Annotated in this window: 391 protein-coding genes, 3 tRNA genes and 1 pseudogene (1 of these 395 cut by a window edge); 182 read left to right on the plus strand and 213 right to left on the minus strand. The window is 69.6% G+C overall.

The features are described from left to right. From AC3RXZ_RS09675 to nhaA, 5 genes are all read left to right on the plus strand, one after another. A protein-coding gene (locus tag AC3RXZ_RS09675) for a metalloregulator ArsR/SmtB family transcription factor (RefSeq protein WP_491493875.1) crosses the window boundary here: on the plus strand, positions 1-578 show its 3' portion. The gene continues 409 nt to the left of window position 1, outside the view; the window shows 578 of its 987 coding nt (coding positions 410-987); the start codon falls outside the window, past its left edge; the stop codon is at positions 576-578. A gap of 24 nt (positions 579-602) precedes the next feature. Further along, the gene (locus AC3RXZ_RS09680; protein WP_491493876.1) at positions 603-1010 is read left to right on the plus strand and encodes an arsenate reductase ArsC; all 408 of its coding nucleotides are present in this window, start codon (positions 603-605) and stop codon (positions 1008-1010) included. A gap of 117 nt (positions 1011-1127) precedes the next feature. Then, on the plus strand, positions 1128-2492 hold the full coding sequence (locus AC3RXZ_RS09685; RefSeq protein ID WP_491493877.1) for a TrkH family potassium uptake protein: 1365 nt from the start codon (positions 1128-1130) through the stop codon (positions 2490-2492). Positions 2493-2513: 21 nt separating this feature from the next. Further along, positions 2514-3212, plus strand: a complete 699-nt coding sequence (locus AC3RXZ_RS09690; protein ID WP_491493878.1) for a potassium channel family protein — start codon at positions 2514-2516, stop codon at positions 3210-3212. 81 nt (positions 3213-3293) lie between these two features. Beyond that, positions 3294-4580, plus strand: coding sequence for a Na+/H+ antiporter NhaA (gene nhaA / locus AC3RXZ_RS09695; protein WP_491493879.1), 1287 nt, complete (start codon positions 3294-3296; stop codon positions 4578-4580). Between the two features lie 16 nt (positions 4581-4596). Here nhaA and AC3RXZ_RS09700 read toward each other — a convergent pair whose 3' ends face one another. Continuing rightward, positions 4597-6129, minus strand: a complete 1533-nt coding sequence (locus tag AC3RXZ_RS09700) for a multicopper oxidase family protein (protein ID WP_491493880.1) — start codon at positions 6127-6129, stop codon at positions 4597-4599. Continuing rightward, positions 6126-6509 carry a hypothetical protein gene (locus AC3RXZ_RS09705; RefSeq protein WP_243228997.1) on the minus strand — a complete coding sequence of 128 codons (384 nt, stop codon included), beginning with the start codon at positions 6507-6509 and terminating at the stop codon, positions 6126-6128. The genes AC3RXZ_RS09700 and AC3RXZ_RS09705 overlap by 4 nt, the downstream gene beginning before the upstream one ends. 161 nt (positions 6510-6670) lie before the next feature. Here AC3RXZ_RS09705 and AC3RXZ_RS09710 point away from each other — a divergent pair, with 161 nt between their 5' ends. Both AC3RXZ_RS09710 and AC3RXZ_RS09715 read left to right on the plus strand, forming a co-directional pair. After that, positions 6671-7807, plus strand: a complete 1137-nt coding sequence (locus tag AC3RXZ_RS09710) for a sensor histidine kinase (protein WP_491493881.1) — start codon at positions 6671-6673, stop codon at positions 7805-7807. Then, a complete protein-coding gene (locus AC3RXZ_RS09715; protein WP_491493882.1) occupies positions 7804-8466 on the plus strand; it encodes a response regulator in 663 nt (220 codons plus the stop codon). The genes AC3RXZ_RS09710 and AC3RXZ_RS09715 overlap by 4 nt, the downstream gene beginning before the upstream one ends. Positions 8467-8585: 119 nt before the next feature. On the opposite strand, the gene AC3RXZ_RS09720 is transcribed toward AC3RXZ_RS09715, so the two are convergent. Genes AC3RXZ_RS09720 through fdxA form a run of 4 tightly spaced genes read right to left on the minus strand, consistent with a single transcriptional unit; the run spans position 8586 to position 11462 of the window. Further along, positions 8586-9212, minus strand: a complete 627-nt coding sequence (locus AC3RXZ_RS09720; RefSeq protein WP_491493883.1) for a superoxide dismutase — start codon at positions 9210-9212, stop codon at positions 8586-8588. Positions 9213-9241: 29 nt separating this feature from the next. Next, positions 9242-9760: a flavin reductase family protein gene (locus tag AC3RXZ_RS09725; RefSeq protein WP_243228990.1), complete on the minus strand. Its 519-nt coding sequence runs from the start codon at positions 9758-9760 to the stop codon at positions 9242-9244. Then, the gene (locus tag AC3RXZ_RS09730; protein ID WP_491493884.1) at positions 9757-11139 is read right to left on the minus strand and encodes an FAD-dependent oxidoreductase; all 1383 of its coding nucleotides are present in this window, start codon (positions 11137-11139) and stop codon (positions 9757-9759) included. Before AC3RXZ_RS09730 ends, AC3RXZ_RS09725 begins: the two co-directional genes overlap by 4 nt. After that, on the minus strand, positions 11136-11462 hold the full coding sequence (fdxA, locus tag AC3RXZ_RS09735) for a ferredoxin (RefSeq protein ID WP_243228986.1): 327 nt from the start codon (positions 11460-11462) through the stop codon (positions 11136-11138). Before fdxA ends, AC3RXZ_RS09730 begins: the two co-directional genes overlap by 4 nt. 69 nt (positions 11463-11531) lie before the next feature. Here fdxA and soxR point away from each other — a divergent pair, with 69 nt between their 5' ends. Next, positions 11532-11999 (plus strand): redox-sensitive transcriptional activator SoxR, encoded by a 468-nt coding sequence (gene soxR / locus AC3RXZ_RS09740; RefSeq protein WP_308220921.1) that lies wholly within the window; start codon positions 11532-11534, stop codon positions 11997-11999. A 271-nt stretch (positions 12000-12270) separates the two neighbouring features. On the opposite strand, the gene AC3RXZ_RS09745 is transcribed toward soxR, so the two are convergent. Continuing rightward, the gene (locus tag AC3RXZ_RS09745; RefSeq protein WP_491493885.1) at positions 12271-13776 is read right to left on the minus strand and encodes a SulP family inorganic anion transporter; all 1506 of its coding nucleotides are present in this window, start codon (positions 13774-13776) and stop codon (positions 12271-12273) included. Positions 13777-13868: 92 nt separating this feature from the next. Between AC3RXZ_RS09745 and AC3RXZ_RS09750 the strand changes: the two genes are divergently transcribed. Continuing rightward, on the plus strand, positions 13869-14228 hold the full coding sequence (locus tag AC3RXZ_RS09750; RefSeq protein ID WP_243228983.1) for a MerR family transcriptional regulator: 360 nt from the start codon (positions 13869-13871) through the stop codon (positions 14226-14228). Between the two features lie 39 nt (positions 14229-14267). Here AC3RXZ_RS09750 and AC3RXZ_RS09755 read toward each other — a convergent pair whose 3' ends face one another. The 6 genes from AC3RXZ_RS09755 to AC3RXZ_RS09780 all read right to left on the minus strand — a co-directional run bounded on the left by AC3RXZ_RS09755 (position 14268) and on the right by AC3RXZ_RS09780 (position 22032). Further along, a complete protein-coding gene (locus tag AC3RXZ_RS09755) occupies positions 14268-16502 on the minus strand; it encodes an exo-beta-d-1,3/1,6-glucosidase (protein WP_491493886.1) in 2235 nt (744 codons plus the stop codon). Then, positions 16499-17587 carry an ABC transporter permease gene (locus tag AC3RXZ_RS09760; protein ID WP_374208973.1) on the minus strand — a complete coding sequence of 363 codons (1089 nt, stop codon included), beginning with the start codon at positions 17585-17587 and terminating at the stop codon, positions 16499-16501. The genes AC3RXZ_RS09755 and AC3RXZ_RS09760 overlap by 4 nt, the downstream gene beginning before the upstream one ends. Positions 17588-17589: 2 nt before the next feature. Further along, positions 17590-18669: an ABC transporter permease gene (locus AC3RXZ_RS09765; protein WP_243228979.1), complete on the minus strand. Its 1080-nt coding sequence runs from the start codon at positions 18667-18669 to the stop codon at positions 17590-17592. After that, positions 18666-19475, minus strand: a complete 810-nt coding sequence (locus AC3RXZ_RS09770) for an ABC transporter ATP-binding protein (RefSeq protein ID WP_243228977.1) — start codon at positions 19473-19475, stop codon at positions 18666-18668. Before AC3RXZ_RS09770 ends, AC3RXZ_RS09765 begins: the two co-directional genes overlap by 4 nt. Continuing rightward, positions 19472-20296 (minus strand): ABC transporter ATP-binding protein, encoded by an 825-nt coding sequence (locus AC3RXZ_RS09775; RefSeq protein WP_243228975.1) that lies wholly within the window; start codon positions 20294-20296, stop codon positions 19472-19474. Before AC3RXZ_RS09775 ends, AC3RXZ_RS09770 begins: the two co-directional genes overlap by 4 nt. 68 nt (positions 20297-20364) lie before the next feature. Beyond that, a complete protein-coding gene (locus AC3RXZ_RS09780) occupies positions 20365-22032 on the minus strand; it encodes an ABC transporter substrate-binding protein (protein WP_491493887.1) in 1668 nt (555 codons plus the stop codon). Between the two features lie 152 nt (positions 22033-22184). Between AC3RXZ_RS09780 and AC3RXZ_RS09785 the strand changes: the two genes are divergently transcribed. Both AC3RXZ_RS09785 and AC3RXZ_RS09790 read left to right on the plus strand, forming a co-directional pair. Continuing rightward, entirely contained in the window at positions 22185-22832 is a 648-nt protein-coding gene (locus tag AC3RXZ_RS09785; RefSeq protein WP_491493888.1) for a TetR/AcrR family transcriptional regulator, read from the plus strand. Positions 22833-22858: 26 nt separating this feature from the next. Then, positions 22859-24073 (plus strand): amidohydrolase, encoded by a 1215-nt coding sequence (locus AC3RXZ_RS09790; protein ID WP_243228969.1) that lies wholly within the window; start codon positions 22859-22861, stop codon positions 24071-24073. A 19-nt stretch (positions 24074-24092) separates the two neighbouring features. On the opposite strand, the gene AC3RXZ_RS09795 is transcribed toward AC3RXZ_RS09790, so the two are convergent. From AC3RXZ_RS09795 to AC3RXZ_RS09805, 3 genes are all read right to left on the minus strand, one after another. Beyond that, on the minus strand, positions 24093-24791 hold the full coding sequence (locus AC3RXZ_RS09795; RefSeq protein ID WP_243228967.1) for a GTP pyrophosphokinase: 699 nt from the start codon (positions 24789-24791) through the stop codon (positions 24093-24095). Between the two features lie 124 nt (positions 24792-24915). Further along, positions 24916-27852 carry a CLIPPER-2 domain-containing protein gene (locus AC3RXZ_RS09800; RefSeq protein WP_491493889.1) on the minus strand — a complete coding sequence of 979 codons (2937 nt, stop codon included), beginning with the start codon at positions 27850-27852 and terminating at the stop codon, positions 24916-24918. A 338-nt stretch (positions 27853-28190) separates the two neighbouring features. Further along, positions 28191-29297, minus strand: coding sequence for a VanZ family protein (locus tag AC3RXZ_RS09805; protein ID WP_491493890.1), 1107 nt, complete (start codon positions 29295-29297; stop codon positions 28191-28193). Positions 29298-29379: 82 nt separating this feature from the next. Here AC3RXZ_RS09805 and AC3RXZ_RS09810 point away from each other — a divergent pair, with 82 nt between their 5' ends. The 7 genes from AC3RXZ_RS09810 to AC3RXZ_RS09840 are packed head-to-tail and all read left to right on the plus strand — an operon-like array spanning position 29380 to position 37256. Continuing rightward, complete coding sequence (locus AC3RXZ_RS09810; RefSeq protein WP_283818189.1) at positions 29380-29508, plus strand: hypothetical protein; 129 nt, start codon at positions 29380-29382, stop codon at positions 29506-29508. Next, positions 29505-29594, plus strand: a complete 90-nt coding sequence (locus tag AC3RXZ_RS09815; protein ID WP_243228961.1) for a potassium-transporting ATPase subunit F — start codon at positions 29505-29507, stop codon at positions 29592-29594. The genes AC3RXZ_RS09810 and AC3RXZ_RS09815 overlap by 4 nt, the downstream gene beginning before the upstream one ends. Then, positions 29594-31273, plus strand: coding sequence for a potassium-transporting ATPase subunit KdpA (kdpA, locus tag AC3RXZ_RS09820; protein ID WP_491493891.1), 1680 nt, complete (start codon positions 29594-29596; stop codon positions 31271-31273). The genes AC3RXZ_RS09815 and kdpA overlap by 1 nt, the downstream gene beginning before the upstream one ends. A gap of 1 nt (position 31274) precedes the next feature. Next, the gene (gene kdpB, locus AC3RXZ_RS09825) at positions 31275-33416 is read left to right on the plus strand and encodes a potassium-transporting ATPase subunit KdpB (RefSeq protein ID WP_491493892.1); all 2142 of its coding nucleotides are present in this window, start codon (positions 31275-31277) and stop codon (positions 33414-33416) included. Between the two features lie 20 nt (positions 33417-33436). Beyond that, a complete protein-coding gene (gene kdpC, locus AC3RXZ_RS09830; protein ID WP_243228955.1) occupies positions 33437-34048 on the plus strand; it encodes a potassium-transporting ATPase subunit KdpC in 612 nt (203 codons plus the stop codon). A gap of 17 nt (positions 34049-34065) precedes the next feature. Continuing rightward, positions 34066-36588 (plus strand): ATP-binding protein, encoded by a 2523-nt coding sequence (locus AC3RXZ_RS09835; RefSeq protein ID WP_491494116.1) that lies wholly within the window; start codon positions 34066-34068, stop codon positions 36586-36588. Then, entirely contained in the window at positions 36585-37256 is a 672-nt protein-coding gene (locus AC3RXZ_RS09840; RefSeq protein ID WP_243228953.1) for a response regulator, read from the plus strand. Before AC3RXZ_RS09835 ends, AC3RXZ_RS09840 begins: the two co-directional genes overlap by 4 nt. A gap of 241 nt (positions 37257-37497) precedes the next feature. Here the strand turns inward: AC3RXZ_RS09840 and AC3RXZ_RS09845 are convergent, their stop codons facing one another. The 5 genes from AC3RXZ_RS09845 to AC3RXZ_RS09865 all read right to left on the minus strand — a co-directional run bounded on the left by AC3RXZ_RS09845 (position 37498) and on the right by AC3RXZ_RS09865 (position 44826). Continuing rightward, positions 37498-39519 carry an iron ABC transporter permease gene (locus tag AC3RXZ_RS09845; RefSeq protein ID WP_491494117.1) on the minus strand — a complete coding sequence of 674 codons (2022 nt, stop codon included), beginning with the start codon at positions 39517-39519 and terminating at the stop codon, positions 37498-37500. Positions 39520-39545: 26 nt separating this feature from the next. Then, positions 39546-40580 (minus strand): iron-siderophore ABC transporter substrate-binding protein, encoded by a 1035-nt coding sequence (locus AC3RXZ_RS09850; protein WP_243228951.1) that lies wholly within the window; start codon positions 40578-40580, stop codon positions 39546-39548. An 8-nt stretch (positions 40581-40588) separates the two neighbouring features. Next, positions 40589-41449 (minus strand): ABC transporter ATP-binding protein, encoded by an 861-nt coding sequence (locus AC3RXZ_RS09855; protein WP_491493893.1) that lies wholly within the window; start codon positions 41447-41449, stop codon positions 40589-40591. Positions 41450-41545: 96 nt separating this feature from the next. Continuing rightward, positions 41546-44374: a helix-turn-helix transcriptional regulator gene (locus AC3RXZ_RS09860; RefSeq protein WP_491493894.1), complete on the minus strand. Its 2829-nt coding sequence runs from the start codon at positions 44372-44374 to the stop codon at positions 41546-41548. 62 nt (positions 44375-44436) lie between these two features. Continuing rightward, entirely contained in the window at positions 44437-44826 is a 390-nt protein-coding gene (locus tag AC3RXZ_RS09865; protein WP_491493895.1) for a hypothetical protein, read from the minus strand. Positions 44827-44969: 143 nt separating this feature from the next. Here AC3RXZ_RS09865 and AC3RXZ_RS09870 point away from each other — a divergent pair, with 143 nt between their 5' ends. After that, positions 44970-45644, plus strand: coding sequence for a rhamnogalacturonan acetylesterase (locus AC3RXZ_RS09870; RefSeq protein ID WP_491493896.1), 675 nt, complete (start codon positions 44970-44972; stop codon positions 45642-45644). Positions 45645-45654: 10 nt separating this feature from the next. Here the strand turns inward: AC3RXZ_RS09870 and putP are convergent, their stop codons facing one another. From putP to AC3RXZ_RS09900, 6 genes are all read right to left on the minus strand, one after another. Further along, complete coding sequence (gene putP / locus AC3RXZ_RS09875) at positions 45655-47190, minus strand: sodium/proline symporter PutP (protein ID WP_491493897.1); 1536 nt, start codon at positions 47188-47190, stop codon at positions 45655-45657. A 198-nt stretch (positions 47191-47388) separates the two neighbouring features. Next, positions 47389-50139 carry a glycosyl hydrolase 53 family protein gene (locus AC3RXZ_RS09880; protein WP_491493898.1) on the minus strand — a complete coding sequence of 917 codons (2751 nt, stop codon included), beginning with the start codon at positions 50137-50139 and terminating at the stop codon, positions 47389-47391. A gap of 30 nt (positions 50140-50169) precedes the next feature. After that, positions 50170-51078 (minus strand): sugar ABC transporter permease, encoded by a 909-nt coding sequence (locus AC3RXZ_RS09885; protein ID WP_243229209.1) that lies wholly within the window; start codon positions 51076-51078, stop codon positions 50170-50172. Positions 51079-51083: 5 nt separating this feature from the next. Then, on the minus strand, positions 51084-52700 hold the full coding sequence (locus tag AC3RXZ_RS09890; RefSeq protein WP_491493899.1) for an ABC transporter permease subunit: 1617 nt from the start codon (positions 52698-52700) through the stop codon (positions 51084-51086). A gap of 60 nt (positions 52701-52760) precedes the next feature. Continuing rightward, complete coding sequence (locus AC3RXZ_RS09895; protein ID WP_243228940.1) at positions 52761-53981, minus strand: sugar ABC transporter substrate-binding protein; 1221 nt, start codon at positions 53979-53981, stop codon at positions 52761-52763. Between the two features lie 105 nt (positions 53982-54086). Then, positions 54087-56099: a beta-galactosidase gene (locus AC3RXZ_RS09900; protein WP_243228939.1), complete on the minus strand. Its 2013-nt coding sequence runs from the start codon at positions 56097-56099 to the stop codon at positions 54087-54089. A 162-nt stretch (positions 56100-56261) separates the two neighbouring features. Between AC3RXZ_RS09900 and AC3RXZ_RS09905 the strand changes: the two genes are divergently transcribed. After that, entirely contained in the window at positions 56262-57311 is a 1050-nt protein-coding gene (locus AC3RXZ_RS09905; protein ID WP_243228938.1) for a LacI family DNA-binding transcriptional regulator, read from the plus strand. Between the two features lie 158 nt (positions 57312-57469). Here the strand turns inward: AC3RXZ_RS09905 and AC3RXZ_RS09910 are convergent, their stop codons facing one another. The 6 genes from AC3RXZ_RS09910 to AC3RXZ_RS09935 form a co-directional block, all read right to left on the minus strand. Further along, positions 57470-58522 carry a DUF998 domain-containing protein gene (locus AC3RXZ_RS09910; RefSeq protein ID WP_243228937.1) on the minus strand — a complete coding sequence of 351 codons (1053 nt, stop codon included), beginning with the start codon at positions 58520-58522 and terminating at the stop codon, positions 57470-57472. Positions 58523-59038: 516 nt separating this feature from the next. Beyond that, complete coding sequence (locus tag AC3RXZ_RS09915) at positions 59039-59986, minus strand: siderophore-interacting protein (protein ID WP_243228935.1); 948 nt, start codon at positions 59984-59986, stop codon at positions 59039-59041. Further along, positions 59976-60776, minus strand: coding sequence for an ABC transporter ATP-binding protein (locus AC3RXZ_RS09920; RefSeq protein ID WP_243228933.1), 801 nt, complete (start codon positions 60774-60776; stop codon positions 59976-59978). The genes AC3RXZ_RS09915 and AC3RXZ_RS09920 overlap by 11 nt, the downstream gene beginning before the upstream one ends. Continuing rightward, positions 60773-61846, minus strand: a complete 1074-nt coding sequence (locus AC3RXZ_RS09925; RefSeq protein ID WP_491493900.1) for a FecCD family ABC transporter permease — start codon at positions 61844-61846, stop codon at positions 60773-60775. Before AC3RXZ_RS09925 ends, AC3RXZ_RS09920 begins: the two co-directional genes overlap by 4 nt. A gap of 5 nt (positions 61847-61851) precedes the next feature. Then, positions 61852-62898 (minus strand): FecCD family ABC transporter permease, encoded by a 1047-nt coding sequence (locus tag AC3RXZ_RS09930; RefSeq protein ID WP_491493901.1) that lies wholly within the window; start codon positions 62896-62898, stop codon positions 61852-61854. Next, positions 62895-63923 carry an iron-siderophore ABC transporter substrate-binding protein gene (locus AC3RXZ_RS09935; RefSeq protein WP_491493902.1) on the minus strand — a complete coding sequence of 343 codons (1029 nt, stop codon included), beginning with the start codon at positions 63921-63923 and terminating at the stop codon, positions 62895-62897. Before AC3RXZ_RS09935 ends, AC3RXZ_RS09930 begins: the two co-directional genes overlap by 4 nt. Positions 63924-64060: 137 nt before the next feature. Here AC3RXZ_RS09935 and AC3RXZ_RS09940 point away from each other — a divergent pair, with 137 nt between their 5' ends. Then, positions 64061-65110 carry an FUSC family protein gene (locus AC3RXZ_RS09940; RefSeq protein ID WP_491493903.1) on the plus strand — a complete coding sequence of 350 codons (1050 nt, stop codon included), beginning with the start codon at positions 64061-64063 and terminating at the stop codon, positions 65108-65110. On the opposite strand, the gene AC3RXZ_RS09945 is transcribed toward AC3RXZ_RS09940, so the two are convergent. From AC3RXZ_RS09945 to AC3RXZ_RS09960, 4 genes are read right to left on the minus strand one after another with little or no spacing between them, the layout of a single operon-like run. Further along, entirely contained in the window at positions 65095-66330 is a 1236-nt protein-coding gene (locus AC3RXZ_RS09945) for an MFS transporter (RefSeq protein WP_491493904.1), read from the minus strand. The two genes, AC3RXZ_RS09940 and AC3RXZ_RS09945, sit on opposite strands and share 16 nt — an antisense overlap. Before the next feature lie 56 nt (positions 66331-66386). Then, positions 66387-67397: an ABC transporter substrate-binding protein gene (locus AC3RXZ_RS09950; RefSeq protein WP_491493905.1), complete on the minus strand. Its 1011-nt coding sequence runs from the start codon at positions 67395-67397 to the stop codon at positions 66387-66389. Continuing rightward, the gene (locus tag AC3RXZ_RS09955) at positions 67394-68215 is read right to left on the minus strand and encodes an ABC transporter ATP-binding protein (protein ID WP_243228919.1); all 822 of its coding nucleotides are present in this window, start codon (positions 68213-68215) and stop codon (positions 67394-67396) included. Before AC3RXZ_RS09955 ends, AC3RXZ_RS09950 begins: the two co-directional genes overlap by 4 nt. Further along, on the minus strand, positions 68215-69321 hold the full coding sequence (locus tag AC3RXZ_RS09960; protein WP_243228917.1) for a FecCD family ABC transporter permease: 1107 nt from the start codon (positions 69319-69321) through the stop codon (positions 68215-68217). Before AC3RXZ_RS09960 ends, AC3RXZ_RS09955 begins: the two co-directional genes overlap by 1 nt. Positions 69322-69543: 222 nt before the next feature. On the opposite strand from AC3RXZ_RS09960, the gene AC3RXZ_RS09965 reads away from it, so the two are divergent. Further along, complete coding sequence (locus AC3RXZ_RS09965) at positions 69544-70206, plus strand: DNA alkylation repair protein (RefSeq protein WP_491493906.1); 663 nt, start codon at positions 69544-69546, stop codon at positions 70204-70206. Between the two features lie 6 nt (positions 70207-70212). Here the strand turns inward: AC3RXZ_RS09965 and AC3RXZ_RS09970 are convergent, their stop codons facing one another. From AC3RXZ_RS09970 to AC3RXZ_RS10015, 10 genes are all read right to left on the minus strand, one after another. Next, positions 70213-70395 (minus strand): hypothetical protein, encoded by a 183-nt coding sequence (locus AC3RXZ_RS09970; protein WP_491493907.1) that lies wholly within the window; start codon positions 70393-70395, stop codon positions 70213-70215. An 89-nt stretch (positions 70396-70484) separates the two neighbouring features. Continuing rightward, positions 70485-70892, minus strand: a complete 408-nt coding sequence (locus tag AC3RXZ_RS09975) for a RidA family protein (RefSeq protein WP_491493908.1) — start codon at positions 70890-70892, stop codon at positions 70485-70487. Further along, positions 70889-71731, minus strand: a complete 843-nt coding sequence (locus AC3RXZ_RS09980; protein ID WP_491493909.1) for a fumarylacetoacetate hydrolase family protein — start codon at positions 71729-71731, stop codon at positions 70889-70891. The genes AC3RXZ_RS09975 and AC3RXZ_RS09980 overlap by 4 nt, the downstream gene beginning before the upstream one ends. Continuing rightward, on the minus strand, positions 71728-72165 hold the full coding sequence (locus AC3RXZ_RS09985; protein WP_491493910.1) for a YybH family protein: 438 nt from the start codon (positions 72163-72165) through the stop codon (positions 71728-71730). Before AC3RXZ_RS09985 ends, AC3RXZ_RS09980 begins: the two co-directional genes overlap by 4 nt. Beyond that, positions 72162-73442, minus strand: coding sequence for an FAD-dependent monooxygenase (locus tag AC3RXZ_RS09990; protein WP_491493911.1), 1281 nt, complete (start codon positions 73440-73442; stop codon positions 72162-72164). The genes AC3RXZ_RS09985 and AC3RXZ_RS09990 overlap by 4 nt, the downstream gene beginning before the upstream one ends. Positions 73443-73573: 131 nt before the next feature. Next, positions 73574-74473 carry a LysR family transcriptional regulator gene (locus AC3RXZ_RS09995; RefSeq protein WP_491493912.1) on the minus strand — a complete coding sequence of 300 codons (900 nt, stop codon included), beginning with the start codon at positions 74471-74473 and terminating at the stop codon, positions 73574-73576. A 69-nt stretch (positions 74474-74542) separates the two neighbouring features. Then, entirely contained in the window at positions 74543-75397 is an 855-nt protein-coding gene (locus AC3RXZ_RS10000) for an ATP-binding cassette domain-containing protein (protein ID WP_491493913.1), read from the minus strand. Then, the gene (locus AC3RXZ_RS10005; RefSeq protein ID WP_491493914.1) at positions 75394-77334 is read right to left on the minus strand and encodes a dipeptide/oligopeptide/nickel ABC transporter permease/ATP-binding protein; all 1941 of its coding nucleotides are present in this window, start codon (positions 77332-77334) and stop codon (positions 75394-75396) included. The genes AC3RXZ_RS10000 and AC3RXZ_RS10005 overlap by 4 nt, the downstream gene beginning before the upstream one ends. Next, a complete protein-coding gene (locus tag AC3RXZ_RS10010) occupies positions 77331-78275 on the minus strand; it encodes an ABC transporter permease (protein WP_491493915.1) in 945 nt (314 codons plus the stop codon). The genes AC3RXZ_RS10005 and AC3RXZ_RS10010 overlap by 4 nt, the downstream gene beginning before the upstream one ends. Next, positions 78275-79801, minus strand: a complete 1527-nt coding sequence (locus AC3RXZ_RS10015; RefSeq protein WP_491493916.1) for an ABC transporter substrate-binding protein — start codon at positions 79799-79801, stop codon at positions 78275-78277. The genes AC3RXZ_RS10010 and AC3RXZ_RS10015 overlap by 1 nt, the downstream gene beginning before the upstream one ends. 187 nt (positions 79802-79988) lie before the next feature. On the opposite strand from AC3RXZ_RS10015, the gene AC3RXZ_RS10020 reads away from it, so the two are divergent. From AC3RXZ_RS10020 to AC3RXZ_RS10035, 4 genes are read left to right on the plus strand one after another with little or no spacing between them, the layout of a single operon-like run. Then, positions 79989-81038: an amidohydrolase family protein gene (locus AC3RXZ_RS10020; protein WP_491493917.1), complete on the plus strand. Its 1050-nt coding sequence runs from the start codon at positions 79989-79991 to the stop codon at positions 81036-81038. 1 nt (position 81039) lies between these two features. Beyond that, positions 81040-82326 carry a DUF3500 domain-containing protein gene (locus AC3RXZ_RS10025; RefSeq protein WP_491493918.1) on the plus strand — a complete coding sequence of 429 codons (1287 nt, stop codon included), beginning with the start codon at positions 81040-81042 and terminating at the stop codon, positions 82324-82326. Between the two features lie 9 nt (positions 82327-82335). Beyond that, on the plus strand, positions 82336-83331 hold the full coding sequence (gene hpaD, locus AC3RXZ_RS10030) for a 3,4-dihydroxyphenylacetate 2,3-dioxygenase (RefSeq protein WP_491493919.1): 996 nt from the start codon (positions 82336-82338) through the stop codon (positions 83329-83331). A gap of 54 nt (positions 83332-83385) precedes the next feature. Further along, positions 83386-85890 carry a DEAD/DEAH box helicase gene (locus AC3RXZ_RS10035; protein WP_491493920.1) on the plus strand — a complete coding sequence of 835 codons (2505 nt, stop codon included), beginning with the start codon at positions 83386-83388 and terminating at the stop codon, positions 85888-85890. Between the two features lie 29 nt (positions 85891-85919). Here AC3RXZ_RS10035 and AC3RXZ_RS10040 read toward each other — a convergent pair whose 3' ends face one another. The 3 genes from AC3RXZ_RS10040 to AC3RXZ_RS10050 form a co-directional block, all read right to left on the minus strand. After that, on the minus strand, positions 85920-86909 hold the full coding sequence (locus AC3RXZ_RS10040) for a D-alanine--D-alanine ligase family protein (RefSeq protein WP_491493921.1): 990 nt from the start codon (positions 86907-86909) through the stop codon (positions 85920-85922). Beyond that, complete coding sequence (gene alr / locus AC3RXZ_RS10045; RefSeq protein WP_491493922.1) at positions 86906-87991, minus strand: alanine racemase; 1086 nt, start codon at positions 87989-87991, stop codon at positions 86906-86908. Before alr ends, AC3RXZ_RS10040 begins: the two co-directional genes overlap by 4 nt. Positions 87992-88146: 155 nt before the next feature. Then, complete coding sequence (locus tag AC3RXZ_RS10050) at positions 88147-88797, minus strand: M15 family metallopeptidase (RefSeq protein ID WP_243228891.1); 651 nt, start codon at positions 88795-88797, stop codon at positions 88147-88149. An 88-nt stretch (positions 88798-88885) separates the two neighbouring features. On the opposite strand from AC3RXZ_RS10050, the gene AC3RXZ_RS10055 reads away from it, so the two are divergent. Then, on the plus strand, positions 88886-89557 hold the full coding sequence (locus AC3RXZ_RS10055; protein ID WP_491493923.1) for a response regulator transcription factor: 672 nt from the start codon (positions 88886-88888) through the stop codon (positions 89555-89557). A 10-nt stretch (positions 89558-89567) separates the two neighbouring features. After that, positions 89568-90629, plus strand: coding sequence for a sensor histidine kinase (locus AC3RXZ_RS10060; protein ID WP_491493924.1), 1062 nt, complete (start codon positions 89568-89570; stop codon positions 90627-90629). A gap of 119 nt (positions 90630-90748) precedes the next feature. Here the strand turns inward: AC3RXZ_RS10060 and AC3RXZ_RS10065 are convergent, their stop codons facing one another. Beyond that, complete coding sequence (locus AC3RXZ_RS10065; RefSeq protein WP_491493925.1) at positions 90749-91402, minus strand: FMN-dependent NADH-azoreductase; 654 nt, start codon at positions 91400-91402, stop codon at positions 90749-90751. 76 nt (positions 91403-91478) lie between these two features. On the opposite strand from AC3RXZ_RS10065, the gene AC3RXZ_RS10070 reads away from it, so the two are divergent. Beyond that, entirely contained in the window at positions 91479-91817 is a 339-nt protein-coding gene (locus tag AC3RXZ_RS10070) for a winged helix-turn-helix transcriptional regulator (protein ID WP_243228884.1), read from the plus strand. Positions 91818-91968: 151 nt separating this feature from the next. Here the strand turns inward: AC3RXZ_RS10070 and AC3RXZ_RS10075 are convergent, their stop codons facing one another. Beyond that, positions 91969-93477 carry an SDR family NAD(P)-dependent oxidoreductase gene (locus AC3RXZ_RS10075; RefSeq protein ID WP_243228882.1) on the minus strand — a complete coding sequence of 503 codons (1509 nt, stop codon included), beginning with the start codon at positions 93475-93477 and terminating at the stop codon, positions 91969-91971. Between the two features lie 150 nt (positions 93478-93627). On the opposite strand from AC3RXZ_RS10075, the gene AC3RXZ_RS10080 reads away from it, so the two are divergent. From AC3RXZ_RS10080 to AC3RXZ_RS10100, 5 genes are all read left to right on the plus strand, one after another. Beyond that, positions 93628-94692, plus strand: a complete 1065-nt coding sequence (locus AC3RXZ_RS10080) for a M4 family metallopeptidase (RefSeq protein ID WP_491493926.1) — start codon at positions 93628-93630, stop codon at positions 94690-94692. Next, positions 94670-95119 (plus strand): hypothetical protein, encoded by a 450-nt coding sequence (locus tag AC3RXZ_RS10085; RefSeq protein ID WP_491493927.1) that lies wholly within the window; start codon positions 94670-94672, stop codon positions 95117-95119. The genes AC3RXZ_RS10080 and AC3RXZ_RS10085 overlap by 23 nt, the downstream gene beginning before the upstream one ends. A gap of 96 nt (positions 95120-95215) precedes the next feature. After that, positions 95216-96118: a VOC family protein gene (locus AC3RXZ_RS10090; protein WP_491493928.1), complete on the plus strand. Its 903-nt coding sequence runs from the start codon at positions 95216-95218 to the stop codon at positions 96116-96118. An 11-nt stretch (positions 96119-96129) separates the two neighbouring features. Further along, on the plus strand, positions 96130-96345 hold the full coding sequence (locus AC3RXZ_RS10095; RefSeq protein ID WP_491493929.1) for a hypothetical protein: 216 nt from the start codon (positions 96130-96132) through the stop codon (positions 96343-96345). A gap of 26 nt (positions 96346-96371) precedes the next feature. After that, positions 96372-96914 carry a TetR/AcrR family transcriptional regulator gene (locus AC3RXZ_RS10100; RefSeq protein WP_243228874.1) on the plus strand — a complete coding sequence of 181 codons (543 nt, stop codon included), beginning with the start codon at positions 96372-96374 and terminating at the stop codon, positions 96912-96914. A 23-nt stretch (positions 96915-96937) separates the two neighbouring features. On the opposite strand, the gene AC3RXZ_RS10105 is transcribed toward AC3RXZ_RS10100, so the two are convergent. Then, positions 96938-98122, minus strand: a complete 1185-nt coding sequence (locus AC3RXZ_RS10105; protein ID WP_491493930.1) for an FAD-dependent oxidoreductase — start codon at positions 98120-98122, stop codon at positions 96938-96940. A 38-nt stretch (positions 98123-98160) separates the two neighbouring features. Between AC3RXZ_RS10105 and AC3RXZ_RS10110 the strand changes: the two genes are divergently transcribed. The 3 genes from AC3RXZ_RS10110 to AC3RXZ_RS10120 all read left to right on the plus strand — a co-directional run bounded on the left by AC3RXZ_RS10110 (position 98161) and on the right by AC3RXZ_RS10120 (position 99879). Next, positions 98161-98652, plus strand: coding sequence for a hypothetical protein (locus AC3RXZ_RS10110; RefSeq protein WP_491493931.1), 492 nt, complete (start codon positions 98161-98163; stop codon positions 98650-98652). Between the two features lie 36 nt (positions 98653-98688). Further along, complete coding sequence (locus AC3RXZ_RS10115; RefSeq protein ID WP_491493932.1) at positions 98689-99015, plus strand: hypothetical protein; 327 nt, start codon at positions 98689-98691, stop codon at positions 99013-99015. Positions 99016-99090: 75 nt separating this feature from the next. After that, on the plus strand, positions 99091-99879 hold the full coding sequence (locus AC3RXZ_RS10120; protein ID WP_491493933.1) for a ribonuclease H family protein: 789 nt from the start codon (positions 99091-99093) through the stop codon (positions 99877-99879). 5 nt (positions 99880-99884) lie between these two features. Here AC3RXZ_RS10120 and AC3RXZ_RS10125 read toward each other — a convergent pair whose 3' ends face one another. Beyond that, on the minus strand, positions 99885-100934 hold the full coding sequence (locus AC3RXZ_RS10125) for a mechanosensitive ion channel family protein (RefSeq protein WP_243228865.1): 1050 nt from the start codon (positions 100932-100934) through the stop codon (positions 99885-99887). Positions 100935-101005: 71 nt separating this feature from the next. On the opposite strand from AC3RXZ_RS10125, the gene AC3RXZ_RS10130 reads away from it, so the two are divergent. Both AC3RXZ_RS10130 and AC3RXZ_RS10135 read left to right on the plus strand, forming a co-directional pair. After that, positions 101006-101392, plus strand: a complete 387-nt coding sequence (locus AC3RXZ_RS10130; RefSeq protein ID WP_491493934.1) for a DoxX family protein — start codon at positions 101006-101008, stop codon at positions 101390-101392. An 83-nt stretch (positions 101393-101475) separates the two neighbouring features. Next, entirely contained in the window at positions 101476-102192 is a 717-nt protein-coding gene (locus AC3RXZ_RS10135; protein ID WP_491493935.1) for a hypothetical protein, read from the plus strand. On the opposite strand, the gene AC3RXZ_RS10140 is transcribed toward AC3RXZ_RS10135, so the two are convergent. From AC3RXZ_RS10140 to AC3RXZ_RS10150, 3 genes are read right to left on the minus strand one after another with little or no spacing between them, the layout of a single operon-like run. Then, positions 102187-103173, minus strand: coding sequence for an SRPBCC family protein (locus AC3RXZ_RS10140; protein ID WP_491493936.1), 987 nt, complete (start codon positions 103171-103173; stop codon positions 102187-102189). The genes AC3RXZ_RS10135 and AC3RXZ_RS10140 overlap by 6 nt on opposite strands. 1 nt (position 103174) lies before the next feature. Next, positions 103175-103531, minus strand: coding sequence for an ArsR/SmtB family transcription factor (locus AC3RXZ_RS10145; RefSeq protein WP_491493937.1), 357 nt, complete (start codon positions 103529-103531; stop codon positions 103175-103177). 52 nt (positions 103532-103583) lie between these two features. Continuing rightward, complete coding sequence (locus AC3RXZ_RS10150; protein ID WP_491493938.1) at positions 103584-104057, minus strand: MarR family winged helix-turn-helix transcriptional regulator; 474 nt, start codon at positions 104055-104057, stop codon at positions 103584-103586. Positions 104058-104135: 78 nt separating this feature from the next. On the opposite strand from AC3RXZ_RS10150, the gene AC3RXZ_RS10155 reads away from it, so the two are divergent. Next, entirely contained in the window at positions 104136-104804 is a 669-nt protein-coding gene (locus tag AC3RXZ_RS10155; RefSeq protein ID WP_491493939.1) for a DUF998 domain-containing protein, read from the plus strand. A gap of 37 nt (positions 104805-104841) precedes the next feature. Beyond that, a complete protein-coding gene (locus AC3RXZ_RS10160; protein WP_491493940.1) occupies positions 104842-105504 on the plus strand; it encodes a hypothetical protein in 663 nt (220 codons plus the stop codon). A 22-nt stretch (positions 105505-105526) separates the two neighbouring features. Here the strand turns inward: AC3RXZ_RS10160 and AC3RXZ_RS10165 are convergent, their stop codons facing one another. After that, positions 105527-106735, minus strand: coding sequence for an MFS transporter (locus tag AC3RXZ_RS10165; RefSeq protein ID WP_491493941.1), 1209 nt, complete (start codon positions 106733-106735; stop codon positions 105527-105529). 169 nt (positions 106736-106904) lie between these two features. On the opposite strand from AC3RXZ_RS10165, the gene AC3RXZ_RS10170 reads away from it, so the two are divergent. Then, positions 106905-112382, plus strand: coding sequence for a GH92 family glycosyl hydrolase (locus AC3RXZ_RS10170; RefSeq protein ID WP_491493942.1), 5478 nt, complete (start codon positions 106905-106907; stop codon positions 112380-112382). A 121-nt stretch (positions 112383-112503) separates the two neighbouring features. After that, complete coding sequence (locus tag AC3RXZ_RS10175; RefSeq protein WP_491493943.1) at positions 112504-114087, plus strand: SDR family oxidoreductase; 1584 nt, start codon at positions 112504-112506, stop codon at positions 114085-114087. Here the strand turns inward: AC3RXZ_RS10175 and AC3RXZ_RS10180 are convergent. Both AC3RXZ_RS10180 and AC3RXZ_RS10185 read right to left on the minus strand, forming a co-directional pair. Further along, positions 114084-115721 carry an ABC1 kinase family protein gene (locus AC3RXZ_RS10180; RefSeq protein WP_491493944.1) on the minus strand — a complete coding sequence of 546 codons (1638 nt, stop codon included), beginning with the start codon at positions 115719-115721 and terminating at the stop codon, positions 114084-114086. The two genes, AC3RXZ_RS10175 and AC3RXZ_RS10180, sit on opposite strands and share 4 nt — an antisense overlap. Before the next feature lie 299 nt (positions 115722-116020). After that, the gene (locus AC3RXZ_RS10185; RefSeq protein ID WP_491493945.1) at positions 116021-116587 is read right to left on the minus strand and encodes a PadR family transcriptional regulator; all 567 of its coding nucleotides are present in this window, start codon (positions 116585-116587) and stop codon (positions 116021-116023) included. A gap of 136 nt (positions 116588-116723) precedes the next feature. Here AC3RXZ_RS10185 and AC3RXZ_RS10190 point away from each other — a divergent pair, with 136 nt between their 5' ends. Beyond that, positions 116724-117209 (plus strand): DUF2975 domain-containing protein, encoded by a 486-nt coding sequence (locus AC3RXZ_RS10190; protein ID WP_491493946.1) that lies wholly within the window; start codon positions 116724-116726, stop codon positions 117207-117209. Then, entirely contained in the window at positions 117209-117427 is a 219-nt protein-coding gene (locus AC3RXZ_RS10195) for a helix-turn-helix domain-containing protein (RefSeq protein ID WP_491493947.1), read from the plus strand. The genes AC3RXZ_RS10190 and AC3RXZ_RS10195 overlap by 1 nt, the downstream gene beginning before the upstream one ends. Positions 117428-117598: 171 nt before the next feature. On the opposite strand, the gene AC3RXZ_RS10200 is transcribed toward AC3RXZ_RS10195, so the two are convergent. Both AC3RXZ_RS10200 and AC3RXZ_RS10205 read right to left on the minus strand, forming a co-directional pair. Continuing rightward, positions 117599-117964 carry a cupin domain-containing protein gene (locus tag AC3RXZ_RS10200; protein ID WP_243228812.1) on the minus strand — a complete coding sequence of 122 codons (366 nt, stop codon included), beginning with the start codon at positions 117962-117964 and terminating at the stop codon, positions 117599-117601. Between the two features lie 46 nt (positions 117965-118010). Continuing rightward, a complete protein-coding gene (locus AC3RXZ_RS10205; RefSeq protein ID WP_491493948.1) occupies positions 118011-119018 on the minus strand; it encodes a LacI family DNA-binding transcriptional regulator in 1008 nt (335 codons plus the stop codon). 114 nt (positions 119019-119132) lie between these two features. Here AC3RXZ_RS10205 and AC3RXZ_RS10210 point away from each other — a divergent pair, with 114 nt between their 5' ends. Genes AC3RXZ_RS10210 through AC3RXZ_RS10225 form a run of 4 tightly spaced genes read left to right on the plus strand, consistent with a single transcriptional unit; the run spans position 119133 to position 124461 of the window. Then, positions 119133-120500: an ABC transporter substrate-binding protein gene (locus AC3RXZ_RS10210; RefSeq protein ID WP_491493949.1), complete on the plus strand. Its 1368-nt coding sequence runs from the start codon at positions 119133-119135 to the stop codon at positions 120498-120500. Between the two features lie 13 nt (positions 120501-120513). After that, positions 120514-121434: a carbohydrate ABC transporter permease gene (locus tag AC3RXZ_RS10215; protein ID WP_491493950.1), complete on the plus strand. Its 921-nt coding sequence runs from the start codon at positions 120514-120516 to the stop codon at positions 121432-121434. 1 nt (position 121435) lies between these two features. Beyond that, entirely contained in the window at positions 121436-122347 is a 912-nt protein-coding gene (locus tag AC3RXZ_RS10220) for a carbohydrate ABC transporter permease (RefSeq protein WP_243228805.1), read from the plus strand. A gap of 2 nt (positions 122348-122349) precedes the next feature. Then, on the plus strand, positions 122350-124461 hold the full coding sequence (locus tag AC3RXZ_RS10225; RefSeq protein ID WP_491493951.1) for a glycoside hydrolase family 2 protein: 2112 nt from the start codon (positions 122350-122352) through the stop codon (positions 124459-124461). Positions 124462-124607: 146 nt separating this feature from the next. On the opposite strand, the gene AC3RXZ_RS10230 is transcribed toward AC3RXZ_RS10225, so the two are convergent. The 3 genes from AC3RXZ_RS10230 to AC3RXZ_RS10240 form a co-directional block, all read right to left on the minus strand. Beyond that, positions 124608-127385, minus strand: coding sequence for a laminin G domain-containing metallophosphoesterase family protein (locus tag AC3RXZ_RS10230; RefSeq protein ID WP_491493952.1), 2778 nt, complete (start codon positions 127383-127385; stop codon positions 124608-124610). 36 nt (positions 127386-127421) lie between these two features. After that, a complete protein-coding gene (locus AC3RXZ_RS10235; RefSeq protein WP_491493953.1) occupies positions 127422-128963 on the minus strand; it encodes an Ig-like domain-containing protein in 1542 nt (513 codons plus the stop codon). A 139-nt stretch (positions 128964-129102) separates the two neighbouring features. After that, positions 129103-129675: a TetR/AcrR family transcriptional regulator gene (locus AC3RXZ_RS10240; protein WP_491493954.1), complete on the minus strand. Its 573-nt coding sequence runs from the start codon at positions 129673-129675 to the stop codon at positions 129103-129105. A 66-nt stretch (positions 129676-129741) separates the two neighbouring features. On the opposite strand from AC3RXZ_RS10240, the gene AC3RXZ_RS10245 reads away from it, so the two are divergent. After that, the gene (locus AC3RXZ_RS10245; RefSeq protein WP_243228788.1) at positions 129742-130737 is read left to right on the plus strand and encodes an SDR family NAD(P)-dependent oxidoreductase; all 996 of its coding nucleotides are present in this window, start codon (positions 129742-129744) and stop codon (positions 130735-130737) included. Between the two features lie 59 nt (positions 130738-130796). Here AC3RXZ_RS10245 and AC3RXZ_RS10250 read toward each other — a convergent pair whose 3' ends face one another. Further along, complete coding sequence (locus AC3RXZ_RS10250) at positions 130797-131030, minus strand: hypothetical protein (protein ID WP_243228787.1); 234 nt, start codon at positions 131028-131030, stop codon at positions 130797-130799. A 172-nt stretch (positions 131031-131202) separates the two neighbouring features. Here AC3RXZ_RS10250 and AC3RXZ_RS10255 point away from each other — a divergent pair, with 172 nt between their 5' ends. The 3 genes from AC3RXZ_RS10255 (at position 131203) to AC3RXZ_RS10265 (ending at position 135948) form a co-directional block, all read left to right on the plus strand. Next, positions 131203-132882 (plus strand): hypothetical protein, encoded by a 1680-nt coding sequence (locus tag AC3RXZ_RS10255; RefSeq protein WP_491493955.1) that lies wholly within the window; start codon positions 131203-131205, stop codon positions 132880-132882. A 63-nt stretch (positions 132883-132945) separates the two neighbouring features. Continuing rightward, positions 132946-134469, plus strand: a complete 1524-nt coding sequence (locus AC3RXZ_RS10260; protein WP_491493956.1) for an ATP-dependent DNA ligase — start codon at positions 132946-132948, stop codon at positions 134467-134469. 150 nt (positions 134470-134619) lie between these two features. Beyond that, positions 134620-135948 (plus strand): serine/threonine-protein kinase, encoded by a 1329-nt coding sequence (locus AC3RXZ_RS10265; RefSeq protein ID WP_491493957.1) that lies wholly within the window; start codon positions 134620-134622, stop codon positions 135946-135948. Between the two features lie 6 nt (positions 135949-135954). On the opposite strand, the gene AC3RXZ_RS10270 is transcribed toward AC3RXZ_RS10265, so the two are convergent. After that, positions 135955-136410 (minus strand): VOC family protein, encoded by a 456-nt coding sequence (locus AC3RXZ_RS10270; RefSeq protein WP_491493958.1) that lies wholly within the window; start codon positions 136408-136410, stop codon positions 135955-135957. 105 nt (positions 136411-136515) lie between these two features. On the opposite strand from AC3RXZ_RS10270, the gene AC3RXZ_RS10275 reads away from it, so the two are divergent. After that, on the plus strand, positions 136516-137472 hold the full coding sequence (locus tag AC3RXZ_RS10275) for a helix-turn-helix transcriptional regulator (RefSeq protein ID WP_491493959.1): 957 nt from the start codon (positions 136516-136518) through the stop codon (positions 137470-137472). A gap of 59 nt (positions 137473-137531) precedes the next feature. Here the strand turns inward: AC3RXZ_RS10275 and AC3RXZ_RS10280 are convergent, their stop codons facing one another. Beyond that, complete coding sequence (locus AC3RXZ_RS10280; protein WP_243228775.1) at positions 137532-138224, minus strand: TetR/AcrR family transcriptional regulator; 693 nt, start codon at positions 138222-138224, stop codon at positions 137532-137534. Between the two features lie 86 nt (positions 138225-138310). Between AC3RXZ_RS10280 and AC3RXZ_RS10285 the strand changes: the two genes are divergently transcribed. From AC3RXZ_RS10285 to AC3RXZ_RS10320, 8 genes are all read left to right on the plus strand, one after another. Further along, a complete protein-coding gene (locus tag AC3RXZ_RS10285) occupies positions 138311-139288 on the plus strand; it encodes an ABC transporter ATP-binding protein (RefSeq protein ID WP_243228773.1) in 978 nt (325 codons plus the stop codon). Continuing rightward, entirely contained in the window at positions 139281-140072 is a 792-nt protein-coding gene (locus AC3RXZ_RS10290) for an ABC transporter permease (RefSeq protein ID WP_243228770.1), read from the plus strand. The genes AC3RXZ_RS10285 and AC3RXZ_RS10290 overlap by 8 nt, the downstream gene beginning before the upstream one ends. 77 nt (positions 140073-140149) lie before the next feature. Then, positions 140150-142483 (plus strand): phosphoribosylformylglycinamidine synthase subunit PurL, encoded by a 2334-nt coding sequence (gene purL, locus AC3RXZ_RS10295; RefSeq protein ID WP_491493960.1) that lies wholly within the window; start codon positions 140150-140152, stop codon positions 142481-142483. 25 nt (positions 142484-142508) lie between these two features. Continuing rightward, on the plus strand, positions 142509-142655 hold the full coding sequence (locus tag AC3RXZ_RS10300; protein WP_243229225.1) for a hypothetical protein: 147 nt from the start codon (positions 142509-142511) through the stop codon (positions 142653-142655). A 38-nt stretch (positions 142656-142693) separates the two neighbouring features. After that, on the plus strand, positions 142694-143017 hold the full coding sequence (locus AC3RXZ_RS10305) for a cupin domain-containing protein (protein ID WP_243228766.1): 324 nt from the start codon (positions 142694-142696) through the stop codon (positions 143015-143017). Positions 143018-143030: 13 nt separating this feature from the next. Next, positions 143031-143384 carry a TraR/DksA family transcriptional regulator gene (locus tag AC3RXZ_RS10310; protein WP_491493961.1) on the plus strand — a complete coding sequence of 118 codons (354 nt, stop codon included), beginning with the start codon at positions 143031-143033 and terminating at the stop codon, positions 143382-143384. Positions 143385-143417: 33 nt separating this feature from the next. Beyond that, positions 143418-144257: a hypothetical protein gene (locus tag AC3RXZ_RS10315; RefSeq protein ID WP_491493962.1), complete on the plus strand. Its 840-nt coding sequence runs from the start codon at positions 143418-143420 to the stop codon at positions 144255-144257. Next, on the plus strand, positions 144254-145099 hold the full coding sequence (locus AC3RXZ_RS10320; RefSeq protein ID WP_491493963.1) for an SMP-30/gluconolactonase/LRE family protein: 846 nt from the start codon (positions 144254-144256) through the stop codon (positions 145097-145099). The genes AC3RXZ_RS10315 and AC3RXZ_RS10320 overlap by 4 nt, the downstream gene beginning before the upstream one ends. 7 nt (positions 145100-145106) lie before the next feature. Here the strand turns inward: AC3RXZ_RS10320 and AC3RXZ_RS10325 are convergent, their stop codons facing one another. Together AC3RXZ_RS10325 and AC3RXZ_RS10330 are read right to left on the minus strand one after the other, a co-directional pair. After that, entirely contained in the window at positions 145107-145961 is an 855-nt protein-coding gene (locus AC3RXZ_RS10325) for a fumarylacetoacetate hydrolase family protein (protein ID WP_491493964.1), read from the minus strand. A gap of 17 nt (positions 145962-145978) precedes the next feature. Then, entirely contained in the window at positions 145979-146950 is a 972-nt protein-coding gene (locus AC3RXZ_RS10330; protein ID WP_491493965.1) for a C-terminal binding protein, read from the minus strand. Positions 146951-147027: 77 nt separating this feature from the next. Here AC3RXZ_RS10330 and AC3RXZ_RS10335 point away from each other — a divergent pair, with 77 nt between their 5' ends. After that, on the plus strand, positions 147028-147777 hold the full coding sequence (locus AC3RXZ_RS10335) for an SDR family NAD(P)-dependent oxidoreductase (protein ID WP_243228756.1): 750 nt from the start codon (positions 147028-147030) through the stop codon (positions 147775-147777). Beyond that, a complete protein-coding gene (locus AC3RXZ_RS10340; protein WP_243228754.1) occupies positions 147770-148108 on the plus strand; it encodes a nuclear transport factor 2 family protein in 339 nt (112 codons plus the stop codon). The genes AC3RXZ_RS10335 and AC3RXZ_RS10340 overlap by 8 nt, the downstream gene beginning before the upstream one ends. Before the next feature lie 37 nt (positions 148109-148145). On the opposite strand, the gene AC3RXZ_RS10345 is transcribed toward AC3RXZ_RS10340, so the two are convergent. From AC3RXZ_RS10345 to AC3RXZ_RS10365, 5 genes are read right to left on the minus strand one after another with little or no spacing between them, the layout of a single operon-like run. Next, a complete protein-coding gene (locus tag AC3RXZ_RS10345; protein ID WP_243228752.1) occupies positions 148146-148925 on the minus strand; it encodes an SDR family NAD(P)-dependent oxidoreductase in 780 nt (259 codons plus the stop codon). Beyond that, on the minus strand, positions 148922-150004 hold the full coding sequence (locus AC3RXZ_RS10350) for a mandelate racemase/muconate lactonizing enzyme family protein (RefSeq protein ID WP_491493966.1): 1083 nt from the start codon (positions 150002-150004) through the stop codon (positions 148922-148924). Before AC3RXZ_RS10350 ends, AC3RXZ_RS10345 begins: the two co-directional genes overlap by 4 nt. Next, complete coding sequence (locus AC3RXZ_RS10355; protein WP_491493967.1) at positions 150001-150762, minus strand: SDR family NAD(P)-dependent oxidoreductase; 762 nt, start codon at positions 150760-150762, stop codon at positions 150001-150003. The genes AC3RXZ_RS10350 and AC3RXZ_RS10355 overlap by 4 nt, the downstream gene beginning before the upstream one ends. A gap of 40 nt (positions 150763-150802) precedes the next feature. Further along, a complete protein-coding gene (locus tag AC3RXZ_RS10360; protein ID WP_491493968.1) occupies positions 150803-152215 on the minus strand; it encodes a hypothetical protein in 1413 nt (470 codons plus the stop codon). Continuing rightward, positions 152212-153567 (minus strand): MFS transporter, encoded by a 1356-nt coding sequence (locus tag AC3RXZ_RS10365; protein ID WP_491493969.1) that lies wholly within the window; start codon positions 153565-153567, stop codon positions 152212-152214. The genes AC3RXZ_RS10360 and AC3RXZ_RS10365 overlap by 4 nt, the downstream gene beginning before the upstream one ends. A 96-nt stretch (positions 153568-153663) precedes the next feature. On the opposite strand from AC3RXZ_RS10365, the gene AC3RXZ_RS10370 reads away from it, so the two are divergent. Continuing rightward, the gene (locus AC3RXZ_RS10370) at positions 153664-154329 is read left to right on the plus strand and encodes a GntR family transcriptional regulator (protein WP_491493970.1); all 666 of its coding nucleotides are present in this window, start codon (positions 153664-153666) and stop codon (positions 154327-154329) included. 61 nt (positions 154330-154390) lie between these two features. Here the strand turns inward: AC3RXZ_RS10370 and AC3RXZ_RS10375 are convergent, their stop codons facing one another. From AC3RXZ_RS10375 to AC3RXZ_RS10410, 8 genes are all read right to left on the minus strand, one after another. Then, positions 154391-156526, minus strand: a complete 2136-nt coding sequence (locus AC3RXZ_RS10375) for a putative phage tail protein (protein WP_491493971.1) — start codon at positions 156524-156526, stop codon at positions 154391-154393. Continuing rightward, on the minus strand, positions 156523-157488 hold the full coding sequence (locus AC3RXZ_RS10380; RefSeq protein WP_491493972.1) for a hypothetical protein: 966 nt from the start codon (positions 157486-157488) through the stop codon (positions 156523-156525). The genes AC3RXZ_RS10375 and AC3RXZ_RS10380 overlap by 4 nt, the downstream gene beginning before the upstream one ends. A gap of 2 nt (positions 157489-157490) precedes the next feature. Further along, positions 157491-158489, minus strand: a complete 999-nt coding sequence (locus tag AC3RXZ_RS10385) for a hydroxyacid dehydrogenase (RefSeq protein WP_491493973.1) — start codon at positions 158487-158489, stop codon at positions 157491-157493. After that, positions 158486-159547: a dihydrodipicolinate synthase family protein gene (locus AC3RXZ_RS10390; protein ID WP_491493974.1), complete on the minus strand. Its 1062-nt coding sequence runs from the start codon at positions 159545-159547 to the stop codon at positions 158486-158488. Before AC3RXZ_RS10390 ends, AC3RXZ_RS10385 begins: the two co-directional genes overlap by 4 nt. Next, positions 159547-160581, minus strand: coding sequence for an NAD-dependent epimerase/dehydratase family protein (locus AC3RXZ_RS10395; RefSeq protein WP_491493975.1), 1035 nt, complete (start codon positions 160579-160581; stop codon positions 159547-159549). The genes AC3RXZ_RS10390 and AC3RXZ_RS10395 overlap by 1 nt, the downstream gene beginning before the upstream one ends. 17 nt (positions 160582-160598) lie before the next feature. Continuing rightward, complete coding sequence (locus tag AC3RXZ_RS10400; protein ID WP_243228732.1) at positions 160599-161477, minus strand: carbohydrate ABC transporter permease; 879 nt, start codon at positions 161475-161477, stop codon at positions 160599-160601. Continuing rightward, complete coding sequence (locus AC3RXZ_RS10405; RefSeq protein ID WP_243228730.1) at positions 161474-162379, minus strand: carbohydrate ABC transporter permease; 906 nt, start codon at positions 162377-162379, stop codon at positions 161474-161476. The genes AC3RXZ_RS10400 and AC3RXZ_RS10405 overlap by 4 nt, the downstream gene beginning before the upstream one ends. A gap of 67 nt (positions 162380-162446) precedes the next feature. Beyond that, on the minus strand, positions 162447-163682 hold the full coding sequence (locus AC3RXZ_RS10410; RefSeq protein WP_243228728.1) for an ABC transporter substrate-binding protein: 1236 nt from the start codon (positions 163680-163682) through the stop codon (positions 162447-162449). Positions 163683-163883: 201 nt separating this feature from the next. Here AC3RXZ_RS10410 and AC3RXZ_RS10415 point away from each other — a divergent pair, with 201 nt between their 5' ends. The 6 genes from AC3RXZ_RS10415 to AC3RXZ_RS10440 are packed head-to-tail and all read left to right on the plus strand — an operon-like array spanning position 163884 to position 169840. Beyond that, positions 163884-165038, plus strand: coding sequence for an ROK family protein (locus AC3RXZ_RS10415; RefSeq protein ID WP_491493976.1), 1155 nt, complete (start codon positions 163884-163886; stop codon positions 165036-165038). Between the two features lie 17 nt (positions 165039-165055). Next, positions 165056-166042 (plus strand): Gfo/Idh/MocA family protein, encoded by a 987-nt coding sequence (locus AC3RXZ_RS10420; RefSeq protein ID WP_243228724.1) that lies wholly within the window; start codon positions 165056-165058, stop codon positions 166040-166042. Beyond that, positions 166039-167052: a Gfo/Idh/MocA family protein gene (locus AC3RXZ_RS10425; RefSeq protein WP_491493977.1), complete on the plus strand. Its 1014-nt coding sequence runs from the start codon at positions 166039-166041 to the stop codon at positions 167050-167052. The genes AC3RXZ_RS10420 and AC3RXZ_RS10425 overlap by 4 nt, the downstream gene beginning before the upstream one ends. A 24-nt stretch (positions 167053-167076) precedes the next feature. Beyond that, entirely contained in the window at positions 167077-168294 is a 1218-nt protein-coding gene (locus tag AC3RXZ_RS10430; RefSeq protein ID WP_491493978.1) for an aspartate aminotransferase family protein, read from the plus strand. Then, positions 168291-169040 (plus strand): amidohydrolase family protein, encoded by a 750-nt coding sequence (locus AC3RXZ_RS10435; protein ID WP_491493979.1) that lies wholly within the window; start codon positions 168291-168293, stop codon positions 169038-169040. Before AC3RXZ_RS10430 ends, AC3RXZ_RS10435 begins: the two co-directional genes overlap by 4 nt. Beyond that, positions 169016-169840, plus strand: a complete 825-nt coding sequence (locus tag AC3RXZ_RS10440; protein ID WP_498265587.1) for an amidohydrolase family protein — start codon at positions 169016-169018, stop codon at positions 169838-169840. Before AC3RXZ_RS10435 ends, AC3RXZ_RS10440 begins: the two co-directional genes overlap by 25 nt. Positions 169841-169849: 9 nt before the next feature. Here AC3RXZ_RS10440 and AC3RXZ_RS10445 read toward each other — a convergent pair whose 3' ends face one another. Next, a complete protein-coding gene (locus tag AC3RXZ_RS10445; protein WP_243228719.1) occupies positions 169850-170860 on the minus strand; it encodes an NAD(P)-dependent alcohol dehydrogenase in 1011 nt (336 codons plus the stop codon). Between the two features lie 74 nt (positions 170861-170934). On the opposite strand from AC3RXZ_RS10445, the gene AC3RXZ_RS10450 reads away from it, so the two are divergent. Together AC3RXZ_RS10450 and AC3RXZ_RS10455 are read left to right on the plus strand one after the other, a co-directional pair. After that, the gene (locus tag AC3RXZ_RS10450) at positions 170935-171729 is read left to right on the plus strand and encodes an SDR family NAD(P)-dependent oxidoreductase (RefSeq protein WP_243228718.1); all 795 of its coding nucleotides are present in this window, start codon (positions 170935-170937) and stop codon (positions 171727-171729) included. An 81-nt stretch (positions 171730-171810) separates the two neighbouring features. Then, complete coding sequence (locus AC3RXZ_RS10455; RefSeq protein WP_243228717.1) at positions 171811-172536, plus strand: alpha/beta fold hydrolase; 726 nt, start codon at positions 171811-171813, stop codon at positions 172534-172536. Between the two features lie 3 nt (positions 172537-172539). Here the strand turns inward: AC3RXZ_RS10455 and AC3RXZ_RS10460 are convergent, their stop codons facing one another. After that, positions 172540-173985 (minus strand): lipase maturation factor family protein, encoded by a 1446-nt coding sequence (locus tag AC3RXZ_RS10460; protein WP_491493981.1) that lies wholly within the window; start codon positions 173983-173985, stop codon positions 172540-172542. 99 nt (positions 173986-174084) lie between these two features. Between AC3RXZ_RS10460 and AC3RXZ_RS10465 the strand changes: the two genes are divergently transcribed. After that, on the plus strand, positions 174085-174687 hold the full coding sequence (locus AC3RXZ_RS10465; RefSeq protein WP_243228715.1) for a bifunctional 4-hydroxy-2-oxoglutarate aldolase/2-dehydro-3-deoxy-phosphogluconate aldolase: 603 nt from the start codon (positions 174085-174087) through the stop codon (positions 174685-174687). Between the two features lie 52 nt (positions 174688-174739). On the opposite strand, the gene AC3RXZ_RS10470 is transcribed toward AC3RXZ_RS10465, so the two are convergent. The 7 genes from AC3RXZ_RS10470 to AC3RXZ_RS10500 all read right to left on the minus strand — a co-directional run bounded on the left by AC3RXZ_RS10470 (position 174740) and on the right by AC3RXZ_RS10500 (position 181703). Further along, complete coding sequence (locus tag AC3RXZ_RS10470; protein WP_243228714.1) at positions 174740-175651, minus strand: glycine betaine ABC transporter substrate-binding protein; 912 nt, start codon at positions 175649-175651, stop codon at positions 174740-174742. 41 nt (positions 175652-175692) lie between these two features. Further along, a complete protein-coding gene (locus AC3RXZ_RS10475) occupies positions 175693-176601 on the minus strand; it encodes a glycine betaine ABC transporter substrate-binding protein (RefSeq protein WP_491493982.1) in 909 nt (302 codons plus the stop codon). Positions 176602-176702: 101 nt separating this feature from the next. After that, complete coding sequence (locus AC3RXZ_RS10480) at positions 176703-177617, minus strand: glycine betaine ABC transporter substrate-binding protein (RefSeq protein ID WP_243228712.1); 915 nt, start codon at positions 177615-177617, stop codon at positions 176703-176705. 56 nt (positions 177618-177673) lie between these two features. Continuing rightward, positions 177674-178588: an ABC transporter permease gene (locus AC3RXZ_RS10485; protein WP_491494118.1), complete on the minus strand. Its 915-nt coding sequence runs from the start codon at positions 178586-178588 to the stop codon at positions 177674-177676. Then, a complete protein-coding gene (locus tag AC3RXZ_RS10490) occupies positions 178588-179898 on the minus strand; it encodes a quaternary amine ABC transporter ATP-binding protein (RefSeq protein ID WP_243228708.1) in 1311 nt (436 codons plus the stop codon). Before AC3RXZ_RS10490 ends, AC3RXZ_RS10485 begins: the two co-directional genes overlap by 1 nt. Before the next feature lie 329 nt (positions 179899-180227). Further along, positions 180228-181373, minus strand: a complete 1146-nt coding sequence (locus AC3RXZ_RS10495; protein WP_491493983.1) for a class I SAM-dependent methyltransferase — start codon at positions 181371-181373, stop codon at positions 180228-180230. A gap of 9 nt (positions 181374-181382) precedes the next feature. Continuing rightward, positions 181383-181703, minus strand: coding sequence for an ArsR/SmtB family transcription factor (locus AC3RXZ_RS10500; protein ID WP_491493984.1), 321 nt, complete (start codon positions 181701-181703; stop codon positions 181383-181385). A 16-nt stretch (positions 181704-181719) separates the two neighbouring features. On the opposite strand from AC3RXZ_RS10500, the gene AC3RXZ_RS10505 reads away from it, so the two are divergent. From AC3RXZ_RS10505 to AC3RXZ_RS10535, 7 genes are all read left to right on the plus strand, one after another. Next, positions 181720-182196, plus strand: coding sequence for an SRPBCC domain-containing protein (locus tag AC3RXZ_RS10505; RefSeq protein ID WP_491493985.1), 477 nt, complete (start codon positions 181720-181722; stop codon positions 182194-182196). Positions 182197-182235: 39 nt separating this feature from the next. Next, entirely contained in the window at positions 182236-182907 is a 672-nt protein-coding gene (locus AC3RXZ_RS10510) for a TetR/AcrR family transcriptional regulator (protein ID WP_491493986.1), read from the plus strand. Beyond that, positions 182904-183932, plus strand: coding sequence for an ABC transporter ATP-binding protein (locus AC3RXZ_RS10515; RefSeq protein WP_243228698.1), 1029 nt, complete (start codon positions 182904-182906; stop codon positions 183930-183932). The genes AC3RXZ_RS10510 and AC3RXZ_RS10515 overlap by 4 nt, the downstream gene beginning before the upstream one ends. Continuing rightward, on the plus strand, positions 183925-184728 hold the full coding sequence (locus AC3RXZ_RS10520) for an ABC transporter permease subunit (RefSeq protein WP_243228696.1): 804 nt from the start codon (positions 183925-183927) through the stop codon (positions 184726-184728). The genes AC3RXZ_RS10515 and AC3RXZ_RS10520 overlap by 8 nt, the downstream gene beginning before the upstream one ends. A gap of 123 nt (positions 184729-184851) precedes the next feature. Next, positions 184852-185241, plus strand: a complete 390-nt coding sequence (locus tag AC3RXZ_RS10525) for a GntR family transcriptional regulator (protein WP_243228694.1) — start codon at positions 184852-184854, stop codon at positions 185239-185241. Beyond that, on the plus strand, positions 185238-186128 hold the full coding sequence (locus AC3RXZ_RS10530) for an ABC transporter ATP-binding protein (RefSeq protein ID WP_243228692.1): 891 nt from the start codon (positions 185238-185240) through the stop codon (positions 186126-186128). Before AC3RXZ_RS10525 ends, AC3RXZ_RS10530 begins: the two co-directional genes overlap by 4 nt. Continuing rightward, on the plus strand, positions 186128-186814 hold the full coding sequence (locus AC3RXZ_RS10535) for a hypothetical protein (protein WP_243228690.1): 687 nt from the start codon (positions 186128-186130) through the stop codon (positions 186812-186814). The genes AC3RXZ_RS10530 and AC3RXZ_RS10535 overlap by 1 nt, the downstream gene beginning before the upstream one ends. Before the next feature lie 141 nt (positions 186815-186955). Here AC3RXZ_RS10535 and AC3RXZ_RS10540 read toward each other — a convergent pair whose 3' ends face one another. Beyond that, positions 186956-187543, minus strand: coding sequence for an ArsR/SmtB family transcription factor (locus AC3RXZ_RS10540; RefSeq protein ID WP_491493987.1), 588 nt, complete (start codon positions 187541-187543; stop codon positions 186956-186958). Positions 187544-187617: 74 nt separating this feature from the next. Between AC3RXZ_RS10540 and AC3RXZ_RS10545 the strand changes: the two genes are divergently transcribed. Beyond that, positions 187618-189099: an MFS transporter gene (locus tag AC3RXZ_RS10545; RefSeq protein WP_243228687.1), complete on the plus strand. Its 1482-nt coding sequence runs from the start codon at positions 187618-187620 to the stop codon at positions 189097-189099. Between the two features lie 28 nt (positions 189100-189127). Here AC3RXZ_RS10545 and AC3RXZ_RS10550 read toward each other — a convergent pair whose 3' ends face one another. Then, entirely contained in the window at positions 189128-190645 is a 1518-nt protein-coding gene (locus AC3RXZ_RS10550) for an MFS transporter (protein WP_491493988.1), read from the minus strand. Positions 190646-190718: 73 nt separating this feature from the next. Here AC3RXZ_RS10550 and AC3RXZ_RS10555 point away from each other — a divergent pair, with 73 nt between their 5' ends. Further along, positions 190719-191405, plus strand: coding sequence for a TetR/AcrR family transcriptional regulator (locus AC3RXZ_RS10555; RefSeq protein ID WP_243228683.1), 687 nt, complete (start codon positions 190719-190721; stop codon positions 191403-191405). Positions 191406-191563: 158 nt separating this feature from the next. Here the strand turns inward: AC3RXZ_RS10555 and AC3RXZ_RS10560 are convergent, their stop codons facing one another. Further along, positions 191564-191782 carry an SCO4848 family membrane protein gene (locus tag AC3RXZ_RS10560; protein ID WP_243228682.1) on the minus strand — a complete coding sequence of 73 codons (219 nt, stop codon included), beginning with the start codon at positions 191780-191782 and terminating at the stop codon, positions 191564-191566. A 102-nt stretch (positions 191783-191884) separates the two neighbouring features. On the opposite strand from AC3RXZ_RS10560, the gene AC3RXZ_RS10565 reads away from it, so the two are divergent. From AC3RXZ_RS10565 to AC3RXZ_RS10575, 3 genes are read left to right on the plus strand one after another with little or no spacing between them, the layout of a single operon-like run. Next, positions 191885-192484: an RNA polymerase sigma factor gene (locus tag AC3RXZ_RS10565; RefSeq protein WP_491493989.1), complete on the plus strand. Its 600-nt coding sequence runs from the start codon at positions 191885-191887 to the stop codon at positions 192482-192484. Next, entirely contained in the window at positions 192481-192921 is a 441-nt protein-coding gene (locus tag AC3RXZ_RS10570; protein ID WP_243228678.1) for a hypothetical protein, read from the plus strand. Before AC3RXZ_RS10565 ends, AC3RXZ_RS10570 begins: the two co-directional genes overlap by 4 nt. A 50-nt stretch (positions 192922-192971) precedes the next feature. Next, positions 192972-194555 (plus strand): S8 family peptidase, encoded by a 1584-nt coding sequence (locus tag AC3RXZ_RS10575; RefSeq protein WP_243228677.1) that lies wholly within the window; start codon positions 192972-192974, stop codon positions 194553-194555. 5 nt (positions 194556-194560) lie between these two features. On the opposite strand, the gene AC3RXZ_RS10580 is transcribed toward AC3RXZ_RS10575, so the two are convergent. The 5 genes from AC3RXZ_RS10580 to phnD are packed head-to-tail and all read right to left on the minus strand — an operon-like array spanning position 194561 to position 198533. Continuing rightward, positions 194561-195199 (minus strand): TetR/AcrR family transcriptional regulator, encoded by a 639-nt coding sequence (locus tag AC3RXZ_RS10580; RefSeq protein WP_243228675.1) that lies wholly within the window; start codon positions 195197-195199, stop codon positions 194561-194563. After that, a complete protein-coding gene (locus AC3RXZ_RS10585) occupies positions 195196-195954 on the minus strand; it encodes a tyrosine-protein phosphatase (RefSeq protein WP_491493990.1) in 759 nt (252 codons plus the stop codon). The genes AC3RXZ_RS10580 and AC3RXZ_RS10585 overlap by 4 nt, the downstream gene beginning before the upstream one ends. Next, the gene (phnE, locus tag AC3RXZ_RS10590) at positions 195951-196793 is read right to left on the minus strand and encodes a phosphonate ABC transporter, permease protein PhnE (protein WP_491493991.1); all 843 of its coding nucleotides are present in this window, start codon (positions 196791-196793) and stop codon (positions 195951-195953) included. Before phnE ends, AC3RXZ_RS10585 begins: the two co-directional genes overlap by 4 nt. After that, positions 196774-197634 (minus strand): phosphonate ABC transporter ATP-binding protein, encoded by an 861-nt coding sequence (locus AC3RXZ_RS10595; RefSeq protein ID WP_491493992.1) that lies wholly within the window; start codon positions 197632-197634, stop codon positions 196774-196776. Before AC3RXZ_RS10595 ends, phnE begins: the two co-directional genes overlap by 20 nt. Beyond that, positions 197631-198533: a phosphate/phosphite/phosphonate ABC transporter substrate-binding protein gene (gene phnD / locus AC3RXZ_RS10600; protein WP_491493993.1), complete on the minus strand. Its 903-nt coding sequence runs from the start codon at positions 198531-198533 to the stop codon at positions 197631-197633. The genes AC3RXZ_RS10595 and phnD overlap by 4 nt, the downstream gene beginning before the upstream one ends. Positions 198534-198714: 181 nt before the next feature. On the opposite strand from phnD, the gene AC3RXZ_RS10605 reads away from it, so the two are divergent. Next, entirely contained in the window at positions 198715-201144 is a 2430-nt protein-coding gene (locus tag AC3RXZ_RS10605) for a CHAT domain-containing protein (protein WP_491493994.1), read from the plus strand. Between the two features lie 224 nt (positions 201145-201368). Here the strand turns inward: AC3RXZ_RS10605 and AC3RXZ_RS10610 are convergent, their stop codons facing one another. The 11 genes from AC3RXZ_RS10610 to AC3RXZ_RS10660 form a co-directional block, all read right to left on the minus strand. Next, entirely contained in the window at positions 201369-202583 is a 1215-nt protein-coding gene (locus AC3RXZ_RS10610) for an MFS transporter (RefSeq protein ID WP_491493995.1), read from the minus strand. Positions 202584-202587: 4 nt separating this feature from the next. Beyond that, entirely contained in the window at positions 202588-204288 is a 1701-nt protein-coding gene (locus AC3RXZ_RS10615) for a DUF4091 domain-containing protein (protein ID WP_491493996.1), read from the minus strand. Positions 204289-204325: 37 nt separating this feature from the next. Beyond that, a complete protein-coding gene (locus AC3RXZ_RS10620; protein ID WP_491493997.1) occupies positions 204326-205210 on the minus strand; it encodes a carbohydrate ABC transporter permease in 885 nt (294 codons plus the stop codon). Then, positions 205200-206093, minus strand: a complete 894-nt coding sequence (locus AC3RXZ_RS10625) for a carbohydrate ABC transporter permease (RefSeq protein WP_243228658.1) — start codon at positions 206091-206093, stop codon at positions 205200-205202. The genes AC3RXZ_RS10620 and AC3RXZ_RS10625 overlap by 11 nt, the downstream gene beginning before the upstream one ends. A gap of 58 nt (positions 206094-206151) precedes the next feature. After that, positions 206152-207411, minus strand: coding sequence for an ABC transporter substrate-binding protein (locus AC3RXZ_RS10630; RefSeq protein WP_491493998.1), 1260 nt, complete (start codon positions 207409-207411; stop codon positions 206152-206154). A 160-nt stretch (positions 207412-207571) separates the two neighbouring features. Beyond that, positions 207572-208348 carry a DeoR/GlpR family DNA-binding transcription regulator gene (locus AC3RXZ_RS10635; RefSeq protein ID WP_243228654.1) on the minus strand — a complete coding sequence of 259 codons (777 nt, stop codon included), beginning with the start codon at positions 208346-208348 and terminating at the stop codon, positions 207572-207574. Next, positions 208345-209190 (minus strand): class II fructose-bisphosphate aldolase, encoded by an 846-nt coding sequence (locus tag AC3RXZ_RS10640; RefSeq protein WP_491493999.1) that lies wholly within the window; start codon positions 209188-209190, stop codon positions 208345-208347. The genes AC3RXZ_RS10635 and AC3RXZ_RS10640 overlap by 4 nt, the downstream gene beginning before the upstream one ends. Before the next feature lie 72 nt (positions 209191-209262). Then, entirely contained in the window at positions 209263-210180 is a 918-nt protein-coding gene (locus AC3RXZ_RS10645; RefSeq protein ID WP_491494000.1) for a 1-phosphofructokinase family hexose kinase, read from the minus strand. Further along, positions 210177-211127 (minus strand): ROK family protein, encoded by a 951-nt coding sequence (locus tag AC3RXZ_RS10650; protein ID WP_491494001.1) that lies wholly within the window; start codon positions 211125-211127, stop codon positions 210177-210179. The genes AC3RXZ_RS10645 and AC3RXZ_RS10650 overlap by 4 nt, the downstream gene beginning before the upstream one ends. Next, positions 211124-212020, minus strand: a complete 897-nt coding sequence (locus AC3RXZ_RS10655) for an SIS domain-containing protein (RefSeq protein WP_243228647.1) — start codon at positions 212018-212020, stop codon at positions 211124-211126. The genes AC3RXZ_RS10650 and AC3RXZ_RS10655 overlap by 4 nt, the downstream gene beginning before the upstream one ends. A gap of 74 nt (positions 212021-212094) precedes the next feature. Then, complete coding sequence (locus AC3RXZ_RS10660) at positions 212095-213099, minus strand: N-acetylglucosamine kinase (protein WP_491494002.1); 1005 nt, start codon at positions 213097-213099, stop codon at positions 212095-212097. A 101-nt stretch (positions 213100-213200) separates the two neighbouring features. On the opposite strand from AC3RXZ_RS10660, the gene AC3RXZ_RS10665 reads away from it, so the two are divergent. The 5 genes from AC3RXZ_RS10665 to AC3RXZ_RS10685 are packed head-to-tail and all read left to right on the plus strand — an operon-like array spanning position 213201 to position 218260. Continuing rightward, a complete protein-coding gene (locus AC3RXZ_RS10665; protein WP_243228644.1) occupies positions 213201-214130 on the plus strand; it encodes a MurR/RpiR family transcriptional regulator in 930 nt (309 codons plus the stop codon). Beyond that, a complete protein-coding gene (locus tag AC3RXZ_RS10670) occupies positions 214127-214879 on the plus strand; it encodes a sugar isomerase domain-containing protein (RefSeq protein WP_491494003.1) in 753 nt (250 codons plus the stop codon). Before AC3RXZ_RS10665 ends, AC3RXZ_RS10670 begins: the two co-directional genes overlap by 4 nt. Before the next feature lie 41 nt (positions 214880-214920). After that, the gene (gene ngcE / locus AC3RXZ_RS10675) at positions 214921-216339 is read left to right on the plus strand and encodes an N-acetylglucosamine/diacetylchitobiose ABC transporter substrate-binding protein (protein WP_491494004.1); all 1419 of its coding nucleotides are present in this window, start codon (positions 214921-214923) and stop codon (positions 216337-216339) included. After that, positions 216336-217361: a carbohydrate ABC transporter permease gene (locus tag AC3RXZ_RS10680; protein WP_491494005.1), complete on the plus strand. Its 1026-nt coding sequence runs from the start codon at positions 216336-216338 to the stop codon at positions 217359-217361. The genes ngcE and AC3RXZ_RS10680 overlap by 4 nt, the downstream gene beginning before the upstream one ends. Then, on the plus strand, positions 217358-218260 hold the full coding sequence (locus tag AC3RXZ_RS10685) for a carbohydrate ABC transporter permease (protein ID WP_243228638.1): 903 nt from the start codon (positions 217358-217360) through the stop codon (positions 218258-218260). The genes AC3RXZ_RS10680 and AC3RXZ_RS10685 overlap by 4 nt, the downstream gene beginning before the upstream one ends. 46 nt (positions 218261-218306) lie before the next feature. Here the strand turns inward: AC3RXZ_RS10685 and AC3RXZ_RS10690 are convergent. Further along, positions 218307-218546: pseudogene (locus AC3RXZ_RS10690) on the minus strand (dihydrofolate reductase family protein); the annotation flags it as partial. 66 nt (positions 218547-218612) lie between these two features. Further along, entirely contained in the window at positions 218613-218909 is a 297-nt protein-coding gene (locus AC3RXZ_RS10695; RefSeq protein ID WP_243228634.1) for a chorismate mutase, read from the minus strand. A gap of 58 nt (positions 218910-218967) precedes the next feature. Here AC3RXZ_RS10695 and AC3RXZ_RS10700 point away from each other — a divergent pair, with 58 nt between their 5' ends. Then, positions 218968-220191, plus strand: a complete 1224-nt coding sequence (locus AC3RXZ_RS10700; protein ID WP_491494006.1) for an AI-2E family transporter — start codon at positions 218968-218970, stop codon at positions 220189-220191. 70 nt (positions 220192-220261) lie between these two features. Here AC3RXZ_RS10700 and AC3RXZ_RS10705 read toward each other — a convergent pair whose 3' ends face one another. The 11 genes from AC3RXZ_RS10705 to AC3RXZ_RS10755 all read right to left on the minus strand — a co-directional run bounded on the left by AC3RXZ_RS10705 (position 220262) and on the right by AC3RXZ_RS10755 (position 233577). Then, complete coding sequence (locus AC3RXZ_RS10705; RefSeq protein WP_491494007.1) at positions 220262-221179, minus strand: ABC transporter substrate-binding protein; 918 nt, start codon at positions 221177-221179, stop codon at positions 220262-220264. Positions 221180-221204: 25 nt separating this feature from the next. Then, entirely contained in the window at positions 221205-221927 is a 723-nt protein-coding gene (locus AC3RXZ_RS10710; protein WP_243229204.1) for an ABC transporter permease, read from the minus strand. Beyond that, positions 221924-222601 carry an ABC transporter permease gene (locus AC3RXZ_RS10715; RefSeq protein ID WP_243228628.1) on the minus strand — a complete coding sequence of 226 codons (678 nt, stop codon included), beginning with the start codon at positions 222599-222601 and terminating at the stop codon, positions 221924-221926. Before AC3RXZ_RS10715 ends, AC3RXZ_RS10710 begins: the two co-directional genes overlap by 4 nt. Beyond that, positions 222598-223419: an ABC transporter ATP-binding protein gene (locus AC3RXZ_RS10720; protein ID WP_243228627.1), complete on the minus strand. Its 822-nt coding sequence runs from the start codon at positions 223417-223419 to the stop codon at positions 222598-222600. The genes AC3RXZ_RS10715 and AC3RXZ_RS10720 overlap by 4 nt, the downstream gene beginning before the upstream one ends. Before the next feature lie 172 nt (positions 223420-223591). Further along, positions 223592-225013 carry a dihydrolipoyl dehydrogenase family protein gene (locus AC3RXZ_RS10725; protein WP_491494008.1) on the minus strand — a complete coding sequence of 474 codons (1422 nt, stop codon included), beginning with the start codon at positions 225011-225013 and terminating at the stop codon, positions 223592-223594. A gap of 141 nt (positions 225014-225154) precedes the next feature. Then, the gene (locus AC3RXZ_RS10730) at positions 225155-226558 is read right to left on the minus strand and encodes an MFS transporter (RefSeq protein WP_491494009.1); all 1404 of its coding nucleotides are present in this window, start codon (positions 226556-226558) and stop codon (positions 225155-225157) included. Positions 226559-226706: 148 nt separating this feature from the next. Then, a complete protein-coding gene (locus AC3RXZ_RS10735) occupies positions 226707-227828 on the minus strand; it encodes a lactonase family protein (RefSeq protein ID WP_491494010.1) in 1122 nt (373 codons plus the stop codon). Beyond that, positions 227828-229114: an adenylosuccinate synthase gene (locus tag AC3RXZ_RS10740; protein ID WP_491494011.1), complete on the minus strand. Its 1287-nt coding sequence runs from the start codon at positions 229112-229114 to the stop codon at positions 227828-227830. The genes AC3RXZ_RS10735 and AC3RXZ_RS10740 overlap by 1 nt, the downstream gene beginning before the upstream one ends. A 103-nt stretch (positions 229115-229217) precedes the next feature. Beyond that, positions 229218-230642: a mechanosensitive ion channel domain-containing protein gene (locus AC3RXZ_RS10745; RefSeq protein ID WP_491494012.1), complete on the minus strand. Its 1425-nt coding sequence runs from the start codon at positions 230640-230642 to the stop codon at positions 229218-229220. 1 nt (position 230643) lies between these two features. Continuing rightward, a complete protein-coding gene (locus AC3RXZ_RS10750; protein ID WP_491494013.1) occupies positions 230644-232800 on the minus strand; it encodes an adenylate/guanylate cyclase domain-containing protein in 2157 nt (718 codons plus the stop codon). An 84-nt stretch (positions 232801-232884) separates the two neighbouring features. Beyond that, positions 232885-233577, minus strand: a complete 693-nt coding sequence (locus AC3RXZ_RS10755; RefSeq protein ID WP_491494014.1) for a GntR family transcriptional regulator — start codon at positions 233575-233577, stop codon at positions 232885-232887. Positions 233578-233660: 83 nt separating this feature from the next. On the opposite strand from AC3RXZ_RS10755, the gene AC3RXZ_RS10760 reads away from it, so the two are divergent. Beyond that, a complete protein-coding gene (locus tag AC3RXZ_RS10760) occupies positions 233661-234395 on the plus strand; it encodes a Pr6Pr family membrane protein (protein WP_243228614.1) in 735 nt (244 codons plus the stop codon). Here the strand turns inward: AC3RXZ_RS10760 and AC3RXZ_RS10765 are convergent. Both AC3RXZ_RS10765 and AC3RXZ_RS10770 read right to left on the minus strand, forming a co-directional pair. After that, complete coding sequence (locus AC3RXZ_RS10765) at positions 234380-235036, minus strand: response regulator transcription factor (protein WP_243228612.1); 657 nt, start codon at positions 235034-235036, stop codon at positions 234380-234382. The genes AC3RXZ_RS10760 and AC3RXZ_RS10765 overlap by 16 nt on opposite strands. Position 235037: 1 nt before the next feature. After that, positions 235038-236528 carry a sensor histidine kinase gene (locus AC3RXZ_RS10770; RefSeq protein ID WP_491494015.1) on the minus strand — a complete coding sequence of 497 codons (1491 nt, stop codon included), beginning with the start codon at positions 236526-236528 and terminating at the stop codon, positions 235038-235040. 142 nt (positions 236529-236670) lie between these two features. Between AC3RXZ_RS10770 and AC3RXZ_RS10775 the strand changes: the two genes are divergently transcribed. Together AC3RXZ_RS10775 and AC3RXZ_RS10780 are read left to right on the plus strand one after the other, a co-directional pair. Beyond that, entirely contained in the window at positions 236671-237207 is a 537-nt protein-coding gene (locus AC3RXZ_RS10775) for a hypothetical protein (RefSeq protein ID WP_491494016.1), read from the plus strand. A 118-nt stretch (positions 237208-237325) separates the two neighbouring features. Further along, entirely contained in the window at positions 237326-237622 is a 297-nt protein-coding gene (locus AC3RXZ_RS10780; protein WP_243228607.1) for a DUF503 domain-containing protein, read from the plus strand. 13 nt (positions 237623-237635) lie between these two features. On the opposite strand, the gene AC3RXZ_RS10785 is transcribed toward AC3RXZ_RS10780, so the two are convergent. Beyond that, positions 237636-237827 carry a hypothetical protein gene (locus AC3RXZ_RS10785; RefSeq protein WP_243228605.1) on the minus strand — a complete coding sequence of 64 codons (192 nt, stop codon included), beginning with the start codon at positions 237825-237827 and terminating at the stop codon, positions 237636-237638. 214 nt (positions 237828-238041) lie between these two features. Here AC3RXZ_RS10785 and AC3RXZ_RS10790 point away from each other — a divergent pair, with 214 nt between their 5' ends. From AC3RXZ_RS10790 to AC3RXZ_RS10835, 10 genes are all read left to right on the plus strand, one after another. Then, a complete protein-coding gene (locus AC3RXZ_RS10790) occupies positions 238042-238713 on the plus strand; it encodes a WXG100-like domain-containing protein (RefSeq protein ID WP_491494119.1) in 672 nt (223 codons plus the stop codon). Next, positions 238713-239360 carry a polymorphic toxin type 15 domain-containing protein gene (locus tag AC3RXZ_RS10795; protein WP_243228601.1) on the plus strand — a complete coding sequence of 216 codons (648 nt, stop codon included), beginning with the start codon at positions 238713-238715 and terminating at the stop codon, positions 239358-239360. The genes AC3RXZ_RS10790 and AC3RXZ_RS10795 overlap by 1 nt, the downstream gene beginning before the upstream one ends. A 9-nt stretch (positions 239361-239369) precedes the next feature. Further along, a complete protein-coding gene (locus AC3RXZ_RS10800) occupies positions 239370-239930 on the plus strand; it encodes a GAD-like domain-containing protein (protein ID WP_243228599.1) in 561 nt (186 codons plus the stop codon). Positions 239931-239999: 69 nt separating this feature from the next. Beyond that, positions 240000-241154 carry an AAA family ATPase gene (locus tag AC3RXZ_RS10805; protein ID WP_491494017.1) on the plus strand — a complete coding sequence of 385 codons (1155 nt, stop codon included), beginning with the start codon at positions 240000-240002 and terminating at the stop codon, positions 241152-241154. 3 nt (positions 241155-241157) lie between these two features. After that, positions 241158-242045: a DUF58 domain-containing protein gene (locus tag AC3RXZ_RS10810; protein WP_491494018.1), complete on the plus strand. Its 888-nt coding sequence runs from the start codon at positions 241158-241160 to the stop codon at positions 242043-242045. Further along, positions 242032-242523 carry a hypothetical protein gene (locus tag AC3RXZ_RS10815; protein ID WP_491494019.1) on the plus strand — a complete coding sequence of 164 codons (492 nt, stop codon included), beginning with the start codon at positions 242032-242034 and terminating at the stop codon, positions 242521-242523. The genes AC3RXZ_RS10810 and AC3RXZ_RS10815 overlap by 14 nt, the downstream gene beginning before the upstream one ends. After that, complete coding sequence (locus tag AC3RXZ_RS10820) at positions 242514-243500, plus strand: VWA domain-containing protein (RefSeq protein ID WP_491494020.1); 987 nt, start codon at positions 242514-242516, stop codon at positions 243498-243500. Before AC3RXZ_RS10815 ends, AC3RXZ_RS10820 begins: the two co-directional genes overlap by 10 nt. Then, a complete protein-coding gene (locus AC3RXZ_RS10825; protein WP_491494021.1) occupies positions 243497-244507 on the plus strand; it encodes a vWA domain-containing protein in 1011 nt (336 codons plus the stop codon). Before AC3RXZ_RS10820 ends, AC3RXZ_RS10825 begins: the two co-directional genes overlap by 4 nt. Beyond that, positions 244504-245265, plus strand: coding sequence for a hypothetical protein (locus tag AC3RXZ_RS10830; protein WP_491494022.1), 762 nt, complete (start codon positions 244504-244506; stop codon positions 245263-245265). The genes AC3RXZ_RS10825 and AC3RXZ_RS10830 overlap by 4 nt, the downstream gene beginning before the upstream one ends. Beyond that, complete coding sequence (locus tag AC3RXZ_RS10835; protein WP_491494023.1) at positions 245259-246353, plus strand: hypothetical protein; 1095 nt, start codon at positions 245259-245261, stop codon at positions 246351-246353. Before AC3RXZ_RS10830 ends, AC3RXZ_RS10835 begins: the two co-directional genes overlap by 7 nt. A gap of 48 nt (positions 246354-246401) precedes the next feature. Here AC3RXZ_RS10835 and AC3RXZ_RS10840 read toward each other — a convergent pair whose 3' ends face one another. Then, the gene (locus AC3RXZ_RS10840) at positions 246402-247103 is read right to left on the minus strand and encodes a ZIP family metal transporter (protein WP_243228584.1); all 702 of its coding nucleotides are present in this window, start codon (positions 247101-247103) and stop codon (positions 246402-246404) included. Positions 247104-247152: 49 nt separating this feature from the next. Beyond that, positions 247153-247689, minus strand: coding sequence for a hypothetical protein (locus tag AC3RXZ_RS10845; protein ID WP_491494024.1), 537 nt, complete (start codon positions 247687-247689; stop codon positions 247153-247155). A gap of 115 nt (positions 247690-247804) precedes the next feature. Here AC3RXZ_RS10845 and argG point away from each other — a divergent pair, with 115 nt between their 5' ends. Continuing rightward, a complete protein-coding gene (argG, locus tag AC3RXZ_RS10850; RefSeq protein WP_491494025.1) occupies positions 247805-249253 on the plus strand; it encodes an argininosuccinate synthase in 1449 nt (482 codons plus the stop codon). Positions 249254-249378: 125 nt separating this feature from the next. Here argG and AC3RXZ_RS10855 read toward each other — a convergent pair whose 3' ends face one another. Together AC3RXZ_RS10855 and AC3RXZ_RS10860 are read right to left on the minus strand one after the other, a co-directional pair. After that, the gene (locus tag AC3RXZ_RS10855; protein WP_243228579.1) at positions 249379-249984 is read right to left on the minus strand and encodes a type 1 periplasmic-binding domain-containing protein; all 606 of its coding nucleotides are present in this window, start codon (positions 249982-249984) and stop codon (positions 249379-249381) included. 58 nt (positions 249985-250042) lie between these two features. Further along, on the minus strand, positions 250043-252628 hold the full coding sequence (locus tag AC3RXZ_RS10860) for an immunoglobulin-like domain-containing protein (protein ID WP_491494026.1): 2586 nt from the start codon (positions 252626-252628) through the stop codon (positions 250043-250045). Between the two features lie 159 nt (positions 252629-252787). On the opposite strand from AC3RXZ_RS10860, the gene AC3RXZ_RS10865 reads away from it, so the two are divergent. The 4 genes from AC3RXZ_RS10865 to AC3RXZ_RS10880 all read left to right on the plus strand — a co-directional run bounded on the left by AC3RXZ_RS10865 (position 252788) and on the right by AC3RXZ_RS10880 (position 258891). After that, the gene (locus AC3RXZ_RS10865; RefSeq protein WP_491494027.1) at positions 252788-253411 is read left to right on the plus strand and encodes a TetR/AcrR family transcriptional regulator; all 624 of its coding nucleotides are present in this window, start codon (positions 252788-252790) and stop codon (positions 253409-253411) included. Further along, entirely contained in the window at positions 253408-254277 is an 870-nt protein-coding gene (locus AC3RXZ_RS10870; protein WP_491494028.1) for a hypothetical protein, read from the plus strand. Before AC3RXZ_RS10865 ends, AC3RXZ_RS10870 begins: the two co-directional genes overlap by 4 nt. Beyond that, entirely contained in the window at positions 254274-256115 is a 1842-nt protein-coding gene (locus AC3RXZ_RS10875) for a YhgE/Pip family protein (RefSeq protein ID WP_491494029.1), read from the plus strand. Before AC3RXZ_RS10870 ends, AC3RXZ_RS10875 begins: the two co-directional genes overlap by 4 nt. A gap of 118 nt (positions 256116-256233) precedes the next feature. Further along, entirely contained in the window at positions 256234-258891 is a 2658-nt protein-coding gene (locus AC3RXZ_RS10880; protein ID WP_491494030.1) for a penicillin acylase family protein, read from the plus strand. Between the two features lie 240 nt (positions 258892-259131). On the opposite strand, the gene AC3RXZ_RS10885 is transcribed toward AC3RXZ_RS10880, so the two are convergent. Together AC3RXZ_RS10885 and AC3RXZ_RS10890 are read right to left on the minus strand one after the other, a co-directional pair. Beyond that, complete coding sequence (locus AC3RXZ_RS10885; RefSeq protein WP_491494031.1) at positions 259132-260886, minus strand: heparinase II/III domain-containing protein; 1755 nt, start codon at positions 260884-260886, stop codon at positions 259132-259134. An 89-nt stretch (positions 260887-260975) separates the two neighbouring features. Then, positions 260976-262301 (minus strand): MFS transporter, encoded by a 1326-nt coding sequence (locus tag AC3RXZ_RS10890; RefSeq protein WP_491494032.1) that lies wholly within the window; start codon positions 262299-262301, stop codon positions 260976-260978. Between the two features lie 60 nt (positions 262302-262361). On the opposite strand from AC3RXZ_RS10890, the gene AC3RXZ_RS10895 reads away from it, so the two are divergent. Then, positions 262362-263120 (plus strand): alpha/beta fold hydrolase, encoded by a 759-nt coding sequence (locus tag AC3RXZ_RS10895; protein WP_491494033.1) that lies wholly within the window; start codon positions 262362-262364, stop codon positions 263118-263120. A 129-nt stretch (positions 263121-263249) separates the two neighbouring features. On the opposite strand, the gene mnhG is transcribed toward AC3RXZ_RS10895, so the two are convergent. The 6 genes from mnhG to AC3RXZ_RS10925 are packed head-to-tail and all read right to left on the minus strand — an operon-like array spanning position 263250 to position 269586. Beyond that, positions 263250-263639, minus strand: coding sequence for a monovalent cation/H(+) antiporter subunit G (gene mnhG / locus AC3RXZ_RS10900; RefSeq protein ID WP_243228560.1), 390 nt, complete (start codon positions 263637-263639; stop codon positions 263250-263252). Then, positions 263636-263905 (minus strand): MrpF/PhaF family protein, encoded by a 270-nt coding sequence (locus tag AC3RXZ_RS10905; protein WP_243228558.1) that lies wholly within the window; start codon positions 263903-263905, stop codon positions 263636-263638. Before AC3RXZ_RS10905 ends, mnhG begins: the two co-directional genes overlap by 4 nt. Continuing rightward, complete coding sequence (locus tag AC3RXZ_RS10910) at positions 263902-264474, minus strand: Na+/H+ antiporter subunit E (protein ID WP_491494034.1); 573 nt, start codon at positions 264472-264474, stop codon at positions 263902-263904. The genes AC3RXZ_RS10905 and AC3RXZ_RS10910 overlap by 4 nt, the downstream gene beginning before the upstream one ends. Further along, positions 264471-266024 (minus strand): Na+/H+ antiporter subunit D, encoded by a 1554-nt coding sequence (locus AC3RXZ_RS10915; RefSeq protein WP_491494035.1) that lies wholly within the window; start codon positions 266022-266024, stop codon positions 264471-264473. Before AC3RXZ_RS10915 ends, AC3RXZ_RS10910 begins: the two co-directional genes overlap by 4 nt. Further along, positions 266021-266656, minus strand: a complete 636-nt coding sequence (locus AC3RXZ_RS10920) for an NADH-quinone oxidoreductase subunit K (protein WP_491494036.1) — start codon at positions 266654-266656, stop codon at positions 266021-266023. The genes AC3RXZ_RS10915 and AC3RXZ_RS10920 overlap by 4 nt, the downstream gene beginning before the upstream one ends. Next, a complete protein-coding gene (locus AC3RXZ_RS10925) occupies positions 266656-269586 on the minus strand; it encodes a Na+/H+ antiporter subunit A (protein WP_491494037.1) in 2931 nt (976 codons plus the stop codon). The genes AC3RXZ_RS10920 and AC3RXZ_RS10925 overlap by 1 nt, the downstream gene beginning before the upstream one ends. Before the next feature lie 113 nt (positions 269587-269699). Between AC3RXZ_RS10925 and AC3RXZ_RS10930 the strand changes: the two genes are divergently transcribed. Continuing rightward, positions 269700-270101 (plus strand): phage holin family protein, encoded by a 402-nt coding sequence (locus tag AC3RXZ_RS10930; protein WP_243228549.1) that lies wholly within the window; start codon positions 269700-269702, stop codon positions 270099-270101. A gap of 4 nt (positions 270102-270105) precedes the next feature. Here the strand turns inward: AC3RXZ_RS10930 and AC3RXZ_RS10935 are convergent, their stop codons facing one another. Continuing rightward, positions 270106-271422, minus strand: coding sequence for a hypothetical protein (locus AC3RXZ_RS10935; protein WP_491494038.1), 1317 nt, complete (start codon positions 271420-271422; stop codon positions 270106-270108). Beyond that, the gene (locus AC3RXZ_RS10940; RefSeq protein WP_243228546.1) at positions 271419-271676 is read right to left on the minus strand and encodes a hypothetical protein; all 258 of its coding nucleotides are present in this window, start codon (positions 271674-271676) and stop codon (positions 271419-271421) included. The genes AC3RXZ_RS10935 and AC3RXZ_RS10940 overlap by 4 nt, the downstream gene beginning before the upstream one ends. 127 nt (positions 271677-271803) lie before the next feature. On the opposite strand from AC3RXZ_RS10940, the gene AC3RXZ_RS10945 reads away from it, so the two are divergent. Both AC3RXZ_RS10945 and purB read left to right on the plus strand, forming a co-directional pair. Then, complete coding sequence (locus tag AC3RXZ_RS10945; protein WP_243228544.1) at positions 271804-272328, plus strand: low molecular weight protein-tyrosine-phosphatase; 525 nt, start codon at positions 271804-271806, stop codon at positions 272326-272328. Positions 272329-272342: 14 nt separating this feature from the next. Then, positions 272343-273725 carry an adenylosuccinate lyase gene (purB, locus tag AC3RXZ_RS10950; protein WP_491494120.1) on the plus strand — a complete coding sequence of 461 codons (1383 nt, stop codon included), beginning with the start codon at positions 272343-272345 and terminating at the stop codon, positions 273723-273725. A 119-nt stretch (positions 273726-273844) separates the two neighbouring features. Here the strand turns inward: purB and AC3RXZ_RS10955 are convergent, their stop codons facing one another. The 3 genes from AC3RXZ_RS10955 to AC3RXZ_RS10965 are packed head-to-tail and all read right to left on the minus strand — an operon-like array spanning position 273845 to position 276360. After that, a complete protein-coding gene (locus AC3RXZ_RS10955) occupies positions 273845-275278 on the minus strand; it encodes an MFS transporter (protein ID WP_491494121.1) in 1434 nt (477 codons plus the stop codon). A gap of 39 nt (positions 275279-275317) precedes the next feature. Further along, entirely contained in the window at positions 275318-275731 is a 414-nt protein-coding gene (locus tag AC3RXZ_RS10960) for a hypothetical protein (protein ID WP_491494039.1), read from the minus strand. Continuing rightward, positions 275728-276360, minus strand: coding sequence for an acyl-CoA synthetase (locus AC3RXZ_RS10965; protein ID WP_491494040.1), 633 nt, complete (start codon positions 276358-276360; stop codon positions 275728-275730). The genes AC3RXZ_RS10960 and AC3RXZ_RS10965 overlap by 4 nt, the downstream gene beginning before the upstream one ends. A 303-nt stretch (positions 276361-276663) precedes the next feature. Here AC3RXZ_RS10965 and AC3RXZ_RS10970 point away from each other — a divergent pair, with 303 nt between their 5' ends. Then, entirely contained in the window at positions 276664-277563 is a 900-nt protein-coding gene (locus AC3RXZ_RS10970; RefSeq protein WP_491494041.1) for a hypothetical protein, read from the plus strand. A gap of 163 nt (positions 277564-277726) precedes the next feature. Here AC3RXZ_RS10970 and AC3RXZ_RS10975 read toward each other — a convergent pair whose 3' ends face one another. Together AC3RXZ_RS10975 and AC3RXZ_RS10980 are read right to left on the minus strand one after the other, a co-directional pair. Further along, positions 277727-278563, minus strand: coding sequence for a sulfurtransferase (locus AC3RXZ_RS10975; RefSeq protein WP_491494042.1), 837 nt, complete (start codon positions 278561-278563; stop codon positions 277727-277729). Positions 278564-278893: 330 nt separating this feature from the next. Continuing rightward, a complete protein-coding gene (locus tag AC3RXZ_RS10980; protein ID WP_491494043.1) occupies positions 278894-280204 on the minus strand; it encodes a DivIVA domain-containing protein in 1311 nt (436 codons plus the stop codon). Positions 280205-280458: 254 nt separating this feature from the next. Between AC3RXZ_RS10980 and AC3RXZ_RS10985 the strand changes: the two genes are divergently transcribed. Both AC3RXZ_RS10985 and AC3RXZ_RS10990 read left to right on the plus strand, forming a co-directional pair. Continuing rightward, positions 280459-281301: a PhzF family phenazine biosynthesis protein gene (locus tag AC3RXZ_RS10985; protein WP_491494044.1), complete on the plus strand. Its 843-nt coding sequence runs from the start codon at positions 280459-280461 to the stop codon at positions 281299-281301. 90 nt (positions 281302-281391) lie between these two features. Beyond that, positions 281392-281715 (plus strand): helix-turn-helix domain-containing protein, encoded by a 324-nt coding sequence (locus AC3RXZ_RS10990; protein WP_243228528.1) that lies wholly within the window; start codon positions 281392-281394, stop codon positions 281713-281715. A 221-nt stretch (positions 281716-281936) separates the two neighbouring features. On the opposite strand, the gene AC3RXZ_RS10995 is transcribed toward AC3RXZ_RS10990, so the two are convergent. Together AC3RXZ_RS10995 and AC3RXZ_RS11000 are read right to left on the minus strand one after the other, a co-directional pair. Next, positions 281937-282527 carry a ClpP family protease gene (locus AC3RXZ_RS10995; RefSeq protein ID WP_243228526.1) on the minus strand — a complete coding sequence of 197 codons (591 nt, stop codon included), beginning with the start codon at positions 282525-282527 and terminating at the stop codon, positions 281937-281939. Beyond that, positions 282524-283138 carry a ClpP family protease gene (locus AC3RXZ_RS11000; protein WP_491494045.1) on the minus strand — a complete coding sequence of 205 codons (615 nt, stop codon included), beginning with the start codon at positions 283136-283138 and terminating at the stop codon, positions 282524-282526. The genes AC3RXZ_RS10995 and AC3RXZ_RS11000 overlap by 4 nt, the downstream gene beginning before the upstream one ends. A 142-nt stretch (positions 283139-283280) precedes the next feature. Between AC3RXZ_RS11000 and AC3RXZ_RS11005 the strand changes: the two genes are divergently transcribed. From AC3RXZ_RS11005 to AC3RXZ_RS11020, 4 genes are read left to right on the plus strand one after another with little or no spacing between them, the layout of a single operon-like run. Next, the gene (locus AC3RXZ_RS11005) at positions 283281-284195 is read left to right on the plus strand and encodes a metal ABC transporter substrate-binding protein (RefSeq protein ID WP_374208971.1); all 915 of its coding nucleotides are present in this window, start codon (positions 283281-283283) and stop codon (positions 284193-284195) included. Next, a complete protein-coding gene (locus AC3RXZ_RS11010; RefSeq protein ID WP_491494046.1) occupies positions 284192-284923 on the plus strand; it encodes a metal ABC transporter ATP-binding protein in 732 nt (243 codons plus the stop codon). Before AC3RXZ_RS11005 ends, AC3RXZ_RS11010 begins: the two co-directional genes overlap by 4 nt. Further along, the gene (locus AC3RXZ_RS11015) at positions 284920-285783 is read left to right on the plus strand and encodes a metal ABC transporter permease (protein ID WP_491494047.1); all 864 of its coding nucleotides are present in this window, start codon (positions 284920-284922) and stop codon (positions 285781-285783) included. Before AC3RXZ_RS11010 ends, AC3RXZ_RS11015 begins: the two co-directional genes overlap by 4 nt. Before the next feature lie 25 nt (positions 285784-285808). Further along, positions 285809-287719 (plus strand): M3 family metallopeptidase, encoded by a 1911-nt coding sequence (locus AC3RXZ_RS11020; protein ID WP_491494048.1) that lies wholly within the window; start codon positions 285809-285811, stop codon positions 287717-287719. Here AC3RXZ_RS11020 and AC3RXZ_RS11025 read toward each other — a convergent pair. After that, positions 287695-288921 carry a trans-sulfuration enzyme family protein gene (locus AC3RXZ_RS11025; protein ID WP_491494049.1) on the minus strand — a complete coding sequence of 409 codons (1227 nt, stop codon included), beginning with the start codon at positions 288919-288921 and terminating at the stop codon, positions 287695-287697. The two genes, AC3RXZ_RS11020 and AC3RXZ_RS11025, sit on opposite strands and share 25 nt — an antisense overlap. Positions 288922-289035: 114 nt before the next feature. On the opposite strand from AC3RXZ_RS11025, the gene AC3RXZ_RS11030 reads away from it, so the two are divergent. Together AC3RXZ_RS11030 and AC3RXZ_RS11035 are read left to right on the plus strand one after the other, a co-directional pair. Further along, on the plus strand, positions 289036-289515 hold the full coding sequence (locus AC3RXZ_RS11030; protein WP_243228504.1) for an Lrp/AsnC family transcriptional regulator: 480 nt from the start codon (positions 289036-289038) through the stop codon (positions 289513-289515). A 27-nt stretch (positions 289516-289542) separates the two neighbouring features. Further along, a complete protein-coding gene (locus AC3RXZ_RS11035; RefSeq protein ID WP_491494050.1) occupies positions 289543-291240 on the plus strand; it encodes an AMP-binding protein in 1698 nt (565 codons plus the stop codon). On the opposite strand, the gene AC3RXZ_RS11040 is transcribed toward AC3RXZ_RS11035, so the two are convergent. After that, positions 291208-291621 (minus strand): hypothetical protein, encoded by a 414-nt coding sequence (locus AC3RXZ_RS11040; RefSeq protein WP_491494051.1) that lies wholly within the window; start codon positions 291619-291621, stop codon positions 291208-291210. The genes AC3RXZ_RS11035 and AC3RXZ_RS11040 overlap by 33 nt on opposite strands. A gap of 199 nt (positions 291622-291820) precedes the next feature. Here AC3RXZ_RS11040 and AC3RXZ_RS11045 point away from each other — a divergent pair, with 199 nt between their 5' ends. Beyond that, positions 291821-292591 (plus strand): alpha/beta fold hydrolase, encoded by a 771-nt coding sequence (locus tag AC3RXZ_RS11045; RefSeq protein WP_491494122.1) that lies wholly within the window; start codon positions 291821-291823, stop codon positions 292589-292591. Here the strand turns inward: AC3RXZ_RS11045 and AC3RXZ_RS11050 are convergent. Beyond that, a complete protein-coding gene (locus AC3RXZ_RS11050) occupies positions 292530-294035 on the minus strand; it encodes an MATE family efflux transporter (protein WP_243228501.1) in 1506 nt (501 codons plus the stop codon). The genes AC3RXZ_RS11045 and AC3RXZ_RS11050 overlap by 62 nt on opposite strands. 246 nt (positions 294036-294281) lie before the next feature. Here AC3RXZ_RS11050 and AC3RXZ_RS11055 point away from each other — a divergent pair, with 246 nt between their 5' ends. Then, positions 294282-295331, plus strand: a complete 1050-nt coding sequence (locus AC3RXZ_RS11055; protein ID WP_491494052.1) for an NAD(P)-dependent alcohol dehydrogenase — start codon at positions 294282-294284, stop codon at positions 295329-295331. Positions 295332-295349: 18 nt separating this feature from the next. Here the strand turns inward: AC3RXZ_RS11055 and AC3RXZ_RS11060 are convergent, their stop codons facing one another. The 3 genes from AC3RXZ_RS11060 to AC3RXZ_RS11070 are packed head-to-tail and all read right to left on the minus strand — an operon-like array spanning position 295350 to position 298689. Beyond that, entirely contained in the window at positions 295350-296699 is a 1350-nt protein-coding gene (locus tag AC3RXZ_RS11060) for a hypothetical protein (RefSeq protein WP_491494053.1), read from the minus strand. 8 nt (positions 296700-296707) lie between these two features. Continuing rightward, positions 296708-297784 (minus strand): NAD-dependent epimerase/dehydratase family protein, encoded by a 1077-nt coding sequence (locus AC3RXZ_RS11065; RefSeq protein ID WP_491494054.1) that lies wholly within the window; start codon positions 297782-297784, stop codon positions 296708-296710. Beyond that, positions 297781-298689, minus strand: coding sequence for an MTAP family purine nucleoside phosphorylase (locus AC3RXZ_RS11070; RefSeq protein ID WP_491494055.1), 909 nt, complete (start codon positions 298687-298689; stop codon positions 297781-297783). The genes AC3RXZ_RS11065 and AC3RXZ_RS11070 overlap by 4 nt, the downstream gene beginning before the upstream one ends. Positions 298690-298842: 153 nt before the next feature. On the opposite strand from AC3RXZ_RS11070, the gene AC3RXZ_RS11075 reads away from it, so the two are divergent. Genes AC3RXZ_RS11075 through AC3RXZ_RS11085 form a run of 3 tightly spaced genes read left to right on the plus strand, consistent with a single transcriptional unit; the run spans position 298843 to position 300258 of the window. Continuing rightward, entirely contained in the window at positions 298843-299445 is a 603-nt protein-coding gene (locus AC3RXZ_RS11075) for a hypothetical protein (protein ID WP_491494056.1), read from the plus strand. Beyond that, positions 299438-300046, plus strand: coding sequence for a molybdopterin-dependent oxidoreductase (locus AC3RXZ_RS11080; RefSeq protein ID WP_491494057.1), 609 nt, complete (start codon positions 299438-299440; stop codon positions 300044-300046). The genes AC3RXZ_RS11075 and AC3RXZ_RS11080 overlap by 8 nt, the downstream gene beginning before the upstream one ends. Next, entirely contained in the window at positions 300046-300258 is a 213-nt protein-coding gene (locus AC3RXZ_RS11085) for a hypothetical protein (RefSeq protein WP_243228494.1), read from the plus strand. Before AC3RXZ_RS11080 ends, AC3RXZ_RS11085 begins: the two co-directional genes overlap by 1 nt. Positions 300259-300301: 43 nt before the next feature. Here AC3RXZ_RS11085 and AC3RXZ_RS11090 read toward each other — a convergent pair whose 3' ends face one another. The 3 genes from AC3RXZ_RS11090 to AC3RXZ_RS11100 are packed head-to-tail and all read right to left on the minus strand — an operon-like array spanning position 300302 to position 302339. Beyond that, positions 300302-300985, minus strand: a complete 684-nt coding sequence (locus AC3RXZ_RS11090) for a class I SAM-dependent methyltransferase (protein WP_243228493.1) — start codon at positions 300983-300985, stop codon at positions 300302-300304. Then, positions 300982-301680 carry a TIGR04282 family arsenosugar biosynthesis glycosyltransferase gene (locus AC3RXZ_RS11095; RefSeq protein WP_491494058.1) on the minus strand — a complete coding sequence of 233 codons (699 nt, stop codon included), beginning with the start codon at positions 301678-301680 and terminating at the stop codon, positions 300982-300984. Before AC3RXZ_RS11095 ends, AC3RXZ_RS11090 begins: the two co-directional genes overlap by 4 nt. After that, positions 301677-302339 (minus strand): glycosyltransferase family 2 protein, encoded by a 663-nt coding sequence (locus AC3RXZ_RS11100; protein WP_243228491.1) that lies wholly within the window; start codon positions 302337-302339, stop codon positions 301677-301679. The genes AC3RXZ_RS11095 and AC3RXZ_RS11100 overlap by 4 nt, the downstream gene beginning before the upstream one ends. A gap of 122 nt (positions 302340-302461) precedes the next feature. Here AC3RXZ_RS11100 and AC3RXZ_RS11105 point away from each other — a divergent pair, with 122 nt between their 5' ends. From AC3RXZ_RS11105 to AC3RXZ_RS11115, 3 genes are read left to right on the plus strand one after another with little or no spacing between them, the layout of a single operon-like run. Continuing rightward, entirely contained in the window at positions 302462-303184 is a 723-nt protein-coding gene (locus AC3RXZ_RS11105) for a response regulator transcription factor (protein WP_491494059.1), read from the plus strand. A 1-nt stretch (position 303185) separates the two neighbouring features. Next, complete coding sequence (locus AC3RXZ_RS11110) at positions 303186-304328, plus strand: sensor histidine kinase (protein WP_491494060.1); 1143 nt, start codon at positions 303186-303188, stop codon at positions 304326-304328. A 53-nt stretch (positions 304329-304381) separates the two neighbouring features. Continuing rightward, positions 304382-305299 (plus strand): DUF808 domain-containing protein, encoded by a 918-nt coding sequence (locus AC3RXZ_RS11115; RefSeq protein WP_243228488.1) that lies wholly within the window; start codon positions 304382-304384, stop codon positions 305297-305299. Between the two features lie 115 nt (positions 305300-305414). Here AC3RXZ_RS11115 and msrA read toward each other — a convergent pair whose 3' ends face one another. Continuing rightward, complete coding sequence (gene msrA, locus AC3RXZ_RS11120; protein WP_491494061.1) at positions 305415-305942, minus strand: peptide-methionine (S)-S-oxide reductase MsrA; 528 nt, start codon at positions 305940-305942, stop codon at positions 305415-305417. A 171-nt stretch (positions 305943-306113) separates the two neighbouring features. Between msrA and AC3RXZ_RS11125 the strand changes: the two genes are divergently transcribed. The 4 genes from AC3RXZ_RS11125 (at position 306114) to AC3RXZ_RS11140 (ending at position 310011) form a co-directional block, all read left to right on the plus strand. Then, positions 306114-306626, plus strand: a complete 513-nt coding sequence (locus tag AC3RXZ_RS11125) for a GNAT family N-acetyltransferase (protein ID WP_491494062.1) — start codon at positions 306114-306116, stop codon at positions 306624-306626. Between the two features lie 60 nt (positions 306627-306686). Continuing rightward, positions 306687-307589 carry a DnaJ domain-containing protein gene (locus AC3RXZ_RS11130; protein ID WP_491494063.1) on the plus strand — a complete coding sequence of 301 codons (903 nt, stop codon included), beginning with the start codon at positions 306687-306689 and terminating at the stop codon, positions 307587-307589. 92 nt (positions 307590-307681) lie between these two features. Then, on the plus strand, positions 307682-309343 hold the full coding sequence (locus AC3RXZ_RS11135; RefSeq protein WP_491494064.1) for a SulP family inorganic anion transporter: 1662 nt from the start codon (positions 307682-307684) through the stop codon (positions 309341-309343). Continuing rightward, the gene (locus AC3RXZ_RS11140; RefSeq protein ID WP_491494065.1) at positions 309340-310011 is read left to right on the plus strand and encodes a GAP family protein; all 672 of its coding nucleotides are present in this window, start codon (positions 309340-309342) and stop codon (positions 310009-310011) included. Before AC3RXZ_RS11135 ends, AC3RXZ_RS11140 begins: the two co-directional genes overlap by 4 nt. Positions 310012-310070: 59 nt before the next feature. Here the strand turns inward: AC3RXZ_RS11140 and AC3RXZ_RS11145 are convergent, their stop codons facing one another. Next, complete coding sequence (locus AC3RXZ_RS11145) at positions 310071-310457, minus strand: SHOCT domain-containing protein (protein ID WP_243229194.1); 387 nt, start codon at positions 310455-310457, stop codon at positions 310071-310073. A 38-nt stretch (positions 310458-310495) separates the two neighbouring features. Here AC3RXZ_RS11145 and AC3RXZ_RS11150 point away from each other — a divergent pair, with 38 nt between their 5' ends. Further along, a complete protein-coding gene (locus tag AC3RXZ_RS11150) occupies positions 310496-311539 on the plus strand; it encodes an FUSC family protein (protein WP_498265588.1) in 1044 nt (347 codons plus the stop codon). Here AC3RXZ_RS11150 and AC3RXZ_RS11155 read toward each other — a convergent pair whose 3' ends face one another. The 5 genes from AC3RXZ_RS11155 to AC3RXZ_RS11175 are packed head-to-tail and all read right to left on the minus strand — an operon-like array spanning position 311540 to position 317397. Continuing rightward, positions 311540-311719 carry a hypothetical protein gene (locus AC3RXZ_RS11155; RefSeq protein ID WP_243228481.1) on the minus strand — a complete coding sequence of 60 codons (180 nt, stop codon included), beginning with the start codon at positions 311717-311719 and terminating at the stop codon, positions 311540-311542. Between the two features lie 27 nt (positions 311720-311746). Next, positions 311747-314164: a glycoside hydrolase family 31 protein gene (locus tag AC3RXZ_RS11160; RefSeq protein WP_491494067.1), complete on the minus strand. Its 2418-nt coding sequence runs from the start codon at positions 314162-314164 to the stop codon at positions 311747-311749. A gap of 2 nt (positions 314165-314166) precedes the next feature. Beyond that, a complete protein-coding gene (locus tag AC3RXZ_RS11165) occupies positions 314167-314982 on the minus strand; it encodes a carbohydrate ABC transporter permease (protein ID WP_243228479.1) in 816 nt (271 codons plus the stop codon). Next, positions 314979-315959, minus strand: coding sequence for a carbohydrate ABC transporter permease (locus tag AC3RXZ_RS11170; protein WP_491494068.1), 981 nt, complete (start codon positions 315957-315959; stop codon positions 314979-314981). Before AC3RXZ_RS11170 ends, AC3RXZ_RS11165 begins: the two co-directional genes overlap by 4 nt. A 58-nt stretch (positions 315960-316017) precedes the next feature. Beyond that, positions 316018-317397 carry an extracellular solute-binding protein gene (locus AC3RXZ_RS11175; RefSeq protein ID WP_491494069.1) on the minus strand — a complete coding sequence of 460 codons (1380 nt, stop codon included), beginning with the start codon at positions 317395-317397 and terminating at the stop codon, positions 316018-316020. Positions 317398-317509: 112 nt separating this feature from the next. Between AC3RXZ_RS11175 and AC3RXZ_RS11180 the strand changes: the two genes are divergently transcribed. The 3 genes from AC3RXZ_RS11180 (at position 317510) to AC3RXZ_RS11190 (ending at position 319618) form a co-directional block, all read left to right on the plus strand. Continuing rightward, a complete protein-coding gene (locus tag AC3RXZ_RS11180; protein WP_491494070.1) occupies positions 317510-318541 on the plus strand; it encodes a LacI family DNA-binding transcriptional regulator in 1032 nt (343 codons plus the stop codon). Positions 318542-318636: 95 nt separating this feature from the next. Further along, entirely contained in the window at positions 318637-319365 is a 729-nt protein-coding gene (locus AC3RXZ_RS11185) for a hypothetical protein (protein WP_491494071.1), read from the plus strand. A 25-nt stretch (positions 319366-319390) separates the two neighbouring features. Continuing rightward, positions 319391-319618 carry an RNA-binding S4 domain-containing protein gene (locus AC3RXZ_RS11190; protein WP_491494072.1) on the plus strand — a complete coding sequence of 76 codons (228 nt, stop codon included), beginning with the start codon at positions 319391-319393 and terminating at the stop codon, positions 319616-319618. 6 nt (positions 319619-319624) lie between these two features. Here AC3RXZ_RS11190 and AC3RXZ_RS11195 read toward each other — a convergent pair whose 3' ends face one another. After that, on the minus strand, positions 319625-320191 hold the full coding sequence (locus tag AC3RXZ_RS11195; protein ID WP_491494073.1) for a dihydrofolate reductase family protein: 567 nt from the start codon (positions 320189-320191) through the stop codon (positions 319625-319627). 311 nt (positions 320192-320502) lie between these two features. Between AC3RXZ_RS11195 and AC3RXZ_RS11200 the strand changes: the two genes are divergently transcribed. Both AC3RXZ_RS11200 and AC3RXZ_RS11205 read left to right on the plus strand, forming a co-directional pair. Next, the gene (locus tag AC3RXZ_RS11200; protein ID WP_491494074.1) at positions 320503-320949 is read left to right on the plus strand and encodes a hypothetical protein; all 447 of its coding nucleotides are present in this window, start codon (positions 320503-320505) and stop codon (positions 320947-320949) included. Positions 320950-321151: 202 nt separating this feature from the next. Then, a complete protein-coding gene (locus AC3RXZ_RS11205; RefSeq protein WP_491494075.1) occupies positions 321152-321616 on the plus strand; it encodes a hypothetical protein in 465 nt (154 codons plus the stop codon). Positions 321617-321640: 24 nt separating this feature from the next. Here AC3RXZ_RS11205 and dnaB read toward each other — a convergent pair whose 3' ends face one another. Next, positions 321641-323032: a replicative DNA helicase gene (gene dnaB / locus AC3RXZ_RS11210; protein ID WP_491494076.1), complete on the minus strand. Its 1392-nt coding sequence runs from the start codon at positions 323030-323032 to the stop codon at positions 321641-321643. Between the two features lie 503 nt (positions 323033-323535). Here dnaB and AC3RXZ_RS11215 point away from each other — a divergent pair. From AC3RXZ_RS11215 to AC3RXZ_RS11225, 3 genes are all read left to right on the plus strand, one after another. Further along, positions 323536-324633: a hypothetical protein gene (locus AC3RXZ_RS11215; protein WP_491494077.1), complete on the plus strand. Its 1098-nt coding sequence runs from the start codon at positions 323536-323538 to the stop codon at positions 324631-324633. Between the two features lie 98 nt (positions 324634-324731). Next, complete coding sequence (locus tag AC3RXZ_RS11220; protein ID WP_491494078.1) at positions 324732-326249, plus strand: hypothetical protein; 1518 nt, start codon at positions 324732-324734, stop codon at positions 326247-326249. Positions 326250-326486: 237 nt separating this feature from the next. After that, positions 326487-327443 carry a DNA topoisomerase IB gene (locus tag AC3RXZ_RS11225; protein WP_243228469.1) on the plus strand — a complete coding sequence of 319 codons (957 nt, stop codon included), beginning with the start codon at positions 326487-326489 and terminating at the stop codon, positions 327441-327443. A 138-nt stretch (positions 327444-327581) separates the two neighbouring features. On the opposite strand, the gene rplI is transcribed toward AC3RXZ_RS11225, so the two are convergent. From rplI to AC3RXZ_RS11270, 9 genes are all read right to left on the minus strand, one after another. Further along, a complete protein-coding gene (gene rplI, locus AC3RXZ_RS11230) occupies positions 327582-328034 on the minus strand; it encodes a 50S ribosomal protein L9 (protein ID WP_243228468.1) in 453 nt (150 codons plus the stop codon). Between the two features lie 11 nt (positions 328035-328045). Further along, entirely contained in the window at positions 328046-328300 is a 255-nt protein-coding gene (gene rpsR, locus AC3RXZ_RS11235) for a 30S ribosomal protein S18 (protein ID WP_040168021.1), read from the minus strand. A gap of 144 nt (positions 328301-328444) precedes the next feature. After that, complete coding sequence (locus AC3RXZ_RS11240) at positions 328445-328939, minus strand: single-stranded DNA-binding protein (RefSeq protein ID WP_243228467.1); 495 nt, start codon at positions 328937-328939, stop codon at positions 328445-328447. Positions 328940-328944: 5 nt separating this feature from the next. Further along, the gene (gene rpsF, locus AC3RXZ_RS11245) at positions 328945-329310 is read right to left on the minus strand and encodes a 30S ribosomal protein S6 (protein WP_120227097.1); all 366 of its coding nucleotides are present in this window, start codon (positions 329308-329310) and stop codon (positions 328945-328947) included. Positions 329311-329483: 173 nt separating this feature from the next. Next, positions 329484-331076 carry a DUF6716 putative glycosyltransferase gene (locus AC3RXZ_RS11250; protein ID WP_491494079.1) on the minus strand — a complete coding sequence of 531 codons (1593 nt, stop codon included), beginning with the start codon at positions 331074-331076 and terminating at the stop codon, positions 329484-329486. Continuing rightward, a complete protein-coding gene (locus AC3RXZ_RS11255) occupies positions 331073-331945 on the minus strand; it encodes an N-acetylneuraminate synthase family protein (protein ID WP_243228465.1) in 873 nt (290 codons plus the stop codon). The genes AC3RXZ_RS11250 and AC3RXZ_RS11255 overlap by 4 nt, the downstream gene beginning before the upstream one ends. Before the next feature lie 334 nt (positions 331946-332279). After that, positions 332280-333476, minus strand: a complete 1197-nt coding sequence (locus tag AC3RXZ_RS11260; protein ID WP_243228464.1) for an acylneuraminate cytidylyltransferase — start codon at positions 333474-333476, stop codon at positions 332280-332282. Then, positions 333473-334822, minus strand: a complete 1350-nt coding sequence (locus tag AC3RXZ_RS11265) for a polysialyltransferase family glycosyltransferase (protein ID WP_243228463.1) — start codon at positions 334820-334822, stop codon at positions 333473-333475. The genes AC3RXZ_RS11260 and AC3RXZ_RS11265 overlap by 4 nt, the downstream gene beginning before the upstream one ends. Beyond that, complete coding sequence (locus tag AC3RXZ_RS11270) at positions 334819-335799, minus strand: glycosyltransferase family 2 protein (protein ID WP_491494080.1); 981 nt, start codon at positions 335797-335799, stop codon at positions 334819-334821. The genes AC3RXZ_RS11265 and AC3RXZ_RS11270 overlap by 4 nt, the downstream gene beginning before the upstream one ends. A gap of 127 nt (positions 335800-335926) precedes the next feature. Between AC3RXZ_RS11270 and AC3RXZ_RS11275 the strand changes: the two genes are divergently transcribed. Together AC3RXZ_RS11275 and AC3RXZ_RS11280 are read left to right on the plus strand one after the other, a co-directional pair. Next, a complete protein-coding gene (locus AC3RXZ_RS11275; RefSeq protein WP_243228461.1) occupies positions 335927-336886 on the plus strand; it encodes a hypothetical protein in 960 nt (319 codons plus the stop codon). Continuing rightward, a complete protein-coding gene (locus tag AC3RXZ_RS11280; protein ID WP_243228460.1) occupies positions 336883-338037 on the plus strand; it encodes a DUF3137 domain-containing protein in 1155 nt (384 codons plus the stop codon). Before AC3RXZ_RS11275 ends, AC3RXZ_RS11280 begins: the two co-directional genes overlap by 4 nt. Before the next feature lie 213 nt (positions 338038-338250). On the opposite strand, the gene AC3RXZ_RS11285 is transcribed toward AC3RXZ_RS11280, so the two are convergent. Then, positions 338251-339567 carry a GAF domain-containing protein gene (locus AC3RXZ_RS11285; protein ID WP_243228459.1) on the minus strand — a complete coding sequence of 439 codons (1317 nt, stop codon included), beginning with the start codon at positions 339565-339567 and terminating at the stop codon, positions 338251-338253. A gap of 154 nt (positions 339568-339721) precedes the next feature. On the opposite strand from AC3RXZ_RS11285, the gene AC3RXZ_RS11290 reads away from it, so the two are divergent. From AC3RXZ_RS11290 to AC3RXZ_RS11300, 3 genes are read left to right on the plus strand one after another with little or no spacing between them, the layout of a single operon-like run. Continuing rightward, positions 339722-340069, plus strand: a complete 348-nt coding sequence (locus tag AC3RXZ_RS11290) for a PadR family transcriptional regulator (protein ID WP_243228458.1) — start codon at positions 339722-339724, stop codon at positions 340067-340069. Beyond that, positions 340069-341076, plus strand: coding sequence for a hypothetical protein (locus tag AC3RXZ_RS11295; RefSeq protein WP_243228457.1), 1008 nt, complete (start codon positions 340069-340071; stop codon positions 341074-341076). The genes AC3RXZ_RS11290 and AC3RXZ_RS11295 overlap by 1 nt, the downstream gene beginning before the upstream one ends. A 14-nt stretch (positions 341077-341090) precedes the next feature. Beyond that, positions 341091-341252, plus strand: a complete 162-nt coding sequence (locus tag AC3RXZ_RS11300) for a hypothetical protein (protein WP_243228456.1) — start codon at positions 341091-341093, stop codon at positions 341250-341252. Here the strand turns inward: AC3RXZ_RS11300 and AC3RXZ_RS11305 are convergent. Genes AC3RXZ_RS11305 through AC3RXZ_RS11315 form a run of 3 tightly spaced genes read right to left on the minus strand, consistent with a single transcriptional unit; the run spans position 341198 to position 344428 of the window. Continuing rightward, a complete protein-coding gene (locus AC3RXZ_RS11305) occupies positions 341198-342541 on the minus strand; it encodes an ABC transporter substrate-binding protein (protein WP_243228455.1) in 1344 nt (447 codons plus the stop codon). The genes AC3RXZ_RS11300 and AC3RXZ_RS11305 overlap by 55 nt on opposite strands. Before the next feature lie 17 nt (positions 342542-342558). Continuing rightward, a complete protein-coding gene (locus tag AC3RXZ_RS11310) occupies positions 342559-343476 on the minus strand; it encodes a carbohydrate ABC transporter permease (RefSeq protein WP_243228454.1) in 918 nt (305 codons plus the stop codon). Between the two features lie 10 nt (positions 343477-343486). Beyond that, complete coding sequence (locus AC3RXZ_RS11315) at positions 343487-344428, minus strand: carbohydrate ABC transporter permease (RefSeq protein WP_243228453.1); 942 nt, start codon at positions 344426-344428, stop codon at positions 343487-343489. 145 nt (positions 344429-344573) lie between these two features. Here AC3RXZ_RS11315 and AC3RXZ_RS11320 point away from each other — a divergent pair, with 145 nt between their 5' ends. Together AC3RXZ_RS11320 and AC3RXZ_RS11325 are read left to right on the plus strand one after the other, a co-directional pair. Beyond that, complete coding sequence (locus tag AC3RXZ_RS11320; RefSeq protein ID WP_243228452.1) at positions 344574-345833, plus strand: Gfo/Idh/MocA family protein; 1260 nt, start codon at positions 344574-344576, stop codon at positions 345831-345833. A 9-nt stretch (positions 345834-345842) separates the two neighbouring features. Further along, the gene (locus AC3RXZ_RS11325; protein WP_243228451.1) at positions 345843-346847 is read left to right on the plus strand and encodes a LacI family DNA-binding transcriptional regulator; all 1005 of its coding nucleotides are present in this window, start codon (positions 345843-345845) and stop codon (positions 346845-346847) included. A gap of 9 nt (positions 346848-346856) precedes the next feature. On the opposite strand, the gene AC3RXZ_RS11330 is transcribed toward AC3RXZ_RS11325, so the two are convergent. After that, positions 346857-348284: a CCA tRNA nucleotidyltransferase gene (locus AC3RXZ_RS11330; protein ID WP_491494081.1), complete on the minus strand. Its 1428-nt coding sequence runs from the start codon at positions 348282-348284 to the stop codon at positions 346857-346859. A gap of 23 nt (positions 348285-348307) precedes the next feature. After that, positions 348308-349027 (minus strand): TetR/AcrR family transcriptional regulator, encoded by a 720-nt coding sequence (locus AC3RXZ_RS11335; RefSeq protein ID WP_243228449.1) that lies wholly within the window; start codon positions 349025-349027, stop codon positions 348308-348310. 76 nt (positions 349028-349103) lie between these two features. Between AC3RXZ_RS11335 and AC3RXZ_RS11340 the strand changes: the two genes are divergently transcribed. Continuing rightward, complete coding sequence (locus AC3RXZ_RS11340; RefSeq protein WP_491494082.1) at positions 349104-350342, plus strand: FAD-dependent oxidoreductase; 1239 nt, start codon at positions 349104-349106, stop codon at positions 350340-350342. 3 nt (positions 350343-350345) lie between these two features. On the opposite strand, the gene AC3RXZ_RS11345 is transcribed toward AC3RXZ_RS11340, so the two are convergent. The 3 genes from AC3RXZ_RS11345 to AC3RXZ_RS11355 are packed head-to-tail and all read right to left on the minus strand — an operon-like array spanning position 350346 to position 353300. After that, positions 350346-350660, minus strand: a complete 315-nt coding sequence (locus tag AC3RXZ_RS11345) for a hypothetical protein (RefSeq protein ID WP_243228447.1) — start codon at positions 350658-350660, stop codon at positions 350346-350348. 25 nt (positions 350661-350685) lie between these two features. Then, positions 350686-351741 (minus strand): LLM class flavin-dependent oxidoreductase, encoded by a 1056-nt coding sequence (locus AC3RXZ_RS11350; protein ID WP_491494083.1) that lies wholly within the window; start codon positions 351739-351741, stop codon positions 350686-350688. A 29-nt stretch (positions 351742-351770) separates the two neighbouring features. Further along, entirely contained in the window at positions 351771-353300 is a 1530-nt protein-coding gene (locus AC3RXZ_RS11355) for a DUF7059 domain-containing protein (RefSeq protein WP_243228445.1), read from the minus strand. Between the two features lie 96 nt (positions 353301-353396). On the opposite strand from AC3RXZ_RS11355, the gene AC3RXZ_RS11360 reads away from it, so the two are divergent. The 4 genes from AC3RXZ_RS11360 to trxA all read left to right on the plus strand — a co-directional run bounded on the left by AC3RXZ_RS11360 (position 353397) and on the right by trxA (position 358576). After that, positions 353397-355529 (plus strand): DUF6049 family protein, encoded by a 2133-nt coding sequence (locus AC3RXZ_RS11360; protein WP_491494084.1) that lies wholly within the window; start codon positions 353397-353399, stop codon positions 355527-355529. Next, entirely contained in the window at positions 355526-357142 is a 1617-nt protein-coding gene (murJ, locus tag AC3RXZ_RS11365) for a murein biosynthesis integral membrane protein MurJ (RefSeq protein WP_243228443.1), read from the plus strand. Before AC3RXZ_RS11360 ends, murJ begins: the two co-directional genes overlap by 4 nt. Positions 357143-357212: 70 nt before the next feature. Beyond that, a complete protein-coding gene (gene trxB / locus AC3RXZ_RS11370) occupies positions 357213-358187 on the plus strand; it encodes a thioredoxin-disulfide reductase (protein WP_491494085.1) in 975 nt (324 codons plus the stop codon). A gap of 65 nt (positions 358188-358252) precedes the next feature. Further along, entirely contained in the window at positions 358253-358576 is a 324-nt protein-coding gene (gene trxA / locus AC3RXZ_RS11375) for a thioredoxin (RefSeq protein ID WP_243228441.1), read from the plus strand. A 387-nt stretch (positions 358577-358963) separates the two neighbouring features. Here trxA and AC3RXZ_RS11380 read toward each other — a convergent pair whose 3' ends face one another. The 10 genes from AC3RXZ_RS11380 to rpmH all read right to left on the minus strand — a co-directional run bounded on the left by AC3RXZ_RS11380 (position 358964) and on the right by rpmH (position 367547). Further along, positions 358964-359299, minus strand: coding sequence for a tryptophan synthase subunit alpha (locus tag AC3RXZ_RS11380; protein WP_243228440.1), 336 nt, complete (start codon positions 359297-359299; stop codon positions 358964-358966). 9 nt (positions 359300-359308) lie between these two features. Continuing rightward, entirely contained in the window at positions 359309-360748 is a 1440-nt protein-coding gene (locus AC3RXZ_RS11385) for a sugar porter family MFS transporter (protein ID WP_491494086.1), read from the minus strand. A 68-nt stretch (positions 360749-360816) separates the two neighbouring features. Continuing rightward, positions 360817-361776, minus strand: coding sequence for a ParB/RepB/Spo0J family partition protein (locus AC3RXZ_RS11390; protein WP_243228438.1), 960 nt, complete (start codon positions 361774-361776; stop codon positions 360817-360819). Further along, positions 361776-362669, minus strand: a complete 894-nt coding sequence (locus AC3RXZ_RS11395; protein WP_491494087.1) for a ParA family protein — start codon at positions 362667-362669, stop codon at positions 361776-361778. Before AC3RXZ_RS11395 ends, AC3RXZ_RS11390 begins: the two co-directional genes overlap by 1 nt. A gap of 1814 nt (positions 362670-364483) precedes the next feature. Then, on the minus strand, positions 364484-365110 hold the full coding sequence (rsmG, locus tag AC3RXZ_RS11400; RefSeq protein WP_491494088.1) for a 16S rRNA (guanine(527)-N(7))-methyltransferase RsmG: 627 nt from the start codon (positions 365108-365110) through the stop codon (positions 364484-364486). A gap of 30 nt (positions 365111-365140) precedes the next feature. Next, positions 365141-365635 carry a Jag family protein gene (locus AC3RXZ_RS11405; RefSeq protein WP_243228435.1) on the minus strand — a complete coding sequence of 165 codons (495 nt, stop codon included), beginning with the start codon at positions 365633-365635 and terminating at the stop codon, positions 365141-365143. Beyond that, positions 365635-366702, minus strand: coding sequence for a membrane protein insertase YidC (gene yidC / locus AC3RXZ_RS11410; RefSeq protein WP_243228434.1), 1068 nt, complete (start codon positions 366700-366702; stop codon positions 365635-365637). The genes AC3RXZ_RS11405 and yidC overlap by 1 nt, the downstream gene beginning before the upstream one ends. Positions 366703-366705: 3 nt before the next feature. Further along, positions 366706-367056 (minus strand): membrane protein insertion efficiency factor YidD, encoded by a 351-nt coding sequence (yidD, locus tag AC3RXZ_RS11415; RefSeq protein WP_243228433.1) that lies wholly within the window; start codon positions 367054-367056, stop codon positions 366706-366708. Next, positions 367053-367358, minus strand: coding sequence for a ribonuclease P protein component (rnpA, locus tag AC3RXZ_RS11420; protein ID WP_249223810.1), 306 nt, complete (start codon positions 367356-367358; stop codon positions 367053-367055). The genes yidD and rnpA overlap by 4 nt, the downstream gene beginning before the upstream one ends. Before the next feature lie 51 nt (positions 367359-367409). Further along, entirely contained in the window at positions 367410-367547 is a 138-nt protein-coding gene (gene rpmH, locus AC3RXZ_RS11425; RefSeq protein ID WP_005054680.1) for a 50S ribosomal protein L34, read from the minus strand. A 318-nt stretch (positions 367548-367865) separates the two neighbouring features. Between rpmH and dnaA the strand changes: the two genes are divergently transcribed. The 16 genes from dnaA (at position 367866) to AC3RXZ_RS11505 (ending at position 385118) form a co-directional block, all read left to right on the plus strand. Further along, positions 367866-369257 carry a chromosomal replication initiator protein DnaA gene (dnaA, locus tag AC3RXZ_RS11430; RefSeq protein WP_243228431.1) on the plus strand — a complete coding sequence of 464 codons (1392 nt, stop codon included), beginning with the start codon at positions 367866-367868 and terminating at the stop codon, positions 369255-369257. Between the two features lie 767 nt (positions 369258-370024). Continuing rightward, the gene (dnaN, locus tag AC3RXZ_RS11435) at positions 370025-371167 is read left to right on the plus strand and encodes a DNA polymerase III subunit beta (protein ID WP_243228430.1); all 1143 of its coding nucleotides are present in this window, start codon (positions 370025-370027) and stop codon (positions 371165-371167) included. Further along, complete coding sequence (locus AC3RXZ_RS11440) at positions 371168-371632, plus strand: GNAT family N-acetyltransferase (protein WP_491494089.1); 465 nt, start codon at positions 371168-371170, stop codon at positions 371630-371632. It abuts the gene before it with no gap. Between the two features lie 413 nt (positions 371633-372045). Next, positions 372046-373227 (plus strand): DNA replication/repair protein RecF, encoded by a 1182-nt coding sequence (gene recF / locus AC3RXZ_RS11445; RefSeq protein ID WP_491494090.1) that lies wholly within the window; start codon positions 372046-372048, stop codon positions 373225-373227. Next, entirely contained in the window at positions 373224-373727 is a 504-nt protein-coding gene (locus tag AC3RXZ_RS11450) for a DciA family protein (protein WP_243228427.1), read from the plus strand. The genes recF and AC3RXZ_RS11450 overlap by 4 nt, the downstream gene beginning before the upstream one ends. A gap of 118 nt (positions 373728-373845) precedes the next feature. Next, positions 373846-375909, plus strand: a complete 2064-nt coding sequence (gyrB, locus tag AC3RXZ_RS11455; protein WP_243228426.1) for a DNA topoisomerase (ATP-hydrolyzing) subunit B — start codon at positions 373846-373848, stop codon at positions 375907-375909. A 79-nt stretch (positions 375910-375988) separates the two neighbouring features. Then, positions 375989-378538: a DNA gyrase subunit A gene (gene gyrA, locus AC3RXZ_RS11460; protein ID WP_491494091.1), complete on the plus strand. Its 2550-nt coding sequence runs from the start codon at positions 375989-375991 to the stop codon at positions 378536-378538. 5 nt (positions 378539-378543) lie between these two features. Beyond that, positions 378544-378948: a DUF3566 domain-containing protein gene (locus AC3RXZ_RS11465; protein WP_243228424.1), complete on the plus strand. Its 405-nt coding sequence runs from the start codon at positions 378544-378546 to the stop codon at positions 378946-378948. Between the two features lie 145 nt (positions 378949-379093). Next, the gene (locus AC3RXZ_RS11470; RefSeq protein ID WP_243228423.1) at positions 379094-380359 is read left to right on the plus strand and encodes a sensor histidine kinase; all 1266 of its coding nucleotides are present in this window, start codon (positions 379094-379096) and stop codon (positions 380357-380359) included. Further along, positions 380347-381030 carry a LuxR C-terminal-related transcriptional regulator gene (locus tag AC3RXZ_RS11475; protein WP_491494092.1) on the plus strand — a complete coding sequence of 228 codons (684 nt, stop codon included), beginning with the start codon at positions 380347-380349 and terminating at the stop codon, positions 381028-381030. The genes AC3RXZ_RS11470 and AC3RXZ_RS11475 overlap by 13 nt, the downstream gene beginning before the upstream one ends. Then, positions 381027-381995 carry a DUF4097 family beta strand repeat-containing protein gene (locus tag AC3RXZ_RS11480; protein ID WP_491494093.1) on the plus strand — a complete coding sequence of 323 codons (969 nt, stop codon included), beginning with the start codon at positions 381027-381029 and terminating at the stop codon, positions 381993-381995. The genes AC3RXZ_RS11475 and AC3RXZ_RS11480 overlap by 4 nt, the downstream gene beginning before the upstream one ends. A gap of 52 nt (positions 381996-382047) precedes the next feature. Continuing rightward, positions 382048-382121 (plus strand) — tRNA-Ile (locus AC3RXZ_RS11485). 29 nt (positions 382122-382150) lie between these two features. Continuing rightward, positions 382151-382223 (plus strand) — tRNA-Ala (locus AC3RXZ_RS11490). A gap of 280 nt (positions 382224-382503) precedes the next feature. Then, the gene (locus AC3RXZ_RS11495) at positions 382504-383430 is read left to right on the plus strand and encodes a hypothetical protein (RefSeq protein ID WP_491494094.1); all 927 of its coding nucleotides are present in this window, start codon (positions 382504-382506) and stop codon (positions 383428-383430) included. Between the two features lie 541 nt (positions 383431-383971). Continuing rightward, positions 383972-384811, plus strand: a complete 840-nt coding sequence (locus tag AC3RXZ_RS11500; protein WP_491494095.1) for a leucine-rich repeat domain-containing protein — start codon at positions 383972-383974, stop codon at positions 384809-384811. A 106-nt stretch (positions 384812-384917) separates the two neighbouring features. After that, a complete protein-coding gene (locus AC3RXZ_RS11505; RefSeq protein WP_491494096.1) occupies positions 384918-385118 on the plus strand; it encodes a helix-hairpin-helix domain-containing protein in 201 nt (66 codons plus the stop codon). 141 nt (positions 385119-385259) lie between these two features. On the opposite strand, the gene AC3RXZ_RS11510 is transcribed toward AC3RXZ_RS11505, so the two are convergent. Next, positions 385260-386153, minus strand: coding sequence for an oxidoreductase (locus AC3RXZ_RS11510; RefSeq protein WP_491494097.1), 894 nt, complete (start codon positions 386151-386153; stop codon positions 385260-385262). Between the two features lie 64 nt (positions 386154-386217). On the opposite strand from AC3RXZ_RS11510, the gene AC3RXZ_RS11515 reads away from it, so the two are divergent. Next, positions 386218-386808 (plus strand): TetR/AcrR family transcriptional regulator, encoded by a 591-nt coding sequence (locus AC3RXZ_RS11515; RefSeq protein ID WP_491494098.1) that lies wholly within the window; start codon positions 386218-386220, stop codon positions 386806-386808. Between the two features lie 4 nt (positions 386809-386812). On the opposite strand, the gene AC3RXZ_RS11520 is transcribed toward AC3RXZ_RS11515, so the two are convergent. Both AC3RXZ_RS11520 and AC3RXZ_RS11525 read right to left on the minus strand, forming a co-directional pair. After that, positions 386813-387310, minus strand: coding sequence for a GNAT family N-acetyltransferase (locus AC3RXZ_RS11520; RefSeq protein WP_491494099.1), 498 nt, complete (start codon positions 387308-387310; stop codon positions 386813-386815). A 5-nt stretch (positions 387311-387315) separates the two neighbouring features. Continuing rightward, positions 387316-387927: a M23 family metallopeptidase gene (locus AC3RXZ_RS11525; protein ID WP_243228414.1), complete on the minus strand. Its 612-nt coding sequence runs from the start codon at positions 387925-387927 to the stop codon at positions 387316-387318. 88 nt (positions 387928-388015) lie between these two features. Between AC3RXZ_RS11525 and AC3RXZ_RS11530 the strand changes: the two genes are divergently transcribed. Further along, complete coding sequence (locus AC3RXZ_RS11530) at positions 388016-388276, plus strand: hypothetical protein (RefSeq protein WP_243229192.1); 261 nt, start codon at positions 388016-388018, stop codon at positions 388274-388276. Positions 388277-388407: 131 nt separating this feature from the next. Here the strand turns inward: AC3RXZ_RS11530 and AC3RXZ_RS11535 are convergent, their stop codons facing one another. The 5 genes from AC3RXZ_RS11535 to AC3RXZ_RS11555 all read right to left on the minus strand — a co-directional run bounded on the left by AC3RXZ_RS11535 (position 388408) and on the right by AC3RXZ_RS11555 (position 392437). Next, on the minus strand, positions 388408-389478 hold the full coding sequence (locus tag AC3RXZ_RS11535; protein WP_491494100.1) for a 3-deoxy-7-phosphoheptulonate synthase: 1071 nt from the start codon (positions 389476-389478) through the stop codon (positions 388408-388410). Between the two features lie 203 nt (positions 389479-389681). After that, entirely contained in the window at positions 389682-390125 is a 444-nt protein-coding gene (locus AC3RXZ_RS11540; protein ID WP_243228412.1) for an iron chaperone, read from the minus strand. Positions 390126-390187: 62 nt separating this feature from the next. Beyond that, a complete protein-coding gene (locus tag AC3RXZ_RS11545) occupies positions 390188-391147 on the minus strand; it encodes an acetylxylan esterase (RefSeq protein WP_243228411.1) in 960 nt (319 codons plus the stop codon). 11 nt (positions 391148-391158) lie between these two features. Beyond that, complete coding sequence (locus AC3RXZ_RS11550) at positions 391159-392163, minus strand: acetylxylan esterase (protein WP_491494101.1); 1005 nt, start codon at positions 392161-392163, stop codon at positions 391159-391161. A gap of 43 nt (positions 392164-392206) precedes the next feature. Further along, entirely contained in the window at positions 392207-392437 is a 231-nt protein-coding gene (locus AC3RXZ_RS11555; protein ID WP_243228409.1) for a tautomerase family protein, read from the minus strand. Between the two features lie 57 nt (positions 392438-392494). Between AC3RXZ_RS11555 and AC3RXZ_RS11560 the strand changes: the two genes are divergently transcribed. Beyond that, entirely contained in the window at positions 392495-392917 is a 423-nt protein-coding gene (locus AC3RXZ_RS11560) for an NUDIX hydrolase (protein ID WP_243228408.1), read from the plus strand. 191 nt (positions 392918-393108) lie between these two features. On the opposite strand, the gene AC3RXZ_RS11565 is transcribed toward AC3RXZ_RS11560, so the two are convergent. Beyond that, a complete protein-coding gene (locus AC3RXZ_RS11565; protein WP_491494102.1) occupies positions 393109-393597 on the minus strand; it encodes an aminoacyl-tRNA deacylase in 489 nt (162 codons plus the stop codon). Then, entirely contained in the window at positions 393594-394079 is a 486-nt protein-coding gene (locus AC3RXZ_RS11570) for a DNA helicase (RefSeq protein WP_491494103.1), read from the minus strand. The genes AC3RXZ_RS11565 and AC3RXZ_RS11570 overlap by 4 nt, the downstream gene beginning before the upstream one ends. A 160-nt stretch (positions 394080-394239) precedes the next feature. On the opposite strand from AC3RXZ_RS11570, the gene AC3RXZ_RS11575 reads away from it, so the two are divergent. Together AC3RXZ_RS11575 and AC3RXZ_RS11580 are read left to right on the plus strand one after the other, a co-directional pair. Next, positions 394240-394797, plus strand: a complete 558-nt coding sequence (locus tag AC3RXZ_RS11575; protein WP_243228405.1) for a peptidylprolyl isomerase — start codon at positions 394240-394242, stop codon at positions 394795-394797. Positions 394798-394813: 16 nt separating this feature from the next. Continuing rightward, the gene (locus tag AC3RXZ_RS11580; protein ID WP_491494104.1) at positions 394814-395701 is read left to right on the plus strand and encodes a rhomboid family intramembrane serine protease; all 888 of its coding nucleotides are present in this window, start codon (positions 394814-394816) and stop codon (positions 395699-395701) included. A 138-nt stretch (positions 395702-395839) separates the two neighbouring features. Here the strand turns inward: AC3RXZ_RS11580 and AC3RXZ_RS11585 are convergent, their stop codons facing one another. After that, positions 395840-396079 carry a cell division protein CrgA gene (locus AC3RXZ_RS11585; RefSeq protein WP_243228403.1) on the minus strand — a complete coding sequence of 80 codons (240 nt, stop codon included), beginning with the start codon at positions 396077-396079 and terminating at the stop codon, positions 395840-395842. Between the two features lie 80 nt (positions 396080-396159). On the opposite strand from AC3RXZ_RS11585, the gene AC3RXZ_RS11590 reads away from it, so the two are divergent. From AC3RXZ_RS11590 to AC3RXZ_RS11600, 3 genes are read left to right on the plus strand one after another with little or no spacing between them, the layout of a single operon-like run. Continuing rightward, positions 396160-396936 (plus strand): class E sortase, encoded by a 777-nt coding sequence (locus AC3RXZ_RS11590; protein ID WP_243228402.1) that lies wholly within the window; start codon positions 396160-396162, stop codon positions 396934-396936. Between the two features lie 11 nt (positions 396937-396947). Further along, complete coding sequence (locus AC3RXZ_RS11595; protein ID WP_243228401.1) at positions 396948-397103, plus strand: hypothetical protein; 156 nt, start codon at positions 396948-396950, stop codon at positions 397101-397103. Further along, the gene (locus tag AC3RXZ_RS11600) at positions 397100-397756 is read left to right on the plus strand and encodes an anthranilate synthase component II (RefSeq protein WP_243228400.1); all 657 of its coding nucleotides are present in this window, start codon (positions 397100-397102) and stop codon (positions 397754-397756) included. Before AC3RXZ_RS11595 ends, AC3RXZ_RS11600 begins: the two co-directional genes overlap by 4 nt. Here AC3RXZ_RS11600 and pknB read toward each other — a convergent pair. The 7 genes from pknB to AC3RXZ_RS11635 form a co-directional block, all read right to left on the minus strand. Then, complete coding sequence (pknB, locus tag AC3RXZ_RS11605) at positions 397738-399423, minus strand: Stk1 family PASTA domain-containing Ser/Thr kinase (protein ID WP_491494105.1); 1686 nt, start codon at positions 399421-399423, stop codon at positions 397738-397740. The genes AC3RXZ_RS11600 and pknB overlap by 19 nt on opposite strands. Before the next feature lie 43 nt (positions 399424-399466). Next, positions 399467-401215: a serine/threonine-protein kinase gene (locus tag AC3RXZ_RS11610; RefSeq protein ID WP_491494106.1), complete on the minus strand. Its 1749-nt coding sequence runs from the start codon at positions 401213-401215 to the stop codon at positions 399467-399469. Next, positions 401212-402669 (minus strand): peptidoglycan D,D-transpeptidase FtsI family protein, encoded by a 1458-nt coding sequence (locus AC3RXZ_RS11615; RefSeq protein ID WP_491494107.1) that lies wholly within the window; start codon positions 402667-402669, stop codon positions 401212-401214. The genes AC3RXZ_RS11610 and AC3RXZ_RS11615 overlap by 4 nt, the downstream gene beginning before the upstream one ends. 69 nt (positions 402670-402738) lie before the next feature. Continuing rightward, complete coding sequence (locus AC3RXZ_RS11620) at positions 402739-404124, minus strand: FtsW/RodA/SpoVE family cell cycle protein (protein WP_491494108.1); 1386 nt, start codon at positions 404122-404124, stop codon at positions 402739-402741. Continuing rightward, a complete protein-coding gene (locus AC3RXZ_RS11625; RefSeq protein ID WP_491494109.1) occupies positions 404121-405419 on the minus strand; it encodes a PP2C family protein-serine/threonine phosphatase in 1299 nt (432 codons plus the stop codon). Before AC3RXZ_RS11625 ends, AC3RXZ_RS11620 begins: the two co-directional genes overlap by 4 nt. A 7-nt stretch (positions 405420-405426) precedes the next feature. After that, positions 405427-405960 carry an FHA domain-containing protein FhaB/FipA gene (locus AC3RXZ_RS11630; RefSeq protein WP_491494110.1) on the minus strand — a complete coding sequence of 178 codons (534 nt, stop codon included), beginning with the start codon at positions 405958-405960 and terminating at the stop codon, positions 405427-405429. Next, on the minus strand, positions 405957-406673 hold the full coding sequence (locus AC3RXZ_RS11635) for an FHA domain-containing protein (protein ID WP_491494111.1): 717 nt from the start codon (positions 406671-406673) through the stop codon (positions 405957-405959). The genes AC3RXZ_RS11630 and AC3RXZ_RS11635 overlap by 4 nt, the downstream gene beginning before the upstream one ends. Before the next feature lie 248 nt (positions 406674-406921). On the opposite strand from AC3RXZ_RS11635, the gene AC3RXZ_RS11640 reads away from it, so the two are divergent. After that, positions 406922-407005: transfer RNA gene (locus AC3RXZ_RS11640), tRNA-Leu, on the plus strand. Positions 407006-407059: 54 nt separating this feature from the next. On the opposite strand, the gene AC3RXZ_RS11645 is transcribed toward AC3RXZ_RS11640, so the two are convergent. Further along, positions 407060-407883: integrase core domain-containing protein (locus AC3RXZ_RS11645; RefSeq protein WP_491494112.1), on the minus strand; the 824-nt coding region annotated here is incomplete at its 5' end.

A 407883-nucleotide genomic window follows, 5' to 3' on the forward strand; every position in this document is an offset into this window, starting at 1 on the left:
ATCTTGCGGATGAGCTCTCCTCCGAGGTCCCCGGCCTGGACCCGGACGTCGTCCTCACCATCGTGCGCGAGTCGTACACGTCGCTCGCCCGCACCGCCCGAGTGCACTCCGCGCTCGTGCCGCTGACCGAGCGCTTCGCTCGTCAGCGTCTGGCGGATCTCACCCGCGACCGCGAAGCGTCGGTGCCGCAGGTGCTGTTCGTCTGCGTCGCCAATGCCGGACGTTCGCAGCTCGCCGCAGCACTGGTGAACCAGATGGCGGGCGGAAGAGTGGTCGCGCGTTCCGCAGGGTCCAACCCCGCGGAGGTCATCCACCCCCACGTGCGCTCGATCCTCGAGGAGATCGAGGGCGATCGCTCCGCGGAGCGCTTCCCCAAGCCGCTCACCGACGATGCCGTCCGCGCCGCGGATGTCGTCATCACGATGGGATGCGGCGACGTCTGCCCGATCATCCCCGGCGTCCGCTACGACGACTGGGCCGTCGGGGACCCCGCGCTCGCCTCCGCCGACGGCGTCGCCGCCATCCGCGATGACATCGCGAACCGGGTGCGCGCACTCGTCGACGACCTCACCCACTGACCATCCCCTCGATCAGGAGAAACGATGACCGAAGCGACCACCAAGCCGTCCGTCCTCTTCGTCTGCGTGCACAACGCCGGACGCTCCCAGATGGCCGCAGGATTCCTGCGCGACTTCGCGGGCGATCGCGTCGAGGTGCGCTCGGCCGGGTCCATCCCGGCCGAGCAGATCAACCCGGTCGCGATCGAGGCGATGGCGGAGCTCGGCATCGACATCACGGCCGAATCCCCCAAGATCCTCACGACCGAGGCCGTGCGGGACTCGGACGTCGTGATCACGATGGGATGCGGCGACGCGTGCCCGATCTTCCCCGGCAAGCGCTATGAGGACTGGGAGCTCGACGACCCGGCCGGTCAGGGCATCGAGGCCGTGCGCCCGATCAGGGACGAGATCCGCGCGCGCATCCGGGCGCTGGCGGCCGAGCTCGTGTGAGCCTCTGACGGCCGCGGGCGCGCGTATCGATGCCGTGGGGATTCCGTCAGGACCGTCCCGCATGGATTCCGTTAGGAACGCGATCTCCGCCTTCCCGCTCGCGTAGTGTGCCCTGTTGTGGCTCACACGGTCCCCCTTCCGCACACGCGTCGGACGAAGCGCCACCTGGCTCCGGCACAGGCGATCGCGACGGGTTTCGGCACGGTCATCGCGCTCGGCACCCTGCTGCTGACGCTGCCGATCTCCTCGGCGAAGGACACCTGGACCGGCATCGTCGACGCGCTGTTCACCTCGACGTCCGCCGTGTGCGTGACCGGGCTCATCGTCGTGGACACGGCCGTGCACTGGAGCGGTTTCGGCAAGGTCGTGATCCTGCTGCTCATCCAGCTCGGCGGACTCGGCATCATGCTGTTCGCTGCACTGATCGGCCTGGCGCTGGCGCGCAAGCTGTCGGTGCGCTCACGCGTCATCACGGGCACCGAGACCAAGACGAGCAGCAGCGGAGACGTGAAACGCGTCGCCACCGGCATCCTGCTCACCACGCTGACGATCGAGGCCGTCGTCGCCGTCCTGCTCTTCGTCCGATTCCTCACCGCCTATGGCTACGATCCCGGGAAGGCGGCGTGGCATGCCGTCTTCCATTCGGTGTCCTCGTTCAACAACGCCGGCTTCGCGCTGTACACCGACAGCCTGATGGGGTTCGTCTCCGACCCGTGGATCTGTCTGCCGATCTGCGCGGCGATCATCCTCGGGGGTCTCGGATTCCCGGTGCTCCGGCAGCTGCGCAAGGAGTTCCGACGCCCGCTGCACTGGACCATGAACACGCGCATCGTCCTGTCGGCGACGGCCGCGCTGCTCGTCCTCGGCACGGCATACGTCGTCGTCATCGAATGGGACAACCCCGGCACTCTCGGCGCGCTCGACCCCGCGTCCCGCATCCTGGCCGGCTTCTTCCACGCCGTGCAGGCGCGCACGGCCGGCTTCAACTCCGTCGACATCGCGCAGATGCACGACGAGACCTGGCTCGGCACCGACGTGCTCATGTTCATCGGCGGCGGCCCCGCCGGCACCGCAGGCGGGATCAAGGTCACCACGTTCGCCGTGCTGTTCTTCATCATGCTCACGGAACTGCGCGGCGGAACGGCGGTGAACGTGTTCGGCAAACGGCTCTCGCGCGCCGTCCACCGCGAGGCGATCACCGTGGTCCTCGTCGCCCTCGGTGCGGTGATGGCCGGTGTCATCGCGATCCTGGCGATGACCGACCTCGACCTGGACCGTGTGCTGTTCGAGGCCGTCTCCGCCTTCGGCACGGTCGGGATGTCAACCGGGATCACGGCCGACCTGCCCGTGGCCGCGCAGCTGATCCTCGTCGCACTGATGTTCCTCGGCCGCCTGGGCCCACTGACGCTGGGATCCGCGCTGGCCCTGCGCGAGCGGACGACCGCGTACGAACTCCCCAAGGAACGTCCCGCGATCGGCTGAGCGCGGGCTCGAAAGGAAACCATGAGCAGATTTCTCTCCTTCGGACAGCAGGATGCCCGCAGGATCGCCGAGGCCGATTCGGTCGCCGTGATCGGGCTCGGCCGGTTCGGCACGTCGCTCGCGCTCGAACTGATGGAGTCCGGCACCGACGTGCTGGGAATCGACGAGGACGAGGCGGTCGTGCAATCGCTCAACGGCGCACTCACCCAGGTCGTCCGCGCAGACGCCACGCGACTGGAGGTGCTCGAGCAGCTCGCGATCGGAGAGTTCGACCGCGTGGTGGTCTCGATCGGCAATGACATCACCGCCTCGATCCTCACGGCCTCCCTCCTGCTGCAGCTGGACGTGCCGGTGATCTGGGCCAAGGCGGTCGACGAGCGGCACGGTGCCGTTCTCGAGCAGCTCGGCGTGCACAAGGTCGTCTACCCGGAGAAGGACATGGGGCGTCGCGTCGCGCACCTCGTCCGCGGAGCCGCCGCGGACTACCTCGAGATCGACAGGGGGTACGCCGTGGTCAAGACCGTCGCACCGCACATCCTGCACGGGATCACCCTCACCGAGGGGGCCGTGCGCCACACGCACGGCGTGACGATCGCCGCGTATCGAAGCGCGGGCGGCGAATGGCGCAACGCCCAGGCCGACACCGTCCTCGGTGACGGCGACGTCGTCCTGGTCGTCGGCCCGACCCGGGAGGTCGAGCGCTTCGCGCAGCTTCGGTGAACGCGACGGGCTCCGCTAGAATGGGAAGCGGAGAGTCGGGAAGCCTGGTCGACGGCCACGTCCTCGACCCGAAAGGCGCTCATGTCGCGCACTCCCGCTCGCATCCGCACCATCTTCCCCTTCGCCTCTCGAGCGGAATCGCGCCGCATCGGCGAGATCCTGCGCACCGAGACGGTCGGTGGTCTTCTGCTGGTGGCGTTCGCCGCCGCAGCGCTCATCTGGGCGAACTCTCCGTGGGCGGAGACCTATTTCGCGATCCGCGACGTCGAGATCGGCTACGAGCCGTGGCATCTGAAGCTCTCGCTGGGCGCGTGGGCGGCCGACGGGCTGCTCGCGATCTTCTTCTTCCTCGTCGGCCTCGAGCTCAAGCGCGAGTTCGTCGCGGGCGACCTGCGTTCGCCCAGCACCGCGATCGTGCCGGTCGTGGCCGCCATCGGCGGGGTCGCGGTTCCCGCGCTGCTGTACGTGACGATCGTGGGCGCGACCTCCAGCGAGGCGCGGGGCTGGGCGATCCCCACGGCGACGGACATCGCCTTCGCCGTGGCGGTCCTCGCCCTGATCGGCTCGCATCTGCCGAGCGCGCTGCGGATCTTCCTGCTGACCCTCGCGGTGGTGGACGATCTCATCGCCATCGGGATCATCGCCCTGTTCTACACCGAGTCCATCGACCTCGTCCCGCTGCTGCTGTCGCTTCTCACGATCGCCGCGTACGGAACCGTCGCACAGCTGTCGCGCCGCATGTTCCATGCCAAGCCCGCAGCGGCCTGGCTGATCCTGCTCCCGATCGGGTTCGTCGCCTGGGCTCTCATGCACGCGTCCGGGATCCACGCGACGATCGCCGGCGTCCTGCTCGGGTTCACGATCCCCGTCCTGCACAAGAAGGCGGACCGGACGGACGATGCCGGTCCCGGTCTCGCCGAGATCTTCGAGCACCGCTTCCGCCCGCTGTCCGCCGGTTTCGCCGTGCCGGTGTTCGCGTTCTTCTCGGCCGGAGTCGCGATCGGCGGAGCGGACGGCTTCGCATCGGCGTTCACGGACCCGGTGCTGATCGCCGTCGTCGTCGGTCTCGTGGTGGGCAAGCCGCTCGGCATCACCGCAGCGACCTGGCTGATCACGCGGATCCGCCGCATCAACCTCGACCCGTCGCTGCGATGGATCGACATCGCCGGGGTCGGTGTGCTCGCCGGCATCGGATTCACGGTCTCGCTGCTCGTCGTGGAGCTCAGCTTCGGTGCGGGAAGCCCGCACTACGACCACGGCAAGGTCGCGGTGCTGACGGCGTCCGTCGTGGCCGCGCTCCTCGCCGCGGTCGTGCTCGGCCTGCGCAATCGTCGGTACCGGGCGGCCCAGGCTGCGGCCGAGGACTGAGCACCCGGCCGCCGCGTCAGTGAGCGTGCTCGCCGGGTGAGCCGGAGCCGCCCTGCGGGCCGTGCTCGTCGTGATCCCGTGCGCGCACCTGCTCCTCCTGACCGCGCTCGATCACGACGAACTGCCCCATCATGCCCTCGTCCTCGTGCAGCAGCATGTGGCAGTGGTACATGTACGGCATCTCGGGATCGGCGTAGTCGTCGAACCGCAGCAGCAGACGGTACACCGTGTTCGGCTGCAGGTAGATCGTGTCCTTGCGTCCGGCGAGCTCGTCGGGGGGTTCGCGCCCGTCGACGGACAGCACCCGGAACTGCACATCGTGGACGTGGAAGCTGTGCGGGATCGCCTGCGTGCTGCGGACCTCCCAGATCTCGGTGTCGCCCACGTAGGCCACCTCGTCGATGCGGGACATGTCCATCTCCTCGCCGTTGATGGATCGCGTGTTCAGCGTGAAGGAGCGGGTGACGGATGCCGCGGACTCGTGCAGCTCGTCCGACGCGGCGTCTCTCGCCGCCGGCCAGGACGGCTCCTCCGAGGGAGTGAGCTCATCGGCGGCACGGAACTCGAGGACGTCGAACTCGTCGTTGCCGCCCGAGGTCGCCGGCACCAGAACGCCGCCCAGATCGGTCACGACCGACCGCAGGCGCACGGTCTCTCCCGGCTCGAAGGAGACGACGACCTCGGCCCGTTCCCCGGGTGCGAGCCGCAGGGCGTCCCGCTCGATCGGGGCGTCGAGCAGCCCGCCGTCGCTCGCCACCATCGTCAGGGGCCGATCGTCGAAGGCGAACGTGTACGTGCGCGCGGTCGACCCGTTCAGCAGCCGCAGTCGGACCCGCTCGGTGGTGACATCGTGAAAGGCGCCGATCGTGCCGTTGACCATCACGGTGTCCCCGAGCATCCCGGGTTCCGCGCCGTCCTGCCGCAGCACCAGCTGACCGCGGTCGTCGAACTCCTTGTCCTGCACGATGAGCGGCAGGTCGTCGACGCCGTACTCCCGGGGCAGATCGGCGGCGAGGCTCGCGTCGTCGTCGAGGAGGAACATGCCCGCGAGGCCGAGGTAGACATGCTTCTCGGTCTCCCCATGGGGATGCGGGTGGTACCAGAGCGTCGCCGCCGGCTGATCGATCGTCCAGGTCGGGCGCCAGGCCTCGCCCTGCTCGATCATCTGGTGCGGTCCGCCGTCCATGGCGGCCGGAAGATGCATGCCGTGCCAGTGCACGCTGGTCCGCTCCGGGAGGCGATTGTCGACCTCCACGGCGACGCGCTCGCCGCGTTGCGCCCGCAGCGTCGGCCCGAGGAACGACCCGTCGAAGCCCCACGTCGTGGTCGGCTCGTCGACGCCGGCGAAGGATGTGGACGCCTCCTGCGCGGTGAGGTGGAAGGTCCGCACGCCGTCCTCGACGCTCGACGGCGCCAGCGGCGGGATCGCCAGCTCGGTCACGAACTCCTGGTCTGCGACGGTGGTCGTCGAGAACCCCGCACACCCGGCGAGCGCCGCGAGGGACGCGGCGGCCACCGCCAGCCCGGCCGTCGCACGGCGGATCCTCATGCCGCCGCCTTGCGGATCTGCTGGATTCCGAGGGCGACGAGCCCGGCGACGGTGCCCCAGAACATGTCGATGGCGAGCCCGGCGAACAGCGTCCAGATCGGACGGTCGAACCCGCCGAGGAGGACGGCGGCACCGAGGGCGATGACGCCGTGAATCAGGCCGGTGAGCGCGAGCACGAGCACGGGGCGAGGCACGCGTCCGAAGCCGACCACGCCGATCCAGGTCGCGGCGATCACCGCGATGATCGTGAGAGCGCGCGGCGCCCCCTGAGGGATGCCGACCAACTCGGCCAGCGGCCACAGCAGCGAGAGCGACGCGAGCCCGATGATGAGCAGCCAGGGCAGGCCCGGGCGGGAGGTGTCTGATGTGTTCTCTGTCATGCCTCCAGCCTCGGCGGGGACCGGGCTGGGCACATCGGCCCCGGATCGTCACCGTGCACCGCCCCGACGCGATCTCTCCGACGACCGGAGTCGCCCCGAGGCGACTCCGGCATCGCCCACAGCGGATCGCGGGATGGCGAGCGTGCTCCTACGCTGGGGTCATGCGCACGGACGTCGACCCCCGGCTGACCGACGCCGCACTCGCGCTCGCTGTCGCCCTCGTCCTCGCAGTCGTCATCGCGGCGGATCCGGCGGGCCGCGCCTCGGCCCCCGCCTACGGCTTCGCGGTGTTCTTCGGCGCTCTGCTGCTGGTGCGCCGGCGTGCGCCCCGCCTGGTGCTGGTGCTGACCCTCATCGCGGTGTTCGGCTACTACATCCTCGATCTGCCTCCGGTGGGGATGGTGCTGCCGGCGACCGGCGCTCTGTTCTCCGCCGCTGAGCAGCGCCGCACGCCCTGGGCCGTCGGCGCGGCGGCCGTGCTGCTGGCGGTCGCGACCTTCTTCCGCCTGATCGACGACGCGCCGGAGGCCGGGCTGAACGGCTACACGTTCGTCACGGAGGTCGCACTCGCGGCCGCGGCGATCGCGCTGGGCGCGGCCGTGCGGCTGACCCGCGAGGCGCGGGAGCGCACGGCGCGCATCGCGGAGCTCACGGCGGCCGAGCAGCAGCGCGCCGCCGACGCCCGGCTTCAGGAGGAGCGCCTGCGCATGGCGCGGGACCTGCACGACACGATCGGCCACACGCTGTCGGTGGCCGCGTTGCACGCCGGCGTGGCGACGGAGGCCGAGGACGCGGCGGCATCGCGTCGGGCCCTCGGGCGTGTCCGTCAGGCGACGTCGGATGCCCTGCGCGAACTGCGGCGCACCGTGAAGATCCTGCGTTCGGATCGGGTCCCGGACCCGGCCCCGGTGCTGGGCCTCGCCGCGGTGGATCCGCTCCTGACCGTGGCACGGGATTCCGGACTGCGCGTCGTCACCGAGATGGCGGTCCCCTCCGACGCGCTCGCCCCATCCGTGGATGCCGCGGCCTACCGCATCGTCCAGGAGTCCGTGACGAACATCCTCCGCCACGCCGACGCCCGCACGCTGCGGTTGCGCGCCCGGGTGGTCGGCGGCATCCTGAGCCTCGAGATCAGCGACGACGGCCCCGTCGGGCGCGAGCCGGTCGGGGAGGGATCGGGGATCCGCGGGATGCGCGAGCGCGCGGAACTGCTGGGTGGTCGTCTGACCGCACGCCCGGCGCCCGGCGGGTTCCTGGTCTCCGCACGGATCCCGGCGGACGGAGAGGAACAGCGATGACAGCGATCCGCGTGGTGATCGTCGACGACCAGGAGCTCGTGCGTGCCGGGCTCCGCCCGCTCGCGGAGCGCGACGGCGACATCCGGGTCGTGGACGAGGCCCCCGACGGCCGGTCGGGGCTCTCCCGCGTGCGCGAGCACCGCCCGGACGTGGTGCTGATGGACATCAGGATGCCGATGATGGACGGGCTCGAGGCCACCAGGGCGATCGTGTCCGATCCGGCGCTCGACGGCGTGCGCGTGCTGATCCTCACCACCTTCGACGAGGACGAGCACGTGCACGAGGCCGTTCGCGCGGGGGCCGCTGGTTACCTGCTCAAGGACGTCTCCCCCGAGGATCTCCGCTCGGCGATCCGGACGGTCGCCGCCGGAGACGCCCTGCTCTCCCCCGCGGTGACCGCGACGGTCATGCGCGCGGCGGCCGGCGCGGCCAGGACGCCGGATCGCTCGCGGCTGGACGGTCTCACCGAGCGGGAGATCGACGTCCTGACCCTCGTCGGCCGGGGACGCACCAACGACGAGATCGCGGCCGACCTGTTCCTGAGCCCCGCGACGACGCGCACGTACGTCAGCCGGCTCCTCGGCCGGCTGCACGCCCGCGACCGAGCGGCGCTGGTGATCCTGGCCTATGAGACGGGCCTGGTGCGCCCCGCCGGCTGACGTCGCGGCTGACGCCGCGCCGGCCTCGCAGATCGACGCGGATCTCGCAGGCTTCCCGTGGATTCCTGCGAGATCCGCGCGTTTCTGCGAGACGCGCGCGTGCCGGCATCCGTCCCGGTTCAGGCCGGCGTGATGAGTCCTGGCGTCGCGCTGCGGGCCTTCTCGAAGCGCTGCTGCACGTCGGCCCAGTTCACGATCTCCCAGAACGCCTTCACGTAATCGGCGCGCACGTTGCGGTAGTCGAGGTAGTACGCGTGCTCCCAGACGTCCAGCTGCAGCAGCGGGGTCACGCCGAGAGGCGCGTTGCCCTGCTGGTCGAAGAGCTGGAAGATCACGGACCGCTGTCCGACGCCGTCCCACGCGAGCACCGACCAACCCGATCCCTGCACGCCCAGCGCGGTGGCGGTGAAGTGCGCACGGAACGCGTCGATCGACCCGAATCCGTCCTCGAGCGCGGCGGCCAGCTCACCCTCCGGGGCGCCGCCGCCGTCCGGGGACATGTTCTGCCAGAACACGGAGTGGTTGATGTGGCCGCCGAGGTTGAACGCGAGGTCCTTCTCGAGCTTGTTGATGCCGGCGAGGTCACCGGACTCGCGCGCGGCGGCGAGCTGCTCGAGCGCCGTGTTCGCGCCGGTCACGTACGCCTGATGGTGCTTGGAGTGGTGCAGCTCCATGATCTTGGCGGAGATGTGCGGCTCGAGTGCCGCGTAGTCGTAGGGCAGCTCGGGGAGGGTGTAGACGGACATCTTTCTTCCTTTCGACGTTTCGGACGGGTTCAGGCGGCGGGGACGGGGTGGAAGCGGCGATCGAAGTACACGACGGGTCGTCCGAGAGGACCGGTGATGACGTCGAGCACCTCGGCGATGACGACCGTCGACGATCCCACCGGCACGGTGTGCAGAGCACGGCTGCGCAGAGCGGCGCGGGCGGTCGGCAGGTGGGGCTCGCCGGTGGCGAGAGCGCCCCAGCCCTGCTCCGGGGTGAACCGTTCGGCGCCGCTGGTCGCGAAGCTCTGCGCCAGGTCGGCGTGCTCGTCGTCGATGAGATGGACGACGAAGGTGTCCGCGGCGAGCAGGGCGCCGGCGGTTCCGGTCGCCCGCGTCACCGAGAACATGATGGCTGCGGGGTCCACGGCGACCGAGGCGACGCTCGATGCCGTGAGGCCCACCGGCCCGGTGTCGGTCATCGCGGTGATGATCGCGACGCCGGCAGGATGGGTGCGGAAAGCCGCCTTCAGTCCCTCTCCGACGGGCGTCGGGACGGGAGCGGTCGCGGGGTGCTGCAGGGTGGTCATCGGGCGTTCTCCGTGCTGTTCTCGTGCGGACCGGCGGGTGCGATGTCGCGGCCTCGGGCGTGGGCGATCATGTCGTCGCGGTCCACGAGCTTGGTGCGTTCGCGGCCGCGGGCGGCGCCCGCACGGCGCTCCGCCTCGTCGATGCGCAACCATCCCCCCCAGTCCACGATTCCCTCGAGGGGCGCGAGCGGGTCGGATGCCGCCACGGCCGGCTCCGCGGAGGCGAGGTCGTCGACGAGGTGCTGCACCGTCTGCGCGGCGTCCGATTTCGTCGAGCCGATCAGTCCGACCGGGCCGCGCTTGATCCAGCCGGTGGCGTACAGGCGCGGGATCGCGGCGCCGTCGGGGCCGACGACCCGGCCCTCCCTGTTCGGGATGATGCCGCGGTCGACGTCGAACGGCGCTCCGGGAACCGGCGACGAGCGGTAGCCGATCGCCCGGTACACCGCGCCCACCTCGTGCCGGACGAGCTCGCCGGTCGCCTGCATGCGTCCGAGCGGGTCGGACACGGTGCGCTCCATCTCGAGGCCGGTCACGTCCTGCTCTCCGAGGATGCGGACCGGCCTCTGCCGGAAGTGCAGGTGGATGCGGCGGGAGGCCCTCAGCTCAGCACGGGGCCGCTCGGCCCATTCGCGCAGGGTCCGCAGGATGATGCGGCGCTGCGAGAACTGCTCCAGCATCAGCTCGGCGTGCTCGTCGAGCTCGAGCTCGGCCGGATCGACGAGGACGTCGACGTCGCGCTGCTCACCGAGCTCGCGCAGCTCCAGGGCCGAGAAACGGACGTCGGCCGGGCCGCGGCGGGCGAACAGGTGGATGTCGCGCACCGGATTGCTCGCCAGCGCGTCGAGCACGTGATCCGGCGTGTCCGTGCGGTGGAGGTCCGCCGCGTGCTTGGCGAGGATGCGCGTGACGTCCAGGGCCACGTTGCCGGCGCCGAGCACGGCAATCGATTCGGCCGCCAGCGGCCAGGTCCGCGGGACGTCGGGATGAGCGTCGTACCAGGCGACGAGATCGGCGGCGCCGAAGGAACCGGGCAGGTCCGCCCCGGGGATGTCGAGCGACACGTCGAGGTCGGCGCCGGTGGCGAGGATCACCCCGTCGTAGGCGGCGCGCAGCTCCTCCACCGTGACGTCGGCGCCCACGTCGATGCCGCCGAGCAGCCGGATCGACGGATGCTCCAGCACCTCGTGCAGGGCGTCCGTGATCTTGCGGATGCGCGGGTGATCGGGGGCCACGCCGTAGCGCACGAGCCCGTAGGGAGCGGGGAGCTTCTCGATCAGATCGACGCGGGCGTCGGGCACGCGGCCGAGCAGGATGTCCGCGGCGTAGATCCCCGCAGGGCCGGCTCCGACGATCGCGATCCGGGGAGACGGAGTCATTCGAGTCCCTCCTGCGGCGGGAGGGCGGCGATGAGCGGGTGGTCGAAGTCATAGGCGCCCGCCTTGGCGGCGCCGCCGGGGGAGCCGATCTCGTCGAAGAACTCCACGTTGGCCTTGTAGTAGTCCGCCCATTCCTCGGGCAGGTCGTCCTCGTAGTAGATCGCCTCCACCGGGCACACCGGCTCGCAGGCCCCGCAGTCCACGCACTCGTCCGGGTGGATGTACAGGGACCGCTCGCCCTCGTAGATGCAGTCCACCGGACACTCGTCGATGCACGCCCGATCCTTCACATCCACGCACGGCAACGCGATCACATACGTCATCCGGTCCTCCCTCGATCCCTCTCACCGTAAAACCTCAAGTATGCTTGAGGTCAAATCGAGGAGGTCGCGGTGGTCGAGAAGAGCGCGGGTCACGCCCCGGACGAGCTGCTGACGGTCGGCGAGATGAGCCGACGCACAGGGGTCGCTGTGTCGGCTCTGCACTTCTACGAACAGCTCGGGCTGATCGCCTCCACCCGCACCCCGGGCAACCAGCGGCGGTACGCACGGCACATGCTACGGCGAGTCTCGCTCATCACCGTCGCCAAGCGCCTCGGCATCCCGCTGTCGGATGTCCAGGAGGCGTTCGCGGACGTGCCGATGACCGTGACGCCGAGCCATGCGGACTGGCAGCGTGCGTCGCGGCGCTGGAAGCGGGACCTCGAGCGGCGCAGGGAGGGCATCGAGCGGCTGGAGCGCGAGTTGACCGGATGCATCGGATGCGGCTGCCTGTCGATGAAGGCCTGCGGGCTGCTGAACCCCGACGACGCGCTCGGCGCCTCCGGCGCCGGTCCCCGCCGCCTCGATGACGAGGACTGACCGACCGCACCCCGTCTCCACCAGGCCCGCTCCCCCGCCCTCCCGCCCTTCCCGTCCTTCCCCCGTCCTTCCCCCGCCCCGGCCCCTCCCCGCGCTCCCCGGTACCCGCGGTGAGACCTCTCGTTAGTAACGAGACCTCTCGTCATTCACGTGAACGACGAGAGGTCTCGACAACAAGGAGAGGTCAGTGGTGGACAGGGAGAGGTCTCGCTCCAGCGGGGAACACGATCACGCGGACGAGATACACGGCCACGTCCGCGGGGAAGCCCGGTCAGGCGGGCGGGAAGCCGCCGGTCAGGCGGCCGTGGAAACGGCCGGTGGCCTCGTTCATGCCCTCGAACTCCACCGACTTGCCGTGCTGAGCGTACTTCGTCTCGATGGTGTCGAGCGCGGCGACGGTCGAGGCGTCCCACACGTGCGAGCGCGACAGATCGATCACGACCCGATCAGGGTCCTCGGCGTACTCGAACTGCGTGGTGAGGTCGTTGCTGGAGGCGAAGAACAGCTCCCCGTCCACGACGTAGTGCGCGGCATCCGGTCCCGCGGTGCGCGTGACCGTGACGACGTGCGCCACCCGACGCACGAACAGGACGGAGGCGACGAACACGCCCACGACGACGCCGATCGCCAGGTTGTGCGTGAGGACGACCACGACGACCGTGGCGAGCATGACGAACGTCTCGCTCTTCGGCATCCGCCGGAGGGTCGACGGGCGGATGCTGTGCCAGTCGAACGTGCCGACCGAGACCATCACCATGACGGCGACGAGCGCGGCCATCGGGATGATCGCCACGAAGTCGCCGAGCGCCACGACGAGGATCAGCAGGAACACCCCGGCGAGGAACGTCGAGATGCGGGTGCGCGCTCCGGACGCCTTGACGTTGATCATCGTCTGGCCGATCATGGCGCAGCCGCCCATGCCGCCGAACAGACCGGACAGGACGTTGGCGACACCCTGCCCCCACGCCTCGCGGGTCTTGCGGGAATGCGTGTCCGTGATCTCGTCGACGAGCTTCGCCGTCATGAGCGATTCCATGAGTCCGACCAGGGCCATGGCGAGCGCGAACGGCGCGATGATCGTGAACGTCTCCCAGGTCAGCGGCACGTTCGGGATGAACAGCTCGGGAAGGCTCCGAGGCAGTTCGCCCTCGTCTCCTACCGTCGGCACGTTCAGCGCGAAGACCACGACCACCGCCGTGACGAGGATGATCGAGACCAGCGGAGCCGGGACGACCTTCGTCAGGCGGGGCATGAAGACCATGATGAGGATGCCGGCGGCGACGAGCGGATACACGAGCCACGGCACGTCGACGAGGTGCGGCAGCTGAGCGCTGAAGATGAGGATGGCGAGGGCGTTGACGAATCCGACCATGACGCTGCGCGGAATGAAGCGCATCAGCTTCGCGACGCCGAGGACGGCGAGGAGGATCTGGAACACGCCCGCCAGCATGACCGTCGCGATGAAGTAGTCCATGCCGTACTCGCGGGCGACCGGGGCGATGACTAGCGCGACGGCCCCGGTGGCGGCGCTGATCATGGCGGGGCGCCCGCCGACGAAGGCGATCGTGACGGCCATGATGAACGAGGAGAACAGGCCGACCTTCGGGTCGACGCCGGCGATGATCGAGAAGGAGATCGCCTCGGGGATGAGCGCGAGCCCGACCACGAGGCCCGCCAGCGCCTCGCGAGTGAGCAGGCGCGGGCTCTTCAGCACCGACAGGACCGAGGGGTTGTCGCGATAGCGGGCGCGGTCGTCGGGCACGACGGTCGTGGACATGGGACTCCCCGGGACGGTGTGAAAGCATGGGTCCGCCGCGAACACGCGCGGCACGGCAACCCTAACGTAACGTGAGGGTTGGGAGGAAACGGATGCCGGAGACGATGCACATCGGCGAACTCGCCGAACGCACCGGAATGTCGTTGCGCACGCTCCGCCACTACGACGAGATCGGGCTGCTCACGCCGTCCGGACGCTCGGACGGCGGGTTCCGGCTCTACACGGACGACGACCTGCGACGCCTGCTCGTCATCCGGCGCATGAAGCCGCTCGGGTACTCGCTCGAGCAGATGGGCGATCTGCTCCGGGTCATCGATGCCGCCGACGGCGATGACACCGAAGCGCGCACCGTGCTGCAGGACTTCCGCGTCGACGCCGTCGAGCGCCGCGACCGGCTGGCGCGCCAGCTGGAGATGGCCGACGAGTTCCTCGCCCAGCTCGACGCGATCTGACCCGCGGGGCGCGGACCGCGCCCGCCCCGCAGCCCGCCCTCAGCCGAGTGTGAAGGGGGCTTCGAGCAGCGTCTCCTCGCGCGAGGAGGGACCGACCAGCAGGCGGAACTCTCCGGGTTCCACGATGCGGTCGCCGGCGGCGTCCACGATCGTGCACGCGGCGATGGGCACTTCCAGACGCACCCGAGCGGACTCCCCCGGCGCGAGGTCGATCTGACGGTAGGCCTTCAGCTCGCGATCCGCCCAGCTGACGCTCGTGACCTCGTCTCTCACATACGCCTGCACGGTCTCGCGCGTCGGGCGCCGGCCGGTGTTGGCGACCGTCACCTCCGCGACGACCGTGTCGCCCACCACGGACGCGGACAGATCCGCGTACGCCACCGTCGTGTAGGACAGCCCTTCGCCGAACGCCCACGCCGGCGCCTGCGTCAGGTCCGCGTAGCGGTCGCCGTGCTGTCCGCGGATCTGGTTGTAGTACGTCGGCTGCTGCCCGACATGCCGCGCGAACGAGATCGGCAGACGCCCGGAGGGCTCGATGGCCCCGGTGATCAGCTCGGCAAGCGCCCGCCCGCCCTGCATCCCCGGGTTGGCGGCCCAGATGACGGCCGCCGCGCGCGCCGCGCTCGGCGGCAGCACCAGCGGCTTCGAGGCCAGCAGCACGACGACCACGGGCTTCCCCGTCGCGATGAGCGCATCGAGCAGGGCGATCTGCCCGCCGATCAGCTCCAGCGTCGCCGTCGAGCGCGCCTCGCCGTACAGCCCACGGCAGTCGCCCACGACGGCGACGGTGAGGTCGGAGTCGGATGCCGCGGCCACAGCCTCGGCGATCATGGCGTCGTCGGCCGCGGCGGGATGCACGATCGGCGGCCGGGGCTGTCCGTCCGGGAACGTCGCTCCGCGGGAGTCCGGGCCGAGCGTCCCGATGTCCGCACCGCGGGCGAAGGTCACGGTCCAGGGCGCGATCTCGCGCATCCCGTCGAGCACGGTCGTGATCATCTCGCGCGGCTGTCCGTCCAGCCACCCGGCCTGCCCGGAGCCGCCCGCCCAGTCGCCGAGCTGCTCCTGGGCCTCGTCCGCGAGCGGACCCACGACCGCGACGCGCGTCATCCTGCTCGGCGCCACGGGCAGCGTGCCGTCGTTCTCGAGCAGCACGAGCGAGCGTCGCGCGACCTCGAGGTTCAGCTCGGCATGCGCGGTGCCGCCCACCACCGCCTCGAGCCCCTCTCGCGGCATCCGAGCGTCCTCGAAGAGCCCGAGCTCGAACTTCAGGGTCAGGATGCGGGCGACGGCGGTGTCGAAGTCGCCGGGATCCAGGAGCCCGCGGTCCACGGCATCCAGCGCGCCCTCGAAGAAGCCGGGCGTCGTCATGATCATGTCGTTGCCCGCCTTCACCGCGGCGGCCGCCGCGTGGGTGTGGTCGGGCTGGATCCGCTGCTCCCAGATCATGCGGCCGACGTTGTCCCAGTCGGTGATGAGGGTTCCGGTGTACCCCCACTCCCCCCTCAGCACGTCGCTGAGCAGCCAGTCGTTCACGGTGATCGGCACGCCGTCCGTGGTCTGGTACCCCAGCATGAAGGTGCGGCAGCCCTCCTTGGCGACCCGCTCGAACGGCGGCAGGAACCAGCTGCGCAGCTTCCGGCGGGAGATGTCGGCCTCGGACGCGTCCCGTCCGCCCTGGGTCTCGGAATAGCCGGCGAAGTGCTTGGCCGTCGCGAGGATGGCCGTCGGATCGGCCAGGCCCTCGCCCTGGTAGCCGCGCACCATGGCGCTGGCGAGTTCGCCGATGAGGAACGGGTCCTCGCCGAAGGTCTCGTTCACCCGTCCCCAGCGCAGGTCCCTGGCGATGCAGAGCACCGGCGAGAAGGTCCAGTGGACACCGGTGGCCGCGACCTCGACGGCCGTGGCCCTGGCCACCCGCTCCACGAGCTCCGCGTCCCAGGACGCCGCCATGCCGAGCTGCGTCGGATAGATCGTGGCACCGGGCCAGAACGAGTGCCCGTGGATGCAGTCCTCGCCGACGAGCAGCGGGATGCCCAGCCGGGTCTGCAGCGTCAGCTCGCGCGCGCGGAGGATGCGCTCCGGGGAGGTGTGCAGGATCGAGCCGACGTGGCGCCGCAGGATGTGGTCGTCCAGGTCGTCGCGGGCGTCGAGCTGCAGCATCTGGCCGACCTTCTCCTCCAACGTCATCCGGCCGAGGAGGTCGGCGACGCGCTCGGGGACCGACAGCGACGGGTTCTGGTAAGGCAGGGAATCGATGAGCGTCTGCGATGTCATTTCTCGGTGTTCTTCGGTCTCTTCGTGGTCGTGGTGCTGCTCGTGTCCGCCGCGGCGGGAGCGCTGGGGCGGACGGCCGTGACGGCGTCGTTGACGTTCAGCCCCTTCTTCTTCATCGCGCGGGCGCGTTCGCCGGCGGAGCGCAGCCGCGGGTTGACGTACTCGTCGATCCCGAAGTTGATCAGGGCCAGGGCTACGCCGATCAGCGCGATGCACAGGCCCGGGGGCAGATACCACCACCACTGGTTCTGCCGGAACGCGCCCTGCGCCGACGCCCAGTTCAGGATCGTGCCCCAGTTGTAGGTGGTGACCGGGATGACGCCGATGTACGACAGCGTCGTGAGCGCGAGGATGGCGGCGGTGACGGTGCCGACGAAGCTCGCGGCGATCAGCGCCATGAGGTTCGGCAGCATCTCGATCGTGATGATGCGGCGCAGCGGCTCCCCGTTGGCCCTGGCGGCCTGGATGAAGTCGCGGTTGCGCAGCGACATCGTCTGCGCGCGCAGCACGCGCGCTCCCCACGCCCATCCGGTGAGACCGAGCACGGCGGCGATCACCCACAGCGGGGGCTCCTCGAACATGGACGCCACGATGATGATGAGCGGGAGCCCGGGGATGACGAGGAACACGTTGGTCAGCGCTGACAGCGACTCGCTCTTCCATCCGCGGATGTAGCCTGCGATCACGCCGACCGTGATCGCGATGACGGTCGCGATCGCCGCGGCGAGGAAGCCGACGACGATCACGCCGCGCGTGCCGTGGATGACCTGGCTCAGGACGTCCTCGCCGATGTGGGTCGTGCCGAGCCAGTGATCCGCGGAGGGCGGCTCGAACCGGCGGGTGTTGTCGACCTGCGTGGGCGAATAGGGCGCCAGCACGTCGGCGAAGACCGCGATCAGGACGAAGAACGCGATGATCGCGAGTCCCGTGAGCGACTTGCCGTTGCGGAACATCGCGAAGGCGTCGCCGAGCTTCGCCCAGAACGACTCGGGTCGATCCTGCGCGGGCGCGGCCGTGCGCAGCGCCAGCGTGTCCGGCGCCGCCGGAGCGGACTGGGGGTCTGTGGTGCGAGCGGGAGCGTTCATTCTCAGGCCTCCGTCTGGCGCGTGCGCGGGTCGAGGAATGCGTAGGCGACGTCGGCGAGGATGTTCGCCACGAGGACCGACAGCGTGATCACGAGGAAGACGCCCTGCATGAGCGCGTAGTCCTTGGCGTTGGTGGCGTCCAGCAGGAGCTTGCCGACGCCGGGGTAGCTGAACACCATCTCCATCACGATCGTGCCGCCGACGATGAAGCCGATCGACAGCGCGAAGCTCTGGATCTGCGGGAGCACGGCGTTGCGGGCCGCATAGCTCCAGAGCACGCGCTGGTTCGTCATGCCCTTGGCCTGCGCGACGGTGATGTAGTCCTCGTCGAGCACGGTGAGCATCATGTTGCGCATCCCGAGCATCCAGCCGCCGAGCGAGGCGATGATGATCGTCACCGCCGGCAGGGTCCCGTGGTGGATCACCTCCCCGATGAACTCGAACGACCACTCCGGCGTCGTTCCCACCCCGTACGCCTTGCCGATCGGGAACCACTCCAGGTTCACCGAGAACACGGCGATCGCGAGCAGGCCGAGCCAGAAGTACGGGATCGTCCCGAGGAACGTGGTGATCGGGATGAGCACGTCCGCGCGGCTGCCGCGTCGCCACCCGACGACGGCACCGCCGATCGTGCCGATGGCGAACGAGATGATGGTCGCGAAGCCGACCAGGCCGATCGTCCAGGGCAGCGCCTGGGAGATCACCTCCGTCACGGGACGCAGGCCGTGCAGCAGCGAGACGCCGAGATCGCCGCGCAGCAGCAGACCCCAGTAGTCCAGGTACTGCTGGAACAGCGTCTTGTCGGTGTCCAGACCGAGCAGGGAGCGCAGCGCGTCCGCGGCCTCCGGGGACACGTTGCGGTTGCGCGCGAGGTACTGGTCGACCGCGTCGCCCTTCATCATGCGCGGCAGGAAGAAGTTGATCGTGAGCGCCGCCCACAGCGTGAACAGATAGAACGCGGCACGGCTGCCGATGAAACGCCAGGGGACGCGGGCGTATCCCGAGACGACCCGGGTGGCGGTGGTGCCGGTGGCGACGGCATCCGTCTCCGGCTGGTCCAGACGGGGTGCGGTGACGGTCACGGGGTGCCTCCCAGGATGCCGGATGCCGAGGCGAAGTGCTTCTCGGGGTCGGGTGAGGCCGCGCGCAGCTCCTGCGTGTAGGGATCCTGCGGGCGGAGAATGACGTCGTCGGCGGGGCCGTGCTCGACGACCCGCCCCTGATTGAGGACGATGATCTCGTCGCTGAAGTGCCGCGCGGTCGCGAGGTCGTGCGTGATGTAGAGCACCCCGAGCCCCTCCTCGCGCTGCAGGTCGGCGAGCAGGTTCAGGACGCCGAGGCGGATCGACACGTCCAGCATCGACACCGGCTCGTCCGCGACGAGCAGCGACGGCCGGGAGGCGAGGGCCCGCGCGATCGCCACGCGCTGACGCTGCCCGCCGGACAGCTCGTGCGGGCGCCGGTCGATGACGGCATCCGGGATCAGGCGCACGCGTTCGAGCAGCCGGCGCACCTCGGCATCCTGCTGCGCCTTCGGGACCACGCCGTCCAGGCGCAGCGGACGCTCGATGTGGTAGCCGATCGAGTGGTACGGGTTCAGCGAGGCGAACGGGTCCTGGAAGACCATGCGCAGCCGCTGGCGGTACGCGCGCAGCCCCTTGCCGCGGCGCGGGATGGGCGCCCCGTCGAGCAGGACCTCCCCGTGCGTCGGGGTCTCGAGCTGGGTGAGGATCTTCGCGATCGTGGACTTGCCGCTGCCGGACTGGCCCACGAGGCCGATCGTCTGCCCGGAGCGGAGGGTGAAGCTGACGTCGTCGAGGGCCTTGATCTGCCCGGCGCCGCGGACGTTGTAGATCTTCGTGACGTGCGAGAAGTCGAGCACAGTCATCGCGCCACCATCCCCTTCTCTCCGGTGAGCCGAGGGAAGGACGCCAGCAGCGTCCGCGTGTAGTCGTCCTGCGGGTCGGTCCAGATCCGCTCGGCCGTGCCGAGCTCGACGATCTCGCCGTCGCGCATGATCGCGATGCGATCGCTGATCTCCAGCAGCAGGGGCAGGTCGTGGGTGATGAAGATCACCGAGAAGCCGAACTCGTGCCGCAGCTGCGAGATCTGCCGCAGGATCTCCCGCTGCACCAGCACGTCCAGCGCGGTGGTCGGCTCGTCCATGACCATGAGCTGCGGACGCAGGGCGAGCGCCATCGCGATCATCACGCGCTGACGCATCCCGCCGGACAGCTCGTGCGGGAACGACCGGCTGCGCTGTGCGCCGACCTTGACGATCTCGAGCAGCTCGGCCGCGGCGGCCCGGCGCTGACGGGCGCCGAGGTCGGGGCGATGGATCTCGAAGACGTCCTCGAGCTGCGAGCCGATCGTCGCGACGGGGTTCAGCGCGTTCATCGCGCCCTGGAACACCATCGACACCTTGTCCCAGCGGAAGCGGCGCATCTGCTCGGCGTCCAGGGCGTTGATGTCGATGTCGCCCTCGGCGGCGTCGTGGAAGACCACGGAGCCGCCGGTGATCACGGCGGGGGCGCGCAGCAGCCGCTGCACGCCGTAGGCGAGCGTCGTCTTGCCGCATCCGGATTCCCCGGCGAGACCGAGGATCTCGCCGCGCTGCAGCTCCAGGGTCACGTTCTTGACCGCGGCGACGGGGGGTTCGACGTCGTACACGACGGAGAAGTCGCGCACGGTGAGGAGGGGGTCTGGCATGGTTTCCTTTCCGCCGTCGGCCCGTCGAGCGAGGGCGCGGGCGCCGCTCGCTCGACGGGCCGGAGGGGTCACTTGGCGGTGAGGTTGGTCAGCACCTGGACGATGCCCGGCTGCGTGGGGTCAGCCGACGCGTACTGGTCCTCCTCGGTCGGGAAGCCCTCGTAGTTGCGGGTGTTGTACTGACCCAGCAGCGGGTGCGCACCGAGCGGGATGGCGGGGACGTTCTCGACGAACGCCTTCTGCAGCACCGCGCTCGCGGCGTCGCGCTCCTCCTGCGTGGCGGCGTTGGCGTAGGTGTTCAGCGCTTCGGTGACGGCGGGGTCCTCGAAGCGGCCGAAGTTGAACTGCGCCTTGCCGTCGACGATCCACTTCGGGTCCATCGTGGAGGTGTACAGGCCGTACGCGTTGCCGGTGTCCTCGAGCCAGTGGATGATCGCCTGGAACGTGCCCTCCTGACGCGCGGCGTCCCAGCCGCCCCAGTCGGGCTGATCGACCTTGACCTCGATGCCCAGGCCGGCGTCGAGCTCCTCGGCGATCAGCGCCTGCTCGGTGTTCCAGTCGCTCCAGCCCGCCGGGACCGAGATCGAGAAGGTGACGGGTGCGCCGTCGGGGTCGACGAGCTTCTCGTCCTCCCAGGTGTAGCCGGCGTCGGTGAGGATCTGGCGCGCCTTGTCGATGTCGACGGAGTACTCGACGTCCTGGTACTCGTCGATGATCTCGTCGGAGAGCAGCTCGCCGAGGCCCGTGACGTTCCAGACCGCCTCACTGGCGCCCTCGCGAGAGACGTCGACGTACGCCTGACGGTCGATCGTCCACGCCAGCGCCTGGCGCAGCGCCGGGTCGTCGAACGGCTCGGTCTGCAGGTTGAGGAACACGGTGGCCGCGCCGGCGGTCGGAGACACCAGGAAGTGGTTCTCCTCGTCCGCCGCGAGATAGCTGTCCTCGATCTGCGGGATGAACGCCTGCGCCCAGTCGGCCTCGCCGGACACGAGCGCCGTCGTCAGCGCGGCGTTGTCGCCGTACGAGACGTAGTGCAGTTCGGGGACGGCGAGCTCGCCGCCCCAGTAGTCCTCGTTCGCGGTCAGGGTGACGGACTCGGTGGTCCAGCTGTCGAGCACGTAGGGTCCCGTGCCGACCGCGAGCCCCTCGCCGGTGAGCGGGTCGGTGTTCGGGTCCTCGATGTTCTCCCAGATGTGCTTCGGCACGATCGGCGTGTGCAGCACCCGGGCCTGGGAGGTGTACTTGGAGTTGCCGAAGGTCAGCGTGATCGTGTCGCCGTCGACCGTGGCGCCCTGGTAGTTCAGTCCCGAGGAGTCGGTGAGCTTGCCGTTGAGGAACTGATCGAACGTGAACACGATGTCCTCACCCGTGAACGGCTCGCCGTCGCTCCACGTCACGTCCGCACGCGGGACGACGGTGAGCTCGGTGTAGTCCTCGTTCCACTCGACGGACTCCGCGAGCCACGGGGTGGTCCCCAGGTCGCCGGTCGGGTTGACGAGGGCGAGCGGCTCGAAGATGACCTTGGCGTAGCCGTACTTCGAGGCCGAGGAGTCTCCGAGGTAGGGATTGTGCGACTCCGTCGTGATCGCCCCGTCGGGCTTGGCGATCGTGAGGGCGACGCTGCCGGCGCCGGCGTCACCGCCGTCGTCGCCACCGCCCGACGAGCATCCGGCGAGCACCGTGGTGCCGAGGGCGGCGACCGCGGCGGCCGCGATCAGGGACTTTCTGAGCTTCATTGCTTCTCCTAGGGCACGGTCTTTGTGCGGAACCACCGGTCGTCTGCACGCGGTGGCGGGGGTACCGAAACTTACTGGCGAGAAAGTAAGTTGATGCGAGGTTACTCATCAGTAAGTAACATGGCAAGTCACAGAACAGCAACGGAGGCACCGTGGCCAGCAGCAGTGAGGATGCCGTGCGCACCCGCCCCGCCACGCGCGCGAAGCGCGAGCAGATCCTCAAGGCGGCCGTCGAGATCTTCGGCAACAAGGGATCGACCAACGGCACGCTCGCCGACGTCGCCGAGCAGGTGGGCATCACGCACGCCGGCGTCCTGCATCACTTCGGCTCCAAGCAGAAGCTGCTGCTCGAAGTGCTCGCCTACCGCGATCAGGCGGACGTCGAGGACCTCGAGGAGAAGCACATCCCCGGAGGCCCCGAGCTGTTCCTGCACCTCGTGCGCACGGCGTTCGCGAACGAGAAGCGACCGGGCATCGTCCAGGCGTACACCGTGCTCTCCTCCGAGAGCGTGACCGACGAGCATCCCGGCCGGGAGTACTTCGAGGAGCGGTATACGACGCTGCGGCGCGAGATCTCCGAGGCGTTCGCCGAGCTGTGCGCGCAGCAGGGGGTCAGGGAGCCCGAGACCGTGGCCGCGGCGTCCGCGGCGATCCTGGCGGTCATGGACGGTCTGCAGCTGCAGTGGCTGCTGCACCCCGACGTGGTCGAGCTGGGCGGCGCGAGCGAGTTCGCGATCCGCTCGATCGTGAACGCCGTGCTCGAACCAGGACCGGAGCTGGCCTCCTACCGGCAGGCGTGAGCGACAGGCCCGGCTAGGGTGAGGGCATGACGATCGACCTCGAGGCCCTCTACACGGACCTGCACCGGCACCCCGAGCTGTCCTTCCAGGAGACCCGCACCGCCGGCATCGCGGCCCAGCACCTCCGCGACCTCGGACTCGAGGTCGAGGAGAACCTAGGCGTGACCGGCGTCGTCGGTCTGCTGTCGAACGGAGAGGGACCCACCGTCTGGTTGCGCGCCGACATGGACGCGCTGCCCGTCGAGGAGCAGACCGGCCTCGCCTACGCCAGCACCGCGACCGGCGTGGACCCCGAGGGCGCGACCGTGCCCGTCATGCACGCCTGCGGGCACGACATGCACGTCACCGCGATGATCGGCGCCGTCGAGCAGCTCGTCGCGAGCCGTGCGGACTGGTCGGGCACGGTCGTCGTGCTGATCCAGCCCGCCGAGGAGTACGGCGCGGGTGCCAGGGCGATGCTCGACGCCGGCGTCCTCGACCGCTATCCCCGGCCGGACGTCGTGCTGGGACAGCACGTCACGCCGCTCCCGGCCGGCGTCGTCGGCGTGCGCAGCGGCACCCAGATGGCGGCGTCCGACGGGCTGAGCGTGACGCTGCACGGCCGCGGCGGTCACGGCTCGCGCCCGCACGCCACGATCGACCCCGTGGTGATGGCGGCGGCGACCGTCATGCGTCTGCAGACCATCGCCTCGCGCGAGATCGACCCGCAGGGGGTCGGCGTCGTCACCGTCGGCGCGATCCACGCGGGCCTGAAGAACAACATCATCCCGGCGGAGGCGAAGCTCGAGCTCAGCCTCCGCTACCCCGACGACGCGTCGCGCGAGAAGGTGCTCGCCAGCGTCGAACGCATCGTGCGGGCCGAGTCGCTGGCGTCGGGCGCCGAACGCGAGCCGGACATCCGCACCCTGCACACGCTGCCGGCCACGATCAACGACGCCGAGGCCACGGAGCGCGTGACGAACGCGTTGCGCCGGGTGCTCGGCGAGGCGAGCGTGATCGACCCCGGCATGTTCACCGGAAGCGAGGACGTCTCGTGGTTCGCGCGCGACGCCGGAGCACCGCTGGTGTTCTGGTTCTGGGGCGGAGCCGACCCTGCAGCGTTCGCCGAGGCCGCGGCTGCGGGACGCCTGGCCGAGGACATCCCCACCAACCACTCCCCGTTCTACGCCCCGGAGATCCACCCCACGCTCGAGGTCGGCGTGACGGCGATGACGACGGCCGCACGCGAGTTCCTGGACTGAGCAGGGACTGCCGCGCCCCTCAGACCTCGACGACGCGCGGCGGGGGCGGCGGGGCGAGCTGACGGCTGGTCGATCCGTGCGCCTCGCGGTGCAGCCGCTCCATGCGAAGATCCAGTTCGGCGGCGGCCTCGGCCGCGTCGGTCAGGCTGTCGACGAGGTGCGAGGGAACCTGGCTGGAGAACTTGTAATAGATCTTGTGCTCCAGGCTCGCCCAGAAGTCCATGGCGATGGTGCGGAACTGCACCTCGACGGGGACCGACAGTGCGCCGGTGGACAGGAACACCGGCACCTCGAGGATGACGTGCAGGCTCTTGTAGCCGTTCGGCTTCGGGTTGGCGATGTAGTCCTTCACGACGCGCACGGTGATGTCGTCCTGAGCGGTCAGCAGGTCGAACAGCCGGTAGACGTCCGCGACGAAGCTGCAGGTGACGCGGACGCCGGCGATGTCGGTGATCTCCTGACGGATCCTCGCGAAGTCGGGTTCGTCGATGCCCTTGCGGGCGATCTTCTCGACGATGCTGTCGGGTGACTTCAGTCGGCTCGTGACGTGCTCGATCGGGTTGTACGAGTGATCGTGAGTGAACTCGTCCCGCAGGATCGAGATCTTGGTCTCGACCTCGCGCATCCCGAACTCGTACTCCCGGAGGAACCGCTGGAACTCATCGCGGAGCTCCTTGGTCTGGCGGATGGTGTCCTCGGTGACGTCAACGGTCGTCATGCCCTCGACGTTACAAGTCCGTGATCGGAAAGGGCTGTGCGTTCGCGATGAGCCGACGACGGGAGCGCCCCCGCGCTGCGACGATGTCGCAGCGCGGGGGCGCCTCATCTCAGGTCAGCGCCGTTCAGTCGCTGAACATCGCGCGGCGTCGCCGCACGACCAGGAGCGCGCCGCCGCCGACGAGCAGCAGCATGCCGGTCGCCGCGATGCCCCACGCGAGGTCACCACCGGTGGTCGCCAGCGGAGTCCCCGGCGTGTCCACCGTGACCGTCGACGGGTCCGACGCGAACGGCTCGCCGCCGGGAGTCAGGCCACCCGCCGTCGCCGTGTTACTGATCGATCCCGCGTCCAGATCGGCCTGAGTCACGGTGTAGGTGGCCGTGCAGGTCACCTGTGCACCGGGCGCGAGCGATTCCGCTCCTGCCGGGCACGCGATCGCGGACAGTGCACCCGTTCCCGTGAACTCCCCCTCGTCGACAGTGATGTCGCTGAGGGTGAGGTTGCCTGTGTTCGTCACGAGGAACGAGTACGTGATCGACTGCCCGACGGTGTTCGCGCGCTCGACGCTCGCCGTCTTCACGACGTCCAGGCCGGGGGCGGGAACGCTCGGAACCGTGACCTCGGACTCCGGCGAGACCGGCGCTTCGCCGGTCGGCGGAGTTCCGGTCGCGGTGGCCGTGTTCGTCACCGTCCCGGCGTCGACGTCAGCCTGGACGACGGTGTACGTGGCCGTGCAGGTGATCTGGCCTGCGGGAGCGAGGCGCGACGCGTCGTCCGGGCAGACGATCTCGGACAGGTCGCCGGCGCCGGAGAACTCGCCCTCCGTCACCACGACATCCGCCAGGGTCACGTTGCCGGTGTTCGTGACCAGGAAGGAGTACGTGATCTCCTGCCCGACCGCGATGTCCGCGTGCGCGGCCTCGTCGGCCGACTTGACGACCGTGATCGCCGGGTTCGCCGGAATGTCCACGGTCACGTCGTCCGACGGGGAGACCGGAGGCGGCGTCACCGGGTTCGGCGGGGTGCCCGTCGCGGTCGCCGCGTTCGTGATCGAACCGGCATCCACATCCTCCTGCGTCACGTCATACGTCGCCGTGCACGTCACCGACGCACCCGGAGCCAGAGAAGACGCACCCGCCGGACACACGACATCCGACAGCTCGCCCGTACCGGAGAACTCACCCTCCGACACCACGACATCCGTCAGCGTCACGTTCCCCGTGTTCGTCACCAGGAACGAATACTCGATCGTCTCGCCCGCAGCCGTGATCGTCTCGACATCCGCTTCCTTGTCGATCGTCAGCGCCGGCGCAGCCGGGACATCCACGGTGACCTCGTCCGACGGGGAGACCGGAGGCGGCGTCAGCGGGTTCGGCGGGGTGCCCGTCGCGGTCGCCGCGTTCGTGATCGAACCGGCATCCACATCCTCCTGCGTCACGTCATACGTCGCCGTGCACGTCACCGACGCACCCGGAGCCAGAGAAGACGCACCCGCCGGACACACGACATCCGACAGCTCGCCCGTACCGGAGAACTCACCCTCCGACACCACGACATCCGTCAGCGTCACGTTCCCCGTGTTCGTCACCAGGAACGAATACTCGATCGTCTCGCCCGCAGCCGTGATCGTCTCGACATCCGCTTCCTTGTCGATCGTCAGCGCCGGAGCGGGCTCCTCGGAGGGAATCGTCACTTCGGACTCGGGAGAGACCGGTGGTTCGCCGTTCGGCGGCGTGCCCGTGGCGGTCGCCGCGTTCGTGATCGACCCCGCGTCGACATCCTCCTGCGTCACCTCATACGTCGCCGTGCACGTAACCGACGCACCCGGAGCCAGGGAAGACGCACCCACCGGACACACGACATCCGACAGTTCGCCCGTACCGGAGAACTCACCCTCCGACACCACGACATCCGTCAGCGTCACATTTCCCGTGTTCGTCACGACGAACGAATATGTGACGTTCTGCCCGAGGACGAACTCCTCCTCGGACGTCGGCGTCGCCGACTTGACGACGCGGATCGCCGGCTCCTGCTCGACGAACTCGACGGTGGTGTCCGCCGGGTCGTTCAGGCCCGTGCTCGTGATGTTGTCCGGGCCGTTCGTGAACGTGCCGGCGACGGGCGACGTGACGTTCACGGTGACGGTGCAGGATTCCATGCCTGCCGTCAGGTCGCCGGAGGCCGTGATCGTCGTGCCGCCGACAGGGGCATCCACGACGCCGGCAGGGCACGTGGTGGCGGCTGAGCCGTCAGCGATGGTCAGGCCGGTCGGGAGCTCATCCACGAAGGACCACCCGTTCTTCGCGGCCAGATCATCGGTGTTCGTGACGGTCAGGGTGAGAGTGGAGACCTCCTCCGCGACGAGGGAGGCCGGGCTGAAGGACTTGTCCAGTTGCGGCGTGACGTCGAGGATGCGGATGTTGTCGAAGGCCGCGTCGTTACCGGTGCCCGAGCCGTTCGCGTTCGTCATGCGGATTCCGAGGCTGGAGCCGTCGAACAGCACCGAACCGTTCGACGTATAGGTCCCGACGCTCACAGCACGCGTCGGGAGCGCCCCGACCGCCGGCGCGGTGACGGTGGTGCCCGACGAGCAGGCGTTCAGCACGCCTCCCACGTTCGTCGCCGCCCCCTCGTCGTCCAGGAAGGAGAACTGGTACTGCGGCGCGGACACCTGGCAGTTCACCGCAGCGGTGTCGACGCTGAAGGTCAGGAACCGGCCGGAGGCCGACGCGAGCGCGATGTTGTCGACCGTCTGGAACTCGATCGCGCCGGCGCCGGGGTTGCCTTCGGTGTACGCCGCGACGACGTCGTTGGTGTTGGGATCGCCGGCGCCGCCGTGCACGCCCAGGGCGTAGGCCAGCTGCCGCAGGTTCGAGGAGTTACCTGCAGAAGCGCAGTTCCCCAGGTCGGTGAAGGGGATGGCGAAGTTGACGATGGTGCCGTTGCAGGCTGTCAGCCACACCGCATCAGCGGTGTAGGTCTGCCCGTTCGCCCCGGTGTAGGCGCTCAGAAGCTGCGGGGTCGTGCCGGGGCCGTTCTCGAAGTCCTCCTCGAAGACCACAGTGTTCGCCTGAGGAACCCCCGGAGTCCCCGGTTCTGCCCGGGCGGCGGTCGTAACGCTCAACAGCGAAGCGCCTGCCAGGGCGGCGACGCCGAGAGCGGCGATGATGGAGCGGCCTGGCGATCGTCGCCGGGACCACGAGCGCAGGCGCGCTCGACGATTACTGGACATGGTTCCCCCTCCGGAACACGTGACAGTGGAATGATGCGCGTCCAGGGTTCGCATGGGGCACACCCGAGGCAACGCTCAGCCAGTTAACAGGAAAACCGACATATTGGCGACACCCACATGCGCACTCTTCCGACGGATCGTGGATATAACCTCGCCCCGCCAGCGGGTCACGATCGTGGGACGGATGCCCCGGCATCCGCCCTCGCATCGGTGAGCTCCTGAGCCGACACCAGCCCGGGCAGGCCGCGCCCGGACCGGGTGATGAGGACCATGAACACGCTGACGAACGCGAGGATCGGGGTGAGCAGACCCCAGACCAGTCCCAGCACGGCGATCCCCGCGATGCCGGCCAGCCAGCGCAGCAGCCGCGCCAACGGATGCGGAACGGGCCCGCCTCGGTACTGCAGCTGCACGGCCGAGTCGCCCGGTGAGCGCCCCGTGGCGAGGATCACGACGAGCCAGATCGCCGCGGCGACGAGCGTGCCCGCCCCCGAGGCCCCGGCGCCCTCGACGACGGGGACCGCGACCCGGCGCATCGCCGACAGCTCCCATCCGCCGGCGAGGATCACGCGCGCCGCCGTCACCATGACGTCCACGCTCGCCGAGACCAGGAGAAACGCGATGCCGTCGCACGCCATCGCCAGCAGCCGGCGCGCCCGGGTGACGGGGCGGGGCCGTCCGGCATCCGGAGCGACCGCGAGGCCGCGCAGGCGGCGCGGGACCATGAGCGCCAGGACCGACCCGATCGCAGCGCCGGCGGTGTTCGTCATCAGGTCCCCGACGTCGAACACCCGGTACGCGCACGAGTAGATGCCCCACACGCCGGTGAGCTGGGTGGTCTCGATCACGAGCGAGACGCCGAAGCCGGCCAGCAGCGCCACGACGATCCCGCGGCCGCCGAGCACGCGGAGGAAGAAGCCGAGCGGGATGAACAGGACGACGTTGAGCGCGATCTGCAGGAAGGTCGGGTCGGCGAGCAGGGCCGTGCCCTGACCGAGCAGCGGCCGGAGGTCGCGGACCTCGCGCAGAAGCGCGAGCGGGTCCAGCTCGCGCCCCGCGCACACCTCGATCCGGCGCCCGGAGGGCAGCGGCAGGAGCGTGTACGTCCAGATCGCCCAGAAGTACACCAGCGCGGAGGCCCACACGAGCAGTCGCCCGGGGCTGAGATGACCCCGACGGCGGTAACTGAGGGAGACGAACGGCACGAACAGCACGAAGCCGACGACGACGCCGAGGAGGATCGCGACGATCGCGGAGGCGGTGGTCCCTGGCACCTCGCGATCCTATCCAGACGCCTCGGACGCGCGCTGACCGTCAGCATCGCGCATGGGTCCGGCGCCCCGGCGTAGGGAAAGCGTGAGGATCGACGTGCGGCGCAGTGGGAGCGGGTTGCATCGAGACGTGCTCGACATCATCCACATCGCGCTGACTCTCGCGCTCTTCGCCCTCGTCGCCCTCATCGCGAAGGGGGTGGAGCGCGCATGATCGTCTTCGAGATCGCCGCTCTCGCCCTCGCGGTCGCGGCCGTCGTCTACCTGGTCGTCGCCCTCGTCGCACCGGAGCGGTTCTGATGACCGCGACGATCTGGTTCGGCGTGCTCCAGGCCGCCACGCTCATCGCGGTCCTCGTGCTGCTGTACCGCCCGCTCGGCGACTACATCGCGCGGGTGTACTCGTCGCCGCGGGACCTGCGCGTCGAACGCGGGGCGTATCGGCTCATCGGCGTCGACCCCGGGTCGGAGCAGACCTCGCGCGCCTACGGCCGCAGCGTGCTGATCTTCTCGGCCGCGGGCCTGCTCCTCGTCTACGCCCTGCAGCGGTTCCAGGCCCTCCTCCCGCAGTCGCTCGGTCTCCCGGCCGTCCCGGAGGGGCTGGCGTTCAACACCGCGGCGTCGTTCGTCGCCAACACCAACTGGCAGTCGTACTCCCCGGAGCAGACCATGGGCTACACGGTGCAGCTCGCCGGCCTCACCGTGCAGAACTTCGTTTCCGCGGCCGTCGGGCTCGCCGTCGCGGTCGCGCTGATCCGCGGTTTCGCCCGCCGAGGCTCGGCCACGATCGGCAACTTCTGGGTCGACCTGATCCGCGGGCTCGGACGCATCCTGCTGCCGATGGCCGCGCTCAGCGCGCTCGCCCTCATCGCCGGCGGCGTCGTGCAGAACTTCGCCGGCCTCACCGAGATCACGACGGTCACCGGCTCCGGGCAGGTCCTCCCGGGCGGTCCGGTGGCCTCGCAGGAGGCGATCAAGCTCCTCGGCACCAACGGCGGCGGCTTCTTCAACGCCAATTCCGCGCATCCCTTCGAGAATCCCGCAGGCTGGACGAACCTCCTCGAGATCGTCCTCATCCTGTGCATCCCGTTCTCCCTGCCACGGGCGTTCGGGCGCATGGTGGGCGATCACCGGCAGGGCTACGCGATCGCCGCCGTCATGGGCGCCATCTTCCTCGTGTCGACGTTCACGCTCTCCGCCCTCGAACTCGCCGGACGGGGCAGCGCTCCCGAGCTCGCCGGAGCCGCCATGGAGGGCAAGGAGCAGCGTTTCGGAATCCTCGGCTCGACGCTGTTCGGCAGCGCCTCGACGCTGACCTCCACGGGCGCCGTGAACTCGATGCACGACTCCTACACGGCGCTGGGCGGCATGATGCCGATGCTGAACATGATGCTCGGCGAGGTCGCCCCCGGCGGCGTCGGGTCGGGGCTCTACGGGATGCTCGTGCTCGCGATCATCGCCGTCTTCATCGGTGGCCTGCTCGTGGGACGCACGCCCGAGTACCTCGGCAAGCGCATCGGCCCGCGCGAGATCACGCTCGCCAGCCTGTACATCCTCGTCACCCCCGCCCTCGTGCTGCTCGGCACCGCGGCGAGCTTCGCCATCCCCGGCATCCGCGACGACGTCACCGGCACCAGCATCCTGAATCCCGGCGTGCACGGCATGAGCGAGGTGCTCTACGCCTTCACCTCGGCGGCGAACAACAACGGATCGGCGTTCGCCGGGCTGACGGCGAACACCCCGTGGTTCAACACGGCGCTCGGCATCGCGATGCTGCTCGGGCGCTTCATCCCGATCGTCCTGGTGCTGGCGCTGGCGGGATCCCTCGCCGCCCAGGAGCGCGTCCCGGCGACCACGGGGACGCTGCCCACGCATCGCCCGCAGTTCGTCGGCCTCCTGTCGATCGTCGCCGTCGTCATCACCGCACTGACCTATTTCCCGGTCCTCACCCTGGGACCCCTCGCCGAAGGACTCGTCTGACATGGCACTCATGACCGAAGAACCCGAGATGCAGGATGCCGCGGCATCCGTCCCCTCCTCCCCTCGTCGCTCGTTCGGCTGGGGCCCGCTCGTCCACGCCCTCCCCGGTGCGCTGCGCAGGCTCAACCCGGCCGCGCTGGTCCGCAACCCCGTCATGCTGCTCGTGTGGGTCGGGGCCGCGTTCACGACGGTGCTCGCGATCGCCGAGCCGTTCCTCGGCGGACCGGGCGAGTCCGGAGGCACGCCGGTACCCGCCGGCTTCACGTGGGGCATCGCCGCATGGCTGTGGCTGACGGTGGTGTTCGCGAACCTGGCCGAGTCGGTCGCCGAGGGGCGGGGCAAGGCCCAGGCGGCCACCCTGCGCCGGACCCGCACGTCGACGCTCGCCCGGCGCGTCACCGCGTACGATCCGCAGACGGATGCCGCGGCGGAACGCGTCACGACCGTCGAGGTCTCCTCCGCCGACCTGCTCCGCGACGACGTCGTCATCGTCGAGGCCGGGGAGCTGATCCCCGGGGACGGCGACATCCTGGCAGGGATCGCGACGGTCGACGAGTCGGCGATCACGGGCGAGAGCGCTCCGGTGATCCGCGAGTCCGGCGGCGACCGCAGCGCGGTCACCGGCGGCACGCGCGTGCTGTCCGACCGGATCGTCGTGCGCATCACCTCGAAGCCGGGCGAGACGTTCGTCGATCGGATGATCGCGCTCGTCGAGGGCGCGAACCGTCAGCGCACCCCCAACGAGATCGCCCTGAACATCCTGCTCGCGAGCCTGTCGATCGTGTTCGTGCTCGTGGTGATGACGCTGAATCCGATCGCGTCCTACGCGGCCTCGCCCGTCAGCATCCCGGTGCTCATCGCGCTGCTCGTCTGCCTCATCCCCACCACGATCGGCGCCCTGCTCTCCGCCATCGGGATCGCGGGAATGGACCGGCTGGTGCAGCGCAACGTGCTCGCCATGTCCGGTCGCGCGGTCGAGGCGGCCGGCGACGTCACGACCCTGCTGCTCGACAAGACCGGGACCATCACCTACGGCAACCGTCGTGCCGACGACGTCCTGCCCATCGCCGGAGTCGAGCCGGAAGAACTGCTGCGCACGGCCGCACTGTCCTCGCTCGCCGACCCGACCCCGGAGGGAGCGTCGATCGTCGAGCTGGCCGGCGCGCGCGGCATCCGTGTCGCCACCCCAGACGGAGCCGTCGTCGTCCCGTTCACGGCGCAGACCAGGATGAGCGGGCTGGATCTCGCCGACGGCACCGAGATCCGCAAGGGCGCCGGCTCCGCCGTGACGGCGTGGCTGGGACGCGAAGCGCCGGATGCCGAGCTCACGGGCCTCGTCGACGGCGTCGCGCAGAGCGGCGGAACCCCGCTGGTGGTCGCCGTCCGCACCGCCACGGGGGACGGACGGATCCTGGGCGTCGTGCACCTGAAGGACATCGTCAAGGACGGTCTGCGCGAACGCTTCGACGAGCTGCGCTCGATGGGCATCCGCACGGTGATGATCACGGGGGACAACCCGCTGACCGCCGCCGCGATCGCGAAGGAGGCCGGCGTCGACGACTATCTCGCCGAGGCGACCCCGGAGGACAAGCTCGCACTCATCCGCAAGGAGCAGTCGGGCGGCCGTCTCGTCGCCATGACCGGCGACGGCACGAACGACGCTCCCGCGCTCGCTCAGGCCGACGTCGGCGTCGCGATGAACACCGGGACCTCGGCCGCCAAGGAGGCCGGCAACATGGTCGACCTCGACTCGGACCCGACCAAGCTCATCGACATCGTCCGCATCGGCAAGCAGCTGCTGATCACGCGCGGGGCCCTGACGACCTTCTCGCTCGCGAACGACATCGCGAAGTACTTCGCGATCATCCCTGCGATGTTCATGGGCGTGTTCCCTGGGCTCGCGGCGCTGAACATCATGCAGCTGCACTCCCCGGCGTCCGCCGTCACCAGCGCCATCGTGTTCAACGCGGTCGTGATCGTCTTCCTCATCCCGCTCGCCCTGCGCGGTGTGCGGTACCGGCCGGCGAGCGCGGCGCGGATCCTGCAGCGCAACCTGCTCGTCTACGGCGTCGGCGGAGCGATCGCCCCGTTCCTCGGCATCAAGCTCATCGACCTCGTCGTCAGCCTCATCCCCGGCTTCTGAACCTCCCCGAAAGGCATCCCATGTCGCAGTTCCGCACCACCGCCCGCACGGCCGGCGTCGCCGTCCGCGCGATGCTCGTGCTCACCCTCGTGCTCGGCGTCGGCTACACGCTCGTCATCACCGGCCTCGGGCAGGTGCTGATGCCGTGGCAGGCGAACGGGTCTCCCGTCGCGGACGATCAGGGCACCGTCGTCGGCAGCGCCCTGATCGGCCAGGCGTACACGGACGCGGACGGCGAGGCGCTGCCGGAGTACTTCCAGCCCCGCCCCTCCGCCGCCGGCGACGGGTACGACGCCCGCGCGTCGAGCGGCAGCAACCTGGGACCCGAGAACCCGGACCTCGTCGCCGCGATCGACGAGCGCCGCAACGAGATCGCGGCGCGCGAGGGCGTGGATCCGGATGCCGTGCCCGCCGACGCCGTCACGGCCTCGGGGTCCGGTCTCGACCCGCACATCAGCGTCGCGTACGCGCTGCTGCAGGTGCCGCGGATCGCCGAGGAGCGCGATGCGTCCGAGGAGGAGATCCGCGCCCTCGTGGAGTCTAGGATTCAAGGGCGGGACCTGGGGTTCCTCGGCGAGGAGCGCATCAACGTCGTGGAACTGAATCTCGCACTCGACCAGCGGGAGGGCTGATGACGCCAGAGCGCGCGGTGCGTCGCGGCCGCCTCAGAGTCCTGCTCGGGGCAGCCCCCGGCGTCGGCAAGACGTACGAGATGCTCGCCGAGGGGAATCGTCTGCACCAGGACGGCGCGGACGTGGTCGTCGCCGTCGTCAAGACGCACGGGCGCGCTGCCACCGAGGCGCAGGTCGCGGATCTCGAGTGCGTGCCGCGCCGCGTCGAGCGGCACCGCGGCGTCGAGCTCGCCGAGATGGACGTCGACGCCGTACTCGCCCGCGCGCCCGAGCTCGCCCTCGTCGACGAGCTCGCCCACACCAACGCGCCGGGTTCGCGCAACGCCAAGCGCTGGCAGGACGTCCACGAGCTGCTGGATGCCGGGATCGATGTCATCACGACCGTGAACGTCCAGCACATCGAGTCGCTGAACGCCGTCGTCGAGAAGATCACCGGCATCGCCCAGCAGGAGACGATCCCGGATGCCGTGGTGCGCGGCGCCGACGAGATCGAGGTGGTGGACCTCGCCCCGCAGACGCTGCGCGATCGCCTGTCGGCCGGACTCGTCTACCCCGCCGAGCGCATCGACGCGGCGCTGTCCAACTACTTCCAGCTCGGCAACCTGACGGCGCTGCGCGAGCTCGCCCTGCTGTGGCTGGCGGACGAGGTCGACAGCGCTCTGCGCAGCTACCGCGCCGAGAAGGGCATCCAGGGCAGCTGGCAGGCGCGCGAGCGCGTGGTCGTCGCCCTCACCGGCGGGCCGGAGGGCGAGACGCTGCTGCGCCGCGGAGCGCGGATCGCGGCACGATCGGCCGGCGGCGAGCTGCTCGCGGCGCACGTCTCGGCGCAGGACGGACTGCGCCGAGAGGCGCCGGGAGCTCTGGCGACGCAGCGGTCGCTCGTGGAGTCGCTCGGCGGCAGTTACCACCAGATCGTGTCCGACGACATCCCCGAAGCCCTCGTCGACTTCGCGCACAGCGTCGACGCCACCCAGCTCGTCATCGGCGTGAGCCGGCGCGGACGCCTGCTCACCGCCCTGACCGGCCCCGGCGTAGGCACCGAGGTGATCCGCCGCTCCGGCGACATCGACGTGCACATCGTCACGCACGCGGCCGCAGGAAGGCGTCCTGCGCTCCCGCGCATCACCGGCGGAGCGCTGGGGTGGCGGCGCCAGGTGCTGGGATTCGCGGTCGCGCTCATCGCGGGGCCGCTGCTGTCGTGGCTGCTGTTCTCGCTGCGCAGTCCCGAGTCGATCACGTCCGAGGTGCTGTCGTACCAATTGCTGGTCGTCGTGGTCGCCCTGATCGGCGGACTGCGCCCCGCCGTCTTCTCGGCGGTGCTGTCCGGCGTCACGCTGGACTTCCTCTTCGTCGCCCCGTTGTACACCGTGACCGTGGCGCACCCACTGCACGCGATCGCCCTGGGACTGTACGTGATCATCGCGGTGCTCGTGAGCCTCATCGTCGACCGGGCGGCCCGCGAGGCGCGCACCGCGCGTCGCGCGACCGCCGAGGCCGAACTGCTGGCCACGGTGGCCGGCAACGTGCTGCGCGGCGACAGCGCGGCCCTCGCCCTGGTCAGCCGTGCGCGCGAGGCGTTCGGCCTCAGCGGAGTGCGCCTGCTCGCCCCGGACGGAACCGTCATCGCGCGGGACGGCGAGCCACTGCGCGACGGCCGCTCCACGACGATCCCGGTGGGATCCGCGGCGGACGGCGGCCCGCGCGCCGTCCTGGAGCTGCACGGGGACCCGCTCGACGGCGCCGCGCGCCGGCTGCTCGACGTCATCGTCGCGCAGCTGTCGGCCGCGATCGAGCACACCGACCTCAGCGCGACAGCGCGCGAGGCCGAGGCGCTGGCCGAGACCGATCAGGTGCGCAGCGCCCTGCTCTCGGCGCTCAGTCACGATCTGAGGCGCCCTCTCGCGGCCGCCGTCGCCGCGGTCGGAGGGTTGCGTGCCGCCGGATCCCTGTCGGCGGACGATCGGGCCGAGCTCCTCGCGACGGCCGATGAGAGCCTGACCACGCTGTCGACGCTGGTCACGGATCTGCTCGACGTCACCCGCGTCCAGGCCGGGGTGCTGGCCGTCTCCGCGACGCAGGTGGATGCGGCCGGCGGCGTCCTGGCCGCGCTCGACGAGCTCTCCCTCGGTCCCGAGGACGTCGAGCTCGCCCTGGACGCGGAGCTGCCGCCGTTGCGGGCCGATCCGGTGCTGCTGCAGCGCGTGCTCGTGAACCTGCTGGCCAACGCGCTGCGTCACTCTCCGCCGGGCTCCCGGGTCCTCGTCTCGACGAGCAGGCTCGGCGATCGCGCGGAGATCCGGATCGTCGACCGCGGCCCTGGAGTGCCCGCCGACCGTCAGGACGGCATGTTCCAGCCGTTCCAGCGCCTCGGCGACGTCGACAACACCACCGGACTCGGGCTCGGACTCGCCCTGTCGCGCGGCTTCACCGAGGGGATGGCGGGTACGCTCACGCCGGAGGACACCCCCGGCGGCGGCCTGACGATGGTTGTGTCCCTGCCCCTGGCCGTCCCGGCCGACGCGGAGGAGGACGCGGAGTGAAGCTGCTCATCGCCGACGACGATCCGCAGCTCGTGCGCGCGCTGCGGATCACCCTGGCCGCGCACGGGTACGACGTCGTCGCCGCTCCCGACGGTGCGGCCGCGATCACCGCCGCGGCGCAGACGCATCCGGACATCATCCTGCTGGACCTCGGGATGCCACGGCTGGACGGCATCGAGGTGATCCACGCGCTGCGCGGTTGGACGAACGCGCCGATCATCGTGGTGTCCGGGCGGACCGGATCGGCGGACAAGGTCGAGGCGCTGGATGCCGGGGCCGACGACTACGTCACCAAGCCGTTCCAGATCGATGAGCTGCTCGCGCGGCTGCGCGCGCTGTCGCGTCGATCGGTCCCGACGGGCGGAGAGGCCACGGTCTCGTTCGGCGACGTCGTGGTGGACCTTTCGGCCAAGGCGGTGACCCGCGACGGCGAGCGCGTGCACCTCACCCCGACCGAGTGGCGGATGCTGGAGCATCTGTCCCGGCATCCGGGAGTGCTCGTGACCCGGCAGGAGCTGCTCAAGGAGATCTGGGGCAGCGAGCAGGTCTCGGACTCGGGATACCTGCGGCTGTACATGTCGCAGCTGCGCCGGAAGCTCGAGCGGGAGCCCGGTTCCCCCGCGCACCTGCTCACCGAGTCCGGCATGGGCTATCGCCTCGTGCTGTAACCCCGCCCGCCCGCCGAGCGAGCCCCTCCCTCCCTCGTTGAGCGAGCCCCACCCTCGCTCGTTGGGCCCCCGCCCTCGTTCGTTGAGCGCACCCCTCCCCCGCTCGTTGAGCGAGCGAAGCGAGTCGAAACGCGGTCCCACCGAAGAACCTCAGCCCCTCACCCGTTTCGACTCGGGCGGCTCCGCCGTCCTCGCTCAACGAACGAAAGGGGTCGTCCCGCCCGTCGTCGAGCAACCAGCGTCAGGCGTCGCGCGAGCGCCAGAGCAGCCAGACGAAGTAGGGCGCCCCCAGCAGCGCGACCACGAGACCCGCCGGCAGCTGCTCCGGGGCGATAACCGTGCGACCGATCGTGTCCGCCGCCCCCACGAGCAGCGCGCCCAGCAGCACGGAGACCGGGATGATCCGCGCGTGCCTAGCGCCCACCAGGGCTCGAGCGGCGTGCGGAGCGACGAGACCGACGAACCCGATCACGCCGACCGCCGTCACGCTGAGCGCGGCGAGCACCGCGGCCGTCACGAGAAGCACGAGCCGCGTGCGCTCGAGTCCGATCCCGACCAGTCGCGGCGTGTCCTCGTCGAGGGCCAGAACGTCCTCCTCCCGCCGCAGCGCGAACGCCAGCGGGATCGCGATCAGCAGGACGACGGCGATCGGGATGATCTGCTCCCAGACGCGTCCGTACGTCGTGCCCGACAGCCACGTGTAGATCTTCGGCGTGTCCCACGGGTTGGCGCGCAGCAGCACGAACGTCGTGAGCGCGACCGTTCCGTACGAGACGCCGATGCCGATGAGAATGAAGCGGTCGGCGTTGAGCCCGCGACGCCACGCGAGCAGGTACACGAGAGCGAACGCCAGCAGCGCCCCCACGACCGCGGCGACGATCATCCCGGCCGTCGACGCGACAGCGCTGGTCACGACGATCACGGCTCCGAGGCCAGCGCCTCCCGTGACGCCGAGGATGCCGGGGTCGGCGAGCAGGTTCCGGCTGACGGCCTGGATGAGCGCGCCCGACAGCGCCAGCGCCGCCCCCGCGCACACCGCCGCCGCGATGCGCGGAGCACGCTCGGACAGCGCGAACGCGATCTGCGGCGGGGCCTCGCCCTGCAGCCAGAGCGCGACGTCCCCCGTCCGCAGCAGGCTGGTGCCGAGCAGGAGCCCGGCGACGACGGTCCCCGCCACCCCCACGGACGACAGCACGAGGACGATCCAGTAGCGCCTGCTGCTGCGCACCCCGAAGCGCACCTTCGGGGGCTCCCGGGTGGGACCGGCATCCCGCAGTCGGCGAGCCATGAGGACGAGGATGACCGCCCCGAGAAGCGTCGTCGCGACGCCGGTCGGGATGCTGATCGCCGCTTCCGCACCGAGGATCGCGCGCAGGACGGCATCCGCGAGGATCACGACCAGCGCGCCGATCAGCCCGGAGGCGGGGAGGAGGAAGACGTGGCGGGTGAGCCCCGGGATCACGCGCGTGAGCAGGCGCGCGAGCACCGGCGCGCACAATCCGACGAATCCGAGGGGCCCGGCAAGGGTCACCGAGACCGCGGTGAGCGCCACCGCGAAGAGGATGCCGACCGCGCGGGTCGACCGGATCGGCACGCCCAGCGACGAGGCGGTGTCATCGCCCAGGGCGAGCACGTCGAACCGCCGCCCCATGAGGATGGCGATCGCCAGCACGAGCGCCACGACCGGTGCCGCCTGCAGGAAGGCATCCAGGTTGAGCTGTGTGAGCGATCCGCTCCCCCAGGCCAGCAGGCCGTCGGTCTCCTCGGAGAACAGGATGAGAAGCGTCGAGGTCCCCGCCTGGAAGGCCATCGCGAGGGCCGAGCCGGCGAGGACGAGCCGGGTGGTCGAGGATGCCGCACCGCCGGCGAGTCCGAGGACGATCACGGCGCCGACGAGCCCGCCGGCGAACGCCACAGTCCCGGACGCCCACGTCGGCACCGCGATGCCGAACGCCGCGACGACGGTCACGGCGAGGTAGGAGCCGGCCGTGACGCCGAGCGTATCCGGCGAGGCGAGCGAGTTGCGCGAGAGGGACTGCAGCAGGGTCCCGGCGACGCCGAGCGCGATGCCCACGGTGACGCCCGCCGCGAGCCGCGGGATGCGCGAGCCCCACAGGACGGTCTCATCGGCGAAGACAGTGCCGCTGGTCCCCTGGGTCAGGTGCCACAGCGACACGAGGACGAGCAGGACGGCGAGCGCGATCAGCGCCGCGACGGGCCCGAGACGCGCGGCGCGCCGACCAGGGGCGGCGACCGCCTCCATCGGGGTGCCGCGCGTCTCGGCGAGGGTCACTGGCTCAGAGCCGCGACGTACGCGTCGATGATCTGCTGGGCCGAGCGCGGGCCGCCGAAGGTCCAGATGCCGGTCGGGAAGCTGTAGACGCGGTCCTCGGCGACGGCCGGGATCGACTCCCAGACGGGGTTGCTCTCCAGCGCGGCCATGAAGCCGTCTTCGGCCTCCTCCTCCGTGCCGGTGTGCAGGAGGTTCGCCTCTCCGACCGCGAGCATGCCCTCGATGTCGGTCTGGCCGAGGCCGTAGGCCGCGTCGACCTCGCCGGTCCACGCATTGGTGAGGCCCAGCTCCTCGCCGAGCTCGCCGATGAGCGAGCCCTGGCCGAACGGACGGATGGCCACGTTGCCGCCGTCGACCCATCCGTCGAAGAACACGAAGTCGGTCGTCGGGAGGTCGGCGTCGGCCAGCGCGCCCTTGGCGTCGGCGAGGTAGGCGTCGAATTCGTCCTTGACGACCTCCGCGCGCTCCTCGCGCCCGGTGGCCTGGGCGATGAGGTCGAACGTGGCGAGCATCTTCGCGATCGGGTCGGCGGCGTCGGCGCCGATGGTCGCGAGCACGGGAACGCCGTACGCCTCGAGCTGGCCGATGACCTCGTCATCAGCGCTGGACGCCTCGACGATCACCAAGTCGGGGTCGGTGGCGAACAGCGCCTCGAGGTTCGGCTCCTGGCGCGTGCCCACGTCGACGACGCCCTCGGGAAGCACCTCGGCGGTGTCCCACGTCGAGTAGCCCTCGGCGTCCGCGACGGCGACGGGGGTGACGCAGAGCGTGAGGGTGTCCTCGATCTGCTGCCATTCGAGCACGGCGACGCGCTCGGCCGGCTTGTCGAGCTCGACGGTGCGGCCGTAGTCGTCGGTCAGGGTGACCGGGTCGGTCGAGGTCGTCGTCTCGTCGGTCGAGCAGTCGGCGCTGGCGACGGTCTCGGGAGCCGCGGAGTCCTGGGGTGCGACCTCTGTGGTGCCGCAGCCGGACAGCGCGATCGCGAGGACGCCGAGCGCCGCGAGGGACGCGAGGGGAGCCTTCTTCATCATTCCTCTGTTCACATCGTCGGGGCGGCGACGACGACGGCATCGGATGCCCGGCGACGCCGCTCTTGGTGACGCCCGCGCGGGTACACGCGGACGTGGCCTGTCTCGGCGTCGACGACGGTGTCGATGCGCAGTCCGTAGACCTCGGAGAGGTTCTCGGAGGTGAGCACGTCTTCCGGGGAACCCGCGGCGCGCACGCGGCCGCGGTGGATGAGCACGACCTCGTCGGCCACGGCGGCGGCGTGGTCGAGGTCGTGCAGCACGACACCGAGCGCAGTGCCGCGATCGGCGAGGTCGCGCACGAGCTCGAGCGTCTCGATCTGGTAGCGCAGATCCAGGTGGTTGGTCGGCTCGTCGAGGAGCAGGATGCCGGTGTCCTGAGCGAGGCAAGTCGCCAGCCAGACGCGCTGCAGTTCGCCGCCCGACAGCTCGTCGACCGCGCGATGCGCCATGTCGGACAGTCCGGTCAGTGCCAGAGCGGCGTCGATGGCGGCGCGATCCGCATCGGACACCCCGGAGAAGCGGCCGCGGTGCGGGTGGCGTCCGAACGCGACGACATCGCGGATCTCGAGACCGGACGGGTGCGGCCGGGACTGCGACAGCATGGCGACCGTGCGGGCGAACTCGCGGGCGTGGAGAGTGCGCGACTCGGCGTCGCCGACGTGGACGGTGCCGGCATCGACCGGGTGGAGCCGGGCGAGCGAGCGGAGCACCGTGGACTTGCCGCTGCCGTTGGGACCGATGAGCGCCGTGACCGCACCGGGTCGCAGCTGCAGGGAAACGTCGTGGACGACGCGGTCCTTGCGATACCCGAGGGCCAGGTTCTCGCCGCGCAGTGCGGTGGCGGGGCTGCGGGTTTCGGGTGACGTCACGTTAGGAGAGCCTAACCTATTGACGCTGGGCACGCCAAGCCCGCTGTCCGCGCTCACTCAGCGCGAGAGCGCGGAACGTCGGGGCAGGACGACGCGTCAGCGGCGCGCGAGGACCAGGGCGGCTTCGGTGCGGGTGGCGACGCCGAGTTTGCGCAGAATCGCCGAGACGTGCACGCTCGCGGTCTTCGTGCTGATGAACAGCCGCTCGCCGATCTGCCGATTGCTCATCCCTTCCGCGACGAGCTCCAGCACCTGGCGCTCGCGCGCGGTCAGCTCGGAGTCCTCCCCCGCGGCGCCGTGAGCACTCACGCGACCGGCGAGCTCGGTCGCGGAGCGCTGGAGCCGGTCGTGTCCGATCTCGGCCGCGATGGCCTCAGCATCCGACAGCCGACGGGAGGCCGTGGCGCGGTCGCCTTGCGCCAGCAGCGCCCTCGCGGACTCCAGGAGGACCGCGACGCGCAGGATCGCGGGCATGTCGGCGGCGTCCGTGGCGATCCGCGCCTGTTCCAGGGCGTCCGCCCGACCGTCGAGGAGCGCGCCGATCACGACCGTCCAGTCGGGATCGCGCAGCGCGTCCGGCTGCGCATCCCACGCGCGGCGGATGGCGGCGGCTGCGGCGTCCGCCGGCGCACCCGCGGCCCGCGCCTCGGCGACCGCCCACGCCCCCTCGAGCAGAAGCCGACGTCCGTTCGCCAGGGCGACGCCGTCATCGTCGACCATCGCGCGGATGACCTCGGCCGCTCCTGTCCAGTCGCCCGTGGCGACGGCGAGAGCGAAGTCGGCCTCGACGGCGTAGTACCAGACCTGTCGCTCGAGCGGCGCGGCCCGCAGGAGCGCCGGCATCCACTCGGCACGGATCAGCTCGGCCTCCTCGACGCGCCCCCGCCACGCCAGGGCACGGATGCGGGAGGTCGACAGGTACAGCCCGGAACGTTGCACGATGTGCCGGTCGGGGACGGTCGCGAGCATGCGCTCTGCCCGGCCGATGTCGCCGAGCGCGAGCAGCGGCTCGACCATGTTCTGCGTGAGCACGCCGCCCGAGCTGCGCAGCACCCCCAGTTCTCTCACGCGCTGCAGGCCGTCCTCAGCGACGCGCAGCGCCTCGGTGTAGTGACCGCGCAGCGTCAGCGAGTCCGAGTAGTTCACTCGGAACTGCACTCCGGCACGTCCGTCGCGACCGAGGCCCTGGGCGGCGTCGAACGCCTGCTGCCCGAAACCCACCTCGCCCAGCAGCATGAGCGAGCAGGCCCGGAGATTCAGCGCGATCGAACGCTCGCTCTCATCGCCTGCGGACGCCGCAGCCCGTTCGGCCGCCGTGGCCGCGATGACCGACGCGGTCGAGCGGCCCGCCAGCATGTGACGGCTCGCGATGCCGTTGAGGACCGTCGCCCGCAGGTGGCCGTCCTCGATGCCGTGCGCGTCGAGCAGGGCGAGCGCGCGTTCGTAGTCCTCGAGCGGCCCCGGGCGGCCGAGGTTCGCGAGGAACTGCGCATGGTCGCGCACCAGCCGGACGTGCTGCACGGGGTCGACGGTCGACTCGTCGAGCTCGTCGAGCCCGAGCCGCGCGACCGCCAGCGCGCGTTCGTCGTCGCCCGCGTTGCGCAGGATCGATCCCAGCATCACGAGCAGCGGGACCCGGCCGATGCCTGCGGCCTCCGCGGCGTCGGGCACCTGCTCCCACAACTCGAGCACCAGTTCACCGAACCGGGCGGCGCTCGCGAACGCGTAGCCCGCCTTGGCCTGCCGCATGGCGGCGACGGCGGCGGCCAGGGCGCGCCGCGGATCCTGAGCCAGACGCCAGTGATAGGCGAGAGCGGCGTGGTTGCGGCTGCCGTGCTCTTCGAGCGCCTCAGCGAACGAGCGGTGCAGCCGGGCCCGTTCACCGGGCAGCAGGTCATCGTGCACGGCCTCGCGCAGCAGCGCGTGACGGAAGCGATAGTGTTCATCGTCCACGACGAGGATGCCGCCCACCGTCGCCTCGCGGATGGCGGCGTCGAGACGGACGTCGTCGAGACCGCTCAGTCGCGCGAGCAGCGGGTGGGACAGCGCGCGCTCGGCTCCGGAGGCGAGCCTCACGACCGCGCGGGCGTCATCGCCGAGTCGGTCGAAGCGGGTGAGCAGCAGGCCGGTCAGCCCCTCGGGCAGCGGCGCCTCCGAGCAGCAGGCCAGCTCCTCGATGAAGAACGGCACGCCCTCGGCGCGCTCGTGCATGCGCTCGAGCGCGGCGTCGCTCAGCGGGCGGCCGGACAGCTGCTCGGCGAGAAGTCGTGAGGTCTCGGCATCCAGCCGCCGCAGCGGCAGGCGCTCGACCAGCCGCGCGCGCGTGACCTCGGCGATGAACCGGCTCGTCGCGTCGCCGCGGCGGACGTCCTCGCTGCGACACGTGAGCACGAAGAGGATGCGCCCGTGATCGATCATGCGCAGCAGGAAGTTCAGCAGCGCGAGCGTCGAGTCGTCGGCCCAGTGCAGATCCTCGACCACGATGATCTGCGGCCGGCGCACCGCCGCGGCCTCGATGAGTGTCGCGATCGCGTCGCGCAGCGCCTCGGGGCTCGTCCGCTCGCGGCGGATCTCCTCGGTGGCGAGTTCGGGCAGGAGCATCCGCAGCGCTTCGCGTCCTGCGCCGACCGCCGCGAGTGCCTCATCAGGTCCCAGCACCGAGACGAGCGAGCGCAGGATGCCGATCAGCGGCCCGAACGGCGTGCGCACGGATCCGAGGTCGAGGAACCACCCGACATGCACGTCGGCCCGCGATCCGGCCGACGCCTCGAACTCCCGCAGCAGCCGCGACTTGCCGATGCCGGCTTCGCCCTCGACGAGCACCGCCGCCGGTTCGCCGCCGACGGCGCGATCGAACGCGCGCGCCAGGTCGGCGAGATCCGCGTCGCGGCCGACCATCGCCGATGCGGGCGTGGCGAGTGGCATGTCCTCATCGTGCCACTCGCCACGGACATCGGGGGCCCGATCCCTCAGACCGGCCTCCGGCGTCACCGGACGGGCGCCGCGAGCAGGCCGGCGTCGACGGGGCTGTCGCCTGCGGCGGTGGCCGGCGCGACCGGCATCGGTGCCGCGGAGACGTGACCGCTGACCCGCTCCGGCTCCGACGTGCTCCGGTCGGGACCGTGGACTCCGGGCGAGGCCGGCGCGACCGCGGCGCCGTCCGCCGTGCGGGCGCGTGGTGCGGATGCGGGGTCGCCACCCGCGGCCGCGACGCCTGCGGGCACCGAGCGCGTCCTCCGCAGACGGGCGAACCAGCCGCGACGCGGCGCCGACTGCGCGTCCAGGCGCTCGAGGACGGCCCGGCGGCGCTCGATCTCGCGGTCGAGGCGGGCGCGGTCGTCGACCAGAGTGGTGATCATGAGGAAGGGCTCGTACATGGTGACTCCTCGGTTGGGATGTCTCCACACTCCGCTCTAAGGCCCCCGCCCGGCATCAGGCGAATGCCCTATTTCCGGCGTCCGTTCCGGCGAGGACCTCAGCTCCCCTAGCGGGAAAGCGTTGTCCATGCCAGACTCTCCCCGTGACCTACCACCTCGCCGGCGACTCGACCGTCGCGCCCATGAAGCCGCACGAGACCCCGCTCACCGGCTGGGGCGAGTTCCTCGAAGAGCTCTCGGGCCGCCCCACCCGCAACCACGCCTTCGGGGGCGCGACGACCGAGTCGTTCATCGCCACGGGCTCGTGGGATCGCCTCCTCGCCGACGTGCGTCCCAGCGACACGGTCGTCATCCAGTTCGGGCACAACGACCAGAAGCACCCCGACCTGCTCGCCTCCCGCGGCGGCTACCAGGAGCGGCTGCGCCGCTTCGTGTCCGACGTCCGCGAGCGGGGCGCCTCGGCCGTGCTCTGCACCTCCTGCGCGCGGCGGTGGTTCGACGACGGTCGGGTCGTGCCCACCCACGGCGACTACCCGAACGCGGTGCGCGACCTCGCCCACGAGCTCGACGTCCCGCTGATCGACCTGAGCGTCTTCACCACTTGGCTCTACGAGGACCTCGGTGAGGAGGGATCCACGCGTCTGCTGTCGCACTACGCCCCCGGCGAGACGACGGCTTGGCCGGACGGACTCGTCGACGACACCCATTTCCGCGTCGAGGGAGCGCGGAAGATCGCGGCGTTCGTCGCGGCATCCCTGCGCGCGATCGAGCGCCTCGACGGCGACCTGCCCGCCCGCGGCGGCGCTCTCGTGCACTGAACCGGCGCGGTCAGGGAGTCTGCCGGTCGCCCCTCGCCCCGCGGCCGATCCCGTTCACGATCAGCAGGGCGCCGGTGTCGCTGAACTCCTGAAGGATCTCCTGTTGGCGCTCCGAATCGGCGCGATGCGTGAACAGGCTCACCACCACGGCCGCGACGGTCGCGCACACGAAGGCCGGAAGTAGCTCGTACATCTCCGGCCAGACCGCGTCCCACACGAACACCCCGGCGGCACCGACGAACATGCCCGCCAGCGCGCCCCAGTTCGTCAGGCGCCGCCAGAACAGGCTCAGCAGGATCAGCGGCCCGAAGGCCGCGCCGAATCCCGCCCATGCGAACGAGACGAGCCCGAGGATCGTGTCATCCGGGATGATCGCCAGGATCGCTGCCACGATCGCCACGACGAGGACGGCCGCGCGGCCCAGCAGCACCATGCGCTTGCCGTCCGGCGGCGTCCTGCGCATGACCTTGTAGAGGTCCTCGACGAGCGCCGAGGAGCACACGATCAGCTGGCTCGAGATCGTCGACATGATCGCGGCGAGCACGGCCGCGAGCACCAGTCCGGCGACGAACGGATGCAGCAGCGTCTGCGACATCACGAGCACGACCGTCTCGGGGTTGGCCAGGTCGATGCCCTGGTGCGCCATGTACGCGATGCCGACGAAACCGGAGAACACGGCGCCGACGAGCGAGACGATCATCCACGACATCCCGATCCGGCGGGCGCTCTTCGCCTCGCGCGGGCTGCGCAGCGCCATGAACCGGACGATGATGTGCGGCTGACCGAAGTAGCCCAGTCCCCAGGCGAGCGACGAGATGATCGCGAGGACGGTGCCTCCGGTCAGGGCCGTGCCGCCGATGAGGGACACGTGGTCGGGGGCGAGCTCCTCCACGTAGGCACCCACCTCGCCGAAGCCGCCGACGGCGATCACCGCGGCGATCGGCACGACGATGAGGGCGACGACCATCATGAGTCCCTGCACGACGTCCGTGAAGGAGGCGCCCAGGAACCCGCCGAACAGCGTGTACAGCAGCGTGACCCCGGCGACGAGCGCCATGCCGAGCAGATAGTCGGAGTTGAACGAGCTCTCGAAGAACACTCCCCCGGCGACCATGCCCGAGGAGATGTAGAGGGTGAAGAACACCAGGATGACGAGGCCCGCGAGGATGCGCAGCAGGCGCGAGCCGTCACGGAGCCGGTTCTCGAAGAAACTCGGCACGGTGATCGAGTTGCGCGAGACCTGGGTGTAGGCGCGCAGCCGCGGCGCGACGAGCAGCCAGTTCAGGTACGCCCCGATGGTCAGGCCGATCGCGATCCACGCCTCGATGAGCCCGGACAGGTAGATCGCGCCCGGTAGACCCATGACCAGCCAGCCCGACATGTCGGACGCTCCCGCGCTCAGGGCCGCCACCCACGGCGGCAGATTGCGGCCGCCGAGCATGTAGTCCTCGTGGTCGGCGGTGCGCCGGAAGGCCACCCACCCGATGAGCAGCATCGCTGCGAAGTACAGGCCCAATGCGATGAAGATGAACACCTGGTCGGACATCGTCGTCCCTTCCGTCGTGCGGTTGGTCCGATCCTGTCATCCGCGGATGCCGAGGACCACCCCCTCGCCGGCGGATCGCGCTCCGCGTCTCCGCCGAGATCCGGAGAATCGCGCGAGATCCGGACGTTTTACCGCCGGATGTCCGGATCTCGCGGGATCCTCCGGATCCAGCCGTGCGGATGCCGCAGCGCCCGCCGCTCAGCCCCGGACGCGCACCGTGAGCGGCTTGCCCTCCGTGACCCCGGCCGCGTTCACGAACTCGACCGTGTAGGTGTGCGTCCCGACGGCGCGACCGATGAGCGGCACCGATACGCGCTGCGCCGCCGGCGTGTCCGCCACCAGCTCCCCCGCCGTCAGCAGCTCGCCGTCCTCGTACAGGCGGTATGCGGTCGCATTCGTCCCCCACCACAGGTTCGCGGTGACCGTGTAGTCGCCGTCGCCGTCGCCGTTGTCCGCGGAGAGCACCGGCGCTCCCGGCGCGGCATCCGTCACCTCGACCCTCACCGGCCTCACCGCCGTGGCGCCCCGGGAGTTGACGAGCTCCCCGGTGTACTCGTAGACGCCGTTCGACCTGCCGCGCACGTCGATGCGCGCCGTCTGCGCCGCCCGCCCGTCGTACGTCAGAGGCACGGTGGCGATCAGGGCGCCGTTCTCGAACAGTCGCAGTTTCGTGGCGTTCTCGCCCCACCACAGGTTCATCGTGACGGTGTAGTCGCCGTCGCGCAGACCGGTGTCGTGGCCGTTGTCGTGCGAGAGGACCGCGCTCGCCGGCGCTGCGGTCGCGTCGTCGCGCAGCACCAGTTCGTCGAGCGCGCGGTTGAGCGCCTCGAGAGCACCGGCGACCGCGTCCGCGCTCGGCGATGAGGCGCTCAGCACGATGTCCGCGCGCGCGATCGATGCGGCGAGACCCGCCGTGGACGACTCGACGTAGTCATCCGGATCGACGGATGCCGCGGCATCCCGCTGCGTCTTCAGCTGCGTGGTGTCGGCACCGGGCTCCGGCATCCGCACCAGTTCGACGTCGTCCAGGGTGCCCCAGGCGCCGGCCGGAAGGTCCGCCGCGATCCGCACGGTCGCCGTGCCGTCCTCGCCCACCTGCACCGCCGGGGTGGTCGGCGTGGACCACACCCTCCAGCCGTCGAGGCCGAACGCGACGGGCTCGGCGGCCAGCTCGGACGTCGACAGCGCGAGCGTCACGCGCCCGTCCTCGCCTTCGCCGTCGCCCTGCAGCGCGGCCCTGGCGACGTAGGCTCCCTCCGCGAGTCCCGTCACGGTCTGGGTCAGCTCGAACGAGTAGGCGGCATCCGCGAAGAAGTGGGCCGAGCGGGTTCCGGAGTGCGGGTCGTCCCCCGAATGCAGCGTCAGTCCGGTGCCCGAGGTCGACCACGCGGTCGCGTCGGCGTCTTCGAAGCCGGGATCGGCCAGGAGGTTCCGCGCGACGATCGTGACGGTCGCGGAGGCGTCGAGACCGCCGCTCGTCGTCCCCGCGATCGCGTACTCTCCGACGCCCTCGATGTACTGCACCGCGTCGGACCACGTCACCGTCTGCCACTCCGAGGTGCCGTCGGTGTAGCGGACCTCGACCTCCTCGGGCAGCACGACGTCCGCTCCCTCGGTGAGCCGCAGGGCGACCGGAGCCACGGACTCGACCTCGCGCGGCGAGACGGCTCCGGTGCGGACGTACGTGAAGATGTTCAGCGCATCCGATGCCGTGCCGTCGAACGCGAACAGCGCCTGGTTGTCCCACGCCGAGCCGCCGAACCACTGTCCGGCATCGTGCGGATCGTATTCGCCGGCGTGGCTCGACGCCCAGCCGGAGCCGTCGCGCTCCCACAGCACGCGGTTCGCCTCCAGCTCGGACGGCGGGCCGACGGGGAGCCAGGCCGGTTCCCAGTAGAAGACGCCGAGCGCGGCGTCTCCGACGTCCGCGACCGCCTGCACGACATCGCGCATCGCGGTGGCCTGGCCCTGGACGCTGAGTGCGTACTGCGTCGCCTCCGCGGGAAGATCGATCACGTTGCCGTGTCCGTCGCCGTCCTCGAGCGTGTAGGCCCACGACGTCTCGGCCACCATGACCTGCTTGCCGTAGGTGTCGGCGACGTGCGCGAGCACGGCCGTGAGGTTCTCGGGCGTACCGTGCCAGAACGGGTAGTAGGACGAGGCGAAGACGTCGTAGTCCACGTCCCGACTGTCCAGCTGCGCCGCCACGTTCGCATAGAAGCCGGCCCGCTCGGGGTTCGTGAAGTGCAGCGCGACCAGAGCATCCGGAGCCTCCGCCCGGACGGCGGCCGATCCGGCGGCGAAGACCGCCGCCATGTCGTCCCATCCGGTCACGCCCGCCACGCCGTTGTTCGTCTCGTTGCCGATCTGCACCATCCGCAGGTCGACGCCCGCCTCGATCATGCGCTTCACTGCGTCGCGCGTGAACGCTCCGACCTCGACGGCGGTCGCCTCGGCATCCAGCCCGGCCCAGGCCTTCGGGGCCTGCTGCTTGGCGGGGTCGGCCCAGAAGTCCGAGTAGTGGAAGTCGACGAGCACGCCGAGCCCGGCATCCGTCGCCCTCGTCGCGATCTCGACGGCACGGTCCACGTCCACGTTCCCGCCGCCGTAGCCGTTGCCCGCGGCGTCGAACGGGTCGTTCCACACCCGCACGCGCACATCGGTGACACCGGCGTCCGCGAGGATGCCGAACAGGTCACCGGCCGTACCCTGGGCGTCGCGAAAGACCACGCCGGACTCCTCGAGAGAGAGCACGGAGGAGACGTCGACGCCGCCGATGAACTCCGCGGGGAGGTTCTCGACGCGCGGCACGGTGATCGAGGCCGCGACCGGTCCGCTGGCGGCCGCTGACGAAGCAGCGGAGGCCGCTGACGGGGCGAGGCCGATCAGGCCGAGAGCGGTGGCGACGACGAGCGACGCCGAGAGCAGGGAACGTGTGCGACGGTGCATGACGGCCTTTCGACGGGAGAGGAAACGGGATCAGCCCTTGACGGACCCCTGGGTGAGTCCGCCGACGATGTACTTCTGCAGGGAGAAGAACAGGGCGAGCACGGGGAGCGCGGCGACCACAACGCCGGCCGCGAACAGACCCCAGCGGGAGGTCAGCTGGTTGGACACCCACTGGTACATGCCGACCGCCAGGGTCCAGTTGTCCTCGCTGGTGAGGATGATCTTCGACAGGATGAAGTCGCCGAACGCCGCGAGGAACGCGAGCAGCGCCACCACGGCGAGGATCGGCACGACCAGCGGCATGATGAGCTTCCAGAAGATCTGCGCGTGCGTGGCGCCGTCGATCTTCGCGGACTCGTCGATCTCCACCGGGATCGTATTGAAGAACCCGTACATGAGGAACGTGTTCGCCCCGAGCGCGCCGCCCAGGTACACGCAGATCAGGGCGATCTTCGAGTTGATGCCGAGTGCGGGGACGACCTCGCCGATCGTCAGCAGCATGAGGAAGATCGCGATGAAGGCGAGCGCCTGCGGGAACATCTGCAGCACGAGCAGCGTCGTGAGGCTCGCGCGCCGGCCGGAGAAGCGGAATCGCGAGAACGCGTAGGCCGCGGCCGCACCCATCAGCACCGATCCGATCGCCGTCACACCGCCGATGAGCAGCGTGTTGCCGAACCACATCCAGTACTGCGACTGGCCCAGGGCGATGTAGTTGGCGGGGTCCACCGCCGAGAACAGCGCGCTCGACGCCGCGAGGCTGCCGTTCGGGTTCAGCGAGGAGGACAGCACGTACACGAGCGGGAACGCCGCGAAGAAGAGCACGACGACGGCGAGGAGGTACTTCCAGCCGACCTCGCCCCACCACCGGCGCCGTCGGGCGCCTGCCCGGGATGCCGCCGCGTCCCCACGTGAACCCGTCACGACTGCTCTGGTCTGCATGGACATCACTGGTACTCCTCGAGCTTGCGGGTCTGGCGGAAACTCAGCGCCGAGATCACACCGACCACGATGAAGGCGATGATGGAGAGCGCGCTGGCGAGGCCGTAGTCGCTGGCGCCGCCCGAGACGCCGGACACGTCGTAGATGGCGGAGACCAGGATGTCGGTGGACCCGAGCGCGTAGGGGGCGCCCGCGATCGCCGGGCCGCCGTTGTTGAACGTGTAGATGACCGTGAAGTTGTTGAACGCGACCGCGAACGAGGCGATCAGCAGCGGCGCGGTCGACACCAGCAGCAGCGGCAGGACGATCGCGCGGAAGCGCTGCCACTTGCTCGCGCCGTCGATCTCGGCGGCCTCGAGCGTGTCCGACGGCAGCGACTGCAGCGCGCCGGTGCACACCAGGAACCAGTAGGGATAGCTCAGCCACACGTTGACGAAGATCACGGCGGCCCGCGTGAGCCACGGGTCGCCCAGCCAGTTGATCTGCTGGCCGAAGAAGAACAGGTCGTTGATGACGCCGAACTCGGCGTTGAACATGCCGCGGAACAGCAGCGCGGCCATGAACGCGGGGAACGCGTAGGGCAGGATGAACAACGCCCGCAGCACCCGACGGCCCTTCACCCGCGGGTCGTTGTAGACGATCGCGAGGCCCAGGCCCACCGCGAAGCTCAGCACGACGGACAGGATCGCGAACGCGAACGTCCACACCGTCACGCTGCCGAGCGTGGAGGCCAGGGCCGGGTCGGTGAACAGGCGGAGGAAGTTCTCGAAACCGACGTTCACGTACCAGCCCGCGGGGAGTGCTGTGCCGTCCTCGGCGACGAAGCTGCCGCGGTCGGTCGCGGTGTACACCGTGCCGGTCGTCGTGTCGGTGATCGTCTGCGCCTCGGCATCCCACACCAGGGTGGACTCGTAGACCGCGCCGGACGAGCCGTCGCGGGTGCGCACCGAGCCGTCGTTGGGGTCGTCCGAGACGAGCACGCGCAGCTCGGCGATCTCGGCCTGCAGGGCCGTGTCGCTGAGCACCGTGGCACGGGGGACGACGGTCCAGCCCGGCACCTCCTCGGGGGCACCGCCGCTTCCGAGCGACGCTCCGGATGCCTCCGACAGCGGCTCGAGGGCGGAGCCGACCTGCACGTCGCCGTCCTCGTCGACGATCGCGAAGCCGAGCTCGCCGCCCCGCTCGACGACGGACAGCGGGTAGGTGGGCGAGCCCTCGACGCGGCGCTCCCCCTGGATGAGGGCGGCCTCGACGGCCTGCTCCTGCGTGCCGATGTGTCCGGTGCCGTAGTTCGTGAAGGCGATGTAGGCGGTGTACCCGAAGATGAACACCTGGAAGACGAGGAGGAACACGAGCCCCGGGAGCAGATACTTCAGCGGCAGAGCCTTCTTGGTGAAGTACACCCAGTCCGCGATGACCACGAGCACGACGATCGCGCCCAGCACGATCCAGGACTCCACGCGCCACGCGGCGATGGCCGTCATGATGCCGAACGCGTTGATCAGCGCCATCAGGAGGAGCTTCACGAGGAAGCCCCATCCGAGTCCGCGGAAGCTGCGGGCGTGGGATTCGCGCGGGGACGGCGCAGGCTTCTCCTGCACGGGCGCTGCCGGTGTCGACATCAGTTCTCCTGTCTGCGGTTCCGGGCCGGGAGGCGGGACGCGCCTCCCGGCCCGGAGGGATCAACCCGCGATCGCGGCCTCGACGTCGGCGACCATGGTGTTCCAGGTGGACACCGGGTCGGCGCCGTTGATGATCTGCACCTGAGCGGCGTTCCAGAGGTCCCAGACCGAGCCCATCTCGGGGATCGACGGCATCGGCACGCCGTTCTGCGACGAGGCGACGAAGCCCGCGATGATCGGATCGGACGAGACCTCCTCGGCGAGAGCCGTCCACGCCGGGATGCGCGGATCGGCGTCGTACAGGGCGCGCTGCGCGTCCTCCGTGCCGAGGTAGTTCACCAGGAACTCCTGCGCGAGCAGGGCGTTCTCGCTCTGGCTGGACAGGTAGAAGCCCTGAACGCCGACGAACGGGGCCGCGGTCTCGCCGCCGGCCGACGGGATCGGGTTGACGACGACGTTCACGTCCGGGTAGGTGCTGATCGCCCACGGACCCTGGATCGTGTACGCGGCCTTGCCCGAGTTGAACAGCTCGTTGTTGATGTCGTAGTCGACCGTGGTGGAGATGTAGCCGGTGCCGTTCGCGCCGTTCGCCCCCAGCCACGTCGCGAAGGCCTCGCCGTTCGCTCCGCCCATGCCGACCTCGCTGGTGTACGAGCCTGACTCGTCCTGCACGAAGACGGGAGCGCCGAAGGAGGTCTGGAACGGGTACATCGTGTAGCCGTCGCCGGTCTCGCCCTCGGTGTTGATGACGAACGGGCGCTCCGCGCCGGAGTCGATGCCCTTCTGGATCATCTCGTCCCAGGTGGCCGGTGCCTCTTCGCCCACGAGATCGGCGTTCTGCACGAGCGCGATCGATTCCAGCGAGTACGGCAGCGCGTAGAGCTGGCCCTCGTAGGTCATGGCCTCGACGGCCACCGGCTCGAAGCTCTCGACCTTGTCGCCGAGGTCGATCGTGTCCACGACGCCGGCGGCGACGAGCGCACCCAGCCAGTCGTGCGCTCCGACGGTGATGTCGGGCCCCTCGCCGGTGGGGACCTGGGCGATGAAGTCGTCGCGCAGGTCCTCGAAGTTCTTCTGCACGAGCTTGACGGTCGCTCCGGTCTCCTCCTCGAACGCCTCGGCGGCGGCGCTGATCGCCTCCTCGCGTTCGGCGTCGGTCCAGATGACCAGTTCGGCGCCCTCGCCGGACGGCTCTTCGGCCTCGGGAGTGCTCGAGCTGCATCCGGCCAGGATGACGGCGGCGGTCAGCGCGAATGCGCCGACTGCGATGTGCTTGCGCATGCGGTGTTCCTCTCTGTTGTGGCCGCCGACGCGCTTCGCTGAGCGAGCCGCCTCGTCACGACCGGTTGTGGACGACGGGCCACGGGACCCGTCGGTGTGGAGTTGTCAGGATGCTGCGGTGGTGCGGACCACGGCGACGCCGCCGGCGGGCACCGTGAGCGTGCCGTCGACGTCGGTCGCGGTGATGAGCTCGACGCCGGTGGCGGCGAGCTCGACGTCGTCGTCGCGATGGTTCACGGCGATGACGTAGTCGGTACCGCCCCGGCGGCGCGTGACGACTTCGAGTCCCTCGGGGCGGGATGCCGGGACCACCCCGGCGTCCGCGTACACGGCGCCCATCAGCACGCCCATGCCCACGGCGTCCAGCCGCGTGCTGACGTACCAGCCGGCGCCCGCGCCGTGCGCGTTGCGGGTGATCGCCGGCCCGTTCTCGCCCGGCCCCCCGGTGAAGCGCGCGATGACCTCGGCACCGTCGAGGGCGATGTCCTCCTGCCACACGTCGGCGCGGAACGCACCGCGTCCGGGCCATTCGACGTCGTGGCTGGCGCTCTCGCGCAGCGGCAGGAACTCCTCGACCGTGAGCCCGAGCGCGTCACGCAGCGGTGCGCCGAACCCGCCGATATGGACGGCGTCGTTCTCGTCCACGATGCCCGAGAAGAACGACACCAGCAGCGTGCCGCCGGATTCGACGTAGCGCGTGAGGTTCTCGGCATCCGCGGTGCTCAGCAGGTACTGGGCGGGGACGACGACGAGCCTGTAGCCCGAGAGGTCGTGCCCGGGGAGCGCGAAGTCGACCGTGATGCCGTCCCGCCAGAGCTGCTCGTAGAAGTGGCGCACCTGGGCGGCGTGGGCGACGTCCTCCGAGGGGCGCCATTCCAGGTCCTGCGCCCAGAAGGATTCGAAGTCCCAGAGCACGGCGACCTCGGCCTGGACCATCGAGCCCTGCACCTCGCCGAGCCGGTCGAGGGTCGCGCCGAGATCCACGACCTCGCGGAACACGCGCGACGCCGTGCCTGCATGCGGGAGCATCGCGGAGTGGAACTTCTCGGCTCCCGATCGCCCGGCGCGCCACTGGAAGAACAGGATGCCGTCGGCGCCGCGGCCGAGATGCGTGAGCGAGTTGCGCTTCATCTCGCCCGGACGCTTCGCGATGTTGCGGGGCTGCCAGTTCACGGCCGAGGTGGAGTGCTCCATGAGGATCCAGGGCTTGCCGCCTCCGACCGAGCGGGTGAGATCCGCGGCGATGGCGAGCCCGATGTGGGCGTCCTCGTCGGCGGCCCACAGGTAGTGGTCGTCCGAGACGATGTCGACCTCGCGACCCCAGGCCCACAGGTCCGTGGTCCAGCTCTGGTTCGCCATGAAGTTCGTGGTGATGGGCTGGTCGGCGTGCGCGCGGATGGCGTCGCGCTCGAGGATGAAGCAGGCCCGCAGCTGGTGGTCGGTGAAGCGCGCGAAGTCCAGGCGCTGGGCCGGGTTCACGACGCTCGGCGCGATGGCCGGGGCATCGATATGCTCCCAGGCGGCGTAGTGCTGGCTCCAGAAGGCGGTGCCCCACGCCGCGTTGAGGGCGTCCAGGGTCCCGTACTTCTCCTGGAGCCAGATCCGGAACGCGGCGACGGATGCCGGGGAGTAGTCCTCTCCGACCGGGACGCCGTACTCGTTGTGGACGTGCCAGAGCACGACGGCCGGATGCTTCGCATAGCGCGCCGCGATGGTGTCGGCGTACCGGACGATGGCCTCGCGGTAGGCCGGCGAGGAGTGCGAGGCCATGCCCCGCGAGCCGAAGCCCATCACCCGGCCCTCGCGGTCGATGACGCGCGCCTCGGGGTGGTTCGCGAAGAACCAGGCGGGCGGGGAGGCCGTCGGGGTGCCGAGGTCGACCGCGATGCCGTTCTCGTGGAGCAGGTCGAGCAGCTCGTCGAGCCATTCGAAGTCGAAGACGCCCTCGGCGACCTCGATGAGCGCCCACGAGAAGATCCCGACGCTGACGAGATTCACCCCGGCCTCCCGCATGAGCGCGACATCCTCGCGCCAGGTCTCGCGGGACCACTGCTCGGGGTTGTAGTCGCCTCCGTAGGCGATTCCCCGGAGCTCGGGCCAGGCGTGAGGGGAGGTCATCGGCACTCCATCGGGTCGGTGCAGGTGGTGCAGGTGAAACTGGGACCGGTCTCAGTCGGCGATCGGATGCCGCGGCTGGGACCGGTCTCAGTTCTACCTCATCGACGATGCCGGTGTCCGCCCTGATGCTCGAAGCGTTACCGAACTGAGACCGGTCCCAGCATGGGCTTCGCGGTTGCGCCGGAAGTGAGTAGAGTCACTCCGGTGAGCGATCTGACGGCGAAGCGGAAGCCGACGATCCGCGACGTGGCGGTGCAGGCCGGGGTTTCCCGCAGCACGGTCTCGCGCGTGATCAACGGCGGGCACTGGGTGTCCCCGGACGCGCGAGTCGCCGTCGAGGAGGCGATCATCGCCACCGGATACACGGCCAACCACCATGCGCGCAGCCTCGCCACCGGCCGGGCGGGATCCATGGCGTTCCTGCTGACCGAGCCGCAGCAGCTGCTGTTCGATGACCCCACGTTCGCGCTGCTGCTGCGCGGAGCCGCCGAGGCGCTGGCCCAGCGCTCGATGACGCTCGTGCTGCTCGTCGCCGGGACCGCGGCGGAGCGAGAGAGCGTGGCGCACTTCATCAGCGCGGGCCACGTCGACGGGGTCATGCTCATCTCCTCGCACGAGTCCGAGCCTCTGCTGGAGGAGCTCATCGACACCGGCATCCCGACCGTGTGCTGCGGCATCCCGCTCGGGCACGAGGGCGAGCTGTCGACCGTCTCGGTCGACGAGGTCGCGTCGGCGCGGGCGATGGCGGCGCACCTGCGGACGCAGGGCCACCAGCGGATCGGCATGATCACCGGTCCCGACGACACCCCGGGCGGGCGGTACCGTCTCGTCGGGTTCCGCGAGGAGCTCGGCGAGGCGTTCGACGAGTCGCTCGTGGAGGTCGGCGACTACTCGTTCGAGTCGGGGCAGGCCGCCATGGCCCGACTCATGGAGCGCGGCGTGGACGCCGTGTTCGCGGCGAGCGACCGGATGGCGGCCGGAGCCGTCGCGGCGGCACGCAAGGCCGGGCTGCGCGTGCCGGACGATGTCGCGGTCGCCGGTTTCGACGACTCGGGGCTGGCCGCGACGCACCAGCCTCCGCTGACCACGATGCGCCAGCCGTGGGACCAGATCAGCGCGCAGATGGTGACTGTGCTGCTGGACGTGATCGCGGGAGCCGAGCCCCGATCGGTCATCCTCGACACCGAGCTCGTGGTGCGCGCGAGCGCCTGAGGCGCGGGGCCGGATCAGCACGCGAGATCCGGAGAGTAGCGCGAGATCCGGATGATCCCGGCAGATCCGTCCGGATCTCGGTCTCGTCTCCGGATCTCGGCGCGCGGCGGATGCGACGAGCGGCACGGTGCCGGATGCCAGTGGCCGACGCGGGATGCTCAGCGGCGCAGCGTCGCGCGCGTCGACGGGCGCGACTGCTCGGGCGTGAGCACCGCGAGCACTCGCACCAGCGTCGTCATCCAGAGCAGGCCGAGGCCGACGACGATGGCCTCGAGCACCGTGACCGAGTAAAGCCCGAACGGTTCGGCGAGGATCACCGCGACGGCGATCAGTACGCCCACGACGGCCGTCGTCAGCAGCAGGGGTGCCGGGCGGCCGGGAACGACGATCGTCGTCACGGCCGCGGCGGCGACGAAGAGCACGAGGGTCGCGAGGGCCGCGATGTTGTGCGCCACCAGGATGCGGTGGATCGGGAACAGTCCGACGCAGGCGAGGGCGATCCCGGTGGCGGCCCACAGTGCGACCACCCAGCCGACCCGGCCCAGCGCCTCGTCCCCGAGGATGCGGTGCAGGTCCCGACCGATGTACGACCCGACCGTGGCGACCAGGAGTCCCGCGACGACGAGCGTGCCATTGAACGCCCAGGAGCCGGCGCCGATGCCCAACTGGGAGAAGTTCAGCTCCCACCACCGCGGATCGGCGGCCGTGAGCATCGCGAAGAGCGTGCCGATCACGAGGTAGCTGAACAGCAGGCCGGCGAGGTCGCCGGTGTCGAGGCCGATGCCGGCGGTGAAGGTGAGGCGCCCGGCGACGGCCGCCGCCACGCCCGTGACGATCCCGCCGCCGATCGCGGGCAGCTCGAGCCCCTGCAGGCCGACGCCGAGGATCTCTCCGGCGAGCAGCACGCCCATCGCGGTGACGCAGGCGAAGGCGATGGTCAGGGCGATGGCGGACAGGTCCGAGACGGCCGCCTGCCAGCGGGGCATGGGCTTGGTCTCGCCGCGCCGGTGCAGGAAGGTGCTGACCACGAAGGATGCCGCGGCGATGGCCCCCGCGATCAGAGCGGCCGGGATGCCGACGGACCCGTCCCCCGCGATCGGCCGGGGGTTCCCCCACAGCGCGACGGTGCCGATGACCGCTCCGGCCAGGAAGCAGATCGCCGTGGCCCAGATCGCGCGGGTCTCGGCCAGCATCCGCTTCCCCTCATCCATGCCTCCATCGAACCATGCCCCGCCGACGCGCTTTGCCCCGTTCGGACTGACGCCCCCGGCTCGTCGGGCCCCTCCGTTCGTTGAGCGAGGACGGCGCAGCCGACCGAGTCGAACGCGTTCGCGACGGAAACCCCGTTTCGACTCGCTCCGCTCGCTCAACGACCGAGAGGGGTCGCGGGCGAGCGAAGCGATGCCCGCCCCGGCGCAGTCGTCGGCGCAGCCGACGCTGCCACTCCCCTCCCCTCACAAGAAGGGGTGGTGCGTCGCTCCGCAGCGAAGGGCGGAGGGGTGCTGACTTCGCGAGCATCGGGAGGGCCCCGGCGCAGCCGGGAGGGACCCTCCGCGAGCGAAGGCAGCACCCCGCAGCCCGGAGCGGTCGCCCCGGACCGATGTGCGGCGCTGGACACCGCGTTTCGACTCGCTCCGCTCGCTCAACGAACGAAGGGAATGCTCCCCGCCGGAAACCCCGTTTCGACTCGCTTCGCTCGCTCAACGAACGGAAGTCACGAAGCGCGATCAGCCGCGCATCGCGACGCCCCGGCGCCAGTAGCCCATGAACGCCACCCGTCCCCGGTCCACCCCGAGGTCCTTCACGAGGTGCCGCCGCAGCGTCGTCACGACACCGCTCTCCCCGGCGATCCAGAAGTAGCGTTCGGTGGAGACGCCGGTGTCCTCGAGCTCCTCCCCGAGCCCGGAGTACACCGGCGTCTCCCACACCAGGTCCTCGCCGTCGATGTCGGTGACGGTGATCTCCGTGGTGTCGTCATCCCCCAGATAGTCGAGCACGGTCGGGATGAGGCGCAGCCCGTGGGCGGCCGTCCCCCGCGGCAGCCAGTGCACCTCGACCCCTTCCGGCGCGTCGATCGGGAGGATGTCTTCGGCGACCGGCACCTCGATGAAGGCGTGGCCGCGGAGGTCGCGCGGGGCGTCCTCGAGGATGCGGGCGATCGCGGGTGCCGCGGTCTCGTCGCCCGCGAGCAGCACGCTCGACGCGTTTCCGGGCGCGTACTCGATGCCACCGCGTTCCTCGCGGCCGCGCCGCGGACCGATGAGGAAGAGCTCCTTGCCGACCGAGGCGGAGCTCGCCCACAGCGAGGCAGGACCCGTGAGGCCCGGCGCCAGGTGCAGCACGAAGTCGATCACGACCTCAGTGCCGGCATCCGAGACCCGCAGTTCCCGGATCGAGTAGGTGCGCATCGCGCCGCGCTCCTCTTCGGGCACGGCCAGGAACGATCCCCACCAGTCGTCGCTGTCGCGGTCGAGCGGGGGCAGGATGCCGGACGCCGGCGGGAAGATGAGCTTGATGCGGGCGTCGAAGACATCACCAGGGGTGCCGAACTCGGCGATCTCGTCTCCGCCGAACGTGATGCGCACGAAGTTCGGCGAGACCCGTTCGACAGCGCGCACCTCGGCGCGCCCGAGCACGTACGACGACTTCTGCTTGGTGGTGGTCTCAGCGGACATGATGCCTCCCGATTGGTGTGACCATCGGCTTGCCGGAAACCGGGTCTGTGGTGATCTGATTGGCCATGCCGAACACGGCCTCGACGAGGTCGCTGGTGACGACCGCGTCGGGGGTGCCGGTGGCGTGCACGCGCCCGCTCTTCATCGCGACGAGCTCGTCGGAGTAGCGGGCGGCGAGGTTGAGGTCGTGCAGCACCATGACGATGGTGGTGCCGCGCGAGACGCTCAGGTCGGTGAGCAGGTCGAGCACCTCGACCTGGTGCGCGACGTCGAGGAAGGTCGTCGGCTCGTCCAGCAGCAGGATGTCGGTCTCCTGCGCGAGCGCCATGGCGATCCACACCCGCTGCCGCTGGCCGCCGGAGAGCTCGTCGACACTGCGATCCGCGAGGTCGGCCGTCCCGGTCGCGGCGAGCGCGTCGGCGACGGCCTCGTAGTCGTGGGCGCTCCAGCGCGAGAGCACCTTCTGGTGGGGATGCCGCCCGCGACCGACGAGGTCGGCGACCGCGATCCCCTCGGGAGCGACCGGCGACTGCGGCAGCAGTCCGAGGATGCGGGCGACCTCCTTGGTGGGGCGCGAGTGCACGGACTTGCCGTCGAGCACGATCTGTCCGGCGCTCGGCGACAGCAGGCGCGCCAGCGAGCGCAGCAGCGTGGACTTCCCGCAGCCGTTCGCTCCGACGATCGTGGTGATCTTGCCCGGGGCGAGGGTGAGGTCGAGCTCGTCGATGATCGTCCGGTCGCCGTAGGCGAGACGGACGCCCTCGGCGCTCAACTGGTGGGACGCGGTCACAGCGATGCCCCCTGTCTGTTGGTGCGGATGAGCAGGTAGATGAGGTACGGCGCCCCGAGGATGCCGGTGATCACGCCGACCGGAAGTCGGCCGGGGAGCGCGAACTGTCCGATGAGGTCTCCGCCGAGCACGAGCAGCGCCCCGATCATCGCCGAGGGGAGCAGGAGGTTCGCTCCGGGACCCGTGATGCGGGCGGCGATGGGGCCGGCCATGAACGCGACGAACGCGATCGGGCCGGTGGCGGCCGTGGCGAAAGCGAGCAGCGCGACGGCGCCGAGGATGAACAGCAGTCGCGTGCTGTTCACGCGCACGCCGAGACCGGCGGCCGAGTCGTCGCCCAGTCTCAGCATCCCGAGCGACCTCGACTGCGAGAACAGGAGCGGCAGGATCACGAGGGAGGCCAGCGCGAGCGGCGCGACCCGCTCCCAGGACGCGTTGTTGAGGCTGCCGGTGAGCCACTGCATGGCAGTCTGGATGTCCCATTGCGCGGCACGGGACAGCAGATACGAGATCACGCTCTGCAGCATCGCCGCGATGCCGATGCCGATCAGGATCAGTCGTGTGCCGGCGAAGCCGCCCTTGTTCGACAGCAGATAGATCGCGATCGCCGTGATCAGGGCGCCGCCGAGGGCGAGCGCGGAGACGACCGGCCCGTCCAGGGAGAGCACGATGATGCCGATCACGGCGGCGACGCTCGCCCCCTCGGTGATCCCGATGATGTCCGGCGAGGCGAGCGGGTTGCGCAGCAGCGTCTGGAACGAGACGCCGGCGATGCCGAACGCGATGCCGGCAAGGATCGCCACCGCCGTGCGGGGCAGCCGCAGTTCGCCGACGGTGAAGGAGGCTCCCGGGACTGTCTCGCCGAGCATGACGCGAATGACCTCACCCGGCGTGTAGAAGGTGTCGCCGACCATGAGGGCGGTGGCGGCGAGGGCGACGAGCAGAATCGCGAGCACGATCGTAGCGGTCGCGTGGCGGCGGTGGCGGGCGCGGCGACCGGCGATGATCGCCCGGACGTCCGGTCGCACCCCGGCCGAATCGGGGGCGGGGCGCAGGGGGGCGGTCTTCATGACGGTCACAGTTCGCGCACCTTCTGGCGGCGGACGATCCAGATGAAGAACGGGGCGCCGACGAGGGCGGTGATGATGCCCACCTGGATCTCCTCGGAGGAGGGCGCGATGACGCGCCCGATGATGTCGCTGCCGAGCAGCAGCACGGATCCCGCCAGGGCCGAGAACGGCAGCAGCCAGCGGTGATCCGTGCCGATGAGCATCCGGCACATGTGCGGGACGACGAGTCCGACGAAGCCGATGGGGCCGGCGATGGCGGTCGCGGCTCCGGCGAGGATGACGGCGCCGATCGCCGAGACGAGACGCGTGCGGAACACGTGCTCGCCGAGGCCGGCGGCCATGTCGTCGCCGAGCGCGAGCGAGTTCATGCCACGTGCGCAGGCGAAGCAGATCAGGGCGCCGACGGCGAGGACGGGCGCGGTCATCGCGATGCGCGGCCATTCGGCTCCGCCGACGCCGCCCACCTGCCAGGACTGGAACGACTGCAGGAGGTCCACACGCGGCAGCATGATCGCGCTGATGAGCGAGGCGAAGGCGGCGGAAGTCGCCGCCCCTGCCAGGGCGAGCTTGAGCGGCGTCGCCCCTCCGCGTCCGAGCGAGCCGACCGTGTAGACGAAGGCGGCGGCGAGCGCGGCGCCGACGATCGCGACCAACAGATAGCCGTTCGCGTCGGAGAGTCCGAGGAACGCGATTCCGATGACGACCGCGAGAGAGGCGCCGGTGGTGACGCCGAGGATGCCGGGGTCGGCGATCGGGTTGCGCGTGACAGCCTGCATGGTGGCGCCGGACAGCGCCAGGCCCGCTCCGATGAGGATCGCCAGGACGGTGCGCGGGATCCGTTTGATGATCGCGGCCTGGGCGATCGTGTCGTCGTGTCCGGCCAGCGCGCCGACGACGTCGTCGACGGTCACGGCGCGCACGCCGAAGGACAGGGACAGGATGCTGAGCACGACGACGACGCCGAGCCCGGCCAGCAGCCAGAGCACGCGCACCAGCACCGGGCGCCGAAGGTCGACGGTGCCCGGTGCTGCGGTGACGGATGCTGAGGTCACTCGGAGACGAGCGGGGCCTCGAGCAGGGCGAAGTACTCCTCGATGCCCCACGGGATCGACAGCGGCGAGGGGTTCGCGGACGCCGCGAGGGGCGTCGCGTCGCCCAGGATGGCGATGCGCCCCTCGGCGATAGCGGGAATCTTCGACAGCAGCGGGTCCGCCTGAAGCACCGGGATGATCGACTCGTCGCCGTAGGTGACGAACAGGTCGACGTCAACGAACGCGTCCGCCTCCTCGGAGCTGGTGGTCAGGTAGAACTCGGTGCTGTCGGCGTTCTCCTCCACGATGGCCGGCATCGGGACGCCGATCGAGTGCAGGAACCCTGGACGCGTGTCGGCGGCCGTGTAATAGCCGATCTGGCTGAGGTCGTTGGGGTCGATGTAGCTGAAGAGGACGCTCGCGTCCTTCAGCGCGGGGTGCGCTTCGAGAGCGGCATCCGTCTGCGCGTGCAGGTCCTCGATGAGCGCGTCGCCCTCGTCGGCGAGCCCGAGCGCCTCGGAGTTCATGGTGATCATGTCCTCGACCGACGTCCCCCACGCGACGCCGGGGTACGCGACGACTGGTGCGATCTTGGAGAGCGTGTCGTACTCCTCCTGCGTGAGACCGGAGTAGGAGGCCAGGATGACGTCAGGCTTCGTGTCCGCGACGGCCTCGTAGTCGATGCCGTCGGTCTCGTCGAAGAGCACCGGCGCCTCGGCATCCAGTTCCTCGAGTGCATCCTCGACCCAGGGCAGGATGCCGTCGCCGTCGTCGTCTCCCCAGGTGGCCTTGCTCATGCCGACGGGCACGATGCCGAGCGCCAGCGGCACCTCGTGGTTGGCCCAGGCCACCGTGGCGACGCGCTCGGGCTTGGCCTCGATGGTGGTCTCGCCGTAGACGTGCTCGATCGTCACGGGGAACGCGCCGTCGGATGCGGGGTTGCCGCCCGCGACGTCGGTGCTGGTAGGTGCGGAGGACGCGCAGGCGGAAAGGCCGGCGGCCAGCACGACGGCGGCGGCGAGGCCGAGGAGACGAGAGGTGCGCACGGGCATCCCTTTCGGAATCGGGGTCTGGGTGCGGCGCGAAGCGCCTGAAGCTTTGGTAAGCCTGCCCTAATCTAACAGAAGGTTAGGGTCGCCTCAGTTCCCGATGCCCGATTGTGACACGGGGCTAACGTGGACGCATGCGGATGACGGCGGCGGTGCGCAGTGCGAGACGGGCTCCTCTGCTGCAGGTGGTCAAGTCCGCGGTCGCCACGATCGCGGCCTGGCTCATCGCGGGCTGGCTCGTGCCGGGGCCACTGCCCGTCTTCGCAGCCATCGCGGCCCTCCTCGTCGTGCAGCCCAGCGTGAACCAGTCACTGACCAAGGCGCTCGAGCGCAGCGTCGGAGTGATCGCCGGCGTGCTGATCGCGGTCGGCCTGAGCCTGTTGCTGGGACCGCAGAGCTGGGTGGTGCTGCTCGCCATCGTCGTGGCGATGCTCGTGGCCTGGGCGCTGCGCGCGACTCCAGGTACCGGGAACCAGGTCGCGATCTCGGCGATGCTCGTGCTCGCGCTGGGGTCGTCGAGTCCGCAGTACGCCGTCGACCGCATCGTCGAGACGCTCATCGGGGTCGTGATCGGCATCATCGTGAACGCCCTGATCGTGCCGCCCGTGCTGGTCGCGCCCGCCCGGCGCGACCTCGGACTGCTCGGCGCCGAACTGGCCGCGAGCCTCGACCGCCTGGCGGAAGCCCTCCCCTCGGTACGAACTCCCGCGCAGCTGCAGGAGCTGATGCTGCAGGCGCGGCTGCTGAGGCCGATGCAGGCGGCGGCCGAGGCGTCCATCGCCGCGGGCGAGGAGTCGCTCACGCTCAACCCGCGACGCTCGTCGCACCGCGACGACCTGCGGGAGATGCGCGCGCTGCTGACCACGCTGTCGCCGATCGTCACCCAGGTGATCGGCATGACGCGAGCGTACTTCGACCACTACGACGATGCGCTCGGGGACGAGCCCACCGTGCACGCCATCGCGGAGCAGCTGCGCCGCGCGGGTCACGACGTGCGCCTGAAGGTGCAGATCGCGGACGTCGCCCCCGAACCCGAGACTCTGACCTCGGCCGTCCCGGCTCTGACAGCGCCGCTGCAGGTGAAGCCACCCGCCTCCGCGCACTGGATCCTGATCGGCTCACTGCTGGAGGACCTGCGCCGCATCCGCGGCGAGCTCGTCGGGGATGATCAGGACGCCTCCTGACGCGACCGAGATCCGGAGCCGATTGCTGAACGCGATCCCAGCGCGGCAGGTATCAGCGCGAGGGCGACAACAGCAGGAACCAGCAGTGCGATCGCGAGGCCGAGCCCAGCACCCAGCGCCAGCCCCGCGCCGGCGAGGACGGCGCCGACGAAGACCCCGAGACTCATTCCTGCACCGTTGATGCTGTAGGCGGCGGTCGTGACTTCTCCTCCGCGTTCTGCGATCAGAGTGGTGATGAGGGCGGCGACGATCGCATGACTGAAGCCCATGAGAGCGGTGGCGGCGAGTGCGACAGGCAGCGCATCGGCGGTGAAGACGACCACGAGCGCGACGGCTCCGCCGCCGAGGCCCCCATAGAGGAGGTGCCGCCGTGTGCCGGCTCTTCTCGCCCAGCGACCGGCGAGGTAGTTGCCCGTGAAGAACGACGCTCCGCTGAGCGTCCACACCAGAGTGAACGCGACCGGGTCGAGCTCGAATCGGTCGTGGTAGTGCTGGGCGAGGAACGCCAGGTACCCCATGAACGCGGTGGTACGCAGGAACGCGATGCCGATGAGCGCCAGAAGATCGCCGCGGCGGCGAAGCAGCCCGAACGCATCCTTGTACCCCAGGCGTGCCGTGTCCCGCACCTCCTCGTTCCGGTCCGCACGGAGGAAGAGCGTCGCCGTGACCCCCGCCAGGCCTGCAGTGACCCACAGCGTACCGCGCCATCCGCCACAGGAACCGATCGCACCGATGACGGGGGCTGCGAGAACTGCGGCGAGGGACTGCGTCGCGGTCACCATCGTCGCCGCCCGTCCGGAGTCGCCGCGACGCGAGAACATCGTGGTCGCCATCGTGAGCAGGGTGGGCGTGAGGATCGCGGTCGCGGCACCGATCCCGATGCAGAAGATCACGAAGGCGGGGAGCGATCCGAGCGTGGCTACCAGGCTGGTGATCGCCAGGAACGCCAGACTCGTCGCCGCGGCGTACGGGGCGGACCAGCGTGCGATGAGCGGAGCGAGAGCGACGCCGACGACGAGTGCGGCGACCCCGCCGAGTCCGCGCAGCATTCCGACGATCGAAGCATCCTGGTCGGCGCTCCCAGCGATCGGGACGAGGAATGTGGAGTAGACGGTGAAGGGGAACAGACCGATGACGGCGGCGAGGAGCACCGGCCACAGGGCTCGGATGATCCGCGCGTCCGCAACGGGCGAATCGTGCTGAGCGTCAGGGAAGGACATGGTGGTTCGCCGGGCCGGCGACGGCGGCAGTGCGCCGGCCGCCGGCCCGGCTTCGTTCAGCGTGCCTCGGCATACTCACGGAGATATTCGGCGAACCCTTCGAGCCCGTCGATGTTGCGGGGACTGGAGATGGCCTCGTTGTAGTCGAGGATGTAGAACTCGTCGTTCACCACCGCGGGGAGCGAGGCCGTCGTGGGATTGGACTTCAGGAAGTCGATCTTCTCCTGGGCGGGCTGGTCCTTGTATTCGAGGATGATGATGACCTCTGGCTCGGCCTCGACCACGGCCTCCCAGGTGGCCTCTGTCCAGCGCGCTTCGACATCGCCGAAGATGTTCTCTCCGCCGGCATAGCGGATGATGTCGTTCGGCGGCACCTGGCTCGCAGCGGTGAACGGCTTGTCGGTGCCGAAATCGTAGAGGAAGACTTTGATCGGGTCGCCGTCCGGCGCCTGCTCCTGGACCGCGGCGACCCGCTCCTTGTACTCGGAGATGATCTGCTCCGCGCGCTCTTCGACGCCGAAGATCTCGCCGAGCCGCTCCAGGTCCGTGTAGAGCCCTTCGAACGGCGTGTGCTGCTCGGGGAATCCCGGGTAGTTGAAGCACGTCTCCGAGTGCATGAAGCTCTGGATGCCCAGGGTGTCGAGGATCTCGGGGGTGATGCCGCGCGAGTCGGAGAAGCCCGAGTTCCAGCCGGCGACGACGAAGTCGGCGTCCGCATCGACCACGAGTTCACGATTGAGCAAGTCATCGGAGAGGAACTCGACCTTCTCGTACTCCTCCGCCCAGGGCGACTCGCTCACCGGCGGATTGGCCGGAGGCATGACGTACCCGAGGACGTGATCCGTCAGACCGAGCGCGAACATCTTGTCGGCGCTTCCTCCCTCGTAGACGACGGCTCGCTGCGGGGTCGTGTATTCGACGGGCTCGCCGCAACGGTTCACCGTCGCCGACGCCTCCACGCCGGGTGCATCCTCGATCTGGGCGCCGCACGCAGTGGTGATCAGCGCGATCGCCGTCGCGGGGATGAGCGCGGCGACGCGCCGGCGGGATCGAATGCGGTCAGTCATAGGGAGAGGCCTTTCGTGTTGTGCGCAGCATGCACGCCGGATGAGAATGCGCCCTGATCGAGCGCGAAGAGGATCTGAGGGTCACCCGTGAGCGGGTGCGCGATCACGGTCGCCGCCACGCCGAACACCTCGGCGAGCAGCGACGGCGTGAGCACATCATGCGGTGTCCCCACGGCGGCCAGCCGGCCTTCGGCGATGACCGCGATCCGATCGCAGGCGGCTGCCGCGAGGTTCAGATCGTGCAGCACGACCACGGTGGTGAGCGAGTCCGCGCGAATGCGGCCGAGCAGGTCGACCTGATGGCGGATGTCGAGGTGATTCGTGGGTTCGTCGAGCACGAGTACCCGCGGCTGCTGCACGAGAGCACGAGCGATGAGCACCCGCTGCCGCTCTCCACCGGAGAGACCGAGGACGCCGCGCGCCGCCAGGTGCCCGACATCCATCCGCTGCATGGCCGCGCGCACGAGGTCGCGTTCCTCAGCGGTGAGCGGTTCGTTGCCGCGCTTGTGCGGAGTGCGGCCGAGCGCAACGGTCTCCTCGACGGTGAAGTCGAAGTCCGATCCGCCCTCCTGCGTCAGTGCGGCCACGCGTCGGGCGTTCTCGCGCAGGGACAGCTCGCGGACGTCGTCGCCACCGATGCGGACGACCCCGCCGGCGGGCACGAGAGCGCGGTACACCGCACGCAGCGCCGTGGACTTCCCGGAACCGTTCGGACCGACCAGGCCGACGACCTCGCCCTCCGCGACGCGGAGGTCGAGGTCGTGCACGAGCGCACGACCTGCGATCTCGATGTCCAGATTCTCGATGCGCAGGTCCATCAACGTCCCCCGAAGGCGTAGCTGCGGCGGCGCATGAGCACGATGAAGATGGGCACACCTATCAGCGCCGTCAGCACACCGAGCGGCAGCTCGCGGGGAGCGACCAGAGTGCGCGCGAGCAGGTCCACCCAGACCATGAGGATCGCACCGACGAAGGGCGCGACCAGCAGCAGGCGGGCGTGCGTGGCGCCCACGATCATGCGGGTGATGTGAGGGATCACCAGACCCACGAAGCCGATCGTGCCGCTGACCGCAACCATCGCGCCGGTCATGACAGCCGTCACCGCGAAAAGGAGCTTTCGCGACCGCGACGCGTCCACGCCCAGGCTCGCGGCCGCTTCGTCACCCAGCGACATCACGTCGAGTGCACGGCTTCCGCGGTGCAGCACGATGATGCCCGCGACGACCATGACAGCCACCACCGGCAACGACCCCCACTGCGCGGCGCCGAACGAGCCCATCGTCCAGAACAGCACTGTCGAGGTCGCCTCACTGGTGGGGGCGAAGTAGATCATGACGCTCATCACCGCCTGGAATCCGAAGGACAGCGCGACTCCCGTCAGCACGAGCCGCAGGGGCGTCAAGCCGAGGCGGCCGGAAGCGATCGTGTAGACGAGCACGGTCGCGAGCAGCGCTCCGATGAACGCCCCGACGGAGACCGCGTAGATGCCGAGTCCTGCCAGGGCCCCGAGCAGCGACACGGTGACCGCTCCTACTGCCGCGCCCGAGGAGACACCGAGGATGTAGGGGTCGGCGAGCGAGTTTCGCACGAGCGCCTGTATCGCGACACCAACCGCGCTCAACCCGGCGCCGACGACGGCAGCCAGAAGGACGCGCGGAGCGCGGATCTGCCAGATGATCTGGTAGCGCGTCGCCTCGTCCGCGGGGATCGCACCGCCGGTGACCGAGGCCCACAGGTAGCGCGCCGTGTCCTCCGGGGGGATGACAGCCGAGCCGAGTCCGATCGCCACGAACATCGACACGACGAGGACGACAGCGAGACCGATCAGCACGAGGGCCGCGCCGGTCGAGGATCTTCCGGCGTATTCACCGCGCCATGGAACGCGGCTGGCCGTCTCGGCGGTGCGGCTGGTGAAAGAGGTCATCGGGCTCGTGGATCCGTTCGCCGGGCATGGTGCCGACATTGTCGGGATGGCGGGACTCCGGCAGAACGCGATCAGCGCGTGACGCGAGGACCGCGCGATCGATCAGCCGGAATGATAATCATTCTCATCTACGCGTCGAGCCCTCGTCAACTCGGACGGGCAGGGCTCGACCGGCGGGCGCGACCGGCCATGTCCGTTCGGCCCGCGACGTACGCTGGGAAGATGACCGGACTGGACCAGGCGCTGGCGGACCTCGCCGCCCTCGAGGACCCGAAGATGCGCGCCGCCAACGAGAAGCGCGGCGACGACCACGGCATCAACCTGTCGCGACTGCGCGCCCTCGCGAAGACGATCAAGACCGACCACCCGCTCGCGGTCCAGCTGTGGGCGACGGGCGAGACCGCTCCCCGGCTGCTGTCGATGCTCATCTGCCGCGTGAAGGACTTCAGCGCGGACGAACTCGATGCGATGGTGCGCGAGACCGAGGTGCCGAAGGTCAACGACTGGTTCGTGAACTACCTCGCCAAGAAGTCGCCCCACGCCGAGGAGCTGCGGCTGCGCTGGTTCGAGGATGGCGATCCCACCGTCGCCGCCGCGGCGTGGTCGCTCACGAGCGTGCGCGTCGCGAAGGATGCCGACGGCCTCGACCTGGAGTACCTGCTCGACATCATCGAGCGCGACATGAGGGACGCACCCGCCCGCCTGCAGTGGGCGATGAACGAGACGCTGGCCCAGATCGGGATCTTCCACCCCGCACTGCGCGAGCGCGCGCTGGCGATCGGCGAGAAGCTTCAGGTTCTCGCCGACTATCCGACCGCGCCGGGGTGCACGTCGCCGTTCGCGCCGATCTGGATCAGCGAGATCGTCCGCCGTCGCGAGGGCTGAACCCGCTCAGACGGGAGTTCCGCCGGTGCCGTCCGGCGCGACGGTCGTCTGTCCCCCGTCCCATCCGAGCCCCTGAGTGCCCTGCTGGGCGATGAGCTCTCGCAGGTCGGCATGGATGGCGTCCAGGCGATCGCAGATCGCCTGTCCGTCGGTCGTCGTGGGCGGAGTGAAGGTGTCGTTGATGCTCATGCCTCGACTCTCGACCGCTGCGCCACCGCGTGCACAGACCGTTGAAACGCGGGCGGCGCCGTGGTACCGGGCGTGGATCGGCCCGCCGCTCAGGCGGATGGACGCTCGGTCCCCGGGACGGACAGCACAGCCAGGAGATCGACATGGATGAGAGCCCCGCCGTCGAGCTCGCTTCTGAGCACCTGCCGAGCCGGACGCGACGCGGCGTCGGGGAACATCGCCAGCCATTCGCGGTTCAGCGCCGTGCGCTCCCGGTAGTCGACGAGGTGCACCGTGAGCTTGAGGATGTCGTCCGTCGAACCGCCCGCGGCATTCATCAGCGCGTCGACGTATCTGAAGACGTTCCGGCACTGCTCGTCCAGGGATACAGGCATTCGCCGCGTCTCGGCATCCCGTCCGGTCAGTGCGCCGGAGGCCAAGAACGGACCGATCCGGCTCGCGACCGGGATCGGGTTCTCGTGCCCGAACGCGGCGATCTCGATGGAGTGGCGGCTCATGCCACCACGGTGTTCTCGATCGCACCCAACCCCTCGATCTCGGCACGCACGACGTCGCCGGGCCTGAGCCAGTTCCGCGTCGGTGCACCGATGCCCGAGGGCGTGCCGGTCGCGAGGACGTCTCCCGGCATCAGGGTCATGACCTGGCTGAGATAGGCGATCTGCTCGTAGATGTCGTAGATCATGTCACCGGTGTCGGAGTCCTGTCGGACCTCGCCATTGACGCTGAGCGTCATCCGCAGTGCCAGCGGGTCGTCGATCTCGTCATCGGTCGTCAGCCAGGGGCCGATCGGTCCGTGCGTGTCGAACGACTTGCCGAGCGTGAACGTCGGTGACAGCTTCTGCAACCAGTCCCGCACCGAGACATCGTTGGCGACGACATATCCCGCGATCACCGAGCGCGCTTCCGCGGCGCTCACGTTCTTGCAGCGGACGCCGATCACGACACCCAACTCGATCTCGTAGTCGAGTTCGTCCGAAACGGCGGGCTTGACGATGACGCCGAACGGGTCGTTCAGGCACGAGACCTGCTTGTTGAACCACAGCTGGCTCGTCGGGATCGGGATGCCGGCCGCCCGCGCCTCCTCGGCATGCGCGGCATAGTTCATCCCGATGCCCAGATACTTCTGCGGGTCGTCGATCGGCGCGAGCAGGGTGACCTCCGACAGCGGATGACGGGGGCCGTGCACCGCCCTGATCTCGTCTCCGCGTTCTGAGAGCGACGGCAGCAACGCGCGCAGGGAGCCACCGAACTGCTCGGTCAGGTCGATGATGCCATCGCCGTCGACCCGGCCGAGACGGACCTCGCCATCGGCGATGCGGAAGCGGGCGAGCTTCATTCCGCCCCCTCCTCACTGGGCAGCGCTCCCCAGACCTGTTCGCCCATCGGCGTCATCTGGAAGCTCACGAAGCGCCACGCCCCGTCGGCTCCGCGCTTGAGCACCTGGGTCGCCACGCCGCTCAGGGTCCGCTCGGAACCGTCGGGGTTGCGCAGTCGATTGGTGATGGGACCCGTCATGATGGCGACGTCTCCGACCAGGCGGATCGACAGCTCGCCGCGGGTCATGTCCAGGTAGGCCCGGCGGGTGCCGACGTGCTCGAGCAGCTGAGCCTTGGTGTGCGTGAGTCCGGGAGCGTGGATATGCACGAGCTCCTCGTCGAACAGGGCGTCCAGCGTCTCGAGATCCCCGTCGATGAGCGCCTGTTGCCTCCGGCGCTCGACCTCCAGGATCTCCAGGCGGATCGCGAGCTCGATGTCCTCCGTCGTGGTCATGGCGCGACCTCCTGGGCATCGAGCCAGGTGCGGAATCCGGTCGCCTCGCCGGCTTCGTGCCCCGGCCGCGGTGAACCCACGAGCGCGTGGTAGCGGCTGAAGATCGCGTCCGCCTCGGCCAGGGGCAGGACCTCTTCGATGTCGTCGAACGGCTTGCCGTCGGTGCGCTCGGCGACCATGCGCCGAATGACCTCGTACCCCTCTCCGCGCATGTTGTCGGCGATGCGGTTGGCGACCTCGCGCCGCTCGGCGTCGTAAGCCGAGAACGCGGTCGCGGGATCGCCGGACGCGACGAGCTTCTCGGTGAGCACCCGGGCATCGAGCATCGCCTGGGTGATGCCGTTCCCGCCGCGCGGGTACATCGCGTGGGCCGCATCGCCCAACAGGACGACGCGGCCGTCGACCCAGGTGTCCAGCGGGAAGTGCCGGATCAGCGGGAACAGGTAGACCTCGCGGGCGTCGCGGATGAGCTGCTGGACGTCCAGGAACGGCAGCTTCAGCGTGTCGAAGGCGCCGATGATCTGCTCCGGGTCGGCCACCTGGTTCCAGTCCTCGATCGTCTCCTCGCCGTTGGTCTCGACGACCCAGTTGATCAGGTCGAGCCCGGAGCCCTCGAAATCCTCGGCGATCGGGTAGACGACCATGGTGGAGATCCGAGGGTCGCCGAGGTGCAGGATCGTGTGACCGTTGCGGAACGGCTCTCGCAGCGTCGTGCCACGCCACATCGTGATCCCGGAGAACTCCGGCTCGGCGAGTTCCGGGTGCATCTGCCGTCGCACAGCCGACTTGATGCCGTCGGCTGCGATGACCGCGTCGTGTCGCACCTGCTCGCGGCGGTCGTCACGGTGCTCGAGGTCGAGAGTCACCGCCTCGGCGTCCTGCCCGTAGCGCACCGCCCGGGCGCCGAGGACGACGGCGTCCTCGCCGAGCCGTTCGAGCACGGTCCGGTAGAGCAACATCTGCAGGATTCCCCGATGCACGAACCTCTGTTCGTGCAGGTAACCCATGTGGACACCGCACTTCTCGGCATAGATCTCCTGGCCGAAGTGGTTGTAGAAGATCGAGTCCTTCGCGTCGACCGAGATGGCGCGGAACTCATCGAGAAGCCCCAGCTCGTCGAGCTCCTTGGTCCCGACAGTCTTGATGTCGACGCCCACGCCGAGCGGCTTGAGCTCGGGAACCGTCTCGTAGATGGTGGGACGGATGCCGTGCTGGTGCAGCCGCAGCGCCGTCACGAGCCCTCCGGGCCCGGCGCCGATGATCGCGATGTCCTGCATGTTCCTCTTCTATCTCTCGGATTCTCCCTCGCCGAACTCATCGGCGAGGGAGCACGGGGTCGCCGCATAGGCGCGCGCAGGGCAGCGCACGCCGTGAACGCACGACGGTCGATTCGGTGTTTCGGCCGAGCTCAGTCCACGCGGGTGCTGCGGAACCAGTCGCTCATGAAGTCCAGGAAGACCTTGACGCGCTCGGGAGTCTGCCCGCCGGGGCCGTGCACGGCGTAGAGCGACCGCGACTGCACCGGGAACTCCGGCAGCACTTCGACGACGGTTCCGGATTCCAGCGCGCGCCGTGCCGATCGCCGAGGAATGATGCCGATTCCGCGACCGGACTCGATGAGCTGCTCGAGCGTGAGATACGCGTTCGTCGTGACGATCGGATCCGTGACCTTGAAGTGCACGAGGTCCGGACCCTCGCCGAGCCGCCAGGCCTGATCGCTCGTGTGGCTGAGCAGGTCGTGGTCGTTCAGCTCTGAAATCGTCCTTGGGGTGCCGCGGCGCTGGAGATAGTCCGCCGAGGCCGCGAGGACGAAGGGCAGTTCCGAGATCCTCCGTACGCGCACCCGCGAGTCCCGCGGATCCCGCGCGTGGAATGCCACGTCGAACCCGCGGTCCAGGAAGTCGTACAGCCGGTCCGAGATGCCGCCCAGTTCCAGCCGCACCCGCATGGCCGGATGCGCCTCGACGAACGCCCCCACGGCGGTGCCGAGGTCCATCAGCCCGATCCACTTCGGACTGATCACCGACAGATGACCCTCGGCCGAACCCTGCGTGTTCGACATCTGTGCGTCGGTCTCGTCGATCTCCTGCAGGATCCGCTCGCAGAACTCCGCATACGTCACGCCGGCTGCGGTCAGCGAGACCGAGCGCGGGGTACGGTTCACCAGACGCACGCCGACCTGCTCCTCGAGGTCGGCGACGTGCCGGGAGACCATCGACGGCGAGATGCCCAGATCCGCTGCGGCACCGCTGAACGTGGCGGCGCGCGCGACAGCCGCGAACGTCCTCATCACGACCAGTCGGTCCACGTCGGTCCTCTCGCGCCGCGGTGGCCGGCGCGGGCGTCGCCGACGATGACACGAGTGTATCGAGCGCGCTCACGATCGCGCTCCCACGGTCAGGGCACGTTCGGCCGCTCGCTGCGCCCGGCGTTCCTCGCGGCCGGCCGGGTGGGAGGAGGGCGTGGCGTCCAGCAGGCGTCGGCTGTACGGGTCCTGCGGCGCCTCGAACAACCGCTTCGTGTCGGCGAGCTCGACGAGCCGACCGCGTTCCATCACGCCCACCCGGTGTGCGATGTGGCGGACGAGCGCGAGGTCGTGCGCGATGAAGAGATAGCTCACTCCGGTCTGCGCCTGCAGGTCGGCCAGCAGATTGATGATCTGCCCCTGGGTGGAGAGGTCGAGAGCGCTCACCGCCTCGTCGCACACCACGAGTCGTGGTTCGAGCACGAGGGCCCTGGCGATCGCCGCCCGCTGCTGCTGCCCACCCGAGAGCTCGCTGGGGAAGCGTTCGAGGTGCGCAGGCGTGAGGCCGACCATGTCGATCGCCTCGGTCATCCGCCGACGGCGCTCGCGCCGATCACCCAGGCCGTGGCGGGCGAGCGCGATGTCGAGGGCGTGCGACACGAGCTGGCGCGGGTTGAGCGAGGCACTCGGGTCCTGGAAGACCGCCTGGACCTGTCGTCGGTAGGACAGCGGCGTGCGCTCGCCCCAGTCAGCCAGGTCCTGTCCGTCGAAGCGGATGCTCCCGGCCATTGTCGGGACCAGACGCAGGATCGCACGTCCGGTCGTGCTCTTTCCCGACCCTGACTCGCCCACGAAGGCGAGCGTCTCCCCCGGCCGGATGCCGAAGCTCACGCCTTCGATCGCGGGGACGACCCGCGGACGCCGGAGAATCCCGGCACGGGTCTCGTATCCGACAGAGAGATCCTCGACCTCCAGCAGCGCGGTCATCGCGCACCTCCCGGCGCAGCGGTGTCGAGCCGGTCCAGGGCGTCGATGTCGGCGTCGATCTCGGCGCGCAACGCCCCATCGATCACGTTCAGCCGCTCCTGTGTGGCCTTCATCGGGTTCGCGTCCAGCAGCGCTCGGGTGTACCGATGCGACGGCGCATCGAACAACTGCGCGACAGGAGCGTCCTCGACGACGCGACCGCGGTACATCACCGCGGCGCGGTCGCAGGTCTCAGCCACGACGCCGAGGCTGTGGGTGATCATGAGCACGCCCATTCCGTATTCCGCCCGCAGATCGAGGATCAGGTCGAGCACCTGACTCTGCGTCGTCACGTCCAACGCGCTGGTCGCCTCGTCCGCGATGAGCAGTTGCGGATCCGCGGCGAGCGCTATGGCGATCGACACCCGCTGGGCCATACCGCCGGAGAACTGGTGGGGGTAGTCGTCGAGGCGCTTCTCAGCACTCCTCACCCCGACGCGCTCGAGCAGGTCGATCGCTCGAGCTCTGGCCTGCGCCTTCGTCATGCCCTTGTGGATCCGCAGGGGCTCGATCAGCTGAGTGCCGACGGTGTGCACGGAAGAGAGAGCGGCCGCGGGGTCCTGGAAGACGGAGCCGACCACCGAACCGCGGATCCCGCGCAGTTCGCGCTCCGATCGACCGGCGGTCTCGGCGCCCGCGATGCGGATCGACCCGGTGGACAGCCAGGTTCCTGCGGGCAGCATGCCGAGCACGGCACGCGCGAAGGTCGACTTCCCGGATCCGGATTCGCCGAGCAGGCCCACGATCTCGCCCCTGGCGACGTCCAGCGACACGCTCTTGACGATGTCGACCTGCTCCCCGTCGGGACGGGCGAGAGCGACGGTGACGTCTCGAGCGGAAAGGATCGCCCCGTTCAGCGAGGGCTCCCCCGGCCCACGGCTGGGGTGCGCGTCCGGACTCGCGGGAGACGTGGCGCTCCCGGGCTCCCTCTTCGCGGGGATGGCGGGAACCGCGGCATCCGTCATCGCGACCGCCTGGCGCCGCGAGTGCAGACCGAGTCTCGGTATGCGGCGGCGTTCGCCGACGAGGGCATCGTTCAGTCCGTCACCGAACACGCTGAAGGCGAGCACCGTGAGCACGATCGCAATTCCGGGGGGCCACGTGAGGTAGGGGGCGACGTTCTGCTTCTCGACAGCGAGGCTCAGCATCGACCCCCAGGTCGGCGTGTCTCGGTCCAGGCCGACGCCGAGGAAGCTCATCGCGGATTCGATCATGATCGCCGACCCGAGAAAGACGGCCGCCTGAGTGATGATGCCGCCCGTGAGGTTCGGCAGGACTTGGCCGAAGATGATCTGGCTGCGACGCAGCCCGACGACCTCGGCCGCCTCCACGTACGCCTTCTTGCGCTCGGCGAGCACCATCGCGCGGGTCATCCGGGCGAACGCCATCGAGAAGATCAACCCGATCGCGAGCATCAGGACGAACATGTTCCGGCCCAAGATCGTGATCACCGTGATCCCGATGAGCATGCCGGGCAACGACTGCGCCATATCGACGAAGCGCATGCCGATGCGATCCCACCACCCGCCGTTGAAGCCGAAGACCAGGCCCAGCGGCACACCGACGGCGATCGCGACGAGCACGGCCCCGAGCGCCACGAGCAGCACGATGCGCGCACCGTAGATGAGGCGACTGAGCTGGTCCTGGCCGAGGTCATCGGTGCCGAGCAGGAATTGCGCGTCCGGTGCCTGGAGCACGTGGTCGAAATGCGCCTCATTGGGGTCGTACGGCGCGATCCATGCAGCGGTGAGCGCGACCACGATCAGCAGCGTGATGAACGCCGCGGCGACGAGCGTGCCGGGCTGTCGCCGCAGGCGCGAGATGATGCGCCCCAGGTTCGTGGCGTGTCTGCGCGGCCGTGCGGCCGCTTGGACGGTGGAGGTGTATGTGTCACTCATTGCGGTCGCGATTTCGGATCGATCAGGCCGTAGCTGATGTCGAGGATGAGGTTGACGAGGATGATCATCGTCGCCACGATGAGCACGCCTCCTTGGATGACGGCGAAGTCCTTGGCCGTCACACTGCGGATGATGAGCGAGCCGATGCCGGGGAACGCGAAGACCTTCTCGATGGCGAAACTCGCTCCGAGCATGATGCTCACGGTGATGCCGGTCGACGCGAGGATCGGCACCAGCGCGTTCTTGAAGCCGTAATGGAAGACCAGCCGTGGTCGCGAGACGCCGGCAGCCGTCAGGGTGTTGACGTAACGCGCTGAGAGCGTCTCGGCCATGGCTGTCCGGGTCTGGCGCGCGATGAGCGCTGCTCCCGCGATCCCCAGGGCGATCGACGGAAGGATGAGGCCGCGAGCCCACGCGAGCGGGTCGGCTCCGAACGGGACGTAGGCGATCACCGGGACCAGTCCGAGGTTCATCGCGAACACCAGCAGCAGCACGATGCCGATCCAGAACTCCGGGATGGACATGGTCAGCGACGTCACCGCGGTGGCGACGCGATCGCGGATCGAACCCGGCTTGGTGCCCCCGATGAATCCGAGTGCGAGCCCGAGCAGGACCGCGACGATCAGACCGCCGAACATGAGCGACATCGTCGCCGGCATTCTCTCGGCAAACAGTTCCGTGACCGGACGGCCCGAACTGAACGACGAACCGAAGTCCCCGTGCAGGATGCCCGCGTAGTACTCTCCGAGCCGCTCGAAGAAGGGTCGGTCCAGCCCCAGCTGCTGCTCGAGTTGGGCGATGCTCTCCGGCGTCGCCGACGGTCCGAGGATCGCGGCGGCCGGGCTCCCGGGGACCAGGTAGGTCAACAGGAACACGAACAGGGAGAGCAGCAGCAGCTGGGGCACCGCCAGAGCGAGGCGGGAGAGGACGAGCTTGAGCATCAGGATGCGGGGGTCAGATCCCGGTAGTTGACGGACTTCGGCTCCCACTTCTCTGTCGGCGCATCGACGCCGGCGACGGTGGCGCTGTTCCACGCGAGGGTCTCGACACCACGGGCATGGGCGCAGGTGAGCGCCTCGTCCGCGATGATCTTGGTGACCTCCGCCCACAGGTCGGCGGCTTCCTCGCTGTCGCCCGCGGCGATCGCGGCGTCGGCGGCCGATTTGAGCTGATCGCTCTCCAGCCCGGACGGATTGCCGGGAGCGTCGGCTGCGAACCACGCGCTGTACCACTCGAACGGGGTCAACTCGTCATTGCTGGACAGCCCGAGCGGGTACTTGCCGCTGTTCCATTCACCGTTGTACTGCGGCGGGGGCAGCGTCGTGACCGTGACGTGGAAATCGCCGATCTCGGCTGCCTGCTTCATGAAGATCTCGATCTGGGTGGCGTTGTACGGTGCCGCGACCATTTCGACGTCCACCGCAGGGCTTCCGGCCTCGGCATACAACTCCTGCGCGGTGTCGAGATCAGTCGGATACCCGGCGATGTCCGGGTTGTATCCGATCTCACCCTCGGCGAAATGCTGCGTGGCGGCTTCACCCTCACCCTCGACGTCGACCATCTGCTGAACGTCGATCGCGTAGCAGACGGCCTGCCGCAGGGCGACGTCCTCGAAGACGCCGCCGGCACCGCGATCGAAGAAGAACAGGTTGTTGCGGATCGCCGGGTACTGCAGCGAGTCGATGTCCGTCCCCTCGAAGGTCGGCAGTGATGCGATCTCCGTGTCGGTGATGTCCAGATCACCGGCGACGAGCGCGGCCGCAGACGATTCGGGCTCCTCGATCGCGTAAAGCTCGACGTTCGCGAACCCGGGCGCATCGCCCCAGTAGTCTTCGAACGCCAGGAACGACATCTTCGTGCCGACGATGGACGAGGACTCGTCGTACGCCCAGGGCGAGGTGCCGACGGGTGCGGTCGTGATCGATCCGTCCGCGATGGCTGCAGGACTAGCGATCGGCAGCGCTCGCGTGGTGAGGGTGGTCGGCAGCGACGGGTTGGGGCTGGACAGGTTCAGTCGCACCGTGCGCTCATCGACCACATCGACCGAGCTGACCGTCTGGAACGACCCGGCGTACGCGGTCGCACCCGCCTTGACGTACTCGACGTTCGCCTTGACCGCCGCGGCGTCGAGGGGTGTCCCGTCATGGAACGTCACGCCCTCGCGCAGCGTGAGAGTCAAGGCGTCCTCGGTCAGCTCGTACTCGGTGGCCAAGTATGGAGCAGGCTGCCCGTCCTCTCCCGGTGTGAGCAGCGTCTCATACGGGATGCGCAGAACGCCGCCTTCGAGCTCCTGACCGGGCGCCCAGTTCTCGGGGAACTGCCCCCAGTTCACACGGAGCGTGGCGTCCGTCGCCGGGGCGGCCGAGCTGTCGCTGTCGTGGGGATTCTCGGCCGAGCATCCGGACAGCAGCAGACCTGCGACCGCGAGCGCCGCGGCCGACTTCAGTACTGCGCGCTTGTGTGGCACCTTTGCCTCCTTGGATGATTGCGGGCCGGCCGATCGGGCGTCGGCGGGCCGGAACTCGTTCACCATAACCACGGGAGCATTCATCGGCATATGCCAGCACGTGCAACATAACTGTGCACGATCGGAGGGATCGGATGCCGTGGACGACGACCTAGGGTGAGGGGAGCATCAGAGAGCAGGAGCGACAATGACCGTCGTCGACATCAACATCCACCATCTCCCCGAGGATCTCTTCACGAACGAGAAGATCCTGAACGGATTCCTCGACTCCGCGCCGCGCGGATTCGGTGAGATCGCCCGGGTGATCGAGATGGACAGCGGACGGAAGCAGCTGATCCTCGAGAAGCCGGCCGGCTATCAGAACCTCAACTACGTCGAGGGCGACTACTCCGCGGAGGCGAAGCTCGCCGCGATGGACGAGGCCGGCGTCGACTACGGGATCATGCGCGTGCCGGTCTGGCAGGAATGGCTCGGGCTGGAGACCTGTAAGGCTGTCAACGACAACGCCGCCGACATCGTCTCGCGCTCGGGAGGGCGACTGTTCGCCACGGCATGCGTCCCGCCCTGGGGCGGCAAGGAGAACATCTACGAACTCGAACGCAGCGTCAAGGAACTCGGGGCCGTGGGCGTGCAGCTCGCGTGTCACTACGGTCAGCTCTATCTGGACGACGAGGTGTTCGAACCCTATCTGCGGGTCATCGAGAAGCTCGACATCCCCGTCATCGTGCACCACACGCCACTGCCGGTCGAGTACCGCTCGGTGATCGACTACACGAATCTGCGACGCGAGTACGGCCGCATCATCGATCAGGGCGTCGCCGTGGGCCGCGAACTGTTCAGCGGGATGTTCGACCGGATGCCGGGGCTGCGCTTCATCCACACGATGTTCGGCGGGAACTGGTTCGCGAACACCGCGTTGCTGACTCCGCACGCATCGAACAAGCCGGAAGCGATGCAGCGGCTCGACCCGACCGGAGGCGAGAAGATCAAGCAGTACCTCGACGAGAACATCTTCTTCGACATGACCCACCCGCATTCCTGGGGCAAGGATCAGGTCGAGGCGGCACTGAAGATCAACGGAGCCGATCACTACCTGTTCGGTTCGTCTTTCCCGGTGTTCTACAGCTGGATGGGCCAGGGAGTCGAGTTCGTGAAGAACGAGCTGGAGATCAGCGATCAGGACCGTGAGCTCGTGCTCTCTGGCAACGCGAAGCGTCTGTTCAACCTGCCGATCTGACATGTCCGCACCTTCGGGCGCACAGCGCAACGACATCGACGGGTTCTTCTCGAGCGACCGGGTCGCGGGGCGCGACGAGGCCGTCACCATCAGTGCGTCGTCCTTTCAGGAGTACCTGATCCCTCTGGATGACCCGATGCTCGCCGACGTGCGCGGGATGGACTATGAGGCCTTCACCGCCGATCGCCACAAGGCTCCGTTCCTGCGCGACCTGCTCGCGTTCTGGAAGGGTCTGTACGACGAGCCGTTCACCGGTGTGACCTCGGACGGCACGGTCCAGCACGTCTGGTCGGCCGATGCCGGAGCGCCTGCCGGCACGGCCGCGGCGAGCGCGGCGTCCGCCCTTCTCGATGAGCTGTCCCCCGCGCAACGCGCCGCCGTGTCGTATCCGATCGACGCGCCCGAATGGCGCAGTTGGAGCAATCCGGAGTTCGTCTTCTTCCGCACCGGGTTGCGCCTGGAGGATCAGACGGATGCCGAGGTGCGCGCCGTGCTCCGGGTGATCGAGGCCTCGCTGAGCCCGTCGGGTTATCAGCGAGTCCGTGAGGCGATGGGGTTGAACGCGTACCTCGGGGAGCTCGTCGACCTGCCGCTGATCATGAACGAACGCAGTTACTGGTTCGCTCTCTACGGCTCGCCGGCATCGGGACCCTGGGGGTGGCAGTTGTTCGGTCATCACGTCGCCGTGCACTCCGTCTTCGCCGGATCCCGCCAGGTGATCGCCCCGGTGTTCCTGGGCGCGGAACCGGCACTCAGCGATGATCGTCCGCCGCTGTTCGCCGCACGCGAGGCACTCGCGTTGCAGCTGGCGTCGTCGCTGGATCCGATGCAGCGCGGTTCGGCAGTCGTGTACTCCTCCGTTCTCGACCCAGCGATGCCGGACGGTCGGCTGCATCCAGCCGATGAGCGCCACGTCGCGGGTGCGTTCCAGGACAACCGCGTCGTCCCCTACGAAGGGCTCGCCGCTTCCTCGCTCACGGATGAACAGTGGGCGATACTGCGCTCGATCATCGCCGACTTCCACGCGCTTCTGCCGGCGGATCAGCTATCCGCCACAATGGCCGGCGTCGACGCGCATCGCTCCGAGACCTGGTTCAGCTGGTACGGCGCGACCGACGGCACGCAGCCGTTCTACTTCCGTGTCCAGAGCCCGGTGATCCTGGCCGAGCTCGACCACCACGCCGGGGTCTGGCTGAACAACCGTCTGCCGGCGCGGTTCCATGTCCACACGACCCTGCGCCTGCCCAACGGCAACGACTACGGCAAGGCCTTGATCGCGGAGCTCTAGGAGGACTTCATGCTCCCCACAACGAATGACACGCCACCGTTCATCCTGACCCGCGCCAGCCATGTTCGGCTCGGCGTCACCGATCTCGCTCGCAGCCGCGACTTCTATCGCGATGTGATCGGCCTCGTCGTGACCGAGGAGACCGACGACGCCGTCTCGCTTCGAGGGCTGGAGGAGGCGGCTCATCACAGTCTCGTACTCGAGCGGTCAGATACGGTCCGAGCGCTTCAGGTCGGTCTTCGCGTCCGTTCGGACCACGACGTTCTCGCCGCCGAGCGTCACTTCGCTGCGAACGGAGTCGAACACGAGCGCGTCGAGGTTCCGCACCAGGGCCCGACCCTCCGCTTCCGCGACGCGGTCGGCACGCACATCGAGCTGACGAGTTCCATGGATGTCGTCGAGCGGAAGATGCAGCGTTTCGACGAATTCCGCGCCGGCGCCCCCCAGCGCCTGGATCATTTCCAGGTGGTCACTTACGACGTCCAGACCGCCACCGATTTCTGGGCCGGACTGGGCATGCGCATGGCGGAGTACACCGCCGCGGACGGCACCGACGAACTGTGGGGCACCTGGCTCGAGGTGAAGGGGAACACCCACGATCTCGTGTTCACGAACGGCCGCGGGCCGCGACTGCACCACTTCGCGTACACCGTTCCCGACGCGACCGCGCTCCTCCATGCCGCCGATGTGTGCGGCGCAACCGGGTTCGGCCGGGAGATCGACCGGGGTCCTGGACGGCACGGCTTGAGCAACGCTCTCTTCCTGTATGTGCGCGACCCCGATCAGCACCGCATCGAGCTGTTCACGACGCACTACCAGTACATCGATCTGGAGACTCCGCCGATCCGCTGGGACGTGAGCGATCCGCAACGCGCGCAACTGTGGGGCATGCCCGCGTCAAGGCGCTGGTTCTTCGAAGCGAGCGAGTTCCCCGGTGAGAGTGTCCGCGAACCGCTGCTCCAGGCCAATCCCGAGACACTCGAGGAGTACCTCGCCCTGCACTGACATCGTCCACCGCAGGGCGATCCGTCGGAGCCCTCGGGATGAAAGGATCGAGGGATGAGCGCCCTCGATCCCGCCACCGTCACCGGCGTCGACCCGGACGCCGTCTACGCGGCGTTCGTCGAATGGGCGGAGTCCACCGGCATCCGCCTGTACCCGACCCAGGACGAGGCCCTCATCGAGATCGTGTCGGGGAACAACCTGATCCTGTCGACGCCGACGGGAACCGGGAAGTCGCTCGTCGCGATCGGCGCGCATTTCGCGGCTCTCGTCGCCGGCCGCCGCTCGTACTACACGGCCCCGATCAAGGCGCTCGTCAGCGAGAAGTTCTTCTCACTCGTCGACGTCTTCGGGCCCGACAACGTCGGCATGGTGACGGGAGACTCGGCCGTCAACTCCGACGCCCCGATCATCTGCTGCACGGCCGAGATCCTCGCGAACCTCGCACTCCGGCAGGGCCCGGATGCCGAGGTCGGCCAGGTCGTCATGGACGAGTTCCACTTCTACGGCGATCCGGACCGCGGCTGGGCATGGCAGGTGCCGCTTCTCGAACTGCCGCAGGCGCAGTTCGTCCTGATGTCGGCGACGCTCGGCGACGTGACCGAGCTCGCCCAGGATCTCACCCGCCGCACATCCCGCGAGACGGCGACGGTCACGGGCGTCGAGCGCCCCGTGCCGCTGCACCACTACTACGAGACGACGCCGATCCACGAGACGATCGAGGAGCTGCTGTCCACCGGCCAGGCGCCGATCTACATCGTGCACTTCTCCCAGGCCGCCGCCATGGAGCGGGCGCAGGCGTTGTCGAGCACCAGGATCGCCACCCGTGAGCAGCGCGACGAGATCGCCGAGCTGATCAAGGACTTCCGCTTCACCACCTCGTTCGGCAAGACGCTCTCGCGATTCCTGCGGGCGGGCATCGGCGTGCACCACGCCGGCATGCTGCCGAAGTACCGACGCCTGGTCGAGCAGCTCGCGCAGCGCGGGCTGCTGCGGGTCATCTGCGGCACCGACACGCTCGGCGTCGGAATCAACGTCCCGATCCGCACCGTGCTGCTCACGGCGCTGACGAAGTTCGACGGCACCCGGATGCGGCAGTTGAACGCCCGCGAGTTCCACCAGATCGCCGGTCGCGCGGGCCGCGCCGGGTTCGACACCGCCGGAACGGTCGTCGCGCAGGCGCCGGATCACGAGTCCGAGAACCTCGCCGCCATCCGCAAGGCGGGCGACGACCCGAAGAAGAAGCGCAAGATCATCCGCAAGAAGGCGCCGGACGGCTTCGTGTCCTGGGGCGAGCCGTCGTTCCAGAAGCTGGTGGCCGCCGAGCCCGAGACGCTCACCTCGCACATGCAGATCACGAGCGCCATGATGCTCAACGTGATCGGCCGCGGCGGCGACGTGTTCGCGAACATCCGCTCGCTGATCTTCGACAACCACGAGCCGCGCACCCGGCAACGGGTGCTGGCCGTCCGCGCACTCGGGATCTACCGCACCCTGCGCGAGTCCGGCGTCGTCGAGGACGGACCCGACGGCATCCGTCTCACGGTCGACCTGCAGCCGAACTTCGCGCTCAACCAGCCTCTCTCCCCGTTCGCCCTCGCCGCATTCGAACTGCTGGATCCCGATTCCGCGACCTTCGCGCTCGACATGATCTCGATCGTCGAGGCGACGCTGGACGACCCTCGTGCGATCCTCGGCCAGCAGGAGTTCCTGGCCCGCGGTGAGGCCGTCGCCGCCATGAAGGCCGAGGGGATCGATTACGACGAGCGCATGGAGCTGCTCGAGCAGATCACCTACCCGAAGCCTCTCGAGGAGCTTCTGGATGCCGCGTTCGAGACGTTCAGCGCGGCGCAGCCCTGGATCCGCGACTTCGAGCTGCGGCCGAAATCGGTCGTCCGCGACATGTACGAACGCGCCATGTCGTTCGGGGAATATGTCGCGCAGTACAAGATCGCCCGCTCCGAGGGCGTCGTGCTGCGCTATCTCTCGGATGCGTATCGCGCCGCCTCCCAGACGATCCCCGAGGAACTGAAGAACGAGGACCTGCGTGATCTCATCGAATGGCTCGGCGAGCTCGTGCGCCAGGTCGACTCCAGCCTGCTGGACGAATGGGAGGAGCTGCGCGCCGGCACCGACAACGGCATCGTCGACCCCCATCGCCCGGATGAGGAGCCGATCGTGCCGCCGGCGCCCAAGCGGCTCACGTCGAACGTGCGCGCGTTCCGCATCCTCGTGCGCAACGAGCTGTTCCGCCGCGTGCAGCTCGCCGCCCGCGAGGACGTCGACGCGCTGGCGGAGCTCGATCCCGACTTCGGGGCGGATGCCTGGGATGCCGCCCTGGACGGCTACTTCGCCGACCACGACGAGATCCTCACCGGCGCGGACGCCCGCAGCTCAAAACTGCTGCTCATCACGGAGGGCCGGGATGCCTGGACCGTCCGTCAGATCCTCGACGACCCGGCCGGCGATCACGACTGGGGCATCTCGGCGACCATCGACCTCGCGGCGTCGGACGAGGCCGGCGAGGCCGTGGTCCGGGTGACGGCCGTCGATCGGCTGTAGGGCGGGCGTTCCGCCGCCGGGTGCACCCGTCAGCCCGCGACGCCCGCCGAACTCCGCGGACTCGCAACCGGAACCCGTGCGCCCGCCACCAACCGAGCAACCAGCTCCTCGTAGTCGACCCCGGCCGCGGCGAACATCCGCGGCACCTGCGAGGCGGCCGTCATCCCCGGCATCGTGTTCACCTCGTTCAGCACCGGGCCCTCAGGTGTGAGGAAGAAGTCGATCCGCGCGACCCCCGAGCACCCCAGCGCGTCGAACATCGTCAGTGCCGCCCGTCTCAGAGCGGCATGCTCCGCGGCATCCAGAACCGCCGGGACCGTGAACCGCGCGGACCCGTCGTACTTGGTCTCGGTGTCGAACAGCCCGTCGGTGCTGATCTCCAGCGGCGGAGCCGCCCACCTCGTGCCGTCGGCCTCGCGCAGCACGGCCACGTCGATCTCGCGCCCCCGCACGACCTCCTCGACGAGGATGCGCCCGTCGTGCTGCGCCGCGGCGTCCAGCGCTCGGCGCAGCTGCCCGGCCTCTTCCACGAGCGAGACCCCGAAGCTCGACCCCGCCGTTACCGGCTTCACGACGACCGGCTCCTCGAACTCGACGTCGCCGATGTCGGATGCCGCGACCAGCCGCCCCCGCGCGGTGCGGATCCCCACCGCCTCGGCGACGAGCTTGGTCGCCCACTTGTCCATGCCGATCGCCCCGGCCCCCAGCCCGGATCCGGCCACGCGCGCCCCCGCCAGCGCGCAGAGCGCGGCGAGCGCCCCGTCCTCGCCCAGGACGCCGTGCACGACGGGGAGAACCACGTCCGCCCGGCCGAGCAGGACGACGGCTGCGGCCAGCGAGTCCGCCAGCCCGAGCCCCAGCGGACCCGACTCCGAGGACCACACTCCGTCCCGGCCGATCGTGAGCGCGTCCACGAGGGCCCCCCGGCCCCGCAGCGCGTTCACGACCGCGGCGGCCGACGCGAGGGACACGTCGTGCTCCGCGTTCTGTCCTCCGCCGATGACGACGACGTGGTTCATTCGATGCTCCTTCCGATACGCGCCCCGATGCCGGTGACGATGGTGTGCGGAATGGTCGCGGCCCAGCGCGCCCAGTCCTGGATGGTCGGCGCCGCTCCGCCGGCGGGTGCGAAGACGGTCGCGATCGCTCCACGTTCGACGAGGACGTCGCCGGTGTCGACGACGATCTGATCCATGGACACCCGCCCGACGATGGGATGCCGCGCACCCGCGATCTCGACGCCGCCGCCGACCTGCTCGCGCGGTATGCCGTCGGCGTAGCCGACCCCCACGACGCACAGGTGGGTGTCGGATGCCGTGACATGATCGGCGCCGTACCCGACGGCGGTACCCGCCGCCACGCGCGCGGCGTGCACGACCGGGGCCGTGAGCCGCCCCGCGCCGACGAGAGGCACCGTGTCCGAGGGATCGATGCCGACCAGTCCCGCCCCGACGCGCACGAGGTCGAAGTGCGTCGCGGGGTCGGTCAGGGCGCCGGCGGTCGCCGCGAGGTGCACGCGGACGGGACCGAGCCCGGCGCGCAGGACCGCGTCCCGAGCCTGGCGCATCCGCAGCACCGCCGGAGTGTTGGCAGCCGGATCCGCACGGTCGGCCAGAGGCAGGTGCCCCATCACGCCGACGACGTCTATGAGGCCGCGGTCGCGTCCGTCGCGGGCGACGCGCAGCAGCTCGTGCCACTCGCCGATCGGCGTGCCACCGCGGGCCATCCCGGTGTCGAACTGCAGGTGGACGCGCAGCGGGGCCACGGCATCATCGAGCAGATCGCGCAGCTCGTCGACCGAGCCCACCGCGACGTCCACGCTGCGCGCGGCGACCAGCGCGGCATCCACGCCTGCGGGGTTCAGCCAGGACAGGATCGGCTGCTCGAGGCCCGCCTCCCGCAGCGCGACCGCCTCTGTGACGTCGGTGACTCCGAGCCACGTGGCCCCCGCCGCGACGGCGGCCCGCGCGACCGTGACGGCGCCGTGCCCGTATCCGTCCGCCTTGACGACCGCCATGATCTCGCTCGACGTCGCGGCGCGCACACGCGCGACGTTCGCCGCGATCGCCGACCGGTCGGTGCGCAGCGTCGGTCGGGGCATCCGGCCGAGGCCCGAACCTGCCGGCGCTGGCGGCTCGGCGGAGTTCGCGTGCGCCGGAGCATCTGCATGGCTCGGGGACGGATGCATGATCGCATCCCGTCGTCCCGTCGTGCATCCGTCCCCTGACCGTTCATCTGTCCCGGGCGCGATGAGGCTCACGACTGCATCCGCGGGTCGTCGGTGGGGTCCGCGTACATCTGCGGACAGCCGTGGGCTTCGGCATCCGGCCGCAGTTCGTAGTGCCAGCGCTCGTTGGCGTAGATCTGACACAGGCCGTAGTCGTCACCGTGCTGGACGAGCCAGTCCAGGGCGTCGTCCCCGCCGAGGTCGACGGCGTCTCCCGTGACGTGAGCGGAGGTCTGCGGCGTCGCCACCCAGCGGGCCGCCTCCTCGGACGAGCCGTACTCGGCGACCGCGTTGTCGAGGAGCCACTGCTGGTATTCCGGAGTCCGCCAGCCGCTGTTTACCCGCAGCTCGATGCCCTCGTCCGCAGCATCCGACGCCGCCGACCGCAGCGCCTCGAGGAGCGCGGGATCGAGGTTCGCAACGGCCGGGCTCTCGTCGTCGAAAACGCTGGGATGCGCGTCGCCCAGACGGCCGTCCGCGGCCGTCGGCTCACCGGTCGAACCGGGCTGCGACGCGGTGTCCGTCTCGGCCCCGGCGAGAGGCGGAAGGGTCGTGGTTCCGTTCGCGGCCGACAGCGCCTGGAAGACGAACACGAGGGCCGCCGCGGCGATCACCACCGTGAGGGCGAGCAGTGCACGACCGCGCCGGGCGGCGCGTGAAAGGGCAGGACGAGCATTCATGGGAACCAGTCCACGCGGTGCCCTGTTGCGAGAGCGTATGCGATTTCTCATATGCTCCCGATATGCGCGCCTGCGTAGGATGCCTGACATGCGCGTGCTGATCGTCGAGGACGAGCCCTATCTCGCGGAGGCTGTCCGTGACGGCCTCCGGCTCGAGGCGATCGCCGCCGACATCGCGGGCGACGGCGACACCGCCCTCGAGCTCCTCACGGTGAACTCCTACGACATCGCGGTGCTCGACCGGGACATCCCCGGGCCCTCCGGAGACGACATCGCCCGTTGGATCGTCGCCTCCGGCAGCGGCATCCCGATCCTCATGCTCACCGCGGCCGACCGACTCGACGACAAGGAGACCGGGTTCGAGCTCGGCGCCGACGACTACCTGACGAAGCCGTTCGAGCTGCGCGAACTGATCCTGCGCCTGCGCGCGCTCGACCGGCGCCGCGCACATGTCCGCCCTCCCGTGCTCGAGATCGCGGGACTGCGGCTGGACCCGTTCCGCCGCGAGGTGTTCCGAGACGGACGCTATGTGTCCCTGACCCGCAAGCAGTTCGCCGTGCTGGAGGTGCTCGTCGGTGCCGCGGGCGGCGTCGTCAGCGCCGAAGAGCTGCTCGAGCGCGCGTGGGACGAGAACGCCGATCCCTTCACGAACGCGGTGCGCATCACGGTCTCCTCGTTGCGCAAGCGCCTCGGCGAGCCGCAGCTGATCCTCACGGTTCCGGGGGTCGGCTACCGGGTCGGAACGGATGCCGATGCCTAGGCGCCGCGGCATGAGCGCGCGCCTCAAGCTCACCCTGAGCTATGCCGCGCTCGTGGTGGCATCCGGGGTCCTCCTGCTCGCGGCGGTCGCTGTATTCCTTCTGCGGTATGTTCCCGACGGCGGGATCATCGCGGACCGCTTCGTGCCGAACCAGAGCGACCTGATCCGTGCCTTCGTCCCGGCTGCGGTGCTCGTCATGATCGTGCTGCTGGCCATCGGGATCGGCGGCGGATGGTGGCTCGCCGGGCGCATGCTCGCCCCGCTCGACCGCATCGGACGCGTCGCGCAGGATGTCGCGCACGGTTCGCTGTCCCAGCGCGTCGCGATGGAGGGTCGAGGGGACGAATTCCGCGACCTCGCCGACGTGTTCGACTCCATGCTCGACCGTCTCGAAGCGCATGTGGCCGAACAGCAGCGCTTCGCCGCCAACGCGTCGCACGAGCTGCGCACGCCGCTGGCGATCTCGCGCACGATGCTCGAGGTGGCGCGCACGGATCCCGATCGGGACGTTGATGCGCTGATCGACCGGCTGCAGGACGTCAACACGCGCGCGATCGAACTCACCGAGGCTCTGCTGCTGCTCAGCAGAGCGGAGCGGCGCGCCTTCACGCGCGAGCGGGTGGACATGTCACTGCTCGCCGAGGAGGCCGTCGAGACCCTCGCCCCGCTGGCGGATCGGCGAAGCATCGCGGTCGACGTCGGCGGGGATGCCGGGATCGTGTCCGGATCGGGGCCGCTGCTGCAGCAGCTCGTGACGAACCTCGTGCACAACGCGATTGTGCACAATCTCCAGGCGGGGCTCGTGTTCGTGCGGACCCACGTGTACCCGGGCTCGGTGGCACTGGTGGTCGAGAACAGCGGGCCGGAGCTGCCCGAGCCGCTGATCGCGACGCTCGCCGAGCCGTTCCAGCGGGGTGCGGAGCGCACGCGCAGTGAGGATCACGTCGGCGTCGGACTCGGTCTCGCCATCGCCCGGCGGATCGTCGAGGCGCATGACGGCTCGCTCGTCCTGTCGCCGCGCCACGGCGGAGGGCTCGTCGTCACGGTGTGGATGCCGCGCATCGCAGGCTGACGTCGCCACGAGCATCCGCCGAGGGTGGTGCGGATGTCGGGAGATCCCCCGGACGTCGGGCGACGCGCGGGCGAGTCACCGGGCACCCGGGAAACCTCCCGACATCCGCACCCGGCGGATCAGGCCGCGGTGCCGCGCTTCGCCGCGATCTCCCGGCCGTAGGTGCGAGCGGTCTGCTCCGCAGCATCCTTCAGCTCCTGAGCCGCATCCGCGAACGCGTCCATGGCGGGGTTCACGCCGACGAGGGTGAACGGCCGCTGCACGACGCGCAGGTCCAGGCCCCAGACGTCCTCGAGCACGCGGCGCAACCAGCCGGTGGAGTGGTCCCAGCCCTCCTTGGGCGTGCCGGGGCCGTAGTTCCCGCCGAGCACCGTGACGAGCGTCGCGGGCTTGCCGTTCAGAGCCGTGCCCGTCGGGTCGATGCGCGGGTCGGTGTAGGCGAGGTCGAACCAAGTCTTGAAGTGCTGCGAGACGCCGTAGTTGTAGAGCGGAACGGCGAACAGGAGCGCGTCCGCTCCGATGAGCTCGTCGGCGAAGGTCGTCGCCAGCTCCCGGGCCGCGGTCTGGGCCGAAGTGCGCTGCGCCTCGTCGACGAAACCACCGGTCACGGCGTCGGCCCAGGCGGTCGCCGGCACCGGGTCGAGGGCGAGGTCACGGCGCGTGACCGTCGAATCCGGATGCGCGGACGTCCACTCCGCCTCGACGAGGTCGGCGAGCGAGCGGCTGGCGGAGGTCGCGGGCAGGATGCTGGCGTCCAGGCGGAACAGGGACATGAATGACCTTTCTCTTTTCGTAGTCGCTCTGTTTTTCTTAGCGACTCCGGTCAGCGTAGCACGCTAGACTGAGGGCATGGCCGAGACCGACGAGGGCGTTCAGATCTGCGACGCCGCGGTGACACTGGCCTTCAGCGTGCTCGGGAAGCGCTGGAACGGCATGATCGTCGCGACCCTGGGCACCGAGGCCGCCTCGTTCGCGGCGCTGCGGCGTTCGGTGTCCGGCATCAGCGACACGGTCCTGTCGGACCGTCTGACCGAGCTCGCCCAGGCCGGGCTCGTGGCGCGCACCGTCGAGACGGGTCCTCCGGTGTCGGTCTCCTACGAGCTCACCGAGAGCGGACGCGGGCTGCTTCCCATCCTCGACCAGCTCGGCCGGTGGGCATCCGCGAACCTCGGCGCCGCCGCGCACTGACGACGATCCGGCCGTCTGGCGCCGCTCGACGACTCCGCATCGGGGGCCGGCACGCCACCCGTCGGACCGTTCGTGCGAAAGCGTCCGACGTCTGGCGTGTCGGCCCCCGGAGTGATCCGCTCCGCCTCTGACACGAACGCTCGCCGCGCACTCACCAGGGGTTGGGCTTGTAGTCCTTGAGGAACACGCCGTACAGGTCGGTACCGGCCTCACCCTGCACGATGGGGTCGTACACGCGCGCGGCTCCGTCGACGAGGTCGAGCGGCGCGTGGAATCCCTCCTCGGCGAGCCGGACCTTCGTGTAGTGCGGCCGCTCGTCCGTGATCCAGCCGGTGTCGACGGCGGTCATCAGGATGCGGTCGGTCTCGAACATCTCCCCCGCGCTCGTGCGCGTGAGCATGTTCAGCGCCGCCTTCGCCATGTTCGTGTGAGGATGCCCCGGCCCCTTGTACCGGCGGGAGAACTGACCCTCCATGGCCGACACGTTCACGACGTACTTCCTGTCGAAGGAGGATGCCGCCATCGAGGCGCGCAGCCGCGAGATGAGCAGGAACGGAGCCGTCGTGTTGGCGAGTTGCACCTCGAGCATCTCGAGCGGATCCACCTGCTCGACCGACTGCACCCAGCTGTTGACACGATTGACATCGGGGACGAGCCCGCCGGCGTCGATCGCCGTGCCGTCCGCGTGCTTCTCGAGCGACGACGAACCCGGCGCCATCGCGAGCTTCGCGAGCTCCTCGGCGGTCAGCGCCTGGCCACCCTGCTCGGCGACCGTGCCGGCAAGCGCCGCCACCGACAGCAGCGGGTGCGAGTCCACCGAGGCCTGCAGCGCCTGCGGGTGCGGATCGGCCGTGTGCCCGAAGGTCTCCATCTCGGGCAGAGGTCCGTCCGGCAGCGGCTGCAGCTCGGCATCCGCCAGCAGGGAGTACGCGCCGGGAGAGCGCCGCACCGTCTGCGCGGCGTTGTTGATGAGGATGTCGAGCGGACCCTGAGCCGCGACCGAGTCGGCGAGGCCGATCACCTGGGCCGGGTCCCGCAGATCGATCCCGACGATGCGGAGGCGGTGCAGCCAGTCCGCGGAATCGGGGAGCGACGTGAACCGGCGCACCGCGTCGCGCGGGAAGCGCGTCGTGATCGTCAGGTGCGCTCCGTCGCGCAGCAGGCGCAGTGCGATGTACATGCCGATCTTGGCGCGTCCGCCGGTGAGCAGCGCCCGACGGCCGGTGAGGTCTGTCCGCGCGTCCCGCTTGGCGTGGCTGAAGCGCGCGCACTCGGGGCACAGCTGGTGGTAGAAGGCGTCGACGACGGTGTACGGCTGCTTGCAGATGTAGCAGTTGCGGGGCTTGAGCAGCGTCCCGGCCGACGGAGCGTCGGTCGATGCCGCGAGGGGAATGCCTCGCGTCTCGTCGTCGATGCGGTCGGGCGCTCCGGTCGCGGTGTTCGCGACGACGGCCTTGTCCGCCTCGGCGATCGCGTCGCGGATCTCCTTGCGGCGCACGCGCTTGGCGGCCTTGAACATGGCTGCCGTGGCCCGCCGCACGGCGATGAAGTCGGGATGATCCTGATCGATCTCGTGCAGCGTGGCCAGCACGCGCAGCGTCGTCTCCAGATCCGCGGGGTCGATGCCGGAGTCCAGCAGGGGATCGGGAGCATCGGTCATTGCGCCGATTCTACGCGAGCGACCTGTGCATCCCAGCCGTGCCGGCCCCGGGCGCCCCGCCTCCGCGCCCTCCCGATCGGGAACCGGGAACCCCGGGGAGAGCGGCACGGACACGAGCGGATGTCCCCGGTGCGGCGTACCGTCGTGCTCATGAGCACCGGATCGCACGGCATCGTCCCCGCCTACCTGCTGGCCCGCCTCGCCGAGTCCGGCCGGTTCCCCCGCGCCGCCGACGCCGCGCGCCAGACCCTGCTCGCCGGGCGGCCGCCGTTCCGCGGCCGCATCACGCTGTCGATAGACGCCGACGGCTCCCTGGTGGCCGAGCTCACGGATGCTCCGAACCGCACGATCAGTGACGCCCAGAACACCGAGACCCTCCCCGGCGTCGTCGTCCGCGCCGAGGACGACGGCCCGGTCGACGATGCCGCGGTCAACGAGGCCTTCGACGGGCTCGGCGCCACTTTCGAGCTCCTGCTGGCGGCGTTCGCCCGCAACTCCCTGGACGACGCGGGCGCTCCGCTCGACGCCACCGTGCACTACGGCGTCGACTACGACAACGCCTTCTGGGACGGAGAGCGCATGGTGTTCGGCGACGGCGACGGCGAGGTGTTCCGGGGGTTCACCGGCGCGCTCTCCGTGATCGGCCACGAGCTCGCGCACGGCGTGATCCAGCACACCGCGGGGCTCGTCTACCAGGGGCAGTCCGGCGCCCTGAACGAATCGATCGCGGACGTCTTCGGCGCCCTGACCGAACAGCACGCCGCCGGGCAGACCGCGGAGGCCGCCAGCTGGTTGATCGGCGAGGGCATCTTCACCGATGAGGTGCAGGGCAGGGCGCTGAGGTCGATGATCGAGCCCGGAACCGCCTATGACGACGATGAACTCGGCAAGGACCCGCAGCCCGCGCACATGCGCGACTTCGTCACCACGACCGAGGACAACGGCGGGGTCCACGTCAACTCCGGCATCCCGAACCGCGCATTCGCCCTCGCCGCGCAGAGACTGGGCGGCCACGCATGGGAGCGGGCGGGGCAGGTCTGGTACCGCGCGCTGACCGGCGACCTGTCCTCGACGGCGGACTTCCGCATGTTCGCAGATGCCACTGCGGATGCCGCAGCCCACCTGTACGGTGAGGAATCGGAGGTGGCCTCGGCCGTCCGCACCGCGTGGACGACCGTCGGCGTCTATGCAGATGAGCGATCCGCACCCCGATGAGGTCGTGACGATCGTCGTCGTGCGCACCGGCGGTCTCGCAGGGCTGCGGCGACGATGGCATGTCGAGGCCGGCGCGGACGACGCCGACCGCTGGATCCTGCTCGTCCGGCAGTGCCCGTGGGATGCTCCGGAGCAGCTCGACCCCGGTCCCGAGCGGCCCGGCGACGGCGCTCCGCCCGAGGCGGATCCGCACCGCACGCCGGACGAGGAGGATGCCGATCGCTCCCGCCCGGCATCCGAGAGGGCGGCCGGCACGCGAGCGGCGGTTCCCGCAGATGGTGAGTCCGCGACCGCCGGCGCCGCGGATCGGTTCGTCTGGAGCATCCGCGCCCGCACGCCCGAGTTGCGCGTCGAGCAGGAGGTGCCGGAGCAGGCGCTGGTCGGTCCATGGCGAGAGCTCGTGGAAGCCGTCCGCTCCGCCGCCTGACGGCCCGCCGCGTCGGACCCCGAACCCCCCCTTGCGACGGATGCGCCGTCGGCGCAGGGTGGAACCAGAGTCCGACGAGGGAGTGGGAGCACCGACATGCCGCAGAAGATCGTCCCCAACATCTGGTTCGACCGCAACGCCGATGAGGCCGGCGGCTTCTACAGCGAGGTCTTCCGAAACGCCAGCGCGTCGGTGGGCGCGCGCTATCCCGACGACGTCCCGGACTGGCAGTCGTCCTTCGCGGGTCAGACGCTGACCGTCGACCTGCACATCGACGGCTACCGGCTGGTCCTGATCAACGCGGGCGACGAGTTCCGACCGAACCCCTCGATCTCGTTCATGCTGAACTTCGATCCGCTCGCCTTCGGCGGAGACGCTGAAGCCGCGCGACAGGCGCTCGATGAGACCTGGGCGGGCCTGTCCAGCGGCGGTCGCGTCCTGATGGAGCTGGGCGAGTATCCGTTCAGCCGCCGCTATGGCTGGGTCGAGGATCGCTTCGGCGTCAGCTGGCAACTGCTGCTCACCGATCCGGAAGGGGACCCGCGCCCCTTCATCATCCCGCAGCTGATGTTCTCCGGCCCGGTCCAGGGCAAAGCGCAGGAGGCGGCGGAGTTCTACACGTCGCTGCTCGAGGACTCCCGCGTCGGGTTCATCGCCGAATATCCCGAGCAGACTGGTCCGGCCGCGGCCGGAGACGTCATGTTCGGCGAGTTCCGCCTGGCCGGACAGTGGTTCTCGATGATGGATTCCGCCGTCGAGCAGGACTTCACCTTCACATGCGGCGTGTCCCTCGAGGTGCGCTGCCGCGATCAGGAGGAGATCGATCGGCTATGGGAGCGGCTCAGCGCCGTCCCGGAGGCCGAGCAGTGCGGCTGGCTCGCCGACCGGTACGGCGTGAGCTGGCAGATCGTCCCCGAGAAGATGGGCGAGCTCATGTCGCGCCCCGGAGCGTACGAGACGATGATGGGACAGAAGAAGATCGTCATCGCCGACTACTGAACGGACGACGGATGGGAATGTTCACGCAGCGCCCCGAGGAGAAGAGCGCCTGGGCGGCGCTGCCCGGGGAACCGCTTGAGACGGATGCCGCGGACTCGCTGCCCGCACCCGTCGTCGACCCCTCGACCCTCGGACTCGGCGGGACCGTCGAGTCGATCGTGTTCCCCGTTCCGCCACCCGCGCCCACGGCGGCCGAGCACGGCGACGCCGCTCCGCCGGAACCGTGAGCATCCGCATGTGTACAATCGTACGCATGCCCACGAACCCGCGCTACGACCCCGAGCGCCGCGACCGCATCATCGACGCCTGCCTCGACGTGATCGCCGAACGCGGCGTCGCCGGGACGACGCACCGGCGCGTCGCCGAGGCCGCGGGCGTCCCTCTGGGGTCGATGACCTACCACTTCGCCGGGATGGATGAGCTGCTGCGCGAGGCGTTCACGCGCTTCTCGCACTCCATCGCCGACGGCTTCGAGGCCCGGCTCGGGCACGAGATGACGCGGGAGCAGGCCGAGGACGCCGTGGTCGATCTCATTCAGCAGGACGTCTTCGCCGGACACCGCGAACTCGTCCTCTCCCACGAGCTGTACACCCTGGCCGCACGGGATGAGCGTTATCGCGAGCTCACCAGCGCGTGGATGGCGCGCAGCCGCGTCGCATTGGAACGCCATTTCGATCCGGTCACCGCGCAGCTGCTCGACGCGATGATCGAAGGGGTCAGCATCCACAGCGCGCTGGATGTGACGCCGACGGACCGCGCCCTCATCCGCGAGGCCGTCCGGCGTATTGCGCGCTGAGCGCCGCGCGCAGCGGGCTGTGGTCAGGCGAGGTGCTCCGGCCGCGCCCCGAGTCCGATGAACCGGCCCGTGATCCGGGTGAGCCTCGGGTGATCGCGCACCACTCGCAGCGGAAGCGGCAGTCCGGTGGCGGCATCCGTCGTGGCCAGCAGAGGACGCTGCAGTGCGCGCTGCACGGCCTGCGTCACCCGCATCGGCCATTCCCTGCGGCGCTGCACGCGGCGCAGGTCGCGGGTCGTCGGCATCCGGTCGCGGAGGATCGGCCCCAGGATGCGGGCGGTGGCCACGGCATCCTGGATCGCGAGGTTGATGCCCACTCCCCCGGCCGGCGACATGGCGTGCGCCGCGTCCCCGATGCAGAGCATGCCGTCGACGTGCCACCGGCGCAGGCGCTCGAGCCGCACGCGGAGCAGGTGCACCGCGTCCGGGCCGACGTCCGCGACCGGTCCGGCCATGCGCGGCGAGATCGCGGCGACGCGCCGCCTCATCCGCGCCACGTCGTCTTCGGAGCCGGTCCAGGATCCCGCAGGGATGACATGCGCGATCTGGAAGAAGTCGCCGCGATCGATCGTGATGATCATGCCCGCGCCGGCCTGGATGAACGGATACGACTCTCCGGGAGCCTTGGACAGCCGGAACCAGAGGACGTCCATCGCCGCGGCGACGCCGACCGGCGTCAGCCCGGCGGCCGCTCTGAGCTCCGAGTCGCGACCGGAGGCGTCCACGACCAGACGCGTCCGGATCTCGACATCGCCTTCGGGGCCCGTGGCACGGACTCCGACGATCCGTCCGCCGTCACGGATGAGGGTGTCGGCGCGCGTCGACCGGAGCAGACGGAACGAAGGGAGCGCGGACGCCGCGTCGGCCAGCAGATCCAGGAAGTCCCACTGCGGCATGAACGACATCACCCTGCGACGCGTGGGTAGATGCGTGAAATCGGCGAGCGTCAGCTCGGTCCCGTGCCAGCTGATTCCGATCCGCGGCATGTCGGCGTGCGGTCGAGCGAGGAAGGCGTCGAGCAGCCCGAGCTCACCGAGCAGCTCCTGCGTGGACGGATGGATCGTGTCACCGCGGAAGTCCCTCAGGAAGTCGGCGTGCTTCTCGAGCACGGTCACGTTCACCCCCGCACGCGCGAGCAGCAGTCCGAGCATGAGGCCGGCCGGCCCGCCGCCGGCGATCACGCAGTCCGTGTCGAAACGGGCATCCATGCGTACAGCATGGCGTGCGCCGGAGTCAGAATGGAAGCATGATCGACGCCGATCCCGACGCGCACCTCCTCGGCCCCGGCCTGCTGCCGACACCGTTCACAGCCGATGAGATACGCGAGGCGGCAGGCTCCGGCAAGACCATCCGGATCCTCGTCGAGCACCCCGACGGCACGCGCACGCTGCGCGTCAACCGGTTCCGCGACACCGATGCGGACGGGGCGACGCTCGAGCGCTGGACGTCGGGTGAGACGGGAATCGTCGAGGGCGCGATCTCGAGCGGTCGGGTCACCTGGAGCGAGCTCCAGGGTCACGCGGCCTTCCCCTCGGATCGCACGACGCTCTCGACCGAGACGCTCGGTCTGCCGATCGGACGCGTGGACTGCCTGCGCTATGAGGTGCGCGAGAACCCGGACGCCGCGCCGGACACGTTCTGGTTCTCCGTCGCGCATCCGGGCATGCCGGTGCGGTTCGAGACCACCGTGGACGGCGGCGTCCAGCGCACGACCGTCGTCGCGATCGAGCGGAGCTGAGCCGGATACGCTGGTGCCGACACCGAGGGGGATCCCATGCCGACAGCCGACATCGCCGCCCGCCACCTGCAGCACGCGCGGGATGCGCTCGCCCGCGGAGACGTGCTCCTGCACCTGCAACTGGACGTGAGCCTGCTGACGGGAGAATCCTCGTCGTGGGGCTCGGCCGGGAACGTGATGTCGACGGATGAGACGGTCGGATACTTCCTCGGCGAGGTCGAGCGGATCGGATGGCGCCTCGAGCACACCGGGTACACGTTCGTGGAGAGCGGTGCGACGACCTCGCAGCGCATCTTCGGCACCGGGGAGGGCGTCGTGAACCACGGTGCCGTCGCCGGTTACTTCACCTTCCGCCGCGCCTGAGCACCCTGCCGCACTGACCGCCCCTCAAGGCGGGACGCGCCCGGGACGCGAGCATGGCGCGGCTACGCTCGAAGGATGACGATCACCGCCGCCGCAGACGGCTCCGCCCTCGGGAACCCCGGCCCGAACGGCTGGGCCTGGTACATCGACGACGCGAACTGGGCCGCCGGCGGGTCGCCGCACGGCACGAACAACCAGGGCGAGCTGCAGGCGGTGCTGGAACTGCTCCGCGCGACCGCCGGCACCGACGAGAAGCTGCTCATCGAGTGCGACAGCAAGTACGTCATCGACTCCATCACCAAGTGGATGCCGGGGTGGAAGCGCCGGGGGTGGCGGAAGTCCGACGGCGGCCCGGTGCTCAATCGCGACCTCATGGAGGCGCTCGACGAGGCGATGCGCGGTCGCGACGTGTCCTTCTCCTGGGTGAAGGGCCACGCCGGGCACCCGCTGAACGAGGCGGCGGACGAGCGCGCGAACGCGGCCGCGAAGGCGTACCAGCAGAAGCAGGAGCCGCGCCGGGGCCCCGGCTTCACCCGGGCGTCGGATGCCGGAGCCGCGGTCGCCGGAGCGGCGGCCGTCGCCGCAGCTGCCGGCAGCACCCCGCCGGCGCGCGAATCCGCACGCCCCCCGGCATCCGACACCGCGGCCGTCGCCGCGGCATCCGCGCCGTCGCCAGCGGCAGCGGCATCTCTCGCCGCACCGCTGTGGGCTGAGACGTCCGACCTGCTGGCAGGACTGGACTCCCCCGCCGTCGACGCGATCGACCTCCGCGTCTCGCTGACGCCGGACGAGCACGCGCGGCTGCGCGACCGGGCGGACGCCCAGGGCGTGTCGCTCGAAGAGGCTTTGCGCCGGCTGATCTGACGGCTTCAGTCGGCTCGCGCGGCCCCCTCGTCGACGAGCACCCGGGTCCGCGGGAGCGCCTCCGGGTGCTCCTGCTGCAACCAGGTCATGAGCTTCTCGCGCACCTCGCAGCGCAGATCCCACTGATCGGCGGAGTCCTTGGACGACATCACGAAGCGCACCGTCACGTGGCCGCCGACGGAATCGGTCACCACGGCCCCGGCCGAACGCCGGTCCCAAGCGGGCGATGCCTCGACGATCTCGAGGAACTTCTCGCGGACGGCATCCATCGGCACCCGCCAGTCCAGGTCCATGTAGACGGTCCCGAGGATCTTGTCGGAGTGGCGCGTCCAGGTCTCGATCGGCGTGGTCGTGAAGTAGCTGCACGGTACGACGAGGCGGCGTTCGTCCCAGATGTACACGACGACGTAGGAGAGGTTGATCTCGCCGATCCTCCCCCACTCCCCTTCCACGACCACCACGTCGCCGACGCGGATCGCGTCCGTGAAGGCGATCTGGATGCCGGCGATGAGGTTGCCGAAGATGGACTGCGCCGCGAGCCCGGCGATGATGCTGACGATGCCCGCGGAGGCGAGCAGGCTCGTGCCGACGACGCGCAGCTCGGGGAAGGTGAACAGCGCTGTGCCGACGGCCGCCACGCCGATGAGCACGAGGACGAGCCGGTGGATCACGATGATCTGGGTCCGCCGGCGGCGCATGTCCGCGCCGGCGAGAGTGACGTCGTTGCGCAGCAGGAGCCGTTCGAAGCCGAAGGACACCAGGGCCGCGATGAGCCAGGCTCCGAACAGGATCGTGAGGATGAGGAACAGCCGCGCGGTGGCCGGCCACCACTGCTGGTCCGCCGGCTCCGTGATCGCGCACGCGATCCACAGCCCCACGACGAGGCACACCGACACCCATGCGCGACGCACCCGACGCTCCAGGTCCTTGACCCAGGGCACCTTCCGGCTCACGATCGCCGAGATCAGCCTCATCAGGACGGCGGCGGCGAACGCTGCCACCAGGGCGATGACGATCGCGACGGCGGTTCCGGGCCAGGATGTCCAATCCATCATCACCCCACCGTACGTCGGGGCCGCGCCTGCCTGCGAGCCCGGACGGCGCCGTCCGGGCGTACACTCGCACCATGTCGACGCCCGCGCGGAGAATCGGCCGCATCCTTCTGGGATCCGGACTGGTGTTCGCCGGCGCCGCCCACCTGACCCTCGCCCGCCGCGAGTTCCGTGCGCAGGTGCCCGAGTCGCTGCCACTCGATCCGGACACCACGGTCGTCGCGTCGGGAGTCGTCGAGATCGGGCTGGGCACCGCGCTGCTCGCCGCCCGGAGACGCCGCGGCCTCGTCGGCGTGATCGCCGCGCTGTTCTTCGTCGCCGTCTTCCCCGGGAACGTCTCCCAGTGGATGCACCACCGCGACGGCTTCGGGCTCGACACGGACATGAAGCGGTTCGTGCGACTCTTCTTCCAACCGGTGCTCGTCGCGCTGGCACTCTGGTCGACGCGCTCACCGCGCTGATCTCACAGCCGCCGGTCGCTGTCAACCGGCATCGCACCCGTGCGCGAGAAGCCTACGGTGGGTCACCACCGGAGGAGATGATCGTGGACAGCATCCTGTACCTGTGCTTCGCCGGCGCCTACGCGGCGCTGCTCGCGTGGTGCCTGATCCTGCTCGCCCGTCGCGGACGTCCGAGTGCGTCGGACTTCGTCCTGCTCGTCGTCCTGGGACTCGTCTACGACAACGCGATCCTCGGCTTCGGGGCGATGATCGGCGAAGGCCCGGCCCTCGAGGCGGCCAACGCTGCGCGCTTCTGGCTCCACGCTCTCCTGACGCCGCTGCTGGTCGTCGTGGCCTGGAGCATCCTCGCGCGTTCCGGCATCCGATGGGCGATGCGGCCGGCCGCGGTCGTCGTCGCGGTGCTGGTGACGCTCGCGCTCATGGCGTACGAGATCGTCGTCGGCGCGGCGGGGCTCGTCCTGGAGCCGGTGCGCGAGTACGGGTCGCTGAGCTACGACGATGCGAGCGCGGCATCCGGTCCGCCGCTCATGGTCCTCGCCGTCGCCGCGGCACTGCTGGTGGCGGGAATCGGCGTGTGGGTGCGGCGGCGCTGGCCCTGGCTCACGATCGTGACGGTGATCATGGTGGCGGGCAGCGCCGTGCCGATCCCGGTCGACAGCGGCGCCGCCACGAACGCATTCGAACTCATCCTACTGATCGGCATCGTCGCGACGATCGCCTTCCAGGACTCGGCGGAACGCCGAGACCGGCCGACCCGCGTGGGGTCGGCCGGTCTCGGGGCGGATTCGGTTCGGCTATGAGCGCGTGCCGGCGAGCACCGTCTCCTCGAGTCGCGCGTAGGAGGACTCCATGCCGTCCGCCATCCCGGTGGCGAGGATCATGTCGCGGGTGTCCTTGTCGGGATACTCGATGAGCAGCGTGATCAGCGTCGCGCCGTCCTCCTCATAGAGGTTGAGATCGTTGAGCGTCTCGGTGGGCATGCCCTGCATGCGCTCGGTGGTGACCGCGCGGCGCGGCGGGTCGAACTGCAGCACTTCGCCCTCGAAGCCGAACGGCTCGCCCTCGGTGTCGCCGACCGGAGCCCACGAGGTCCGGTGCGATGCGCCGACCTCGGTACCCGGAACGCATTCGGTCATCTCCCAGCCGTCCGGTCCCAGCATCCACTTCGCGAGCAGCTCCGGGTCGTGGTGGGCTCGCCACACGAGATCGCGCGGCCCGTTCACGAGTCGGGTGATGCGCACGTGCGTGTCGTCCAGGAGCTCGACCTGGACGCCTTTGCCTTCCGCGTAGTCGCGCAGATCCTGCAGGACCGCGTCGATCTGCGCCATCGCCATCCGGGTGCCCTCCACGGCGCCCATCTCGACGACCTGCTCCAGCGCCTCGGCGGACTCGAAGTAGCTCGTGTTCATCATGCGGCTTCCGCCCTCGGTCTCCGAGAACGTGAACACCATGCGCATGGCGGGGAAGTCCTTCAGCGGCTCGCCGTTCTCGTCGGCGAAGGTGTCGATCACCTCGAAGCCCGAAGGCCCGTCGATCGACAGGAACTCCCACGACCCGGTCGAGCTCTCCCCGCGGGGGCCGCGCATCGTGTAGATCGCGCGTCCACCGACCGTGTGGTCCCACGCGGTGAAGGTGGCCGGCCACCCGGGAGGGCCCCAGAAGCGCTCGAGCTGACGCGGATCGCTGTAGGCGGCCCAGAGGCGTTCGACCGGCGCCGCGAAGTCCGCGATCACGGTCATGGTGAGGTTCTCGGCGTCGGTGATGACATCGGTGACAGGCATTTCATTCTCCTTCGGTTTCGGACGCCGGCTGGGCCAGCAGGTCGTCGAGGCGGGCGATGCGCGCCCGCCAGAGGTCTTCGTATCGGGCGAGGAGCGCCCTGGCGCGGGCGATCATCTCGGGATTCGCGCGGACGAGCCGCTCGCGTCCTTCGGCGCGCTTGACGATGAGGTGGGCGGCCTCGAGCACGGCGACGTGCTTCTGGACGGCCGCGAAGGACATGTCATAGTCGGCGGCGAGCTCCGAGACGGACTGCTCCTGCTCGATCGTCCTGCGCAGGATGTCACGCCGCGTCGACGTCGCCAGTGCGTGGAACACACGGTCGATCTCCGCTTCGCTCAGTTCTGTTTGTGCAACCATTTGGTTGTACGTTAGGGCAGCTCGGATGACGTGTCAAGAGGTTTTTCGGCGCTCAGTCCGTTCGCGCGTTCGCGCGACGGGTGGCCTCGGCCGCATGATCGAGGAAGTCGGCGATGACGCGGAGCGCATCGTCATCGAGTCCAGTGAATGCGGCGCTCAGATCCTCTCCAAGCGGAGCAAGCAGGCCGAACAGCTCGGGAAGGCGGTCGGGAAGGGCGCGCACATGCACGGTGCGGCGATCGGTCTCCGAACGATCGCGCGCCGCCCAGCGCTGCTCCGCGAGGCGATCGACGATGCCGGTCGTGGTCGCGGCCGGGAGAGCGAGCATCCGCGCCAGATCGCCGATCGTCACCGGACCGTGACGGTGCACCAGGTTGAAACACTGCAGATCGACCGGTCGCAGTCCGACGCGTGCACTGAGGTGATGCCCGAGGATCGCCAGTTGCAGTTCCAGCTCACGGTAACGATCGAGCACACGCCAGGCCTCGGAATCACCGCTGTTGATGTCGGGAACGGAATCGGGCACGGTCTCATCTTCCCAGGCGTCGCTTGGAGATCACCCGAAGATCTTTCGGATTTCGGATTATTCGGTTATCGTTCCATCATGACGGATGGATTCGATTCACGCGCGGCGGTCACCCGCTCGATGCTCGGCTGGGGAGTCGTGGCCGGGCCGTTCTACCTCGCGTTCGCCCTGATCCTCGCCTTCACCCGCGAAGGCTTCGACCTCTCCCGGCACGCGCTGAGCCTGCTCACGCTCGGCGACGCCGGCTGGCTGCAGACACTGAACTTCGCCCTCACCGGCATCATGGTGATCGTCGCCGGATGGGGACTACTGCGCACCGTCGAGGGTCGCGGGCGCGGTGCGGGCATCGCGGTGATCGTCGCCGGTGCTGCGATCGCCCTGGCGGGAGTCTTCCGCCCCGACCCCGCCCTCGGCTTCCCGGTCGGCGCAGAGGCGAGCATGAGCGTCAGCGGCATGCTGCATCTCGCCCTCGGCGCCGTCGAGTTCGTCGCGTTCGCCGTGGCGGCCCTGCTCCTCGCCCGCTTCTTCAGCGCCCGCGGGGAGAAGAGCCGAGCACTGCTCTCCCGCGTGGCCGGCGTCGTCATCGTCGTGGCGTTCGCGGCCGGAGCGGCCCTCGCGTCGGGGCCTGCGGGCGTCGCGCTCCTGTGGCTCGCGGTTCTGGCCGGCTTCGCCTGGCTGCTGCTCGCCTCGATCGGTGTCTACCGGATCGTGCCGCATCCGGATGCCGACAAGCGGACGCCGGCGTAGAGCCGCATCCGGCCCGGAACGCGGGCAGACTGGGGTGGTGAACCCACCGATTCCCGACTTCGCCACCGACGCCGATCACCGCGACGTCGAACGCGCCTTCACGGCCGTCGGATGGTCGCGGATCGGCGCCGGCGATTGGGCGATCGCGCTCGTGTCGCCGGACGGCGCGACGGTCGCCCGCATCAGCCCGTTCGACCCGACCGGGCCGTACACCGCGGAGCTGTACCGCCGCGCCGAGCACACCCTTCTCGTGCCGCGCCTGTTCGCGCACCGGCGCCTCGTGGGCGGAGGTGACGTCCTGATCATGGAGCGCCTGCACCCGGTCGACCCGGCGGATGCCGCCGGGCTACACCGCCTCATCGCGGACGAGGACGACAGCGTCGCGGAGCTGACCGGCATTCTGCGCGACCTCCACGAGCGCGCCCTGACCGAGCTGCCCTGGTGCGGACCGATCGACGAGAATCCGTCGAACGTCATGCGCGGATCCGACGGACGCCTCGTCCTGACGGATCCCTTCTACGCCGACGGCCCGGCGCTGTACGCCACGGCCGGATCGGATCCGGATGCCGTGGTCGCCCGCATCCCCGAGGAGCAGCGCCGCTTCATGACCGAGATCCCGCTGGCCGCCTCCGGACCATGGTCCGACGAAGACCGGGAAGCGATGCGCGCCGGGCTCGCCGCGGCGGACGCGCGGCGCTGATCCTCTGGTTCCGCGCCCGGTCTCAGCCGCGCGCCGGCTTCTTCTCCAGCACTCCGGCGAGCGCGAAGGCGACGAGCCCGGCGACGGGCGCCACGAGCAGTCCCGCCTGGAGGCTCACCGTGTCGGCGATGAAGCCGACGAACGGCGGCGACAGCAGGAAGCCGAGCCGCAGCAGCCAGGACACCACCGTGAGACCGGCCCCGTGGCGGAGCCCCGGCAGTTCGTCGGCGGCGTGCATCGCCGCGGGGATGAGGGTGGCGATGCCGAATCCGACCGCAGCGAAACCGGCGATCGTCCCCGGAACGCTCGGGAACGCGAGAGCGAGCCCCATGCCGATCGCGGCGATCAGCCCGCCGGCCCGGGCGACAGCGCGCTGACCGAAGCGGTCGGTCATGCCGTCGCCCAGCATCCGGCCGACGAACTGGGCGCCGACGAGCGCGATGAATCCGAGGGACGCGATGGCGGCTGGCGCTCCGAGCGACTCCGACAGGTAGAGGGTCGCCCAGGTGTTCCCGGCGTCCTCGGCGACGGCACCGGCCATCGCGATGAGGGTGAGCGCGACCAGCGCCCACACGATGCGTGGACTGAGACCGCGGCGCACCGCACCCTGGATCTCGGGCATGTCTGCCACGGCATCCTCGTCCGTCTGCTCGTCTCGACCCGGCAGGCAGAACCTCAGCGCCACGAGTGCCACGACGGCGAACACCGCCGTCGAGACCGACAGATGGACGCCGACTGGAATCTGCAGGGCGATCGCGGCGGCCGCCATGCCGCCTCCGAGCACGGCGCCGATCGACCAGATCGCATGGAACGAGTTGATGATCGAGCGACCGTACTGCTTCTGCACGCGCAGACCGTGGGCGTTCTGCGCGACATCGGTGATGGCATCCGATGCTCCCCCGACGAACAGAGCCAGGGCGAACAGCAGCGCTGACGGCGAGAGCGCGGCGGCGAGCAGTCCGAGGCCGGTGAGCACGGTGCCGACGGCAGCGACGCGCGCCGACCCGAGGCTGCGGATGAGCACGGCCGCGGCGAGGCCCGCGACGATCGCTCCGGCGGGGAACGCCGCGACCGAGACCCCATAGGCGACGTTATCGAGTCCGAGCGCGCTCTTGATCTCGGGGTAGCGCGGCAGGATGTTCGCGAACAGCGCGCCGTTGGTCAGGAACAGGGCCGACACGGCGACGCGAGCACGGCGCACGGCGTCGTCCGGACGGGGAGGGGAAGTCACGCGTACAAGTGTACATCTGGCGTCGGGCGCCTGGATCGCAGGAGACCCGCCGTTCGCCACCGGATGTTCATCTGCCGTTGACGCCGCGGACGGCTGGCATCCCTAGCGTCCCGTGAGGCGGCACCCGACGCCACTCCCCCTCGCCCTCACACCCGTACGGAGGTAGCGCATGTCCTCCCATGCGTCCGATCACCCCACTCCACCGCGGCGCCGACACCGCGCCGTCGTCGCGGCCGGCGTCGTCACGGTCCTCGCGGCCTCGGCCGCGCTCACGGCCCCGGCCGCGCAGGCGGCCGAGGAGTCCGCGCTGTCCGCGTTCGACGCCGTGGACCCGCTCATCGGCACCGAGATGAACGACGCCAACAACGGTCGCGGCAACGACCACTACGGCAACACCTTCCCGGGCGCGACCGTGCCGTTCGGGATGGTGCAGTCGAGTCCGACGACCTACCAGACGTCCACCGGAGAGCAGTACGGCGGCTACGAGTACCAGTCCGACCAGCTCCGCGGCTTTGGGATGACCCGCCTGTCGGGCACCGGATGCCGCTCGAACTACGGCGGCTTCGACTTCCCCGTGCTCCCGTTCGCGGGCGAGCTGACCGACGGCGCACTGCCGTCGAATCCGGCATCCGCCATCGGCGACTACTTCCTGGACTACTCGCACGACGGCGAAGTCGCCGATCCCGGGTACTACTCGGTCGACCTGGCGGGAGTCCAGGCCGAGCTGACGAGCACCACTCGCACGGCGGTGAGCCGGTACTCGTTCGACGACAACGCCACGCTCCTGTTCGAGGCGGGCGGATCGAACAACCAGGTGCACGCATCGGACATCGCCTTCGACCCGGCCACCGGTGAGCTCAGCGGCTCCGTAACCGCCAACATCGTCTGCAACGGCGGAGGCCAGTACACCGCGCACTTCTCTGCGACCTTCGATCAGCCCGTGGAGTCGTACGGCGTGTGGACCCCCGACGGCGTGCAGGCGCAGGGCACGCAGGCGCAGGCCGCCGCGAAGCACGGCGCCGGCGCCTGGCTGACCTTCGCCGACGGAGCCGACGTCACCGCGAAGATCGGCCTGAGCTACGTGTCGGTCGACGGGGCGCGCGCGAACGCGACGGCCGAGGCCGCGGACCTCGACTTCGACACGGCTCGCGCCCAGGCGCGCGCGGTCTGGGAGCAGGCGCTCGGCACGATCGACGCCACCGGGGGCAGCGACCGCGACCGGATCACCTTCTACACCTCGCTCTATCACGCGCTGCTGCATCCGAACACGTTCCAGGACGTCGACGGCACCTACATCGGCTACGACGGCGAGGCGCACACCGTCGAGGACGGCCGCGACTTCTACGTGAACTTCTCCGGGTGGGACACCTACCGGGGTCAGTCCCAGCTGGTCGCCCTGCTGTACCCGGAGCGCGCCAGCGACATCAACCAGTCCATCGTCGACATGGTGACCCAGTCCGGAAAGTGGACGAGCTGGCCGTCGTACAACCGGATCCAGACCAAGATGAGCGGCGACTCGCTGCAGAACATCGTCGCCGCGACAGACGACTTCGGGTCGACCGACTACGACCGCGCGACAGCGCTGGCGACGATGATCGCGACCCAGACGCTGCCGATGACCGACACCGGACGATCGGATGCCGTGCAGTACGGCAGTCTCGGCTGGATCGACGGCGACAAGCAGGGTGCCGCCACCTCGCGCACGCTCGAGTACGCCACGAACGACTTCGCCATCGCGCAGCTCGCGCAGCGCCTGGGCGATCAGGACGCGTATGAGCTCTTCTCCACGCGCTCGCAGAACTGGAAGAACGTCTTCAACTACGCCCGCGAACACGTCGACGCCCGCAACCGCAACGGGTTCATGAACACGTCGCTCACCACGCAGGGCGCGCAGTTCGAACAGTCCACCGGCCTGCAGTACGGCTTCAACGTCTCGCACAACATGGCGGACCTCATCGAGGCCCGAGGCGGCATCGATCAGGCCACGACCGACCTCGACAGCGTCCTGCGCGACCTCGACGGCGGCGCCTTCAGCGACACCGCGTACATCGCCAACCAGCCCAGCTTCGGGCTGCCGTGGGTCTACAACTGGCTGCAGGCTCCGCACAAGACGACCGAGACGCTCTACCGCGCCGCGGACGAGCTGTTCACGACCGCCCCGGACGGCCTGGCCGGCAACGACGATCTCGGCTCGTTCAGCGCCTGGTACGTCTGGGCGAACCTCGGTCTCATGCCCGCGATCTGGGGCACCGCGGATCTGCTCGTCTCGGCTCCGATGTTCGAGCACATCGAGATCACCTCGATCGGATCGGACCGCGTCATCACGATCGATGCGCCGGGCGCCGGCGACGACCGCCGCTACACGACCGGCCTCGCCGTCGACGGGACGGCCCAGACCGCGTCCTGGCTGCCGGCCGACTTCGCGCGCGAGGGCGGAACGCTCGCATTCACCATGGCGGAGAGCCCGGGCAGCTGGGGCACCGGCGCGGACGATGTGCCTCCGTCGTACGACGCAGGCGTGAACGCCCGGGGCGCGGTCGGCATCACGGACGACGGCGCAGTCAACATGGGCGGGCTGGATGCCGGAGGCGTCACGCTCTCCCGTCAGGATCTGGAGAAGGCCGGCATCACCGGCGGATCGCAGGTCCCGCTGGGCGAGACCGGCGTGGTCTTCACCTGGCCCGACACGCAGGCCGGAGAGGCCGACCACTGGATCCCGAGCGGGCAGGTGCTGGAGTTCGGCGATGTCGCGGCATCCGGAATCTCGTTCCTGGGCACCGCGACCAACGGGCCTTCTCGCGGCACCGCCGTCGTCACCTATTCGGACGGCACCACGCAGGACGTGGACGTGCGGCTCAGCGACTGGGTGCCGGGCAGCGTGGAGCCGGGCAACGTCCGCGTGATCGAGCTCACCAAGCGGAACACGCTGAACGGCGGATCCGACTCGGCGCGACCCGTCGTGTTCGGCACCTCCGTCGTGCCTCTCGACCCGGAGAAGTCCGTGCGCAGCGTCACCCTGCCGACCGCGGTGAGCAAGGGCATCATGCACATCTTCGACGTCGCCCTGCGGCCCGTGGAGGCGGTCGATCCGGGGGAGCCGGAGCTTCCGACGCGCCCCGAGCCGCAGCAGCCGACGGAGCCGACGACCCCGGAACCGACCGAGCTCGACGGCACTGCGGTCGTGGACGCCGGCACCGAGTGGCGCTTCCACGACACGGAGGACGATCCGGCGGACGGCCTCGACGCGAAGACGGGCTGGACGGCGGCGGACTACGACGACAGCTCCTGGAAGACGGGCGTCGCGAGCTTCGGGGCGAAGAACGGCGCGATCGCCGATCTCGGCGGTGGCTTCACACCGACGACGCTGGTGGCGCAGCACAAGTCGAGCGGCGAGAACATCGAGGCGTTCTTCTTCCGCACTTCGTTCGATCTGACCGCGGACGAGCTCGCGCAGATCACCCAGTTGAACGGTGAGCTCGCCTACGACGACGCCGCGCGCGTGTACGTCAACGGCGAGCTGGTCGGAGGCTTCGCCGACGCCCGCATCGACGAAGACGCCACGAGCAACATGGTGTACGCCGGCGGCAACGGGACGGCGCCGCTGACCGGGTCCTTCACGGTTCCGGCATCCGTCCTGCAGGAGGGCGAGAACACGATCGCGATCCAGGTGCACAACACCAATGCCACGAGCTCGGACGTGTTCCTGCAGCTTCGGTCGCTGACCATCGCCGCGAAGGATGCTCCGGCCGCGATCTCCGATGTGCTGCTGCACGTCGGATCCGATGAGACCCGGCGCAACCTGACCTTCTACACCGACCGCGAGATCGCGGCGCAGGTGCAGATCGCCCCGGCATCCGCGCGGGACGGTGCCGGCTTCCCTGTCGCGGATGCGCGCGTGATCGACGCCGCGACCGCCCAGGCCCGGGACGGCCGGTTCTCGAACCAGGTCGTGATCGACGACCTGGCCGAGGAGACGGCGTACCTGTATCGGGTCGGCAACGACGAGACGGGCTGGTCGCGGTCGTACGAGCTGTGGACCGGCACGTTCGACGAGACGTACAGCTTCGTCTACCTCACCGACGCCCAGATCGGCGCCTCCGGCAGCTGGCAGAACGACCGCGACCGCTGGGCTGCGGCGGTCGACCAGATCGACCAGTTCGAGAAGGACGCGTCGATGATCGTCAGCGGTGGAGACCAGGTCGAGACGCACCGCTCGGAGGACGAGTACGCATCGCTCATCGCCCCGGAACTGCTCAAGCAGCTGCCGTTCCAGGCGACGATCGGCAACCACGACAATCAGTCCGACCAGTTCAACTCGCACTTCTTCACCCCGAACCGTTCGGAGACCCACGGGTACGAGAGCACGGAGGGACGAGCCGGAGGCGACTACTGGTACACCTACAACGACGTGCTCTATCTGAACATCAACACCAACGCACGCAGCACGGACGAGGAGGACCACGCGGCCTTCCTGCGTGAGGTGGTCGAGGAGCACGGCGCCGACGCGAACTGGATCGTCGCGGTCATGCACCACTCGCTGTACTCGGCGGCGTTCCACTCGGTGGAGCAGGACGTGATCGAGCGCCGCGCGGCGCTGGCACCCGTGTTCAGCGAGCTGGGCGTCGATCTGGTGCTCGCCGGGCACGATCACATCTACACCCGCAGTTACCTCATGGACGGCACGACCGCGGTCGGCGATCTGGATGCCCAGGAGCAGTCCGGCGTCACGCTCGCCGCCGAGGAGGGACAGGTGCTGTACGTGACCGGCAACTCGGCCAGCGGCAGCAAGTTCTACGGTCTGGACGCCTCCTCTCCGGAGGCCGCGATCAAGGACCAGTCGAACCAGCCGCAGTACACGGATGTGGACGTGTCGCCTTCTGCGATCACCCTCACCACCTACCAGACGATGGACCGCACGGTGATCGATCAGGTGACGCTGACCCGCACCGTGGACGACGCGAAGGGCCCGGAGTTCTCCGGGCTGGATGCAGAGGCCGAGGTCGCACAGGGCCAGCCGTTCGATCCGCTCGCCGGCGTCACGGCGGTCGACGAGATCGACAGCGACGTGTCCGCGGCGATCCAGGTCGAGGGCACGGTCGACGTCCGGACTCCCGGTTCTTATCCGCTGGTCTACCGGGTGGCGGACAAGGCGGGCAACGAGACGGTGTTCGAGCGCGTCGTGACCGTGACAGCGGTGGAGCCGACGTTCGGAGGCGTGCCGCCGACCCGCGAGGTCGTCGCCGGCACGGAGTTCGATGAGCTCGAGGGCGTCACGGCGGTGGACGCGAACGGCGTGGACATCACCGACCGCATTCAGGTCGAGCGCATCACGCCCGACGTGTTCGCGCGCATGTTCGTTCCGGAGGACTCCGAGGGCTTCACACTGCGCTACACCGTGACCGATGACTACGGCACGACTGCGACGGCCGAGACCGTCGTCACCGTGGTGCCGACCGCCGAGCCGACGGATCCCGGGCAGGGCGGCGGTTCCGGCGGCGTCGGCGGTCCTGGGTCCGGCGGTGAAGCGGGAGACGGCACGCTGCCGGCGACCGGCGGCCAGGTGCCCGCGTTCCTGTGGGCACTGGGCGTGCTGGCGCTGTTCGCCGGCGCCGCACTGGTGGCGCGACGCCGCATGACGCGGGTCTGATCCGGCGGCGACTCCCGGGGGCCCGCAGGTTCGCCTGCGGGCCCCCGTTCTTCGCGTCTACGTCAGCACCTCTCGTCGCGACCTGGTCGCGGATCACATCTCTCGCCTCTACGCTCGGGGCATGACGGAGCTGACCCAGCCCACCGGCCGCGAGCACTCGGTGCAGGCCGTGGCGCGCCCGGACGGGAGCGCGCCGCGGGCGCTCGTGCTCGGTGCGACCGGCTACATCGGCGGGCGGCTCACGCCTCGATTGCTGAACGCCGGATACCGCGTGCGCGTGCTCGCACGGGACGCGGCACGCGCAGCATCCTTCCCGTGGGGTTCCGACTGCGACGTGGTCGAGGGATCGGCGGACGACGCGGATGCCGTGCGAACCGCAGTGGCGGGCGTCGACATCATCTACTACCTGATCCATTCCATGACGGCCGGCAAGGGTTTCGAAGACGCCGATCAGCGCGCAGCCGCAACGGTCGCGCAGGCGGCGAGAGCGGCCGGCGTCCGGCGCATCGTCTACCTCGGCGGGCTGCATCCGGAGCACGCGCGACTGTCCGCGCATCTGCGATCGCGTGTCGAGGTCGGGGAGATCCTGCTCGCCTCCGGAGTCCCGACGCTCGTCCTGCAGGCGGGGGTCGTGATCGGTTCGGGCTCGGCATCGTTCGAGATGATCCGGCACCTCACCGAAGTGCTGCCGTACATGCCGGCGCCGAAGTGGGTGCGCAACAGGATCCAGCCCATCGCGATCCGCGACGTGCTGCACTACCTGCTGGGAGCCGCGCGCGTCGGGCCGGACGTGAACCGCGCCGTCGACATCGGCGGACCGGACGTGCTGCGGTACGGGCAGATGATGAACGGCTACGCCGTCGAGGCCGGGCTCCCGCAGCGCGCGATCGCCGCACTGCCGGTGCTGACTCCGGAACTCGCCTCGCACTGGGTGAACCTCGTCACCCCCGTGCCGCGCGCGATCGCCCGACCGCTGGTGGCCTCCCTGCAGAACGAGTGCGTCGTCAAAGACGACGTCGACGCGCTCATCCCGCCACCGGAGGGAGGGCTGACCCCGTACCGCACGGCGGTGCGCCTCGCGCTCGGACGCGTCGACGCCGACAGCGTCGAGACGAGCTGGCAGGATGCGGAGGTCTCCGGCGCCCCCAGCGATCCGCTGCCCAGCGACCCTGAGTGGGCGGGGCGCACGGTGTTCACGGATGTCCGGAGCGTGCACACGATCGCGTCGGCCGAAGAGCTCTGGCGCGTCATTCTGGGCATCGGTGGGGAGAACGGGTGGTACTCGTCACCGTTCCTGTGGGCCGTGCGCGGATGGATGGACCGCCTCCTCGGCGGGGTCGGGCTGCGCCGTGGCCGCCGCAGCCGATCGCGAGTGCGGGTGGGCGACGCCGTCGACTTCTGGCGGGTCGAAGAGGTCGCCGAACCGGACGAATCCCGTACAGGGCTGCTGCGTCTCCGAGCCGAGATGAAGGTTCCGGGTTCCGCCTGGCTGGAGCTGCGCGCTGTTCCCGACGGCGGAGAGGCTCTTTACGAGCAGCGGGCGATCTTCTTCCCCCGGGGGCTGACCGGCCGGTTGTACTGGTTCGCCGTTCTGCCGTTCCACGGATCGATCTTCGCCGGCATGGCAGCCCGGATCACGGGAGCGGCCGAGGGCGCGAAGGCGGCGCCCACGGTCGATCCGGACCCGGAGGCCGACTCTCCCTAGGTGCGTCGCCGCCCGCCGAACAGGGCGTGCAGCAGCGGGAGCACCGACACCCCGATCAGGATCCAGCCGAGCACCGGTGCCGCCGCGAGCAGCAGGGCACCGCCGATCACGAGTGCCATGAACAGCACCGCGGAGACGACGCGCCGGCCGATGCCGACGAGGATGTCGAGGCGCCGCTCGAGGCGCGACGTGTCGAACGACAGCGTGCCGTTGTCGGCACGGGAGATGACGTCGTCGACGCGTTTCGGCAGGCTCCACAGGATGCCGGCGTTGGTGGCCGCCTGCTTGCCGAAGTCCTGGATGAGGTTGCCGCTCTCATCCCTGAGCAGGCGGGCCGCGTACGGCTCCACCGGGTCCCAGATGTTGAAGGCGGGATCCAGCGCGCTGCACAGGCCGGATGTGAGCGACACCGCCCGGATCAGCAGCAGCAGGTTCTCGGGCAGCTGCACCGGCAGCTCTCGCACCGTGTCGGTGAATTCGGTGGCGAAGCCGGTGAACTCGCGGGGATCGACCTCGCGCAGTTCGGCGAAACCCATGCCTCCGAAACGCGCGAACAGCGTCGTCAGGGCGCGTTCCAGCTCGCGGGTGTCGGCGGACGGCAGGAGGACGCCGATCTGCTGCGCGGCGCTCACCAGGCCCTTGCTGTCGCGCCCGGCGACCGCGATGACGAACGTGCGCAATCCCGCACGGAGCGAATCCGGGACCTCGGTCATCATGCCGAAGTCCACGAAGGTCAGATGCCAGGACGGCCCTTCCGCGTGCGGGGCGCGCGGCGTCACGAAGATGTTCCCGGGATGCGGGTCGGCGTGCACGAAACCGTGCGTGAAGACCTGGTCGAGCATGACGTCGGCGAAGACGTTCGCCACCTCGGTCGGGTCGATGCCCGCGGCGCGCAGAGCGACGGTGTCGTTGATCTTGATCGCGGTGACGTCCTCGAGGGTGAGCACGCGCCGCGTGGTGCGCTCCCACACGACGGCCGGAGCGGACACGCGCGGATCGTCGAGGAAGTCCGCCGCGAACCGCTCGGCTCCGGCCGCCTCGTGGAGGTAGTCGATCTCCTCACGACACGTGCCGGCGAACTCCTCGACGAGCGCGGGTGCGTCGACGCGGTCGCGCACGATCCGCACTCGGCTCGCCCATCGGGCCACACGGCGGAGGGCGGCGAGGTCGGTCGCGACGATCTCGTCGATTCCGGGGCGTTGCACCTTGACGACGACCTCGCGCAGGCCGGTCTCCTCGGCATCCTGAGCCGACAGGCGGGCGCGATGCGCCTGGCCGAGGGATGCCGCAGCCAGCGGAGTCTCATCGAACCAGGCGTAGGCGCGGGCCAGCGGAACGCCGAGCTCGGCCTCGGCGAGCGCACGGATGTCGGGGAACGGGACCGCCGGGACGTCGTCCTGCAGCCCTTCGAGCTCGGAGGTGATCTCGGGCGGGAGGACGTCCAGGCGCGAGGACATGAACTGCCCGACCTTGATCATGAGTCCACCGAGCCCCACGGCGAGGTCGTGGAACCGCCGGGCGAAACGCTGCATCCGGGCGGCGCGCGTGCGGTCGGCGAGCGCCGTCATGCCGAATCGAGGCAGGACGAGCTCGTACCACCAGATCTTCAAGAACTCACGGGCCGCGAACGACACGATGCGCCGATAGCGTGCCCGGTGCCGTGCGGCCGGTGGCGCAGGCTCCGCCGCGCCCGGGACCCCGCCCTCACCCGCTCGTTGAGCGCGCTCTTCCCCGTCCGCCCGGTCAGCGGATGCGTCGCCACCCGTCGGGTCAGCGAATCCATCGCCGCCCGGTCGCTGAGGGCGCTCCTCCCCACCCGCTCGCTGAGGGCGCTCCTCCCCACCCGCTCGTTGAGCGAGCGAAGCGAGTCGAAACGCGTCCGTTCCCGGGCCCCGCTCTCCCTCGGCATCCGCCGTGTCCATGCGCGCTCCGATCAGTCGCCGGCGAGGATCGCGTACAGCTTACGTCGCGCCTCGTCCAGGACGTCGACGGCCTTCTGGACCTGCTCGGGCGTGCCGGTGCGGGCGACCTGGGCGGCGACGCCGGCGAGCTCCATGCCCGCTTTCGGCAGCGCGGTGAGGTTCGCGGCGGAGCGCCCGCCGAAGGCCTCCCACGGTGCCGGCTTGTCCGCGGCGGCCTCCGCCTCGGCGACGCCGCTCTCGGTGAGCGAGTAGGTCTTGCGTCCGTTCTGCTCCTCGGCGGTGATGAGTCCCTCGTCGGCGAGCAGCTGCAGCGTCGGATACACCGACCCGGCGCTCGGCTTCCAAGCCCCGTGGGACCGATCCGAGATCTCGCTGATGATCTGGTAGCCGTGCATGGGCTGTTCCGCGAGCAGGGCGATGACGGCCGCGCGGACGTCGCCGCGCGCCATGCGGGACGGCCCGCCGGTGCGCTGCTCGAAGTTCTGCCGGAACTGCTCGAACGCGTCGAAGATCGATGCGCCGGGGCCGTTCGGCCCGAAGCCGGAGCCGAATCCGGGAGTGGGGAATGGACCGTTCATGATGACCTCCTCGAAGTGAGCGATAGTCAACGATATATCGTTAAGATGCGAAGCGGAAGGCCTCGGTGGGCACGCGGGCTTCCCAGATCGAACGATTAACGATAGATTCCTACTGTTCTTCGATGAGAGGCTGGACATGGGAAACGTGACGATCGTGGTGCTCAAGGTCGTGATCGCCGTGGCACTGCTGGGGTCGCTGGCGGTGCAGGCGCTGATCGTCCCGGCGCTGTGGCTGGATCTCGCCGGCGAAGAGCTCTGGGGGCGCATCGCGTTCGTGGGCATCGCCGTGCTCGGCATCGTGTCGATGCAGGTGTTCGCGGTGTGCGTGTGGATGCTCCTGACGAAGGTCCGGCGCGGGTCCATCTTCTCGGCATCCTCGTTCGGCTGGGTGAATGCGATCGTCGGATGCTTCGCGGCTGCCGCCGTGCTCGCCCTCGTACTCGCGGTCCTGCTGGCGCCGGGGTCCGTTGCGCCGGGCCTGGTCGGACTGATCTGCGGGGCATCACTCGTGCTGGGAGGGATCGCGCTGCTCGTCGTGGTGATGAAGGCACTGCTGCGCCAGGCGATCGCCCGCGAGGACGAGGCGCAAGCGTTGCGCAACGAACTGGGCGAGGTGATCTGATGCCCGTGATCGTCGACATCGACGTCATGCTCGCGCGCCGCAAGATGGCCGTCGGCGAACTTGCCGAGCGCATCGGCATCACGCCCACGAACCTCGCGGTGCTGAAGAACGGCCGCGCGAAGGCCGTGCGCTTCACCACGCTGGATGCTCTGTGCGAGGTGCTCGACTGCCAGCCCGGCGATCTGCTGCGATGGGTACCCGAGGGCGGCGCCGGCTGACGCCTGCGGGCTTCCGAGATCCGGAGAATGCCGCGAGATCCGGATCGTTGCGGCGCTTTCGTCCGGATCTCGCGCGAGCATCCGGATCTCGCGCCGCGGGCGGCGGACGTTCGTCCGGATCTCGAGCAAGCATCCGGATCTCGCGCAGCCGGCCGCCGGCCTCGCCGAGGGTCAGTCGAGTTCGCGCAGCTCCGACGTCCGCTCGCCGCCGGCATCCCCGGTGTTGACCGTGCCCTGCGGCTCGAACAGGAGCGCCTGCACCTCGCCCTCCGCCTTCGGGCAATGCTCGACGCCCTTCGGCACCACGAACACGTCGTTCGGGCCGAGGACGACGTCGCGATCGCGGAGCTGGATGGTCAGCTCGCCGCTGATCACCAGGAACAGCTCGTCCGTGTCGGGATGCGTGTGCCAGACGAACTCGCCCTGCAACTTGACGACCTTGACGTCGTAGTCGTTGACGCTCGTCAGACGGTGAGGCTGCCAGTGCTCGGCGATCGAGGCGAGGGCGGTGTCGATGTTGCGGACGTCGGTGGTCATGAGATGAGCGTACGGCGCGCCCGTCCGCAGGCGGCGCGGAACCGTGTCAGGCCGTGCTCTCCCGGACGACCAGCGTGTGAGGCGCGACGATCTCCCGCGCGGGCAGCTCCGGATCCTCGATGCGCTCGATGATGCGGCGCACCGATTCCCTGGCGATGAAAGGCGTGTCCAACGAGATCGTGCTGAGAGATGGACGCGCGAATCGCCCCTCCTCCACGTCGTCGATGCCGATCACCGCGACATCCTCGGGCACACGCAGGCCAGAGTCGAAGACGGCGCGCATGGCTCCGATCGCGAGGAGATCCGAGAAACAGAAGATCGCATCCGGCGGGTCCTCGAGTGCGAGAAGCGCCTGCGCCGCACGGTAGCCGTCGATGCGGCTGTAGTGCTCGGCGGCGACGACGTAGTCCGCGCGCCCCTCCAGCCCGGCATCCGCCAGTGCCGCCTCGTAGCCCGCCGAGCGCTGCAGCGGCGTCGCGTACTCCTCCAGCGGCTGCGACCCGATCGCGGCGATCCGCGTGCGGCCGGTCTCGATCAGATGGCTGACGGCATCCCTCGCCGCTGCCACGTTGTCGATGGCGACGTGGTCGTAGCGGCCGTCGAAATCGTGCTCGCCGAGGAGGATCAACGGCATCCGCGTGGTGCTGGACATGTCCAGCAGCTCGGACTTCGTGACCAGCGGGCTGAAGAGCAGCCCGTCGAACAACATGGTGCGGTCCTCGCCGGTGAGCAGCTGACGCTCGCGCTCGTGGTCATGCCCGGTCTGATCGATCATGACGCGGTAGCCGACCTCGGCGGCCGCCTCGATCACGTCGCGGGCGAGTTCGCTGAAGTAGGGCACGTCGATCTCGGGCACCACGAGCGCCAGCATGCCGGTGCGTCCGGTGCGCAGCGTTCGCGCCACCGGGTTCGGCCGGTAGTCGAGCTCCTCGATGGCGGCGAGCACCTTCGCGCGCATCTTCTCGCTGACATGCGTGTACCCGCTCACCACGTTGGAGACGGTGCGCATCGACACCTGTGCGCGTTCTGCGACATCGCGGAGTGTGGCCGGCATCCCGCCATCCTATCGTTTGCAACGTGTGCAAATCTCCGGTACTGTTTGCATACGTTGGCAAACGCGTCGACGGCACCACACACCGCACCGTCCTCATCCACACAAGGGAGTGTCATGAACCGCAATCCGAACCGGCCGGCTTCGCGCCTCGCCGCGATCGGCGGAGTCGCCATCGCTGCGCTGGCACTGACGGCGTGCGGACCCGACATCACATCGGGCTCCGACGACACTGCAGCATCCGATCGTCTGCAGGCACCGACCGCCGAACAGCCCGAGGGTGAGATCACCATCTGGGACCGTTCCGGCGACCTGTACGAGGTCTTCGACGCCGTCATCGACGAGTTCAACGAGAAGTATCCCGGCATCACCGTGCACCACGAAGCCGTCGACATCAACGCGAAGCTGCAGAACACGTTGATCACGGGGACCGACGTCCCCGACGGCGTCTTCCTCGATGACGCGCTCGTCAGCAGTTATGCCGATCATCTGTGGGACGTCAGCGACGTGCTCGCACCCTATGTCGACGACATCGCGCCGCAGAAGATCGACGCGACGACGGTCGATGGGGGTATCTACGGCATTCCCTACGATCTGAATCCCGGTCTGCTGTACTACAACGCGGCGGCGCTCGAGGCCGCGGGCATCGATGCGACGACGATCGAGACCTACGACGACCTGCTCGACGCGGCTCGTGCGTATCAGGATGCCAAGCCGGGCTCGAAGCCGATCCATCTGGAGCAGAGCGCATTCCTCGGACAGCTCCAGCTGGAGATGTACGCGAGTCAGCTGGGCACGTCGATCGCAGATGCCGACGGCGAGCTCCGGCTGGACAGCCCGGAGTACGAGCAGATCCTGACGTTCCTGGACACGGTGCAGACCGAGGGCCTGGGCACGCGGGCCGAGTACCTGAGCCCGACCGACATCGCCGAGCTCGAGAACGGTAACCAGGTCTTCTACCCATGGGCCATCTGGTTCGACTTCGCGCCGCAGCAGCTGCTGCCGGAGACGAGCGGCGACTGGCGGGCGATGGAGCTGCCCGCATGGGAGGACGGCGGCGCGCGCAGCGGCGCGATGGGCGGATCCTCGTTCGTGCTCCCGAAGGACGGCGAGAACGCGGACCTGGCGTGGCTCTTCTACGAGTTCCTCATGTACGACGAGGCCGGGTACAGCGCGGTCTGGGGAGTCAACGACATCTATCCGACCGGGCTCAACACGTCGATCCCCGCGTACCTCCCGGCCGCGGATCCGACCGAGCCGCTCTTCCAACCGCTCGAAGCGCTGGGCGGTCAGGATCTCTGGGAGGTCGCGACCACCGCCGGGGCGCAGATCCCGAGCGGAACTGCCATCCCGTCCTGGTGGAACGGCGCCGTGGACTACCTCGGCAACGACATCCAGAAGATGCTGGACGGCGACCTCACGCCCGCCGAGGTCATCAGCAGTTCGACCGAGGGCATCCAGTCCAACCTCATCGACAGGCAGTGACGGACCGATCCGGATGACGACCTCCACCCTCCCCTCCGCGGTGCCGCAGCGCACCCGCCGCCGCCCGAGCGGAGCGACGCTGAAACGGCGCTCCGCGCCCTACCTCTTCGTCCTCCCCTTCGTCGTGATCTTCCTCGCGTTCAGCGTGTACCCGCTGATCTTCACCGCGCGGCTCAGCTTCACGAACTGGCGCGGCTCCGGCGCCGCGGAGTGGGTGGGCTGGGGCAACTACGCCTACCTGCTCACGAGCGAGGCGTTCTGGAGCTCGCTCGGCAATTCGGCCGTGCTCTGGCTGCTGATCGTCCCGGTCCAGATGGTGCTCTCGGTGATCGTGGCCGTCCTGCTGAACTCGGCGAAACTCCGGATGCGCGGCCTCTACCGGGTGGCGTTCATCGTTCCGTTCGTCACTCCTCTCGTCGCCGTTGCGCAGATCTGGGTGGTGCTCTTCGACCAGCAGTACGGAGCGATCAACGCTTTCCTCAGCCTGTTCGGCCTCCCCGATATCGGCTGGCTCACGACGAGCGCCTGGGCGAAGCCGACGCTGGCTCTGCTGTTCCTGTGGAAGACGACGGGCTTCATCGTCATCATCCTGCTCTCGGGGCTGCAGTCCATCGATCAGTCGATGTACGAGGCCGCCGAGCTGGACGGAGCATCCAAGCTCCGTCAGCTGTGGAGCATCACGGTGCCTCTGCTGCGCCGCACGATCATGTTCGCGGTCGTCCTGCAGACGCTCGCCGTCTTCCAGATGTTCGCGGAGCCGTTCGTCGTGACGCAGGGCGGGCCCTACAACTCCACGACCACGGCCGGCTATTACCTCTACAACCACATCACGCGGGGCGACCTGGGCACGGGAGCAGCGAACTCGTTCCTGCTCGTCCTTCTCGTGATGGTGCTCTCGCTGTTCTTCGTCCGGATGCTGCGAGCGAAGGATTGACATGACCGATACGCTGACCCGTCCCGCCACGGATGCTGCAGCATCCGTCTCCCGGCAGCGAGCCGTGCGCCGCCCGCGTCCCCGCATCGGTTCGCACGCGTTCCTCCTGCTGCTGATGATCGGCTTCCTGGCGCCGGTCGCCTGGGCGATCGTCTCGTCGTTCAAGCAGCCGAATGACATCATCCGCGATCCGCTCGGATTCGATCCCTCGACGTTCACGCTCGACAACTTCACCGCGATGTTCCAGGACGTGCCGATCGCGCACGGCTTCCTCAACACGGGGATCGTGCTGGTCGTGAAGGGCGGCATCACGCTGTTCTTCGCGCCCCTGGCGGCGTACGCTTTCGCGAAGTACGACTTCGCCGGGAAGAACCTCATCTTCGGCGCGGTGCTCATCACCCTGATGCTGCCGACGATCGTGCTCATCATCCCGTTGCTGCTGGAGATGAAGGCGCTCGGATGGGTCAACACCTACCAGGCGCTCATCCTGCCCGGGGCGATCGACGCCTTCGCGATCTTCTGGATGCGACAGGTGATCAGCGCCGTGCCCGACGAGCTGCTGGACGCGGCGCGGGTGGACGGCTGCAGCGAGTTCGGCATCTTCTGGCGCGTGATCGTGCCCGTCATCCGCCCCGGCCTCGCCGGACTCGCCGTGCTCACGATCATGAACATCTACAACGACTTCGTGTGGCCCGTGATCGTCGCCAGCTCCGAGCAGATGGCGACCCTGCAGGTCGTCCTGTCGACGCTCGCGCAGAACATCACGGGCAATCGGATCGGCGCCGACTACGCGACAGTCACCGGCGAGCTCCTCGCGGCGAGCTCGATCGCCCTCATCCCCCTGCTGGTGCTCTTCATCGTGCTCCAGCGTCACTTCATCAACGGCATCCTCGCCGGCAGCGTGAAAGGCTGAACGTGTCCCTCTCCACTACCGACTCCTCCCCTGTCACCATCGCCGATGCGGCGGTGCCACGCCCCGAGTATCCGCGTCCGGATCGCGACCGGTCGGAGCGATGGCTGACGCTCAACGGGCAGTGGGGGTTCGAGGCCGACGGCGTCTGTGCCGACATCACGGTCCCCTTCGCCTGGGAGAGCGCTGCCTCCGGCATCCGGCAGACCTGGCTGGAGCGGGGAATCTACCGTCGGGAGGTGACCGTGCCCGCCGAATGGTCGGGGCGGCGAGTCGTCCTGAGCTTCGGCGCGGTGCATCATCGTGCGATCGTCCGAATCGACGGCGCGCTCGTCGGCGAGCATGTCGGCGGATACGAGTCGTTCGAGTTCGATGCGACCGCGTTCCTCGTGCCGGGGGTGGCGTCAGAACTGACCGTGGAGGTCGACGCACCGGCCGACAAGCGTGAGATCGCGCACGGCAAGCAGCGCTCCATTCCGCGCGACGACTACGACGGGGTCTCGTTCACGCCGACGTCCGGCATCTGGCAATCGGTCTGGCTGGAGGCGCGAGGGCGCACGTACGCCCGCTCGATCGCGCTGCGTGGCGACAGCCTGACCGGCATCGACGTCACGGTCGGGTTGTCCGGCGATGCCGTGGTCGGCTCGATCGTCCGGGTTCGGACGGCGGATGCCGAGGTGGAGCTGGTCTCGGATGCCGCGGGTCTGGCCGCCGGGCGTCTCGAGCTGTCCGAGCCGCGGCTGTGGCAGCCGGAGGACCCGCATCTGTACCGAGTCGAGGTCATCGTCGGGGAAGGCGAGGCGGCGGATCGCGTCGTCGCAACGACGGGGCTGCGCCGGATCGAGACCCGCGGCGAAGAACTCGTGCTGAACGGATCACGGCTGTACGTGCGCGGCGTCCTCGACCAGGGGTACTGGCCGGACTCGGGCCTCACGGCGCCGGACGCCGAAGCGCTGCGGAAGGACATCGCGCTCGCCCGCGAGCTCGGCTACAACCTCGTGCGCAAGCACCTGAAGTTCGAGGACCCGATCTGGCTGCACGAGGCCGACCTCACCGGGATGCTCGTGTGGGCGGAGCCGGCGTGCCCGAGTCGGTTCTCGGCGGCGGCGGCCGAGGCGTTCGAGGCGCAGTTGCCCGCGATGGTCGAGCGTGACGGAAACCATCCGAGCATCGTCATCTGGGGGTTGTACAACGAGGAGTGGGGCCTGGACTGGGACATCCCGGGCAGCGCCGCGCGGGCTGAGGCGGCCGTGCGCGCCTACGACCTGCTGCGCGCGCTCGACGACACGCGCCCGATCGTGGAGAACTCCGGCTGGGCGCACGTGAAGAGCGATCTGGTCGACTGGCACTACTACGAACCCGAGATCGCGACGTGGGCACGGGCCGTGGCGGATCTGGCATCCGGCGAGCGCGAGGCGTTCCCGGTCCGGCTCGGGCCGGACTTCATCGTGGACAAGTCGTTCTACGGGTCGCCGGCCTTCCCGCGCCACGGCGTACCGATCCTCAACAGCGAGTACGGCGAAGGCTTCACGAGTCTCGAGCGAGCATGGCACCTGCGGTGGGAGACGCAGGAACTGCGCCGGCACGACCGCTACTCCGGCTACGTCTACACGGAGTTCTCGGATGTCGAGCACGAGTGCGCCGGGCTGCTCACCGAGGACCGTCGCACGAAGGATTGGGGCGGACTCGTTCCGGCCGATGTGAACGCCGAGACGGTGCTCGTGCTGGACCTCGTGCCCGCTCGTGCTGGGGCTGACCTCGCGACGCCCGTGAAGGCGTTCGAATTGGATGTGCATGTGTCGCACCACGGCCGCTCTGCGCTGGGCGTGCAGGTGCACGGCGCGTGGGTCCGGGCAGGAGCGTCGATGGATGCTCTGCCCGGGGACGACATCGTGACGACTCAGCCCTTCGTCGTCGAGCCCTTCGTACTCTCGGATGCCGTGACGCTGGCCGTGCACGCTCGCGACACGGCAGGGCGCTTCCTGATCTGGGCGACGGATGCCGCGGGCGCCGTCGTGGCACGAGCGTTCCTTGATGCGGCCGAGGTCGAAGCCCCGAACCGGCGCGGGGCGCGCGACGGCGAGTTCGTCGGAGTGGAGGTTCCGGGGGAGGCGTGAGAGCACGGTCTGCCGACCAGGGGATTCACGGCGCATCTGTGTGCGTGCCGTGAATCCCCCAGCTACGCGAGCGGCTGAGACCGCTCCTGACCTGACCGCTGAATGGCATCTCTCCGGGCCCACCGGGCCCGGAGAGACAGCCCCGCCTACTCCGCCGCGCGCCGTTTCCGCTGCAGCACCGCACCGCCGGCGACCGCTGCACCGGCCAGAACGAGCCACAGCAGCACCCAGCCCACGGTACCCCCGGTGATCGCCAGACCGCCTTCGTCGGCGGAGCTGTCCGATCCGCTCTCACCCGGCACGATCGTCGGGTCGATGACCTCGACGACATCCCAGCCGATGAGCGTCCCGTCCGAGGTGTACAGCGCCATCCGGTGTTCACCGAACGCCAGGCTCGTCGGCGTCGTGATCGTGGTGGTCCTGCCCGTGACCGTCGCAGCACCCAGTGCGGTCGGCTCGGAGAACAGGAAGCCGTAGACGGTGCTGCCGTCATGTCCCTCGGGCAGTGCCACGGTGAGCGTCGCTCCCGGGGCGAAACGGTCCGGATTCACGGAGATCTCACCCGCGAGCGCTTCGGTCAGGTCTCCCTCGCCCGGCACCCATTGCTCGGGTGCGTCGCCGATGACGAGCGAGGCCTCGAACGGGGCTCCGTCACGAGTCCCGATCGACTGGATGAAGGACAGATCGTACGATCCGGTTCCGGCGATCGCCTCGGTGAGCGCGATCGTCCACGTTCCGTCGGTCGCCACCACGGCCGAGCCGATGGCGACATCATCGAGTTCCACGCGCACTCGGGCCCCCGGGTGGCCCGTGCCGGAGAACGAGCCGACGACCGCGTCATGCGCGTGCACCGTCGTCAGGTCGGTCGCGACGGCGAACGACGATCCGGTCCCGTCGATGTCGATCCGCTCGTACAAGAACTCCGACGGCGACAGCGCGTGGTCCACGACGCGCGTCTCGCCGACGCACCCGTGCCACCCGTGATCCGGCTCGGTGTTCCAGGTCGACGCACCGATGATCCACGGCATGAAGTCGGCGGCCATCATCCCCCCTACGCTCGCCGCGTTGCGCAGCACCGGCACGCCGTCGACGTACATGATCGCGGTGTCGGCCACCGGGTCGTTCACGACCGCGACATGATGCCAAGCACCCTGCATGATCTCGCCCGACCACAGCGTGTACGAGTTGCCCGTGTCACTGTCGCCCGCCGTGAACTGATACTCGCGCAGGCTCGAGATGCCGAGCCACGAGGCGCCCGCTCCGGCATCCGCGGAGTCGTTGATGCCGATCCATTCCCGAGTGCCTCCCCGAGTGATCGCCGCGCCCCATCGGTTGGCGGTCTCGGTCCACCCCTCGTCCAGCTGCAGGAACGTCTCCAGCGTGTACCCGGTCGAGCTGTTCAGATCCGCGAACGTGGCCGGGGCGCCGTACTCGGTCGAGATGTACGACAGATTGTCGAGACCGGAGTCGTTGCGGTGCACGTCTGCGAAGCAGATCGCTCCCGCATCCGCCGAGTAGAACGGCATGTTCGTGTGCGAGACCTGCACGTCCTCGAGCTTCTCCGGAGCATCCGTGTTCTCGATCGCGCTCCGATACATGGGACTCCGACCGGCGACGTCAGGGATCACCGAGTTCTCGTCCACGACGCCTTCTTCCACGGAGCCGAAGCGCCAGTGCGCCACCGTGCCGTCGACGGCGATGTAGTCGTCCGCGTTGCCGGCCGGGACCATCTGGCCGGCGCCGGCTTCGCCGTCCCACCCTTCGGACACGATCGCCTTGGCGCGCTCCGAGAGGTCGCCGCGTGTTTCTCGCTCCGGGTCGGCGGCGTAGCCGAATCGTTCCTCGAAGTCGAGATCGAGACGGAACGACTGCCACGGTCCGCTCAGGAATGGAGTGTCGTTGGCGGTCAGAGACGCTTCGTCCTTCACCGTCACCCACGGAGAAACGGATTCCACGTCGATCGCGTCGTTCGACAGATCGAACTCGAAGAGCGTCAGGTACCCGTTGCCGCCGTCGGCCGCCATCTGATAATCGGTCAGCACCTGATACACCGGGTTGCCGAAGTCGTTCGTGCGCTCCCGCATGGTCGTGCCGTGGAAGTGCCCGTTTACCGTGAGGACGATCTCGTCGTTCGAGCGGATCAGGCTGTTCCACAGCTCTTCGCCCCATGCCCAGTCCGCCGGCGAGGTCTGGTCCTCGGCGATGTTGATGATCGCGTGCGACGACAGGATGACCGGGATTCCCGGGTGAGCGTCCAGCACGCTCTGCGCCCATCCGAACGTGTCCGCCGAAGCGTTCCAGGCCAGGGCGAGTGACATCCACTCGTGACCCTCCGCTTCGAAGATGTACGCGGTGGACAGCCCGTTCTGGAAGCTGTCGACGAACGCCGGTCCTCCCTGCGCAGCCATCCGGCCCGCGTCGAAGCGCTGCAGATACTGCCAGGAGTTCGCCTCCGACGAGCGCGCCCCCATGTTCTCCACGTCGTGGTTGCCGGGCACGACGGAATACGGGAGCCCGCCGTCGGTGAGGATCTGCATGGCCTTCGCCGCGGCATCCCACTCGCCGGTCACCCACTGCTGGTCGACGACGTCGCCGACGTGCGCGACGAACGGGATGTTCAGCTCGTCCTGATGCTCGACCAGCCAGTCGGTCTGCACCTCGAAGGGGTTCGTGTCGTACTTCGGGTAGAACTGCGAGGCGCTGTAGCGCGAGTAGAACTGCGTGTCAGGCAGCACGGGGAGCACGAAGCTGGAGCGGTTCTCGCTTGCGGCGCCCGCAGCCACGGCCCCGGATGCCGCGGGTGCTACGGCGGTCTCCGGCGATGGACTGGCGACCGCCGAGCTCGCGGTGGCAGCCACCATTCCGCTGGCAAGCGCCACGGCCGTGAGAACTCGCCACGAACGGCGACGGATAAGGGTGTTCATCGATCTTCCTCGGATCTCGGGTGCGGAAGCGGGCGGTCAGCGAGCGAGCTCGGGCCCGAAGGCCTCGATCTCGGACAGACTCATCCAGGTCTCGCTGGTCTTGTTCGTGATCACGACGCGAATGCCGGTGGCCAACGTCGGGTCGCTGTCCACGACGAGCTCCAGATCCGGAGTCGGGTTGAGATAGGGCCAAGCCTCGTCCGCGGAAGGCAAGTCGATCCAACCGCCGATGAGGTCGCGGTACTGCACGGTCACACCGCCGATGTTCTGCGTGCCGGCGACGTCGTAGACGGCCGCACCGGTGATCTGACGCGGTTGATCGAAATAGAACGACACCGTGTTCGGGTTCACACGATTCGCCGCGCCCCCGCTGCGCCAGTCGTCGAAGCCGGCGGTGCCGCGGTCCCCGTCGGTCAGGCGGAAGGTCCCCCCGTTCATGTGCGTGTAGGCGTAGTTCACACCCGTACCGCGCAGGATGTTCACCTGCTCCGCGGGGACGATCGTGATCAGCAGTCGGGCGTCGAAGCCGGTGGACGCGGTCGCGGGCACCTCGATCACACCTTCGGATGCCGTGGCATCCGCACCCAGAACGGACCAGTCCCACGTGACCGGCGATGTCACGGTCGCCTCGGAGCCTGAGATCGCGCGCTCGACCGTCGTGGGCGCCAGCATCCGCAGCTGTGCAACGGGCATTCCGACGTAGCCGGTCATCTCGACGTCGGCCGCGCCCCCGAGAGAGCCGACCAGGTATTCGGCCATGACCGGAACCGTCTCGCCGAACACGCCCGTCGCCGTGCCCTCGACCGTCACCGTGCCCTCGACCTCCCACGCCGAGGGGTCGGGAGCTTCCCACGTCGTCGCGAGGGACGCCGTGAGGCCCCAGCTGTAACGACCGGCCAGCGAGCCGGGAAGCTCCGGAGCCGTGCCCGTGTCGACACGACCCTCGACCGGGTCGACGTCAGCGATGAGTCGGTGAGTACGCCATTTCTGGACGGCGGCGGTGCCGGCGTCGTACGTCTGCACCTCCGATCCGGCATCCGTCTTCCAGTTGTACATGTCGAGTCCGGCGCTCGTCCCGTTCGCATAAGGCTCGACACCGCGAAGGTACGTCGTACCGTCGCCGGCATCGGTCATCGTCCATTGCGCGAACGGGTCCACCGCCGCCTCGTCCAGGCTCATGCCCGGGATCTCGAGGTACCGGTAGTGCTCGTCGTCATTGGCGCGGCGCGCAAGCACCCCGCCCTCCGTGTTGGCGAGCACGAACGCACCATCGACTCCGATCACCGGATAGGCCAGCACGGTCTGTGCCGTGAGTCCTTCCGGCGTCTTCGCGAAGGGGAAGACCGCGGCCGCCGCGGGCGAATCTCCGGGAACAGTGCTCTGCGCGTTCTGGTTGCCGATCTCGAGTACCTTGCCGGCGGCGTGCGCACTCTCGATCAGGTAAGGAACGGGCGCGCCCACGAGCTCCGGTTCTGAGGATGCGGTCGCGATCGAGGGAACGAGCGTCGCGGTCACGAGCGCGGCGCCGCCGAGCACGGCGAGGGCATGCCGGCGCGCACGACGAGAGAGGGTTCTCATGCGTGGGGGTCCTTTCGAGGCGCCCACGACCGGGTCATCGAGGCGCCGATGACGACGGTATTGAGGGCAGGTGCCGCCAAGCGGACAGTCGCTGAATGGAACGTGAACACCGGAGATCATTCACGTGAATCAGTCGGCGTCAGTCTGCCCCGATCCCCCGCATCAGCACCCCCACCACGGCATCCACCTGCTCCGCCCCCAGCACCTTCCCCTGCAACGCGGCATAGCTCGCCAACGCGACGAACTGATCCGCGATCACCGCGGCGTCCGCGTCCGGCCGCACGTCCCCGGCCTCCGCGGCCCGCTCGAGACGCGACGAGACCCACGCGCGAATCGGCGCCGCAAGCCTCTCGTTCAGCGCGGCTCCCAGCTCGGCATCCGTCGCAGTCACCGCGATCAGCGCCCTCGCAAGCGCGACCCCCTCGACGTCCCCGAGAGAGGCGGACATCGCGGAGAACCAGGCCCGGAGGTCGCTCTCAAGATCCGACGTCATCGGCAGGGCGACATCCGCTCCCGGAACCTCCCCTTCCAGCAGCGCCTCACCGAGGATCGCGGCCTTCGACGGCCACCAGCGGTAGATCGTCTGCTTCGACACCCCCGCCGTCGCAGCCAGGCCCTCGATCGACACGGACGAATAGCCCTCGTCGACGAGGGCGGCGCGCATCGCCGCCAGGACCGACTGGCGGGCCTTCTCACTACGGGGACGAGCCACCCCACGAGCGTACCGAAGGCGTACAATAAATGGACGCACCGTTGCGAAATAGAGAAGGAGCACGACATGGCCCTGACCGCACACTCCACCATCGGCGAATGGCTGAACGACGAGGTCGGCGGACCTCTGGTCCGCGGACTGTTCGAGAAGACCGGCGCCGATCCCGAACTCCTCACCCCGGTGCTCGGCCTGCCGCTGCAGCAGCTCGTCGCGATGAGCCAGGGCGCCCTGCCCCAGTCCGTCGTGGATGACCTGGTGCGCGCCGCCAACGGCGGCGAGATCCCCGCCGACGACGAGAACGCCAGCTGGACCGAGCAGCCCACCGCCGGACGCTTCTCCGGCAAGACGGTGATCGTCACGGGAGCGGCGTCCGGGATCGGCCGGGCCACGGCATCCCGCATCGCCCGCGAGGGCGGCCGCGTCATCGCCGCCGACATCTCCGCCGAGAAGCTCGACGCCCTCAAGGCCGAACTCCCCGACGTCGTCACCGTCGCGGGCGATCTCACGCAGCAGGACGCCATCGACGCCGTCATCGCCGCTGCGGGCGAGCGCATCGACGGCCTCGCCAACATCGCCGGCATCAACGACGACTTCTCCCCCGCCGGCGAGACCACGGATGCCGTGTGGGACCGCGTGATCGCCATCAACCTCACCGCACCGTTCAAGCTCATGCGCGCGGTGCTTCCGATCATGGAGAAGAGCGGGCGCGGCGCGATCCTCAACGTGTCGAGCGAGGCCGGCCTGCGCGGCAACGCCTCGGGCAACGCCTACACGGCCAGCAAGCACGGCATCATCGGCGTCACGAAGTCCGCGGCCTTCATGTACGGGCCCAAGGGCATCCGCGTGAACTCGGTCGCTCCCGGGGGCGTCGCCACCGGCATCCCGATGCCGCCGAACATGTCGGAGTACGGCTCCGGACGCCTCGCCCCGTTCCAGCAGGCGATCCCGACCGTCGCGACGGCCGAGCACCTCGCCGCGTCGATCACGTTCCTCCTGTCGGACGACGCCGTCAACATCAACGGCGCCGTCCTGGCCTCCGACGGCGGCTGGTCGGTCCAGTAGCCCTCCTGACGGATGCCGGCCCGGATGACTCGGAGCCGGCATCCGTCATCGAGCGCCCGTCACAGCGCGGTCATCGTCTCCCGCGGGTGCTGCCCGAACAGCTCCTTGTCGTCGCTCGGTCCGGCGTCCTCCTTGACGGCATGTCCGACCTGCCGAGCCGCGGCGGCGCTGCGCCCCACCCGCACGGCGTCCTCGCGGTTCTCGAATCCGGTTCCGAGTGTGCGCGACTCTCCTTCGATCCGGTTGAACCAGATCCCGCTCTGCTGGAACGTCTCGATATCGCCTGAAGCCACGACAGCCCTCCTGTCTTTCGGTTCTCCCTTCCTAGAACGTCCCCGCCACGCGCACGAGCCCCTTGCCTTCGGGCTCGTGCCCCGTTAACGCGCACGCGCGGCATCGTCGGGAGCCCGCCGAATCGCGGCGCACCTCCACCGCACGCCAGAGCCGGCGCCTACACTCGCACCCATGGATTCCGCCGACGTCACCACCCCGTCCCAGGCGGAAGAACTCGCGTCCCGCATCCTCGGCCGCCGAGACCGTCCCCTCGTGCTCGTCTCCGCCGATGCCGACGGGCTGTTCTCCTTCGACGTCGCACGTCTGCGCACCGAGCTGGACGGTCTCGCCGACGTCGTCACCATCGCGACGGGCGCCGTGACCCGCCATCTCGAGCAGCTCCTGCCTCCGAAGACGCACGCGTTCGGAGGGGCGGCGCGGTCCTACCCGATCGGCTTCGGCACCGACCCGGCCTGGACGCGCTCGCACCTGCGCTTCCCCGGCCACGCCACCACCGAGGACCTCATCGACGACGCCCTGCATCAGACCGTGCAGCGCACCGTGGAATCGACGCCGACCCCGAGCATCCGTCGCGCCTCCGGCATCGTGCAGGGCTTCGTGGCGGGCGGCGACCGCGCCATCGTGCGCCTGGACGACGGATCCACCGTCACCGCGACGGCGGCCCTGCTCCCACCCGACATCCCGCTTCTCGCCGCGCTCATCGAGAACGAGCCTGTCGCCGGCATCCTCGAAGGAACGGAACTGCACCCCGAGCCGCTCGCACCGGACCTCGATGCCTTCCCCGACGGCTCGCACACGCTGGCGCTCGTCGTGAAGGTGACCGATCTGCGGGCGACCGTCCAGCTGCATCCGCAGATCTCCGTGGTGCTGCGCCGTCGCGACGTCGACACCGGCGACGGTCCGGTCGGCGACGTGCTCACGGTCGGGGACGTCGTCCGCGTGCGAGTCCATCGGATGCCGGGAAAGCCACCCGCCCTCAGCCGCGCCGAAGCCGACCCGGACGCTCCCCTGCTCCCGTCCCTGCCTCTGGTCATCGGCGGCGCGCCCTGGCTCGGCGAAGGCCGCCCCTCGCGACGGCAACCGGATGCCGCGGCTCCCGCATCGTCCGAGAGCGCGGTGCCCGCGGCATCCGGAATGATCCCGACCACCGCGTCCGTCGACTACGCGACCCGCGGCGACATCGCGGCGCTGTCCCATGAGCTCACGCAGCTGCACGCGGACATGCTCGCGCTGACCAACCTCGTCGCCCGGTCGAGCGGAGGGAGCGGCACGGACGACCATGAGCTCACCCGGCTGCGGCGCGAGAACGAGCAGCTGCGCGCGAAGCTCGCCGACGAACGCGCCGAACGCGCGAGCACAGAGGCGAAGCTCACCGCAGCCGAACAGGACCGTCGCGAGACCGGCCGCGCCCTGCGCGATGCTCGCCGCGCCGCGGAACGCTCGCACGTGGACGCCACCGCCGACGGCATCCGCTTCGAGATCGAGCGCACCTGGGGAAACCGCACCTCACCCGGCGAGCGCGAACGTTGGCCGCTGCGCGAATACACGCTCGGCTCCGACTTCATCGCGTCGCTCGAAGCGCTGGACGAGGGGCAGCTGAGCAAGGCGATCCGCACCTGCGTCGACGCGATCACCGGACGCGACCGGGAGATCCCGGCGCGCGACCTGCATCGCCTACGCACCGGTGAGGGTGGTGGCGACCCCTACGTCGTGCGCGAGGACGGCGCCCGCTGCATGCGCTCGAGCGTGGAGCAGAACGTCGCCGGCGCGCGACGACTGCACTACTGGGAGCTTGCGGGCGGCGCCGTCGAGCTCGGGCGGATCGTGCACCACGACGACACGAAGCCCTAGGACCCGGCCGGCGACGAAAGGAAGGGCGTTCCGGATGTCGGACGCCGGTGCGAGAATGCCCGCATGCTGCTCGCGGAGCTCGTCGACACGACCGAGGACGTCGCCGCGACCTCGTCGCGCCTCGCGAAGATCGATGCTCTCGCACGGCTGCTCGAGCGTGCGGACCCGAGCGAGCTCCCCGCCCTCATCGGCCTGCTGCTCGCCAGTCCCCGACAGGGCCGGCTGGGCGTCGGATGGCGCGGACTCTCCGCCGTCGACGTCGCGCACGCCGAGGAGGCAGCGCTCACGGTCGCCGAGGTCGATCTGGCGCTCGACGCGATCGCCGCAGCGGCCGGCGCCGGGTCGACCGCGCTCCGCGCGAGCCTGCTCGCCGATCTCGCCGCACGGTCGACCGCCCGCGAGTGGGATCTCCTCATGCGCGCGCTGCTGGGCGAACTGCGCACCGGCGCACTCGGCGGCGTCCTGCTCGACGCGATCGCCCGCGCCTCCGATCGCCCCGTGGCGACCGTGCGCCGGGCCGCGATGCTCTCGGGCGACCTCGGTGAGACCGCCCTGCTCGCTCTGACCGGGACGGCCGAGCAGCTCGAGTCCGTCGGCCTTCGCGTCGGACGACCGGTGCTGCCCATGCTCGCCGCCACCGCGGCGACGCCCACGGCGGCGCTCGAGATCACCGGCGAGGCCTCGGTCGAGTACAAGCTCGACGGCGCCCGCATCCAGGTGCACCGCCACGGCGATCAGGTCGGGGTCTACACCCGCAGTCTCGCCGACATCACCCATCGCGTCCCGGAGATCGTCGAGTTCGTCCGGGCGCTGCCCGCCCGCGACCTCATCCTGGACGGCGAGACGCTGGCGCTCGACGAGGACGGCGGACCGCGGCCGTTCCAGCAGACCATGTCGCGGTTCGGCGCCGAAGTCTCGCGCGACCTCGCCCTGCGCCCCTGGTTCTTCGACCTGCTCCACATCGACGGGCGAGACCTCATCGACGAACCGCTCGCGACCAGACTCGCCGAACTCGACCGCATCGCCGGGGAATGGCGGATGCCGGGGGTGGTCACCTCCGACCCCGGCGCCGCCGAGCAGCTCTCCCGCGACGCGCTCGCCGCAGGGCACGAGGGCGTCCTCGTCAAGGCGATCGACTCGACCTACACCGCGGGGCGCCGCGGGAAGTCCTGGGTGAAGGTCAAGCCCGTCCTGACCTACGACCTCGTCGTCCTCGCGGCGGAATGGGGATCGGGGCGTCGTCGCGGAATGCTGTCGAACCTGCATCTCGGCGCCCGCGACCCCGACGGCGAGTTCGGAGACGCCGGCGGCTTCGTCATGGTCGGCAAGACCTTCAAGGGACTCACGGACGACCTGCTGCGCTGGCAGACCGAGACGTTCCCCTCGTACGAGACCGGGCGGTCACCGCACGCGGTGCTCCTCCGGCCCGAACTCGTCGTCGAGATCGCGATCGACGGAGTGCAGCGCTCGCCGCGCTACCCGGGCGGCATCGCGCTGCGGTTCGCGCGGGTCAAGACGTACCGCCCCGACAAGACGGCCGCCGAGGCCGACACGATCCAGAGCCTGCGCGCGCTGCTGCGCGGCTGAATCCCCACCCCAGATGCCGCGTCCGCACACGGCGCGACGGAATCCGCGCGATTGTAGGGGCCGCGAATCACCCTTTCCGCGTGACGTCAACCCCGCTGAGATTCATGCACTCGACGATTAGCGTCGGACTCCCGACAGGAGGAGTTCGCGATGACGCTGGAAGTGGTGTCACCGACCGCCGCACTGCTGGACGGCCGGTACCTGCTGCAGGATCGTGTGGGGCGCGGCGGAATGGCGACCGTGTACCGCGCGGAGGACACGCACCTCGGCCGCACGGTGGCGATCAAGATGATCCACGAATCGGACGACGGGCCGATCTCGGCCGATCGTGCGCACACCGAGAAGGCGTTGCTCGCCGCTCTCAACCACCCCTCGCTCGTCGCCCTCTATGACGCTCAACTCGAGCCGCATCGTCCGCGTTATCTCGTCATGGAGTTCATCGACGGGCCGACGCTGGCCGCGCTGATGGCCGAGGGCACGCTCGCGCCGCGAGCGCTCGCGCACATCCTGCAGGATCTTGCCGACGGACTCGCCGCCGTGCATGCGGCAGGCGTCGTCCATCGCGACGTGAAGCCGTCCAACGTCCTCCTCGCCTCCACGGGAGATCCGGATCGCCCGTGGTCCGCCAAGCTCGCCGACTTCGGTATCGCGTGCGCTCTGGACCGCTCGCGAATGACGGGACGCGGCGTCGTACTCGGAACGCTGGCCTACATGGCGCCCGAGCAGCTCCGGGACACCGATCCGGGCACTCCCGTCGACATCTTCGCCCTCGGCATCGTCATGCTCGAGGCGCTGACCGGCGAATCCGGATATCCGTCGCTCGGCTCCGACCGCGCGTCCGCTGTCACGCGCGCGACCCGCCCGCCGTCCCTCCCCGACGACATCGACGAGCACTGGCGAGCGCTGCTCGACCAGATGACGCGACTCGACGCGGCCGAGCGTCCCGACGCGGCTGCGGTCGCACGCACGGCCCGGAGCATCGCGGCCACCAGCGCCGCGACGCCGCTCGTCGCTCCGCCTGCGCCGAGCGCGGCTCATCGTTCCGACGCCGACGCCGGCACGACGGCGCCGGCCGCGGTGCTGCCCACCGCGGCCGGACGTGGTGCGCGACGACGGATCGGAGTCGCATCCGCCCTCACGCTCACCGTCGCGGCGGCCGTCGCCGTCGGTGCCGCGATCATCACTCAACCGGCCGGTGTCGTGCAGGGCGGCCTGATGACATCCGTGACGTCGCTCGACGCGGGCGATGTCACGGATCCGGTCGACCCCGCGCCGGATGCAGTCGACCCCGAACCGGCGCTCCAGGACCAGCAGGACCTGGGCACGGCCGACGACGACCGCGGCAACCGAGGGAAGGGCAGCGGCGAGGATCGCGGCGACGGCTCTTCGCAGGGCAACAGCGGCAAGGGCAACAACGGCAACGGCAACGGCAACGAGGGAAACGGCGGGACGAAAGACGACAAGGGCAAGGGCGGATGATGCGGGTCAGCCGCGCACGTCGAGCACCCAGGTCACGCCGAACCGGTCGGTGAGCATCCCGAAACCGGGCGACCAGGCCGACGCGGCGAGGGGCTCGATGACTGATCCGCCCGCCACCAGTGCCGTCCAGCGCTCCTGCAGCTCACCGAGGGTGTCGGCCTGGAGGGACTGGAAGAAGGTGCGGTCCGTGATCGTCGTCCCGTTCTCGCGCCGCGTCGTTCCGGCCGTCTCGGCGGGGTCGCTGTCGTCGCGGCCGGGAATGTCGTAGGCGAGCAGCCGGAAGCCGTCCGCGGCGTCGAGCAGCCCGAAGACGACCTTGTCCGCGCCGGGCAGCTCGGCCGGCATCCCGACGTCCCGATACCGCGTGATCGAGACCTCGCCACCGAAGACCGAGCGATAGAACTCGAGAGCCTGGTGGGCGGTGCCGCCGAAGTTGAGATGGGTGGTGGTCGTGAGGGTCATGAGACTTCCTGTCCTGAGAGAGAACGACGGTCGGTGCGCCGTCGGATTCCACGATCACAGGCATAGCGGTCAGTTTCGGTCCGCTTCTCGAGGCAGGATGGACGCATGACCCACAGCCCCTCGCGCATGCTCGAGCTGCTCTCGCTGCTGCAGGTGCGCCGGGACTGGCCGGGACACGTCCTCGCCGAGCGCCTCTCCGTGACCCCGCGCACGGTGCGCCGCGACGTCGATCGGCTGCGCGAGCTCGGCTACCGGATCGACGCGCTCAAGGGACCGCACGGCGGGTATCGTCTCGCACCGGGTTCCGAACTGCCCCCTCTCCTCTTCGACGACGATCAGGCGGTCGCGATCGCCGTCGCCCTGCAGACGGCATCCGCCACCGGCGTCGACATCGATGAAGCGGCCGCGCGCGCCCTGGCGACCGTACGGCAGGTGATGCCCTCCCGACTGCGGCACAGGATCGACGGCATCCGCTTCGCCGGCCCTCGGACGAGCGGGGTCGGCGTCGACCCCGCCGTTCTCGAGGCCGTGACCGTGGCCGCGCGCGATCGTCACGTCCTGCGCTTCGACTACGGCACAGACCGCGACCGGCGTCCGCGGCGCACCGAGCCGCACGCCGTCGTCGCCCGCGAGGGACGCTGGTACCTGCTCGCCTGGGATCTCGACTCCGCCGACTGGCGCACATTCCGCCTCGATCGCATGAGCCCGCGCATCCCGACCGGCCCGTCGTTCGTACCGCGACCGCTGCCGGCGGCGGATGCCGAGACCTACCTCGCCGCGCGCGCGAAGGGCTCGGACGCCGAAGACCGCTGGCCCTGCGTCGGCGAGTTCGTGATCGCGCTGCCAGCCCGCGAGGTCGCGCCGTGGATCGGCGACGGCACGCTGCAGGAGATCGACGCGAACTCCTGCAGGATCACCGTCGGGTCCTGGTCATGGACGGGGGTACTGGCCGCGACCGCACGGTTCGACGCGCCTTTCACGATCGTCGGCCCCGAAGCCCTGTGCGAGGCCGCAGAGACGCTGGCCCAGCGGTTCACCGCCGCCGCGCGTCCGCTCTCCTGACACCCACCGCTCGCGCCGGTGGGCGGAGGTCGCCGCACGGGCTCCGCTGCTGCCCGCGATCAGTCGAAAAGCCTACGCACCTGCTCGACGCCGGGGAAGGGAGCAGAGTCCCGGCGCTCGGGTGCGGGCTCACGTGCGGCGGCGTCCGGGTCCATCAGACGGCGCATCCCGGCGCGCACGATCCCGGGATCCAGGGATGTGATGCCGCTCAGGGCAAGGATGGTCACGCCCTGATCGAGTGCCGTCATGAGGCGCGCGATGTCATCGGCCGGAAGACTCTCGTCCTCAGATCGCGCTTCGGTCACGACACGCGCGTACGCGTCGATCATCATCTGCACGCGTTCGCGCAGCGCAGGCACGAGCTTCTCGTCTCGTGCCGCCGTCGCGATGAACTCGAGCGTGGCGAGCCCGAACCCTCGCACCATGTCGGCGATCTCGACGCCGCTCTCCGTCCTCGTGCCGGAGGCGGAGGTGGACACCTGTTCATCGGACGAGAGCGGATCCCAGTCCGAGTCGCGAAGCATCGTCAGGTTGAACTCCATCAGCGCGAGAAACAGGTCCGGCTTGCCGCTGAAGTTCGAATAGACAGCACCTTTCGAGAATCCGGCTTCGTTGGCGATGCCCTCCAGGCTCGTCGCGTGATAGCCGTCGCGAGAAAACGCGTCGAGCGCCGCGAGTATGAGCGCCTGGCGGGTTTCCTGCTGCCGTTCGGCTCTGGACCGCCGGGAACGGGAAGCGGGACGATCGGCCATCCGCCCACTGTACTGGTTGACCTACTGACCGAATCCAGATACCGTCAGTATTCGAGATACCGACGGTATCCGAAGGGGGGACGGGCATGACTGCAACGGTTCTGGAGCTGAAGGACGTCACTCGACGGTTCGGCGATGTCGTCGCGAACGATGCGATCAGCCTGCAGGTACGGGCGGGAGAGGTCGTCGGGCTGCTCGGCCACAACGGGGCAGGCAAGACGACGTTGGTCTCGCAGATCGTAGGCCTGCTGAAGCCGGATGCCGGCACCATCCGTGTCGCCGGCATCGACGCCGTCGCCACCCCCGCCCGTGCGCGTCAGCGTGCGGCACTGCAACCCCAAGCGCAGGCCCCGCTCGACGGCATGACGCCCCGGGCCGCGATCGAGATCGCCGGGCGACTGCGCGGGCTCTCCCGCCGGGACGCCGACCAGAGCACGCGCGCGATCGCCGATGAACTCGACATCAAGGAGTGGCTCGATTGCCGAGCGACCCCGGACGGCGGCGGAATATCCGGCGGGGTGCGCCGCCTCACCGCGTTCGCGATGGCCGCCGTCGCCCCGGTGCCGCTCGTCGTTCTCGATGAGCCGACCAACGATGTGGATGCCGCACGACGGCGGCGGCTGTGGAAGACCGTTCGACGACTCGGCGATGAGGGTGCCGGCGTGCTCCTCGTCACACACAACGTGGTGGAGGCGGAGCGCGTCGTCGACTCGCTCGTCGTGCTCGATCGCGGCAGGGTCGTCGCGGCGGGGTCGCCCGGTCAGCTGCGGGGTTCCGGCGACGGCGATCTGCAGCTCGATCTCTCGCTGCATCCGGACGGCGCCGATCCATCCGAATCCGTCTCCGGCATTCCCATTCCGATCACGCGACGCGTCCGATCCGGACGCCGAGTGCTGCTGACGCTCGCGGCTGCCGATGCCGCCGATGCGGTCACGTGGGCGACGGCGCTGCGGGCCTCCGGCCGCATCGAGGGATACGCGCTGACCCCCGCCACACTGGAGGACGCCTATCTCGCCGCGACCTCGAGCGTTGCCACGGAAACGACGGATGCTGCTGATGTATGAACCGCAGATCGTCTCCGCTCCGACGACCACGCCGGCGCCACGGCGCGCCGGCGTCTGGCTCGGCTACACCACCCTGTTGCGCTGGACTCTCGCGCAGACCGGCACCATGCTCCCGTTCGTCATCGTCGTGCAGGCCGTGCTGGCCGCCGGGATCATCATCGGCTTCGGCCTGCTCATCCCCGACATCGACACCGCGTCGGCGCAGTTCCTCTCCACCGGTGCCCCGACCGTGCTGCTGATGATCGTCGGGCTGGTCATGGTCGCCTCGGGCGTCGCCCAGGCGCGCACGAACGGCACGTTCACCTATCTGCGCGCGCTGCCCGTACCGCGGGCCCTCGTGCTGCTGGCCGACCTCACCGTGTGGCTCGGCATCATGCTCCCGAGCGTGGCGGTCGCCGTCATCGTGGCGCATTGGCGCTACGGATTCAGTTACTCCTTCGACTGGCCGCTGCTTCTGACGGCATCCGTCCTGACCGCCCTCACCGCCAGCTCCATCGGGTACGCGATCGCCGTTGCCGTGCCGCCGTTGATCACCCAGCTCGTCACCCAGGTGCTCGTGTTCTTCGTGATGCTCTTCTCACCGATCACCTTCCCGGCCGACCGGCTTCCCGAGTGGTTCCAAGCCGTGCATGACCTGCTTCCCTTCCAGCCCGCGGCGGATCTCATTCGCGCAGGGCTGGTCTCCGATGCCTATCCCGCGAGCGGACGGGACCTGATCGTGCTGCTGATCTGGTGCGCTCTCGCACTGGCGATCAGCATCCGAGCGATGGTACGGCGAGCCTGAGGCATCGACGGATCGCGAGCCTGCCGCGCCGGTAGACTGAGACCGCCCCGCCATACCTTCTGCCACTTGGAGCGCGCGTGACCACCGCCCCCGAAGCATCCGCCCGTCAGCACGTCCCCGACTCCGTCGAGAACGCGATCGCGACCCCCGAGAAGGAGCAGCCGTACGGCGCTCTCGGCCTCAAGGACGACGAGTACGCGCGCATCCGCGAGATCCTGGGCCGCCGACCCACGAGCGGTGAGCTGGCCATGTACTCGGTGATGTGGTCCGAGCACTGCTCCTACAAGTCGTCGAAGAACTACCTGCGCCGTTTCGGCCAGAAGGTGTCCGACGAGATGAAGGAGCGCCTGATGGTCGGCATGGGCCAGAACGCGGGCGTCGTCGACGTCGGCGAGGGCTGGGCCGTCACCTTCAAGGCCGAGTCGCACAACCACCCCAGCTTCATCGAGCCGTTCCAGGGCGCGGCCACGGGCGTCGGCGGCATCGTCCGCGACATCATCTCGATGGGCGCGCGCCCCGTCGCCGTCATGGACGCCCTCCGCTTCGGCGCCATCGACCACCCCGACACGGCCCGCGTCGTGCACGGCGTGACAGCCGGCATCAGCTTCTACGGCAACTGCCTCGGCCTGCCCAACATCGGCGGCGAGACCGTCTTCGACGCGGTCTACCAGGCCAACCCGCTCGTCAACGCCCTCGCCGTCGGCGTCCTGCGCCACGAGGATCTCAAGCTCGCCAACGCCACCGGCGTCGGCAACAAGGTCGTCCTGTTCGGGGCACGCACCGGCGGAGACGGCATCGGCGGTGCCAGCATCCTGGCCTCCGACTCCTTCGACGACGGCGGGCCCACCAAGCGCCCCGCCGTCCAGGTCGGAGACCCGTTCGCCGAGAAGGTGCTCATCGAGTGCTGCCTGGAGCTGTACCGCGGCGAGCTCGTCGAAGCCATCCAGGACCTCGGGGCCGCCGGCATCTCGTGCGCCACGAGCGAGCTGGCCGCGAACGGCAACAGCGGCATGCACGTGTCGCTCGACAACGTGCTGCTGCGCGACCCCACCCTGACCGCTGAGGAGATCCTCATGTCGGAGTCTCAGGAGCGCATGATGGCGATCGTCGCCCCCGAGAAGCTCGACGCCTTCATGGCCGTCGTCGACAAGTGGGAGGTCGAGACCAGCGTCCTCGGCGAGGTCACCGGTGACGGCCGCCTCATCATCGACTGGCAGGGCGAGCGCATCGTCGACGTCGACCCGTCCACCGTCGCGGTCGACGGCCCGGTGTACGACCGCCCGGTCGCCTATCCGACGTGGATCGACGCCCTGCAGGCGGACGCCGCGGAGAACCTTCCCCGCTCGAACGACCCCGAGCAGCTGAAGAAGCAGTTCCTCGATCTCGTCGCGTCGCCGAACCTCGCCGACACCCGCTGGATCACGAACCAGTACGACTACTACGTGCTCGGCAACACCGCTCTCGCCTTCCCCGACGACGCGGGCATGATCCGCGTCGACGAGGAGTCCGGCCTGGGCTTCGCCATCGCGACGGACGCGAACGGCCGCTACTGTCAGCTCGACCCGTATGCCGGAGCCCAGCTCGCGCTGGCCGAGGCGTACCGCAACGTCGCCGTCACGGGGGCCACCCCGACCGCGATCACGGACTGCCTGAACTTCGGCTCCCCCGAGAACCCTGAGGTCATGTGGCAGTTCGGACAGACGGTCGACGGCCTCGCGGACGGCTGCTACGCGCTGGGCACCCCGGTGACCGGCGGGAACGTCTCGTTCTACAACCAGACCGGCGACGTGCCGATCCACCCGACCCCGCTCGTCGGCGTCCTCGGCCTCATCGAGGACGTCTCGCGCCGCATCCCGTCGGGCTGGCAGGACGAGGGCCAGAACATCTACCTGCTCGGCACCACGGCGACCGAGCTCAGCGGATCGGCGTGGGCCGACGTCGTGCACTCGCACCTGGGCGGGCTGCCGCCGAAGGTGGATCTGGATGCCGAGAAGCGCCTCGCCGGTCTCATCGGCGCCGCTCGCGACGAGTGGCTGATCTCGTCGGCTCATGACCTGTCGACCGGTGGCCTCGCGCAGGCCCTCGCCGAGGGGGTCATGCGTTTCGGCGTCGGCGCCCGTGTCTGGCTGAACGAGCTCATCGAGCGCGACGGGGTGGATGCCGCGACCGCGCTGTTCTCCGAGTCGACGGGGCGCGTGATCGTCACCGTGCCGCGTGAGGACGACGTGAAGTTCCGCGGGCTGTGCGAGGGACGCGGGTACCCGGTTCTGCGCATCGGCGTGACGGACACCGAGCCGCAGCTCGAGGTGCAGGACGTCTTCACGGTCTCGGCCGCCGAACTGCGCGAGCGGTCCCAGGCCACCCTGCCGAGCCACTTCGGCCCCACCGTCACCGAGCCGGTCTCGGCCTGACGACGAGTCGGACAGAGGAGTCCCGATGACCGAGAAGCACGAAGAAGCCGAGGACATGTCGCTCTACTCCGAGCGGCGGCAGAAGCGGATCCGCATCACGGCGTGGGTCACGATCGCGGCGCTGATCCTCGTCGGCGGCGGCGCGACCGTGCTCTCCCTCCTGTTCGGCTGAGCCGGTCGGGCGTACCCTCGGGCAGGAAGGGAGGCGCCATGACCATCCGACCTCTGGACGTCGCGCGGGACGAGGACATCGAGGGATACCTCATGGGCTCGCCGGTGAGCATCATGCGCGAGTACATCACCACCCCGGGACGAGGACCCCGCCTGCACCGGCATCCGTATGCGGAGACGTTCGTGATCCACCGCGGCCGAGCCCTCTTCACCGTCGGGGAGGAGCAGGTCGTGGGCGCGGGCGGGCAGATCCTCGTCGTGCCCGCGCTCGTCGTCCACCGCTTCGAAGTGCTCGACGGCGGGACCTACGAGGCCACGCACGTGCACGCGAATGATCGCTTCGTCACGGAGTGGCTCGAGTAGGGGCGTCGCGATCGTGACCGATGCCGAACTGCGCGCCCTGCTGGAGGGGCTGCATCACGAAGCGGTGGACCGTGTCGCGGCGCTCGACACGGCGCTCGCCGAGCTGGCACGCGACCGCACCGGTCAGAGCGACGACGACGAGCACGATCCGGAGGGCGTCCCGCTGTCGGCCGAGTGGTCGAGATTGAGCGGATTGCGCGACGACGCGAGGCATGAGCTGCAGCAGGTGGCCGACGCGCTGGCGCGGATGGATGCCGGGTCCTACGGCGTCTGCGCGGCATGCGGCCGCCGCATCCCTCCCGCCCGCCTCGAAGCCCGGCCGTTCGCCGAACTCTGCGTGCCGTGCGCCGAGAAGTCCGGGCGCTGACGGCGACTCCCGCACGGCTAGGCTGAAGCCATCATGGACGAGTTTCTCCAGGGCTTCTGGACCTTCGCCGGGAACTACTGGTGGCTGATATTCCCGATCATGGGGATGGCCGGCGGTGTCGCGAAGGCCTGGGAGCGCGCCTCGAAGCGCCGGCACGAGCGGCGGCTGGAGACCATCAGGGTCAAGGGCGAGATCAAGGCCGCGCAGCTCGCCGCCCGCGGGCAGACCGGGGCGATCAGGACGCCGCGGCGGGAGATCCCGGCAGAGCCTCAGGTGTCGTCGAATCAGCTCCTCGAGCGCCTGTTCGCGGAGCACGACGAGATCACGGCGCGCTGGCTCGACTACGAGCTCGATGTCGCCAAGCTCATCGCCTTCCCCGCCATGAGCGACGGGCGCCAGCCGCTGACGGCGGCGTTCCTGCGTGCCAAGAAGACCGCGGACGCCCTGCGACCGGAGTCCGCCGACGCGAAGGTCACCGAGCAGCAGGTCGCCGAGTACCTCGACGCGGTGGGCAACTACGCCGTCGCGTTCGAGATCGCCGAGAAGGATGCCCGTCGCCTGCGGGATTCGACCTTCACCGAGGCCGAACGCAAGAAGCTCGACAGAGCGCAGCAACTGCTGAAGGTCGCCGTCGACGAGACCGCCACCCAGGCCGAACGCAACATCGCCTACAAACGCGTGCGCGAGGAGCTCGACGGCCTCATCCTTCTCTCCGACGCAGCCGTCGAGGTGCTCGAGAAGAAGGTCGCGAGAGAGATCACCGCGAAGCCGGCGGCAGATCCGTCGCCCACGGCTCCCGCGCAAGCCGCCGCCGCGCCGACCGTCCCCGAGCCGGAGCGGATGCCCCTGCGCCGCGAGGACGATCGCGCGTGAAGCCCGAGAACGTCACCGGGCCGATCAGTGAGCACGCCGAAGGTCCGATCTGGTGGGCGGGGTGGGGCGGCCTGCGGTGGGTGGACGGCCACCGGGGCGATCTGCTGACGCTGAGAGACGACGGCATCGATCGCCGGCACCTGGACGACGAGTACGCTGCCTTCGTCCGTCCTCGCGCGAACGGCGGCTTCGCCGCGTTCGGCGCGCGGACGCTCTACCTCTCGGACACTCAGGACGGACCGGCCCGCGCCGTGCGCGAGTTCGCGCTGGGAGACGCCCGTTTCAACGACGGCTGCACGACGCCGGACCGACGGATGCTGGCCGGGTCCATGGCCGGACCTGCCGCCGGGGCCGCCGGTCGCCTCCTGCGGATCGACGCCGCTCTGTCGGACAGCACCGTCCTGTCCGATGTCACCGTCTCCAACGGCGTCGCGTTCTCACCGGACGGCAGGACGGCCTACTACGTGGACAGCGCGACAGGTCGCATCGACCGGTTCGACGTCGCGGACGGGGAACTGGTCGGCCGACGGCCGTTCGCCGCGATCCCGGACGGCGGCGGAGCTCCCGACGGTCTCACGGTCGCCTCAGACGGGAGCGTCTGGGTCGCCCTCTGGGGCGGCTCCGCCGTGCACGGATACGACACGGAAGGACGGCTGCGCGAACGCGTCCCTCTCCCCGTCGAGCAGGTGAGCGCCTGCACCTTCGGCTCCGACGATCTCGGCACGCTGTTCATCACCACGTCCGCGCAGGACATGGGCGCCGACCACGGCACGGATGCCGGTTCGGTATATGCGATCCGGCTCGGGGTCACGGGCATGCCGGTGACCCCGTTCGCCGGATAGCCGCGCGTCAGATCCGGGCGCGGCGCACGCGCTGCCGCTGCTTCCCGAGACGGTCGATCTCGAGTGTCATCTCGTCGCCTTCCGCGAGGTACGGGAACCGGCCGGACAGGGCGACGCCCTCCGGTGTGCCGGTGTTCACGACGTCTCCCGGCTCGAGCACCATGAACCGGCTGAGATGGTGGATGAGGTCGAGCACGGGGAACACCATGTCCGCCGTCGACGAGTCCTGACGGACCTCTCCGTTCACCCAGGACCGCAGCCGCAGTGCCTGCGGATCGACCTCGTCGGCCGGCACGAGCACCGGACCGAGCGGGTTGAACGTCTCGGCGCACTTGCCCTTCGACCACTGTCCGCCGGACGCCTCGATCTGGTACTCGCGCTCCGACACGTCGTTGGAGACGGCGAACCCCGCGATGACCTCCCGAGCATCCTCCGGGGACGACAGGTAGCGCGCCCGCCTGCCGACCACGACGGCGAGTTCCACCTCCCAGTCCGCCTTCTGAGCCCCGGGCGGCAGCAGCACGTCGTCCACGGGACCGACGATCGTGTTCGGATGCTTGAAGAAGATCACCGGCTCGGCGGGCGGTGCCGACCCGGATTCCGCGGCATGAGCGGCATAGTTCATCCCGATGCAGACCACGGCCTGAGGGCGCGCGATCGGTGCGCCGACGCGCAGGCCCGCGGCATCCGCCTCCGGCAGAGTTCCCGCCGCCAGAGCTCGTCGCACCCGTCCGATGCCGTCGGCCGCGAGGAATGCCCCGTCGATGTCGTCGGTGAGGGACGCGAGATCTCGCAGGGCGCCGTCGTCGTCCCGCACGAACGGGCGCTCGCGTCCCACCGGTCCGAGTCGCATGAGGTCCATGGCTTCTGCTCCTCCGGTCAGCGGGCGTCGCGGTACGCGGGGTTGACGACGGGGACGCTCTCTCCGGAGAGGTGGCGGATGATGTTGTCCGCGGCATGCACGGGGAGATCCTCCAGCGCCTCCGGAGAGAACCAGGCGGCGTGCGGAGAGAGCAGCACCTCCTCCATGTCGCGCAGGGGCGAGGACGCCGCCAGCGGTTCGCCCGCGAACACGTCCAGTGCTGCCGCGCCGAGATGTCCCGAGCGCAGGGCGTCCGCGAGCGCCTCCTCATCGACGAGCGGGCCCCGGCAGGTGTTCACGACGACGGCACCGCGCTTCATGGTCGCGAGCGCCGCGGCGTCGATGAGGTGACGCGTCGCATCGGTGAGCGGGACGTGCAGCGTCAGGATGTCGGCCGCGCCGATGGCCTCCGGGATCCCGACCGGTTCGCAGCCTGCCTCCCGCACGGACTCCGCGGACGCGAAGGGGTCCGCCACCATCACGCGGAACCCGAGACCGCGCAGCCCTCTGGCCACGAGCGAGCCGATGCGGCCGAACCCGAGAACGGAGACCGTGGTGCGCGACGGACGCACAGCCATCGGGCGCGCATCCACCGCCTTCCATGCACCTGCGCGAACGGCTCTGTCGTATGCCGGCAGGCCGCGCCCCTGCGCCATGATCATGGCGATCGTGTGCGCCGCGACCTCTTCGATGCAATAACTCGGAGTGTTCGCGACCGCGATGCCGCGCGCTGTCGCCGCGTCGACATCGATCATGTCGTAGCCGATCCCGACCCGGCTGATGATCTTGAGCTCCGGCATCCGGTCCATCACGTCGGCCGTGATCGGAGCCCACTGCACCACGAGCCCTTCGGGACTCCCCTGCGTCGCGATGTCCGCCGGACTCGCCGACGGGGCGCGCTCGGCCCGCAGGCCGGCCGCCCGGAGCGTGTCCTCGATGACGGTTCCGGGGAGATCGCAGTCGCTGATCACGATGAGAGGCGAGGTCATGCACAGATGCTATAGCAAATAGCACTGCATGAGACAGCCGCCTCGCGGGCGCCTCGATTTTGCTATAGCGTTTCTGCATGAGCATTCGCCGCGCCCTCATCACCGGAGCCAGCTCCGGAATCGGAACCGCCGCCGCCCTCGAACTCGCCGGTGAGGGCCACGCGCTCTGGATCACCTATGCGGGGCGCCAGGCCGAGGCGGAGTCGGTCGCCGCGCAGTGCCGTGCCGCCGGAGCCCCCGAGGTGCACGTCACCCGACTCGACCTGCGGGACGCCGCATCGGTGGAGGCGCTCGTCGCCGAGGTGTCGGCGCAGTGGGGGTCGCTTCACGTGCTCGTCAACAATGGCGGGGTCTGCCCGTACACCGCGTACGAGGACATCGACATCGACGAGTGGGATCTCGTGATGGAGACGAACGCTCGCGGAACTTTCCTCCTCACACGCGCGGCACTGCCCCTGCTCCGTCAGGCCGACGGCGATCGATCGGTCGTCAACATCTCCTCCATCGCCGGCCAGGTCGGCGCGCTCCAGACCGGCCTCCACTACGCCGCCAGCAAGGGCGCCATCCTCGCGCTCACCCGCAGCTTCGCTCGCCATCTGGCCCCGGAGGGCATCCGCGTCAACGCCGTCACCCCGGGCCCAGTCGCCAGCGCGATCACCGATCAGCTGCAGGGCGAGGGACGCGCGAGACTCGCGTCGTCCATCCCCCTCGGCGACTTCGGCCAGCCGGCGGACGTCGCCTGGATCATCTCGGCACTGGCATCGGAGCGGTCGCGCTTCATCACCGGCGCCACCTACGACGTCAACGGAGGAGTTCGCATTGACTGATCACCGCAGCGCCCTGGACACGGTGCAGGCCCAGCTCGACGCCTTCAACGCGCACGACCTCGACGCCTTCGTCGCGACCTACGCCGAGGATGCCGTCATCACCGGCGTCGCGCCGGAGCCGATCGTCGGGCGCGACGCGATCCGGGCCTTCTACCGGCCGCGACTGGCGAACCCGGAGCTGTCCTGCGTCATCGACACGCACGTGCTGTTCGGAGCCCGCTGGGTGGTGGCGCAGGAGCAGGTCGTCAACGCCGGCGTCGCGACCGAGACGATCGCCACCTTCGACGTCCAGGACGGCGTCATCGCCCGCGCCTCGATGCTCAAGGCCTGAACTCGCGACGCCGGCGGCGCTGTCGCCCCGCGCCGCCTCAGTCCCGGAAACGCGCGCGCAGCACGGGGTCGACGGAGATGTCCCCGAACGACGCCGTCCAGGCCCCGTCGACCGCGATCGACTGCCCCGACAGGTACGGGGCCTCGTCGGACAGCAGGAACGCCACCACGGCCGCGACCTCGTCCGCCCGGGCGATCCGACCCATGGGCGGCCCCTCGGCGAGCGCCCGCTCGGCGGCTCCCGGGTCGGGAGAGCCTGCGATCTGCGCCTCCAGGTGCGGCGTGCGCACTCCGCCCGGCGCGACCGCGTTGGCGCGGATGCCGAGCCCGCCGTACGTCGTCGCGAGGCTCCGCGTCAGCGCGTCGATGCCGCCCTTGGTGAACTCGTAGGCGGCGTGGTCGATGAAGCTCGCTCGCCCGTGGATGGACCCGACGTTCACGATCGCCCCGGCCACGCCCTGGTCCAGGAAGGCGGAGACCGCCGCGGAACTGCCCCACAGGTAGCCGAAGCCGTTGATGCCGACGATCTCGCGCACGAGGTCCTCGTCGAGGTCGTGCAGCGGCGTGCGCCTGGTGATCCCGGCGTTGTTGACCCAGCCGCTCAGCGGTGCCCGCGCCGTCGCCGCTGCAGCCGCGCGCTCGTGCGTCGATCGGTCGGCCGCGTCGCCGAGCACGACCTCGGCGCACAGCCCCTTCTCCACCGTTCCCGATCCCGGCGAGCGCTCCACTCCGACGACGATCCAGCCGTCCGCGGTCAGACGCTCCGCGATCGCGCGACCGATCCCCTTCCCGCTCCCGGTGACGACGACGCTCTTCATCCCATGCCCCTCTCGAATTCGAAGACCGACTCGACGAAACCGAACCCCAGTCCCGGTGCCGCAGTCGGCCGGACCGTTCCCGTGAACAGCGGACCTCCGCGGATGAGAGACGGGGACGGATCGTATGGATTGCCCTCACGTGCGAACGTCTCGACGCCGATCCCGAGGTGCGCGGTGACCTCGGGATACACGTGCCCCGACACGGGCACGCCGCGCTCCCTCGCCCAGGAGATCAGGTCGAGCGCCGGGGTGACCCCGCCGATCGCCACGACGTCGAGACGGAGCACGTCCACCGCATCCTGCTCGACGAGCGCGCGCAGCACGGCCGGATCCGTGACCTCGTCACCGACCGAGAGCCGCATCCCGGTCTCGCGCCGGATGCGGGCGCATCCCGCCACGTCCTCGGGCAGCAGCGGGTCCTCGAGCCACGCGAGTTCGGGGTCGCCCCACTGCGCGATCTCCGCGAGCGCCTCGTCGGCGTCGCGCCACCCGAACCCGACGTCCACGACGAGTCCGGTCCCGGTCGGGAGGTCCCGGGTGATGCGGGCGATGAGTTCGCGCATGTAGGCCGGATCGGGTGAGCGGGAGATCTTCACGGTGGTCCATCCCGCAGCCTGCTCCAGCACCCCGTCGGCCACCTCCCCGGGGGTGCGATCGGGTGTCGGATAGGCGGCGACGAGCATCGACGGCCGCGGATCGTCGCCGACGCCGAGCAGGTGCCACAGCGGTTGTCCGGCGCGGCGCGCGGCGATGTCCCACAGGGCGATGTCGACGAGGCCGATCGCGCGCCGCACGAGGCCGACCCGCCCCACGATCGCACTGCCCCGAAGCATCCACTCCCAGGCCGCCGCCGGATCGTCCGCGTCGGCGCCGAGGGCGTGCGGAGCGATGAGCCGGTCGACGATCTCGGCCATCGGCGCTTCGCGGGAGAGGCAGTACGCGTGCCCGGTGTTACCGTGCGCGTCGGTCGCACGCACGGCGCTGTACTCCCGCCGCGTCACGGTCATGGCACCGAGCCGCAGGGGTGCGGGCAGCGGCAGCGCGGTGGTCGCGGTGGCGACGGAGACGATCGAGGTCACTGCGGCCTCTTCGCGAGCGGGATGCCGTAGTCCACCATGAACCCGCCGTCGACATACAGGGTCTGACCGTTCATGTACCGGGAGTCGGGACCGACGAGGAAGCTCACGGCTGCGGCGATCTCGCTCGCATCGGCGAGGCGCCGGGCCGGGATGCGGTTCAGGATCGTGTCGAGGTCGAGCGTGCCCTGGTCGATGCCCTGTCGGAATACGCCCGTGTCGACGTAGCCCGGAGCCACGGCGTTCACGCGCACCCCGCGCCCGGCCCACTCCGCGCCCGCGGTCGCGGTCAGGCCGATCACGGCGGCCTTCGTCGTCGCGTAGGGCGCCCGGCCCGCCGAACCGCGCGACGAGATGGAGGAGATGTTGACGATCCGGCCGGCGCCGCGCGCCACCATCCGGCGCCCGGCGGCCTGCAGGCACAGGAACACGCCGTGCAGGTTCACGTCGACGACAGCCGACCACTCCTCCCAGGTCAGGTCCTCGATGGCGCGATGGCGCTGGATCCCCGCATTGTTGACGAGGACGTCGATCGGGCCGAGCTCGGCTTCGATCTCGCGGAAGACCCGCTCGACCGCAGCCGGGTCGGTGACGTCGAGTTCGCGCCACAGGATGCCGGCTTCCTCGCCCGCCGCGGTCAGGCCGGGAACGCGGTCCGCCGCGACGACACTGTAGCCGTCGCCGACGAGGCGGCGCCCGATGTCCCAGCCGATTCCTGCGGCACCGCCTGTGACGACGGCGATGGGGGCGGTGGGGGTCATGTCTCTCCTCGGCTCGGGTGCGGTGGTGGTTCGTGGTGCATCAGGTCAGAAGACCTCGGATGAGCTCCGCGGCGTGCTCGATCAGCTCTTCCAGCGCGCCGGGCGCGAGCGGGGTCTGCCAGGCCTGGTAGCCGCCGCGCTCGTAGGCGTCCGTCGTGGGCAGGTAGACGAACCCCGGCCCGTTCGTGAGGTTCATCACGATGAGGGCGACGTCGGGGAACCTCGCGCGCAGCGCGCGCTGCAGGAGGGAGTACGCCTCGCCGGGATGCCCCACGATGATCGCGTCGCCGAGCCGCCAGGCCCAGACGGGATGCCTCACGGTCGGTCTCTCGTCGATGTAGCCCTCGCGCAGATTCCGCGCCCGACCCAGGCGCTCCTCGCGGGATCGGGGGTCGATGTCCTTCCACTCCTCGGCGAGTTCGTCCAGGGTCGGGAGGTCCCGCCGCCGCAGCTCGACGCTGCGCGACGCGCCCGCGACCTGTCGGCTGCCGCCGACGGGGCGCGCTTCCCACATCGCCAGCGGCGCCCCGGATTCGACGATCCCGGTGAGCGTGACCTCGTTCCCCGGATCCGGCAGCGCGTCCAGCGCTGCAAGGACGGCGTGACCGAGAGAACGCCCGTGCCGATCCGCGACGGCGACGTCACCGGTGTACTGCTCCCGCGGGGCGAGCTCTCCCGAGGCGCCCTGAACGAACAGGCACGGCGCTCCGGTGGCGGTCTCCACGATCTCGCGCATGCCGCCCACGTAGTCCGGCGAGACGGTGCGGTTCTGCCAGGCGAGGGTCGTCGGGTGGCACGCGTAGTTCACGAGCGTCGCCCGCACCGCTCCCGCGGCATCGGTCACACGACCGATCACGACCGTGTCGTCGGCTTCCTCCCGCGGATTGAAGCCGACGAGCGCCCGCCCGTCGAGGTCGAGTTCGCGGTCGGCGGCGAGCGCGCAGCGTCCGCTGGTCCACTCGATGAGGGCGGGAGAGGCGTTTTCGAGCGCTTCGCGCCCGGCGGCGATCCCGGCTTCGGCCAGTGCCTCCAGGTATCCGGGGATGAGGTCTCCGCCGGGAAGGTGGGCATCGGCCGCGCACAGCACGGCTCCCGCATGCGTGTGCGAGAGCGACAGCATGACCTGGTCGTCGACGAGGCCCAGGCCCGCGAGGATCGCGCCGCGCACCGCCCGCTCGTCGGCGACGCGACGCCACCAGGTGCCGTCCACGGCCAGCAGGACGCGCGGGCGGGCGTCGTCGCCGATCAGCGCGAGGGCGCTGAGGGTGAACGGGCGGTGAGCGCCCTCCGACCGCTCCCAGTCAGCCGGCCCCCAGTTCTTGGCGCGGATGCCCGTCGGCGGGGTGATGTCGCGCCGCGCGACCCCCACGTTCAGCGAACTGCGCGGAACGCGGATGCGAGCGCCGACGGCGATCGACCGCGCGGTCGAGCCCGTCCCGATCTCGTGTCTCACTCCTTCGTCCCTTCGACCGCGACGGCCGATGTCGCATCGACCGGCGCGGTGAACTCCGATCGGCGGCTGAGGACGAACCCGATGCACGCACCGAGCAGCGTCAGCGCGGCGATGAGCAGCAGTCCCCAGATCGCCGACCCTGTGGTCTCGCTGATCCAGCCGATCGCATACGGACCCGCGAATCCCGCGAGGTTGCCCACCGAGTTGATGAAGGCCAATCCGGCCGCCGCAGCCGTGCCGGTCAGGACCATAGGCGGCAGGCTCCAGAACAGCGGCGTCGTCGAGAACAGTGCGCTCATGCCGATGCACAGGGCGACGAGCGACACGGCGGGCGTGGACTGCGCCACGACCGCTGCGATCAGCGACAGCGCGGTGATCGACAGGGTGATCCCGATCTGCAGCGGGATGTTGCCCTGCCGCCGCGCCGCCCTCTCCCACGGGATCATCGCGACGGCGGCGCAGAGGTTGGGCAGCGCGACGAGCCATCCGGTCGTCGAGTTCGAGAAGTCACCCATCGCCTGGACGATCGTCGGCAGCCACAGACCCAGCCCGTACGCTCCGAAGACGACACCGAAGAAGAGCAGGATCAGTGTCCACAGCCGCCCGTTGCTGAACACCTCGGCCAGCCGGAGCCTGCCGTGGCGCTGCTCGGTCGCGGCCGTCTCACGCGCGACCGTGTCGGCGATCCATCGCTGCTCCACCGGAGTGAGCCAGCGGGCGTCCTGGGGCCGGTCCGGCAGCCAGAAGAACACGACGAACGCCAGCAGGACGGCCGGAATGCCCTCCAGGACGAACACCAGCTGCCAGCCGTCCAGGCCCCACATCCCGTGCAGCTCCATGATCCAGCCGGAGAGGGGCGCGGCGACCGCATTGGCGATGGGGTTGGAGAGCGCGAAGACGACCAGCACCTGAGTGCGGTACTGGCGGGGGAACCACAGCGTGAGATACAGCAGCACGCCGGGGAAGAACCCCGCCTCCGCGATGCCGAGGATGAATCGGGCGATCGCGAACTGCGTGCCGTCCTGCACGAACGCGGTCAGCACGGCGACGATGCCCCAGGACACCATGATCCTCGCGATCCACTTGCGGGCTCCGAACTTCTCCAGCAGCAGATTGCTCGGCACTTCGAACAGCAGGTATCCGATGAAGAAGATCCCGGCGGCGAAGCCGAACGCCGCCTCGGTCATCTGCAGGGCCTCGGTCATCTCCAGCTTGGCGAAACCGGCGTTGTTCCGGTCGATGTACGCCACGAGATAGAGGAGTCCCAGGAACGGACCGAGCCTCCAGATGGCCTTCTTCATCGCGCCGGCGCCGACTGCGGCGTCGGCGTCGAGTGCACGCGGCTGGGACATGACAACTCCTTCGTCATCGATTCGGGGCTTTGCTATAGCATCTAGCAAAGTCCCGAGGTTGTCCAGCGGCCGACCGGATGCCATAGCATCGGACACGTGCGCAGCGTCTCGGACCAGAACATCGCCGAACAGGTCACGGACGAGCTTCGCGCGGCCATCCACTCGGGCGAGCTCGCACCGGGCGAGCGCCTGGTCGAACGCCGGCTCGCCGCGCAGCTGGGTGTCAGCCACATCCCGGTTCGCGAGGCGCTCACGCGGCTGAGCGAAGAGCGTCTCGTGGTCCGAGAACCGCGCCGCGGTGCACGTGTCGCAGAACTCACCGCGCGCGATCTGGAGGAGATCTCCAGCCTGCGGATCGTGCTCGAGCAGTTCATGGCGACGCGCGTTCAGGAGCGCTGGAACGCGGAGTCCGCCGCCAGGCTGGGTGCCGTCGTCGACGCGATGTCCCGCGCCGAGCCGGGCGACATCACGGAGGTGCTCCGCCAGGATCAGCTGTTCCATGCCACCCTCGCCGAGTTGGCCGAGCACCGCTTCCTCGATGAGGTGAGCGCGCAGCTCCGCGGTCGGATCGCCGGATTCCTGCACGCTGCGAACGCCGCGCTGGACCCGGCAGAGCAGCAGGAGCACGTGCAGAGTCATCAGCAGATCCTCGATGCGATCGCCAGCGGAGACCCGGACCGCGCCCGTGACGTCATCGCGGCGCATGTCACGGCGGCCTTCGCGCGCATCCGCCTGGCCGAGACCGCGGACGCCGAAGGCTGAGCCCCCGGGAACGCCACCGCGGGGACCGACCGATCCGGCCGATCCCCCGCGGCGTTCCCGATCAGACCGCAAGGTTGCCGGCGAGCACGACGTGCTCGGCCTCCTCGGGGACGGTGCGCTTCACGCCGGTCTCGACGTTGGCGGTGTGCAGGAGCGTGGAGCCGGAGCCGAACGCCGCGGCGGCGAGCTCGATCTCCCCGCCGTCGAAGCGGCAGCCGCTGGCACGATAGTGGTTCTGCCCGCCGGTCAGCGAGATGTGCTTCGCGTCGCCGGTGAACGTGCTGTCCGCGAGCAGGACGCTCAGCACGCCGTCGCCGCCGCGCGACAGCGCCGTCCCCTTCGTGCCGGTCACGCTCGTGCCGCCGATGATCTCGACGGACCGATCGCCCGCGGCGGCGACGACGCGCACGCCGTCGAGGTCGACGCCGTCGAAGCGAAGCCGTGTCGACGACGAGGTGAGCCCGCCGTCCCGATCGCCGCCGGTCAGGCGGCCGCCGCGGAACGTCACGGGGGCGCTGCCTCCGAGCGCGATCCCGTTCACCCCGGCCAGCGTCGTGTCCACGAAGACGACCGGCTTCTTCACCGTCGCGTTCGTCAACTCGCCCCCGGCCGCGAACGTGAACTCGGATGCTTCGATGACGGTGGGCCTCCGGGAGGCATCCGATGCCTGAGTGATGATCAGGGTGTCCGTGGCCGAGCATCCGCGCAGCTGCGCGCCGTCCGCGTTGATCCACAGCATCCCGGATCCCTCCAGGGACGGCTTGCCGATGACCTTCACGTCCTCGAGGGTGAGGTCGGTCACCTTCACGCGTGCGACGAACCACGAGCAGACGTGCTGACGGACCGTGATCCGCTTCGCCGCCGACCCCCACGCCGCACCCGAGTTCGCGAACGTCATCAGCCCCGAGTTGCCGACGTAGGTGAGGTCGTGCTCGAACTGGCCGTGCGTCACGAACGGTCCCTGATCGTCGCCGTCGCCGTGGCAGTTCTCGACCAGCCCGTACGCGCTCGCGGTCCAGTCGTTCAGGTGCCGGGCATTCGACGTGTGGCAGTTCGCGACGTAGCCGTACAGACAGTAGATCTGCTGAGTGAGGTAGCCGGCGCCGCCCCAGGTGACGGATGTCGGGTTGGTCAGGTTGCAGCTGTCGGTGGTGAAGTACGTGTTCCAGCGCCGCATCACCAGCGGCCAGAACGTCGCCGTGCCGTCGATGTGGTCGACGTCGCAGCGCACCGCGTACTCGAATGCGATCGGATGCGAACCCGTGAACTGGTCCGTGCCCTTCCCCCGGAACCGCAGGTTCGAGATGCGCACGTCCTGCACCGGCTCGACCCGCCTCCAGGTCATCGAACGATCCTTGCCGAGCGGCCAGCCGTTCTGGTAGTTCACCCGGATGTGACGTCCGTCGACGATCTGGGTCACCTGCACCAACCGCTGCAGCTCCCGCTCCCAGCGGCCGGAGAGCGCGTTGACCTCGGCCGCGTACCAGGCGCCGACCTCGAAGAACGAGGAGTCGCCGACCGGGAACACATCGGCCAGATCGGGGACCGCTTCGCCGAGCTTCGCCTCGTGCACGGCATCCGTGACGGTGCCCCGGAAGAAGAGGACGGCGGCGAAGGGGTCGTCCGCGGCGGCGTTCTCGATGCCTTCGGTCGTCATCAGGTGATTGCCGAAGTCCAGGACGATGTTCGATCGGGTCAGGCGGTGCCGACGGACGAAGTTCAGGTCCGAGTGCGCCTCGATCCGGTAGATCGCCGCGTCGTCCACCATGACGTCCAGGGCGTCGTCCGCAGGCGTCTCCGGACCGAAGATCCCGAAGGCGCGGAAGTCCAGAGTCCCGGTGTGCACGCGCACCCAGACGCCCTTCTTGCCCGCCACGACCGTTCCGCCGTTCGGCTTCGGAGCATCCTTCGACACGAAGCGGAAGAGGCCCCCGCCGCCGTCCCCCGGTGTCGCGTAGCCCGCGACGGCGACGATGTCATCGGCCTTCGCGCTGAGCTTCGCCAGGGCGGCGACGTCGGAGGCCGAGGCGGCCTCCCTGGACATCCGCACGATCGCGGGCTGCGCCGCACTCGCCGGCTTCGCGCTGCCGACGGCCGCGATGCCGCCCAGAGCCGCCGCTCCGAAGCCCGCCAGCACCATACGACGAGTGCGCCCGGTGGCGGTCAGCGCCGTGTCGTTCTCGACGATCTCGGTCATGGATCCTCTCTCTCCGCGGCACCGCCGCGATCAGGGGCGGGCGTGCGCCCGCCGGGTCTCCTCCCCAGAGGTCTGCGGCCTCGCGCTGCGGCGGCCGAGGCGATCGTGTTGCGGTACACCGCGAGCGTGCGCTCCGGCGCGACCGGGACGACGGCGTGCTCGCCGAGCCGGAGGATCGCGTCGGCCGCTCCGCCGTATCCCAGGCCGTCGGGGTCGTCCGGCAGCACGAGGTCCCGGATCCCGTCGTCCGTCCACACCCGGAGCGCGTACCGGTCCGGGCCGCTGACGCCCGAGACGGTCACCGTCACACCGGTCTCGCCGACGCGGGCGTGCACGGATCCGAGCACTTCGGATGCCGTCCTGATCGCTCCGTGCGTGCGGACGGCCGAGAGGATCTCCGCGTCGGCCCCGGGCATCAGGACGTCGAGCATCTCCCACGCATGGACCCCGATGTTGATCATCGTGCCGCCCGCCCCGGCGGGATCGTCCTGCCATGTCCGGTCGCCGGAGAGGAAGCCGGCGATGTCGTGCTGCGCGTGCACCTCGGCGGCGTGCAGTGACGCCCCTCTCATGCCGGCGGCGAACTCCTCGAGCGCCGGAGCGAAGCGCAGCACGGAGGACGTGAAGCGCGCAGCAGGCGACACGCTCGCCCACCGCTCGAGACCGGCCTGGTCCGCGGCGATCGTCTTGTTGAAGAAGGCGGGAACGCCCGCATCCGCGCAGGCCTGGGCGACGGCCGCAGCGCGAGGAGTGCGCACCGTGACGACGACGACGTCCGGCTCGATGGCGAGCAGGCCGTCGAGACCCTCGTGCACATCGGCGGCGAATCGCATCGAGAAGTCGTTCAGCCTCGCCGGATCGTCCGCATCCCAGACCCCCGCGATCTCCGCACCGTGCACCACGAGATTCGCGGCGTCCGCGAACGGATGCGAATGGGCGACACCGGCGAACGCGATCCGCATGCTCAGCCCATGATCGCGAGCTGCTCGCGGCTGATCGCGTGCTCCAGCGGGCGACCCGCTGCGAAGGCTGCGATCTCGGCCGTCACGATCCTCCCCTGGCGCAACCGCCCCTCGTGCGTCCCCGCGGCACGATGCGGCGTGAGCAGCACGCCGGGCGCGGTGCGGAACGCGCTGTCCACCGGCAGCGGCTCCTCGTCGAAGACGTCGATCGCGGCCGACAGTCGTCCGGTCGCGAGCTCGGCGAGCAGAGCCCTCTCGTCCACGAGCCAGGAGCGCGCGGTGTTCACCAGCGCTGCCCCGTCCGGCAGCAGGGCGAGCTCCGATGCGCCGATCAGGTGGTGCGTCTCGGGGAGGGTCGGAGCATGCAGGGCGACGACGGATGCCGTGCGCAGCGCCTCGTCCAGGCTGCGCAGCGGTGCGCCGAGCTGCGCAGCTGCCTCCGGATCCAGAGTGGGATCAACGAGCACGGGGTCCGCACCGAGTGCGCGGACGAGCTCGAGATACGCCCGTCCGGTGCGGGATGCGCCGACGATGACGATGCGGGCGCCCAGGATCTCGTGCTGGACGAGGGACGGATCCCACCACTCGGTGCCGCGGCGCAGCGCGTCGTGCATCTGCGGCACGCGGTGCAGCAGCGCCAGGGTGAACGTCAGCGAGACCTCCGCGACGGAGCGCGCCATGCCCGCACCGGCCTGGGTGACGACGATGCCGCGGTCGTACAGCTCGTCCGTGACGAAGGGGCGGATGCTGGCGCCGGTGTGCGCGACCAGCTCCAGCGCCGGGAGGCCGTCGAGGACGGACGCGTCGAACGGACGCGCTCCCCAGCTGGTGACCACCGCGCGCACCGCGGTCGCATCCGGCACCTCGGCGAGGTCGTCGACGCGCAGGAACGCACCGCCGAGAGAACGAGCGGCCTCCGTGAGCGCATCGAGGTCCTCGGGCGCGAAGAACTCCCGCGCGAGCCCCTCCGGCACGACGGCGACGATGGTCGGCGCGCTCACGAGAGCCACGCGTCCCGGTGCTCGGCGATGAAGGCGTCGTCGTGCAGCTGCGGATAGGCCCGTCGCACGCGGGAGATCTCCTCCGCCTGCCCGGGCGACAGCCCTTCCGAGGGGTCCAGGCACCACACACCGTCGAGCAGACCCTGCTGACGCAGCACCTCGTGGACGCCTGCGATGACGCCGTGGAAGTCATTGCCCGGGTCGAACACGGCCTGATTCACGTCGACCATGTCCGCGGACGCCGATCCCAGGTCGCGATACGCCTGCACGTCGCCCGCGGCCGCGCGATGCGCGGTGTCCAGCATCCGGACCGCCGCCTGCGTGCCCACGGCCCACTGACCGAGCAGGCCGCCGACGAAGCGCATGGTCCGAGGCCCCTCAGGGGAGTCGACGTGGAACTCGGCGAGCAGATCGGACACGATCGCGTCGTCGTTGCCGGTGTAGAGCGCGATGTCGTCCGCCCTGCCAGACTCGGCGACACCCCGCACGAGCTCGAGCGTGCGATAGCGGTCGAACGGCGCGGACTTGACCGCGACGACCGAAGGGATCTGCGCGAACTCCCGCCAGAACGCCCGGTCGAGCACCGGCCCGCCGATCGCCTCCTGGAGGTAGAAGCCGATGATCGGCAGCACCTCGCCGACCGCACGGGCGCGATCGAGCAGTTGCGCGTCGTCCGCTCCCGGCACACGCGGGCTCACGAGCACGGCGTCGTAGCCGAGCGAGCGGGCCAGTTCCGCCTCCGCGACGGCCTGCGCCGTGCCGCCGGACACCCCGGCCACCCGGACGACGTGCTCCTGTGCGGCGTCGAGCTCCTCCGCGGCGAGCGCCAGCACGGGTTCGAACAGCGCGTGCTCGGGATCGCGGATCTCGAACTGCGTGGTGTGGACGCCCACGGCGACACCGCCGGCGCCCGCCGCGATGTAGTAGCGGGTCAGCGCGCGCTGGCGCCGCTCGTCGAGGGCGCGCTGGGCGGTGAGCGCGAGCGGATGCGCCGGGATGACGGCACCGGTGGACAGTGTCTCCGCTGCGGCGGCGCGCATCGCGGGAACCACGAGCATCAGAACTTCCCGTCCCGCACGGCCCACTTCGTCGGCTTGGCGATGAGCGGGAGTCCGTCGCGCAGCCACTGCGCCTGCCACTCGATGAGCGTCTCCGCCGATGCGCTCGGGTAGCCGAACAGCGCCATGCACCGCCGCGCGTCGCTGAGCAGCGCCGTGGGCTGGGGATCGTCGACGAAGGCGACCTCGGTGCCGAGCAGATCGGCGAAGCGACGGGCGATCGATTCGACGCTGAGCAGTTCCGGGCCGGTCAGGTTGATCGTGAAGACGTCGGATGAGGCGTGGGCGAGGCTGCGCAGCACGACCTCGTTCGCGTACCCCTGCCAGATGACGTTGACGTTGGACGTCGCGAGCGAGACGGGCTCGCCCGCGTGCACGGAGCGCCCGATGTCCGCGAGCACGCCGTAACGGAGGTCGATGGCGTAGTTCAGGCGGATGATCGCCACCTTCGTCCCGCGCTCCTGCGCGCCGAACTCGAACACCCGCTCGCGGCCGAGGCAGGACTGGGCGTACTCGCCGATCGGCGCCGGCGGCACCTGCTCGTCCGCACCGCCGGATGCCGCGGGGACGAAGGGATACACGTTGCCGGTCGACAGCACGGCGATCGCACTGTCCCGGTAGCGGCGCGCGATGCGATCCGGCAGCGCCGCGTTGACCTCCCACGCCCAGGACGCGTTCGTCGCGGCGCCGAACTTCGCACCGACCATGAACACGACGTTCTCGGCGTCCGGCAGAGCGGAGAGGTCGTCGTTCTCGATGAGATCGAAGGGCACGACCTGCACGCGGGCCGCCTCGAGCCGAGCGCGCACGTCGGCGTCGCCGAAGCGGGAGACCGCGTACACGGTGTCCTGGGTCCGCCCGGCCGCGTCGAGCCCTCGCCGCGCGAGCATCGCGAGCGTGGGCCCCATCTTCCCTCCGGCGCCCAGGATGACCAGATCGCCGCTGCCCTTCGCCAGGTCCTCGACGAGTCCGTCGCTCGGCGTGCCGAGAGCCTGCTCCAGCTCCGCCTCGGAGGCGAATCCCTGCTGTGTCACGTGTCCTCTTCCTTCCATCAGCCCTTGATCCCCGTACCGGTGACGCCCTCTTGCACATACCGCTGGGCGACGAGGTACGCCATGAAGATCGGGATGAGCGCCACGACCGAACCGGCCAGCATCACGCTGAGCGGCACGTTCTGCTGCTGCAGCGACGAGATGCCGACGGTCAGTGTGAACATGTCGTTCGACTTCGCGATGATCAACGGCCAGAGGAAGTCGTTCCAGTGCCACAGGAACACGAAGATGCCGAGAGTCGCCAGCACGGGCTTGCACAGCGGCAGAACGATCTGCAGGAAGATCCGGAACTCCCCGGCGCCGTCGATGCGCGCCGCTTCGAACAGCTCGTCCGGCAGTCCCTCGATGAACTGCCTCATGAGGAAGACCGCTTGCGCGTTCGCGAGGGTCGGCAGGATCAGACCCCAGTACTCGTCAACGCCGCCGAGGTTCGCGATGAGGATGAAGGTCGGGATGAGGGTGACGTGGAACGGCACCATGACCATCGACAGGAACGACCAGAAGATGACCTCTTTGCCCGCGAAGCGCTTCTTGGCGAACGCGTACCCGGCCATCGCCGAGAGGAACAGCACGGCCACGACCGAGACGAGCGAGTACACGAGCGTGTTGAACAGCCAGACGAGCAGGTTCTGCCCGCCGAGCACCTGCTCGTAGGAGGCGAGGGACAGGTCTCCCCAGGGAAGCAGGGATGCCGGGAAGTCGACGACCTTGTCGGGCTTGAGGCTGAGCACGACCATCGCGTAGAAGGGGAAGAAGCTGAAGATCGCAGCGAGGCCGAGCCAGAGCCAGCGCAGCACGATGCCCTTCCCGGAGGGCTCCAGCGCGCGGTAGGAGCGCTGCTTGCCCCGCGGGTTCACAGTGGACAGAGCGGTGGTCATTTCTGCTTTCCGATCACGAGGCGCTGGATCAGCGCGACGATGAGGGTCATCACGAACAGGGCGACGCCGGCTGCGGCGGCATAGCCGTACTCGAAGTACTTGAAGCCCTGGTCGTAGATGAGATAGACGAGGGAGTAGCTGGCGTTGGCCGGGCCGCCCTGGGTCATGACGTAGATCACGTCGAACACCTGGAAGGCGGCGGTCGTCTCGATGACGGCGAGGAAGAAGATCGTGGGCCGCAGGTGCGGCAGGATGATGAACCGGAAGCGCTGCCAGCCGCTCGCGCCGTCGACCAGCGCGGCCTCCTCGAGCTCGCGCGGGATGTCCTGCATGGCCGCGATCATGATCATCATCCCGTATCCAAAGCGCGACCAGACCCCGACGACGACGATCGCCGGGATCACGAGCACCGTGCTGGCCAGCCACGATCCGCCGAGCCCGAGGGGCGTCATCAGCGCCGACCACGGGCCGTCGCTGGAGAAGATCCAGACGAAGATCGATCCGGCCAGCACCAGCGAGGTGATGACGGGCAGGAAGAAGATCGAGCGGAAGAAGCGCGATCCGCGGAACGCCCGGCGCACTCCGAGGGCCATGACGGTCGAGAGCACGAGCGAGATGGGCACCGCGAAGACGGTGTACAGCACGGTCGTCGACAGCGCGCGCCAGAACAGCGGATCGGCGATGAGGCGCTGGAAGTGGTCGAGACCGCGCCACGCGATCTCTCCGGAGATGTCGTAGTCGAAGAAGCTCAGGGCGACGCCGGCGATCGCCGGGCCGAAGCGGAAGGCGAGGAACAGGAGGAACGCGGGCAGGACGAACAGGAGCGCCACCCGCGCTTCCCGCCGCGCCAGGACGCGGGTCGTCAGGCCCGGCCGCTTCCTCGTGGGACTGGTCGTGGTCATGTGCTCAACACCTCATTCGGCTCGATGCCGGGACGCGCCCGCGCGGGCGCGTCCCGGCATCAGCGGGTCACTTCAGCAGCGGCTCTGCGGCGGTCGCGGCATCGTTCAGCGCGTCCTCGGGGGACTTCTGCCCGAGCAGCGACGCCTGGACCTCCGGCGACAGCACGCCCATCAGGGCGCGGGAGCTCTCCGCGAGCTCGCCGACGGTCGTCAGCGGGACGTACTGCTCCACCTGGCCGAGCAGCGAGTCCGCCGCGTAGATCGGGTCGGTGTCGAGCGCGGAGAAGAAGCCGGACGCCTCGAGGTACGGCTTGATCACGTCAGCGCTCGTGGCGAACTCGGCGAAGGCACCGGCCGCTTCCTTGTCCCCCGCGCTCTTGAGCATCGACAGCGAGCCGACCGTGCCGTAGGCCACGGACTCCTCGTCCGTGAGCGGCGGGAGGACGCGGATGTTCTCCTCACCCCAGAACGGCTCGAGCTCCGGGACCGAGTTGTTCCAGGTGCAGCCGACCGTGCCCTGGGCGATGGCCGTCTGCTCCAGCGGCACGGACGTGGTGAGCGCGTCGGGGTCCAGAGCGCCCATGTCCGCGAGCTCGGTGATGAACTCGAGCGCGCTGACGCCCTCCGGGCTGTCGAACCCGACCTCGCCCTCGTCCGTGTACACCTCGCCCCCGGCCTGCCAGAGAAGGGGGTAGTAGGTCATGTTGAGGGTGTTCTCTGCGGATGCGGGGTAGTTCAGCACGTACATGCCGGCATCGACGAAGGCGGGCGCGATCTCGCGGATGTCATCCCAGGTCTCCGGGAACTCGGTGACGCCGGCCTTGTCGAACGCTGCCTGGTTGCAGATCAGCGTCATGGCGCTGGTGAGCATCGGAGCGCCCATCATGCCCTCGTCGAGAGTGACGGATTCGGTGACGTTCTCGAGGATCTGGTCCTTGTGGCCGTCGCTCAGGTAGTCGTCCATCGGCTCGATCGACGACTCGTAGGCGGTGAGCTGGTCCGGGATGAGGTAGACGAGGTCGGGACCCTTGTTGGCGGCGATCGCGGTCTGCAGGCTCTCGTCGCGGTTCGCCCAGGGGAAGATCTCGTAGTCGACGGTGATCCCCTCGTTCTCCGCCTCGAAGTCTGCGATCGTCTGATCCCAGAACTCCTTGTGGGCGGCCTCGTCGGCGATCACGGGGTACAGCCACACGGTGACGTGCTGGTCGCCGGAGGCCGCGTCCCCGCCTCCAGCCGAACATCCGGCCACAAGGCCGACGGCGGCAAGTCCTGCGACTGCGCCGATGAACTTCTTGACTCGCATGGTGCTCCTTTGCTGAACCGTCCAGGGTGGTGCCATTATGACAGCACGCTGTGATAATTGGTCAAGAGCTCGTATGTAACGAGTTCGTTAACCGCAGAATCACGACCATTACGCGAGCCGACCGCAATGCTCGATTTTCGCGAGAACGGTGTGCTAATTTGTTTCGCACGTTCCCGCCGCCATGAAAGGGAGGAAGGTCGAATGAGCCAGCAGCAGGCGCCGACGCCGCTCCCGGTCCGACTCGCCCTTCATCTGCGCGAGCATGGCGCAGCGACGGTCACCGAACTCGCGCACGCGCTGCTCGTGTCCCGCACCTCCGTCGAGACCGCCCTGGGCGCTCTCCTCGACAGCGGTCTGGTGTCCGACGCACCCGCGGCCGAGGCGAAGGGGGCGGGCCGTCCGGCGCGCCGGTTCGCCTTCCAGGCGGACGGCGGCGTCGTCGTGGGCGTCGATGTCGGCGCCCACAGCATCCGGGTCGTCCTCGCCGATCTCGCCGGAACCGTGATCGCGCAGACCACCGCCGCCGGCCTGGCGGCCGACGCCGACGGCGCCGCCCAGGTCGTCCAGGTCGTCCAGGTCATCACGGATGCCGCACAGGACGCCGGGATCCCGCTCGGGCGCTTCCGCGCCGTCGGCGTCTCCCTCCCCGGGATCGTCGACGACAGCGGGCGGGTGATCGCCTCGGTCGTGATCCCCACCTGGGCGGGAATCGACATCGTCGCTCATCTGCGCTCGGCCTTCGGATGCCCGATCGTCATCGACAACGGCGTGCGCCTGGCGGCGGTCGCCGAGCACCACCTCGGCGCGGCCCGGCTCGTGAACGAGGTCCTCTACCTGTCGGTCGGAAACCGCGTCGCGGCCGGACTCATCTTCGACGGCCGAGCCCGCCGCGGCGTGCACAACGTGGCCGGGGACATCGGCCGCCTCGCATTCCGGGGATTGAACGCGCGAACCGGTCAGATCGACTGGCGCAGCGCAGAGTCCGCCGAGGCCGTGTTCCGACGTGCCGAGGAGGGCGATGGGGAGGCACAGGGAGAGCTGAGCTCTTTCGTCGACGAGCTGGCGCACGGCATCGCCACGCTCGTGATGACGGTCGACCCCGCCATCGTCGTCATCGGCGGCGGCCTGTCCCTCGCGCGAGAGCGGCTTCTCGTGCCTCTCCGCGAAGCCGTCCGCCGGCACATCGGGCTACCGATCGACGTCCCCATCGTCGGCGCGCGCCTCGGTGCGGACGCCGCCGCCCATGGCGCCCTCATCTTCGCCTTCCACCGCTGCATCGCGGATGTCTACGGCATCCCGCAGATGTCCCCTCCCCCGCTGACACCGCTCGCACCGTCCGAGACGGTCGGCGCCTGATCCTGCAAAGGAGCCCCATGTCCGAGCTCAGAGTCGGCCTCATCGGAGCCGGCGGCATCTCGCGCGTGCATGCCGACGCGTGGCGCGCCCTCGGTGCCCGCGGGACCGTGACGTCCCTGGCCGGCGCGGAGGCGATCGCCGCAGAGTACGGCATGAGTGTCGCCCCCGACGTTCCGACGCTGCTCGCCGAGGTCGACGTCGTGGATATCGTCACCCCGAGCAGCACGCACGCCGCCTTCGCCCTGGCCGCGATCGAAGCCGGCGTCCACGTGGTGTGCGAGAAGCCGCTGGCGGCGACCGCGGCCGAAGCGCAGCGCATCGTCGAGGCCGCCGACGACGCCGGTGTGCGCCTGTTCCCCGCCCACGTGGTCCGATACTTCCCCGAGTACGCGCACATCAAGGCGCGGATCGACGCCGGCGAGATCGGCGAGGTGGCGACCCAGCGCTTCTTCCGAATGGGTTCGGCGCCCGCCGCACCCTGGTTCTTCCAGGAGAGCAGCGGGGGCGGCGTGATCCGCGATCTGATGATCCACGACATCGATCAGGCGCTGTGGTTCGCGGGCCCGGCCGTGAGCGTGTACGCGGTGCAGAACCCCCCGACGGTCGATGACGTCGTGCCGAGCCCCGTCACCGCCCAGGTCGTGCTGACCCACGCCGGTGGCGCGATCTCCCACCTGCAGGCGACCTGGGTCTCACCCGGGCTGCCGTTCCGGACCAGCGTCGAGGTCTCCGGCGATCTCGGACGGCTCGCCTACAGCAGCGCGGACGACTCCTCGCTGCGATTGGACGCCCTGCCGTCCGCCGCGACGGACTACATGCCGCCGATGTCGCCCGCGGACAGCCCCTATTTCCGTGAGATCGCCGACTTCATGACCGCCCTGGGCCAGGGGATCGACGCCCGCGTCACCGGAGCGGACGGCGTCGCGGCCGTGGCCATCGCCGAGGCCGCGTACGCGTCGATCGCGTCCGGTCATCCCATCGCTCTCCCGGAGGTCTCCCGATGACGCTCAAGATCGCGATCCTCTCCTTCGCGCACGGCCACGCCCTCAGCTACGTCGCCGCTCTGCAGCAGATGCCCGGCATCGACCTGCTCGCGGCCGATCCCGACGGCGCGTCGGCCCCGGATGCCGCACCGCGCGGCGCCGCGCTGGCGGATGAACTCGGAATCGCGTACGTCGACAGTTACGACGAGGTGTTCGCCTGGGGTCCGGATGCCGTGATCGTGACGGCCGAGAACTCCCGCCATCGGGACCTCGTGATCCGCGCCGCCGAGGCCGGTGCGCACGTGCTGTGCGAGAAGCCGCTCGCCACGACCGTCGAGGACGCGATGGCGATGCGCGCCGCGTGCGACGCGGCCGGCGTGATCCTCATGGTCGCGTACCCCGTGCGCTTCGCCCCCGAGTTCCGCGATGCGCTCGCCCAGGTGCGCAGCGGAGCGCTCGGGCGGGTCATCGGCGTCACCGGCATCAACAACGGCAAGCTCCCGGCGGATCGCGCCTGGTTCACCGACCCGGCGCTCGCCGGCGGCGGCGCACTGGTGGACCACGTTGTGCACTGCGCGGATCTGCTCGATGAGCTGCTCGGAGAGCGCGCCTCCTCGGTCAGGGCGGTCTCGAACGGCATCCTGTACGCCGACCGCGGCCTGCCGGTCGAGACCGGCGGGATGGTGACCGTACGGTATCCGAGCGGCGTCATCGCCACCATCGACAGCTCCTGGAGCTGGCCCGTCTCCTCCCCCACGTGGGGCGGACTGACCCTCCAGATCGTCGCCGAGCGCGCCACGCTCACGGTCAGCCCGTTCGCCAAGGGCATCGCCGGTCATGACGCGGCGGGCGAGACGTGGGCGCCGACGGGTCCGGATCTCGACGGTCTGCTGCTCGCGGAGTTCGTCTCCGCACTGCGCGAGGGCCGCAGTCCCCAGCCGGACGCGGGCGTCGGCGTTCGGACGGTCGAGATCGTCAGGGCGGCGCAGGCGTCGGCCGCCGACGGCGGTTCCGTGGTGACCATCGGCTGACGGCCGCGCGAGAGCAGACGGACGATGACGACCAGGAACCCTGCGGAGAGCTGGCGGGAGCGGGCTCTCGCCGTCATGCCCGTCGGCTCGAGCACGAACTCGAAGGCTCCGACGCTGCTGCCGGAGGAGCCGGAGGTCATCGTCCGCGGGCTCGGGTGCCGGGTCTGGGACGACCGCGGCCGGGAGTTCATCGACTTCCGCAACGCGCTCGGACCGGTCACTCTCGGCTACGCGGATGCCGCGGTGAACGCCGCGATCACGGAGCAGCTGGCCGACGGCGTGCTCTTCGGGCATCCGCATCCGCTGGAGACGATCGCCGCCGAGCTCTTCTGCGATCTCGTCCCCGGGGCGGAAGCCGCGCGCTTCCTGAAGACAGGCGGCGAGGCGCTGGCCGCCGTCATCCGGATCGCCCGTGCCCGCACGGGCCGTGACCGCGTCGTGCAGATCGGCTACAACGGATGGCTGAACAGCGTGGCCGCGGGCGCCCGCGTGCTGCCCGGAGCGCACGCCGACGCGGTCCCTGGCGTCCCGACGGCGGTCGCGGCGCTGCACCACCAGGTGGCGTGGGACGATCGGAACACCCTGTCGGCGCTGTTCCGGGAGCACGGATCCGACGTCGCCGTCGTCCTCGTGGCGGCCGACTATCCCTCGCTCCCCGACGCGGCGGGTTTCTACGCGTACCTGCGCGAGATCACGACGCAGCACGGGGCGCTGCTGGCCTTCGACGAGATGGTGACCGGATTCCGCATCGCGATCGGCGGCGTCACCGAGCGCTTCGGCATCGCTCCGGATCTCGCCGTGTTCGGCAAGGGGATCGCCAACGGCATGCCCCTCGCCGTCTACTGCGGCCGCCGCGAGATGTTCGCGTCGCTCGACTGCGGCGAGGTCGTGATCAGCTCCACATACGCCGGCGAGACGCTCTCGCTCGCCGCCGCGATCGCCGTGATGACGGCGTACCGGGACCAGGACGTCGTCGGGAGGCTGCATCGCACGGGACGTCGCCTGCAGGCCGGCGTCAACGAGATCCTGTCGCGTCGCAGCATTCCCGCGCGCCTGACCGGACTCGAGGTGTGCCCGCAGTTCGTGGCGGAGGATGCGAGTGTCCTGCCGCGTCTGTTCCGCGCCGCGTTCGCCGCCGGGGTCTCGCTGTACTCGGTCGTCTACGTGAACCGCGCCCACACGGATGCGGACATCGACGAAGCGCTGCGGAGACTGGACCACGCATGGGGAGCGCTCCCGTGAGCGGGATCGACCTTCACACGCATCTCAGCGACGGGCGCTTCGATCCGGCCGTCTTCGCGCAGGGCGAGCGTCTCGGCGTGACGAGATTCGTGTGCAGCAACATCGGCGCCTACGTCCATCACCCGAGTCCCGACGACGTGCGCGAGATGAACGCGATCATGATCGCGGAGATGGCTCGGCACCCCGGCCGCCTTCTCGGCTACTGCTACGTCAACCCTCGGGGAGGCACCCGCACCCTGAGCGATCTGCGCCACTGCGTCGAGGACGCCGGGATGGTGGGGGTCAAGCTCTGGGTGTCGGCCTTCGCGGATGACCCGCTCGTCGACCCGTTCCTGGAGTATGCGGCAGAGCACCGGCTCATCGTGCTCACGCACGCGTGGCGGAAGACCACCGGTCAGCTGCCGTTCGAGAGCACCGCGGACCATGTCGCTCGCGTGGCCGCGCGGCATCCGGACGTCCGCTTCCTCATGGCGCATCTGGGCGGCCAGGTCGAGTCGGCGATCGATGCCGTCCAGCCGTTTCCGAACGTCGCCGTGGACACGTCCGGCACCATCATCGGGGCGGGCGACGTCGCCATCGCGGTCGAGCGTCTCGGCGCCGATCGTGTGGCCTTCGGATCCGACCTGCACCACTCCGGTCTCGCGGAGAACGTCGGCAAGGTGCTGGGCGCCGGTCTGGACGCGGCAGCCCTCGACCGCGTGCTCGGCGGCAACGCGCGACGGTGGCTGAGCGAGGTGACGGGATGATCGGCTCCGAAGCACTCAGGCTCCTCGACGGGTTCCGCGCCGAGCGCGCGATCGACACCACCTGCCACCTGGGCCAGTGGCCCTTCCGTCTGGAGGCATCCGCATCGGTCGGGGACCTGCGTGCGTACGCCGTCCGGCACGGACTGTCGGAGGTCTGGGTGTCGCATCTCGCGTCGCTGTTCGGCTTCGGCACCCGCGCCGGAAACGAGCAGGCCCTGAGGTCGTGCGCGGACGATCCCTTCCGCGTCTTCGTCGTCCTCGACCCCACCGCGACCACGTGGGAGCGGGAGCTCCGGTGGGCCGTCGCCTCCGGTGCCGCAGGCGTCCGGATCGCGCCCGGGTTCCACCGGTACCGCTCGCCGGCGGCGACGGAGGTCGCGATCGCGTGCGCCGAGCTGGATCTGCCGCTGCAGGTGCTGGTGCGGCTCGACGACGGCAGGGTTCGGCATCCGCTTCTCGCCGTCGAGGATCCGCGCCCCGAGGAGCTCGCCGAACTGCTCCGCGCGGCGCCGGACACCCGCATGCTGGTCAGCGGGCTGCGCATCGAGGAGTGGGAGCAGACGCGTCGCCATCTCGACGACATCGAGCTCCCGCGCGTGCACCTCGACCTGTGGCACGTCAACGGACCGCTGAACATCGTCGACGTGCTGGGGAAGGAGGAGGATCGCTGGGTGTTCGGCAGCGGCTATCCGGTGCAGACCCCGGAGGCGACGATGCTCCAACTCGCCGCCTCCGCGCTGGAGACATCGGAGCTCGCCGCCCTCACGAGCGGCAACGCCCGGCGCCTGATCTCCCGCTGAGATCGCCGCTCACCGCTGCGGATGGATGATCGCCTTCATCGACTTCGGTTCCGTCTTCGCCAGCATCAGGGCGTCGGCGGTCGCGGCCAGCGGGAAGTGATGCGTCACGATGGCCGCAGCATCCACCCGTCCGTCGGCGACGAGCGCCATCGCGGTCGGCCACGTGTGCGCGTAGCGGTTCACGAGGCTGATCGACAGTTCCCGCACGTTGAGCTTGGACAGCGGCAGCTCGACCGACTGCTTGGGCATCCCGACCATGGCCGCGCGCCCGCCGTTCATCAGGCGCCACAGCCCGTCCGCGAGCGCGTCGGGTGCTCCCGAGCATTCCAGCAGCACGTCGAACTCCGCCTCGTGCGACGTCTCGCCGCTCACCTTCTCGACCTCGAACCCCAGGGATGCCGCGAGATCCAGGCGGTAGTCGGACACATCGGCCACGACGACGCGCGAGGCGCCGAAGGCGCGGGCGACCTGCGCGGCGAGCACGCCGACCGGCCCCGCTCCGGTGACGAGGACGCTGTCCCCTGCTTGGAATCCCGCACGCCGGCACGCCCAGATCCCGACCGACAGCGGCTCGAGCATCGCCCCCTCGTCGAAGGACATGGTGTCCGGCATCCGGAAAAGGTTCCGCTCGTCCATCGCCAGCCGCTGCGTGAGCGCGCCGTCGTGGGGCGGGGTCGCGAGGAAGACGAGGTCGGGACACAGGTGATACCGGCCGGCGAGACAGTCGGCGCAGTCGCGGCAGGGCGTTCCGGGCTCGATCGCCACCCGGTCGCCGACGGCCACCCGCGTCACCTCGGCTCCGACGGCGACGACCTGGCCGGATGCCTCGTGCCCCAGAACGATCGGTCCGTCCACGACCCAGTCGCCGATGTAGCCGACCGTGTAGTACGCGGCATCGGATCCGCAGACGCCGACCGACTCGATCTGCACGAGCGCCTCCCGAGGCGCGAGCGTCGGCTCCGGGCGGTCCACGAGCTCGATGCGTCCGAGTTCGGGCATCACGGCGGTGTGATTCGTCATGCGATCAGCTTAGGTGCGGGCATGCCGGCGGGCTGTGACGCGTTGCACCTGTTCAGCGAAGAAAGGACTCCCCCATGCGCATCGACCTCTCAGGCAGGACCGCCCTCGTCACAGGCTCGACCCAGGGAATCGGTCGGGCGATCGCGGCGACTCTCGCGGATGCCGGCGCACGCGTCGCCGTCAACGGCCGCAGCGCGGCGACGGTGGCATCCGTGATCGCCGAACTCCAGGCCGAGAACCCGGACCGCTCGCTGGTCGCCGCGCCCGGTGATGTGACCACGACGGAGGGCGCGGATGCCGTGCTCGCCGCGACCGGCCCCGTCGACGTGCTCGTCAACAACCTCGGCATCTTCGGCTCGGAGAACGCGCTCGAGATCCCGGACGACGAGTGGCGACGGTACTTCGAGGTGAACGTCCTCGCCGCCGTGCGCCTGATCCGCGCGACCCTCCCGGGTATGAAGGAGAGGGGCTGGGGCCGCGTCCTCAACATCGCCAGTGACTCGGCCGTCGTGATCCCGGCCGAGATGATCCACTACGGCATGTCGAAGACCGCGCTCCTCGCCGTCTCGCGCGGGTTCGCGAAGGATGCCGCCGGCACCGGCGTCACGGTCAACTCCGTGCTGGCCGGGCCCACGCACACCGGTGGTGTCGAGGCCTTCGTCTACGAGCTCGTGGATCCGGCGCTGCCGTGGGACGAGGCTCAGCGCGAGTTCATGCGGGTTCACCGCCCGCAGTCTCTGCTGCAGCGGCTGATCGAACCCGAGGAGATCGCGAACATGGTCGCCTACCTCTCCTCGCCGCTCGCCTCCGCCACGACAGGAGCCGCCGTGCGGGTCGACGGCGGCTATGTGGATTCGATCGTCCCGTAGCGGAGCGGCCGCCAAGACGCTTCGCGCACCGGCCTGCCCTGAGCGGCCGACGCGGGCAGATGTGCGCGGTAGGGTGGCGACATGCACGTCGAGCGCCACGGAGACCCGTCGCGCCCGCGCATTCTGCTGCTGCACGGCGGGGGCGTCGCCGGCTGGATGTGGACGCCCGTGCGAGAGCACCTCGATCCTCGAACGCGGCTGCTGATCCCCGACCTCCCGGGCCACGATCGGAGCGCACACGAGCCATACACCTCGCACGAGCGCACCGTGGGCGACCTCATCTCGATCCTCGAGACCGAGAAGGCCGGCCCGACCACGGTCGCCGGGTTCTCCCTCGGCGCACAGCTGGCGGTGCTCCTCGCGGCGGAACGCCCCGACCTGGTCGACCGCGTGGTCGTGATCAGCGCCCAAGCGGAACCCACCCCCGCACCCCGTCTCGTGCTCGCCCTGCTACGGTCTGCATCGGGGCTGGCGCGCTTCCGATGGTTCGCACGCCTGCAGGCGAAGGAGTTGTTCGTCCCTCCCGCGTTGCTCGACGACTATCAGCGGACCTCGTCGGCGATGACGACGCCGAACCTGGTCGCCGCAGTGGGCGAGAACATCCGCTTCACCATCCCCGACGGCTGGAGGGCCTTCCCCGGGCAGGCGCTGATCCTCGCCGGATCTCGCGAGAAGGCTCTCATGAGGAGGTCTGCAGAGGCGCTTCACCGCTCGTCGCCCGGGAGCACGCTGGAGTTCGTCCGGGATGCCGGACACGGCATCCCGCTGCAGCAGCCGGAGCTGCTGGCACGATGGCTCGAGCACTGAGGATCACCGCAGCGACACCGGCCCCATGACCTCTCGTCGCCGGTCGCGCACCCACACGACCCCCTCCTCCCGCCGCTGGGCGCGAGAGGCGAACCGGTAGCGATACGACACCGCGCGCACCCACCGCGGGCGCTCCCCGTCGAACGGGTCGTCGGCGAGCAGGCGCAGCGTCGGGGCATCCGCCTCCAGCAGCCGCACGAGGAAGGCGGTGAACCAGTCGTCCAGCGAGCGCCCGAGCGGCAGGAACCACATCAGCCAGTCCAGCCGCAGGTGATACGGGGCGAACTGCCGCGGTACGCGACGCACCGCTCCCGGCTTGCCCTTGAACGCGTACTCCGCCCACTCCGCAGCATCCGGATCCGCGTCGCGCGTCCCCTCGACCACGATCTCGATGCGCTCCTTCGTGACTGTCCCGAACGCCCCGTACGCGTTCGCCAGCTGCCATCGGTTGAAGCTCGCGTTCATCAGCTGCCGGCGGGCGAACAGGTTGCGCAGCGCGGGCCAGCTCGGCACGAGGTACAGCACCCCGACAGCCGAGGTGATCACGACCCAGTACGGCGGGATCTGCTCGACGGGGCCGGAACCCGGAATCCCGATCGCCGAGAAGGCGAGCACGATCGTCGCCCAGTTCAGCCACGCGAAGTTGCCGGTCAGGACCAGCCACAGCTGGGTCGCGATCACGATGACGGCCGCCACCGCGCCGACGAGGATCGGCACCGGTCCCGGGACGAACAACGACAGGATCGGGGCGAACAGGAAGAACGGCACGACGAGCTGCGCGAAGTGATTGCCGAGCACCTCGGCCTGGTGGAACCACCGGGGCAGCAGGTGAGCCTGGCGGCTGAGCGGGCCCGGCATGGGCTGGGTCTCGTGATGGAACGTCAGGGCGGTCAGGTCCCGCCACTCGCGGCCGCCACGGATCTTGATCATGCCCGCGCCGAACTCGAGCCGGAACACCAGCCACCAGAACAGCACGATGACCACGGTCGGCACGGGCTCGTGCACAGATCCGAGGAACGCCGCGAGGAACCCCGCCTCGAGCAGGAGCATCTCCCATCCGAATGAGTAGAACGTCTGGCCGATGCTCGTGATCGACATGTACCCCAGCCACAGGGCGAGGAACAGGATCATCGGCACCCAGCTCGGGCCCTGCTGCGGGATGCCGAGGACGAGGGATGCCGAGACGACGATGCCCGCCCAGCACAGCGCCGCGAGGCGCCGATCCGTGTAGCGGAGGCGGAGGAAGAGCGTGGGGTGCAGCATCCGGCGCCGGCTCTTCGACGCCGCCACCCACTCCAGCAACTGTGGAGCGGGGAGCAGGCCGTTCTCTCCCAGCAGCGGACGGAACTGGTTCAGCGTGGAGACGAAGGCGACGAGATACAACGCCGCGATGCCCCGTTGCAGGACCTCGCGCGCGAAGAGGAAGTCGACAGCCGCGAAACCGTCCATGCCGCCAGGCTACGCCTCTCGCACCCGCCGGGTCGGGCGATAGGCTTCCCCGGGACGCCTGCGGACGGCTCCGGTCGTCGGGACATCGAAGGGATGCTCATGGACAACACCGGGTTCGACGAGCTGTTCGGCGGCGCGCCGCTGATGGCGATCCTCCGCGGCATGGGCCCGGAGAGAAGCCTCGCGGTGTCGACGACGGCGTGGGACCTCGGCATCGACGTGGTCGAGCTGCCGATTCAGACCGACGAAGACATCGAGGCGCTGCGCGTGGTCGCCGCCGCGGCGAAGGAACGCGGCAAGCTCGTCGGCGCCGGCACGGTCGTGTCCGCCGAGCATGTCGCCCAGGCGGCGTCCGCGGGCGCTTCGTTCACCGTCAGCCCTGGCTTCGATCTCGAGGTCGTCCGCGCATCGCATGACGCCGGGCTGCTCAGCATGCCCGGCGTCGCAACGGCCAGCGAGGTGCAGCTCGCCATGAAGGCGGGGCTCACCTGGCTGAAGGCCTTCCCTGCCTCGGTGCTCGGGGCATCCTGGCTGAGCGCCATGCGCGGCCCCTTTCCCCAGGCGCGTTTCGTCGCCACCGGCGGCATGAGCGCTGCCAACGCCGGCGAGTATCTGCACTCGGGCGCTCGAGTCGTGGCCGTCGGTTCCGCGCTGGAGGATCCTGCTCAGCTGCCGATGCTGGCTGAACTCCTCGGCCGATGAGAATGGGGCGCCGCCGCGGGCGCTGCGACGCCCCAGACCCTTCAGATGTGGATCACTCAGTCACGACCCAGTCGAGCTGGTCGCCGTTCTCCTCGAGCCATGCGTCGACCGCCTCGGGCTCCTGACCCGAACCGAACTCGTTCACGACCAGGTTCTCGAGCGAGCCGTACTGCGCGTCGTCGAGGGTGATCCGCCCGATCAGCTCCGCGGCCTCCGGGAACTCCTCGGAGAATCCCTTGTGGCCGACGAAATGCAGCCCCTCGGGATCGCCGTACCCGTCCTCGGTGTCCTCCAACTCCTTGATGTCGAAGACGTCGTTCACCCAGTAGGGCTTCCACAGCGTGACGACGATGTCCTCCTGGTTCCGGATCGCGTCCTCCAGCACCGTCAGCATGGCCGGCGTGGACGACGTGACCAGTTCGTACTCGTCGTCGAGGCCGTAGGAGGGCAGCAGGGACTCCTGGGCGTACGTCGCCGCCCCCGAACCCGGCTCGATCGTGTAGATCTTGCCATCGAAGCGATCTGCCTGTCCGCGCAGATCGGCGATCGAATCCAGTTCGACGTAGGAGGGGACCGCGAGCATGCCACTCGCCTGGTCGTAGTACGTGCCGAGATCCTCGAGATCGGACTCGTATCTCTCCCAGTACCCGGCCTGTGCGACGTCGATCCACGCCGACGGATAGATGTCGATGTCCCCTTCGGACAGCCCCGTGTACAGAGGCCCGGCCTCGGTGAGCGTGGTGAGCTCCACGGTGTAGCCCTGCTTCTCCAGCTGGTCCTTCAGCAGGAAGCTCATACTGAGCGAATCCGTCCAGGCCGGCAGGTAGCCGACGGTGATCGTGCCCTTCTCGTCGGTCTGCGGTGCTGTCCCGGGGTCACCTCCGGATGAGCACGCGGTCAGCGCCAGGGCGCCCCCCGCGCCCAGGGCCAGGATGCCGAGGATGGGACGTGTGCGTCCGGTCATTTTCGTTTCCTTGTCCATGAGATCGGGATGCTGCGGGGAAGTCACTCGGTCACGGCCCAGTCGAGCTGGTCGCCGTTCTCCTCGAGCCATGCGTCGACCGCCTCGGGCTCCTGACCGGAACCGAACTCGTTCACGACCAGGTTCTCGAGCGAGCCGTACTGCGCGTCGTCGAGGGTGATTTGCCCGATCAGCTCCGCGGCCTCCGGGAACTCCTCGGAGAAGCCCTTGTGGCCGAGGAAATGCAGACCCTCCGGGTCGCCCATCCCGTTCAGCGGGTCATCGAGTTCCTTCAGGCCATAGGCGTCGATCGCCCAGAACGGCTTCCAGAGCGTGACGACGACATCCTCCTGCGACTGGACGGCATCGTCCACCACCGTCAGCATGGCCGCGAGCGACGAGGAGGTCAGGCTGTACTCGTCGCCGAGCCGGTGCGCGGGGAAGAGCTTCTCCGCCGCCATCGTCGCCGTTCCCGACCCGGGTTCGATCGTATAGATCCTGCCGTCGAATCGGTCCGCCTGCCCTTTGAGGTCCTCGACCGAGTCGATGTCGTCCACGTAGTCGGGAACCGCGAGGAACCCCTGTGCACCCTCGTAGTAAGTGCCGAGATCTTCCAGATCGTCGCCGTACTTCTCCATGAACGCCTTCTGCGAGATCTCCGGCCAGGCCGACGGATAGATGTCGACGTCCCCCTGGGCGAGCGCGGTGTAGAGCATGCCGGGCTCCGTGAGCGTCTCCAGCTCCACGTCGTAGCCGAGCTTGGTGAGCTGGTCCTCCAGCAGGTACGCGTTGTTGACGGCATCCGTCCACGACGGCAGGAAGCCGATCGTGATGGTGCCCTTGTCCGAATCTCCCGATGCCCCGGCCGAGTCGTTCGTGCAACCGGTCAGCGCCAGAGTGGCGCCCATCCCGAGAACGAGGATGCCGGCGGTGATGTGCGTGCGCTTCGTCATGTTCCGTATGTGTCTTCCGTGTCGTATGTCGTTCCTGCGGGCGCGATGAGAAAAGGGGCGCCGCAGCAGACGCTGCGACGCCCCCTTTCCTCAGGCGTGGATCACTCGGTGACGACCCAGTCGAACTGGTCGCCGTTCTCCTCGAGCCAGGCGTCGACCGCCTCGGCTTCCTCGCCCTCGCCGTACTCGTTCACGACGAGGTTCTCGAGCGCACCGTACTGCGCGTCGTCGAGCTTGATCTGCTCGACGAGCTCCGCGGCCTCCGGGAACTCCTCGGCGAAGCCCTTGTGACCGATGAAGTTCAGGGTCTCGGGGGTGCCCATGGCGCCTTCCGGATCCTCGAGCGTCTTGACGTCGTAAGAGCTGTTCGCCCAGAACGGCTTCCACAGCGTGACGACGACGTCCTCCTTGTTGTCGATCGCCTCGCCCAGCACCGTCAGCATGGCGGCCGTCGACGACGTCTGAAGGGTGTACTCCCCCTCGAGGCCGTAGGTCGGGATCATGGACTCCTGCGTCTGCTTGGTCAGCCCCGCACCCGGCTCGATGCCGATGATCTTGCCGTCGAACATGTCGGCGTTGCCCTTGAGCTCCGCGATCGAGTCGATCTCGGTGTAGCTCGGGACCGCGATCGTCAGGACGGCGTTGTCGTAGTAGGCGCCCAGGTCCTCGAGATCGTCGCCGTACTGCTCCATGTAGGAGGCATGCGTGACCTCGGGCCAGGCCGACGGGTACATGTCGACGTCGCCCTGGGCGAGGCCGGTGTACAGCGGGCCCGCCTCGGTGAGCTCTTCGAGCTCGACCGTGTAACCGAGCTTCTCGAACTGGTCCTGGAGCAGGTACGCCATGCTCAGACCGTCGGTCCACGCGGGCAGGAACCCGAGAGTGATGGTGCCCTTGTCTCCGTCGGCGGAGCCTTCGCCGCCGTCTCCGCCGGCCCCCGTCGCGCAGCCCGCGAGGGCGAGGGATGCGGTGACTCCAAGTGCTGTGATGGCTGTGATGTGCCGGGTGTTCTTCATGGTGCTTCCTTTCGTATGCTGTGATGCGTTCCGTATGGGTTCAGGTGAGTAGTGCGTCAGGCCAGGGCGGACGCCGCGGCAGACGATGCCTGGTTGCGCTGCGCCCTGCTGCGGGCGAGCACGCTCAGCAACGACGAGCCGTACTCGTTCGGCGTGCCGAGCGCGGCCGTGACCCGGTCGAGGTAGACGGCCACCAGCACGACGCCGAGTCCGGCCTCCACGCCCTTGGCCGTGTCGACGGTCGAGATCGCCAGGACGACCTCCTTGCCGAGTCCGTCGGCGCCTGCCATGCCGGCGATGACGACCATCGACAGCGAGAGCATGATGATCTGGTTGACGCCGGCCATGATCGACGGCATCGCGAGCGGCAGCTGGATGCCCCGCAGGATCTGTCCCGGCTTCGCGCCGAACGCCTGACCGGCCTCCACGGTCTCGGAGTCGACCCCGCGGATGCCGAGCTCGGTGAGCCGGACGCCAGGGGGCAGCGCGAAGATGACGGTCGCGACCAGGCCCGGAACGACGCCGATGCTGAAGAACACGATCGCCGGGATCAGGTAGACCATCGCCGGCATCGTCTGCATGAAGTCCAGGACGGGCTTGAGGATGAGACGGACGGTGTCGTTGCGCGCCGACCAGATGCCCAGCGGGACGGCGATGGCGATCGCCACGAGCGCCGAGACGAGGACCAGCGCGAGCGTCTGCATGGCCAGCTCCCACAGCCCCATCGAGACGATCAGCAGGAACGAGATGACCGTTCCGACCGCCATCTGCCAGGACCGCACGAGCCACGCGATGAGCGCGAAGATCGCGATCATGATCGGGAACGGCGTGCCGACCAGGATGTCCGTGAGGCCGTCCACGAGGAAGCGGACGACGAACGAGATGACGTCGAGCAGACCCGCGAGGTTGTCCTTGATCCAGTCGACGACGGCCGAGACCCACTCGCCGAGCGGGATGCGGAAGCTCTCCATCACAGCACCTCCTTCTCGGTCGCGGATGCCACCGGCGCGGCGGCATCCGCGGCGAAGCCCTCCTGGAGCACCGCGTCGATCTCGGCCTGCGGAACCGGCAGGTGCGGCAGGGTGATCTCCTCGGTCGCACCGGGGCCGGGGCCGAGGGCGGCGAGCAGCGTGACGCGCGGGATGACGCCGACGAGGCGCCCTGCGGCGTCCGTCACTGCCAGCGGCAGCGGAGACTCCACAGCGGGGACGAACAGGTTCATGAGGATCTCGTCCTCGGACACGCTCTGCGGGACCGGCTTCACGATGGAGGCCAGCTGCGAGTCCCCCTTGCGGATCATCTTGACCGCGTCGCGGTCGGTGACGATGCCGATGAGCTTGCGATCGCGACCCGTGACGTATGCGGCCGACATGTAGGCGTCGCGCATCTGGCGCAGTGCGGTGCGCGGGCCGGCGGACTCGGCGACGACGGGACGCGGCCGCTCCATGACGTTCGCCGCGGTCAGCACGCGAGCGCGGTCGACGTCCTGCACGAACTGCTCGACGTAGTCGTTCGCAGGATCGGTGAGGATGTCTTCCGGCGTGCCGATCTGGACGATGCGGCCGTCGCGCATGACCGCGATCCGGTCGCCCAGGAACATGGCCTCGTTGAGATCGTGCGTGATGAAGACGATGGTCTTCTGCAGCTTCTGCTGGAGCTCGAGCAGCTGCTCCTGCATCTCGCGGCGGATCAGCGGGTCGAGCGCGCTGAACGCCTCGTCCATGAGCAGGATGTCGGTGTCCGCGGCGAGCGCTCGGGCGATGCCGACGCGCTGCTGCATCCCGCCGGACAGCTCGGAGGGCAGCTTGTCGCCCCAGCCGGCCAGCCCGACCATGGCCAGCACCTCTTCGGCCTTGGCCAGGCGCTCGGCCTTGGGAACGCCCTTCAGCTCGAGCGGATAGGCGACGTTCGCGGCGACGGTGCGATGCGGCAGCAGCGCGAAATGCTGGAACACCATCGAGACGTTGTCGCGACGGATCTCGCGCAGGCGGGCAGCAGGCACATCGGTGATCTGGTCGCCGCCCACGATGACGGTGCCGTCGGTCGCGTCATGCAGACCGTTCAGCATGCGGATGATGGTGGACTTGCCGGAACCCGACAGTCCCATGATGACGAAGATCTCGCCTCGGTTGACGGTGAAGCTCGCGTCGATGACGGCGGCCGTCCCGGCGTCGAGGACGTCGGTGCGGGATTCGCCGGCCTTCAGGCGGCGGACGGCTTGGTTCGGGTTCCGTCCGAACACCTTGAAGAGATGGCGCGCAACAAGTGCGGTTTCGGTCACGTTTCCCCCGCGGCTCACCGTTCCAGGGTCGCGGTGAGGCCGCTTCGGTTACGCCCGGGTGATGTTCACAAGGCCGTTTCGACGACGCTGCACTGGCGGCACGGACGGCGGATTTCGGATCCCCCGCAAAAGAACATCGACCGTACGCCCACGCCTCTTCGGTAGCACAGCGATTCGAAAGAAGGACGCGGCCGCGGACTGGTCTTCGGGCCACAAGGCCCGCATTCCACCGTAACGAAATGGCCGGTCAGGGCCAAATCCCGGCGTGTCGGACCCCGTGGAATCGGCGTCTGAACGGGGGATTAGACGATACATCCGCGTATCGGGAATCAGCGTCGGATGCTGCGGGCCACCGTGAACTTCGGGGTGCGGCGGACCTGCTGGGACGGCCCGATCAGGCGGGTCAGTTCCCCCTTGTACCCCAGGCTCGAGTTGTACACGGTCCACAGCTCGCCGCCGGGGCGGAGGATGCGCGCCGCGGCTTCGAACAGGCGCGACGCGGCTGCGGTGTGGACGCTCGTCCCGAGGTGGAACGGCGGGTTCAGCAGGACGACATCCGCAGTGGCATCCGGGATCTCCGACGCGGCGTCGTCGTGCACCACAGCGACTCGGTCGCCGAGTCCGTTCGCGGTCAACGTCTTCCGGGCGGATGCCGCGGCCGCCGCCGAGCGATCGGTCGCGATGACGCGGTCGTCGGGATGGGCGAGGGCCCAGGCCGCTGCGAGGGCGCCGGTTCCGCACCCCAGATCGACGACGGTCCGGTTCCTGGTCCCGTTCGTCTCTTGCGGACTGCGCTCGGCCAGGACGTCGAGCAGCACTCGGGTTCCGATGTCGATGCGCGCCCCGGCGAAGGCCCCTCCGTGCGCGACGAGGGTCAGCCCGAAGTCGGGATGCTCGTGGCGGACCGGGTACGGCGGACGTTCCGGCACGGGACGCGGATGCGCGGCGACGATGAGCCGCGACTTCCGCTGGGCCCGTTGCGGCTGCACCTGCGCGAAGGAGCCTGCGAGCACCTCGTTCTGGGCGAGAGTCATGTGCTTGACCCGGCCGCCGGCGACGAGCACGACATCGTCCGCTGCCCACCTCGCCACGGCATCCGCGATCTCCTCGAGCTCGGCCAGCGCTTTGGGCAGCTGCAGCAGAACGAGCCGCGCTCCCGTCAGCAGCGCGTCGTCCAGTTCGTGCGGCACGCAGCCCGCGAGCCCGAGGGCGAGGGCGTTGCGCGCGAGTGCGCGCCGTCCGGTCGCCAGGTCCTGATGGACGCGGACACCGTCGAAGCCGGCATCCAGCAGAGCCAGCGTGATCGCCCCGTAGCCGTCGCCGATCACGGCGAGCTGAGAACCGGTCAGTCCGCGCTCCGTGGCGAGCTCGATCCCGCGCTCGACGAGCAGCGGATCGGTGGCGTCGTGCGCCTGCAGGTTCGGCGCCTCCACGTCGGGAGACCGGCTCAGCCGGTCGTACGGGAACTCGGGCACGAACCCACCCTAGGCGTCCAGGTCGTCGAGCAGTTCGACGGCGGCCCGCGCGTAGTCCCCGATCCAGCGATCGAAGATGCGCTTGATCGGCAACGGGGCGAGCGTCAAGTGACGCTCGCGCCCGACCTTCCGACCGATCACGAGTTCGGCCCGCTCGAGCACCCGCAGATGCTGCAGCACCGTGGTGCGGTCGAGCTCGGGGAACTGCGCGCACAACTGACCGGTCGTGCGCGGGGAGAGCCGCAGTGCATCGAGCATTCGACGCCGGATCGGCGCGGCCAGAGCCTTGAAGACAAGATCGTCGTCGCCTCTGGCCTCATCCGAATTCATGTTGTAATCTTACAACATGTCAGACACCGAAGACCTCACTGAACTGTCCTTCACGGTATCGGGGCGCATCTCCAAGCCGATCGCCGAGACCTATGAGGCGGTCGTCGATCCGGCGCAACTGTCGCGCTACTTCACGACCGGAGGCGCTCGCGGGCGCCTGGAGGCTGGAGCCGAGGTCTCGTGGGACTTCGCCGACTTCCCCGGACGCTTCCCCGTCACGGTGGTCGAAGCCGTGGCGCCGGAGCGCATCGTCATCGAATGGGAGGGCGAGAACACCACCGCCGAGTCCGGCACGACGACGACCACCTTCGAGTTCGCATCGATCGACGACGGCACCCGGACGCTCGTGACGATCACGGAACGCTCCTGGCGCCCGACCGAGGACGGCGCGAAGGCGGCGTTCGGCAACTGCGAGGGCTGGACGGGCATGCTCGCGGCACTCAAGGCCTGGGTGGAGTACGGCATCGATCTGCGCGAGGGCTTCTACCGCTGAGCCTTGACGGCGACTGAACAACTGTTTAGTCTGCTGTACATGCGTTCAGCATCCGAGGATCTCACCGCCCGAGCGCGCATCCGCGACACCGCGATCGCTGCCTTCGCCCGCGACGGGTTCGACGCAACGAGCCTGCGCGCCATCGCGCGCGAAGCCGGGGTCAGTCCCGCCCTGATCGTGCACCACTTCGGCGATCGCACGGCTCTGCGCGAAGCGTGCGACGACTACGTGGTCGCAGCGTTCATGGACGAGAAGCACGACCTCATCTCGGCCCCCATGCAGGATCGCATCCGCGCCGCACTGAACGATCTCGAGCAGTACGGCGCCTACATCGACTACCTCGGGCACATGCTCCGCGACGGCTCGGCCGCGTCGGACAGACTGTTCGACAGCATCCTCGCCGCCACCCGGTCCGTGCTGGACGAGCAGCGTGCGGCAGGCCTGCTCGAACCCACCAGCGACCCCGAGATGACCACGCTCCTGCTGACCCTCATCGGCCTGGGCCCCGTCATCATGCGCGGCCAGATCGCGCGCGTCCTCGGTGAGGACCAGCTGAGCGCCGAAGGACTCCGGCGCACCACGGTCCCGACGCTCGAGCTGCTGACGCACGGCATCTACGCCACGGACGCCTTCCTCGAGGGCGCGCGCAGCGCGCTCGAGGCGGAGAAGGCGGATGCCGAGGCATCCGAGAACGCGGAGGAGCGGCCATGACCGACATCATCGAGACCCGCGGGCTGCACAAGCGCTACGGCCACCGCATCGCACTGCACTCGCTCGATCTGCGTGTGCGCCCCGGCACCGTGTTCGGGCTGATCGGGCCGAACGGTGCCGGTAAGACGACGACCCTGCGCACGCTCGTCGACATCATCCGCCCCTCGTCGGGCTCCGTGCGGGTGCTCGGCGAGGACCCTCGTCATGCGGGAACCGCGCTGCGCCGGCGGATCGGCTACGTACCCGGCGAGCTGCGCCTGGACGGGCGTGTGACGGGGCGCCGTCTCCTCGGGTTCTACGGAGAGGTGTCCGGGTCGCGCGCGGACAACGCGGCTACCAGGCAGCGCGGACACGAGATCGCGGAGCGGCTCGGTGTCGATCTCGACCGGCCGGTGCGATCGCTGTCCAAGGGGAACAAGCAGAAGCTCGGGCTCATCCAGGCCTTCATGCACGAGCCCGAGCTCCTGATCCTCGACGAGCCGACGAGCGGACTCGACCCGCTCGTGCAGCGCGAGTTCCTGCAGATGGTCCGCGAGGCGAGGGATGCCGGCCAGACCGTGCTGCTCAGCTCGCACGTCCTGAGCGAGATCCAGCAGACGGCCGACGAGGTCGCCGTCCTCGCGAACGGACGGGTGGTGGCGGACGGGGACGTCGCGTCGCTGCGACTCGGCTCGATCCGCCGCGTCCGCGCCGGACTCGGCGGGGTGGATGCCGCGGCCATCCGTGCCGTCTTCGAGCGGATCCCCGGGATCGAAGCGCTCGAGGTCTCCCCCGACGACGGCGGCGTGCGGCTGTCCGCCACGATCGAGGGAGCGATCGATCCGTTCGTGAAGGAGCTCGCGCGCCATCCGGTGCACGGCCTCACCGTGGAGGAACCCGACCTCGAGGAGTCGGTGCTGCGACTGTACGGTTCGGATGCGGTCGCCATCGATCCCGCCGCGGCGACGGCATCGATGGAGCGCCCGCCGGCCGAGCCGGCGACGCGACGAGCGCGGCGCGCCATGAGGGGAGGACGCGATGCGTGACAGCTTCCTTCCGGTCTTCCGGCGCAGCGTCCGGGAGTCGTGGCGCGGCGTCCTCGGCTGGACGATCGGCCTGGCCGCCGTCCTGTTCCTCTACCTGCCGCTGTACCCGAGCCTGGGCGGCGACGGGCAGCTGGAGGAGATCATCTCGGCCCTTCCGAAGGAGCTCGTCGAGACGCTGGGGTACGACCAGATCTCCAGCGGAGCGGGGTATGCCCAGAGCACGTTCTTCGGACTCATGGGGTTCCTGCTGCTGACGATCGCCGCCGTCATCTGGGGCTCCGCCGCGATCGCCGGGTCCGAGGAGAACGGCCGTCTCGAACTGGATCTCGCGCACGGCATCGGACGTGGGCAGTACGCCCTGGAGTCGGCCCTCTCGGTGCTGGTGCGGCTCGCCTGGCTCGGCGGTTTCTCAGGCCTCGTCATCTGGGGGCTCAACAGCACGGCCGAACTGGAGCTCGAAGCACCGCACCTCGTGGGCGCCGTCGCCGCGCTGACCGGGCTCGCGTTCCTCACCGGATCCGCCGCCCTGTTCGCCGGCGCCGCCGCCGGCCGGCGCGCGTGGGCGACCGGGGCGGGAGCAGGCATCGCCGTCCTGGGGTACATCCTGCAGGCCCTCGCCAAGCAGTCGGATGATCTGGAGTGGCTGAACGCGCTGTCCCCCTACGCCTGGGTCTACCACCAGCCGCCCCTCGCCGACGGCGTGCACGCGGGCGGCCTGGCGCTGACGTGGGGCCTCGCTCTCGCGCTGTGCGCGGCATCCGCGGTGGCGCTGCGCCTCCGCGACCTCCGGGGCTGACGGCCGACGAAGCGGGTCCGGCGCCATGAGGCGCTGGACCCGCTTCCTCGATGCCGGGGTTGACACGCCTTGGGTTGTATGGTTACTTAGTCGAGTAACTAACCGACCAACCGCGGAGGCATCGTGATCGAAGAAGGCAAAGCGCTCTTCCTCCAGATCGCCGAGCAGATCGAGGACTCGATCGTCGACGGATCGCTGGAGGAGGAGACCAAGGCGCCCTCCACCAACGAGCTCGCCGCCTTCTTCCGGATCAATCCCGCCACCGCAGCCAAGGGAGTCGCCATGCTCACCGACAAGGGCGTGCTGTACAAGCGGCGCGGCATCGGCATGTTCGTCACCGCCGGCGCCCGCGACCACCTCCTCGGCGAGCGCCGCGCCGCCTTCGCCGACCGCTACATCGACCCGCTCCTCGCCGAGGCCCGCACGCTCGGGCTCGGCGCGGAGGACCTCACCGCCCTGCTGCGCGAACGCGCGGCAGCATCCGCCACCGCAGAAGGGAACACCCGCGCATGACCGCCGTCATCGAGGTGCAGAACCTCACCAAGCGCTACAAGGACAAGCGCGCGCTCGACAACGTGTCGCTCGCGATCGAAGGCGGCGCCATCTACGGCCTCCTCGGCCGCAACGGCGCCGGCAAGACCACGCTGATGTCCATCCTCACCGCGCAGAACTTCGAGTCCTCCGGGACCGTACGCGTGTTCGGCGAACACCCGTACGAGAACGCGCACGTGCTCAGCCGGATCTGCTTCGTCCGGGAGAGCCAGAAGTACCCCGACGACGCGTATCCCAAGCACGCCTTCACGGCGGCGAGCCTGTTCTTCCCGAACTGGGACCAGGAGTTCGCCGACGCGCTCATCGCGGAGTTCCAGCTGCCGATGAAGCAGACCATCAAGAAGCTCTCCCGCGGCCAGCTCTCCGCGGTCGGCGTCATCATCGGACTCGCCTCGCGCGCCGAGATCACGTTCTTCGACGAGCCGTATCTCGGGCTCGACGCGGTGGCCCGGCAGATCTTCTACGACCGCCTCGTCGAGGACTACTCCGCACATCCGCGGACGATCATCCTGTCCTCGCACCTCATCGACGAGGTCTCCAACCTCATCGAGAAGGTGATCGTCATCGACAACGGGCAGATCCTGCTGAACGAGGATACGGACGCCGTACGCGACCGCGCGGTCACCGTGATCGGCAACGCCGCCGAGGTGGACGCCTGGGCCGCCGGGCGCGACATCCTGCACCGCGAGGCGCTGGGACGCGTCGCGTCGGTCACGGCGCTCGGGGCACTGTCCGACGACGAGCGCGCCGAGCTCACGGCATCCGGACTCGATCTCGCACCGGTCTCCCTGCAGCAGCTCGTCGTCCGACTCACCCAGAAAGCCGCCGCGGCGGAGGAGGTCCACTGATGCGACGCACACTCAACGTCATCCGGCTCCAGCTGATCAACAAGGGCACCTTCATCTGGTACCCCCTGATGATCCTGGGCGCCGCGGTGCTCATCTCGGTGCTCATCTACGCGATGATCCCCGTCGACGAGCCCAAGTACGGCGGGGGCGGGCAGGCCCCGCTGTGGTACTTCTTCGCGATCGGGATGTCGGCGATGACCCTCACCTTCCCGTTCTCGCAGGCGATGAGCATCACGCGCCGGGAGTTCTTCCTCGGGACGCTGCTCACCGCGATCCTCGGCAGCGCCCTGATGGGCATCCTGTTCCTGATCGGCGGCGGCATCGAGATGCTGACGAACGGGTACGGCGTCAACGGCTATGTCTTCTACCTGCCCTGGCTGTGGGAGGCGGGCCCGCTCGGAGCGTTCGTCGTCTACTTCACGCTCGCGCTGTTCTTCTTCGTGATCGGTTTCACCGGGGCGACGATCTACAAGAGCTGGGGTCAGATGGTGCTGCTCATCGCCAGCTTCGCGATCGCGCTCGTGCTGGTGGGGCTGGTCTTCCTCGTCACCCGTCTCGAGCTGTGGGGGCAGGTCTGGGAGGGCATCCTGACCCTCGGCGCCGTGGGCCTGGCCCTCTGGGGTCTGGTCGCCGTCGCGGTGCTCTCGGTGGTGTCGTTCTTCGCGTTCCGCCGGACGATCCCGTAGGTCGTCACGATCCGCAAGTCGTCGAGACCCCGTCCTGTTTACGAGACCTCTCGTTGTTCACGCGAACAGCGAGAGGTCTCGTCGGCAAGACGGGGTCAGTTGCGATTCCGGTAGAGGCAGGGATGCCGCGGCATCCGTCCGTCAGATCGCGTCGTCCGCGGCGACGATGTCGATCTGCCACATCCGCGAGTCCGGATCGGAGCGATCGTGCGATCGCTCCGCCTCGTGGATGAGGCGCGAGAGCGCATCGCGGAGGACCCCGAACTCGGCCTCGGTCAGGTGCAGATTGCTGACCATGAGCGTTGCGTGCGTTCCAGGATCGGGATCACCTGCGGTCGCGACGGAGTGAGCGACGACGCGCCGCACGAGCTCGGTGTGATCCTCGGCGATCGCCGCGATCACGGTGTTTCCGAGTTCGATCTCCTCGGCGTCGGCGCCCACTCCGATGCTCAGCGAGTCCCGGATGGGGGTCCAGACGCGGTCCCGGCCGTCGCGCGCCTGCTCGGGCGCCTCGACGATGATGCCGGCATCCGCGAGCACCCGCAGGTGGAAGCTGATCTTGTTGGCGGGCTCGCCGAGGTCCTCGGCGATGTCGGCGGCGCGGACGAACTCGCGCCGCGCGAGCACCCTCATGATCCGGCGGCGCAGCGGATTGGCGAACGCCTTGAGCATCGCCGTGGTCATCGTCCGGTCCGGACGCACCTCCGGATCCTCCGCCTTCTGCGCCATGCACCGATCATACTCACACCAAAACTTGCGCAATAGTACTTGCGCAACTCTTCTTGCGGATCTACTCTGAACGCATGACCACCACGACGACGCCCGCGAGCCTCTGGAGCAACACCCGCTATGTGCTGTGGCTCGTGAGCGACACGAGCAAGGGTCTCGCGACTGCGCTCGTCGGCTTCGCGATCCCCCTCATCACGCTGGCCGTGACGAACGACCCTGCGCAGGCAGGGATCGTGGGCGGTGTCGGCATGGTCGTCCGCCTGATCACCACGCTCTACGGCGGAGTGCTCGCCGACCGCCACGGTCGGATCGCGCTCATGCTCGTCGGCGCCGGAGTCGCGACGATCCTCGCGGCAGGCTTCACCCTGCTTTCCGTCGGCGACGCGCTCACGTTCGGGACGATCCTCGTCATCGAGGTGCTGCTCATGATCCGCGCGGGGCTGTTCGAACCGGCGAGCGAGAGCGCACTGAAGGAGATCGTCCCGGACGAGACGATGGGCCGCGCCCAGGCCGCCAACCAGGGCAGGGACGCCGCGCTTCAGCTGGCCAGCGGACCGCTCGGCGGCCTTCTGCTCGGCGTCGGCGCCTGGCTCGTCGGCGTCGTCATGACTCTCGGCTATGTCCTCGCCGGCGCCACGGCCTGGATGCTGCGGCGTTCGGCCCGGCGTGCCGGCATCCGGGATCGTCCGTCGGATGCCGCGGCGGACCGCGACGCGCTGCTCGAGGGCGCCGCCGTGCCAGGCGCGACGCTCCCCCACGGCGGAGTGGACGCCGTGGAGGCCGCCGCCGTGCTCGAGGGGTCGGTCCCGGATGGCGTGTCCGCGGCCGGGCGCGTCGTCTCGGAACAGGCAGAACCGGCGACGGCCGTACCCGGTACTGCCGCGGCGAGCGCGTCCACCGCTCCCCCGAAGGCGAACGCCTGGAACGAGATCCGCACGGGATTCGCCTGGCTGTTCTCCCGCCCTGATCTCAGCGGCGTGCTGCTGATCATCACGATCGTGAACCTCGGCTTCAACGCCGCGATCACGACGGTGATCTACGGACTGCAGCAGGCCGGGTACTCCGAGCTCACGATCGGCACGCTGTCGGCGATCCTGGGCGCGGTCATGCTCGCGGGCGCGCTCGTGGCCCCGATGCTCGTGCCCCGCGTCAAGGCGGGCACGCTGACGATCGTCGGACTCGCCGCCGTCACGATCGGCGCCGCCGTGGTCTCGATCGTGGAGAACCCGTGGTGGATGGCAGCGGTGCTGGGGGCGTCGGTGTTCCTGCTCCCGGCGCTGAACGCGTCGATGATGGGCTACTTCATGGTCGCGACTCCCACCGAGCTGCTGGGCAGGGCGAACAGCGCCGCGGGGGTCCTGGGCATGGGAGCGATGCCCCTCGCCCCGCTCATCGCCGGTTTCGGGCTCACCCTCGTGGGCCGGACGAACACGATCCTGTTCGCGGCGGCGCTGTGCGCGGTCTCGGTCGTGCTGGCCGTCACCAACAGGTGGCTGCGCGCCCTCCCTGCCGAGTCCGGCTGGGCGGCGCACGCCAAGCAGTTCGAGATCCGCTGAGCTCGGCATCCGGCGCAGCCCGGTCGGCTCAGGGCTGTCGCCGCATCCCGATCGCAGCGATGACCGCCCCGAGGAGCAGGACGACGGCCACCCCTGCCACGGTGCGGAACTGCGCCGCACCGGCCGCGTGCACGACGTCCAGCAGCGAGACGGATGCCGCGGCCGCATCGACACCGGCGGCGAGTCCTTCCCCTGCCCGCTCGGCGACGACCGAATCCACATCGCCGGGAAGTGTCGCAACCAGCGATGCGCGGTACGCGAGCGTGCCGATCGCACCGGCCGCCGCGATCCCGAAGGCCGATCCGAGTTCGCCGGCGACCTCCTGCACGGATGCGGACGATCCGGTCTTCGCGATCGGCGCGCTGGAGATGATCAGATCGCTGACCAGAGGGTTGACCACGCCCTGTCCGAGCCCGGTGACCGCCATGGCCGCGACGATCCAGACGGCGGGCGCCTCGGGCCCGAGAATCGCGAACAGCACCGACATGCCCGCGACCGCTGTCACGAGTCCCGCGACGACGGCGGTGCGAGCACTCCAGATCCGCGCGAGCGTCGGAGCCAGAAGCGCACCCGCGATGTTGACCGCGACATAGGGCAGGGTCCATATCCCGGCTTCCAGAGCACTGAGGCCGATGACCCACTGCAGATGCTGCGCGAACAGGAAGAAGGTCCCGACGACGGCCAGCAGCGTCAGGACCAGCGTGATGAGCGCCGAGGCGACGCGCCGCTCGGTCACGATACTGATGTCCAGCAGCGGATCGCTCAGCCTCCGCTGCCGGCGGACGAACAGCGCGATCAGCACGACCCCCGCCGCCGCGATCGCGGCGTTGACGGCGACGGATCCCGGCGAGTGCGACGCGGCGGTCGCGAGCTCCTGCAGCCCGGAGACGACCGCGAGGATGCCGGCGGACGACAGCAGGATGCTGAGCAGGTCGATCGATCCGCGGTTGCGCTCCTCGCGTTCGGGCAGGACGGCGCGCCCCAGGACGACCAGGACCAGCACCGCCGGCACGTTGACGAGGAAGACCGCGCCCCATTCGAACCACTCCAGCAGCACGCCGCCGACGAGCGGTCCGATCAGCCCGCCGACGCTGAAGGCGCTCATCATCACGGCGATCGCGGTGCGCCGCTGGCCGTCATCGGCGAACATCACCCTCAGCAGGGAGAACAGCGACGGCATGAGGGTCGCGCCGGCGACGCCCATCAGCGCGCGAGCGCCGATGAGGAACTCGGCGCTGGGTGCGAAGGCGGCCGCGGCGGACAGCGCGCCGAACGCCGTCGCACCGATGAGCAGCAGACGCCGGGGCCCGAATCGGTCGCCGAGTCTTCCCATCGTCACGAGGAAGCCCGCGACGAGGAACCCGTACGCGTGCACGATCCACAGCGACTGCGAGGCAGTCGGGTTCAGGTCGCTGCTGATCGCGGGCAGCGCGAAGAACAGCACGGTCAGATCGATGGACAGCAGCAGCATCGGAACGACCAGCAGCGCGAGCCCGAACCACTCGCGGCGGGTCGCCCGGGTGACGGCGGGCACGGTGGTGTTCATAGGGCTTCTCCTGTCAGCATCCGTTTGATTACGTACTGTAACGTAACGCTTCGTTCGGCGGTAGAGTGACTCCGTGTCCCAGGCAGAGGAAAGCCCATCGCGGGCGACGGCCGGCCGGCCCCGCGACCGCCAGATCGACGACGCGCTGCTGGATGCCGCGTTCGCCCTCCTGAACGAGCACGGGTACGCCGCCCTGTCGCTCGACGCCGTCGCGCGCCGCGCCGCCACCTCTCGGCCGGCGCTCTACCGGCGCTGGCCGAATCGGGCCGCGCTCGCGCTGGACGCGATCGCGCGAAGACTGGAGACGCCCGCCGTGCCGGACACGGGTTGCACCCTGTGCGACATCGCCGAGGGGTTCGGCGTCTTCCTGTCCGCGCTGCGCAGCATCCGACCCGATGCCCTCGGCGGGCTGTACGGAGAGTGCTACCCGGATGCCGAGCTGAAGGAGCGGTACGCCGCCACCATCGTGCAGCCCGCGCGCCGCGCGGTCGCCCTCATGCTCGATCGGGCCGTCGATCGCGGCGATCTGCGAGCGGACGTCGACCGGGAACTGCTGCTCGACATCCTCGGCTCGCTCGTCCAGTACCGGGCGATGTTCGGTCGCGCCCATCTCACCGACGCCGAAGCGGAGTCGGCGATCGAGATGCTGCTGCGCGGCGCCGCGGTGGACTACGACGCGCTCCTCGCGCACAGCCTCGCGGAGCCGCGGCCGCATGTCGACGATTCCGGAGCCCACGTCGTGCACCTGCACGAAGGATGACCCCGCCTGCCACAACCCCTGGTCACCGCTGAGTGCACGGGATGCCGTCGAGTGCACGGCCTGGCGAGGTCTACGGGCCGTACTTTCGACGCGACGTCGTGCTGTCGGCGGAGACGCGAACGGCGATGCGCGCAGAAGCCAAGCTCCGGATGCCGGGGCTACAGTGCCCCGACGAGAGCCGCTATGCCCGCGACTGCCGAGACCGCGGCCAGCACGAGGGCGATCGCGATGAGCACCACGTGCACCTTCAGGAAGGCCGTGGCCCTGCCCTCGGCATCCCTCGCGCGCGGGTCCTGAGCAACTCGGACGTAGAACCGCGGCCACACGATGACGTTGAACGCGGCATTGAGGAAGAGGAGGATCGCGAGCGGAATCACCCCTCCACGGTATCCCGCCCCAGAAGAAGCCCCGTTTGCACGGAGTCCATGTATCAGATGGCTCTTGCCCTGCTCCTGGTAGTTGTGAGCACAATGAGCACCATGACCGACGCCTCCCCCGAAGGCGCCGTCAGCGACGGGACCGCGCGGTGGGAACGCGCGGCCGCGCTCTTCGCTGACTGGCGTGCCGGCGATGCACGCGCCATGGACGACCTGGTGCGCCTCATGACCCCCGTACTCTGGCACGTCGTGCGCGCCTACGGCCTCGAGCGCACCCTCTCCGAGGATGTCGTGCAGTCCACCTGGCTCGCGCTCGTGCGCAGTCAGGAGTCGGTCGCCGATCCGAAGGCGATCTCCGGCTGGTTGACGGTCACCGCCCGCCGCGAGGCGTGGCGGGTCGCCAAGCAGCATCGCGCCGCGACCGCGACCTCGGACGAGGTGCTCGAACCGCTGCTCCCGCACCAGGCCTCCACGGAATCCCAGGTGGCGGATGCCGATGAGGCCGCGCGGCTCTGGGCGGCGCTCGAGACGCTCACCGAACGATGTCAGCGCCTGCTGCGCGTCGTCGCGTTCGACGACCGGCCCGACTACGCTTCGATCGCCGCAGATCTGGAGATGCCGATCGGGAGCATCGGCCCGACCCGTCAGCGGTGCCTCGCGAAGCTGCGCACCGCGCTGGTGGACGCCGGAGGTGCACGATGAGCGATGACGAGCTGTTCGCCCGCCTGCGCGCGGCTGCCGAAGCGCTCGATCCGGTCCCCGAGGACCTCGCGGACCGGATGGTCGCCGTCGTCGCGGTGGCGGACCTGTCCCGCGAGTACGCGCTGCTCACGCTCATGGAGGGCATCGAGTCGCCGGTGCGAGGAGACGCCGAGACCACCACCCTGCAGTTCAGCGACGGCTCGGCCACGGTGCTGCTGCACATCAGCGGGGCCGAGGGCGGCGCCCGCCGCGTGGACGGATGGATAGACGCCGAGGCGTCCGAGGTGCGCCTCACGCAGGGTGAGCGCACCTGGACGACCGAACCGGCCGAGCATGGCCGATTCGCCTTCGAGGACGTGCCCGCGGGGCTGTGCCGCGTGCAGGTCGTCACCCAGGGCGACGTCAAGGATCTGCTCACGCCTCAGTTCGAGGTGTGAGCGTCACGGGGGAATGAGCGCGGCGGCCCGCCCGCCGGGAGGGGACATCAATGGAGCAGCCGAGGAACTGGAACTGGCAGGACAGAGCCGAGGGATCGATCCCCCGCGGCAGAGCGCTGGATCCGAGCGTCGACCCCGTCGACGGCATCCGGGCGTTCCCGACGGCCTATCTGCCGACGCGGATGCTGATCGCGGAGAAGCCCGATGAGGACAACGGCGCCTACGATCGCGACCTGAAGATCCTGACGGATGCCGCCCGGTCCTTCGGCTGGCGCCTCACCCTCGAGCCGACGGATCTCGTGCGCTCTGGCCTGCGCTCCGACAGCCTTCCGGGCATCGCCGGGCTGCGCCGCGCCCACCTCACGACACCCGACGAGCCGGGCGAGGGCGAATCGCCGGTCGCTCCGGATGCGTGGCGCGTGCTGCAGCGGGCCCGCAAGGTCTCCCGCGGACCGCTGCCGCGCGCGAGTCTCGAGCATGTCCTGTCGATCGACCCGGTGGGCCTGAACCCCTTCACTCGGACGAACCCGTTCACCCGCACCAATCCGTTCACCCGGACGAACCCGATTCGGGGCGCGGGGGGCGTGGGCAGCGACGACTACCTGGAGCCGGGACGTGGCGGACGCCAGCCGATCGCGTGGATCGGTCCCGAGCCGGTCCGCGGACCCGACCCGAAGAAGGGGCGCCGCGCGGTCATCGCGGTCCTCGACACCGGCTGCGGAATCCACGACTGGCTCCCCGATTCGATCGTCACGCGTGGTCTGACGCTCGACGGCGTGCCGATCGGGCTGACCGGAGACGACGACCCGGAGCGCTTCCCGGATCTGTACGGGCAGCTCGACGGGGACATCGACGCCGTCGCCGGGCACGGGACGTTCATCGCCGGCATCCTCCGTCAGACGGCGCCGGACGCCGACATCGTCTCGATCCGCGTGGCGGGTTCCCTCGGCGTGGTCGACGAGAGCACGTTCCTGGAATCCCTCGCCGCCGTGGTCGAACTGCATCGCCGGTGGGTCGCTGGCGAGCCGGACGGCCACCCGATCGACGTCCTCAACCTCTCGCTCGGCTACTACCACGAGACGCCGACCGACGGCCTGTTCTCCCTGACGCTGTACGACCTGCTGCGAGCGGCCCGCGAAGCGGGGATGGTCGTCGTCTGCTCCGCAGGCAACGATGCGGTCGATCGCCCCTCGTTCCCGGCGTCGCTGTGGGCATGGCCCGGTTCCGACAACGGTCTGCCCAAGCCCGACAAGGGCGTGCCCCAGGTGTCGGTCGGAGCGCTGAACCCCTCGCTGCGCTCGCTCGCGCTGTTCTCGAACGTCGGCCCCTGGGTGCGCGCGTACGCCCCCGGCGCCGCGGTCGTGTCCACGACACCGGCGTTCACCGGCGGCGCTCAGGCGATGACCCGTTCCGACTTCGACGGCTTCGACCGCCAGACGGTCGACCCCGACGACTACCGGGGCGGCTTCGCGGCCTGGAGCGGCACGTCGTTCGCCGCCCCGTACGTCGCGGGGCGCATCGCCGCGGCCCTCGCGCCCGCCCTGGCACGCTCCACGTCGGTGCCGGCGGCGGGTGTCACGGCGGCGGTGGATGCCGTGCTCGCCACGCTCCCGCCGGACACCCCGTTGCACTGACGGATCTACGCCTGCATGCCGCGCCAGACGACGTCGAACGCGGCGTGCAGGCGCGCCCGGGCCTCCGGGGAGTCCATGCCGTCGCCGCGCACCACGATCTGGTAGTACGCGGCACCCGCGATGGCGTCGAAGCACGCCTCGACGTCCAGATCCGGTCGCAGGATGCCGCGTTCGATGCCGGCGCGGAACGCGTTCTCCATCGGCACGCGCCGCCGCGCGACGTGGGAGTGCCAGTAGGCCTTCTGCAGCGCCCGATCGGCCATGACGAGCCGGATGCGCTGCCGGAAGCGAATCTCGGAGTACCCGGCCGCCGTCACGGACGCCGGCTCCCCGAGCATCGCCGCGAACACCGCCTCCCGCAGATCTCCGTCCGTGCGCACCGGCGGCGGGACCGTGCGCCCCACGTCCAGAGCGGCCGCGATGAGCGCGGTCAGCGACGGCCACCGGCGGTACAGCGCGGCGCGGCTCACCCCGCTGCGCTGCACCACCCGCGAGACGGTGACGTCCTCCTCGGCGTCGATCAGCGCGAGCGTGGCCTCGATGATCTGGCCGTCGATGTCCTCGTCGCGCGGGCGCCCGGGACCGCGGCGCACCGCGGTCCCGGTCTGCGTCGCCGTGGCGTCCTGTACGAGCGGACTCGTCATGCGGCCAGGGCCTTCTCGCGCAGTCGCGCGATCGTGTCCTCGCTGAGCCCGGCGGCCCGCAGCGAGGCGAGCGGGTCGCCGTGTTCGGACCGCAGCGTCTCCAGGACGATCCGCATCGAGACCTCCATCGAGCCCTCGAGCAGGCCGGAGGTGTCCGGCTGGTCGAAGTCGAACCCGAGCGCCTTCCACATCGCCCCCATGACGGGGCGGTTGCGCTCCATGATCGCCGCCATGTTCTCGCCGGTGCGAGCGTAGTCGGCGATGATGTCCTCGTCCGAGGCCCCGAGCGTCAGCAGCAGCAGCGCTGCGAGGACGCCCGTGCGGTCCCGACCGGCCGCGCAGTGGAACGCCGTCGCGCCGGGCGTGTGGGCGATGACGTTCAGCGCGGTGACGAGTTGTGGCGCCGCGCCCTCGATCATGCCGAGATACATGCGTCCCATGCCCTCATGGCTGAAGTCCGCGGCCGACCTCGGGGTGGCGCCGCCGATGTCCGCGATCAGCGGCAGGTGATGGTACGAGACGGGGTAGCCGGCCAGCGGCCCGCGGCCGGTCGTCGCGACCTCGAGCGGCGAGCGCAGGTCGATGATCGCGGTCAGCCCTCCTGCCACGAGGCCTTCGGCGACCTCCGCAGTGACGTAGGCGAGATCGTCCGTGCGGATCGCCATGCCCTCGCGCAGCACTCCCCCCTCGATGGGGATCCCGCCCAGATCGCGCAGGTTCACCGGGGCGCTGAGAGTGAGCTCGATCGTGGTCATGTGATTCTCCTTCGGATGAGGGCGCTGCCCTGGTCGATCAGCGTGACGAGCACGATGATGCAGATGATGATGGCGCTGAGGTGTCCGTAGTCGTACATCCGCATCGCCGTGGTGAGCTCGAGACCGATCCCCCCGGCGCCCACGAGGCCGAGGATCGTCGCGCCGCGCACGTTGCCCTCGAACAGCAGCAGCGTGTACGACACGAGCAGGGGCGCCGCCTGCGGCATGACGCCGTACTGGATGACCTGGCGTTTGGAGGCGCCGACCGCCTGCATGGCGACGATGGGGCCGTTGTCGACGGACTCCATCGCCTCGGCGAAGATCTTCCCGATCGATCCCAGCGAACCGAGCGTCATGGCGAGGATGCCGGCGAACGGCCCGAGCCCGACGGCCGAGACGAACATCAGCGCGAACACGAGATCGGGAACGGAGCGGATGATGTTCATCACCCACCGGGAGGGGTAGTACAGCCATTTCGGGGCGAGGTTGGATGCCGCACCGAACGCGACGATCAGCGACAGAACCGCGCCGAGCACGGTGGCGATGATCGCCATCTGCAGCGTCTCGAGCAGCAGCGCGAGGATGACCCCGATCTTCGAGAAGTCGGGCGGGAACAGCCGGGAGAGGAACTCCCCCATGTTCACCGCGCCCTCGCCGAGCTTCACGAAGTCGAAGCCGACGCCTCCCGCCGACCACAGCAGGACGATGATCGCCACCGGGATGCCGATGAGAAAGCGGGTCCGGGGGATCGAGAAGGCCCGTTCGAGACGCGAGCGCTCGGCGGCGGACAGTTCGGGCGCCTCGCGCCGGGTGCGCGGTTCAGGCGTCGTCGTCGTCATCGTCGTCCTCCTCGTCGTAGAGCACGGCCAGCTTCTCGGCATCCAGGTCCGCCGTGCGGGCGGAGACGAGCATCTCGCCGTGACGGAGTCCGACGATGCGGTCGCTGTGAGCGAGGGCGAGCGGCAGCACGTGCAGGCTCACGAGCACCGGGATGCCGTCCTCGGCGGCGATGCCCCGCAGGAGCGCCAGAACCGAATCCGACAGCTTCGGGTCAAGTGAGGCGACCGGCTCGTCGGCGAGGATCACACGCGGCTGCTGCATGAGCGCCCTGGCGATCGCGACGCGCTGCTGTTGTCCGCCGGACAGCGAACGCGCCGGTTCCTTCGCCTTGTGCGCGATGCCGACACGGTCGAGGAGCTCCATGGCGCGGCGGCGGTGCGCGGTGGAGAAGCCGCCGATCAGGTTCAGCGGGCCGGCCTCGTGCAGCGCCCCGGTGAGCACGTTGGTGAGCACGCTGAGCCGCGGGATCAGGTTGAACTGCTGGAACACCTGCCCGACCTCGCTGCGCACCGTACGCAGCTCGCCGCGGCCGAGGTTGGTGATGTCGTGTCCCGCGACCCGGACCGAGCCCGCCGAGACCGGAGCGAAGCCGGTGAGACTCTTCATGAGCGTCGACTTGCCGGACCCGGAGGCGCCGAGCAGGGCGACCGTCTCGCCGGGGAACAGATCGAGGTCCACCCCGTCGAGCACGGGCTTCGCGCCCTGCTCGTAAGAGACGCGCAGTCCGCGCACGGTCACGAGGGGAAGCGCCTGGCGCAGCTCGGCGGTCGTCACCGGGACGGTCCCGGTCTGGGGGACGGATGCCGCGGCATCCGTCCCCGCCTTCGTCACGGTGCTCATTCCTTGAGGTCCTCGAGCTCGACCCCGGCCACCGAGGCGATCTCGGCGAAGGAGGCGAAGACCTCGGGCTCGGGAGCGATCTCCACCTCGAGGCCGATGAAGGAGCTGTAGGCCGACAGCGCCTCGGTGTTCTCCTCGGAGAACACGGCCGGGATCGCCTCCTCCAGGAGCGTGCGCGTCTCGTCGTCCAGCGACTGGCGGGCCAGCACCGTGCCCATGACGTCCATGGAGGGGCTCTCGCCGATGCCGCGCCACTCGCCCTCGGCGAAGGGGAACATCGGCGCGCCCAGCTCGGTGAGCATGATGGCGGTGCACGCGGCATCCACCTGCCCCTGCTCGAGAGCGGCGAAGCTGCCCTCGTGACCTCCGGCGAAGATCGCCTCGTAGTCCTCGCCCTGCTCCAGGCCCGCCTCGTGCAGCATGTAGACCGGCATGAAGTATCCCGAACTGGACGCCTGGTCGGCGAACGCGACGGTCTTGCCCTCGAGGTCCTCGAGGGTCTGGACGGGCGAGTCCTCGAGCACGACGCAGGTCGACACCGGGTCGTCCGAGCCCTTCCATGCGAGGAGGGCGTCCACCTCGCCGGTGTTGACGGCGAGCGCCGAGGGGAAGCCGCTCATGATGCCGATGTCGACGTGGTCGCTGCGGATGGCCTCGACGACGCTCAGGTAGTCGGGGACGTCGGTGACCTCGACCTCGCGGCCGGTCTCCGCCTCGAGCAGCTCGACGAGGGCCTCGATGGGGTTGACGGCGGTCGGATCGTCCGACACCGGCAGAGTCGCGATCGTGATCGGAGCGTCGGCGGACGAGGCGGCGTCCGCTTCCGGGGACTGGCAGCCGGTGAGGGCGAGAGCAGCGATGCCGAGCATGCCCACCGCGGGGAGGGTGTAGCGGCGCATGGGTGACCTTTCGGTTCGGAGAGGAATTGCGAGAACACCTGTATTCGAACTCGCCCGGGTGTCCGGCAATTACGAGACCGGCGTACTTGGAACGGAACGTCGGGTGAACGATCGGTGACGCCGCTCCCGGCGTCATCTGCTCGCGGGCGGGGAGGGAACACGGCATCCTGGTCGGATGGGGATGACGGCACGGGAACTGTGGGAGCGCGGACGCGCCGCCGCCGACTCCCAGCGGTTCGCGCAGGCCCGCCGTCTGCTCGAACGGGCCGCGGCTCATCCCGAGACGGATGCGGACCTGCGAGCGCGCATCGCCGGAAGCCTGTCCTACGTGCTCGCCCAGACCGGTGATCCTGCCGCGGGCGAGGCGATGGTCCGCGAGGCGCTGGCGGGCGAGGGCCTCAGCACCGAGACCGCGGCCGTGCTCGCCGGCCAGCTCGGGGTGATCTGCACCAGGGCGGGACGACTGGACGAGGCCGAGGAGCTGCTGACTCGGGCGGTGGACGGACTGGACGGGATCGCCCTCGCGAACTGCCTCATGAACCGGTCGGTGGTCCACATGCAGCGGCGTGCACTCGCGGCGTGCCGGGCGGATCTGGAGCGCGCCACCGGGATCTACGAATCCGCCGGAGAGAGCGCGGCCGCCGCCGAGTCGCGCCACAACCTCGGCTACGCGGCGCTGCTCGCTGGCGATCTGCTGACGGCACTCGAGCTGATGGCGCGCTCTCGCCCCGTGATCGCGGCCGAGTCCGACGTCAGCGCGGCGATGAGCGATCTGGACCGTGCCGAGGTGCTGCGGGATGCCGGCCTCGTGGACGAGGCGGAGCATCTGCTCGAATCCGTCGCCGAGGTCTTCGGCGCCGCGGGGATGCGTCAGGCGCGCGCCGAGGCCGAGTTCCACCTGGCGCGCTCGCTGCTGCAGCACGATCCGGTCCGAGCCGCCGACGTCGCCCGGGTCGCCGAGCGCCGGTTCCGGGCGCTGGGCAGCGACAGCTGGGCAGCCCGCAGCGCCGCCGTCCGCCTGGACGCGCTGGTCGCGGCCGGATCGCCGCCGCCGGCCGTGCAGTTCACCGACGTCGCCGCCGCGCTGGACGCGGGCGGGTTTCCCACCGAGGCCATCGCCACGCGTCTGACCGCGGCGATCGCGGACGGAAAGCGCGGCGCGAGCTCCGGCCCGCTTCCGCGGGTGCCCCGGAACGCGCCGACGCCGCTGAAGCTGCGTGCCGCCGAGGCCCGCGCCGCCCGGGCCACCGGAGCCCGGTCGCGGCGCATCGTCGCCGACGGGCTGGACCTGCTGTCCGACTGGCAGCGCTCCTTCGGCGCCCTCGATCTGCAGGCGTCCGTCGCCATGCACGGCACTCGGCTCATCTTCCAGGGGCTGCAGTCCGCGGCGCGGAGCGGGGATCCCGGCATCCTGTTCGACTGGTCCGAACGCGCCAGGCACCTCAGCCAGCAGGTCGTCCCGGTCCGGCCGCCGCGCGATCCCGCACTCGCCGACGACCTCGCCGAGCTGCGGATGCTGCGCGCCGAGCTGAGCGGAAGCGAATGGACCACGCATCCGCAGGTCCGCGTGCTCCGCGACCGCGTGCGCGATCGGCAGTGGACGGCCACCGGAGCCGGAGACACCCGGCGCCGGGTGTCCATCCAGGAGGTGCGCACCGCGCTCGATCCGGGCACGGCCGTGCTGTCGTACGTCTTCACCGGCACGGAGCTGCTGTGCGTCGTGGTGACGGCGGAGGACGCGCGGCTGGTCCGGCTGCGATGGGCCGACGTGGAGGCTGCGGTCCGCGGCCTGCGCGCCGATCTCGACGTCGCGGCCGCTGTGCGCTCGGGCCCGATGGCCGGGGTGGTCGGCGCGGCACTGGAGGAGCGGATGCGGGTGCTGGGCGACGCGCTGCTCGCTCCGGTGCTCGCGGCGGCGGGCGACGCCGCGCGTCTCGTCCTCACCGTTCCGGGCGCCCTCGGCGGGATCCCGTGGGGGATGCTGCCCGTGATGGCGGGGAGGCCGTTCGTCCTCGCGAGCTCGGTGTCCCGGTGGCTCGACGAGCGCACCGGAGGCCGGATCGTGACCGCAGCGACACGGACCGCCGGGTTCGCCGCCGGCCCGCGCGTTCCGCGTGCGATCGAGGAGACGCGCACGGCGGCATCCGCCTGGCCGGAGGCCGTCGTGCTCAGCGGAGAGGACGCCCGCGTGGACGCGGTGACGGCTCTCGCCGACCGGGTCGATGTGCTGCACATCGCCGCGCACGGTCGGCACACGGTCGACAATCCGCTGTTCGCCGGTTTCGAGCTGCACGACGGGACGCTGTTCGGCTACGACGTGGATCTCATCCCGCAGGTCCCGACCACGGTGGTGCTCTCGGCGTGCGAGCTCGGCCGGTCCTCTGTCCGGTGGGGCGAGGAGGCGCTCGGGATGACGCGGGTCTGGTTGCACGCCGGCACCCGAACGGTGATCGCCGCGCCGACCGTGGTCGCCGACGACGTTGCGGGAGAGCTGCTGGCTGCCGTGCATGCCGGGCTCAGCGCCGGGGAGGATCCCGCCGTGGCGCTGGCCGAAGCGTCCGCGGCGACCGGACTGCGCACGCCTTTCCAGGTGCACGGCTCGGCCCTCTGATCTGCGCGACGGACTGGTCGCGAAGAATTTCTCGATTCGATGTATCAGATCGTGGGGACCGCGCTCCTGATGTTCAGACGATGTCACGCGAAGCGTCGGAAGGGCAGACGCGAGGGAGGCGCGAGAGATCTTCGATTCTGGGGAGGCGCATGGGGAGCGCCGGAGATCGACATCGGCTGCTCACGGGGGTGTCGCGGTATGCAGCCGCGGCACCCTCACTGGGTTCAGGGCGCTTGTCCGACTCGCCGCGCACCGAGCGCAGCGGTGGCACGGACGCCGAGGTGGAGTACGAGGGTGGCCAGGAGCACGGCGCCCGCCACGAGCAGCAGCTCATCGACGCCGAGTCCCGCAGTCAAGGATGCTCCTCCGAGGCCGGCCCCGAGCGCGGAGCCCAGCGAGATGGCGCTGCCGTTGAGGGCCATGACGACGGCGACGGACTCGGGCGCGAGCGCGCCGAGACGCGCCTGCTGAGGCACGGCGAATCCGCCGTTGCCCACGGCGCACACGAAGAACCACGCGATCGCGGCGACGGCGCCCATCAGACCAGGAAGCAGCAGCCCCGCCCATCCGAGGACCGAGGCGGCGAGCAGTGCGAGGATGACGACGCTCAGCACGTTCTCCGGACGGAAGCGGTCCGAGAGCCGGCCTGTGAGCACGTTCCCCATCAGGCTGGCCAGTCCGTATCCGAACATGACCGCCACGAGCGCGAGGCCTCCGCCGACTCGTGGCCCGACGATGAGCGCCGCGTAGGTGAAGCACGCGTAACTGGCGCACATGACGCCCGTGCTGACGAGGAGGCCCCCGAGCAGCCGGGGCCTGCCGAGTGGACGAAGGGCGTCGCGCAGGCCGCTGCCGGTCCCTCTCAGCAGGGGCAGCTTGATCCGTATGCCGACGAGCGCGACGAGGCCGACGGCGGCGATCAGGAACAGGGGAGCACGCCAGTCCGTCTGGCCGATGACCAGCCCGACGGGCACTCCCAGCGCGGTCGCTGTGAGCCAGCCGCCCAGCACGAACGAGAGAGCGCGGCCTCGCCGGTGCACCGGCGTGCGGGCGATGACGTAGGCGCTGACCGCGGCGTTGAGCAGGCTCGCGCCCAGCGCGGAGATGACACGACCGGCCATGGCCCAGCCATAGGCAGGAGCCACGGCGACCAGGAGGTTCCCGGCGATGAACACGGCGAGCGAGAGGACGATGACGCGGCGCCGCTCCCAGCCGCCGGTGAGCGCGCCGAGCACGGGACCGGCGACGGCCGTGGTCAGCGCGAACACCGCCATCAGCTGGCCCGCCGCAGCGACGTCGACGCTCAGATCCGCCGCGATCGCCGGCAGCAGCCCCGCGAGCACATAACCGTCGATGCCCATGGAGAACGTGGCGACCGCCAGCCAGAGCAGGACGGGGACGCCGATCCCCTGGTCGTTCTCCTTCGCGTCGTCAGCCACGGCTTTAGGCACGTGCGGTCGCGTCCGCCGGAGCGGCCGCATCGATCAGCTCCGCCGCCCTTGCGAGCATCCGCCGGTAGTGGTCGGCGTCGTAGCTGTACGCGGTCAGGGTGAGCGTGCCGTCCTGATCGGCGAGCTCCTTCGCCGCGGCAGGCCCGTGCAGGTCGCGGACGGCCTGCAGCGCCCGATGATCGAGAAAGGCCTCGGCGACGACACGGTGCCGGATCGACTCCCACGGCACTCCCTCCGGTCCGGGGTAGACGAGGAACGCATCTCCGCCGGGGAAGCTCGCGTCCGCGCACGTGTCCCGGAAGGGGTCGATGCGCCGTCTCGAGAGACTGCTGTTGTAGAAGTTGAAACCCCAGTGCAGGAACCCGGCAGCTCCCGAGCAGAACAGCTGCGCGCCGAGCACGCGGCTGCGTGACGACGGCAACGAGATGAACCGGTTGGCGACCAGACGGTTCTGGGCGACGCAGTAATACAGCCACATCGGCGCGGCGCCCGCGGCGAGGAAGGGGCCCGCGTGGTCGTTGGCGACCACGGGAATCGGGATGAGACCGGATGCGTACAGCGAATAGTCGCTGATCGCATCGATCACCTGCCGGCCGGCGAGGAGGTCGGCGACGACGGCACGCGCCGCCGAGTAGGTCTCGACCTGCTGTTCCGTCGGCTCGTCGGAGATGTGGAAGAACACGCGATCCGCATCCCACTCCGCGTCGAGGACCTCGAGCAGCGCCGGCAGCAACTGCTCGAGCAGGGCGCGGTAACGGGGGTCGTCGGCCGCGATGTGCCACCCGAACCGGTGCTCCAGCCGGTCGCCCGTCTTCACGTAGATCGCTGGCGTCGCCTTCGCCCCCCACTGTGAGAAGAGGTGGGCGATCTCGAGGTAGCGGATGCCATGGCTGCGGCAGAGTGCGATCCACCGGCGCAGCAGACGGAAGTCGAACGCGTACCGCCCGTCGCCGGCATCGCTGATCCCCACGAGCTGCGTCGGTGTGCGCACGCCACCGACCTCGGTGTCCAGGGGTGGAGTCCATACCGGCGTCAGAACGGCGTTGATGCCGGCCCGGGCCGCGGAGCCCAGGAACCGATCGATGGCGGCCCAGTGCTGCTCGTCGAACACCTCGTATCCGTAGTGGTCGGCCAGGCCGTCGCAGTGGAACCACTCGGCATGCGGGATGTCCAGGTCCGGGAGGCCTGCCTCCGGAACGTGCAGGGCGAGGCTCGACGGGTCCGCGACAGCCTCCCCCGTGACCTCGGACAGCACCCGGACACCGATCTCGTGCCGGCCGCTCTCAGCCCCGGCCTCGATGCGCAGGTCGATCCAGGCGGCCCGCCACTGACCGGGGACCGGGGCGATCGTCGCTTCCGCGATGGGACGAAGGAGGTCGGGATAGAGGCCGGGGGCGGTGCGCAGGTAGTGGTCGTCCGCGTCCTCGAACGCCGGCAGCTCGACCGGGACGAGCTCCACGCTGCTGACGGCTGCGCGCACACCCTCGGGCAGCTGCAGCTCCAGCCGCACGCCTCCCAGTCGCACGGCATCCGCGAGGTACGGCGGAAGCACGGCGACCTGGAACGACGCGACCTCGCCGCGGAAGCCCACGAGCGGTATCGAGCGATCCAGCTCGCGCGGACGCGCGTCGGGGAACACCTTCTCGAGGGAGTCGCACAGGACGACGGACCATGCGGGGCGTTCGGATGTCATCGGCTCTCCTGGAGTCTTGTCGATCGGTCGCAGGCGTTCAGCCCTTGACGCTGCTGGATGTGACGCCCTCGACGAACTGGCGTTGAAGGATGAGGAAGAGGACGAGCGGGACGATGAACGACAGGGTCGCGCCCGCCATGACGAGCCCGTAGTCGGTCGCGAACCGGCCCTGCAGCTTCGCGACCGCGAGCGTCACCGTCTGCAGCTGGTCGTTGGTGATCGAGACGAGCGGCCAGAGGAAGTCGTTCCAGGTCGTGAGGAACGTGAAGACCGTGAGGGCGACGATGACCGGCCGCACGACCGGCAGGACGACCTCGAGGAAGATCCGGAACTCGCTCGCGCCGTCGATGCGCGCCGCCTCGATCATCTCGTCCGGGATCGACGTCATGAACTGGCGGATGAGGAACACGCCGAAGGCGTTGATCACCGGGAGGAAGAGCGACACCCAGGTATTCAGGAGGCCGATCTCGCGCATCATCGTGAAAAGCGGGATCAGGGTGACCTGGGCGGGGACCATCATGGTGGCCACATACAGCCAGAACAGTGCTTCCGACCCCGGGAACGGCTTCTTGGCGAACGCATAGGCCGCGAGCGAGCACACGATCGCGTTCACCACGCAGGCGAGGATCACGACGCCCAGACTCGTCAGCAGGGCGGCACCGAAACCGTTCTCGGTGAACAGGCGCACGTAGCTGGTGAGGTCGATCCTGTCGGGATCGATCGCGATCGTGATCGTGGTCGTGCGCTGGATCGACGTCACGGCCATGAACAGGAACGGGACGATGGCCAGCAGTGCGAAGGCCGAAAGGACGATCGCAGCGCCCGCATCGCCGAGGCGCTCCCAGGGGCCCTTCCGCGCGGTTCGGCGCGGTCCGGACGGTCGAGGGCGGGATGTCGTGACCGTGTAGGTGTCAGCGACCATTGCTCTTCACCACCTTGCGCTGGATGATGGCGATCGCGAGGATCAGCACGAACAGGATGATCGCCATGGCGCTGGCGTACCCCATCTGGAAGTTCTTGAACCCCGCTTGGAAGATCATCATGACGATCGTCGTCGTGGCGCCTCCCGGCCCGCCGCCCGTCATGACGTAGACGAGATCGAACACCTGGAACGACCAGATCGTTCCCAGGATGATCACGAGCAGCGTGACAGGACGCAGAGCGGGAATCGTGACGTGCCAGAGCTGCTGTCGACGAGAGGCGCCGTCCAGCGCGGAGGCCTCATACAGATCGGTCGGGACCTCCATGATTCCCGCGTAGTAGATCACCAGGAAGTAGCCGATGTTCTTCCACACGGTGACCAGCGCGACCACGAGCATCGCCAGGGTCGGGTCTCCGAGGAAGTTCGCCCGGTCGAAGCCGAGGACGTCGATCACGTTGTTGACGACGCCGTCGTTCGTGCCGAGGATGGTCCGCCAGACGACGGCGACGACGACCATCGACGACATCACGGGGATGAACAGGGCCGAGCGGACCACGGATCCGAACCTGTTGCGGAACCGCTTCGCGATCAGATCGGCCAGGACGAGCGCGATGATCGTCTGCAGCGGCACGGCGATGACCGTGTAGACCAGGGTGTTGACCAGCGAACGCAGGAACGCGTCATCGTCCAACAGCTTGAGGTAGTTGTCTGCGCCGATCCAGCTGGGGCTGCCGAGCACGGAGTACTTGGTGAAGCTGAAGTACAGCGACATCACGATCGGGATGATCACCACGAGCAGCAGGATCGCGAAGCTCGGGATGATGAAGGGGACTCCGCCGAAGGACTTCAGCGGAGATCGGCGCTTCGGGCGCACGTCTGTCATCGGTCTTCTCTCGTCTGTGGTGCGGGTCCGCCGCCGCGCGACGGACCCGCGTCCCGGATCACTGAGCTCCGGCCAGGGCCGCGTCTCCGGCGTCCGCAGCATCCTGCAGAGCCTGCTCAGGGGTCTTCTGCCCGAGCAGCATCTGCTGGAGGTTCTGGTACAGGGAGTTGTAGACCGCGGCCCCGCCGGCAGCGATCGGCAGCGAGTGAAGGACGTCGGCCTTGTCCTGGTACGCCTGGGCGAACGCCGAGCTCTCATCGGGTTCCTCATCCGTGGCGATCGGCGGATAGGCGACGATCTCGTCGTGGAAGACCGCCATCTGGTCGCCGTCGAGGATGTACTCCACGAGATCCGTGCACAACTGCTTGTCGGGGCACGCCTCGAGCATCACGAGAGCGTCGCTCGCGACGAACGTGCCCTCCTGCTCACCCTTCAGCGACGGGACGAACTCGGCGTTGATGTCGGTGCCCTCGAGTTCGGGGAGCGTTCCGTCGCTGCCGTACATGAACGCGGTCTCACCGCCGAGGAACGCGGCCTTGACCTCGTCGGTGCTGAGCCCCAACACCGTGTCCGGCATGTAGCCCTCGTCGAGCAGGGTCATGAGGTACTCGGCCGCCTCGAGCCCTTCGGGACTGTTGAACGCCGTCTTCGAGCCGTCCTCCGTGAGGATGTCGCCGCCTGCCTGCCACAGCAGCGGGAAGAAGGTGGAGTTCATCATGCCGCGGTCCGGCGCGCCCCACTCCTGGAGCAGCGGCGTGATCCCGGCGTCCACGAGCTTCTGGGAGTCTGCGAGGAAGTCGTCCCAGGTCTCCGGGAGCTCGGTGATCCCCGCCTGCGCCAGGAGGTCCATGTTCGCCCACAGGACGCGCATGCCGCCGACGACGAAGGGCATCGCGTACTGCTGCCCGTCGACCTGCCCCTGCGGCAGGTACAGCATCCGGTCCTGGACGTCGTCGGAGAGGTAGTCGTCGAAGGGCACCAGCGCACCGTTGGTGACGTAATCACCCATCATCTCGGTGTACATGTAGCCGACCGCAGGTCCCTCGCCGCTGGAGACCCCGGTGAGGTACTTCTCCTCGTAGCTCGCCCAGGGGATCAGCGTGACGTTGAGCTCCACGCCGTGCTCCTCCTCGAACGGCGCGAGGATCTTCTCCCACGTGGCCTTCTCATCATTGCTGCTGGCCGAGGCGAACGCGGTCGGAAGCCAGACCTCGAGCGAGTCGGCGTCCCCTCCCGCTCCGCTGCCGCATCCGGTCAGAGACAGGATCAATCCCGCCGTGACTGCGGCTGCACCGAGGGCAGTGTGCTGTGACTTCATCGTTTTCGCGCCAATCTCTCCGTCGAGTCGTCCTGGGGAATCTCTTGCACGGCCGGCGTCAGCGTCGGCGTGTTCTGACTATATACGAGTTTCTTGCATCATTTCGAGCAATATCAATCATTTTTTGCGGGCACACGTCGTCGTGCCCGAGGAGCGCTCCTCAGCGGGCGATCAGCACCTCGTAGCCGGCGGTCTCGAGGGCCGCACGGGTGTCGTCATCCAGTCCGGAATCCGTGATGACGGTCCGGAAGAGCTCGGCATCCCCGATGGCGGCGAAGGCCGAGTGACCGATCTTGCTCGAATCGGCGACGATGACCGCTCGGCGCGACCGCAGCGCCATGAGGCGGTTCACGGCGGCCTCGCGTTCGTCGTGGGTGCTGGCGCCGACCTCGGCATCCAATCCGTTGATCCCGATGAACGCGATGTCGAGTTGGATGCCGCTCAGCAGCTGCTCCACGAAGGGTCCGACGAGCTCGTAGCTGCGCGAGTGGATGACACCGCCGGTCACGACCACCTTGATGTCCGGACGCGTCGCCAGCTGTGCCGCGATGTTCACGGCGTTGGTCACGATCGTGAGCCCGTGCAGCGCGACGTCCTCGCTCGCCGCCAGGGCAGCGGCGATCGCCGTCGTGGTCGTTCCTCCGGACAGCCCGACGACGGAACCCGGTGCCACCAGCTCTCGGGCCGCCTGGGCGATCATCGCCTTCTCGTGGGTGCGCTGGTGGCTCTTGTATCGGATCGGGAGCTCGTACGCCACCGACTGCGCCACCGCACCCCCGTGAGTGCGGATGAGCAGACGCTGCTCCGCCAGGCTGTCGAGATCCCGCCGAGTGGTCGCCGGCGATGCGTCCAGCTGTTCGACGAGCTGGTCGACAGACACCTCCCCCTCCGCCGCCAGCAGATCGAGGATGGCGCTCAGCCGCGCCGCGCGCTTCATCTCGCGTCCTCGAGGGCGAACAGACGCAGCATCCTGGCAGCCTCGGCCGCGACGGCGTCGCGTCCCGGTGCGATGTATCTGCGGGAATCGACGAGATGCTCGTCCGCGGCGAGACGCTCGCGGACCGCGCGGGTGAAGAAGCCGTTCAGGTGAGTCGAGACGTTGATCTTCGTCATTCCGGCGCGCACGGCATCCACGATAACGGCATCGGGAACGCCGGACGATCCGTGCAGCACCAGGGGGACATCGAGGGCGCCGTGCAGCCGGCGGATGAGGTCGAGGTCCAGCACGGCGCGGCGATCGGTCATCGCGTGGGAGCTCCCCACCGCGACAGCCAGGGCGTCGACTCCGGTGGCCGCGACGAACGCCCGCGCCTGCGCCGGGTCCGTGCGGACTCCGGGCGCGTGCGCCCCGTCCTTTCCGCCGACCTCGCCCAGTTCTCCCTCGACGTGCACCCCGGCGGAGCGGGCGCGGGCGGCGACCTGAGCGGTGAGCGCCACGTTCTCGTCATAGGGCAGCGCTCCCCCGTCGAACATGACCGAGCCGAAGCCGAGGTCGATCGCCTCGTCGACCAGTTCCGGCCTCTCGGCGTGGTCGAGGTGGACCGCGACCGGCGTCTCCGCACGCCGCGCGATCGCGAGCGTCGCCAGACCGATCGGTTCCAGCCCTCCGTGATAAGCCGCGCAGTTCTGCGAGATCTGCAGGATGACGCCTATTCCCGCGCGGGCAGATGCCGCGACCAGCGCCTCGGCGGTCTCGAGGTGGATCACGTTGAACGCGCCGACCCCGCGACGGGCTGCGGCGGCGTCGGAGACGAGTTCACGGGCGGGGACGAGGGGCATGCGGAGTCCTTTGTACGGATCGGATGCCGGGAAACCGCTCCGCGCGCGAGAAACCGTCGCTGGGGCGGTTTCTCATACGGCCGGTGGTTTCTCGACGATGAAGGAGCGCTCGAGGTCCCGCCACCGCGGGGAGATCTCCCCGGCGAGCGGCATGAGCACGGCGGCGGCCGACCAGGCGGCGGCTCGGCGCAGGATGACCTCGGTGTCCCGGATACCGGCGTCCAGCAGACATGCTGCCGCGGCGACCGCCGCATCCCCGGCACCGGTGGGATTGCCGGCGAGCGGCGCGGGCAGCCGCGCGCGCCACTCCTCCGTCGAGGTGACGGCGCAGAGCCCCTGGGGACCGAGCGAGAGGAGCACCAGGCCGGCGCCGCGGCGCACGAGCTCGCGAGCCCCTTCGACCGGATCGACGATGCCGGTCGCCTCGACCACTTCGACGCGATTGGGCTTGAGGACGGCGGCTCCGGCATCCGCGGCCGCCAAGAGTCCGGGGCCGGAGGTGTCGACGATCACGTCGATGCCGTCCGCCGCGGCGATCAGAGCGGGCAGCAGATCCGTGGGAGCACCGGGCGGAAGACTCCCCGCGATGATGAGCGCGGAAGCCGCGGCCGCCTCCTCCCGCACGGCGGCGATCACCGCCGCCCATTCCGCGGGTGACGGGTTCACGCCCCGCTCGTTGACGATCGTGCTGTCGCCGAGTGTCCGGTCCACCCAGGCCGCGCTGCGGCGCGTCGGAGCGTCCACCGGGATCAGCCGATGCGGCACTCCGCTCGCCTCGAGATCCGTGCGCAGCTCATCTCCGGTCCGTCCGCCGGCCGTGGTGAGGGCGAGCACCGGTGCCCCCTGCGCGTGGGCGACGCGGGCGACGTTCAAACCCTTTCCCCCGGCGCGGGCGGCGCCGGTGTCCGCGCGGTGCGAACCGCCGATCTCCAGACGATCGACGACCCAGGTGAGATCCAGCGCCGGGTTCGGCGTGACGGTCAGGATCATGTCAGCTCCCTGGCACGCAGCGCCGCGCCGATCAGGCCCGCGTCGCCCTGCAGCTGCGCCGGGATCACCTCCGGCATGCGGTGGAAGCTCAGCCGTGCGGCGAGGCGCGTGCGCAGCTCGCCGAACAGCGCGTCGCCCGCGCGCGAGAGTCCGCCCCCGATGACGATCGCTCCGGGAGCGACGACCGCGGTGAGCTGGGCGAGCGAGAGCGTCAGGGCGTCCAGCGCCTCCTCCCACACACGTGCGGCAATGCGGTCTCCCGCCGCCGCACGCGCGATGACGGCCCGCGCGCCGTCGAGCGGCGTTCCGGACTCCGCGGCGTAGCGGCGGGCGATCGCTCCGGCCGAGGCCACGGCCTCCAGGCATCCCCGCGCCCCGCAGGCGCACTCCGGACCGTCGGCGATCGGCGCGTGACCGATCTCGCCCGCGTAGCCGCCCGCCGTGTAGGGCCGGCCGTCGATGAGGATCGCTCCCGCGATGCCGGTGCCGATGATGAGGAAGACGACGTTCGCGTGGCCGCGCGCGCCGCCGAGGCGGTGCTCGGCCCAGCCCGCCGTGCGCACGTCGTGGTCGAACGCGACCGGCAGACCGAACGACTCCTGCGCCAGGGATCGCAGCGGCGCGTCGCGCCAGCCGAGGTTGCTCGAGAACACGCCGGTCCCGGCATCCGCGTCGACGATGCCGGGCACCACGAACCCGAGCGCCTGCGGCACGACATGGGGATGCCGCGAGCGCAGGTCCTCGGCGAGGACGCCGAGCTCCCGGATCAGTCGCCGGGCTGGGTCCTGGCCGGAATGCGGGGTCGGCGTGCGGCGCAGCTCGAGCGCCGCCCCGTGCTCGTCGAACAGCGCCGATTTGATGTCCGTCCCTCCCACGTCGAACGCGAGCACGGGTGCGCCGGCCCCGATCGCGACGGAGGCCTCGGCGGACGACGCGGAGGTGCTCACGCGTCCAGGATGACCGAACGGGTGAGGTTGCGGGGCTGATCCGGATCGAGGCCCCGGGCGAGGGCGCGCTCCAGGGCGACGCGATGCAGCCGGGCGAGGTCCGCCATCGGATCGATGTCCTGCTGCACGAACCGCCCGCCGGTCGCCCGCACCTGTTCCGCGAGACCGTCGGGGGCGCTGCCGAACTGCCACGTGATGCGACCGGGGGCCGCGATCGCGATCGGGCCATGACGGTAGTCCATCGACGGGTAGGACTCGGTCCAGCTCTGCGAGGACTCGCGCAGCTTCAGTGCGGCCTCGTGCGCCAGGCCGATGGTCCACCCGCGCCCGAGGAACGTGTACTGCTCGGCATCGGTGAGTGAGAGGTCGGGCTCCGCGGCCAGCACGGTCGCCGCATCGGCGATCGCGGCGCCGAGGTCTTCTCCGAGCGACGCGCGGAACAGGGCGAGCGCCGTCGTCGCGAAACGGGTCTGCACGACGGATTCCTCGTCCGCGAAGGGCAGCAGCACCGCATCGTCCGCGAGGTCGACCAGCGGCGAGGCCGGGTCGCCGATCACCCCGATCACGGGGATGCGGCCCCTCACGCGTTCGGTGAGCTCGAGCACCTCCGTCGTCGTGCCCGAGCGGGTCAGGGCGACGATCGCGTCGTAACCGCGGTCCACGAAGGCCTCGGATGCCGCGAAGGCATCGGTCTCGCCGGCACCCGCGGTCTCCCGCAGCGCCGCGTAGGACTGGGCGATGAACCAGCTCGTGCCGCATCCGACAACCGCGACCCGAGCACCGGAGCCCGGCAGCCGCTTCTGCTCGTCGCGCAGGTCAGCCGCGCGTGCCCAGGTCTCGGGCTGCGAGAGGAGTTCGGCGCGCATGTGCGCGCCGGCCGGCGTTTCGGTCATCGAGGAGCTCCTTCGAAAGAATGCGCAGTTGTGATTGTTTCTGCTGAATTAGATCATAGAGTAGCGGGAGGAGCTCAGAGAGGAGCACCATGCACGGAGGATCGACGCACCAGCGCCAGGGTCTCAGTGAGCCGGGCGAGTGCTTCTCGGGTCGGAGGCAGGCCACCGGCGCGCAGGGCGAGCAGCCCCGCCCCCACGACGCCGTCCTCCACGGGGATCACATCGAGACGGTCCGCCGAACCGCCCAGCCGACCGGTGAAGGCGTCGCGCACCGGACCGGAGCGGAACAGCACGCCACCGCCGACGACCAGCGGTCCCGGCTCGGTCAGCACTGCCAGCAGCGACTCGGCGAGACGCTCGCCCGCGCGGCGCAGGATGCCCGCGGCCACCGGGTCCTCGACGCAGCGGAACGCCAGCGGCGCGAGCGATGCCAATTCGATCGGCGGCAGGGCATACAGGGCGGAGACGAGTTCTTCGAGCTCCGGCGGCCTCGCCGCTCCGGGTCGGGGCTGCGGATCGATGCCGAGATGATCCAGAACCGCGCGCGTCAGGGCGGTCATGCGGCCGACGCCGTCCAGGTCCCGGATCGCCGCCTCGGCGACGCGCTGCCCGATCCAGAATCCGCTGCCCCGATCGCCCAGCAGCCAGCCGAGGCCGTCGGCCGTCGCCTCGATGCGCCCCTCGGCGACCCGGATCGCGCACGCGCCCGTCCCCGACACCACCGCGTAGCCGTTTCCGGACGCCGTGGCGCTGAAGTACGTCGCGAGCAGGTCGGACTCGAACACCACCCGCCCGGTGAACCCGGCGGCGCTCAGCTCCGCCTGGAGCGACTCGGCTCCCGCGCCGGATGCCGGTTGCCCCGCCACGGCGGCGGCGATCACGGACACCTCGCTCAGCGCACGGCCCGCGGATACCGTCGCCGCGCCGACCGCCTCGAGCACCGCGCCGACGGCGCTCGGGCGCCCCGCAGAGACCGGATTCCCGCGTCCCGCGACGCCGTATCCGACGCATCGTCCGTCCAGCGTCGTGACCACGGCCCTGGTCGCCGTCCCACCGGCGTCCACTCCGATCGCCAGCATGTCGTGACCCATATGTTATGCGTCCTAACTTGACCTTGGTCGGCGGTGAGAATAGTTTTCACCCCAGCAGGAACTTTCAACGGCGAGTTCTGGAGGCAATGGTGCCACGCAGCCTGAGCGCCGACAACGGCGCGATCATCGGCCGCATCGCCGCGCGCCGGCGCGGCATGCCCGTGGCGCTGTCGAGGATCGCGGATCTGGTCAGCGCAGAGCCGACCGCCGCCGTGGAACTGAGCATCACCGAGCTCGCCGAACGGGCCGGCAGCTCGCCCGCGAGCGTCACGCGTTTCTGCCGCTCACTCGGCTTCGACGGGTACACGCAGTTCCGCGTCGCGATCGCGACCGAGCTGGGGCGCGGCAGTGCCGAGCAGACCTGGCGCACCGACATCGGCGCGGAGTTCGCGCCCGACGATTCGCCCGAGAAGATCCTGCGCACCCTCCTGAGCGCGCACGTGCGCGGGCTGGAGACGACCGCGGAGGGCATCGACCTGGAGGCCGTCCGCCGGGCCGCGCACGCGGTCACGGCCAGCCGGCACGTCGACATCTACGGGCTCGGCGGCAGCGCCGGCATCGCCGAGGAGTTCCAGCGCCGTCTGCACCGGATCGGGATCAGTTCGCACGCCTGGTCGGACGTCCACGACGGGCTGGCCAGTGCGGTGCTCCAGGACGAGAGCTCGGTCGCGATCGGGGTGTCCAGCACCGGCCAGACCACCGAGACGGTCCAGATGCTCGACCAGGCCGGTGCCGTCGGCGCGTTCACCGTCGCCATCACGCACGACGATGAGAGCTGGATCGCGGACGTCGCCGAGGTGTCGATCACGACGGCCGCACCGGTGGGCTATCTGCGCCCGGACGACATGTCGGTCAAGCACGCGCAGCTGTTCGTGATCGACCTGCTCTACCTCTTCATCGCGCAGCGGATGTTCGATCCGGCCGCCAAGCGGCTCGCCGCGACGGCCATGGCGGTGTCGGGTCATCGACGCCCTCGCACAGCGCCTCGGCCGGATGAGACCCGGGAGGCCGTCGGATGACCGCGACGCCGTCCGACCTGTTCCGCGAGGCGCACGAGCGCCTGGCCCGCCTCACCGCGGATGCCGAGGCCGGCGCCCACGACGCCGCGATCGACCTGCTGGTCGCCTGCGTCGACGCCGGCGGCGTGATCCACGCTTTCGGGACCGGGCATTCCGAGGCGTTCGCCATGGAGATCTCCGGCCGCGCCGGCGGGCTGATCCCGACCAACCGCTTCGCACTCCGCGACCTCGTGATGCACGGCGATCGCGAGGCGGAGGTGCTCACCGGCGCCCTGGAACGAGAACCGTGGGTGGTGGACGAGCTCATGGCGACGGTCCCGGTCGGCGAGGACGACGTGTTCCTGATCGCCTCGAACTCCGGCGTGAACGGGTCGATCGTCGGGACGGCCCTGTGGGCGAAGGAACGCGGGCACGACGTCATCGCGGTGACCAGCCTGGAGCACACCAGGCGCGTGCAGCCGAAGCATCCGTCCGGCAAGCGGCTCAGCGAGATCGCGGACGTCGTGATCGACAACCTCGCCCCTTACGGCGACACGACGCTCGAACTAGCCGACGGCATCGGCGCCGGAGCGATCTCGTCGATCACCGCCGCGTACATCGCGCAGCTGCTCACGCTCGGCGTGGCGGGCCGGATCGTCGCCCGCGGGGACACCCCGCCGATGTACATCTCCGCGAACATCCCGGGCGGGGACGAGCACAACTCCGCCCTCGAGGACCGCTATCTCGGACGCATCCGGCGCGGAGCCTGACCGCTGAGAACCCGAAAGAACCCCCTACGAAAGGTACGAAGATGGAACTCACCGAATCCTCCATCAGCCGCCGCACCCTGTTGCGCGGCGCGGCAGCGACGGCGCTGCTGCTGCCCTTTGGGCTGTCCCTCGCATCCTGCGCCGCACCGGGCGGCGGAGGGGGAGGCGGCGGTCCCGCCGGCGAGGTGACGTCTGACAACCCGTTCGGCGTCGCGGCCAACACGACCGTCGACGCGGTCATCTTCGACGGCGGGTACGGCGTCGACTACGTCGAGAACGCGGCCGAGATCATGTCGGGGAACAAGGGTCTCGACGGCGTCACCGTCAAGGTCTCCGCCTCCACCAAGATCGCTCAGGAGCTGCAGCCGCGCTTCGTCGGCGGCAACCCGCCCGACCTGGTCGACAACTCCGGCGCCAACTCGATCGGCTGGAACACGATCCTCGACCAGCTCGAGGACCTCAGCGACGTGCTCGAGGCCGACAACCTGGAAGGGCAGAAGATCGCCGACACGCTGTTCGACGGCGTCAAGGCCCCGGGTACCTTCGGGGACAAGTTCGCCGCCCTCAACTACGTGTTCACCACGTACGGCGTCTGGTACTCCGGCAGCCTGTTCGAGGAGAACGGCTGGGAGCCGCCGCAGACCTGGCAGGACCTGAAGCCCCTCGGCGAGGCCGCCAAGGCGAAGGGCAAGTACCTGTTCCTGTGGGGCAAGGAGGCGGCGACGTACTACCAGACGTTCGTCGTCGACTCCGCAGTCATCCAGTCCGGTGACGACGTGCGCCTTCCGCTGGAGAACCTGGAGGAGGGCTGCTGGTCGCACCCGACACTGCAGTCGATCCTGACGATCCTGCACGAGCTGATCCAGTCCGGCTACGTCAAGCCCGGCGGCGGCGGCACGCAGTTCACGCAGGCACAGGCCCAGTGGAGCCTCGACCAGGAGGCGCTGCTGTACCCGTCCGGGTCGTGGATCGAGAACGAGATGAAGAAGACCACGGCCGAGAACTTCCAGATGAAGGGCGTCCGCGAGATGCCGCTCGACGGCAACGCCACGACGCCTGCCGGATTCATGCGGGCCGAGGCCGGCGAGCCGTTCATCGTCCCCTCCAAGGCGAAGAACGTCGCGGGCGGCAAGGAGCTGCTGCGCACGATGCTCTCGAAGGAAGCGGCGTCGGCCTTCTCGAAGTCGAAGCTCGCCCCGACCGTCGTCAAGGACATCGTCCCCGAGGACGGCTTCGGCTCCACGGCGCTGGTGTCGCAGGTGGAGATGATCGCGGCCGCCGGAACCGGCATGTTCACGATCAAGTCCTTCAACCTCTACGGCATGAACTCCGACCAGCTGCCGATCTGGAACTCGTTCCTCGACGGCAAGATGACGGTCGCCGAGATCACGTCGCAGCTGCAGGCGCTGACCGACAAGATCCGCGAGGACGACTCCATCGAGAAGATCGAGATCAAATGAGCCTCAGCGCTCCTCCTCTCGACACGGCTCCTGACACCAGGGCCGTCGTCACCACCCGCACGGGGCGCCGCAAGGCGCCCCGTGCGGGCCTGCGCAGGAGGATGACCTTCGACTACGTCTCGTTCCTGCTGGTCTTCCTCGGGCTGCCGGTGGCGATCTTCCTGGTCTTCGTCATCTCGCCGTTCGTCCAGGCCGTGTACTACGCCATGACGAACTGGACGGGCTTCTCGCCGACCATGGACTTCATCGGCGTCGACAACTTCGTGAAGCTGTTCCAGGACCCGACATTCCTGCAGGCCATGGGCAACAACATGCTGCTGGCGATCGTCGTGCCGCTGATCACCATCGTGATCGCCCTGATCTTCGCGAGCATGATCACCGTCGGCGGGCCGAGCCACGGCCAGGTGCGGGGGCTGCGGGGGTCGAGCTTCTACCGGGTCGTCTCGTTCTTCCCGTACGTCATCCCCGCGATCGTGATCGCGATCCTCTGGAACATGATCTACACGCCCAGCGGTCTGCTGAACGGCCTGCTCGGCGCGGTCGGGGTCGACACGAACGGCTTCGCCTGGCTCGGCGACGAGCGCACCGCGATGGGCGCGACCATCTTCGTCATCGTCTGGAGCATGGTCGGCTTCTACATGGTGCTCTTCATCGCCGCGATCAAGGGCATCCCCGCCGAGACCCTCGAGGCCGCGCGGATCGACGGAGCCGGACGCTTCCGGACGGTGACCTCGATCGTCCTCCCGCAGATCCGGGACAACGTGCAGACGGCGTACATCTACCTCGGCATCCTCGCCCTGGACGCCTTCGTGTACATGGCCGGCCTCAACTCCACCGGCGGCCCGGGCAACAGCACTCTGGTGATGAGCCAGTACCTGTTCCGCACCGCCTTCGAGAAGGGCCAGTTCGGCCTGGCCAGCGCCATGGGCGTGGTCTTGGCCGTCATCACCCTGCTGTTCGCCGCGATCGTGATCGGCGTGTTCCGCCTCATCGGCGGCAAGGACGAAGGAGGTCGCTCATGACGCTCGACACACGTGCGGCGGTCACGATCGACCCCGCGGCGAAGAGCCGGCCGACGACACCGAAGTCCACGACCGGCGACAAGGCCGTGGGCGGTGCGTCCCACGTCGTCCTGGCCGTCTGGTCTCTCGCCGTGATCCTGCCGATGCTGTGGACGTTCATCGGCTCCTTCAAGACCACGACGGAGATCTTCGCCTCCCCGTTCGGCCTGCCGGCGAACTGGAACTTCGACAACTACATCAACGCCTGGGTGGGCAACAACTTCGGCGGGATGTTCCTCAACACCGTCATCGTCGTCGGCGTCTCGCTCGTGCTCGTGATGGTGCTCGGGGCGATGTGCGCTTACGTGCTCGCCCGGTTCTCGGTGCCCGGCAGCCGGGTCATCTACTACCTGATGCTCGCCGGACTCACCTTCCCGGTGTTCCTGGCGATCGTGCCGTTGTTCTTCATCCTGCAGAACATGGGGCTGCTCAACACCCTTCCCGGCCTGATCGTCACCTATGTGGCGTTCGCGCTGCCGTTCACCGTGTTCTTCCTGTTCTCGTTCTTCAAGTCCCTGCCCTACGAGATCCAGGAGGCCGCATACGTGGACGGGGCCAGCGAATGGCGCACGTTCTTCCAGGTGATGCTGCCGATGGCGAAGCCGGGGATGGCGGCCGTGGCGATCATGAACTTCCTGGGACTGTGGAATCAGTTCCTGCTGCCGATCTCGCTGAACACGGACCAGAGCAAGTACGTCCTCTCCCAGGGCATGGCGTCCTACGCCTCGTCGGCGGGCTACGCGCTCGACTTCGGCGAGATGTTCGCGGCCGTGATCATCACGATCGTCCCGGTCCTGATCGTGTACATCCTGTTCCAGCGCCAGCTGCAGGGCTCGGTGTCGCAGGGCACATCGAAGTGACCGGCGATGCGGGTCCCGGAACGCGCTCGGCGATCCGGGACCCGCATCACGCCGGGGCCGTCACCCGATAGGTGATCCCGATGTGGCCGCTCGGGTGCGATATCGCCCTGGCGAGCTCGAGCCGCCGCCGTCCCAGTGCGGCCGGGGTGAACGAGCGCCCTTCGCCGATGAGCACAGGCACGACGCGAAGGCGCAGCTCGTCGACCAGGTCGAGCTCGAACAGCGCGTCGGTCAGAGCGAGGCTGCCCCAGACGACGATCCGGTCGCAGCGCTTCTTGAGGTCGGTGACCGCGTCCCCCGCGTCGCCCGCGCCATCAACCCCTCCCGCGGAGCCCGGGTCGACAGGCGCTCCTCAGCGCCCTTCGGCCGCCTCGGTGTGGTGGCGGATGACCTCGGCGACGACGAAGTTGAACCACTTCTCCGCGAACTCGGGATCGAGGTGCGCCTCCTCGGCGAGGGCGCGCAGCCGGGCGACCTGCTGCTCCTCACGCGACGGGTCCGAGGGCGGCATGGCGTGCTGCGCCTTGAGCAGCCCGACCTGCTGTGTGGCACGGAAGCGCTCGGCGAGCATGAAGATGAGGGCGGCGTCGATGTTGTCGATGCTGGCGCGCAGGCGCAGCAGTTCGCTCCGGGCGGCGTCGTCGTTCATGCCCCCACGATAGCGTTCCGCTCCGTGCCGGCCGGCGGGCGCCCTCTAGAGTGAACGCATGAGCACCGACGACACCGCGTCCGCGGCATCCGATCCCGTCGACGCGCCCGAGCCCGTCGTGACCGGCGAACGTCCCCGCAAGCGCCGCCGTCGGGCCGAGCGGCCGGAACCGGAGCCCGAGCCGGAGCTGACCGCCCGGCCCGTCGTCGAGCCGGCGCCCTCGACGCGCTCGTTCTGGACCCGCATCGACAGGCCCTTCGTGTTCGGCTTCCTCGTGACGCTCGGCGGCCTCGCCGCGATCGCCCTGGGACTGGCGATCTCGAACCTCTCGACGGTCCTCATCTACATCGCCCTCGCGCTGTTCGCCGCTCTCGGTCTCGATCCGGCGGTGCGGTTCCTCGAGCGGCACCGGATGCCGCGGCCGTGGGCCCTCGTCACGGTGCTCGTGTCGCTGCTCGTGCTGCTGGGCCTGGTCATCTGGGCGGTCGTGCCGGTCGTCGTCGAACAGATCGCGAGCTTCATCCGCGACGTCCCGGCCATGATCGCGGACTTCCAGAAGAGCGACGTGTACGCGACCCTCGAGGCGCAGTTCGGTGACAACTTCGAGGACCTCGTCGCGGACGTCCAGGCGTTCCTCACGAACCCGAGCAACATCGCCGCCATCGGCGGCGGCGCCCTGCAGGTGGGCGCATCCATCGCGAACGGCATCTCCGGCGCGATCATCGTGCTCGTGCTGATCATCTACTTCGTCGCGACGCTGCCGAGCATCAAGCAGGCGATGCTGCGCCTCATCCCGGCACGGGACCGCACCAACACCGAGATCATCACCGATCAGATCACGGACTCGGTCGGCGGCTACGTCATGGGCATGGTCACGCTGGCGTTCATCAACTCGCTCGTGGTGCTGCTGCTGTACTCCGTGCTCGGACTGCCGTTCCCGCTGCTGCTGGCCGTCACCGCGTTCCTGATCACCCTGATCCCGCTGGTCGGATCGGTGCTGTTCTGGATGATCGGATCGGTCATCGCGCTGTTCACGGACCCGATCCTGGCGCTCGTGTTCGCCGCGATCTACCTCGTCTACATGCAGTTCGAGGCGTACTTCCTCACTCCGCGCGTGATGAGCAGGGCCGTGTCGGTCCCTGGTTCCCTCGTCGTGATCGGCGCGATGGTCGGGGGGACGCTGCTGGGACTGCTCGGCGCCCTGGTCGCCGTTCCCGTCACGGCATCCATCCTCATCATCATCAAGAAGGTGTGGGTGCCGCGTCAGGACGCGCGCGTCTGACGCGAGCCTCGCACAGATACGAGGCCCCGGGAGTCCGTCGACTCCCGGGGCCTCGTCGGTTCACGCTGCTTCAGTCGAGCCCGGCCTCCTCGAGCCACTGCGACGCGATGTCGTCGGGCGACATCTGCTCCTCGGTGCTCTGCACGCCGAGCGCGACCAGATCCTCGGCGCTCAGCTCGGCGCTGACCGCGTTGATGACATCGGCGATCTCCTCCGCGACGTCCGCCGACGCGATCGGCACGACGTTCGAGGCGAGGATCAGGTTCTCCGGGTCCTCGAGCGCGACGATGTCCTCGGTCTGGAACGCGGGCGCCGCCGTGTAGATGTCCGCGACCTGGATCTCACCGGCCAGCAGGGACTCCAGCGTCGTCTCGCCCGTGGCCGAGAACTGCAGGTCCACGCCGTAGACCTCCTTGGCGCCTGCCGGTCCGTACGGCCGCTGCTCCAGCTCGGGAGCCCCGCCGAGCGTCACCGGTGCGGTGACCTTTGCGAGGTCGCCGATCGTGGTGAGGCCGTTCGCCTCGGCGAACTCCTTCGTGACGGTGTAGGTGTCCTGGTCGCTGGCCTCGGCGTAGTCCAGCGCGGTGAGTCCCTCGGGGAGCGCCTCCGTCAGGGCGGCGTAGACGTCTTCAGGACTCGTCGCGGTCGCCTCCGGGTCGTAGAACTCGAGCAGGTTCCCGGTGTACTCCGGGAACAGGTCGACGGCACCGGACTCGAGCTCGGGGATGTAGGCGTCGCGCTGCCCGATGTTGAACTTGCGGTCGACGGTGAAGCCCTCGGCCTCCAGCGCCTGGGCGTAGATCTCGGCGACGATCTCGTTCGAGTAGTAGGCCTGCGAGCCGACGACGATCGTGTCGCCGCCTGCTCCCCCGCCCTCGTCGGTCGGTTCTTCGAGCGGGTTGGAGTTCGAGCATCCGGCCAGGACGAGCGACGCGGCGAGCGCCGCGACGCCGCCGAGCGCGATGCGAGACTTTCGTGCGGTGAACATGGTGTTCCTCTCTGGGTTTCTGGCTTCAGGCGGTGGCGGATGCCGCGGCGCGAGCCCGGCGTCCGGTTCGGGCGGTCTGCTGGACGCGGATGCCGGCCGGCACCGCCGCGTGCTGCGCGAGGGCCATCAGCAGGTCGGCGATGAGGGCGAGGAGCGCGACGAGGATCGCGCCTCCGAGCACCTGGTCGAATCGCTGCAGCGGGATGCCCTGGATGATCGGCCAGCCGAGTCCGCCGAGGTTGACGTACGCGGCGATGGTGACCGTGGCGATGACCTGGAGCAGCGCGGCACGGATGCCGCCGACAAGAAGAGGCATGCCGAGCGGCACCTCGACCTTCCAGAACACCTGCCAGGCGGTCATGCCCATCGCCCGCGCCGCGTCGACGGTGCGCCGATCGATCGCCTCGAGGCCGGTGTACGCGCCGGCCAGCAGCGACGGGATGGCGAGCACTACGAAGGTGATGACCGCCGCCTCCGGGACGCGCAGGACGCCGAGCAGCAGGACGAGCAGGATCATCAACCCGAAGGACGGGATCGCACGCGCGGCGCCGGAGATCGCGACCGCGATCTCGCGCCCCCGGCCGGTGTGCCCGATGATCCAGCCGGCCGGGACCGCGATCGCCGCCGCGATGAGCAGCGAGACGATCGTGTAGTACAGGTGCTGCCCGAGCAGGATCGGCAGGGAGTACGGCCCCTCCAGCCGCTCGGGGGAGAACAGCCAGGCCAGCGCGTCCGCGAACAGGTTCATGCGGCCGACCTCATCGGCATCGTGACGCGGCGCGTCGAGGCGACGGCGCGCGTCCACGGCATCAGCATGCGTCCTGCGAGTACGAGGAGCAGGTCGATGATGAGGGCGATCAGCACGACGGCGAGGATCCCGGCGAACACCTCGGCGATGATGCGCCGCTGCAGGCCGTTGGTGAACAGGTAGCCGAGGTTCTCGACGCCGATCAGGATCCCGACCGTGGCCAGCGATATGGTGCTGACGGCCGTCACCCGCAACCCGGCCAGGATGACGGGGCCCGCGAGCGGGACGTCGACCGTCCAGAATCGACGGGCGCCGCCGAAGCCCATCGCCGTGGCCGCCTGCCGCACGGCGGCGTCCACCGAGTCCAGGCCGTCGGCGACCGACCGGACGAGGATCGCGACGGCGTAGATCGTCAGCGCGACGATGAGGTTGGGCGGGCTGGTCGCCGAGTATCCGAGCGACGCGGGCAGCAGGATCAGGAGCGCCAGGGACGGGATCGTGTAGAGCAGCCCGGTGAGCACGATGACCGGGCCGCGCACGAGGCGGTACCGCCACGCCACCCACCCCAGCGGCAACGACAGCACCAGCCCGAGCACGATCGGGATGATGCTCTGCCGCAGGTGTTCGACGCTCAGCGCGAGGATGAGGTCGAGGTTGTCGAGGACCCAGGTCATATGCCGTCCTCGATCAGCGCGCCCTGAGTCCGCCCCTCCGAATCGACGACGACGGTGCCGCGGCTCGTCTTCTTGAGATGCAGTGCGCGCCTGCCCCGCTCAGCGCCGATGAAGGCCGAGACGAAGTCGTCCGCAGGGTTCTCGATGATCTCGCTCGGGGTGCCCACCTGGACGATCCGCGCGCCCTTGTCGAGGATGACCACCTGATCGCCGAGCAGGAACGCCTCGTCGATGTCGTGCGTCACGAACACGACGGTCTTGTCGAGCTCCTGCTGCAGCCGGATGAGCTCCTGCTGCAGGTCGGCGCGCACGATGGGGTCGACGGCGCCGAACGGCTCGTCCATGAGCAGGATGTTCGGGTCGGCCGCGAGCCCGCGGGCGACACCGACGCGCTGCTGCTGACCGCCGGAGAGCTGACTCGGGTAGCGGTCGGCCAGCGCACGGTCGAGGCCGACGGTGTCGAGCAGCTCGAGCGCGCGCTCGCGCGCCGGCTTCCTGGCGACGCCCGTGAGCCGCAGCACGGTGGCGACGTTGTCGATCACGGTGAAGTGCGGCATCAGGCCGGAGTTCTGCATGACGTACCCGATGCGGCGGCGCAGGGCCACCGGGTCGCCGTCCAGCACGCTGTCGCCATCGATCTCGACGTCGCCGGAGGTCGGCTCGACCATCCGGTTGATCATGCGCAGCAGCGTCGTCTTGCCGCATCCTGAGGAGCCGACGAAGACCGTCGTCCTGCGGGAGGGCAGCACGAGGCTGAAGTCCTCGACGGCGAGGGTGCCGTCGGGGAAGCGCTTGGACACGGAACGGAACTCGATCATGCGGTGATGTCTCCGGTCGTTCGGATCAGGTTCTGAGCGTAGGGGACGCCGCCGACACCCGGAAGGCGGGTTCGTCGGCGCGTCATGATGTGGTCCATCCGTGCGTGAATCCCCTCACCTGTCACTTCACCTTCGGAGCCGGCGCACGATCGGATGGATCCCGCGCAGCTTCTCAGGCCGCCTGGCGTCCGTATCCTTCGAGCAGACGGAGCCAGATCTCGCTGACCGTCGGGTAGGCCGGAACCGCGTGCCACAGCCGCGAGATCGGGATCTCCCCGGCCACCGCGATCGTCGCGGCATGCAGCAGCTCGGCGACGTCGGGGCCGGTGAACGTGACGCCGAGGATCACGTCCCGCTCGGCATCCACCACCATCCGGGCCTGCCCGCGGTAGCCGTCCTCATGAAGGCTCGCACCGGCGACGCGACCCAGGTCGTGGTCGACGACGTCGATCTCGAACCCGGCGTCGCGGGCGGCCTGGGCTGTCAGGCCCACGGCGGCGACCTCGGGTGCGGAGAAGACGACCTGCGGGACGGTCCGGTGATCGGCGGTTGCGACGTGACGACCCCAGGCGTCGTCGCGGACGTCCTCGCCGCGTGCTCGGGCGGCGATGACATCGCCCGCCGCGCGAGCCTGGTACTTCCCTTGGTGGGTGAGCAGCACCCGCCCGTTGACGTCTCCGACGGCGTAGAGCCAGTCGTTGCCGGGAACCCGAAGGGTGTCGTCCACGTCGATGTACCGTCCCGGTTCGAGCCCGACGTTCTCCAGCCCGATGTCCCCGCTGCGGGGGCGCCGGCCGGTGGCGGCGAGGACCTCGGCCGCCGCGATCTGCTCTCCATCGTCGAGGGTGATCGTGACCCCGTGGTCGTCGCGGTCGACGCGCTTCGTCCCGGTCCTCGTGCGCACGTCGACCCCCAGTTCACGCAGGCCGACCGTCACCTGCTCGCCGGCGAACGGTTCGAGCGCGCCGAGGATCTCGCCGCGCGCGATCACGGTCACGCGCGATCCGAGCGATGCGTAGGCGGTCGCCATCTCGACCGCGACCACTCCGCCGCCGATGATCGCGAGGGACTCCGGCACCTCCTGCGCACTTGTCGCCTCCCGGCTCGTCCACGGCTTCGACTCCGCGAGACCGGGGATGCCGGGGATCACGGCGTCGGTGCCGGTGCTTATGGCGACGGCGTGCCTGGCCCGAAGCACGCGGGTGCCGCCGTCCGCATCGGTGACCGTGACCTCGCGTTCGCCCGTGATACGTCCGTGCCCGCGGGCCAGGTCGATCCCGGCCGACTCGAGCCAGTCGACCTGCCCGGCATCCGACCAGTCGCTCGTGAACGCGTTGCGCCGCGCGAGGACGGCCGCGGCATCCAGTGTTCCCGTCACCGCCTCGGCCGCGCCCGCGACGTGCTGCGCCGCGCGCAGCGCCTGCCCGGAGCGCAGCAGGGCCTTCGACGGCATGCAGGCCCAGTACGAGCATTCACCGCCGACGAGCTCGCTCTCCACGATGATCGCGGTCAGTCCGCCCTGCACCGCCCTGTCCGCCACGTTCTCGCCCACGGGGCCCGCGCCCACGACGATGAGGTCGTACTCGTCTGTCATCCGCTGCACCTTCCTCAGTCTTGCCGATGTGCAACGCCGAGTCACGGGAATTGTTCCTGGCGGCGCGTTCGCGATTCCTCATGGCGGGTCCGCGATCGACGCGGGCCCCGCATGATCACGCGGGTCGATGCGCCTCCGCGCTCAATCCGCGACCTCCTCGGATGTCGGGACCTCGCCTGCCGGGGGCCTCACCCGAGGCGCGAGCAGAGCGGCCGCGGCCGCGAGTCCTCCGGCCAGCGCGAACACCGCCGTGAACGGATCGAGCAGCGCCGCCGCGGATGTGAACACGGTGCCGGTGATCGCGAGGGCCAGGGCGCTTCCGAACGAGTCGGCGACCGTCATGGCCGAACTGTTGAAGCCCTGCGTCTTCGGTGTCGACATCGCCAGTGTCAGCGCGCTGGTCCTCGGGCTCATCAGGCCCATGCCGAGCCCTGCCACGACCCACGCGACCGCGATCACGGCGGCATGAAGCGCCAGTGCTGCGGTCAGGAGCACGAGGGCGACGCCGATGAGCACGAAGATCGTCCCGGCGCGGACCGCCGCCACGCTCGACAGGCGCGCCCCCCAGCGCCCCTGCACCGTCGCGGCGGCGGACCAGGCCAGAGCGCCGCCGGTGAGCGCGAGCCCGGCGAGGGTGGGCGTCAGCGCGTACCGATCCGTCAGAAGGTAGGGCAGGTACACCTGCGCGCCGAAGAAGGCCGCCGCCGCGATTCCCCGGACCAGGATGACGGACGGCAGACCGCGCCTGGCCCTCAGGGTGCCGCGCGGGACCAGCGGGCGGACGGCGATCAGAGCGATCGCCGCGGCGAGGAACGCCAGCGCGGGTCCGGCGCCGGGGATGTCGCCGAGCAGGTTCAGTCCGAGCACGGCGATCGCGGCGAGCACCGACCAGCCCAGGCGTCCGATGGCCCACGGCGTCGCCGGGTCTCCCCCGCCGGACAGGCCGCGCAGGGCCGGAATGACCATCAGCAGCGCTGCGAGGACCAGGACCACCACGCCGAGGAAGACCCACGGCCAGCCCCAGAGCTCCGCCACCAGACCCGCGATGGTCGGGCCGACGAGCGAGGGGATCACCCAGGCCGCGGCGAACCCGGCGAAGATCGCGGGGTGGAGCTCCTGCGGGTACACACGGGCGACGACGACGTAGAGCGCGACCATCAGGCCTCCGCTGCCGAGTCCCTGGGCGAACCGCCCGGCGACGAGAACTTCCATGCTCGGCGCGAGCCCCGCGACGAGCAGGCCGAGGACGAAGACGGTCACGGCGGTGTAGAGCGGCGCCACGGGGCCGCGGCGATCCGACCAGTTGCCGACCACGACCATGCCGATCACACCCGTCGCGAGCGGTCCGGCGAAGGCGAGCGCGTACAGCCGCTCCCCGTCGAGATCCGCGCTGACGGCCGGCATGACGGTCGTGACCGCCAGCGACTCGAAGGCCCCGAGGAACACCAGGGCGCACGCGCCGATCGTGATCCACAGATGGGTGCCGCTGAGGATGCCCGGCGAAGAGGCCGCGTTCGTCGGCGTCGTGTCTGTTCTCGATGTCATGATGAGGACGCTAGGACCTCAAGGTGACTTGAGGTCAAGCGACGGGACATCCGCAGGGAGATGTCGCGGATATCGGAGCATCCGCCCACGCCTCGCCGGACATCCGGGCGATCGCCCGACATCTGTCCCGCGCGAGCGGCGCCCGCCGTCAGCGCACCGGCAGGAAGCAGGTGGGCGTCGGAGCCGGCGTCGTGCGGCGGACGCCGACGGGAGCGCCAGTGCGCTCATCGAGGTCGAGAAGCGTCACCGAGTCGGAGCGCTGCCCCGCGACGAGCAGTTTGCCCTCGAACACGAGGTGATGCCGCGGCCAGTCGACGCCGGAGTCGGCGAGGGCGAAGGGGGCGAGGCGCTCCCCGGAACCCTCGACGTGCAGCGCGGCGACCGTGTTGCTGCCGCGCAGCGCCGTGTAGAGGGTGCGGCCGTCGCGGCTGCGTGCGAGCTCGGCCGGGAAGTCCGTGCCGACCGAGGCGGCGGGACTGGCGAGCGTGGCCGACACGATCGACCATCTGCCGTCCGCAGCGGATGCCAGCGTGAACACCTCGCAGGAGTACTCCGTGACGACGTGCAGGTGCCCGCTCGGATGCATGACCATGTGCCGCGGTCCGGTTCCCCGGGGCAGCGCGACCTCCTGATCGAGCTCGAGCCCGGACGCGCTCTGCCGCCAGATGCGCACGAGGTCGAATCCCAAGTCGGTGGTCGCGACGCGGCCGTCGGGCAGGAAGGCCGCCGCATGCGCGTGCGGGACGCGCGGCTCGGCGCCGGCAGGGGTCGGGTACGGATCGGACGCCGCAACGCCCCGTCCCGGACGGTCGGAACGCCGACCGGCCCCGGAGTCGCCTCCGCCCTCACCGAACAGCGCCTCCCGAAGTGCGGCGGCCTTGTCGGCGGCGGGCTCGACGAGCCGCCCGTCGGCGGCGATGCCGTAGCGGATCACCTGCCCATCGCCGTAGCAGGACGCGATCAGCGCCGACCCGTCAGCGGAGACGGCGAGATGGCAGACGGCTTCCCCGGCGGCGACCGGGTCTCCCAGCGGCGCGAGGCTCGCCTCGCCCGTCCGGGAGAACGCCTGCACCGCGGCATCCCCCTCCAGCGCTGCGTACACCACGTCCAGCCGCGGATGCCGAGCCAGCCAGGACGGCGACGGCGCGGCCGCCGCGGTCCCCCGGAACGCGAGCGCCGTCGCCGCCTCCTCGTCGCCGGCGAGCAGGCCGATGCCCTCGGCCGAGCCCTCCATGCCGGCGCCGTAACCGCCGAGCCAGAACCGCGTCATCAGTCCAGCAGGTCGTGGCGCACGATGACCTCATCGCGGGCCGGGCCTGTTCCGATCACCGAGATGCGCGTGCCGCTCATCTTCTCCAGCGCCAGCACGTAGTCCTGCGCGTTCTGCGGCAGATCCTCGAACGTGCGCGCGGTCGAGATGTCCTCGGTCCAGCCCGGGAAGTACTCCAGGATGGGCTTGGCGTGGTGGAAGTCGGTCTGGTTCACCGGGACGTCGTCGAAGCGCGTGCCCTCGACGTCGTACGCCACGCACACCGGGATCCGCTCGAGTCCGGTGAGGATGTCGAGCTTCGTGAGCACGAGGTCGGTGATGCCGTTGATGCGCGTGGCATAGCGCGTGATCGGCGCGTCGTACCAGCCGACTCGGCGCGGGCGTCCCGTGGTGGTGCCGAACTCGAAGCCCTGCTTGCGCAGCCACTCGCCCTGTTCGTCGAACAGCTCGGTCGGGAACGGACCCGAGCCGACGCGCGTCGTGTACGCCTTCACGATTCCGACGATGCGGTCGAGCGCGCCGGGTCCGACGCCGGAGCCGGTGGAGGCACCGCCCGCCGTCGCCGAGGAGGAGGTCACGAAGGGATAGGTGCCGTGGTCCACGTCGAGCATCGTCGCCTGGCCGCCCTCGAAGACGACGACCTCGCCGCGGCCGAGCGCCTGATCGATGAGGTGCCCGGTGTCGGCGACCATGGGACGCAGCCGCTCGGCATAGGACAGCAGGTCCTCGACGATCTCGTCGGCGGTGATCGCACGGCGGTTGAAGATCTTCACGAGAAGGTGGTTCTTCTGATCGAGCGCTCCCTCGACCTTCTGACGCAGGATGTTCTCGTCGAACAGGTCCTGCACGCGGATGCCCACGCGGTTGATCTTGTCCGCGTAGGCGGGACCGATGCCGCGTCCCGTGGTGCCGATCTGACGCTTGCCGAGGAAGCGCTCGGTGACCTTGTCGAGCGTGCGGTGGTACTGGGTGATGATGTGCGCGTTCGCGCTGACGCGCAGCCGCGAGACGTCGATGCCCCGGGCGGACAGCGCCTCGAGCTCGCTGAAGAGCACTTCGAGATCGATGACGACGCCGTTGCCGATGACCGGGGTGACACCGGGAGACAGGATGCCGGAGGGCAGCAGGTGCAGCGCGTACTTCTCATCGCCGACGACCACGGTGTGACCGGCGTTGTTGCCGCCGTTGAACTTCACCACCCAGTCGGTGCGCTCACCGAGCAGATCGGTGGCCTTCCCCTTGCCCTCATCGCCCCACTGGACGCCGACGATAACGATTCCTGGCATGGGTGTACCCCCTTGCTTTCGCCGGGTTTGCACCGGCCGATGAGCTGGCCCGCTTCGGGCGGCTCCATCCTATCGAAGGCGCCCGACGCGCCTTCCGGCGCTCCTACCTCTCCGAGATCACACGCGCGGAGAGGTTGAGCTCGGCGAGGCGCTCGGCCGCCATGCGCCGCTTCAACTCGAGCGACTCGCCGATCTCGGCGGCCAGCCGCGGCCGCGTGCGGATGAGTTCGTCGACGGTCTCGAGCGGAACGATGACGACGGTGAGGATCTCGGCCGCGACCGTGACGGCCTGCGACCGCTCCCGCGTGAGCGCGGTGTGGCCGATGATGTCGCCGGCCTCCGCGCGCGCGAACTCGACGCGCCCGCCGTCGACGTCGAGGGCGAGGACCGCCTGACCTGTCAGGATGACGGACACCTCCTCGGGGATGACTCCCGCCGGAAGCACCACCTCGCCGACGCCGTACCGCGCCAGGCGTGCCGTCGCCGCAAGCTGCTCGACGTCGTCGTCGCGCAGGTGCAGCGCAGGGGCGATCTGCGTGATCGCGGCGGCGAGACGACCCGGTTCGGTCAGCGGATCGGTCGCGTCGCCGTCCAGCGCGAAACCCTGACGGCGCGCGGCGTACCAGAGCCACGAGAGGTACATCGACAGCGCCGTCGAGGCGTCCGCCGGACCGGGGACCAGGATCGAGACGGTGTACGAGCCACCGCCGCCGTACGAGACGGTCGCGCGCTCGCCCGGGATGCGCATCGGCAGGGCATCCGCCACGTCGATGAGCAGCGCCATCACCTCGTGAGGCGGATCGTCGGTCGAGAAGGTCACCGACGTCGACGCCGTGTACGGCCCCGCCGGCTCGGTCAGGTTCGTGAAGGATGCCCCCGACAGGCTGGAGTTCGGGACGATCTGGATGCCGGAACCGGTGTCGATGTGCACGGCGCGCCAGTTCACCTCGACGACCCGCCCGCGCACACCGGCGGCGTCCAGCCAGTCGCCGATCTTGAAGGGCTGCTCGAACAGGAGGAGCAGTCCCGAGATGACGCCTCCGACCGCATTCTGCAGGGCGAGACCGATCACGATGGACGTCACGCCGAGGGCCGTGATCAGGCCGCCCACATCCGCATCCCACACCCAGGAGAACAGCAGAGCCAGGCCGACGACGACCAGGGCGAGCCGGGCGATCTCGACGAAGATCGTCGGGATCCGGTCCCGCCACGATCCGGGGGCCGCATTGGCGAACAGGGCGACGTTGAACGAGGACAGCACCAGCAGGATCACGAGGAACCCGAAGACCGTCGCCACCACGCGCACCCACACCTGGTCGGCCGGGGACTGGATCGCGAAGGCCAGCAGAGCGAACAGCGCCCCGGCGGGCACCACCCAGTTGCGCAGCAGCTTGAGGGGCCCTGCCACGGGATTGCCCCGACGGCTGAGCGCACCGATGAGCTCGGTGAGCACGACCAGCAGAACAGGAACGCCGATCGCGAGCCCGATCACCCACCAGGCCCAGCCGTCCTGGAACGCCTCGGCCATGTCAGGCCACCTTCCACACGGTCTCGGTGCGTCCCTGCGCGTCCACGGTGCCGGCTTCGACGTAGGTGAACAGCTCCTGCGTGCGATCGCGGACGGTCTGGCTGACGTAGATGCCCGGCTCGCCCGTCACCGAACGCACCCGGTAGGCGAGGTTCACGGCGTCGCCCCACAGGTCGTAGGCGAGGTTGGTCCGTGCGACCAGGCCGCTCGTCACCGTGCCGGAGTCGACTCCGGCGCGGATCGCGATCGAGCTGCCGTTCTGGGCGTTGAACCGCTCGACGGCGTCGCGCAGCCCGCGTGCGAACTCGACGCTGCGGCGGACGTTGTCGACGCGCGGCACCGCCAGCCCCGAAGAGGCGAGGTACCCGCCGCGCAGCGTACGGACCTTCTCGACCCCGGCCTTCTCCGCCGCTTCATCGAAGCCCCGCATCAGGGTGTTCAGCAGCGCGATCTCCTGCTCGGCCGTCAGGTCGCGGGCGAAGTCGTCGAAGCCGACGAGCTCGGCGAACACGACCGACACGTTCTCGTGCGCCTCGGTGATCGTCTCGTCGCCCTGGCGATACTTGGCCGCCACGCTCTCCGGCATGAGCGTGTGCAGCAGCTTCTCATTCTCCTTCTGCTGCTCCTCGATGAGATCCTGCTTGATGCGCAGGCTCGAGGCCATGTCGTTGAAGGCGTCGCCGAGGTCTCCGAACTCGTCCCGCGACCCCTGGGGCACCTGCACGTCCAGATCCCCTTCCGCCACGCGGTGCACCGCGCCGACCAGCCGGTGAATGGGCCGTGTGAACACCTGCGCCAGCGCGAGCGACAGCAACGAGACGGCGAGGATGATGCCGAGCAGTGTCAGCAGCACGTTGCGGGTGAAGTCCGCGACCGGGGCGAACGCCTCGGCCGAGTCGATGCGGGCGATGATCACCCAGTCCAATCCTTCGACCTCGAGTGGCGCGTACGCTGTCACGCTGTCACCGCCCAGATAGTCGGTGCCCGTGGTCGTCCCGCTGCGCCCCGCCTGCGCCTCGCCGACCGCCCACGTGTTGACCGGCTGCAGCAGGACGGTGCCCCCGACCTCGACGATCCGTTCGGCGACCGTCGGCGGGGTGCCGCCGCTGATCGCCCGCTGCGCATAGGAGTCGGGGTCCTCGATCAGGCGGCGCGAATTGCTGCGCATGAGATCGTCGAGGCCCACCAGATACACCTCGCCGGTGTCACCGAGCCCCTGGGCCTTCCAGCCCTCGGACCCGGTCGTGACGTCGTTGATCGTGTCGAGGGACATCTGGAAGGCGATCGCCCCGGTGATGCGCTCGTCGTTGCCGACCGGGGACACGACCCAGAACGTGGGGACGTTCAGGGACGGAATCCAGCGCTCGAAATCGGTGAGCACGACCGTGGTGACGGAGTTCGTGGCGACGGCCTCCGTGTACGCCTGCGCCAGAAGCGAATCGCGGTACGGTCCGGTCGAGAGGTTCGTGCCGAGGTCGATCCCCTTGTAGGCGCTGAAGACGACATCGCCCTCGAGATTGAGCAGCAGTGCGTCCTCGTAGCCGGCCTCGGTGATCAGCCGGGTGAAGTAGTCCCCGTAGCGCTCGGTCGCCGCGGAGTACGTCGAGCCGTCGCCGGCGTCGTTCCGGGCCAGGACCGTGTCGTAGTCGGCGTCGAAGTCCTGATTGCCGAGCGTGTAGTGCAGCTGCGCGTACTGACCGGCGGTCGACTCGGGGATGAAGGCGACGTCGCCGTACTCCTCGCCGGCGCGCGTCTCGAGTTCGGGAATGAAGGTGTCGGTGTAGTACGCCTCCAGCTGAGCGCGCTCATCGGGGGTGAGTTCCTGCTGCTCGAGCTGCTCGAAGCCCTCGTTGATCGCAACGGACATGTTCTGCGCACTGAGATTGCGCGAATTCAGCGAGGCGTCGCGCCGGACGCTCTCGATCGCGTCCGAGACCTCGGCCGCCCGCATCGACCGGATCGTGATCAGCTGGTCCACGGCCGCGTCATGGAGAGACTGCCGGCCGTTGATGAAGCCGATCGCGCCGACGACGATCGAGGAGAGGAGACTGACCGCCAGCAGCATGATCAGGAGTTTGGACTGGATGCTGAGGCCGCCGCCGCGCCGCAGCCACCGCTTCCTCGTCTTCCCGCCTGCCGCTGTCGTTCCGTCGCTCATGCGCCCTCCCTCGCCGTGCGTCATCCCGCTCGGCACGACTTTAGCGATATACCGGTCTGCCACGGAACCCCCGGGACTCCGCGATCACCGCGACCGGATGCCGCGGTCACCCGCCGGCACGCCCACACCGTGCTGAATGCGGAACCAGTGCTCGGCCGCGTCCGCGTCCCGCGCCAGCATCGCTCGGCGCATGCGCTGGTAGCAGTCCCGGCGCAGCTCCCTGGTGCCGAGCTCGACGCGCGACCGCCGCAGAACGCGTTCCAGCACCTGCCCGGCCTCGTGCATGCTCCGCCCGAGCACGGGGTTCCCGGATCGCTGCGCGAGGCAGCCGACGAAAAGGCGCGACGCCAGCATGAGAGCCGCGGCGTCGCCCGCGTCGCTGGCGGCGATCATGCGGTCCAGCAGCCCGACGGCCTCGGCGAGCTCGGCGTCGCCCATCCGCTGCACCGCGAGCTGCAACGCGATCCCCGCCTGCAGGCCCGTGAACTCGAGCGCGGCGGAGACCAGCTCCTCGTCGATCTCGGTCACGCGCGTGTACCGGCTGGGCGAGACCTCGACGAGGCCCGCCCAGGCGAGCCGCTGCAGCGCCTCGCGGACGGGCGTGCGCGAGACACCGAGGGCCTCGGCGATGTCCTTGTCGTTCAGGTGCTCGCCAGGCGCCAGCCGTTCGTCGAGGATGGCGTCGGAGAGGGCCTCGTGCACGCGCTCACCCAGCGGCACCGGAGCGTCCGGCGGCATCCGGAGCCGCTCTCGCAGCGAGCGCGTGTCGTTCCCCATGTCCGAACTCCCGTTCCGGCTCCAGGTATACCGATATATCCTTCCGCGCGGAAGTCCCGCTACGCTGGCGCCCGGAGGAACATATGACCTGGTGGCCCTACGTCCGTCTCGCCGCGGCCGCACTCGGTGCTGCTGCGATCATCCGTCAGGCGACGATCGCGATCGTCAACGCGCTCGCGGCCGACTCAGCGTGGGCGAGGGATCTGCCGACCGTCATGACGAACTTCTTCAGCTACTTCACGATCCTCTCCAACCTGTCGGCGGTGGTCGCGCTCATGATCGGCGGGATCTGGATGCTGGCGACTCGACGCCGGTCTGACGCCGAACCCGCCTGGCTGGCGACGCTGTTCGTCTGCGCGAGCACCTACATGATCGTGACCGGGATCGTGTACAACGTGCTTCTGCGTCACATCCCGATCGCCGGCATCTCGGACGCCTGGACGAACGAGACGCTGCACGTCGTGATGCCCGTGATCATGCTGCTCGACGTGCTGTTCGCGCCGCGGAGACGGGCCCTGCCCTGGCGCTCGCTGTGGGTCGTCGTGGCGTTCCCGATCGTGTGGGCGATCTACACCCTGGTGCGGGCGGAGTTCATCACCTCGCCGCGCACCGGAACGCCGTGGTGGTACCCGTACCCGTTCCTCGACCCGCACCAGGTGCCGGGCGGCTATCTCGGCGTGGCCGGGTACGTCCTCGCCATCGCTGCGGTCATCGTCGGCATCGGGGCCTTCGTCGTGGGGATCGGGCGGCGCCGTGGTCGCACCCCGGAGCGGATCGCGCCGGAGCCGGCGGCCGCGCAGGGTCACGGCATCCGATAGCCCATCCCGCGGACGGTCTCGATCCGCTCGGCCCCGAGCTTGCCCCGCAGATGCCCGATGTAGACGTCGACGACGTTGGATCCGGGATCGAAGTCGTAGCCCCAGATGCGGCTGAGCAGAACCTCGCGGCTCAGCACCTGACCCGGGTGCCGCACGAACTCCTCGGCGAGCGCGAACTCCCTCGCCGTGAGGTCGATCTCGACTCCGTCGATGCGCGCGCGACGCGCCGACAGGTCGATCGTGAGGTCGCCGTGGGTGAGCTCGGTCACGGCGGGCGTGCGGCTCTGCCGCATGCGCAGCCGGATCCGCGCCAGCAGCTCCTCGAATCGGAAGGGCTTGGCGATGTAGTCGTCGGCGCCGCCCTCGAGACCGGTGAGGGTGTCGCGCAGCTCGATGCGCACCGTGAGCATGATGATCGGCAGCTGCGAGCCGGATCCGCGCAGCTGCTCGAGCACCTCGAACCCCGTCAGCTCGGGCATGTTCACATCGAGCACGAGCAGATCGAACTCGTCCGTGAGCGCGAGCTCGAGCGCCTGCCGGCCCGTGCGGGCGACCCGCGTGGTGAACCCGGCCGCGCGCAGGCCCTTCTCCAGGAACCCGGCGATGCGCGGTTCGTCGTCGGCGATGAGGATGGACGGCATCTCACTCGCCTCCTGTCGGTCGATCGGGCCGATCCAGCGTAACGCCGTCCTCGGAGACGTCCGGCGACAGCGGGATGTCGAGGACGAACACCGAACCGCCGCCGGGCGCGTCGGCGACACGGACCTCGCCGCCGTGCTGCTGCGCGATGAGCTGCACGATGCTGAGGCCGAGACCGCTGCCGTCCGGACCCCGGCCGCCCTGCTGGAGTCGCTGGAAGCGTTCGAAGATGCGGTCCTTGTCCTCGTCCGGGATGCCGGGACCGTGGTCGCGCACCCGCAGCAGCAGCCGACCGCCCGCCACCGACGAGGACAGCTCGATGACGCCGCCGCCGTGCGTCGCTGCGTTCTGGATCAGCTGCAGCATGGCCTGCGTGATGCGCGGGGCGTCGATCTCGGCATCCACCTCGGCCGCACCGGCGACGACGATCTCCGTGCCGGCGAGCATGCTCGCCTTCTGCGCGATCGTGCGCAGCAGCGTCCCGGCCGGGACGCGCGCGCGCAGCAGGCCCTCGTCGTCGAGGAGAACGGCGACGTCCACGAGATCCCCGACGAGGCGCCCCATGCGCTCGATCTCGTCGATCGCGAGGCGACGCGTCTGCTCGATGTCGATCGGATCCCTGGCATCCATGACGTCGAGGTAGCCGTGCACGATCGTCAGCGGCGTCTTGAGCTCGTGGCCCACGTCGCCCAGCAGTCGGCGCTGCGCCGCCATCGCTTCGTCGAGGCGGTCGAGCATGCCGTTCATGGTGCGCGCGAGCCCGGACACGTCGTCGCGGCCGCGCAGCGGCAGGCGCTCGTCCAGCGAGAGCGCCGACACGCGCTCCGCCATCTCGCGCATGTCCCGCAGGGGGCGCAGAAGCCGGGTGGCGACGAACCAGGACACCGCGGCGATCACGGCGACCGCGCCGACCGCCGTGATCAGGTACGCCCTGGCCGAGAGCTCGAGTCCGCCGAACTCGAGATCCAGGTCGTAGACCATGACGAACAGCGCCTCGGCATCCGGATCGGAGGAGACCTCGACAGGGGCGACGAGATACGACCAGTTCGCGCCGTTCTCGCGGTAGACGCCCGACACGAGGTCGCCGTTCGCCGCCTCGGCGACGACCCGGTCGACGAACGCGCCGTCCTCACCGGGTTCCACGCTGCGCCCGACGCCGGGCACGAGCGCGACCGTCCCGTCGATGATGCCGACGGCGCCGCTGGTCTTGCCCGGGACGAGCACGCGCATGATGCTCGCGAGGGCCTCGGTGGCGTCCGCCCACCCGCCCGGTGGGGGCGTCCCGACGATGAGGCGCGCCGACTCGAGGTCCGCGATGAGCTGCTCCTGTACGGCCTCGGTGATGCGGTGCCGCTCGACGGCGTAGACGACGCCGCCGACCACGAGCATGCCCAGGGCCGCCACGAGCGTGATCACGATCGTCAGACGCGCCCGCACCGAGAACCCGGCGGCGTCGGTGCGCGCGTCGGGTGCGGGCTGCGCGCGCGAGGACATGGCATCCATTGTCCGGGATCCGGATGCCGCGACAGCAGTCGTGTCTAAAGGATCTTTCATGTTCGTTTACCGTCCGCCTTAGAAGCGTCCCGCATGCTGGGACGCGGACCGAAGCGCTTCAGCGCGGCCCGGGGAGGAAGCGATGCAGAAGAGGACCGTCGTGACGGCTGCCGCCGTCGGCGCGCTCTGCCTCGGCGTCGTTGCCGCCCCCGTGGTGGCGTTCGCGGTCGTGTCGAACGAATCCAGCAGCCAGGTCATCCCCGGCGGCGTCGTCACCGATGTCGTGACGGTCGATTCGGCCGTGACCGACAAGGAGACCGTGTTGGACGCCACGTCCGAGCCCGACGTCCCGGCGACGGCCGCTCCGATCCCGCCGTCCCCGACGCCCGAGCCCGTCGTCCAGGACGGCGACCAGCAGGGCGCTGTCGAACCGGCTCCTCCCGCGCCCCCGGCGCCTCCGACGAGCGACGACGATCGCTGGGGCGAATGGAAGCAGTGGCTCGAGGACGAGGGCTGGGATGACTGGGCCGATTGGGACGACTGGAAGGAATGGGTCGACGATCACGACGGCCCGGCCCGGGTCGATCCCGCCGACCCCCGCCACCCGGACGGCGACAAGCACCGCGACGACGATCGTCGAGACGATCGAGACGAGCGCGACGAAGACTGGAGCCGCTGAAGGACTCCCCCAAGCTCGGCGGCCGACGTTCGCCCCTCCCCAATGCGCGAATCCCCCGTTCGCGTGAACGTCGGCCGCCGGATCTCCTCTCCGCCCTCCGGCCTGCCATACTCGACGCGTGTGGATCGGCTGGATCGAGTTCGACCTGCTTCTCGGCGACGTGCACTCGCTGAAGGAGAAGCGCGCCATCCTGCGTCCGCTGATCGCCGATCTGTCGCGTCGCACCGAGGCCGCAGCCGCCGAAGTGGGGGCGCACGACCTGCATCGTCGCGCTCAGCTGGGCGTGACCGTCGTCGGAGCGGATGCCGCCCACGTCCGGGACGTGCTGGATCGCGCCGAGCGGCTGCTCGCCGAGGAGCACCTCGAGGTGACCCTGCTGTCGGCGCGGCGGCGCCTTCACTCCAGCGAGGACTGACCCTCGCCGGGGTTCAGCGCTTGAGCGAACGGATCGCGGCGATCAGGATGCCGAACGCGATGATCGGCAACCCCGTCAGGAATGACCGCGGATTGCCGTTGAGCAGCGGCGCGGCGATGGCCGTCCCCACTCCGATCACGAAGATCGCGACGATCGTCACGCGCCAGAGCGTGTCGCTGCGTGTAGGGGTCGGCGTCGTGCTCATTTCGCTCGCTTCTCGCTCGCGCCGGCGCTGCGGATCCGCGGCGGCTTCCCCACGTTAGACGCCGCCGGCATCACCGTCTGTCGGCCGTTCGGGGGACAGACGGCGGTTCGCATGGGTCCTACTACCCATGGGCAGCGACCGACTTTCGACGTATCGTGCTCGCTGGAGGTGGTGCGTTGTGGGGATGATGTTGCCGAACGAGCTTGTCTGGGTGATGGAGAAGCTGGGTTTCGAGTGGCCGGACATCGATGAGGATGAGGTTCGCAAGGGTGCCACCCTGGTGCGGAACTTCGGGAGCGATCTCGAGGACGTGATCCAGGCGGTGGATCGGAAGATCAACGGTGACGTGGGGTCGGCGATGCGGGGTCAGGCAGGGCCTGCGACGATGTCGGCGTGGAACACGAACCGGTCGCAGAACCTGCAGAAGCTGATCGACATCATGCCCCCGGCGGCGACGGCGATGGACATCGGGGCGGATGCGATCTTCGCGTTGAAGATGAAGGTGATCGTCGATGTCACCTCCACGATGATCACGCTGGTCGCGATGCTGACCAACCCGATCACCGCGGCCGGGGCGGGTCCGATGCTGCTGATCAAGAAGAAGCTGCTCAACGCGGCCGTCGACATCGCCGTCGAACAGCTGCTCAACCAGCTGGCGCCGATGGCGATCGAACCGCTCGCGGAGCAGCTGCCGGCCGTGATCGACGCGATCCTGGACGCCCCGATGGTGGAGGCCACCGCAGGTGACTCGGACGAGTTCTACGCCGACCTGCAGGCACTCGAGGACGCCCGCACGACGATGCAGGTCCACGGCGCCGACATCCAGTCACTGACATCGACGTTCTTCGCGGACTTCTCCGCACTCGACTTCGGAGGAGACGACTGATGAGCGCGATCAAACCGATCATCCGGGAACTCAAGCAGGCCGCCCTGAAGGGCTTCGCCCACGCCGACCACAAGCTCCACCAGCTCACCGCCAACATGGACGGTCACCTCGACACCGTGATCCGCGAGGTCCGTGACCGTGACAACTACGACGGCAAGGTCGACGTCAGCCTCAAGAAGTTCAAGAAGAACAAGAAGCACGACTCGGACGAGTACAACCGTCAGTACGACGAGCAGATGGACACGCTGCAGAAGATGCCGCTGTCCGACTGGCTGAAGAACCGCATCGAGTATCTCGAGAACGGTCGCACCTCGGACTCGCTGCGGGCCCAGCAGGACGCTCGGGACAACGCGCTGAAGGACAAGATCAACGAGCTGCTCGACGCCGACGACGACCTCGACTACGACGATGCGAAGGACCTCGCGTCCGAGTGGCTGAAGGGGCAGGCAGCGACGCATCGTCTCGACGGCATCGCAGGCGGTGACGTCACCGACATCTCTGGCGTCGGCGACACGCGCATCAATTCATCTCTCGGGTCCCAATGGCGCTCTCGCGTCGGGGACATCGACGCCGCCGTCATCGATTTCCTCAACGCCAATCCCGGCGTCGATCTCGACAACACCTTCATCAACGTCGTCCTCCGATAGGTTGGTGCCATGGTTCAGATCGCTGATTTCGTTCCGCACGCCCCGGTTCCGGCGGAGATCATCGAGGAGTACCGGGGTCGCGTTCCGGACGAGTTGATCGAGGTCTGGGAGAACTACGGGTACGGGACCTTCGGTCAGGGTTTCATCCGTCTCATCGACCCGAAACTGTACGAGGCCGAGGTCGGGGACTGCATCGGCAAGACCCAGGGCGACGGCATCGCCATCCCGTTCGCCGTCACCGGGCTCGGTGACCTCATCACGTGGGAGCCCAGCCACCCCGGCGTCATCGCGATCATGTATCGCATCGGCGACACCAAGGGGCAGGGGTCAATGAAGACGTTCTTCAACCTGGTCAGACGAGGCGGCGCGGCCCACCTGTCCGACTCCTACGACTGGGACATCTTCCCCGAGGCCGTGGCCGCGCACGGAGAACTGCCCTACGATCAGTCGTTCATCTTCGTGCCGCTGCTCTCCCTCGGCGGGGCTGCGAAGGTCGAGAACCTGCACAAGCGCGAGACGATCACCGCGATCAAGGTGGCGGTCGACCTCCAGGGCGTCATCGGCCACTGACCCGCGGGTTACGCTGTTTCCCGGGGGAACGGCATCGACGTGTCCCCCGGCGCGATCGAGGAGACAGTGATGAACCAGCCCCATCCCGCGGCCACCGGCGGACCAGCGATCCCTCCGCCTCCTCCCGCGCCGGCTGCGCCGATCAGCAGCGTCCCGACGAGCTCGCCCACGTCCCCCGCGGCGCCTCCCGCACCGGCGGCATCGCCTCCGGCATCCCCGGTCGCCGCGGCATCCGATGTCCGGACCACGGACGCCGAGCTCGCCCGGGCCACTGAGGTGCTGCGGGTCATCTCGGAGGCGTACTCGGCCAAGATGGTCGGCCAGGAGCGGTTGCGTCTGAGCCTCCTCATCGCTCTCATCGCCGGCGGCCACATCCTCCTCGAGAGCGTGCCCGGCCTCGCGAAGACCACGGCGGCCAGCACCCTCGCCGACACGGTCCGCGCGCAGTTCAAGCGCATCCAGTGCACGCCCGACCTGCTGCCCAGCGACATCACCGGCAACCAGATCTACGACGCCGCGACCGGATCGTTCCGCACCGTGCTCGGGCCGGTGCACGCGAACTTCGTGCTGCTCGACGAGATCAACCGCTCCAGCGCCAAGACCCAGTCCGCCATGCTCGAGGCGATGCAGGAGCACCAGACGACCATCGGCGGGGAGGTGCATCACCTGCCGCGCCCGTTCCTCGTCATCGCGACCCAGAACCCGATCGAGCAGGAGGGCACCTACGAGCTGCCCGAGGCCCAGATGGACCGATTCCTGCTCAAGGAGATCGTCGAGTACCCGAGCCCCGCCGAGGAGTTCGAGATCCTCAGCCGCATCGACTCCGGCGTGCTCGACCCCGATCGTCACGTCTCCAGCGCGGTCACGCTCGCGGACATCGAGCAGCTGCAGGACATCGCGAGCCGGGTCTACGTCGACGCGTCGATCCGCAATTACATCGTCCAGCTCGCCTACGTCACCCGCAATCCCGCCCCGTACATCGGCGAGGAAAGCGCCCGGCTCATCAAGTACGGCGCCAGCCCCCGGGCATCCATCGCCTTCCTGCAGGCCTCCCGCGCCCTCGCCCTGCTGCAGGGCCGCACGCACGTCGTGCCGGAGGACATCCGGACGCTCCGCCACCTCGTGCTGCGCCATCGCGTGCTCCTGACCTTCGAGGCGGATGCCGAGGGCGTGCGCAGCGAGGACATCATCGATCTCATCTTCGCCGCGGTGCCGACTCCCTGACGCATGCCCTCCCTGATCACCAGGGTGAGGGCGAAGCTCTTCATCCACTCGTCGCAGAAGTCGATGCATGCGCTCGACGGGGCGTACGCGTCCCTGCTGCGCGGCCGCAGTCACGACTTCGAGGACCTGCGCGCCTACGAGTACGGCGATCAGGTGCGCGACATCGACTGGAGGGCGACGGCCAAGCAGGGTTCGCCGCTCGTCAAGAGGCATCGCGCGACCCGCATGCACACGGTGATGTTCGTCGTCGACACCGGGCGCGGCATGACCGCGCTCGCCCAGGACGAGCGGCCGAAGAAGGAGCTCGCGATCCTCGCGACCGGAGCTCTCGGCATCCTCACGCTGCGTCACGGCGACGACTTCACGGTGGTCCACGGCGATGCCTCGGGCATCCGCCGGATGGCCCCGGCGCGCAGCGAGGGCGCCCTCGAGCACGCGCTGCGCCGGATCGACCACGCGATCGACACCAGCACCGCTCCCGGGGACCGCGACGGGCTGCTGAGCTACATCGCGCGCACGATCCCCCGACGCATGATCCTCGTGGTCGTCACGGACGAGGCCCCGGTCACGGAAGAGACCGAACGCCTGCTGCGCCGGCTGCGCGTGCAGCACGACGTGCTCTGGATCGCGCTGCGCGACGCCGACCCCGTTCTCGACCACACCACCGGGCGCGTGCGGGCCGACGTGTACTCGCGCTGGCAGGTGCCGGACTTCGTCCAGGGCGACGAGGGGATCGTCCGCGAGCTCGCGGCGCGTTCGGCCGCCGAGGCCGCGCACCGCGACGAGGTGCTCGATGCCCTGGAGATCAGCCGGGCGGACCTGGACACCCAGGACGATGCCGTCGGCGCCCTGCTGCGCATGCTGAACCGGAGGGCGAATGTCCGGTTCTGACGAGCTCTACCCGCCTGCCCAGTACGGCTGGGGCTGGCTGCTGCTGGCTCTCGGCATCCTCGCCGTCCTCGTCCTCGCCGCCTGGATCGTCATCGCGCTCACGCGCCCGAAGCGCCGGATGGAGCTGCCGGGCTCCGCGCCGCTCGGCCCCACCGGGATGGACGAGGTCCTCGCGGTGCTGCGCGGGGAGTACCTGCAGCAGATCGATCGCATCGAGGCGGCGTACGGCGAGGGGCGCATCGACGCCAAGCGTGCGAACCTCGAGCTCAGCCGGACGGTCCGGGCCTTCGTGAACGAGTACAGCGGCATCGAGGCGCCCGTGCTCGCGCTCGACGATCTCATCGCCCTGGGCGTCCATCCGGCGCTCATCGACGCGCTGCACCGGCACTACTACCCGAGCGTGTTCCGGCGCGGCCCGGCGATCGACCCGGCTCTCGGCATCGAGGCCGCCCGCAGGGTGGTGACGGCATGGAACTAGCGAACATCTGGATGCTCGCAGGAGCCGTCGTCGCGGTGCTGATCGCAGCCGCGGTCGGCCTGATCGTCGGTCTGCGCCGGCATCGTGCGGATGCCGGGGCCGATGCCGCCCCGATCGCTCGCGCGGAGCGGCTGCGCACGCTGCCGTCGTTCCGGCAGGCGGTCCGCCGCAGGGCCCTCGTGCTGTCCGGACTCGTGGCGCTCGCCTCGGTGACCGTTCTGCTGGCCGGCGCGGTCGCCGCGCGGCCGATGTCCTCGCAGACCGTCCAGCCGGTGAACACCAGTCGCGACATCATGCTGTGCCTGGACGTCTCCGGATCCATGAGCGACGTGGACGTCGAGGTGCTGACGGTGTTCGAGGAGCTGCTGGACGGGTTCGAGGGCGAGCGCATCGGGTTGACGATCTTCAACAGCTCCGCCGTGCAGATCTTTCCGCTGACGGATGACTACGACTTCGTCCGGGAGCACCTGGAGAGCATCCGGGCGAGCTTCGACTATGGCGCGGACGTGCCCGAGCACTGGGTCGGCACCCTCAACGGGCCCGGCGCCTCCCTGATCGGCGACGGGCTCGCGTCCTGCGCGATGGGGTTCGACCAGGAAGGCGACGAGCGCAGCCGCTCGATCATCCTCGCCACGGACAACGAGGTCAACGGCGCCTCCATCGTGACCCTGGAGGAGGCCGCGGCGTACACGGCGTCCAAGGGGATCCGCGTCTTCGCGCTGAATCCGGTCGAGGGCAAGGACACCGAGCCGAGCGCGGCGCTCATCGCCGCCGCCGAGGCGACGGGCGGAGCGGCCTACGGGCTGCGCGAGACGACGACCGTCGCGGACATCGTCGCGGAGGTCCAGGAGGAGGAGGCCGCCGAGCTGCGCGGGCAGGCGCAGGTGGTGTGGAGCGACGATCCCGACCTGTGGATCGTGCTGCTGGTGATCCCCGTCCTGGCGCTCGTGGTGGTGCTGTGGAGGGTGCGACTGTGATCCTCGACCCCGTTCTGAACCCGTGGCTGATCGCGCTGATCTGCCTGCCGCTCATCGCGCTCGCGGTGTTCTGCGTGATCCGCCCTCCGGGCGCACGGGGGCGGATGCTGTGGGCGATGCGGCTCGTCCTCGTCCTGGCGTGCTGCGTGCTGCTGCTGCGTCCCGGCGTCCCCGGTGGAACCAGCCAGACGCTCGCGACGGACACCGACGTCGTCCTCGTGGTCGACACGACGGCGAGCATCGTCGCCGAGGACTGGGACGATGACAGCCCTCGGCTGGACGGCGTCCGCGAGGACGTGCAGGCCATCATGAACGAGTACCCCGGAGCACGCTTCGCCCTGATCACGTTCGATGCGGCCGCCGAGGTGCGGCTGCCGCTGACCACCGACACGACGGCGCTGGCGTCCGCCATGGAGGTGCTGCGGCCCGAGGTGACCGCGCAGTCGCACGGCAGTTCGATCGGCATCGCGAACACGGTGCTCCAGGAGACCCTGCAGGGTGCCGCCGAGTCGTCGCCGGAGCGCTCGCGCATGGTGTTCTACCTCGGGGACGGCGAGCAGACCGCGTCCACCGAGCCCGAGTCGTTCGCGGCGAGCGCCGAGTTCACCGACGGCGGTGCCGTGCTCGGCTACGGCACGACCGAGGGCGGGCCGATGAAGGACACCAGTCTCGGCGGTGCGGGTGGCGCCTACATCCAGTACCAGGGCGGGAACGCCCTGTCGGTGATCGACGAGCAGAACCTGCAGACGATCGCGGATGAGCTCGGCGTCCCGTACCAGCACCGGAGCGCGGATGCCGTCGTCGAGTTGCCCGAGGCGCCCACCACCACGACGAACTATGCCGAGTCCGGCGAGGTCGGCGACGTCATCGAACTGTACTGGGTCGCCGCCGTGCTGATCGGGCTGCTTCTCGCGATCGAGCTCGCCGTGGCGACGGCACGGGTCGCCGGCCTGCGCGGACTGCCCGCGCGGGCTCCCCGGACCTCGGGCGAAGGGGGCGCGCGATGACCGGGCCGACTCCTGCCGACGCCGCGGCGGCGCTCCTGGCCGCGAACCGCCGGCGCCGCAGCATCCGCCGCTGGATCGCCATCGGCACGCTTCCGCTCACTCTCGCCGCCGTGCTGTTCGCCGGCAAGCTGTTGAGCATGTACGCCTTCGCCCACCAGGCGATCACATCCCACGTGGTCGGCGATGCCGAAGGGACGATCCGCGCCGGTCAAGGGCAAGAGGTCCTGAACTGGTTCGAGCCGTACAAGGCGCCGTTCAACGTGGGCGTGGGGCTGGCCGCCTCCCAGCAGCTCCCCGAGGCCCGTGCGAAGTTCGAGGAGGCCCTGCCTCTCGCCCACGGGCTCGAGGTCTGCGGCGTGCGGGTGAACCTCGCGCTCGTGATCGAGCAGATGGGCGATGCCGCCCGCGACGAGGGCGACGGCGCCGGGGCCGCCGCGCTGTACGCCGAGGCGCTCACGGTCACGCTGGAGACGCCCGAAGAGTGCGGCACCCCGGAGGCGGACGAGCAGTCCTCCGATCCCCAGCGCAGCATGGGCGACACGCTGGAGCAGCTGGAGGACCGGCTGCTCCAGAAGCAGCAGGAGCAGCCGAACGGCGGCGAGGGTGAGGGCGAGCAGCCTCAGGAGCAGCCCGAGCAGGAGCAGCCGAGCGAGGACCAGCTCGGGGATCTCGAGGAGCGGCTCGACCAGGGCCGGGAGGAACGGCAGGACAACCAGGACGGCGACGGATCCGGCTCGGGGACGGACAGACCATGGTAGATCCCGAACAGCAGCGCGCACGATACGTGACCCATTCGGACGGTGCTCCCCCGGTGCCCCCGCCCGGCGGCTACCGCGGCGCCCGGCGCGCACCGGATCCGGCCGCGCTCGCGACGGAGAACGCGGTGGCCACCCTCGACGCGCCGAAGCAGCCGGCCAACGCCCTCGGCTGGATCGCGCTGGTGTGCGGCATCCTGTTCGCGGTCGTCCTGCTCGGCACCGTCGTCTCCGGCGGCACCGACATCGTCTACGGGGTCACGATGCTCGCCGTGCAGCTGCTCGTGGTCGCCGTGGTGATCGCGGCACTCCTCACTCCCCGGGGTCGAGTGCTCGGAGCCGCGGCGCTGACGATCACGCTGCTGTTCAACGTCGCGACGGTCGGCGCCCTGGGAGCCGTGCAGACCTCGGCATCCGGGAACTACGAGGGCGCCAAGTCCGAGGAGCAGAAGCACGAGGAGGCCTACCCGGGGATCAAGGACACCCCGAGCGCGGACATCCTGTCCCGTCCCTCCCTCGAACAGGTGCGGGAGTCGTCCGAGGCGGCATTGGCCGACATCAAGGAGCGGCTCAGCGCGGAGTTCGGCTACACGTGGAGTCCGGCGGGCGACGAGGATCTGCGCCCCGAGCGCAACGGATACGGCGGGGAGTCCATGCTCGTGCAGTACACGTCCCAGAAATGGGGCACGAACGAGCCGATCCAGGATCACGATCGCAAGCTCGCCGTCATGGACGTCATCGACGATGTGCTCGCCGAGCACGACATGTGGGGCATCATCTCTCTGAACGACGCCTCGTCCGGACTCGACGCCACGATGCGCGAGAAGCTGTACGGATCGGCGGATCCGCGCACACAGGATGTGTGGGAGTGGTACAGCGACGACTACCCCGGGCCGCGTCGGTTCTACGCCACGATCTACGACACCTCCCAGGACGACTCCGGCGAGTTCCGGCGCTCGCGCGAGGCGCAGGCGGCCCGCACCGGTGAGCCGGTCGAGGGTCTGCAGATCATGTTCCTCGCCCCCGAGCTGCTCAGCGAAGCCGACCGTGCCGAGTTCGAGCAGCGACTTGAGGAGTATCCGGGGTCCTAGCCGTCTCGGGTGCTCGCGTGCTCGTTCCCGCCGGCGCAGGGGCGCGGGTCAGGACACCATCGACAGTCCGGCGGCGAGGGCGAACCCGAGGACCGTCGCGAGGCCGGTCTCGTCCTTCGCCTTGGACTGGGCCTCCGGCACCATCGAGTCGACGAGCATGACGAGCAGGGCGCCGGCGGCGAAACCGCTGGCCGCCGCCCGGAACTCGGGGCCGACGGCATCCGCGAGGGCGAAGCCGGCGATCGTCGCGAGCGCACACGCGACGGCGACGATCGCCCACAGGCCGATGACCCGTGAGCGCCGCATGCCCCCTTCGAGCAGATCGGATGCCGAGCCGATCGACTCGGGCAGGTTCGACACGAGGATCGCGATCACGAGCGCGACGCTGACCCCTTCACCCGACGCGAGGCCGATTCCGAGCACGAGCTGCTCCGGGACGCCGTCGAGGAGAGCCCCGACCGCGAGCGGCGCCCCCTGCCCCGCCGAGGACGTCGCGCGCTTCTCGACGATCCGGTCGCCGATGTAGTAGCAGACCGCCCCGGCCGCGACGCCGATCGCGAGCGGGAGGGGGCCGCCGAGCTCGAGTCCCTCCTCCCACAGCTCGAAGGCTATTGAGGCCATCAGAGCGCCGGCGCCGAAGCCCAGGACGATGCCGAGCCACCTGGGCGGCCAGGGACGCCAGAGCGCGAGCAGCGCGCCGACGATGAGCGGTGACGCCGCCACGGATCCCCACAGCACCGCCTCGCCCATGTCGCACCTCCGAGAACACTCTGGCGCGGCGAGCCGGGCGCGTCCAGTGTCAGGGCGTCGGGCAGGTGTTCGCGCCGGTCACCCGGTTGCCGTCGCCGTCGGCGCTCACGCCGTCGCAGCGGAGATCACCGGCGACGGTGTTCTGGACGAGCGTGGCGTGCTCGGCATCCGAGAGCACGAGCGATCCGGCGACGTCGGAGAGTTTGATCACGACGCCGTCGACTCCCCTGACCACGACATCCGCGCCGAATCGCGTGTTCGTGACCACGAGCTCGCGCACGCCGTCGACGGTGACCGCGCCCTGCAGGGTGGAGTCGACGATCTTCACGACCTCGTAGCCCGCGAAGGAGAGATCCTCCGCCGCTGTCTGTGCGGTGATGACGCACGCGTCCCCGCCGCCCTCGCCCGACGCGCACAGGGCGTCGGCGGCCTCGGCGCCCGGGGATGCCGGAGCCGAGGTCGGGGGCGGGGCCTCCGAGTCCGTGGGCACCGGTTCCGGCGCGGCGCAGGACGTCATCCCGAGGGCGAGAAGCGCGGTGGCGAACAGGGTCCCGACGACGCGGCGCATGATCCTCCCGATCTCCATGACTCGTCAGCCAGGCTAACCGACCTGCTCTTCCGCCCCTGCCCCGACCAGGGAAGCGCCGGAGCCCGCCGCCATCGGGCAAGGCGACACGCCGCGCGCCGATAGACTGGGAGCCATGTCCAAGGTCCTTCAGTCCCTCCCCGTCGGCGAGCGCGTCGGCATCGCATTCTCCGGGGGCCTCGACACCTCCGTCGCCGTCGCCTGGATGCGCGACAAGGGCGCAGTCCCCTTCACGTACACGGGCGATCTCGGACAGTACGACGAGGAAGACATCGCTTCGATCCCGGGCCGCGCCCTCGAGTACGGCGCCGAGGCGTCGCGGCTGATCGACTGCAAGACGGCCCTCGTCGAGGAGGGCTTCGTCGCCCTGTCCTGCGGAGCCTTCCACATCCGCTCCGGCGGCAAGACCTACTTCAACACGACGCCGCTGGGACGCGCCGTCACGGGCACGCTGCTCGTGCGCGCCATGAAGGAGGACGGCGTCGACATCTGGGGCGACGGCTCCACCTACAAGGGCAACGACATCGAGCGGTTCTACCGCTACGGCCTGCTGGCCAACCCGCGTCTGCGCATCTACAAGCCCTGGCTGGATGCCGACTTCGTCACGGAGCTCGGCGGGCGGCAGGAGATGAGCGAATGGCTCGTCGCGCACGGCTTCCCGTACCGCGACTCGGCCGAGAAGGCCTACTCCACGGACGCGAACATCTGGGGCGCGACCCACGAGGCCAAGACCCTCGAGCACCTGGACGTGTCGCTCGAGACCGTCGACCCGATCATGGGCGTGAAGTTCTGGGACCCGAAGGTCTCGATCGAGACCGAGGACGTCACGGTGACCTTCGACGGCGGTCGACCGGTCGCGATCAACGGCGTCGAATACTCCGACCCGGTGGCGCTCGTGCAGGAGGCCAACGCGATCGGCGGTCGCCACGGCCTCGGCATGAGCGACCAGATCGAGAACCGCATCATCGAGGCGAAGTCGCGCGGCATCTACGAGGCCCCCGCGATGGCCCTGCTGTTCATCGCGTACGAGCGCCTCGTCAACGGCATCCTCAACGAGGACACCCTGGCGACCTACCACGAGCAGGGCCGCCGCCTCGGCCGCCTCATGTACGAGGGTCGCTGGCTCGAGCCGCAGTCGCTCATGCTGCGCGAGTCGATCCAGCGCTGGGTCGGCTCGACGATCTCGGGCACGGTGACGATCCGTCTGCGCCGCGGCGACGACTGGACGATCCTCGACACCGTGTCGCCGAACCTGTCCTACGGTCCCGAGAAGCTCTCGATGGAACGCGTCGGCGACGCGGCCTTCGGTCCGATCGACCGCATCGGCCAGCTCACCATGCGCAACCTGGACATCGCCGATTCGCGCGCGCGCCTCGAGCAGTACGCCGGCCTCGGCCTCGTCGGCGGAGCTACGGGCGAGCTCGTCGGCCGCGTCACGGCGGGCGAGTCGAGCGAGATCACGGATGCCGTCGAGGGCACGACGCTCGCCGAGACCGAGGAGACTCTCGCGGATGCCGTGGACGCGGCATCCGAGGGGGCGGCGTTCGACTCCGGCACGGACTGAACCCAGCACGCCTGCGCGTCCCCGGCCTTCCTGCCGATCCGCGCTGCTGCGTCGCCTTCTTCCCCCGAACCGAAGCACCACTTCGGGGGCCGACTCGGACGCCTGCCGGGATGCCGCGGCGGGGGTCAGTCCAGGGCGATCACGTGTCCGGCGAGGCCGGAGGCGAACGCCGCGAGTCCGGTCTCGATCGCCTCGGCGGCGAAGGTCTCCGCTCCGCTGAAGTCCAGCTCCTCGTCGGCGAACACCGCCCGCTCGTCGGCCCCGGGCCAGACCACCGCGACGACGTTCTCGGTCGGCTCCGCGAGCTGTGTGCCCAACACGAGGAACGAGGTGTCCAGGTTCGCGGCCGAGGCGAGGTCGATCGCACCGACGACGGCCGGACCGATCCCCACGATCACGTCGGCCTCGGCGCGCAGCGCCTGATCCACTGCATCGGGCGGGCTCTGATCGAACACGAGCACGGTCCCGTCGTGCCCGGTCGCGAACTCCCGTACCGCGGCGAGCGCGATCTGCTCCTCCTCGCCGGCGGAGGTCGCGGCGACGACGGCCAGCGTCAGCCCGTCCGGGGCGGGCGAGGGCGCCGCCGACGGATCCAGCGTCGATCCCGGCACCTGCTCGGGCGCGACCGTCGTGCTCGGTGAGGGCGGGGAAGCCGCCCCCGCACCGGAGCATCCGGCGAGCGCCAGGGTCATGGCGGTGGTGAGGACGATGACGGACGAGCGCACGCGCATGGGAGTCTCCGAGGAACGGGGATGCCCCGGACCCGCCGGCCCGGGGCATCCGATGCGATCAGTCGCGAGCGGCGAGGCTGCGCCGACGGGCGACGAGGACGCCGCCGGTGACGAGCAGCGCCAGGGCGAGGCCCCCGATGGCGAGGGGCAGCTCGGCACCGGTCGTGGCGAGGTCGCCCTCGGCGGACGCGCCGCCTGCTCCCGCGGCTGCCGTCACGGTGAACTCGGCCGTGACGGTGCTCCCGTCGGCGAGCGTCACGACGATCGAGTGCGCCCCGGCCGCGAAGTCTGCCGGGATCGTCCAGCTCGCCGTCAGGGTGCCGTCGTCCGCAACTGTGAAGGTGCCGAGGTCCACGGGATCGGAGTGCACCGTGATGTTCACCGCGTCTCCTGCCGTGAAGCCCGCGCCCGCGATCTCGATCGAGCCGCCCTGGACCAGGTCGCCGGAGACCGACACCGACGCCTGCTCCGCCGGAGGCGTGACCGACGCGGGGACGACGGTGACCGTGCGGGTGATCGAGGTCTCGTTGCCCGCGGCATCCGAAACCGTGTAGACGAGCTCGTACGCCCCGAGTGCGTCCACGTCCACCGACCCGGTGACCTCGATCGACGCCGTCAGGTCGCCGTCGCGGTCGTCCGTCGCGGTGACGCCGTCCAGCGGGTCGAAGGCGGTGCCCTGCTCGACCTCGTTCGAGTCCGGAAGCGTGATCTCGGGCGCCGTGACGTCGTCGCGCACGAGGGTGACCTCGTCGACGACGCTGTTCACGGGCGAGTTCTCGCCGTACGCCTCACTGCGGAGCGTCGTGACGGTGATGGCGCCGTCGGTCACCTCGATGTGCGAGTAGTTGCGCACCTTCTCCTGGTTGATGACCGAGGCGTACCAGGCGTCCGGCGCCTTGACGTTGTAGTACTTCGAGCCGCTGGCGGAGTTCGCCGTGACGTACAGGACCTCGCCCTCGCCCGCCGAGACCTCGGACTGGCCTGCGACCTCGGTGGCGTCGGCGAGCTCGCCGTCCTCGATCAGGAACGACCGCGTGTAGCTGTGGTCGTGCCCCTGCAGCACCAGGTCGAAGCCGAGGTCGGAGATCGTCTGAGGCAGCGCCGCGCGCAGGTTCTCGATCTGCGTGTCGTAGACGTGCGAGGCCACGGAGTAGATGGAGTGGTGGAAGGCCAGCACCTTCCACGTGGCGTCGGCGCCGTGCTCGGCGACGACCTTCTCCATGAACGCGATGTGGCTCGCGTAGTCGGAACTGTTGGAGTTCAGCACGACGTACAGGACGTCCTTGTACTCGAACCAGTAGTCGCCTCCCGAGGAGGAGCCGCTCGTGGCCGCCCCGGCGGTGGGGTCGAGGTTCGGCACCGTGTAGTGCTGCTCGTATGCCTTCGATCCCACGTCGTGGTTGCCGTTGACGGGGACCAGCGCGATCTCGCCGAGCTGCTCGGGGGCGAGGAACTGCTCGTAGTGCGTCTCGTTGCCGGCGGATTCGACCTGGTCACCGGCGGAGAAGAGCAGCTCGCTGTCCGGATAGGTCTCGGTCGCGATGTCGAGCGTCTGCGCCCAGCCGGCGCCGTCGTTCTGCGCGTTCCCCGAGGCGCCGATCTGCGGGTCGCCGAAGAACAGGAAGTCGTAGTCCCCCGAGAAGGATGCGGTCGAGAACGTGCGCACCTCGGACCAGCCGTCCGTCTCCGACCCGACCCGGTACACGTAGGACGTGTTCTCGGCGAGTCCGGTGATCGCCGCACGGCGGTTGTACTCGCCGCTCGTGGTGACGTCGCCGGTGGCCTCGACCGTGCGGACCCCGGATGCCGGGAACGCCGTCGTGTCGGATCCGACGGCATACTGCAGGACCTGCGCGCTGTCGGTGTCGGTGTACCAGGTGACGTTGCGCGCCGAGGCGTCCGCGCCGATCGTCAGGACGACGTCGGTGTAGGCGGCATCCCCCGCCTCGCCGGGCAGGATCGGCGTGAGGCTCGCGAAGTCGAAGTAGATGTCCGAGCTCGTGGCGCGGTCCTGGTGCAGGGCGACCGCGATCGTGTTCTCGCCGGCGACGAGATCCTCCGGGTCGATCGTGAAGGTCGAGGTCACCGGATCGCCGTTGCTGTTCCCGGCGTACATGAGGTTGCGCTCGGACTCCGGAGCCGCCTCCACGGCGTCGTCGATGAACCCGGCGACCTTCTCGCCGTTCACGAAGACCTGGAGCGCGTCGTCGTACATGACCTCGGCCTTCAGCCCTTCGATGGCCGCGAGCTGCTCGGCGTCGATGTCGATCGTGGTGCGGAAGTGGAACGTCGGGACGTCCGTGGACGTGCCCTCGATGTACTGGTCGAGCAGCGTGGTGATCGGGAAGTCCGCTCCGATGCCGGTGGGCTGGCCGTTCTTCGCCCCGAAAGCGCCGGTGGCGGTCTTCCAGGCGGTGTCGTCGTAGGCGGGCTGGGTCCAGATCAGCCGGTCAGCGGCTCCTGCCGCCGGGTCGGAGTTGTCGTCGGAATAGCTCCAGACCGTGGATGCGGTGCTGAGGAAGGTCTCGGGGATCTCCGCCGCGGTGGCCGCGGTGGCTCCGAACGAGACGGCTGCGCCGCCGGCGAGGGCGGCAGCGACGAGTCCGGCGCACGCGCGCCGGCCGGTGAGGGTGGGTCGGGACATGGAAAAGGCGCACTCCTTAAGAGAGTTCTTAGACGGGTTGCCGTCAGGCTAGGAACCGTCGGAGCCTTTTGGCTGACGCGCGGATGACCACGCGGTGAACGACGAGTCGACGCGGGGTTATCTTGCACATGTGTGTGCAAGATAGGTACACTGGATGCCGTGACTCAGACCTCTCCTCGTGCTCCGCGCCGCGACGCCCAGGCGAATCGCGACGGCATCCTCGCTGCCGCGCGCGAGGCGCTCGCGATCGACCCGAACGCATCCATCGACCTCATCGCCCGCACGGCCGGCCTGTCGCGACGCGCCCTGTACGGTCACTTCGAGGACCGCGGCGCCCTGATCCGCGAACTGATCGCGACCGGAACCCACCGGTTCAACGCCATCGCCGAGCGGCCCGTCGACGCGCACGCTCCCCTCGCGCTGGCCGAACTCGCCGCTCGGCTGTGGCGCGAGGCCGCCCACATCCGCGTGGCCGCGAGCATCGCCTTGGACGACGCACACGTCGCCGACACGGCGGCCGCCCTCGCCCCGGTCCGCGCCGTCGTCGTGGGAATCGTCCAGCGCGGGCAGCACGACGGCACCCTGCGCACCGACGTCGGGGCCGCGACGCTCGCGCGACTGATCGAGTCCACCGCCCGCATGGTGGTGCGCGACGACCTGGTGACCGAGGACGAGGCCTCGGTCGCCGTCCGCGCCGTCCTCGGCGTCGCGGGGCTGTCCTGGCAGCAGGCCGACGCGCTGCTCGCCGAGCATCCGGAGCTCACGGACGAGGAGGCCGAATGAGAGTCGCCCTGCACGAGGTGAGCAAGGGCCGCGCGGGGCAGGCACTGCCTCCGACGAGCCTGGAGTTCCACACCGGCGCGGTGCGCTACGCGCTCGCCGAGACCGAGCAGCGCCCGACGGTCCTCGGCCTCATCGCGAGCGGACGGATGCGCCCGGAGACCGGTCGCGTCACGATCGACGGCGCGACCGACGCGAAGGCGCTGCGCCGCACGGTGGCGCTGGTCGACGCCCCGGACGTCAGCGATCCGCATCCGGACATCGCGCTCGCCGCGGTCGTCGCCGAGGAGCTGATGTTCGCGGGCCGGCCCGCCACTCCCCTGCACGCCCGCCGCTGGCTGGCGCAGCTCGGCTTCGACGAGCTGGCCTCGGCGCCGATCGGCACTGTGGATCCGGCGGCGCGCGTGCGCATCCTGTGCGAGCTGGCCGTCCTGCGGGAGGGCGTCGAGGCTATCGTCCTCGTCTCCCCCGACCGGCACGGCGGCAGTCCGGACGGCTGGTGGCGCATCGCCGGAGAGTTCGCGGACCGCGGCTTCGCCCTGCTGGTGATCGTCGGCGGCTCCGCCGCCATCGCGCTCGAGCGCGTCCGCGAGCTCGGGGCCGTCAACGCCTCCGGGCCCGTCGGGGATCTGACTCGCTCCTCGGCAGGGGATGACGGGTCCGGAGGAGACCGCGTTTCGACTCGGTCGGCTCCGCCGTCCTCGCTCAACGAGCGAGGAGAAGAGGGTGAGCCGCCGTCCCCGCTCGACCAGCGAGAAGAAGAAGACGCCCCGCCGTCCCCGCTCAACGAGCGAGAAGAAGAGGACGAGCCGCCGTCCCCGCTCGACCAGCGAGAAGAAGAAGACCAGCGAGAGGAGGAGGCGCGATGAAGGTCCCCGCCATGATCGCCGCCGAGCTGCGGCGGCTGACCGCAAGCCGGATGGGCGTGGTCGCACTCCTCGCGCTGATGTGCGTCCCCATCCTCTACGGCGGTCTCTACCTGTGGGCCAACCAGGATCCGTACGGCAAGTTCTCCGAGGTTCCGGTGGCCCTCGTCGTCGAGGACACCGGCACCGATTCCGCGAACTACGGCGAGGACGTCGCCGAGAACCTCCTCGACGGCGGCGCGTTCGACTGGCAGGAGATGTCCGCGGTCGATGCCGCCCAGGCGCTGCACGACGGCGACGTGGACTTCACCGTCACGATCCCCGCCGACTTCTCGGAGGCGCTCTCCTCGGCATCCGGAACCGACCCGCACCAGGCGCGGATCGAGCTCGAGACCAACGACGCCAACAACTACCTCGCGTCATCCATGGGCACGCAGGCGGTCGAGAAGATCCGCAGTTCGGTCGCCCAGATGGTCGGCTCCGAGGCCGCCGAGAAGCTCCTGACCGGACTCAGCGACGTCCGGGACGGCATGATCGACGCCACGGACGGGGCGACCCGGCTCGTCGACGGGGCGGGGGCCGCGGCGACCGGCAGCTCGACGCTCGCCGACGGAACCGCGCAGCTCGCCGACGGCACCGCCCGGCTCGCGACCGGTGCCGGCTCGCTGGCGACGGGAGCGGCGACCCTCGCCGACGGCGCCCAGCAGGTCAGCGACGGCAACCGTCAGCTCGCCGACACCGCTGACCGCGCGGGCACCGCCGTGCAGCACGCCGTCGACGCCCTCCCCCAGGCGCGCAGCGACATCCAAGCGCTCCTGAGCGAGCAGGGCGTCGCACAGGAGCAGATCGACCGGGTCCTCGCTGAACTCGATCCGCTGGCGCAGCGCCTCGAGGACGGCAACGCGACCGTGCAGTCCGCCGTCGACAGGATCGACCAGCTCGCGTCGGGCTCCGCCTCGGTGGCCGCCGGAGCCGCCGAACTCTCCTCCGGAGCCTCGACGCTCTCCAGCGGAGCGGACACCGTGGCCACCGGAGCCGCCTCGGCGAACGAGGGCGCGGCGCAGCTGCGCGACGGGCTGGCGACGCTGTCGGCGGGAACCGTCGAGCTGCGCGACGGCCTGCAGGACGGGGTCGATGAGATCCCGGCATCCACCCCCGAACTGCGTACGGCCCAGGCCGACACGATCGCGGATCCGGTCGCGGTGTCCAGCGACAAGGTCGCGTCGGCCGAAGACTACGGCGCGGGCCTCGCCCCGTTCTTCGCGGCCCTGGCCGCGTGGATCGGCATCTACGCGCTGTTCCTCATCGTCAAGCCGATCTCGCGTCGCGCGGTGACCGCCCTGCACTCCCCGATCCGCGTCACGCTCGCCGGGTGGCTGACGCCCGCCGCTCTCGGCGCCCTGCAGATGGTCGGCCTGATGGGCATCCTGTCCGCCACGCTCGGGTTCCGCTTCGACAACCTGCTCGGCACGCTCGGCGTGCTGATGTTCGCCTCGGCGACGTTCGCGGCGATCATTCTGGCGCTGAACGTCTGGCTGGGCTCGGTAGGACAGTTCCTGGGGCTCGTGCTCATGGTGCTGCAGCTGGTCACGGCGGGAGGCACGTTCCCCTGGCAGACGCTTCCGGCGCCGTTGGCGGCGCTGCACCACGTGCTGCCCCTCGGCTACGTCGTGGATGCGATGCGTCAGCTCATGTACGGCGGGAACCTCGCCCGTGCCGCCTGGGATCTCGCCGCCCTCGCGATCTGGCTCGTCGCGGCCCTGCTGCTCGCGATGATCGGCGTGACCCGCATGACGCATCGGCGCACGCTCCGGGACCTCCAGCCCAGCCTGATCGGGTGATCGCGGAACTCGGTGGGAGGGCTCCCGGCGGGATAGGATGCCAGGGCGCGCGACCCGAAACGCGTACCCCGATCCGGTGACACCGGGTCTCACAGCCCTACCCGGAGGAACTCTGACGATGACGACAGAAGATGCCGCATCCGCCGCACCGCGCCGTTCGATCGGCCGTCGCATCGGCGCGATCGCCCTCGCCGTGATCGCCGCGATCGTCGTGATCGCCGTCGCCGCGGGCGTCTTCCTCGCCTGGACGATCGGACGCTCCTTCCCGCAGACCTCCGGCGAGGTCGAGCTCCCCGGCCTCGAAGCGCAGGCGACCGTGCAGCGCGATGCGTCCGGCATCCCGACGATCACGGCCGACAGCTCGCACGATCTCTTCTTCGCGCAGGGCTTCGTGCACGCCCAGGACCGGTTCTTCGAGATGGACTTCCGCCGGCACGTCACGAGCGGACGCGTCGCCGAGATGTTCGGCGAGTCCCAGGTGGCGACGGACTCGTTCCTGCGCACGCTCGGCTGGCGCGTCACGGCCGAGGAGGAGGTCGCGGCGATGGACGAGACCACCCTCGGGTACTACCAGGCCTACGCCGACGGCGTGAACGCCTACCTCGCCACGCGCAGCGGGGCCGACCTCAGCCTCGAGTACGCCGTGCTCGGCATCCAGAACCCGGACTACGAGGTCGAGCCGTGGGAACCCGCCGACTCGGTCGCGTGGCTCAAGGCCATGGCCTGGGACCTGCGGACCAACGTCGAAGCAGAGACGGAGCGCGCGATCCTCGCCGCCCAGCTGGAGGCCGAGGGCGACAGCGCGGATGCCGCCCCGACCCAGGAGACGCTGGAGAAGCTGTACCCCGCCTATCCCTTCGAGCAGAACCCCGTGATCGTCCCGAAGATCTCGAGCGTCCCGGCGCTGAGCACGTCGACGGATGCCGAGGCCGCCGCCTTCACGGCCCCGACCGAGGATGAGGCCGACGCCCAGGCCGCTGTCGCGTCGATCGACTGGCAGGAGGCGGACTCCGTCATCGAGGCGGCGAGCCTGCTCATCGGAGACGTCGGCGAGGGCATCGGGTCGAACTCGTGGGTCGTGTCGGGGGCTCTCACCGAGTCCGGGATGCCGCTGCTGTCGAACGATCCGCATCTCGGCGCCTCGCTGCCGAGCGTCTGGTATCAGGTGCAGCTGAAGTGCTCGGAGGTCACCGAGGAGTGCCCGTTCGACGTCGGCGGGTTCTCGTTCTCCGGGCTTCCGGGCATCGTGATCGGCCACAACGCGCAGGTCGCGTGGGGCTTCACGAACCTCACGACCGATGTCACGGACCTGTACGTCGAGCGGGTGGACGGCGATTCGTACTGGCGCGACGGCCAGCTCGTCCCGCTGGAGATCCGTGAGGAGACCATCAAGGTGGCGGGCGGCGAGGACGTTCCGCTGACGGTGCGCGAGACCGTCCACGGACCGATCATCTCCGGCCTGACGGATGACTTCACGGCGATCGCGGACGACCCGGTGGTCGGCACCGGGGGGACCGTGCTGCCGCTGGAAGGTGCGCCGGAGATCCCGGAAGGCGAGTACGCCGTGAGCCTGCGCTGGACGGCCCTGGATGCCGGGACCACCTCGACCGCGATCTTCGCGCTGTCGACGGCGCAGAACTTCGAGGACTTCCGCCGCGCGGCGTCGCTGTTCGACGTGCCGGCGCAGAACCTCATCTACGCCGACGTCGAGGGCAACATCGGCTACCAGACGCCCGGTCGGCTCCCGGTGCGCGGCAGCGGGGACGGCTGGCTACCGCAGCCCGGATGGGACAGCGCCTACGACTGGACCGGATACATCCCGTTCGAGGACCTTCCGGTCTCCTACAACCCGGCATCCGGATACATCGTCACGGCGAACAACGCGATCGTCACGGACGACTACGACTACTTTCTGTCCCGGGACTGGGACTACGGGTACCGCGCCGCGCGCATCGCGCACCTGATCGAGCGTCGCGCGGCGGCCGCACCGCTGACCGCGCAGGACATGCAGGCGATCCAGATGGACAACGAGATGTGGATCGGCAAGCAGCTGGCCACGGCGATGGGTGCGGTGGAGGTCGACGGACGCGGCGCGCAGGACGCCGTCGCGCTGCTGCGCACGTGGGACGCGCAGAACAACCCGTCCTCGGCGGCTGCCGCCTACGCGAACGTGCTGTGGTCGAACCTGGCGCAGAACATCTTCGCGAACCGCGAGACGCCGCTGCCGCTGGGTAGCCAGAGCCGGCTGTTCGCCGTGATCGGCGCGATGCTCGATGACCCGGAGGACCCGCTGTGGACCAATGAGGCGATCGACGTGGACGGCATGGACGCCATGCTCGAGCTCTCCGCAGAGCAGGCCTATGACGAGCTCGCCGCCCTGCAGGGCGAGACGCCCTCGCGCTGGAACTGGGGCGACCTGCACGCGCTGACGCTCACCAGCGAGACGTTCGGCTCGAGCGGTATCGCGCCGATCGAATGGCTGTTCAACCGCGGACCGTATCCCGTGGGCGGCGGCGCCTCGGTCGTGAACGCGACGGGATGGGAGCTGGGCGAGTCCTACGCGACCACCACGGTTCCGTCGATGCGCATGGTCGTGGACCTCGCCGACTTCGACGCGTCGAGCTGGATCCACCTCACCGGAGCCTCCGGACACGCGTTCTCGGACCATTACACCGACCAGACCGCGGACTGGGCGGCCGGCGTGCAGCGGGACTGGGTGTTCTCGGCGGATGCCGTGGACGCCGCGGCCGTCGACACTCTCGTGCTGCGCCCGTAACGCGTTTCGACTCCTCGCTGCGCTCGTCGCTCGACGAACGAGAGGGGACGCCCGCACCCGCACCCCGCTAATCGCTCCCCACCCGCTCGTTGAGCGAGCGAAGCGAGTCGAAACGCGGTGACACCCGAACACCAACAACCCCGTTTCGACTCCTCCCGCTGCGCTCGTCGCTCAACGAACGAAAGAGGGGTGTCCCGCACCCGCACCCCGTTACCCGCTCGTTGAGCGACAACGCGGTGATCAGCGCAGCACGTCGGCGGTGATCGTGCACTGCGCGTCCGCCGCCGTGCGCACGAGATCCAGGAAATGCGCGGTCGCGGGATCGCCGTCGTGCGTGCGGAACTCCGTCGCGCCGAGACGCGGCTCCCATCCCTCGGACCACGTGACGCGCACTGCCCCAAGCTCACCGCTGATCACGGCGGCATCGCCGTCGAGCGCGATCGGGAACAGCGAGACCAGACGATCGACGATCTCCGCGTCCTGTTCGAGCGCGAACGCGTCGGAGATCGTCAGCGTCCCGCCCGTGAACGTCAGTGCCCGGCGCACCGAACGAAGGCCCGCGACGTCGTAGCCGGACGTCAGATCCACGACCAGGCGCCCGTCCTCGGCCGAGACGTCCTCGACGATCGCCCGAGCATCCCGCCCACTTCGCTGACGCACTCCGGCGACGATCGGCGCGCTGTGCCCCTGCGATCCGGCCGACGGGTTCTCGTAACGCGTCTCGACCCGGAAGTAGGACGCGTCGTAGTAGCCCATGCCCAATTCGCTCAGCAGCGGTTCGCCGTTCACCGCCAGCAGGAACGACCCGAGGTCGTTGTGGTTGTGCGGCTCGTCGTTGTGCCCCGCCTTCGCGGCGAAGCCGATCTCGTGGTCGCCTTCGCGGGTGCGGACCACCAGCCACTCGGCATCCGGGAACCAGGCGGCGGATGCCTCGGCATCCGGCGCCTCGTCCGCGGCGTCGCGCGCCCAGACGAACTGCCGGATCACGGGTCCCCAGTTGTGCGACCAGCCGGCGGTCGACCAGAAGTCGCGCGAGACGGCGTTGCTCTCGTCGACGGCTTCGAGCAGCCCCGCCAGCGCCGGGGCGACGGCGCCGAGCGGCTCCGCATCCGAGAAGGCCGCGACCGCCCGCCCGCCGAGCGAGACCCCCAGCGGATAGCGCGCGATCGCGGCGAGCTTGTCGCGGTGCGGGCCCGCCCAGAGGTCGATGCTGGTGCGCTGCCGCAGCGCCTCGGCGTAGTAGGCGAAGTGGCCGAACCCGTAATTCCAGTAGTTGAGTCCCTCGACGCACACGCCGTCGTCGCCGTAACCGGCCAGAAGCGCATCCATGGCGGCGTTGCAGCGATCGAGGATCGCCTCGAGCCCCTCGGTCTCGAGATACATGGCCGCGATCCCGACGCTCGCCGCGCACACCGACGACCAGTTCGTCTCGACGCTCTCCCAGAACCAGGTGCGTTCACGGAACGGCGTGAGCACCCGCCGCTCGATCTCACGGCGAACGCGCGCCAGGACGAGCGGATGCAGGCGATCCTCCAGAAGTGCCGAGATCTCGGCGAGCGCGAAGGCGGTCTCGGCCGCGAACAGGTCGATGACCTCGTCATGCGGGATCTCGGGGTCCGGGGAGGAGAGATCGGGGATGTGCGCAGGAAGCGCCCACACGTACTCATCGCAGATCGCCCACAGGACTTCTTCCACGGCCGAGATCGGGACGTCGTCGCTGAGCAGCGCGCCGATCGCGGCGGCGAACAGGCGCTTGCGGATGCCGAAGTAGGCGTCGCTGTGCTCGGTCCGGTCGCCGTCGACGTCGAAGCGGCGGTATACACGGAAGGACGGCCACGGGATCGGCGTGCCCGCTTCGGCGATCGCGCGGTCGAGGTACTCCTGCGCCCTGGCGGCGATGCGGTGATTGCGGATGGGTTCGCGCCAGCGCTGCGGGTCGCGGCCCTCGGCGAACACGGCGGCGAGGGAGCCGCCGTCCAGGGTGGTCTGCGTCATCCGGAATCTCCCATCGTCTCGGTAAACGTATACCGCGCCGGCCGATTCCTCGGACATGGCACGCCCTCGGGCACACCCGCACGATTCGCTCATGCCGCCTGCTCGGCCGCCCGTCGTGCGATCCACCAGATACCCGCCGCCGACGCGAGGAAGACGGCGCCGAGCATGATCCAGCCGACGAGCCCGAACGTGATCGCCGTCGCGTTGACCACGATCGGCGCGGCGAGTGCGCCGACGGAGAACCCCATGCCGAACACGCCCTGGTAGGCGCCCGCGCGCACGGGATCGGCGAGTTCGAAGCTCAGCCCCCATGCTCCCGCCTGAGACAGGATCTCGGCGAAGGTGTGCAGCACCGCGGCCACCAGCAGGATCACGATCGCGGACCAGGCCGGCAGTCCGGCAGCGAGCGCGTAGACCACGCAGGCGGCCGCCATGAGCCAGCCGGCGACCATCGTGACACGGCCGGCGGTGCGCACGTCGTGCGTCCCACGTGAGGCACGCACCTGGAACAGCACGACCAGCGTCGTGTTCACGATCAGAATGACCGCGACCACCACCTCGGGCGCGGACGTGCGCTCGGTGATCCACAGCGGGACGCCGAGCTCGGCGACCCCGAACTGCATGCCGAAGACGGCCGACAGCAGCGTCAGCAGCAGATAGCGGGGGTCGCGCCACGGCGAGCGACGATTCCAGTCGAGTCGCGCTGCGCGCGCAGCATCCGCGGTGTTCACGGCGTCGATCGACCCGGTCTCGGTCCGCACCGGCTCCACGGCGCGCGTCGGGGCGTCGACCGAGGCGGGCAGCCGCAGCAGGGGCAGCGTCCCGAGGACGCCGATGACCCCGGCACCGACGATCACGACCCGGTAGGCCTCCGGCGTGCCGATCGCGAGCGCGACGGCCGCGATCCCCGAACCCAGCGCGATCGACAGGTTGGTGACGGTGCGCAGCACGGCGCGCGCATGCACCCGCCGGTCCGGAGCGAAGCCGCGCGCGATGATCGCCGATCGCGACGAATGGCCGATCGTGTCGAAGAACCCAGCAAGGGTCGCGATCACGAGGGCGGCCACGAACGTGTCCGCGAACGCGTAGGTCGCCAGCAGCACCGCGCCGAGTGCCTCGAAGACGAACGTGAGCCGGCGGGCGCTCCACCGATCGGCCAGCCATCCGCCGAGGAACGACGCCAGCACGCCGAAGGCGCTCGACACCGCCAGCACCACGGCCGCCTCCGCTGCGCTCAGGCCGATGATGAGCGTGAAGAAGAGCACCGTGACCGACAGGAAGACGCCGCGGCCGATCCGGGAGACCGCCGTCGATGCGACAAGTGCCCGCAGCACCGGGTCGGAGAGCGAGCGCGCGATGCGCTCGGCGAGGTTCGGGTTCGTCGCGGTCGTATCCGTGGGGTCCTGCAAGGTCACACACCAGTCTCACACGCGCCGGGGACATGGTCCGCCCGGCGGGACGGGTATCGTCCTCTTATGCCGACTCGCCTGCTCGCCCCCGAGGGGGTCTCCGCGACGGTCGAGGAGTTCTCCCACGCGGGGGCGACCCTGGTGGTCGAGGCCTTCGGGACGGGCCGCCCCCTCGTGCTGCTTCACGGCATCGGCATGGGCCGCAGCGTGTATCTGGATCTCACCGATCGGCTGCGCGGACGGGTGATCGCCCTCGACCTGCCCGGCTTCGGAGAGGCGCCAGAGCCCGAGCGGACCCTGACCATGGCGCGCCACGCCGATCTCGTCGCCGCCTACCTGCGATCCGCCGGAGCGACGGATGCCGTCGTCATCGGCCATTCGATGGGCAGCCAGATCGCCGCGGAGCTGGCCGCGCGGCATCCGGAGCTCGTCGCCGGGGTCGTGCTCGCCGGGCCGACGGTGAACAGCGCGTCGCGCAACGTCGGCGCCCAGGCGCGGTACCTGCTCGTCGACCTGTTAGGCGAACGTCCGCTCGTCCTCTGGCGCGGGGCCAGGGAGTATCTCCGCGGCGGCCCGCATCTGATCCGGAAGATGCGAGCGACGATCGTGCACGAGCCCGAGGACGCCTATCGCCGCATCCGCTGCCCTGTCCTGATCCTGCGCGGGGAGTCCGACCCCCTCGCGCCGATGAGCTGGTGCCGCGAGATCCTCGAATGCATCCCCGGGGCAGAGCTCGAGGTCATCCCCGACCACGGCCACGGCACGCTCATCAGCGACGCGGCCCCCGCAGCCGCGCTGATCCAGCGCTTCGCCGAGCGTCTCTGACCCGCCCGGGGTTCTGCCACACCTTTCGGCTTTCGCGACACGAACGAACTGGCGCATTCGCCGAAAGGTGTCGCAGAACCCGAGCGATCGGAGGGAGCACAGTGCGGTGCCCGCCGACCGGCGGGACGACTACCCGGCGGCGGGCGGGGTCTGCTTGGACGCGGCCAGGTCGTCCACCACGAGGTGGCGCTGGTCGGTCGTGCCGTTGCGGTACGCCTGACGCCCGACCATGTGCGCCGACAAGGGCGCGGTTGCGAACTGCATGAGCACGACCGGCACCACGAGCGCCGCGCCCAGCAGGATGCCTCCGATCGACCGCTGCGACAGCGCGATCGCGATGCAGATCAGCAGCAGACCGAGCACCTGCGGCTTCGTCGCGGCGTGCAGGCGCGAGGGGACGTCGCGGAAGTGCAGCAGACCGACCGCGGCCGACAGGCACAGCACCGCGCCGATGAGGATCAGCACCAGCACCGCCCAGTCGATGACGACGTCGGGGATCTCGATTCCGAACACGTTCATGAGGTCGTGTTGTCCCTTCTCGCCACGTAGCGCGCCACCGAGATCGAGCCGAACACGCCGACCGCGGCGATGATGAGCAGCACCGGAACGCTGCGGGTGTGCCCGTTGATCGCCATCTCAGCTCCGAGGACGCACATCACCTCGGTCAGCAGCACATCGGAGGCCACCGCGCGGTCGAGGATCGACGGCCCGCGGACGATCCGGACGAGGGTCAGGACGGCCGCGATGCCGAACACGACCATGATCACCAGCAGCAGGATGTTCATCGCGCACCTCCGGCTTGCTCGTCGTCCTTGAGAGCACGGTACTGCGCGGGGCTGCCCAGCGCGCGCACGATCCGCCGCTCCCAGCGCAGCACGTTCTCGCGCTGCCGATCGACGTCGGCCTGTGTGCGCACCCCGATGACGTGCAGATAGAGGATGCGACGATCGCGGTCCGCCTCGACGATCAGCGACCCGGGGATGAGCGAGGCCGTCACCGCCACGTGGGTCATCACGAGATCGTCCGCGTACCGCAGCGGCACGGCCATGATGGCGGCCCCCGGCTGGTGACGGAAGTCGAACACCTGCACGGTCACGCTGAGCGCGCCGCGCAGCACCGCGAACAGGAACTGCACCAGGAACAGCGCCCCGTACCAGAGGTTGATGCGCCCGCTCAGCTCGATCGTCGGCAGGCGGAACACCCGGGTGACGAACACGGCGACCACGAGTCCGGTGAGGAACGCGAGCACCGTGAACTGCCCCCACAGCAGCATCCACAGCACGACCAGCCAGGCCAGGAACGGGAGCTGGAGCAGGAAGGCCTGGAACAGGCCGCGACGCGTTTCGGGGGTCACGGGGCCACCTCCTCCTCCAGCTGGACGAGGCTCACCGGCTGCAGCAGCGCATCGCCGATGCGGTCGCACAGCGCGTAGAGGGGCCCGGCGAACACGGTCAGCGCGACCGTCACGGTCACCATCCCGCCGGTCGCGACCGTCATGATCCGGGGGATGCGGCGGCGCTCCTGCTGCTCGTCGGCGGCCGGCGCGTTGCCGAGGTAGGAGATGCGTCCGTCGGTCTCGGTCGAGTCCTCCTCCTCGCGCCAGAACGCGAGGTTCCAGGCGCGCATGAGGGCGTAGAGCGTCAGCAGCGAGGTGACGATGCCGCCGATGATGAGCACGATCATGATCGGCGTTCCGACGGACGCCGCCGCGTCGAACAGCGCGAACTTCCCGATGAATCCGGAGAACGGCGGCAGACCGCCCAGGTTGATGGCCGGCACGAAGTACAGCACCGCGAGGATCGGCGCGGCCTTCATGAGCCCCTTGACCCGCAGGATGCTGGTGCTGCCGGCTCTTCGCTCGATCAGTCCGACGGCGAGGAACAGGGTCGTCTGCACGACGATGTGGTGGACGATGTAGTACACCGTCGCGCCGATCGCGGCCGGCGTCGCGATCGCGAGGCCGAAGATCATGTAGCCCACGTGGCTGACGAGGGTGAACGAGAGGATCCTCTTCAGCTCGGCCTGCGCCACGGCGCCGAGGACGCCCACGATCATGGTCGCCAGCGCCACGATGAGCAGCAGCGTGTCGATGCTGTTCTCGGCGAACAGCTGCGTCTCGGTGCGGATCAGCGCGTATACGCCGACCTTGGTCAGCAGGCCCGCGAACACCGCCGTGACGGGCGCCGGCGCCGTCGGATAGGAGTCGGGCAGCCAGAAGGACACCGGGAAGATGGCCGCCTTGATGCCGAACGCCACGACGAGCAGCAGGTGCAGCACGAGCTGGGTCTCCTGCGGCAGCTCGGTCATCCGCTCGGCGATCTGCGCCATGTTCACGGTGCCCAGGGCGCCGTAGATCATGGCGATCGAGGCGAGGAACAGGATCGATGAGACCAGCGAGACGACGATGTAGACGGCGCCGGTGCGGATGCGGGACTCGGTGCTGCCGAGCGTGATCAGCACATACGAGGCGACCAGCAGGATCTCGAATCCGACATACAGGTTGAACAGGTCGCCGGCGATGAAGGCGTTGAAGATCCCGGCCGCGAGAATCAGGTACGAGGGGTTGAAGATCGAGATCGGCGTCTCGTCCGTCCCGTCGGCGGCGCCCTGGCCGATCGAGAACAGCAGGACGGCGAGCAGCACGATGCTGGAGATCAGAACGAGCAGGGCCGCGAGGCGGTCGACGTACAGGACGATCCCGAACGGGACGGGCCAGCCGCCGACCGAGACCGCCAGGGGCGTGCCGCCGTCCACGACCACGAGCAGGACCGCGGCGATCACGGCCACGGCGGCGAGCGTCGCGACGGAGACGAGGATCTGCAGCCGTGGGCTGCGCCCGAACACGAGCGTGATCGCCGCGCCGAGCAACGGCAGGGCGACGAGCAGGGGGACGAGCGCGCTCACGGGCGGTCCTCCCCGTCGGGCTCATGGGATTCGTCGGCGGGGCGTTTCGACTCGCTGCGCTCGCTCGACGAACGAGTGGAGGGGCCGTCGGGGTCGCTCGACGAACGAGAGGAGGGGTCGCCCGACGAGCGGGGAAGGGGAGAGTCGAACGGGGCGTCGTCGTGGATCGCCGGATGGTCGCGCATGTGCAGCACCGTGATCGGGGCGGTCTGGACGCCGACGAAGTCCGTCGTGACGTCCTCCTCGCCGACCGCGCCCTCGTCCTCCAGCACGTCCTCGTCGGCGTCCGTCCGCTCGCGCAGCGCGATGTCGGCCTCGTCGTCCTCGACCGTGTCGGCCTGTCCGAGCTGCCAGGAGCGGTAGATCAGCGCGAGCAGGAACGCCGACACCGCGAACGTGATGACGATCGCCGTCAGCGTGAGCGCCTGCGGCAGCGGGTCGCTGACCCCGGTCTCGCCGTAGAACGGCGCGTTGCCCGGCACACCCATGACGATGAGCAGCAGCAGGTTCGTGGCGTTGCCGAGCAGCAGGAACCCGATGAGCACGCGCGTGAGGCTGCGCTCGAGCATCGCGTACACGCCGCATGCGAAGAGCACCGCCATGACGAAGATCAGGGTCAGCGAGACATCCATCAGACGCTCACCCCCCGAGCGCGCATCTCGAGCGCCTGCTTGTCGACCTCCGCGCCGAGGCTGCGCAGCACGTCGAGCACCAGGCCGATCACGACGAGGTACACGCCGATGTCGAAGATCGTGGACGTGACGAACTCCATGTGACCGATGATCGGGATCTCCCACTCCCAGAAGGTGCTCGTCAGAGGAGAGAGGCCGAAGAACAGGGGCACGACCGCGGTTCCCACGGCGATGATCAGGCCGGCGCCGAGCAGGCGTCCGGCATCCGTGGGCGCTGCGGCGCCGAGCTCCCAGCGTCCGCCGGCGATGTAGCGCATGACGAGCGCCATCCCCGCGACGAGTCCGCCGGCGAAGCCGCCGCCCGGACTGTTGTGACCGGCGAAGAGCAGATAGATGGACACCACGATGATCGTGTGGAACAGGATGCGGACCACGACCTCGAGCAGGATCGACCGGTTCTCGGGCTTCATCCTCTGCCCGCCGATCAGCCAGGCCCGAGGCGCGCTGCGGTTCTCGGCCGTCTGGAACCGCACGCCGTCCGTGGTCTCGACGAGCGGGTTGAGCCGCGCCTTGCGCTTGGTCGACCGCGGCAGAGTGCGGGTGGCGGCCAGCAGGTCTGCGCGGTGCGTGACGAACACGAGGGAGGCCACGCCGGTCGCTGCGAGCACGAGCACCGACAGCTCGCCCATGGTGTCCCAGCCGCGCAGGTCGACCAGCGCGACGTTGACGACGTTCTTGCCGTGACCGATGTCGTACGCGAGATCGGGGAACAGGAGCGAGATCGGATCGGCGACTCTCGACTGGGTCGCGACGACCGCGATGAGCGCCATGGTCGCGCCGACGGCGATGCCGAGGATCGCCCGCGGGAGCCGTCCGACCGACGCGTTGTGCTCTCCCATGCGTGCCGGCAGCCGGCGCAGGACGAGCGCGAACGTGACCATCGTGACCGTCTCGACGAGGATCTGCGTGAGAGCAAGATCCGGCGCGCCGCTGGTGGCGAAGAGCACCACCATGCCGAGTCCCGTGACCGACACCAGCACCACGCCCGTGTACCGCTTGCGCGCCTGCACGGCGACGATGCCGGCGGCCGCCATGATCGGCGCGACGACGACCTGCGTCGGCGTGTGCCAGGCGGACAGGGTCATCCGGTCGACGTCGGCCGCGAGCAGGGCCGTGATCTCGGCGACCACGAGGACGATGAAGATCGTGCCGACGTACACCGGCAGCGAACCGCGCTGGGTGAGCGAGGTGGTGAGGACCGAGAGTCGGTCGATGCTGCGAGTGACCAGGTAGTACGCGTCGGATGCCGTGAACGGCAGGATCCGGGACCGGCGGTCCCATCCGGTGCTCCTGGCCAGCAGGAACACCGCGAGCCCGAGCAGGATGGACAGGATCGAGATCGCCAGCGCCGGCTCGAAGCCGTGCCACAGCGCGAGATGTCCCGTGCCTTCGCCGTCGAGGCCCGGCCGCGCGGTGGCGGCATAGCCGTGCAGGGCGACGTCGAGCGCGGGGGCGCCGATCCCGGCGGCGACCGTGACGCCTGCCAGGATGATCGGCGCCGAGAGGAAGCCGACGGGCGGGTCGGGCCACGCGGTCTCCGGCATGCGGTCGCCCTGGGCGTCCCGTTTCGTCCAGAACGCGCCCCACAGGAAGCGGATGCCGTAGGCCGCGGTGAAGACGGCGCCGAGCGAGACGCCGATGAGGGCGACCCACCCCCACGCCGATCCGGCGACGGCGTCGTCGACGAGTGCGGTCAGAGCGGATTCCTTCGCCACGAAGCCGATCGTGGGCGCGACTCCCGCCATGGATGCGATCGAGATGAACGCGGCCGTGGCCATCACCGGCGCCTGCCGGCCGACTCCCGAGAGCTCGGTGATGTCTCGTGTGGACAGCTGGCGGTCGATGACCCCGACGATGAGGAACAGCGCCGATTTGAACAGAGCGTGCGCGATCACGAGCGCGAGCCCCGCGAGCGCCGCGGCCTGGGTCCCGTAGCCGACGACGATCGTGAAGAAGCCGAGCTGGCTGACGGTGCCGAAGGCGAGGATGCGCTTCAGGTCGGTCTCGCGCAGCGCCTGGACGCCGCCGAGCAGCATCGTCAGCACGCCCAGGGAGATGACGATCGGACGCCAGGGCTCGCTGAACGCGAAGATCGGCGCGAAGCGCGCGATGAGGTAGATGCCGGCCTTCACCATGGCGGCGGCGTGCAGGTAGGCGCTGACCGGCGTGGGTGCGGCCATGGCTCCGGGGAGCCAGAAGTGGAACGGGAAGATCGCGGACTTGCTCAACGCCCCGACGAGCAGCATCACGATCGCGGCGTTCACGAAGGGACCCGTGGGCGGGGCGGCGAGCATGTCGGAGATGCTGGAGGTGCCGGCATCCACGACGAGCAGGACGACACCGACGAACATGACGAGGCCGCCGAGCGTGGTCACGAGCAGGGCCTGCAGGGCGGAGCGACGGCTCGCGGCACGGCGGTGGTAGTGGCCGATGAGCAGGTACGACAGGATGCTCGTGGCCTCCCAGAACATCACGAGCATGACGAGATCGTCGGTGAGCACGAGACCGTACATCGCACCGGCGAAGGCGAGCAGGACGCCCGCGAACTGGCCGAGTCCCGCTGCCTCGTCGTGGAAGTACCAGCGGCAGTACAGCAGCACCAGGGCGCCGACGCCGGTCACGATGAGCGTCATGACCCACCCGAGCACGTCCATGTGCATCGAGAGGTTGAGGCCGAGCTGGGGAATCCACGCGAGGGATTCGAACGGGGCCTGGTCGGGATCGAGGACCTGCGGCGTCAGCACCAGGGCGTGGACGAAGGCCGCCGCGGGGACGAGTGCCGCGATCGCGAAGGCCTGAGCGCCGAGCCAGCGCACGAGAGCGGGGAGGAGGAGGGAGCAGAGGAGGAATACGCCGAGGAGTGTCAGCATAGGCGGCTCCTCAATGGCTCGTCGGCCTTGCGGCTCAGGCGGGCGGGTCCGTACCAGTCTACCGGCGGAAGCCGTGGCCGGTCCCGGGGTCGGCATGCGAGACTGGTCGGATCATGCGCTTCATCGTCAAGGTCGTCATCAACGCCTTCGCCTTCTGGGTCGCAGCTCTCATTCCCGCTCTGGAGATCGAGATCACTCCGTTCCCGCCCGGCGGAGACCTGCAGCTCGTGCTGACGCTGCTCGCCGTCGGTGCGATCTTCGCGCTCGTCAACACCATCGTCGGCACGATCGTGAAGATCGTCGCGTTCCCGCTGTACATCCTGACGTTCGGGCTGATCGGCTTCGTGATCAACGGCTTCCTGCTCTGGCTGACCGCCTGGATCACCTCCGGCTTCGGCTGGGGCGTATCGGTGGGGAACTTCTGGTGGGTGATCGTCGCCGCGCTGGTGATCTCGATCATCAACGGCATCTTCGGCTTCATCCTGCGTCCGCAGAAGAAGGCCGCGCGCGGCTGACCGGTCACGGCTCCCGCCCGGTCCGATCGGCGGCGTACTCGGTCGACTCGATGCTCACGGCGTCCGCGAGGACCCGGAGCCGGTCGCGGTAGGCCTCGAGGCGCACATCGCCGGAGGCATCCGCCAGCTCGGCCGTCTCGACGTAGTTCTCGATCATGTGCGGTTCGAGGATCAGGTCCTTCACGCTGAAGCCGGGATCGCCCTCCCGTCGGATGACGAGGCTGTCGTCGGACCCCGTCCCGGCCGGCCAACCGCCTCCGGCGAGCGAGTTCACGACGTCGTCGGTGTGGCTGAGCCTGATGAGCGTCTGATCGGCGTCCAGCGCCGGCACGTTCGGGCTGCCCGCGAGCACCGTCGTCCGCACCTCGAACTCGTCGCTCATGGCAAGATTCGCCGCGACCATGCCGCCCTGCGAGTAGCCGTAGACGTCGACGACGTCGCCGGGCTCCGCGCCCGCCTGACGCAACGCGTCGAGCGTCGCCTGATACGACGCCGAGACACGGCCGGTGTACAGCTCGGTGTTGGACTTCATGTCCCACGGCTCCCCTGCCCCGTACAGGCCCGACTGGGTGCCCTTGATGTACGCCGCGTACTGCTTGCTGCCGTCTGCGAAGGTGTAGGTCTCGACCCTGACCTGGGCCCCGTCGGACTGCGGGAACCGCCGCATCGCGTCGGCGAGCGACGCCGGCGGCGCGACCGGCTGGGAGGTCTGCACGGGCGCGACGCGCACCGGGTCGGCAGTGCCCTTCAGGGTCGTCCCGGGCGGCAGGACGCCGAAGAGCGCCGAGCTGCCCAGCGCTGCGGTGATCGCCGTGATCGCCCCGAAGTTCGCTCCGGTCACCGTGGTCGCGAGGTCGAACTGGCTGTCCAGCCCCTCGAATCGCGCCTGCTCCCACTGCACTGCGAGGGCATCGGCCATGGTCGCGAGGCGCTCATCGGTGGCCTCGAGGTCCTCGATCCGCATCTGCACCGCATCGGCGGCCGCGGCATCCGTCAGCAGCAGCGCGTCGTGCTCGGCGCGCAGCTCGACCAGCTCGTACACGTCGGCCATGAGTCCGGCCCCGGAGGCGACCTCGTCGATCCGGGTGCGCAGGGCCGCGAGCCGATCGGCCACAGCCCAGAGCTCGGCGGTGTCGACCCCGGCGGACAGTCCCGTGGTCTGGACGATCCAGCGATGCGCCTGGTGCGCGGCGTCCGCGGCCGCACCGACGCCGGCGGCGATCGGACCGAGGCGTACGGCGACGTCGCGCAGCGCCTCGGTGTCCACCGCGATCGCGCCACCGCGCAGGATCTCGACACCCGCTTCGTCCTCGTCGCTCATGCCGCCGCCTCCAGTTCCCACAGTCGTGCGCGCAGGGTCGCCGCCGCGCTCGCGCACTGCGCCGAGAAGGACTCGATCTCGACGTGCAGTGCGCGCACCCCCTCGGCCTGCCATTCGGTGTCCGCGATGAGCGGGAGCAGAGCCGCTCCGACCTCGTCGAGAGCCGCGAGCGCGTCGGACACGGAGCGCCGCGCACTGTGCCAGCCCCACAGCTGCTCCGGTGTCCACGCGGCGGCCATGTCGATCGAATGCATGGCCACAGCCTGCCCCGACCCTCCCGCGTCGCGAGGGTCGGCTGCCGCGGCATCCTCGGGATCCGGGGAGAAGCGCCCGGGAATCGCCCCTGTGCAGGACGAGTCGCGCGTGGGCAGAATGGAACCCATGACCGACCCGGAACCGTTCCGCGTCATCTTCGTCTGCACGGGAAACATCTGCCGCTCCCCGATGGCCGAAGTGGTCTTCCGCGACCTCGCCGAACGGCAGGGCCTGGGACACCGGATCGTGTCCCGCAGCGCGGGAACCGGCGACTGGCATCTGGGCGAGCGTGCGGACCATCGCACGCTCGCGGCGCTCGAACGCCGCGGATACGACGGATCGCTGCACCGTGCACGGCAGTTCACGGCGGCGTCCTTCCGCGAGAACGACCTCGTCGTGGCGCTGGACAGGACGCACGAGCGCAATCTCCGGGAGTGGGCGCACGACGAGGACGAGGAGGGCAAGGTCACGCTGCTGCTGTCGTTCGACCCGGCCACGGACGCCTCGGACGTGCCGGATCCCTACTACGCGGGGCCGGACATGTTCGATGCCGTGCTCGGTATGATTGAGGCGTCGACCCGGGGCCTGTTCCGTCAGCTCGAACCCGCCCTGCGCCAGCCCGCACGACGCCCCGCATTCGAGGGGCCCTGATCAGGAGGACTCCCCTGACTTCGCACGCCTCTCTCCCGCCCCAGCCGCTCAGCCCCCTCGACGGCCGCTATCGCGCCGCCGTCTCGGGCCTGGCGGACTTCCTGTCCGAGGCGGGCCTCAACCGGGCCCGCGTCGAGGTCGAGGTCGAGTGGCTGATCGCACTGACCGACCGGTCGCTGTTCGGGACCTCGCCCTTGTCGGATGCCGACAAGGAGCGTCTGCGTGCTCTCTACCGCGACTTCGGCCAGGCCGAGATCGACTGGCTGGCCGAGAAGGAGGCCGTGACGCAGCACGACGTCAAGGCGGTCGAGTATCTCGTGCGCGACCGCCTGTCGTCCCTGGGCCTGGATGACATCGCCGAGCTCACGCACTTCGCGTGCACGAGCGAGGACATCAACTCCGCCTCCTACGCTCTGACCGTCAAGCGCGCGGTGCTCGGGGTGTGGCTTCCCGCCCTCGACGGCGTCATCGCCAAGATCCGCGAGCTCGCGGTCGAGCATGCGGACGCCGCGATGCTCTCGCGCACGCACGGCCAGCCCGCGACCCCGTCGACCATGGGCAAGGAGCTCGCCGTGTTCGCGTGGCGCCTGGAACGCGTGCGCGGCCAGATCGCGGCATCCGAGTTCCTGGCGAAGTTCTCCGGCGCGACCGGCACCTGGTCGGCGCATCTCGCCGCGGAGCCGGACGCCGACTGGCCCGAGATCTCGCGCGCCTTCATCGAGTCGCTCGACATCGACTTCAACGTCCTCACCACCCAGATCGAGTCGCACGACTGGCAGGTCGAGCTGTACGACCGGGTGCGTCACGCGGGCGGCATCCTGCACAACCTCGCGACCGACATCTGGACCTACATCTCGCTCGGCTACTTCGCGCAGATCCCGGTCGCCGGGGCCACCGGCTCGTCGACCATGCCGCACAAGATCAACCCGATCCGCTTCGAGAACGCCGAGGCGAACCTGGAGATCGCCGGCGGCCTGCTCGCGACCCTCGGTCAGACGCTGGTCACGTCGCGCCTGCAGCGCGACCTCACCGACTCGACCACGCAGCGCAACATCGGCGTCGCGTTCGGGCACTCCCTGCTCGCACTGGACAACCTGCGCCGCGGACTGAACGCCATCTCGCTGCGCCGTGACGTGCTGCTGGACGACCTCGACGGCAACTGGGAGGTGCTCGCCGAGGCGATCCAGACCGTCATCCGTGCCGAGGTCGTCGCGGGTCGATCGACGATCACGGACCCGTACGCATTGCTCAAGGAGCTCACGCGCGGTCACCGTGTGGGCGCTGCGGAGCTCGCGGCATTCGTCGAAGGGCTCGAGATCGGGGACGCCGCGAAGCAGCGCCTGCTCGCCCTGACCCCGGCGACGTACACCGGCATCGCGGAGCAGCTCGCGCGCTGAGCCGGCTCCGCCACGGACGCGAGTGCACGACCTCGCGCCGGATGCACGGCCCACCGGCGCCTGCATCCCGTGCACTAGGCGGCATCCCGTGCACTCGCGGAGCGCGTGGCGCCGAGATGTCAGGCGGCGGGCTCTCCGGAGTGAGCGGCGGGCGCATCCCTCGGCATGAAGGCCGCGGCGAGCAGCGTCAGCAGGGCGACGACGGCGGCGCCCGCGAACACCCAGACGGATGCCGAGACGATCGTCGCCGGGTCCTCCGGCCCGGCTCCCCGGGCGATCACCGCGTTCGAGATCGCGCCGAACACGGCCACGCCGACCGCGCTGCCCGCTGATCGGGCGAACGCGTTCATGCCCGTGACCGCACCGCGCTCTCCCCATCCGACCGATGCCTGAGCGGCGATCAGTGTCGGCGCGGCCGTCCAGCCCAGGCCGAAGCCGAGGACGAACGCGATCACGGCCACGACGTACGGATTCGGCCATGACGCCGCGGACGCCAGCGCGATCGCCGCGATGGAGGCGATCGCCATGCCGATGAGCGCCGTGCGGCGGAACCCGATCCGCAGGAACAGCCGGCCGGCGTTCGCCGCCGAGATCGGCCAGCCCAGCGTGAGGGCGGCGACGGCGAGGCCGGACAGCAGCGGCGCGATCCCGATGGAGCCCTCCAGGTACGCGGGCGCGAAGCTGGTGACGCCGGTCATGAGGGCTCCCACGCCGAGCGAGACGAGCGTGGTCGTGAGGATCAGGCGGCGGGAGGCGAGTCTCAGGTCCACGATCGGCTCCGCGGCACGCCGCTCGACGAGCCCGAAGGCGACGAGCGACACGGCGCCGAGACCGAAGCACAGCAGGCTGGGCAGCGACAGCCAGGCCCAGGCGTTGCCGCCCTCGAGCATTCCGAGGATGATCCCGGTCAGGCCGATCGTGAGCAGCACGGCGCCCGCGTAGTCGATGCGGTGACGCTGGGTCTGCTTCTGCTCGTGGTACCGGCGAACGAGCATCCATCCGGCGATCAGGCAGAGTGGGATGTTGACCCAGAAGATCCAGCGCCATGCGTCCAGCTGGGCGAAGATGCCGCCGAGCGCCGGGCCGACGACCGACGAGATCGCCCAGACGCTCGCGATGTACCCCTGGACCTTCGCGCGTTCGGCGACCGTGTAGATGTCGCCGACGATCGTCATCGACATCGGCGCCACGGCACCGGCGCCGAGCCCCTGCACGATGCGGAACATGATCAGTGCGGTCATGCTTCCGGCGAAGCCGCACAGGATCGAACCGGCCAGGAACAGCCCGATCCCGATCAGGATGATCGGCTTGCGTCCCACCGTGTCCGCGAATCGCGAATAGATCGGCACGCTGACGGCCTGGGCGAGCAGATAGACCGAGAACAGCCAGGGGAACTCCTGGTAGCTGCCCAGATCCCGGACGATGCTCGGCACGGCCGTCGCGAGGATCGTGGCGTCGATCGCGATGAGTCCGGTGGCGAGCATGAGCGCGCCGAGCACCGGTCCGCGCTCGGATCGGAGTCCGACGGAGGCGCGATCGATCGAGGTGGTCACCACAGGGACAAGTCGCCGCGGCGCCGGACTATTCCGCGATCAGGACGCGTCGCCGTCCTTGGCGTCGGTTCCCCGGTCGCTCTCGGCGTCCGCGGGATCGGCGTCGGCGGGGGTGTCCGGCGACGCGGCGTCGGGTGCGGCATCCGACTCCTCGTCGTAGAGGACGGGTCGCGCGAGCTCCTCGTCCTCGTACTGAGCGGGGTCGACCGCGAGCATCAGCATCGCGATGCCGAGGAGTGTGACGATGAACGCTCCGCCGCCGACGACGAGGCCGAGCGCGATCGGGCTCAGGCCCTCGTACGTCCCGTTCGCGATGGCCTGGTTCACGCGTGCCGTGAACGCGCCCGTCGACACCAGCGTGACCGCCGCGGCGAAGACTCCGGCGGCGAGGGCGATGCCCAGCAGGTGCAGCGGGCGCAACAGCTCCCGGCGTGTGGGCTTGTCGTCGGTCATGCCGCACCTCCGGAGAGCGGGGCCGCGTCCGCGGCGGGCGTCTGGGCGTCGCGCGCGGGGGTGAGTCCCGCGATGCCGAGGAACACCGCGACGAGAGCGGCGTATCCACCGAGCATCCCGACTCCCAGGATGATCCCGGTCAGCTGGAACGTTCCGGCGTCCTCGACCGTGTAGTCCGAGGTGAATCCGGCCGGGATCAGCAGGAGCGCCACGGCGAGCAGGATGCCCAGACCGCCGATGAGGAGCGCGTCTCGAGCGAGGGGGTCGGCGTCGCGACGACCCCGGATGCCGGCGATGATCTCGACCGCGCCGGCGAGGATGGCCCAGCTGATGACGAGCGCGAAGAAGGTGTCGTCCGTACGCAGCATCGGGATCCCGGCGATCATCCCTGCGAGGATGTCGATCACGGCGAGCAGGACGTACGACCAACGGCGCCCCTGCGGGACGGCCAGCCAGGCGCTGAGGGCGAGGACGAATCCGGTCACGATGGCGAAGCCGCTGAACACGGCCAGCCCGACGGCGGCGGAGTGGTCGGAGGAGAACGTGATCATCAGGGCCGCGATCGCCGCGAACGCCGCGCGCAGCAGTTGGATGTGTCGCACCGTGAAGGCGCGGGCGGGGGCAGACATGACGAATCCTCGGTCCTGATGGTGGTGCGTCCAGTCTACCGGGGCGTGCCGGGGCGTCCGGCGGGCCCCGAGGGCGCAGCGTCGGAGTCCGACGGCCCTCCCCAGAACAGCCGTCGGACTCCACGCTTTGCGCAGTACGGGGCATCACTGCGCCGGACCGTCACGCGTCCGTGATCGGGCTTCCTCCCGGGGCGCGAGGTCCAGCGACCCCGCGCTCCCCGCCTCGAGCCCCCGAGGGGAAAGCGCCTGGTCGTATGCTCGAATCTACGAGACGAGTGTTCACATACCTGGGGGAGGTCTGTGATGGCGAACGAGGACACCGGGGGCGGAAGCTTCGCCGACGTGCTCAGGGACGCGATCGTCGCCAGGGGGGTCACGCTCGCCTGGCTCAACAAGCGGCTGCGCGAGAACGGGAACCCGGTCTCGATGGCGACGCTGAGCTATTGGCGATCGGGGGCGCGCCGCCCCGAGGGCGCCCAGTCCCTGGCCGCGGTCGCGGACATCGAGGACCTGCTGCGGCTGGAGAGCGGGACGCTGTCCGACCTGGTGGGGCCCACGCAGCGCATCGGTCCGGTCGGCATGCCGATGTTCCCGCTCAATGAGAACGCCATCGAGGAGGCCGTCACCGAGGTGTTCCACGCACTCGGCGCCCCGCAGTTCGATCTGGCCCGGGACGTCAGCACCCACTCCGTGACCGATGTCGGTCCGGACGGGAACGTCGTCTCACGCACGACGAGGACCCTCGTCCAGTCCATGTCCGGACTTCTCACCCACGTTCCCTACGTCGACATGACGCCGGGTGTCCGCACGCCGCCGCCCGTGTTCCGGGCGATCGCCGGCGGCCGCATCGCCGCGCTGCACTCGCACGAGTCGGGAGAGGTCCACGGGTTCTCGCTGGAACTGGATCAGCCGGTCGACAGCGCGCAGTCCACCATGATCGAGTGGGCGTTCGAGGTGCCGCCCGGCTATCCGCCGGTGCGCGAGACCGGCCACGGCGTCGCCCGCCGGGCGCGTGACCTCGTGCTGTGGACGAGATTCCACCCGGATGCCCTGCCGGACTGGATCGACGAGGTCGAGGAGTCCCCGCACGGCATCGTCCGCACGCCCGCGACGATCGATGCCGGATCAAGCGTGCTCCAGGTGCGACGCCGCTTCGGACCGGGGATGCTGCTTCTGCGGTGGGGCTACGGCGAGCGCGAGTGACGGGCGTCCGTCATGCGCGTGTCTCCGTCATGCGCACGTTTCCGTCATGCGCGTGTCTCCGTCATGAGCGTGTTCTGCGACACTTCTCCGCAAATGCGCCAGGAAACAACTGTCGCAAACGCGGAAAGGTGTGGCAGAACCGCCCGCCGCAGGTCAGCCGAGGTCAGCCCGGCTGTGGGCCGGTGGCCACGGGACGGCCGAGGGTGTTCGACCACTGGCTCCACGAGCCGTGGAAGATCTTCGCGTCCATGCCGGCCTCGGCGAGCATCAGCGCGGTATGCGCGGCCGTGATGCCCGAGCCGCAGTAGGCGGCGACCGGCGTTCCGTCCGCGACGCCAGCGGCAGCCAGGTTCGCGCGGATCTCCTCGCGGCTGCGCGCCGTCCCGTCCGCCGCGAGGTGCACGGCGGTCGGCAGGTTGATCGCACCGGGGATGTGCCCGGCGACGGGGTCGTACGGTTCCGTCTCGCCGCGGTAGCGCTCGGGAGCTCGGACATCCAGCAGGACTCCGGATGCCGGGAACGCCGCGACCTCATCGATCGTGAGGCTGCCTCCGCGGATGTCGGACAGGGTCGCTGATCCCGATTCCGGAGTGACCGCACCCGCCTCGACCGGCTCACCGGAAGAGACCCACGCCGGCCACCCGCCGTCCAGAACGCGCACGTCCACGCCGCCCTGGCGCAGGATCCACCACGCCCGCGCCGCCGCCAGTCCGCCGTGATCGTCGTACGCGACGACCGGGTCTCCGTCGTCGAGGCCCCAGCGGCGGGCGGCGTCCTGGACCGTCGCGGTGTCGGGAAGCGGATGCCTTCCCTCGTCCGGCCGGCCGTGGCGGGACAGCTCGTTCTCGAGGTCGACGAAGACCGCTCCCGGCACGTGCGCCTCGAGGTACTCGGGGTGGCCGTCCGGACCGCCGAGACGCCAGCGCACATCGAGGACCCGCAGACGCGGCTCCCGGGCGATGAGTTCAGACAGTTCCGCGACGCTCACCAGATGGGACATGTGCCCAGCGTAGGGCGCACCGCTCCCCTCGCCCGCCCCCTTCGTTGAGCGAGGAGCGCAGCGACGAGTCGGAACGCACCAACCGCCGCACAGCCATCAACCCGTTTCGACTCGCTCCGCTCGCTCAACGAACGACGGGGCGCCCCGTCCCCATCCCCCGCTCGTTGAGCGAGGAGCGCAGCGACGAGTCGAAACGCACCAACCGACGCGCAGCCGTCAACCCGTTTCGACTCGCTCCGCTCGCTCAACGAACGACGGGGTGCGCGCTCAACGAACGAGGGGGTGTGCGCTCAACGAGCGAGGAGCGAAGGGGACGCGCTCAACGGAGGCTCAGTCCTCCTCGGCGGGCTCGAACTCCTCCGCGACGTCGACCGCCTCGGTGAGCTCGGTCTCCTCGTCGTCCTCGGCATCCACCTCGACCGCGTCGGCCGTCAGCACGCCGTCGGGGCGGATCAGCTCGCGCACCTCGGCCATGAAGCTGTTCAGCTGCTGCTGCTGCCAGCGCAGCTGGCGCGTGCGGTCCTCCGCGTCGCGCAGCACTTCGGTGGTGTGCCCGATCACGGTGTCCACGATCTTCTGCGCCTTCACGCGAGCCCGATCGAGGGTCTCGCGGGCACGCACCTGAGCATCCGCTTCGATCGTCTGCGCCTGCGAACGCATCAGACGCTCGTAGTCGTCGGCCTTCGCCGAGATCCGCTGCGCGTGCTCCAGGGACGCCTGCACCTGCTCGTTCGCGTCGCTCGTGATGCGCTCGGCATGCGCGACGGCCTGATTGTGCAGGGTGAGGAACTCCTGCTGCGCGTCGTTCTGGCGACGCGTCAGGCTCTCCTCGAACTCCAGCACCCGAGTGTTCATCTCGCGGACCTCGCGCTCGGCATCCGCACGCTGCTGCTGCGTCTCGCGCGTCACCATCGACCGCAGCGCGGCCGATCCCTTCTCCGCCTCGGCGCGAACGGCCGCCGCCTCCTGTTCGGCCTGCGTCACCTTCTCGGCGGCGTGCGCGGCCTCGCGGGCGATGCGGGCCTCGTGCGCGGTGTACTCCGTGTCGATGCGCAACCGCACCTGGTCCGCCTCATGCTGAGCCTCGGCCGTGATGCGGGCGACGTCCGCCTCGAGCTCGACGCGCTTCGCCTCGGCCTCCTCGCGAGCCGCCTCGAGCAGACGCTCGGCCTGCACCGCGGCGTTCTGGATCAGGACGCTCGCCTGCTCCTCCGCCACCCGCAGCACCGCCTCGAACTGCAGACGGGATCCCTCGTCGTCGCCCTCCCTGGCGGGCGCTTCGACGAGCTCGCTGGTCAGCGTGGCCACCTGCTGCTCGGATTCCGCGACCTGCGCCTGCGCGGCCGCCAGCTCCTCCTCCAGCTGCGCGATGCGCTCCTGGTCACCGGCGCGCGCGGCCTCGGCCTCGGCCCGGACGGCATCCGCCTCGCCGCTCGCGCCGTTGCGGGCGAGCTGAACGTCGGTCTCGGCGCGCTGCAACTGAGCGCGAAGCGTGGCGATCGCGGCATCCACCTCGCCCTTGTCGTACCCGCGGAACGCCTGCGTGAACGAGGTCTGTGCCTGCGCGGCTGCACCTCCCTGGACGAGCTGATCGAAGAAGTCCGGCTCTCGTGCGTCGCGGTTGTCGGCGTTGTCGCTCATGGTGAGCCTTTCTGACGGTCTCGTCCGGCGACACGATCGAGGGCCGCGGGGGGCGAGGAGAAGGAGAGGAGGATGGCGCGAAGCTCGCGACACATCCTAATCCGTTCCGATGTGCCCGGACCCAGGAGATCTCTCCGGATGCCGTTCGAACCGGATCGGCCGAAGCATGCGCCACTCGCAGCCGATTGGCCCGCGGATCCCGGCTCGGCGCTGCCGCGTCCCGTCTAGGCTCGTGCCACGAGAGAGGATCCCGGATGCCCCGCACCCATGATTTCGCCCAGGTCGACGTGTTCTCATCGACCGCTTACCTCGGCAACCCCGTCGCCGTCGTGCTCGACGCCGTGGGCGTCTCGGACGAGCAGATGCAGCGCCTGGCGCGCTGGACGAATCTGTCGGAGACGACGTTCGTGCTGCCGTCCTCCGACCCCGCGGCCGACTACCGTCTGCGGATCTTCACTCCGGGAGGCGAACTGCCGTTCGCCGGGCATCCCACGCTCGGTTCCGCAGCCGCGTGGCTCGCGTACGGCGGCACACCCGCCGACCCGGACGTGATCGTGCAGGAGTGCGGCGCCGGCCTCGTGCGCATCCGCCGCGACGGCGACACGCTCTCGTTCGCGGCGCCGCCGACACTGCGCTCGGGCCCGCTGGACGAGGAGCACCTGACGCGGATCGCCCGCGGCTTCGGCATCCCGCGCGACGCGATCATCGATCATCAGTGGGTCGACAACGGTCCCGGCTGGGCCGTCGTCCGGCTCGCGAGCGCCGAGGAGGTGCTGGCGCTCGAACCCGACTTCGCCCTCATCCCGGACGAGATGGTCGGCGCGATCGGGTCGTACCCGGACGGCTCCGCTCAGGCCATCGAGATCCGCAGCTTCGCGCCGCGCATGGGCGTGAACGAGGATCCCGTCTGCGGCAGCATGAACGCCAGCGTCGGACAGTGGCTGACCTCGACCGGCGCGCTGCCGACGGAGTACACGGCGTCGCAGGGACGGCGTCTGGACCGCGCCGGCGTGATCCAGGTCAGCGTCGACGACGCCGGCCAAGCGTGGGTGGGCGGCCCGACGACCGTCGGGATCCGCGGTTCGATCGAGCTGTAGTCGCCGTCCACGTCGAACGGCGCAGGAGGGCCGTTCTGCTGTGAGCAGAACGGGGTGACCGGAATCGGAGAGGCGGATTATCGTGAGCGCATGGCCGACATCGTCCCGTTCCCGCGTCCTGTGAATCGCGATCCGGAGCCGCTCTGGCGCGAACTGCTCGGCGACCAACTGCGTCGCCGTCGGCACGAACGCGAGGAGATCCTCGCGGAGACGGCGGAGAAGGCCGGCGTGTCGCCGCAGTACCTCTCCGAGGTGGAGCGCGGGCTCAAGGAGCCGTCCAGCGAGATGATCGCCGCGATCGCCGGGGCGCTGGACACCAGCCTCATCGAGTTGACGAGCGCCATCGCGGACGAGCTGCGGACGGTGCCGGCATCCGTCCCGGCATCCCGCGGAGCGTTCGCCCTCGCCGCCTGACCCTTCGGCCCGGGCTCGCACTCCCGCGCGGGCTGTGCGCCCGCTCGGGTTCCGCCGCGCTCGCGCGGGTTCTGCTCCCGCGCGGGTTCTGCTGCACCTTCTGACAATTGCGTCAGTAGCTTTCTGGCGCAATCGCTGAAAGGTGTCGCAGAACCCGCGGGCGCGACTCGCAGGCCCCCGGGACGGACCCGCGGGCGCGACTCGCACGCGCAGTCGGACGGTCAGCCGCGTGCGCCGAGCACCGTGTCGATGAGCCCGTACTCCTGGGCCGCGGATGCCGTGAACACCCGGTCCCGATCGGTGTCGGCCCTCAGCGTCTCGACGGATCGGCCGGTGTGCCGCGCGAGCACGGCCTCGAGGTCCGACCGCACCCGGACGACCTCGTCGGCGGCGAGGATGAGATCCGGGATCGCCCCGCGCGACTGCCCTGCCGGCTGGTGCAGCACGATCCGCGCGTGCGTGAGCGCGGCGCGCTGGCCGTCGGCGCCGGCGGCGACGAGCAGCGCCGCCGGTCCGATGGCCTGCCCGACGCAGGTCGTCGCGATGGCGGGCCGGATGTGCTGCATGGTGTCGTAGATCGCCAGCGCTGCGCCGGGATCCCCGCCCTCGCTGTTGATGTAGAACTGGATGCCGGTGTCGGGAGCATCCGCATCCAGGTGCAGCAGCTGCGCGATCAGGGCGTTCGCCACCCCCGCATCGATGCCGGTGCCGAGGTAGATCACCCGCTCGGCGAGCAGGTGGGAGTAGACGTCCATGACGCGCTCTCCCCGTGGGTGCTGCGCGATGACGTTGGGGATCGTGTAGCTGCTCATGACTGCCCTCCCAGTCCGACCCGCGCGCGCCGGCGCGGGAACACCTCGGCGGTCGAGGTGATGATCTCGTCGATGAAGCCGTAGTCCAGCGCTTCGGATGCCGTGTACCAGCGGTCGTGCAGCGAGTCCTCGAAGATGCGCTCGGCCGACTGACCGGTGTCCTCGGCGATCAGCCCGAGCACGGTGTCGCGCATCTGTCGGAGATCGTCGGCCTGCACCTCGATCTCGACGGCCGATCCGCCGATGCCCGCCGAGCCCTGGTGCATGAGCACGCGCGCGTGCGGCAGCGCCCGGCGCTTGCCCTTCGTCCCGCCGGACAGCAGGAACTGCCCTGCGCTGGCCGCCATGCCCAGCACGAGCGTCGAGACGTCGTTGGGGATGAGGTGCATGAGATCGCGGATCGCGAGCATCGCCGGGACCGAGCCTCCCGGCGAATGGATCCACAGGGCGATGTCGGCGACGGGGTCCTCTGCGGAGAGGGTCAGCAGCTGCGTCATCAGCAGCGTGCCGTTGTCGTCGTCGAGGGCGCCGTCGAGCACGATCACGCGCTCGTGGAACAGGGCGCGTCGGGCCTCAGGACCGAACTGCGGGATGGGGTTCTCTTCGCTCATGACTCCAGCGTGCGCCGCCGGCTCCCCGTCCGTCTCGGGAATCCGCCGTGGGCGGATCTGCTGTGAGCGGCGCGGCGAAACGGCCGGGGCGCACGCTCGAGGACCGGTTGTTTTAGGCACACCGAAAAGGTAGGTTTTCGGTGTGCCTAAAAATCTTCGCCTCGCCGTGGCATCCGTCGCCGTCGGCCTGATCGCGCTGACGGGATGCGCCACGGTATCCGATCCCGCCGACGATCGTCCCGTGGTGCTGACGACGTTCACCGTGCTCACGGACATCGCCCAGAACGTCGCCGGCGAGCACCTGCGCGTGGAGTCGATCACGAAGCCCGGCGCGGAGATCCACGGGTACGAGCCGACGCCGGGCGACGTCCGCCGGGCCTCCGACGCCGACCTCATCCTCGACAACGGGCTGAACCTCGAGGTGTGGTTCGCGCAGTTCGTCGAGTCGGTCGACGTCCCGCACGTGGTGGTGTCCGAAGAGGTCGACGTCATCGACATCACCGGCGACGCCTACGCCGGCAAGCCCAATCCGCACGCCTGGATGAGTCCGTCCAACGCCCAGCTCTACGTCGACGCCATGGCCGAGGCCTTCGCGGACCTGGATCCCGATCATGCCGATGACTACGCCGCCAACGCCGAGGCGTACAAGGCCGAGCTGCAGCAGGTGCAGGACGAGCTCGTCGACGCCCTCGCCGGACTGCCCGCCGAACAGCGCGCGCTGGTCACCTGCGAGGGTGCGTTCTCGTACCTCGCGAGGGATGCCGGTCTGACCGAGGCGTACATCTGGCCGGTGAACGCCGAGCAGCAGGCGACGCCGCAGCAGATCGCCGGGGTCATCGAGTTCGTCGAGGACAACGACGTCCCCGCGGTGTTCTGCGAGTCGACGGTCTCCGACAAGCCCATGCAGCAGGTCGTCGAGGCGACGGACGCCGAGTTCGGCGGCACCCTCTACGTGGACTCGCTGTCCGAGGCCGACGGCCCCGTGCCGACCTATCTCGACCTCATCCGCCACGACGCCGCCCTGATCGTCGACGGTCTCACCGGGGGTGCCGGATGAGCGAGATCGCGGTCGACGGCGTCACCGTCCGGTTCGGGGACGTCCTGGCGCTCGAGAACGTCTCGCTCGAGGTCTCGCCGGGGCGGGTGACCGGATTGATCGGCATGAACGGCTCGGGGAAGTCCACGCTGTTCAAGACGATCCTCGGACTGGTCCGGCCCGAGCGCGGAACGGTGGCCCTTTCCGGTTCCGACCCGACCTCCGCCCGCCGCCGCGGTCTCGTCGGCTACCTGCCGCAGAGCGAGGAGGTCGACTGGTACTTCCCTGTCTCGGTGCGGGACGTCGTCATGATGGGACGTTATGGTCACCAGGGCCCCATGCGACGAGCGCGGGCCTCCGATCGCGCAGCCGTCGACGAGGCGCTCGAACGGGTCGAGCTCGCCGACCTCGCCGACCGCCAGATCGGCCGGCTGTCGGGCGGGCAGCGCAAGCGTGCGTTCGTCGCCCGCGGGATCGCGCAGGACGCCGGCATCCTCCTGCTCGACGAGCCCTTCGCAGGCGTCGACAAGCGCAGCGAGGCGACGATCGTCCGGCTCCTGCGTGAGCTCGCCGCCTCCGGACGCACCGTGCTGGTGTCCACGCACGACCTGCACGCCCTGCCCGACCTGGCCGACGACGCGGTGCTGCTGCTGCGCCGCGTGCTGTTCCACGGTTCGGTCGCCGACGCCCTGCAGCCCGCACAACTGGCGCGGGCGTTCGGTCTGGATGCCGAGGGGGACGCCGCATGATCTGGGACTGGATCCTCGAGCCGCTGCAGTACGACTTCATGGTGCGGGCGCTCGCCACCACCGTCATGGCGGCGGTCGTCTGCGCACTGCTGTCCTGCTGGCTCGTGCTCGTCGGGTGGTCGCTGATGGGCGACGCGGTGTCCCACGCCGTGCTGCCCGGAGTCGTGATCGCCTACGTTCTCGGCGCGCCCTTCGCGCTCGGCGCGCTCGTGTTCGGATTCCTCGCGGTCGCCCTGATCGGGGCCATCCGCGGCACCAGCCGCGTGAAGGAGGATGCCGCGATCGGCATCGTGTTCACGACCCTGTTCGCGCTCGGCCTCGTGCTCATCTCGGTGACGCCCAGCCAGACCGATCTGAACCACATCATCTTCGGGAACATCCTCGGGGTGTCCGCGGCCGACCTCGTGCAGGTCGCGATCCTGGCGGCCGTCGCCTTCGCCGTGCTGCTCGTCAAGCGCCGCGACCTCACCCTGTACGCGTTCGATCCGACGCATGCGTTCGCGATCGGCCTCTCTCCACGGATGCTCGGGGCGCTGCTGCTCGGCGTACTGGCGCTGACGGCGGTGGTGGCCCTGCAGGTGGTCGGGGTGGTGCTCGTGGTCGCGATGCTCATCATCCCCGGCGCGACAGCCCAGCTCCTGACCGACCGCTTCGGCCGGATGCTGGTGATCGCGCCCCTGCTGTCGGCGGCCTGCAGCGTGACCGGCATCTACCTCAGCTACTGGATGGACGCCGCCCCCGGCGGACTGGTCGTGGTCGTGCAGGGAGCGGCCTTCGCCCTGGTGTACCTGTTCGACCCGCGTCAGGGCCTCATCGGCCGGCGGATCTTCCGGCGACGGGTGGCGGCCGCCGGGCGCTGAAGGACCGCATCATAGGCTGAGGCGCATGGCTCTGGAACCTCTCGCCCTGCCCGCCGACGACTGGAGCGCGTTCATCGAGAAGCGCGCGGGAGACGCGCTCGCGACCGCGCGGGACGTCGTCACGCGTCTCAAGGACGGCACGCGCCGCTCGGCGCTGGAGACCCTGGAGCTGTGGAATCTCGGCGAGATCGCGACCGCGAACGCCTCCAGTCTCACGCAGCTGCTTGCCGAGGTGCATCCGGACGCCGCCGTGCGGGGACTCGCCGAACAGCGCCTGCAGGACGCATCCGCGTTCGTGACCGAGCGCGACCAGGACCGCGAGCTGTTCGAGGCGCTCTCCGCGCTCGACGCAACAGAGCTCGACGCCGAGGCGACGCGGCTGCTCGATCGGGTGCTGCGGGATTTCCGGCGCGGCGGCGTGGATCGCGACGACGCCACCCGCGCACGACTGGCCGCGATCAGCGCGCGCATCACGGCGGTCGACCAGGAGTTCTCGCGCCATGTGCGCGACGATGTGCGCAGCATCCGGATCGCGCCGGACCGGCTGGAGGGCCTGCCAGAGGACTTCATCGCCGCGCACCCAGCCGGACCCGACGGGCTCGTGGAGATCACGACCGACTATCCGGACGTGCGCCCGTTCCGCAACTACGCGCAGGACCGCGCAGCGCGCGAAGAGCTCACGCGCGCCTTCAACTCGCGCGGCTGGCCGGAGAACGACGCCCTGTTGCACGAGCTGCTGGACCTGCGCGCCGAGCAGGCGCATCTGCTCGGCTACGCATCCTGGCCGGATTTCGATGCCGAGGTGAAGATGATCGGCACCGGCGACGCGATCGGCGAGTTCATCGACCGCATCGCCGACCTCGCAGATGCCGCGGCCCGTGAGGAGGCCGATGCCCTGCTCGCCCGCGCCCGTCAGGACGACCCGTCCCTCACCGGCATCACCACGGCCGACTCCGACTACTACGAGGAGCTCATCCGTCGGGAGCAGTACGACGTCGACGCACAGGATGTGCGCCGTTACCTGGACTTCCCCCGCGTGCGCGAAGGACTGCTCGCCGTCACGGGCCGGCTGTTCGGGCTGACGTATCGCGAAGTGCACGGGGTCGCGACCTGGGCCGAGGACGTCACGAGCTACGACGTCCTGCGCGGCAACACCAGACTCGGGCGCATCCATCTCGATCTGCACCCGCGAGAAGGCAAGTACAAGCACGCGGCGCAGTTCGACCTGGTCACCGGCGTGCACGGCATCCAGCTCCCGGAGGGCGTCCTGGTGTGCAACTTCCCTCGCGGGTTGATGGAGCACGAGCAGGTGAAGACGCTGTTCCACGAGTTCGGGCACCTGCTGCATCACGTGCTCGGCGGAGATCAGAAGTGGGCGAGGTTCTCGGGCGTCGCGACGGAGTGGGATTTCGTCGAGGCCCCGTCCCAGATGCTCGAGGAGTGGGCTTGGGATGCCGACATCCTGCGGTCCTTCGCCGTGGATGCCGCGGGCGAGCCGATCCCCGCCGAGCTCGTGGCGCGGCTGAGAAGGGCCGCGGACTTCGGACGAGGCATCTGGGTGCGCCGGCAGATGTTCTACGCCGCCGTCTCGTATCGGCTGCATCTCGAGAACCCCGCCGATCACGACGTGGCCGTGCAGGAGCTGTCCGAGCGCTACGAGGCCCTCGGTCGGGTGCCCGGCACCCACATGCAGGCCGCATTCGGGCACTTGACCGCATACAGCTCGGCTTACTACACGTACATGTGGAGCCTCGTGATCGCCAAGGACCTGTTCAGCGCGTTCGACCCGAGCGACCTGTTCGCGCCGGCGGTCGCCGGACGGTATCGCGACGAGGTGCTTGCGCGTGGTGGAGCTGCCGACGCAGCAGACCTCGTCGCGTCGTTCCTCGGCCGCCCGTACTCCTTCGACGCCTACGGCGCCTGGCTCGGTTCCTGACGCGGTACTCGTCCTGCCCCCCACCCGAGCGAAGCGGCGGAGGGGACGGCGGCGAAGGCCTGTGCCAGGTCGGCGATGAGATCGTCGGGATGCTCCAGACCGATTGAGAGCCGCAGCACGTCGGCGCCCGGTCGCGCCTCGGCCGGCACCGGCCGGTGCGTGAGGGCGGCCGGATGCTGGATCAGAGAATCCACGCCGCCCAGCGACACCGCGTGGGTGAACAGCCGCGTCGCCGCGGCCACCGCGCTCGCGGCCGGGTATCCGCCGCGCACGCGCATCGCGACCATGGCCCCGGTGCCCCGCATCTGCCGGTCCAGGATGCCGCGCTGATCGCCGTCCAGCCCGGGGTAGAAGACCTCCTCCACCTCGGGACGGTCGATCAGCCACTGCACGATGCGCCGCGCGCTCTGCTGCTGCCGCTCGATCCGGATCGGCAGCGTCGTCAGGCCGCGATGCAGGAGGTACGCGCCGAGAGGATGCAGCAGCCCGCCCGTCACCGCGCGCACGCGGCGCAGCGCCTCCGCCGTGGACTCGCGGCACGCGATCACTCCCGCGATGACGTCGCCGTGCCCGCCCAGGTACTTCGTCGCGCTGTGCAGCGACAGAGCCGCGCCATGATCGAGCGGGTTCTGCAGGATCGGCGTCGCGAAGGTGTTGTCCACGAGCACGGGCGCGTCGCCCGCAGCCGCCACGAGGTCGCCGATGTCGACGAGGTCGAGCGTGGGGTTGGCCGGCGTCTCGACGATGACGAGCCCGGTGTCCGGGCGCACGGCGGCTGCGACCTCGGCAGGGTGGCAGTAGGTCGCCTCCACCCCCAGCATCCCCGATCCGAGCAGGTGGTCCGTCCCGCCGTACAGCGGACGCACGGCGACGACGTGACGCCGCCCGGACTCCCCGCACAGGGCGAGGACGGCTGCGGTCATCGCCGCCATGCCGGAGCCGAAAGCGACGGCGGCCTCGGCGTGCTCCAGCTCGGCGAGAGCGCCTTCGAACCGCGCGACCGTCGGATTCCACAGCCTCGCATAGACCATGCTGCCCTCCGACGGCGGCCGGCCGCCCGTGGCCATGGCCTCGTAGGACTCTCCGCCGCGTTCGACATCGGGCAGCGGATTGGTCGTGGACAGATCGATCGGAAGGGCGTGCACGCCCAGGGCGGAGAGGTCCTCCCGCCCGCTGTGCACGGCAAGGGTCTCGGGATGCATGCTCGCCATCGTTGCGGACTTCGCAAAAGAAGTGGGACGATTCGACAGCATCCGCAGAGCTGACTGCCGATCCTGCGATTTCGAGCGAGATCGGATGCCGGAAGGAGCACGACCTTGACGAAAACGCCACCGCCCGCGGCATCCCTCGACCACCTCGACCTCGAGATCCTCGCGGCCCTCGGCGAGCGCGCCGACATCACGAACAAGGCGCTCGCGACGCGCCTGGGTCTGGCCGAATCCACGTGCGCGCACCGCGTCCGATCGCTGCGCACGCGCGGGATCATCCGCGACATCCGCATCCGTGTCGACGAGGCGGCGCTCGGGTTCCCGCTGCAGGCGATGATCAAGGTGCGCCTCGCCAACCACACCGGCGCCAAGGTCACAGCGCTGTTCGACGCGCTCGTGGCGATCCCTCGCGTGCTGCAGGTCTTCCACGTCGCGGGCGTCGACGACTTCCTCGTGCACGTGGCCGTGCAGGACGCCGCGGCGCTGCGCGACATCGTGCTCGAGCACATCACGATCCACCCGGTCGTCCGTGGCACCGAGACGCAACTGGTCTTCGAGCTCCGGGACGGCCGCGGCCTGCTGGGCTGACGCGACGCGGGGTGCAGGATGGAAGGCATGAGCCGTCCTGCCACCGCCGCCACGACCGCGATCCGCGAGATGCGCGATCTCCTGTTCGATCACGCCACCGACTACGAGGGCGCCCGCGCCGGATTCCGCTGGCCGCGGCTCGACGAGTTCAACTTCGCGCTGGAGTGGTTCGACGTCGTCGCCGGCGAGCACCCGGAGCGCGCCGCCGTGCAGATCGTGTCCGCCGACCTCAGCGTCCGGACCTGGAGCTACGGCGAGCTCTCCCGGCGCAGCGATCAGGTGGCGAACTGGCTGACCGGCCTCGGCATCCGGCGCGGCGACCACGTGATCGTGATGCTGAACAACTCGATCGAGTTGTGGGAGGTCATGCTCGGCATCACCAAGGTCGGCGCGGTGTCGATCCCCACCTCGACGCTTCTCTCGGCATCCGACCTCGCCTACCGGATCGAGCACGGCGAGGCCACGGCGGTCGTGACGCTCGGCCCGCTCGCCGACCGCGTCAGCGGAGACGTGCTGCGGATCGCGGTCGGCGACGTCCCGGACGGCTGGATCGACTTCGCCGATTCCGCCGCCGCATCCGACGTGTTCGAGCCGGACGCGCCGACGCCGGCCTCCGACACGAGCCTGCTCTACTTCACCTCCGGGACCACGAGCCGCCCGAAGCTCGTGCAGCACACGCACGTGTCGTATCCGGTCGGTCACCTGTCGACGATGTGGTGGCTGGGTGTGCGGCCCGGGGATGTGCACCTGAACATCTCGTCCCCGGGATGGGCCAAGCACGCCTGGTCGAGCTTCTACTCGCCGTTCCTGGCTCAGGCGACCGTGTTCGTGTACGACTACGCCCGCTTCGACGCGAACGCCCTCATGGAGGTCATGGACACGCATCACGTCTCGACGTTCTGCGCACCGCCGACGGTCTGGCGGATGCTGATCCAGGCCGACCTCGCCCGCCTCACGCACCCGCCGCGCGAGCTCGTCGGCGCGGGCGAGCCGCTCAATCCCGAGGTCATCACCCGGGTGCGCGACGCATGGGGCGGCACGATCCGCGACGGGTTCGGCCAGACCGAGATGACGGCCTGCGTCGGCAACTCGCCCGGGCAGGTCGTCAAGGACGGGTCGATGGGACGCCCGCTGCCCGGCTACCCGGTCGTGCTGCTGGACCCCGTGACCGGGCAGCTGGTCGATGACGAAGGCGAGATCGCCCTGGATCTCACGGAGGAGCCTGTGGGCCTCATGGCCGGTTACTACCGGGATGCCGCCAGGACGGCCGAGTCCCGCGCGGGCGGGTTCCATCACACCGGCGACATCGCGACGCGCGACGCGGACGGGTACCTGACCTACATCGGGCGGGCGGACGACGTCTTCAAGGCCTCGGACTACAAGATCTCGCCGTTCGAACTCGAGTCCGTGCTGCTGGAGCACGAACTCGTCGTCGAGGCGGCCGTCGTCCCGAGCCCGGACCCGACGCGGCTGTCGGTCCCGAAGGCCTACATCTGCCTGCGCCCGGATGCCGGGGACGAGACCGCCGCGGCCGGAGCGATCTACGCGTTCGCTCGGGAACGGCTCTCGTCGCACCTGTGGGTGCGGATCATCGAGTTCGTCCCGGAGCTCCCGAAGACGATCTCGGGGAAGATCCGCCGCGTCGAGCTCCGCGCGCGCGAGGCCGAGCGCGTGGCGGCCGGCGCGGATGCGTCAGGGCAGCACCTGGACCGCGACCACCGTTGACGTGACCGGCTTGGCCGTCGCGACCGAGGCTGCAGGGACCGCGGGCTTGGCGGGAACCGTCTGCTCGTCCGCGCGTTCGGGCACCGGTCGTTCCGGTCGCGCGGACAGCACCGCCCGCACGATCCCGCCGATCACCAGCGCGGCGACGAGCGCCACCCCGGACACCAGCAGCGGCATCCACACGGTCGCGAACACCGCGGCGACGCTCAGCAGCGCACCCACGATCCAGACGCCGATCGCGCCGCCCGCCATCCCGTTGGACCCGCGCGCGATCATGACGGTCGCGACGAGCGCGCACAGCACCGCGATACCCGCCCCGACGATCCCGATCGGCACGAACAGGCCGGCCAATCCGTTGGCCACAGCCGTCGATGAAACCATCTTGCACCCCCCGATGCACTCTCCTTGCTGACAAGGCTAGGCGAGCATCGGCGCGTGCGCATCCATCGATAGGACGATCCGTCGTCATCCCCCGGTCGGATCCCCCGCGGGCTGCTCGACCCGCGTTTCCGACGGCTCCGCTCCCCCGCCCCGGGTCCATGATGGAGGGGTGGCCGTACGTCTCTCGGAACTGAACCGGATGCCCGAACCGCAGCACGTCTTCGTCGGCGAGGGCGTGCGTCTGGCGACCTACACGTGGGGGGATCCGGACGCTCCGGCCGTCGTCATCGTGCACGGCTTCGCGTCCAGCACGCGCGACAACTGGGTTCTGACGGGCTGGACCCGGATGCTCGAGCAGGCGGGCTACTTCGTGCTCGGCGTCGATCAGCGCGGCCACGGCCTCAGCGACAAGCCGCACGAGGCGAACGGGTACGACGTGCGCAGGCTCGCGTCGGATCTGGAGACCGTACTCGACACCTACCTGGTCGAGGAGGCGCGCTACGTGGGCTACTCGCTCGGCGCGAGAGTCGGCTGGCAGGTCGCAGTCGACCTGCCGGACCGGATCACGCGCGCCGTTCTGGGCGGCGTGCCGGAGGGCATCCCCCTCGCCCGGCTCGATCTCGACCAGGTCCGCCGTCACATCACGGACGGCGCGGAGGTGACGGATGCCGCGACGCAGAACTACATCGCCCTGACCGAACGGGTCCCGGGCAACGACCTGCGCGCCCTGCTCGCCCTCGCGGAGGGCATGCGCGCATCGCGCACGATCGATCCCGACACGGCTCAGGCACCGCAGCAGCCGGTGCTGTTCGCGACGGGATCGCAGGACGCCATCATCGAGGGATCACGCCATCTCGCATCCGCTGCCCCGCAGGGCCGGTTCCTCGAGATCCCCGATCGGCACCACTTCAACGCACCCGGGTCCCGCGCCTTCCGCGAAGCCGCGCTCGCCTTCCTCGCGGAGCGTTGACCGCACCGGGCAGCGGGATCGGCGACGTGACGACCGCGTCCACGACGAGGGAGCTGTTCGTGGGTCCCACCACGGGGATGGGCGTGGTCTCGGTCACGACAGCCGCGGTGATCGGCATGCGCGCCAGGCGGCGGTGCTCGCGGACGTAGGCCGGGACGAGGATCACCACCGCGCCGATCCAGGCGAGCGGGTTGCTCCAGGCCACGCCCACGAAGCCGAAGAGCGCCCCGAACACCACGGCCGCGACCACGCGCATCACGAGTTCGACGACGCCCGTGACCGTGGGGATCATGGCGTGGCCGAGACCCTGCAGGGCCCCGCGGAGCACGAACAGCACGCCGAGCACGGCGTAGCAGGACGCGTTGATGATCAGCATGAGATGCGCGAGGTCGACGACGTCGGGAGCCGCGTCGCCGACGAAGACCTGCACGATCGCGGACCCCGTCACCACGAGCAGCACGCCGAGCGCCACCGATCCGATGATCGCGATCCACGTCGCCTGCACGACGCCGCGGCGGATGCGGTCGGGCCGGCCGGCGCCCACGTTCTGCGCGACGAACATGCTGGTCGCCAGACCCAGGGACGCCAGCAGCGCGCTCGCGAGGCTGTCGACGCGCGAGCCGGCCGTCCAGGCGGCCACGGCATCCGCGCCCTGCTCGTTCAGGGCGACCTGGACCGCCAGCGTGCCGATCGCGATGATCGACGCCTGGAAGCCCATCGGGAGACCCAGGCGCAGGTGCTCCCAGATCTCTCCGCGGGTGACGCGCCAGTCGTCGCGCTTGACGTGCAGGTCATGCAGTCGACGGCGCAGATACTCCAGGCACAGCGCGACGGAGATGCCCTGCGCCACCACGGTCGCGAGCGCGGCCCCGGCGACGCCCCAGCCGAGCGGTCCCACCATGAGGATGACGAGGCCCACGTTCAGCAGACAGGCGAGGGTGAGGAACCACAGCGGCGTGCGCGAGTCCCCGATCGCGCGGATGATCGCGGCCAGGTAGTTGAAGAACATCGTCGCCGCAGCGCCGAGGAAGCTCACCTGGGCGAACACGACGGCGTCGTCCATGAGCTCGGGCGGCGTCTGCATGGCCTCGAGCGCGGGCTGGGCGAGCAGCGGCGCGGCGATCGTCAGCACGATGCTCATCGCCCCGGTGAGGATCGTCCCCGTGGCCACCGAGCGCCGGACGCCGCGGGCGTCCCCGGCGCCGAAGGCCTGCGCCGTCGGGATGGCGAATCCGCTCGTCAGACCCCAGGCGAATCCGAGCAGCAGGAACAGCAGGCTGCCCGTCGCGCCGACCGCGGCGAGCGCGTCGACGCCGAGCTGACGCCCGACGACGATCGTGTCGACGAACTGGTAGAGCTGCTGGACGACGTTGCCGATGAGCAGCGGGACGGAGAAGGCGAGGATGACGCGCCAGGGCGCGCCCGTGGTGAGGGAAGTGGACACAGTCGCTCGACAGGCAGATGGGGGCGGATCGGGAGGAGCACACGCAGAGGTGCGGATCCGATTGTATCGAATCGATTCGAGCCCGTCGAGCAGGAAGTGCCGCCCGCTTCGCGGATGCTGAGATCCGGAGCTTGGCGCGAGATCCGGAGGATTCGCCGCGATTCTTCCGGATCCGGGGCGGTTGTCCGGATCTCGGATGCCGGTCGATGGCGGCCCCACCGCGGCGTCTGCGCGTACGCTCGTCCTATGCCCACCACGATTCCCGCCATCGTCGCGCCCTCCGCCACCGCTCCGCTCGCCACCGGCACGATCGAACGCCGCGACGTCGGACCGCGCGACGTGCGCATCGACATCCGCTGGGCGGGCATCTGCCACTCCGACATCCACACCGTCCAGGGCGACTGGGGCCCGCAGCATTACCCGCTCACGGTCGGTCACGAGATCGCGGGAGTCGTGGCGGAGGTCGGCTCCGAGGTCACGAAGCACGCGGTGGGCGACCGCGTCGGGGTCGGATGCCTCGTCAACTCCTGCGGCGAGTGCGCGAACTGCCTGGCCGGTTCCGAGCAGTACTGCCTGAACGGCGCGATCGGCACGTACGGCGCCACGGACGTCGACGGCACGATCACGCAGGGCGGCTACGCCACCGGCGTCGTCGTGACCGAGGACTTCGTCCTGCGTCTGCCGGAGGAGATCCCGTTCGAGAAGGCCGCCCCGTTGCTGTGCGCCGGGATCACCACGTACTCGCCCCTGCGGCACTGGAACGCCGGGCCCGGCACGCGCGTCGCCGTCGTCGGTCTCGGCGGGCTCGGCCACATGGCCGTCAAGCTCGCGCACGCGATGGGTGCTGAGGTCACCGTGCTCACCCGCACCCTGGCCAAGAAGGAGGACGCACTGTCGCTCGGCGCCGACCGCGCGTTCGCGACGAACGACCCGTCCACGTTCCGCGACCTGCGCGGTGCGTTCGACCTGATCATCAACACGGTCTCCGCGCCGATCGACCTGGACGCCCACCTCAAGCTGCTCGCCCTCGACGGGACGCTGGTCAACGTCGGCGCCCCCGCGGAGCCGCTCAGCCTGCACGTCGGCACGCTCATCGGCGGGCGTCGCTCGTTCGCGGGATCCAACATCGGCGGCATCGCGGAGACCCAGGAGATGCTGGACTTCTGCGCCGAGCACGGCATCGCCCCGGAGGTCGAGATCATCGCGGCATCAGAGGTGAACGAGGCGTGGGCGCGGGTCCTGGCCTCGGACGTGCGCTATCGCTTCGTCATCGACACGTCGACGCTCGGCGCCTGATCGTGTCGGCGCCGCCGCTCACCACCCGGTGTTCAGCAGCGTCTGCACGAGAAGCGCGAAGCCGATCTGGATCGCGAGCATGATCCGTCGCGCCCGCTGCGCGAACAGGGCCAGGCCCAGAAGCGCCCAGGGGACGAACGGCAGCCAGATGCGCTCGACCTCCGCACGGCTCATCTGCGACAGGTCCGCGAGCGCGATGCTCACCCACGCGGCACCGACCAGCAGCACGATCGTGCGGACGGCGTCGCGTTCGGGGGCCGAGAGCGTCCGCCGGGCGGGACCGAACCGGGCATCCACGGCGCCCGCGAGGGATGCCGCGACCATCGGCCCCGCGCTGATCGCGAACGCCGCCAGATTGCCCCACATCCAGTACTCCGGAGGACGCCGCGACGCGACCCCGTCCCAGTACCGCTGCTGCAGCACCGGGAACGCCTCCCACCACACGAAGCCTCCGGCGGCGAACAGCAGCACGACGAGAAGCGCCGCGGCGGCGGCGATCGGGATCGGCCACCACGATCGCCCGGCGGCGAGGACCGCCACCGCCAGCACCCCGAGCAGCGGCAGCCCGTAAGACAGCATGACGCAGTAGCCGAGGAGGAGCCCGGCGAGCACCGACCAGACCGTCATCGCCAGGGCTCCGCCGCCTCGTCGGCGCACGGTGGCCGCCCGGGCGAGCGCCCACAGCCCCCAGGCCGCGAACGCGGTGAACATGCCGTCCCCGGAGACTCCGATCCAGATCGCGGCCGGGGTGAACACGAGCACGGGCGCGGCTCGGCGCGCGAGCTGCTCGGCGCCCAGCGCCCGCACGGCGCCGAGCACGGCGACGGGGATGGTCGCCCCCACCAGGATCACGACGAACCCCGCCGCCAGGCCGCTGCCCAGCCCGATGCGCACGAGGAGGTAGAAGAACAGCAGCGCACCAGGCGGGTGACCCGCGATGTGCACGGGCCAGTTGTCCTCGTGCGCATACGGGATCCGGTCGACGTACTCGCGCAGGGTCGCACCGAAATCCGTGACCTCGCGCGCGGTGCCGAGGTACTCGTAGCGATGGTTCAGGATCGTGCCGATGCCGTCCAGGCCGTCGACGAGCGCGAGCGACAGCAGCCACGCCAGCGCCGCCGCGAACACGGTCGCCTGCAGCGGAACCCAGCGCATCCGCCCGGCGAGCCCCGGGGCGAACACGACCGCCAGCGCACCCAGCGCCACGGCCGCGGGAAGACCGGGCCCGATCCGCGGCATCCATTCCGCGTGAAGAGGCGGCGTCGAGACCTTCACGACCCAGCCGGTCAGCGCGGGAACAGTCATCGCGGCCGCGATCAGCACAGCGGCGGCGACGCCGCCCCACACGGCCACCCGTGCGCGCGCCACGGTCGCGCTCATCCCCCGGTGGCCGCCGAGCGCAGCGGATCGTGCGCGAACCGGGAGACGCCGTCCTCGAATCCCACCACGGGAGCCCACCCCAGTTCCGCGCGGGCGCGGGCGGACGAGGCCGTGATGTGACGCACGTCCCCGAGTCGGTACCTCCCGGTGATCCGGGGTTCCGGGCCGCCCATCGCCCCCGCCAGAGCACGGGCGAGATCGCCGATCGACCGGACCTCGCCGCTGCCGACGTTGAAGGCCCGCGCCGAGCCCGCCGGACCGTCCGCTGTCCAGTCCAGGGCGGCGGTGTTCGCCGCCGCCACGTCCGACACGTGCACGAAGTCGCGTCGCTGGAGGCCGTCCTCGAACACCTCGGGCGCCTCGCCGTGCTCCAGCGCCGAGCGGAAGAGCGACGCGACGCCCGCATACGGCGTCCCCTGCGGCATCCACGGCCCGTACACGTTGTGGTACCGCAGCAGTGCGGCACGGCCGCCGGTGCCGCGCGCCCAGTCCCTGGCCAGGAGCTCCTGCTCGAGCTTCGTCGCCGCGTAGGTGTTGCGCGGATCGCAGGGCTGATCCTCGTCGATGAGCTCCGGACGCAGCGGCCGCCCGGTCTCCGCAGAGCGCGGGTCGAAGACGCCGGACTCGAGGTCGGCTCTCGTCCGCGGCGGTGCCTGACCGACCCAGGAGCCGTCCCGGTACAGACCCTCGCCGTAGACGACCATCGAGGATGCCAGCACGAGGCGCCGGACGCCGGCGTCGCGCATCGCCCGCAGCAGCACCGCGGTGCCGAGCGAGTTGGACGACACGTACTCGGGAGCGTCGCCGATGTCGACGCCCAGTCCGACCTTCGCGGCCTGGTGACTGACCGCGTCGACGTCCCGCAGGCACTGCGCCACGGCATCCGGATCGCGGACGTCCCCCTCGACGACCTCGACGTCCGCGGGAACCGGCCGCCCGGTCCCCTCAGACCCGTGCACGTCGGGGCGCAGCGAATCGAGCACCCGCACGGTCCACCCGGCCGCGAGCGCCTGATCGACGACGGCCCCGCCGATGAAGCCGCGTCCGCCGGTCACGAGCAGCCGCCGGGTCACGGGGCCCCGCCCCCGTTATCGTCCGGCCGGCCCGGCGCTCCGGGCCCCGGCCGGCGCGCTTCGTCGTCGACGACGCTCCGGCTCAGGATGCCGCGGACCACGTCCTCCGGCAACGCCGACGGCTCGGCGTAACCGGCGGGGATCGCGGCGACGACAGCGGCGATCGCGGCGTTCAGCCGCGGACCCGCCTCCGCCATGACGCGGAACACCCTCTCGGCGGTGGCGGAGCGGTCCTGCTCCCCGTCGCCGTGCTCGGTGTCCGTGTCGGTGATGATCGCGATGTTCACGTGCGCGAGTCCGAGTTCGGCGGCGAGAGCCGCCTCGGGCAGCTGCGTCATGTTCACGATGTGCGCCCCCATCAGACGGTGCCAGGCGGCCTCGGCGCGCGTGGAGAACCGCGGCCCCTGGACCACGACGCTGGTGGCCGACTCCCGAGGATCCTCGCCTTCCGCTCGCAGCGCCGCGGCGGCGATGGCACGCAATGAGCTGCTGTACGGCTCGGCGAACGGCAGATGCTGGACTCCGCCGGCCGGGTCCTCGCCGTCGAAGAAGGTGTCCGCGCGACCCCACGTGCGATCGATGAGCTGGTCGGTGAGAACCAGGTCTCCGGGATGCGCGTCCTGGTCGAGACCGCCGACGGCGTTGGTGGAGACGAGCACGCGCGCGCCGAGCGCCGCGATCGCCCACAGCTGCGCACGGGCGTCGATCCGGTGCGGCGGTACGCGGTGACCGGCGCCGTGCCGGGCCAGGAACGCGATGCGACGTTCGCCGAGCCGACCGACGACGATGCCGGTCACCACGCCGTAGGGGGTGGGGACGGCTTCCAGGGTGCGGGCGTCGTCGACCGCCAGGGACGCGAGCCCGGAGCCGCCGATCACGGCGATCTCGACGTGTTCGTGCTGCATGCCCTCAGACTGCGCTGTCGGGGCGCGCGGCGCCGCCCGGATTTCCTTACGCCTCCGTGACAGCTGTTCCCGGCAGGGGCCGGCGGCACGGCCGTCACCATCCTGTAAGACGCATGGCGGGCACGACGGTCCCCGCCCGCGCAGACTGAGGCCATGACGGAGCATGTCCCCCGCACCGCGCTGGTCGATCGGCTCGACGCCGCGATCCGGCCGCGCGCGGCGCACGTGCAGCGCGCTCTCGCCTCGCCCGTGCGGAACACGCGGATGGCGGTCGTCGTGGGTCGGGTGCTCGGGCTCGCCTTCGTCGTGTGCTTCCTCACCGGGCTGTACAGCCACGTGCTGCAGAGCCCGCTGGACGGAATCGTCACTCCGACGCGCCCCGAGCACCTGTACGGCTGGACGCAGGGGACCCACGTCGTCGTCGGCAGCATGCTGCTTCCGCTGCTGCTGGCGAAGCTGTGGGTGGTGTATCCGCGACTGTTCCGGTGGCCGCCCCTTTCGGGCGTGCTCAGCGCGCTCGAGCGCGGTTCGGTAGCCGTTCTCGTCGCGACGGCTCTGGTGCTTCCGGTGACCGGAATCCTCAACATCCTGGAGTGGTATCCGTGGGAGTTCTCCTTCCGGCGCACGCACTTCGCGCTCGCCTGGATGCTGATCGGCGCCCTGGCCCTGCACATCGCCGTGCAGCTCCCGGCGATCCGCGCGCACTGGCGCCGACACGACGCGAAAGCCGGGAACGGGGGTGCCCGGGATGACTGATCCGGAAGACCTCTCCCGGCGCCGGTTCCTCCTCGGTGTCGGCGCCGGTTCGGCGGCGATGGGGGCTCTGGCCGTCGCGCACGCGATCCTCCCCGTCGGACCGTTCAGCCTCGTCGAGGACCGTCGTCGCGTGGACAGCCCTCGGGCGCTGCCGGTCAACCGCTCCGCGCGACAGGCGGATGTCACCGCCCTCGCCTCCGACCCGGACTGGCGGCTCGCCGTCGAATCCGGCGGACGGCGCCGCACGCTGAGCCTGGCCGAGCTCGACGCGCTCCCTCAGCACCGGGAGGTGCTGCCCATCGCCTGCGTGGAGGGATGGACGGTGGACGCGCACTGGCAGGGCGTCCGGCTCGCCGATCTCCTGGACCTGGTCGGAGCCCCCGAGGATGCCACCGTCCGGATGCGCAGCCTGCAGCGGCGGGGCGCGTTCGCCACCACGACCATGCCCCCGCAGTACGCCCGGGACGCGAAGACGCTGGTGGCGCTGCACGTCAACGGCGAGCGCCTGGATCTGGACCACGGATATCCCGCGCGGATCATCGCACCCGGACGTCCCGGCGTGCTCCAGACCAAGTGGCTGTCGGCGATCGAGGTGGTCTGATGCGCGGGGTGCGGATCGCGCTCGGAGCCGCCGGCGCCGGCGGGCTCCTGTGGGGCGCCTGGCTGCTGGTGAGCACGCAGCGACCGGACCAGTTGCTGAACGTCGTCGTCTGGCTCGCCGCGGCGGTGATCCTGCACGACGCCGTCCTGGTGCCGGCGATCACCGTGCTCCGCCGGCGGAGGCGAGCGCCGTCCGCACCGGAATCGTCCTGAAGCCGAGTCCCGCGGACGGCAGGCCACTGCGCAACGCCGGGGACTATCGTTCAGCGGAGGCGCACCGCAGAGCCGCGAAGGTGCGGACGTCCTGCGACCAGGTCTCGACGAGGACCAGTCCGGCCGCGACAGCACGACGGCGCAGTCCGTCCAGGCCGAGCTCGTACCAGGGGAACGGCAGGCTGGCACGGCCCTCGTGATCGATCAGCGTGGCGCGGAAGGCCCGGTCGCGGCGCGGATCGTCGTGCACCTCGACGAACACCGTGCCGTCCGCCCGCACGAGCCGCGCGCACCGCGACAGCAGGGCGGTCGGGTCTCCGCCGATGCCGATGTTCCCGTCCAGCAGCAGGGCGGCGCCCCACTCCCCTTCCCTGGGGATCGGATCGAAGACCGAGCGATGCAGCACCGGCAGCCCCTGCGCGTGCGCGTGGGCGACGGCGGCCTCCGAGACGTCCACGCCGAGGCTGAGATGACCCGCGGCGATCGCCGCGCGCACCATGCGGCCGGGGCCGCATCCGATGTCGAGGACCGCTCCGTCCGCGCGTTCCAGCACCGAGCGATCCGCGTCGTCCGCGGCCGCGAGGAAGCGGGCGAGCTCGATCGGCGCGCCCGGGGCCCCGTCGTGGTCGACCATGCGCAGGACTCCGCCGCCGCTGCGCAGGGCGGTGGCGTAGGGCGATCCGCCTCCGGCGTCGAAGTGCGGCACTGTCGCGATCGGGGCGGTCATCGGACGGCCTCGATCCGGTCGGCTCCGGATGCCGCCGGCACGATGTCCCGGTGATGGGCGGCGAGCCTGCGAGCCAGAGCACTCGCGGGAGAGAGCTCCTCGGCCACGGCGCGGAGGCTGTCGACGTCGTCGACATCCGTGAGCTCCGGCAGGTCGGCGATGCTGAGGCCGGCGGCCGTCAGCCGCGCGCGCTGCACGGCGCCGGTGTCCTCCCGGGACATCCCCACCCCGCGCACCAGATCTCCCCGGGCGCCGCCGCCCAGAGCGCCTCGCAGCTCTTCGACGCCCCGCAGCCCCAGCAGCCAGAAGCCGCCGTCGGCGGCGGGGCCGAACCAGGCGTCGACGCCGAGCGGCCAGCGGTGGGCCACCGCGCCGAGCAGCGCAGGGTCGAGCTGCGGAGTGTCCATCCCGATCAACAGCACGGGACCGTCGACGCGGTCGAGGGCGTCGGCGATCCGTTCGTCGAGATCCCCGACCGACTGCGGCATCTGCTCGAACCCGGGGATCGGGTCGAGGCTCCCCTGCACGCACAGCACGCGCCGCGCATCGATGCCCGCGACCGCCGCCACGGTGTCATCCAGGCACGCGCTCGCGATCCCGGCGGCGTCCTCGAGGCTGAAGGGCGGATGCAGTCGGGTCTTGACGCGGCCGGGCACGCACTCCTTGGCCATGACGATGATGGTGACCCCGTTCATGCGTACCTCCGCAGCATCCGCAGCATGTCGCCGACCGCCTGAACCGTCCCGCTCACCGTGCCGGTGACCTTGGATCTGCCCACCCGCGGGCGGTAGTCGACCGGCACCTCGTCGATGCGCCAGCCCGCTCGTCGCGCGCGGAGCACGAGCTCCAGCGGGTAGCCGCTGCGCCGGTCGACGATGCCGAGACGCACGAGACGCTCGCGATCCGCGGCCCGCATCGGACCGAGATCGCGGAGCCCGACCTGCATCCTGCGTCGCACGAACCACAGCAGCACGGCGTTGGCGACGCGGGCGTGCACCGGCCATGCGGAACCCGTGACCGCCACTCGCCGCCCGAGCACGAGGTCGGCCTCGCCGCGGCGGACCGGATCGACGACCCGCTCGAGCTGGCGCATGTCGAACGATCCGTCCGCGTCGCAGCAGACGACGATCGGTGCCGTGGCCGCCAGGAGGCCGGCGTGCACGGCGGCGCCGTAGCCGCGGCGCTCCGCCGTCACGACGGTGGCCCCGAGCTCCGCGGCGATCCGGCCCGAGCCGTCGGTCGAGCCGTTGTCCACGACGATCGCGCGGTACGAGGACGGGATCTCGGCGAGCAGCGCCGGAAGCGCCTCCGCCTCGTCGAGGCAGGGCAGGATCACGTCGACGGATGAGCTCATATCCAGAATGTAGGAACCTCGCCGCCCTCGCGCCGCCCCCAAGTCCTTACGAACCGCGGAAGAGTCGGCGCGGAACCCGGGAGCCCCTCTCCGCCGCGCACCCGCGGATCTACCCTGGGACCATGACGTCGTCGCTGTCCGCGGAACCGGCCGACGACCTCGTGGACCGCCGGGTGCTGATCGTCGAGGACGACCCCATGGTGTGCGAGGTCGCCGAGGCCTACCTGCACGCGGCGGGCTTCCTCGTCGACGTCGCGTCGGACAGCTTCTCGGGCCTGGACGCCGTCACCCGCGTCCGGCCGGACCTGGTCGTGCTGGATCGCATGCTCCCCGGCATCGACGGCGTCGAGGTGTGCCGCCGCATCCGTCGGACCTCGCAGGTGCCCGTGATCATGCTCACGGCGCTGGGCGCCCCCGAGGACCGCATCGACGGACTCGAGGCCGGCGCGGACGACTACCTGCCCAAGCCGTTCTCCCCGCGCGAGCTCGTGCTCCGCGTCCGCTCGGTGCTCCGGCGGAGCCTCGCGGCGTACGCGCCGGAGGCCCCCTTCGACCTCGGGGAGTTCCGGCTCGACCCGTCGGCGCGCATCGTCACGGCGTCGGGGGTCGCGCTGGAGCTGTCGGCGCGCGAGTTCGACCTGTTCGCGTTCCTGCTCAAGCATCCGCGGCAGACGTTCGACCGTCAGACCCTGCTGCGCGCGGTCTGGGGATGGGAGTTCGGCGACCTGTCGACCGTGACGGTGACCATGCGCCGGCTGCGCGAGAAGATCGAGGCCGATCCCGGCCGTCCGCAGATCCTCGTCACCGTCTGGGGCGTCGGCTACCGTCTCGACCTGGGGGGCTGACATGCCGCTGCCCGATCTCCTCATCATCGTGGGCATGTCGCTCGCCTGCGCGCTCGTCGTCGGGGCGCTGGGTCTGCTCGCCCTGAGACTGCTGCACCGGCGCCCGCTCATCGTGCAGCTGTGCGTGGTGGTGCTGGCGTCCGTGGTGTCGCTGGCCGCCGGGGTGCTGGCGGTGGCGCTGGCGATGTACATCTCGCCGCACGACTTCCTCGTGGTCGTCACCGTCACGAGCGTCTCCGCGGTCGTCTCGGTCGGCGTCGCCCTGCTGCTCGGGCTGCGGATCGCCCGCGCGGGAGACGAGCTGCGCCGGCTCACACACGCGATCGGCGACGGTGCGCTCGTCGACGAGCATCCCTCGGTGTCGCCCAGCGCGGAGTTCGAGGCACTCGCCGACGAGCTCGCGGAGACCAGTCACCGCCTCGCCCAGGCACGCGAGGAGGTGCAGGCGATCGATGCGTCCCGCCGCGAGCTGGTGGCGTGGATCTCGCACGACCTGCGTTCCCCGCTCAGCGGCCTGCGCGCCATGACCGAGGCGCTCGAGGACGGGCTCGCCGCGGACACGGCCCGGTTCCACCACCAGATGCGACTTCAGGTCGACCGGCTGACGTCGCTCGTGGACAATCTCTTCGAGCTGTCCAAGATCTCCTCCGGAACGCTCGTGCTTAACCTCGAGCCCCTCTCGCTGCACGACCTCGTGAGCGACGCCGCAGCGGAGCTCGCGGCCGTCGCCCAGGCGAAGAGCATCGTGCTCGTCGAGCGCACCAGCCCCGACCACACCCTCGTCGGCGACGCGCGCGAACTGTCCCGCGTGGTCTCGAACCTGCTCATGAACGCCCTGGAGCACACGCCGACGGGCGGCGAGGTGCGGATCAGCACGGTCCAGGATGCCGAGGGCGTGACGCTGTCGGTCCAGGACTCGGGCACCGGGATCGCCGAGGAGGACCTGCACCGGATCTTCGAACCCGGCTGGCGGGGGACGCACGCCCGCACTCCGATCGACGGCATCGTCGGCAGCAGCGGCGCAGGACTCGGACTCGCGATCGTGCGGGGCATCGTCGAGGCGCACCAGGGGCGCATCAGCGCGACGAACGAGACGACCGGATGCCGGTTCGACGTGCGGCTTCCGTCCGGATCGGCGGGATGACGGTCATCCGGCCCCGCTAGAGTTGCTCTCCGACATCACACACAGGGGGTCCCATGTCGGTTGGTCTGCTCGCCGTCGTCGACGACATCCTCAGCGCGGCCCTGAAGGCCTCCTCCAAGGCCGCCGGGGTCGTGATCGACGACGCCGCCGTGACGCCCCAGTACGTGCAGGGCATCACGCCGGCGCGCGAGCTGCCCGTCGTACTGAAGATCGCCCTGGGCTCGCTGATCAACAAGTTCGTGATCATCATCCCGATCGCGCTGCTGCTGACCGCGTTCGCACCCTGGGTGCTTCCCTATCTGCTCATCATCGGCGGCACGTATCTGTGCTTCGAGGGCGCGGAGAAGGTGCTGGAGTGGTTCGGGTTCCATCACGGGCACGGCGAGGAGAGCGCGAGGGACGAGAACAAGCTCGTCTTCGGCGCCGTGCGCACCGACCTCATCCTCTCCACGGAGATCATGCTCATCTCGCTTGCGAACCTCGAGGCGGGACTGAGCATCTGGATGACCCTGGCGATCCTCGCGGTGATCGCCCTGCTCATGACCGGCATCGTGTACGGCGCCGTCGCGCTGCTCGTGAAGATCGACGACATCGGGCTGAAGATGGCGAAGAACCCCGACCGCCGGGTGCGCCACACCGGTACGCGGATCGTCCGGTCGATGCCCGCGGTGTTCCGGGTGATCTCGGTGGTCGGGACCGTCGCGATGCTCTGGGTCGGCGGTCACCTCGTCCTGGCGAATCTCGGCGAGGTCGGGCTGGTGTTCTTCAGCGACTTCATCCACGGGGTCGAGCATCTGCTCGAGCCGCTCGGCGGCTTCGTGGTGTGGTTCGGCGACACGCTGATCTCAGCGATCGCCGGACTCGTCCTCGGACTCGTGATCGTCGGCGTCGTCCTGCTGATCGGCAAGCTCGTGGGCAAGCGTCCGAGCTTCACCGAGGGCGGCGAGTCGCCCGCCGACGTGCACGCCTGACCCCCCCCCGCGGCGCCGCGAGACTTCCTTTGCGGAGCGAGACTTGGGCACGCAGGCCAAGTCTCACCCCGCAGGCCAAGTCTCGCGAGCCCGGCGGGCGGGGGCGACGGGGCGCTCAGCGCCGCGGCAGCACCCATCCGGCGCGGGGGAAGTGGCAGGTGTAGCCGTTCGGGATGCGCTGCAGGTAGTCCTGGTGCTCCGGCTCCGCCTCCCAGAACGGACCCTCGGGCTCGATCGTGGTGACGGCCTTGCCCGGCCACAGGCCTGACGCGTCGACGTCGGCGATCGTGTCGCGCGCGACCCGCTCCTGCTCCGGTGAGAGCGGGAAGATCGCGGAGCGGTAGCTCGAGCCGACGTCGTTGCCCTGGCGGTTGAGGGTGGACGGGTCGTGGATCTGGAAGAAGAACGCCAGGATGTCGCGGTACGTGGTCTTCGTCGGGTCGAAGACGATCTCGACCGCCTCGGCGTGACCGGGGTGGTTGCGGTACGTGGCGTGGTCGTTCTCGCCGCCGGTGTATCCCACCCGCGTGTCCAGGACTCCGGGCTGGCGGCGGATGAGCTCCTCCATGCCCCAGAAGCAGCCTCCGGCGAGGACCGCGGTCTCGGTGCCGGGGGTGCGGGTGATCGTTCCTGTGTCCGTCATTTCGTGTGGCTCCTTCTCCGACGCGATCGCGTCTCCAGAGACAACAACGCGGAGTCCGGTTTTGGTCCCGTTCGCCGCCACCCCTGGAGCGATGCCGGATTCCAGCCTACGCTCGCGCCTTCCGGTCGCACCGCGCCGGAGAGGCCGCGCGCCGCTGATAGCGTCGACGACGTGCAGATCCGGGATGCCCAGGCCGTCGACCTCGAGACGATCACCGCCATCTACAACCACGCGGTGGAGAACACGACGGCGATCTGGAACGAGGACACGGTCGACGTCGCCGACCGTGCGGAGTGGCTCGCGGCCCGCACCGGACAGGGGTACCCCGTGCTCGTCGCGGTGGACGAGCAGGGCGTGCTCGGCTATGCCACGTTCGGCGCCTGGCGCCCGCACAGCGGGTACCGCCACACGGTCGAGCTCTCGGTCTACGTGCATCCCGACCAGCAGGGCCGGGGCATCGGCAGCGCGCTCATGACAGCGCTGATCGCCCGCGCCAGGGAACGCGGGACGCACGTCATGGTGGCCGCCGTGGAGAGCGGGAACACCGCATCGATCCGGCTGCACGAGAAGCACGGCTTCCGGCGGACCGGCCTGCTGCCCCAGGTCGGCATGAAGTTCGGCGCGTGGCTCGATCTCGCGTTCCTGCAGCTCGTCCTGGACGAACGGCCTTCCCCGGCATCCTGATCCCGGGCCACGGGATTCGCGCCGGGAATCGGCCCGCTCCGCGCGGAGTAGCCTGAATCGGTGTTCGACAGTCCGCTCTCCGCCTCGGCGTACGAGGTGCTCGGCGTCGCCCCCGACGTGGACGACGACGGCCTGCGCCGTGCGTACCGCGTGCGGCTGCGCGAGACCCATCCCGACACGGGCGGGGATGCCGCGGCGTTCATCCGCGTCCAGCACGCCTGGGACCTGATCGGCACCCCGCAGGGACGCCTCGACTACGACCGCGACCGTGACGACGGATCGCGACTGCAGTGGAGCGGGCGCGCCGCGGGCTCCCGATCGGGGACGCGCCCGCGCACCGCGTCCTTCGGGCAGGCCGGCGCCTGGCGCCGCGCGCAGTATCTCCGACTCGCGCGGGAGTGGGCGGAGGGCGACGTCGCCGACCCGTACGCCCCCGCGTTCGTCCGCTCCGCCCCCTGGCAGCTGCGCCGGCTGCTCGCCGACGCCCTCGCCGAGGAGGACACGGCGCGGGCGATGGACGACCTGGGCATCGGGTTCACGGTTTGGCACGATGTCGCCGCCGGAGGGGACGACGACGTGCTCGATCACGTCGTGCTGAGCCCGAGGGGCCTCTACGCGCTCGTGTCCGAGGACTTCGGCGGGCCCGTCGGCTTCCGACGCGACGAGGTCACCGGACCCGACGTCCGTGACCGGATGCCGGTGGCCGAACTGCTGAGCCGTGTCCGCGTCGTCGCGCGGGCGGCCCGAGTGCGCTTCGGCGGCGCGATCCTCGTCTTCCCGGACGACGACCTCGTGGAAGCGGTGACCTCTCTCGGCACGGTCGGCAGGATCCCGGTCGTCGCCGTGCGGCGCAGCGCGCTGCGCCCGTTGCTGCGACGCGGCGTGCCCGGCGCACGCATGGTGGGCGGCACCGAGCTCTTCGACATCCGCACCCGCCTGAAGCAGACCGCACGCACCCGATGAGACTCATCCTTCTCGTGTGATCTTTCGCTCCGGCTCTGGCCGCGACGGCCCTGTGATGCCAATGTGGGACGGGACGACCGGGAGGAACACCGATGCAGCGCCCCTTGGCAGGTCTCACGCCGAAGAACCTGGCGTCCGAGCTCACGGCGGGCGTCACCCTGCTCGCGATCGCGATCCCGCTGAACATCGGCTACGCCCAGATCGCCGGGCTCCCCCCGACCGCCGGGCTCTACGCGTTGATCGTCCCCACGGTGATCTACGCCCTCGTGGTGTCCTCGCGTCAGCTCGTCGCCTCTCCGGATGCCGCGGCCGCCGCCCTGGTCGCCTCCTCGGTCGGGGGTCTCGCCACGGCGGGGAGCGCCGACTACGCGACGCTCGCCATGGCGCAGGCGATCATCTGCGGCATCATGTTCGTCCTGCTGGCGGTCTTCAAGCTCGGATTCCTGGCGAATTTCCTCTCCAAGCCGATCCTCGTCGGATTCGTGGGCGGCCTTGCTCTGGACATCATGGTGAGCCAGATCGCGAAGATGCTCGGGGTGAAGATCGAATCGGGCGGGGAGTTCCCCGAGAAGGTCGTCGGCCTCGTCACGGGCATCGGCACGCTCAACGGGTGGTCGGTGCTGATCTCGGCCGCCTCCGTGGCCGTGCTGCTGATCGGACGCCGCTACCTGCGCGCCGTGCCCTGGGCACTGATCGTGCTCGTGCTCGCCACGGTCGTCGTGGTCATGAGCGGCCTGGATCAGAAGGGGGTGGACGTGCTCGGCGAGGTGCCGGCCGGCGCCCCGGCGTTCACCTGGCCGATGATCGACTGGACCACGTGGCTGGCGCTGATCCCCTCGGCGATCGCGCTGACCCTCGTGACGACGGCCGAGGGTCTGCTCGTCTCGCGCTCGTACTCCGAGAAGCACGGCTATCCCTTCCACGCGAACCGCGACCTGATGGCGTTCGGCGTCGCCAACATCGCCGCCGGCGCCCAGGGCAGCTTCGCGGTGGGCTCCTCCACGTCGCGCACCGCGGCGATGGATCAGGCCGGCTCGCGTACGCAGCTGCCCTCTCTCGTGCTCGCCGTCGGCACGCTCCTGCTGCTTCTGTTCGGCACCGAGCTGCTGGCGGACATCCCGTCGCCCGTCATCGGTGCCATCGTCGGGGTCGCGGTCATCCCCCTGCTCGGCATCCGGGAGTTCATCGACCTGTGGCGCGCCGACCGCTTCGAGTTCATCATCGGCGCGATCTGCTTCCTCGTGACGCTGTTCGTCGGCTCGATCCCCGGCATCCTCGTCGCCTTCGTCCTGGCGCTCATCAACATCGCCAAGCGGGCCGCCAACCCGGCGATCGACGTGCTGGAGACCTCGGGAGACCCTGCGGAGTCGCTGCTCGAGGACGCGCCGGCCGGCACCGTCACGGCGCCCGGTGTCATCGTGATCCGGATGGCCGCGCCCCTGTTCTTCGCGAACGGCGCCGTGTTCACGACGGCCGTCAAGGACGCGATCACCGCTGCGGGCGACGGCAAGGTCGAGCATCTGGTGATCGACATGGAGGCCGTCACCGACATCGACGTGACCGGGGCCGAATCGTTCACCGCCCTGAAGGAATGGCTGGCCGACGAGCGGATCACGCTCGCGTTCAGCCGCGTGCGGCCGAGCACGAGGCGGCGCCTGGCTCGGCTCGAGCTCCTCGACGACGAGAAGGTCTACGCCACCAACCGTGCGGCGATCGTCGATCTCACCGGCACCGTCCCGGAAGGCACGTCGTGAACTCCGTCGTCGGCGAGATCCTGCCGCTCGCGCTCGGTGTGGCGATCAGCCCGATCCCGATCATCGCCGCGATCCTCATGCTGCTGTCGCCGCGGGCGCGCGTCACGAGCGTGGGCTTCCTGCTGGGCTGGCTCGTCGGCATCGTCGCCGCCGTCACGGTCTTCACGCTGCTGTCCTCCGTCCTCCCGGATGAGGATCCGGATGCCTCGCGACCCATCCGCGGCGTCATCCAGCTCGTCCTCGGCGCCCTGCTGCTCCTGCTCGCCCTGAAGCAGTGGCGCGGCCGGCCCCGGGCCGGCGAGGAGCCGAAGCTGCCCGGATGGATGCAGGCGATCGACAGCGTCTCGTTCGTCGGCGCCGCAGGCCTGGGTCTGCTGCTGTCCGCGCTGAATCCGAAGAACCTCATCATGGCCGCCGGCGCCGGCACGGACATCGGCTCGGCGGATCTGTCCACCGGCTCGATCGTCGGCGTCATCGCGATCTTCACGGTGATCGCGGCATCCACCGTGCTGGTCCCCGTCGTCGGCTATCTCATCGCGGCCGACCGGCTGGGGCGGGTGCTGGATGCCCTGCGGGACTGGCTCGCGAAGGAGAACGCCGTGATCATGGCGGTCCTGCTGCTCGTCATCGGCGTCTCGATGGTCGGCAAGGGCATCGGGAGCTTCTGAGCCGGAGACGACCGAGGGGGCGATCCGGATCGGATCGCCCCCTCGTCTCGTCGCTTCGGTCAGCTCAGAGCCTTGGCCTTGAGCTGGGCGTAGTCCTCGGCGGTGATGGCTCCGGAGTCGAGCAGCGCCTTCGCCTTGGCGATCTCGTCGGCCGCGCTCGAGCCCGCGACCTGCTGGATGTACGCGTCGGTCGCGTCCTTCGCCTGTCGGGCCTCCGCCGCGCCGCGCTCGGCCATGCCGCTGCCCCGCGCGATCAGGTAGACGAGCGCGGTGAGGAACGGGACGAAGATCAGGAAGAGGATCCAGACGGCCTTCCACCACCCGTTCAGCTTCCGGTCCCGGAAGAGGTCTCCGATGATGGCGAACAGCGCGAACAGGTAGGCGATGAAGGCGAATGCCCAGACGAACCACCAGATGATGTCCCAGAAAGAACTCCAGAAGCCCATGATGAACCTTTCGATCATGCCGCCGCGGTTCGCAGCGGATGCTCGAACGCTATCGTTTCCGCACGCTCCGCGTCCACGGTTCGCTGCGCGTGTATAACGGTCTCATGCGGATGCCGGCCGGGTTGACGTGGCAGTGGTCGCGCTTCGTGCTCGGTGCGCTGTTCGCCCTGCCGGGCATTCTCGTGGCGCCGTTCTCGCCCACCGCGGGACTCGCACTGGCGATCGGCGTGCTCCCGGCCGCGGCGTACGGCCTGCCGTCGCGACGCCGCCGGCGGGCCGTGCTCCCTCTCGTCGGCGTGCTGAGCGCTCTGGGGCTGCTGCTGGGCTCGACGCTGACCCGCGCGCCGGCCGTCGCGGTCGTCGCGCTGCTGGTCCTGTCGGTCGGCGCAAGCCTCAGCACCGCCCGCGGCCCGTTCGGACGCCTCCTGCTGGCGCTCGTACTGCCGCTGGTCGGGATCGGGCTGAGCTTCCCGGATCTCGGGCTGACCCTCGTGGCCGCGGGGTGCATCGTGGCGGGGTCTGTGTACGCCTGGCTCGTGTCGCTGCTGTGGCCGGAACGCGACGAACCACTGCCGCCGGCGCCGGAGACCGCCAGGGGTGCGGACCTGCTCGGCTACGGGATCCTGCTGGGGCTCGCCGCCGCCATCGCCGCCGCCATCGGTTACCTCCTCGGTCTCGAGCACGTCGGGTGGGCGACCGGCACCGTGCTGCTCGTCATGCGCCCGGCGCGCGGGCAGGTGATCCTGCGCAGCGCGGGACGTTCGGTATCCGTCTTCCTCGGCGCTCTCGCCGCGATGGTGGTGACCCTGTTCGACCCGGGCGGAATCCTGATAGCCGTGCTGATCGCGGTGGCGATCGGCGCCATGAGCGCCATGCGGGAGAGCCGGTGGTACGTCGCGCCGGCGTTCACCACGATCGTCGTCCTGACGCTGATCCTGTCGACGTCGACCTCGTCGCCGGGCGCGCGGTTCCTGGAGCGCACGGTCGAGACGCTGATCGGCGTCGGGCTCGCACTCACCTTCGGTGCCGCGATCCCGTCGCTGGTCGCGCTGCTGCGCGCGCAGATCTCGCGGCGGCGGTGATCAGTCCTCGCTCTTGGCGAAGACGTTGCGCAGCACGAGGAAGACGACGAGAGCGACGACGGCGACGATCGCGAGCTTGGCGACGAACCAGAGCACCGAGAACAGGACGCCGACGAGCCACCAGGCGATCGCGACCGCGACGATCACGCCGAGGATGGTCCAGATCGTGTTCTTGGTCATGGACTCAGCCTAATCGTCCGCCGGCGCTCACCAGGCCGGGAGCGCCGCCAGCTGCTCGGTCAGCGCGTCCCGCAGTTCGCGAGGGATGTCCTCTGCCGAGATCGCGTCCGCCGTGCCGCCCTCGGTGACGGCCCGCCACAGTCTCCGCTTGGTCTCGTAGCCGATGCCCGCCTGCTGCAGCAGGCCGAAGACGCGCTGCGGATCGAGAGGATCGGCAGGCACGGCGCCGCGGATCTCCAGACGGAACCCGGCGTCGAGCTCCACTGTTCCGAGGTCGATCCCCAGCCCGGCGGGGGCGAGGTCCTCGGCATCGGCGTCGACGACCTCCGACCCGAGTCGCCGGCCGTCCTGCATCGTCACCGAATCGGCGGATCGGACGCCGGGGATCCGGACGCGCATGCGACGGGAGGACATCGGAGCGCCGGAGTGCACCGCCACCAGGGTGATGTCCGCGCGTCCGTCGTCGTGCACGTCGAGTGTCTGCGTGAACGTCACGAGCCCTCGTTCGGGTGCCGCCGCACCGTCGTCCTCGGCGAGCGCGGAGGATCCGGTGCCGGGGATCACGAGCAACTCCATCGAGGTCGGAGCGTCCCCCGCGTGCGACAGCGGTTCGGCGTCCAGGGGCACGACGGCTCCGGCCCGCGCCAGCAGCGGATACTCCTCGAGCGGACGCGTGAGTAGCGCCTCGCGCGAACCGCGGTATCGCAGCCCCGTGAAGACGTCGACCCATTCGCCCTCCGGCAGCCACGCGCGCACGGTCGCGAGCTGAGACGCGCGCTCGCGCGGGACCGTGATCGGCACGACGAGCAGGTGCTCGCCGAGGAGGTATTCGTTCGGATGCTCGTACGCGCCGTGGGCGCGGGGCGCATCGTGGTAGAGCGGACGCACGACGCTGACGTTCTCGGCGTGCGCCGCCCACGCGGCGGTGTACAGCATCGGGATCAGCCGGTGCCGCAGGCGCAGATACCGCCGCATGATCGTCGCGGCCGGCTCACCGTACGCCCACGGCTCCTTCGAGCTGAACGGGTTCGTCGAGGAGTGCAGCCGGTTGATCGGCGACAGCACGCCGAACTGCAGCCACCGCACGGCGAGCTCGACGTCGTGCTCGCCGTGCATGTGCCCGCCGATGTCATGGCTCCACCACGTGTAGCCGGCGTTCGCCGCGGTCGCGGTGAACTCGGGCTGGAACGCCAGCGACGCCCAGCTGACGATCGTGTCCCCCGAGAATCCGACCGGGTACCGGTGGCCCGCGCGCTCGGTGTACCGCGAGAACGTCAGGGGGCGTCGGCCGTGCCGCGCCGAGGCGTGGAAGTGCGTGTGGTTCAGCATCCACAGCGGGTCCAGGCCGGGCAGGTGCGAATGCTCCCCCGACTGCCAGTCGATCCACCAGAAGTCCACGCCCTGGTCCTCGAGGGGGCCGAGCACGTGCTCCTGATAGGCGCTCATGAACCGGCGGGAGGCCACGTCGAACTCGATCGCGGTCCCCGCGTCGGGATCGCGTCCCATCGCCGTCGCGACAGCCGCGTAGGCGGCCTCGTGCCGACGGATGCCGTCGGCCGGATGCAGGTTGAGGGTCACCGCGAGGCCATGCGCATGCAGCTCGGAGAGGAAGCGCTCCGGATCGGGGAACAGCTCGCTGTTCCAGGTGTAGCCGGTCCATCCGGTCCCGATGGCCGGATCGACGTCCACGAGGTGCCAGTCCATGTCGATCACGGCCACGGACAGCGGGATGCCGTGCGCGCGGAACTTCGCCATGAGCGCCAGGTACTCGGGTTCGTCGTAGGCCCAGTACCGGCTCCACCAGTTGCCGAGGGCGAAACGCGGCACGAGCGGGATGGGTCCGGTGAGCGTGTGGAAGTCCCGCAGCGCCGCGGCGAAGTCGCGACCGTATCCGAAGAAGTAGAAGTCCTGACCGGCCCCCTCCCGGGGGCGGATCCATCCGTCCTCGGCGAGGACCAGCGAGGCCGAGTCGTCGAGCACCCCGAAGCCGAACGTGGACAGGATGCCGGGTGGGATCTCGATCGCCCCGTCGACCTCGTCGAGCGTGCGCGCCGTGCTGCCGAGGTTTCCCCGCAGCGGCAGGGTCTGCGGGTAGACCTGCCCGGGCCGCCACGTCGTGTAGTGCACGTCGGTGGCTCCGGCCAGCAGGGTGATCGAGAGTCCGGCCGTGCTCGGCATCCGCTCGTCGTACCGCAGCCGCAGGCTGTCGGTGATGATCTCGATGCCCTGCTCGTCCCGCACCGTATCGAAGCGCGCGACCGGGAAGCTCCGGTTCACCACCTGCTGCGTCTTCTCGTCGACGAAGTGCTCCTCGGGATCCCACTCGACCCGGATCAGACGGTCGGTGAGCACGGTGATCCGGTATCCCGGCCCTGTCACCACCGCTCCGTCCGGGGCCGGCGCCGGGGCGCCGTCCGAGAGCGAGATCAACGATTCGTCCTGCATTCTCAACCCTTCAGCGCCGCACTCGCCGCACCGGCGATGAACCGGCGCTGGAACACGATGTAGACGATCATCACCGGCACGATCGCCAGCGTCGTGGCGGCGAACAACCCGCCGTAGTCGGTGCTGTACTGCCCATTGAACGTGGTCAGGCCGACGGCCAGCACCTGCTTCTCCTCGGACGAGATCATGAGGTACGGCCAGAGGTAGTCCTCCCACACCCAGAGGAAGACGAAGATCGACAGCGCCGAGATGGCGTTCACGCTCATCGGGGCGACGATGCGGTGGAAGATGAACCACTCGGATGCTCCGTCGATGCGCGCGGCCTCGAGGATCTCGTCGGGAACGGCGTCCATGCTCTGGCGCATCATGAAGATGCCGAACGCGCTGATCACGGCGGGGATGATGATCGACGCCCAGCTGTCCGTGAGGCCGGCGGCGCGGAACATGGTGTAACGCGGAATGATGACGACCGCCCACGTGACCATCATGGTCGACAGGATGACGGCGAACAGCGCCCCACGGCCCCGGAAGCGGTACTTGGAGAACACGAAGCCGCCGACGAGGCTCGTGTAGACCGACAGCGCGGTGATCGTCACCGACAGGAAGACGCTGTTGAAGAACAGCCGGAAGAAGTCGAGCTTGGTCTGGATCGAGACGAAGTTCTCCAGCGTCCAGTCCCGCGGCCAGAACGTCTGCTCGAATCCGACGATCTCGGCGTTGGACTTGAAGGCCGACAGGATCATCCAGAAGAACGGCAGCACGATGATGAGGCCGACGACGAGCAGCACGGCGTTCAGAGCGAAGACGCGCACCTTCATGAGGGGCTCCCTTCGGTCTTCGCGGCGCGACGGCGTCGACGCGGGACGTCCAGTGCGGACTGGTTCATTCGCCAGGAGGCGGCGGTCAGCAGGGCCGTGACGACCAGCAGCACGAACGCGATGGCGGAGGCGTAGCCGAAGTCGTACTTCACGAACGCCTGCTCGTAGATCATGAACGAGATGAGCTGCGTCGAGGTCCCGGGGCCCCCGTTCGTCATCACCAGGACCTGCACGAAGGCCTGCAGATAGCCGATCATCGATGTGATGACGACGAAGAAGAGCATCGGCCGCAGCAGGGGCAGGGTCACGTGCCAGAACGTCCGCCAGGCGCTCGCCCCGTCGACGGATGCCGCCTCGAGCACGTCCTCGGGGATCGCGTAGAGACCGGCGAGGAAGAGGATGACGGCGAAGCCGAAGTCCTTCCAGATCGTCATGATGACGATGGCGAGCAGCGAGTAGCGCGGATCGAACAGCCAGTTGATGTCGAGGCCGAAGACGGTGTTGATGGCGCCGAACTGCGGGTTGTACATGAGCTTCCACAGGAACGCGACGGCCACGAGGGGCATCACGGTCGGCAGGTAGAAGACGGTGCGGAAGAACGTGCGCCACCGGCTCAGCTTCGAGAACAGCGCGTAGGCGATGGCGAGGCCGAGCACGATGCGCCCGACGATCGCGAGAACGCCGAACACGACGGTGTTCACGGAGGCGCGCCAGAACGTCGCGTCGGCGAACAGCTCGGTGTAGTTGTCGACTCCGGTGAAGTCGAAGGTGCCGTTGAGCGGGTTCCAGTCGTGGAAGCTGCCGACGAACGCGATGCCGATGGGGATCAGCAGCAGCACCACGATGGCGGCCATGATGACGCCGACGGTGAGGTTGCGCAGCCACAGCTCGCTCGCGGGCTTCTTGATGCGCCGCGTCGTCTGCGGCACCGGGGCCGTGTCCGGCACGGCGGGACGCGTGGAGGTCTGGGTGGTCATTGCCGGTGCCGCTCCCGGCCGCCGTCGAGACGGCCGGGAGCGCTCCTTCCTGCGAGGTTCAGTCGGCGGTGTAGAACGGGTAGAGACTCTCGGCCGAGCTGAAGTCCTTGCCGTCCAGGTCCTTCTCGATCGTCTGCTGCGCCGTCGCCAGCGCGTCCTCGGGGGCGACGCCGTTGAAGAGTATCTCCTCCCACATGGTCGCCGTCGAGGTCTCGAAGGTCGCGGGGATCGGACCCGGCCAGATGTACCGCTCGATGTCGCCGAATGCGGCGAGCGCCGGATCTTCCGTGAAGGCGGGGTCGTCCGCGATCGGCTTGTAGGCCGGGAAGATGCTGAAGCTCAGCGCCAGCTCCTTCATGGACTCCGCGTCGGTGAGGTAGTAGCGCAGGAAGTCCTGGGCCACCTCCTTCTCGGCGTCGTCCGCACCCGCGTTGATGCCGAAGGTCGATTCGCCGTTGTAGCGATCGAACGCGTACGGCGTCTCCCCTGCCGCCGGGACCGGCGTCTGGAACGCGCTCCAGGGCAGGTCCGGGTAGTCGTTGCGCAGCGTTCCGGAGAACCAGCCCCACGCGTAGATCATCGCCGACTGGCCCTGGCCGAAGCTCTCGGTGGCCGAGGCGCCGAAGTTCGCGTCGCCCGATCCGTCCGCGTAGATGTCGAGGAAGCGGTTGATGACCTCGAGGTTCGCCTCGTTGTCGACCGTGGGCGTGCTGCCGTCGGCGGCGAAGAGGTTCTGGCCGAGCTGGTAGGCCATGCCCATCTGCAGCGCCTGGCCGGTTCCGTTGAAGTTGAAGCCCGCTTGGCGCAGCTCGTCGCCCTCGCGGACGGTGAGCTTCTTCGCCACCTCGCGCAGCTCGTCCCACGTCTCGGGGATGTCGGCGTCGGTCAGCCCCGCCGCCTCCCACATGTCGGTGTTGTAGTAGATCGACCCGCTCATGAGACCGAGGTCGATGTAGTAGGTCTCCCCGTCGATGACGTGGGCGGCGGCGCCCGTGTAGTCGGCCTCGAGGTCGGCCGCGTCGATGTCGTACGGCTCCATGTTCGCGATGAGGTTGTCGTGCTGGGAGTTGTGCACGTTGAAGATCGCAGGTCCCCCGCCGGACTGCAGCTCGAGAGGGAGCTTGGTCCAGTAGTCCTCCCACGGCTGGTTCACGACCGTGATCGTGACGTTCGGGTGGATCTCCTGGTACGCGTCTGCGATGGCCTGGAACTGCTCGATGTTGCTCCATGCCCACCATTCGAGCTCGATGGGCTTGCCGTCGTTGACGAGGGTGTTCGGGTCGTACGTGACGTTGACGCCCGCGACGGGCAGGCCCTTGTCGGCCTCGGTGTCCTCGACACCGGCGCTGCCGCTCGTGCACGCGGTCAACGACACTGCGACGACGGCGGCCGCGCCGATCGCCACCGTCCCGCGTGCGCGCCTCGCTGATCGAATCATCAGGACTCCTTTGTCTGGTTTACCGGTATACCTTTACCGGTAAACTATGATGCATCAGGAGACGACGGCCCGTCAAGGGCAGGATGTCCGGAGACGACGAGGGGGATCCGACATGGTGACGATCGCGGACATCGCCCGCGTGTGCGGGGTGTCGAAGATGACCGTGTCGAACGTGCTCAACGGTCGGGACGAACGGGTCTCCGCGGCGACGAAGAAGAAGGTCCTGGATGCCGCAGCTGAACTGAACTATCAGCCCAGCGCCGCCGCCCGGTCGCTCTCCGTCGCCCGGAGCGAGATCATCTCGCTCGTGTACTACGCGGCGGCCGAGGGAGATCTCGGCCTGTCGAACCCGCATGACGCTATGCTGCTCGGCGAGATCGAGCGGCACGTCAGTGCGGCCGGCAAGCATCTCATGATCCACGCGGCGACGGACGCGGCCGACACGGCGCGGCGCCTGCGATCGTGGAACGTGGACGGCGCCGTCTTCCTTGGCGTGCTCGCGGACGAGGTCGAGCAGCTGCGGAGCCATCAGGACGTGCCGATGGTGTTCATCGACGCGTACACGGATGCCGCCGTCTCGACGGTCGGCATCGACGACGCTCTCGGCAGTCACGAGGCGACCCGGCACCTGCTCGCGGCGGGTCACCGATCGATCGCCTTCGTCGGCCCCGGGGCGACGAGCGCAGGCGTCATCAACGCGCGGTTCGCCGGCTTCTCGCGCGCGCTGTCGGGCGAGGGCATCGACCCGGACGGGATGCGCGTGATCGCGAATCTCACGTTCGCGGATGCGGATGCCGCGGCCGACGACCTGCTCGAGCATCCCGCGGGGTTCACCGCTGCCGTGGTGACGGCCGACATCCTCGCGATCGGTCTCATCAAGTCCTTCGCACGCCGCGGCATCCGCGTCCCGGAGGACTTCTCGCTCGTCGGCTTCGACGACCTGCCCATGGCCGACATGGTGACGCCGTCTCTCACGACCGTGCGTCAGGACATCGCCGAGAAGGCGCGCGCCACGGTCGAACTCCTGATGGAGCAGCTCGACGGGCGACGCGATCCCCGACGGATCGTTCTCGACCCGGTGCTGGTGACGCGGGAGTCGGTGGCGTCTCCGCGAGACGGACGGGCACCGGCGCATCGACCGTGAACCGCGGATGAACATCCGGGGAAGCCTGCCTCCGTCCTGCAGCGTCCTCCCCCGTAGCCGTGATCGGTAGCTTGACGGCGTGCTCTGATGGAGCCATGAGCCTCACCGATCCGGACGCGGAACGACGACGGCATGCCGAGAAGCCGACCGCCGGTCGCCTCGTCCTCCCCGCTCTCGTCGCCTTCCTGCAGCCCGCGCTCGCGACGATCGCCATGAGCGGGATGGTAGACAACGCGATGGACGACGTCTTCGACGGCACCAGCGTCATCGCGCTCGCGATCGCCTTCCCCGGCACCGGGGCCACCGTCTTCGCGATCATCCGATGGGCGGCGCTCTCCCTCCGCAACCCCGGCCTGCCGGGCCTCACGGCACCTCTCGGGCTGGCGGCGCTCGGCGCAGCCCTCGGACTCGGCGTGGCGGCTCCGCCACCGGCGTGGGTTCAGGCCCCCGCCGCGAACCCCGGCGTCGTGCTGCTCGGCATCCTGGGCGTGCTGCTCCTCGGCGCTGCTCTGTTCGCGCGCGGCTCCCGGCTGCGACGCCAGGCCCTCGACGACCAGATCATGCGCACCTCCCGCCCCGTGACCGGTGTGGTCACGAACAAGGGGTACACCCTGCCGGCGACCGAGGCGAGTGCGATCCTGACGACGGTCACGTACGCGTTCGCGGATGCCGCGGGCACGCGCCGATTCGTCCGCAAGAGCGAGAGCATCCCGATGACGGACCCCCTCGTGGACGGCGAGCGGGTCGACGTGTGGTTCGACCGGGCGAATCCGTCGGACGTTCGACGGATCGTGGTCCGCCGGCGGCCGGAGAGCGCGCGGTGAGCGGCGGGCGGGCTAGCATTCAGGGATGACCCGCAGCGCACCCATCGACGACGTTCCCATCGGCGGCGAGATGATCCGCCTGGGCCAGTTCCTCAAGTTCGCGGGACTCCTGGACTCCGGAGGCGACGCCAAGGAGGTCATCATCGACGGTTACGTCGCCGTCAACGGCGAGGTCGAGCGGCGCCGCGGACGCCAGCTCCACGACGGCGATACGGTGACGTTCGAGGGGCGCACGGTCCGGGTTCGTCCCTGAGGGCGATCAGCGTCCCGGCGGCCCGTCCAGAACCGTGGGCACGTACTCGAGCAGTTGGGTGAGCCCGTCGAAGGTGCGCGATTCGACGAGCTCGAGGCGCACGTCCGGGTAGCCGTCGAAGATGCGATCCCGTCCGGTCGCGCCGGTGATGACGGGGAAGATCACGACGCGATACCGATCGACGAGGCCTGCCTCCAGCAGCGAACGGCACAGCGCCACGCTGCCGAGCGTGCGCAGCGGGCGGTCCGACTCGCGCTTGAGGTTCCGCACGAAGTCGATCGCGTCCGTGCGGACCAGCGTGGAGTTCTCCCAGGACAGAGGCTCCTCGAGCGAGGAGGAGAACACGTACTTCCGGATCGGATCGAGCACATCCGTTCCCGGCTCGCCGCTCGCGGTCAGCTCCGACATGAGGCGATAGGTCGTCGCTCCCATGAGGAGAGGATCGTCCTTCTCCGGTGAGGTGTCGAGCCACGACAGGTACTCGGGACCCTCGATGCCCCACAGCCCCGGCCATCCCTCGGCCGCGCCGTACCCGTCGAGGGAGCAGATGAAGTCGATCGTCAGCTTCGCCATCGTTGCCTCCTTGGCCCCCGCGCAGGAGTCTAGGTCGGCGTCGGGTGGGAGCGGAAGGCCACCCGGCATCCCGGCCTCCGACAGGGCGGCGCTTCCACGGCGGCCCGGGGCGGCCGTGAAAGACTGAGGGCCCACCGCTTCCCAGGAGTACCGATGACACGCGCCCCGTCGAGGAGTCGGCGCCGAGCCGCAGTCGTGATCGCCGCCGCATGCGGGCTCGCGGCTGTCGGCTTCGGTCTCATGACCGCGGGACGATCGCCCGCGTCGACGCCGAGCTCATCCGCCTCACCGCGATCGACCCGGATTCGCGCGTGACCGACGAGGTCCCCATAGACGCCGACACTGCCATCCGGATTCCCGGCGAGGAACTGCCCGCGGGCCGAGTCGTGCGTGGCGCGGGCGCGGATGCCACCGGCGAGGTCGTCGAGTTCCACGATCCCATCGCGTTCTACCGCGAGTACGAGGGCGGCGGCGCGCTGCCGGAGACCACGGACAGCTTCGGGCACCGCACGGCGGCTCAGGGCACCACCGACGAGGTCGTGAAGGTCGATGACGCCACCGTGTCGCGGATCTTCCCCGCCTACAACCAGAACACCTCCACCGACGAGCGGGTGCCGGCCTGGGACCTCCAATCGACCTCGCGGCCGCGCACGCCCAGGGTCGCACCAACCTTCCGCTGCCCCTGTCCTGGTACGCCTCGCCGTTCGCACACACGCTCGACGCGGCGGCGCCCTGGCTGCTGGGAGCGAGCATCGTGACGGGAGCGGTCGCGCTCGTCATCGCCCGTCGGAACCGCAGCGACGACGGGCTGCTGCGCACCTGACAGCGATGCGGCTCGGTCCGGGGCGTTTCGACCTCGAGTGCGGGCCGGTTCGAGCGGGCGCGGGCGCAGGGTGCGTTGATCAAGGTGGTACTGCGGGGCTGAAGTTGTTGCGGTCCATCCCCGATAGAGTCTTGGACGTGCGCGAGGAGCATCTGTTCGGTATCCGCCTGTACCCGGCGACAGTGAGCGCAGACGTCGTTTCCGGAACGCGCGAGATCGGCAGTGTCCACGATGGAGAGTTCCTGGTCATGGAGGACAGTGACGGGACGACATCGGTGTATGACGTTGCGACAGGCGAATGCTTACCGCTCAACCGCGACCGGCGAGCCACCGAAGGCTTCCTTGAGGCTTTCGCGGAGTATCTGAGCTCCGGGCCGCCTGCCCCGACGCCGGTGACGATGACGGCTGAACAGGCCGCTGAGCGTCTTCGTGCTTTCCGGGAGGGGCAGGTTCGTCCTCGCGTCCTCGCAGGCAATGGGCTCTCTCACCGCACACGGCTGAGGAGGCTCCGAAAGCGGCTTCACGCCATCGACAGCACCGCGACCGGGCCGGACTCATGGTGGAGCGGCCTCATCGAAGAGGCGGAGAACGACCTGCTCTGAGCGGCGTCAAACTGAGCTGGTGCCCTAGTTGAAGTTGCCGCCACCGCCGCCGAAGTCGCCGGGTGCCATGTCCGCGAAACGCGAGTAGTGGCCCTGGAACGCCACCTGGATCGTCGCGGTCGGGCCGTTGCGGTGCTTGGCGACGATCAGGTCGGCCTCGCCGGGGCGCACATCCTTGTCGTAGACGGAGTCGCGGTGCAGCAGGATCACCATGTCGGCGTCCTGCTCGATCGAGCCCGATTCGCGCAGGTCGCTGATCGCGGGCTTCTTGTCCTGGCGCTGCTCCGGTCCTCGGTTCAGCTGGGACAGGGCGATCACGGGAACCTGCAGCTCCTTGGCGATGAGCTTCAGGCTTCGCGAGAACTCCGAGACCTCCTGCTGACGCGATTCGACGCGCTTGCCGCTCGTCATGAGCTGGAGGTAGTCGATGATCACCATCTTGAGGCCGGCGCGCTGCTTGAGGCGTCGACACTTGGCGCGGATCTCGACGAGCGTCATGTTCGGGCTGTCGTCGATGTACAGCGGCGCGTCGTTGATGCGGCCGCGGGTCGCGGCGACGGTGGTCCAGTCGCGCGGGTCGAGCGTGCCCTTGCGGAGGTTCTGCAGCGGCACCGCGCCCTCGGCGCTGAGCAGGCGCATCGCGATCTCGGCCTTGCCCATCTCGAGCGAGAAGAAGATCGACGGCTCGTTGTGCCCGATCGACGCGGCGCGGGCGAAGTCCAGGGCCAGCGTCGACTTGCCCATGGCGGGTCGCGCCGCGACGACGATCATCTGCCCGCCGTGCAGGCCGTTGGTGAGCTCGTCCAGTTCCTTGAAGCCGGTCGGGATGCCGGTCATCGACCCGTCTCGACCGCTGGCCGCCTCGATCTCCTCGACCGCGGCGTCCACCGCGACGGTCAGCGGGACGTAGTCCTCGGCCGTCTCGGACCCGGTCACCGAGTAGATCTCGGCCTGCGCGTTGTTCACGAGGTCCGTGGCGTCGCCCTGCCCGTCGTAGCCGAGCTGGACGATCCGCGTGCCGGCGTCGACCAGGCGTCGCAGGATCGCACGCTCCGAGACGATGCCGGCGTAGTACCCGGCGTTCGCCGCGGTCGGCACGATCGAGGTGAGCGTGTGCAGGTAGTCGGCACCGCCGGCCCGGCCGAGCTCGCCGGTCTTGATGAGCTCGTCCGTCACCGCGACGACGTCGGTCGGCTCGCCGTGGGAGTACAGCGAGAGGATGGCCTCGTAGATCAGCTCGTGCTTGGGAACGTAGAAGTCGGCGCCTTTGAGCGTCTCGATGACGTCGGCCACAGCATCCTTCGACAGGAGCATGCCGCCCAGAGCGCTCTGCTCGGCGAGCAGGTCATGAGGCGGCGTCCGCTCCGGCGGCCGCTGTCCCCCGAGGCGCTCTTCCGAGATGTCGGCGATCGACACAGGGCTCCCTTCGGTGCGGTGGACGGTGCGGGCCCGAAGCCCTGCGGCGACGGCATCCGCCGGCGGAACACAGCGAACCACCCACCTCGGACATCGCGTCGCCCGATAACGCTAGAAGCGCCGTTGTCCACATGCAAGACGCCCTGTGGATAACTCTGTGGAGAGCTTGCGGAGAACGTCGGAGTGTCTGTGTAGAACGATTGTGGATAAGCCTGTGAAACACAGTTTCAGGGCACTCTTTTATGCGCCTGGACCGGGACTTTTCGCAGTCCCCAGCCTGTGGATGAGATTCAGTTTCAAGAGCCGGTTTAAGGTTTCTCCTCCGCGGTCGACATGTGTACAACCTGGGGAAAGTCAAGTCCGGATCCTGCCGGGCGCGTCACCGCGCGACACGCCGCGAAACACGCGAAGACGCTCTGGACACGCATCCGACCCTCGGAGTAGTCTCGGCGCATCGGCGCAGGGTGCGTCGACAGCGTTTTCCTTCGGAGGGGGAGGTGAACGTGCCCGCGACATCAGCTCGACGCCGCCTGTCTTCCGGCGTCCTGTGGGGTGCGTTCGGCGTCCTCGCGTGGGCGGGCATCACCCTCCTGACCGGCACCGGGACCGCACACGCTGCGGATGAGGAGCCGGATGCTCCCCGCGGGCCCCTCACGTCGCTCGTGACCGGCGTCACCGACACGCTCGGCACCGTCACCGAACCGGTCGCCGCGGCCGTCGAGCCGGTTGTCACCCAGGTCGTGAAGCCGGTCGTCACCCAGGTCGTCAAGCCCGTGGTCACTCAGGTCGTCAAGCCCGTGGTCACTCAGGTGGTCAAGCCCGTGGTGGAGGACGTCGCGGAACCTGTCACGTCCGCCGTTCCCGAGGTCGTCGACACCGTCACCGACACCGTCGCAGAGGTTCCCGTCGCCGGCGACGTCGCCGCCCCCGTGCTCGAGACCGTCGGGGACGCCGTGACCGCCGTGACCGCGCCGGTCACGGATCTGGTCCAGGGCGGTCCGGCGTCGCAGATCACGGAGCCGGTCCTCGACCTCGTCACCGGGCTGCCGATCGTCGGCGACATCGTGGCGGACTCCGGCCTCGGCGGCCTCGTGGACGAGGTCGTGTCGGTCGTGGACGAGACGACCGACGTGGTCGGCGGCGTCCTGGATGACACGGTTCCCGGCGTGGTCGACGGTCTCATGCCCGCGCACCCGACCGTTCCGGGCCCGTCACCCGAGACGCCCGTCGTCGTGCCGGCATCTCCGCGCACCCACCCGCTTCCCGCTGTCGTGCTGTCGTCTGCGACTTCCTCCCGGGCGACGGCGCCGGTTGCGGATGCAGCGGGGTCCGCCGCTCTGCCTGCCGAGATCTCCGGCGTCGCCGCCGCGCCCGCCGAGGCCGGCACCGACGGGTCCGCGGGCCTTCCCTCCGCTTCTCCGCCGGGTTCCGCCCCGGCATCGACGTCCTCCGCCGGTCACGGCGGGGGCTCCCCCACGGACGGCGCTCGTGTGAACGACGCCGCCTCCGAGCTGCTTCGTGCCGGGAAGCAGCTCCACTCCGCCCCGACTGACGACCTGCCGTCGTCTCCGGTCGCGGAGACCGACGTCTCTCCTGACTGATCGGTGATCGCGTCGTCCCCCGTGGACGGCGATGCGGTGCTGCGCGCACACCCCACATTGCGCGTCATCCCGATCACTTTTCCGTCAGGAGTTTCATCATGCGCACTATCACCAGGCAGGCCCTCTGGGGCGTGCTCATCGCCGGGGGGATCACCCTGCTCGGCGCGACAGCCGCCAACGCGGCTGAGACGGACGGAGACGACGGTCTCCTCTCCGGAACGCAGGCCGTCGCGCCCGTCACGGCGCCTGTCACGATCGCCGACAATGCGATCTCGGTGCTCGGCACCGCCACAGTCCAGGAATCCGACGCGTCCTCGCCCGCACCGGCACCCGCCCCGGCGCCCGCCGCCACGACCGACGGCGCATCCGGCACGGCATCCGGTTCGCAGGCCGTCGTGACGGTGAACGTTCCGGTCACCGTGCAGAACGTCGCGGTGAGCGTCCTCGGATCCTCCGAAGCCGGCACCTCCGCCGCCGTACCCCAGCAAGAGACGCCCCAGGTCTCAGAGCAGAGCCCGGCCCCCCAAGCCGACCCGGCTCCGGCGGCGGAGGAGCCCCTCGTCGAGACGAGCGGCAGCGACGCTCTCCTCGGCGGCACCCAGGGGCTGATCCAGGTCAACGCCCCCATCACGGTGAGCGGAAACGCGGTCTCGGTGCTCGGCACCAGCGAGGCCGAGCAGGGCGGAGACGAGGATGCTGCGGCACCGGCATCCCCGTCTCCGGATGTCTCGGCCGAGACGGACGGCACGGACTCCACGGCCGGCGGGACACAGGTCGTGGCGCCGATCACGGCACCGGTCACGATCGGCGGCAACGCCGTCGCCGTCCTCGGTGACAGCACCGCGGAAGGACCGGCGCCTGCCGCCTCGGCGGCCGCGCCGCAGACGGAGGCGACCACGAATGGCGGGGACGCGATCCTGGGCGGCAGCCAGGTCGTCGCACCGATCACGGCACCCGTCACGGCCTCCGGCAACGCCATCGGCGTCCTCGGAACCGCGACCGTCGACGACAGCGCCGAATCGACGCCCGCCGCACCGTCGACGGCCCCCGCCACGACCACCGACGGCGAAGGATCGCTCGGAGGCGGCACGCAGGTCGTCGCACCGGTCACCGCACCCGTGACGGTGGCCGGCAACGCGGCCGGCGTCCTCGGGACCGGCACGGTCACGGCAGGCAGCGGCGCGCCGCCTGCAGGCGGCCAGAGCACGGATGCCGTCACCACCGGACTCGAATCGATCCTCGGCGGCACCCAGGTCGTGGCACCGATCACCGCGCCCGTCACGATCGGCGGGAACGCCATCGGCGTCATCGGCGAGGCAGAGGTCGTCGACCCGGGAACAGACCCCGGCACGGACCCGGGAACGGATCCCGGGACAGACCCTGGCACGGACCCCGGAACGGATCCCGGGACAGACCCTGGGACAGATCCGGGCACGACTCCGGACGCCGGCGCGAGCACGCCTCCGCACTCCGGCGGCCAGGCGGCTCCGGTGAGCGCGATCTCCGGCGCTGAGGCGCTGGCCTCCACCGGGGCGGGTTCCGTGCTGCCGGCGATCTCGATCGGGTTGCTCTTCCTGCTTCTCGGAGCCTGCCTGCTGCGCCGCCGTACGGCGTAGCGCCCGACCCCGGACCGGGTTCGGCGTCCTCGGGGGAGGAGCCGTCGGACCCCGTCCGGAGCGTGCGCGCCCGTGCGGCCGGCTTCCCACCGGTCCCCGCCGTTTCTCGGCGCCGCGCGCACGCGCCCGGGCGGATGTCCCGAGTTCGTTCTCGGGGCATCCGTCACGCGCCCGTATCGTCAAGGGGTTGACGATACGGGCGCGAACCGGTCTCCTGGCAGCAGAACAGGAGGCCGCATGGCACGCATCCACCGGGTCGATCCCGCGACCGCTCCCGGGATCCGCCGGCAGCGCGCACGTGGCCGCTTCCGATATCTGGACGCCGACGGGCGACCGGTCGATGAGGCCACCCGCCGACGGATCGCCGACCTCGTCATCCCGCCGGCGTGGACGCACGTCTGGATCAGCCCGGACCCGGACGGACACATCCAGGCGGTCGGCACGGACGTCGCCGGTCGTCGCCAGTACCTCTACCACGAGCGCTGGCGGACCCGACGGGACGGAGAGAAGTTCGACCGGGCGCTGGACCTCGCCGCGGCTCTGCCCACCGCCCGCGCGCTCGTGACGCGGGATCTCCGCGGCGACGACCCCCGCCGACGGACCCTCGCCGCCGCGTTCCGGATGCTCGATCGCGGAGCGGTGCGCATCGGTTCCCCCGGGTACCTGCGGCGATACGGCAGCCGCGGACTGCTGACGCTGCGCTGGGGCGACCTGCACCTGCGCGGGGCGACGATCTCCCTGCGGTTCACCGGCAAGCTCGGGCAGCCTCAGCTCGTCGAGTTCGAGGACGACGATCTCCGGGTCTGGATCCGCGCTCAGCCGGCGCGGCCGCTGCGCGCCCTCATCCTGCGCTATCGGGCGGGGCGCCGCATGCGGTCCGTCACGCCGGGCGAGCTCAATGCCTACATCGCCTCGGTCACCGGCAATGCGTTCACCGCCAAGGACCTGCGCACCCTGCGCGGCACGATCATCGCCGCGCTCGCCCTGGCCGATCCGGCGGAGGACGGCGGGGGCGCGGAGGAGCGGGAGCGGCGCGCCGTGGATGCCGTCGCCGCGGCCCTCGGCAACACCCGGGCCGTCGCCCGCGCCAGTTATGTCGATCCCCGGGTGCTGCGGGCCGCTCGCGCGGGCCGCGTCCTGGACCGAACCGTGTCCCCCGAGACGGCTCTGCTCCGCCTGCTGCGCGCCTCGTGACCGCGAGCGCACGGCATCCCGTCGAGTGCACGATCCGGCGACGCCGACACGTCGAGCACTCGGTCCGACCGGTGCGACCTGCCCACACGCACGAACGCCGCCCTCCGAGCGGAGGACGGCGTTCGTCGGTGTCGCGCCTTACTTGGCGGCGACGACCTGCAGCGTGATGACAGCGGTCACGTCGTCGTGCAGACGAACCGTGGCCTCGTGCTCACCGGTCGCCTTGATGGCGTTGGTGATGTGCACCTTGCGCTTGTCGATCGAGCCGAGACCGGCGGCCTCGACGGCATCCGCGATGTCGGCGGTCTTGACCGAGCCGAACAGGCGACCGGCAGCGCCGGCCTTGACGGCCAGGCGGACCTTGGTGCCCTCGAGCTTGTCCTTGAGCGCCACGGCCTCGTCGCGGTCGTGGATCGCGCGCGCCTTGCGGGCGGCCTGGATCTGCTCGACCTGCTTTTCGCCACCGCGGGTCCACGCCGTAGCGAAGCCCTGCGGGATGAGGTAGTTGCGGGCGTACCCGTTCTTGACCTCGACCACGTCACCGGCGCTTCCGAGCCCGGCGACCTCGTTCGTGAGAATCAGCTTTGCCATGTCGGTACCCCTCAGCGGCCAGCGCCGGCGTAGGGCAGGAGAGCCATCTCGCGAGCGTTCTTGATCGCCTTGGCGATCAGACGCTGCTCCTGCACGGAGACACCGGTGATACGACGGGCACGGATCTTGCCGCGCTCCGAGATGAACTTGCGAAGGGTCGCGACGTCCTTGTAGTCAATGACGCCGACCCGGATCGACTTCGCGGGGGCGGCGTTCTTCGCGCCCTTCCGCGGCTTGCGGCGGTCGCCGCTCGACTTTCCAGCCATGAATATTCCTTAGTGATGAAGACGGATGCCTCGGCATCCGGAGGTTTTGTGACGAGGGTTTCGACTCGATCGCCTTCGGCGGTCTCGCTCAACCTTGAGCCGCTGGCGCGTCAAGGTCGCTTCGCGACCGTGACCCGCCCCGGCTCAAAAGGGGGTGTCGTCGCCGAAGCTGCCCGGAGTGCTCCAGGCATCGGCGCTGGTCGACGAACCGGGCGTGGACCACGGCTCCTCGGACACCTGCTGCTGCGGGCGGGACTGCCCACCGCCGCCACCGGAGGCCGCACGCGTGACCTGCGCCGTCGCGTACCGCAGCGACGGGCCGATCTCATCGACCTCGAGCTCGATGGCCGTGCGGTTGTTGCCCTCACGGTCCTGGTAGGAACGCTGACGGAGGCGACCCTGCGCGATGACGCGCATGCCCTTCGTCAGCGAACCCGCCACGTGCTCGGCGAACTCGCGCCACACGGACGCGCGGAGGAACAGCGCTTCGCCGTCCTTCCACTCGTTCGCCTGGCGATCGAAGGTGCGCGGCGTCGATGCGATGGTGAAGTTCGCCACCGGCAGCCCGTTCTGCGTGTACCGCAGCTCGGGGTCGGCCGTGAGGTTTCCCACCACGGTGATGACGGTTTCGCCGGCCATGAGACTTACGCCTTCGCAGCCTTGGGCTTGCGGGCGGCCTTCTCCTCGGCGCGCTTGGCCTCAGCGGCGACCATCGCCTGCGCCTCTTCGGCGCGCAGGACCTTGGTGCGCATGATCTGCTCGTTCAGGCCCAGCTGACGGTCGAGCTCCTGCGTGGCCTCGCTGGTCGCGGTGAAGTTGACGACGGCGTAGATGCCCTCGCTCTTCTTCTGGATCTCGTAGGCCAGACGGCGCTTGCCCCAGATGTCGACCTTGTCCACCGTGCCACCATCGTTGGTGATGACCTTGAGGAACTTGTCCAGCGTCGGGGCGACCTGGCGCTCGTCGATCTCGGGGGTCAGAATGACCATGAGTTCGTACTGGTGCGTCACTTACCCACCTCCTTCGGACTAGAACGGCTTCCGGGACTTTCCCGGAAGCAGGAGGGTGTGTTGCACGTGTCTGTCCCGGCACCCGATGGATGCCGACGGGCAGACAACCACAGCAGTCTACCGGAGATCCGGGCGTGTCGCGAACGGATGCCGCGGCTTCGCGCGGAGCGACGTCAGCGACGGATCGGGTCGACGTGCGGAGTCGGCTCGAGCGTGTAGTCCGTCCCGGTCTCGGACCAGGTGTCGGCGAGCGCGCGGCGACGGGACAGGATGCCGCGCACGAGCGGAGTCCCGACGGCGAGCGCGACGGCGCCGGCGACGCTGCGATCGGCCGAGCCGAGCACGCTCTTTCGGTGCCATGCGGCATGCAGTCGTCCGCCGCGCGCCGCGGGCACCGGACGCGCGGGAAGCTCACCTGCCCGCCGCCGCGCGATGAGATCCTCGACGTCCTCCCACCACGTCGAGTCGGATGCCGGGTGGAAGTAGTTGTCCCACAGCCAGCCCGGGTGCGGGTGGCGGAAGCGGCGCCGGATCACCTCTTCGGCGCCGCCGAGCAGTCCGCTGCCGATGAACACGGTGTTCAGCAGCGACTTGTGCACGCCGAAGGTGTCCAGCGCGATGACCGGCACACCGAGGGCGAGCGCCTCGATCGCCGCGGTCGAGCTCAGGGTCACCAGTCCCTGTGCGCGCTCGAGCGCCACCGTCATGGGCTGGTACGAGAACACCAGGTTCGGTGGCCGGTTCGTCAGCAGGTCGACGTACGTGTCCCGCTCGAGGTGCGTCTCGGTCTCGCCCGGACGCGAGCGCAGCTTCACGACGACGCGGCGCCGCGGGTCCGCCTTGGCGGCGCGGATGAGGATGTCGGCGATCGCCGCGCGCTCGTGCCGCTGGGCCGGAACCATCGCCTGCGCGGCGAACACGAGATCGTTCGCCTGCGGATGCCGGGTCGGCGGCGGTGTCGCCGGTGGGGTTGCGGACGGGGTTGCGGACGGGCGGGTGAGGACGGCCGTGGCGGTGCCTGTCGCGTGCCGGGTGTCTGCGGCGGGGGCGAGATCGGCGTGCGGGGCGGGACGCGTTTCGACTCCTCGCTCCGCTCGTCGCTCAACGAGCGAACGGGGGGCGGTCGCTCGGTGCTCAGCGAGCGAACGGGGGGCGGCCGCCCGTCGCTCAACGAGCGGATGGGGGGCGGCCGCCCCGTGCTCAGCGAGCGATCGGCGAGAGGCCGCGCGGTGCTCGAGGACCTCGTCGGGAACGCCCGCGCGACGCGGCTCGACGGCGTATGGGAGCGTCGCCAGCGCGAGCGGCACGTCGAGGCCGATGCGTCGGCCGAGCTCCGCGAACGCCCGCTTCTCCCGATGCGAATGGAGCACCAGCAGATCGCAGTACCGGCGATAGTCCAGCGCTCCGCACTGCGCCGGGATCGACATGCCGGGGAGCCCGCCGATCACGACCGGGCGTCGCTCGAGCCGGTCGATCACGCCTCCGAGAAGGCGCACGAACGGGCCGCGGCCGGCCAGCACCACGGCGTCCGGCTCGTGGCCCGCCAGCCATCCGCGCACCTCGTCGAACGACAGGCGGGTGACCTCGGCATCCGTGAAGCTCGTGCCGGCGAGCGCCGTCCGCTCCTGCTCACGGCTCACCGTCAGGGGCGTCGTCACGAGCAGCAGGTGCCGCCGGATGCCGTCGACACCGGACAACAGCGAGGCCGACCACTTGACGAACGAGTCGGCATCCGCGATCGCGACGACGCGCAGGCGTGCACTCATGCGGGAACGCGACGCAGCTTCGCCATCGGCGCCAGCTCGCCGGGGAAGACGCGCTTGATGCCGTCGCCCAGGGCCGTCTCGATGACGCGGATGTCGCGCACGAGGTGGTGGAGTCCGCCGGGCTCGAGCGATGCGGCGTGATCCGAGCCCCACATCGTCCGGTCCAACGTGATGTGCCGCTCGACGGCGACCGCGCCGATGGCGACGGCCGCCAGGGAGATCTGCAGTCCGCGCTCGTGCCCGGAGTAGCCGACCGGGATGCCGGGGTAGCGGTCGCGCAGCGAGGCGATGACCCGCAGGTTCGCCTCCTCCGGCTCCATCGGGTAGGTCGAGGTGGCGTGCATGAGCACCACGCGGTCCGTTCCGAGCACTTCCAGAGCGCGATCGATCTGCTCCAGCGTCGACATCCCGGTGGAGAGGATGACCGGCTTGCCGGTCTCGCGCAGCGCCTCAAGCAGTTCGAGGTCGGTGAGGCTCGCCGAGGCGACCTTGTGCGCCGCGACGTTCAGGTCCTCGAGGAAGTGCACGCTCGGCACGTCCCACGGCGAGGCGAACCAGTCCAGGCCCTGCATCGTCGCGTGGTCGCCGATCTCGATGTACTGCTCGCGGTCGAACTCGACGCGACGGCGGTACTCGAGATAGGTCATGGTGCCCCAGGGCGTCTCACGGGGGACGTCTCGCATGTGCTCGGGGGTGGAGATCTCCGGCGTGCGCTTCTGGAACTTCACCGCGTCCGCGCCGCTGCGCGCGGCCACGTCGATGAGTCGCTTGGCGAGCTCGACGTCGCCGTTGTGGTTCAGGCCGATCTCGGCGATCACGTAGACGGGCCGGCCGCCTCCGATCACGTGCGATCCGATGCTCACGGTCATGTCGTCCTCCAGTCGTGGAACCCCCGTCCCTCCTGGGTACGCCGCGGGGGTGAACGTCACGCGACCGGCGGGTTACCCGCGGTGGTCCGTCTGCTGTCGGGTGGGCGGCCCCGCTCCGGTCGCAGTTCCGGTCGGCATCCGGCATCCGTAGGCGCTCAGGTCGCACTTCGTGTCGGTATCCGACACCCACCCACGCTCAGGTCGCACTTCCTGCCGGAATCCCGGGCGCGAAGCGGCACGGATCGCGACCGGAGATCCGTCGCGGCGCTCTGAGCGGCACGGATTGCGGCCAGAGACCACTCGCCAGGACGCCAGGCCCCGGACACCGCCCCGGTCAGCGCGGGAGCACCCGCTCGACGAGCTCGCGCACCGCGCCGGCTCCGCCGCGGCGGGACAGCACGATCCTCGCCTGCTCCCGGACCAGCGGATGGGCGTTCGCGACCGCGACGGGCCAGCCGACGATCGCCATGGCGCCGAGGTCGTTGACGTCGTTGCCGAGGTACGCGATGTCGGCGAGATCGATGCCCTCGCCCTCCGCCCATGCGGCGAGCGCGGCCGCCTTGTCGTCGATGCCGTGCAGGACGGGAACGCGCAGCTTGTCGGCGCGGGCGCGGACGACCGTGTTGGTCTCGGTCGACAGGATCAGCATCGGGATGCCGGCGCGGCGGAGCAGCGAGACGCCCATGCCGTCCTCACGGCTGACGCGCACGTGCTCGCGGCCCTCGGCGTCGACGAGCGCCGTGTCGTCGGTGTGCACGCCGTCGAAGTCGGTGACGACCGCGCGCACGGGGACGTGCTCGGCCGGTGCATCGTCCACGATCCCGGCGACCGCGGACGCCACCGCCAACTGGTGCGCGTCGTCGATCTCGACGGCGGTCCGCTCCGGGACCTCGACGATCCCGATGCGGCCGAAGAACCGGTGTCCGGCCTCCCGGAAACCGTCGGCACCGAAGGCGTAGAACGCGCCGGTCTCCAGGTAGTGCGGTTCCCGGTCCTGCCGGCGCGGCCGGTGCGCGGCGTCGTGGTTGATCGCGGCGGCCGCGCCGGCCTCGTCGCGTCGCCAGAAGAACCCGTACGTCTCGTGCGCCGAGAACACGCTGTCGAAGCGGCCCGTCCGCAGCAGCGCGATCGCCTCGTCGATCCCGGATGCCGGGATGAACGGAGACGTCGCCTGCACGAACACGACGATCCCGACGCGGACGCCGCTCCGCTCGAGCTCGTCCAGCGCATGCAGGATCGCGCTCTCCGAGGACGCCGTGTCGCCGGAGATCTCGGCCGGCCGGGAGATGACGCGGGCGCCTGCCGAGCCGGCGACGGCGGCGATCTCGGCGTCGTCGGTGGACACCACGACGAGGTCGATGTCTGATGCCGCGGCGGCCGCCCGCACGGCGCGCTCGACGAGCGGGCGACCGCCGACCCGCCGGAGGTTCTTGCGCGGCACCTGCTTGGAACCGCCGCGAGCCGGGATGATCGCGACGGTCAGGGGTGCGTCCGACGCCTCACCGTCCGGAGTGGATGCGCTGTCGTTCATCGTCCTCGGACCGCCTTCCACGCGCGCCCCGCGCGCCGTCTCGCCCCGGCGATGGTGAGTCGCAGCTCCTCGACGCGGCCCACGCCGCCTCCGGATCGCAGCGCGCGACGGATCATCCGCTCGCGGGGAGCACCGGGCAGTGCGAGGGCCGACAGCCGTGCCGGGCTGAAGTACCGGTCCCGCTCCGCGGCATCCAGGCCTTCGAGGAGCTGCACCGCGCGAGGACGCAGGTGCTCGGCGATGCGCGGCTGCATGGCATACCCGACCGCGTCGACGAGCAGCTGCAACTGCGCGGGCTCGCGGTACGGGGAATGCTCCCTGGTCAGCGCGTCCACGATCGTCGCCGGCACGCGATTGCTGTTCTCGTAGGGCTCCAGCCGCCGCAGCACGGAGGCGAGGCCGGCCGAAGCGATCGGCCGCCCGTAGAGGGTGCTCACCGTGGGGAGCGCGGTCGAGAATCCCGCCACGACGACCGCCGCATCCAGACGTTCTGCGACGAGCTCAGCCGCAGTCGGCCCCCGGTGCTCCGCGAACGCGACGCCACGACGGCGCACCCGTTGCCGCAGGGCGTCCGTGACGGCAGGCGGCGCCGACGGATGCGGCTTGAAGACGATGCGCTCGGGATCGGCCGCCATCGCGCGATCGATCATCTCCTGCTGCATCGCGATCTCCTCGGCCGGCGAGACGAGACCGAGCGCGGCGAGGTACTGCCCGAGCACGAGCGCCGTGCGCGTGCCGTCGGCCAGCATGTCGAGTTGCGGGTCCTCCGCGGCGGTCTCCTCGAGAGCGGCGCGAAAGCGCGCGGGAAGCACGGGCACCCGTGCGGCTCCCGCCTCGGTGAACACGAGCGGCGCGACACCCGGTGCGACGTCCGCATACACGACGCGTCCCACCCGCTCGACCGTGGTCCGTCCGAGAGCGACCCGGATCGGCGAGTACGTCATCAGTCCGTCGCCCACCACGGTGATGCGCGCGTCGGGGAACAGCCCCAGCAGGGTGCGCGCGGGCGCCACCTGCGGACTCTGCACGCAGAGCTCGACGTCGTCGTCCAGACCCCACACGCGCGTGAGCAGTCGGCGGAGCAGGGGTGCGTCGGCGGAGGGCGGCTTCCAGGAGCTCGGATGCCGCGGCGACAGCAGCTCGTCGAGGGATTCCACCCGCGCGAACCGGGCGCGCAGCCCTGCGAGTCCGGGGAGGACGTCGATTCCGGTGGTCGTCTCGGGCACGCGGGCGGTGTTGACCGCGAGGAGCACGTTCTCCTGCTCGCCGTCGAAGATCCCTTCGTCGATCGCCGCCGCAGCGGTGGCGAGGCCGTAGGCGCTGTGCAGCAGGAACAGCCGGGTCATGCGGCACGTCCCGCCCGTCGCAGGCTGCGCGCCAGCACCCGCCGACGCGGTCCGTCCAATCGCGCCAGCGCCTCGGACGCCTGCCCCTGCGGCAGCCGGGCGAGCAGGTCGCGGATCGCCAGACGCATGTCCCGTCGCAGCGGCGGGGCCATCCGGCGCGACCGGACCAGGTGGTGCGAGCTCAGCGCGAGCACCGTCCACACCGCCTTGGGAAGGAACCGGTCCGCCTCGGCATCCTGCTCCACGGTGTCGAGCACGGCCGACAGCGCGCGGGTGAAGTCGAGCTGGCGCCGGTCGCGCACCTGGCTGAGCGAGGTGGAGAGTCCGCGGCGGTACAGCAGCGCCGGGGCGTCGACGACCGAGAAGCTCTTCGCGTGCAGGTGCAGGCGCCAGATCCAGGGGCGGTCCTCGGCCGTGAACAGCCCGTCGTCGAACACGGCGAGACCGCGGTCGATGACGCGGCGGTGGAAGATGCCGGCCCAGGCGTACGGATAGTCGACCATGGTGGTGTCGTCGGCGGGGAGGATCGCGTCGCGCGGGGAGACCACGGCGCCGCGCCACGCGAAGGGCGCGCGCACGAGGGACCGCTTGGCCCCGGTGACGCGCACGTGGTCGGTGCGCAGGAAGTCGCAGTCGAGGTCGCGCAGCCGCTCGGCGAGTACCTCCAACCGCCGCGGCTGCATCCAGTCGTCGCCGTCGATGAAGCAGAAGGCCTCGCCCTCCACGTGGCCGAGTCCCTGGTTGCGGGCGGTGGCGAGGCCGACCGGCCGCGGGTTCGACAGCACCTCGGCGTGCGCGAACCGCTCGGCGTGCGCGCGCATGATCTCGCCGGTGCCGTCGGTCGATCCGTCATCGATCGCGACGAGCTTGAGCGCGGCGCGATCGGCGAACTGCCGCGTCAGGGTCTCCAGCGTCGTGCCGATGTACGGCGCGGCATCCTTCGCCGGCAGGATCACGGTGACGAGGGGCGTGCGCACGGCGGGCATGCTGACACGCCCGTGTTGCCGGGAGGCGACCGCCGGGTGAACAGGCGGTGCCGGTCTCGACCGCGCAGCCGCGGCCCGGCGGCGCCCGCTCAGGGGGCCGCCGGGTAGCGTGAACAGCATGGAGTGGATCGCGGACCCTGAGCGCGCGGGCGGCTGGCTGCGGGAGCGGCTGGATGAGAACCTCGGCGTCGTGCCGCACGGCTTCCCCGCCTATGCCCGGGTGTTCCACCCGGCGCAGGTGCGCGCGCTGCCGGACCGACCCGTCCCGGAGATGGAGGAATGGGTCCGGATGCCGGATGCCGAGCAGCAGCGTCTGATGGCGCTGTTCGACGACCGCCCGGCGACGTGGGCCGAGACGGCGGCGGCCTTCGGCACCGTCATGCATCCGCTGGCGCAGTGGTCACGGCTCGTGCGCACACCGGAGGGCGGCGACTGGCAGGTGCGCAACGCCCCGGACGGACGTGAGTTCACCTCGCCGGACGAGGGCAGCATGGCAGCGGATCTGTTCGCGCGGCTGGCCGCCCACCTCGTCGCGCACACCACGACACCGGATGCCGGGGTCGCCGCGCTCTGGGAGGGACACGGCGGGCTCCTGGGATTCCACGGACCGACGCCCTCGCGCACCTTCCTCTCCTTCTCCGACGACCCGCAGCATCAGGCGATGCTGAACGAGAGCATCCACGACCGGTTCAACAACCCGTTCGCGAAACCCGTCTGGCAACCCGGCATCCTGTCGGACGAGATCTCCCACGGTCCGCGCCTGCGGCTGCCGGGACGCGACCACGTGCTGTTCTCCGCCGCACCGAGCGCCTTCGCGGACCCGGACTGGGTCCTCGGCGCACCCTGGCGCGACCGCCCCGCGGAAGAGCGCGGCTTCGCCCCCGCGGCGCAGCACCCCAGCATCCTGTGGCCGGCCGACCGCGCATGGGTGATGGTCAGCGAGATCGACTTCGACTCCACCATCGTCGCCGGATCCGGTGCTCTCGTGGCCGAGATCTGCGCCGATCCCCACCTCGAGGCGCACACCGTCGCGGACGGCGCCGACCTGTCCTGGGACGGCGACGAGGTCAACGGATGAGCCGGCCTGCGGTCGCGTTCGACGCGAGTCCGCTCACCAACCCGGTCGACCCGAAGGCCGTGAGCGCGTTCGTCGCGGAGATGCGAGCACGCCGCCCCCGCCAGGGACTCGGCGCCGGAGGGGTGATCGGCATCGTCGTCGGCGTGCTCGCCCTGACGATCGCGGTGCCGATCGGGATCGGCGCGATCGCGCTGGTCGTGGCCGACGGGTTCCCGCCCGCCCTGGCGATCCCGCTGACCATCTTCCTCGCGATCTTCGTCGGGGTCGGACTCGCGAGCTTCTTCGCATACCGGCAGTCCCGCGTCACGCGCTACCGTCTGTCGCGCTTCGCGGCCGCGAACAACATGACCTACGAGGATCGCGTCGACGCCCCCGCACTGCCCGGCATGATCTTCCAGTACGGCAACGGGCGGCGCGCGAGCATGCTCGTGCGCGGCCACTCCCCTCGCTTCGTCGAGTTCGGCAACTACCAGTACACGGTCAAGCACGGAAAGAGCTCGACCACGTACCGCTGGGGGTATGTGGCGGTCAGGCTCGACGTCCCGCTTCCGAACATCGTGCTGGATGCCGTGGGCAACAACGGATTCGGCACCAACCTGCCCACCTCGTTCGACAAGGATCAGCGGCTGTCGCTCGAAGGGGACTTCGACCGCTACTTCACGCTGTACTGCCCCGAGGGCTACGAACGCGACGCGTTGTACCTGTTCACCCCCGATGTCATGGCGCGCTTCATCGACAACGCCGCGGAGCTCGACGTCGAGATCGTCGACGACTGGCTGTTCCTCTACACCAAGCGGCAGGCGTCGACACTGGATCCCGCGACCTGGGCGTGGCTGTTCGGCGCCGTGGGCGCGCTGATCACAAAGCTCGATCAGTGGGCGCGCTGGCGGGACGAGCGGCTGCGGACCGACGTGGGTCCGGATGCCGCGGCATCCGTCCTCGCCGGCGTCGGCGCTGCGCCGCCGTCCTCGGCCGGATCCGTCGCCTCCGGCGGCACGGCGAGCCTGCCGTTCGCGCCGCCGGTCGGCCTGATCACCCCGCCGGCGGGTGTCGCCCCGTCGGGACGACGACTCAAGCGCCGCACGGGATGGCTCTGGATCGTCGTCGTGCTCGCGGTGATCGGCATCAACATCTGGATGCGCGCGTTCTGACCCGAGGTGTGGGGGTGGGTGCTGTCTGGGGTTCAGCTCCCACCCCATCCCCCCTCGGGATCGGAAAGAGACGTACTCCTCCGCAGAAGCGGTCACCCGCTCCACACCGCGTATCGGCTGGGGACCGATGTCATGCGGTGTTGCCGGAACGGTATCCCATCCGAGGTTGCAAGAAGTTGCACCCCGTCGAATTACTCGACGGCCCGGCTGCGGTCACTGCTGTTCGAGGCGTTCGATCCGGGCGACGAGGCCGGCGCGACGCGGGGAGCGGGCCGGCAGCATCTCCAGGCAGAGCCGCAGGACCTCGACGTCATCGCCCTCCGGGATGTCGGCGTACGACAGCAGGACGTCGACACTGGCCTCGGTGAGCATCGCCTGGCGCAGGGCGTCGCGCACCGACTGCCGTAGGATCTCGACGCCGGGCGCGACCGAATCCGGCAGGACGGGTCCGCGGTACGCGGTCAGCGCCACCCGATGCGCACCGCGGTCCAGGAGCGACACGACGGTCTGAGCATCCGTCTCCACCGGGATGCGCAGCCGGTAGGGCCGAGATTCGGGGACGAGTTCGGGACAGACGCGCTCCAGCACGCGACGCAGGCGCACCATCTCGGGTCGTAGCGTCTCGGCCGGTGCGCCCTCGCCGTAGACGGCCTCGGCGAGTGCCGATGCCGACATGCCCTGGCCGTGCACCGCCAGCATGAGCAGGATCTCGGCGTGGCGGGCGGACACCTCGATGATCGACTCGTTCTCGGGCCCGGTCACCTCGAGCTGCGCCCGGTCGCGCCCCAGCACACGCAGCGTCGCCCGTGTGCCGAGGGAGCGCCGCGGCGGTCGCGGTCGCTCGCGCTCCTCGGCACGCGCCCGCAGGCGGGTGACGAGCAGTTCGGCCTCGACGACGCGTGCTGCGGCATCCACCAGCATGCGCGCCTGCGGCGTCGCCGTCTCCGGGCCGCCCGAGATGTCGATGACACCGAGGATCCTCCGGGTCTCGGGATCGAACACCGGAGCCGCCGAGCAGGACCAGGCCTGGACGTGCCGGTTGTAGTGCTCGCTCTCGTGGATCTGCGCCGAGCGTCCGGTCGTCAGCGCGATGCCGGGGGCCGTCGTGCCGATCGCCGACTCCGACCAGTCCGCCCCCGCCACGAGTCCAAGGTCTCCCGTCATGACCTGCGCGCGCAGATCCCCGTCGATCCAGAGCAGTCGTCCGGCATGATCCCCGATCACGACGAGGACGCCGGAGTCCTCCGGGTCACCCGGGATCAGGAGTTCGCGGATCATGTCCATGGCGCCCGCCAGAGGGTGGGCACTTCGATAGCGCTCGAGCTCATCCTCGACGAGCGACAGGGGCGGCAGCCCGTCGGCTCCGACGCGGCCGCGCAGCGAGCGCTCCCACGATTCGCGCACGACGGGTCGCACCTGCAGCAGCCGCTGGTCGTCGAGGTTTCCGGCGACGAACTCCTCCTGCGCGCGCTCGATGAGCAGGCGCGAGGCCGGTGATGCGTCGCGCGGACCGGACCAGGGCGATGGCATGTCGTCTCCGATCATCCGTGACGGAGTCACTGTCAGTTTAGGGCGATTCCTCCCGCCCGGCGGGTGCTGTTCCGCCCACGACATGCCGTCCGGAATCACGTTTCCCACACTACTGTGCAATGCGTGGTAGCGTGCACTGCGACAGAGGAGTTCGATGGATACCACCCAGTTGCTCAAGGGCGTGCTCGACGTCGCCGTCCTCGCCGTCCTGCGCCAGGAGGACGGATACGGCTACGACATCGTGCGTCGCCTCCGCGATGCCGGCCTCGGGGACGTCGGCGACGCCTCCGTGTACGGCACTCTGCGGCGGCTGTATGCGGCCGGTTCTCTCTCCAGCTACGTCGTGCCTTCCGACGGAGGGCCCCACCGCAAGTACTACGCGATCAATCCGCAGGGCCGCGCGTCGCTCGACGAGCAGACTGCCACCTGGACCGAGTTCTCCGCCGCCATGAGCAGCCTGCTCAAGACTTCCCCCGTCGCCCCATCGATCGGAGCCGAGTGATGAACACCATCGACGCATCGCTGGACGAGCGCATCCGCGCCTTCGCGACCGCCGTCCGCGCGCAGCTGGACGATCTGCCGGCCGAGGATGCCGAGGACATCGCGGTCGGGCTCGTCGCCGACCTCGTCGAGAAGGCCGCCGACAACGACGGGGCGATCGACCTCGACGATCCGGCCGGCTACGCCGAGGAGCTGCGCACCGCGGCAGGTCTTCCGCCTCGTTCCGAGCACGGTCATCGGATTCCCCTCCGCGCGAGAGTGCGCTCGCGCGCCGTGGCGACGGTCACGGCGATCCGCGGCAGCCGGTTCGGCGCGTGGGTCCTCGACCTGCTGATCGCGCTGCGCCCCGTGTGGTGGGTGCTCAGAGGTGCCTCGCTCTACGGGCTCCTCCTCTGGTTCACGGGCAACGGACATGCGGGGTTCTGGCCGACCGGGCTTCCGGGATGGATGATCCTGGCGGCGCTGACGCTCATCAGCGTCCAGTGGGGCCGGGGACGATGGCTGCCCCGGAACGCGCTGCGCCACATCCGGACGATCGTCAGCATCGTCGCGGCGGTCGCCCTGCCGTTCATGTTCGTCTGGATGGTGAGCGCCCAGACGCAGTACGTCGACGAGGGCTACTATCCGCCGGCCGGGCTGCTGCTCGACGGAGTGCAGGTCGGGAACATCTTCGCCTACGACGCGGAGGGCAATCCGCTGCAGGACGTCCAGCTCTTCACCGGCAAGGGGACGCCGCTGAACCTCCACGGCGCCGACACCAGCGACTACGGATGGCAGGACGACCGCGAGGAGGTGACGGTGCCGCTGCGCGACTTCCGCGATCAGCCGATCTGGAACGTCTACCCCCTGCGCGAGGCGCACCTGAACGACAGGGGCGAGGTCGACGAGGATTCCCTCGCTCCGGCCCCGGCTCCGTTCGGAAAGGCGACGGCGATCGAGTCCGGGCATCCGACGCCCGAGCCGACGCCGAGCACGTCACCGGAGCCGGCCGAGACGCCGACGCCCTGAGCCGGGAGCACATCGTGGATCCGCACATCTTCCGCCCTCAGGCGGTCTCGGATGCCGAGGAGGGCATCGTGAGCATCCCCATCGACATCACGGCATGGCTGGATGCCGCGGCGATCTCCCGTCAGTCGTCCGACGCATCCTCCTCATCCGCTCGATCGAACAACGCGTTGACCTGATCGTTCGCCCCCGTGAGGGAGGCGACATCGGCCTGGCCGGTCAGCACCGAGTCCATCGCCGGCTTCATGATGCCGTCGACCTGGGCCGCGTTGGCGGTGATCGGGAACAGGAACGTCGTGCCGTCGGTCACGTGATCCGTGAATGGGGAGACATCGATGCCGCGCTCCTCGTAGGCCGCGACCGCGCGATCGGCCGACGACAGGATCGCGGGAAAGACCACGCCCTGGTCGCCGATGACGTCCTGGCAGGCGGGCGACCCGAGATACTCGACCCACTTCTGCGAGCCTTCGAGGTTGTCGGTTCCCACCCAGATCGAGTCGGCGAGGCCGTTGAACATGGACGCGCGCCGACCCTCGGGACCGATGGGAGTCGGAGCGATCCCCAGGTCGATGCCGTCGTAGCCCGCGTACTGCCCGATCATCCAGGATCCGTGTGCGTTGATGGCGGCGCGTCCGGCACCGAAGTTGTCCGGCATGGACGCGCCGATCGTCGTCTCGAGCCGCGGCATGTACCCCTTGTCGATGAGACCCGCCCACCAGGCGATCGCACTCTGGAAGCGCTCATCGTCGTAGTTGTAGTGGTCTCCCCATGGGTTCTCGTTCGTGTGCGTCCAGCCCGTCGTCCCAGTGAACCAGCTCCACTCCGCCTGTCCCATGCCCGATCCGGAGTTCGCCAGGCCCAGGCCGTAGACCTCGACGTCGTCCTTGTCGAAGCCCTCCTCGTCGCCGCGCACGCCCGCCGAGTCGATGGTCAGATGGGCGATCACGTCCTCGAGGGTCCCGCCGTCCTCCGGGTTCCAGGTCAGCTCCGCCATCTCGTCCTCGCCGATGCCGGCATCCGCGAGCATGTCACGGTTGTAGAACAGCGCGATCGTGTCCCAGTCCTTCGGCACGCCGTACCGCTGCCCGTCCTGCCCGACCCAGAGGTCCGCGAGGCCGTCCGCGTAGCGGTCGAAGGCGACGCCGGTGTCGTCCAGCGGGACGAGCTGCTCGAAGCGCAGGTAGTCGGGGTACTTCGACAGGTGGTTCGTGAAGACGTCCGGCGCGTTCTCGGCGACCATGCCGTTGGTGAGTTTGCTCCAGTAGTCGTCCCAGCCGAGCTGGGTGACCCGCACCGTCAGATCCGGGTTCGCGGCGTTGAAGTCCTCGGCGCACTGCCGGTACCCGGGCAGCTGATTGGCGTCCCAGAGCCAGTAGTCGATGGTGCCCTCCTCGCTTCCCGCGGCGCACCCGCCGAGAACGAGCGTGCAGGCGACGGCGACCCCGCCGGCGACGATCTTCTTCCTCATGCTCCGTCCCTTCCCGGTCACTTCAGCCCGCTGAAGCCGATGGAGTTCACGATCCGCTTGCCGAAGACGGCGAACAGGATCAGCACGGGCACGGCGGACACCAGCGTCGCCGCCATCAGTCCCGACCAGTCCGGAGCTCCCTGCGGGGATTGCGATTTGAACGTGCCGAGACCGACCGTCAGCACACGGGTGCTCTCGTCCGAGACCAGCAGCGGCCAGAAGTACTCGTTCCACTGCCCCATGAACGTCAGGAGAGCCAGGGTCGCCAGCGGCGCCGCGGCGTTCGGCATCACGACCTGCGTGAAGATGCGCCACTGCGAGGCGCCGTCGATCATCGCCGCTTCCTCGACCTCCCGCGACATGTTCAGGAAGAACTGCCGCATGAAGAAGATGGCGAAGGGCGTCATGAAGACGTACGGCAGGATCATGCCGAACATCGTCCCGAGCAGGCCGAGGTTCTTGATCAGCAGGAAGTTCGGCAGCGCGGTGAAGATCGGCGGCACCAGCACGGTCGCCAGGAACAGACCGAACACGAGGTCGCGGTGCTTCCAGCGCAGCCGCGCGAACGCGTACGCCGCCATCGAGCTGAAGAACACCGCTCCCGCGGTGGTCAGGGTGGCGAAGACGGCGGAGTTCACCAGGTACTGCCAGAAGTTGATCTCCGCCCCGGATCCGCCCTGCGCGAGCGCCTCTTCGGTCGACTGCAGTCCGAAGACGCGGGCGAAGGCGCCGAGGTTGAACTCGACCGGGAGCAGACTCGACGAGTTCGCGGCGAGTCCGCTGTTCATCGAGAGCGAGGTGCGCAGCACCCAGTAGAACGGCAGGATGCTGATCGCGATCGCGATGCCCAGGCAGATCCAGCCGAAGACGGAGCCCCAGGTCACGCGACGGCGGATGCGACGCCCCTGGGTGACGATGGTCGTTGTCGTGGTCATGGCCTCTTCCTCACGCCGACGCCAGGTCGGACTCGTTGCCGCGGAGGAGCTTCATCTGCACGAAGGCGACGATGCCCAGGATGATGAAGAGGATCATCGCCAGCGCGGATGCATATCCGAACTCGAGCTGCGTGAACGCCTTCTGGAAGATGTAGTACTGGATCACGCGGCTCGCGTTGACCGGTCCGCCCTGCGTGGTGACGGCGACGGTGTCGAACACCTGGAACGAGCCGGTCACGGTCAGCACGAGCACCAGCGCGAGCACCGGTCGCAGGAGCGGCAGCGTGATGCGTCCGAACGTCTGGAACGGGTTCGCGCCGTCGAGCTTCGCGGCCTCATACAGCGTGCCGGGGATCGCCTGCAGTCCCGCGAACAGCAGGAGGGCGGTGTAGCCCATGTGCCGCCACGTGTTGATCAGCGCCTGCGTCGGGATGGCCCACTCGGCGCTGCCGAAGAACGCCACGCGGGGCAGCCCCAGCCACTCGATGATGTTGTTCACGATGCCGAGCTGATAGTCCAGCATCCAGAACCACAGCAGGGCGGCGATGACGTTCGCCATGAGGTACGGCATCAGCAGCATCCCGCGCACCGCTGTCGAACGGGCCACGTGCTGCATGAGGAGGGCCAGCCCGAGGGCGATGATCGTCTGCAGCACGATGTTGATGACGACGTACTGCACCGTGACGCCCAGCGCGTTCCAGAACAGCGGGTCCTGGGCGAGGCGCTCGTAGTTCGCCGTGCCGATCCAGGTCGGGTCGTCCAGGACGCTGTACTCGGTGAAGCTGAGGTACAGACCCCGGATGGTCGGAACGACGTAGAACAGCACCAGGCCGATCAGCGCCGGGGCGATGAAGAGCAGGGCGGTCCTGAGGTCACTGCGCGTTCTTCGCGCTCTCACTCCCCCGTCGCGCGCCGCTCCGCGACGCCCGAGGACGATCGTGCTCGTTGTCATCTTCACACTCCGTCGTCATGCGATGATCAGGTTGCCCGTGAAGTTACACGAGTCACTTCACGGGTGCAAGGGTTAGTTATCATCGCAATTCAGGCGGCTTAGTCGTTGTTGACTCGTGTAACTACGGCGTGGCAGACTCTCGCGCATGACACACCAGACCTTCTCCCTCGGCATCGTGGGCGCGGGGCAGTTCGCGGGCCAGTTCGCGAAGCTCTTCAACGCTCACCCCCTCGTCTCGTCGGTCGTCGTGACCGACGTCATCCCTGAGCGCGCGGCGGAGCTCGCCGGCCGCGAGCACCTCGACGGCACCGTCCGGAGCTTCGACCACCTGCTCGCCTCCGACGTCGACGCCGTCGCGATCTTCACGCAGCGGTGGACGCACGGCCCTCTCGTGGTGCGCGCCCTGCGCGCCGGCAAGCACGTGTACTCCGCCGTCCCGATGGCCATCACCGAGGACGAGATCGCCGCGATCATCGAGGCCGTCCGCGAGACCGGGCTCACCTACATGATGGGCGAGACCAGCTACTACAACCCGGCGACCGTCTATGCCAGGGGCCGCAGGGCCGAGGGCGCGTTCGGTCGCATCTTCTACGCCGAAGGCGACTACGTCCACGACATGGATCTCGGCTTCTACGCCGCGTACCAGTACAGCGGCGGCGAGGAGTGGAAGCGCACGGCCAGCTACCCGCCCATGCTGTACCCGACGCATTCGGTCGGCGGCGTGATCGGGGCCATCGGCTCGCACGCCGTGAGCGTGAGCTGCATCGGTGTGCGCGACGACCGCGGCGACGGCGTGTTCGATCGCGAGGTCAGCATGTTCGACAACGACTTCTCGAACGCGACCGCACTGTTCGAGCTCGCCGGCGGCGGCAGCATGCGCATCAACGAGTTCCGTCGCGTCGGGTACCCGTCGCACCTGCGCGAGTCGCGATTCCGCTACTTCGGCACGGAGGGCAGCTTCGAGCAGCTCGTCTCGAGCGCCGTGTGGCAGGACAAGGAGGGCTTCGAGGATGTCACCGAGCTCCTCGAGACCAAGCCGTCGATGTCCGCGGACGACCCCTCGCTCGCGGATGTGGATCCGGCGCTGCGCGATGCGTTCATCTCCGGCCTCGCGCCCGTGCACGACGCCTCGCGGCTTCCGGAGTCGCTGCGGCGCCTGCCGAGCGGGCACGAGGGCAGCCACCACTTCCTCGTCGACGACTTCGTCACGGCCGTCGCCACGCGCACGCTGCCTCCGGTGAACGCGTGGGAGGCCGCCCGGTACACGCTTCCGGGCATCGTGGCGCACCGTTCCGCGCTGCGCGGCGGCGAGCGCCTGCCGATCCCGGACTTCGGCGACGCGCCGGTGGGAGTCGGTGAGCCGACCGTGATCGGGGAGCCGGTCGGGGACACCGCCCACGGCTAGGATGGCGCCGTGTCCCGCTCTTCACCCGCCTCCGCGAGCCGGGCCACGCGGAGCGACGTCGCGAGGCTCGCCGGTGTGAGCCCCGCGGTGGTCAGCTACGTCGTGAACGGGACGAAGCGCGTGGCCCCGGCGACCGAGGAACGGGTGCGGGATGCCGTGGCGAAGCTCGGATACCGGGCGAATCCCTCCGCGCGTGCCCTCCGCCTCGGATCCACCGAGATGCTCGGCATGCTCACCCCGACATCGATGAACCCGTACTTCGCGCAGCTGGCGCACGAAGTCGAGGTGGCCGCGGCCCGGCGCGGCTACCTCGTCATCACCTCGAGCTCGGACTCCTCCATCGCGACCGAGCGCGTCCAGCTCGAGCAGCTCGCCGGACGGCTCGTGGACGGCATCTTCCTGTGCAGCACCGTGTCCGAGCCGGATCTGCGCGGCCTGGACATCGCCGGCATCCCGATCGTGATGCTGAACAACAGCGCCGGCGTCCCGGATCGCGACTCGGTGGGCGTCGACCTCCTGCACGGCGCGCACCTCGCCGTCGAGCACCTCGCCGGGCACGGGTACGAGGAGATCGGCATCGTCATCGGGGGGACGACCGGTGACGAGGAGGACGGCCGCGAGACGGGGTGGCGCGAGAGCCTCGATCGGCTCGGCCTCCCGCCGGGTCCGATCGTGCGGGGCTCGTTCACCCCGGAGGGCGGCTACGACGCGATGCGCCGCCTGATCCGGTCGGGTGCCGTCCCGCGCGCGCTCTTCGTCAGCTCGGACCAGATGGGTCGCGGGGTCCTGAAGGCCGCGCACGAGGCGAACGTCCGCGTACCCGAGGACGTCGCGATCGTCTCGTTCGACGGGTCGCTGGATGCCGCGTACAGCTGGCCGACCCTCACCACCGTCGCCCAGCCGCTGGACGAGATGGCCGAGGCCGCGGTCGAGGCTCTGCTCGGCGCGCCCCACGAGCGCGTGCACCGGGTCGTCGAGGCGCACCTGGTCATCGGCCGCTCCTGCGGCTGCTGAGCGGACGGCTCAGCCGCGCTGCGCCCACCAGTCGCGCAGGCGCTGCTCTGCGGCATCCGTCCCGATGACCCCCTCGTCGAGACGCAGGTCGAGGAGGAAGCGATACGCCTCGCCGACTTCGCGTCCCGGGGAGATGCCCAGGATCTCCTGGATGCGATTGCCGTCGAGCTCGGGGCGGATCGCGTCGAGCTCCTCCTGCTCGCGCAGCGCCGCGATGCGCGACTCGATGTCGTCGTAGGCGCCGGCGAGACGAGCGGCCTTGCGACGGTTGCGCGTGGTCACGTCCGCGCGGGTGAGGATGTGCAGGCGTTCCAGCAGCTCCCCCGCGTCGCGCACGTACCGGCGCACGGCGCTGTCGGTCCACGCGCCCTCCGCGTATCCGAAGAAGCGCAAGTGCAGCTCGATCAGGCGCGCCACGGCATCCGTCGTCTCTCCGTCGAAGCGCAGGGCCTGCAGGCGCTTGCGCGCCATCCGCGAGCCGACCACGTCGTGGTGGTGGAACGACACCGCTCCGCCGGGCTCGAGCTTGCGGGTGCGGGGCTTGCCGATGTCGTGCAGCAGGGCGGCGAGGCGCAGCGCCACGTCGGGTTCGGAACCCGGATGCCGGGACTGCTCGAGCTCGATCGCCTGCTCGAGCACGGTCAGCGAGTGCTCGTAGACGTCCTTGTGGTGATGGTGCTCGTCGACCTCGAGGCGCAGCGCGCTGACCTCCGGCAGGAACTCCTCGATCAGCCCGGTCTCGACCAGTACGCGGATGCCGCGGACCGGGTCACCGGTCTGCATGAGCCGGATCAGCTCGCCCTGGATGCGTTCGGGGCTGACGATCTCGAGCGTCCCCCGCAGCTCGCCGATCGCCGCGAGTGTCCCGGGGTCGATGTCGAATCCCAACTGGGCGCTGAAGCGCGCCGCCCGCAGCATCCGCAGCGGGTCGTCTCCGAACGACACCCGGGGATCGGCCGGCGTGCGCAGGATCCCGGCCACGAGGTCCTCGACGCCGCCGGTCGGATCGATCAGCTTGACGGCCGGAACCTGCAGAGCCATGGCGTTGACGGTGAAGTCGCGGCGGACGAGGTCGCCCTCGATCGTGTCGCCGAACTCGACCGTCGGCTTGCGTGTCACGCCGTCGTAGCTGTCGGCGCGGTACGTGGTGATCTCGACCTGCGCTCCCTGCACGCGGGCGCCGATGGTGCCGAAGGCGCGGCCGATGTCCCAGTGCGCCGTCGCGATCGGCGCGACGAGCGCGAGGATCTCGTCCGGCGAGGCGTTCGTGGTGAAGTCCAGGTCGTGCGTCGTGCGTCCGAGAAGCGCGTCGCGCACGGGGCCGCCGACGGCGGCGAGCTCGAAGCCGCCTGCCGCGAAGGCGTCGGCGAGGGTGCGGACGACCGGGGCGGCGGCGAGCGCGCCGAGTCGAGCGAGGCCATCGGCCATGTTGAGCATGGGTTCCAGGGTACCGGGCGCCCTCAGGTGCCGAGCAGCCGCCGCAGCAGGATGCCGGGAGCCGCCGCTTCCCTTTCGACGCCGCCCAGGATCTCCGCGCCGTGGCCGACCGCCGCGTCGCCGTCGAGACCTCTCGTTCCCGACGAGACCCCATCTGATTCACGCGGATACCGGGAGGTCTCGTCAACACCGAGAGGTCTCGACGCGCCGGCCGGCGCAAGAGGCCCGGCTCCGAGCGCCCATTCGTCGACGCCCCGCAGCATCCCGAACGCCGCCGCGGCCTGGAGGTCGATCGGCATGTCGTCGCGGACGGCGCCGGCCGCGCGACCGGCGCTGATCACGGCGGTCACCCACGCGCCGACGGCCGCGAGCAGGTCGGCGCGGCCGTCCGCCGCACCCGTCGCCGGCAGGTAGAAGATCCGTCCCAGCAGGGGCAGGGCCCTGCCCCGACCGAGCTCGGCGAAGGCGGCGAGGACGGCGTCCACACGCTCCCAGAAATCCGGCGCTGCGAACTCGGCGGGCGCCGGCGGCGTCCACTGCGCGCGGACATCGTCCACCAGCATCCTGACGACCGCGTCGAACAACTCGCCCTTGGAGCCGACGGCGTTGTAGAACGAGCTCTTGCTGATGCCGGCGGACCGGATGATCCGGTTCAGCGACGCGCGCTCGTAGCCCACCGCCGCGAACTCCGCGACGGTGGCCTCGATCAGCGCCTCCCGGTGGGCACCGCGCAGTTCCGTCATGCGGGAAAGTCTAGTGGACCGGGTGGTCCACTCTGGGCGTAGGATGGAAGTGGACCAGCTGGTCCAGAGGAGGACCATGCTCGACCCCACCCCGCTCGACACCCAGCTCGCCGCTCAGACGGAGGACCGCTTGCGCGTCCTCGTGGTCGGTGCCGGAATGGCCGGACTCACGGTGGCGCAGCTGCTGCGCCACAACGGCCTGCACCCGGTCCTGGTCGACCGGATGCCGCGGATGGAGCACCCCGGTTACATGCTGGCGCTCATGCCGCTCGTCGACCAGGTGTTCATCGACCTCGGCATCCGCGAGCGGTATCGCGAGGAGAGCACGCCGCTGCGGAGCTACCGCTTCCGCGCGCACCGCGGGAAGCCGCTGCGCACGGATTCCCTGGGCGAGCTGCTCAGCGTCTACGGGGACTACAACGGGATCGGCCGGGGTGAGCTCGTCCACGTGCTGACCGCGAACGGCTGCCCGATCACCTACGGCACGACGGTGGGATCCGCGCAGCCGGACGGCGCAGGCGGGTCGCGGGTGGAGTTCGTCGACCGCGACGGCGCGGTGGTGGGGACCGGCGAGTTCGATCTCGTCATCGGCGCGGACGGCATGCACTCCCGCATGCGCGATCTGCTCTCCTCGACGCCCGCACAGCGCCTGGACACCGGGTGGGCGGGCTGGGTCGCGTGGGCGGACGACCTCGGCTCCGCGGATCTCGGCGAGGAGCTGTGGGGAGACGGGTTCTTCCTCGGCGTCTATCCGGTCAAGGACCGTCTCGGCGTGTTCCTCGGCGGGCCGATCCCCGACCTCCGCGTCGGCCCGTCCGCCTTCGTCGACGACGTGCGCGAGCGACTCGACGAGGTCGGGCCGCGGCTGTCCGCGGCCCTGGACGCCGTCACAGACGACCCGGCTCCGTACTTCTGGCACCTCGAGGACGTGCGTTCGGAGCGCTGGGTGCTGCCCGGCGGCGTCCTCATCGGTGACGCCGCAGCCGGCTTCCTGCCCACGGCCGGCATCGGTGCGGGCATGGCGATGGAGGCGGCCTGGATGCTGGCGCGCATGCTCTCGCACGCCGACCGCGAGAGCCTCACCGCGGTCCTGGCGGAGTGGGAGCGCATTGAGAAGCCGCGCGTCGAGTCGGCGCAGTCCAACTCCCGGATGCTGGCGAAGCTCATGTTCCGGCGCGGCCGCGCGGTCGCCTGGCTGCGCGAGACGGTCATGCGACTTCTCAGCGTGCGGGCGGCGCTGGGCCCGATCGTGAAGCTCGTCGCGGCGCGTCCGGATCCGGATGCCGCGGCGGAGCGGGTCGTCCGAGCGGGCTGAGAGTCAGCCGGCGTTGTTGGGATCCCCCGGCGCGGGTCCGGGCGGCACGCCCAGGTCGCGCAGTTGCTGCAGGTTGCGGCGGGACATCGAGAGCAGGGACGCGCTGAGCACGACTCCGCCGATCGCCGCGATCGCCACGAGCAGCCACACGCCCTGGTCGGGATCGACGATCTCGAAGCCGTACACGAGGACGGCCGCGGCCAGGAGCAGTCCGCCCTCGATGAGCGCGAACGCCACGAAGAAGCGGGACTGGCGTCGCTGCTGCTCCTGGCGCGCCGCCACCACGCGCGGGTCGTCGTATCCGCCGTCGTAGGTCATGCCGCCAGCGTAGCGGCCCCTCGCCCTAGACCGGGTCGCCCTGGACGGGACCCTCGGTGTTCGGCTTCCAGCCCAGCGCCGGCGCGACGTGCTCCGCGAACGCCTGCAGCACGTGCAGGTTGTAGGCAGGACCGAGCTGGTTCGGGATGGTGAGCATGAGGGTGTCCGCGGCCATGACCGCCTCGTCCTGCTTCAGCTGCGAGATGAGCACGTCCGGTTCGGCCGCGTAGGTCTTGCCGAACGTGGAGCGCAGGCCGTCGATGATGCCGATCTGGTCGTCGCTGTCCTCGCTGCGCAGTCCGAAGTACGCGCGATCCATGTCGCTCACCAGCGGGAACACGCTGCGGCTCACGGACACCCGCGGGGACCCGGTGTGCCCGGCATCCCGGTAGGCCGCGCGGAAGAGGTCGATCTGCTCGCGCTGGAGCTCGTGGAACGGCTGTCCGGTGGCTTCGGTGACGAGGGTCGAGCTCATCATGTTCAGGCCCATGCGTCCGGTGCTCTCGGCCGTCGCGCGTGACCCGGAACCCCACCAGATGCGGTCGCGCAGACCGGGCGAGTGCGGTTCTATCGCCAGGTACCGGCCCTCGCCGACCATGCGCGGGTCGCCGGGAGCGACGCGCTCGCCCTCGATCGCGCGAAGGAACAGGTCGAACTTGTCGCGTGCGAGCACGCTGCCGCGCTCCGGGTCCTGGTCATCGACGTAGCCGAAGGTCTCGTAGCCGCGCAGCGCGGTCTCGGGCGACCCGCGGCTCACGCCGAGGGCGATGCGACCGTCCGCGATGAAGTCGAGCGCGGCCGCCTCCTCGGCGAACTGATACGGGTTCTCGTAGCGCATGTCGATGACGCCGGTTCCGACCTCGATGCGCTTCGTCCGTGCCGCCATCGCGGTCAGCAGGGGCATCGGCGACGCCGCCTGCCTGGCCCAGTGGTGCACACGGACGTACGCGCCGTTCACGCCGATCTCGTCTGCACCCTCGGCGATCTCGATGGTCTGGCGGAGCATGTCGCCCGCGGTGCGCGTCGACGAACCGGGGACGTCGGCGTAGTGACCGAACGAGAGGAATCCGAAAGCCTTCATGATCCATTCGAACGCATGGAACGCGCCCGCTATTCCTGTTCCGTCGAGGTCAGCAGGAACCCGTCCAGCACCAGCTGCCGGATGCGGGGTTCCAGGTCCGTCCAGAGATCCGCCAGCGGCACCTCGAAGAGGTCCGCGAGCGCCGCGACGATCTGGGCCACCGTGAGGTCGCCGTCGCAGGCGCCGACGAACGCCGCGAGTGCGGGATCCACCGGGACCGTGCGGCCGAACCCCCCGCCCTGGCGCAGCTCGATCACGCTGGGGTCGTCGTTGCCCGGCAGGAGATGACGCGCCTCGGTGACGTCGGCGGAGACGAGCAGCGTCTGAGGGATCCCTCCGGCGAGCGCGTCGTGGGCCGCGAGGCCGCCCTGCAGAGCGCGCCCGGGCTGCGAGATCGGCTGTGCGACGTGCTCGAACCGGCGCAGCGGTGGGGCACCCGACATGCTGCGCCGCAACAGCACGTAGCCGAAGCCCACCGCGGTCACTCCCCGTGCGGCGAAGTCTTCGAGCCAGGCCTCCAGCAAGGGCGTGAACGCGGCATCCCGCGGCGTCGTCCCGCCGTCGCGGATCCACAGCTCGGCGTACCCGAGAGGCGACAGCTCCTCGCGCTCGATCGCCCATGCGTCGAGGTCCGACGGGACCCACGAGGCCAGGCGATCCAGTCCCGCCGCCCCCGCACGGGATTCCCAGTTGCCGAGCAGCTGCGCGACGCCCCCGGCCGTCAGATGCGCGGGTACGGCCCGCACGAACTCCTCGACGAGGGCGTCGCCGACGAGTCCGCCGTCGCGGTATTCGTAGGCGGGAACGCCGTCGACGCGCGGGGTGATGACGAACGGCGGGTTGGACACCACCAGATCGAAGGCCTCTCCGGCCACCGGCTCGAACAGGCTGCCGTGCCGGAACTCGATGTTGCGGACGCCGTTGAGCTGCGCGTTCAGCTCCGCGAAGGCGAGAGCCCGCGCGGAGATGTCGGTCGCGACGACCGTTCCCGCGTGGCGCGCGACCAGGAGGGCCTGGATGCCGCAGCCGGTGCCGAGGTCGAGCGCGCGGCCGACGGGCTGGGGGATGACGAGTTCGGCGAGCGTCCGCGACGCCCCGCCGACGCCGAGCACGTGATCGGCGGGCAGGGCCGTTCCGAGGGCGACCTCGTCGAGGTCACTGGCGATCCACCATTCCCCCACGCCGTCCGCGTCGACGAAGGACTGCGGGCGCACCAGCGCCAGCGGTCGGACGACGGAGGCCTCGGCATCCGTCCTGGCGAGGCCGAGCGTCGCGAGGCCGTCGATTCCGATCCGCGCGAGCGCCTCGGCCACGTCGGCGATGGGCTGGGGGATGCCGAGGACGAACAGGCGCCCGAGGGTCGCGAGCGGCGAGCGATCCCCGTCGATCGCGCGCAGGATCGGGGCTCGCAGCCCGCGGCCGAGCGCGTCATCCGCCTCCTCTCCCCACAGGCGACGCAACGGTTCGGATCGGAAGTCGGCGGCATCGAGGTCGGCGGCGAGGAGCGCAGCGAACCGGGGATCCGGTGCGGGGGCGGGGGTGTCGGACACGGCCGTCACTCTACGCGCCTTCAGGGTTCGGATCACCGCCGCGCCTAGAATCACAGGGTCCGCACTCACGAACCGCTCGCCGCGTTCGAGGAAGACCCCGAGACCGTGATCATCCCCTCTGCAGCTCCGCGCGCGCGTCGGCGTCTCTCCGTCCGCGTTGTCGCGGCGCTCGTCGTCGCCGCCCTCGCCGTGGTGCTCGGCGTCCTCGGCAGCCCGGGTCCGGCCGTGGCGGACACGGCGGACGACCCGGCCACGGGCGGCACGGTGACCCTGGGCCTCGAACTCGGCGGACATGGGGCGATCACCGCGGGAGCGCCGCTGTCGGGCACCGTCACGATCGAGAACGGCACCGCTCAGGAGCTCTCGGCCGCACGCGTCTCCCTCGAGCTCGGAACGACGCCGCTCGCGGATTCCGCGGCCGTCACGTCCTGGCTGAACTCCGGCGTCTCCTCGGGGGCGCCGACCACACTGTTCTCCGCTCCGACGGCCCCGGTCGCCTCGCAGGCCTCCCTCGAGACCCCCGTCGCCGCCACCTCGGACCTCGTACAGCGACTCGCCCCCGGGGTCTATCCGGTCAGCTCCGAGCTCTCCGGCGCGACGACGACCAACGGCACCGGATGGGCGCTCACCGTGCGGTCGGTGCTCACCGTGCGTGCCGGCGCCGCGCCGCAGATCTCCGTCGTCGTCCCGATCACTGCCACACCGGCGTCCGGCGGCCTGCTCAGCGTCGACGAGCTGACGGCGCTCACGGCGGCGGACGGCGCCCTCGCGGCGCAACTGGACGGTGTGACGGGCACGGCGGCCGTGCTCGCGGTGGACCCCGCGATCCCCGCCGCGATCCGCGCTCTCGGCGACAGCGCTCCCGCCACGGCGATCGCCTGGCTGGAGAAGCTCGAGAGGCTTCCGAACGAGACCTTCGCGCTCCAGTTCGGCGATGCGGATGCCGCGACGCAGGCGCACGCCGGCCTGCCGGCGCTGCTGGGACCGACGACTCTCGACACCTTCATGGACGTCGCCGACTTCCCCGTGGCCGAGGATCCGACACCGACGCCCACCCCGTCGCCCACCCCGGGAACCGAGGTGCAGCTTCCCGAGCTCGCCGACCTCACGGCGATGCGCGGCGAGCTCGACGGGATCCTGTGGCCCCGCGGCGACGTCACGACGGCCGATCTCGCGACCTTCGATGCGTACCTCGGCACCGCCGCGACGACGATCCTGCCGTCGACCTCGGTCGCCGACCCGGGTGCCGGAGCGCACGCGCGCGTCGGGGACGCCGCCGTGCTCGTGACGCATGCCGAGGTGTCCGCCGCGATGTCCGCGGCAGCGGCGGAACCCGACGCGGACGTCCGGGAGGAACTCCTGGCGGAGGCGAACGCGGCGCTGTCCTTCGCGGGCGCACCGGCCTCCGGCATCCTGATCGGCCTGGACCGCGACGAGACGCGCTCCGCCGAGGCGCTGCGCGCCGTCATCGAGACCAGCAGTGCCGTGCCGCTGCACGCGCTGCAGGCGACACCCCCCGCCGAGACCTCCCTGCAGGCGGAACCCGACGCGGATCGGGCCTCGAAGCTCACGACGCTGCTGGCGGACGAGGACGCCCTCGAGGCGTTCGCGACGATTCTCGCCGATCCCCAGGTGCTGCTCGCACCGGAGCGCATCCGGATCCTGCGGCTCATCGGCGTCGGACTGAGCGACGCCGCCTTCGACGCCGAGTACGCCGACCACCGGGCGGCCACGGTGGGCACGCTGGACTCGGTCGCGGTGCAGGAGCCGGCCCCCATCCAGCTGGTCAGCGCCAATGTGTCGCTGCCCGTGTGGATCCGCAACGACCTGCCCTGGCCCGTGCAGCTCGAGCTCGAGGTGCGGCCCTCTGATTCGCGCATCGCGATCGAACCGTACACGCAGGTCGAAGCCCTCGCCCAGAACAGCACCCGGGTGCTCGTGCCGGTGGAGTCCCGCGTCGCGAGCGGCGAGCTGCAGGTGCGCTTCTCGTTGACCAGTCCCACCGGTGTCCCGATCGGGGAGCCGCAGACCGCCGACGTCACGGTGCGCGCCGAGTGGGAGAACATCGGACTCGGCATCCTCGCGACCGTCATCGTCCTGCTTCTCGTCTTCGGGGTGGTGCGCACGGTGCGCCGGAGGCGCCGCACGCGGGCGGAGGAGAGCGCGGCAACGGAGTCCGCTCCCGAGCCCTCGGATGCGCGCGATGCCGCCTCGGCATCCGACGAAGGAGATCGATGACCAGCCTCGGCCGGGCCAGCGCGCTGCTGGGCGCGGGAACCCTCGTCTCCCGTCTGACGGGACTCCTGCGGACCATCGTCCTCGTGGGAGTGATCGGCTCCGTCGGGTCGCAGGCCGCCGACGCGTTCGCGATCGCCAACCAGCTGCCCAACAGCGTGTTCAACCTCATCTCCGTCGGGGTGCTGACCGCGGTGATCGTGCCGCAGATCGTCAAGGCCAGCGCGGACGCGGACGGCGGCAACGCCTTCATCTCCAAGCTCTTCACGCTCGGCACCGTGGTGCTCGTCGTCGCGACCGCCGCGGCGACGGTGGCAGCGCCCTGGCTGGTGACCCTGCAGCTGAAGGCCGACAACGTCGAGCAGCTCGCCCTGGCCACCGCCTTCGCGTACTGGTGCCTGCCGCAGATCCTGTTCTACGGGCTGTACGCGCTCGTGGGCGAGACGCTGAACGCGAAGCGGATCTTCGGCCCGTTCACGTGGGCGCCGATCGCGAACAACATCATCTCGATCATCGGTTTCCTCCTGATCGGAGCGATCTTCGGCGGCGATCTCGTCGACGTCGCCGCCTGGACTCCCGACATGGTCGCCTGGCTGGGCGGGACGGCCACCGTCGGGATCGCCGTGCAGGCCGGCATCCTGCTGCTGTTCTGGCGGCGGACCGGGCTCGCTCTGAAGGTGGACTTCCGCTGGCGCGGCGTTGGTCTCGGCAACGTGGGACGGGTCGCCGGGTGGACGCTGCTCATGGCGCTGTCGAGCATGGCGGCCGGGTTCTATCAGAACTGGGTGGCCAACGAGGCATCCGGCGAGGGCGCGGCCGTCACGGTGATGAACAACGCCTGGCTCATCTTCATGCTGCCGTACTCGATCATCGTGCACTCGATCGGCACCCCCTACTTCACGCAGCTGTCCGAGCACGCGGCGGCCGGACGGGACGACGACGTCCGGGCGGACGTCTCGCGCAGCATCCGGACCCTCGGGTTCTTCCTCGTGGGCGCACTGGCGGCCGTCGTGGCGGCCGCCGTGCCGGCGTCGCGCGTGTTCACGAACTCGTCCTCGGATGCCGTCGACGCCGCGGTCGTGCTGATCTGCTACCTCGTCGGTCTGCTGCCGTTGGCCGTGCTGTTCATCGTGCAGCGCACGTTCTACGCGTACGGCGACACCCGGACCCCGTTCTTCTTCACGCTGTTCCAGTGCGTCCTCGTGGCGCTGACGGCGACGATCGCCTGGTGGCTGTCGGCGAGCGACGTCCTCCCGATCACGCTGCTCGCGGCGGCGGTCGCGCTCGGCCAGTCGGTGGCCGGCACGGTGCAGACGGTCGTCGCGACGATCCTGCTGCGGCGCCGCCTCGGCTCGCTCGAGACCGGACGGTGGATGCTGTCGATCGGTCGGTTCGTGCTCGCAGGCGTTCCCGCCGCAGCCGCCGGGTGGGGCGTCTTCGTGCTGCTGGGCGGCGTCGGCGGATGGACGACGGCGGACAAGATCCTGGGCGTGCTCGGGGCGGGGATCATCGCCGCGGTCAGCGTCGCGGTCTACGTCGTGTTTCTGTGGGTCCTGCGCGCGCCGGAGCTGCAGGTCGCGAGGTCTCTGGTGAAGCGGATCCTGCCCGGGCGGTGAGCCGCGGCTTCCGGCCAGGGGGAATGTCCCGCCGTTACCATGGGTTGAAGCAGTGGAACGAGGAGAGCACATGCGTCAGGTCATCATCATCGGGTCCGGCCCGGCAGGTTTCACGGCCGCCATCTACGCGGCTCGCGCCAATCTCGAGCCCCTGCTCATCGCCAGCTCGGTCGAGGTCGGCGGAGAGCTGATGAACACCACCGAGGTGGAGAACTTCCCGGGCTTCCCGGAGGGCATCCAGGGCCCGGACCTCATGGCGAAGCTGCAGCAGCAGGCCGAGCGCTTCGGCACGGAGGTCGTCTACGACGACGTCACCTCGCTGGAGTTCGACGGTCCGGTCAAGAAGGTGACGCTCGGTTCGGGCACCGAGCACGAGACGAGGGCTCTGATCTACGCGACCGGCTCCGCGTACCGCAAGCTCGGCATCGAGGGCGAGGAGCGCCTGTCCGGCTACGGCGTCTCCTGGTGCGCCACGTGCGACGGCTTCTTCTTCCGCGAGAAGACGATCGCGGTCGTCGGCGGCGGCGACTCCGCGATGGAGGAGGCGACCTTCCTCACGCGCTTCGCGGACAAGGTCTACGTGATCCACCGCAAGGACACGCTGCGCGCCTCGAAGATCATGCAGGAGCGCGCGTTCGCGAACGAGAAGATCGAGTTCGTCTGGAACAGCGAGGTGACCGAGATCCTCGGCGGCGATTCTGTCTCGGGCGTGCAGCTGCGTTCCACGGTGGACGGGTCGATGCGCGACCTGGCGCTCGACGGCCTGTTCATCGCGATCGGCAACGACCCGCGCACGCATCTCGTGCACGGCAAGCTGGACCTCACCGACGAAGGCACGATCTGGGTCGACGGCCGTTCGTCCGTGACGTCGAAGCCCGGGGTCTTTGCCGCGGGTGATGTCATCGACCCGCACTACCGCCAGGCGGTCACCGCCGCGGGCTCCGGTACCGTCGCGGCTCTGGACGCCGAGCACTTCCTCGCGGATCTCGAGGATGCCTCGGTCGAGGTGCCGGCTGCGGAGGCCGCCGAGATCATCGTCGGCTGACCCGGGAACACTTTCCCTCTGCCTGCTGTTGGTGCAGGTGAGACCTCGAATCAAGGAGAAGGCTGATGACTGCTAAGGCGACGAGCCAGGCGACGTGGGATCAGGATGTGCTGCAGGCCGAGGGCACCGTTCTGGTGGACTTCTGGGCGGAGTGGTGCGGTCCGTGCCGCATGGTCGCACCGGTGCTCGACCAGATCCAGTCCGAGCATCCCGAGAAGATCACGATCCTCAAGCTCAACGTGGACGAGAACCCCGAGCTGGCGATGAAGTACCAGATCACCTCGATCCCGGCGATGAAGGTGTTCTCCGCCGGCGAGGAGCGCAAGACGATCATCGGCGCCAAGCCGAAGTTCGCCCTCGAGCAGGACCTCGCCGAGTTCATCGGCTGATCGTCCCCGAAGACCCTGAAGGCCCGCCCTCCCCCGGAGGCGCGGGCCTTCGTCATTTGTCGAAGACCGGCGCTCTTCGCGCTCATTCGCAAAACATGCCGCTTCCGGCATGAACCCCGGCCTGCACCTTCCCCTCTCCCTTTCTCCTCCCCCTCTCCGATGGATCGCCAACGATCCGTTCCTCTCCCAGAGAGGGCGCAGGGATGCTCCCCGGAGAGAGCATCGGGAGGGCCCCAGCGAAGCTGGGAGGGACCCTCCGCGAACGAGGGGAGCATCCCGGAGCCCGGCGTGTGTCCCGCGATGGCGAAGCCGAGTCCCGTGTCTCTCTCCCCCGCGATGGCGAAGCCGAGCTCCCCGCTCATTCATTCAGCGATCGCGAAACGCCCCCTACGAGGCGTCGGCGATCGACGCATCCCACCGCCGGTACTTCGGCCCATCGCCCAGGAGCTTCCACACCGCCGGCGTCAGCTGCGGATACTCCAGCGCGATCTGCCGCAGCACACGGTAATGCCGGGCCGCGTTCGGCCGCACGCCGTCGTTCGCCGCGATGTTGTCGGCGCGCAGCAGATACACGACGAGTTCATCGACGCTGGGGAGGTCCTCCATGAAGTCCCACGGATCCTCACCGCCGAGCAGCCGTTCCTGAATGAGCACGGCCAGTTCGTCGGCGGCTTCTGCGCGCAGGACTTCGAGGCTGGCTCGGCGGGGAATGGCTTCGGTCACTGAACAAGCCTACGCGCGCTTGGGATGTCCTCGGCGCGTGATCTCCACGACATCCGTCATGGTCTCCAGCTCCCGGCCCTTCGTCTCGGGAACCTGGAAGTACACGAAGAAGAACGACAGGGCCGCGAAGAACGCGTAGAAGCCGTAGGCGAAAGTCAGCCCGATCTCGGCGAAGGCGGGGAAGGTCGTCGAGATGAAGAAGTTCGCGATCCACTGGGCGGCGGCGGCGACCGCGAGGGCGCCGGCGCGGATCGAGTTCGGGAACATCTCCCCCAGGAGCACCCACACGAGCGGTCCCCATGTCGCACCGAAGAACACCACGAATCCGTTGGCGCAGACGAGCGCGATCAGCGACCAGGGTTGCGGCAGGACGACACTGCCGTTCTCGAGGGTCCCGAACGAGAAAGCGACGGCCATGAGGCCGAGCGTGATGGTCATGCCGATCGAGCCGATCAGGAGCATGGGGCGACGGCCGACCTTGTCGACGAGCAGGATCGCGACGATCGTCACGACGATGTTCGTGATCGACGTGATCACCGAGGTGAGCAGGGCGTTGGATTCATCGAATCCCACGGACAGCCACAGCGTCGTCGAATAGTAGAAGATCACGTTGATGCCGACGAACTGCTGGAAGACGCTCAGCAGGATGCCCACCCACACGATCGGCTTCAGACCGAGCCGGTTGCCGCGGAGGTCTCGGAGGGACTCGTGCTTCTCGGTGTTGATCGTCGCCTTGATCTCCTGGATCTTGAGATTCACGTCGGTCTCACCGGTGAAGTCGTACAGGACCTGCGAGGCCTTGTCGAGTTGTCCTCGGGCGACGAGGAAGCGCGGGGACTCGGGAAGACGCAGCGCCATCACGCCGTAGACGATCGCCGGCACGGCCTCCGCCATGAACATCCATCTCCAGGCATCCAGCCCCCACCAGAGCACGGAGGATGCGCCGCCCGCGACATTGGCGAGGATCGCGTTGGAGACCAGCGCGGCGAAGATGCCGAGCACGATCGCGAGCTGCTGGAGGGATCCGAGCCTGCCGCGGATGCGGGCCGGCGAGACCTCGGCGATGTAGGCGGGCGCGATGACGGATGCCGCCCCGACGCCGAGTCCGCCGATGACGCGCCACACGATCAGGTCGATGACCCCGAACGCGAGTCCCGAGCCGATCGAGGAGGCCAGGAACATGATCGCCGCGATCACCATGACCGGGATACGGCCCCACTTGTTCGCCAGCGACCCGGCGAACCACGCGCCGACCGCACATCCGAGGAGCGCCGATGAGACGGCGAATCCCTGGAGCGCGGGCCCCAGGTCGAACGCTCCGGCCAGGGCGTCGACGGCGCCGTTGATCACCGCCGTGTCGAACCCGAAGAGGAAGCCGCCCAGGGCCGCCGCGATGCTGATTCCGATGACCCGTCCGCTGATGCGACCGGTCGCTCTCTGCTCCGACATGTCGATCCCCCGTTCCCGGCCGAGTCTATTGCGCCGCGGGCCGATCGGTGCGGGTTGGCGCGGATCCGTCAGGAACCGTAGCCGTCCTCCCCCAGTTCGGCCAGGATGCGGTTGAGATCCTGAATCGAAGCGAAATCAATGACGACCTGGCCTTTTCGCGATCCGAGGTTCACCTTGACGCGCGTGTTCAGGCGGTCGCCGAGCTTGCTGCCGACCTCGTCGAGATAGGCGCGTCGGGCACCGGGCTGCGGCTTCGGAGCCTTCGTCCCGGCATCCCGAGGGGTCGCCTTGGCGGCCTCCTCCGCGGCACGGACAGACAGGTCCTCGTTGATGATCTTGTCGGCGAGGCGCTGCATGGCCTCGGGGGAATCGAGGCTGAGGATCGCCCGCGCGTGACCGGCCGAGAGCACGCCGGCGGCCACGCGCTGCTGCACCGGAACGGGCAGCTTCAGCAGACGGATGGTGTTGCTGATCCGCGGTCGCGACCGTCCGATCCGACCGGCGAGCTCCTCCTGCGTGATGCCGAAGTCCTCCAGGAGCTGCTGGTAGGCGGATGCCTCTTCCAGGGGATTCAGCTCCGACCGGTGCAGGTTCTCGAGCAGGGCGTCGCGGAGCAGATCCTCGTCGGTGGTGTCTCGGACGATCGCGGGGATCGTCTCGAGCCCGGCCTCGCGGGCGGCTCGTGTGCGCCGCTCGCCCATGATGAGCTCGTACGCGCCGTCCGCGTTCGTGCGGACCACGACCGGCTGCAGCACGCCGAACTCCCGCACGCTGTGGACGAGCTCGGCGAGATGTTCGGGGTCGAAGTGGCTGCGCGGCTGCCGCGGGTTCGGGACGATCTGGTGAGGGTCCACCTGGATCAGACGCACGCCGGGGATTGCGGCGAGCTCGGGGGTCTCCTCCGTCTCGACCGGGGCCGCGGGTGTGATCTTCGCGCCGGGGAAGAAGACGTCGACGGGCCGCTCGGTCTGCTCCGTCGTGGGGATCAGAGCGCCGATCCCCCGTCCGAGTCCGGTTCGCTTCGCCATCAGTTCTCCTTGCTCTGTGTGCTGCTGGTGCGCGCTGCGGTGCGCTGCGCGATCTCGACGGCCGCCTCGCGGTACGCGATGGCGCCGGCCGAGGTCCCGTCATAGCCGATCACCGTCTGCCCGAAGCTCGGCGCCTCGGAGACCCGGACCGACCGGGGGATGACGGTGTGGAGCACCTGCTCCGGGAAGTGCCCACGGACCTCGTCCGCGACCTGCTGCGCGAGACGCGTACGACCGTCGTACATCGTGAGCAGGATCGTGGACAGATGCAGCTTCGGGTTCAGATGCTTCTGGATCATCTGGATGCTGCCGAGGAGCTGGCTGAGTCCCTCCAGGGCGTAGTACTCGCACTGGATCGGGATGAACACCTCGGAGGCCGCGGTGAACGCGTTGATCGTCAGCAGTCCGAGGGACGGCGGGCAGTCGATGATCACGAAGTCGAGCGGGTTCTCGGCGATGTACGCCTCGAGTGCACGTCCGAGCCGATGCTCGCGGGCGACCTGCGCCACGAGCTCGATCTCGGCGCCGGCGAGGTGGATCGTGCTGGGCGCGCAGAACAGGTTCTCGGATTCCGGGCTCGGCTGCACGATCTCGGCGAGCGGGACGTCGTTGATCAGCACGTCGTAGATGCTCGTGACCTCAGCGCTGTGCGGGATGCCGAGCGCCGTCGATGCGTTGCCCTGCGGGTCCAGATCGATCACGAGCACGCGGGCGCCCAGGTTCGCCAGGGCGGACGCGATGTTCACCGCCGTGGTCGTCTTGCCGACTCCGCCCTTCTGATTCGAGATCGTCAGGACGCGGGTCTGGGAGCCGTCGAAGTCGAGGGAGATGTCCTCCAGGGCCCGCCGGCGCGCGCTCAGATCGGCGATTTCGCGGGCGAGTGGGGTGTCCATCCCGAAGCCATCGTTCGGTGCCTGTTCGGGTTGTTTCACGTGAAACATCCACTCCTTTCGGGGCCGCGTTCCACTCTAATCGAGGCGAGGGACGTTGATGTTCAGCCTGACGGGGCCGTTCCGGGATGGTGCCGGGCTCCGGGGTGTCGTCGTGTTCGCGGAGGGTCCCTCCCAGCTTCGCTGGGGCCCTCCCGATGCTCTCACGACGACACCCCTGCGCCCTTTCAGGACGAAGCCGGGGGCCGCGGCGGGACAGCGAAGAGGGGAGGGAGAGGGGAGGCAGCGTCGGCTTCGCCGACGACTGCGCGCGGGGTGTTTCACGTGAAACGGTAGGTAGGGGTGGATCGGCGCGCGCGTCGGCGGAGTGGATCCTCAGAGCAGAACCCAAGGGCGGGTTCGGTACGAGCACCATGCGCTCCCCCGGCGGGCGAATCGCGCAAGTCGGGGGTGGAGGCGTGGGTTCGACGGTGTGATTCACGTGAAACGGGGGAGATGACCTCCGGGGCACAGCCACGGCAACAGGACGACTCGCCCCGCGAGATTGATCACGCCGCAGCGGGAGCGGGACAACACTAACCAGATCGACCCGCTGGCGCCTTGGGGTGAGGTGGGCGGGACTCTGCGGCGGGTGACCACGTTGTCTCGGATGGCCGGCGGGCAACATTGGGAACGAGCTAAATCCCCCGCACTGACCTGCCGTTCCACTCACGCGAACCGAGGACGTACCGTTGAGTGCACCAAAGGGAGAGGCCGTGCAGCGGTGTCGATTCGGCCAGGCGGGCCTTCTCTTCTCGGCGGTACTGCAACAGCCGAAACGAACCGGCCTCAGGCACAGATCCCACGACGTTTCACGTGGAACGGCTCTCAAGGTCGAGCTGCTGACGAATGAGTCTCACGAGCTCCCCGTCCTCACCCCTAGACGATGACCACCGTCGCAACCGAGAATGCAGCCAGACCCATTGCTCACGCCCAAGGACGATCGACAACTGGCGAGCAGGTGGAGGCCAACCGTGCACGCCGCGCGCTCTCCCGCATGCTCTGTGGAAGCGCGCCATCCCGCATCACGTACACATGCCCCGTTCATCAAAGTGATGACGTCTCCGTCGACAGCATCGACGGCCATGCTGTTGTCGACGGCACCGTCCGCCCGCCACCACAGTTCCACCGGCACGCGAACTCTCCGGTAGTCCACTGTCGCCCCTGCTCTCGGTCATCCTGACCCTGAGGTCAGCAATCCGTTTCACGTGAAACACTCTCGCACCACCATCGCACGACATGCCCACACCGATCGTCCGTGCGATGCGGCATCGCGCGACGAATCGAGCGCCGACTGGGACCACCCGTCCCGCGCCCCAGACTCGTAGTCCGCGATGCCGTGGCCCGAAGCCGGGTGATCCTGTTCCGCGTGAAACATCCACCCCGCCATCACGCGATCGCTCGCCCGTCACCGCCAGATCGCCGCGTGATCATGACCGCCCACCGCAGGTCCACCCCACGCCCATCCATATTCAACGACGTCGTCGGCATCGCTCCGGCCGTTTCACGTGAAACATCCGCCGAAGCCTCCCCCGCTCATGCCGCAGCCGTCGGCGAAGCCGACGCTGCCCCTCCCCTCCCGCCCCAACGCCACGCGCGCGTGTACAGGCGCGTGTCCATCCCGGAAGAGGGCGGAGGAATGCTCCGAGAGTGAGCATCGGGAGGGCCCCAGCGAAGCTGGGAGGGACCCTCCGCGAACGAACGGAGCATCCCTCCGCCCGCCACCAACCGCTCATCAGCCCCTCAGCCGCATCAACCGACGACCGAAGACACCCGAACTACCCCCGAACGACAGCCCGAACGACGCGCGTCGTCTCCGACAGCACGCCCTCCCCCAGCACCTCGACGCGCACGTCCGAGAGCAGGTACTTCTTGACGGGCTTCTGAGCGGCCTCGATCTCGTTGGTGGCGTTGGCACCCTTGAGCAGCACGAGCTCTCCGCCATCGCGCGCAAGCGGTGCGGTCAGGGGGATCAACGTACGCAGCGCACTGACCGCGCGAGCTGTGACGACGTCGAACTCACGCTGCCGCCGTGCTTCCTCGGCGCGTGCGCGCACCACCTCGACGTTCGTCAGCGCCAGGGAAGCCACCTGCTCGTCGAGCCAGGCAACGCGTCGCTCCATCGGCTCGATGAGCGTGAAGCGGACGTCCGGCCGTGCGATCGCGAGCACGATGCCCGGCAGGCCGGCGCCGGAACCGATGTCTGCGACCGAACCATGCATGAGGGGAGCGGCGATCGCCGAGTTCAGGATGTGGCGTGTCCAGATCCGCGGGAGCTCCAGCGGGCCGATGAGTCCGCGCTCCTCGCCCTGCTCGACCAGCGCAGCCGTGAAGGCTCGTGCGACCTCGATTCCTTCGCCGACGAGGTCCGCGGCGACAGCCGGCTCGATCTCGACGTCACTCATCGACGGCTCCCCGATGTTTCACGTGAAACATCAGTGCCGGCGAATGACGGTGTGGCGGTCCGCGCCTTCACCGTACGACTCCGAGGTGAGTCCGCGATCCGCGACGATGTCATGGACGAGCTTGCGCTCGTAACTGGACATCGAGGGCAGAGATGCCTGCGATGCACCTTCGTCGAGCTTCACGACGGCGGCATCGACCAGCTTCTCGAGCTGACGACGACGGGCGTCGCGCGAGCCTCCGATGTCCAGGATGAGCCGGGAGAATGCACCGGTCTTGCTCTGGACCGCCAGACGTGTGAGCTCCTGCAGAGCCTGGACCGTGTCCGGCGCGGAGAGCAGTTCGATGCCCTCACCCTCCGCCTCCACCGAGACGTAGGCGCGTCCCTGTCGGACATCCAGCGTGAGGTCGCCGTCGATGTCCGCGATGTCGAGCAGCTCCTCCAGGAAGTCGGCTGCGACATCGCCCTCCGCCTCGAGGTCGGCGACGCTCGGGGCCGTGCGCTCGGTGACGTTCTCGACGCTCATCAGTTGTTGCCCTTCTTCTTGGCGCGCTTCTTGCCGACCGGCTGCTGCCGCTTGGGTGCTTCCGCCTTGGCCTTCTCGGCTTCCTCGAGCATCCGCTTCTGCTCCGCCTCGTAGGCGGCCATCGGGACGACCTTGCCCTCGGAGTTGATGGCCTTGCCCTTGCGCGCCAGGCGCTCCTCGCGGGCCTTGGCCGCCTCAGAACCCGGGGTCGGCATCTCGCGGATCACGAGGAACTGCTGTCCCATGGTCCACAGGTTCGAGACGAACCAATACACGACGACACCGAGCGGGAAGAAGACGCCGGAGAAGATGAAGCCCAGCGGCAGGATGTAGAGCATGATCTTCTGCATCTGATACGCCTGGCCGGTCTTGGCCTCGGGCGACAGGTTCTTCGAGATGATCTGCAGCTGCGTGAAGAACTGGGAGGCGATCATCAGCACGACGAGGATCACCAGCAGGACGATCGCCGTGACGTTCTGGGTCTCGATCGCGTTGCCCAGCGTGCCGTGCAGCGACACCGACCCGAAGATCGTGGCGTCGTAGAACTCCTTCGTGAGCTCCGGACTCAGGAGCCCGACGCCGCCCTGACCCGCGACGGCGTGCTTCGTCACATCGTTGAGCACGCTGAACAGGGCGAAGAAGATCGGCATCTGCACCAGCAGCGGAAGACAGCTCGACATCGGCGTCGTGCCGTGCTTCTTGTACAGCGCCATGGTCTCGCGGCTCATCGCCTCGCGAGAGAGCTGATCCTTCTTGCCCTTGTACTTCTCCTGAACTTTCCGCAGATCAGGAGCGATTTCCATCATCTTCCGCTGACTCTTGATCTGTCGGACGAACAGCGGGAACACCGCGGCACGCACGACGATCACCAGACCGACGATCGACAGGATCCAGGTGAGGCCGGCGGCGGCCGGAAGGCCGACGGCGGTGAAGAGCCAGTGCCAGAAGACGAGCACGGCCTCGACCGCCCACTTCAGGGGCCACAGGATCGTGCCGAGCAGATCGAATCCGGTGTTCGCGGGAGCGTCCGTCGGTGTCGCGGAGGCGAGCAGAAGGTCAAGACCCACTGTTCAGTCCTTTCGAAGAGGAACGACGAAACCGCTTGCGGTCAGGTCGTAGCGGAAATGCTTGTGCGGGCGGACGTCGTCGACGCCGCCCCGAGTCCAGGGATTGCAGCGGAGGATGCGCCATGCCGAGAGCATCGCTCCCTTCACCGCACCGTGCTGCTGCACCGCACCTACAGCGTAGGCGGAACAGGAGGGGTAGTACGCGCACACATCCCCGTACAGCGGGGAGATGACCTTGCGATATCCGGCGAGGAAACCGAGCACGAGGTTACGGGGGATCAGCGGGATGCTCCGCACGATGTCCTCGGCGTGCAGATGCCCGTGCCCGGTGGCGTACGACGGCAGCGCGCTCACGCCGTCACCGGTGGGGAGAGTCGACGGACGCAGCGCTCGACATCGGCGCGCAGCTCCGAGAACGAGGCGGTCGCGGATGCAGGAAGGGCACGGATGACGACATCCGTGCCCTGAGGGATCTCGCTGAGCAACTGCGCGCACACGGCTTTCAGCCGACGTCGCACGGTGTTGCGGATCACAGCGTTACCCACCTGCTTGCTGATGATGAACCCGAACCGGGCCGCTCGCTCCGCATCGCCGGTCGTCAACAGAGACGTGACGACGCGCGCGCCACCGCACCGGGAACCGCGTCGGACCACCATCCGGTAGTCATCGCCGCGGGTCAGACGGTGCGGGCGGGCGAGCACGGCGGGTTACGCCGAGAGCTCGGTGCGGCCCTTCGCACGGCGGGCCGACAGGATGCTGCGGCCGGCGCGCGTGCGCATGCGGGCGCGGAAGCCGTGCTTCTTGGCGCGGCGACGGTTGTTGGGCTGGAAGGTGCGCTTGCTCATGGATCACTCCGGGAAGTCAGTCACCGGATACGGATCGACCGGAGACATGGGGAACTGCCCAAATGGGCATAAGTCAACCGATTTAGGGTACGTCAGTCAGACACGCAGGGCAAATCCCCGCGTGCCGGCTCCCACCGTGGCACCCGATCCGCACAGCCATTATCCACAAGGCCGTGCACCCGGGCTCGTCCAACACGCCCGCCGGATTTCCGCGGCAGGTTGCCCTTCTCAGCCGCGATGACTACCGTGGCATCCGAAGTTATCCACAGGGGGGCCGGCCGCTCGGCGACTCTCCGACCGTCCCCCGCACGGAGCGCCATGTCCTCGCCTGTCCATCCCGACGTCCCGGTCTGGAACGAGGTGCTCGAGGTCCTGGCGGACGATGATCGTGTCACGCCGCAGTTGCACGGCTTCCTCTCCCTGGCCGTGCCGGCCGGCGTCATGGGGACCACGCTCTATCTGGACGTGCCCAACGATCTCACCGCGGCGCAGATCAACAAGCGGCTCCGCATCCCCCTCATGGAGGGTCTCGCGCAGGCGGGGGGAGAGGTCACCTCGTTCCGGGTCGTGGTGAACCATGAGCTCGCCGATCAGCCGACCGCACCCATCGCCGTGCCGGACTTCGCCCGCATCGAGACACCGCGCGTCGAATCGCCCATCGAGCAGCCGACCGCGATCCGCCACGAGTCGCGACTCAACCCGAAGTACACCTTCGACAACTTCGTCATCGGACAGTCCAACCGTTTCGCCCATGCCGCCGCGGTCGCCGTGGCCGAGGCACCGGCGAAGGCCTACAACCCGCTGTTCATCTACGGCGACTCCGGTCTCGGGAAGACCCACCTGCTGCACGCGATCGGGGATTATGCGCAGTCCCTCTACTCCGGAGTCAAGGTCCGGTACGTCTCGAGCGAAGAGTTCACGAACGACTTCATCAACTCGATCGCCAACAACCGCGGATCCGCGTTCCAGGCCCGCTACCGTGATGTCGACATCCTCCTCATCGACGACATCCAGTTCCTGCAGGGCCGTGCGGAGACGCAGGAGGCCTTCTTCCACACCTTCAACACGCTGCACGATCACAACAAGCAGGTCGTCATCACCAGCGATGTGGCGCCCAAGCACCTGACCGGCTTCGAGGATCGGATGCGCAGTCGCTTCGAGTGGGGACTCATCACCGATGTGCAGGCGCCCGACCTGGAGACCCGCATCGCGATCCTCCGCAAGAAGGCGCAGAGCGAGGCACTGCACATTCCGGACGAGGTACTGGAGTACATCGCGACGGTCGTGTCGTCGAACATCCGTGAGCTCGAGGGCGCTCTCATCCGCGTGTCGGCGTTCGCGAGCCTGAACCGCTCGTCTCTCGACATCGCTCTGGCCCAGACCGTGCTGCGCGACATCGTCGACACCGCCGAGGACAACATCATCTCGCCGACGGACATCATCACCGCGACGGCGCAGTACTTCAAGCTCACGGTCGACGACCTCTACGGCTCGAGCCGCTCGCAGCAGATCGCGACGGCCCGACAGATCGCGATGTACCTGTGCCGCGAGCGCACGAACCTCTCCCTGCCCAAGATCGGCCAGCTCTTCGGCAACCGCGATCACACCACCGTGATGTACGCGTACAAGAAGATCAGCGAGCTCATGAAGGAGCGCCGCTCCATCTACAACCAGGTCACCGAGATCACCACTCAACTCGGCCGCCGCTGACCTTCCCTTCCCTTCCTTCCCTCACCTTCAGCCGTCGGGCGAAGCCCGACGCTGCCCCCGCTGACCTTCGTCGCGCAGTCGTCGGCGAAGCCGACCCTGCCCACCGCGCGCCTTCCCCGTTCCTGGCGCAGTCGTCGGCGAAGCCGACGCTGCCGCCCTTCCCTCCCCCTTCTCAGTAGTCGGATGATGCGATCTCATCCGAAGGAGGGCGGAGGGATGCTCGGGTCGAGAGCATCGGGAGGGCCCCGGCGAAGCCGGGAGGGACCCTCCGCGAACGACCCGAGCATCCCGCAGCCCGCCACCACGCCCCGCGATGTCGCAGACGAGCCCCTCGCCCCTCGGCCCCCGTTGTCCCCCGAACGACCGACTTGACGCCCACGCGCCCCATCCGATACGCCCCTTTGCACATGTGGATAACTTGTGGATGGATCCCGAAGTTAACGGGACGAATCGATGCCGGAACCGGCATCCTGTGGATAACTAGGCCAGCATGAACAGCGGCCGATCTCCTCGAAACCCGCGGTTTCCTCAGCGATTCCACATCTCACAGCCGTGTAGTTTCCTACTCTCGACTGATATCCACCGACTTATCCACAGTATCCACAACTGTTAACACCGTTAACGAGTTAACCCGGATGAAGGGCGATTCGATCACCTCGGAGGTGTGGAAACCGGGCGTATGGCGCGGTCACGCTGTAGGGATACGATGGGAAGCCCTGACGCGGGCCCGCCCGCTCAGGTCTTGTAATCACGACGAGGGAGCGCCCGTGAGGTTCCAGGTCAACCGCGATGTCTTCAGCGAAGCAGTGTCCTTCGTCGTCAAGCTGCTGCCTCAGCGGAACCCTCAGCCGATCCTGGCGGGTGTCCTGATCGAGGCCGGAGACGCAGGGCTCACGCTGTCGGCGTTCGACTACGAGGCATCCGCGCGGACGACCATCGAGGCCACAGTCGAGACGGCCGGAACGATCCTCGTCCACGGTCGACTGCTCTCCGACATCGCCAGCCGACTGCCGAACGCTCCGATCGAGATCGCCGTCGAGGACGACGGGGGCATCGCCGTCACGTGCGGTTCGGCACGGTTCACGCTCGCCGCGATGCCGGTTGAGGAATACCCTTCGATTCCCGAGGTGTCCGGGTCCAGCGGTGTCGTCCCCGCGGAGGACTTCGGCACGGCGATCGCGCAGGTCGGTTTCGCCGCCTCGCGAGACGATGTCACTCCCGTCCTGACCGGAGTGCAGCTGGAGGTCTCCGGCACCACGCTGAGCCTCGTCGCCACCGACCGGTACCGCGTGTCGCTGCGGGACGTGCCGTGGGACGGCACGTCGTCGGATCAGACCGCGCTGGTGCCGGCTCGCACACTGCAGGAGGTCGGCAAGACCTTCGCTCACGCGGGCAACATCGAGATCGCGTTCTCGGGCGAGGGGGATCGGGAGATCATCGCCTTCACCGCCGGCAACAAGACGGTGACCTCTCTGCTGATCAAGGGCAACTTTCCGCCCGTGCGCCGTCTCTTCCCCGAGCAGACCGACCACTACGCCGTGGTCAACACGGCCGATCTCATCGAGGCCGTGCGCCGTGTTTCGCTCGTGCTGGACCGGGCGGCTCCGCTGCGCTTCACGTTCTCGACGGACAGCGTCACGATGGATGCCTCGGGCAGTGAGCAGGCTCGCGCATCCGAGTCCGTCGACGCGCACCTCTCCGGCGGTGACGAGGTGACGCTCGGGCTGAACCCGCAGTACCTCGTCGAGGCGCTCGGCGCGGTCAAGAGCGAGTTCGTGCGGGTCACGTTCACCTCGAGCGACAATGCCAACAAGCTCAGCCCGATCCTCGTGACGAGCCAGACCTCGGTCGATCAGGCCGGCAACGACTCGTACAAGTACCTGCTTCAGCCGAACCTCCTGCTGCGCTGAGTGCGTCTCGAGCCGATCACCCCGCAGCTCGCCGCAGGCATCATCGCTCGCGACGAGCAGCCCGGCGACCGCTGGCATGCCGAGTATCCGTTCGCGGATGAGCTCGTCCCGCTGCGGATGCTGGCCGCGGCGACCGACCCGCATCCCGTGTTCACGCTGTACGCGATCCGGGATGAGGACGGCGTCGCCGTCGGCGGCCTGGGCTTCTTCGGCCCACCGGAGGACGGCACCGTCGAGATCGGGTACGGACTGGTCCCCTCGGCGCGCGGTCGCGGCCTGGCGTCGGATGCTGTGGCGCATGCCGTCCGGATCGCCGCCGCCCATGGCGCCGATCGCGTGATCGCGGACACCGACCTCGCCAATCTCCCGTCGCAGCGCGTCCTCCTCAGAGCCGGGTTCACCGAATCCCGCCGAGACGGTGAGAAGGCGTTCTTCGAACGCACCCTCCCCCACCCCTCGGCCTGAGCGGCGCGAACCTCCACACAGGCGGCTGCGTGGAGAGCGCGTTTCGACGCGGTCGGCTCCGCCTCCCTCGCTCAACGAGCGAGAGGAATGGAGGGCGGACATGGCGCAGCCGTCGGCGAAGCCGACGCTGCCTCCCCATCCCATCCCCTCCCTTTCCCAGAACGGGAGTCGGCCTCCCTCCAAGAGAGGGCGCAGGGATTCTCCGTGAGCGAGCATCGGGAGGGGCCCAGCGAAGCTGGGAGGGACCCTCCGCGAGCGAACGGAGGAATCCCGGAGCCCGGCACTTCTCTCCGCGATGCCGCAGGCGAGCCCCCCATGCTCCTCCGCGCAGACCGCGTTTCGACTCGGTCGGCTGCGCCTCCCTCGCTCAACGAGCGGAGAGCGTGTCAGCCACCGCCGGTAGGCTGACTCCCGTGATTGTGGAGCACCTGAACCTGGTCGACTTCCGCAATTACGCGACCGCCGACCTCACTCTCCACCGCGGCCCGAACGTGCTCGTCGGCCGTAACGGCCAGGGCAAGACCAACCTCGCCGAGGCCATCGTGTTCCTCGCGACGCTCGGTTCGCATCGGGTGTCCTCCGACGCGCCGATGGTCCGCGACGGGGAGGAGTTCGCGATCATCCGCGCGCGCCTCTCGGTCGGTGAGCGCCGAGTCCTGGTCGAGGTGCAGCTCAACCGTCAGGGATCCAACAAGGCGCGGATCAACGGTTCGTCGGTGAAGACGAGCGAGCTCCCGCGCTACGCCCACGTCGTGCTGTTCGCGCCGGAGGACCTCCAGATCGTCCGGGGCGATCCGTCCTCGCGGAGACGGTTCGCCGATCAGCTGCTCATCCAGCGGACACCGCGGATGGCGGGGGTGCTCGGCGACTACGATCGCGTGCTCAAGCAGCGGACGGCGCTGCTCAAGTCCGCGCGGGCTCGTGGCATCCGGGGCGAGGCGCTCGCCACGCTCGAGGTCTGGGACGACAAGCTGATCGCGCTGGGCAGCGAGATCATCGTCGCGCGTCAGCGCCTGGCGGCCGACCTGCAGTCACCGCTGGCCGACGCGTATGCGGCGATCGCCGGCGCGGATCACCGGCCGGAGCTGGAATGGGCGCTGTCCGTGCGCGGCGGAGATCCCGAAGAGGGCGAGGCGGCGGAGTCCGCTGCGGTGGAGCGAGCCGACATCGCCGAGACGTTCCGTGCCGCGCTGCTGGCCAAGCGCACCCAGGAGCTCGACCGCGGTCTGACGCTCGTCGGCCCGCATCGCGATGACCTCATTCTGCGGGTGCGGTCCTTGCCGGTGAAGGGGTACGCGTCCCACGGCGAGTCCTGGTCGGTCGCGCTGGCGCTGCGACTGGCGTCGGCGGAGCTGCTGCGGGCCGAGTCTCCGGCGGGGGATCCGGTGCTCATCCTCGACGACGTGTTCGCGGAGCTCGATGCGGATCGCCGGCGCCGACTGGCCGCGTTGACCAGCGGGTACGAGCAGGTGGTGGTGACCGCTGCTGTCGAGGAGGATATTCCCGAGGTGCTGCATCGTCACGTCGTGCGAATCGCGGCGGGCACGATCAGCGACGACCGGGACGACGAAGGAGACGAGGAGGGCGACGAATGACCGAGCACATCACGCACACGGCATCCGAGATCCCCGAGACCGTCGCGACCTATCTGCGCCTGCGCGGCCTCAAGCCCAGCTCGAAGAACTGGAAGCGCAAGCGCCGCATCGCGGACGACGACGAGAACGCCCCGTTCACCCCCGGCCGCGACCCTGGGTCCCTCGGTGCCGTCCTGGACGTCCTCACCAAAGAGGCCGGCTGGGAGTCAACGATGGCCCGAGAGGACCTCGTCCGCCAGTGGGCGGACCTCGCCGGCGCCGACACCGCGAAGCACTCCGATCCGGTCTCGCTCGAGAACGGGATGCTCACGATCAAGTGCGATTCCACCGCGTGGGCGAAGAACCTCCAGTACATGCGGGGAACGATCCTCACCGAGATCGGCAAGCGTTATCCGGCGGCGGGTGTGGAAAACCTCCGCTTCATCGGCCCGGACGTCCCCTCCTGGAAATGGGGACCGAGAGCCGTCCCAGGACGGGGCCCGCGCGATACCTACGGGTAGGACACCATGGGAGGCATCCCGATCGATTTGAGGGGCACACACGGCCTTTCAGCGCCATGAACCGGTCTCGGTACAGGTAGACTGGAGACCACAAGATCGATGTGGAGAATGCCCTCTGATGACGCCTGAATCCCCCGCTGACGAGACGGAATCGACCACCGGGGGCACCCCCGACGCGCAGGCGAGCTCCTCCGCCAAGGTCGAAGCCGAGTACGGCGCCGACTCCATCCAGATCCTCGAAGGACTCGAGGCGGTGCGCAAGCGACCCGGTATGTATATCGGATCCACCGGTCCTCGAGGCCTGCACCACCTGGTCCAGGAGATCGTCGACAACTCGGTCGACGAGGCCATGGCGGGTCATGCGGACACCATCGTGGTCACGCTGCTCGCCGACGGCGGCGTCCGTGTCGTCGACAACGGCCGCGGCATCCCGGTCGATCCGCACTCCTCCGACCCGACCAAGTCCACGGTCGAGGTCGTGCTGACGATCCTGCACGCCGGAGGGAAGTTCGGCGGCGGCGCCTATGCCGTCTCCGGTGGTCTGCACGGCGTCGGCTCCTCCGTCGTCAACGCGCTCTCCACGCGCTTCGAGGTCGAGGTCAAGCAGAAGGGCTTCGTCTGGCGGCACAGCTTCGCCGACGGCGGTGTGCCCCAGCAGCAGCTCGAGAAAGGCGAGGCGACCACCGAGACCGGAACGAGCATCACGTTCTGGCCGGACGCCGAGATCTTCACCGAGGGCATCGAGTTCGAGTACGAGACGCTGCGCACCCGTTTCCAGCAGATGGCGTTCCTGAACAAGGGACTGCGCATCGAGCTGAGCGACGAGCGCGAGGGCGCGACCTACGAGACCGAGGTGGACGGTCAGACCGTCACCAAGCAGCGCGCGGACGTGTTCCACTACGAGCGCGGGCTCGTCGACTACGTCGAGTACCTGAACAAGGTGCGTCATGCCGAGGTCGTCAACGACGAGATCATCGATTTCGCCGCCGAGGACACCGTGCGCAAGATCTCCGTCGAGATCGCGATGCAGTGGACGACGTCCTACACCGAGAGCGTGTTCACGTACGCGAACGTCATCAACACGCACGAGGGCGGCACGCACGAAGAGGGCTTCCGCGCGGCGCTGACCACGCTGGTGAACAAGTACGCGCGTGCGAACAACATCCTCAAGGAGAAGGACGACAACCTCTCCGGCGACGACGTCCGCGAAGGGCTGACGGCCGTGATCTCGGTGAAGCTCTCCGAGCCGCAGTTCGAGGGTCAGACCAAGACGAAGCTCGGCAACACCGAGGCCAAGGCCTTCGTGCAGAAGGTCGTCGGCGATCAGCTCGGCGATTGGTTCGACCGCAATCCTGCGCAGGCGAAGAACATCGTCCGCAAGGCGATCGATGCCGCGACCGCTCGTCTCGCCGCCCGCAAGGCCCGCGAGACCGCCCGCCGCAAGAGCGTCTTCGAGTCGGCCGCGATGCCCGACAAGCTCAAGGACTGCACGAGCAAGGACCCTTCGATCAGCGAGATCTTCCTCGTGGAGGGGGACTCCGCAGGCGGTTCGGCGGTGCAGGGTCGCGACCCGCATACCCAGGCGATCCTGGCGCTGCGCGGCAAGATCCTCAACGTCGAGCGCGCGCGACTCGACAAGGCACTGGGCAACAAGGAAGTCCAGGCGATGATCCAGGCCTTCGGCACGGGCATCGGCGAGGAGTTCGACATCGAGAAGGCCCGCTATCACAAGATCGTGCTGATGGCGGATGCCGACGTCGACGGCCAGCACATCACAACCCTCCTGCTGACGCTGCTGTTCCGCTACATGCGCGGACTCATCGAGGCCGGTTTCGTCTACCTCGCGATGCCGCCGCTGTACCGCCTGAAGTGGTCGAACTCGGCGCACGAGTACGTGTACTCGGATGCCGAGCGCGACGCCCTGCTGAAGGACGGCCTGGCGAACGGCAAGCGGATGCCGAAGGACGCCGGGGTGCAGCGTTACAAGGGTCTCGGCGAGATGAACGCCAAGGAACTGTGGGAGACCACCATGGATCACACCACCCGGACGCTCCGCCAGGTGACGATCGACGACGCCGCCGCGGCGGACGAGATCTTCAGCGTGCTGATGGGCGAGGACGTCGAGTCCCGCCGCAGCTTCATCCAGCGCAACGCCAAGGACGTCCGCTTCCTCGACATCTGACCTTTCACCAGGACATCCCGAAGCCCGACGCCGGCTTCCGCATTCACCTCCGGATCAGCATCCGAACAGAGAAGAACCCATGACTGACGAAGAACGCCCCGACATCAACGCCGGACACGACCACGGCAAGATCGACCAGGTCGACCTGCAGTCGGAGATGCAGCGCAGCTATCTCGACTACGCCATGGCCGTCATCGTCGGCCGCGCGCTGCCGGATGTGCGCGACGGCCTCAAGCCCGTGCACCGCCGCGTGATCTACGGCATGTACGACGGCGGCTTCCGGCCGGACAAGTCGTTCTCGAAGTGCGCCCGTGTCGTCGGCGAGGTCATGGGTCAGTACCACCCGCACGGCGACTCGGCGATCTACGACGCGCTCGTCCGGCTCGTGCAGCCATGGTCGCTGCGCTACCCACTCGCTCTCGGACAGGGCAACTTCGGGTCCCCCGGCAACATGGGGGCCGCGGCCCCGCGGTACACCGAAACGAAGATGGCTCCGCTCGCGCTCGAGATGGTGCGCGACATCGAAGAGGAGACCGTCGACTTCTCGGACAACTACGACGGGCAGACGCAGGAGCCCGACGTGCTGCCGGCGCGGTTCCCGAACCTGCTCGTCAACGGCTCGGTCGGCATCGCGGTCGGCATGGCCACGAACATCCCACCGCACAACCTCCGCGAGGTGGCCGACGCCGCGCTGTGGGCGCTGGAGAATCCCGGCCTCCCCCGCGAGGAGCTGCTGGAGGGCCTGATCAAGCGCGTCCCCGGTCCGGACTTCCCCACCGGTGCGCAGATCCTCGGCACCAAGGGCATCCACGAGGCCTACCGCACCGGCCGCGGCTCGATCACGATGCGCGCCGTGGTGAACGTCGAGGAGATCCAGGGCCGCACGTGCCTGGTGATCACCGAGCTGCCCTACCAGGTCAACCCCGACAACCTGGCGGTGAAGATCGGCGACCTCGCCCGCGACGGCAAGATCACCGGTATCGCCGACATCCGCGACGAGTCCTCGGACCGCACGGGTCAGCGTCTGGTCGTCGTCCTCAAGCGCGATGCCGTGGCGAAGGTCGTGCTGAACAACCTGTACAAGCACACCCAGCTGCAGGAGAACTTCGGCGCGAACATGCTCGCGATCGTCGACGGCGTGCCGCGGACGCTGGCGCTCGACGGCTTCGTGATGCACTGGATCGACCACCAGATCGACGTCATCGTCCGTCGTACCGCGTTCCGCCTGCGCAAGGCCGAGGAACGGATGCACATCCTGCGCGGCTACCTCAAGGCGCTGGACGCCCTCGACGAGGTCATCGCCCTGATCCGGCGCTCGCCCACGGCGCAGGATGCCAATGAGGGACTGCAGAAGCTCCTCGAGATCGACGAGGTGCAGGCGGACGCGATCCTGCAGATGCAGCTGCGCCGGCTCGCCGCGATGGAGCGCCAGAAGATCATCGACGAGGCCACCGAGCTCGAGGCGAAGATCGCGGACTACAACGAGATCCTCGTCGACCCGGCACGCCAGCGCGCCATCATCCGCGAGGAGCTCACCGGCATCGTCGAGCGCTTCGGCGACGAGCGCCGCACGCACATCCTGCATGGATTCGACGGCGACGTGTCCATGGAGGACCTCATCGCCGAAGAGGAGATGGTCGTCACCGTCACGCGTGACGGCTACATCAAGCGCACCCGCAGCGACAACTACCGCTCGCAGCACCGCGGCGGCAAGGGAGTCAAGGGGGCGCAGCTGCGCGCCGACGACATCGTCGAGCACTTCTTCGTCACGACGACGCACCACTGGCTGCTGTTCTTCACAGACAAGGGCCGCGTCTACCGCACGAAGACGTACGAGGTGCCCGAGGCCGGACGCGACGCCAAGGGCACGCACGTTGCGAACCTGCTGGCGCTGCAGCCGGACGAGGGGATCGCGCAGATCCTCGACATCCGCGACTACGGCGTCGCCGACTACCTCGTGCTCGCGACGCACGACGGCCTCGTCAAGAAGACGCGGCTGGGCGACTACGACACCAACCGCCAGGGCGGCGTCATCGCGATCCGCCTGAACGACGACGACGAACTCGTCGGCGCGCTGCTGGTGAACGCCGAGGACGACATCCTCCTCATCAGCCGCCGGGGCATGTCGGTCCGCTTCCAGGCGACCGACGAGGCGCTGCGTCCGATGGGACGCGCGACGGCGGGCGTGAAGGGCATGAAGTTCCGTGAAGGCGACAGTCTGCTCTCAGCATCCGTCGCCGCACCGGGACAGTTCGTGTTCGTGGTGACCGACGGCGGGTACGCCAAGCGCACCGCGGTCGAGGAGTACCGTGTGCAGGGACGCGGCGGATACGGCATCAAGGTCGCCAAGCTCAACGACGATCGGGGCACGCTCGCGGGCGGTCTGATGGTCGCCGCGGACGACGAGGTCTTGGTGGTTCTGTCCAGCGGCAAGGTGGTACGCTCTGCCGTGGCCGAGGTCCCGGCGAAGGGCCGCGACACCATGGGTGTGGTGTTCGCGAGGACGTCCGAGGACGATCGCATTCTGGCCATCGCCCGCAACGGAGAGCGCGGCCTCGCCGAGGAAGACGCCGAGGCGGAACCCGAGACGCCCGTTTCCGAGAACACACAGACTCCTGAGGAAAACTGAGACGCATGAGCACAGTAGCCGACAAACTGGCGAAGAAGTCCACGCGCAAGACCGGTGGCAAGCAGGTCCGGCTGCGGCTGGTCTACGTCGACTTCTGGTCCGCCGTGAAGCTGTCGTTCCTCGGAGCGATCGCCCTCGCGGTGGTGACCATGGTGTCGTTCTTCCTCGTCTACATGGTGCTGCAGGCCACCGGCCTGATCGCCCAGGCCGACGGCATCCTCGACAGCTTCACCGACGGCGCGTTCTCGCTGACGGAGACGGTGGGTCTTCCTCAGGTCATGGCGTTCGGGGCCGTGGTCTCGATCCTGAACCTCATCGTCTTCACCGTGCTCGGCGCCGTGGTCGCGGGGATCTACAACCTCGCGGTCAAGGTCACCGGTGGTCTGCTGGTCGGCTTCACCTCGAACTGACCCCCTGTCCTGACAGAAGGCGGATGCTTCGGCATCCGCCTTCCGTCGTTGTCGGGAACCTCCGCAAGCGGGTAGGGAAAACCCGAAGCGAGTCGTCCGGCTGACTCGGTGTCCCGCGACCGGTCGGAACCGTAGCGTTATGGGCATGACGAATCAGACTGCCCATCCCGCAGCGCCGGTCGCTGAGCGGCCGCCGGTGCGGCTGCTGCTCACCATCCTCCAGCTCGCTGCCCTCGGCGTGCTGGGATCGGCCGCCATCGGCATCCTCGGGGGACTGCTCGGCGCCGGCGTCGCACTGGTGTTCGCCTTCGGCATCGGCCTGATCTTCCTGGTCGGACTCGTTTATGCGATGTTCGGCGTGGCCTGGTTCGAGGTGGCCCGCGTCAGCGGCCTCTACTCCCTGGGTCTTCCTCCGCTGCGCTGGCGTCCGCGCACGCAGCCCGGGTTCGGCGGCTGGCTGCGCTCGCTCGGCCGCCAGGCCGTGGACGGCCCGATGTGGCGCGCGCTGGTGAACTTCATCCTCGCCTGCATCGCCGGTGCGCTCATCGCCCGCCTGTTCTGGGGAATGATCTGGTCGGCGATCATCGCGTTCGCCCCGCTCTCGGTCGAAGGGACCGTGGACGGCCCGTACGGCAGCGAGATCCTCGTGGCCTGGGCGCCGCTGTTCGGCATCCTCGGCGTCGTGCTGTCGGCCGCCGCGATCGTGGGACTCGCCCTGCTGCACCGCGTGATCGCGCGGGCGCTGATCGTGCCGAGCCGCGAGGCGGAGCTCACCGAGCAGGTCCGCACGACCAGCGCGCAGCGTGAAGGCGCGGTCCGCGCGGCGGATGTCGAACGCACGCGCATCGAACGCGACCTGCACGACGGCGTCCAGCCGCGGCTCGTGTCAGTCGGCATGACCCTGGGGCTCGCCCAGCAGAAGATCGATGACGACCCCGCGACGGCCAAGGAGCTGATCTCCGAGGCGCACACCTCGACGAAGGCGGCTATCACCGAGCTGCGCCAGCTCGCCCGCGGCATCCACGCCTCGGTCCTCGACGACCGCGGCCTCGACGCCGCGCTCTCCGCCCTCGCCGGTCGATCGCACATCCCCGTGCACCTGGACGTCCGCATGGACGGGCGATGCAGCCGGGATGCCGAGGCCGCCGTCTACTTCGCGATCGCCGAGTCGCTGACCAATGCCGCCAAGCACTCCCGCGCCAGCGAATGCCGCGTCGTCGTGCGGCGCCGCGAGAACGGCGTGCTGTGGGCGCGGGTCGAGGACAACGGCATGGGCGGCGCTCAGGTGCAACCCGGCGGTGGCCTCGACGGCATCTCGAACCGCGTGCTCGCCGCCGGCGGGACGTTCCGACTCGACAGCCCTCAGGGCGGTCCGACCAGCCTGGAGGTGAGCGTGCCATGCGCATCCTGATCTGCGAGGACTCCGTCCTGCTGCGCGAGGGCCTCGTGCGCCTGCTCGAAGACGCCGGCCACGTCGTGGTCGCGGCCCTGCCCGACACCGACGGACTGACCGAGGCGATCGCCGCCCAGAAGCCGGAGCTGTGCATTCTGGATGTGCGGCTGCCGCCGACGTTCACGGATGAGGGGATCCGCGCGGCGCTCGGCATCCGTGCCCAGCTGCCGGACCTGCCGATCCTCGTTCTTTCGCAGTACGTGGAGGAGCGGTACGCGAGCGACCTCATCGCCGCACAGGGCGGTCCCCTCGGCTACCTGCTGAAGGACCGGGTCGCTGACGTGTCCGAGTTCGTCGCATCGGTGGAGCGCATCGCGGAGGGCGCCACGGTCCTCGACCCGGAGGTGGTCGCGCAGCTGCTGTCCCGGCGCAACCAGGACGACCGGATGCTGCGGCTCACCGAGCGCGAACGCACGGTGCTGGCGCTCATCGCCGAAGGCAAGTCGAACCAGGCGATCGCAGGCCTGCTGTTCCTCTCGGAGGCCAGCGTCGAGAAGCACATCACCTCGATCTTCCAGAAGCTCGGACTCGAACCGGATGAGTCGGGCAACCGGCGCGTGCTCGCCGCACTCGCCCACATCGCGAACAACGGCGGTCCTGCCGCCGGACAGACAGGAGCTGCACGATGACCACGAACGACAACGGCGGGCACGAGATCCCGCTCACTCCTCCCCCCGCCGGCCCGCCCGCGAACGCGGCAGCCCCGGATGGGGCCGCGGCCGGCGGGCCCGGACGGGCGCCCGAGCCGGAGCCGCGGCCCGGTCCTGCTCCGGTTCCCGCTCCGACGTCGCGCCCAGCCTCGGGAGCCGGGCGCCCGATCGGGATCGTGCTGGCCGTCGTCGGCGGCATCGCCCTGGTCGGCTCCGGCACGACCGCCGCGTTCGCGGCCGGCAGCCAGCTGTCCCAGCACGACTCGGTCATCCCGGCCGAGGCCGACGGCATCACGGGCCTCGACCTGGAGATCGGCGCGAGCTCGGTGACCGTCGAGTTCGGCGACGTCGACCGGGCCGAGCTCCGGGTGGACAGCGCTCGCGGTGGATCGTGGACGCTCGAGAGGGACGAGGACGAGCTTCTCGTCCGCAGCCCCAACCGGACCTTCGGCTGGTGGTTCGGCGGCTGGTTCGACGACGATGACGAGACCGTGGTGCTGACGCTTCCGGAAGAGCTGCAGGGCACGGGCCTGGATGCCGACCTGAACCTCGGCGCCGGCAGCCTGGACGTGTCCGGCGAGTTCGGCGAGGTGGACGTGGTGGTCGGCGCCGGAGCGCTGTCGCTGGACGGATCGGCGACCGCGGTGGACGCCGAGATCAACGCCGGGCGCGCGGACATCGAACTCGCCGACGTCCGCGAGGCGGACCTCACGGTGGCGGCAGGACGACTCGTGGCGGAGCTCACCGGGTCCGTTCCGGACGTCATCAGCTTCGACGTCATGGCCGGCTCGCTGGAGCTGACGGTGCCGGATGCCGTGTACGACGTCACCCAGGAGGTAAGCGCGGGAGAGTTCGACAACCGCGTCGAGACGTCGACCACCGCGTCGAGCACCGTGGACGCCACCGTGTCCGCCGGTACCGCGATCCTGCGGCCGGGTGACTGATCGGCTCGATTCGGATTTTTCGTCAATCTCGGGTAATCTCTTGGAGGTTGACGGGGCTATAGCTCAGGCGGTTAGAGCGCTTCACTGATAATGAAGAGGTCCCAGGTTCAAGTCCTGGTAGCCCCACTCCACAACTCCAACTGAACACCTTTCGAGGGGCCTTAGCTCAGTTGGTAGAGCGCCTGCTTTGCAAGCAGGATGTCAGGAGTTCGAATCTCCTAGGCTCCACAGACGGCTGAAGGGCTGCCCCGAAGGGGTGGCCCTTCAGCCGTCTATACAGCTGAGTGATTCGGGGAGCCGCCGCAGCGAAGCGAGGACGGCGGAGTCTCCTAGGCTCCACCCAGTTGCTCTTATCAAAAGTGCATCCAACGCGTGTTGAGGCTGCCTGAGAGGGCGGCCTCAATCGTCATCAGGCGCGCGGGAATCCCCTTGCTGACCTAGCGGGCGCATCTACTACCGGGGCGACGGTGAGACCCGCGAGGCAAACGCCGATGAATTCGATCTGCTGATGGCACGCGGAGTCTCACGCCCGCCGGCCCCCGTCGAACTCGACGTCGCGGTCGTTGGCGCCGTCGTTCCCCTTATCATCGACGAGCAGACCGTCGACGACCTCGTCACCAACGCGCGCCAACGCCTCCTCGCTGCGCTCCCGAAACCGGAACCCAAGCGGTCCCCAGCCACAGGATTCGCGATGGGGTCATCCGACGGCTTTCGCGCCGCCATGGCAGCCTCGTCGGCTCTCTCGCGCCTCCTGGCCGACCAGACGTCGGCCGCGAGCCACCTTGCTGCCTTCACCGCCACGGAAGAGCCGGAGAAGCGCTCCGAGGATGAGTACCGCGCCGAGATCGACGCCTGGGAGGAACGGTTCCGCGCCGCATGGGCAGAAGCTGTCGAGCTGTTCGCCGTCCACGCCCTGCCCGCGAACGAGGTAACCGTCGTCAACAAGACCCAGACGTTCCTGCACGACGTAGAAGTGAAGCTGCACCTCGACGGCGCCGTTGAAGCCGAAGAGCGCCAAGGCTACGGAGACGGACCCGACTGGCGAGACCTGAAGCTGCCCTCTCCACCTCGCAAATGGGGCCCCAGAAAACGAGACCTCGGCCTCCACGCCGGGTACTCCGCCAGCCTCGCGGCGTCGATCGCCTCCCAGCCATACATGCCCCGCCCATACCTGCCGCCGGACGCTTCCTGGAAGACGACCGGGTCGGTCGATGTCGAAGTTGTCGTCGGAGACCTCCGCCCGGACGCAACATTCCAGACAGACGATGGTGACGCGGTCCTCGTGATCCGCGGTGAGACGCCCGAGCAGATACAAGGCACCTGGACAGCGACTGCCCGGGGTTACAACCAAGTGTTCACCGGCGCAGTCCAGGTGACGATCGCCGAGCCGACTCATCTCACGAAGCTGGTCCGAGACTTCTTCGACCTCGACTGAAGGCTTGGCTAGTCAGCGGAGATCAGATACGAGGGGCGTCCGCTCGCTGCGCCGATATGGCCTTGGTGCATTCCCACACCGTCATCCGATGGATATTGAACCGCTTGGCGATCGAGAGCACGCTCTCACCGTTCGCCCGAGCGGTTTGAATAGCCTCTACTTCCTTCGCCGTCAGCGGTGTTCGATTACGTCTACTAGGGTTCGAGACCACCCCAGGATCCGGTTCCTCTACGATCCGCGGCTCATCTGAGCCACCTCGATCGCCCTGCTCCCACGCGGAAACCGGGCGATCCAGCTGCCGCTGGGAGTTCCGATTAGGTCCACCACCGGCCACAACGACGGAAGCGCCGCCCCGCAGGGAGTGGTGCTTCCGTCGTTTATCGGGCTGAGTGATTCGGGGAGCCGCCGCAGCGAAGCGAGGACGGCGGAGTCTCCTAGGCTCCACCGATGGCTGAAGGGCTGCCCCCGAAGGAATCGCACCGGTCCTGGAGTCAGCCTCCCACCCGATGCCCCGTTATCACCGACGAGTAGTCTGTCTGCTGTGACCGATGACGTCATTCTCATGCGCCAAGGCCATGATCCCAGCCCGTTCGGGCCTGAGCGCGACGTGCTGTTCTTCGACCAGCCATTGCTCCCTGAACGACTGGCGCAGGTCACCACCGCTCAGCTCTGGGCTCCACACGACGAGAAGATCGCGCGCCTGCCGAAGGTCATCGGTGAGATGACGAACCTCATCTCTCTGACGATCAGCGGCGGCAGCTCCGAGCCGTCGCTGGTGAGTGATCTGCAAACCGGCGATCTGCCCGAGTCGTTGGAGGAACTGCGCATCCTGGATGAGTACGGACGCGTGGTCACTTGGCCGGACGTGCAGCTGCCTCGTCTGAAGACGCTCTTCGTCAGCGATGTCTTCCGGTTCAATGCCTCGGCGTTTCCCCAGCTGCACTCTCTCTCGCTGAAGCCGGACAGGGCGCAAACGAATCTCCGCCAGGCGCTGCGGCTCCCGATCGATGAGCTGAACGTCCTCAACGTCTCGCTGGACGAGTCGATCTTCGAGATCATCTCTGATCGCCCGTTGCGACACCTCGGCCTACTATCAGGGACGAAGCTGACTTCGCTCGAGGGCATCCAGGCGCTGCCGGCGCTCGAGTCTCTGCGGCTGAAGAACCTCCGTGCTCTTTCGGACATCTCCGCGCTGCGGGATCTGCCGAACCTGACTCAGCTCGACATCCAGTACTGCCGTCGCATCCGCGGTATCGGCGTGTTGGCCGATCTGACATCGCTGGAGCGTCTCACCCTGGTCGGATGCGGCGATCTCGGTCTCTCAGAGCTGAAAGACGTCATCGACCGGATCCCCCGGTCGACGATCGGCGCGACGACCTGACCTCGGGCGACGAGACGCTTGGCAGGTGATCACATGGTGATTCGGGGAGACCGCCGCGCGATCACGGCGTCTCCCCTAGGCTGACGGCGCAGCGAAGGAGGCGACGATGAGCGAGGCAACCGAGTTCCCGTCATCGGTGGGCCGGGTCGCACCGCGATCGCTGGCCGAAGAGGGGATCACGACTTACGCGCAGCTGGCCGAGTACACCGAGCGCGAGCTGCTCGCCATCCACGGCGTCGGCCCGAAGGCGATCCGCATCCTCGCCGAGGAGCTCCAGAAGCGCGGGATGGGTTACCGAGAGGACTGACCAGTCAGCCCTGGCGCGGGATTACAGCCGTCGAGGCGGAGTGAGTCCGGCCGTATTAGGCAAGACGACCGCCCCATCCGAGGTCTCGGCTCACTCGCTCCGGAACGCGGCCGCGTTCTCGTCCGCGAAGGCCGCGAAGGGTCATGCGATCCGGTGCTCGAACGAGAACCTCGTCGAGGTCAGATCCTCCGAGACATCCCACAGGCGTCGTGCCGTTTCGTCATCCTGGGCTGACGGCGCGCTGGCGACCAGTGCGGCGGGGCCGCGGATGCCGAGACGGCCGGGCCCGGACAGAGAACCGCCGGGGACGTCGCCGGTCGCCGCGAGCAGAGTGGGGAGCGCCCCGTCCTCGGGCCCGTGTGCCATCAAAGGGGTCGCGAGGCGGCTGAGCCGGTCGACGACCCGGTTGCCGCTCGTGATCGCGAATCCTGTGGCCGCCCATCCCGGGTGCGCCGCCGTGGAGGACACGGATGAGCCTGCGGTGGAGAGGCGCCGCTGCAGTTCGGCGGTGAAGAGCAGGTTCGCCAGCTTCGACTGCCCGTAGGCGCCGAACGGACGGTACGGACGACGCTCCCATTGCAGGTCGTCGAAGTCGATCCGCGCGGAACTGTGCGTGGCCGACGTCACCGTCGTGATGCGTCGCGTGACGCGGTTCAGCAGGAGGTTGGTGAGCGCGAAGTGGCCGAGGTGATTGACGCCGAACTGCTGCTCGAAGCCGTCCTCGGTGATACGGCGCTCGGCGGACATGGCCCCGGCGTTGTTGATCAGGTAGTCGACCGGCCCATCGATCTCGTCGGCGAAGCCGCGCACGGACCTGAGCGATGCCAGGTCCAGGTGACGGGCCACGGCGCCGTTCCCGATCGTCCGGGCGGCGTCGCGTCCTCTGTCGAGATCGCGCACCCCGATCGTCACGCGGGCGCCCTTCCGAGCAAGAGCCCTGGCGGCGGCGAAACCGATTCCGCTGCTGCCGCCGGTGACGACGGCCGTGCGTCCGGTCTGGTCGGGAATGTCTGTTGCGGAGGCGAGACGGTTCATGTCTCCCAATGTAGTCACTGTCTACTAGGTAGTCAATGACTACAGCGTCGACTAGGCTGAGATCATGAAACCCACTCCGTACCGGCGCGGCAATCTGCGCGAGGCGCTCCTGTCTCGAGCCGTCGCGGTCCTGGAAGAGCGCGGGTCGGCCGCACTGTCCCTCCGGGAGCTCGCCCGCGACGTGGGCGTGTCCCACGCCGCACCGGCGCGCCACTTCGCCGACCGCACGCACCTGTTGGAGGCGTTGGCGGTCGAGGGCTTCCGGATTCTCGAGGTGCAGCTGCGCGCATCCGCCGACGCAGGCGAATCGGTCATCGATCAGGCCGGACGCATGGCCCGGACGTATCTCACGTTCACGATCGAGAAGGCCAACCTCGTCGAAGTGATGTTCCGTCACGAATCAGGCATGAATCGTGAGGCCATCGGCGTGAGCGCGGCCGCGGCGTTCGAGCCGCTGCTGACGATGTTCCGCCGTGCGCAGGAGAGCCGTTCGCTCCGTGACGGAGACGACGCCACGGCGACCGCGACCTCGTTCCTCGCCACGCTGCAGGGGACCGCTGCGCTCGTCAACTGCGGAGTCGTCGAGGAGGAAGCGGCGTACGACCTCGTCGAGGACGCCGTGACGCGGTACCTGCACGAGCCGATGCCGACGTAGGCTCTCACTCCGTCGGTCGCCACTCGTCCCACTCGGCGAAGTACCAGAGGACCGGCTCGTCGCTTCCGGGCAGGCTGTTGCGGAACCCGTGCCGTTCGTAGAACCGGCGCGCATCCGTGTCGCCGGAGTCGACGTTGATGTGCATCTCGCCGGCGCCCCGGAGACTCGATTCCTCGACGGCCCGCGCGAGCAGGACGGCCCCGATGCCCTGGGAGCGCCGCGCGGGCCGCACGTAGAGCTCGTCGAGCGTGGCGACGTGACCGCCGGCGTTGTAGATCGCCGGTCGCAGCGCCACGACCGCGTATCCGACGACGTCTCCGTCGGAGACGGCGAGCAGAGCGAACGCCGCGGGGTCCGCGAGGAACCGGCGGAACCGCGGGAGCAGCACCTCGAGGGGCGGTTCCGGCTCGTCGAACTCGTCCCCGAAGTCGATCTGCAGCCGCGCGAGCGTCTCGGCATCCTCGGCCGTTGCGAGGGCAAGAATCAGGTCCGACTCCGCCATGGCCACTACTCCCCTGCCTCGACGATCCGACCCGCACGCGGCAGGGGGCGGCCGGCCAGGGTGAACGGCACCGCCCGCGCACGCAGGGGATCCGGTCCGTCCATCGCCTGCAGGTGAAGATGCGGTTCGGTGCTGTTGCCGGAATTGCCGCAGCATCCGATCCGGTCACCCACGGCGACGCGATCGCCGACCCGCACGGCCACGCTGCCCCGTTGCAGATGACAGAGCGCGATAACACCGCCTGCGGCCGCGATCATCACGTGGTTCCCCGCCAGCGCGGACCAACCGTCGGCAGCTCGTCGTCGCTGCGTGAGGGCGTAGCCGATCGACGGAAATCCTCGGCGGGCGGCGTGATCGACGTCGGCGTCGTGCGCCGCGACGACCGTGCCGTCCACCGGGGCGAGCACCGGGCGGCCGAAGCCCGCGAACCGCTCGGGAGGCTCCGCTCGGATCAGCGAACGCACCGTGAACGCAGCGCTGCGTCCGTCGTCAGCGACCGGGACGAAATCGATCGCCTGCGCACTCGCGAACAGCGGCGTCCCATGGCTGGGAACGCGATCGGACGGGCTGTTGCGCGCCAGCCAACGGCCCGTGAACGGGTGGGCGAGATCCAACACGGCGCTCCTCCTCCCCTCGCGCCCAGTCTGCCAGCGTCGAGGGGGATCCCGGGCGCAGCTCTAGGATCGAAGAGTGCTGATCGGTCTCATGCGTCCCGTGGAAACCACTTCCGTGCCGGTCGAGGCCGCGGATCTCGCCGGCGTGCAGGAGCAGCTCGCCGCGCACCGTCCCGACGGGTTCGACCTGATCTCGGCACCGGTCGAGATGATCAAGGGCGCCGCCGTGCTGAAGGCCGTCGGCACGTTCGCACGCCGCGACCAGGTCACCGAGATCGAGGCGGACGACATGGCCGCCCTGCGCGCCAAGGTCCCCGAGGGCTGGCAGCTGCTGAACGTCCGCAGCGTCTGACGCTTCGGGTCGCGGCTCGTGCTGCTTCGGCGCCGGATGGCGCATTCCGGTCGCGATCGATGCCGCTCTGACGCGGGGAGAGCGACATCAACGGCGACCGGAGCCAGGCGCCCGCCGCGCCGAAGCGCAACTCACCCCCGGCGTGCGCGCGATGCGGCGGCGAGGCCCGCCAGCGCGTCGGCCGTGGCCTCCCACCCCATGCACGCGTCCGTCACGCTCTGACCGCGGACCAGCCCCGCCGCGCCCCGGGCGACGTCGAGCTTCTGAGCCCCGGCGACGAGGTTGCTCTCCAGCATGACCCCCGCGATCGCCCGCCCGTCGTCGGCGATCTGCCGGCTGAGTTCGCGTGCGACCTCAGCCTGACGCACGTGGTCCTTTCCGCTGTTGCCGTGGCTCGCATCGACGATCAGGCGCGGCGTCAGGCCCGCGGCATCCAGCCGCTCCGCGGCGCGGCGCACGTGCTCCGCGGCGTAGTTCGGGCCATCCGCTCCCCCGCGCAGGATCACCGAGGTGTCCGGGTTTCCCGTCGTCGTGACGAGGCTCGCCCGCCCGTCGCCGCCGATCCCGAGGAACGCCTGCGGAGAGGATGCCGCGGCCGCCGCATCCAGCGCAACCTGGAGTCCCCCATCGGTGCCGTTCTTGAACCCGATGGGCATCGACAGGCCGGAGGCGAGCTGGCGGTGGATCTGGCTCTCCGTCGTGCGGGCGCCGATGGCCCCCCAGCTGATGAGGTCCGCCGTGTACTGCGGACTGATCGGCTCGAGGAACTCGGTCGCGCACGGCATCCCGAGCGCCGTCACGTCGCGGAGGAACGCGCGCGCCATCCGGAGCCCCGTGGAGATGTCGTGACTGCCGTCCAGGTGCGGGTCGTTGATGAGGCCCTTCCAGCCGACCGTCGTCCGCGGCTTCTCGAAGTACGTCCGCATGACGACGAGCAGATCGGCGCGATGCCGTTCCGCCTCGAGAGTGAGGCGCCCGGCGTACTCCAGGCCGGCCTCGGGGTCATGGATCGAGCACGGGCCGGCGATCACGAGCAGACGGTCGTCCTCGCCGGACATGATGGCGCGGATCTCGTCGCGGGTGCGCGCGACGAGGGCGGCGCGCTCCTCGCCGATCGGCAGCTCGGCCGCGATCTCGGCGGGCGCGGGGATCGTGGTGAAGCCCGCGACGTGGAGATCCGCGGTGGCGTCGATGGTGTTCATGGGTCCTGTCCTGTCGAGGGCGGACCCGGTGCAGAGCCCGCCGAAACGGCGAAAGCCAGAGCGAATGCTCTGGCTTGTCGGCTCTGAAGGTGTCGGTATGCGCTAGCTCAGCGCCGGCCCCTCCAGAGCCGACTCGAAATACGCATACCAACGGGTTGTCATGGTGACGACCCTACACGATCAGGACGGGAGCAACGCCCGCCTCAGCTCGCCGCCTGACGGATCCGCTCGGCCAGGAAGGCCAGGTCGTCCTCGGTGAGATCCGTCACGGCATAGGAGGTCGGCCAGACGGTCCCCTCGTCGAGGTTCGCGATCGTCTCGAACCCGAAGGTGCCGTAGCGGACCTTGAACTTCGACGCGGGCTGGAAGAAGCACAGCACCTTGCCGTCCTTGCCCCACGCCGGCATGCCGTAGTAGGTGCGCGGCACCAGGTGAGGCGCATTCTCGGACACGAGGGCGTGCAGCTTCTCGGCGAGAGCCTTGTCGGGCTCGGGGAGCTCGGCGATCTTCGCGAGCACCTCCGCCTCGCCCTCGGCCCGGGCCTGCTCCGGGGTCTTCTTCGCGCGGGAACGGGCCGTCTTCTTCTCGGCGGCCGCGGCCTTCATGGCCTCGCGCTCTTCGTCGGTGAAGTTCTTCGTCTCGGACATCTCTGCCTCCTGGGGGCTGGTCGTGGGTTCAGCCTAGGGATGCCGGGGCGTCTGCCGCTTCTCTATTCCTGATCGATGCGTGACAGAGCGAAGAAGTCCTCCGTGCCCTGCCGGAAGAGCTCGTCGGACAGTTCCTCGATCGGGCCCTCGAGGTGTCCGGAGCCCCGCACGGTCAGCCGCTTCGGCCCGGCGAGCGCGTGATACACCGCGAACTGCCCGCGGGGATCGACCGACGGATCGACGACGGCGGCCCCCACATGCACCGGGATGCGGATGCGCGACGCGGCGATCGCCGCATCGAAGTAGTCCAGCACCGGACGGACCTCCGGGTGCCGGCGGAGATGCTGCCGTACCGCCTCGCCGCTTCCCGTGCAGCGCCGGCTCAAGCGGATCGGGAAATGACCGAAGCTGGGCACGTCGAGGGAGGCACGGCGGAACCGGTGGTCCCAGGGAAGGGCCAGCGCTCCCATGCCGCCGCCGAAGCTTCCGCCGAGATAGTCGAGGGCACCCGCGGCGTCCGGCGCTGCGTCCAGCAGGACGGTGGCCGCGCGCCAAAGGTCCGCCGCCGAGAAGCGGTGCGAGTAGGTGTCGCGACGGCCGATCCCGGCCAACACGTGCCGCGCGGAGAGGGCGGGGAAACGGCCGGGCGGATTGACCTCCTGCCCGGGAGCGACCGGGAAGATCGCCGCCGTGTCGGCGGGGAGGCCGTCGAGCGCGGGCTCGGTGCGCCCTCCGTATCCGTGGCCGACGACACGGCCCCGGGAGACGGGTCCGTGCGGGAGGGCGAGCCACGCCACGGCGCGCTCGCCGGTGGAGGAGGCGAACAGGATGCGCTCGACGCGATGGCTCGACGTCGAGTCGAGGGTCTCCGTGACCTCCCAGGCGACATCGCCGGTGCCGAACTCCGCGAAGGTCTCGCGCCAGAACGCGTCGAAGTCGGCGGGAGCGTCGAGGGCGGCAGGCGGGGTCAGCAGAACGGAGAGCGGGTACTCGGTCAGTTCCTCGGGAACGGCGGCGGTCACAACGAGCGACTCTACCGGGCGGAGACCACGGTCTCGGCTGACTCCGTCCTGGCCTCGGACCCGAGCACGGCGTCGAGGAACTCGAGGTGACGACGCAGCTGGGTCCACTGACCACCCTCGTGCCCGTTGTACGGATAGACCTCGATCCGCTTGTCTTCGCCGGCGTAGTGGTTGAACTGCGCGAAGACGGTCGACGGCGGGCAGACGGCATCGCACAGACCGACGGAGTACAGCGCGGGGACGTGCGATCGCGCGGCGAAGTTCACGCCGTCGAAGTAGCTGAGGACACGGAAGACTTCCTCCTCGGCGCCGCGTCGGCTCTGCAGATAGCGGGTCAGTTCGTTGTACGGGTTGGCGTCGGTGATGCGCAGCGCACGTCGGTAGTGACTGAGGAACGGGACGTCGACGATCGCTCCGGCCAGTCCTTCGCTGAGGCCGGCGGCGGCGATCGCGATGCCGCCGCCCTGGCTGCCGCCCGAGACGACGATCCTCGACGGATCGACGGCCGGGTGCGTGCGCACAGCGTCCACGGCCAGCGCCGCGTCCGTGAACAGCCGCCGGTAGTAGTACTCGTCCGGATCCTCGATGCCGCTGGACATCTGACCGGGGATGCGCGGCCCGCTACCGACCGGGTCGGCCGTCGCGGAAGCGCTGCCGCCGTTGCCCTGGCCACGGCTGTCCATCACGAACAGGGCGTACCCCGCGCTGGGCAGCATGGTCCACTGCTCGGGGACCCCGCGGCCGCCGCCGTATCCGATGAACTGCACGACCGTGCCGCGGATCTCGCCCACAGGGCGGACGAACCAGCCCTTGATCGGATGCCCGGCGAAGCCCGGGAACGTGACGTCCTCGACGATCAGATTGCGGAGTCCGGTCGCGACGCGCGTGAACAGCGCTTCGCCGTGCCCTCGGGAGAACGCCAGCGTCTGCTGCCAGAACGCGTCGAAGTCGCTCGGCTCCTCGCGGTCCGGCCGGTACTCGCGGAGTTGCTCGATGGGCATGTCGAACTGGGCCATGGCTCGATTCCTTCGGTAGCGGGGTAGGTGCCGACAGACCTGATCAGGCGCTCGCCGTGGTCACGCGCGCGACCTGCGCGGCGCGCGAGTCGTCCTCGCTGGCCAGGACGCCTCCGTTGGCGACGAAGTCGGCGGCCACTTCCTCGAACATGATCCGCACGTCCTGGCGGCGGGCGCCGAGCGCGTCGACCGCGGCATCCGTGACAGCCTCGGCGAAGGCGCGGCGCTGGTCGACGGAGCGACCGGGGAGCAGTTCGACTCTGATGTTCGGCATGGCCAGAAGCCTAGGGCACCGGCCGCGGCCGGCGGACCCGCCGGGTAATGTGAGGCCATGGATCTGAGAGTCGCCGCCTACGCTGTCGTGACGGACGACGAGGAGCGGATCCTTCTCGCACGGTGGACCGAAGGACGACGCATCGCCTGGACGATGCCGGGCGGCGGACTGGAGCCCGGCGAGGATCCCGAGGATGCCGTGCGGCGCGAGCTGCGCGAGGAGACCGGGTATTCGGTGCACGTGCAGGAGTTGCTCGGCATCCATTCGCGAGTGATCCCGGCCGGCCGGCGCGTCCACAAGGCGCAGGAGCCGCTGCACACGCTGCGCATCGTCTACCGGGCGAAGGTCTCCGGCGGGAGGCTGCGCTTCGAGCAGGACGGCTCCACCGACATGGCGGGCTGGTTCGAGCTGCCGGCCGTGGCGGAGCTGCAGCGCGTCAAGCTCGTGGACATCGCGCTGCGCATGGCCGGCATCCTCTAGTCGCGACATCCTCCGATCCCGGCATCCGCGCCCCCGCATCGCCCGCTGGGTTCTGCGCCATTTCTCGGCAAATGCGACAGGAACTTGCTGGCGCATATGCCGAACGGTGGCGCAGAAGCCGCCGGGGGTCAGGCACGAGCGCCGACGACGGTCGGGCGCAGACGCAGCGGGGGCAGGCTCGGAAGCGGGGATCAGGCAGAGTCGCGGGGCTTCTCCGGTTCGGAGATGTCGGCGACGGTCGCGCCGTAGGCGGCGATGAGATCGTCGGCATCGACGAAGAGACTGTATCCGTGGGCACCGGCGCCCATCGCGACCCGCTGGCCGACGATGGACGCATCGGCGAAGACGGGCCAGTCGGTGGTGCTGCCGATCGGGACGATCGTGCCGCGCTCGTAGCCGGTCGCGGCCAGCGCGAGCTCGGGCTCGGGCAGGCGCAGCTTGTTCACGCCGACGACGGCGCGAAGCTTCGGCCAGGAGATCGACCGGCCGCCGGGGACGAGCGCGAACAGATAGGTGTCGTCGGACCGCTTGACGACGAGCGTCTTCACGATGCCCGAGGGCAGGATGCCGAGGATCTCGGCGGCCTCGTGGAGGCTGCGGGCCTGCGGCCGCTCACGGATCTCGATGTCGAGACCGCGTGCGGCCGCGGCCTCCTTGACCCTGGCGTGCGGGTCGGTCACGCGTTCGGCGGAGAGAGCGGGTCGTCGGCGACCCAGAGCTCGTCGTCGGCGCGCAGTGCCTGCCACGCGGCGTACAGGACGCCGATCGCCGCGGCCGCACCGAGCACGATCGCCACGACGGATCCCAGGCCGGGGCCCTTCTTCTTCGGGGCAGTCACGACGACGCCGTGGCGCTTCGCGTTCGCGATGTCCCAGGCCGAGAGCGCCGAGCCCACGACTCCGCCGACGATCGGGACGACCTTGTCGTCCACGACGTGCTTGCCGAAGCGCACGCCCTGGTCGACGACGGGGGCGACCTTGCGGTTGTAGGCATCCTGGACGACGGGGACCACCTGCTCGCGGTTCAGCTTGCCCAGCTGTCGACCGGCCTCGCGCGCGACATCCGCCGCCTGGCCGACGAGCACCTGCTGCGACTCCCAGAGCTTGTTCGCGTCGTTCTGCAGACGACGCAGTTCCTTCTTCCGCTTGCGGCTGAGGCTCACGATGCTCTCCTGTCCATTGGAGTACGGGTTCCCCATCATGCCAGACGACGCTGGGTGCGAGCAGAGATTGTGCACACCCTTGTCAGCGCCGCCCGATCGCGCTACAGAGCATCGAGGGACATCCGGAGCATCCCCGGCCGTGCTCTGCGAGAATAGGACCATGCCTCACGCCTCGCACGTCGCAACTCTGCACACCAACCACGGCGACATCGTCGTCAACCTCTACGGCGACCACGCCCCGAAGACCGTGGCGAACTTCGTCGGCCTCGCCGACGGATCGCGGGACTGGACGGACCCCGCCACCGGCAAGCCGGGCGAGGGCCCGCTGTACAAGGACGTCATCTTCCACCGCATCATCCCGAACTTCATGATCCAGGGCGGCGACCCGCTCGGCAAGGGCGTCGGCGGTCCCGGATACAACTTCGACGACGAGATCCACCCCGAACTGAACTTCAACGAGCCCTACATCCTCGCCATGGCCAACGCCGGCCTGCGCCGTAACGCCATCACCGGCCAGCTCGAGGGCACGAACGGCTCGCAGTTCTTCATCACCACCGACCCGACGCCGTGGCTGATGGGCAAGCACACGATCTTCGGCGAGGTCGCCGACGACGCGTCCAAGGCCGTCGTCGACGCGATCTCCGCCGTCCCGACCGCTGCGGGCGACCGTCCGGTCGAGCCGGTCGTGCTGCAGTCGATCGACATCGTCGCCGCCTGAGCACCCGCCGATCCGGATGACGAGCCCTGAATTCACGAGCAATCGTGACAACTTCTGCTATCGGCATCCGGATCGGCAGAGCTTCGTGCTCTGCCAGCGGTGCCTGCGGACGATCTGCCCGGAGTGCCAGACTCCCGCTGCGGTCGGGGTCATCTGCCCCGAATGCCTGAAGGAGCAGAAGAAGAACCGCACACCCGCGCAGAAGAAGGCCGATCGCCGCTGGAACCGCGGCTCGATCCTGGCGCCCGCGACCGGGCGGCCCGTCGTCACCTACGCGATCATGGCCGTCACGGCGTTCATCTGGCTGCTGACGCTGATCCCCGGCATCGGTGAGAGCATCCAGCAGGCGCTACTCTTCAATGCGATCTATCTGTACCCGGATCTCAACGGTGGCATCTTCCAGCCGTGGCGCGTGCTCACTGCAGCCCTCGTGCACAGCAGCAGCATCTTCCACATCGGCTTCAACATGCTCTCGCTCTGGATCATCGGGCGAACGCTGGAGCCGATGCTCGGTCGCTGGCGCTTCCTCACCCTCTATGTCTTGGGCGCCGTCGGGGGCTCGGTCGCCGTCGCCTGCATCGACCCCCTGCAGTCCGTGGTCGGCGCCTCGGGGGCCGTCTTCGGCCTGTTCGGCGCGCTGATCATCATCGGCCGGCACCTGGGCGCGAACATCACGGGCATCCTCGTGATCATCGGACTGAACCTCGTGATGGGCTTCGTGCTGCCGGGCATCGCGTGGCAGGCGCACATCGGCGGCGCGATCGTCGGTCTGCTCGTCGCACTGATCTTCACGCGCACGAAGAGGCGCGATCAGCGTCTCTGGCAGATCCTCTGGCTCGTCGCTCTGGCTCTGGCAATGATCGCGCTGCTCGCCTTCGTCCCTCCCGCGGTGATGCTCGGCTGAGTCCGAGCGGTGGAGAAGGGTGTGAATAACACCGGTGTAATTCTCCCCACCCTGTGGATGAGGCTGTGGAAAACTCCGGACGCGGGCAACAGAAAACCCCTCACGGCACGCGTGAGGGGTTTTCGGTGGTGTCCGGCGTCAGCGCCAGCGCGTGGTCATGAGGAAGCCGATCAGCGCGATGCCGAGACCGATCGCCAGGTTCCAGGACTGGATGCCGGGGATCGGCCACTGCATGCCGGAGATGTAGAAGACGAGGATCCAGGCGAGTCCGAGCAGCATGAAGCCGATCATGACGGGCTTGAACCAGACGGCGTTGGGCGCCTGCTCGCCCTCGGCGCGCTCGACGACGGGTTCTTCGCTGTTGCGGTCTCGTGCCATGGGGGACATTCTACCCATGCACGCCGTGTTCTCCCGAGCCGTCCGGCGGACGTTCATGCGCAGCGGATAGGATCGCGCCTGTGACTGCATCCGTCGTGTCCGCGAAGCGTCGCCCGCGATCGCGTGCGACGTTCACGAGCGTGCTCGGAGAGCTGCTGCTCACCGCCGGCGTCCTCGTCATGCTCTTCGTCGCCTGGCAGATGTGGATCGGCGACATCATCATCAGCGCGCAGCACAACGCCGAGGGCGCCGAGGTCTCCGCGGAATGGGCCGCGGAACCCGCTCCGGAGCTTCCTCCGCTGATCACGGACGAGGAGACCGGCGAGGAGTTCTACGAGCCGCCGATCCTCGAGCATCCGGCCGACGGCCAGGAGTTCGCCCGCATGCTGATCCCCCGCTTCGGTGATGACTACAACGTCGCGATCGCGGGCGGGACGACCCGCTCCGTGACGCTCGACAAGATCGGGATCGGCCTGTACACCCAGTCCAAGATGCCCGGCGAGGTCGGCAACTTCTCCCTCGCCGGCCACCGCACGACGTGGGGCAAGCCGTTCAACAAGATCGACAAGCTCCGCGTCGGCGACGCGATCGTCGTCGAGACGCCCGAGGGCTGGTACACCTACCGGTTCCGCACGCTGGAGTACGTCACGCCGACGCAGGTCGACGTGCTCCTGGACGTCCCGCAGATGCCGCAGCTCGACACCGACGAGCGCTACATCACCCTGACCGCCTGCTCCCCGCTGTACTCGCTGGCCGAGCGGATCGTCGCCTACGGGGTCTTCGAGGGATTCCAGCCGCGCGCGGAGGGGCCGCCCGACTCCCTCGCCCCCGTCGACGTCGCTCCGCCGTCCGTCTGAGGAGAATCACGATGTACGCAGCTCTCTGGCGCATCCTCCCCGGCCCGTGGTGGCTGCGGGTGCTCATCCTGCTCGTCGCGGTCGCGGCGATCCTGTACGGCCTGTTCTTCTACGTGTTCCCGTGGGTGGCGCCGTTCATCACTCCCGGCGAGGTCGACCTGGAATGACCGTGCGCGTGCTCGTCGTCGACAACCACGACAGCTTCGTGCACACCCTGATCGGCTATCTGCACGAGCTCGGCGCGACGACGACGATCGTCGAGGCGGATGCCGTGGACACCGGGCGCATCGACGAACTCCTGAGCGGGTGCGACGCGGTGCTGCTGTCCCCCGGCCCCGGCCGCCCGCGGGATGCCGGAGCATCGGTCGCCGTGGCGCGCCGCGCGGCCGAGCACCGGACGCCCCTGCTGGGCGTGTGTCTCGGGCATCAGGCGATCGGGGCGGCGTTCGGCGTGGAGGTGTCGGAGGCGCCGGAGCTCATGCACGGCATGGTCTCGCAGGTCGTCCACGACTCCTCGGCGCTGTTCGAGGGCATCCCATCGCCGTTCGCCGCCGGCCGGTACCACTCGCTCGCGCTCGCCGAAGAGGAGCTCCCGGAGGAGCTCCTCGTCACGGCGCGCGCCGAGCACGGCACCGTCATGGCGATCGCGCACCGGGATCTGCCCCTGCTGGGAGTGCAGTTCCATCCCGAGAGCGTGCTCACCGAAGGCGGCCACAGGCTGCTCGCGAACTGGCTCGCCCTCGTCGGGGATCCGGATGCGGTGTCCCGCTCAGCGACGCTCAGCCCGATGGGCGGCGGGCGCTACTCCCCGGCGCAGTAGCGCAGCTCGACCGTGGAGTGCACGGGCACATCGCCCGGGGCGAGGGACATCGAGGTCACCGTCGGGGGATCGACCGCGGGGCATCCGGCGTCCTCGATCGGCTGCGCGGTGAGGCCCAGGCTCTCCAGCTCCTCCGTCGCGGCATCCAGCGTGAAGCCCGTGAGATCGCGCAACGTGACCAGCCCGCTCGCCACGACCAGGTCGACGGTCGTACCGGGAAGAACCTCGGCACCCTCCTCCTCGCTGGCCTCGAGGACCTTGCCGGAGGTCTGGTCCTTGTCGTTGCGCTGCCGGACCGTGCCGAGCTTGAGCCCGGCATCGGACAACGCCTTCTCGGCATCCGCTCTCGAGAGGGTGACGAGCATCGGCACGGTGACCATCTCGGCGCCGCTGGAGACATACACGGTGACCTCGGAGTCACGCGCCACCGTCGTCCCCGCCTCGGGGTCGGTGCGGGTCACGTTCCCCTCGGCGACGTCGGGCGACGATTCCTCGACGAGGCGGACCGTGAGGTCGAGAGCCTCGAGCTCCTCGGTCGCGGCGGCGACGGTGAAGCCGCCGAGGTCGGGCACGGTGCGCGAAGAGGTCTGGACCGAGGGGCCCTGCACCGTCACGACCCAGAACAGCACCGACGCCAGCAGCACGGCCAGCAGAGCCACGCCCGCCCAGATCCACGCGACCGGCGGACCGGACTGCGTGCGGGTCATGGTCGTGTCGGTCGAGAGCTGGCGCAGCGTCCGGGCGGTCTCCTGCGCAGCGCGCGGGTTGGGGCCGTACAGCTCGCTCGTCAGCGCGCCGAGCTGCTTCTTGCTGGGTGCGCTGCCGCCGAACGCGGTGTCCAGCGCGGTGCGGAAGGTCGCGGCATCCGGATACCGCTGGAACGGGTCCTTGGCGAGCGCCCGCAGGACGACGGGGTCCAGCGCCCCGGGCGACAGCTCGTTGACCTCGGTGGGCGGCACGGGGGTCTCGCTGACGTGCTGGTACGCGACCGCGACCGGGGAGTCGCCGCGGAACGGCTGACGTCCGGTCAGCAGCTCGTAGAGGACGACACCGGTCGAATAGAGGTCGGTGCGCGCGTCGACCGGTTCGCCCTTGGCCTGCTCGGGGGAGAAGTATGCCGCGGTGCCGATGATCTGCGTCGTCTCGGCGACCGTGGACGACGAGTCCGAGACGGCGCGGGCGATGCCGAAGTCCATCACCTTGACGGTGCCCTTGGGCGTCACCATGACGTTTCCGGGCTTGATGTCACGGTGGATCACCCCGGCCTTGTGCGAGTACTCCAGGGCCTCGAGGATGCCGTCGACGTACCGCACCGCATCCGCGGCGGGGACGGGCCCGTCGGCGATGATCGCCTTGAGCAGCGTGCCCTCGACGAGCTCCATCACGATGTAGGGGACGGGCTGGTCGGAACCGCCGGCACCCGGGTCCTCGCCGGCGTCGAACACGCGGACGATGGACGGGTGCGACATCCGCGACGCCGCCTGCGCCTCAAGGCGGAAACGGGTGCGGAAGGCCGTGTCGCGGGCGAGCTCCGGGTCGAGGATCTTCACGGCCACGTCGCGGCCGAGGGTCAGGTCGTAGCCGCGGTACACCTTGGCCATGCCACCGTGACCGATGAGCTGGTCGACGCGGTATCTGCCCGCGAGGACGCGCTGCTCTGTGGACACGTGGAACCCCCCTGCGATGACGAAGCTGTACTGCTGACTAAGGCTACCCTTCGGCGCCGCCGCCTGCGTCTGCCTCGCCGTCCGTCTCATCGGTGCCGGGGTCGGGCGTCGGGGCCGCCTGGATCGCCACGGTCATCTGCGGGGAGTTGCCCGAGGGGCGGTCGCCGCCGCAGAACGCCTGGTACGTCGCCGTCACGTTCTGACCGGCCTTGTCAGCACCCACCGTGATGGTCGCGCTGCGCTCGGACGGCGAGAAGCTGCGCTTGGTGGAGCCGTCGTCGAACGTGGCGTTCGTGATCGTGACCTCGTAGGCGCTGAGGGCCGGGACGCCGGACGGGCAGGTGTAGTTCGTCCAGTTCAGCGTGACGGGCTGGCCGGCGATGGCGTCCCCGCCGAGCGTCGGCGCGGAGGTGGGCGGCGACACGGTGACGGCGTCGGCGAACAGCGTGAGCGTCAGCGCGGTGCCGGGTTCGACCATGCCGGTCGGGTTCACACTCTGCACGGTTCCCGCCTGCTCGGCAGAGGAGGCCGGCGTGTTGCCGACGGTGCACGAGGCGGTCAGGCCCGCGGCCTCGGCCGCCGCGACGGCGTCGTTGCAGCTCATACCCTCGAGCCCGAGCTCGCCGACGTTGACCGGCGGATCCTCGGTCTCGGTCTCGACCGGCGTCGGCGTCTGGGACTGCGTCGTGGGCGGCGGCGAGGTGGGCTCTTCCTCCGGCTGGCCGGAGAGCAGCGCCCAGATCGTGCCGCCGATGGCCAGCAGCAGGATGACGATGAGCGCGATCAGCGGCCACGTCCAGGGGCTGCGCTTCTTCTTCTCCGCCTCCTCCTCGGCGGCCTCTTCGGTCTCGAGGGTCGCCGTGGTGGGCAGGATGCGCGTGGCATCGTCGCCGGCGGTGTCCATCATGCGAGTCGCGTCGTCCGCGATCCCGCCGGTGGCGATGGCCGGCACCGCGATCGCGGCGGAGTTCAGGTCGCCGCGGCGCAGCGCCTGCGCGGCGCGCGCGACGGTCGCTGCGGAGCTCGGGCGATCGGCCGGCTTCTTGGCAATCATCGCCATGACGAGGTTCTGCACCGGGATCGGCACGGTCGGCGGCAGCGGCGGGGGCTGCTCGTTGATCTGCGCCATCGCGATCGCCACCTGCGACTCGCCCGTGAACGGTCGCTTGCCCGCCAGGGACTCGTACGCGACGATGCCGAGCGAGTAGATGTCGGTGGCCGGGGATGCCGGGTGGCCGGACGCCTGCTCGGGCGAGAGGTACTGCACGGTGCCCATCACCTGACCGGTCGCGGTCAGCGGCACCTGGTCGGCGATGCGGGCGATGCCGAAGTCCGTGATCTTGACACGGCCGTCCGGCGTGATCAGGAGGTTCCCGGGCTTGATGTCGCGGTGGACGAGCCCCGCGGCGTGCGCGGCCTGCAGTGCGGCAGCGGTCTGCGCGACGATGTCGAGGGTCTTGTCGGCGCTGAGCGCGCCGTCCCGCTCGAGGACCGTGGACAGTGCTTCGCCGGGGACGAGCTCCATGACGAGATAGGCGCTGCCGTTCTCCTCGCCGTAGTCGAAGACGCTCGCGATGCCCTCGTGGTTGACGAGGGCGGCGTGGCGGGCCTCGGCACGGAAGCGCTCCAGGAAGCCCGGATCCCCCATGTACTCGTCCTTGAGGATCTTGATGGCGACCGTGCGCCCGATCACGTGATCGGTGGCCTCCCAGACCTCGCCCATGCCGCCGATCGCGATCCGCGACTGGAGCTCGTAGCGCCCACCGAACGACACACCCTGCGTCGGCCTCATTTGTTCAGCACCGCCTCAATGACCTTCTTCGCAATCGGAGCGGCAAGCGAGTTGCCGGATCCGGACTGACCTTCTCCACCACCGTCTTCGACGACGACTGCTACAGCCACCTGCGGATCGTCCGCGGGGGCGAAACCTGTGAACCACAGCGTGTAGGGCTCCGTGTCGCCGTTCTGCGCCGTACCTGTCTTACCGGCGACATCGACCCCGTCTATTCTTGCATTCGACGCCGCTCCGGAAGCGACACTGGCGACCATGGCGTCGGTCACCGACTGGGCGACCGACTCGTCGACGGCGCGTCCGAACTCGGTGTCCTCGTAGGCCGTCTGCACCGACAGGTCGCCGGCGATGACGGCATCCACCATCCGGGGGTTCATGACGACCCCGTCGTTGGCGAGTCCCGCCGAGACCATGGCCATCTGCAGCGGGGTCGCGCGGACGTCGCCCTGGCCGAATCCGGTGAGCGCCGTCTGGTCGTCGCTGAGGCCCCGCGGGTACGTCGACGCGGTCGAGGTGAGCGGGATGTCGAAGGACAGGTCGAACCCGAACGCCTCCGCGGTCTCGCGGATGGTGTCATCGCCCAGCGCGACGGCCAGTTGCGCCATCGGGATGTTGCAGCTCAGCCGGATCGCGTCGGCGATCGTGACGGTCGCACCGGGGCCGCACGTGCCTCCGCCGGAGTTCGCGATCTGCGTGCTCGTGCCGGGGAGGGTGTACCGCGCCGGGTTCGGCAGCGTTGACTGCGGCGTCCACTCCCCCGTCTCGAACGCCGCGGCGGCGACGACGACCTTGAAGGTCGAGCCCGGCGGGTTCAGGCGGCCGGCGATGGCCCGGTTGTAGAGCGGGTTGTCCGCGGCCGCCTCGAGCTGGTCGTAGGTGCTGTTGACCGCGGCGACGTCGTGGGAGGCCAGCAGGTTCGTGTCATAGCCCGGCGTCGAGGCCAGCGCGAGCACGCGCCCGGTGGACGGCTCGATCGCGACGACGGCGCCCTGCAGGCCGTCCAGGGCCTCGTAGGCAACGCGCTGCACCTCGGCATCCAGGGTCAGCTCCACGCTGAAGCCGGTCTGGGGCTGCCCCGAGACGATGCGCTCGACCTGGGCGAAGAAGGCACCGGCACCCGTGCCGGACAGCTCGGCGTTCATCGCCTTCTCGATGCCGGTGGCGGACTGCAGGGCCGGGTTGAAGTAACCCGTGACCGGCGCCCACATCTCGGCATCCGCATAGACGCGCTGGTACGCGTAGGTGTCGTCGGTGGGCGTCGAGTACGCGATCGGGGTCCCCGAGGCGATGATCGACCCGCGCTGGATCTCGTAGCTGTCCAGCAGCGTGCGCCGGTTGTTCGCATTCTGGGCCAGCGCGTCGGCCTCGACGACCTGGATCCAGCTCGTCGCGATGAACAGCGACAGGAACATCGCGAGCATCACGATGCTGAGTCGGCGCAGTTCCTTAGTCATGCGCGACACCCCCTGGGGTGACGCGGCCGCCCGGTTCCTGAGCGAGCGCAGCGAGTCGAAGGGCCTTAGTCATCCGATCACCACCCTGGGCTGGCGGCGCACGCCGTCCGAGATCCGCAGCAGCAGCGCCACGATGAGCCAGTTCGCGACCAGGGAGGAGCCGCCGGCCGCGAGGAACGGGGTCGTGAGACCCGTCAGCGGGATGAGCCGGGTGACGCCGCCGACCATGATGAACACCTGCAGGGCGATCGTGAACGACAGTCCGATGGCCAGCAGCTTGCCGAAGTCGTCCTGTCCCGCCATCCCGATCCGGATGCCGCGGCTGATGAACACCATGTACAGGCACAGGATCGCGAAGATGCCGATGAGGCCGAGCTCTTCGCCGAGGCTGGGGATGATGTAGTCGCTGTGCGCGAGAGGGGTCACCTGGGGGCGGCCCATGCCGAGCCCTGTGCCGATGAGTCCCCCGTGCGCGAGGCCGAAGATGCCCTGCTGCAACTGGAAGCCGGCGCCCTGCGGGTCGACGACGCTGGGATCGAACGCGTACAGCCAGTTCGTGAAGCGTCCGCGCACGTAACTGAGGATCTGGGTCGCGAGGAAGACGCCGACCGCTACGAGGGCGAGACCGATCAGGACCCAACTCGTCTTGCCGGTGGCGACGTACAGCATCGCGATGAACATGCCGAAGATGAGCACACCGGTGCCGAGGTCGCGCTGGCTGACGATGATGCCGAGCGAGATGAGCCAGACCACCATGACCGGTCCGAGCTCGCGGGCCCGAGGCCAGGTGATGCCGAGGAACCGCGTGCCGACGGAGGTCAGGCTCTCACGCGTGCGGACGAGGTAGCCGGCGAAGAAGATCGCGAGGCACAGCTTCGCGAGCTCGCCGGGCTGGAACGAGATGAAGCCGCCCAGGGACACCCAGACGTCTGCGTTGGCGTCCGCGACGCGCAGCCCGGGCACGAACGGCAGCAGCAGCAGGACGATACCCGCCAGCCCGAACAGATACGTGTAGCGGAACAGCACCCGGTAGTTGCGCAGGGCGATGACGAGCGCGATCGCTCCGGCCAGCGAGATGGCGGTCCAGGCCAGCTGCTTGGAGGAGTAGGCGTCCCAGCCGGTGAGGTTCTTCGCGAGGTCGATGCGGTAGATCATCGCGATGCCGAGGCCGGTGAGCAGCGTCGCGATCGGGACGACGAACGGGTCGGCGTCCGAGGCGACGATGCGCAGCACGATGTGCAGGGCGAACACGAGCACCGCGAGACCGCCGCCGATGAACAGGATCATCGGATCGATCGCGCCGAGGGCGCCGAGCTGCACGAGCGTCAGCGCCGCGCCGCTCAGGGCGCACGCGAACAGCAGCAGCCAGAACTCGCGGTTGCGCTGGGTCTGCGGCAGCCGCATCTTCTTGAGGGCCTTGATGACGGCGGTGTCCGCCGCGACTCCGGTGCTCATTCGCCCCCCTCAGCGGGGGTCTGGGTGGGGCTGGGCGTCGGCGTCGGGGTCTCGTCGCCGGTGACGGCGGTGGATCCGGCGCGCAGCCGCTCGACGATGGCCATGGCGTCCGACAGCGAGCGCGCGTTGATCGTGCGCTCCACGGACGCCCGCTGGTACGGCGGCAGGTCGGCGAGCAGGATCTCGGTGTCCTCGATCGGCGTCGACAGTGTGATCGGGCCGATGTTCTGCTGCACGCCCTGGAAGATCACGACGCTGTCCTCGTCGGCACCGACGAAGTAGCGGGTCTGCGTCCAGTTGTAGGCGAGGACCCCCGCGCCCACGAGGGCGAGGAGGGCGACGAGGAGAGCGCTGATCCAGCCGATCCGGCGGCGCTTGGCGCGCCGGCGGTCCTCTTCGATGAGCTCCTCGAGGTAGTCGGCGGCCGGCTCGAAGTGCGTGGGCTCGTTGGCCGCCTGGCGCACCGGATGCAGCCAACTGCTGCGGCTCGCCCGCGCGGCGGGTACGAGCACGCCGGAGGGGTTGGATGCCGAGCCGACGATCGTCGCGGTGCCGGAGGAGAGCGGATGCTGTCCGCCCACGTCGACGAGCACGATCGTGACGTTGTCCGGCGCGCCGCCGTCCAGCGCCTGCTTGAGCAGCGTGTCGGCGGTGCGGCCGGGCGCGAGGCCCTGGCGCATGACCTTGGCGATGTGCAGCTCATCGACGACGCCGGAGAGGCCGTCGGAGCACAGCAGCCAGCGATCCCCCGGCTGCGTGGGCATGACGAACATGTCCAGCTCCGGGTCGTTGTCCATGTCGCTGAGCACCCGCATGAGCACGGAGCGGCGCGGGTGGTAGCGCGCCTCCTCGGGCGTGATGCGCCCGGAGTCGACGAGACGCTGGACGAACGTGTGGTCGGCGGTGATCTGGGTCAGCTCGTCGTCGCGGAACAGGTAGATGCGACTGTCGCCGATGTGGCCGATGACGGCGTACTCGTCGACCATGATGATGGCGCTGACGGTGGTGCCGAGGCCCGCCAGTTCCGGACGGTCCTTGGCGGCGCGGATGAGGTCGCCCGCCGCGGTCGTGGCCGCGGCCTGCAGCGAGGCCTGCGCGTCGTCGGTCGAGGGGTAGGTCGTGTCGAGCGGGGCGAGGCGCTGGATCGCGATGCTGGAGGCGACGTCGCCGCCGGCGTGGCCGCCCATGCCGTCCGCGACGGCGAACAGGTTCGCTCCGGCGTACCCGGAGTCCTGGTTGTTGGAGCGGACCTTCCCGGTGTGGGAGATCGCGGCGCTCGAGCCCTCGAAGACCATGCCGCGCTCAGGCCCGCAGCTCGAAGGTCGTGGCGCCCACCTTGATCGGGGTGCCGATGGAGACCGCGGCAGGCGAGCCGGAGAGGCGCTTGCCGTCGAGGTAGGTGCCGTTCGTCGAGTCGAGGTCCTGGATGGTCCACGTGCCGCCGCGGAGCATGAGGCGGGCGTGGTGGCTGGAGGTGTAGTCGTCGCGGATCACGAGCCCCGACTCGCTCGAGCGTCCGATCGTCATCGGCTCGCTGCCGAGCGGGATCTCCAGGCCCGTCTTCGGCCCGGAGGTGATCACGAGGCGTCCGGCGCTCGTCGCGGTCGCCGGGGATCCGGGCTTGGCCTTGGACGCGGAGGACTTCGGGGCGACGCCGGATGCCGCGGCGGTCCCCGCAGGGGATGCCGTGACCGGGGCTGCGGCCGCCTCGGCCGGGAGCTTGCGGGCGCGGACGCCGAACAGGTCCGCGCGCAGCGAGTACACGACGCCGAACACGAAGAACCACAGCAGGACGAGGAAGCCGATGCGCAGCAGGAGGAGGACGAGTTCGCTCACGAGGTCACTCCGAAGGCGCGCGTGGCGTCGTCGTCGCGGCGCCGGGGAGCGGCGACCGGGACGATCCGGAAGACCAGATCGGTGCGGCCGATCGTGATCGTCGTGTCCGAGGCCAGGCGCGCTTCGCGCACCTTCTCGCCGTTCACCTTGGTGCCGTTGGTCGAGCCGAGGTCGCGCATCATGGCGCGCTCGCCGTCCCACAGGATCTCGGCGTGACGACGGCTGGATCCGGCATCCGCGATCGTGATGTCCGCGTCGCTGCCGCGGCCGATGACCGTCCGTGAGCGCGTGATCGACTGCCGCAGGCCGTCGACGTCGACGACGGCCTGCCAGGTGACCCGGCCCTCGACGGTCGAGGAGTTGACGCGGACGGTGCCGGTGGCGACCTTCTCGTCCGCCTCGAGCGAGATCGTGAGCGGGCCGGCGAAGCTGTAGCCCTGGGCCTTGCCGTGTTTGGTCAGCAGCGCCAGCAGCTCGTCGATCAGGGCGCGGCCGACCGACTGCATCCGTTCGGCGTCGTCGGGGCTGAGCCGGACGAGGTAGCTGTTGGGAGCGATGATGCGATCGCGGCTGACGACCGCGGCCTTCGTGTCGGCCTCGCGGCGCAGTGCCGAGGCGATCTCCACCGGCTGGATGCCGCTGCGGAAGGTCTTCGCGAACGCGCTGTTCACTGCGCGCTCGAGACCCTTCTCAAAGCTGTCAAGTAGTCCCACTGGGCTCCTCTGGCATGCCGACCGGTACGCACATCGTAGCCAGGTGTCCTGGGTGAACGCCTTCGTGCCGCGGTTTTCCGGGCCGTTCCGCCGCGAGACGTGGTTTGTGGAGCGACACATGGCTGGGCTGCGGAAGTCTCACTCCGCAATCCACGTCTCGGGTCGGGCGAGCGGGGTTGCACCGGTTTCGACGGGGGTCGGAACGCGTGATATCCTCGGGAAGTTGAGTTCCTCGGAACGAGACGCTCGCGCGAGTGGCGGAATAGGTAGACGCGCTGGCTTCAGGTGCCAGTGTTCGCAAGGACGTGGGGGTTCAAGTCCCCCCTCGCGCACCGTGTGTGATGTCTCAGGACATCGTGAACGGCTGAACCCCCGGTTTCGGGGGTTCAGCCGTTTTTGCGTTGGTAGCCGCGGGTGGGATCGAGGGTGAAGTCGGCGATGACTTCGCCGGTGTCTCGGGTGCTGATGATGGCTTCGTTGTTGTGGATGAGGGCGATGATTTCGGTGCGTGTGTGGGCTCGGCCGATGCCGAGGTGGAGTAGTCGGCCGGAGTGACGGATGGTGATCTTGCCGTCGCGGTCGATGGTGTCGTAACGGACGCGCCAGATGCTCGGGTCGTCGGGTGTGGTCGGGGTGGCTTTGGGGATCAGGGTGTAGGCGGTCGCGGGTGTTTTCCGGTTGAGGGCGCGGTGTGGGCGGACGGTGTTGTAGTGGTCCCGGAATGTGTCGAGGTGCTGCTGTAGTTCGGTGATCGTTGTCGTGGGGCGTGTGGCGAGATACTTCTTCAGCGTTTGCAAGAGGCGTTCGATTTTGCCTTGGGTGGTGGGTTTGAACGGCTTCCCGTTCTTCTGTGTGATGCCGAGGTCTGCGAGCAGGGTCTCGAACAGGTTGCCGGCGCCGTCGCCGCGGCCGCGGCCGCCGCGGGCGAGGCGTGTGGTGTAGACCATGCCGTTGTCGGTGAGGGTGGCTGTGGGGTAGCCGTTCTCGGACGCGGAGCGGAGGAAGGTGTCGGTGACGATGCGGCCGGTGACGCGGGGGTGGGCGGTGAGGTGCAGCAGGTAGCGGGAGTGGTCGTCGAGCCAGCCGATGATTTCGATGTCGGTGCCGTCGGCCAGCAGCACGTGGGTGAAGTCGGATTGCCAGAGCTCGTTCGGACGGTCCGCGGTGAATCGGATCCAGGACGAGCGGGGACGTTTGTGCGGTTGCGGGG

Source organism: Microbacterium cucumeris, assembly GCF_058349845.2.

Excerpts from the sequence above, each read along its gene's own strand:
- AC3RXZ_RS09680 (WP_491493876.1), top strand. The coding sequence starts at position 603 with ATGACCGAAGCGACCACCAAGCCGTCCGTCCTCTTCGTCTGCGTGCAC.
- AC3RXZ_RS09690 (WP_491493878.1), top strand. The coding sequence starts at position 2,514 with ATGAGCAGATTTCTCTCCTTCGGACAGCAGGATGCCCGCAGGATCGCC.
- nhaA (WP_491493879.1), top strand. The coding sequence starts at position 3,294 with ATGTCGCGCACTCCCGCTCGCATCCGCACCATCTTCCCCTTCGCCTCT.
- AC3RXZ_RS09700 (WP_491493880.1), bottom strand. The coding sequence starts at position 6,129 with ATGAGGATCCGCCGTGCGACGGCCGGGCTGGCGGTGGCCGCCGCGTCC.
- AC3RXZ_RS09705 (WP_243228997.1), bottom strand. The coding sequence starts at position 6,509 with ATGACAGAGAACACATCAGACACCTCCCGCCCGGGCCTGCCCTGGCTG.
- AC3RXZ_RS09710 (WP_491493881.1), top strand. The coding sequence starts at position 6,671 with ATGCGCACGGACGTCGACCCCCGGCTGACCGACGCCGCACTCGCGCTC.
- AC3RXZ_RS09715 (WP_491493882.1), top strand. The coding sequence starts at position 7,804 with ATGACAGCGATCCGCGTGGTGATCGTCGACGACCAGGAGCTCGTGCGT.
- AC3RXZ_RS09720 (WP_491493883.1), bottom strand. The coding sequence starts at position 9,212 with ATGTCCGTCTACACCCTCCCCGAGCTGCCCTACGACTACGCGGCACTC.
- AC3RXZ_RS09725 (WP_243228990.1), bottom strand. The coding sequence starts at position 9,760 with ATGACCACCCTGCAGCACCCCGCGACCGCTCCCGTCCCGACGCCCGTC.
- AC3RXZ_RS09730 (WP_491493884.1), bottom strand. The coding sequence starts at position 11,139 with ATGACTCCGTCTCCCCGGATCGCGATCGTCGGAGCCGGCCCTGCGGGG.
- fdxA (WP_243228986.1), bottom strand. The coding sequence starts at position 11,462 with ATGACGTATGTGATCGCGTTGCCGTGCGTGGATGTGAAGGATCGGGCG.
- AC3RXZ_RS09745 (WP_491493885.1), bottom strand. The coding sequence starts at position 13,776 with ATGTCCACGACCGTCGTGCCCGACGACCGCGCCCGCTATCGCGACAAC.
- AC3RXZ_RS09750 (WP_243228983.1), top strand. The coding sequence starts at position 13,869 with ATGCCGGAGACGATGCACATCGGCGAACTCGCCGAACGCACCGGAATG.
- AC3RXZ_RS09755 (WP_491493886.1), bottom strand. The coding sequence starts at position 16,502 with ATGACATCGCAGACGCTCATCGATTCCCTGCCTTACCAGAACCCGTCG.
- AC3RXZ_RS09760 (WP_374208973.1), bottom strand. The coding sequence starts at position 17,587 with ATGAACGCTCCCGCTCGCACCACAGACCCCCAGTCCGCTCCGGCGGCG.
- AC3RXZ_RS09770 (WP_243228977.1), bottom strand. The coding sequence starts at position 19,475 with ATGACTGTGCTCGACTTCTCGCACGTCACGAAGATCTACAACGTCCGC.
- AC3RXZ_RS09775 (WP_243228975.1), bottom strand. The coding sequence starts at position 20,296 with ATGCCAGACCCCCTCCTCACCGTGCGCGACTTCTCCGTCGTGTACGAC.
- AC3RXZ_RS09780 (WP_491493887.1), bottom strand. The coding sequence starts at position 22,032 with ATGAAGCTCAGAAAGTCCCTGATCGCGGCCGCCGCGGTCGCCGCCCTC.
- AC3RXZ_RS09790 (WP_243228969.1), top strand. The coding sequence starts at position 22,859 with ATGACGATCGACCTCGAGGCCCTCTACACGGACCTGCACCGGCACCCC.
- AC3RXZ_RS09795 (WP_243228967.1), bottom strand. The coding sequence starts at position 24,791 with ATGACGACCGTTGACGTCACCGAGGACACCATCCGCCAGACCAAGGAG.
- AC3RXZ_RS09815 (WP_243228961.1), top strand. The coding sequence starts at position 29,505 with ATGATCGTCTTCGAGATCGCCGCTCTCGCCCTCGCGGTCGCGGCCGTC.
- kdpA (WP_491493891.1), top strand. The coding sequence starts at position 29,594 with ATGACCGCGACGATCTGGTTCGGCGTGCTCCAGGCCGCCACGCTCATC.
- kdpB (WP_491493892.1), top strand. The coding sequence starts at position 31,275 with ATGGCACTCATGACCGAAGAACCCGAGATGCAGGATGCCGCGGCATCC.
- kdpC (WP_243228955.1), top strand. The coding sequence starts at position 33,437 with ATGTCGCAGTTCCGCACCACCGCCCGCACGGCCGGCGTCGCCGTCCGC.
- AC3RXZ_RS09845 (WP_491494117.1), bottom strand. The coding sequence starts at position 39,519 with ATGGAGGCGGTCGCCGCCCCTGGTCGGCGCGCCGCGCGTCTCGGGCCC.
- AC3RXZ_RS09850 (WP_243228951.1), bottom strand. The coding sequence starts at position 40,580 with ATGATGAAGAAGGCTCCCCTCGCGTCCCTCGCGGCGCTCGGCGTCCTC.
- AC3RXZ_RS09860 (WP_491493894.1), bottom strand. The coding sequence starts at position 44,374 with ATGCCACTCGCCACGCCCGCATCGGCGATGGTCGGCCGCGACGCGGAT.
- AC3RXZ_RS09865 (WP_491493895.1), bottom strand. The coding sequence starts at position 44,826 with ATGTACGAGCCCTTCCTCATGATCACCACTCTGGTCGACGACCGCGCC.
- putP (WP_491493897.1), bottom strand. The coding sequence starts at position 47,190 with ATGTCCGACCAGGTGTTCATCTTCATCGCATTGGGCCTGTACTTCGCA.
- AC3RXZ_RS09880 (WP_491493898.1), bottom strand. The coding sequence starts at position 50,139 with ATGCACCGTCGCACACGTTCCCTGCTCTCGGCGTCGCTCGTCGTCGCC.
- AC3RXZ_RS09885 (WP_243229209.1), bottom strand. The coding sequence starts at position 51,078 with ATGCAGACCAGAGCAGTCGTGACGGGTTCACGTGGGGACGCGGCGGCA.
- AC3RXZ_RS09890 (WP_491493899.1), bottom strand. The coding sequence starts at position 52,700 with ATGTCGACACCGGCAGCGCCCGTGCAGGAGAAGCCTGCGCCGTCCCCG.
- AC3RXZ_RS09895 (WP_243228940.1), bottom strand. The coding sequence starts at position 53,981 with ATGCGCAAGCACATCGCAGTCGGCGCATTCGCGCTGACCGCCGCCGTC.
- AC3RXZ_RS09900 (WP_243228939.1), bottom strand. The coding sequence starts at position 56,099 with ATGACCTCCCCTCACGCCTGGCCCGAGCTCCGGGGAATCGCCTACGGA.
- AC3RXZ_RS09905 (WP_243228938.1), top strand. The coding sequence starts at position 56,262 with ATGGGCTTCGCGGTTGCGCCGGAAGTGAGTAGAGTCACTCCGGTGAGC.
- AC3RXZ_RS09910 (WP_243228937.1), bottom strand. The coding sequence starts at position 58,522 with ATGGATGAGGGGAAGCGGATGCTGGCCGAGACCCGCGCGATCTGGGCC.
- AC3RXZ_RS09915 (WP_243228935.1), bottom strand. The coding sequence starts at position 59,986 with ATGTCCGCTGAGACCACCACCAAGCAGAAGTCGTCGTACGTGCTCGGG.
- AC3RXZ_RS09925 (WP_491493900.1), bottom strand. The coding sequence starts at position 61,846 with ATGAAGACCGCCCCCCTGCGCCCCGCCCCCGATTCGGCCGGGGTGCGA.
- AC3RXZ_RS09940 (WP_491493903.1), top strand. The coding sequence starts at position 64,061 with ATGCGGATGACGGCGGCGGTGCGCAGTGCGAGACGGGCTCCTCTGCTG.
- AC3RXZ_RS09945 (WP_491493904.1), bottom strand. The coding sequence starts at position 66,330 with ATGTCCTTCCCTGACGCTCAGCACGATTCGCCCGTTGCGGACGCGCGG.
- AC3RXZ_RS09950 (WP_491493905.1), bottom strand. The coding sequence starts at position 67,397 with ATGACTGACCGCATTCGATCCCGCCGGCGCGTCGCCGCGCTCATCCCC.
- AC3RXZ_RS09955 (WP_243228919.1), bottom strand. The coding sequence starts at position 68,215 with ATGGACCTGCGCATCGAGAATCTGGACATCGAGATCGCAGGTCGTGCG.
- AC3RXZ_RS09960 (WP_243228917.1), bottom strand. The coding sequence starts at position 69,321 with ATGACCTCTTTCACCAGCCGCACCGCCGAGACGGCCAGCCGCGTTCCA.
- AC3RXZ_RS09965 (WP_491493906.1), top strand. The coding sequence starts at position 69,544 with ATGACCGGACTGGACCAGGCGCTGGCGGACCTCGCCGCCCTCGAGGAC.
- AC3RXZ_RS09970 (WP_491493907.1), bottom strand. The coding sequence starts at position 70,395 with ATGAGCATCAACGACACCTTCACTCCGCCCACGACGACCGACGGACAG.
- AC3RXZ_RS09975 (WP_491493908.1), bottom strand. The coding sequence starts at position 70,892 with ATGAGCCGCCACTCCATCGAGATCGCCGCGTTCGGGCACGAGAACCCG.
- AC3RXZ_RS09980 (WP_491493909.1), bottom strand. The coding sequence starts at position 71,731 with ATGAAGCTCGCCCGCTTCCGCATCGCCGATGGCGAGGTCCGTCTCGGC.
- AC3RXZ_RS09985 (WP_491493910.1), bottom strand. The coding sequence starts at position 72,165 with ATGACCACGACGGAGGACATCGAGCTCGCGATCCGCCTGGAGATCCTG.
- AC3RXZ_RS09990 (WP_491493911.1), bottom strand. The coding sequence starts at position 73,442 with ATGCAGGACATCGCGATCATCGGCGCCGGGCCCGGAGGGCTCGTGACG.
- AC3RXZ_RS10000 (WP_491493913.1), bottom strand. The coding sequence starts at position 75,397 with ATGACCGCGCTGCTGGAGGTCGAGGATCTCTCTGTCGGATACGAGACC.
- AC3RXZ_RS10005 (WP_491493914.1), bottom strand. The coding sequence starts at position 77,334 with ATGAGTGACACATACACCTCCACCGTCCAAGCGGCCGCACGGCCGCGC.
- AC3RXZ_RS10010 (WP_491493915.1), bottom strand. The coding sequence starts at position 78,275 with ATGCTCAAGCTCGTCCTCTCCCGCCTCGCTCTGGCGGTGCCCCAGCTG.
- AC3RXZ_RS10020 (WP_491493917.1), top strand. The coding sequence starts at position 79,989 with ATGACCGTCGTCGACATCAACATCCACCATCTCCCCGAGGATCTCTTC.
- AC3RXZ_RS10025 (WP_491493918.1), top strand. The coding sequence starts at position 81,040 with ATGTCCGCACCTTCGGGCGCACAGCGCAACGACATCGACGGGTTCTTC.
- hpaD (WP_491493919.1), top strand. The coding sequence starts at position 82,336 with ATGCTCCCCACAACGAATGACACGCCACCGTTCATCCTGACCCGCGCC.
- AC3RXZ_RS10035 (WP_491493920.1), top strand. The coding sequence starts at position 83,386 with ATGAGCGCCCTCGATCCCGCCACCGTCACCGGCGTCGACCCGGACGCC.
- AC3RXZ_RS10040 (WP_491493921.1), bottom strand. The coding sequence starts at position 86,909 with ATGAACCACGTCGTCGTCATCGGCGGAGGACAGAACGCGGAGCACGAC.
- alr (WP_491493922.1), bottom strand. The coding sequence starts at position 87,991 with ATGCCCCGACCGACGCTGCGCACCGACCGGTCGGCGATCGCGGCGAAC.
- AC3RXZ_RS10050 (WP_243228891.1), bottom strand. The coding sequence starts at position 88,797 with ATGAATGCTCGTCCTGCCCTTTCACGCGCCGCCCGGCGCGGTCGTGCA.
- AC3RXZ_RS10055 (WP_491493923.1), top strand. The coding sequence starts at position 88,886 with ATGCGCGTGCTGATCGTCGAGGACGAGCCCTATCTCGCGGAGGCTGTC.
- AC3RXZ_RS10060 (WP_491493924.1), top strand. The coding sequence starts at position 89,568 with ATGAGCGCGCGCCTCAAGCTCACCCTGAGCTATGCCGCGCTCGTGGTG.
- AC3RXZ_RS10065 (WP_491493925.1), bottom strand. The coding sequence starts at position 91,402 with ATGTCCCTGTTCCGCCTGGACGCCAGCATCCTGCCCGCGACCTCCGCC.
- AC3RXZ_RS10070 (WP_243228884.1), top strand. The coding sequence starts at position 91,479 with ATGGCCGAGACCGACGAGGGCGTTCAGATCTGCGACGCCGCGGTGACA.
- AC3RXZ_RS10075 (WP_243228882.1), bottom strand. The coding sequence starts at position 93,477 with ATGACCGATGCTCCCGATCCCCTGCTGGACTCCGGCATCGACCCCGCG.
- AC3RXZ_RS10080 (WP_491493926.1), top strand. The coding sequence starts at position 93,628 with ATGAGCACCGGATCGCACGGCATCGTCCCCGCCTACCTGCTGGCCCGC.
- AC3RXZ_RS10085 (WP_491493927.1), top strand. The coding sequence starts at position 94,670 with ATGAGCGATCCGCACCCCGATGAGGTCGTGACGATCGTCGTCGTGCGC.
- AC3RXZ_RS10090 (WP_491493928.1), top strand. The coding sequence starts at position 95,216 with ATGCCGCAGAAGATCGTCCCCAACATCTGGTTCGACCGCAACGCCGAT.
- AC3RXZ_RS10095 (WP_491493929.1), top strand. The coding sequence starts at position 96,130 with ATGGGAATGTTCACGCAGCGCCCCGAGGAGAAGAGCGCCTGGGCGGCG.
- AC3RXZ_RS10100 (WP_243228874.1), top strand. The coding sequence starts at position 96,372 with ATGCCCACGAACCCGCGCTACGACCCCGAGCGCCGCGACCGCATCATC.
- AC3RXZ_RS10105 (WP_491493930.1), bottom strand. The coding sequence starts at position 98,122 with ATGGATGCCCGTTTCGACACGGACTGCGTGATCGCCGGCGGCGGGCCG.
- AC3RXZ_RS10110 (WP_491493931.1), top strand. The coding sequence starts at position 98,161 with ATGATCGACGCCGATCCCGACGCGCACCTCCTCGGCCCCGGCCTGCTG.
- AC3RXZ_RS10115 (WP_491493932.1), top strand. The coding sequence starts at position 98,689 with ATGCCGACAGCCGACATCGCCGCCCGCCACCTGCAGCACGCGCGGGAT.
- AC3RXZ_RS10120 (WP_491493933.1), top strand. The coding sequence starts at position 99,091 with ATGACGATCACCGCCGCCGCAGACGGCTCCGCCCTCGGGAACCCCGGC.
- AC3RXZ_RS10125 (WP_243228865.1), bottom strand. The coding sequence starts at position 100,934 with ATGATGGATTGGACATCCTGGCCCGGAACCGCCGTCGCGATCGTCATC.
- AC3RXZ_RS10130 (WP_491493934.1), top strand. The coding sequence starts at position 101,006 with ATGTCGACGCCCGCGCGGAGAATCGGCCGCATCCTTCTGGGATCCGGA.
- AC3RXZ_RS10140 (WP_491493936.1), bottom strand. The coding sequence starts at position 103,173 with ATGCCTGTCACCGATGTCATCACCGACGCCGAGAACCTCACCATGACC.
- AC3RXZ_RS10145 (WP_491493937.1), bottom strand. The coding sequence starts at position 103,531 with ATGGTTGCACAAACAGAACTGAGCGAAGCGGAGATCGACCGTGTGTTC.
- AC3RXZ_RS10155 (WP_491493939.1), top strand. The coding sequence starts at position 104,136 with ATGACGGATGGATTCGATTCACGCGCGGCGGTCACCCGCTCGATGCTC.
- AC3RXZ_RS10170 (WP_491493942.1), top strand. The coding sequence starts at position 106,905 with ATGTCCTCCCATGCGTCCGATCACCCCACTCCACCGCGGCGCCGACAC.
- AC3RXZ_RS10175 (WP_491493943.1), top strand. The coding sequence starts at position 112,504 with ATGACGGAGCTGACCCAGCCCACCGGCCGCGAGCACTCGGTGCAGGCC.
- AC3RXZ_RS10185 (WP_491493945.1), bottom strand. The coding sequence starts at position 116,587 with ATGAACGGTCCATTCCCCACTCCCGGATTCGGCTCCGGCTTCGGGCCG.
- AC3RXZ_RS10190 (WP_491493946.1), top strand. The coding sequence starts at position 116,724 with ATGGGAAACGTGACGATCGTGGTGCTCAAGGTCGTGATCGCCGTGGCA.
- AC3RXZ_RS10195 (WP_491493947.1), top strand. The coding sequence starts at position 117,209 with ATGCCCGTGATCGTCGACATCGACGTCATGCTCGCGCGCCGCAAGATG.
- AC3RXZ_RS10200 (WP_243228812.1), bottom strand. The coding sequence starts at position 117,964 with ATGACCACCGACGTCCGCAACATCGACACCGCCCTCGCCTCGATCGCC.
- AC3RXZ_RS10205 (WP_491493948.1), bottom strand. The coding sequence starts at position 119,018 with ATGCCGGCCACACTCCGCGATGTCGCAGAACGCGCACAGGTGTCGATG.
- AC3RXZ_RS10210 (WP_491493949.1), top strand. The coding sequence starts at position 119,133 with ATGAACCGCAATCCGAACCGGCCGGCTTCGCGCCTCGCCGCGATCGGC.
- AC3RXZ_RS10215 (WP_491493950.1), top strand. The coding sequence starts at position 120,514 with ATGACGACCTCCACCCTCCCCTCCGCGGTGCCGCAGCGCACCCGCCGC.
- AC3RXZ_RS10220 (WP_243228805.1), top strand. The coding sequence starts at position 121,436 with ATGACCGATACGCTGACCCGTCCCGCCACGGATGCTGCAGCATCCGTC.
- AC3RXZ_RS10230 (WP_491493952.1), bottom strand. The coding sequence starts at position 127,385 with ATGAACACCCTTATCCGTCGCCGTTCGTGGCGAGTTCTCACGGCCGTG.
- AC3RXZ_RS10235 (WP_491493953.1), bottom strand. The coding sequence starts at position 128,963 with ATGAGAACCCTCTCTCGTCGTGCGCGCCGGCATGCCCTCGCCGTGCTC.
- AC3RXZ_RS10245 (WP_243228788.1), top strand. The coding sequence starts at position 129,742 with ATGGCCCTGACCGCACACTCCACCATCGGCGAATGGCTGAACGACGAG.
- AC3RXZ_RS10255 (WP_491493955.1), top strand. The coding sequence starts at position 131,203 with ATGGATTCCGCCGACGTCACCACCCCGTCCCAGGCGGAAGAACTCGCG.
- AC3RXZ_RS10260 (WP_491493956.1), top strand. The coding sequence starts at position 132,946 with ATGCTGCTCGCGGAGCTCGTCGACACGACCGAGGACGTCGCCGCGACC.
- AC3RXZ_RS10265 (WP_491493957.1), top strand. The coding sequence starts at position 134,620 with ATGACGCTGGAAGTGGTGTCACCGACCGCCGCACTGCTGGACGGCCGG.
- AC3RXZ_RS10270 (WP_491493958.1), bottom strand. The coding sequence starts at position 136,410 with ATGACCCTCACGACCACCACCCATCTCAACTTCGGCGGCACCGCCCAC.
- AC3RXZ_RS10275 (WP_491493959.1), top strand. The coding sequence starts at position 136,516 with ATGACCCACAGCCCCTCGCGCATGCTCGAGCTGCTCTCGCTGCTGCAG.
- AC3RXZ_RS10280 (WP_243228775.1), bottom strand. The coding sequence starts at position 138,224 with ATGGCCGATCGTCCCGCTTCCCGTTCCCGGCGGTCCAGAGCCGAACGG.
- AC3RXZ_RS10285 (WP_243228773.1), top strand. The coding sequence starts at position 138,311 with ATGACTGCAACGGTTCTGGAGCTGAAGGACGTCACTCGACGGTTCGGC.
- AC3RXZ_RS10290 (WP_243228770.1), top strand. The coding sequence starts at position 139,281 with ATGTATGAACCGCAGATCGTCTCCGCTCCGACGACCACGCCGGCGCCA.
- AC3RXZ_RS10300 (WP_243229225.1), top strand. The coding sequence starts at position 142,509 with ATGACCGAGAAGCACGAAGAAGCCGAGGACATGTCGCTCTACTCCGAG.
- AC3RXZ_RS10305 (WP_243228766.1), top strand. The coding sequence starts at position 142,694 with ATGACCATCCGACCTCTGGACGTCGCGCGGGACGAGGACATCGAGGGA.
- AC3RXZ_RS10315 (WP_491493962.1), top strand. The coding sequence starts at position 143,418 with ATGGACGAGTTTCTCCAGGGCTTCTGGACCTTCGCCGGGAACTACTGG.
- AC3RXZ_RS10325 (WP_491493964.1), bottom strand. The coding sequence starts at position 145,961 with ATGGACCTCATGCGACTCGGACCGGTGGGACGCGAGCGCCCGTTCGTG.
- AC3RXZ_RS10330 (WP_491493965.1), bottom strand. The coding sequence starts at position 146,950 with ATGACCTCGCCTCTCATCGTGATCAGCGACTGCGATCTCCCCGGAACC.
- AC3RXZ_RS10335 (WP_243228756.1), top strand. The coding sequence starts at position 147,028 with ATGAGCATTCGCCGCGCCCTCATCACCGGAGCCAGCTCCGGAATCGGA.
- AC3RXZ_RS10345 (WP_243228752.1), bottom strand. The coding sequence starts at position 148,925 with ATGAAGAGCGTCGTCGTCACCGGGAGCGGGAAGGGGATCGGTCGCGCG.
- AC3RXZ_RS10355 (WP_491493967.1), bottom strand. The coding sequence starts at position 150,762 with ATGACCCCCACCGCCCCCATCGCCGTCGTCACAGGCGGTGCCGCAGGA.
- AC3RXZ_RS10365 (WP_491493969.1), bottom strand. The coding sequence starts at position 153,567 with ATGTCCCAGCCGCGTGCACTCGACGCCGACGCCGCAGTCGGCGCCGGC.
- AC3RXZ_RS10375 (WP_491493971.1), bottom strand. The coding sequence starts at position 156,526 with ATGACCGAGATCGTCGAGAACGACACGGCGCTGACCGCCACCGGGCGC.
- AC3RXZ_RS10380 (WP_491493972.1), bottom strand. The coding sequence starts at position 157,488 with ATGCGGATCGCGTTCGCCGGTGTCGCCCATTCGCATCCGTTCGCGGAC.
- AC3RXZ_RS10390 (WP_491493974.1), bottom strand. The coding sequence starts at position 159,547 with ATGCTCGTGGTTCCCGCGATGCGCGCCGCCGCAGCGGAGACACTGTCC.
- AC3RXZ_RS10400 (WP_243228732.1), bottom strand. The coding sequence starts at position 161,477 with ATGACCACCGCTCTGTCCACTGTGAACCCGCGGGGCAAGCAGCGCTCC.
- AC3RXZ_RS10405 (WP_243228730.1), bottom strand. The coding sequence starts at position 162,379 with ATGACCACGACCAGTCCCACGAGGAAGCGGCCGGGCCTGACGACCCGC.
- AC3RXZ_RS10410 (WP_243228728.1), bottom strand. The coding sequence starts at position 163,682 with ATGCGAGTCAAGAAGTTCATCGGCGCAGTCGCAGGACTTGCCGCCGTC.
- AC3RXZ_RS10415 (WP_491493976.1), top strand. The coding sequence starts at position 163,884 with ATGAGCCAGCAGCAGGCGCCGACGCCGCTCCCGGTCCGACTCGCCCTT.
- AC3RXZ_RS10420 (WP_243228724.1), top strand. The coding sequence starts at position 165,056 with ATGTCCGAGCTCAGAGTCGGCCTCATCGGAGCCGGCGGCATCTCGCGC.
- AC3RXZ_RS10425 (WP_491493977.1), top strand. The coding sequence starts at position 166,039 with ATGACGCTCAAGATCGCGATCCTCTCCTTCGCGCACGGCCACGCCCTC.
- AC3RXZ_RS10430 (WP_491493978.1), top strand. The coding sequence starts at position 167,077 with ATGACGACCAGGAACCCTGCGGAGAGCTGGCGGGAGCGGGCTCTCGCC.
- AC3RXZ_RS10445 (WP_243228719.1), bottom strand. The coding sequence starts at position 170,860 with ATGACGAATCACACCGCCGTGATGCCCGAACTCGGACGCATCGAGCTC.
- AC3RXZ_RS10450 (WP_243228718.1), top strand. The coding sequence starts at position 170,935 with ATGCGCATCGACCTCTCAGGCAGGACCGCCCTCGTCACAGGCTCGACC.
- AC3RXZ_RS10455 (WP_243228717.1), top strand. The coding sequence starts at position 171,811 with ATGCACGTCGAGCGCCACGGAGACCCGTCGCGCCCGCGCATTCTGCTG.
- AC3RXZ_RS10460 (WP_491493981.1), bottom strand. The coding sequence starts at position 173,985 with ATGGACGGTTTCGCGGCTGTCGACTTCCTCTTCGCGCGCGAGGTCCTG.
- AC3RXZ_RS10465 (WP_243228715.1), top strand. The coding sequence starts at position 174,085 with ATGGACAACACCGGGTTCGACGAGCTGTTCGGCGGCGCGCCGCTGATG.
- AC3RXZ_RS10470 (WP_243228714.1), bottom strand. The coding sequence starts at position 175,651 with ATGACCGGACGCACACGTCCCATCCTCGGCATCCTGGCCCTGGGCGCG.
- AC3RXZ_RS10475 (WP_491493982.1), bottom strand. The coding sequence starts at position 176,601 with ATGACGAAGCGCACGCACATCACCGCCGGCATCCTCGTTCTCGGGATG.
- AC3RXZ_RS10480 (WP_243228712.1), bottom strand. The coding sequence starts at position 177,617 with ATGAAGAACACCCGGCACATCACAGCCATCACAGCACTTGGAGTCACC.
- AC3RXZ_RS10485 (WP_491494118.1), bottom strand. The coding sequence starts at position 178,588 with ATGGAGAGCTTCCGCATCCCGCTCGGCGAGTGGGTCTCGGCCGTCGTC.
- AC3RXZ_RS10500 (WP_491493984.1), bottom strand. The coding sequence starts at position 181,703 with ATGAATTCGGATGAGGCCAGAGGCGACGACGATCTTGTCTTCAAGGCT.
- AC3RXZ_RS10505 (WP_491493985.1), top strand. The coding sequence starts at position 181,720 with ATGTCAGACACCGAAGACCTCACTGAACTGTCCTTCACGGTATCGGGG.
- AC3RXZ_RS10510 (WP_491493986.1), top strand. The coding sequence starts at position 182,236 with ATGCGTTCAGCATCCGAGGATCTCACCGCCCGAGCGCGCATCCGCGAC.
- AC3RXZ_RS10515 (WP_243228698.1), top strand. The coding sequence starts at position 182,904 with ATGACCGACATCATCGAGACCCGCGGGCTGCACAAGCGCTACGGCCAC.
- AC3RXZ_RS10520 (WP_243228696.1), top strand. The coding sequence starts at position 183,925 with ATGCGTGACAGCTTCCTTCCGGTCTTCCGGCGCAGCGTCCGGGAGTCG.
- AC3RXZ_RS10530 (WP_243228692.1), top strand. The coding sequence starts at position 185,238 with ATGACCGCCGTCATCGAGGTGCAGAACCTCACCAAGCGCTACAAGGAC.
- AC3RXZ_RS10535 (WP_243228690.1), top strand. The coding sequence starts at position 186,128 with ATGCGACGCACACTCAACGTCATCCGGCTCCAGCTGATCAACAAGGGC.
- AC3RXZ_RS10540 (WP_491493987.1), bottom strand. The coding sequence starts at position 187,543 with ATGGCGCAGAAGGCGGAGGATCCGGAGGTGCGTCCGGACCGGACGATG.
- AC3RXZ_RS10545 (WP_243228687.1), top strand. The coding sequence starts at position 187,618 with ATGACCACCACGACGACGCCCGCGAGCCTCTGGAGCAACACCCGCTAT.
- AC3RXZ_RS10550 (WP_491493988.1), bottom strand. The coding sequence starts at position 190,645 with ATGAACACCACCGTGCCCGCCGTCACCCGGGCGACCCGCCGCGAGTGG.
- AC3RXZ_RS10565 (WP_491493989.1), top strand. The coding sequence starts at position 191,885 with ATGACCGACGCCTCCCCCGAAGGCGCCGTCAGCGACGGGACCGCGCGG.
- AC3RXZ_RS10570 (WP_243228678.1), top strand. The coding sequence starts at position 192,481 with ATGAGCGATGACGAGCTGTTCGCCCGCCTGCGCGCGGCTGCCGAAGCG.
- AC3RXZ_RS10575 (WP_243228677.1), top strand. The coding sequence starts at position 192,972 with ATGGAGCAGCCGAGGAACTGGAACTGGCAGGACAGAGCCGAGGGATCG.
- AC3RXZ_RS10580 (WP_243228675.1), bottom strand. The coding sequence starts at position 195,199 with ATGACGAGTCCGCTCGTACAGGACGCCACGGCGACGCAGACCGGGACC.
- AC3RXZ_RS10585 (WP_491493990.1), bottom strand. The coding sequence starts at position 195,954 with ATGACCACGATCGAGCTCACTCTCAGCGCCCCGGTGAACCTGCGCGAT.
- phnE (WP_491493991.1), bottom strand. The coding sequence starts at position 196,793 with ATGACGACGACGACGCCTGAACCGCGCACCCGGCGCGAGGCGCCCGAA.
- AC3RXZ_RS10595 (WP_491493992.1), bottom strand. The coding sequence starts at position 197,634 with ATGAGCACCGTGACGAAGGCGGGGACGGATGCCGCGGCATCCGTCCCC.
- phnD (WP_491493993.1), bottom strand. The coding sequence starts at position 198,533 with ATGCGCCGCTACACCCTCCCCGCGGTGGGCATGCTCGGCATCGCTGCT.
- AC3RXZ_RS10605 (WP_491493994.1), top strand. The coding sequence starts at position 198,715 with ATGACGGCACGGGAACTGTGGGAGCGCGGACGCGCCGCCGCCGACTCC.
- AC3RXZ_RS10615 (WP_491493996.1), bottom strand. The coding sequence starts at position 204,288 with ATGACATCCGAACGCCCCGCATGGTCCGTCGTCCTGTGCGACTCCCTC.
- AC3RXZ_RS10620 (WP_491493997.1), bottom strand. The coding sequence starts at position 205,210 with ATGGTCGCTGACACCTACACGGTCACGACATCCCGCCCTCGACCGTCC.
- AC3RXZ_RS10625 (WP_243228658.1), bottom strand. The coding sequence starts at position 206,093 with ATGACAGACGTGCGCCCGAAGCGCCGATCTCCGCTGAAGTCCTTCGGC.
- AC3RXZ_RS10630 (WP_491493998.1), bottom strand. The coding sequence starts at position 207,411 with ATGAAGTCACAGCACACTGCCCTCGGTGCAGCCGCAGTCACGGCGGGA.
- AC3RXZ_RS10635 (WP_243228654.1), bottom strand. The coding sequence starts at position 208,348 with ATGAAGCGCGCGGCGCGGCTGAGCGCCATCCTCGATCTGCTGGCGGCG.
- AC3RXZ_RS10640 (WP_491493999.1), bottom strand. The coding sequence starts at position 209,190 with ATGCCCCTCGTCCCCGCCCGTGAACTCGTCTCCGACGCCGCCGCAGCC.
- AC3RXZ_RS10645 (WP_491494000.1), bottom strand. The coding sequence starts at position 210,180 with ATGATCCTGACCGTCACGCCGAACCCGGCGCTGGATCTCACCTGGGTC.
- AC3RXZ_RS10655 (WP_243228647.1), bottom strand. The coding sequence starts at position 212,020 with ATGACCGAAACGCCGGCCGGCGCGCACATGCGCGCCGAACTCCTCTCG.
- AC3RXZ_RS10660 (WP_491494002.1), bottom strand. The coding sequence starts at position 213,099 with ATGCTGGCGATCGGAGTGGACGCCGGTGGGACGGCGACCAGGGCCGTG.
- AC3RXZ_RS10670 (WP_491494003.1), top strand. The coding sequence starts at position 214,127 with ATGACCGCGACGCCGTCCGACCTGTTCCGCGAGGCGCACGAGCGCCTG.
- ngcE (WP_491494004.1), top strand. The coding sequence starts at position 214,921 with ATGGAACTCACCGAATCCTCCATCAGCCGCCGCACCCTGTTGCGCGGC.
- AC3RXZ_RS10680 (WP_491494005.1), top strand. The coding sequence starts at position 216,336 with ATGAGCCTCAGCGCTCCTCCTCTCGACACGGCTCCTGACACCAGGGCC.
- AC3RXZ_RS10685 (WP_243228638.1), top strand. The coding sequence starts at position 217,358 with ATGACGCTCGACACACGTGCGGCGGTCACGATCGACCCCGCGGCGAAG.
- AC3RXZ_RS10695 (WP_243228634.1), bottom strand. The coding sequence starts at position 218,909 with ATGAACGACGACGCCGCCCGGAGCGAACTGCTGCGCCTGCGCGCCAGC.
- AC3RXZ_RS10700 (WP_491494006.1), top strand. The coding sequence starts at position 218,968 with ATGAGCACCGACGACACCGCGTCCGCGGCATCCGATCCCGTCGACGCG.
- AC3RXZ_RS10705 (WP_491494007.1), bottom strand. The coding sequence starts at position 221,179 with ATGTTCACCGCACGAAAGTCTCGCATCGCGCTCGGCGGCGTCGCGGCG.
- AC3RXZ_RS10710 (WP_243229204.1), bottom strand. The coding sequence starts at position 221,927 with ATGAACCTGTTCGCGGACGCGCTGGCCTGGCTGTTCTCCCCCGAGCGG.
- AC3RXZ_RS10715 (WP_243228628.1), bottom strand. The coding sequence starts at position 222,601 with ATGACCTGGGTCCTCGACAACCTCGACCTCATCCTCGCGCTGAGCGTC.
- AC3RXZ_RS10720 (WP_243228627.1), bottom strand. The coding sequence starts at position 223,419 with ATGATCGAGTTCCGTTCCGTGTCCAAGCGCTTCCCCGACGGCACCCTC.
- AC3RXZ_RS10725 (WP_491494008.1), bottom strand. The coding sequence starts at position 225,013 with ATGACAGACGAGTACGACCTCATCGTCGTGGGCGCGGGCCCCGTGGGC.
- AC3RXZ_RS10730 (WP_491494009.1), bottom strand. The coding sequence starts at position 226,558 with ATGACATCGAGAACAGACACGACGCCGACGAACGCGGCCTCTTCGCCG.
- AC3RXZ_RS10735 (WP_491494010.1), bottom strand. The coding sequence starts at position 227,828 with ATGACGCGGTTCTGGCTCGGCGGTTACGGCGCCGGCATGGAGGGCTCG.
- AC3RXZ_RS10740 (WP_491494011.1), bottom strand. The coding sequence starts at position 229,114 with ATGCCAGGAATCGTTATCGTCGGCGTCCAGTGGGGCGATGAGGGCAAG.
- AC3RXZ_RS10745 (WP_491494012.1), bottom strand. The coding sequence starts at position 230,642 with ATGGCCGAGGCGTTCCAGGACGGCTGGGCCTGGTGGGTGATCGGGCTC.
- AC3RXZ_RS10750 (WP_491494013.1), bottom strand. The coding sequence starts at position 232,800 with ATGAGCGACGGAACGACAGCGGCAGGCGGGAAGACGAGGAAGCGGTGG.
- AC3RXZ_RS10755 (WP_491494014.1), bottom strand. The coding sequence starts at position 233,577 with ATGGGGAACGACACGCGCTCGCTGCGAGAGCGGCTCCGGATGCCGCCG.
- AC3RXZ_RS10760 (WP_243228614.1), top strand. The coding sequence starts at position 233,661 with ATGACCTGGTGGCCCTACGTCCGTCTCGCCGCGGCCGCACTCGGTGCT.
- AC3RXZ_RS10765 (WP_243228612.1), bottom strand. The coding sequence starts at position 235,036 with ATGCCGTCCATCCTCATCGCCGACGACGAACCGCGCATCGCCGGGTTC.
- AC3RXZ_RS10770 (WP_491494015.1), bottom strand. The coding sequence starts at position 236,528 with ATGTCCTCGCGCGCGCAGCCCGCACCCGACGCGCGCACCGACGCCGCC.
- AC3RXZ_RS10775 (WP_491494016.1), top strand. The coding sequence starts at position 236,671 with ATGCAGAAGAGGACCGTCGTGACGGCTGCCGCCGTCGGCGCGCTCTGC.
- AC3RXZ_RS10785 (WP_243228605.1), bottom strand. The coding sequence starts at position 237,827 with ATGAGCACGACGCCGACCCCTACACGCAGCGACACGCTCTGGCGCGTG.
- AC3RXZ_RS10790 (WP_491494119.1), top strand. The coding sequence starts at position 238,042 with ATGGAGAAGCTGGGTTTCGAGTGGCCGGACATCGATGAGGATGAGGTT.
- AC3RXZ_RS10795 (WP_243228601.1), top strand. The coding sequence starts at position 238,713 with ATGAGCGCGATCAAACCGATCATCCGGGAACTCAAGCAGGCCGCCCTG.
- AC3RXZ_RS10800 (WP_243228599.1), top strand. The coding sequence starts at position 239,370 with ATGGTTCAGATCGCTGATTTCGTTCCGCACGCCCCGGTTCCGGCGGAG.
- AC3RXZ_RS10805 (WP_491494017.1), top strand. The coding sequence starts at position 240,000 with ATGAACCAGCCCCATCCCGCGGCCACCGGCGGACCAGCGATCCCTCCG.
- AC3RXZ_RS10810 (WP_491494018.1), top strand. The coding sequence starts at position 241,158 with ATGCCCTCCCTGATCACCAGGGTGAGGGCGAAGCTCTTCATCCACTCG.
- AC3RXZ_RS10815 (WP_491494019.1), top strand. The coding sequence starts at position 242,032 with ATGTCCGGTTCTGACGAGCTCTACCCGCCTGCCCAGTACGGCTGGGGC.
- AC3RXZ_RS10820 (WP_491494020.1), top strand. The coding sequence starts at position 242,514 with ATGGAACTAGCGAACATCTGGATGCTCGCAGGAGCCGTCGTCGCGGTG.
- AC3RXZ_RS10830 (WP_491494022.1), top strand. The coding sequence starts at position 244,504 with ATGACCGGGCCGACTCCTGCCGACGCCGCGGCGGCGCTCCTGGCCGCG.
- AC3RXZ_RS10835 (WP_491494023.1), top strand. The coding sequence starts at position 245,259 with ATGGTAGATCCCGAACAGCAGCGCGCACGATACGTGACCCATTCGGAC.
- AC3RXZ_RS10840 (WP_243228584.1), bottom strand. The coding sequence starts at position 247,103 with ATGGGCGAGGCGGTGCTGTGGGGATCCGTGGCGGCGTCACCGCTCATC.
- AC3RXZ_RS10845 (WP_491494024.1), bottom strand. The coding sequence starts at position 247,689 with ATGGAGATCGGGAGGATCATGCGCCGCGTCGTCGGGACCCTGTTCGCC.
- argG (WP_491494025.1), top strand. The coding sequence starts at position 247,805 with ATGTCCAAGGTCCTTCAGTCCCTCCCCGTCGGCGAGCGCGTCGGCATC.
- AC3RXZ_RS10855 (WP_243228579.1), bottom strand. The coding sequence starts at position 249,984 with ATGCGCGTGCGCTCGTCCGTCATCGTCCTCACCACCGCCATGACCCTG.
- AC3RXZ_RS10860 (WP_491494026.1), bottom strand. The coding sequence starts at position 252,628 with ATGTCCCGACCCACCCTCACCGGCCGGCGCGCGTGCGCCGGACTCGTC.
- AC3RXZ_RS10870 (WP_491494028.1), top strand. The coding sequence starts at position 253,408 with ATGAGAGTCGCCCTGCACGAGGTGAGCAAGGGCCGCGCGGGGCAGGCA.
- AC3RXZ_RS10875 (WP_491494029.1), top strand. The coding sequence starts at position 254,274 with ATGAAGGTCCCCGCCATGATCGCCGCCGAGCTGCGGCGGCTGACCGCA.
- AC3RXZ_RS10880 (WP_491494030.1), top strand. The coding sequence starts at position 256,234 with ATGACGACAGAAGATGCCGCATCCGCCGCACCGCGCCGTTCGATCGGC.
- AC3RXZ_RS10885 (WP_491494031.1), bottom strand. The coding sequence starts at position 260,886 with ATGACGCAGACCACCCTGGACGGCGGCTCCCTCGCCGCCGTGTTCGCC.
- AC3RXZ_RS10895 (WP_491494033.1), top strand. The coding sequence starts at position 262,362 with ATGCCGACTCGCCTGCTCGCCCCCGAGGGGGTCTCCGCGACGGTCGAG.
- mnhG (WP_243228560.1), bottom strand. The coding sequence starts at position 263,639 with ATGAACGTGTTCGGAATCGAGATCCCCGACGTCGTCATCGACTGGGCG.
- AC3RXZ_RS10905 (WP_243228558.1), bottom strand. The coding sequence starts at position 263,905 with ATGAACATCCTGCTGCTGGTGATCATGGTCGTGTTCGGCATCGCGGCC.
- AC3RXZ_RS10920 (WP_491494036.1), bottom strand. The coding sequence starts at position 266,656 with ATGGATGTCTCGCTGACCCTGATCTTCGTCATGGCGGTGCTCTTCGCA.
- AC3RXZ_RS10925 (WP_491494037.1), bottom strand. The coding sequence starts at position 269,586 with ATGCTGACACTCCTCGGCGTATTCCTCCTCTGCTCCCTCCTCCTCCCC.
- AC3RXZ_RS10930 (WP_243228549.1), top strand. The coding sequence starts at position 269,700 with ATGCGCTTCATCGTCAAGGTCGTCATCAACGCCTTCGCCTTCTGGGTC.
- AC3RXZ_RS10935 (WP_491494038.1), bottom strand. The coding sequence starts at position 271,422 with ATGAGCGACGAGGACGAAGCGGGTGTCGAGATCCTGCGCGGTGGCGCG.
- AC3RXZ_RS10940 (WP_243228546.1), bottom strand. The coding sequence starts at position 271,676 with ATGCATTCGATCGACATGGCCGCCGCGTGGACACCGGAGCAGCTGTGG.
- AC3RXZ_RS10945 (WP_243228544.1), top strand. The coding sequence starts at position 271,804 with ATGACCGACCCGGAACCGTTCCGCGTCATCTTCGTCTGCACGGGAAAC.
- AC3RXZ_RS10960 (WP_491494039.1), bottom strand. The coding sequence starts at position 275,731 with ATGACCGACGACAAGCCCACACGCCGGGAGCTGTTGCGCCCGCTGCAC.
- AC3RXZ_RS10965 (WP_491494040.1), bottom strand. The coding sequence starts at position 276,360 with ATGTCTGCCCCCGCCCGCGCCTTCACGGTGCGACACATCCAACTGCTG.
- AC3RXZ_RS10970 (WP_491494041.1), top strand. The coding sequence starts at position 276,664 with ATGGCGAACGAGGACACCGGGGGCGGAAGCTTCGCCGACGTGCTCAGG.
- AC3RXZ_RS10975 (WP_491494042.1), bottom strand. The coding sequence starts at position 278,563 with ATGTCCCATCTGGTGAGCGTCGCGGAACTGTCTGAACTCATCGCCCGG.
- AC3RXZ_RS10980 (WP_491494043.1), bottom strand. The coding sequence starts at position 280,204 with ATGAGCGACAACGCCGACAACCGCGACGCACGAGAGCCGGACTTCTTC.
- AC3RXZ_RS10985 (WP_491494044.1), top strand. The coding sequence starts at position 280,459 with ATGCCCCGCACCCATGATTTCGCCCAGGTCGACGTGTTCTCATCGACC.
- AC3RXZ_RS10990 (WP_243228528.1), top strand. The coding sequence starts at position 281,392 with ATGGCCGACATCGTCCCGTTCCCGCGTCCTGTGAATCGCGATCCGGAG.
- AC3RXZ_RS10995 (WP_243228526.1), bottom strand. The coding sequence starts at position 282,527 with ATGAGCAGCTACACGATCCCCAACGTCATCGCGCAGCACCCACGGGGA.
- AC3RXZ_RS11000 (WP_491494045.1), bottom strand. The coding sequence starts at position 283,138 with ATGAGCGAAGAGAACCCCATCCCGCAGTTCGGTCCTGAGGCCCGACGC.
- AC3RXZ_RS11010 (WP_491494046.1), top strand. The coding sequence starts at position 284,192 with ATGAGCGAGATCGCGGTCGACGGCGTCACCGTCCGGTTCGGGGACGTC.
- AC3RXZ_RS11015 (WP_491494047.1), top strand. The coding sequence starts at position 284,920 with ATGATCTGGGACTGGATCCTCGAGCCGCTGCAGTACGACTTCATGGTG.
- AC3RXZ_RS11020 (WP_491494048.1), top strand. The coding sequence starts at position 285,809 with ATGGCTCTGGAACCTCTCGCCCTGCCCGCCGACGACTGGAGCGCGTTC.
- AC3RXZ_RS11025 (WP_491494049.1), bottom strand. The coding sequence starts at position 288,921 with ATGCATCCCGAGACCCTTGCCGTGCACAGCGGGCGGGAGGACCTCTCC.
- AC3RXZ_RS11035 (WP_491494050.1), top strand. The coding sequence starts at position 289,543 with ATGAGCCGTCCTGCCACCGCCGCCACGACCGCGATCCGCGAGATGCGC.
- AC3RXZ_RS11040 (WP_491494051.1), bottom strand. The coding sequence starts at position 291,621 with ATGGTTTCATCGACGGCTGTGGCCAACGGATTGGCCGGCCTGTTCGTG.
- AC3RXZ_RS11045 (WP_491494122.1), top strand. The coding sequence starts at position 291,821 with ATGCCCGAACCGCAGCACGTCTTCGTCGGCGAGGGCGTGCGTCTGGCG.
- AC3RXZ_RS11055 (WP_491494052.1), top strand. The coding sequence starts at position 294,282 with ATGCCCACCACGATTCCCGCCATCGTCGCGCCCTCCGCCACCGCTCCG.
- AC3RXZ_RS11070 (WP_491494055.1), bottom strand. The coding sequence starts at position 298,689 with ATGCAGCACGAACACGTCGAGATCGCCGTGATCGGCGGCTCCGGGCTC.
- AC3RXZ_RS11075 (WP_491494056.1), top strand. The coding sequence starts at position 298,843 with ATGACGGAGCATGTCCCCCGCACCGCGCTGGTCGATCGGCTCGACGCC.
- AC3RXZ_RS11080 (WP_491494057.1), top strand. The coding sequence starts at position 299,438 with ATGACTGATCCGGAAGACCTCTCCCGGCGCCGGTTCCTCCTCGGTGTC.
- AC3RXZ_RS11085 (WP_243228494.1), top strand. The coding sequence starts at position 300,046 with ATGCGCGGGGTGCGGATCGCGCTCGGAGCCGCCGGCGCCGGCGGGCTC.
- AC3RXZ_RS11090 (WP_243228493.1), bottom strand. The coding sequence starts at position 300,985 with ATGACCGCCCCGATCGCGACAGTGCCGCACTTCGACGCCGGAGGCGGA.
- AC3RXZ_RS11095 (WP_491494058.1), bottom strand. The coding sequence starts at position 301,680 with ATGAACGGGGTCACCATCATCGTCATGGCCAAGGAGTGCGTGCCCGGC.
- AC3RXZ_RS11100 (WP_243228491.1), bottom strand. The coding sequence starts at position 302,339 with ATGAGCTCATCCGTCGACGTGATCCTGCCCTGCCTCGACGAGGCGGAG.
- AC3RXZ_RS11105 (WP_491494059.1), top strand. The coding sequence starts at position 302,462 with ATGACGTCGTCGCTGTCCGCGGAACCGGCCGACGACCTCGTGGACCGC.
- AC3RXZ_RS11110 (WP_491494060.1), top strand. The coding sequence starts at position 303,186 with ATGCCGCTGCCCGATCTCCTCATCATCGTGGGCATGTCGCTCGCCTGC.
- AC3RXZ_RS11115 (WP_243228488.1), top strand. The coding sequence starts at position 304,382 with ATGTCGGTTGGTCTGCTCGCCGTCGTCGACGACATCCTCAGCGCGGCC.
- msrA (WP_491494061.1), bottom strand. The coding sequence starts at position 305,942 with ATGACGGACACAGGAACGATCACCCGCACCCCCGGCACCGAGACCGCG.
- AC3RXZ_RS11135 (WP_491494064.1), top strand. The coding sequence starts at position 307,682 with ATGCAGCGCCCCTTGGCAGGTCTCACGCCGAAGAACCTGGCGTCCGAG.
- AC3RXZ_RS11145 (WP_243229194.1), bottom strand. The coding sequence starts at position 310,457 with ATGGGCTTCTGGAGTTCTTTCTGGGACATCATCTGGTGGTTCGTCTGG.
- AC3RXZ_RS11150 (WP_498265588.1), top strand. The coding sequence starts at position 310,496 with ATGCTCGAACGCTATCGTTTCCGCACGCTCCGCGTCCACGGTTCGCTG.
- AC3RXZ_RS11155 (WP_243228481.1), bottom strand. The coding sequence starts at position 311,719 with ATGACCAAGAACACGATCTGGACCATCCTCGGCGTGATCGTCGCGGTC.
- AC3RXZ_RS11160 (WP_491494067.1), bottom strand. The coding sequence starts at position 314,164 with ATGCAGGACGAATCGTTGATCTCGCTCTCGGACGGCGCCCCGGCGCCG.
- AC3RXZ_RS11165 (WP_243228479.1), bottom strand. The coding sequence starts at position 314,982 with ATGAAGGTGCGCGTCTTCGCTCTGAACGCCGTGCTGCTCGTCGTCGGC.
- AC3RXZ_RS11170 (WP_491494068.1), bottom strand. The coding sequence starts at position 315,959 with ATGACCACCCAGACCTCCACGCGTCCCGCCGTGCCGGACACGGCCCCG.
- AC3RXZ_RS11175 (WP_491494069.1), bottom strand. The coding sequence starts at position 317,397 with ATGATTCGATCAGCGAGGCGCGCACGCGGGACGGTGGCGATCGGCGCG.
- AC3RXZ_RS11180 (WP_491494070.1), top strand. The coding sequence starts at position 317,510 with ATGGTGACGATCGCGGACATCGCCCGCGTGTGCGGGGTGTCGAAGATG.
- AC3RXZ_RS11185 (WP_491494071.1), top strand. The coding sequence starts at position 318,637 with ATGAGCCTCACCGATCCGGACGCGGAACGACGACGGCATGCCGAGAAG.
- AC3RXZ_RS11190 (WP_491494072.1), top strand. The coding sequence starts at position 319,391 with ATGACCCGCAGCGCACCCATCGACGACGTTCCCATCGGCGGCGAGATG.
- AC3RXZ_RS11195 (WP_491494073.1), bottom strand. The coding sequence starts at position 320,191 with ATGGCGAAGCTGACGATCGACTTCATCTGCTCCCTCGACGGGTACGGC.
- AC3RXZ_RS11220 (WP_491494078.1), top strand. The coding sequence starts at position 324,732 with ATGCGCACTATCACCAGGCAGGCCCTCTGGGGCGTGCTCATCGCCGGG.
- AC3RXZ_RS11225 (WP_243228469.1), top strand. The coding sequence starts at position 326,487 with ATGGCACGCATCCACCGGGTCGATCCCGCGACCGCTCCCGGGATCCGC.
- rplI (WP_243228468.1), bottom strand. The coding sequence starts at position 328,034 with ATGGCAAAGCTGATTCTCACGAACGAGGTCGCCGGGCTCGGAAGCGCC.
- rpsR (WP_040168021.1), bottom strand. The coding sequence starts at position 328,300 with ATGGCTGGAAAGTCGAGCGGCGACCGCCGCAAGCCGCGGAAGGGCGCG.
- AC3RXZ_RS11240 (WP_243228467.1), bottom strand. The coding sequence starts at position 328,939 with ATGGCCGGCGAAACCGTCATCACCGTGGTGGGAAACCTCACGGCCGAC.
- AC3RXZ_RS11250 (WP_491494079.1), bottom strand. The coding sequence starts at position 331,076 with ATGAGTGCACGCCTGCGCGTCGTCGCGATCGCGGATGCCGACTCGTTC.
- AC3RXZ_RS11255 (WP_243228465.1), bottom strand. The coding sequence starts at position 331,945 with ATGACCGTGAGCATCGGATCGCACGTGATCGGAGGCGGCCGGCCCGTC.
- AC3RXZ_RS11260 (WP_243228464.1), bottom strand. The coding sequence starts at position 333,476 with ATGAACGACAGCGCATCCACTCCGGACGGTGAGGCGTCGGACGCACCC.
- AC3RXZ_RS11265 (WP_243228463.1), bottom strand. The coding sequence starts at position 334,822 with ATGACCCGGCTGTTCCTGCTGCACAGCGCCTACGGCCTCGCCACCGCT.
- AC3RXZ_RS11275 (WP_243228461.1), top strand. The coding sequence starts at position 335,927 with ATGGAGTGGATCGCGGACCCTGAGCGCGCGGGCGGCTGGCTGCGGGAG.
- AC3RXZ_RS11280 (WP_243228460.1), top strand. The coding sequence starts at position 336,883 with ATGAGCCGGCCTGCGGTCGCGTTCGACGCGAGTCCGCTCACCAACCCG.
- AC3RXZ_RS11285 (WP_243228459.1), bottom strand. The coding sequence starts at position 339,567 with ATGCCATCGCCCTGGTCCGGTCCGCGCGACGCATCACCGGCCTCGCGC.
- AC3RXZ_RS11290 (WP_243228458.1), top strand. The coding sequence starts at position 339,722 with ATGGATACCACCCAGTTGCTCAAGGGCGTGCTCGACGTCGCCGTCCTC.
- AC3RXZ_RS11295 (WP_243228457.1), top strand. The coding sequence starts at position 340,069 with ATGAACACCATCGACGCATCGCTGGACGAGCGCATCCGCGCCTTCGCG.
- AC3RXZ_RS11305 (WP_243228455.1), bottom strand. The coding sequence starts at position 342,541 with ATGAGGAAGAAGATCGTCGCCGGCGGGGTCGCCGTCGCCTGCACGCTC.
- AC3RXZ_RS11310 (WP_243228454.1), bottom strand. The coding sequence starts at position 343,476 with ATGACCACGACAACGACCATCGTCACCCAGGGGCGTCGCATCCGCCGT.
- AC3RXZ_RS11315 (WP_243228453.1), bottom strand. The coding sequence starts at position 344,428 with ATGACAACGAGCACGATCGTCCTCGGGCGTCGCGGAGCGGCGCGCGAC.
- AC3RXZ_RS11320 (WP_243228452.1), top strand. The coding sequence starts at position 344,574 with ATGACACACCAGACCTTCTCCCTCGGCATCGTGGGCGCGGGGCAGTTC.
- AC3RXZ_RS11330 (WP_491494081.1), bottom strand. The coding sequence starts at position 348,284 with ATGCTCAACATGGCCGATGGCCTCGCTCGACTCGGCGCGCTCGCCGCC.
- AC3RXZ_RS11335 (WP_243228449.1), bottom strand. The coding sequence starts at position 349,027 with ATGACGGAACTGCGCGGTGCCCACCGGGAGGCGCTGATCGAGGCCACC.
- AC3RXZ_RS11340 (WP_491494082.1), top strand. The coding sequence starts at position 349,104 with ATGCTCGACCCCACCCCGCTCGACACCCAGCTCGCCGCTCAGACGGAG.
- AC3RXZ_RS11345 (WP_243228447.1), bottom strand. The coding sequence starts at position 350,660 with ATGACCTACGACGGCGGATACGACGACCCGCGCGTGGTGGCGGCGCGC.
- AC3RXZ_RS11350 (WP_491494083.1), bottom strand. The coding sequence starts at position 351,741 with ATGAAGGCTTTCGGATTCCTCTCGTTCGGTCACTACGCCGACGTCCCC.
- murJ (WP_243228443.1), top strand. The coding sequence starts at position 355,526 with ATGACCAGCCTCGGCCGGGCCAGCGCGCTGCTGGGCGCGGGAACCCTC.
- trxB (WP_491494085.1), top strand. The coding sequence starts at position 357,213 with ATGCGTCAGGTCATCATCATCGGGTCCGGCCCGGCAGGTTTCACGGCC.
- trxA (WP_243228441.1), top strand. The coding sequence starts at position 358,253 with ATGACTGCTAAGGCGACGAGCCAGGCGACGTGGGATCAGGATGTGCTG.
- AC3RXZ_RS11385 (WP_491494086.1), bottom strand. The coding sequence starts at position 360,748 with ATGTCGGAGCAGAGAGCGACCGGTCGCATCAGCGGACGGGTCATCGGA.
- AC3RXZ_RS11390 (WP_243228438.1), bottom strand. The coding sequence starts at position 361,776 with ATGGCGAAGCGAACCGGACTCGGACGGGGGATCGGCGCTCTGATCCCC.
- AC3RXZ_RS11395 (WP_491494087.1), bottom strand. The coding sequence starts at position 362,669 with ATGGACACCCCACTCGCCCGCGAAATCGCCGATCTGAGCGCGCGCCGG.
- rsmG (WP_491494088.1), bottom strand. The coding sequence starts at position 365,110 with ATGAGTGACGTCGAGATCGAGCCGGCTGTCGCCGCGGACCTCGTCGGC.
- AC3RXZ_RS11405 (WP_243228435.1), bottom strand. The coding sequence starts at position 365,635 with ATGAGCGTCGAGAACGTCACCGAGCGCACGGCCCCGAGCGTCGCCGAC.
- rnpA (WP_249223810.1), bottom strand. The coding sequence starts at position 367,358 with ATGGTGGTCCGACGCGGTTCCCGGTGCGGTGGCGCGCGCGTCGTCACG.
- rpmH (WP_005054680.1), bottom strand. The coding sequence starts at position 367,547 with ATGAGCAAGCGCACCTTCCAGCCCAACAACCGTCGCCGCGCCAAGAAG.
- dnaA (WP_243228431.1), top strand. The coding sequence starts at position 367,866 with ATGTCCTCGCCTGTCCATCCCGACGTCCCGGTCTGGAACGAGGTGCTC.
- AC3RXZ_RS11450 (WP_243228427.1), top strand. The coding sequence starts at position 373,224 with ATGACCGAGCACATCACGCACACGGCATCCGAGATCCCCGAGACCGTC.
- gyrB (WP_243228426.1), top strand. The coding sequence starts at position 373,846 with ATGACGCCTGAATCCCCCGCTGACGAGACGGAATCGACCACCGGGGGC.
- gyrA (WP_491494091.1), top strand. The coding sequence starts at position 375,989 with ATGACTGACGAAGAACGCCCCGACATCAACGCCGGACACGACCACGGC.
- AC3RXZ_RS11465 (WP_243228424.1), top strand. The coding sequence starts at position 378,544 with ATGAGCACAGTAGCCGACAAACTGGCGAAGAAGTCCACGCGCAAGACC.
- AC3RXZ_RS11470 (WP_243228423.1), top strand. The coding sequence starts at position 379,094 with ATGACGAATCAGACTGCCCATCCCGCAGCGCCGGTCGCTGAGCGGCCG.
- AC3RXZ_RS11475 (WP_491494092.1), top strand. The coding sequence starts at position 380,347 with ATGCGCATCCTGATCTGCGAGGACTCCGTCCTGCTGCGCGAGGGCCTC.
- AC3RXZ_RS11480 (WP_491494093.1), top strand. The coding sequence starts at position 381,027 with ATGACCACGAACGACAACGGCGGGCACGAGATCCCGCTCACTCCTCCC.
- AC3RXZ_RS11495 (WP_491494094.1), top strand. The coding sequence starts at position 382,504 with ATGGCACGCGGAGTCTCACGCCCGCCGGCCCCCGTCGAACTCGACGTC.
- AC3RXZ_RS11505 (WP_491494096.1), top strand. The coding sequence starts at position 384,918 with ATGAGCGAGGCAACCGAGTTCCCGTCATCGGTGGGCCGGGTCGCACCG.
- AC3RXZ_RS11510 (WP_491494097.1), bottom strand. The coding sequence starts at position 386,153 with ATGAACCGTCTCGCCTCCGCAACAGACATTCCCGACCAGACCGGACGC.
- AC3RXZ_RS11515 (WP_491494098.1), top strand. The coding sequence starts at position 386,218 with ATGAAACCCACTCCGTACCGGCGCGGCAATCTGCGCGAGGCGCTCCTG.
- AC3RXZ_RS11520 (WP_491494099.1), bottom strand. The coding sequence starts at position 387,310 with ATGGCGGAGTCGGACCTGATTCTTGCCCTCGCAACGGCCGAGGATGCC.
- AC3RXZ_RS11530 (WP_243229192.1), top strand. The coding sequence starts at position 388,016 with ATGCGTCCCGTGGAAACCACTTCCGTGCCGGTCGAGGCCGCGGATCTC.
- AC3RXZ_RS11535 (WP_491494100.1), bottom strand. The coding sequence starts at position 389,478 with ATGAACACCATCGACGCCACCGCGGATCTCCACGTCGCGGGCTTCACC.
- AC3RXZ_RS11540 (WP_243228412.1), bottom strand. The coding sequence starts at position 390,125 with ATGTCCGAGACGAAGAACTTCACCGACGAAGAGCGCGAGGCCATGAAG.
- AC3RXZ_RS11550 (WP_491494101.1), bottom strand. The coding sequence starts at position 392,163 with ATGGCCCAGTTCGACATGCCCATCGAGCAACTCCGCGAGTACCGGCCG.
- AC3RXZ_RS11555 (WP_243228409.1), bottom strand. The coding sequence starts at position 392,437 with ATGCCGAACATCAGAGTCGAACTGCTCCCCGGTCGCTCCGTCGACCAG.
- AC3RXZ_RS11560 (WP_243228408.1), top strand. The coding sequence starts at position 392,495 with ATGGATCTGAGAGTCGCCGCCTACGCTGTCGTGACGGACGACGAGGAG.
- AC3RXZ_RS11575 (WP_243228405.1), top strand. The coding sequence starts at position 394,240 with ATGCCTCACGCCTCGCACGTCGCAACTCTGCACACCAACCACGGCGAC.
- AC3RXZ_RS11580 (WP_491494104.1), top strand. The coding sequence starts at position 394,814 with ATGACGAGCCCTGAATTCACGAGCAATCGTGACAACTTCTGCTATCGG.
- AC3RXZ_RS11585 (WP_243228403.1), bottom strand. The coding sequence starts at position 396,079 with ATGGCACGAGACCGCAACAGCGAAGAACCCGTCGTCGAGCGCGCCGAG.
- AC3RXZ_RS11595 (WP_243228401.1), top strand. The coding sequence starts at position 396,948 with ATGTACGCAGCTCTCTGGCGCATCCTCCCCGGCCCGTGGTGGCTGCGG.
- AC3RXZ_RS11600 (WP_243228400.1), top strand. The coding sequence starts at position 397,100 with ATGACCGTGCGCGTGCTCGTCGTCGACAACCACGACAGCTTCGTGCAC.
- AC3RXZ_RS11610 (WP_491494106.1), bottom strand. The coding sequence starts at position 401,215 with ATGAGGCCGACGCAGGGTGTGTCGTTCGGTGGGCGCTACGAGCTCCAG.
- AC3RXZ_RS11615 (WP_491494107.1), bottom strand. The coding sequence starts at position 402,669 with ATGACTAAGGAACTGCGCCGACTCAGCATCGTGATGCTCGCGATGTTC.
- AC3RXZ_RS11620 (WP_491494108.1), bottom strand. The coding sequence starts at position 404,124 with ATGAGCACCGGAGTCGCGGCGGACACCGCCGTCATCAAGGCCCTCAAG.
- AC3RXZ_RS11625 (WP_491494109.1), bottom strand. The coding sequence starts at position 405,419 with ATGGTCTTCGAGGGCTCGAGCGCCGCGATCTCCCACACCGGGAAGGTC.